Raw genomic sequence first — 347394 nt, 5'->3', positions numbered from 1 at the left:
TTTGACATTGTGCACGCTGTTGAGTTCTCAAGGATCGGACGCACCTGATCCCACCTCACGGTGTTCCTCAGGGCAACTTCACAAACCTATCACACGAGTCTTCGTTAGAAAACGAAGTCTGAGTGACTGTTACATCCGCAACTTCAAACGAACATTGACGCTCAGTTTGTTGATGGGATTTGGTCCCGCTTGAGGCCGGTAAGCACTTCGACTTTCCGAACCTGTGGGGTGACGAGAGATGACATTACGCGCAGATGACGAGTGGGGCAACTGCACGTTACGCCCGGGCGTGTCGCAGGGGTGAAGTCAGTCAGCCCAGCTTGTCACTGGCAATACTGGTCGGCCCACTGGGTGATGCCTGACGAGTCGGCTGCGGCTTCCAGTCGAGCCACATTGCTGGCGTGATCGACCGTGCGCGAGGCGGTCACAGAGTCGACGGCTGCCTGGCCCGCCACGACCAACTGCTGCGCGCCATGCTGGATGCCCTCCGGTGCGATCGCCGCGATGGAGGTCCAGCGCGCCGTGTATTGCTCCATCGCCGTGATCGTCAGCGGGATGGTGCTGCCCACCGCGGGCCATCCGAGGGTACTGCTGCTGAGTAGATCGTCGGGAGAAGCAAGCGCTCCGCAGAATTCAGCGCTGCTCGCAACAATCGCGTCGTGTGCCGCGCCCTCGTGGCGGAGCTCAAGAGCGACCACAGTTCCGGCCGCAAGCACGATGGTGAGCACGCACGCGACCCCGGTCGAGATTTTGGTAACCGTCGTGGCCCATCCCACCCGACGACGGTCGGCGATGTGCGCGGCAACGCTCAGGAGTAACCCTGCTGGCGGGACCACGACCGCCAGCGCGAGCGCACTCCAGTCGATGACGCTTGCCTTCGGCGCAGCTCCACCCCGTGCGCGCTGCTTCGATGCGCTCGCGTTCCCTGCGGCCGATCGCCTGCTGTGCGGCCTCCGGTTCCATGCACGCCGGCCTGGTCGGCCTCGCAACTGTTCGCGCGATTCGCGTCTCGTAGCTGGCGTCAGCTTTGGCTGGGCAGCCGGCTCTCCCGGCTTCCGCAGCGGTGCGACACCCGCGGCGGCGAGAATCTGACCGAAGGCAGCGGTACCGGGTGGATCCTTGACGTCGCTCACATAGCTCCTCTGAGGTGTATACGCAATGTTTACCGACGAATACTATCGAAAAGCTGAATGGGCTTCGCTATCACCGAGCTCGGGTCTATCCGCGGGACTTCGTCCTAGCCGATCCGCACGCCGGCGAGCGTCTTCTTGCCCCGGCGCAGCACGGCGAACTTTCCGTGCAGTACTGACTGTCCAATCAGCGCCGCGTCATCATCCACCTTCACGTTATTCAGGTACACGCCACCCTGGCCGATCGCACGCCGGGCCTCCCCCAGACTCGCGACCAAGCCTGCGTCGAGGAGCACCTGGGTAACCGGCGAACCCGCCGTCGCGATCGCGGTGGGAAGTGCGTCGATCGCGCTGGCCAGCGTGACCTCGTCGAGAGCCGCCAGATCACCCTGGCCAAACAGAGCTTCCGCCGCGGCGATCGCGGCGAGGGTCGCTGCCTCACCGTGGATGAGCGTCGTCACCTCAAAGGCGAGCGTGCGCTGCGCCAGACGGCGGAACGGCTCGGTCGCGACCGCCTCGCCCAGCTCGTCAATCTGGGCTCGGGTGAGGAAGGTGAATACCTTGAGCCGGTCGACGACATCCGCGTCATCCGTGTTCAGCCAGAACTGGTAGACGGCGTAGGGGCTCGTGAGTTTTTCATCGAGCCAGATCGCGTTGCCCTCGCTCTTTCCGAATTTGCGGCCATCCGAGTTGGTGATCAGCGGCGTGCCGATGGCGTGCACGGTCGAACCGAGCGAGCGCTTGACGAGGTCTACTCCGCTCGTCAGGTTGCCCCACTGATCGGAGCCACCGGTTTGCAGAACGCAGTTGTGGTCAACGAACAGCTGACGAAAGTCGAGGCCCTGCAATATCTGGTAGCTGAATTCGGTGTAACTGATGCCCTCATCGGAGTTCAGTCGGGTGCTGACGGCATCCTTCTTGATCATGGTGCCCACCCGGAAGTACTTGCCGATGTCCCGCAAAAACTCGATGGCACTCAATGGCGAGGTCCAGTCGAGGTTGTTCACGAGCCTGGCCGCGTTGTCGCCCTCGAAGCTGAGGAATTTGGCAACCTGGGCCTGCAGGTAGCCGACCCATTCGGCCACAACCTCAGGCGTGTTGAGAGTGCGTTCCGCGGTGGGGCGCGGGTCTCCGATGAGACCGGTGGAGCCCCCGACTAGGCCGAGCGGACGGTGGCCCGCGAGCTGGAGCCTGCGCATCAGCATCAGCTGCACGAAGTTGCCGAGGTGCAGGCTGGGAGCCGTCGGGTCAAAGCCGCAGTAGTACGTGATCGGCTCCCCCGCGAGCAGATCGCGCAGTTCGTCCTCGTTTGTGGAGACGTGGATCAGGCCGCGCCACTGAAGTTCATCCCACAGGGTGGGGAAGGAAGAGTCGTTGCTCTGGCGGGAGAAATGTTCGGAGGAGTGAACTGGCACGATCTACAGGGTAGCCGAGGCCGACCGCGCCACTGGAAACAAGCCAGCGACCTTGATTACTCGCTTGTCTAGTCAGTAGACTTGATGCGAGGCTAATCAGGCGCAGGGAGTTGATAGACGTGTTTGTGATAACTGCAGATCAAGTGGACAGCACACGCCGCGGCGATCTGGCGGGAGCGGCGGTCGCCGGACTCAACGCCCGTTACGAGAAGCACCTCGCGCTGCCCGTTGATCGCAACGCGGGTGACGAGATCCAGGCGCTGTTTGCCACCCCCGAACCGACCCTCGCGCTCATTCTCGAGCTAACCCGCGGCGGACAGTGGAGTGTGGGGTGCGGCATCGGAACCACCAGAACTCCCCTACCCCGCAACACCCGCGAAGCCAGCGGACCAGCGTTTGTTGCCGCTCGGGACGCTGTCGACCGCGCCAAGCGCGCGCCGTTCCGCTTTGCTCTTTCGGTCGCGGACGATCACCTCCTCGGTGCCGCCGACGTTGCTCCATTGCTCGAGCTGTTGCTGCTGCTGCGCGCGCGGAGAACCGCGGAGGGCTGGGAGCTGTTCGACCTCGTGGCGACGGGGATGTCCCAGGCGGATGCCGCGGCCCGGCTGGCTATATCGCCGCAAGCGGCCAGCCAGCGTGCCCGGACCGCCGGTATCCGGTCGGAGCTTGCCGCGATGGGTCCGCTTGTCCGTCTGCTGGGCGAGGCGAACGCCGCCGCCGCCACCGCCACCACCACCACCGCCACCACCGCGACGGTCCGGCCCGACGACGGACCGGCCCACGCGTAGCAGCGGCCGCATCCGATACCCAGTCGACACCGTCGGGGGTGTCCGCCAGACTTGCACCGATGCCTGATCTCAACTTGTTCTATCTGCTCGACAACTACCTGTGGGCCGGTGCCGCTCTTGCCATCGGCGTCTGCATCGTGCTCGCGATCGTTTCGGCGAGGATCAACCTGCCCCTCGTGGGCGCCCTCTCCGCGACCCCGGTTGCGCTGGGGCTCCTGGCCAGTGCGCTCGGTCTGCAACTGTGGCCGCCCCACCCCATGGTTGGTTCGATTCTCGCGGTGGAACTGTTTGTGCTCGGCGTTGTTGCGGGAGGCCCGCTGACGCTCTATGTGGTTGGCCGTGCCGAGTCCCACTCCGTGCGGGCTGGCCTCCACGGCGGGATCGTGCCGGCGGGCGACGGTGGCCCAGCACGAGGCGCGCGCGTCAGTTTCGGCGAGGGCGGCGAGGGCGACGGTGGTGAGCGCGATATCCGCCACGATCAGCCCGAAGACAATTACGCTGGCGGGCGCGAGGTGCTGCGCGGAGGGTCAACGATCGGGTATCTCGAACGCATCGCCGTGCTCGGCTGCCTTGCCGTGGGGCGGGTAGAGGGAATCGCCGTCATCGTTGCGATCAAAGGCCTCGGTCGGTTCAACGAACTTGACAGCCCGGAGGCGCGGGAGCGTTTCATCATCGGCACCCTGGTCAGTCTGATCTGGGCGTGCGCGACCGGGGCTCTTCTCCTGATCACGGTGCAGTCGAACGTGCCGTTCTGAGTGGGCATTGCGGCATCCGCTTAGAGCTCATTCGGCTGGAGGAAGGCCGGACCATCACGTTTTCCTGACCACGGAACGTCGATACGGTGACACCGACGACTCGTTCGGAATCCAGAAGCGCCACGGGTAGTCCAAACTTCCACCCGGCCCCGATACGCCCGTGCGTGGACCCGAGCCGTAGTGGGCGGGTTCAGGAGCGAGTTCGAGCTGCACCCGACCACTGCCAAGGTCAACTCCTGAGTCATCCAACGTGATCCCCAACGCGACCGTGAGCCGGGCCGGGCCGCGCGCAAGATCAGGGTCGATGCGGCTGGTAGTCCGCCGCGAACGGGCGAGCGCCACACCCCCGACAACCTCTCCGGCGCGCAGCAGAACTGCTTGCGCGCTCCCGACGGGCCCCGTTGTCACGTTTGCGCACGTGTGCATGCCGTAGGTGAAATAGCAGTAGAGATGCCCGGCGTCACCGTACATCGGGGCATTCCGGGGCGTTGGTCCGCGGAACGCGTGCGACCCCGGGTCCTCGGCTCCGAGGTAAGCCTCGACCTCCGTGAGGCGAACAGTCACGCCGCTGCAGGTGATCGTTGCGCCCAACAACATTGGCGCCACTGTAAGCGCCGACTGGCGCAGCAGGTCTCGGTCAAACGCGGGTCGCCGAGGAGGAACCATCTCGAGGCCGTCGCGAGCGAAGGGGTCGTGGTTCACGCTGGAAGCCTTGCGCCTAGAAGAAGCTCTGCCCGCTCACGATGAGAACAATGGCGACGAACACCAGGATGGCGACCGCGCCGGCGATCGTGAACCACATGGCGCGCGAACTCATCGGAGGACGCTTACGGGGATCGCGGTCACGATCGCGGCTCAGGGTCACAGTGTTCTCCGGGGATCGAGTTCGCGCACGCGCGCGGTGAGAAGTGCCAGCTGTTCGGCTACTCGCGCCGGAGCCGTGCCCCCCACGCCGCTGCGGCTCGCCAACGACGCCTCGACCGTGAGGGCGGCGCGCACCTCGCCGGTGAGATGCGGTGACACGGCGGCGTACTGCTCGTCGGACGGCTCGTGCAGCTCAAGGTCGTTTTCTTCGCAGAATCGCACGAGCGCGCCGCTGATTTCGTGTGCCTCGCGGAAGGGGACGTGACGACGAACGAGCCAGTCGGCGACATCTGTGGCGAGGGAGAAGCCCTGCGGGGCGAGTTCCGCCATCCGCTCGGTGTTGAATCTCAGCGTGGCGACCATCCCCGTGAAGGCGGGCAGAAGAACCTCTAGCGTCTCGACCGAGTCAAAGACGGGCTCCTTGTCCTCCTGCAGGTCACGGTTGTACGCCAGCGGCAGGCCCTTGAGAGTGGTGAGTAAGCCGGTCAGGTTGCCAACCAGTCGTCCCGCCTTGCCACGGGCAAGTTCGGCGATGTCCGGGTTCTTTTTCTGCGGCATGATCGACGACCCGGTGGAATATCCGTCATGCAGGCGCACGAAGTCAAACTCGCGGGTCGCCCACAGGATGATGTCCTCGGCGAAGCGAGAAATATCGATGCCGATTTGGGCGGTGATGTACGCGAACTCCGCGACAACATCACGGCTCGCGGTCGCGTCGATCGAGTTCTCGGTCGGCGCACCCAGTCCGAGCTCCGTCGCGATCGCGACCGGATCGAGCCCAAGGGCTCCCCCGGCAAGAGCGCCGGCACCATACGGGGACGCCGAGGCGCGGACGCGCCAGTCGCGCAGTCGCTCCAGATCCCGCACCAGCGGCCAGGCGTGCGCGAGGAGGTGATGCGCAAGCAGTACCGGCTGGGCGTGCTGCAGGTGGGTGCGGCCCGGCATGGGAGAGTTCTCGTGCTCGTTCGCCTGCGCACCGATCGCGTCGATGAGCTGAAGCAGGAGATGGCCGATCGCCGTTGCGTGCTCGAGCAGGTAGAGGCGCACCAGGGTCGCGATCTGGTCATTACGACTGCGCCCCGCCCGGAGTTTGCCGCCAAGCTCGGGCCCCGCGATGGCAATCAGACCTCGCTCAAGAGCGAAATGCACATCCTCGTCGCTCTCTAGCGGCGCGAACGAGCCGTCGAGGAACGCCTCGAGCAGCTCGTCCAACGCGTCGAGCATGCGTTGCAACTCGTCGGCGTCGAGGTATCCCGCTACCGAGAGGGCGCGCGCGTGCGCCTTCGACCCGGCAATGTCGTACGGGCCGAGCTGCCAGTCGAAATGGGTGGATTTCGACAGGCGGGTGAGCTCGGGCGACGGTCCATCGCTGAACCGGCCGCCCCAGAGGGCGCCCGCACTTTCGCTGGATGACTTCGACACTTCTGAAACTCCGGACCGCTACGCGCCGAGGTCGCGGCGCGCCGAGATCTTGCTCGGAAGAGACCAGATCTCGATGAAGCCCTTCGACAGCGACTGGTCGAAGGTGTCCCCGGTGTCGTAGGTGGCGAGGCTGAAGTCGTAGAGGCTCTGATCGCTCTTCTGCCCCGTGACGACGGCGCGTCCACCCTGCAGCTTGAGGCGAATGTCGCCGCTCACGTACTTCTGCGTGTCGTCGATGAATACATCGAGGCTGCGCTTGAGGCCCGAGAACCACAGACCGTCATAGACGAGGTTCGACCATTCGGCCTCAACCCCGCGCTTGTAACGGTTGACGTCACGTTCGAGCGTCAGCGACTCGAGTGCCTCGTGGGCGGCGATCAGGGCCGTAGCGGCGGGAGCTTCGTAAACCTCACGGCTCTTGATGCCGACCAGGCGGTCTTCGACCACGTCGATGCGGCCAACGCCGTGCTTGCCCGCGAGGATGTTCAGCTGCTCGACTGCCTCAAGCGGGGTGACCGCCTTGCCGTTGATCGCCGTCGGAATACCGGCGGTGAACGTGATGACGACCTCGTCGGCCGGCTTCAGTACGGACGGGTCCATCGTGTACTCGTAGAGGTCCTCGATCGGTGCGTTCCACGGGTCCTCAAGGAACCCGGTCTCCACCGCCCGGCCCCAGACGTTTTTGTCGATCGAGTACGGGCTTGCCGCGCTCTGGCGGATGGGCAGGTTGTTCTGCTCCGCGTAGATGATGGCCTTGTCGCGGGTCAGGGCGAGGTCGCGAACCGGCGCGATGCTGGTGAGATCGGGTGCCAGAGCCGCGACGGCGGCCTCAAAGCGAACCTGGTCGTTGCCCTTGCCCGTGCAGCCGTGCGCTACGGAATCGGCGCCAAGTTCCTTCGCGATGCGGGCGAGGTGTCGGGCGATAACCGGGCGGCTCAGCGCCGAGACGAGAGGGTACGTCTTCTGGTACATCGCGTTGGCCTTGAGCGCGGGCATGAGGTAGTCCTCGGCGAATTCGTTCTTCGCGTCGACGACGACCGCTTCCACGGCGCCACAGTCGAGGGCGCGCTGGCGGATGTCCTCCATGTCTTCGCCACCCTGGCCGACGTCAACGGCAAGCGCCACGACCTCTTTGCCCGTGGCGTCTTTCAGCCATCCGATACCAACTGAGGTGTCCAGGCCGCCCGAATAGGCGAGGACTACGCGTTCCGACATTTACGTGTTTCTCCAACCAGATTTGATCTGTCAATCTTAGCGGCGCGTTTTGCGCCCCCAAGCCGCTCCCCCGTGCTGCTCCCCTGTGCCGCTCCCCCGTGCCGCTCCCCCCAGGGCATCACTCCCGTTCCCGCACCCGGTCCCCTGTCGAAAGCTCCGGCAGAGCGTTGCCGGGCCGTCGGGCGGTGATTCTCTCTGCCATGCTGCGGGACGCTTCGCTGAGGAATCGCTCCAGCGGCCCCCTTCCCAAAAACAGTGACCACAGGGTGCACAGCAGCAGGATGCTGAGGGTCAGGCTCAGGTACAGAGCGGCATTGTTGCTGCCCTGCACCCAGTAGCCGTCGCCAATGACGGCCAGCGCGATGATTTGCGCCGAGTATGCGCTCAGCGCCATCGACCCGGTCGCCACCAGCGGAAACAGAATGACACGCACAGCGGCGAGCACCCCGGGCCGTAGAACGATCAGGCAGAGCGCCACCAGGGCAACCGCGAACCCGGTGGCCCCCGCCAATTCGAACGGCGAGCCGGTATGCGGCAGTGCGGTCAGCAGGGGCGTGAGGTCGAAGAGTTCGCTCACTTCGGGATAAACGCCGGGCGAGGGGGCGGATGTCCCGGTGCCCAGCGACGTCCGCTCCAACCACAGCGCCGCTACCGACCCCGCCGTGTAGCCGAGTACCGCGAGCACCACCCCTGCCGCAAGCAATCGCAGCTGCACCCGCCGCACCCGCAGGTCGAGCCGCCCGATACCCACACCGACCAGAACAAACACAAACCATACAATCGCGGGGTACGCCCCCGTGATGAGCAAGGTCAGCGGCGGCAATTCGGCCAGTCCCGCGGCCGACAGCAGACGGGTGAGCACGAGCTGCGCGATCGGCGCTACCAGAGCGAGCACCCCGGCGAGCGCGAAGAGAGAGCGCGATCGCCAGCGCAGTACGGGCAGCGCCATCACAAAGATCACGGCGTAGTACTCAAGGATGATGTACACGTTTGTGCCGAGGGCGGAAAGTAATCCTCCGAGCACGAAGATCAGCGCCGCGCGCACCAGAATGCGTGCCCGGGCGCGGGTGAGCGCGACGCCCTCCGCGGGAGCCACTCCTCCGGAGATGATCGCGATCGACACCCCGGCGAGCAACGCGAAAGTCGCCGCGGAGCGGCCATCCACCACCCCACCCCAGCTGATGGGGGTAGTCCAGTCGAACTCCCCGAGGATGAGAACGTGCGCGGCGAACATGCCGATGACCGCCAGGCCCCGCGCCAGATCCAGTCCGAGGATACGGTCCGGACCGGCGACGGGGCGCAACGGGCTCGTCATAGCGGTAGCTACTGCTTTCCGAGGAGCCAGACCATGAGAGCTTTCTGGGCGTGGAGGCGGTTCTCGGCCTCGTCCCAGATGACGCTCTGCGGACCGTCGATAACGTCAGCGGTGACCTCATACCCACGGTCGGCGGGCAGGCAGTGCAGGAACAGGGCGTCGGGCTTGGCAAGCGCCATCAGGGCGGAGTCCACGCGGTAGCCGCCGAAAGTGGCGACTCGCTCCGCCTTCTCGGCCTCCTTACCCATTGACACCCAGGTGTCTGTGACGACGATGTCGGCTCCTGCGACGGATGCCGCCGCGTCGGTGAACAGCTGTACGGACCCGCCATAGGTAGCGGCGATCTTCTCGGCGTCAGCAACGACGGCAGCGCTCGGCGCATAGTCTGCCGGCGACGCGACCCGCACATGCATTCCCGCGATAGCGCAGGCGAGCAGGTAGGACTGGCCCATGTTGCTCGCGCCGTCACCGAGGAAAGTGACCGTCTGGCCCGCGAGGGCGCCACGGTGCTCGCGGATGGTGAGCAGGTCGGCCAGCAACTGACACGGGTGGAACTCATCGCTGAGCGCGTTGATCACCGGAACCGTGGTGCCCGCGGCCATCTCGACGAGCCCTGCCTGCCCGTAGGTGCGCCACACAATCGCGGCAACCTGGCGCTCAAGCACGCGTGCGGTGTCCGACGCGGTCTCCTTGCCGCCGAGCTGGCTGTTCGCCGTGGAGATGATGAGGGGCACTCCGCCAAGGTCTGCGACGCCGACGGCAAAACTCACCCGCGTGCGGGTCGAGGACTTGTCGAAGATCACGGCGACGGTCTGAGGACCCGCGAGCGGGCGGGTACCAAATCGGTCGGCCTTGAGACCCACCGCGAGGTCGAGGATCTCGTTCTGCTCGGCCTGGGTCAGGTCGTCGTCGCGCAGAAAGTGTCTGGTCATGCTGCGGCCTCCAAGGCTCGGGTGAACTTCTCTGTGAATTCCGCTATCTCGGCGTCACCGATGATGAGGGGCGGGGCGATGCGGATGCTGCTCTCGTTCGCAGCGTTGACGATGAGCCCCAGTGAGAACGCCTCACGGGAAATCCGGGCGGCGACCGGTTCGCTGAGGCCAACTCCAATGAGCAGGCCCTCCCCGCGGATCTCGGCGACGAGCGGTGAGCCGATCGCCGTGATCGCCGCACGAATCTGCTGGCCGCGGAGGACCGCGTTGCCGATGAGTCCGGCGCTCTCAATTTCGCCGAGGACCGCATTCGCCACCGCGGTTGCCAGCGGGTTGCCCCCGAAGGTGCTGCCGTGCTGGCCGGTTTCAAACAGGTCGGATGCCGCGCCGAAGGTCACCAGCGCCCCGATGGGCATACCGCCCGCGATGCCCTTCGCCAGGGCGACCGCGTCGGGAGTGATGCCGGTGCCCTGGAAAGAGAACCAGTTGCCGGTGCGCCCAACCCCCGTCTGGATCTCGTCGAGAATGAGCAGCACGCCGTGCTTCTCGGTGAGTGCGCGTGCGGCGCGGAGGTAACCGTCGGGCAACCCGACCACCCCGGCTTCGCCCTTGATCGGTTCGACGATGAGTGCCGCGACGGAGTCGTCGATGACCGCTTCGAGGGCGGCGATGGTGGAGTCGATGTGCTCGATCCCGGGGATGAGAGGCTCAAACGGCTCGCGGAGCGCGGGCTTGCCCGTGAGGGACAGCGCGCCCATCGTGCGACCGTGGAATGAGTTGTTGAGCGCGAGAATCCGGGGGCGGCCGTGGTTGAGGCGTGCCAGCTTCAGTGCCGCCTCGATCGCCTCTGCACCAGAGTTTCCGAAGTACACGCGACCGCGGTCTCCCGCGCCGGTGATCTCGCGCAGACGCTCGGCCAGCTCAATCTGGGGCCGCGTGGCGAAGTAGTTGGAGACGTGGACAAGCGCGCTCGCCTGGCGAGTGACGGCCGCGACGAGCACCGGGTGGTTGTGTCCGAGAGAGTTGACGGCGATGCCGGCGAGGAAGTCGAGGTACTTGTTTCCGTCGGCGTCCCAGACGTACGCACCGTCGCCACGCTCGAGCAGGGCCAGCGGCGCTGGCGCCGAGCCCATCATGGCTGCGCGATAACGGTCAGCCCACCCCGTGGAAGCGGTTTCGGTGTCGGTCATGCGGGTACTACCTCCGTGCCAATTCCCTGCGAGGTGAAGATTTCCAGCAGGATCGAATGTGGGATGCGACCGTCGATGATGGCGGCCTTCGCGACGCCGCCCTGGACAGCGTCCAGGCAGGCCGTCATTTTAGGAATCATTCCTGACTCGAGGCTGGGCAGAAGCGTCTCGAGCTCGGCCGTGCCGATGTTGGATATCAGCGAGTCACGGTTGGGCCAGTCTCGGTACAGGCCCGCGACGTCCGTGAGCACGACGAGTTTCGCGGCACCGAGTGCCACGGCAAGCGACGCGGCCGCGGCATCCGCGTTCACGTTCAGCGACTGACCCGGCGTGTCGAGGTCGGGCGCGATCGTGGAGACCACGGGTATCAGCCCGGCGTTCAGGTACTCGAGAACTACCGAAGGATCAACCTCGACGACGTCACCGACCAGACCAAGATCGACGGTTTCGCCATCGACCACGGCTCCGCGTCGCCTGCCGCCGAAGAGTCCGCCCGTTTCACCGGACAGCCCGACCGCGAGCGGGCCGTGCTCCTCGAGCAAGCCGACGAGTTCGCCGTTGACCTGCACGGTGAGCACGTCGCGCACGGCGTCGATCGCTTCGGGTGTAGTGACGCGGTAGCCTCCGCGGAATTCGCTCGTGATTCCCCGGCGGGCGAGTTCCGCGGAAATCTGCGGGCCGCCCCCGTGCACCACGACCGGACGGATGCCCGCGTACCGGAGGTAGACGATGTCTTCCGCGAACGAGCGTTTGAGCGCGTCATCCACCATCGCGTTGCCGCCGAATTTGATGACAATCGTCTGACCGGAAAAACGCTTCAGCCAGGACAGGGATTCGATCAGCGTCGCGGCCTTGACCGCCGCTTCCTGCAAGCTGTTGTCCGGCGCATCCGTGTTGTCCGGCGCGTCCAGATAGTCCGGCGCATCCGGGCCTGTCAGGTTTTCACTCACGAGCTGTACGCGCTGTTCTCGTGCACGTAATCGTGGGTCAAGTCGTTGGTGAAGATGGTGGCGGTGCTGTCGCCCGACTTGAGATCGATCAGCACGTGCACCGCGCGCGGGGTCAGGTCGACGAGGTCGCGCGACTGGCCCGGCTCGCCCGAGACACAGACCCGGACTCCGTTGATCGACACATCAATCGCGTACGGATCGAACTCGGCCTGGGTGGTGCCGACCGCGGCGAGCACGCGACCCCAGTTGGGGTCGTTGCCGAACACGGCCGCCTTGAACAGGTTGTTTCGGGCGACGGAACGGCCTACTTCTACCGCGTCGTCCTCGCTGGCAGCGTTGATCGTTTCGATCGCGATGTCGTGGCTCGAACCCTCGGCGTCAGCCTGGAGCTGAAGCGCGAGGTCATGGCAGATCGCAGTGACCGCCGCGGTGAACTCCGCGGGATCCGGGACCACCCCGGAGGCTCCACTGGCCAGGAGGGTCACCTGATCGTTGGTCGACATGCACCCGTCGGAGTCCAGACGGTCGAACGTCACCCGGGTCGCGGCGCGCAGGGCGGTGTCGAGGGCGGATGATGGGAGGTCGGCGTCAGTGGTGATGACCACCAGCATCGTCGCGAGACCTGGAGCGAGCATGCCGGCGCCTTTCGCCATGCCGCCGATGCTCCAGCCCGTGCCCTCGACAACGGCGCGTTTGGGCTTACTGTCCGTCGTCATGATCGCGAGCGACGCGTCGACCCCGCCGTCGGCGCTGAGTTCGGTCGCTTTCACACCGGCGAGGATGATGTCGAGCGGAAGCTGCTCGCCGATCAGGCCGGTTGAACACACCAGCACGTCGCCGGGCGACACTCCCAGCTTCTCCCCCACAGCCTCTGCGGTTGCGTGGGTGACCTGGAAGCCCTGCGTGCCGGTGTAGCAGTTGGCTCCGCCCGAGTTGAGCACGATGGCCGACACCCGGCCGTCCGCGATGACCTGCTGTGACCAAATGATGGGGTTCGCCTTGGCGCGGTTGCTGGTGAACACCACGGCCGCCGCATCGCGGGGGCCCACGTTCTGTACGAGCGCGAGGTCCTTGCCCCCGCTCTTTTTGAGACCGGCCTCAACGCCTGCTGCGACAAATCCTGCTGCGTGGGTGACGCTCACGGGGCGACTCCATTCGTGGTGAGTCCGAGCTGCTCGGGCAGCCCGAGGGCGATGTTGGCGGATTGGATCGCGGCGCCCGCGGTTCCCTTAACCAGGTTGTCGAGTGCGGTAACGGTGACCACCCGGCGGGCGACCTCGTCGACAGCGAGACCGATGAGCGCGGTGTTGGCGCCGAGGGTGTCGGCCGTGCGGGGAAACTGACCGGCGGGCAACAGGTGAACAAAGGGTTCGTCGGCGTAGGCGATCTCAAAGGCGGATCGCACGTCTGTGGGCGACACTCCCGGAGCCAGCCGCGCGGTGGACGTCGCGAGAATGCCCCTCGACATCGGCACGAGCATGGGGGTGAACGAAATAGTCACGCCCACCCCGCCGGCCGCGGCAAGGTTCTGCCTGATCTCCGGCGTGTGCCGGTGCGATCCCCCCACGGCGTAGGCGGAAGCGGAACCGAGCATCTCGCTGGCGAGCAGGTCGGTGCGGAGGCTCTTGCCCGCGCCGGACGGGCCGACGGCGAGGACCGCCACGATGTCCTCCGGTTCGATTACTCCCGCGCGGATCCCGGGGGCGAGTCCCAGCGAGATGGCGGTCACGTTGCAACCGGGCACCGCGATGCGCCGGGCACCGACCAGGGCGGCACGCTGGCGTCCGCCGCCGGCGAGCACCAGCTCCGGCAATCCATAGGGCCAGGCGCCGAAGTAGTCGCCGCCGTAGAAATCGGCCCAGTCGGCTTCGCTGACCAGCCGGTGGTCCGCGCCGCAGTCGATGACGAGGGTGTCATCGCCCAGCTTGCTGGTGATCTCACCAGATTTCCCATGGGGCAGCGCAAGAAAAACGATGTCGTGACCCGCGAGATTCTCAGGGGTGGTGTCGACCAGGGTGAGGTGCGACAACGAGCGAAGGTGTGGTTGCACGGCCAGCAGAGGCTGGCCCGCGTTGGAATGGGCGGTGACCGTGGTCACCGTGAACTCGGGATGAGCCGCGAGGAGTCGAAGGACTTCTCCACCGGCGTACCCACTTGCGCCTGCGACAGCGACGGAAAGAGACATGGCTCTACCTTATTGATCGTGATGGACGAGGATCGGTGCGGCGACGTCGCGCGGGTGCTGGCGGTAGCCAGTTGCGGAGGCGTCGCCTACGATCGGCGTGCACGGACGACAAGGCGGCGAAGCCGGCCCGAACGCAATCCGTGGGAATCCATTTCTGAATCGTATCGCATTTCGCTATCGCATTTTCGCTATCGCAGTGCGTTCGCGTACCGCAGTCACCCGGCGGAGGGGCCCATTCCCCGCCGGGTGGCCGCTACTCGCGCAGGGTTGCAGCGAAGCGGTCGGCTGCGAGAGTCACCGCGGCGAGCTTCGCCTCCGAGGCCTCCGCCGCGGTCAGGGTGCGGTCCGGTGCTCGGAATCGCAGCGCGAAGGTCAGCGACTTGAACCCCTCATCGATGCCGGCGCCCCGGTAGTCGTCGACCAGGCGCACCTGTTCGAGCAGTGCGCCAGCGCCCTCGCGAATGGTCTCGAGCAGGGTGCCTGCGGCGAGCCCAGCCGGCACGACAAGCGACAGGTCCTGGGTGGCCGCGGGCATGCTCGCGATCGGTGTGGCCGTCACGTCGTGTGCGCCCAGCTCGATGAGCGCATCCAGGTCGAGTTCGACCAGCCCCACCACGCGGGGCAGGTTGAGGTCGTCGGCGATTGCGGGCAGCAACTCGCCGGCGAAGCCGACCGAGCGGTCGCCCACCCACAGTTCCGCGGTGCGTCCGGGATGGAACGCCTGGTGCTCACCCGTGGCGGCCCGCAGCTGAACCGCGAGGCTGTGCGCGATTTGGTGGGCGGCCGCGAGGGCGTCAGCGATTCCGCTGGCGATTGCTGGCTGCCCGGGAGCCTTCGCGACCGAATCGCCGAGGTACAGGGCGGCGATGTGGCGCGGTTGCGGCGGGATTCCCGCGTTCAGTTCCGCGAGGGCATCCACCGAAGGACGCGCAGCGCCAAACGGAAGCGGACCACTGCCGTAGCGCACACCGGCGGACGGGAGGAAGACCTGCCCGATCTCGAACAGCGCGAGGTCGGTCAGGCCGCGGGACAGGTTGCGCCGGGCGATGTCGAGCAGGCCGGGCAGAAGGGTGGTGCGCATCCAGGCGGCTTCTGAGTCCATAGGGTTTGCCAGACGAATCGCTGGCACCCCGCCTGCGACGGCCGAACCGAACCGGTCGTTGGCCCGCTGCGACAGGAAGGGGTAGGCCAGAACCTCGGTCGATCCTGCGGAGGCGAGAGCGGATGCCACGGAGCGACGCAATTTCTGTGCCCGAGTCAGTCCGCGCCCAGGCGGGGCAACGGGCAGCACCGATGGGATGCGGTCGTAGCCAACGATCCGAGCCACTTCTTCCGCGAGGGTGGCTTGGTCGGTCAGGTCGGGCCGCCAGGTGGGCGGGGTGACGGTGATGACGCCAGTGTCCGACGCGGCGCTGCGCGGGTCCGACGCGGCAATGTCGTGGTCCGACGCCTCGACCGTTGCGCCGATCATCACCAGCGAGCCGCGGACCTCCTCGGCGGTGTAGTCGACCCCGACGAGCTTCGCCGAGTAGTCCAGGGGCAGCTCGATGGCTACGGGTGCGACCGCGGCATCGAAGACCGACCCCAACTCGTCGACGGTGCCGCCAGCGAGCTCGACCAGCAGCTCCACCACTCGCTGGGCCGCAGCCACAGCCACCCGAGGATCAACCCCGCGCTCGAACCGCTTGGACGCCTCGCTCGGCAGCTTGTGTCGACGCGCCGTGCGGGCAATGGACGTCGGGTCAAAGTTTGCCGCCTCGATCAGCACCGAGGTGGTCGAGGTCGAGATCTCCGTGGCCGCGCCGCCCATAACGCCGGCGAGGCCGATCGGACCGGATCCGTCGGTGATGAGCAGGTCTTCTGCATGCAGGGTTCGGCTCTGGTCGTCGAGGGTGACGAGCTTCTCCCCCGGCTGGGCACGTCGCACAACGAGCCCCCCGGAGAGCGTGTCGAGGTCGTAACCGTGGATCGGCTGGCCCAGTTCCCACATCACGTAGTTGGTGATGTCGACAACGAGCGAGATGGAACGGATGCCGGCCAGCCCAAGCCGCGAGATCATCCACGGTGGCGTCGGCAGGCTCGCGTCCACTCCGCGAACAACGCGGGTGACGAACACCGAGCAGCCCGCGCGGTTGCGGACGGGTGCCTGGTCGTCCACGAGGACGGGGAAGGTGGCGGGTGTGGGGCCCGCGACATCCACCGCCGGCGCACGCTCCAGAAGAGCGAGGGCCGGGTCGGTGAAGGTCGCCCCGGTCGAGTGGGAATACTCGCGGGCGACGCCGCGCATCGAGAAGGCGTAGCCGCGGTCGGGAGTGACGTTGATCTCAACCGCGAAGTCGTCAAGACCGAGCAGCGCGATGGCGTCGACTCCAGGCGCCGGGTCGAGCCCGAGCGTCGCCAGGCGCAGGATGCCGTCGTGCTCCTCCCCCATTCCGAGCTCGCGTGCGGAGGCGATCATGCCGTCGGACAGGTGACCGTAGGTCTTGCGCGCGGAAATAGGGAACGGGCCGGGCAGCATGGCGCCGGGCAACGACACCACAACCTTGTCGCCGACGGCGAAGTTGTGAGCTCCGCAGACAATGCCGCGGGGCTCGGCCTCCCCGACATCCACCTGACACCAATTGATGGTCTTGCCGTTACTCTGCGCCTCGGGCGTGAACTCGAGGACTGTTCCCACCACCACCGGCCCGGTGACGCCGAAGGTGTGAATGTCCTCCTCTTCGAACCCGACCCTGACGAGGTCGGCGAGGATGTCCTCCGCGGTGGCATCGGAGGGAACGGCGACGTAGTCGCGCAGCCAGCTAACGGGAACGCGCATCAGACGGCCATCCCGAACTGCTGGCTGAACCGGATATCGCCCTCGACCATGTCGCGCATGTCATTCATTTCGTTTCGGAATTGCAGCGTGCGTTCGATCCCCATTCCGAACGCGAAGCCCTGGTACTCATCGGGATCGATGCCCGCAGCACGCAACACATTGCCGTTGACCATGCCGCACCCGCCCCACTCGACCCAGCGCGCTCCGCCCTTGGCGTTCGGCTGCCAGACGTCCATCTCGGCGCTCGGTTCGGTGAAGGGAAAGAAGTTGGGGCGAAGCCGGATCTGGGCGCCGTCGCCGAAAAGCGACCGCGCAAGCTGCTCAAGCGTGCCCCGCAGGTGGGCCATCGTGAGGCCCTTGTCGATGGCGATGCCCTCGAGCTGGTGGAAAACCGGCGTGTGCGTGGCGTCCAGCTCATCGGTTCGGTAGACGCGACCGGGCGCGACCACATAGACCGGAAGGTCGCGGGTGAGCAGCGACCTGATCTGCACCGGCGAGGTGTGCGTGCGCAGAACCAGGTGGGACTCGACCGGGTCGAGGAAAAATGTGTCCTGCATCGCGCGGGCGGGGTGGTCCTCGTCGAAGTTCAGCGAGTCGAAGTTGAACCACTCGTTTTCGAGCTCTGGTCCTTCCGCGACCTCCCAGCCCATTCCGACGAAGATGTCACTCATGTGCTCCATGAGAAGGGAGAGCGGATGCCTCGCGCCCGCGCTCCACCGGGTGGCGACGGCCGTGACGTCCACCGCTTCGCTGCCGAGCTTGGCAGCTTCCTCGGCGACCAGCACCTCACCCTCGCGGGCGGCGAGGGCCTGGTTCACCCGGCCGCGTGCCTGCCCCACCAATTTGCCGAGCGCCGCCTTCTGGTCGTTCGGAACCGACCGCAGGGTCGCGTTCAGCCGCGCAAGAAGGGAGGTCTCTCCCGTATGGGCGCTCCGTGCCAACTTCAGGTCGGCGGCGGTCGACGCTGCCGCGAAGGCTGCGACCGCAGCATCCACCGCAAACGCGACGGACTCGTCAGTGATCACGACCGGCTCGGCGGCATGCGAGGCCGCGGCTTTGGCCGACTGCGCTTCAGGAGACGTCGGGACGCCGGACGCGGCTTTTGCTGGCTCTGCGTTTGTTGGCTCTGCTTTTGCTGGCTCGGTGTTTGCTGGCTCTGGTTTTGTTGGCTCTGACACAGGAACCGAGTTTAGCGTCGGACGCTACGAGCATCCGACACCCGATCCGCCACGGATCAACTCGAATCCGGCATGACGGCATTCATTGCCGCGGTATCGACACCGACCTTCTCGTCCTTGCCCGCGGTGGGACCCGTGCGTCTGGTCTTCCGACCGGAGGCGGTTCGGCGGGCAACAATCCGAGCGACCCACGACAGCAGGAGATTCACCGTCAGGTAGACGATCAGAACGATGAAGAAGAACGTGAAGAAGTAGCGGTTGCCGTAGGTCGTCGGCAGCTGGCGAAGACCGATATTCAGCAGTTCTGGGTACGCGATGATGTACGCGAGCGAGGTGTCCTTGAGGAGCACAACGAGTTGCGCGATGATAATCGGCAACATCTGGCGGAAGGCCTGCGGAAACTCGACGATGAGCCGCGTCTGCACGGGGGTCAGCCCGATGGCGAGGCCCGACTCGCGCTGTCCCTTCGGCAGGGACTGGATTCCGGATCGTAGCGCCTCGCCAATGACAGCGCCGTTGTAAATCGCCAGTCCTGCAACGCCGGCCCAGTATGCCCCCGGCCCGATGATGAGCAGGATGAACAGCATCAGCAGCAGCACCGGCATGCCCCGGAAGAAGTCGAGCAGCACGGCGGCGGGAATGCGGATCCACTTCGAACGCGCGGTGCGGGCGAACGAGAAGATGACGCCGATCAGCAGCGCGAACACCGCGGCCACGGCGGCCATCTTCAGGGTTCCGAGAAGCAACCCACGCACCAGGATGGCGTTCCACATGCGACCGTCGGTGATGACGTCCCACCGGGTGGGGTCGAACATGCCGGGAGTCTCTGTGCCATTCGCGGTGACCCGGGGGGCCTCCAGCGCGAGGTATAGGTAGAACAGTCCGCCCACAATCACAACAGAGGTCACGATGGAGGCGATGCGCGACGTTCGACGGGCGCGGGGACCCGGAACGTCGAAAAGTACGTTGTTGCTCATCGGAACACCGCTACCTTTCGTTCGAGGTGGGCGGCGACCAGGCCGAGCGGGACCGTGATCAGGAGGTAGAAGAACGCGACTCCCAGCAGGATGGCGATTGTCGCATCTCCCCGGAGGTTGATGATCTGGCGGGATGTGGCGATGAGCTCAACCACAAAGAAGGCGCTGGCTACCGACGTGTTCTTGGTGAGTGCGATGATCACGTTCAGCAGCGGTGGAATGACCATCCGGATACCCTGCGGCATGATGATCAGGCGCAGTGTCTGCCCGAACGTCAGCCCGATCGCTCGGGCGGCTTCGGCCTGGCCGAGCGCGACGCCGTTGATGCCGGAGCGGATCGCTTCCGCGATAAACGGGGACGTGTAGGCGGTGAGACCGATCACGGCGAAGGTGAAGTATTCGGGGGCGGCGCCGAGATACGGGAGCATAAACGCACAGAAAAACAGTACGAGCGTCAGCGGGATATTACGAAGGATCTCCGTATACACCGTCGCGAAACCGCGGAGCGCTGCAACCGGCGAGATACGCATCGCTGCGATGACGGTGCCCAGCACAAGCGCTCCGATTCCGGAGAGGAATAGCAGCTGCAGGGTTTTCCAGAATCCGCCGAGGAATATCGGCAGGTTCTCGATGATCGCGTCCATGGTGCCTTCGTGGGTAAGGGTGCGAAGGCCCGCGCGACATTCCTGTCACGCGGGCCAGCTCACGGGTTGGTGCTAGTAGCGATCGACTGCCGGGGGCTCCGGAGTGTCCAGGACAGCACCAGCGGTGCTTCCCCAGGCCTCGTCCCAGCTGCCATCCTCGTATGCCTCTTCGAGAACATCGTTGATGAAGGTACGGAAGTCGGTGTCGTCCTTCGCGAGGCCGATTCCGTAGGGCTCTTCCGTGAACGGGTTGCCGACAACCGCAAACTCGGGCGCGTTCTGGTCGGCGAGGCCGGCGAGGATCACGTTGTCCGTGGTCACAGCAACGACGGCACCGGTGCGCAACGGCTCGAGGCAGTCTGCGTATCCACCGGTTGCGATGATTTCCGTTGTGTACGCCGCGATGTTCTTCTCGGAAGTGGAACCGCTCACCGTGCAGACGGCCTTTCCGGCGAGGTCATCCGGTCCTTCAATGCCCTCGGGGTTGCCCTCGAGGACGAGGAGGTCCTGGCCGGCTTCGTAGTAGGGGCCAGCGAAGGAAATGACTTCCTTGCGCGCATCGTTGATCGTGTACGTGGCCACAACAATGTCGACCTCACCGGATTGGATGAAGGGCTCGCGGTTGGCCGACACGGTCTCGGTCCAGTTGATTCCGTCTTCGGCGATCCCCAGCTTGGCGGCGATGAGCTTGCCGATCTCAACGTCAAAGCCCTGGGGGTTACCGTCAGCGTCAACCAGGCCGAACAGGGGCTGGTCGAACTTCGTACCGATGGTGATCTCGCCGGCTTCCTGCAACGTTGCCATGGTGCTGCCCTCGGCAAACTCGGTCTGCTCGACCTCGGGGGCTGCGGAGTCATCCTCGCCGCCTGCGCAGCCAGCCAACGTCAGTGCGGCCACGATGGCCAGGGCCGAAATGCTCAGAGTTTTTTTGGCTCTCATCATTCTCCTCATGCTGTGATTGCTGTGTTTCTGACCCACCGGTCAGTGGGTAAGTATTTTGGAGAGAAAGTCCTTAGCGCGCGCCGACTTCGGGTTCGTGAAGAAGGTCTCGGGGTCTGCGTCTTCGACGATGCGTCCGTCAGCCATAAACAGCACGCGGTCGGCGGCCTTGCGGGCGAACCCCATCTCGTGCGTGACGACGACCATCGTCATGCCCTCTTTGGCAAGACCCACCATGACGTCGAGAACTTCGTTGATCATCTCGGGGTCCAGCGCCGATGTCGGCTCGTCGAAGAGCATGATTTTGGGATCCATGGCCAGCGCCCGCGCGATCGCGACGCGCTGCTGCTGTCCACCGGATAGCTGGGAAGGCATCTTGCTCACCTGGTTAGCCACCCCAACTCGATCCAGCAACTCCATCGCGCGTTCTTCCGCGGCTTTTTTGCTCCGCTTCCGGACGTTGGTTTGCCCCAGTGTCACGTTCTGCAGCACCGTCTTATGGGCGAACAGGTTGAACGACTGGAAGACCATGCCCACGTCAGCGCGGAGCTTAGCCAGTGCCGCACCCTCCTCAGGAAGATCGCGGCCCTCGATAGCAATGGAACCGGAGTCGATTGTCTCGAGCCGATTGATTGCACGACACAGGGTCGATTTACCCGACCCGCTGGGGCCAATCACGACGACGACATCGCCCTTGTTGACGGTCAGTGAAATGTCCTTCAACACGTGCAAATCGCCGTAATGTTTGTTGACTTCGGTCATAACGACGAGTGGTTCCATGAACCTACCCAACCACAGCTCGGAGGCATTGAACAACGTGCCCCGCCGTTCGTTACCTCCATGAAACAACCCATTCGCCCCCGTTTTTCGCGGGAAATAGGCCTATTCGCGCTGTGCGAACGCGCTCTCGTAGAGGCAAACGGATGCGGCGGTGGCGAGGTTCATCGACTCTGCGTGGCCGTAGATCGGCACCGTGATAGCGCCGTCCGCAAGCGCATAGTGCTCCTCGCTCAGTCCTCGTGCTTCATTACCGAACAGCCACGCTGTGGGGCCAGCCAAAGTGCCGTTCCGGCGCGCTGCCAGCAGGTCGTCACCCTTGATGTCGGCGGCGAGGATGCGTAGGCCGGCGGCGCGCACGCGCTCGACGACTGTCTCCAACTCGATACCAACAGCGACAGGAAGATGGAAAAGCGAACCGGTGGTGGACCGCACGACCTTGGGGTTGTAGAGGTCGACGCTGCGACCGGTGAAAATGACGGCGTCAGCACCCGCCGCGTCCGCCGCGCGGATGATGGTGCCCGCGTTACCGGGATCGCGCACCTCTTCGAGGATCGCGATCAGTTTGGGTTCGCCGGACAGGATGTCCTTGAGTGAGGTGGGAAACTGGCGGCACACGGCCACGAGGCCCTGCGGCGTGACCGTGTCGGCCATGCTTTCCAGAACTTGCTCGCTGACAAACTCGATGTCGATCCCGACGTTGTCGGCGGCGGTGGAGATATCGCCGTAACGCTCGAGGGCCGTGGGCGTCGCGAACAGCTCGATGACGAGCTCTGGGCGGAAAGTAAGGGCTTCGGCGACGGCTTGCGGGCCTTCGAGAAGGAAGAGGCCGGTCTCGAGGCGGGCATCGCGTTTGGCGAGTTTGGCAACGGCGCGGACCCGTGGCGAGCGTGGATTGTCGATCATGCGCCCCAGCTTAGGTGCAGCAAACAACGAACGCCCCAGCACCGCGCGGGTGCTGGGGCGTTCGAGACAGAATCTTTGTGGCTTACGCCGCAGTGACCTTCGGAGCCGAGGTGTCGGCAGGAAGAGCCGCCTTCGCGGATGCAACGATCGCCGTGAACGTGGCGGGGTCGGTGATCGCAATGTCGGCGAGGATACGACGGTCAACCTCGATGCCGGCCAGGTTCAAGCCCTGGATGAGGCGGTTGTAGGTCAGGCCGTTTGCACGCGATGCAGCGTTGATGCGCTGGATCCAGAGGCGACGGAACTCGCCCTTCTTCGCTCGGCGGTCGCGGAACGAGTAAACGAAGGAGTGAGTGACCTGCTCCTTGGCCTTGCGGTACAGGCGCGAACGCTGACCGCGGTAGCCCTTCGCCCGCTCGAGGATTACGCGACGCTTCTTGTGGGCGTTAACCGCCCTTTTTACTCTTGCCATGATCTATTTACCTAAACCCTTATTTTCCGTACTTGCCGAGAAGCTTCTTGACGCCCTTGGCGTCTGCAGGAGCCAGAGTCTGGTCCATGTTGAGACGACGGGTTACCTCGGAGGACTTCTTCTCCAGGTTGTGTCGCATACCGGCCGACTGCTTCATGATCTTGCCCGAGCCGGTCACCTTGAACCGCTTCTTGGCGCCCGAGTGGGTCTTCTGCTTAGGCATCTGTTTCCTCTTTCGTTGGTGCTACCTCGGCCGGTGTTTCCGCCGATGAATCCTGGGGTTCAACAGCCGCTGTTTTAGCGGGCTTGTTTGCAACGCGTCGCGCTTCGGCTTCCGCCTTCGCCTCCGCCTTGTTTTTCAGCGGGCCGATGACCATAACCATGTTGCGACCGTCAATGGTCGGGTTTGACTCGACTACGCCAAACTCCGAAACGTCTTCCGCAAAACGCTGCAGAAGTCGCACACCCTGATCGGGGCGGGACTGCTCGCGACCGCGGAACAGGATCATTGCTTTGACCTTGTCGCCAGCCTGAAGAAAGCCCTCGGCGCGCTTGCGCTTCGTCTCGTAGTCGTGCTTGTCGATTTTGAGGCGGAAACGGACCTCTTTCAAGACCGTGTTTGCCTGGTTGCGCCGGGCTTCTTTCGCCTTCTGCGCCGTTTCGTACTTGAACTTGCCGAAGTCCATGATCTTCGCGACGGGCGGCTTGGAGTTGGGAGCAACCTCAACCAAATCCAGGTCGGCCTCTTGAGCCAAACGAAGTGCGTCTTCGATGCGGACAACACCGACCTGCTCGCCCATGGGGCCGACAAGACGGACCTCCGGAACGCGGATTCGGTCATTGGTACGGGGATCGCTGATGCGTTTCTCCTCTACTTACGGTTTGAGCCACACTGCCCTGCGGTGCGGGGCGGCGACGTAAGAGGGAATCCGGATGCGCTAAGCACCACACACCCTAGCTACCTGCGAGCGTCTTTCGACACGCGCCGGCGGGGTGCGACTACCCGGTAACCTTGAGAAGCGGTGAACGGGTGGGAGAATCTCCACTTTCGTACCGGGAGGAGAACCTCCCGGAGCCTCGACAACACTAGCAGAGGAATTAGATATGAGCGAGCCCGACCAGATCCGCGACATCGCGGAGGTTCCTGCCATCGAGGTAATCAACACCGTGGCGATCCACCTCCTCAGTGCGGCGGCTGTCAAACTCGGCCTCGCCGAAGATCCAGACGCGCAGCTGGACCTCGATGAGGCTCGCAAGCTGATCAACGCCCTCGCCGGTCTGGTGACCGCGAGCGCTCCCGAGCTGGGCGACCACCATGCGCTCGCGCTTCGCGACGGGTTGCGGACAGTGCAGCTCGCATTCCGCGAAGCATCCTCGTTCCCGGACGCACCGGGCAAGGGTCCCGGAGAGAAGTGGACTGGCCCGGTTAACTAGCTCGTTTCAGGCTCAGTTCGCTGTTGGTTCAGTTCAATGTTGATTCAGCTCGATGTTGATTTAGCTCAGTGCTAGCTCAGGTTGTCTCAGCCTCAGCGAATGAACGACTCGAGTATGACCCGTGTCGCGTCAACCGGAGCTTTTGCGTCCGGCCACACGTGTCCGCCGCCATCAATGGTGTACACGGCCACTGACGCACCCGGCGCGCAATCGTCGAAGGTCTCGATCGACGTCAGGTTCCAGCCGGTCTCTGTCGCGTCGAAGGAGCAGTCGTTGCGCGCGAGCCAGTACTCCATCGCGTCCCAGACGGACGCGTTGTCGACGGGGTTCAGGCCCGCCTCGGCTGCCTCATCCGTCCTGCCGCCCAGATAGGGAACGGTCGTGTCTCCGGTGCCGTGGATTATCACGACGGGGATGGGATTGGTCGAACGGCAATCGGTGACGTTGAACGCTCCGCCAACCACCGCGATGCCGGCCACACGGTCACCCAGGTCGCACGCTGCCCGGTAGCTCAACATCCCGCCGTTAGAGAAACCGACGACGTAGATGCGGGCGGGATCGCCTCCGTATTGCTCGACCTGGTCGAAGATGCGGCTGAGCAACGCGACATCATCCTGAGGTGTCCTCCCCGGAGAGTTGCAGCACTCGCCGGCGTTCCAGGCCTGACGTTTGTCGGCAATCGGCGACCCGTCGGGGTAGACCGCAATATATCCATCCCTGCTGGCGTTATCGCTGAGTCCCGTGTAGTCCTCGAAGTTCTGGGCTGTTCCTCCGAGGCCGTGGAGAGCAACGATCACGGGCAGCAACGTGCCCGGCTCTCGTTCGGGAGCCCGGAATGTCACTGATCGGGCCTGTCCGTTCACCGAGAGGCTGACACTTTGACTGGCCGCCGGCACCAGAGCTGTATCGAGGACCGCGCTGGAGGCGGTACATCCCGCGAGTACGACAAGGACGAAGGACGCAAAAAAAATCGCAAGAGCTTTCATACCGGATCTCCTCGGGTGGGGTCAGGATGTAGCCGCCAATTGCACGCGCATGGAATCCACACGTAGTGCGATTATCTCATTCTCACCCCAGCGCTTGCCTAGGCGTTCAAGCAATTCCGCCAGGGCCTTGCGGTCCAACCCATCCATCAGGCTAAGGTGCACCAGCAACTCAGCACCGGCCAGGCGCGCGTCCGGATCGTTCGAGGAAAGCTGAACCGCGACCACCGAGTCTTCCGGCTCGGCCGACCGAAGGAACTCATCGAGCACCTCTTCATCGAGGTAGCACGGACGCCAGGGACGCCCCTGGGCGATCGCCCACAAAGCGGGGCGTCGCAGCACAAATTCCGTCGACGAAGTCGGATCGAGCACAACAAGCTCGGTCCCCTCACTGGCGGCCGCAAGCGCGACCCGCACCGCGTCCGCAGGAACAGGGCGCGCGCGCGGGTTCCAGGCGGCCATCGCGGCTACCGAGGTGAACACGGGCATCACCGTTCGGCCGTCTGGACCAGCGACGGTCACGATCGACAACTCCTGGGTTTTATCAACAATCTGCCCGCTGTCGTTCTGACCCGCCTCGCCGAGCACCGCCACCAGCGGAATCAGCAGTCGCGATTCACGCAGGGCGGCGACTACTTCGGCTTCGCCCAGCTCGCGGCTGCGGAATCGACGCAATGCCTCCACAAGACGCTCGGGAGCGGAACCGTCATCGTCCGAGCCGGGATTGTGTTCGAAGGCGCGCCCCTCCCACGGGACACCGGCAGAGTCTGTGCCTGCCATCAGGCGTTGGCAACGTCCAGTGCCTCTGCGAGGGTGAACGCGCCAGCATAGAGCGCCTTACCCACGATCGCGCCCTCAAGGCCCTGAGGAACAAGGGTGCGGAGTTCGGCGATGTCGTCGAGGCTGGACACGCCACCCGAGGCAATCACAGGGCGGTCGGTGCGTTCCATAACCTGGCGCAGCAGGTCGATATTCGGCCCGTTGAGCGTGCCGTCTTTGGTGACGTCGGTCACCACATACCGGCAGCACCCGGCTTCTTCAAGGCGGTCCAGAACGATCCACAGGTTGCCGCCCTCCTTGGTCCAGCCCCGAGCAGCCAAAGTCGTTCCACGCACGTCCATGCCGACGGCGATGGCCTCGCCGTACTCGGAGATGACGTGCGCGGCCCACTCGGGATTCTCCAGCGCGGCCGTACCCAGGTTGATGCGCTTTGCACCCGTTGCCAGCGCGGCAGCGAGGCTCGCGTCATCGCGGATTCCACCGGATAGCTCGATGTTGACGTTCCTGGGGGTGTTACGGATCACCTTGCGGATGACGGAGTGGTTGTCACCACGACCGAAGGCGGCGTCGAGGTCGACGAGGTGGATCCACTCCGCGCCCTGGTCGACCCACTCTCCCGCGGCATCGACGGGGTCACCGTAGTTGGTCTCTGTGCCGGCTTCACCCTGGGTTAGGCGCACGGCCTTGCCTCCGGCGACGTCGACGGCAGGCAGTAGGGTCAGGCCGGGGGTTCTGTTGAACTCGCTCATTCACGTTCTTTCTCGGGGCGCGCAGGCGGGTGCGGCAAACAAACATCCGATAGTAGCCCACATTTGGCGGCCCGAATCAAGGGATCAGGCTTAGAGGGTGCCGATCCAGTTGCGCAGCAGCTGGATACCAGCCGCTCCAGATTTTTCGGGGTGGAACTGGGTTGCCGACAGGTACCCGTTTTCCACTGCCGCGAGGAACCGCGAACCGTGTTCTGCCCAGGTAAGGCGCGGCACGGGAAACGGAGGGAGGACGTCGAGCGTCCACTGCTGCGCGGCAAAAGAGTGCACGAAATAGAAGCGCTCATCGCGGAGACCTTCGAATAGTCGCGAGTCCTCAGGCGCATCGACGGTATTCCAACCCATGTGCGGAAGAATCGGGGCTTCGAGTTGGCTGACAACTCCGGGCCACTCCCCCAATCCCGGCGTGCTGTTCCCACGCTCGACACCGCCCTCAAACATCACCTGCATCCCTACGCAGATACCGAGAACCGGCCGACCACCGGCGAGGCGCCGGTCGATCAACTCAGCCCCGCGCGCAGCGTTCAACGAATTCATCACGGCCGAGAAGGCACCGACACCGGGAACGAGCAAACCGTCTGCCGCAGCAACCCGATCGCGGTCGGCCGTCAGCTCTACCCGAGCGCCCGCCGCCTCGAGTGCTTTCGCTGCGGAGTGAACGTTGCCCGAACCGTAGTCGAGTACAACAACGGAGGGTGCGGCCATACCTACAACGCTCCTTTGGTCGACGGCACACCGGATACGCGCTCGTCACGCGCTACGGCCTGACGGAAGGCGCGCGCAAAAGCCTTGAACTCAGCCTCTGCGATGTGGTGCGGGTCTCTGCCAGCCAGGACTGTGACGTGCACCGTCAGCCCGGCGTGGAAGGCAATCGCCTCGAAGACGTGACGCACCATCGACCCCGTGAAGTGGCCACCGATGAGGTGCAATTCGAAACCTGCCGGTTCACCGGTGTGCACGAGGTACGGACGACCGGAGACATCGACGACCGCTTGCGCGAGCGCATCATCGAGGGGTACCAGAGCGTCGCCAAACCGGGAGATCCCGGTCTTGTCGCCGAGCGCCTGCGCTATTGCCTTGCCGAGTACGATGCCGGTGTCTTCCACCGTGTGGTGAACGTCGATTTCGGTGTCACCGGTCGAAACCACCGTCAGATCTACCAACGCGTGCTTGGCGAAGGCCGTCAGCATGTGATCGAAGAACGGTACGGAGGTACTGATGGACGATTGCCCACTCCCGTCGAGGTCGATCGTCAGATCGATGCTCGACTCGCTGGTGTCACGCTTGATGTGCGCGGTGCGTGTCGTCGTCATCGTGCAATCCTACCGAGCGCGTCGAGGAACGCCGTGGTCTCCGCTTCTGTGCCAGCGGTGACACGCAGGTGACCCTCGATACTCAGGTCACGGATGATGATGTCATCCTCCAGCAAGCGCTCAAACAGAGCGTGCGGGTCGGAAACCCCGCCGAACAGCACGAAGTTTGACGCACTGTCGTGCACCGTGTAGCCCAGCTTGGGCAGCTCCACGAGGAGCCGGTCTCGCTGGGTTCTGATGTCGTCGACCATCGCGAGCATCTCCGGCGTGTGTGCGAGCGCTGCAACCGCAGCCGCCTGAGTCAAAGCGGAGAGGTGGTACGGCAGACGTACGAGTCGCATCGCATCCGTGACCGACGGGTGCGACGCCATGTATCCAACCCGCGCGCCCGCGAAGGCGAATGCCTTGCTCATGGTGCGCGAGACGATCAGCCGCTCCCTGCCCGCCAGGAGACTCAGCGCCGTGGGGAGACCGTCTTGGGCGAACTCCGCGTAGGCCTCGTCGACAACCACCATGCCGTCGGTCGCGTCATAGGCGGCGGCGATTGTCTCAAGCGACAATGGCGTGCCGGTGGGATTGTTGGGTGAGCAGAAGAAGATGACGTCCGGGCTCGTTTCCGTGACCCACCGCACGGCGGTCTCTGGCGAGATTCGATACTCGTCATCACGGGTTCCCTCGACCCACCGCGTACCAGTGCCCGACGCGATGATCGAGTGCATCGAATAGGTGGGGGGAAATCCGAGGACAGTCCGGCCCGGTCCACCAAAGGCCTGGAGAATCTGTTGGAGAACCTCGTTGGACCCGTTGGCGGCCCAGACGTTGTCACGCGTCAAGCCGTGACCCAGGTAATTCGCGAGGCTGTCTCGGAGGATTACGAATTCGCGATCGGGATAGCGGTTTACCTGGAGTATCGCCGCGGCCAGGGCCTCCACGATGCTCTGCGCGACAGCCTCAGGGATCGGATGGGTGTTCTCGTTGACGTTCAGAGCGATACGAACGGATTTCTGCGGGGCACCATATGGCGTCAGTCCACGGAGATCATCACGAATGGGTAGGTCAGCGAGAGAGGTCACTGACCAATCTTAAGGTGCCTCTAGTGGTTGCTGTATTCCCGCGGGACATCGAGCTGCTGCCCGGGTCGCACCTCCGCGGACACGAGGGTGTTGAGCGATACAAGGTCGGCGATGACCTCGCGGGGATCGGCTTCTGGCGCAATGTCCTCGGCCAGGTCCCAGAGGGAATCGCCGGCCATCACCGTGACCGACTGCAGTGGCTCTGACGGAGCGGAACCGGTGGCAATCGCTCCGCCGCCGTTGAGCGCCATCAGAACGATCAGAACCACGACGGGGAGCGCCACCACCGCCGTCAGTACAGCGCGGCCGCGCGCGGTAATGCGCAAACGCGGAGCGGTCGGGCGGGCTGCGAACTCCTGGCTGCCTGTCTTGACTGTGATGCTCATGTCGTCTCCTCGAGAACTGGGTGCTGCGTACTTGGTGATGGGTACTGCGGTAGTGATGGGTACTGCGGTAGTGATGGGTACTGCGGTGGTGCTGTGATCGGCCCTACGCTGCGATTCGTACTGTCTGTGTAATCCGCATCCGGCGCTCGGCCGGGAGCGCCGGATGCGAAGCTTTATACCGAACGTATCTTCGATTGTGCCAGATTTCAACAAGAATTCGAAGATTCTGACGAATTTCTTTGCGACACACTCGAACGGGTGTTTCTATTCGCGTGTGAAGTGGATACAGTTTCGATTGTCTGGAATTGACTCAACCAGACACCACCGACATTTCTGGAGAACCATGGATGACACAGTTTCGGCCCGGGGCGAACGCCCGGCGACGCGACGCCGCAAGAGCCTCAGCGATAAGCAGCGGGCGATCCTCGAAGCCATCCAGCGGTCGGTGACCACACGCGGATACCCACCGAGCATGCGCGAGATCGGCGATGCGGTCGGACTTTCGTCGCTCTCCAGCGTCACGCACCAGCTGGGTCAGCTCGAGTTGAGCGGCTACCTCCGCCGTGACCCGAATCGGCCTCGTGCGATCGAGATATTGATCGACCTCCAGCCGTCCGAAGTCACCGCTGACACAACACCCTCAATCGGCGACGCTGCAATGGTGCCGCTCGTCGGCCGCATTGCCGCCGGTGTGCCCATAACCGCAGAGCAGCAAATCGACGAGATCTTCCCGTTGCCGCGCCAGCTCGTCGGCAAGGGCGAGCTGTTCATGTTGAAGGTCGTTGGTGAGTCAATGATCGACGCTGCGATCTGCGATGGGGATTGGGTGGTGGTTCGCCAGCAGCAGACGGCTGAGAACGGTGACATCGTTGCCGCGATGCTCGACGACGAAGCCACGGTGAAAGTCTTCCGCCAGCGCGACGGCCACACTTGGCTGCTGCCGCGCAACACCAACTTCGAGCCGATTGTTGGCGATCACGCGGTTGTGCTCGGCAAGGTTGTCGCGGTTCTCCGTTCGATCTAACGAAAGCCTCGTCGTCTGACGCGCGTCTGTCCCAGACGCGACGGGCACCAGACGCGAGTAAAACATCGACAAAAGAACCGCGCACGGCAGCTGCCGTGCGCGGTTCTTTTTGGTCGAGCGCGTGAGTCAGGCGCTCGCGTGCACCCTGGCCGCGTCGGCAAAGCCGGTGAGCGCCTCGACGTTCTGCGGATGAACCAGCGCGACGACGCGCGTTCCCTCTTCGAGGTACTCGGTCGCCAACACCCGCCCACCCACGTGGAGTCGTGAGATCACTTCGCCGCGGTCATACGGAACGAGGAGGGTCATCTCGACCTGCGGTGCCGGGACCTCCGCAGCAATGCGCGCGAGAAGCTCCTCGATGCCCTCACCGGTGCGAGCGGACACGAAAATGCCTGTGGGCTCAAGTCCACGCAACAGGAGCCGCGTGTTGTCATCTACCAGGTCGCTTTTGTTGAACACCACTATCTCGGGGATATCGCGAGCCCCGACCTCACCGATCACGTCGCGTACGGTGGCCAACTGGCTGCCTGGATCCGGATGCGAACCGTCGACAACATGGACGACCACGTCGGATTCGCCGATCTCCTCGAGCGTCGACCGGAACGCCTCGACCAGCTGGTGAGGCAGGTTGCGTACGAACCCGACAGTGTCGGTGAAGGTGAACGGAATTCCTTGCTCGGTGACGGACTTGCGCACCGTGGCATCCAGCGTGGCAAAAAGCGCATTTTCCACCAAGACCCCGGCGGATGTGACGCGGTTGAGCAGCGACGACTTGCCGGCGTTTGTGTATCCCGCGATGGCGACGCTGGGAACGTCAAAGCGGTTGCGGTTTGCCCGCTTCGCCTCCCGCGCCGGCGCGTATCCCTTGATCTGCTTGCGCAGCTTGGACATCCGAGTGTGAATGCGGCGGCGATCCAGTTCGATCTTGGTCTCACCCGGTCCACGGCTACCCATGCCCGCTCCGGCTCCGCCGACCTGGCCACCGGCCTGTCGGGACATCGATTCACCCCAACCGCGCAGACGGGGCAGCAGGTACTCAAGCTGAGCCAACTCCACCTGCGCCTTACCCTCACGGCTCTTTGCGTGCTGGCTGAAGATGTCGAGGATGACGGCGGTACGGTCGATCACCTTGACGCCGACGACGTCTTCCAACGCACGGCGCTGGCTGGGGGCCAGCTCGGAGTCCGCAATGACGGTATCCGCGCCGAGCGCGGCGACGATGCCCTTGAGTTCCTGTGCCTTACCCCGACCAAGGTAAGTGCTCGGGTCGGGGTTGGGGCGTCGCTGCAGCAGCCCGTCAAGCACCTGCGCACCCGCGGTCTCCGCCAGGGCGGCAAGCTCCCGGAGAGAGTTCTCCGCCTCGGTGACGTTGCCCGCGTAGATACCGATCAGCACCACGTTCTCGAGGCGGAGCTGGCGGTACTCAACCTCCGTGACATCCTGCAACTCGGTGGACAGGCCCTGCACACGCCGCAACGCTGCGCGGTCCTCACGATCGAATTGGTCGCCGTCGCGGTCGCCCTCGTAGTGGGAGTCAGCCTGAAGAGCGTCGGCTCGCCCAGAACCGAACACGGTATAGCCGGAGGAGCGCGCATCATCGCGTGCGAGAACGCGGCCGACGGCGTCGTCGGGCTGGTTCGTTTTGTGGTCGTTCTGTGTGTCGTTGGTCATTTGGTTAAACCCTAGCTTCTAGTTTCGGTAAGTTCTCTAGATGGTCAATGAGCACTACTTCTCCTCCACCCCAGAGAGTGAGGCCAAGCTCCGGCAGTTTCATGCCCGCCTCAATGGCACGGAGTACGAGCTCACCACCGCCGGTGGAATCTTCAGCCCCGAGCGGATCGATCTGGGCACTCAGGTGCTGCTCGGCAGTGTTCCCGCACCCCCATCAGAGGGAGACCTTTTGGATCTCGGGTGCGGATGGGGACCAATAGCGCTGACCCTCGCGCTGCAATCCCCGCTGGCGACCGTGTGGGCCGTGGACGTCAACGAACGCGCGCTGGACCTCGTGCGACGGAATGCTGAAACGCTCGGCCTTACTAATGTGAACGCCGTGCGGCCCGAAAATGTTCCTGACGACATCTCTTTCGGAACGATCTGGTCAAACCCGCCCATCAGGGTAGGCAAAGTAGTGCTGCACGGAATGCTCGAAAAGTGGATGGCGAGGCTTGAGCCGGACGCTGACGCCTGGCTGGTTGTGCAGCGCAACCTCGGCTCCGATTCGCTCCACCGCTGGATGGAGGAAACATTCGGGGACGAGTTCTCCTTCACCCGTGAAAACATCAGCAAGGGCTTCCGAGTCCTGCGTGCTCACCGGGGTTAGCGGCAACCGGCGCTCCGTCTCCCGGCGGGTCAGACCGACAGGTCGCCCTCGAACACCAGCTCGGCGGGACCGCTGAGTGATACATGCTCGCCGTCCTCGGTCGGGAACATGCGCACCCCCACAGTGCCACCGGGAACCTGAACGCTCCACTGGTTCGGGGCGCCAGCGCCGGCCCAGTGCCGCACCGCGAGGGCAGCCGCGGCCGCCCCGGTACCGCAGGACAGGGTCTCCCCACTCCCCCGTTCGTGCACCCGCATACGGATGTAGCCGACGCCATTTTTGACCATCGGGTCGGCGGGAACCACGAACTCAACGTTCGCGCCGTCGGCAGGTTCCGGATCAAGGTGCGGGATGTAGCTCAGGTCGGCGGTGTCGAGCTCCTCGTCGCTCGCGAGGGCGACAACAACGTGCGGGTTGCCGACGTCAATTCCGAGCCCCGGGCGGCCCACCTTGAGGTTGCGTGCCCGAACGAGCGGCTCTCCTCCGGCCAGACGCCACCGGCCGAGGTCCACCTGGAATCCGGTCAGGTTGCGCTGCAGGTCGCGCACGCCGCCGCGCGTGCCGATCGCCATCGTGTCGCCGTCGGCCAGCTCGGCTAGTCCGTTTTCGAAGAGGTAACGGGCAAACACCCGGATTCCGTTGCCGCACATTTCTGCAACGCTGCCATCGGCGTTGTGATAGTCCATGAACCACTCCGCGGAGTCATCCTCGGCGAGGGCCGCAGCGCCGTCGGCGATGTGACGCGACCGCACCGCACGGATCACCCCGTCGCCACCCACCCCAAAGTGGCGGTCCGCGATGGCCGCAATCTGGTCCGGAGTGAGGTTGATGACACCGTCCGGGTCAGAAAACAGCACAAAATCGTTGCCCGTGCCGTGGCCTTTGGTGAAACGCAGTGTTGTACTCACAACCCGATTCTATCGAGCGATACCTGAAGGCGAAGCGGGTCGTCAGAGTCCACCCAGGTCGTTGCTGGGTACCGACGGAACCAGCCAACCTGCCTGCGGGCGTACCGCCGGGTCAATGCTGCAGTCTGCTCGATAGCCTCGGCACCCGGCATCCGCCCGTCAATCTGGGCAATTGCCTGCGCGTACCCGATCGCCCGACTGGCGGTGACTCCCATGGTGGCGGCGCCGATGCGTTCCACTTCGTCGAGGAGGCCGTCCTCCCACATCTGGCGAACACGAGCGTCCAGCCGGTCGACGAGGATCGGACGCGGCGCGGACACCCCGATGACCGTAGTCGGCTGGCTGAACGACGATTCGTCCGGCAGCCCCGAGCCGAACGGCTCACCGGTGATCTCGATGACCTCGAGCGCGCGCACCAGTCTTCGCCCGTTGCTCGGTCCGATCGCGTTCGCGGCGTCTGCGTCGAGCAGTTTGAGCCGCTGGTGCAGCGCTCCGGGTCCGCGCTCCACCAGCTCCTGTTCCAGGCGCTCGCGAATCACGGGGTCTGTGCCGGGAAACCGGAAGTCGTAGAGCACGCTCGACACGTACAGGCCGGACCCGCCCACCAGAATCGGCACCGCGCCACGAGACTGGACATCAGCGATCGCCGCGCGAGCTTTGGTTTGGTAGTCGGCGACGCTCGCCTCGTCCGCGACAGACAGGACATCAAACATATGATGCGGGATGCCGCGGCGCATGCTCACCGGCAATTTCGCCGTGCCGATGTCCATTCCGCGGTACAGCTGCATTGCATCCGCGTTCACAATCTCGGCGGCACGACCGCGCTCCGCGAGAGATGACGCGATGTCCAGTGACAGTGCGGACTTACCGGTGCCCGTCGCACCAACGATCGCGACAAGCACGGCGTTAGCGCAGGCCGTCGTTCAGGTCGTAGATCGGAGACGTACCGATGCGCAGCGTCGGGAGCCCGAGCGACACCCGCCCCGGCTCTGCTGGCGCTCCTGACGCCGGCGCAGGCACGCCGCAACTAGCGGCCTCCGCCCTGTCCCAGGCGTCACCGGCACGGGTGCGGCGGATGCGCAGGGCCGAGCCGTCCGTTGAGTCTGCGATGAGGTGGAACGGCGCAGCCTGGCTGATGGCCACGGTGACGACGTCACCCGGGCGCGGAATCATGCTGCCGGCCGGCACGTCGAAGTGCACCAGCCGAGAATCTTCCGCACGCCCAGACAGGCGGTTGGTGGCCGCATGCTTTTTCCCCTCGTCTGCCGAGACGAGCACGGCGACGTCGTGACCGATGAGTTTCTTGTTCTCTTCCCAGGAGATTTCGTCCTGAAGAGCCATCAGGCGTTCGAAGCGCTCCTGTACAACGGCCTTCGGCACCTGGTCAGGCATGGTTGCGGCCGGGGTTCCCTCCCGGATCGAGTACTGGAACGTGAAGGCTGTGGCGAATCGCGCAGCGCGGACTACGCGCATGGTCTCCAGGAAATCCTCCTCCGTTTCCCCGGGGAAACCGACGATGATGTCGGTGCTGATCGCCGCGTGAGGGATCTTGGCCCGCACGCGGTCCAGAATGCCGAGGAACTTCTCCGAGCGGTAACTCCGGCGCATCGCCTTGAGGATGCGGTCAGAGCCGGACTGCAGAGGCATGTGGAGCTGCGGAGCGACGGACGGCGTATCCGCCATTGCATCGATAACGTCGTCGGTAAACGCGGCGGGGTGCGGACTCGTGAAGCGGATACGCTCAAGACCCTCGATTGTGCCTGCGGCGCGGAGGAGCTTGCCGAAAGCGAGACGATCGCCGAACTCGACGCCGTAGGAGTTGACGTTCTGTCCGAGCAGCGTCACCTCGATGGCGCCGTCGTCCACCAGCGCCTGGATCTCAGCCAGCACGTCGCCGGGACGACGGTCCTTCTCCTTGCCGCGCAGCGCCGGCACGATGCAGAAGGTGCACGTGTTGTTGCAGCCGACCGAAATGGATACCCAACCGCTGTAGGTCGATTCCCGCCGGGTGGGCAGCGTCGACGGGAACACCTCGAGTGACTCAAGAATTTCGAGCTGCGCCTCGCCGTTGTGGCGGGCCCGCTCGAGCAGCGTCGGCAACGCGCCCATGTTGTGGGTGCCGAAAACAACGTCCACCCACGGCGCTTTGGCGAGGATCGTCGACTTGTCTTTCTGCGCGAGGCAGCCGCCGACGGCGATCTGCATTCCCTCGTGCGTTTTCTTCACCGACGCAAGCATGCCGAGGTTGCCGTACAGCTTGTTGTCGGCGTTCTCCCGCACGGCGCAGGTGTTGATGACCACAACGTCGGCTTGGCCTCCATCGGCACGCACGTAGCCCGCAGCCTCAAGCGAACCGCTGAGGCGCTCCGAGTCGTGGACGTTCATCTGGCAGCCGTAGGTGCGCACTTCGTACGTACGTTGCGCGGTGGTGACGGGGGCCGGAGCGAGAAGAGTCATGGTTCACCAAGTGTAGATCGCGGCGCAGTTCGCCAGCACCGAACCACGGTGCCCGACGGCGCACAAACGCTGTCTGGGTCACTCAGTCCGAGTCAGCGCACACGCCGCCCAAGTCAACGGAAGCGCGGCCCGCGTCCTGGCTCCAGCGCACCCGCAACTGCCGCGGAGATGGCCGACCCCGAATATCCCTTGCGCATCAAAAACGCGCTCAGGCGGCGGTGGGCGGTTGCACTGTCGAGCGAGCGCAGCTGGGGTGCGCGCTTGAGAGCGATCTCGAGAGCCCGCGCAGTCTCGTCGTCCGAGTCGAGTGCTTCCAGCGCCTCGTCGATCGCCGATTGCTCGACGTGACGACGACGCAACTCGGCCGTGATACCACTGCGTCCGAGGCCCTTCCTGTCTTGGAGCGTGCGCACCAGGGTTTCGGCAAGTTCGAAATCATTGAGCAGGCCAACGCCCTCAAGGCGTGCGACCTCATTTGCAACGGTCTCCGCGTCGAGATCCTGAGACCGGAGGCGCTCCGCCATCTCCCAGGAGGACATCCCCTTGCGCGTGAGCGCGCTCATGCTCACTCGCTCGGCGCGCGCGGCCATCTCGGCAGCACTGAGCGGGGCATCGTCGGCCTCTATGGGGTCTTCGGCGTACGACTTCTGTCCGTAGGGGCGGCGCTCACGACCCGCGGGCCTGTGCTCCGCGCTGTCCGCCGCAGCCTCCACCAGAGCCCGCATCTTCTTCATCGCGGGCGATTCGCGCGGCGACACCGCCGCTTCTGCGGCCCCAGTGACATCTGCGGCCCCGGTGGCACGTGAAGCTGCGGAGGCATCTGAAACTACGGTCGGGACAAACGTGGGGCCTCGCCGCACGGGCGCAGCAGATGGCTCGACGTACCAGCCGTCGTCATCGCGGGTGTCGGCACCTGGAGTAGCGCCACGTGGGGCATCTGCCCGCGGAGTATCGGCACCTGAGGTATCGGCACCTGAGGTATCGGCACCTGAGGTATCGGCACCTGAGGCATCGGCACCTGAGGCGCCTGGACCCGGAGCACGGCGGCTCTTCGCAGGGCTGGCGGGGGAAGCTGCCTGCTCCGGTGGTCGGTTGGCACCGGGTAGATAGCTCACCCGGGCCAAGGGACCACCGGAGTCAGTCATCGTTAGCTCGCCACCTTTCGGGTGGAGATTTTCTTCACAACGGGAGCAACAACGGCAGGCTCAGGCAGCGGTTCGCCAGCGGCGATCGCGTCGGCCGTTGCCTTCGCCGCGAGAGCGAGAGCTGCCTTGGCCTCGGCGCCCACTCCCAGCTTCAACATGATGCGGTGTTCGATGTCGAGCGCAATAGCCGGGTTGTCGAGAAGGAACTTGCGCGAGTTCTCCTTACCCTGGCCGAGCTGGTCGCCCTCGTAGGTGTACCAGGCCCCGGACTTGCGAACAATCTCGTGCTCGACACCAAAGTCGATCAAGCTGCCCTCGCGCGAAATTCCGATGCCGTAGAGGATGTCGAACTCGGCCTGCTTGAACGGCGGCGCCATCTTGTTCTTGACGACCTTTACCCGGGTGCGGTTACCCACGGCCTCAGTGCCGTCCTTGAGCGTTTCGATACGGCGGATGTCCAGGCGAACCGAAGCGTAGAACTTCAGCGCCTTGCCGCCCGCGGTGGTCTCCGGGCTTCCGAAGAAGACACCGATCTTCTCGCGGAGCTGGTTGATGAAAATCATCGTGGTGTTGGTCTGGCTCAGACCACCGGTGAGCTTACGCAGGGCCTGCGACATCAGGCGGGCCTGAAGACCGACGTGGGTGTCACCCATCTCGCCCTCGATCTCGGCGCGGGGAACCAGGGCGGCGACGGAGTCGATCACAATCAGGTCGATCGATCCGCTGCGCACGAGCATGTCCGCAATCTCCAGGGCTTGTTCACCGGTGTCCGGCTGAGACACAAGCAGGGAGTCGATGTCGACCCCAAGCTTCTTGGCGTACTCGGGGTCGAGGGCGTGCTCGGCGTCGATGAACGCAGCGATGCCTCCCGCGCGCTGGGCATTGGCAATGGCATGCAGGGTGAGCGTGGTTTTACCCGACGACTCCGGCCCGTAGATCTCTACGATTCGGCCGCGGGGAAGCCCGCCTATGCCGAGGGCGACGTCCAAGGCGATCGACCCGGTGGGAATTACTTCGACCGGTGCACGGTCGTCGCTCCCGAGGCGCATAACGGAGCCCTTACCAAACTGGCGATCGATCTGGGCAAGTGCTGTCTCAAGCGATTTCTCGCGATCTGCAACTGATGGCATTGCTGGCTCCTTCGTAGAGTGTTCTGCGCCCCATAGGCTGTCGCTCCGCTGTGGCCGATGAAACAAGGCACACAGCCTCCCGACAAAGGCTGTTGTAGCGGCTTTCGCTGACAGATGCGACAGTACGCGGAGCCCCCGACAGAGGCCGGGTGGCGTACGCGTCTGGTGCATAACTCGACGAAAAGAACCGCTATGAAGGAGTGTACGCCGATACGAAGGTGTGTTCGATAGTTAGCGTCGGAGTGTTGCTATTTTTTCGGCTCGCGTTGTCCGACTCCGTACCACCGCTCGGCGGGAACACCGGAAGACTTACAGATCGCAAGCCAGATCGCCCGGACGGGAACGCCGGCCTTGATCGCCTGTTCGGGGGTCATGCCCCCGATTTCTTCGAGGACTGAATCTCTCGCCAGCACCCGCCCGTAGGCTTCACCGAACTCATCCGCCATGGCCAGCCAAAATTCACTCAATCGCACGGGTTAACGCTACCCCGCTACCCACGCTGGTCGTTCGCGACCGAGACGAAAGGTGACATGAGTCGCCGACAGACGAGAAATGCCCCCGACGAATCGGGGGCATTTCGTCTGGACGGGTACACACACCCGATGAGGTTATGGGGATAAGGCTAAGGGGCGGAGACGCTGAGTTACCGAACCAGCAGGTCCGCGTCGAAGCCGGACACGAGGTCGTCCGGCACGGTGTCGGGGATGCGGTTGAGGCCTTCGATGACGGCGATACGGTCGCCGACCTCTCGCATGATCACGGAAATGGGCGTCTCCAGCGCGTCGGCAACCGACGCGAGGATCTCGGAACTCGCTTCCTTCTGGCCGCGCTCCACCTCGCTCAGGTAGCCCAACGCGACACTCGCCTTGCTCGCAACCTGACGAAGGGTGCGGCCTTTTTGCAGACGGAAGTCACGGAGAACGTCACCGATTTCTTGACGTACTAGAACCATTGGACCCTCCTTGTTGACCGATTGCCCTGTCAGGTCGTGCTGTGAGTGGATAAGACTACTATCCCCCACGTGCGAAAACTCTAACCAGTTCAATCTGTGTGGCGCTTGTTAATTCTGTATCTGTAACGAGATCGAAACGAGCCTTATTCCCATCAGGGGAGGCACATCTTCTCTCGTCGGCTATTGCCCGTCTGCGCGCAACATCCTTCGTAGTAGTTCCAATGATTCGCTCACCACCGCCGATCGGATGGCCCCGCGGTCACCTTGTAAGGAAAGTCTCAGGGTCTGCACATTCTCTCCGAGCGCCACGGCGACGTAGGCCGTGCCCGCTGGGTGGCCGTCCTGCGGCCCGGGCCCAGCGACGCCGGTCGTCGCGACACCGACGCCAGCACGCACGCCGTCAATGGCGAGAGCCTCCCGCACGCCCAGCGCCATCTGGGCTGCCACATCAGGATGGACCGGCCCGTGGTGCTCGAGCAACGCGGCATCCACCTGAAGAATCGACCGCTTCAATGCGGTGTTGTACGCCACAACGCCGCCGGAGAAGACCGTGGAGGCGCCAGGCACGGCGACGATAGCTGCCGCGAGCAGGCCGCCGGTGAGTGACTCCGCCACCGCAAGAGTGAGGTGCCGGCTCTGGAGCTCAGCGACGAGCTCCACCGCGGCATCCATCACACGGTCTTGCGGTTCACGCGACGCGCCTGGACGAGGTAATCGATGCCGCTGTACACCGTGAGGAAGAGGGCAACGCCCATAACCACCGCGTTGACCACGAGCATCCAGTCACCGAGGATGGTCGCCAGCGGCACCAGGTACAGCGCGATGGCCACCGACTGCACAACCGTCTTGAGCTTGCCGCCCTTGGACGCGGGGATAACGCTCTTCGAGAGCACGGCGAAGCGGAACAGGGTGATGCCGAGCTCGCGCACCATGATGACGATGGTCACCCACCACCACAGCTCCCCGAGGATTGACAGGGTCACCAACGCGCCCCCGATGAGCACCTTGTCCGCGATCGGATCGAGAATGATGCCGACATTCGTGACCAGGTTGCGCCCTCGGGCCAGCTGACCGTCGAGACTGTCGGTGGCGATTGCCACGATGAACAGGATCGCGGCGGCCCAACGCAGCGGGCCCATTTCGCCGTCATCAGCGAGCAACATCCAGATGAAGAGCGGCGCGAGAAGGATGCGAATGACCGTGATGATGTTGGCGATGTTCGCAACGCTCGCGGGAGTGGTGCCGCGGCTCAGAACACGGCCGCGGAAAGAGTTCGACGGAGCAGTCGGTGCCTGCCCGTTGGTGGGTGTCGCCACAGTGTCTACTCCCTGCCGGTGAGGCCCCAGGCGTCCTCGTCCTGGTCGCCTTCCACCTCATCGTATCCGCTCATCATGTTCTCAACCGCGTCGTGAGACGGCTCGCGATGTGCGCTTGGCGATGCGGCGGACCCGGACGGTGCGGCGGCGGCCGCAGGTGCGTCGGCGCCCCGCAGCCGGGCCAGCACGCCGGGAAGCTGTTCCACGGTCACCATTACATCCCGGGCCTTTGAGCCCTCGCTTGGCCCAACGATCTCCCGGGACTCGAGCAGGTCCATCAGTCGACCGGCCTTCGCGAACCCCACCCGCAACTTGCGCTGCAGCATCGAGGTCGAACCGAACTGGGTGCTCACGATGAGCTCGGCCGCAGCCAGCAGCAGCTCGAGGTCGTCTCCGATGTCGGCATCGATCTGCTTGTGCACCACCTCGGCGGCGACATCCCGACGGTACTCGGGGCGCGCCTGATCGGTGACGTGCTTGACGACGGTCGTGATTTCGGCCTCGGTCACCCAGGCGCCCTGCACCCGGATCGCCTTACCCGCACCCATGGGCAGGAACAGGCCGTCGCCCTGGCCGATGAGCTTTTCGGCTCCCGGCTGGTCGAGGATGACCCGGGAGTCGGTCATGCTGCTCACCGCGAAGGCGAGGCGGGAGGGCACGTTCGCCTTGATCAACCCGGTGACGACGTCGACCGACGGCCGCTGGGTCGCGAGGACGAGGTGGATCCCTGATGCACGGGCCAGCTGCGTGATGCGCACGATCGAGTCTTCGACGTCGCGCGGGGCAACCATCATCAGGTCGGCGAGCTCGTCAACCACCACGAGGAGGTAGGGATATGGCTTGAGGACGCGCTCGCTGCCGACCGGCAGCACGATCTCGTTGGCGACGACGGCACGGTTGAAGTCGTCGATGTGTCGGAACCCGAAGCCCGCCAGGTCGTCGTAACGCATGTCCATCTCTTTAACGACCCACTGCAGCGCCTCAGCAGCCTTCTTCGGGTTCGTGATGATCGGGGTGATGAGATGGGGAACTCCCTCGTAGATGGAGAGCTCCACCCGCTTCGGGTCGATCAGTACCATCCTCACCTCGGCAGGCTTCGCGCGCATCAGCAGCGAGGTGATCATCGAGTTGACGAAGCTCGACTTTCCGGATCCGGTGGAGCCCGCGACCAAGAGGTGCGGCATCTTCGCGAGGTTCGCGACGACGAATCCTCCTTCGACGTCTTTGCCGAGACCGATCGTCATGGGATGGATGCTTTTGGTGGATGCCCCGGAGCGGAGCACATCGCCGAGGGACACAATTTCGCGGTCCTTGTTCGGGATCTCCACGCCGATCGCGCTCTTGCCGGGGATCGGGGAGAGGATGTTGACCTCGTTGCTCGCCACTGCGTAGCTGATATTGCGGGCGAGCGCTGTGACGCGCTCCACCTTGACCCCGGGCCCGAGTTCGACCTCGTAGCGGGTCACCGACGGTCCACGGCTGAGCCCCGTGACCCTCGCGTCGACCTGGAACTGGGTAAGCACCTCGGTGATGGCCGCAACCACTTCGTCGTTCGCGGCGCTGCGCGCCTTGGGCGGCGTTCCGAGGGTCAGGACGCTGACCGGAGGGAGCCGGTAGTTCGCCGCGGGGCGGGCGCTCGAGGCGGGGGACGATCCGACGGATCGGTGTGCGTCGACACCGTCGGCAGGCTCCTCACGGGCATCGTTGTAGCCGTGTCCGCGCGCTCCCCCGCCGGCCCCGGCAGCCTGCGCTGCCTCGAACTCGCCAGCGTTGCCCTTTTCGCTCGCCTTGTCGAGGAAGCCGGGCAGCAAGCCCACAGGGTCTTCCTGCAGCCCCCGCGCGGATGCGCCCGCGGCGGACGACACCACGATGTCATCATCGGCGTCATCGGTGCGCACGAGTTCTTCGAGCAACTCGATGCCGAAGTCACCGGAGTCGGCCGCGTTGCTGTGGTGCGGTTGGCCGACGACGTCGGTGGGGTGATCCACGCCGACGACAGGAGTATCGAACGCGGGATCGTCCTCACGACGACCCTTGTTTCGGCGCCACCACGGGAGGCTGGCGGGGTCGGGATCGTCGAGACCGAGGTCGCTGGTGGGAGCGAATTTCAGGGTGCCCGTGTCGTTCTTCGACTCGGCGGCGTCGTTGCCAGACTTGTGGGCGCTCGAATTACGGTCGGGGAGTTGAGCACCAAACAGGTAGGCGTATAGCTCGTGCAGCCGCGCGCCGATGTGATTCGGCGGCGTCTTGGTGATGATAAAGATCGAGAGGATCAGCAGCACGATATTGACGGTCGCGGCGAGCCAGGCGGTGCCGATCGCGATCAGCGGCGCAGCGAGTACCCACCCGACCAACCCGCCCGAACGCGCGAGCAGCTCCATTCCGGTGTCCGGCTGCGGCTGCCCTCCGAAGATGTGACAGATGCCGGAGATCGTGCTGATCATCAGGCCGACGCCAATACCGATGCGGGTGTTGTCGTGAACGCTCGCGGGATGCCGGAAGAGCCACCCGGCGAACAGCACCATGATCACCGGCAGGGCAAAGGCCACTCGGCCGAACAACCCTCCGAAGGTGTACGCGTCGAGGGCGAGGGCAACCGGGTCGAGCGGATTGAACCACTCGACTACAACGCCGATCACGGCAAGCAGCACCAGGAAAAACGGCACCCCATCGCGCCGCTCCTCCTTGGCCAGGTTTTCTTGTCCGAAGACACGGAACCCGGCGCCGGTGACGTGGGCGAGCGACATCCACCCCTTGGAAAGGAGCCCGGGTTCGTCCGAGGGCGTTTTAGCCTGCGGGGCCTTCGAGGAAGGCAGTTTGGACGCGGGAAGTTTTTTGGTCGGAGCGGTCCGCGAGCGGGGCGCGCTCGTGCGGGCGCGCGAAGTCGACTTGGTGCTCTCAGCCATGGCTTCTACGCTACCGCGACCCAGTGTCGGGCGGTGTCTCCGCCGTCGCGTGTCAGCTGCAGCCTCAGAACCGGATCGCGTCGATCACACGCACCCGAACCGCCACGAGAGCCGGGAGAAGCCCCGCCAGTGCGCCCACGGCGGTTGCGGCCAGCAGACCAAGGACGGCTGCGTCGAGCGGGAAGGCGGGAGTGTCGGTGATCCCACCCTGGCCTATCCATCCCTGCACTGTGGGGTTCTGCACAATCGCCACCGCGGCTGCGACGCCGAAAACGCCGGCCACGAGAGTCGCGACCACGCTCTCCATCATGACGGCGAAGAACACCCGACCGGCCGTCGCCCCGAAACTTCGGCGAATGCCGATCTCGCGAACGCGCTGCCGCACGGTGACCAGGGAAATATTGACCAGACCGAGCGCCCCGAGCAATAGAACCAGCGCTGCGACTCCCCCGACGAGCAGACGGATCGGCCCGAAGAAGTCCTGCTCACCGTAGGCGCCGTAGTCCTGGCGGTTGACGTCCACCTGCACTCCCTCACCGAGAGCACTCGCGATGTCGCGCTGAAGGAGCGGAACCAGCTCGGCGGAGGCATCTTCTGGCACCCACAGCTCGTAGTTCGGGGACACCTGCGAGAGCGCCTCAGGTGAGGCGACCGCCGTGTAGGCGTCGGCAAGGATGTACATCGATTCGTAGCCCTCCTCGTAGGCCCGATGGGTCACGCCCACGATGACCCCGACGACGTCCGTGTCGGCGTTCAGCTGCAGGGTGGGATGGGTCGACAGGTCGGGTGAGCCCAACCGCTGATAGACCGTGCTGTTGATCACCAGCGCGGGAGCGAGCCGGCGGGTGTCGAGGTCGGTGAACCAGCTGCCCTCGGTGACGTCGACCCGGTGCATGGTGCCGTAGTCGATGTCTACAAGGGTGGTGTCCACCACGCTGGTGCCGTCTGCGTACTGCACGGACTGCTGCGCGTAGGCGTTTCGGGAGGTGTAGTCGATGGAGTAGCGGGTCGCTGCTGCATCGAATGCCGCGCTGACGTCCACCATGTCGAGCACAGCACCGTCGGAGGAGTACGCGCTGGCATAGAGAGTTGCCGCGCGTCCACCGTTCTTTTCGTTCTGCTCACGCATGGCTTGTTCTGCGATGGCGCCGAGGCCAACGACTGAGCTGATCGCGCAGACCGCGACCGCCACACCGATCAGACTGAGCAGCACGCGGGTGCGATGGATGCGCAACTCCTGCGCCGCCTCCACGACCGAACCGACGAGGGACGACCACACGCTCATCGGGCAAGCTCCTTCGGAGCGCTCGACGGCAGTAGTGCGGCCGGAGGCGAAACGACTGACGCAATGCCGGGTGCAGCGCCGAGCGCAGCCCCGCCGAGCTCTGCGAGCGCGGACAGCACCCCGCGGTCGAGGCGGTAGTGACGACGCGCGAGTGCGGCGACGTTGATGTCGTGCGTGATGGTGATCAGCGCTGCTCCCGACTGCTCGGCGACGTCGTCGAGCAGTGCCATGACGGTCGCCCCCGTTTCGATGTCGAGGGCTCCGGTGGGCTCGTCGGCGAGGATGAGCCGCGGTCCACGCACCAGGGCCCGAGCGATGGCGACGCGCTGCTGCTCACCACCGGAGAGTGTCTCCGGCATGGATCGGGCTCGATGTCCGAGGCCGACCCGGTCGAGCATCTCGAGTGCCAGCTTTTCCCGTCGCCAGAACTGTTTTCCGGAGGCGTACAGCAGCGGAGTGACAACATTCTCGAGTGCCGTGCGCCCGGCGAGAAGGTTGAATTGCTGGAAGATGAAGCCGACGTGACGGCCCCGTGTGCGATCCCGGGAGCGCGAGGACAGCGAGTCGGTGGAAACACCGTCAAAGTAGATCGACCCCGACGTCGGCTTGTCGAGCAGGCCGAGCAGGTTGAGCAGGGTGGTCTTGCCCGAGCCAGAGCGACCCACGATACTCACGTGGTCGCCGACGGAGACTTCCAGATCGACGCCGCGCAGGATGTCGAGTGCCGCCCCATCAGGAAGCTCGACCGTGCGCGTGACGCCGTCGAGGCGAAGGATCGAGGTGGTCACCGCCCTCACTACCCTTCACACGAAAAAGCGCCGCCACCCAGGTCAACACAACCTGGCGGCACTTCGGTCTCGGCCGCGGGCGCGCCCGGTACGAATTGGAGCACCATGTCACCCTCGGCAAGCCCGGAGACCACGTGGACGTTCTCGCCGTCGTTGATGCCGAGGACCACCGGCCGCACCTCGGTGGAGCCATCCGGAAGCGTCATGTAGACATTGCCGGACTGGGCGATGCCTTCCACCGAGGTGACCGGCACCATGAGAATATTTTCTGCGCTGCCACCGGGGATGCTCATTTCGGCCTGTAGGCCGTTGAACACCTTCACCTCGGCGGGAACCGCACACCGGACCGTGGTGCCCGTGGCGGGGGCGCTTGCGGAGTCGGCGGAGCTGTCCGCAGGGGCTGCGCCCGAGAGCGCGGTACTGATCGTGAGCGATCCACAGACGAACGGAGCGGGCCCACCGATGACGGTGACCGTGGCCTCCGTCGGTTGATTTAGCAGCCGGTACAACTGATCCGGTGCGAGGGAGGCGCTCACGTTGAAACTGGGCGGTGCGACCTGGCCGGATTCGTCACCGACCGCCACCGTCTGTCCCTTGATCACGGTCAGGCTGGAAATGACTCCGGCCGCCGGGGCGCGCACCACCGCGGTCTTGTAGGTCACCGGCGCGAGCGTGCCGTCTTCGCGCACCACCTGCTCGTTCGGCTGGCGGATCACAAACACTTTGTCGTCGACTGCGACGGTGGTGCCCACCGGGGCGATGATCTCGGTGACCTCCCCGGCCAGGGTGGCTTTGATGGGACGGGCCTCATCCGCCGTGACCGTGCCCTGCACCTTCACATCGTTGAGGATGGTGCCGATGCTCGCCGCGACCTGAGGTTCGACGACGGCTCCGGTGGGCACCTGCGCCTCGGAGTCCAGGGTCGGATCGGCAAAAAACGCGATCTTCACCAGCGCGGCCGCGATCGCCACAAAGATCAGAATTCGAACTATGGGAAAAACCCATTTTCGTGTAACGCCCACAGTTTCCCCCAGATCACCAGCAATACCTGAGGGAAGCTTAGAGGTGAACCGCGTCCTGCGGCATCCTCCGAGAGGATGAGGTTTACGCCTCGATGACCACGGGGATGATCATCGGTCGACGGCGGTGCTGCGTGTTCACCCAGCGCCCCACGGTGCGGCGGATCACCTGCGCGAACCCGTGGGTGTCGCGCGTGCCGTTCGCCGCGGCATCCTGCAGGGCCTTGATGATTTGCGGGCGAATGGTGTTGAACACCTCCTGGTCTTCCGCGTATCCCCGCGCCTGGATCTCCGGGCCCACGATGACCTGTCCGGTCTGGGCATCGATCGCGACGAAGATCGAGATGAACCCCTCTTCAGACAGGATGCGCCGGTCTTTCAGGTCCGCATCGGTGATCGCTCCGACACTTGAGCCGTCGACATAGACGAATCCGAGGTCCAACTGACCCACCACCGCGGCGTACCCGTCGTGCAGGTCGATGACGGTGCCATCCTCGACGACGAAGGTGTTCTCTTCCGGCACACCGGTCTGGATGGCCAGGTTCGCGTTCGCAACGAGGTGACGCTGCTCGCCATGGACGGGCAGCACGTTTTTGGGTTTGAGGATGTTGTACACGTAGAGCAGCTCGCCTCCGGACGCGTGGCCAGAGACGTGCACCTTGGCGTTGCCCTTGTGCACGACGTTCGCCCCCAGCTTCATCAGCCCGTTGATCACGCGGTAGACGGCGTTCTCATTGCCCGGGATGAGCGACGACGCGAGTATCACGGTGTCGCCCTTGCCCACCTCGATCTGGTGCTCACGGTTCGCCATCCGTGCGAGCACGGCCATGGGCTCGCCCTGGCTGCCCGTGCTCATGTACACCAGTCGTTCGTCCGGAAGGTCGACGGCTTTCTTGGCGTCGATCAGCACCCCCGTGGGCACCTTGAGGTACCCGAGATCGGCCGCGATGCCCATGTTGCGCACCATCGAGCGGCCCATGAGTACTACCTTGCGATTGTTCTCCGCCGCGGCATCCAACACCTGCTGCACACGATGGACGTGACTGGAGAAACTCGCGACAATCACCCGGCGCGGGGCCTTGGCGATCACGGCGGCCAGAACGGGCCCAATGTCTCGCTCGTTGGCCGTAAACCCGGGCACGTCGGCGTTGGTCGAGTCCGGCAGGAACAGGTCGACGCCGACCTCGCCGAGGCGCGCAAAGGCGCGCAGGTCGGTGATGCGATCATCCAGCGGCAACTGGTCCATCTTGAAATCGCCGGTGTGCAAAACAACGCCCGCGTCCGTCTTGATCGCAACCGCGAGCGCGTCCGGGATCGAGTGGTTCACCGCGATGAACTCGAGATCGAACGGACCGAGCTTCTCGCTCTGGCCCTCCGCGACCGTGAGGGTATACGGCTTGATGCGGTGCTCTTTCAGCTTGGCTTCGATGAAGGCGAGCGTGAGCGTGGAACCGATGAGGGGGATGTCGTCACGCAGGCGTAACAGGTAGGGCACAGCACCGATGTGATCCTCATGACCGTGGGTGAGCACCACTCCGACGATGTCTGCGAGCCGATCCCGGATCGGCGAGAAATCGGGCAGGATCAGGTCAACTCCCGGCTGATGTTCCTCCGGAAACAGCACCCCGCAGTCGACAATGAGGATCTTGCCGTCGATCTCGTACGAGGTCATGTTGCGACCGATTTCGCCGAGCCCACCAATGGGGATTACGCGCAACGTTCCGCGCTTGAGGGGGGACGGTGCGAATACTTTAACGGGCATCTGGCTCCTAGCGGGTTGTCCCGGCAACCTTGGGCAGTGCACCACCAGCGGCGGCGTTGCGATCCGGGCGGAAGTTGGCAAAGCTGACGCCGGCGATGTCCTTGACCAGGTCGATCTCGTCTTCGATCTGCGCGGCTTCCCACTCTTCTGGGCCGACCAGCGGCAGGCGCACCCGTGGGCTTTTGATGCGACCGAGCCCGTGCAGGATGTACTTGACTGCCACGGTTCCGGGAACGTGGGTCATCGTCGCGCGCACCAGGGGCTCGAGGGCCCGGTGGGCCGCCGTCGCGGTGTGGAGGTCGCCGGCGTTCACGGCGTCGATCATGTGGCGGTACGGCGTTGCGGCGATGTTCGCCGTCACCCCGATGAGGCCGGTGACACCGATTGCGAGGCTGGGCAGCACGTTCGCGTCATCGCCGCTGAAGTAGATCAGGTCGGTCTGGTTCAGGACCCGGCTGACCTCGCTGAGATCGCCCTTCGCGTCCTTGACCGCCAGGATGTTGGGGTGCTTGGACGCACGCAGGATCGTCTCGTACTTGATCGGGATGCCGGTGCGGCCCGGGATGTCGTAGAGAATCACCGGCAGGTCGGTGGCGTCGGCGATCATGCGGAAGTGGGTGAGCACGCCGGCCTGGGTCGGCTTGTTGTAGTACGGCGTGACGATCATGTTGCCGTCCGCGCCGGCGGCCTCGCTCTTTTTCGCCAGTTCGATCGCGTGGGCGGTCTCGTTCGAGCCACCGCCGGTGATGATCTTGGCGCGGTTGCCCGCGACGGCCTTGCCGACTTCAACCAACCGGATTTTCTCCGGGTCGGTGAGCGTGCTGGTCTCGCCCGTCGTGCCGGTGACCACGATGCCATCGGCACCGGCCGTGATGACGTCGTCGATGTGCTTCTCCACATCGGACCAGCTCACCTCGCCGTCCGCCGTAAACGGCGTCACAAGAGCAACGAGAACCTGGCCGAAGGGATTTTGGGGCGTAGACACGTTTTACAGATTACCGCTTAGGGCGCGACGCGGCCGTTTTTGCCGAATGCCTCGTAGGTGTACGGCATCAACTCGGCAAAGTGCGCTTCCATCTTCTCCGCGACCATTTCGATCTCGCGCTGCGGGAAGGACGGAAAGTGGCTGCCCTCGCGCTTGGTGCGCAGGCTCAGGAAGTTCATCAGCGCCCTCGCGTTCATCGTCACGTACATCGACGAGAAGATGTTCAGGGGCAGCACGATACGTGCGACCTCACGGGCGACACCGGCGTCCAGCATCCGCTGATATGAGGAGTATGCCTCTGTGGAGGTACGGCGAACCTCCCCAGAGACCAACTCGAACTGCTCGGGGGTGCCGGGCAGGAAGTCGTAGGCGCCTGCCTTGCCCACCTGCAGGAGATTGCGCTCGGGTGCCGGAACATAAAATGTCGGGTTCAGCTCGCGATAGCGCCCGCTTTCTTCGTTGTAGGACGCGATGCGGTGACGCATGAACTCACGAAACACGAAAATCGGTGCCTGCACGTAGAAGGTCATCGAGTTGTGCTCGAACGGCGAGCCGTGGCGGTCGCGCATCAGATAGTTGATCAGCCCCTTGCCCCGTTCGGCATCCACGTTGGCGTCCTGTGCGCCCTCGAGGGTCTTCTCACCCTGGGTGGAAACACGGGCGGCAAACAGAACATCGGAATCCGACGCATTTGCGCGCACAAGCTCAACGGTTACATCTGAACGAAACTGGATCTCTTCTGGCACGGTCTTCACGATAGTGGAGTCCACTGACCTCTGCCGTTGTCCACGCCGGATGGGGACAGGGGGATGTCGGGTTCCGAGCGTCGCGCCCCGCTCTCAGGCTCGCCGGAATAGGCTGGTGACTTCCTAAGGAGGATTTCATGGCATTGACCAGCGAAGCAACAACACTGTGGTTCGGCGATCTCACCAGCGGATCAGGGACCACCTCGCTCGACTCGTCCGACGCGGCAGAATTCCCGGTCTCGTGGCAGGCTCGCGCCGAGGGTGAAGTGGGCAAGACCAACCCGGAAGAGCTACTTGGGGCAGCGCACTCGGCCTGCTACTCGATGGCGTTTGCCATGGCGCTGGCAGGCTTCGGCACTCCCCCGGAAAGCCTCCAGGTCACCTCGGCCGTGACCTTCGTCCCCGGTGAGGGGATCAAGGGCAGCCACCTGCTGGTCAGCGCGAAGGTGCCCGGAATCAGCGAGGAGGACTTCGAGAAGCTGGCTGAGGAGGCCAAGGCGAACTGCCCCGTCTCGCAGGCTCTCGCCGGCATTCCGATCACCCTGGAAGCCAGTCTCGCGTAGTGACTGAATCAACGCGCCCGGCCGAGCCCCTGCCGCTCACGGTGCACCCTCCGCTGCGGGTACTGGTTTCGGGCGCGTCCGGTTTCATCGGGACCGAGCTCGTTCGGCAGCTGGAGAACGACGGCCACACCGTCCTGAAACTGGTTCGCGCCTCGCCCCGGTCCGACGCGGAGTTCAACTGGGCCCCGTCCTCGCACATGGTGGATCCGTCCCTGATGGAGTCCGTCGACGCGGTCATCAACCTCTCCGGCGCCCCCACCGGGCGTCTGCCGTGGACAAAGAAGTATCGGGAAGAGATTCTCGCGTCCCGGGTGGACGCCACCAAGACGCTGACCGAGGCGATGGCGCAGGCGTCCACGCCGCCCAGGATTTTTCTGAACGGCTCTGCGGTCGGTTACTACGGCGATCGCCCGGGTGTGCGCCTGACCGAGGAATCGTCCAAGGGCGATGGCTTCCTCGCCGACGTGGTGGAGGCGTGGGAGGAGGCGGCTCACGTCGCTCCCGAGTCCACCCGGGTGGTCACCTTCCGCACCGGGCTGGTGGTGGGGCGCGGCGGTGCCTTCACTCCCCTGCTCCCCCTCACCCGGTTCGGGTTGGGAGCCCGCATGGGCGGCGGCGGACAGCACTGGCCCTGGATCAGCCTGTACGACGAGGCGGCCGCCATCCGTCACCTGCTCACCAGCTCACTCAGCGGTGCAGTGAACCTCGTCGGACCCACGCCCGTCACGGCCGACCGGATCACGCGGTACCTCGCTCACGCGATGCACCGGCCGCACGTGCTGGCCGTGCCGGAGAAAGTCATCACCACCGCCCTCGGCTCCGCCGGACTGGACCTGCTGCTGGCAAGCCAGAAGGCCCTGCCCGAGCGTCTGCTCGCAGATGGTTTCCGGTTCCGTCACACGACGGTGGAATCCGCAATCGACGAGATGCTCGCCAAACGCTGATCGCGGTCAGGCCGAGCGGGGAGACAACGGTTTGCCCCGCCTCAGCCTGATCGCCTGACGCGTCGCCCAGCGTGCCCGTTTGCGGTCGCCACTGGCGTCGTAGGCGAGGCCGAGGCGGGTCCAGGCCTTCCAGTCCGCTGGCGCGGCCTCGACTTCCGCCTGGAACGCCGGAAACTGCTTGTCGGCTTCCTTCGGATCGATTCGCCCGCTGGGCAGCCGGGGAAGGTCGTCGACCGGTAGCTCACCGAGCGCGGCCAGGGCCCTGACCATGCTCTCCCCCCGCAAAACAAACGCGATTTCAGCGTAGAGCGCCCAGAATCCCACGACCGGAAGCACCGCGAGGGCAAACCCCATCGCGCGGGCCGCCGGAACATCGGTCGTGATGAGCACGAACGCGTAGCGCATCACCAGCACCAGGTACAGCAGCAGCAGTGCCGCCATCGTGATGGCGGCGACACGGTTTTTCATTCCGCGTGGCTCCCCAGGTCGAGCAGCTTGTCGAGGCCCACAACAACACCGCGAGCATCCCGCGCCGCGCGCAGCGCCAGCAGGATCCCCGACTCATAGGCGCTCGGTGCGAGGGTGTCGTGGCTGATCGTGAGCACCTCACCGGTGCCGCCGAAGATGACATCCTGCTTGGCGACCACGCCCTGCATGCGCAGGCTGTGGATTGGCACACTCGACACCTGCTGACCGCGCGCTCGCTGGTCGGCGTGGGGTGCGATCACCGGGCCGAGCTCGGCGCGCGCCACACCGATGAGTTCCGCGGTGCGCACTGCCGTCCCGGAGGGGGAATCCGACTTTCCGAGGTGGTGCGCTTCGATGATCTCGATCGAGTCAAAGAACCGGGCCGCCAACGCGGCGAATGAGGTTGCCAGAACGGAGCCCATGGAGAAATTGGGAATGATGAGAACCCCGGCGTCGGGATTGTCGCGGATGGAACGCTCAAGCGTGGTGATCCGTTGGTTGGACCATCCCGAGGTGCCGACCACAACGTTGATCCCCTGCGACAGCGCGTACTCCACCACGCCCGGACTCACCGCAGGCAGAGTGACATCGAGCGCGACATCCGCCCCCAGCATTTGCGACAGCTCGCCCTTGGAGCCAATCTGTGCCACGAGTTCGAGGTCATCGGCCGCATCGATGATCTGTGAAGCGAGCCTGCCCATTGTGCCGGTAGCGCCGACCACCGCGACCTTTGTTGTCATCCGCTCAATCTACCAAGGCTTGCCGGCCCGCGTCGGCGCCGCCGTAGGCTGGAACCATGGTGAGTTTTCGTGAGGTCTCGGTTCTGGACGATTCGGCGCAGGCGCTCCTGGCCGAGTACTTCTCCGCTCGCACGCTGTCGTTCCCGGGCGATCAGGGCACCTATAAGACGACGTTGCCCGACGCGCGCGAGTTTGTGCCGCCCCGCGGTGTTTTCCTCGTGGTCGAGGGAGAGGATCTCGCGGGAGACGCATCGGACGTCGGCTGCGGCGGGATCCGCAAGCTCGACGACCCGGCCAATGCCGCAGGCGCACGGGTGCGTTACGAAGTGAAGCACCTGTGGCTGCAACCGCACACCCGCGGCCTGGGGCTCGGGCGGGCCCTGCTCGCGGAACTCGAACGCAGCGCCCGCGCATTAGGAGCGACCGAGCTCGTCCTCGACACCAATGCGAGCCTGGAAGCCGCCGGCGGCCTGTACCGCTCGAGCGGATTCACCGAGATCGAGCCATACAACAGCAACCCCAACGCGACCACCTGGCTCGGCAAGCTGCTCGGCTGAACACCAGGTTCGTGTTGATGGTGCGGTGCCTAGTAGGGCTGGTTGACCGGGAGGCCCGTGCGCAGCTCAGCGGGGAGATGGCCGAGGTCGTTGTGCGTGATCAGCACCGACGGCTTTGATGAGCGCACCCGGATGATGGTCAGCCCACAGTTCGCCTGGTTCACACCCATCCACCGCCAGGCAGCCGCGCCAAAGGTTTCACGCACAAACCACGCAATTACAAAGTTGTGCGTTATCAGGAGGTCGTGACGGTCTTCCCGCGAGGGCACAAACCACTCGTTCGCGGCATCCGTCATCTGCGCCTCGCCCGCCTCGATCTGCTCGGGCGTGACCGATCCGAAGAAGGGCACGAACGCGTGAGGCATATCCGGGGTCGGCCCGCTCGGGATGCAGTCGATCAGGAGCGTGCTCGGGTGAGACTCGAGCGCCGGCATCCGCTCCGTCATGATCCTGGCGGTCTCCGACGCCCGGGTGAGCGGCGAGTGCCACGCTCCCGTGAACGGGATCCCACCCAGGCGCTCGGCAATGGCCCGTGCCTGCCGCTTTCCACGCTCAGAGAGCGGGCCATCGGGAAGGCCGTACTCGGCGTCCTGCTGCTCGCCGTGGCGCACGAGGTAGAGGAAGTGGCTCATGGACGTACCTGCAATTCTTGACTTGTCTAACGAGCGAGGGTGGGCGACTCTGCCAACCCCGTAAAAGCGTCTTCGTCGATCGTGCCCACCGCGGCGATGGACAGCGGGCGACTGAACAGCTCCTCCGCCAGTTCGCGCACGTCTTCCGGGGTGACGCGGGCGATGCGCCGAAGCGACTCATCCAGGTCGGCAAATTCACCGAGGGTGATCTCGCTTCTGCCGAGCCGGGACATGCGGGTGTCTGAGTCTTCCAGGGCGAGGGCGGATGTCCCGCTCAGCTGGCCAGCGGCCCGCTGCATCTCTTCGCTGGTCACACCATCCGTTCCGATGCGCCGGAACTCCCGGTGCATCAGATCGGCGACCTGACCCGCCTTGCTCGGCGAGCATCCCGCGTAGATGCCGAAGAGGCCAGCGTCGGAATAACTCGGACTGAAGGAGTACACGGAGTAGGCGAGACCACGTTTCTCCCGAATCTCCTGGAACAATCGGCTCGACATTCCGCCGCCGAGGATCGAGTTGAGAACCGTGAGCGTCGCGCGTCGCGGGTCGGTCGCGGCGAGGCCGGCAACACCGAGCAGGACGTTGGCCTGCTCGATGGGACGCTGCACCACCGACAGCGCGCTCCCGCGCTGCACCAGCCCTCCCGTCGCCGCGCGGCGGGCTACCGGCTCCGCCGCGACGTCGAGGTCCCAGTCGGCGCGCACCAGCGCAGCCTGGACCCAGCCGACGAGGGCTTCGTGGTCCACCGCGCCCGCAACCGTGATGACGAGATCCTGGGCTCGATAGTTGGCCCGGTAGTGGTTCCAGACTGCTTGCCTGGTGACCGCCCCGATTGTTTCGGCGTTGCCACCGATGGGCCGACCGAGCGGGTGGTCACCGAGCACCGCTTCGAAGAAACGCTCCCCCGTGACATCCGCTGGATCATCATCGGCCATGGCGAGTTCTTCGAGGATCACGCCGCGCTCGGTCTCGAACTCATCGGGGTCCAATGTCGACGAGGCCAGCATGTCCGCGATGACGTCGACCGCCATCGCGAGGTCCCTGTCCTGCACCTTCGCGTAGTAGCAGGTGTATTCCTTGGCCGTCATGGCATTGTGCTCGCCGCCGACGGAGTCGAAACTGACCGCGATATCGAGGGCGCTCCGGCTGGCCGTGCCCTTGAACAGGAGGTGCTCGAGGAAGTGTGTGGAACCGTAGGTGTCGGGCAGCTCGTCCCGGGATCCCACGGCGACCCAGAAGCCGACGGTCGAGCTGCGTGCGCCGGGAACGTTCTCGCTCAGGACTCGCACTCCGCTGGGCAGAACCGTGCGCCTCACCAGCGCATTACCCGAGGCCGTGAAGCTGAGTTCCGGGAGGTCGAGGGGCAGGGACACGGCGCCGTTGATCACGGTTGGAGCCTACGTCATCACGCTGACCCTCTGCCACGACGCGGCCGGACCGGCGTAAATACGACCGCCCCCGAACTGGGGCTAAAAAGGAGGACAGACAGACCGGTCTGTCTGTCCTCCTTTGTGTTATCGTCAATAATCCGCCCGAGCTCGGCGGTGCCCGCACCTGACCCGGGCCACATCACGGCGACAAGCCAATAGCCGCACTTCGCGAGGAGTCCTAACGTGACTGCGATCACCACAACCCTGGAAATGCCGCGACCGGCGGCGGCTAAGGTGCGCATTCTGGAGACGGCGACGGAGCTGTTCTACCGGGTCGGCATTCACGCCGTGGGGGTAGACAGGCTGATTGGCGAATCCGCCGTGACCAAGGCCACGTTCTACAAGCACTTCGGGTCGAAAGACCGCCTGATCCTTGACTACATCACCGCGCAGCACGTCCGCACCCGCGAGCACCTCGACGAGCTCGTCCACACCACGCGCGACGCGGAGCAGACCCTCAACGCGCTCGTGTCGGCGATCCTCGCGGACATCGCCTCCCCGACATTTCGGGGTTGCCCGTTCATCAACGCGGCATCGGAATTTCCTGACGAACTCGACCCGGTGCGGGGCGTCATCTCCCGCCACCGCGACTGGTACACCGGGTTTCTCGCCGGGCTGCTGCAGAACCTCGGCCATCCGATGCCGGGCGATGCGGCCGATGAGCTGATGCTCGCCCGCGACGGCGCAATGTCCGGAGCCTACGCGGGTGATCCGATCGCGGCTTCTGCCGCGTTCGCGCGCGTCGCTGAACGGGTCGTCCTCGACGCCACCGCAGCGAAGGTGGAGCACACGGCCTAAGCGCAGTTCGGCTCAGCGCGGCGCAGTTCAGCGCGGCGCAGTTCAGCGCAGCGCAGTTCGGCTCAGTTCAGTTCAGCGCGCACTGACGCGGTCGAGCTCGGTCACCTGCTGCCGGCTGAGCCGCACCGTCGCAGAGGCGACGAGTTCTGCAACCTGCTCCGGTCGACTGGCCGACGCCACCGGCGCCACAACGCGCGGTTTGGTAAGCAACCAGGCCAGCGCGATGGTCGCCACGCTCGTGCCGTGCGCTGCCGCTACCGTATCGAGAGCCGCAAGTACGCGCAGGCCCCGCCGCGACAGGTATCTGCTTGCCTCGTGACCTCGACTGCTGAGGGCTAGGTCTGCGCGCGTGCGGTACTTTCCGGTGAGGAATCCGCTCGCGAGGGCGAACCGCGGCATGAACCCGAGGCCCTGGCGATCCACAACGTGAGCGAGGTCCCCCTCGTACTCGGTGCGATGCAGCAGGTGATACTGGTTTTGCAGCGCCACCATCGGGGCCACGCCGATCAGGGCTGAGGCGATCCGTGCTTCGATCAGCCGGTTGCCCGTGTGGTCCGATCCCCCGAAATACCGCACCTTGCCCACACGGATGAGCTCGTCCACGGCGAGTAGGGTCTCGTCGAAGGCGACATCAGCGTCGTCAATGTGTAAATACAGAAGATCGATGTGGGATGTCTGCAGCCGTTCGAGAGACGCGTTGACCGCACGCGTGATGGTGCGCGCCCGCAGTCCGAGGTTGTCGGCGTTTTTGCCGATCTTGGTCGCAACAACCATCTCCGCGCGATTTCTCCGGTCGCGCATCCAGTTGCCGATCATGATTTCACTGCGCCCGGCCGCGTAGGAGTCGGCCGTGTCTATGAAGTTGCCGCCTGCAGCCGCGTAGGCGTCGAGGATCGATTCCGTAGTCTCTGACCCCGCGGTCCAGCCGAAAACGTTACCGCTCATGGCCAGCGGGAACACGCGCAGGTCCGACACGCCGATGCGCCGCATTCGCGGTTCAGCTGGCCCGCTGGACGCCGACTCCACGAGCAGCTGCGTCATTCGTTCCTCCCGACTCCGACACGTTGCCACTCTTCGAAAACAGCCCCGTGCTGACCACGACAACCCGTGTTGACCACGACAATAAGGCCGGGGGCATCACTTTCGTCCACCGACGCGCGAATCGTTATGAACTGGTCAGATTCACCCCGCTGACGGGCCGAGGCGTGGCAGAAACGCGGATGACGTCGCGGACACCGACCTCACCGTCGACCACCCATGAATCGGAGCATCGCTGGCTCAACCGGTGGGGCGACCAGCTGAGCACATGCACAGCAGCGAGCCACGCCACGGCATCTGCACGCAGCAACATTCTCATCCTCGCGACGTTTGCCATACTGCTGATCGACGAGGTGCTTTCTGACGAAGGCGCGCTCGTTGTCTTCGAAAAAGCCGCGAAACCTTCGTGCTCCACGCTCACTCAACGCCCACACGCACACGGGGTGTCGGAACGAACGGCGCGTGCATGACGTGCTCCAACAGAACGGTGGTGACTGCCCTGCAGCAACACAGCACGCAGTCGTAGACGCGCCGCGCCCGGGACCACCGCAGCCGTGTCCCAGACGCGCGGCGCGTCGCAATACCTGGTCACCACTCTTGGCGGCCTCGCGATGCTCGTGGGTCTGGTCTGGTCTGGTCTGGTCTGGTCTGGTCAACAAATCGTGACACTTCACGCCCAAGAGCCGCGACCGGGCTGACGGGTCTGAATTCGTCGCAACTCGTTGAGACGTTACGACGAATCGTGGCACCTCAGCGTTGGCATTCGACGAATTGGGGCACCTCATCTGTGGCGTATCGACCGATCCTGACACCTCAGATAACCGAGCAGACGAAACGCGACACCTCAGGTTTACGAGCAGACGAAACGCGACACCTCAGCCCGGAGGTAAAAACAGATCAGGGCACGTGAGTGAGCCTCACGTACGTCTGGTGATGGCGGCCGTCATGTTGCTTTTCTTCGCACTGGGTGGCGCGCACCGGGTAGTGCGCACTAAGTGGCGCGCACTAGGTAGTGCGCACCGGTCACTGCGCGCCGGTTAGCGAGTACCGGTCAGCGCGCGCCGAGAAGCGCGCGCGGGGCGCAAAAAAGCCCGTTCCACAAGTGGAACGGGCTTTCCCGTCTTACCGGGGCGCTGGCGAGCGGCCCCCGGCAGATCTAGCTGGGCTCACACCCAAACTTGTCAGCGGGCTTAAGCCTCGGTCGAAACCGGAGCCTCAGCTGCTGCCTCGTCGGTGTCTCCACCGGCGTTCTCCTCCAGGACTGGAGCAAGAGACAGCTTTCCGCGGTCGTCGATCTTGGTGATCTCGACCTGAATCTTCTGGCCAACACCGAGAACGTCTTCGACGTTTTCGACGCGCTTGCCACCGGCAAGCTTACGCACCTCGGAGATGTGCAGCAGACCGTCCTTGCCCGGGGTGAGCGAGACGAACGCACCGAAGGTGGCGATCTTGACGACCGTTCCCAGGAAGCGCTCGCCCACCTCGGGGTTGAGCGGGTTGGCGATCGCGTTGACCGCGGCACGCGCAGCCTCGGCCGAAGGACCATCAACGGCGCCGATGTACACGGTTCCGTCGTCCTCGATCGAGATGTCGGCTCCGGTGTCATCCTGGATCTGGTTGATCGTCTTGCCCTTCGGGCCGATCAGCTCACCGATCTTGTCAATCGGAATCTGCACCGAGATCACGCGGGGCGCGGTCGGGGCCATCTCGTCTGGGACGTCGATTGCAGCGTTCAGCACGGCGAGGATCGTGGTGCGAGCCTCCTTCGCCTGCTTGAGCGCGCCATCCAGAACGGAGGACGGGAGCCCGGCAAGCTTGGTGTCGAGCTGGATTGCGGTGATGAATTCGCTCGTACCGGCAACCTTGAAGTCCATGTCGCCGAGCGCGTCTTCTGCACCCAGGATGTCGGTCAGCGCCGCGTAGCGGGTCTGGCCGTCTACCTCGTCGGAAACGAGGCCCATGGCGATACCGGCAACGGGTGCACGCAGCGGCACACCGGCGTTCAGCAGCGACAGGGTCGAAGCACAGACGGAGCCCATCGACGTCGAACCGTTGGAGCTGAGAGCCTCAGACACCTGGCGGATCGCGTAGGGGAACTCCTCGCGGGGCGGCAGAACCGGAACCAGAGCGCGCTCGGCAAGGAAGCCGTGCCCGATCTCGCGACGCTTCGGGCTACCCACGCGACCGGTCTCGCCGGTGGAGTAGGGCGGGAAGTTGTAGTGGTGCAGGTAGCGCTTCTTGGTGACCGGGGCGAGCGAGTCGATCTGCTGCTCCATCTTGAGCATGTTCAGCGTGGTGACACCCAAAATCTGGGTCTCGCCGCGCTGGAAGATCGCGGAGCCGTGAACGCGCGGGATGACCTGCACCTCGGCGTCGAGCGCACGGATGTCGCTGAGGCCACGGCCGTCGATACGCACACCCTCGCTGAGGATGCGACCGCGAACGATCGTCTTCGTGAGTGACTTGTAGGCGGCAGAAACCTGGCCGAGTGCGGACGCGTCGAGCGTTCCGTTCTCCACCTGTGCTGCGACGTGAGTCTTCGCACGGTCCTTGAGCGCGTCATCCGCGTCCTGGCGCTCGGTCTTGTCAGCGATCTGGTAGATCGCCTTGAGCTCGTCGTAGGCGAATCCGGCGACAACGTCGTAGGTGGCCTGCTCGTACGGCGGGAACACCGGGTAGTTGGCGATTTCCTTGGCGGACTGCGCGGCCAGCTCAAGCTGGGCCTTGATGAGCTGCTTGAGGAAGGGCTTGGAGGCCTCGAGGCCCTGGGCGACAACGGTCTCGTCGGGCTTCGTGGCGCCGGCCTTGATGAGGTCCCAGGCGCCTTCGGTGGCTTCTGCTTCGACCATCATGATCGCGACGTCTTCGTTGCCCTGGGCATCGGTGACGAGGCGGCCGGCGACGGTGAGGTCGAAGACGGCCTCTTCGAGCTGGCTGTACTTCGGGAATGCAACCCACTGGTCGCCGATGAGGGCGAGACGGATGCCGGCGACCGGTCCGTAGAACGGCAGGCCAGAAATCTGGGTTGAAGCGGATGCCGCGTTGATGGCCAGCGCGTCGTAGAACTCGTCCGGGGCGATGCTCAGAACCGTGATGACGATCTGTACCTCGTTGCGCAGGCCCTCAACGAAGGTCGGGCGCAACGGGCGGTCGATGAGACGGCAGACCAGGATTGCCTCGGTGGAGGGGCGACCCTCGCGACGGAAGAACGATCCGGGGATCTTGCCGGCGGCGTACGAACGCTCTTCGACGTCGACCGTCAGGGGGAAGAAGTCGAAGCCTTCACGAGGGTGCTTGCCCGCAGACGTTGCGGACAGGATCATGGTGTCTTCGTCGAGATATGCAGCAACGGCACCCTGTGCCTGCTGCGCGAGGCGGCCGGTCTCGAACCGTACCGTACGCGTGCCGAATTTTCCGTTATCGATAACGGCTTCGGCGAACTTGATTTCTGGACCCTCCATAGGGGGGTTTCTCCTTTGTTTTACGTCGCAACCCCGAATGGGTCGCGACTCGTCAAGGAGCAGGAGCGGGTTCGATGACACCCTCGTTCCGGAACTCGTCCGAAGGGTGTACGCGCGTGAGACCCAAGAGTGGGGCGCATGTCTGGTCAACAGTAGAAAACCACTGAACACCTCGTTCAGGAATCCACCACCGATGACCAGCGTCTGGCCGGCCTGCTCCAATTGCGCTGATAATCTGCAGCGCTCAGTATTCAATTATTGGTGTGCCGTTCGGCAACCCCCGCAATCCTAACAGGGTGGCCCGGGAGGGCCTAGTAATCGGCCTTCTGGCGCGTTGCGGACCGGCTGAGCCATAACACTCCCCCGAGCAGAAACGACACACCAGCCAGCGTGATGCCCCAAATGATTCCGGGCACGGCCCGCGGGTCAAGGCCGGTACTGTCGCGTACCTCACCGTCTTGGTAGACCGTGACGGGAACAGACTCGCCCGGCTCGTAAACCTTGTGCTGCTCCGGCTCGAAGGCGATGCGCTCCGACACCCCGTAGTTGTTGTCCGCATTCTCGTCCTCGGCAAACCGCCCCTCGCAGGAGACGAACGGAAATCGGTTCGAGGTGTCGATCTCGAGGTTGACGGTGCAGTTTGCGATCGTCACGGCACCGTCGCTGTGCGGGGTCGCGTTGCGCTGAGCTGAGGCACCGATCGCGGCCCCAAACCCGATGACGGTGCCGATGAGCGACACCGCGAGCAGAACGCCTACCGTGCCGACCCTGGCGCGCCGTGCGAGCGGAGGTTCGGCATCCCACCCGTTGGGTTGTACTGGCAGCCCGGTGAGGGTTGCGGAGCCGAAGTCAGCTGCCGACGCGCGGTCAGTGCCGGGCGCGGGAGCTTCGGGCGCATTCGGATCAGCTCTGCCACGAGCGAACCAGCGGGCCACGTAGGCCCACAGGATGAAAACGCCGACAAAGGCGAAGGAGCCGCCCGCGATATAGAGCGCCTCGTAGACCATCGGAGTCTCGCCCTGTCGAACCAGCGTGTCGTTCTCGTACAGAGTGAGGTCGACGGTGTCGCCGGGCTCGAGGATTTTGCCCTCGGCGCTGAACAGGTGCGGTATACGCGTGATTGGGTCAGATCCGTCAGCGGGGACGAACTCTCCGCTGCACGCATAGCTTGCCTCGTCCTCGCCGTCGCTCAGGCGTGTGCAGTCGGCGACAGTGAACTCGCCGTCCTGGGTGTCCATCGGACCGTAGTAGAACAGCGATAGCAGAAGGGGCACCAGGAGGGTGAGAAACCCGGCGAGGGGGATGCTGAGCAAAACGTAGTCAACGGACCCGAGCCGTCGCCCGCGAGAGATGGCGCGGCGGTGGTGAGGTTCAGTCATCGTGCATCGAGCTTAGGGGGTGCGAGTCAGTGACTGACAACTGCACCCGTCCCGGCGAGGCGACGGGTGCAGTTGATGTGCTACTGCGCGCCGTACCCGCCGACCGGGCTGAACCCAGCGGGAAGGGCGAACGGGTCAATGACGCGGCTCGACCGCTCCGAGTCCCGCACCAGAGCCGCGAGTTCTCCGGCGGCACGGGACATCCGGTCGGGAAGCGCTCCTGTTCCGCCATCCGCTCCGGTCCCCCAATCGCTCGACGCGGCGTACACCGATGTCGGGACGACGACGGAGTGAAGGTAGGTGAACAGGGGGCGCATTGCGTAGTCCAGAGCGAGCGAGTGCCGCTCAGTGCCGCCCGTGGCCCCGATTAGAACCGGAAGGTCGGTAAGGGCACTGGGGTCCACCACGTCGAAAAACGATTTGAACAGTCCGCTGTAGCTGGCGGTGAAGATTGGCGTCACGGCGATGAGGCCGTCCGCCGCGGTAAGGGATTCAACCGCTGCAGACAATTTTGGACTCGGGAACCCCGTGATGAGGTTGTTGATGATGTCGTGCCCCAGATCCCTCAATTCGACGACCTCGACGGAGGTCTCCACACCGAAGCCGCTCAGCCGTTCAACCGTTGCTGTCGTCAGACGGTCGGCAAGGAGTCGGGTCGACGACGGCTGGCTAAGGCCGGCTGAGACCACGACAAGACTGCGCGCACTCACTGGTTCGCGGCAGCGGAGTCGACGGAAACATTAGCGGAGATTCCACCGAGCGCGAACGGCTTCTCAGCTTCGGCCACCCGGGTCTTCGCAACGAGCGACGCGTGGGTAGGGCCGTCGGGCACGTTCGCCGGACGGTTCTTCGCGAATTCCTTGCGCAGCACCGGCACCACTTCCTCGCCCAAAATGTCGAGCTGTTCCAGAACGGTCTTGAGCGGGAGGCCGGCGTGGTCCATCAGGAACAACTGGCGCTGGTAGTCGCCGAACGACTCACGCATTCCTGCGTAGCGGTCGATGACCTGCTGCGGGCTACCGACGGTCAGCGGGGTCTGCTCGGTGAAGTCTTCCATCGACGGCCCGTGTCCGTAGACGGGTGCGTTGTCGAAATACGGCCGGAACTGGGTGACGGCGTCCTGCGAGTTCTTAGCCATAAAGGCCTGGCCGCCGAGCCCGACGATCGCCTGCTCCGCGGTGCCGTGGCCATAGTGCTCGAACCGCTGGCGGTAGTAGCCGATGAGCTTCATGTAGTGCTCTTTCGGCCAGAAGATGTTGTTGGCGAAGAACCCGTCTCCGTAGTACGCGGCCTGCTCGGCGATCTCGGGAGAGCGGATGCTGCCGTGCCAGACAAAGGGTGCGACGCCGTCGAGCGGGCGGGGCGTGGACTGGAAGCCCTGCAGCGGGGTACGGAACTTGCCCTGCCAGTTGACGAACTCCTCGCGCCAGAGGCGGTGCAGGAGCGCGTAGTTCTCGATGGCCAGAGGAATGCCCTCGCGGATGTCCTTGCCGAACCACGGGTAGACCGGGCCGGTGTTGCCGCGCCCCATCATGAGGTCGACGCGGCCATCGGCAACGTGCTGCAGCATCGCGTAGTCCTCGGCGATTTTCACCGGGTCGTTTGTTGTGATGAGCGTTGTGGCCGTGGAGAGGATGATCCGCTCGGTCTTGGCTGCCAGGTATCCGAGCATCGTGGTGGGCGACGAAGGAACAAAAGGCGGGTTGTGATGTTCGCCGAGCGCGAAGACGTCGAGACCGACTTCCTCTGCCTTTTGACCAATGGTCAGGATGGCCTTGATGCGGTCGAATTCACTCGGCGTCGAGTTCGTGGTGGGATCCGGCGTGACGTCGCCCACCGTGAATATTCCGAACTGCATGGTGTCCTCATTTCTATGCGTCTGCATGAACATCAGGGCTAACGACGCTTCCGGTCGATCTATTCCCGCAGGACCTCCGGGCGATCGGAGTCAGGTCGCAGGAGTGCTCGTCAGGCCCTGTCGCGGCTCGACAGCAGCATCCGCAACCCCACATATACGATCGCGGCGACCACGAGGACCACCACAACCTTCACCAGGAAGAACACCGCGCTGAGAACGAAGTTCACGAGGAACCACGCGATCAGGATCGCAGCGACAACTATCAAGACCGTGACAATGGAGGATGTTGCGGGCGCACTCATACGCTCATTGTCGCATCGAGACAGCGCGGTGTTCTGCGGCGACTAGGAGTAGTCCGCTCCGGGAATCCCGGCGGGGCGGTACTCGAAGCTGTCGCTATCGGGGTCCAGCTCCCATACCTGGTCGTCGACACCATCCGTGCCTCCCTCCGTGGAGGCGCGGACGATGCTCTTTTGCGGCAGCCCACTGATCAGGGGCAACTCGATCGTCTCGGTGGAGTCGGCGCCGACCAGCTTCGCCGAGTAGGTCTCTGTTGGGGCAGATTCGTTTGAATTGTTCTCACTCATCTTTCGACCCTACGTCGTGATCTGACTTAATGTGCAAGCCCTTGAGTGGGGGCGGTGGCTCGCGTTGGCTGACGGTACCCATTTTTTGAACAAAGGAGTTCCCATGTCATCCGTCGCCCGCGTCACCACAATCACCGCACGTTCGGAAACGAGTTTCGACGACGCGGTCAGAGTCGGTATCGATCGCGCACACCAGACCATCCGTGGCATTGAGGGCGCGTGGGTGAAGGACCAGACCGTGATGGTCGACGGTGGAACCATCACGTCGTGGCAGGTCGTGCTCGAAGTGACATTCGTGCTCGAGTAGGGGCTCGAGTGGGGGCTCAGTAGCGTTAGCGCGTCGCTCCCATCAGGAGGTTCACCCGCAGCCCATTCTTCGTACTGACGACGGTTGCGGGAATGCGGGTGGACCTGCCTGCCTTCTCCAGGCGCACCAGAGCTTCCAGCACAACGGGCTCGAGTCCGCGCGGCACAAATCCGACGACGGGCGTCATCCGGCTGTCCACGAAAAAGCGCACGGGCATCGGGGCGTCGGTGCGCTCCTCCTCCGGCGTGCGACCGGCGACAAACGCCTGCACGGTGTCGTTGCTGACCAAGCCCGCGAGCACCTCACTGTGCGGTTGACTGCCAGCGAGCTGGATCACGGCACCCTTCTTCAGGGGAATCAGGTCGTAGCCGTAGTCCTTCAGCTGCCCGCTTCCCGAATCGGTCTTGGGGTAGTCGCTTGACGCCGGCTGCCTGGCGAAAATATTTCTCACTGCGTGATCCTTCGGTACGGTTGATGACCAGACTAATGAAGGAGCACCATGACCACTCCCCCCACCGGCGGTTCAACCCTGCTCCCCGGCCTGCCCACGGGAATGCTCAGAATCCACCGTGGCGAGATGATCGCGGTGGCGATCATCGGGCTCATCCTGGGACTCATCGCCGTCTTCTTCCCCGGAGCGACCGCCGTTACTATCGCGATCGTCTTCGGCAGCTACCTGATTGCGTCCGGAATCTTTCGTATTACCGCCGCGTTCGTCGCGGATCACGTGAGCAACGGCATGCGCTGGTTCACCGCGATCATGGGACTCCTGATCATCGTGGCCGGAGTGCTGTGCCTCTCGAACCCGTTCGGCACCCTGATCGTGCTCGCGTACGTGATCGGAATCGGCTGGATTGCGGAGGGCGTGATCGACATCATGTCTGGCGTTCGCCGCACCGGCCCGCGCCGGGTACTCGGTGTCATCAGCGGAATCGTCGCCATCATCGCCGGCGTGATCACCTTCGTGCTGCCCGCGTTTGGCATCGCAACGTTCGTTCTGGTCGGCGGAATCCTGCTGATTGCCGTCAGTGTCACGACCCTGCTCACCCTGCCTCGTGCGACGAAGGTCAGTCGCTGACCCACGGCCCTCTGCGACTCACGGCCCTCTGTGCGCGAAGCCCCGGCTCGCGACGCCGGGTTAACGAAACAAGCCGCCATCCCGAGGGACGGCGGCTTGTTCGCACTAGTGAAACTAGTTTGAAACTAGCTGCGAACTAGCGACGCAGTCCGAGACGCCCGATGAGGGTACGGTAACGGCTGATGTCGACGTTCTGCAGGTAGCCAAGAAGACGGCGACGCTGTCCAACCAGCAGAAGCAGGCCACGACGCGAGTGGTGGTCGTGCTTGTGCTCTTTGAGGTGCTCGGTGAGATCCTTGATGCGCTGAGTCATCATCGCAATCTGGACCTCAGGAGATCCGGTGTCACCTGGGTGGGTAGCGTATTCGTCGATGATCGCCTTCTTGACGGTAGCTTCGAGTGCCATAGATGGGATCCCCTTTCTTCTCATTGCGCGGCGCCCGGTCCGAGTGGACGAGCTCTCTTTATCCGCGGCCGTTGGACGGCAACCTTGAAATCCTAGCAGAAACTAAAAAGGGGTGGCACCGCATCCGCCTTGACGTCGTGTCACACACCCGTGCACGACCGGATACGGCGCCACCCGTGAATGCCCCACCAGCCGCAACAGCCCGGCGAGCATCCCTCCACTCCCGCGCGACCGCTCGCTAGAGACAATGCGGCGCCGAAGTGTGGCTTGTGTGAAGTTATTCTCCGAAGTTACCGGCACCAGAACGTGGCACACAGGGCCTTTAGGCCCCAAAGACACAGCCCCTCACCCCGGACGAGGGGAATGAGGGGCTGTGCGGGGACGGGCCGTGCGAACAGAGCCGTGCAGGCTGTGCAGGGTGAGGCTGGGCGGGGGCGGTGAAGCGGATGCCCCGTGCCGGCGGTTACGCCGCCGGGCCCTCAGTCAGCGTGACCGTGGTCTGCTGCGCGGCGCCCGAAGCGTCGGTGTAGCTGACGATGACGGAGTCGCCCGCGTCGTGGCCGGCGATCAGGTCGCTCAGAGCGTCCGCGGTGGAGACGGCGGTTCCATCGACAGCGGTGATGACATCCCCCGCGGCGAGCCCGGCGGTCTCGGCCGGCGTGCCGGTGATGACGCCACCAACGGCCACCCCGGCTGACTGCTGCGTTGTCGCCAACTGCACTCCGAGGAACGCGGGCAGGCCGATCTGGACGGTGGCGGTTTCTTCACCGGACTCGATCTGGCTCACGATGTCCAGAGCGGTCTCGATGGGAATGGCGTACCCGGTGATGTTTGTCGAGCCGGATGATGCGGCGGTCACAATGCCGACAACCTCACCATCCGCGTCGACCAGGGGTCCACCCGAATCTCCGGAGACAACGTCGGCGTCGATCTCGATCAGGCCACTCAACGATTCTTCTGCGCCGGTGTACTCGTTACCCACGGTGATCGACTCGTTCAGCGCGGTGATGGTACCCGCAGCGGCAACAAGGTCACCGGTGCCCTCGGCATTGCCGACGGAGGTCGCGTCATCGCCGATGCTGAGCTCTGAATCATCCGTCGATACAACGTCGAGTCCCGAGGCGTCGTCGAGTTGCAGCAGGGCGATGTCGTTGGTGGAGTCGGTGCCCACCACGGTCGCGGTGTAGGTCTCGCCGGTGGACTCGACCGTCACCGCGATGGAGGTCGCTCCCTCAATGACGTGGTTGTTGGTCAGGATCTGGCCGTTGGATGTCAGGATGACGCCGGTACCGGCTGCTCGCGTTGCCTCGTCGTAGTACAGGGTGGACACGATGGTGACAACACCCTCGGTCTGCTCCGCAGTCGCGGCGGTGGCATCGGTCGAGGAGTCGGTTCCGGTTGTTCCCTGGCCGAGGGACGGATTGCGTCCGCTGCCGCCGAACGGCATGGTCGGGAGGTACTCGCCGGTGTCCGGTGTGGTGTCGGGGGTCGTGGTGTTGGGCGTCGTGGTGTCTGGCGTCGTGGTGTCTGGCGACGTGGTGTCCGGGGTTGTGATTGCGCTCGACGTCGAGGCGTTGGAGGCAGTGATCGCTGTCCCGAGGGCATAGCCACCACCACCGAGCCCGATCGCAATGGCGGCTGCGCCACCGACCAGAAGCCCTACGGAGTGTCTGCGGAACGCAGAGGGCTTTGCGTTCGTTGGCGCCGCCGGGGGCACGCCAGCGCCAGCCTGAGGGGCAGCGTAGGGGCTGGAGTTATAGAAGACCTTTTGCGTGGTCATCGCGTCTGGGGCGGGAGGCGCTGGCGTGACGCCAACAACCGGGGCCGGCTGCGGCGTGGATGCGGCGCCGACGACGTCGGTCTGTGCGGCGGCAGGTGTCTCAGCGCCAGTGAGCGACGCGCGAACGACAGCGGCGTGGGCCGCGGCCGCCTCAGCTGCGGCTGTCTGGGCGGAAGCCGCATTCACTGCTGCGGCGCGTGCCGCGTCGGCCTGCGCAAGGGCCGCCCGGGCGGACACGGCTCGAGCCATCGCGGCCTCTGCGGCCCGAACCGCATTGGCGGCCTCGGCGTCGGCGACTGCCGCGATCCTCGCGGCATCAGACGCTGCAGCGGAGGAGTCTGCCGGAGTAGCGTCGGGTTCGGTTGGGGTGTTGTTCTGGTCCATGGGATTCTCCTGCGGGTGTCGGGCTTGCTACTCCTTCAAGAACACACCCGCTTCCTATGAACGGACTAAGGACGACCCGGGAGTTGCCTCGACCCCAGTTATGCGCTTCGGCGACTCCCGTTATGCGCTTCTGCGACCCCCGTTCGGCCAGGTCTAACTGTCGAACCCGACGCGGATGTGCGTGGCAGCACGTCACATAACGTCACCGAGTGTCCAGACAACTCGACCAAGACCGACCGTGGTGGCACGATGACACAGAAGCGGCCACGCGAAGCCTCGCGCCTGTCACGGCACCGCTGAAATTCTGTCGAACGACGCCTGAGCACTGACGCCTGATTACCGACGCCAGAACACCATGACGAAACGAGGCCCCAATGAAAGACAGCAGTGACCGGATCCAGACCACTCATGCTGGCAGCCTTCCCCGCACTCCGGAACTGATCGCAGCCAATGAGGCGCGCACCTTCGCAGAAGACGGTTTCACCCTGTTGCGAACGCCCGAGTTCGAAAGACTGCTCGCCGACGCGGTCAACGATCTGGTGGCGCGCCAGGCCGCGATCGGAATCAGCGTGCCCGGTGATGGCGAGTACGGCAAGGCGATGTCCAGTGCCGTCGACTACGGCGCGTGGTGGTCATACTCGTTCCAGCGCGTCGCCGGACTCTCGCTCACGGGCGAAGACATCTTCTCGTCGCCCGTTGTGCGCAGCGAACCTGGCCACGTGCGCCTGACGAGTTTTCCCGACCGCCGGGACTGGGTGAAATTCCACGACGCGTACACCGACCCGACGAGCGGCATCTCCACCGGCAAAGTCGCCACGGCATTTCCGTCCACGACCGGTCCGCTCCGTTACGTCGGCCAGGAGGCCATCGCCAGCGACATCGCCAACCTGAAGACCGCTTTGGCGGCCGCTGGACGCACCGAAGGCTTCATCACCGCCCTGTCCCCCGGCAGTGGATCGCGGATCTCCAACAAGTACTACGCAACCGAGGAAGAGCACATCTGGGCGTGGGCGGATGTCTTGCGCGAGGAGTACCGGGCGATCATCGACGCCGGCCTGGTGTTGCAAATCGACGACCCCTCGATCGCGGAGAACTGGGACCAGATCTCCCCCGAACCCTCCGTCGACGACTACCGGGCCTTTACCCGCATTCGGGTGGAGGCGCTGAACTACGCGTTGCGGGACCTGCCAGAAGACCAGATCCGCTTCCACCTGTGTTGGGGCAGCTGGCACGGACCGCACACCACCGACATCGAACTCAAGAACATCGTCGATCTGATGCTGGAAATCAACGCCGGCGCCTATTCCTTTGAGGCGGCAAACGCACGCCACGAGCACGAGTGGCGGGTCTGGGAAGACACCGCGCTGCCCGAGGGCAAGCTCATCCTGCCCGGCATTGTGGGGCATGCGACGAACGTGGTCGAGCATCCGGAACTGGTCGCCGAGCGCATTGAGCGATTCGCCTCGGTTGTCGGGCGCGAAAACGTCATCGCCTCGACCGACTGTGGTCTCGGGGGCCGCATCCACCCCCAGATCGCCGTAGCAAAACTTGACTCGCTCGCGAGGGGCGCGGAAATCGCGAGCGCACGGCTCTGGCGCTAACCCTCAGCCGCGGAGGCGGTGGACCTACCGGAAACCCGCAGCATGCGGTCATACTATGGGCGTGTGACCCGACCTGAGCCCTCCTCGCAGCGCCCGCACGAGCCCGCTTACTCCGCAGCGATCTTCGCCGGACTCGGGCTGTTCCGCTTCTGGCGGCTACGGCGTCGAGTGACCGGCCTTGGCAACATTCCAGCGACCGGGGGCGCCGTTCTCGCAATGACCCACTTCGGATACCTCGAGTTCGCCCTGGTGGAGTGGGTCACCTGGCGGCACAATCGGCGGCGAATTCGCTTTATGGCCAAGCAGAGCGTGTTCAAGAAGCCGGTAGTCGGCGCAATGCTTCGTGGCATGAAACACATCCCCGTGGACATGAAAGCGGGTGCGGACGCGTACGCCGCGGCCGTCGCGGCGCTCAAGCGCGGTGAATTGATCGGGGTTTTTCCCGAAGCGGGCGTGAGCTCATCGTTTGTAGTGCGTGATCTCAAGTCGGGCGCGGCACGCCTCGCCGCCGAAGCGGGCGTGCCGATCATCCCCGTCGCGGTGTGGGGCGGGCAGCGACTCCTGACGAAGAACCACAAAGTCGGCTTCCGCGAGCGGTTCGGGGTGCGGGTGAATTTTCTGGTGGGGAAACCGATCGTTGTCTCCCCCGGCGATGACATTGCGGCCGCGACATCCGCCCTGCGTACGACCCTGCAGGAACAGGTCGACGAACTCCAGACAAGCTACCCCACGGACGGTACGGGCCAGTGGTGGCAGCCACGCCACCTCGGCGGGACCGCCCCCACCGAGGCGGAGGCAGCGCTGGCCGATGCCGAGCGGGACAAGCGCCGGGCGGCGTCACAGGGACGACGCTCGTGACTACCTTCGTAAGGCTGAACCCGCCGACATGACCGACTCCGTTGTTCTCGACGTTCTCCTCGGGCTGCTGCTGATTGGCTACCTCGTCTACGGATTTCGCCACGGCCTGCTCCACAGCGTGGGTTCGATTCTCGGCGTCGCCGCCGGTGCCATCGGGGCGGTGCTGCTGATCCCCCTGCTCGGATCATGGATCCCCGAGCCGGGATGGCGAATCGCGGCGACGCTCGCGGTGCTGCTGGTGCTGCTCGTGGGCGGGCAGGTGCTCGGGGCCAGCGTGGCGGCGATGATTCGACGGCGGATGAAGAACTCCGGGCTTCGCGCGATCGACCGGGTTCTCGGAGCCGTCGTGAGCGTGCTCGCAACCGCGCTCGTGTTGTCCATGGTGTCGGTGAGTATCGCGGCGCTGGGCGTTCCCCTCTTGTCGACCTCGATCGGTTCGTCCGTTGTTCTGCAGCGCATCGACGCCCTTACCCCGGCGCCGGTGAAGACACAGCTGGCCCAATTGCGGGCGACCGTGACCAACGATGGGCTGCCGCGAATCGTGGAAGCACTCGGCGGCCCGGTGGCGGCCCCCGACCTGCCTACCGCAGCCCCGGCATCCGCTGCGCTCGACCGGGCGGCGCAGTCGGTCGTTCGGATCACGGGCAACGCATACGCCTGCGGTCAGAGCCAGTCCGGAAGCGGATTCGTCGTGGCGGAGGATCGGGTCGTCACCAACGCGCACGTTGTTGCGGGCGTGTCCGAGCCCGTCGTGGAAGTACCGGGCAAGGGTGCTCAGGCGGCCACCATCGTCTACTTCGACCCGACGGACGATCTCGCTGTTCTCGCGGTGGACGGCTTGACCGCCGCGCCGCTGCGACTCACCACTACGCTGGCCGTCGGAAGCGCCGGGGTCACCGATGGCTACCCGTTTGGCGGACCGTTTGTGTCTCTTCCCGCCCAGGTCATTTCGGTGGCGACCACTGACGTCAACAACATTTACAACACCGACCAGAGCCCGCGAAGCATCTACACCCTCGCAGCGGACGTGCAGCAGGGCGATTCCGGCGGGCCGCTGCTGAGCGAGGCGGGAGAGGTGGCTGGAGTGGTGTTCGCAAAGTCGGCGACGACGTCCAACGTGGGCTACGCGGTAACGATGGAAGAGTTGCTGCCCGTAGCCCAGAGCGCTGAGGGTCTCGTAGCAACGGTGTCGTCCGGCGACTGCATCGACGGATAGCCGGGTGAGGTCCGAGCTGTCAGGAGTTGCGGGTTGCCGGAGTTGCCGGAGTTACGCGTTGCCGGAGTTGCCGGACCCGGGCGGCCGGCTCAGGGCCTAGTGTCGATAGCACGGACGGAGCGTCCGATGAAAACCGGGGAGCATCGTGAACCGCGACGACACCAAGTCCGAAGACACCAACTTCGACGAGATGAGCGACGAAGACAAGCGTCACGACCAGCTGACCACAGCGCCCAAGTCGGAAGAATCGGACGCCGCGCCGCGCGTCGATATCACGGAGCGCGCTGACGGACCTACCCGTATCGACGTGCGCGACGACGCCGTCGTGCGCCCGGGCAAAACCACCGGGAGAGACGAAAAGGCCTGACAGCTCTCCGCCCCGTTCGCGGCGCTACTCGCTGTCCTGGTCCATCCACCACTCGGTGAACTCGGTGGCGCGCCCGTCCGGGGCGAAACGAACCACCCAGAGGTTGCTGTAGGTCGTGCCACGATCGACGTAATCCGTGACCCCTTCGGCGATTCCCAGCTCTGCCGTGGACACCACCGATTTCCACTCGAACTCAGCCTCGCCCGGTTCATCGCGTGCTTCCAGCCAGCCCGACACGATCTCGCCGTGGCCGCGCCACGGCTCACCGTACGGCTCGGTACGGTACTCGGCGTCTTCGGTGAACAATGCGCGAATATCGTCAGGATCATTCGATTCCCAGGCACGCCGATAGCCGTCGATCCAAGTGCTGAGTGTGTCCGTCATCCCTCTGTTCTACCGTGCCAACCGCGATCGCACACCCCGTGGACACGGTGTCGCGGGGCGTCCATGCGGCCTCGCGCGGTGTGTGCGCGACGCCGTGCGTCGGTGGCCCGTGTGAGGATCGAAGTATGAGTTGCATGATTATTCCGCCGTACCTCTTGCAGAGACTCGCGGGGCTTGAAGCGCCCGAATTGGCGCGAGTTGCTGCTGCCGCTCGCGCTTCGCTAGCCCGCGACCAGCCGTTCCGGGGAGTCCGCTCTCCGGAGGCAGCGCCCCACGGCGAGCGGCGGCAGCTGAACGCCGTCACTCCACCGGAGTTCGCCGACCCCCAGCGCACAATCTTCGACACCCGGGGAACAGAGGTGCTTCCCGGCGAGGTTGTGCGTCGCGAGGGCGATCCCGCAGGAGCGGATCCCGCGGTGAACGAGGCGTACGACGGGCTCGGCCACACCCATGCGTTCCTCCGCGACGTACTGCAACGCGCTTCCATCGACGGGAACAACCTTCCGCTTGACGCGTCCGTCCACTTCGGCGACGCGTATGACAACGCTTTCTGGGACGGCGAACGCATGGTGTTCGGTGACGGCGACGGCGTGGTATTCACCCGGATGACGGCGTCGCTGAGCGTCATCGGTCACGAGCTCGCCCACGGTGTGACCCAGTACACGGCGAACCTCCGGTACGAGGGTCAGTCTGGTGCTCTCAACGAGTCATTCTCTGACGTGATCGGCGCGCTCGTCGAGCAACACACCCTCGGTCACGACGTCGAGGAGGCCACCTGGCTGATCGGACTGGGATTGTTCACCGATGCGGTCGAGGGGGACGCTCTTCGCTCGATGCGCGCACCGGGCACCGCGTATGACGATGACGTGCTTGGGCGCGACCCACAACCGGCTCATATGCGTGACTACGTTGACACCCGCGAAGACAACGGTGGCGTGCATCTGAACTCCGGGATCCCCAATCACGCGTTCTATCTGGTAGCCAACGAGCTCGGGGGCTTCGCCTGGGAGCGCGCTGGTCGCATCTGGTACGACGCACTGACCGAAGAGACCCTGCCCGAGACGACCAACTTCACGGCGTTCGCTGAAGCGACCACGCGAGCCGCGGCCGCGCGATTCGGGGAGGCATCCGTGGAGCGTGACGCGGTCATCGCTGGCTGGCGGGGTGTTGGAATCACCGCCGACGGTTAAACTGGCGCGATGAAGGTGTACGTGACCCGCAGCGGTGGCATCGCCGGGCTCAGACGAACCTGGGCTGTGGCGACCGACGAGCAGCCGGACCGGGAATGGTGGGAAGAGCTGCTTGGCCGCCTTCCCTGGGACGAGCGGTCCTCGTGCCCCCCGCAGCCAGATCGCTACGTCTACGAGATCCGCTACTCCCGTCGGCGGGTCACTATCCCCGAGCAGCTGGTCACCGGACCGTGGCTTGAGCTGGTGGAACGAGTGAAGCAGGTTGAAACGACGCGCTAACTGGTGCGCACCCGGCGCTGCTGCTGGGTTCTCCGGATCGCTCTGGCCTTGCTGGCGGTCAGCACCAATCCCGCGACCACGCCGATGAAGGCGCCAGCCGAGTTGGCAAGCAGGTCGCGAGGATCGGAGACCCGGCCCGGCAGAAAGAGTTGCGCGAATTCGATGCTCACGGTCAGGCCAACGCCGAACAGCACCGAGAGCCACCAGAGTCGGCGGCCAAACAACAACAGAAAGAAAAGTCCGATCGGCAGGAACATCGCAACGTTCGCCCCGAACTCCAGGCGCGAATAGTTGATCCAGTCGGTCGCCTCGTAGCGCTGGAGCACCCGAAGCAGGCGCCAGATCAGCCCGTCGGAATCGCCCTCGAACGGCTGCGGACCCAGCGTGATCCAGCCGACCAACCCGAGATACGCCAGCGTCACGAAGCTGAGGAAGGGGTGGCGAAGGAACATTGCTCCATCCTGCACCAGCGCACCCGTGTTTTTGCCGGGTAACGAGTTTGACTCGGCTGTGTGGGCCGCCGGCCCGCGCGATCTCGATGAAGAAATTAAACAGACTGTATCGAAAGATTTCTCTTGCTTTTTTACATCGTCAGTACGAAGCTGTTGTCACAACAAAACTCACCGCCCGGTCGACTCGCAGGCATTGCCGCAGCACCGGGCGATGAGTTTTTAAACGGTCAGATGATCGGTTCGGTGCCGACGAGGTGCAACCGCTGGGTCGGGCGGGTCATGGCCACGTAGAGCGCACCGACACCACGTGCCGAGCCGACCACGATCTCGTTCGGTTCCACGATGACGACCGAGTCGAATTCCAGACCCTTTGTTTCCTGGGGCGTGAGAACAGCAATGGGCCGGCTCAGACCGACCGCCGACTCTCCCACGGACTCGTGGTGTTGGCGTTCGAGCGCGAGGTACACCGTGTGACGAAGCCTCGCCGGAACGATCACCGCCAGCGTGCCGCGGGAGTCGATCTCCCGATCTTCGTCCACCACATCGACCACGGCCGACACGAGTTCGTCAGCCTCGACCTCGAGCCAGTCGACCGGCCACTCGCTCTCCCGGACCGCGGTGGACTGGGTGATCGGCAGGTTGTGGGCAAGAGCCATTCTTTCGGCGGCGGCGGTGATCTGCGCCGGGGTACGGTAGTTCACCGTCAGCTCCTCCAACCGGAAATCATCCGTCAGGGCCTTGAGGGCTTGCGCCCAGTTGGGTGCAGCGGCTGCGGAGCTGGCCTGCGCGACATCCCCGACAATCGTGAACGAACGCAACGGACCACGACGGCGCAGCACCCGCCACTGCATGGGCGAGAGTTCCTGGGCTTCGTCGACGACGATGTGGCCGTAGGTCCAGCTTCGGTCCGCGGCGGCGCGATCGGCGGTGGAGCCGCGAACTGCGGTCTCACCGAATCCCGCCGCGAGGTCATCCGCGTTCACGAGGCCTTCGACGCCCATGTTTCGGATGGCTGCTTCGGCATTTTCGACGTCGCGCTTGCGCTGCTGCTTGCGCTCCCGTTTTTCTGCGTCATTCTTCGCGTCGAACTCACCGAGGAGCTCCGCAGCCTCGTCGAGCAGGGGTACATCGGAGATGCTGAACGGGACGTCACGGTCGCGGCGCAGCAGCGCGCGCCGCTCTGGTGTCCAGCGCGGGGTGAGGCTCGCGAGCCAATTCGGTCGCGCGAAAAGGTCCTGGATGAACTTCTCCGGGGTCAGCGGGAGCCAGGCCGTGTTCAGGGCGACCCGCACGTCGTGCGAGGAGCGCAGGTCTTCCCGCAACCAGGAAAGGTCGGCCTCGTCGATCGTGCTGCCGTGACTACGCAGCTGCTCTGCCAGCTTTTTCGTGAGGGCATTCAGCACGGTCTTCTGAAACTGTTGGCGGGCGACATTGTGCGGCTTGCGACTCTGTTGCGCGGTTGCCATCGCGCTGGCGACGAGCTGCGGCTGCAACACGAGCTTCTCGCCGTTGACGTCGAGCGTTTGCGGCCCGGCCGGGACCTGCTGACGCGAACGCACGCCGCGCGAGATGAGGCTCGCCATCTCGTCGGAGCCCTTGAGTGCGGCGACGTCGGGGGAATCCTCCACCGTGGTGTCGAGCCCGGGGTAGAGCTGGCCGACGCTCGCCAGTACAACGCCGGTTTCGCCGAGAGACGGCAGTACGGCCTCGATGTACTGCAGAAACGACGGGGACGGACCGACAATGAGCACACCGGTGGAGCGCAAGCGTTCGCGGTGGGAGTAGAGCAAAAACGCGGCGCGATGCAGCGCGACGGCAGTTTTTCCGGTACCGGGGCCACCCTGCACGACCAGCACGCCCGCGAGGTCGGACCGGATGATGCGGTCCTGTTCCGCCTGGATAGTCGCGACGATGTCGCTCATGCGTCCGGTGCGTGTCTCCCGGAGCGCGGCTAAGAGGGCGCCCTCACCCTGCAACTCCGAGACATCCCCCTGTAAAAGGTCCTGGTCGAAAATCTCGTCCTCGATACGCGTGATCTGCCGGCCCTTGCTGGTGAGGTGTCGGCGCGCTCTGGCACCCAGCGGTGTTGCCGCCGTCGCCTGGTAGAACGCGCTCGCCTGTGGCACCCGCCAGTCAAGGAGGATGGGTTGCTGGTCGGTGTCACGCAGCCCAATCCGGCCGATGTAGCGATTCACTCCCCCGGTGAGTTCCAGCCGGCCGAACGCGAGACGCTCGTCGACCTCGTTCAGTTGAGCGATTCGATCGGTGTAGATGCGCGCAAAGGAATCGCGCTCTGATCGGTTCTGATGGGTGCCCCCGGCGTTGGACCGGCGCACCGCATCGAGTTGCTCCTGCGTCTCGACCCGGAGCGCGTCGAGCCGCGCGTACAGGGTTGAAACGTATTCGCGCTCACGCGCAAGTTCGGGTGATACCACTTTGACGACCCCTCAAATTCCAGCCATCCAGTTTATCCACAGCGGCGCGCGCATGCTGGACGATCGCTCACAGTGTGCGGACTCTCACTCACCGCGCAACGCCCGACGCGACGCCACAACCACTTCAAGCTGTGCGGCTTCCTCTTCCTGGGCACGCACTACCCGGTGGCCCGAAACCATGGATTGCCGAGAGAAAGCAAGGCGGGTGGCGGCGCGGATGTATCGCTTCATCGCCCGGTCAACGCCGTGCTGTCGCGCCCAGCGCATTGCCGTGCGGCGGCCCTGACCGGTCGCAAGAGCGCCGACCTCGTCGGGGTTGAACCAGCCGGCGAGCGCGTAGGCGGTGAGGTGTCTCTGGGTGACCCGGGACTCCTGACGGCGAAGGTAGATGACGATCGCAATGGCGAGGAGAAAGAGCGGCAACTGGATGACCAGGTAATAGCCGTAGAAGTCGCGGACGATGAACAGCGAACCGTTCCAGAGCGCGTGCAGGGCCACCGCGGGAATCAGCCCGATCAGGAAGAATCCCGCCCCGCCACCGCCTCCGGTGCGGCTGGCAGCCAGTCCGAGGAAGATGCCGATGCAGGCGGTGAACATGACGTGGGCGAACGGCGACATGAGCCCGCGGATGAGGAAGATCTGGAACACCCCAGCAACACTGCCGCCGGACTCGATGATTGCCTGGCCGAAGTACAGGATGTTCTCCGAGAAGGCGAACCCCGCCGCGACGGTCGCCGCATAAACAAGCCCATCCACCGGGCCATCGAAGTGTTTGCGCGCGAACAAGAAGAGCATCAGAACACCAAGGCCCTTGCCCACTTCCTCCACGATCGGCGCCTGGATCACCGCGCCGAAGAACTCGTAACCCGGCCCGGGTCCGCCGAGGCTGTTCACCACATTGTCGACCTGAGCACCGACCAGCAGGGCGATGAGGACGGCAACTCCCGCTCCCCACAGGAAGCAGAACGCGAGAGCACCCCGAGGCTCGGGGTCCCAGCGATCGATCCACCGGATGCCCAGCAGCACGATGGCCAACGGAACGATGGCAAGCACGCCGGCAAAAATAAACGCACTCACGCCAAGGCCTGCAATAAAGTAGACAATCACGAGAAGCACGATTATCGCGAGCACGGCGATCGCGAGCACACCAAGGATGACGAGCCCATACCGGCGCTTCGGGCTCCCCGCCAGCGCGGGTTGGGGAACGACGCCCGCTCGCACCTCGGAGGGTGCCCTCGGCGCGGCAGTTGGTTCGGTGGTTGGTTCGGGCATCGAGTTACTCGGTGTCATGGCACCGAGACTATCTTCACCCGGCATCCCGACCCTGAACCGACTGCCGGTCAGGCCGCCAGCTCGCCCGTTCCGGGAAGCAACACGACGGGACCGGTGACTCGACCGGACTCGACATCGGCGTGCACGCGCGCGGCGTCGGACAGCGGGTGGCGGCTCACTCCCACGGAGTCGAACGCGCCCTCGCGCATCACCCGGAAGACGTCGGACGCCGCGAGCTGGGCGAGGCCATGCCCGTACTTCCATCGCTCGGCCGCCCGGTAGTCCTGCGCGCCAATGACAACGTCGATCGCGGCTGAGTCACCTTCGGCAACCACCGTCGCCCCGAGATGGCGGGCCCAGGCCTCGACCAATCGGTGTGCGCCTGACGGATCGGGCAACACGGCGATGCGGTTGCCGCGGCCGACGCTGTGCAGCTGCTTGAGGATGGTTCGGGCCACCAGGCCCTGGGCCAGGAACGCCGCGGCGTCGTCGAAACCGACGTCCTTCGGGATACCGATGAGGTCCCGTTCGCTCACGACGCGTTGGAACCCCGCACGAGACTCGGGCTCGCGCATGGCTACCCGGTCGCCCGGCGCGAATCCGACGACTTCGGGACCGACCGCGTCCACCGTCGCGACGACGTGGACGCCGAGCGAGCTCAAACCGAGCGCGCCCATCCTCAGGCGCACCTGACCAATCGTCGGGCGTGGCTGGCGCGCGCTGGCACGTCCCGTGGCACGTGGCGCGCGAGCCGACGGGGCTGTTCTGACCTGTTCCATAGCACTGATCTGATTCATCACAGGAGAAAACCGCAGGTGGTGGTTTGGTATTCCCCCAATCATCGGGAGCTGGCTGGGAGAATGCCTAGAACACTTTGCCCGGGTTCAGGATGCCCCGGGGATCGAAAACTGCCTTAACTTGGCGCTGCAATTCGAGCTGATCTGCACCGAGCTCGTCTTCCAACCAACGTTTCTTCAGGATCCCCACACCGTGCTCACCGGTCAGAGTGCCGCCAAGACGGAGGCAGGCGAGGAAGAGTTCGTCGGCCGCTGCCCAGACGACATCGGGTACCTCCGCGCCCTGGAATACGAAGTTCGGGTGCAGGTTTCCGTCGCCAGCATGGGCGACGGTCGGAATGATCAGCCCGAAACGTTCTTCGATCTCCGCAATTGCAGCGAACATGGCGGGCAGCTGGCTTCGCGGAACGGCGACGTCCTCAATCAGCACCGTGCCCTGCGTGGTCATGGCGGGGTGGAAGGAGCGTCGGATGGCAAACAGGCGATCACCGTCGGCCGGATCGGTCGACAACTCCGCGTCACCACCGAGCGACCGGATGATCGACAGTGCAGCGCTGGCCTCGATATCGGCCGCCGGTCCATCGGTCTGCACCAGCAGGTACGACCCGCGGCCTGCCAGATCGAGGCCGAGGTACTGGCCGATCACGGCGAGCGCGGATGCGTCGACCAGCTCCATCGCCGCCGGGCGCAGTCGGGATGCGGTGATCACGGCGGAGGCTCGAGCCGCCTGCTCCATGGTCGAAAAATAGGCGCCGATTGTGGCTACCGGCCCCACGGGAAGTGCCCGCAGCCGGAGCGTCGCTTCGACGATCACGCCGAGCGTGCCCTCGGAGCCAATCATGAGTGCCGTGAGGTCGAGCCCGGTGACCCCCTTCACCGTGCGGTGACCGAGGGTCAGGAGTCGGCCATCAGCCAGGACAACCTTGAGGCCGAGGACGGACTCGCGGGTGACGCCGTATTTGGCACACAACAGCCCGCCAGCATTGGTGGCGATGTTGCCGCCCACGGTGGAGATCGCCTTGCTCGCGGGATCGGGGGCGAACCACAGGCCGCGCGTGGCCAACTCGGCATTGAGGGTGTCGTTGATAATGCCAGGCTCGACGACGGCGAGTTCATCGTCGAGGTTGATCTCGAGGATTCGGTTCATCTCGAGGGTAGACAGCACGATTTCGCCCGCGGAGCCGATGGCTCCCCCGGCGAGTCCGGTGCCAGCGCCCCGGGGGACCACGGGAATTCCGTGCTCGAACGCGAAGCGCATCGTCGCCTGCACGTCCTCGATGCTGCGTGCTGTGACAACGGCCAGCGGCGCAGAGTGGGACACCTGGCCGGAACGGTCGGCGCGCACTGCCTCGAGGGCCTCCGGCGCGGTTGACACCGATTGGCCGAGATCAGAGCGGAGTAGGGACACCAGGGAGTCAACGTCGATCACACCCCCGAGCCTAACGGCGCAGGCGATGTCCCAAACCCGCTAGCGTGACCCCCTCTCCCGTGGCACGCTGGGCAGATGACGACCACTGACCTCGACTTCGCCGAGCAATATCGTGCCCTGTCGTCGCGGGATTCACGGTTCGATGGCCAGTTCATCGCCGGTGTGCATTCCACCGGTATTTATTGCCGCCCCAGCTGCCCGGCGATGACTCCCCGCGAGCACAACGTGCGGTTCTATCGCACGGCCGCGGCCGCCCACGAGGCGGGTCTGCGCGCCTGCAAACGCTGCGCCCCCGACGCTGTGCCGGGTTCACCGGACTGGAACATCCACGACGACCTCGCCTCCCGTGCGATGCGCCTGATCACCGATGGGGTGGTCGAGCGGGAGGGGGTTGGTGGTCTCGCGTCACGTCTGGGCTACACCCCGCGTCACCTTGCCCGCGTTCTGGTGTCCGAACTCGGCGCCGGCCCTCTCGCGCTCGCCCGGGCGCATCGGGCCGGGGCGGCCAGGACCCTCCTCGTCGGAACCGATCTACCCATCGCGCAGGTCGCGTTCGCCGCGGGCTTCTCCAGCATCCGCCAGTTCAACGACACCATCGCCGAGGTGTTCCGGGTTACTCCGACGCAGCTGCGCGCCCGGTCGGTCTCGCGGTCGGCGGTGCCCGCTTCCGCCCCGACAGAGGGCTCCACCACCCTGACCCTGCGGTTGCCCGCGCGGCCGCCGTTCGATGGTGCCGGCCTGATGAGATTCTTCGCCGACCACGCCATCCCCGGCCTCGAGTACGCAGACGACACGGTGTTCGAGCGGCGCGTGCGCATGCCACACGGCCCTGCGCGCATCAGCGTGCGGCTTTCGGAAGAGCCCGGCGTGGTTTGTTCTGCAACGCTCGCCGACATCAGCGACCTGAGCCCCCTGGTCGCGCGGGTGCGAAGGATGTTCGACCTCGACGCGGATTCCGTCGCGATCGATACCGCCCTCGCCACCGATCCCCACCTCGCCCCGCTTGTCACCGCTGTTCCAGGCATCCGACTTCCCGGCTCGCTCGACGCTGAGGAGGCGCTGTTTCGCACGCTCATTGGGCAACAGATCTCGGTCGCCGCTGCCCGCACCACCCTGGGAGCTCTGACCGCGCAGCTCGGATCCGAAGGGCAGTTTCCGACGGCCGCGCAAATCGTCGAGGGCGGTTCGTCGGTGTTACGGGGTCCGGCCTCCCGGGTCGCGACCGTGCTCGCGGTCGCCGAAGAGCTGGCGTCGGGAACGCTGGTACTTGATGTCTCCACCCCGGTTGGAGAATTCAGTGAGCGCCTGCTTCGCATCCCGGGGATAGGCCCCTGGACGGCGGGGTACCTTGCGATGCGGGTGCTGGGCAATCCCGACGTCTTGCTCGGAACGGACCTCGTATTGGCTCGGAGCGCCGCGGCCAGGGGCCTTCCCGCAACGGCGCCGACCCTCCTACGGTACGGCGAGCGTTGGGCGCCCTGGCGGAGCTACGCCGCGATGCACCTGTGGCGGGCGCGCGACTGGGTTCCCGCGACATCCGCCATCGATCTCAGCTAGCGGCGCTTCGCTTCTTCGCCGCGGTCTTCTTCGCGGGTGACTTCTTCGGTGCCGCCTTCTTGTCTGCGCGGCTGCGCTCGACGCTGCGTTTGAGCGCTTCCATCAGATCGACCACCTCAGCGTCGCCGCCGCTTTCGCGCTCAGGCTGCTCGCCGAAGGTGTCTTCCGTGCTCAGCGCATCTCCCTTCTCGAGCTTTGCATCGATGAGCTGCTTGAGCTGCTCCTGGTAATCATCGGTGAAGTCCTCCGGCGAGAAGTCGGATTCGAACGACGAGACCAGCGCCGCACTCATTTCCAGCTCCTGCGCTGAGATACGCACCCTCTCGTCGAGCGCGGGAAAGCTCGCTTCACGTACCTCGTCGTCCCACAGCAGGGTCTGCAGCAGGAGAACGTCGCCGCGCACCCGCAGCGCGGCGAGGCGGGTCTTCTGGCGCAGCGCGAAGTGCACGATGGCGGTGCGGTCGGTCGCTTCCAGGGTGCGTCGCAGCAACACGTAGGCCTTCGACGACTTCGAGTCGGGCTCGAGAAAGTAGCTCCGGTCGAACATGATCGGATCGATCTGCTCGCTCGGCACGAACTCGACGACATCGATCTCGCGGCTGCGTTCCTCGGGCAACGAGCTGAAGTCCTCGTCGGTGAGGACAACGGTGCGTTCGCCGTCGTCGTACGCTTTGTCGATGTTTTCGTAGTCGACGATTTTGCCGCAGATCTCGCAACGTCGCTGGTACCGGATCCGGCCACCGTCTGCGTTGTGTACCTGGTGGAGGCTCACATCGTGGTCTTCCGTCGCGGAATAGACCTTCACCGGCACGTTCACGAGTCCGAAGGTGATCGCGCCCTTCCAAATAGATCGCATACAGATCATCCTCCCCGATGACTTTGCTTCACGTAAGACCCGCGCGCTGGTTCGGGTGGGGCGGGTCGAGCAGAATAGAGCGATGGGCTCCTCGCAACTGGTGAGCGTCGGCGGCCACCGACTCAAACTCACGAACCTCGACAAGGTGCTCTATCCCGAATCCGGAACCACCAAGGGCGATGTGATTGGGTACTACTCGCGGGTGGCCGCGACGATGATCCCGCACATCCACGACCGCCCCGTGACGCGCAAGCGGTGGGTGCACGGCGTCGGAACGACGGACGAGCCGGGAAAGGCCTTCTTCCAGAAGGATCTCGACGGCTCCACGCCGGACTGGGTTTCGCGCCGCGCCATCCAGCACCGCGAGCACGTAAACGAGTACCCGATCATCAACGAGGTGGGAACGCTCACCTGGCTCGCCCAGATGGCAGCGCTCGAGGTGCACGTACCCCAGTGGCGGTTCGACGCCGATGCGATGCCGCGCAATCCCGACCGGCTGGTGCTCGATCTCGACCCCGGCCCGGGCGTCGGACTCGCCGAGTGCGCGGAGGTGGCGCGGTTGGTGCGCGCCATCGTGCGCGACATGGGCCTCGAACCGTTCCCGCTCACCAGCGGGAGCAAAGGGATTCACCTGTACGCCGCCCTCGACGGCAGCCAGAGCAGCGACCAGGCTTCGGCTCTCGCTCACGAGCTCGCCCGCGCACTGGAGGCGGATCATCCCGATCTCATTGTCAGCGACATGAAGAAGACCCGCCGCGAGGGCAAGGTGCTGGTGGACTGGAGCCAGAACAACGGCAGCAAGACGACCATTGCACCCTATTCGCTGCGGGGGCGCGCTCAGCCGTTCGTGGCCGCCCCTCGCACCTGGCGGGAGCTCGCCTCTCCCTCCCTCGCGCAACTCGACTACACGGAGGTGCTTCGTCGTCTCGAGCGACGAGGCGACCCTCTTGCCGAATTACTGACCGACGAGGACCGCCCTGTTCTGGGGACGAATGAGGGGGATCAAGCGGATGCCGCGAGCGCGGGTCACGACCGACTCGAGGTATACCGCAGCAAACGAGACGCACGGAAGACTCCAGAACCGGTGCCTGCAGCCCCGGGTGCGGGCACCGGCCACCGCCCCGCAGCCTCAGCGTCCGCCTCCGCCACAGCCACAGCCACAGCCGAGGGCCGCAGCTTTGTGATCCAGGAGCACCACGCGCGCCGGCTGCACTGGGATTTCCGGCTGGAGCACGAGGGAGTCCTCGTGAGTTGGGCACTGCCGAAGGGGGTACCCACCGACCCGCGTCGCAATCATCTCGCGGTGCAGACGGAGGATCATCCACTCGAATATGGCTCTTTCGAAGGCTCGATTCCCGCGGGCGAGTATGGCGCGGGCGAGGTGACCATCTGGGACAGCGGAACCTACGATCTCGAGAAGTGGCGCGACGGCAAGGAAGTCATCGTGACCATTCACGGGTCGCAGCACGGTAGCGCCCGGTACGCGCTCATTCACACGCACTCCTCGGCGAGCGAGGGCGATAACACCTGGCTGATTCACCTGATGAAAGGCGACGGCTCTTCGGCGTCAGCGGACCCGGTCCCGGTCCCGGCGGAAGAACCACGGCCTGGCGCGGTGCGGGACGATGCCGACGCGGTCGAGGGCGAGCCGCGCCCCGGCAAGGCACCGCGTCCGATGCTCGCCACCCTCGGTGAAGCCGAACGGTTCGCCCGGGAGCAGGATCACGAGGTCGACTGGGCGTTCGAGATGAAGTGGGACGGGATTCGAGCAATCGCGGTGGTTGAGGGTGACTCCGTGCGACTTACCAGCCGCAACGGCATCGATCTCACCGCCACCTATCCGGAACTGGCCGACATCGCCTCGGCGGTCCGGGGAAATATCACCCTCGATGGCGAGATTGTCGCCTTCACCGCCGGCGGGCGGGTGGACTTCTCCCGCCTGCAATCGCGGATGCAACTGAGCGGGTCGCAGGACATCGCACGCGCTTCCCGCGATAACCCGGTGCAGTACATCGCCTTCGATATCCTCGCAACCGACCAGCGTCCGGAAGCCGGCGGATCGACGGTGGGGTTGTCCTATGCCGAGCGCCGCGAGATCCTGCACTCGACAGTGACGCCACACAAGCGGATCGTGGTGCCGCCCGCGTTCGAACGCGACCTCGAGACCGCGCTCCAGGCAAGCCGCGACCTCCAGCTCGAGGGAGTGATGGCGAAGAAACTGACCAGCCGCTACTCTCCCGGTCGACGGTCGCCCTCCTGGATCAAGATCAAGCACCACCAAACCCAGGAAGTGATCATCGGCGGCTGGCGACCGGGCAAGGGACGCCGGGCCGCCCAGATCGGCTCGCTGCTGATGGGGATCCCAACAGCCGAGGGGCTTCACTACGTCGGCCGGGTGGGGACAGGGTTCGACGAGCGCACCCTCGACGCCATTACCGCTCGGCTTGCACGCCTTGAGCGCATTACCTCGCCATTCGCCGACGTTCCGGCTTCCGATGCGCGGGACGCCCGCTGGGTCACCCCGACCCTCGTGGCGGAGGTTGAGTTCGCGGAGTGGACCGCGGGCGACCGCATCCGGCAGCCAACCTGGCGGGGCTGGCGCCCAGACAAGACCGCCGAGCAGGTGCTCCGCGAGTGAGCGCAGCGTAGGGTTGACGCATGAAGTCAAAGTTGCTGCTACTGGTCGGATTGTCCATCGGGTATGTGCTTGGCGCTCGCGCCGGACGCGAACGTTACGAACAGATCCGCGCACGGGCACAGCACTTCTGGACGAGCCCGCGGGTGCGCAAGGCACGCACCGACGTCGAGAGCTATGCCCGTGAGCAGGCTCCCGTGGTGCGGGCCAAGGTCGAGTCGGTCGCGAAGGATGTCGCCACCACCGTGGCCGGAACAGCGAAGGATGTCGCGGAGAAAACCGCCGTCGTCGCGATGGAGGTCGCGGACAAGACCGCCTCTACCGCGAAGGACGTCGCAGACAAGACCGTGACGACCGCGAAGGACGTCGCAGACAAGACCGTGACCACTGCCAAGGACGTCGCAGACAAGACCGTGACCACTGCCAAGGACGTCGCAGACAAGACCGTGACCACTGCTAAGGACGTCGCGGGCAAGGTCACCGGCACCGCCGATGAGGTGAAGGACCGTGTCTCGACGACCGCATCAGACCTGAAGGAGCGGGGCGAGGATGCCCGCGACCGGGCCGTGCTGAAGGCCAGCGAGGCTCGCGACAATGCTCTCGCGGACCTCGATGACGACTTCGAAGACGACGAAAACGCCACCCCCGCCGAAGCCGGCAACGAGGGAACGGCGACGCCTAGGCCGTAGTCGTCGTCGGTCCAGCTGCCGCCCGCGGCTGTCGGCTGTCGGCTCGCCGCTCCCGGCCGCCGGCTGCTGGCTCCCGCTATGCGAGGGGCGAGAGGGTACCGTCCGGCTCGATGATCGTGATGGCACCCGTCGTTGCGCGCATGCCGCTCAGGCGCTCCGGCGAGAGGACGCGTTGCACCTGCTCGCGGGACATGATCCCCTCCGCCAACACCAGTTCGGTGATCGAGGCGTTGGTGGTGAGAGCGGTGTGGGCGAGCCGGGCCGAGGCCGCGTAGCCGATGTAGGGAGTCAGCGCGGTCACGACTCCCACGCTCGAGTCGACCTGCGCGGCGAGGTGCTTAGTGTTCGCAGTGATTCCCACGATGCAGTTGACCCGCAGGGTGCGGCAGGCGTTTGTCATCCAGGCCAGCGACTGAAGAATGCTGTGTGCGATGACCGGTTCGAACGCATTCAGCTGCAGCTGCCCCGCTTCGGCCGCCGCGGTGACCGTGGCGTCGGCGCCGATGACCGAGAACGCCACCTGATTCACCACCTCGGGGATGACGGGATTCACCTTGCCGGGCATGATGCTCGATCCCGCCTGGCGCGGGGGAAGGTTGATCTCTCCGAGCCCCGCCTGGGGTCCACTGGAGGTCAGGCGCAAATCGTTGCAGATCTTGGACAGCTTGACCGCTGCCCGCTTCAACGTGCCGCTCAGCGTCATAAACACACCAGCGTCCGAGGTCGCCTCGATGAGGTCGGGCGCGGTTTTCATGGGGATGCCGGTCAGCTCAGACAGGTGATGCCGCACGGCTTCCGCGTAGCGCGGGTCTGCGGTGATTCCGGTACCGATGGCGGTCGCCCCCAGGTTGATTTCGCTCAACCACTCCACGACCTCGCTCAGTCGGTCGAAATCTTCGCCAAGGGTGGTCGCGTACCCGGAGAATTCCTGGCCGAGGGTCATCGGCACGGCGTCTTGCAGCTGGGTGCGCCCGACCTTGAGGATGTCCCGGAACTCCCGACCCTTGTCCGCGAACGCCGCCGCGAGCAGGCGATGCTCGTCAAGCAGGCGCAGTAGCGAGAACGTCATCGCCAACTTGATTGACGTCGGATACACGTCGTTCGTGCTCTGGCTTCGGTTCACGTCGTCGATCGGATGCAGGTGCGTGTAGTCGCCGCGAGCGAGACCCATCAGCTCCAGCCCGCGATTGGCGATCACCTCGTTGGCGTTCATGTTGGTTGAGGTTCCCGCTCCGCCCTGAATCACGCCGACCACAAATTGGTCGTGCCAGCGTCCTGCGACGATTTCCTCGCAGACCTCGTCAATGAGATCTGCCTTCTTCGGGTCGAGCACACCGATCTGCCGGTTGGCGCGCGCTCCCGCCTGCTTGACCCGCGCGAGAGCGTTGATCAGGTGCGGGTAGTTGTAGATGGCACGGCGAGTGATCGGAAAATTATCCAGCGCTCGGGCGGTGTGCACACCCCAATAGGCGTCGGCCGGGATGGCCCGGGAACCGAGCGAGTCGGTCTCCATCCGGGTAGGACGGTCGGGGCGTGCGATGTCGTCGCTTCCGATCGCGGGACCGCTCGGCACTACGAAGTTCTCGTCTCCCTCGATCGATTGTTCGTCGAACGCGCCAACGCGAACCCCGGGGGCATCCCCTGCATTAGTGCTCATCGTGCGTCTCCCTTGATCACCCGATCAATCGTAGGCGCTTGTCGACCGCCTCATCTGATTCCGGCAAGGCGCCCTTAGCGCAGAGCCTGCAACGTTTCTAGTCTTTCGCTGATTGCTGGCCGAGCGTATCGTTCCCTTCATGAGCGATCCAACGAACCGACCCCACGACGACGCCGACACCGTTCCCATCGATCCCGACCTCAACGACGACACCGAGACGACGACAACGACCAGCCATTCTGAGCACAAGAAGACCAGCACGAACCGCGTCGAGAATGACGATGACGCCGGAACGTACACCGATGTCGACCGCCCCGACGACGAACCAACGGCCGGCGCCGGCACCGCGTAGCCAATCCTGCACACCTTGCCGCACGAGCCTGCCGCAGGAGCCTGCCGCGCGAGCGCGATCCGTCGGACTTGCGACCTCCGCGCGCCCAGTCACCTCAGGTAATCATCCGCGGCGATCCACCGGACCCCGTGGCGGTGCGAGAGCAGCATCGCGCGCAACGGAAGCCGCACGGCCCCGCACGCACTGGCGAAGCACCGGACCCATTCGGTGTCCCCTTCGCTGAGGTGGGCGGGGCCGTACCTTTCCCAGACCACCACCAGCCCTGCCGCTCCGAGCTCCTCCATCAGCCGCACGACATTGTCAACCACACGCGCGGTGCCGTCTTCTGTCGGGCGGGAGGGCAGCCCATCGATGGGAAGCAGCAAAGGAAGCTGCACCTGCTGCTCGTCGAGGAACAGCAGCCACAGCTGGCGGAGATTTGCACGCCCGATCAGGTCGCGCACTCGCTGTTCGATGAGGAAGTCGGTGCGAAGCGGAACCAGGCTGTCGTAGGAGGGGGTCGTCGTCATTCCCCTAGGTTTGCGAACCTTGCGCTCCGCTCCTGTGTTGCGAGGTGATCTGGGGACAGCGTTCCGCAAACGACAGACGTGAAGGACCGGATCGGAACAATTCGACTCCCGGCCGCGAGCGCGCGTAGGCTGGATTTATGGCTTCGAACTTCCCCGTCCCCCGTGCCAGGGCGAGTCTCGAGGTGCTTCGCGCCGAGGCCAGAGACGAGCTGGAGACGGTGATCTTCGAGCGATGTCTCGACGGCGGGGACCCGTGGGATTTCATGGAGGAATTGCCTTCGGTCGATGAGCTGGTGGTGTACCTCCTGCGGGCCGACGCGATCAACGCCAACGGCGGCCAGCTCCCCTCTCCCACCCGCGAATACCGAGTACTCCGACAGATCGCCCTGGATCATCCCCCGCTCACCCGCACGGTCTGGTCATTGATCGGGCGCTTGCGCGGAGGCCTCGCTGCCGCTGCACCCCTGAGTCACGCCATCTCGCACGGACCGGGACCCCGCACGCGAGAATAAATACATGTCACGCACCGTGCTCGCCGTACTGAACCGGCCATCGAACTCCGCCGCGCCGCGGGACCCTGCGGCACCTCTGTTCAGCTTCGCCGACCCGCTCCGACCGCAGCTGAATGTGCAGGATCTGGGCGTGACCCGTGGCGATGGCATCTTCGAATCAATCAGTGTTGTGCGCGGCATCCCGCACGCCCTCGAAGCGCATCTGGCGCGGTTCACCCACTCGGCGGAGGTTCTCGAACTTCCGGCGCCCGACCTCGCCACCTGGCGGCAGGCCATCAGGGCGGTCGTCGAGAGACTCGACCCGGTCGCGGAAGGTTTCGTGCGCGCGGTCCTCACCCGCGGTGTGGAGGGTGATGCCCGGCCCACCGGCTGGGTCTTCGCGTCCGTGTCGACTGACCACTCAGTGGCAAGAACCCGCGGCGTGCGCGTTGTGCTTCTTGACCGGGGACTCAGGCATGACGTCGGGCGCACCTCGCCGTGGCTGCTGTCCGGCGCAAAAACACTGTCCTATGCGGTCAATCGCGCTGCCCTGCGCGAGGCCGCGCGTCGCAACGCGGACGATGTCCTTTTCGTCAGCTCCGACGGCTTCGTGCTGGAGGGCCCGACATCGAGCCTGATTTACCTGCGCGACGGGCAGTTGCGCACACCGGCCACTGAGTCAGGAATCCTGGAAGGCACGACCCAGGGCGACGCGTTCCAATGGGCCCGCCAGCGTGGGCTCGGAACGGGATTTGAGTTGCTCACGCCAATCGAACTGGGCCACACTGACGCCGCCTGGTTGGTGTCCAGCGGCCGGCTCGCCGTGCCGATCCGCGTGCTCGACGGACGGCCGCACCCCGTTCGTGCCGACATGACCGCCGACCTCAACGGCTACCTGCTCACGCGCGAGGCGTCCGTTGGCTAGGTGATTCGCTTGAGGAGCCCCTTTGACAGGATGGTGCGCAGCGAGAGGGTCTTGTATCCCTCTTCATCGAAGAACACCGTCATCCGGTCCGGCTCGTTGCGCATGACAATGCCGTCGCCCCAGAGCGGATGCCGCACCCGCGAGTCCACCGGGAACGTGACCAGCTCTCCCGCGGGCGCCGAGGCGGACCCGGACACCGACTCCGACTCCGACTCCGACTCCGACTCCGACTCCGAGCAGACATCGCAGTTGCCGCAGGGCCGCGCGAGCGATTCGCCGAAGTACCCGAGCGGGTATTGCCTCCGGCACCCGGGTGTCTCAGCGAACCCTCGCATCATCTCGATCCGCGAACTGTCGATCCGCGTCGCCTGCTCGCTCGCCTCGACGGCCCGATTTACCGCCTCGTCCACCTGACCTGCAAAAATCAGGCGCACTCCTGACGCGTCAGATTCGACGAGTCCACATTCCTCGAGCAAGCCCACCATGGCACCGAGGCGACGACTCGACACAGCGACCGCGTCGGCGAGTTCGTCACGGGACACTCGGCCCGCCTGAACGAGGGCGCGAACGACATCCGCAAGGCTCTCGCGACTCGGGTTTCGCCCCGCAAAGAACCGGCGCAGCGCCAGATCCTCCGGCCGGTAGAACAACACGGCGAGCGCCGGTTCTCCGTCGCGGCCGGCGCGTCCGATCTCCTGGTAGTAGTCGTCGACCGAATCCGTGACCGCAGCGTGCACCACAAACCTCACGTCGTGCTTGTTGATCCCCATTCCGAAGGCGCTCGTCGCGACCACGACGTCCAGCTCGCCCGCCAAAAATGCGCGATGCACTGCGGTGCGACGAGCGGCGCCGAGCGCGCTTGAGTAGGGCTCCGCGCGGAGGCCCCTGCGGGTGAGCTCCGCCGAGTATCGCTCCGTGTCCGCCCGGGTGGGAACGTAGAGCAGCCCCGGCATGGGCAAGGCGACCACCCGCTCCACCACGGCATCACGCTTGCGGCGGTCGCTTTCTACCCGCTCCACCTCCAGGCGAAGGTTCGGCCGATCGAACCCGCGGATGACCAGACAGGTGTCGCGCAGGCGCAGGCCCTCGATGATTTCCTCCCGAACCGGAGCCGACCCCGTCGCGGTCAGGGCGATGGTGGAAGCCCCGTCAAGAGCGTCGATCAGTTCTCCCAGCCTGAGGTAGTCCGGACGAAAGTCGTGACCCCAGGACGAGACGCAGTGCGCCTCGTCGACCACAACCAGGCGAGGGCGAAGCGCGCTGAGTCGCCGCACAACCTCGGGGTTCGCGAGTTGCTCGGGAGCGAGAAACACAAATTCGGCCGTTCCAACCTCCAGCGCAGCCCACGCCTCGCCGACGGAGCGAGCACTCATCGTGGAGTTGATCGCGACGGCGGTAATCGCTCCGGGTGCCTTGCGAATCTGTGCGACCTGGTCGGCCTGCAGCGAGATCAAGGGCGAGATCACCACGGTCGGACCGTCGATCAGCATTCCAGCGATCTGGTAGATCGCAGACTTGCCGTACCCCGTGGGCAGGACGGCCAGCACATCCCTGCCCCGCAGAGCTGCTTCGATCGCAGCGAGCTGGCCCGGCCGAAGTCGATCCCAGCCGAACTGCTCGGCCGCGACACCCTGGATACGGTCACCTGTTGTCTGCACCGGCCCAGCCAATCCACGCCCACACGATGGTGCAAGGCCTTGCCTCACAGCGCAGTACTCAATAGGCCGCACGCCTCGGAGGCATCTGTAGCCTGAGGAGGTGATGTCCTCGCCCCTGCTGCACCGACGCGCCGCCCGCGGTGTTCGGCGAACAAGCGCAGATTTCGGGGCATTGTGGCGTGGCACGGACACCACCGGACAGCCACTCATCGTGATCTGCTCCTCCCGCCCCGCAGCCATGTCCTGGCTCGCGAGCTCGCTTGCCGCCGGCCTGCCTGCTCTCGTCGCCGTAGTCAGGCTGACGGACTCTGGGGCAGAGGCGGATGCCACATCCGCCACCGAATCCGTGGGGGCTTTCGATCGCGCCGTCACCGAGGCAGCGCGCGCAGCGACGGCTCTCGGGGCAGACCCCGCGAGGTTGGGAATCGTGGGCGAAGGGGCTGCGGCTTCCGTCGCGCTGACACTCGCCGCTGCCCGCGCGAAACCTGATGCTGACGACTCCGATGAATCGGATGACTCCGACGGCCGGGGGGACAACGATCCGAACGACGAATTCGGACGGCACCCCGTGATGCGGCTCGCGTTGATTTCGCCCGGCTCCAGTTCATGGGGTAGCGCCGCGGGTAGTGCCGCGGTGATCCCGCCGTTTTTCCCGCCAACGTTGATCCAGTTCGCCCGCGGTGGTTCCGCCGCTCAGACGAGTACCGCGCTCGAGCAACGGCTCAGTGCCGCCGGCGTCGCGGTACGCGGCACTGATTATCAGGCGCCACGTGACGGGTGGGCGACCCGCTCCCGCGCCGTAAAGCAGTCCACCAGGGGCGCCAACGACCTGGTCGCCTTCTTCGCTCGCGGCTTCGGAGCTGCGTCTACGTTCCACGTGATCCCCGGCTGGGACCTGCATTGAGCCACTACTACATCGAGCCACTCCTGCACCGAACCACTTGGAGACTCGACCAGCCAGGCGCGACCAGCGCCGCGCGACCAGCCCCGCGCGCTCGGCCCCGTGCGCTCGGCCCCGTGCGACGAGGTCTTCATCGGGCAGAATGAGAGGTACACCCCGCCATCCCCGTCGGGATCGCCCCCGCACGCCTCGATGCCGGAAAGACGCCCTTCGTGTTCTTTAACCTGTTCTCCCGCAAGAAGAAGATCGCGGATGTAAAGGCAGCCCCGATCGCTGCCCCCGCCATCCCCCCAGTTATCGCCCCCGTGGTGCCTGCCGTCGAGCAGGCGTCGCCGGACGAGCCGCAGCCCGACGAGCAGGGGTCGCCGGACGAGCAGCAGCCCGTCGAGCAGCCGTCACGCGTCGAGCAGCAACCCGTCGACGCGCCAGCCGCGGACGTTGCCGCGGTCGTCCGCGCCGCCAGAGCCACCTCGCCGCGAACCGGTACCGCCAAGGTGGCGCCGCCCAAAGCCAGCCCAACCACGCGCCCCGGCAGCAAACCCGCCGCGAAGCCCCAGGCCAGCGGGGCCGGCCGAAGCACACCCTCCGCGAACGTCCCGACGAAGCCCTCACGGCAGGCGCTGCTGGACGCGGTCCGGGCGGTGCCCGCCGAGCCCGCCCAGCCCGACGCCGAACACGTCTCCGTCGCCGGTACAACTGCGGCGGGCCCGACTCCAGAACAGCCCACCCCGGCCCCGCCGACACCGGCGCGAGTCACTGCCGCCATGACAGTGCCCCAGCTCCGATTGCGGGCCAGGGAACTCGGCCTGATCGGTTACTCGCGCCTTGCCAAAGCGGATCTGTTGCGGGCGATTGTGGAACGCCTGGCGGCCAACGAATCACCGGCGGACCCGGATGACGAGTTAGGGCACTGACACTGCACTGACCGTGGGGTGAACGAGCTCGTCTGCGCCAGGGTCGCATCACCGAGACAATCTCTGGTCTCTGTCAGGTGGGTTGCGTAGGGTGGCTGCGTGAGCACAGAAGCCTCGATCCCCGAAAATTTGCCGCAGTGGGTTGCCGCCCAGCGCTGGTACGCCGACAAAGGCTCGATTCCCCGGTTCGAAAGAATTGGGGGCTGGCGTATTGATCGCCCCGCCGTCGTCATCACCACGCACTACCTCCTCGACCATGGGGCAGGCAGGGCGACGCTTTATCAAGTTCCGCTAACCGAGCGTGCAGAGCAGCTCGAGGGGGTTCTCCCCGTGGCAACCATCGGTGACGCCGGAACCGCATCAGAGCGCTTCATTTACGACGCACCTGCCGACCCCGCGTACGCCGAGGCGCTGCTTGAGGTGATGCTGTCGAACTCGGAGCTCGCAGACAGCTCCCCCGAGGCATCCGCTGGCACAATCAACACCGTCTCCGGACATCGTCAGCCGGGCGCAGCGCCTGTAGAGGTCACGGGCTCCCATGTACTGCGTGGCGAGCAATCGAACACGTCGATCATCGTTGACGTCGTTTCGGGGCCACCGGTGATCATCAAGGTCTTCCGGGCGCTTCATCACGGTGAGAATCCGGACGTCACTCTGCAGTCGGCTATTGCCGCCGCAGGATCTGCGCTGGTTCCACGGTCGATCGGTGCCATTGAGGGATCGTGGAGCGACTCGGGTCGCCCGAACGGCCGCGCGACCGGGCACCTCGCCTTTGCTCAGGAATTTTTGCCCGGTGTTGAGGATGCCTGGCGCGTTGCGCTGCAGTCTGCTGAGGCGGACGAAGACTTCACCGCCAAGGCGCACAAGCTGGGTGTCGCGACCGCGGAGGTGCACTCCGTGCTCGCGGCCGCGCTCCCCACGCGCGTTGCCACAAGCGCCGACATCGACGCGACCCTCGCGAGCATGCGGTTGCGCCATGCCGCCGCTGAGGCCGAGGTTCCCTCGCTCGCTGAATATCACGTCGCTATAGAGCACATCTACGAGGCCGCCCGGTTGGCATCATGGCCCGCCCTGCAGCGCATCCACGGCGACTACCACCTCGGTCAGGTTCTGTGGGTGCATGGCCGCGGGTGGGTACTGCTCGACTTCGAGGGCGAACCGATGCGCCCGATGGCGGAACGGTCCGAACTGGATTTGACGCTTCGGGATGTCGCGGGGATGCTCAGATCCTTCGATTACGTAGCCGGCTCCGTCGCCCAGAACGCCCTGGTCGCGGCCTCAGCTCTAGCCGCGTCCGCACCGGCGGCGTCAGCGTCGGCGTCAGCGTCAGCGTCAGCGACGTCGCCGACCGACGGGCCGGTGTCGCCCGCAGCCGCCGCAAGCTCCGCCGTGCGCTGGGCGGAGGCGGCCCGGCTCGCATTTATGGACGGGTACACCGAACGGTCGGGCTTCGACCTGCGGGCGCACCGGCTGCTGCTCGACGCATTTGAGATCGACAAGGCGCTGTACGAAGCCGTGTACGAAGCTCGCAACCGGCCGGCCTGGATCGATATCCCCGTCTCAGCGATCGGCCGACTGGCCGCGCACGATCCTGCCAGCGGTGTGCACAACGCGGAGTACATCTAACAGAAGATCCCGGCGGATACACAAAAGAAAACCAACATGCTAGGGGTTACGCCCCCCGTTTGGGGGGCTTCTACTTGATGCATGACTGGGATCGCCGAACATCACCCCACCGCAATCACGTCCAGGCAGCGAACGTCACTGCGGAATCACCTCGCAGGGGACAGGGAGCAAACCCGACTCCTCGTTGAGCGCCTCGCCGAGGAAATGGGTGCGTTCCTCACTTCTCGTCGCGACTCCCCCACCGACGACGAGCATGATCCTGAGGGCCCCACGTTGGCGTTCGAGCGATCCCAGTCCCAAGCCATGCTCGACCAGTCACGGCAACACCTGGCCGAGATAGATGCAGCTCTGTCCCGCATCGCTACCGGCACCTACGGCCGGTGCGCCAGTTGCGGCGGGGATATCGCGCTGGGCCGGTTGCAGGCGCGACCCCACGCGGGCCTGTGTATCACCTGCGCGGGGCGCGTGCGCTGAGTCTGCGTGCCTCTGGTGGCTTTGAGGTAAGTCAGCGGTCTTTCGGACGTGCCTAGGACGCTGCTCGGGCGCGCGTCAGAGATATGAGTAAGAAATACCTGTCGGTCTGCGTTTAGCCGCGTGGCGGTCACTCCCCGTTTACCCAGCGGTGGTGCACTTGATTGTGTAACATTGCTGGTCGCGATTGCCGCGCCTTGACTCGAGAACCGAATGGACACCTCGTGCACATACGAACGGCTGAGTACCCGCGAGCGGATCACTTCCTCTTGCACCTCAGCGACACCCACCTGCTCGCAGGTGGAAAGCAGCTGTACAACACGGTCGACTCGGAGGCACACCTCAGACGGCTCTTCGAGGATGTCGAGAAGTCGGGAGGCCGGCCCGAGGCAATCATCTTCACCGGTGACCTGGCCGACCACGGCGAGGCAGACGCGTACGAGCGTTTGCGGGCCATCGTTGAGCCCGCCGCCCGCCGGCTCGGAGCACAGGTCATCTGGGTGATGGGCAACCACGACAAGCGCGAGGCGTTCAGGGAAGTGCTCTTCGGTGAGCCACCCACGGCCAAACCGGTTGATCGCGTTTACGACGTGAACGGGCTCCGCGTTATCACCCTCGATTCGTCCGTGGTCGGGGCGCACTGGGGTGAAGTGACCGGAGACCAGCTCGACTGGCTCGCTGAAGAGCTGTCGACACCGGCGCCGCACGGCACCATTCTCGCCATGCACCACCCCCCGGTGCCCAGCGTTCTCGACCTGGCCGTGCTCGTCGAGCTGCGGGACCAGTCCGCCCTGGCCGAGGTGCTCGAGGGAACCGACGTTCGCAGCATCATCGCGGGACACCTCCACTACTCCTCCACCGCAACCTTCGCGGGGATTCCCGTGTCTGTGGCCTCCGCCACCTGCTACACGCAGGACCTCACGGTTCCCGTCGGTGGAACGCGCGGCCGCGATGGTGCGCGCGCCTACAACCTCGTGCACGTGTTCAACAACACGGTGCTGCACTCGGTTGTACCGCTCGGCGAATTCGCTCCGCTCGACTACATCGATGCCGAGGAGACGGAACGTCGCCTCGCGGTCGCTGGGGTTCGCATCGGCGAGGCGGTCAGTGAACCGGTAGCGCAGGAGCCTCCGATGACTCTTCCCATCCGAGTTCTGGCGTAGTCTCCCGGTCGAGCGGCGCTTCCCACGGCGCTCGGATCGCGAAGTAGCGCTCGAGGAAAGACACCACCGCGGTGGTTCGCTTCTCCACGGAGATCTCGGGCGCGCTTCCGTCGTTCAGGCAGAAGAAGTCGTACGAGCGCTCTTTGAGGAGCGAATCCATCTCCTTGAGTGCGATCTTGAGCGTCGTCTCGACGTACTTGACACGCGCGTGCTGCTGCACGACCGCACGCCCGGTCATCAACGCGTAGTAGTGGTACAGCGAGTTGGTAACGGAAATGTCGGTGCTGGATCGGAACGTGCTCGCCGCGGTACGCGTGAACTCCTCCTCGAACTCCTGCTCCATCTCGAGCAGCACGCTCTTACGCAGTGGCGTCGCGGCGTGCTCCAGGTGACGCGTGGTCACCCGACCGAACCGGTCGTGCAGCAGACGCCGGTTGACCCGAGCCGAATTCTCAAATCCGCTGCGGGTCGGGTTGTTCTCGCCCAGTCCGATGCGGGTCGTCGCTTCAATGAACTTGGTGACCCCGCCGGGCGAGAAGAACATGTCCGGGCTGACCGGGCGGCCGAAGAACATGTCATCGTTCGAGTAGATGAAGTGCTCGCTGATTCCGGGGATGTGCTGCAGCTGGCTTTCCACCGCCTGGGAGTTGTGGGTGGGCAGCACGGAGGGGTCTTTGAAGAACTCTTCGCTGCGCATGATGGTGACACCCGGGTGGTCGGCAAGCCATGCCGGGGCCGGTGAGTCCGTCACGATGAAAATGCGTCGGACCCAGGGCGCGAACATGTACACGCTGCGAAGCGCGTACTTGAGTTCGTCGATCTGGCGGAACCGGGCTTCGGAATCGTCGCCATCCCCGACAACGTACGACTTCATCCGCAGTGCGCGAGCGCGCTGGAAGTCCAGATCGGTACCGTCGACCCAGGAGAACACCATGTCGATGTCGAAGTCGATATCGGTCGCGTGGATGTCGAACATGCCCTGCAGGGTTGGCCACTCCCGGTCATACCGCTCGACAGTGGTGTCTACCGCTTCGGTGCGAAGGAGTGTGCGACGCATAAGAGCGTTCTCGACGGGTGCGACGATCTCGTCGACTCCGAAATCCCAGAATTCGACGCGTACGCCGTTGTTGGCGCCGTAGTGCAGGCGACCGACGGGTTCGATACGGGGACGGAACAGCCTCAGCACCCGAGCTTTCGCCGGAGCGAGCCGACCGTCCGCGATGAACAGCGCCGGTCCCTTCACTGCCTTCGCGTAGAAGGGTTCGGCGACAAAAGCCTCCGCGAGCGCCTTCGTGATGGCACCGCGGCGCTTGCGGTCGAGCGCGAGCACCGGACGCTCGTGCTCGCCACGCACGAGGAGATAGCTGATACCCGCGGCATCGAGAGCATCGCGAATGGCCAGCAGGTCTTCGATCATCGACTGCTGCGGCGTGAGGTTTCCGTTGAGCAGCGTGAACTGCCCCTTGCGGATAACAACGTCGTCCCGGCCGAGCGAACGCGGCCAGCTGGCTGACTCTACGAGGGTCAACGGCGCGGTCACGCGAGAGCCTCGCTCAGCATGCTGACGAGCGCTTCGAGTTGCACACTGGACTCGGTGCCGATTTCTTCATCTGACCCGTCGAGGGCGCGTGCGGCCAGTCCGGCCTTGCTGTCGATGAGTTCCGCGATCCGCGCATCGATGGTCTGGGCGGCGATGATCCGCCAGGCCGTTACGGGCAACTCCTGACCGATCCGGTGTACGCGGTCGATGGCCTGGGTCTGCTCCGCACTCGTCCAGCTCAACTCGGCCAGCACCACGTTGGACGCCGCCTGGAGGTTGAGGCCGACACCTGCCGCGGTCAGCGACGCGACCACGACGGCAACGTCGGGGTCGGTGGCGAAGGCGTCGATTGCGGCCTGACGGCTCTTCGGGGACTGCTCGCCACGAATCGACACCGACTTGATGCCGACCTTCGCGAAATGGGCCTCCGCTGCGTCCATCACGTCGATGTGCTTGGCGAAGAACACGACCTTGCCCACGTTCCGTGCCAGCTGGGTGGTGTACTCGGCGGCGAGGGTGGCCTTCGCCTGCCCGATGCGCCGAACCATCGTGAAGACGTTCTCTGCCGTCTTCGATGACTTTGTGTCTTCGAGTTCCTCGCGGGCCACCAGCCGGATGAGGCGGTCCCGGTCGACGTCGCCGTCGAACTCGTCGGCGCCCACCTTGCGCAGGCTGAGCCGTCTCCGGTAACGCTCGAGGAGGCGGGCGGTCAACGCAGCCTCAGCCTCACGGATCGAGCGCCCGAGGTCGTCGTCGAGTTCGACCGGGATGTCTGCGACCCGGCGCGCGGGGATGTCGGCCGCGACATCCACCTTTTTACGGCGCACGATACCCATGTCGACGACAGCCTGGCGGGCTTCGGAAAAGAAGCCGAAGTCTGCCGGGGTAAGCCCGGTGTCTTCGAGCTTGTCCATCAGCGTGGGCAGCGGCTTTTTGTCGTCGATCCAGCCGAGAAACTGCCAGATGGCGCGGAAGTCGTCGATCTGGTTGATCAACGGCGTACCGGTGAGCGCCATCATGAGGGCCTTTGGCGCCGTCGCGCGGATGCTGCGGCTGAGGGCCAGAACGTGCTTGGAGCGCTGCGAAGACAGATTCTTGATGAAATGCGCCTCGTCCACAACCATGCCTTTGAAGCCGAAGCGGCTCAGCCAGCCGACGTGGCGGTCGAGCACCTCGTAGTTCACGATGACCACGTCGCTGAAGGCGTCGACGTCGTTGCCGTCGCCGTGCACAACGGTCGCGGTGCGCTGCGGGGTCCAGAGTTCCACCTCGCGCGCCCAGTTCGTCTTGACGACGTTGGGCACAACCACCAGAAGGGGGTACGAGTTGGACACGGACGCCGCCAACAGTGCCTGGGCGGTTTTGCCGAGGCCGGGCTCGTCGGCGAGCAGGAAGGTGCGGTGCCCCTGCTTCACTTCTTCGACAAAACGGGCCTGATGGCGCATAAGTTCGAGCCTGCCCGGGGTGCGCAGCGTCGTGGCTTCTGGCAGATCCATGCTGGCCGTCCCGCCGCCCGCGCCATATTCGAAGGCACGGAACAGGGGCTCGATAAGTTCCCAGTTGCCCAAGCGGTTCACCCGTGCGGGCTGGGCCTGGTAGCTGCTGAAATCGGGGGCGAGGAACGGATTGGACATCTGCACCTGGCGCACGGACTGCGGCACGACCTGGCGTTCTGCGGCGGTGTCAACCGGCTTCGGCTCGGTGGTGATGATGAGTTCGTCGGGACTGAGCTCGACACCGGCGGCGAGCAGCAGGTCACGGCGCAGAGTCTTGGCCGCGGCGGTGACGGGAGCGTCATCGCCGAGCAGGGCAATCAGGCTCGTGTCGCGGGCGGCAGTCTTGGCGAGAATCCCGGCGAGGCCGTCGAGGCGCTTCTGCTCGTTGGACCGTTCGGCTTCGGTCAGCTCGGGATCGGTCTTCACACGGGCGCGTTCCTCGCGCAGCAGCAGGGCGGCGACCTGGAAGCGAGCGCGGTTGGACGGCTTGAGCGGGCCCTTCTGCACTGCTGCCTCAACCTCGCGTGCGGCGCGCGCCAGCACCGGGATGACTCCGGCGTCGTCGGCTCCGCGCGGACGTCGGCGCTGCGTCGCCTGACGGGTGCCGGCGGATCGCTGGCGTGTCTGTCGCTGGCCTGATTGCGCCATGTTCCTCCTTGTGCTGGTGAGGCACGGGTAGGCGAGATCGTGGTTCCGTTTGTTCGGAACACAATCCCGGCAAATCGAGTTCTGCTGGCTGCCCAGCGGAACGGTGCCGATCGGGCGATACAACCGATCGGATGATCCGGCGTTCACTGATCCCAGACCCAGGCGCGATGCGACTGGTGGTTTCGTGAGGTGCTGCTTGGTATTGTACGCCTATCCGCTCCGGGTCGCCGGTCAGACCGTCAGGGCTTGACTCACCGTGGCTTGCGGGCGTCCGGGTTCGGGACGCGGATCAGCACCCCGGCGGCGATGAACACGATCGCGGCGATGTACTGAAGCGCTCCCCATAGCTGGTCCGATGGCAGGGTGATCGGCCAGACGGGATTCCACAGCAGGGCGATGGGTGCCAGGCCAAAGAGCCACCATGGCTGCCCCGCCTGCCACGCATACACAGCGACGACCAGCGCGAGAATGCTGGTCGCGAAAAGAATCCAGGTGAATCCCCCGGTACCCAACAGTGCAATGCCCGCCAGAAGCACGATCGCTCCGAGAATGCCCGGAGCCAGTGCGGTGCGCCGGTAGGCGGGAGTGGGGTAGGAAGACATCCCCTTAGATTACTTCCCGGCGGGCAACCGCCCGCTCATTGACCCCGGATGATGGTGATGGGAGCCGTCATCGGCGGAGCGTCGCGAAGGCGTCCGAGCGCGGGCCGCAGTTCGCCGAGCCACGCTTCATAACCGGCCTCACTGAGGTGCAACCGGTCGTTGGTGAACTCGGGGCTGAGTTCACCGTCGTCCATCCCCAGGCTCGGCCACAGGTCGAGGTACTGGGCATGCAGCGTCGTTGCAAATTGCCGCACGTGGCGATTAGCGTTTTTGATGTCGGCGCCGTACTCGCGCCCACGCGGCATGATCGACTGAACGAGGGTGCGCGCACCCGGAACGTCCCGGCGCAGCATCGCCAGGAAGTACTCGATGCTTCTGACCACGTATTCGACCGAACGGTTCGCGCCGAAGTCGTTCGAGCCCATCAGCAGCACCACGATGTCGGGCTGGAGCTCGATGATGGCGGGCAGGCGTTCAACGAGCTGGTCCGTCGTGTCGCCCGGAGCTGCCTCGACGTGCACCTCGGCCTCCGGGAACCACTCCTGCCACCGGCCGCCATGCGTCGCGCTATCGCCGACGAAAACAATCTTCTCGGCCGCCGGGGTTTCTGGATTTTCACTCATAGGAATACCTCACTCAGTCCATACTGCTGCAGGCGGGTTGATTCGACCACCCCTCGACACCTTCGCTACCCTCTCACCCACTGAACATGAGATCAGTTCAGCTTAGTGGGCAGGTGTCGGCGCCGACTTCGGTTTCGCGGCGGCCTGGGTTGCGGTCGCCGCGGTCTGGGTAATGCGGTTGGCCATTCCCGAGAATATCGCCCCATGGAACGGCAGGATAGCCGCCCAGTACAGCCTCCCCGCCAGCCCCGTCGGGAAGAAGACGGCACGCTGGCGGTAGGTTGACCCGCCCGCCGGATCTGCCTCGGTGGTCATCTCGAGCCACGCCCCGCCGGGCACCTTCATCTCGGCCCGAAGCCGCAGAAATCGTCCGCGATCGATCTGTTCGACTCGCCAGAAGTCGAGCGCGTCGCCGGCGCTCAACTTGCTGGCGTCACGACGTCCGCGGCGCAGCCCCACCCCGCCGACAAGTTTGTCCATCCATCCTCGGGCGGCCCAGGCGACCGGGAATGAATACCAACCGTTGTCTCCCCCGATGCCCTCCACCACACGCCACAACTGGGCGACGTCTGCGTCAGAGTGCTGCTCACGCAGGTCCGTGTAGACAGTGTGGCCCGACCACTCGGGGTCGCTCGGCAGCAAATCGCTCGGAGCCCCGGCGATGGCCGAGTTCTGCCAGCTCGTCTCGACCTCACCCGTGCGCATCTTGCCCAGGGCAAGCCGCACCGAGGTGCGGTAGCCGGTGAGCCCACCCTCCGGCTCCGGGATGTAGTTATCGATGTCGTTTTCGTGGATGATGCAGTCGTACTGGAGCGAGGCGATGATGGGTATCGCCAGAGCGCGCGGGATCGGTGTCACCAGGTTCACCCACTGCGATGCAAGCCAGGGGGTGAGCACGGGCAGCGACGCGATCGGCCGCTGGCGGAGCCCGGCCTCCACCGCGTAACCATTCATCATTTGCCCGTACCGGAGAACGTCAGGGCCCCCGATGTCGAACGTGCGGTTGAGTTCCGGGGGTAGCTCCGCCGCGTGAACGAGGTAGTAGAGCACGTCGCGCACGGCGATGGGCTGGATGAAGTTGCGTACCCACTTGGGCGCCGGCATGTACGGAAGCACTTCGGTCAGGTGCCTGATCATCTCGAAGGATGCCGAGCCCGACCCAATCACGGTGCCCGCCTGCAGCGCCGCGGTCGGTACCCCCGAGCTCATCAGGATGTCTCCGACGAGGGCGCGGCTACGCAGGTGCGGGCTGAGCTCGCCCTCGCTCGGGTGCAGCCCGCCGAGGTAAACGATCCTGCTGACCCCGGCCGTGTGTGCCGCGCGCGCGGCGTTACGGGCGGCTGTCTCCTCGACCCGCTCGAAGTCTCCCCCGCTGGCCATGGCGTGGGCGAGGTAATAGAGCACCTCGATACCGGCGAGTGCGTCCGTGACATCCCCCGCCTCGGTGAGATCGCCCTTGACCACCTCGACCTGCCCGGCCCACGGCACATCCGTGAGGCGGTCGGGATTGCGCACCATCACGCGCACGGTGTGGCCGCGCTCGATGAGGCGCGGCACCAGCCTTCCGCCGATGTAGCCGGTTGCGCCCGTTACCAGAATTCTCATAGACGCAGCCTAGGAAAGCCTTCTGGGAGTTTCCACAGCAGGCACGGATCTCCGCGCGGCACGCCCCGGGGGCCTAGCCTGTGAGTGTGAATCCCACTGTTGCACTCGCACTCGACTTCGGCGGAACCAAAACGGAGGCCGCGCTCGTGGATGAGTCCGGGCGGGTGGTGGCTGGTACAAGGTTCCGACAGTCGACCGGCGGAGCCGCCAATTCGGCGCAGCTCAGCGCCGCGGTCACCTCGGTGGTGCAACGCGCGGTGGCGGCGATGCCGGCGGGCGCCACGCTTCTCGGAGTCGGCATCGGCAGCGCCGGACCGGTGCACGCCGTTGGTGACCTCGTCTCACCCCTGAACCTTCCCGTCTGGCGGCGCTTCGCCCTACGTGACCTGGTGGCCGATCAGGTCGCCAAGAGGTTTCCCGACGTCCCGGTGGTGCTGCGCATGGACGGGCTGTGCATCACCCTCGCGGAGCACTGGGTCGGCGCGGCACGCGGGTACAACAACGTGATGGGCATGATCGTGTCCACGGGAATCGGGGGCGGTCTGATCCTCGACGGCCGAACGGTCTCGGGCCCGACCGGCAATGCTGGGCACATCGGCCATGTTGAAGTGGCCGGCTTCGACGACCCGTGCGCGTGCGGCGGTCGCGGGTGCGTGGAGGCAATCGCCTCCGGGCCCAAAACCGTTGCCTGGGCGCGCAGTCAGGGCTGGCACGGAGCAACCGGCGAGGACCTGGCCGCAAGCTTTGCACAGGGCGATGTGATCGCGTCCGCGGCGTTTCGCCGTTCGGGCCGGGCGATTGGCCAGGCGATCGCCTCGGCCACTTCTCTCGTCGACCTTGACGTTGTGGTTATCGGCGGCGGTTTCTCGAACGCGACACCGGTGCTGTTCGACCACGTGCGCGAGGCGGTGGCTACCCGGGGCGAGTTCGACTTCGTCACCAAAGTGCAGGTGTTGCCGTCCGGGCTGTCCGGCGATGGCCCACTCATCGGTGCCGCAGCATTGGTGCATCGCGCGGAGATGGTAACTCCGAACTGACTTCGCGCCAGGGCCCGCCGCACTAACGGGCAGGCGCCCTTCTTCTGAGAACGTCGGCAAGGTCGTCCTCGACGAAGCGGGGGCGGGCGAGCATCGCGCCCGAAATGGCGGCGACCAGGGCAGTGGCGAGCAGGAAAATCAGCGGCACTGTCCAGGCACCGGTCTGATCGTGCAGCACCCCCACGACAAGCGGGCCGAATGCTCCAATGGTGTAGCCGATGGTCTGAACGACGCCACTCAGCGCGGTCGAGGTGTGCTGGCTGCGGGTGCGCAGGTTGATCAGAACCAGGCACACGGGGAAGACCAGCGGGCCGAGACCCGCCAGAATGACCCACAACAGCGGGGCGAGTGTGGGCGCAAACAGCAGGCCGAGATACCCGGCGACGAAGCAGACAACGCCGAGGTGCACCAGCAGACCGACGTTCCGCATCCGCACTGCCAAAATGGGCACGATGAGCGCTGCGGGCAGGCCCATGATCGCGTACACCGCCAGCATGCTTCCTGCGGCGACCGCATCGAGCCCGGCGATATCGGTGAGCATCGACGGCAGCCAGGCGAACAGTGCGTAGGCGTTGAGGGATGACACGGCGAAGGTCAGCCCGATCGCCCAGGCCACCCGGGACCTCAGCATTCTTCGGAACAGCGCAGGCTCCGGGCCATCCGCCCCAGCGCCCCTCAGGTCGCCCGGAATTTCCGCTGCATGGGGCGCTCGCCGCTGCCGCCTGTCGCGAGCCAGCAGCAGCAGCCACGGCACGAGCGACGCCAGTGCCAGCACCGCCCACACACCGAAGGAGGCGCGCCACCCGGCAGAGTCTGCGACCGGGGCGGCGATCAGGGCTGGCACCGAAGCCGAGAAGGACATCACCGTCGCGTAGGCGGTGGTGAGTAGTCCCACCCTGTCGGGGAAGTATTTCTTCACGACCGGCGGAAGGAGGATGTTGCCGAATCCCATGCCGGCCAGAACGACGATGCTCCCGATCAGGAGTGCGACAAACGAGTTCGAGAATCCGCGCAGCACGTGTCCGGCGACCATCGCACCGGCAACAAGCACCATGGACCATTCCAGGCCAAGCGATCGCGCGAGCAGTGGGGCGAGGATGCCGGAGAGCGCGAAGGCGACGGGCGGCAACGCTCCGAGCACGCCGAGGGCCACGGAGGACAGCGGAATGTCGGCGGCGATCTGGTCCGTGATCGGGGACAGAGACGCGACCGCCGTGCGCAGATTGAGTGCGACGAGAAGGATGCCGGCCAGCGCGAGGGTGCGGCCCGCCCAGAGGCGGGCGGGGGTCGGCTTTTGCACCGACTTAGTCTAAGAGGCGCTCGCGTACGCGTCTCGCGCCGCCGGTACAGCCCTTCGGCACCGGTACACCTCTCAGGCACCGGTGCACTTCGCCGGCCCTCGGTGCACCTCTCGGGCCCCCGGTGCCTAGAGTGGTCGTATGAGCGACGCCGCTAAGTATCTCCCGCTGAGTCATCGTGATCGTGAGGACGAGTCCACGGTCACCAACGACTGGTCGCCGCACCTTCGCACGTGCCTTGAGGCCCTCGCCGTTCTCGTCGAGTCACTGCCCCCGGAGCAACTGGAGAGCCCCTCCTGGCGTGAGCAGTACCGCGTGATCGACGTGCTGTCCCACCTGCTCTGGCGGCTGGGAACATCACGCGCCGAGCGTGCGCGGCAGCTCGTGGCGGTGGCGCTTCGCAGCCGGTCGGCCCTCGCTGGCGGGCGGGTCGGCGGCGGGCCCGGCGCCGGCGGGCCGCTGGCCGGCGCGACGCTGACTCATTGCCGGGCACTGGCGGGCTCTGCAAACCGGTCCCCCGCTGCCCTCGCCGATCAGCTGCGTGCTGCCGCGGTCGCCAACGCCGGTGCCCGACCCGGGGCCGAACCGGGTGCTCGTACCGGTGCCGGGAAAACCCGTCGGAGCGTCGCAGATCTGTCGGTCGCCGTCGTCGACAGCTTGGACGTCGCTCGCACCGCTGGAAAGGCACTGACGCTCGACCCGGTCGCGACGGGCGCAGTGGCGCTGGCCCGCAGCCTGAGCGCTCCCGTGCCCATCCGCGCGGTGCTGCGCGATTGCCTGCTGCACGCCACGGACGCGGGGTGGAGCGTTGGCCGGGGGTCGACGCGCAACTCCAGCGCCGGCAGCATCATTCTCTTCCTCTGGGGCCGCGGGGACATTCCCCCGGCAGGGCTCACGTGACCTAAGGGGCGCGCCTGACCTAAAGGGCGCGCGTGACCTAAAGGGCGCGCGTGACGCCCAGGATGGCTCTGACCCGGTCAGAATCTTTTCCCATCTGGACGATGAGATCTTCCACGGTGGTGTACTTCACCATGCCGCGCACATATTCGACGAACGCCACCTCGATGGTGCGCCCGTACAGATCCAGATCCTGGTCGAGCAGGTGCGCCTCGACCCGCTTCTCCGGTACGCCGTCGAAGGTCGGGTTATTGCCCACGGAGACGGCCGCGGCAAAGCGGTCCTCGCCGACCGTGGCCCACGCCGCATAAACGCCGTCAGCGGGAACCAGGCCCTCCAGGTCGGGTGCCAGGTTGGCGGTCGGGTAACCGAGTTCCCTGCCGCGCTTCTCGCCGTGCACGACCACCGACCGCACGCAGGGCGCGTAGCCGAGCAATTCGCCCGCTTCACTGACCCGGCCGGCGGCGAGCAGTTCTCGGACCCAGGTGGATGACGCCCGCCGGCCCTCAGCGGCCCGGACATCTTCGACGAGACGAACCTCGAAGCCGAGTTGTGCGCCGAGACTTCGCAGCAGCGCGACGTCTCCGGCGCCGCCTGCGCCAAACCGGAAATCGCTGCCCACCAGCACCAGTCGGGCGTGCAGCGCGTTTACGAGAATGCTCCGCACAAACTGGCCGGGGTCGAGCTCGCTCAGCGCCTGGTCAAACGTGAGCACCAGGGTAGCGTCCAGCCCCAGGCTGTCGAGCAGCTCGAGCTTCTGTGCATTGCTGACCAGCGGCGGCGGGCACCGGTCGGGGCGCAGCAGGGCGAGCGGGTTGCGGTCGAAAGTCACCACGGTGGACCGGAGGCTTGCCGCTGCGGCGAGTTCGCGAAGCTCGGCAATCACCCTGCGGTGGCCGGCGTGCACACCGTCGAACTTGCCGATGGTGACGGCGCTGGGTCCAAAATCGGAGGGCACCGCGTCGAGGGATTCGAAAACCTTCATGCGGGTGCCACCACCTGATCGGTGGTGACGGCGGGCCTGCGGCCGTAGAGCCAGATCATTCCGAGCACGGGAAGCACCAGCGGGATGAAGAGGTAGCCGCTGCCGTAGAACGACCACACGCTGTCCGACGGGAAGAGTTCCTGGTCAAAGATGCTGAGCGTGCCGACGACGAGCACGCCGAGCAGTTCGAAGCTGATGGTTGCCCAGGCAATGCGGTACCAGACGAGGCCCGGCCGCACGAGTGCGACGGTGGCAACGATGTAGACAACACCGGACAGCGCGGACAGGGCGTACGCCACGGGCGCAGCATCGAAGTCCTCGATGATCTGCACAACAGAGCGTGCCGTGGCCGCGAGGGCGAGGATGGCGTAAACAGCGATGAGAACACGGCCGACGCCGAGGGACCGTGGTGGGAGTGAAGTGGACATCAAGACCAAGATTAGGCCACTTGGTAGAGCCAGATCTGCTGCATGCGGTAGACCATGACCGCGATGGACAACGCGGCGACGCCGAGGATGACCGTGCTCCAGCGGCTGCGCTCGACCAGCGCCCACACCATTGCCGCCGGCGGAATGAGCAGCGCGGAGATGAGATACGTGTAGAACTCGAGCACACTGCCGGTCGCCACATTGCCGAAGGCCGGCGCGAGGATCGCGACAACCAGCTGCACAACCAGAAGCAGCTCGACCAGGGCGAGCGACCCGAGCGTCAGGTCAGCAGGTGTCTTTCCCGCGAAACCCAGCACGAGGCACAACATCCCGGCGCTGACAGCGACGGCAACCTGGATCCAGGTGAAGACTTCGATCATTGCGGCAGCACCTCACTGGTCGGGAAGTTCACGATGGGTTTCGCGACACCCCCGATGACGTTCACGAGCCCCGCCAGTCGACCCTCTGGCGAAATTGCAGCGATAGGGCCGCCATCCGTGGGGAAGCCGGGTAGCCGTTTGCCCTGGGATAGCCCGAGCACCTGCACGGCGTCGAGCTGAAGCAGCGGGAAGAGCGTTGCGGCCACCCGCTCTGGCGGAACGAGGTCGCCGACGGGGTCGAGATGTTCCATGGTGGATGCCGCGGCGACCGTGAACGGTCCGACCCGGGTTCTGCGCAGCGCAATGAGGTGCCCACCGAGGCCGAGTGCCGCGCCGAGGTCCCGGGCGAGCGCGCGGATGTAGGTGCCGCTGGAGCACTCCACCCGAACGTCGACGTCGAGCGAGGAGGTGGAGCGGCGGATGTCGAGGATCTCAAACGTGGACACCGTGACATCCCGCGATTTCAAAACAACGGTCTCACCGGCGCGAGCCAACTCGTAGGCATGCCTGCCGTCGACGCGGATCGCGGAGACCGAACTGGGCACCTGGGAGATCGGGCCGGTGAGGGGCACAATTGCCTCGCGCACCGCGGCCTCGGTGACGGCGGCGACGCTGGCGGGGTCGGCGATGCCGGTGCTTGCGCCCTGGGCGTCATCGGTGTCGGTGGTCTCGCCGAGACGAATGGTGGCGAAATACTCCTTGTCGAGGCCGACGAGGAACGTGAGGAGGCGGGTCGAACTGTTCAGCCCAAGCGTGAGCAGACCCGTCGCCATCGGATCGAGGGTGCCGGCGTGACCGACCTTGCGGGTGTTCGCGAGCTTGCGCACCCGGGAGACAACATCGTGGCTGGTGAGCCCTTCCGGTTTGTCCACAAACAACAATCCGCTGCGCGAAAGAGAAACCGGGGAGCCATTTGTCACGCATGGCAGGCTATCAGTCCCTAGTCTTTGGTTATGCGGGTGGGGGTGATCGGGGCGGGTGCCGTGGGCGGCGCGCTCGCCGCACTTCTGGATCGGGCGGGACACAGCGTCGATGTGACCGCGCGGGGCCCACAGCTTGCGGCGATACGCACCGGCGGGATACGTCTGGGCGGAGCCTGGGGAGAGCACACCGCCAGGGTCACCGCCGACGAGCGGCTCGAGCGCGCGCCCGAGATCGCGATCCTCGCCACCAAGGCGCAGGACGCGGCGGACGCCATCGAAGCGAACCGGGCGATGCTGGAGCACATCCCGTTGCTCGTTGTGCAGAACGGACTGGACGGTGTGACGACCGCGTCTGCGCTCCTGCCGAACAACGATGTCGTCGGGGGGCTCGCCATGTTCGCGTCCTCGTACCTGTCGCCCGGTGAGATCACCATCACTGCGGCCGCGCCGCTGTACCTCGGGGGCGGGTCCGCTGAACACGAGGTGCCTGCCCTGTTTCTGGCCGAACTGCTGCGCGGCGTGCTGCCCGTCACCGTGCTCCCCAACTTCGTCGGAGCGCAGTGGACCAAACTCGTGGTCAACCAAATCAACTCGCTGCCGGCGATCACGGGTTTGAGCGCCCAGCAGGTAGCCGCGGATGCATCGCTGCTGCGGATCCTCACCGAGAGTATGCGGGAGACGGTGATGGTCGGAGTTCGGCGGAGCGTCCGGTTCGAGGAGTTGCAGGGTCTCAGTGACCTGCGGCTGCGGCTGTTCGCGCGGGTGCCGGTGGCGCTGGCGCGGGCGCTTCCTGCGCGGATCGTGTCCCGGATGGGCGCGACGCCGAACCCGGGCTCGACGCTGCAGAGTATTCGCCGCGGCCAGGCCACCGAAATTGACTACCTCGCGGGCGCCGTGGTGCGCGCCGGGGTCCTCGTTGCGGTGCCCACTCCCGTTTGCGCGGCCATGGTGCACCTGGTGCACGAGGTGGAGCGCACCGGGGTCTTCTTCTCACCGGATGAGGTGGTGCGGCGCGTGCGCGCGGCGGTCGGTCGCTAGGCGCACACGGCGAGTCGGGCGTGCGCTGGACGCGCACAGCCGGGCGGGCGCTCGCTAGCCGGGCGGGCACTCGCTCGCCGGGCGGGCACTCGCTCGACGCGCGCTCGCTGGACGCACGCTCAGCAGCTATCGGCGAAGGAGCGCCGGGGGTGCTCAGGGTCGCTGTTGTCGACGATGGCGGTCGCCTTGGTGCGGGGTGCCACCTCGTGCGCGTAGAGCGCCTCTGCCGCGGTACGCTCCCCCGCGGCATCCAGCCACACAGAGTAATTCCAGAAGCCGGCAAGCTCCGCACGGTTCAGAAAAGGACCATCGACAATCAGGATCGCGTCGTCTGGTGCAGTTTGGCCCTCGTTCTCCACCGGGGTATCTCGCGCGACGTCGAAGGAGGCGGTCACAAACGAGGCGCTACCGCCCCTGCGGAACGGCTCGATCAGCGCCCGGGTCAACGTTGGGTAGTCAAACGCGTCGCGGTAGGCGCCCTCGGCGGAGTCTGCACCTCGGGCCTCGCGCTCAGCACGCGGCCGGGAGAAGTCGATGAGTGATGCGCGGAAGGCGGCGTGCGATTTTGCCCGGATCGCGTCGGCGAGGTCGTCGGCGAAGGTGGTTGCATCGGCCTGCCCGGGCGCGTCGACAGCGACGATGACGTGCCCGCGCCCGTAGTTGTGGAGGATCTCCTCAGCGAGTGCGGAGAGGGTGTCTGTGCGTAGTGGTGCCCATCTGGCCATAAATCTAAGCCTAATCTGAACGTATGAGCATCGCGCCCGCCGTCACCGATTGGTACCGAGACAACGCCCGCGTGCTGCCCTGGCGTGAGGAGGGATTTCCGGCGTGGGGAACCCTCGTCAGCGAGGTGATGCTGCAGCAGACGCCGGTCGTGCGCGTGATTCCGCGACTGGCGCAGTGGCTCGAGCGGTGGCCTACCCCGTCTGCGCTGGCCGCATCCTCCGCGGGGGATGCCGTGCGTGCCTGGGATCGCCTGGGGTACCCGCGCCGCGCCCTCAACCTGCACGCCGCCGCAGTTGCCATCACCGAGCGACACGGCGGTGTTGTTCCCGAGGACGTGCCCACCCTGCTCGCACTGCCGGGCGTGGGCGAATACACGGCACGGGCGGTTGCGGCGTTCGCGTACGGCCACCGGCATCCCGTGGTCGACATCAATGTGCGCCGTGTACTCGCCCGCGCCGTCGCCGGCCAGGGTGAGCCCGGACCAGCCTCGAACCGCCGGGACCTCGCCGCGATGGACGCGCAGCTGCCCGAAGACGAGCCGCTGGCACGCGAGGCCAACGCCGCCATCATGGAACTCGGCGCGGTGATCTGCACCGCCCGCGCCCCACGCTGCGGAGAATGCCCCATCGCCGCCCAGTGCGGGTGGCGGGCGGCGGGTTACCCCGAGTTCGAAGGTGTGCGCGCTCCGGTGCAGAAGAAGTTCGCCGGCTCAGACCGCCAGGTGCGGGGCATGATCCTCGCGGAGCTTCGCGCGAGCGATATTCCGGTGACGGCGATCGAGGTGCGGATGGTGTGGGCGGATGTCGCTCAGCGCGAGCGAGCGCTCAGCGGACTAGTGGCGGACGGACTGGTGCGCGTGACGACCAGCGGGGACTACGAGCTGCCGCACTGACGCTGGGGCTGTCGGACGGTGTGGCGGTTGGTCGACCCAGACAAGTGCCCACAGCCGCGCTGCTACGGACGCGGACCGGAGGTGAAGACGGCCTCGTCGTTGTCGTCGTCGTCCTCGTCGTCATCGAAGTCGTCGTCCTCGTCGAACTCACGCGGCTTGACGTAGGGATCTTCGTCGCCTGCGTAGTTCTTCGCCTCAGCGAGTCCTGCCACCTCGAGGTCGCGGTTGCGAGCCTCGGCCAGGAGCGAGTCGATGAGGGCCGCGTTCTCCGGGATGCCGTCCGGGATGAACTCGAGTGACGGCGTCAGCCGGGCGGTGATGTTCTTGCCGACCTCGCTGCGGAGCATACCGGTGGCGGACTTAAGTGCGGCCGCGGTGTCGCTGCGCTCTTCGTCAGTGCCGTACACGGTGTAGAACACCGAGGCGTGCTGGAGGTCGCCGGTGACCCGAACGTCCGTGATGGTCACGAAGCCGAGGCGCGGATCCTTGATGCCGCGCTCGAGGCGCTTGGCAATGATGACCTTGATGCGGTCCGCCATTTTGGCGGCGCGAGCCGGATCAGCCATGGTGCTCTCCTTGTGGTGCGTCTGTCTTGCTGAGTCTGGATGCTGATAAGGGGTTCCCCCTCTCCGGGCGGAGAGGGAGAACCCCTTGGGCCTTACGGGTTAGACCCGGGGCTTTTCCTTCATTTCGATCGTTTCGATCTCGTCGCCGATCTGGATGTCGTTGAACTTGCCAAGACCGATACCGGCCTCGAAGTCCGTACGAACCTCGGTGACGTCGTCCTTGAAGCGACGCAGCGACTCGATGGCCAGGTTGTCCCCGACCACAACGCCGTCGCGGATGACCCGCGCCTTGGCGTTTCGCGTGATCGTTCCGGAGCGAACGATGACACCGGCGATGTTTCCGACCTTGGAGGAGCGGAAGATCTCGCGGATCTCGGCAACACCCGACTGCACCTCTTCGAACTCGGGCTTGAGCATTCCCTTGAGGGAGTTCTCAATGTCCTCGAGCGCGGCGTAGATGACCGAGTAGAAGCGCACGTCGACACCTTCACGGGCGGCGCGCTCGCGCGCCTTCGTGTCGGGGCGGACGTTGAATCCGATGATGATCGCGTTGTCGACGGTAGCGAGGTTGACGTCGCTCTCGGTGACAGCACCAACACCGCGGTGGATGATGCGAAGGGCGACTGAATCGTCGACCTCGATCTTGAGCAACGATTCCTCGAGCGCTTCAACAGCACCGGAAACGTCACCCTTGATGATGAGGTTGAGCGATTCGACCTTGCCCTCTTCGAGTGCACGGGTGAAGTCCTCGAGCGTGATGCGCTTGCGGGCACGGGCCAGCTGGGCGTTACGCTCAACGGCTTCGCGCTTTTCAGCGATCTGACGTGCGGTGCGGTCATCCTCAATTACAAGGAAGGTGTCACCGGCGCGAGGCACCGTGGACAGACCCTGCACCTGCACCGGACGAGCCGGTGCAGCCTCGGGAACAGCAACGCCGTCCTCGTCGAACATGGCGCGAACCTTGCCATATGCGGTACCCGCGACGATCGAGTCGCCGACACGAAGCGTTCCCGACTGGATGAGCACGGTCGCAACGGCACCGCGGCCCTTGTCCAGTCGCGCTTCGATCGCGACGCCTCTGGCGTCTTTGTTCGGGTTGGCACGGAGGTCGAGTCCCGCGTCCGCCGTGAGGAGGACTGCATCGAGCAGCGCGGGGATGCCGGTGTTGGTCAACGCCGAAACGTCAACGAACATCGTGTCTCCGCCGTACTCTTCCGCGACGAGGCCGAACTCGGTGAGCTGCTGGCGCACCTTGGCCGGGTTTGCGCCCGGCTTGTCCACCTTGTTGACTGCGACGACAATCGGGATACCGGCGGCCTGGGCGTGGTTCAGTGCCTCAACCGTCTGCGGCATGATTCCGTCGTCTGCAGCGACAACGAGGATCGCAAGGTCGGTCACCTGGGCACCACGGGCGCGCATGGCGGTAAACGCCTCGTGGCCCGGGGTGTCGATGAAGGTGATCGCGCGCTCGTGGCCCTCGTGCTCGGTCCAGACCTGGTACGCACCGATGTGCTGCGTGATGCCGCCGGCTTCGCCCGCCACGACGTTGGCCTGGCGGATCGCGTCGAGCAGCTTGGTCTTACCGTGGTCGACGTGACCCATGACGGTCACAACCGGCGGACGGATCTCGAGGTCGGAGTCTTCTTCGTCCTCAAGCTCCTGGTCGAGGTCCATGCCGAAGCCACTGAGCAGCTCGCGGTCCTCATCCTCCGGGCTGACCATCTGGATGTTGAAGCCGAGCTCCTCACCGAGGATCCCGAAGGTTGCCTCGTCGAGAGACTCCGTCGCGGTCGCCATCTGGCCGAGGTGGAACAGCACGGTAACGAGGTTGCCGGGGCTGGTGTCGATCTTGTCGGCGAAGTCGGTGATGGAAGCACCGCGGCGCAGACGCACCACGGTCTTGCCGTCGCCACGGGGCACACTAACGCCACCAAGCGACGGGGCTTCCCTCAGTTCGAATTCTGCCCTCTTCGTACGCTTCGACTTGCGCGCCTTGCTCTTGCCGCCACCGCGACCGAAGGCACCAGCGGTGCCACCGCCCGGGCCGCGACCACGGCCACCAGCGCCACCACCGGCAGGACGCGGTGCGCCGAAGCCAGGAGTTGCACCGGGAGCTGCGCCACCGGGGCGCTGGAAGCCACCACCGGCCGGACGGCCGGGGCCGCCTGGACGCTGCTGGTACGGAGCGCCGCCGGGGCCGGCCGGACGCTGGCCGAAGCCACCGGGACGGGCACCCTGGCCGGGTCCGCCCGGACGAGGCGCGCCGGGACGGGGAGCGGACGGACGCGGTGCGCCGGGGCGAGGAATCGCGCCGGGCGTGCCCGCTGCGCCTCCCGCTCCGGGACGCTGCATGCCCTGGTTGCTCGCGAACGGGTTGTTACCCGGACGAGGAGCGCCGGGACGCTGCATGCCCTGGTTGCTCGCGAACGGGTTGTTACCCGGACGAGGAGCACCCGGGCGGGGAATGCTGGAGGGACGGGGAGCGTCGGCGGTGCCGGCAGACTCCTTCGTTGCTTCCGGAGCTGCGGCGGCGGGCTTCGCGGCGGCGGCCTCGGCCACTGCCTGACGCTCGGCGACGGTCAACGGCGGCGGAGTCGGGGCTACTGCCTCGACGACGGGCTCGCTGGCGGGCTCTGCCTGTACGGGTGCCTTGGCGGGCGCGGGTACGGGTCCCGGAACGGCACGGGGTGCCGGGCGCGGCGATGCGGGCTTGGCGGGAGCAGCTGCGGCGGGTGCCGACGGCTTGATCCCCTCGGCCTCGAGCGCGGCCTTGAGTCGACGGGCGACCGGGGGCTCAATGCTTGATGAGGGTCCCTTGACGTATTCGCCCATTTGCTTGAGCTTGTCGAGGGCAACCTTGGTGTCGACACCGAGTTCGGCGGCGATTTCGTGCACACGTGGTTTGGCAGCCACTTTTCTCCTGTTCCGGGTCTGCACCCGGACAGGGGCAGACCGCTAAGTACGGACGGGTCTCATTTCGAGCCGCTCATTAGTTGTCCATAGGTCAATCAGCCTGTTCTTTGGGGAGCCTCGGACGAGGCTCCGACTGTTGCGAGGATCTGCTCGGTGGCCAGCGGCGAGGAAACGCGCAACGCACGACCAAAAGCCTTGCGTGCAACTGATTTCTCGATGCACTCGGCGAGGGGGTGTACCCACGCACCACGGCCAGGAAGTGTTGCGGACGGATCCGGTGTCACTGCGCCATTCAGAGCGACTACCCTCAGCAAAGTGGATTTGTCAGCGCGTGATCGGCAGCCCAAGCAGGTTCTTACGGGTTCCATAGTACCCCCTCAAATCCGTCACGGGTTCAGCCCCACACAATTGAAGAAGGCCGATCGTGCGGGACCGTCGACCGGGCGAGGTCAGGATTCAAGAATCGAATCTGGCTGGATGTCGATGCGGGCACCGGTCAGCTTGGCGGCGAGCCGCGCGTTCTGACCTTCTTTTCCGATGGCCAGCGACAGCTGATAGTCCGGCACCAGTGCGCGCACCGCTTTCAGCGACTCGTCGATCACGAAAGCGCTGGTGACCTTAGCCGGCGAGAGGGCGTTGGCCACAAAGGTGGACAGGTCTTCCGAGTAGTCGACGATGTCGATCTTCTCGTTGTTGAGCTCCGCGGTGACCGCGCGCACGCGCTGGCCAAGCTCGCCGATGCAGGCACCCTTGGCATTGACACCCGGCTGCGTCGCACGCACCGCAATCTTGGTGCGGTGCCCTGCCTCGCGGGCGAGAGAGGTGATCTCCACGACGCCGCTGGCGATCTCGGGGACTTCGAGGGCGAACAGCTTGCGGACGAGGGAGGGGTGGGTGCGGCTGACCGTGATCTGGGGACCCTTCAGTCCCTTGCTCACGCTGGTGACATAAACGCGAATGCGGGTGCCGTGTTTGTAGTCCTCGGTGGGAACCTGCTCCTCGGGCGGAAGAATCGCCTCGATTGTTCCGAGGTCTACGTGGATCATGCGAGGATTTGGGCCCTGTTGGATGACTCCGGCGATGATGTCACCCTCGCGGCCCTTGAACTCGCCGAGCACCTGGTCGTCCGCGATGTCCCGCAGGCGCTGGTTGATGACCTGCTTCGCGGCGAAAGCGGCGATGCGGCCGAAGTCGTTCGGAGTGTCAACGGCTTCTCCGATCAGGTTGCCGTCCTCGTCCATTTCTTCGACGTACACGGCAACGTGGCCGGTTTTGCGGTCGAGCTCGACCCGTGACTTCGCCGGCTCGGGGTCACCGGGCTTCTGCTCGGTTTCACTCGCGTTCTTCAGGTAGGCGGTGTGAATGGCCTGTTCGATGATCTGCACGAGTTCCTCGAAGGGAATTTCTCGCTCGCGCTCTAAGAGACGCAGCACGCTCAGGTCGATGTCCACTGAGGGCCTCCACTATTTTTGGTTTTTGTGACTCCGCAGCGGGGTTCCGGCGAATGTCTACCCTCTAAGGTACCGGAATTGGGAGCGGCGTGAACCGCGCCCGGTCACCACGGCCTGTCGGTGAACCCGCCCGTGCCCCCTTCGGCGCGACCACGCGCGTCATCCTCGGCCTTGTCCTCCGCTGCGTCTTCGCCCTGCTGTTCAAGTTCGTCGAGCTGCTGTTCGGGGCTCGCTTGCTCGGTGCCGTTGTTGAGGCCGTCCAGGTAGTCCGCCGCGTCGAGCTTCTCCTGGAGACGCGCCTCGGCATCATTGAGCTCCTGGCCGGGGTCACGGCCGTTGACCGGCTCGTCCGGAGGCGTGCAGTCATGCGCCGCCAGCACATCGAGCGCTGTCTGGTAGAGCAGTTCGGCACCCGCGAAGAGGCCCGCACTGGCGTACCCGTCGGCGAGGCGCTCCCAGCCCAGCGACAGGTTCACCACGACCTCGCACTCGTGGTCTGCGGGGACGAGGGTCAGGGCTTTTTCGAAGTCATCAATCGCCGGAACGTAGTCCTCTCCCGCGGCCAGCGCGCTCCCGCGGTCGAAGTAGGGAATCCACGGCTCCAGCAGATTCGGTTCGAGGAGGGACCCGAACGTCTCCGCGCTGGACGTGTAGCCGCCGCGCATGTAGTCAGTCATCGCGCTCGCTGCTATCACTGGCCGACTGATCAGCCACCCGGCGATGATCGTCATGGCCAACACAACGGGGAGGCCGAACAGCAGCAGACGACGCCGCAGGCGGAGTCTGGCGCGGTTGCCCTCGACCGAGGGAGCTGACGCAATACGCGGGGACTTCGCCATGATCACTCCACTCCTCGTGTCTCACGGAGCGCGCGTGCGAGCCCGATCCACTCGCGTACGAGCAACGCGAGCAGCGGAATCACGAGGATCCAGTACAACTCGGTGGGAGCGGTGCCCGTCTCGGTGGTGACGTCGGGCGTTTCGAACTCGATCCCCCGGACCAGGGAATCGACGCCCTGGCCCGAATCCCGATGCTCATAGGATACGCCGAGCTGGTCCGCGATGCTCTGGAGCCGGGTCTCGTCGATGCGGGAGATGGCGTCCGTCGGCGGAGTGGTTGTGAAGTCCTGGATGTAGGTGCTCTCCGAGTACATGTCCGCGTAGCCGTCGTACGACAGCATCCGGCCGCCCTCCTCGGTGCCGTAGCCGAGAACCGCTCCCCCATCGATGGACGGCTCAAGGGCTGCAAACGACCCCGGTTCGGTAGCGACGGTCTGCTCCCCGTCGCCGAAGTAGTAGACCACGCGCGGGCGGTCGGGGTGTGCCTCCTCCGCGTCTGCGAGAACTCGCGTGAGCAGTTCTGTCGACGCGTCGATGCTCGACCCAGCGGAATAATTCGTCACTTCCTGGGTGAGAACGGTGACCGCGGAGCGGAGCGCGGACAGGTCGCTGGTAAGTGGCATCCGCTGCACCGCGCTCGAGTCGAAGGTGATGAGGGCAAATTCCGCGCCCGCGAGGGTCTGCGCAAGCGCGGAGATATCCGCTCGGACCCCGGAGAGTCGTGGGCTGCCCTCGTCGCCGAAATCTTCGGCCGCCATACTGCTTGTGGTGTCGACGACGAAGTAGACCTCGAGTCCGCCCTCCGCCGCTGGCCCGGGCTCGGTACCACCGACACCCGGGCGTAATGCCACCGCGGCGAGGAGCAGGAGCATCAACAGACGCAGGCTCCACTCGCGGGCGAGGCGGGTGCCGCGGTGGCGAATGACCTGCCACACCACGAGCGCGAGGGCGACGCCCAGCACGGGAATCAGGATCGGAAGCGGAAGCATGGGGGTGATGTTCATCGCCGGAGCCTCCACTGCAGCACGAGGGTTGCGAGCACACCGAGCAGGAGCAGCACAAACGGGAGGCGCGGCTGATCGCCCAAAATCAGCTCGGGCGCACCGGGCAGAGCCGCGGCCTGCTCGGCCGTGATGCGCTCCACGATGCCGGGAACCGCGTCGGGATCGTCGAGGGCGTAGTACGTTCCGCCGGTGCCCTCAGTGACGGTGCGAAATTCCTCGGCGAGGTCGGCGAGGTAGTCCCGCGCGAGCGTGTCTCCCGGGTTGATCCCGTACACCCGGATGTCCTTCTCGATCGCGAGCTGCCCCGCCTCGGGAAGGGTGTAAATCGAATCGCCGGCGACGAGGTTGTCGGTCGCGAGGATGATGGAGCGGGACCGCTCAGCTTCGGGAGTGTCGAAGCGCAGGGTGCAGGAGGCAAGACCGTCGCCGATCAGCGAGGAGCCGTCGCCGAGAAGAGTTCCGCTTTCAATGGTTTCGTCCGGCGTCTCAAACGTCTCCCGGATGCGTTCCAACTGTCGCGTGATGTAGGCGTAGTCGCTACTGAGCGGAAAGTAGGTCACCGCCGATGCGTTGAACAGCACCAGCGACAGCCGTTCGCCGGAAAACTGGCTGGACAGCTCGGCGAAGACATCCACGATCTGCGCGTCGTAGTCGACCATCGACCCGGAGACGTCGAGGCACAGCACGATGTCCCGGGTCGCCAGCTCAGGCTGCGCCAGCGCCGGGGCTGCCGGACGCGCCGCGAGCGCCACACCCGCCAGAACCGCGATGAGCACCGCGGCGATCGACCCGACCAGCAGGGCCCGGTAGCGACGAAGCGCCCGCCGATAGCTGGGGAGCGCGGTCAACCGGTCGGCGTGCGCGATGGGTACGGAGGGTGCGTCGTCGCGGGCCCGGCGCTTGCGGAGCAGAATGACGATCGCGAGGGTGACTGCGCCGACGAGCGCTGCGGCACCCGGCATCCACCAGTTAATCAGGGTCGTGATGTTCGTGAACTCGCCGGTCATGGCAGTTGCCCCCAGTCCTGCACAACGCGACGCGCGGCCGCCGCGGAGGTGGCGACCGCAGCGCTGTCGTCCGTGCCGAACTCGGCCGGGTAAAAGCGCTCGACGGCGCCGGTGAGTCCGGGCAGGTTGAGGCGGCGCAGCTCCCCCAGGGTCATCGCGGACGCCGGATAGCCGCTCGACTCGTGCACGTACCCGCGGACGAGCGCGCTGAGCCGCTGGTGCGCTGCCCGGCTGGTCAGCTCTGCGCGCTCGTAGGCGCGCACAACCTCGTCGATCATCCCGAGGTAATGTGCGCGCACGGCCGGGGCGAGGGCCGCCCGTGCGGCAGCCTCAGACACAACGGGGCGCGCGCGGGTCAGCAGCGGCACCGCGATGAACCAGGCGACGACCAGGGCGAGCAGCACGAACGCGAGCACGGCCCAGAGCGGGTTGTACTGCACCGGCGGAAAGAAGTCAGCGTTTGGCATGTCGGTGCAATTCCAACAGGCGCAGCAGGGAGGGCACAACGTCGACGGTCGAGCCGAGCCGCGCGCTGCTGATGCGCAGGCGAGCAAACAGCGCCTCGTTGCGATCGCGTCGTTCGGCCACCGACCGGTCGAAATCCGCGCGGAGCGCCGGGTCGGCGCGCAGGTACATCGGCAGCGCCACCGAGGTCGCCACGTCGTGCATGCGCTGGCCAGCCCATTGCTCCGCGAGCAGGTCGGCGTCACCCACGCTCAGCCAGAGGATCTCGTGCTGGACGGACAGGCGGCGCAGCAGACGCGCCTCTGTCTCTCCGAGGGCGCGATCATCGGCGACCACGAGAACGATCATCCTGCGCGTGAACGACTTCGCGACAAATTGCAGGAGGCGAGTGAGATCACTGCGCGGCGCCTGCAGGGTCGTTGCGGAGTCGATCTGCCGCAGGAGACGTTCGAGGGCTGCCTCGGTGGATGCCGGGGGCTCGAATTTTGTGTGCTCGGCGTCACCCGACACCAGCACAAGACGGTCACCGTGTTTCAGCGCGAGGTAGCCGATGATTCCGGTCGCGAGGACGGAGAGCTCGCTCTTGGTCTCGCCGCTTTCCGCCAACGCGGCCATGTTGCGCCCGGTGTCGACAAGCAGCAGCACGGTCTGCTTGCGGGTGGCGATGTAGCGGCGAACCAGGGGCGCACCGTGGCGGGCCGTCGCCTTCCAGTCGATGTCCCGCGGCTCGTCTCCGGCAACGTACGGGCGCAGGTCGTCGAACTCGATGGTGCGCCCGTGGAAAATGGAACGGTATTCGCCGTCGAGCAGCCCCCGCACCCTGCGGTGCGCGTGGATTGCCAGTTTCGTCTTGACCCGGCGCAGAAGACTGGTCATGCCCTACGGCGCGGGGATCGCGGCGAATACCGCGTCGATGAGCGTCTCTGGACGGATGTCTTCTGCGATCGCTTCGAACCCGAGGATGATGCGATGGCGCAGGATCACGTGGCGCAGGGTTTTGACGTCGTCGGGGATCACGTGGTCGCGGCCCTCGATGAGCGCAAGCGCCCGCGCGGCACGCGCGAACGCGATGCTCGCCCGCGGACTCGCGCCGTACTCGATGGCAGAGGCCAGTTCGGGCGTGAGGTATTTATTTGCGTGACGGGTCACGTAAACCGCGGACACGATGTAGTTCTTGATCGAGGGGTCGAGGTAGACCTCGCCGACCAGCTTCTGCAGGAACAGCACGTCATCGAGGGTGGCGGCGGCGGGCGGATCTTCGTCGTACACGCCGGAATCGACCCGGTCGATGATCGTCAACTCCTCCTGGAACGAGGGATAGTCGAGGATCTCCTTCAGCAGGAATCGATCGAGTTGAGCCTCGGGCAGGTGGTAGGTGCCCTCCTGCTCGATCGGGTTCTGGGTCGCGAGGACGAGAAAGGGCTTGGGCAGCGGGTACATCTGGCCACCGATGGTGGTCTGGTGCTCCTGCATCGCCTCGAGCATGGCGCTCTGCGTCTTCGCACTCGAGCGGTTGATTTCGTCAAGGAGCACGAAGTTCGCGTGCACCGGCCCCAGCTGGGTCTCGAAGCTCGAGTTCGTGTAGTCGAAGATCTGGGTGCCGATAATGTCGCTCGGCAGCAGGTCGGGGGTGCACTGGATGCGCCGGAAACTGGCCTGCACGGCGTCGGACAATGCCTGGGCGGCGGTTGTCTTCGCCAGCCCGGGAACGCTCTCGAGGAGCACGTGTCCCCCGGTGATCAATGCGATGAGCAGGCTTCGCCGCAGCCCCTCCTGCCCGACGACCTTGGCCGCGTACGAACCGCTGACCGCCGCGAGGATGTCGCGGGCGCGGTCACGGTCGGCGGTGGACATGGCGATGGTGCGGGTGTCGGTCACAGGCGTGCCACTTCGAGCGCAACATCCGCGACGGCGACGGGGGTGCGAACGCCGGTGCGGCGATCCCACAGTTCGACCATTCCCTCGCCGGCGCTGCGCCCGACGATCACGATGATGGGAACACCGAGCAGTTCAGCGTCGCCGAACTTCACCCCGGGCGAAACCTTGCGGCGGTCGTCGAAGAGAACGTCGAATCCGGTGGCTTCGAGCGACTCGATGAGCGATCCCGCCACGTCGTAGATGACTTCCTCGCGGCCGGCCGCGACGACGTGCACGTCGTAGGGTGCGACGTTGCGGGGCCAGATCAGGCCCTTCTCGTCGTTGTTGCTCTCGGCGATGACCGCGAGAATGCGGGTGACGCCGATGCCGTAGGAGCCCATCGTGACGGTGACGAGCTTTCCGTTCTCGTCGAGCACCTTGAGGCCGAGCGCTTCGGCATACTTACGGCCCAGCTGGAAGACGTGGCCGATCTCCATGCCCCGGGCTGTTTCGAGGGGACCGGAGCCGTCGGGCGCCGGGTCGCCCGCGCGCACGTCGGACGCCTCGATGAATCCGTCGGCGAAGAAGTCCCGGCCGGCGACGAGGCCGAAAACATGCTTCTGGTCGATGTTCGCGCCGGTGACCCACTGCGTGCCATCGACGACGCGGGGATCGAGCAGGTAGCGGATCGAGGTCGCGGACTCTTCGCCGAGCATGGGCCCGGTTGCGGACCAGGGTCCGATGTAGCCCTTGACCAGGCTCGCGTTCTTCGCGAAGTCTGCTTCGTTCGCGGCTTCAACGGTGGCGGGAGCGACGGCGACCTCGACGCGCTTGAGATCGACGTCACGGTCTCCCGGAAGACCGATGACCAGCAGCTCGCGGGTTCCGTCGAGGTGCTTGAGCGCGACGACAACGTTCTTCAGGGTGTCTGCGGCCGTCCAGGGACGATCGCTGCGCGGCTGCTGCGCGTTGGCGAGATCGACGAGGGTCTGGATGGTGGGGGTGTCTGGCGAGTCGAACACCGTCGGCTCGGGAAGCGCTGCGAAGTCGATCGCGTCGGGAACCGTCGTGGTGTAGGCCTCGACGTTTGCCGCGTAGCCACCGGCGGACCGAACGAAGGTGTCCTCGCCAACCGGGGTGGGGTGCAGAAACTCTTCACTTCGCGATCCGCCCATCGCCCCGGCATCCGCCTTGACGATGACGTACTCGAGCCCGAGGCGGGTGAAGATGCGCTCATAGGCGTCGCGCTGCGCCTGGTAGCTGGTGTCGAGCCCGTTGTCGGTGTAGTCGAAGGAGTACGCGTCCTTCATCGTGAACTCGCGGCCACGCAGCAGCCCTGCGCGGGGGCGGGCCTCGTCGCGGTACTTGTCCTGGATCTGGTAGATCGACAGCGGAAGGTCTTTGTACGAGCTGTACAGGTCTTTCACGAGGAGGGTGAAGACCTCCTCGTGGGTGGGCGCGAGCAGGTAGTCCGCACCCTTGCGGTCCTGCAGGCGGAACAGACCATCGCCGTACTCTTCCCACCGGCCGGTTACCTCGTAGGGCTCGCGCGGCAGCAGGGCGGGAAAGTGCACTTCCTGCGCTCCCGCGTTTTCCATCTCCTCGCGGATGATGGCTTCGATCTTGCGGCGGACCTTCAGCCCGAGCGGCAGCCAGGCGAACACGCCTGGAGCCTGGCGCCGAATGTAGCCAGCTCGCACGAGGAGACGATGACTCGTGACCTCGGCGTCTGCGGGGTCTTCACGGAGCGTACGGACAAAGAGGTGAGAGAGGCGTGTTGGCACGCGCTCAATGCTACCGGCGGTGTCTGGGTGGCTGCGCCGCGGTGGATAACTTCACCACGGCGCCGCCTCCACTCAGGGGGTGAGGACGACGGGCGAACCGAGCTCGCCCGCGGGCATTTCGGCCGCGAGGCGCTTGGCCTCTTCGATCAGGGTCGCGACGATGAGCGCCTCCGGGACGGTTTTGATGACCTCGCCCCGGACGAAGATCTGGCCCTTTCCGTTGCCGCTCGCAACGCCGAGGTCGGCGTCGCGCGCTTCACCGGGTCCGTTCACGACACAACCCATGACGGCCACGCGGAGCGGCACGGTCATTCCCTCGAGTCCGTCGGTGACGTCATTCGCCAGCTTGTAGACGTCTACCTGGGCGCGGCCGCAGCTGGGGCAGGACACGATTTCGAGCTTGCGCTCACGCAGGTTGAGCGACTGCAGGATCTGCAGGCCGACCTTGATCTCCTCGGCGGGAGGCGCCGAGAGAGAAACGCGGATGGTGTCGCCGATGCCCTCGGACAGCAGGATCCCGAAGGCGGTCGCGCTCTTGATGGTGCCCTGGAAGCTCGGGCCCGCTTCGGTCACGCCCAGGTGCAGGGGCCAGTCGCCTCGCTCGGCGAGCAGACGGTAGGCCTTCACCATGATCACCGGGTCGTTGTGCTTGACCGAGATCTTGAAGTCGTGGAAGTCGTGCTCTTCGAACAGGCTCGCCTCCCAGACGGCGCTCTCGACGAGAGCCTCGGCGGTCGCCTTGCCGTACTTCTGCATGATCGACGGCTCGAGCGAACCCGCGTTGACCCCGATGCGGAGGGAGACTCCCGCTGCCTTGGCAGCGGCAGCGATGGCGCCGACCTGGTCGTCGAACTTGCGAATGTTGCCCGGGTTGACCCGGACGGCGGCGCATCCGGCGTCGATCGCGGCGAACACGTAGTTCGGCTGGAAGTGGATATCCGCGATGACGGGGATCTGGCTCTTCTTCGCGATGATCGGCAGCGCTTCCGCGTCATCCCGGCTGGGGACCGCCACGCGCACGATGTCGCAGCCCGACGCGGTCAGCTCGGCGATCTGCTGGAGGGTCGCGTTGATGTTGGTTGTGGGGGTGGTGCACATCGACTGCACACTGACGCGGGCGTCACCTCCGACAAGAACCTTTCCGACCTTGATCTGGCGGGACTTGCGGCGGGGGGCGAGGATTTCGGGAACTTTGGGCATTCCCAGATTGATGGCAGGCACAGAGGAATTCTATGTCGCGCCTCCCGACCGCGCTGGGCACACGGCCGAACTTCAGGCTCGGTTAGAGAATGCTGATGGGCTTCACGATGTCTGCGTACACCAGCAGCAACGTCATGGATCCCAGTAGAACGGCGACCACGAGGGTGAGCGGGATGATTTTTGCCGCATCCACCGGGCCCGGGTCGCGACGCCCGAACAGTTTCGCGAAGAAGCGACGGATGCCCTCCCAGAGCGCGCCGACCACGTGACCGCCGTCGAGCGGCATAAGCGGCACGAGGTTGAAGACAAACAGGGCGATGTTGAGCGAAGCGAGCAGGCTGATCAAAAACGATGCCCGGTCGAGGATCGGGATGGTGTCGATGCTCGTGATTTCGCCGGCGATGCGGCCGACACCAACAACACTGATGGGCCCGTTCGGGTCGCGCTCCTCCGGGCCGAACGCGGCGTTGACGATGTCGATGAGCCGCTCGGGCAGGTGGAGAATCATCGTCACCACGCTCGAGATGTTGTCGCCCACCGCGGGCAGCACCGCGGTGATGGGCTGCTGCACGGTCTCGGTGGCGGCACCGATGCCCAGGAACCCGACCTCTTCTGTGACGGCGTTGCCGTCGCTGTCCTCGACCAGTTCGCTGTTGTCGTCGTAGACGTACCGCTCGGTGAGCAACGGGGTCGCGTCGAGCCTGACCTCGGAGCCCTCGCGCTCAACGACAACCGCAAGCGGCTCCCCCGCGGACTCGCGGATGATGCCGGTCGCCTGGTCCCACGAGGTGATCGCGGTGCCGTTCATGCTGATGATTCGGTCGCCGGGCTGGAGTCCTGCTTCCGCCCCCGGTGCGGTCGGGTCATCCGCTGCACACTCTGTCTCGGTGCTCGACTGGGAGATTACGCACTCCGAGACGGATCCGATCGTGGTGCTCACCTGCGCCGTACCGAAACCGCAGAGGACAACGGCGTAGAGCACGATGCCGATCAGCAGGTTCATGGTGGGTCCACCGAGCATGATGATCACCCGCTTGAAGACGGGAAGCTGATAGAAGGTGCGGTGTTCCTCGTCGACCATGACGGTCTCCGCCGACGCGGTGCGTGCGTCCTGCACGAGGGTCTGGAAGAAGCCGGTGCTCGCGGTGCGGGCCCCGCCGCCGGTCTTGGCCGGCGGGTACATTCCCGACATCGATATGTAGCCGCCGAGTGGGATCGCCTTGAAGCCGTACTCGGTCTCGCCGTATTTGCGAGAGAAGATCGTGGGGCCGAAGCCGACCATGTACTGCCCCACCCGCACACCAAAAAGCTTCGCGGGCAGCAGGTGGCCGACCTCGTGCAGTCCAACGGACACAACGAGGCCAACAAAGATGATCAGAATGCCCAAAACATAGAGCAGCACAGTTTCCACGCGCTAACAATAGCCGCGCAGTTCTATGGCGAAGCTGGACGCGCGATCCGGGGTTGCTGCGCGGGCAGCGTGAGCGGTGAATTCGAGCTACGGGTGGCGGCGACCCTGCCCGGCCAAGAGGGCGCGGTAGCCGGAGCGATAGTCCGGATAGGTGAATTCGAAGCCGGTGGCCCTCAACAGGGCGTTGCTGCAGAGTTTGTCGCCGCCGCGTTCGGTGGTGGACTCGACCAGCTGCGGTTTGGCCGCTCCCAGCTCGTTCGCGAGGAACTCCAGCACCTCCGCGCTTCGCACCGGCTGGTTGTCGACGCCGAGGTACAGCGGCGCGGTGGGCTGCCCCATGGTCATCAGGTGGACGATGGCCGCCGCTGCGTCATCCCGATGAATGCGGTTTGTGTGTGCCGATCGGGCGCTGACCGTCGCCCGTCCCGCGCGAACCTGGGTGATCAGCCGCTCGCGCCCCGGCCCGTAGATTCCGGTGAGGCGCAGCACAACGGCGGAGGGTTGTCGCGCGTGCAGCAGCTGCTCCGCCTCGAGCAGGATCGCCGCCGTCTCCGTGACCGGGACGGCCGCGGTGTTCTCGTCGACCCAGCTGCCGTCCGACACGCTGAACACCGCGGTCGAGGACACCAGCAGCATCCGGCGGGGAGTCACACCGGCTTCGTCGAGGGCATCGAGCACATTTCGCAGCCCGTCGACATACACCGCGCGGTAGGCCTCCGGCGTCGGGCTGCCCGCGGCGAGCGCGACGATCACCGTGTCGGTGTCTGTGGGGATGCTGGGCCGCTCGACGGTCAGGTCGACGCTCTGCCCCTCGATGCCGGCGGGGAGCAGGCGGGCAGACCGCCGGAGACCGACTACCCGCGAGCCGAGCGCCGCGAAGCGCAGGCCCACCTCGGTTCCGATGTCGCCGCAGCCGGCGATCAGCACGGTCATCGGGAGATCGCCGCAATCCGATGGTCGGCTTCTGCTCGCGCCACGACTTCGGCGTCGAGGACCGCCTCGAGGGTCATCTCGCCGGCGTCGGCACCGTGGCCGTCGACGACGTGGCGCACGACGTCGAGGATGTCGAGATAACCGATCCGCCCGGCGTGGAAGGCGAGCACGGCCTGCTCGTTTGCGGCGTTGAAAACCGCCGGGAAGGTCGAACCCGCGCGACCGACGGCCTTGGCGAGTTCGACGGCGGGAAACGCCTCAGAGTCGAGAGATTCGAAGGTCCAGGTGCTCGCCTGTGTCCAGTCCAGCGGGGCGCCCACTCCGGGCACCCGGTTCGGCCAGTCGAGCCCGAGGGAGATCGGCAGTCGCATGTCTGGCGGGGAGGCCTGCGCGATGGTGGAACCGTCGACGAATTCGACCATGGAGTGCACCATCGACTGCGGGTGGACGGTGACCTCGATGTTGTCGTAGGGCACGTCGAAGAGCAGGTGGGCCTCGATGACCTCGAGGCCCTTGTTGACCAGGGTCGCGGAGTTGGTGGTGATGACAAGACCCATATCCCAGGTCGGATGCGCGAGCGCCTCGCGCGGTGTGACGTCGACCAGCGAGTCGCGCCTGCGTCCCCGAAACGGCCCACCGGAGGCGGTCAGCACCAGGCGGCGAACTTCGGCGGCGGTACCCGAGCGCAGCGCCTGCGCGATGGCCGAATGTTCCGAGTCGACGGGCACCAGCTGGCCGGGACGGAGCCTCGCCTTCACGAGCTCACCGCCCACGATCAGGCTCTCCTTGTTGGCCAGAGCCAGCGTCGCTTCGGTCTCCAGCACGGCGAGGGTCGGGCCGAGACCTACAGAACCGGTGATTCCGTTGAGCACGACGTCAGCGTGCACGTCGCGAACCAGCTGGCACGCGGCATCCGCCCCGATAGAAACGTGCTCGACACCAAACTGTTCTGCCTGCCGCTCGACCAGCTCGCGGTTGCTGCCCGCACCGAGGCCGACCACTTCGAACAGCTGGGGGTTGGCCGCGATCACCTCCAGGGCCTGAACGCCGATGGAGCCGGTTGAGCCGAGAATGATTACTTTGCGCACGACCCCATGCTAGGCCGATGGGCCGGGCGAGCACGCTGATTTGCCGCGGCGTCGTAGTCTGGAAGGTATGACGTTCACGGTCCCGCAAGCACGCAAACTCCTCACCGAACTCCCCGGCCCCAAGTCGGTCGAACTCCAGGCCAGACGCGAGCGCAGCGTCTCCCGCGGCGCCGGGACTCTCGCCAACATCTACATGGACCACGGATCAGGCGCGATCCTGGTGGACGTCGATGGAAACCAGCTCATTGACCTCGGCTGCGGCATCGGCGTCACCACGATCGGGCACGCACATCCCGAGGTGGCGGCCGCGGCATCCGCCCAGGCATCAAAGCTCACCCACACCCTCTTCACGGTCACCCCCTACGAGAACTACGTCAAGGTCGCCGAGAAGCTGGCCGAGATCACCCCCGGGGACTTCGAGAAGCACTCGATCCTGGTGAACACCGGAGCCGAGGCGGTAGAGAACGCGGTGAAGATCGCCCGCAAGTTCACCGGCCGCCGCGCGATCGTCGCTCTCGACCACGCTTTCCACGGCCGCACCAACCTGACCATGGCGATGACCTATCGCCCCTGGCCGGAGCGGGCTGGAATGGGCCCGTTCCCCGGTGAGATCTACAGCGTGCCGATCAGCTACCCCTTCCGCGACGGGCTGTCCGGCGAGGAAGCGGCCGAGAAAACCATCGACTACATCACCACGCACATCGGGGCAAGCGAGGTGGCGGCGTTCTTCGTCGAACCGATCCAGGGCGACGGCGGCATCATCATCCCCGCGCCCGGCTACTTCAAACGCCTCAGCGAGTTCTGCACCGAGAACGGCATCGTGTTCGTAGCCGACGAGATCCAGGCCGGAATCGCCCGCACCGGCGTCTGGTACTCGATCGAGCACCACGGGGTTGTGCCTGACCTCATCACGACTGCGAAGGGCATCGCGGGCGGCTTCCCGCTGGCGGCCGTCACCGGTCGCGCCGAAATCATGGACTCCGTGCAGCCCGGCGGCATCGGGGGAACCTTCGGCGGCAACCCCGTCTCAACCGCCGCGGCGCTGGCCGTGTTCGACATCATCGAGAAGGAGAACCTGCTCGAAGCGGCCCAGAACGTGGAGCGGATGCTGCGCTCACGCATCGGCGACTGGGCAGACAAGTACGACTTCGTCGGAGAGGTGCGAGGCAAGGGCGCGATGTTCGGCGTCGAGCTCGTCAAGCCCGGCACCAAGATCCCCAACCCCGAGGCCCTGGCGAGCGTGCTGAAGTACGTGACAACCCACGGTGTCATCGCGCTCGACGCGGGGAGCTGGGACTCCGTGCTGCGCATCATGCCGAGCGTTGTCATCAGCGAAGAACTGATCGACGATGCGGCGACCGTCATCGAAGAGGCGTTCGCGCTGCTCTGATTGATACAACACGGTCCTGACCGGGACAGCACCGTCCTGACCGGGACAGCACAAGCCCCGCCGACTTTCGCGAAGTCGGCGGGGCTTGTGTGTGGGGCGAGGGTATCGCCCGGGGTGTTACTCCTTAGCCGAGGCCGAGGATGTCGATCACGAACACCAACGTCTCGCCCGCGAGCTCTGAGGTGTTGGTCTCGCTCGGCTCGCCGTATGCGAGGGCGGGCGGGATCACCACGAGAATCTGCGATCCGACCTGCTGGCCCTCAATCGCCTGGGCGAACCCGTCGATGAGGCCCGAGGTGTTGAACGCTGCAGTCGAGCCGGTTCCCCAGCTCTGGTCGAAGATCTCCTTGGTGGACCACGCGGTGCCCTGGTAGTTGACCACCACGTCGGCGTCGGCCGGAACCTCTTCGCCGTCACCCTGCTTGAGTACAGCAACCTGCAACTCGGTGGGGGCCGCGGTGTCCGGCAGGGTCACCGTGGGCGTTCCGGTTTCATCGTCCGCAACGGAGACGGTGATGTCGGGGAAGTCGGCGGGAATGTCCTGGTCTTCACCGTCAGCCTTCGGCAGTGCCGGCTCGACATCCGCCGGCTCCTCTGCCGTGACGACGTCGGCGACGATGACGAGGGCGTCCTCCGCGGTCATGCCGTAGGTCTCCAGCGCGGTCTCGTTGAGGCCGTCGGCGGGCGCGGCCACACCGACGACCCGGGAACCCACCGTCGAGCACAGCAGGGTTGAGGTGAGCCCGGCGATGAGGGATCCGTCGAGCGGGAAGCCGACCGCGCTCTCACCGTCGTACGGGGTGGCGTCGATCTCTTCGCCCGTGGTGCCATTGAACATGGTGTAGTCAATGGTCACGTCGTAGTCTTCGGCGGCAACTTCTCCATCGCCCTCGATAACGACCGTACGCTCCGTGGTTTCGGCCGTCACCGGGGTAGCGATGGTCACCTCAGGCTTCTCACCAAACGCCCCGGTCACTTCGACGGCGTCGGAGACGGACCCAGACGCGGTGGGTGAACAGTCGGCGGCGGCTTCTTCGTCATTCGATGACGAGCATGCCGCCAAGGGGATTACGAGACCAGCGGCCAGGACGAGTGCTGCAGTTCTGCGCACAATGCGCCTTCCTGTAGGAGACAAAAACAGACACCAGTTTGGACCATACAGCTGGACACCAACTGCCAGAACCCCCCGGCGCGAGGTCACGATCCGATATGAATCGGTTCGAATGGCCTCAGCCTGCCAGAACCACGGTCGGTTCGTGGCCGACGGGGAAGTTGACCGACGCCGCTATGAAGCACTTTGTGCTCGCCTCGGCGTGCAGGCTGAGAGCAAGCTCCGTGTCGCCGCCGGCGATGGTTACCCGCGGACGCAGGGTCGCGGACACAAAATGCCCTCCCCCGTCCGAGGTCTGCTCCATCGTGCCCTCCGCATTGTCGGTGTAGCCCACCACAACGATCCCGTGGGATGCGGCCACGTGCAGGTAGCTGAGCAGGTGGCACTGGCTCAGGGCGGCCAAAAGCATCTCCTCGGGATTCCAGCGGTCGGTGTCTCCCCGGAACGCCCGATCGCTTGAGCCCTCGATGCTGTGTTTGCCTTCGGCCCGGATTACGTGGTCGCGCCCGTACGACCTGTAGTCGCTCGTTCCGCTGCCCCGGTCGCCCGTCCACTCGAGGGAAACGGCGTAAAAATGCTCAAGGTGCATTGCAAATCCTTTACTAAACTTGAGTCCATCATGACTGACACGATCGCGACACAGAGCAGCCCCGCAATCCCCCAGGAACGCCGGATCGTTACCGCGATCCCCGGGCCCCAGTCGCAGGCGCTGCACCAGCGTCGTGCGGCGGTTGTTCCCGTGGGCGTCTCCTCCGTGCTACCCGTATACGTGGCGCGGGCCCATGGCGCCATCGTCGTCGACATCGACGGCAACCAGTTTATTGACCTCGGCGCGGGCATCGGCGTGACCACCGTCGGACACACGGACGACGCGGTGGTTGCCGCCGCCTCGGCTCAGCTCGCCGACTTCACCCACACCCTCTTCACCGTCACCCCGTACGAGGGCTACGTGCGGGTGGCGGAACTCCTCGCCGAGCACACCCCGGGAGACCACGCCAAGAAGACGGTGCTGGTGAACTCCGGTGCGGAGGCGGTCGAGAACGCGGTGAAGATCGCCAGAAAGTACACGGGTCGCAGCGGTGTCGCGGTACTGGAGCACGCCTACCATGGCCGCACAAACCTCACGATGGCGATGAACTTCAAGGCCGCGCCCTACTCGACCGGGTTCGGTCCGTTCGCCGGCGATATTTACCGGGCGCCCAATTCCTACCCATTCCACGACGGACTGAGCGGGGCGGATGCCGCGGCGCGAACGATCGCTTACCTCGAGAAAACCGTGGGGGCAGCAGACCTCGCCTGCCTGGTGGTCGAGCCCATCCAGGGCGAGGGCGGATTCCAGGTGCCTGCTGAGGGATACCTTCCCGCGCTGCAGCAATGGTGCACCGACAACGGCATCGTGTTCGTCGCCGACGAGATCCAGAGTGGGATGGGACGTACGGGTGCCTACTTCGCGAGCGAGCACTTTTCGCTCGTCCCCGACCTCGTGCTCAGCGCCAAGGGAATCGCGGGCGGCCTGCCGCTGGCCGGGGTAACCGGTCGCGCGGAGATCATGGACGCGGCGCAGCCCGGTGGGCTCGGCGGTACATTCGGCGGCAATCCGGTCGCCACCGCAGCATCCATCGCCGTGTTCGGGCAGATCGAGTCCCTCGGCCTGCTCGCCGAAGCCACCCGCATCGAAAAGACGCTGAAGACTGGCCTCACCGCCCTTCAGGTCAAGTACCCGATCATCGGGGAGGTTCGCGGGATCGGTGCGATGGTTGCGATTGAGCTGGTCGAGCCCGGTACCCTTCTTCCGAACGCTGCGGCCGTGACATCCATCGCCACCTTCGCTGCGCAGCACGGCGTCATCGTTCTGACGGCGGGAACCTACGGAAACGTGCTGCGCTTCCTGCCGAGCCTCGCGATCACCGACGAGCTGCTGCACGACGCGCTCTCGGTCATCGACGACGCGTTCGCGGCGCTGTGACGACCACGCAGACGGGCGCTGTGACGACCACGCAGACTCCGGTGGGCGGCGAGCGCGCAGCCGCGCTGGGTTCGGGGACCGAGCTTGGTTCGGGGACCGAGCTGGGTTCGTGGAGCGAGCTCGCGGTTCTTGAGCGCAGCGGCATGATCGAGTCCCGCCACTTCGGTTCTGCCGTTGTGATCGGGCCGGCGGGCGCAATCCTTCGCCAGCTCGGAGACCCCACGGCGCTGATCTATCCGCGGTCCACGATGAAGCCGCTGCAGGCGATTGCCGCGTTGCGCGCCGGGGCTCCCCTCGCGGGCGTCCGCCTCGCACTGGGCACCGCCAGCCACTCCGGGTCCGCAGAACACGTCGCCGTTGTACGCGACATCCTGGCTGCAGCTGGGGTCGACGAGGATGCTCTCGCCTGCCCCGCCGACCTGCCCTCTGATGGCGCATCGCGCGCGGCGGTACTTGCCGCCGGCGGCGCCGCGGCACCGGTGTACATGAACTGCTCGGGCAAACATGCCGCGTTTTTGCTGGCATGCACGGTGAACGAATGGCCAACCGACGGTTACCTCGAGCCGGGGCATCCGCTCCAGGCGTTGATCCGGTCGACTGTCGAGGAGTTCACCGGCGAGCCGATCGTGCACTCGGGCGTCGACGGCTGCGGTGCACCCGTGCACGCGATGTCGCTCACGGCCCTCGCCCGGGCGATCGGACGGGTCGCACGGGGAGAAGACCCGCACACGGCGGCCCTGGCGGGTGCCTTTCTCGCGCACGCCTGGGCCATCGACGGGCCCGGCCGCGCCAATACCGTCACGATAGACACGCTCGGCATCATCGCGAAACTCGGCGCCGAGGGTGTCATGGTTATGGGCTGCGGCGACGGCACGACCGTAGCCGTCAAGATCCTCGATGGAAGCCTGCGCGCGGCGACCCTGGTCGCCCTCGAGCTGCTGGTCTCTGTCGGGGCGGTCGAACGGAGTGACGCCGACGCCGTGCTGGACCAGACGCTCGAGCGTGTGCTCGGCGGCGGCGACAGTGTGGGGAGCATTCGCGTCGCGTTCTGACCGGAACGTTCTGACGGGAGATCTGCCGCAGCCAGGGGCACCTATCCCCCACAGGGGTTCGGGTCCGTGGCTTCTGCGCAGAATGGTCGCAGCCCGGAATACTGAGACCGGGGCCGACGAGCATTCTCGGTATGTCACAACCAGACCCGAACGGGGCCCGCCTCACTGCGGTTCCCCGTGTCGTTGTTCCCGACCGCACCTACTGGGGGTTGCGCTCCCCCGACACCACGATGGAACTGCGCCAGCGCGCGCGTCATTTCAGCATCATGCTGCCGCGCCAGTCGTTCTACACCCACACAACAGCGGCCCGGCTGCACGGGATCCCGGTTCCCGCGCGCGTCGACGGAGCGATCCGGTATCACGTCACCCGTGCTGCGCCGGACCGGGTTGCCAGCTCGCTGGGGGTCTGTGGGCACGGATTGAAGATGGGCGCGGATGACGTCGTCGAACACGACCGGGTGCGGCTCACCAGCGTCGAACGCACCTGGTGCGACCTCGGGGGTCTGCTGGCACTGCCTGACCTGGTCGCCGCCGGCGACTACCTCATCCACTGGCAGGATCCGCTCACCTCGCAGCGTCGTCTCGCCCAGGCCGTGGAGCAACTTCCCAACCGTCGCAACGTGCGCATTCTTCGCGCCGCCGTCGCCTCCCTCAGCGATCGCAGCGACTCCCCGCCCGAGTCGATGCTGCGCGTGATCCTCGCCGCCGGACGGTTTCCGCCCGCCGTGGTCACCCGCGTGGTGTCCGACGGATACGGCGAGTACATCGCCCACACCGACTTTCTGATTGAAGAGCTTGGCGTTCTTCTGCACTACCGCTCGGCCGACGTGCGCGGCACCATCGACGACCCCTGGGGATGGTCGTCGCGCGACGATAACCCGACCGATGGTAATCCGCTGGTCATCGAACTGGACTCGGACGACCTTCGGGATCCGGCGGGCCTGATCGACCGCATCTGGACCTGCCTCCGCACCCAGGGCACGCCCCGGTACTAGCCGTTGGCGAATTCCTCCGCCCTGCCAGGCGTCGAGGCGACTTCCCCGCCCGCCCAGCGGACACTTGTCGAAGCGACCAGCCGCTCACGACGAGGTTGCGGATGATCTGGAAGGCGCGAGGCGGCCTGCGCCTCGCGCCTCCAGCGTCGTTCGGGGGTTACTCCCAGTCGGACGACATGCCCTCCGGGAGTCGGGAGCCGAACCCGCCGGTGGGGAGGATCTCCTTGATGCGGGCGAGATCAGCGCTGGTGAGGGTGAGGTCAGCGGCGCCTACGTTCTCCGCGACCCGGCTGGCGCTGCGGGTGCCAGGGATCGGGACGATGTGCTCGCCCTGCGCGAGGAGCCAGGCCAGAGCGAGCTGGGCCACCGTGGCGTCCTTCGAAGCGGCGAGTTCGGTGAGCTGGCGGGTGGCTTCGACATTCTTCTCATAGTTGCCGGGCTGCCAGCGGGCGTCGCCGCGACGCATGTCGGTCTCGTCGTACTCGGCGGCTGGCTTTGCGGCGCCGGTGAGGAATCCGCGTCCGAGGGGCGAGTAGGGCACGAAGCCTATGCCGAGTTCTGTGAGGGTGGGGAACAGGACCTCGACCTCGCGCTCGAACAGGGAGTACTCGGTCTGCAGCACTGACACGGGCTGGATGGCGTGGGCGCGGCGCAGCGTCTCGGGGCCGACCTCGCTGAGTCCGAAGTACTTGACCTTGCCAGCATCGATGAATTCCTTCACGACTCCGGCGACGTCCTCAACGGGCACGTTTGGGTCCTGGCGGTGCTGGTAAAGGACGTCGATCTGGTCCACTCCAAGACGCTGCAGGCTTCCCTCGACCACCTCGCGGATGCGCTCGGGGCGTGAGTCGTAGCTGAAGTCGGGGGCTTTGAAACCGAACTTCGTAGCGATGACGATGTCATCGCGGAAGCTCTTCACGGCCCGGCCGACGATTTTCTCGTTCTCGCCCCAGCCGTACATCTCAGCCGTGTCGAAGTGGGTCACGCCCAGGTCGTAGGCCTTCTGGATTGCGGCGATCCCCTCCTGCTCGTCTCCCGGCCCATACGCCAATGAAATTCCCATCGAGCCGTAGCCGATAGCCGAGGTGGTGAGGCCGTGCTGGCCAAGAGTGCGTGTCTGCATGAGTTGCCTTTCTATGTGAGTTCTGGTGCCACCGGCGCGACATCGTCGTATCCGAAAGCACTCTGACAGTCTATGCGTTTTTGACAGTCGGTGTCATGTGGGGCGCTGTATGCTGAATCTGTGAATGAAGGTACAACGGCGGGCCGCGGGCTGAGACAGCGGACACGAGACGCTATTCGTCAGCAGATCGCTGACGTTGCTCTCGTGATGTTCGATGAGCGGGGCTTCGATGAGACCACCGTCGACCACATTGCGGCAGCTGTCGACATCTCGCCTCGGAGCTTCTTCCGGTACTTTCCGTCGAAGGAAGACGTCGTTCTCGGTGACCCAATGATTTACGGTGAGCCGGTCCGACAGCGTCTCGCTCAGGCGTTGGGAACGATGCCGGTGTGGGAAGCCTTGCGTGAGGGCTTTGAGGCGGTCATGGAGAACGTCGAATCAAACCCGGAGTGGGCGCTGCGTGCGACGCGAGTGATGATCAGCACCCCTTCACTGCGCACCCGGAACACGGAGAAGCATCTGACGTGGATGGCTGTCCTCGAACCTCTTGTCGCTGATGCTCTCACTGGTCCTGAGGTGGAGCGGCACTATCGGGCGCGAGCCGTCACGCTGGCGGCATTGACCTGCCTCGACGTCTCCTCAGCCGAGTGGGTATATCGAGGAGGAGAAGTGACATCCCGGGTACTCCTCGACGAAGCATTCCAGATGCTCAGACCCGCGATCTTGGCTGATTAGGCACTACACGACGACCATCGCCGGAAGGCGCTGAGGACGGCGTCGGGATCGCGCGGCCTCGTGCCGCGTGGGCGTCGAGTCGCGCGCGGTGCACTGAGCCGTCCCGGCGAACCAGCCAGAGTGGCCGTTGGCCGCGGGCGTGGGGTGGTGGGATGTCGCGGAGCCCGGTCAGCGCGCGGAACTCCCCGATACTGCACCCGTCGAAGAGAAGCTCGGTGGTCTCGCGGAGGGTTCCGAGTGCGCCCCACCGCGACATCCACGCGTCGGCATCTGCGATCAGGATGCCGGGATCGCCTTCGCGGAAGGCAAACAGGTCGGGCGAATCGGCTGTCCTGCCGACGTCCACGAGAGGCCGGTTGGGCGCGCTCGCCCGAAGCAGGGTGGCGAACTCACGCGGACGAGTGGAGACCACCGCGAGCGGAACCCCCGGCGTGGGCACGGCGACAACAGCGCTCGCTGCGCGGAGGTGCGGAACGGCGTCGGCCAGCGCCACCTGAATTCTGTTTCCCCGCCAGATTCCCGCGCCCGGTGGAAAATCCGCCTGCCAGTCCTCGCTGTGTCCGCCCGCAAGCAGGTGTTCCTGCCTGCTGGGGAGGCGCAAGAGGACCGCGCTCCCGCAGAGTGCGCCGAGCCCGTGCAGGGATCCCGGCAGGCGTTGGGCGGTGAGTACCGTCGTGACGCCTCGGCCGGGGCCCTCCCGGAGCAACCTCGTCAGCATCTCGACCAATGCCGCGGTGTACTCGTCGGGGCAGCCGAGCACGATCGCGTCGATGTCGTCGAGCAGCAACACCCGCCGTGGGCGCTCGCCCGTTTCAGGCTCATCGTCCAGGGCGTCGTGGATGGCGTCCCATACCGCGGGAAGGGACGGAAACACCCGGGTGACCCGAACGCGGGTCGGCGCCGTTGCGAGGGCGTCGAGCAGCGCGGTCTTGCCCGCGCCTCCCGCTCCCACCACGAGCAGGTTGCCATGACGGTCAGGGTCGAACCTGGCGACATCCTGCCGCTGCTCTTCAGGAAAATCGACCAGTGCGAACGGCACGGTCATCTCGAGGGCGCGAGCGCCAAGGTCGGCGATGCTCACCGCGGTCGGAAGGGGCGCGCACCAGGGTGCCTGCGCGCGCGGGTGGCTAGCCCAGCGCTTCGTGACTGCCGCGATATCGGACGCGACGGTGAGCGCGACCTGCACGGGCTGAACCGCCCCGCCGTGGCTGCGCACCAGCGCACGACCGCGCGGGGTTGCCGGCAGTAGTGCGGCTGCGTCGCTGCCGATGACATTGATGCTGTCTGGCGCGTTGTTGACGCGAAGGCACAGCCGCAATCCCGCGTTCGCCAGAATGCTCTCCCGTACCACCCCGCCCGGCCTTTGGGTGCACAGCACCAGGTGCACGCCGAGCGAGCGGCCCCGAGCCGCGAGGTCAACGAATACGCCGTGCAAGCCCGGATGATCGTCGAGCATCGCCGCGTATTCGTCGACCACAATCACCAGTCGTGCCAGAGGCGAGTTTTCACCGAACTCGTCGATCGATCTGGCCCCCGCGGCAGCCAGCACCCGCTCGCGTCTGCGCACCTCGGCGCGAAGGCTGCTGAGGGCGCGGAGAGCCTGGTGGGTGTCGAGATCGGTAATCATGCCGACGCTGTGCGGCAGCTGCCGCAGGGGTTCGAAGGCGGCCCCGCCCTTGAAATCGACGAACAGAAACGACACCGCGGCCGGCGCACGCGTCGCCGCCATCGAGACCACCCAACTGATAAGGAGTTCGCTCTTTCCGCTGCCCGTCGTGCCGCCGACAATCGCGTGGGGCCCGTCGTGGAGCAGATCGACAACGACCGGGCCGCCGGGTCCCACCCCGAGCGCGCACTCCAGCGCTGGGTGGGCTGTCGCGGCGTGATCAAGAAGTGCGTGCAGGCCCACCCTGTCGGGCAGGTTCGCCAACGGGGACGCGATTCCCTCCTCCCGGGCAGACACCGTCTGCGCCCTGGCCCACAGCTCGGCCTCCCGTTCGGAAACATAGTCAGACAGGAGCGAACCACAGGCTGTCGGATCGGGATGCTTCGTCACCACGCTGCCCGCAGCTCCCACCGAGACCACAACGCGAGCATCGCGCGGGAGCTGCATCGCGGTGTGTGCGATCGCAACGACGAGAGGGGGCGAAGTGCCGGCCGCGTCGTGAAACACGACGTACTCCGCGCCCGGACGCGGGGACGTTCCTGACAGCAGCGGCGCTCCTGACAGCTGCGACGCTCCCGACAGCTGCCAAGCTCCTGACGGCGGGATTGCGTCAGATATTAGGCGACCGTCACCCACGGTTTGGTCGTGCGGCAGCTGTGCCAGCCACCCCCACGGGCCATCGATCCGCGCGCCTGACGGCGAGAGAGCGGCGGCAAGTTGGATCACGATCGCTCGAGCGGCGGCGACCGCGAGGGGCGTCGGACCGTAGAAACCGATCCCCAGCCGGGCGTCGATGACGACCGGCGCGGAGTCGACAAAGGCGGCCAGTGAGCGGAGGCGTTCGCGATGGGCCAGCACCTCATCATCCGCATCGATCATTGTCTCGTCCTCCACCACCACGGAGCTCGCGACGGGTCCCTCACCAAGGCGCACCCGGATGGGACTCGAGAAGGAGCCGCGCCACCGCTCCGGGTCGGGCAGCGCGGAGGCGAGGAGCACGCGAGCGCCGGGGGCCGTGGTGGCCAGTGCGGAGCGCTCACGGAGGTGCGCCTCGGCGATCGCCCGTCGTGTGCGCTCACAGTCCCGCTCAAATCTGGCCCGCTGGAGCCGACGGGTGCGGCGCGCGCCGACCTGAGCGTCGCCGACACTCGCGACGGCGATGAGGGGGCCGAGCGCCGCAAAGATGAGGGCGTAAATCGAATCGGTGATCGCCCACAGGGCTACCGATCCGATGACAGGCGCGATGGTCGCGAGCCACGGAAACGTGTGAGGCGGGCTGTTTTCCGGCGGACGGGGCAACGCCACGCGCTCCGCGACCCGTGGCGCACCGCGCGAAAACGAACTCATGGCGCCAGAGAACCAGACGCCGGCTGTGACGCCGGGGCGATCGGCGCAACCGGTGCACAGTTATTGGGGCGGTTCCCCTGTCAGGGACCCGTCAGCTGCTGTCACCGCGTTAGCTGCTGCCAGGACGCGTCAGCTGACAACGACGAATTGCTCACCGAGGTCGATCCTGGTGCCTCGCACGATTCGGTACCGTTTTCCGGGGTCGCAGCGACGGGGTGCCAGCTCGGGTTCGCGGATCACGGTGCCGTTGGCGGAGAACCGGTCGGCAACCCAGAACGCTCCGTGTTCCTGGCCGAACTCCAGGTGGGATTTCGACACGGACTTGCCCGGGTCAGTCAGGACGACGAGCTGGTCGAACGATTCGCCGGGTTGCGCGACGGGATTGCGTCCGAGCAGTCCTGTGCCGAACACCGTCACACTCTCGCCGGTGCTGAACTGCAGCACAAAGCGTTCGCCCAGCCCGGAACGCGAGACGATCCGAGTGCGTTCGTTGTCTTCACGCTCGTCGCCCTCGTTGCGCGCGGTGTCCGGTTTCGGCGGCGCGACGGGAACCCCCTCCGGGCGAGGTTCGGGGTTTGCGTGGGGCAGGGCGATCGGCGCTGCGGAGAACATCGGGGGCGGGGTGGGAGCGGATGTCGGGCTCGGCGACGATTCGGGGACCATCGCCGGTTCCGCGGACTGAGTAGAAATCGGCGTCGGTGCCGGTGTCGCTGTCGGCTTCGGTGTCGCTGTCGCTGCGGAGGCGTGGGGCGGTTCCGGTGTCGTCGCGGCGCGCTGAGCGTTCGTTTTCACTGGCGACGGATCGGGCATCAGGTCGAACTCGGCCGAGAGCCAGTTGCGGTCGAGAGCAATCGTGTCGCCGGGCGCTGCGACCGGAGCCGGTTTCGGGTTCGAGGTCAACGTCGGCGTCGGCGTCGGCGTCAGAGCCGTCGAGAGCGCCCGAGAGTTGGTGGCGCGGCCGCATTCGCCACAGAACATGGCGCCGACCGGCAACTCCGCTTTACAACCCAGGCAGCTCACAATCGCTCCCCTCCGCGCTTTGTCCGATTTCTGCCACTATAACCTCCGAGCGAGGCCAGCGAGACACTGGCCTTGATCCGCTCCCAGCGCGACACCTCGGAGTCGAGGCTCGCGTTCAGGTCATTGACCGCGCGCCAGACCCGGTCTGCCTCGACGCGGTCGGGTTCACTCGGGGCAAACACCGCCCGGTCCGTGACGGCGGCGAGCACGGCGGCGCTGGCTCCGCCGACGACACCGGCGACTTCGCTGCGGGTCGCCGAGGACGGCGGCCGGTAGCCATGATCGAGCGCCGCGTCCTCAAACTCGCGCCACGCCCCCGTGATCCGATCAAGGTTCTTTGGAGCACGCCGACGAAGCCGGCGGCGGCGCACCTTGGCCAGAACGATCGCCAGGAACGGCGCGAGGACCACGACGATCGCGGCCGCAATCGATCCGACCCACTGCAGCACAGCGAACAGCACGTTTGTGGACGGCTCAGGCTCGTCCGCCTCGTCCTCCTGCACGCGCGGAGCGTCCTGCACCTCAGACGGAGCGGGCTCTGCGGCCGGGGGATCAATCACGGTCTCGGGACGCGCAATCGTCGTCGCATCCTGGGGCACCTCGGGTGGGATGTCTCGAGCCTCAGGATTCGGGTCGATGGCCACCCAGCCGAACTCCGCACTGTTGACCTCGATCCACGCGGAAACGTCTGCACCAGTCACCGCGGTCACCTGCCCCGGGGCGGTCTGACCGGTTGGTGCGAATCCGAACACGACGCGTGCGGGGAACCCGAGCTCCCGTGCCATCAGCGCCGCCGTCACCGCGTACTGTTCCGCATCGCCGATCATGCGCTGCTCGGTGAGCAGCTCCGAGATGCGGTCGGCCGCGTGGCCAGACCGGCTCGCCGGTTCATCCCCCACGCCGTGGCTGACATACCCGTCAGAGCGCAGACCATCGAGCATCGCAGCCAGCTTTTCGCCGGACGTTTCTGCATCTGCTGTGTACCTTTGCACGGCGACCGTGACTTCCTCCGGTATCACCGACACCGGAGGCACCGCCGCACCACCGGGTGTGAGCTCGGCCACGGCATCCGCGGCGGGCTGGTCCGGGTCGACCGCGGTGAGCGTGTAGCTGTCGCCTGCGGACAACCCACCCACCACCGCAGCGGTTCCTGAGGTGTTGTTGTAGAAGAACGAGGACTGGAGTTCAGCGACATCCGCCCCCTCAAATTGAACTGACTGCAGGCTGCCGACCGTGGGCACCCAGGGGCCAGACAGCTCCCCGACCTCGACACCGAGGGTCACGCTGTCCCCCGACACGCTGCTCTGGTCGAACTCGTATGGCACCCGGGTGAACGTGCCCGACGCACTGCCGGTCTGTTCATCACCGACCGAGTAGATGACACCGTTGTAGGTGTCGAGCGCGGCGATCCTGATGCGGGCGCCGTCGGGAAGCCCGGTGACCGTGAAGAGCACGGCCGTATTGGTCGGCTCCGTCCAATACCTGCGGAAGACCGACAGGGGGCTGACATAGTCCGCCGGGCGGAAGGGCTGAACCACGGCGTTTCGCAGCACCTCGCGGTCGCCGGTGGGGGCGAGAACGAACGCTGCCGCCGTCGCCGCTCCTCCCGCGAGGGCGAGGATCACGACCGCGCTGAGCGCCGTCCGCACCGCGGCCACGGCACCGCCCGCCACCACACCGCCCGCCGAGGTACGTCCGCGCGGGGAACGCGTATCGTCCGAGAGGGAATGGTGCACACTAGCTTGCTCGTCGTCCCCGGTCGTGGCGAGCGCAAGCGACCTGCGCACCAGCGCGCGCCGCACGAACGACCGCTGCAGTGCGGCCCACACGACGAGAGCGGCCGCGAGTAGAAGCGTGACGAGCACCGGATACCGCGGGCTCAGCGGCCCGAACATCAGCGCCGCGATGTACAGCACCGCCGGCGCGAAGACCGCCACCGCGAACCTGCGGGTGCGCAGCGCGATACTGAGCGACACGACCGTGAGCAGAAGGATGAGCGTGAAAAAGGGCACAAGCAGCGCCTCGAACGTGCCCACCGGAAGCGAAATCGTGAGCAGTTGTTTCCAACCAAGCGCCACGCCCATCACCAGATCGCCAAGCCCCTGCACGGTGGGCAGTACGCCGGACTGCGCCTGCGACGGCACGGCAAGGGGCACCCCCACCGCGAGAAAAGCGGCCAAGGTAACGAGACCCACGACCGGTGCCTTCCAGCGCAAGGCCGCACCACAGAGCGCGATCGCGGAGCCGACCAGCAGGGCGCCGGCCACCACGACAACAAGCCAGGGGGTGTGATAAATCGGCCACAGGGCAACGGCAGCGAGGGCGGTGGCGAGCCACAGCATCCCGGTGTTGAGAACGATAAAGGCCAGGGAGGGACGATCGGATGTCACGCCGCCGCCGATCGCGCAAGGAAAGCCTTCAGGTCTTCGAGGTAACCAATCGTGAACACGGTGAGACCGGCCAACGCGCGCACCCCGGGAACGCTCTCGGGGTCGCAGACGATGGCGACGGTCTCCACCCCGGGCGGAAATTTCGCCGAGGCGGCTCGCAGCTGGCTCGAGTTGACCGGGGATCCACAGACCAGGAACGCCACGGAGACGCCGACGACCTGGTCGGAGGCCACCCGGGCGACGTCGACGATCGCGAGAGCGGCCGCGGCGCGATCCACCGCGGCGAGCGCGTCAAGCAGCCGGGCGCGCGACAGGGTCGGCAACGGCGTGACCGCGAAGACCTTGCGGGTGGCGAACTCCGGCGTCGCCGCGCTGACGGCGACCGTCACGTCGCGGGTGTCCCTGATGGCGCGCGCGCCAAGTGAGGCGGCGACGCTCACCGCCATCTCGAATTCGTCGTCGGTGGCGTAGTCCCCATTGGCGAGGCTGAGCGCGACGAGCAGGTGGCTGCGCCGCGTCTCTTCGAACTGGCGCACCATGTGCACACCGGTCTTCGCCGTCGACTTCCAGTGGATGGAGCGCCGCTCGTCGCCGGGCTGGTACTCGCGAAGCGCGTGGAACGACATGTCGCTGGTGGAGAGATCCCGCGTCGGATTGCCCTCGAGGTCGCGCACCAGGCCCGAGCTCATGCTCGGAATCGCGACCGTGCGGGGGTGCACAAAGAGCGATGCCGTCTGCGTCCAGGATTGCTCCCGCCGCACGAGGCCCACCGGGTCGGCGCGGATCGACCTCGCGGGACCGATGGGAACCACGCCACGGCGAACGGTCGGCACGGCGAACTCGCGCCGGTACTGCCCGTTGTGAGCAAGCGGCGGCAGGGCAATCTCGATGAGACCGTGCCCCATCGGCACCTCGAGGTTGGCTCCGCGCAGCTGAACCCTGCGCGGGTTACGCACGACAACGTGGCCGCTGGCATCGTCGCCGACGGCTACCCGAACCGAAACCAGCGAAAGGTCCACGTCGAGCGGTGCGCTGCTGATCAGGTACAGGGCGGCGAGGCACAGCAGTACCAGCCCAGCCCAGGCGGCGACGACCAGCTCGATCCAGCCGAATCCGTACCCCGTGAGGAAGCCGACCGGAACCAGCAGGAGCAGGGCCCACCCGACGGGGGTGACGACCGCCGCGAGGTGCTGGCCCGCGGTCCCCATCGCGGCCCGGGCGATCCGGAAGATGCGCACCGACCCCACGATCGCGTCCGCGAGCAGACCGGTGCGCGCGCCCACGATGCGGGTTCGCGCGTTGGTCAGCCCCTCGGTCGCGAACGCCGAGTCTCCGAGCGACCGGGTCAGGGCGCGGGTGCGCGTACGGGTGTTCACCCGGGTTGCCGGTCGCTCGGCGGCGGGGTCTCCAACAGGATCTGGGCGATAACACTCGCGGCCGTGACGCCGTCGAACTCGGCCTCGGCGTCGAGAAGCAGGCGGTGCGCCAGCACCGGTTCTGCCAACACCTTGATGTCGTCCGGCGTGACGTAGTGGCGTCCGTTGGCGGCGGCGAGGGTCTTGGCCGTGCGGATCAGCGCCAGCGCCCCCCGCACGCTGACCCCGAGACGCACCTCGACCGCTGATCGGGTGGCATCGACCAGGCGCGACACGTAGTCGTTCACGGACGGATCGACGTGCACCGACCGCGCCAGCTGCATCATCGTGAGAAGCACCTCGGTCGGCACAATGGACGGCACTGCGCGCTGGTGCGCGCTGACATCCGAGTTCTCCAGGATGCGCAGCGTCGCCGCATGGTCGGGGTAGCCGATCGACGTCTTGATGAGAAAGCGGTCGAGCTGCGCCTCGGGGAGGCGATAGGTGCCCGCCTGTTCGATGGGGTTCTGCGTCGCGATGACCATAAACGGCGACCCCACGCTGTGCGACACCCCGTCGACGCTGACCCTGCCCTCTTCCATCACTTCCAGCAGCGCGGACTGCGTCTTCGGGCTCGCGCGGTTGATCTCGTCCGCAAGAACGATGGTCGCAAAGACCGGCCCCCGATGGAACTCGAACGAACCCGAGCGCTGGTCGTAAATGCTGACACCGGTAATGTCGCCGGGCAGCAGGTCGGGGGTGAATTGCAGCCTGCTGGTGGTGCCCTTCACGGTTTGCGCGATGGCACGGGCGAGCGACGTCTTTCCGGTGCCGGGAAAGTCCTCCAGAAGCAGGTGGCCGCCGGTGAGCAGCGAGGTGAAGCCGAGGCGGATCACAAACGTCTTGCCGAGCAGTACCTGTTCCACGTTGGCGACAAGACGCCCAAAGGTTTCAGAGAACCAGCTGGCCTGCTCCGGGGTCATCGTCATGGTGTTCTCCTTGTTGTGTAATCATTCCAGCCGTAGGCGCGCGTGTATTCGGCGCCGCCGACGGTGATCGTGATGGTGAGACCGGGGAAGGTGCCATTGTTGTCGGCGACGACCGTGCACTGGCCACCCGCCCCGTCAACGATCGGAACCGGCGCTCCCCCACACGAGTAGCTGACGGAGTCGTACCGTCCGCGGGGTGACGACGCCCAGCTGTAGCTGCCGGTCGCGGGCAGTCCGGGATCGATCTCGGGTTCGTTTACGGTCGCGGAGAGCGAACCGAGCGTTGTGTTGTTCACCGGCACGCCGAGCGGCAGCGGGGCAGACCAGTCGGCGCTGCAGACCGGTACTGAGTATTCCGGATAGTTTGCGCAGGCCTTCACCTGCACGGTCAGATCCTGACCGTAGTGGCTGCCGTTGCTGGAGACGAAGAAGCCACCCGGGGTGATCGGGCCGCTCTCGCCCCCCTCGACGGTGCCTCCGCCGAGCCGGTAGATCAACGAACTGGCATCGGTCGAGCCCCGGGTGATGACGAAATCGTCGAGGCGGATGTCCCAGGTGCTCGAGCCGCTGCTCAGGGGCTCAGACACGGAGATCGACTCCACCGATCCCGGCCGCTGCCGCGGGGTCAGCTCGACCACCGGGCTGGTCGTGCATCCCATGCCGTTGAACGCGTAGACGGCAAATTTGTACGTCGTGTTCGCGGAAAGGTCACCGAACGAGGTCGACGTGCCGGTGCCCAGGGAGCGGAAGGTGTCGCTGAGCTGTGGCACCGAGACGGAGCCGGGCAGATCTCCGCGTACCGAGCACTGCGGCGCTTCTCCGGTGAACACCGCGGCGTAGTAGTCGCTCACCGGTCGACCATTTGCGGTGACGAGACTGCCCCAGTTCAGCACGATGGTATCGGGGTCGTCGATTTCTGCGGAGGCGACGGGAGGCGCCGTAAACACGGGTGCCCCGGCGGGGATGCCCGAGCCCGCTGCGCTGTTCCACGTGGCGAGGGTCGTCGATGCGCTGTTGCGGGCGCTCACCGAGAACGCGACCGGGGTGCCGTTGCCCAGCCCCGCGTTGGTGATGTCGCGGGTGTAGACCGTGCCCACCGCATCCCGTTCTGGCACCGAGTACTCCTGGGTTCCGGCGCCCGCGACGGTCAGGACGTAACTCGTGATGGCGGATCCGCCCGAACTTTCGGGTTTGGCCCAGCTGATTCGCAGTCCGTGGTCAAGCGGCGTCGCTCTCACGCCCGTCGGTGCACCCGGCACAACGTCCGACCAGGTTGCCGCCGAGGTCACCGCGGGGTCCGAGGCCCCGATCGCGTTTCTCGCGACAACCGAGATGATGACCGAGCTGTCCGGTCCGTTTCCCGGTGTGGTGACAGTGCAGCGGGAGCCCGTGCAGTCCGCTCCGCCCACGGTTGCCCCTGAGACGGCGTCCTGCAGAGCGACGCGGTACCCGGTGATGGGCGAGTTGTTGAATTGCCCGCCCGTCCAGGTGACCGTAAGCCTCCGGTCGGCGAACGCGGTGACGCTGACATCGCTGACGGCGTCGGGGCGGTCCTGCACGGAGATCCGGACCGTGCCCCACACGGCACGGGTTGGGTCTCCGGTCGCATCCATCACCTGGTACTGGAGCGTGGTATCGGTCGGCGCCGCGGTCGCTGCCACCGACACCGTCAGGGTCGCGTTGTCTACGCTCGGCGTGACGCGCACTCCCGCGGGCAGTGTCGCGTTGTCCGCACCGCGGATCGCGATCACGCGCAGCGGGGTGCCGGGAAACGGATTAGTCGCGTTGTCGTTGCCGAGCACGTCCACCACCGTGTTCTGCCCGCGCCGTACGGGCGCAATGTCGGTCGCCGGGCGTGCCAGGGGCCGGGTGGAAGGCACGATCTCCACCTCGATCCTGCCTGCCTTACCCTCGGTCAGCGCGTCGCGCACTCCCACGAGCAGCGTGCCCATGCTTCCCGTGCCCGCGGCGACGCCCGGAGCAATCGTCAGACTCTGCCCGGTGAGGGTGGCCCGCATGTTCTCGGGAACGCTGAGCAGCGTGTACTGCAGTTCGCCGATGTCGTTGGGGTAGGGGTAGGTAGTGAGCCGGGTCAGGTCGATTTTCTTTGACTCGGCGGGTTCGAGCTGGAGTACGGCGCCCGCGAACACCGCCGGTTGGTTCTCGCGCGGCAGGACGGTGATGGCGAGAACCAACGTCGCGGTCCTGCCCGCCGGGTCGGTCGCGCTCTCCCCGTCGGTGACTTCGAACGAGATCGACGCCTCACCGAAGAACTGGTCGGCGGAGGTGAACACGAGCGTGTCGCGATCAACAACGAGGCTCGCACCGTTGTTGTGGGTCGCCCGCACCGAGCTGGTGTCGGTGAGTTGCACCGACCGGCCTTCCGCGGCGAGAACGTAGTCGTCCAATTGGATCGTCAGCGCCTGCTCACTGACCACGGTCAGGCGGGGCGCGTTCGCGTTCAGCTGCGGGAGGGCGTCGTCGAGCCCGGGAACCCGGATGAACCCGAAACTGACGATGCTGGCGTCCTCCGGGTGGGTCACCGCGAACGGGATGATCTGGCTGCTCCGCGTCACGCTCACGCGGATCGTCCTGGCCGTGGTGACGCGCGCCGAACCGTCGTATCCGGGGTAGACCGACAGCGTCAACGAGCTCGGGTCGCCGTCGGCGAAAAAGACGCCAGCGAGAACGTCGACGGTCACCTCGTCGCGGTCGACGATGTCGCTGAGGGTGAGCACCGCGTCCGTCACGATGGGATAGCTCAGCGGCGCGTCGGGCGACACGGTCACCCGGATGAAGTTGGAGCTCGTTCCCCCGAGCTCATTCTCGATCGTGTACACCACGCCGTAGACCCCCGCGGTCTCGCCGGGGGTGATCACCACGATGTCCCCGTCGACCCTCGCCGTGGTGGCCGAATCGTTGGGAACGGCGGATGCCACGCTCAAAGTGGTTCCGTCTGGGTCGGAGTCGTTCGCCAGCACCCGAACCGAGACGGTAGTCCCCGGCCGGGTGGCCACCTCGTCGAGCGTCGCCACCGGGTTTCTGGCGCCGTCGAGTCTGGCGCTGATGCCGACCCGCACGGTGCCGGTCGCCCGGGCGCCGAGGGCATCGACAACCGCGTAGTCAAACGAGTCCGTTCCGGTCGAATAGTCGCCGGCGCGGTACGTGATCGAGTCCGCACCGACGGCGATGACCGAGCCGCGCTCCGGGCTGGTTTCCTGGCCGAGCAGCTGCACGGTGTCGCCGTCGGGGTCGATTCCCGTCAGCGGCACCGGGATCGTCACCGTTCCTCCCGCCAATACCCGGGCGGTCAGCGGAGCCGGAACCGGCGCGGCATTCGTGTTTGTGTCGGCCTCTCGCACGGAAATGTCCACCTGTGCTCGAGCGCGCTGACCGTCTGGTCCGGCAATCTCGTAAACCGCCACGAAGTTTCCCGGCGTGGCGGGAGCCAGGTAGCGCAGCACTGTTCCGGAGGCAAAAAGCAGACCGGAGTCCTCGGGCAACCCTTCCGCCAGGGCGGGGAGCAGGGTCAGCGCGGCACCGTCCGGGTGCTCGTCATTGTCCAGAACGGCAATGTCGGTGGTCGCACCCGCACGGACCGTGATGCTGTCGTCTCGAGCGATCGGAGGTTGCAGCGACGGCGGAGCGGCGATCTCGATGACAGTAATTGTGCCCTCGGCGGAGGCGAGGCCGTTGCTGATGCTGTAGTTGAAGGTGACCGCGCCCGCCAACGGGGTGTCGAGCCGCACCCGCACGTAGCGCTGTTCGATGATTTCGGCCGACACGCCAGACGCGGGCGGGAGATTGCTGAGCCCGGTGACAACGAGCACGGCGCCGCCGGGGTCGATGTCGGTGCCCGCCACATCCACCTGTTCGGATTGGAGGCTCTGCACGAACACCGTTTTGGGGACGGTGACCGGGCGCGAGCTCACGACCGGAGCCGAGACATCCACCCGCACGACTCCGGTGGCGGAGAGATCGCCGTCGGTGACGACGTACTCCAGGTAGTGGGTGCCCACCGAGGTGCTCGAGAACTGGAACGTTCCCGCCTCATACGCGGGCAGGATCGTGACATCGGGTTTTGCGGGCACGCTGACCAGCCGTGCCTCGGCGCTGCCGCCGTGCACGTGGGCGAGTGGGGTGACCGTCACCGCGGTTCCCGCGGTCGCGCGCACGATGAACGCCTCGGCAACCAACGGCACGGCGCCGGGTTGCTCGATACGCACGTCGACGCTTCCGTTGCCCACCGCGGTGCCGTCCGACACCGCCAGCAGCACCGACGCGGCGCCGGAACTGGGCGCCTCATCTGAGAAGATCAGCGTGCCAGACGGTTTGAACGTGACGCTGTCGGGTGCCGCCGTCGTCGCGGACGCGAGGTAGAACGCGTCACCGTCCGGGTCCACCCAGTCGCCGAGGACCTCGGTGGTTGCGCGCCCGCCGGCCGGGGCGACGAGCGAGGTCGAGCGCACCTGCTCAGGCGGGGAGTTCTCCGACGCGGCGCGCACGGTGAGTGTCACCGTGGCGGTTGCCGACCCGCCGCGTCCATCGGTGATCGTGTACTGGAACGATGCGGTGCCCCGGCTGGTATCCGCCATGGTCACCTGCAGCAGCTGGTTGTTATTGATGGCATCGACGAAGCCCACCGACTCGTCCAACGCCTCGAACTCGCTGACCACCACAACGTCGCCGTTGGCGTCGTAATCATTGAGCAGTACCGGAAGCGTGCTGGTGCGACCCGGACGCACCCCGAACTCGTCGTCCGTCGCGACCGGCGGTTGCTGCTGCTCGTCCACCTGGGTGAGGCTGTCGTCGTCCACCACCTCCGGCTCTGCCGAGTCGTCCGGCGGGATCAGGTCCGCCCAGTTGTTGATGAGCTCGCCGGCACCCTGCACCAGCCACGCTCCCCCATCGCGCGTGTCGTTGAGCAACGCCCGGGTGCCGTTGACCTGGAACACCGGAGTGGCCGAGGCCGGCATCGACTGCAACGTCATTAAGCCAGCGCTGTCGACGCCGTCAGCATCCGGGGCCTCGGCCGAGGCATCCGTCGCGTCGTCGCCCGAACACTCGCGCCAGGCGGTGCCCGCGCTCCAGCCGGCCAGAATGCATCCGGCAACAACCACCGGCGGCGCGGGGGTGCCGGCCTGTCCGTCCACGAGAACGCTCTGGTCGCCCGAGTCGAGCTCAACCGCGACAGCTCCGCCTGAGTCCGCAAGGATCACGCGGGTTCCGTCAGCGCTGGCGACCTGGAGCTCGACCGACGCCGCCGCGTTACCGGGCATAGCCAACGTCACCTCCCGGTCGGACAGGTAGAGCTGCCCGGTCGAGGAGTCGAGCACCGCCCAGCGGTCGTCTACGGAGGTGATGGTCGGGATTGCGTCCGCGGGCAACACCAGGTCATCGGTCGATTGCACCTCGTCGGATGCCGCGGGCGTCATGCGGTACACCTGCTGCGTGCTCGGCGAGTAGGAGAACAGGCTGCCCGCGTCGTCGATGCTCGAGACCAGCCCGGCGCCGAGGCTCAGGGTCGGCTGGGCCTCCGCGTCAAAATCGCTGAGGCTCGCAAGCGGCACAAACCAGACTTCGCCGGTGCCGCCGGAGAGGATCACCACCGTCTCCCCGGTGAGGAATACCTCGGGTGCGTCAGGCGGCAGCGGAACATCGTCGATGACGGTGGATGTCGCGGAGTCCACGACCTCGAGCGTGCTACTCGTGCGGTCGACGACGAGCACGGTGGTACCACTTTGCAGGATGCTCACAGTGCCGCCCAGGTCGGACATCACCGAGTTCAGTTCGAGCACCTCGGTATTGGCACGGCCGATGGCGCCCTCCGCCGCGTTGGACACCCAGACCGCGGCATCCTGCAGGTCCACCTTTCGCGCGGAGTATCCGCCGGACACGACGGCGATGACAGCGATCAGGGCGGCGATAACAGACCCGCTGGTTACCGTGAGAATGAGGGATCGACGGGCCGCAAACCAGTGCCTGATCATTGCGCCGGGTCACCGTGGGACATCAACACACTTTTCGCCGCTCGGCTCACCCTGCTTGCCCGCACGGTTCACCGTCACCGTCAGGCAGACCCGCGAACCCGGGCTGGCCTCGAGAACGAAGGTAGTCGATTTCTGGACGCTCGAATCGCCTTCGCGGGTGGCCAGGGAGTAGGCATCATCACTCTTCACCCCGGGGTCGGCCCACGAAAATTCCACCGTGCCCGCCGTCACCGTGGCGGCGATGTCCGAAACGGTGGGAATGGAGCCCGCGGTTGCCGCCCGCACGAGTACCACCGACGCGGTGATCCCGAGCGCAAGCACCACCGCGGTCGAGGCGATCAGGGCCCAGCCGAGGGCGTGCAGACGGCGCGTGGGGGTGGCGAGAGAACTCGCGGTTCGCACAGCGGCCGCTTCGCTTCCCTGCCACCCGGCGGGCACCACCGTCGCTCCCGATTTCTGCGCGTGGCGCCTGCGGCGTCCCGTGCGCGCGGCGTCAGACACTCCGGTCGCCGGCCGCACCTGGGTGCGGTCGGTCTCGTCGGAGACCCGGCCGAGAGCCCAGTCGTCCATCACCAGTTCTGCCGGGGTCTGCGCGACGCCCAGCTCGGTCTCGATGGTCTGGAATCCGTGCACCAGGTCGAGGACGGAAGCTGGACGGTTCTCCGGTTTGCGTGTCATCGCCTCAGCAAGGAGCCGTTCGAGCGTTGCGGGCACATCGTCTCGGCCGATCGGCTGAACTTTGGCGCGGGAGATCCGCGCGATGAGATCGGTGGAGGTGTTCGCCCCTCCCGGGATCTCGAACGGTGACCGACCCGCCAGCAGGGAGTAGACGGTCGCGGCGAACGACCACACTTCGCTGCGCACGGTTCCGGCTGTCTCGTCGGCGAGCACCTCGGGCGCTGACCACGGAATGGACATGCCCACACCGGACTGGCGGTCGAGCTCTCCGAGGGTCGAGGCGATCCCGAAGTCCGACAGGACGGGATGGCCGTAGGCGGTCATGAGGATGTTGCTGGGCTTCAGGTCGCGGTGCAGCACCCCGGCGCGGTGTGCGGTTTCGACCGCACTGCCGATTCGCACGGCGATGCGCAGCGCCTCGGTGACCGCGAGCGGTTCAGAACGGTAGCGCGCGCCCAATGCCGAGGAGCAGAGTTCCATCACCAGGTAGGGGCGCCCGTCGGCGGCGACGCTTGCCTGGAACACCGTGAGGATAGACGGGTGCGCGCTGAGCTGCGCCATCAGGTTGGCTTCGGACTGAAACATCCGCCTGGCCTGGTCGTTGACGAACTCCGACAACAGCACCTTCACCGCGACCTGACGTCGAGGCATGTTCTGTTCGTAGAGAAAGACGTCCGCAAACCCGCCGGACCCGAGAACGTGGAGGTAGGAGAAGCCGGACAGCGTCGGGGGCGCTGACGGCAAACGACGAGCCAACGATCCCCCTCTACGCGGTCGACACCGCAATCATGCGGTCGACAGTCCCCTCATTCTAGGCAGAGGTGGACTCATCTTCGTTCAGGCGCTCGCGAGAGGGGTGTCACCGATATCGTGCTGCGGGTTGTGCGGCGCCGCGAGCACGTCCACCACGACACAGGTGACGTTGTCTCGGCCACCGGCGGCGAGAGCGTGGTCGACCAGGGCGTGCGCGGTTTCGCTCGCCGGTTCACCCGCCGCCATGTGCTCGCGGATCTCGCTGTCGCTGAGTTCCTTGTTCAGGCCGTCTGAGCAGATCAGCAGCCGAAAGCCCGCCGCCAGGGGCAGCATCCACAGGTCTGCCGCGGGAGCGGCGCCGAACCCGACCGCCTTCGTGATGATGTTGCTGTTGGGGTGGTGCTCTGCCTGCTCGCGCGTCAGCATGCCGGCATCCACCATCTCCTGAACGACGGAGTGATCGACGGTGATCTGGTGCAGCCGGTTGCCCTCGAAGGCGTACACGCGGCTGTCACCCACGTTGAAGACGGCGAAGTAGGGGTTGTCCTGGTAGAGGGTGAGGACGGCGCCCGTCGCGGTGGTGCCCACGCCCAGGTCGCTGCCGACGCTGACCACGTCGATGTCGGCGCTGGCCTGCTCGAGCGCCTGGTCGACCACCTCGGTGGCGACGAACGGGGAGATGCTGGCCTCGGCGAGGCGGGTGACCACGGCTGCGGAGGCCAGGTCGCCTGCTGCGTGGCCGCCCATCCCGTCGGCGACGGCGAAAATCGGGGATGACACGACGTAGCTGTCTTCGTTGGCGAGGCGCTTGCGCCCGACGTCGGTGACCCCGGCCCAGGCAAGGCGGAGGCTGGAGTCCGGGTGCCCGGGCAGGTCGACGACGAACTCTGTGGTGTTGCTACCGATTTCGGTCACGGGTGCCTTCCTGCACGTCTTCCACTGCTCACATCACGCGCGTTGCATCGGAAGGATCTCGACGAGGTTACCGTCCCCGATATCGACGAGGGTGCCAGCCATGACCACAACGGACTCTCCGCGGCAGAGTTTGCGCGGTGCGCGGCCCGGAATATTTATCACAGAACCGTTGGTGGAACGCAAGTCGGTGATCACCACGCTCGCGCCGCGTTGGCGAATTTCGATGTGGGTTCCGGACACTTCGCGGAGCGCCGACTGCACCTGGATCAGCCGGGGAACGCCTCCCTGCATGACACGCGGGGCGCTTGGCTTTCTGCCGATGTAGGCAACCTTGTCGAGCGAGACGATGGTTCCGTTTATGCGCAGACGGTAGTGCAGGGCGGGCCCGGGTGTTGCTGTGGGGGGCGTGGGGATGCCGGGGGGCCCGTGTTGGCGGCCCTCTGCACTCTCGGGGCCACGCAGCGCCGACTCGGGTGCAGAACTTGCGAGCGGCAGCCCGACAATAATCGTGTCGTCGAGGTCTGGCTCGTGCACGACGCCACCGGGCAGGCCAGGGCTCCCGCCCGTGATGATCGTGTCGTCGCTGGTGTCGTGGTGCACGATCCCATTCTGCTGCGCTACTGGCCGATAAAGCTCATCACATGCTTAATCCGTGTGTAATCGTCGAAGCCGTAGCCCGAAAGGTCTTTGCCGTAACCGGAATGCTTGAACCCACCGTGCGGCATCTCGGCAACCAGCGGGATGTGGGTGTTGATCCACACACATCCGAAGTCGAGGTGTTTCGCGCACCGCATCGCCCGGCCGTGGTCGCTCGTCCAGACGCTGGAGGCAAGCCCGTACTGCACACCGTTGGCCCACGCGAGCGCCTGCTTTTCATCGGTGAATGACTGGACCGTGATGACCGGACCAAAGATCTCGTTCTGGATCGCATCATCCGTCTGCCTCAGCCCGCTGACGACCGTCGCTTCATAGAAGTACCCCACCTCGCCCTGGCGCCGCCCGCCCAGCTCCACGTGGGCGTGGCTCGGCAACGCCTGGACCACGGCGGACACCCGCTCGAGCTGGTTCGCGTTGTTGACGGGGCCGAAGAACGCGGCAGGGTCTTCCGGTGACCCGGCCCGCGAATTCTCCCGCGCATACGCGACGAGGGCCGCGACGAAGTCATCGTGGATTCCGGACTGCACGAGAACCCGGGTAGCTGCCGTGCAGTCCTGGCCCGCGTTGAAGTAACCCGCACTGGCAATACCGGCCACAGCGAGCTCGATGTCGGCGTCGTCGAACACGATCACCGGCGCCTTGCCGCCGAGTTCGAGGTGCACGCGCTTGAGGTCATTCGCGGCTGCCCTGGCAACCTCCATGCCCGCGCGCACCGAACCGGTGATCGACACCATCTGTGGAGTCGGATGCTCGATCATCGCGGCGCCAGTGGTTCTGTCACCGGTAATCACGTTGAACACGCCTGCGGGCAGAAACTCTGACGCAATCTCGGCGAACAGCAGGCTCGAGGATGGCGTGGTGTCGCTCGGCTTCAGCACCGTCGTGTTTCCCGCGGCGATCGCGGGCGCAACCTTCCACACGGCCATGTTGAGCGGGTAGTTCCACGGCGTCACCTGGCCGATGACCCCGATGGGCTCGCGACGGATGAACGACGTGTGATCTTTCATGTATTCCCCGGCGGCTTTTCCCTCCAGGTTGCGCGCGGCGCCGGCGAAGAATCGAAGCTGGTCGACGGACACCAGGATTTCGTCCTCGACGAGAGAAGACCTCGGCTTGCCGGTGTCTTTCGACTCGAGATCCGCAAAGTCCTCTGCCCGCTGCTCCATGACATCCGCGATCCGGAACAAAGCCAGTTGCCGTTCGGCGGGGGTGGTCTCGCCCCATTCCTCGAATGCCGCGGCGGCGGCGGAGAAGGCCGCGTCGACGTCCTGACCGGATGACACGGGCGAACTGGCGTACACCTGCTCGGTGGACGGATCGATCACGTCAAAACTCGACTCCGCATGGGCGTCGACGTACTCACCATTGATGAAGTTTCGAATCTCGATAGCGCTCATGACGCCAACCCTACCGATCCGAACGGAACACACACCAGCATAAAGACGACGAATTTCGACACCACAACCGCGCTTTTGATTCGGATTCACTTGGTATGAGGCGTTTACACTGACAGAATCGGAGCCATGACCACAACCACCCGGACTTCAGCTGCCAAGCCGTATCCGCTCGACGCCGTGTCGAAGGCGATCATCGAGCAGTTGCAGAGCGACGGAAGACGCTCGTACGCCGAGATCGGAAAAGCGGTCGGTCTCAGCGAAGCGGCGGTACGCCAGCGGGTGCAGAAGCTCACCGATTCCGGGGTGATGCAGGTGGTCGCTGTCACCGACCCGATGCAACTCGGCTTCTTCCGGCAGGCGATGATCGGCGTGCGCGTCACGGGAGACACCACGGCGGTCGCCGAAGCGCTCGGTGACCTCGCCGCGGTCGACTACGTCGTGCTCACCGCGGGCAGCTTCGACATCCTCGCCGAGGTGGTGTGCGAGAACGACGACGACCTCATCGAGTTGCTGAACAAGCGGATTCGCGCGATTCCGGGTGTGCTGTCGACCGAGACATTCGTCTACTTGAAACTTCACAAGCAGCTCTACAACTGGGGAACACGATGACAACCACAGACCAGGCGACTCCGTACCCTGCGGCGGATGCTGCGCTGCAACAGAAGGCCAAGGACCACCTCTGGATGCACTTCACCCGCCAGTCGGTGATGGAGGAGGGCGGCGGCGTGCCGATCATCGTCAAGGGACAGGGCCACCACATCTGGGACACCCACGGCAAGAAGTACTTCGACGGCCTGAGTGGACTGTTTGTGGTCAACGCGGGTCACGGTCGCAAGCGCCTCGCCGAGGCGGCGGCCAAGCAGGCTGAGGAACTCGCGTTCTTCCCGCTCTGGTCCTACGCGCACCCGGCGGCGATCGAGCTGGCCGACCGGTTGGCGTCCTACGCGCCGGGTGACCTCAACCGCGTGTTCTTCTCCACCGGGGGCGGAGAAGCCGTCGAGACGGCGTTCAAGCTCGCGAAGTACTACTGGAAGCTCAAGGGAAAGCCGGGCAAGCACAAGGTCATTTCGCGCGCGGTCGCCTACCACGGCACCACGCAGGGTGCACTGGCCATCACCGGCATTCCGGCGATCAAGGCGATGTTTGAGCCCGTCACACCCGGAGGGTTCCGGGTACCGAACACCAACTTCTACCGGGCCGCAGACGTCGGCGCGCCCGCGGACGATCTCGTTGCCTTCGGCCAGTGGTCTGCCAACCGCATCGAAGAGATGATCCTGTTCGAGGGCGCAGACACCGTCGCGGCGGTGTTCCTCGAGCCCGTGCAGAACAGCGGCGGGTGCTTTCCGCCACCGCCCGGCTACTTCGCGCGGGTCCGGGAGATCTGTGACCAGTACGACGTGCTGCTCGTGGCGGACGAGGTGATTACCGGATTCGGACGCATCGGCAACATGTTCGCCTCGACAACCTACGGGTTCGAGCCGGACATGATCACCTGCGCGAAGGGAATGACGAGCGGCTACTCCCCCATCGGCGCAACCATCGTCAGCGAAAAGCTCTACGAACCGTTCAAGCACGGCGACACGGCGTTCTATCACGGGTACACCTTCGGCGGGCATCCGGTGTCGTCCGCCGTCGCCCTGGCCAACCTCGACATATTTGAGGAGGAGAAACTCAACGAGAACGTGCGCGCCAACTCACCGCTGTTCCGTTCCACGCTCGAGAAACTCACCGACCTGCCCATCGTCGGTGACGTGCGCGGCGACGGCTACTTCTTCGGAATCGAACTGGTCAAGGACAAGGCCACGCGCGAGACCTTCAACGAAGAAGAATCTGAACGCCTCCTCCGCGGCTTCCTCTCGAAGGCGCTCTTCGAAGCCGGGCTGTACTGTCGGGCCGACGACCGTGGAGATCCCGTCATCCAGCTCGCCCCTCCCCTGACCGTGGGTCCTCCCGAGTTCGACGAAATTGAATCCATCCTGAGGTCTGTGCTGACGGAGGCGTGGACCAAGCTGTGAGGCGGCGTCCCGGCATCCCGATGTAAACCGGCATCCCGATGTAAACGGACGTCCTGATGTAAACGGTGGATGAAGTTTTATGACATGTCACCTAAATGTGGAATAACTTCCAGCTTGATGCGCTTGCATAGTCTTATGACCGCTATTACTGATACCCATCCTGCCTACGTCGCCGGAACCTGGAAGCTCGACCCCACCCACTCCGACGTCAGCTTCTCCGTGCGTCACCTTGCCATCAGCAAGGTTCGCGGATCGTTCGAGTCCTTCGATGTGACCGTTGTCACGGCCGAAGACCCGACCCAGAGCACGATCGAGGCGTCCATCGAGATCGCCTCCGTGAACACGGGCCAGAAGGACCGCGACAACCACCTCAAGACCGGAGACTTCTTCCTCGCCGAGGAGTTCCCGACCATGAACTTCGTCTCGACAAAGATCTCCGCAGACGGCGATGACCTCGTCATCGAGGGTGACCTCACGCTTCGTGGCGTGACCAAGCCCGTCGTCCTCAAGGGCGAGTTCGGTGGCATCGTCGTCGACGGCTACGGCCAGACCAAGGCTGCCGCTTCGGTGTCGACGAAGATCAACCGCCTCGACTTCGGGGTCAACTGGAACGCCGCCCTCGAGGCTGGCGGATTCACCCTCGGCAACGATGTTTCGATCGACGTTGAGGTTCAGGTCGTTCTCCAGGCGTAATCTGCCAAGATCTGTTTTTCTCCGGCCAGCAGCGGCCCCGCGGGTTTCCCGTGGGTACCGCTGCTGGCCTTCGTTTTGCCCGGGGAGCTGCGCACGCACCCGCAGTGGCGCAGGCCCCCGTCATCCGCCCCTCGTCCACCGGAGGCAAAACGCATGGGCTATCCCCATGTCCGAAAGACGCCAGAGCTGGCCAGGTAGGACGGATACAGTTCAGACATGATCACTCGATCCACCTCCGTCCTTCCCGCCCCATGGATCCGACGTGTTGAGTCACCCATCGGCCGCATCGAACTCGGCAGTGACGGCACGAATATCGTTTCGCTCGCCATCGAGCGCGCGGGCACATTGCCGCACGACGGGGTTCCTGAGGCGTCGAATGCGGTGTTGGATGCCGCGGGCAGCCAGCTTGAGGAATACTTCGCTGGCACCCGCCACAGTTTCGATCTGCCCGTGTCCCTGAGCGGTACCGTCTTCCAGAAGCAAATCTGGGCGGCGCTGGCGGATCTCGCCTGGGGTGAAGTGACCTCCTATGGTGAGCTTGGCTTCCGCACGGGCCGGCCCACCGCCGGGCGTGCCGTGGGCGGCGCCGTCGGGGCAAATCCGGTTCCGCTTATCGTGCCGTGCCACCGGGTGCTCGCGAGCAACGGCCGAATCACGGGCTACAGCGGGGGCAACGGAATCCCGACAAAGGTGTGGCTGCTCGACCACGAGGGAATCGGCCACGTCGCGTGACTGTGGCGGCGGGTGACGGCACCGGGTTGCCCCGGTGCGGTTGGGCCGGGAGCGACCCGGAGTACCAGCGCTATCACGATGAAGAGTGGGGCTTCCCGCTGCACGGTGACGCCGCGCTTTTCGAGAAGATCAGCCTCGAGGGCTTCCAATCGGGCCTGTCCTGGATCACAATCCTCAAGCGGCGGCCCGCCTTCCGCGAGGCGTTCCACGGGTTCGACATCGAGCGGGTCGCCCGACTGACCGACGATGAAGTCGAAGAGCTGATGAACAATACCGGCATCATTCGCAATCGCGCGAAGATCCTCGCGACCCGCGCCAACGCCCGAATAACACGTGACCTGATCGCGAACGCCCCCGGGGCGCTCGACGATATCGTGTGGGGCGCACGCCCGCTGCTGCCGCGCCCGCGGCCGCAGACCGCGGCGGAGATACCCGCGACAACCGCGGAGTCAACGGCGCTCAGCACGACCCTCCGGGCCCTCGGGTACCGCTTCGTCGGCCCCACCACGATGTATGCGCTCATGCAATCCGCCGGAGTGGTCGATGACCACGTCGTCGGCTGCTGGCGCGCGCAACCGGCCTCACGCGCCGTCAGAGCGTGAGGTTGATCTCGCCTACTGCCCCACGCGCCAGCTCGAGCCCGTGAGAGCTGGCCCAGTCGAGAAGATCGTCGACGGTATCTACGTTCGGCGCCGACAAAGCCAGGGCTCGGACAAATTCGCCCTTGCCCTTTTTGTTGAAGTGATTGAGGGCCCGCACGGTGCCATCCTTTCCGCGCGACAGAACCCGCAGGTAGGCCGACGTCGACCCAGCAGGAAGCGGTCCAAGGGCGGCATAGGATTCTGAGCGCAGATCGAGGAGCAGCCCGGGGTGCGCCTCGAGCTCCCGCGTCACCGCCGTCCGCCACAGGGTCTTGAGCGGACCGGCTGCGAGCGTCGAGTTGTGGGACAGGCGGTACGCGGGAATCGGATCGCCCGCGCCGACCAGCCCAAACAGCGCGGAGGCGATGACTACATGCTTCGCCAGGTACGCCCGCGCGGATGCGTCGAGTGACGGCGCATCCAGCCCGTCATACAGCACACCGGTGTACCGGTCCATCGCGGGCAGCAGTGCCGTGTTCGCCAAGGTACGGTTACGTTCGATCTCGAAGGCGAGCTTCGGGCCGATGCGGAGATGGGCGGCCGCCTGCACCGGGTCCTGGGCCATCGTGATGACGGCGTCTACAGCAGCGCGTCGAGGCGCATCGAGCCCAGGGAAGGACAGCTCCCGCAGGTCGAGCCGGGATCCCTCGGCGCCGCCGTCCCGCTTCGTCTCCGACGGCGGCAAAAGGATCAGCACCTGAACCCGCTCATCGCGCGCAACTCGTGGCTGACGGATTGGTAGCTACCGGACTCGTCGCTGGCGGGCTCGTACCTGTCGTACCCGTACCTGTCGGGGCAGTTCACGTCGTGTCTCCAGAAACCATGCTGGCCCGCTCCGCACGGTCCGAGAACAAACTCGGTCCGGGGAACGGGCCAGCGATAGAACAATGCTAAAAGCTGGTGCCTCTAGTCGGTGGGTTAGACAACCGTCGCGACGCGGGACACCACGGTGATGCGGTTGTTTTCGACAGACAGGAAGCCATCGTCTGCCGTGATCCGGACGACCGATCCGTCGTTGCCATTTACGCGCACTTCACCCGGAGCCAGGATGGCCAGGATCGGCTCGTGCCCGGCAAGGATTCCGATTTCGCCCTCGGTGGTACGGGCGACAACCTGCTTGGCCGCTCCCGCCCACACCTCGCGGTCTGCCGAAACGATGCTGACGTGCAGCTCAGCCATGGTTAGCGGTTTTCCTTCTGGATACGTGCCCACTGCTCTTCGACGTCGTTGATTCCACCGACGTTGAAGAACGCCTGCTCGGCAACGTGGTCGAAGTCTCCGCGGACGATCGCGTCGAACGACTCGATGGTGTCTTTGAGCGGAACCGTCGAGCCCTCGACACCGGTGAACTTCTTCGCCATGTAGGTGTTCTGCGACAGGAACTGCTGGATACGGCGTGCACGGGAGACGGCAATCTTGTCTTCCTCGCTGAGCTCATCGACACCGAGGATGGCGATGATTTCCTGCAGTTCCTTGTTCTTCTGGAGGATCTGCTTGACGCTCGTCGCAACGCGGTAGTGGTCGGCACCCAGGTAGCGGGGGTCGAGGATACGGCTGGTGGAGGTCAGCGGGTCAACGGCCGGGTACAGGCCCTTCGATGCGATCTCACGGCTGAGCTCCGTAGTTGCGTCGAGGTGCGCGAAGGTCGTTGCCGGGGCGGGGTCGGTGTAGTCGTCCGCGGGGACGTAGATCGCCTGCAGCGAGGTGATCGAGTGACCACGCGTCGAGGTGATGCGCTCCTGGAGCACACCCATCTCGTCGGCGAGGTTGGGCTGGTAGCCCACCGCGGAAGGCATACGGCCGAGGAGAGTGGAAACCTCGGAACCAGCCTGCGTGAAGCGGAAGATGTTGTCGATGAAGAGCAACACGTCCTGCTTCTTGACGTCGCGGAAGTACTCCGCCATCGTCAGCGCGGACAGCGCGACGCGCAGACGCGTTCCCGGCGGCTCGTCCATCTGGCCGAAGACTAGGGCGGTCTTGTCGAAGACACCCGCCTCTTCCATCTCGGCGATGAGGTCGTTGCCCTCACGGGTGCGCTCGCCAACACCGGCGAACACGGAAACTCCACCGTGGTCCTGCGCAACGCGCTGGATCATCTCCTGGATCAGAACGGTCTTGCCAACACCGGCACCACCGAAGAGACCAATCTTTCCACCCAGGACATACGGGGTGAGAAGGTCGATGACCTTGATACCGGTCTCGAAGAGCTCGGTCTTGGACTCGAGCTGGTCGAACGCCGGGGGCTTGCGGTGGATGGACCAACGCTCGGTGAACTCGTACTTCTCGCCGGGCTCGCCGTTGAGAACCTCACCGATGACGTTGAAGACCTTGCCCTTGGTGACATCGCCGACCGGGACCGTGATGGGCGAGCCCGTGTCACGAACTTCCTGGCCACGAACCAGACCATCGGTCGGCTTCAGGGCGATGGCGCGCACGAGGTCGTCACCGAGGTGCTGGGCAACCTCGAGCGTGATCTCGTTGCTCTCGTCGCCGATGGTGATCGTCGTCTTGAGCGCGTTGTACATCTCGGGGATCGAGTCATGGGGGAACTCGATGTCGACGACGGGGCCGGTGACCCGGGCGATGCGACCGACTCCGGCGACGGTGCTCGCACCGGCGTTGTTCGTCGCAGCCGCCTCTGCGGCGGCGGGGGCTGTGGTAGTCATGGCTTCCCTATCTCTGTATTACTTCTTTGCCGAGCTGAGGGCGTCTGCGCCGCCCACGATCTCGGAAATCTGCTGGGTAATTTCGGACTGTCGAGCGTTGTTGGAGAGTCTCGTGTAGTCCTTGATGAGCTTGTCCGCGTTATCGCTTGCCGACTTCATCGCCTTCTGCGTGGCGGCATGCTTGCTCGCAGCCGACTGGAGCATGGCGGTGAAAATACGGCTCTCGATGTACACGGGGAGAAGCGCGTCAAGCACCGTCGCCGCGTTCGGCTCGAAGTCGTACAGCGGGAGCAGCTCATGTTCGGCCGGCTCTTCGACACCCTCGATGATCTCCAGCGGAAGAAGCCGGATCACGAGGGGCTGCTGCGTCAACATGCTGACAAAGCGGTTGTAGACGATGTGGATCTCGTCGACGCCGCCGTCAACCTGGTCGGCCTGAAACTTCTCAACCAGCGCGTTGCCGATTTCCTGGGCGGTAGCGACGGTTGGGTTGTCGGTTTCGCCGGTCCAGGAGCGCTCGAATTCGCGACCGCGGAAGCTGAAGTAGCCCACCGCCTTGCGCCCGACGAGGTAGTAGACGACCTCTTTGCCCTGGTTACGCAGGAGCGTGCTGAGTTCCTCGGCCTCGCGAAGCACGTTCGTGTTGAACGCGCCCGCGAGTCCGCGGTCGGAGGAGAAGATGACGACCGCTGCGCGTTCGACCTTCTCCGGCTCCGTGGTGAGGATGTGGTCGACGTTAGAGAATGTCGCCACACCGGACACGGCGCGGGTGACCGCGCTCGAGTACGGCACGGAGGCTGCGAGTCGCTGCTTCGCCTTCTGAATTCGCGAAGCAGCGATCAACTCCATGGCCCGGGTGATCTTCTTGGTCGTCTGGGCAGAGCGAATCTTCTGCCGGTAGACCCGAAGTTGCGATCCCATGTGTTCTATCTTCCTTGTTGTCGGTGAACGAGCGAGTCGATGTCAGAGACGCGTTAGCGCTTCTGGCGGACGATCTGTTCCCGGGCGATTTCGCTCGGGTCGATCTCGTCGAACTGCTCGACGCCAACGGAGGCGAGCGGCTTGCCCTCACCCGTCTGGAACTCAAGCTTGAACGCGGCAACGGCTTCTTCGAGACCGGCTACGGTCTCGTCGCTCAGCACGTTGGTCTCGCGCAGGGTCGTGAGAATCTCGGTGTTACGTCCGACGTGATCGAGCAGCTCGCGCTCGAAGCGCAGGATGTCCTCGACCGGAACCTCGTCGAGCTTGCCGGTGGTGCCGGCCCAGATCGAGACAACCTGGTCCTCGACCGGGTAGGGCGAGTACTGCGGCTGGCGGAGCAACTCGGTCAGGCGGGCGCCACGGCCGAGCTGGCGACGGCTTGTCTCATCGAGGTCGGACGCGAACATCGCGAAGGCCTCGAGCGAACGGTACTGAGCCAGTTCGAGCTTCAGCGTTCCCGAGACCTTCTTGATCGACTTGAACTGGGCGTCGCCACCCACGCGGGACACCGAGATGCCCACGTCAACAGCGGGACGTTGGTTGGCGTTGAAGAGGTCCGACTGCAGGAAGATCTGGCCGTCGGTGATCGAGATCACGTTCGTCGGGATGTACGCAGAGACGTCGTTCGCCTTGGTCTCAACGATCGGAAGACCGGTCATCGAGCCGCCGCCGAGCTCGTCGGACAGCTTGGCGCAACGCTCGAGCAGACGAGAGTGCAGGTAGAACACGTCACCGGGGTATGCCTCGCGTCCCGGCGGACGGCGCAGCAACAGCGACACAGCGCGGTAGGCCTCGGCCTGCTTCGACAGGTCGTCGAAAACGATGAGGACGTGCTTGCCCTGGTACATCCAGTGCTGGCCGATGGCCGAACCGGTGTACGGGGAGAGGTACTTGAAGCCGGCAGGGTCGGATGCAGGAGAGGCCACGATGGTGGTGTACTCCATGGCTCCGGCGTCTTCGAGCGCGCTCTTGATACCCGCGATCGTCGACCCCTTCTGTCCGATGGCGACGTAGATGCAGCGAACCTGCTTCTTGGGGTCGCCGGACTCCCAGTTGGCCTTCTGGTTGATGATGGTGTCGAGCGCGATGGCCGACTTACCGGTCTGGCGGTCACCAATGATGAGCTGGCGCTGGCCGCGGCCGATCGGGATCATGGCGTCGATTGCCTTGATTCCGGTCTGCATGGGCTCGTGCACGCTCTTGCGCTGCATCACGCCGGGAGCCTGAAGCTCCAGCGCGCGACGCTCGGTGGTGACGATCTCGCCAAGTCCGTCCATGGGAGCACCCAGCGGGTTAACCACACGGCCAAGGAAAGCGTCGCCGACGGGCACGGAGAGTACCTCGCCGGTGCGAGTCACTTCCTGGCCCTCTTCGATACCGGTGAACTCACCGAGTACAACAACACCGATCTGGCTCTCTTCGAGGTTCTGGGCGAGGCCCAGGGTTCCATCGGAGAACGTGACCAGCTCGTTCGCCATCACGCCGGGGAGACCCTCAACGTGGGCGATTCCATCGGCGGAGTCGGTAACGTGACCGACCTCGGTGGTGGCTGACTTGCCGGGCTCGTAGCCCTTGACGAAGTCCTTCAGCGCATCGCGGATTTCATCCGGGCTGATGGTGAGTTCTGCCATTGTGTTCCTTACTCCTGTAAGTATCGAAGCGCGCTAGCGAGCGAGCTGAAGTCTGAGGTCGTTGAGCTTGGTGGCGATGGAACCGTCGATGACATTGTCACCGATCTGCACCCGAAGTCCACCGATAAGCGAAGGGTCGATGATCTGGTTGATACGAAGGCCGCGGCCGTACTGGCCTGCGAGCCCCTGCGCCAACCGTTCCACCTGGGCCGGGGCCAGACGGGTTGCCGACGTCACAGTCGCGACGGCGAGACCAGCCTGGGATGCAACGGTGGATGTCGCGGAGCGAAGGAGTTCGCTGATACGACGACCCCGGGGCTGCGAAACGAGGTGCCGCACAATCAGCACGGTCTGAGCAGACGCCTTGCCACCCAGAAGCGACTGGACGAGATCGACCTTCGACTCGGTTGACCCGAGCTTGCTGCCGACCGCGAGCTCCAGAGCCGAGTCGGAGTTGACCGCTCGCTCGAACTCGAACAGCTCTGCCTCGATGGACACACCCTCACCGGCGGAAGAAGCCAAGGCACGAATGCCCAGCTCTTCCAAGCCGGCGAGAAGGTCGTCTTCGCTGGACCAACGACCCGCAACGGCAGACACGAGCACGTCTTGTGCTGCTGCTGTGTAGGAGCCAAAGAGGGCTCGCACAACTCCGCGCTTGGCATCGCCATCTGCGGACTTGTCGGCGAGAGCAGCACGCAGCTGCGACGAGGTGCCCACGATCTGGGCGGCACGGAGCAACTGCTCTCCGGTCGCCAGGTCATCGGTGCCCCGCACGGTTTCGAGCGTTGCGACCGCCGAAGCCAGTGCCTCTCTCGTAGCTGAACCCATTTGTTTCTAAGCCTTTGCCTGGTCGTTGCTGTTTTCGGATGATTCCAGCTCGGCGAGGAAGCGGTCCACGATCGCCGACGCCTGCGCGTCGTCACTCATGCTCGCGCCAATGACCCCGGATGCGAGGTCAATCGCCAACGAACCAACTTCGGCACGCAATGAGACGAGCGCCGCCTGGCGCTCCGCCTCAATGAGGACCTGGGCGTTGGCGAGAATGCGAGCGGACTCGACAGACGCCTGCTCCTTGAGCTCCGCAAGAATCTGCGCGCCTTCGGTGCGGGCTGTTTCACGGATGCGAGCAGCTTCCGCGCGACCCTCAGCAAGCTGGAGGTTGTACGCGGCGAGTGCCTCGGCGGCTTCGGCCTGGGCCGACTCCGCCTTCGCGATTCCGCCCTCGATTACGGCTGCACGGTCATCAAGAATCCGACGGAAGGTCGGAACCACGAAGAACCAAAAAACCGCGAGGATGATCGCGAACGGAATGATCGACCAGATGATGTCATAGTCGGCAGGAATAAACGGGTTTGAGCCCGTCTCCTCCGCTGCCATTGAGATCTGAGTCATCTAGACGCGCCTTACTGGAAGATGAAGAAGGTTGCGACGCCGATGAAGCCGAGGAGCTCGGTGAACGCGATACCGATGAACATGGTGGTCTGCAAGCGACCAGCCATCTCGGGCTGGCGCGCCATTGCCTCGACGGTCTTGCCTGCGACGATACCGATACCGATACCAGGGCCGATCGCGGCAAGGCCGTAACCAACGGTCGCGATGTTGCCGGAGATCTCGGCGAGAGTGGTGGTATCCACTGTGATGTTTCCTTTCGTTGGGCGGGCCCGCCGGTCGGCGGTCCCGTCGTTCTCAGTGTTCTTCTGCTACGGCTTGCTGGATGTAGACAGCGGTGAGGAGGGTGAAGACGTACGCCTGCAGAGCCGCAACAAGCAGCTCGACGAGCGTGAAAATGAACCCGGCGAGCAGGGTTCCCACCCCGAAGAGGCTGAGCCAGCCATCGGCAGTGAAGAAGAAGAAGTGCGTTGCCGCGAAGCACAGCACGAGCAGAAGGTGCCCGACCATCATGTTCAGCAGAAGTCGCAAAGCAAGCGACAACGGCCGGACGATGAAGATGTTGAGGAACTCAACCGGCGTCAGGATCAGATAGATCGGCACCGGCACGCCGCTCGGCAAGAGCGAGTTCTTGAAGAACTTGCGCGCGCCGAGTTCCTTGATTCCCGCGTGAATGAACACCACGTAGGCGAACAGACCCAGCGTCAGGGGAACACCGATAATCGCGGTGCCCGCCATGTTGAAGAACGGGATCAGACCCGTCAGGTTCATGGCGATGATGCCGAAGAACAGCGAGGCGAGGATCGGCAGGTAGCGCCGTCCGAACTTTTCCCCGAGGATCTGGTCGGCGATCTGCACCTTGACGAACTCCATCGCCATTTCGGCGATCGACTGGCCGCGGGTGGGAACCCGACGGGCCTTGCGGAGACCCAGCCAGAACAGCAGAAGCATCACTGCAACCGCTATAAGGCGGACCAGAATGATGCGGTTGATCTCGAAGGGAGTGCCTTCGAAGAAGAGGGCGGGAAGTCCGAGGAACTCACCCATACCCGGGGCATGGAAAGAACCGTCATCCTCGTGCTCTACGGCGAATGGGAGGAGCTGGCTCACAGCGTTATATAACAGCGCTATCTCCTGTTTCAGGGCACATGCCGAAGCGTACGCGGATTGTCTTTGGGGCCTATTCGTGGCCAGACAAGCACCGGCGCACGAAGAATCACTTGAACACTATCAAGAGATAGCTAGTCACCACTAATCGGAAGCGCCTTGCGGCGCGGCGGACGAGAGGCGCCGTCAGGCCTGGTCATCCGGCGTGGTCTGACCCGGCAGAGATGCCTCGCTCACGTACGGCATCCGCGACTTCGTGACCACCAGAGCGTCGATCGCGACGGTGCCGATGATGGCCACCACGAGCGAGATGAACAACGCCACGTCGTTGATAAAGCTCTGGTCGCGCAGTAGCACGAGGGCGACGATAAACAACACCATTTTGAGTAGCCACGACCCCATCACGATGCCGAAGAAGGCGACAATCTCGAACTTGATCGCGACGATCATGCTGATCGCCGTCACGGCCGAGAACAGGATCGCCACGGCGGTGCCGAGCAGGACGCTGGCGAGCCCGTCCGTTCCGTCGACCAGGTAGCCGATGGTTCCGCCGACCACGATCAGCAGAACCGCGAGCAGACCCGTGTATTTCAGCACCTTGGTGAGAATTTGGCTGGCGTTCACGATGGCTCCTTTGATGGCGTCTCTTGTGTGGGGTCCGATCCGGCGAGGCCGAGCATCGGGGCGCTGTCATGGCGCTTCAGTATTTTCTCGGCCGCCGCGACGTCGAGCGACGTGCCGTCGGTGGACTCGGCAGCGGCATCCAACGGGTCCAGCTGGGCAATTGACGGCTCGGCACCACCGTCCGAGACCGCGATGGACTGCGCGCTGGCTTCAAGCCGCTTGCGGCGGCTGAGCGGAGCAAGGGTGACGATGCTGGCGACGGCGAACCCGATAACGAGAAAACTCAGCCCGGCGTACCAGGGGACGAACATAAAGGTGAGGCAGCCCACCGAGGCAACGGCCGTCCACGAGTAGAAGATCAGCACGGCGTGCAGGTGGCTGTGACCCATATCGAGAAGTCGGTGGTGCAAGTGCAACCGGTCAGCGCTGAAGGGCGATTTGCCGGCACGCAGTCGGCGCAGCACCGCGAGGCAGAAGTCCACGAGCGGGACCACCAGGATCGCGAACGGCAGCACTATCGGGATAAACGCGGGCACCAGGTCACCACGACCGAACTCGCGGCCGGACACGGCGGCCGGATCGATCTGGCCGGTGACGGAGATCGCGGAAACTGCCATCAGCAGTCCTACTAGCAGCGCCCCGGCATCCCCCATAAAAAGCTTCGCCGGATGGAAATTGAGCGGAAGGAACCCGAGGCAGGCACCGATGAGAACCGCGGTGACCAGGGACGCGAGGTTGAAGTATTCGGCCGCTCCCCCGGATTGCAGGATGTAGGTGTAGACGAAGAAGACACCGTTGGCGATCACGGCAACGCCGGCGACAAGACCGTCGAGACCGTCGATGAAGTTGACCGCGTTCATCACGAGCACGACAGCGAGCACGGTGATGATCAGCGATTGCAGCGGGGAGACCAGAAGAATTCCGCCGATGGGCAGGCTGGCGATCTGTACACCGCCCCAGGCGAGGATGCCGGCCGCGATGATCTGCCCGGCGAGTTTCGTCAACCAGTCGAGGTCCCAGATGTCGTCAACGACACCGATGACAACAATCACAAAGGCCGCGCCGAGGACGCCCCAGATCTTTCGTTCGTCGGAGAAGACGAGGCTCAGTTCGGCGACCTGGGAGGAGAGCGCGATTGCCGCGACCACTCCGAGGAACATCGCGAGTCCCCCGAGGCGCGGTGTGGGGCGCGTGTGCACATCGCGTTCGCGGATCTTTGGGTACAGCCGGTACTTGTGGCTGAGCCGGAGGATCAGGAAGGCGAACGCGAACGTGACCGCGGCGGACACGGCCGCCGCCAGAAGGTAATACCTCATCCGATTCGGTCCGCTCCGACAATGTCGCGAAGCGCTTCGTCCGAGATGACGCCGTGGCGAACCACACGCAGTCGGCCCTCGGGGAGGTGCAGCGAGGTCGCATCGACGATGGTCGAACCGCGTTCGAGCGCACCCGGGTAGTCGCTCCCGACCGGACCCGCTTCGAGATACACCGAGACGCTGTCACCGAGGGCATCCAACGCCTGCGCGGCGGTGGTCGCGGCGGGTTGGCCGGTTCGGTTCGCGCTCGACACCGCCAGCGGGCCGGTCTCGGACAGGATCTCGAGCGTGATGGGATGCGACGGCATTCGCAGGGCCACGGTGCCGTGCGTGTCGCCGAGATCCCAGGTCAGCGAGGTGCGGGCGGGAAGAATGATGGTGAGGCCGCCGGGCCAGAACGCGTCGACGAGTGCGCGCACCTCGTCCGGCACGGTTTCCGCCAGAGCGTCGAGAGTCGGAATCCCCGGCACGAGCACTGGCGGTGGCGCCTGCCGTCCACGGCCTTTCGCGTCAAGAAGTCGCTGCACCGCTGCCGGTTGGAACGCGTCGACGGCGACCCCGTAGACGGTGTCGGTGGGGATCACAACGACCTCGCCGCGGCCGAGTGCGACCCGAGCGAGGCGCATACCGGTCAGAAGCTCGGTGTCTACCGAGCAGTCGAAGAGAGGAGCCATGTCGTATCCATCGTAGCTGCCAGCACCTTGGTGACAGTCGCGATAGCGTTGTGCCGCGGCCAGCGTGTCTTGCCGCCGCGTCGCTATGGCTCGCCGCCGCGTCGCTATGACTCGCCGCCCAACCCGAGGACACCGTGACTCTGCTCTTCATCTTCGACATGGACCATGTGCTCTACGGCTACGAGTGGGACCGTCGCATAGCCGGGCTCAGCGCGGCGACCGGGCTTCCTCCTGCCGAAGTGCGGGCGCGGTGGTGGGATGCCGGGCGCGAGGTGCAAGCGGAGGCGGGAGCTTTCCGCACGGGAGACGAATACATCGCGGCGTTCAGCGACGCGATGGACACCACGATCACCAAAGACGAGTGGGTGCGGATTCGCGGCGAGGCGATGACGCCGTGGCCGGATTCCATTGCGGCCGCGGCCCGCGCGCGCCGGTACGGCCAGGTCACCCTCCTCACGAACAACGGCGCGCTCGTCGGAGAAAGCCTCGGCGTACTGGCCCCCGCGCTCGCGCCCGTGTTCGGCGAACACCTGCTGACCTCGAGCGCGTATGGGGCACGCAAGCCCGACCCTCAGGTCTTCTCCAACGTTCTCGCCCGCTACGGCATCGCCGCCGAGGACGCATTCTTTGCTGACGACCTCGCGATCAACGTGGCGGGCGCAGCGAGTATCGGTATCTCGGCCCACCAGTTTCTGACCGCCGAAGGGATGTGCGCGGCCATCGACGAATTCGCGATGTCCCGAGGCACCGCGCTCGTGGGCAGCACCACGGCGTTATAGAGTCGGTACCACTTCCGCGGAGTCACGATGTGTCGCTGCGAATGTGAGGTGTCACGATGTGTCGCTGCCCGAATTCTGAAGTGTCCCAATTAGTCGGGTCGCCGCGGCCGAGGTGTCCCGATCGGTCGCCTGCCGGTCGCGAAGAGTCTCGGTTAGTCGCTGCTCGTCAACTTCAAGCGACCACACGCGTCACTTCGGCTTGAGCGCGCGGATCGGAGAGGATTCCAGGCGGCAGCGTCGTCGGGTGCGCGGAGGTGGCCGCTTGCGGGTCGATTTGACGCGGTCAGCGCGGTTGCGGTGGCGCGGTTGCGGTCAGCGCGGTTGCGATGGCACGGTTGCGCTCAGTTGCGGTTGCGGTGGCGCGGTTGACGCAGCGGAGTCAGCGCAGCGCGGTGGTGGCGCGGTCGCGTCCGAGGAGGTCGCGATGGGTGGCCACCGCGTTCCAGCCGTCGGCGCGCAGCAGTGCCGCAATCGCCGCACCCTGCATCTCGCCGTGCTCCATGACGAGGGTTCCGCCCGCGTGAAGCAGCCGGAGCCCGGTTGCCGATACCGCGTGCACCACGTCGAGCCCATCCTCGCCGCCGTAGAGCGCGTGCTCCGGATCGAACAGGCGCACCTCCGGGTCGCGAGGGATCGCGTCGCGCGGAATGTACGGCGGGTTGGAGATGACGACGTCGACCGTGCCGTTGAGTTCGGGCAGCGCGTCGGCCAGATCAATGAAGATCATGGTTGCGTTGTGCGCCCCGGTCTCCGCCAGGTTGCGCCGCGCCCAGATGTACGCCTCCGGGGAGTTCTCGACTCCCCAAACCTTCGAATGCGGCACTTCAGTCGCCATTGCCAGCGCGATAGCGCCACTGCCGGTACCGAGGTCGACGCCCACCGGCTGTGGCCCGGGCACGCTCCGCAGCGCGTCGATCGCGAACTGCGCTACCTGTTCGGTCTCGGGCCGCGGCACGAAAGCGCCGGGTCCGATTGATAGCTCCATCGACCGGAACGGGGCCTTGCCGGTGATGTGCTGCAGCGGCTCACGTGCGGCACGGCGCTCCACGTAGGCCGTGAAGCGGGCGTTGTCCGATGCTGGCACCGTGGCATCCATCATCGACTTCGCCTGCACCTGGCCCCGGCTGAGCCCGAGAATATGGCCGATGAGCAACTCCGCATCTACCCGCGCAGACGGCACGCCGGCACGCTCGAGCAGAGCGGTTGCCTCAGCCACCGCGAGGGCGAGTGGCTGAGGCTCAGCGTGACGGGTTGGTTCCAGCGTCAGACTCACGCTTCCGAACCGATATCGGCCAGCTGGGTCTCTTCATCGGCAAGGATGCACGACTGGATGACGGGCTCGAGGGCGCCGTTCATCACCGCGTCCAGGTTGTAGGCCTTGTATCCGGTGCGGTGGTCGGCGATGCGGTTTTCCGGGAAGTTGTAGGTGCGGATTCGCTCGGACCGGTCCATGGTGCGGATCTGGCTCTTGCGGAAGACGGATGCCTCGGCGTCTGCCTCTTCCTGATAACGCGCAAGAATGCGCGCCCGCAGAACGCGCATACCGGCCTCTTTGTTCTGCAGCTGCGACTTCTCATTCTGCATCGCCACAACGATTCCGGTCGGAAGGTGGGTGATGCGCACGGCGGAGTCGGTGGTGTTGACGGACTGGCCACCGGGACCGCTCGAGCGGTAGACGTCGATCTTCAGGTCGTTCTGGCTGATCTCGACCTCCTCCGGCTCATCGACCTCGGGAAAAACGAGTACGCCGGCGGCGGAGGTGTGAATGCGCCCCTGCGACTCCGTGGCGGGCACCCGCTGCACTCGGTGCACCCCACCCTCGTACTTGAGGTGCGCCCAGGCACCCTCCGCGGGGTCGGTCGAGGTTCCCTTGATGGCAACCTGAACATCTTTGTACCCGCCCAGATCGCTCTGGGTGAAGGTGATGATCTCGGTCTTCCAACGCTTGGACTCGGCGTAGTGGAGGTACATGCGAAGCAGGTCGGCGGCGAACAGCGCCGATTCGGCACCGCCCTCCCCCATCTTGATCTCCATGATGACATCGCGACCATCGTTGGGGTCCCGCGGAATGAGCAGGCGCCGCAGCGTCTCCTCTTTCTTGGCGAGATCCTCCTCGAGCACCGGAACTTCGGCGGCGAAGGACTCGTCCTCCGACGCCATTTCCTGTGCGGCGGCGACGTCGTCCGTCACCTGGCGCCACTCGTGGTACGCGGCGACGATGCGGGACAACTCGGCATAACGCCGGTTGACCTTCTTCGACCTGGCCGGGTTCGCGTGGAGTTCCGGGTCAGCGAGCTGGTCCTGGAGTTCCTCGTGCTCGGCCAGCAGCGTGGCTACTGACTCGAACATCTAGTCCTCTTTGTGGTTGTAGCCGCTGGGAGCGGGAAGTGACTTCTGGATCTGCATGAGGAACTCCACGTTAGAAGAGGTCTCCTTGAGCTTGCCGAGAACGATCTCGAGCGCCTGCTGCTGGTCGAGGCCGGCGAGGGCACGACGCAGTTTCCAGGTGACCTTGACCTCGTCGACGCCCATGAGCATCTCTTCCCGGCGAGTACCGGAGGCGTTGACATCGACCGCGGGGAAGATGCGCTTGTCTGCCATCTGGCGGGACAGGCGCAGTTCCATGTTGCCGGTGCCCTTGAACTCCTCGAAGATGACCTCGTCCATCTTGGACCCGGTCTCCACCAGAGCCGTGGCGAGGATGGTGAGCGAGCCACCCTCCTCGATGTTGCGCGCGGCTCCGAAGAAACGCTTCGGCGGGTACAGCGCGGACGAATCCACACCACCGGAAAGCACACGACCCGAAGCCGGAGCCGTCAGGTTGTAGGCGCGGCCGAGGCGGGTGATCGAGTCGAGGAGCACAACGACGTCGTGTCCGAGCTCAACGAGGCGCTTGGCGCGTTCGATGGCGAGCTCGGCCACGGTGGTGTGGTCCTCTGCGGGACGGTCAAAGGTCGAGGCGATGACCTCACCCTTCACCGTGCGCTGCATGTCGGTGACTTCCTCGGGGCGCTCGTCCACCAGGACGACCATGAGGTGCACCTCGGGGTTGTTCTTGGCGATCGCGTTCGCGATGGCCTGGAGAACGAGCGTCTTTCCTGCCTTCGGCGGGGAGACGATGAGGCCGCGCTGGCCCTTACCGATCGGCGACACGAGGTCGATGATGCGGGTCGAGAGCTTCGCGGACTCGGTCTCGAGGCGCAGGCGCTCCTGCGGGTAGAGCGGCGTCAGCTTGCCGAACTCGACTCGGTTGGCGGCTTCTTCAACGGGCAGGCCGTTGATCGAGTCGATGCGCACGATCGCGTTGTACTTCTGGCGGCCCTGGCTGTTGTCGCCCTCGCGCGGCTGGCGGATGGCGCCGACAACGGCGTCACCCTTGCGGAGGTTGTACTTCTTGACCTGACCGAGAGACACGTACACGTCGTTCGCCCCGGGAAGGTACCCGCTGGTGCGCACGAATGCGTAGTTGTCGAGCACGTCGAGGATTCCGGCGACGGGGATGAGAATATCGTCTTCGGTGATTTCGGGTTCGAAGTCGTCGCCGACCGGCCCGCGTCCGCGCTTGCGGTCGCGGTAGCGGTTGCGTCCGCCGCGGTCTTCTGTCTCAAGCTGCTGCTGCTGGCGCTCGCTGCGTCCGTCGTTGTTGATGCGACCACCATCACGGTTGTCGCGGCCGCCATCGCGCGGGTCAGCGTTGCGCTGGTTGTCACGCGGGTCAGCGTTGCGCTGGTTGTCGCGGGGCTCAGCGTTGCGCTGGTTGTCACGCGGGTCACCATTGCGCTGGTTGTCACGCGGGTCACCATTGCGCTGGTTGTCGCGGGGCTCGGCGTTGCGAGCGTTGTCGCGCTGCTCGGAACGCGCGTTGTCGCGACCATTTGCCGGGCGCACACCGTCGAGAAGGTCGTCGGTCGAGCGAGGCTCGGCGTTACGGGGCTCGGCGTTACGGGGCTCTGCGTTACGGGGCTCGGCATTACGGGGCTCTGCGTTACGGGGCTCTGCGTTACGGGCCTCGGCGTTGCGTGCCTCTGCAGCGGCCTGGCGGTCTCCGCGGTTGCGGTTGCGACCACGCGAGTTGCGAGTCGGGGCCTGCCCGGCCTGGTCGGTCTGCTCAGCCTGGTCGTCGCTCTGTTCGGTGGCCTGCCCAGCGGACGCGCCATCGTCGGTCGGGACCGTGTCGAGGCCGGATTCTGCCTGTGCGACGTGAGACCCGGCCGAGACCGGCGACTCAACGGTGATGTCCGCGACGTCGGCGGCCGGTGCCTTGGCGGCACGCGATGCGCGAGAGCGGGTCTGGCGGGGGCGGGTCGCAACAGCGGGCTCGTCGGCAGCAACGGCCTCGGCCGGAGCACCGTCGCTCGAAGCAACGTCACTCGAAGCGGCCTCGCTCGAAGCGACCTTGCTCGAAACATCTTCTGTCTGCGCAGCGTCGGCGGGGGCGGCTGCCGGGGCGGAGTCCGTCTCCGGGGCGGATGCGGCGGGGGCGGATGCTGCGGCGGCAGCCTTAGCCAGCGCGTCCGCAGTATTTGCTCGGCGGGGTGCACGCTTACGGGTGGGAGCAGCAACCGGGGCGGCAGGCTCGGCCGGCACCTCGGCAACAGGCACTTCGGCGACGGGCACCTCAGCGACAGGCACCTCTACTGAGGCGGCGTCGACATCCCCAGCCGGCACGACAATGGTCTCGGCGATGGGCGTCTCAGCGACGGGCGCCTCGAAGGCGGGCAGCTCAGCTGCGGGCACGTCTGCTGCAGGCGCAGCTGCCGCAGGCGCTTCTGCTGCAGGCGCCTCGACGGCGACGTCGGCCGACGGTGCAGCTGCGGGGTCGTCTGTCGGAACAGTCTGCTCCGCGGCCGGGGCCTGGTCGGCCGATCCGGCATCGATGGTGGTGTTCTGGATCTCGTTGATCGCGTCCACGAGTGCTCCTTTGCGAAGTTTGGAGGCGCCGGCAAGGCCCAGCTCGCTGGCCAGAGCCTGAAGCTCGGGAAGGCGAAGGGCGCTCAGGGGGCGTGAGTCCGTGCTCACTGCACGGACATTGACATCAGTCACGAAAAAGGATTCCTTTCGACTCTGAGCACTGAACATCTCAGAGGTGAGCGGATCGCTCGTTCGCAGTCCTGCGTGGGTGCTAGGAACACTGTGCAGGAACAGATCTGCGGGTTAGCGATTGCTAGTTAGAGTGCAACCGGGAAATTCCTGTCTATGCCAGGGTTTCTACCGGGTGCGCAACAACAGTAGCACCTTTGAAGTCGACAGCGAGCATTAGGGGTACCCACGGTGTGGTGGCGTTGCTTGCGACGAGATCGGCCGCGACCAGGCGCTGCGCAGGATCGCTGCAGAGCACGAGGAGAGAGGGGCCGGCACCCGACACAACGGCGGCGAGATCGTTCGCGCGCAGCAGCTGGATGAGGGCGTCGGTTTCGGGCATCGCACTGGCACGGTAGCTCTGGTGGAGCTTGTCCTCTGTCGCCGCGAGCAGTAGCTCCGGGCTCTGGATCAGTGCCGCGATGAGCAAAGCCGACCGGGAGACGTTGAAGATCGCGTCTTCGTGCGGCACGGAGGTCGGCTGCAGGCTGCGCGCAAGTGCGGTCGACATTGTCGACTCCGGCACAAATACGAGCGGAGAAACACCGCGGTGCACAATCAGCTTCTTGTGCTGCGGACCGTTTGGGGTCATCCACGCGATCGTCAATCCCCCGAAGAGGGCAGGCGCGACGTTGTCTGGGTGGCCTTCCATCTGGGTCGCCAACGCGAGCAGCGCCTGCGAGTCGATCTCGACGATTCCCTCAAGCAGCCCCTTCGCCGCCATGATTCCCGAGACGATGGCGGCGCCGGATGACCCCATCCCCCGTCCATGGGGAATCGAGTTGCGCGCAACCAGGTGAAGACCGGGCATCTCGATGTCATAGGCCGCGAAGGTATGCGCGATCGCAGTGACCACGAGGTTGCTGGCATCGGTCGGCACGACGCCGGCGCCCACGCCGATGACGTCGACGAAGGCACCGGGTTCTTCGCGCACGGTGACGGTCAGCTCGTCGTAGAGCGAGAGGGCAAGGCCCAGCGTGTCAAAGCCCGGGCCAAGGTTCGCGGTGGTGGCGGGAACCTTGACAACTACCGAGTTGCCGACGAAGGTCATGCCTTGCTCAGCCCGAGCACGCCAGCGATCTCAGCGGTGTCCACCGGAACGACGGTCGGGGTGATGTCCGAACCGTCCGCGGTGCGCAGCGCCCACTGCGGGTCCTTGAGTCCGTGGCCCGTGACCGTCAGCACAACGATGGAGTCCTTGGGGATCTGGCCGGCGGCGGAGCGCTCGAGCAGGCCCGCGACGCTGATCGCGGAGGCCGGCTCGACAAAGATTCCCACCTCGGCGGAGAGGATGCGGTGTGCTTCGAGGATCTTCTCGTCGCTGATCGCGCCGAAGTATCCGTCGGTAGCTTCGCGGGCGGCGAGGGCGAGTTCCCAGGAGGCGGGATTGCCGATGCGGATGGCGCTGGCGATGGTCTCGGGGTTTTTCACAACTTTGCCGAGGACGAGAGGAGCACTTCCGGCGGCCTGGAAACCGAACATGCGCGGCATCTTGGTGGTGCGACCGGCGGCGAGGTCCTCGCTGTAGCCGCGGGAGTATGCCGTGTAGTTGCCGGCGTTGCCGACGGGAACGATGTGGATGTCGGGGGCATCCCCGAGCACCTCGACGACCTCGAACGCGGCCGTCTTCTGGCCCTCGATGCGGTCGGGGTTTACCGAGTTCACGAGGTGAACCGGGTAGTTGTTCGCGAGGTCCCTGGCGATGTCGAGGCAGTCGTCGAAGTTTCCCTGAACCTGGAGCAGTTCGGCGTTGTGGGCGATCGCCTGGCTGAGCTTGCCCATGGCGATCTTGCCCTCCGGCACCAGCACGGCGGCGGTGATGCCCGCGTGGGCGGCGTACGCGGCCGCCGAGGCGGAGGTGTTGCCAGTGGAGGCGCAAATGACCGCCTTGGCCCCGTGCTCGACGGCCTTGGAGATAGCCATCGTCATTCCGCGGTCCTTAAACGACCCGGTCGGGTTCATCCCCTCGAACTTCACGTATACCCGGGCCCCGGTTCGTGCGGACAGCGCAGGCGCGGGGATGAGCGGCGTGCCGCCCTCCCCGAGGGTGATGATGGGCGTTGCGTCGGAAATATTCAGACGGTCGGCGTATTCGCGGAGTACTCCGCGCCATTGATTGGCCACTTACAGTCCCTCGACTCTCAGTACAGACACAATGGCGCGCACGACATCGCTGGATTTCAGTGCCGCGACGGTTGCGGCGAGATCGGCTTCGGAAGCCTCGTGAGTGCCAATGACAAGGGTAGCGGTGCCCTGAGGACTCTCCGAACCGATCTCCGCACTCGTTGCTGTCCCGATGCCCGCACCGACGACACCCGCGACGGGCTCCCCCACCGACTGTGCCACTGCCTCGACCGAGACTTCGTGGTCGCTGAAGATACTGGCGATCTCCGCGAGCACGCCGGGCTGATCCACCACCGCGAGCGTGATCTGGTAGCGGGTGGTGACACTGCTGATCGACAGCACCGGCAGGTCGGCGTGAGTGGATTCCGCGACACCCGGTCCCCCGATGACGTGGCGGCGCGCGGCGGAGACCACGTCGCCGAGAACGGCGGAGGCGGTCTCCCGCCCTCCGGCTCCCGCCCCGTAGAACATCAGGTTGCCCGCAGCCTCGGCCGTGAGGAACACCGCGTTGTTCGCGCCATGCACGGCCGCCAGCGGATGCGCCAGCGGAACGAGAGCGGGATGCACGCGCGCGCTGACTCCCGCGACCCCGGTGATCGGGTCGACCAGGCGCTCGCAGACGGCCAGCAGCTTGATGACGTAGCCACCCTTGCGGGCGGACTCGACCTGCGCGCGGGTGATTTTGGTGATGCCCTCGCAGTACACATCGGCGAGCGGAACCGTGGTGTGGAAGGCGAGGCTGGCAAGAATGGCGGCCTTCTGGGCGGCGTCGTGTCCTTCGACGTCGGCGGTCGGATCTGCCTCCGCGTAGCCGAGAGCGGTCGCGGTGGCCAGCGCGTCTTCGAGGCTCTCGCCCGTGGTGTCCATCCGGTCGAGGATGAAGTTGGTCGTGCCGTTGACGATCCCGAGGATGCGTTCGACCCGGTCGCCGGCGAGGCTGTCCCGAAGCGGACGGATGATGGGAATTGCACCACCCACGGCAGCCTCGTAGTACAGCTGCGCACCGACCTGCTCAGCGGCGTCGAACAGTTCAGGCCCGTGCGTGGCGAGCAGTGCCTTGTTCGCGGTGATCACATCGGCGCCGGAGTTGATCGCCTGCAGGATGTAGGTGCGGGCAGGCTCGATGCCGCCCATCAGTTCGATGACGATGTCGGCGCTGAGGATGAGCGACTCTGCATCGGTGGTGAGGAGGTGCTGGGGAATTTCCGGGGTGCGTGCGGCCGTGACATCCCGCACCGCCACCCCAATCAATTCGAGACCGGCACCGGAACGCTGCGCGAGTTCGTCGCCGTGCTGCTGCAGCTGCGCAGCAACCTGGGCGCCGACGCTTCCGCCGCCGAGCAGGGCGATTCGGAGATTGCGGTATTCGATCATGACGCGTCCAATCCTGCGTCGCGACGCAGTAGGTCTTCTTCGGTTTCTCCGCGTACCAGGACGCGGGACTGCCCGTCGAGGACCGCAACAACGGGTGGGCGGGCGAGGTAGTTGTAGTTGCTGGCCATCGACCAGCAATAGGCGCCGGTGGCGGGCACGGCGAGCAGGTCTCCCGGGGTGACGTCGCCGGGGAGGTACTCGGCGAGCACAACGATGTCGCCACTTTCGCAGTGTTTGCCCGCGACCCGCACGAGTGCGGGCTCGGCTTCGGACACCCGGTTGGCGAGGCGCGCGCTGTAGTCGGCGCCATATAGGGAGGGGCGGATGTTGTCGCTCATGCCTCCGTCGACGCTGACGTACTTGCGCACGGCCGCTGCCTCAACGAGCACATCTTTGATGGTGCCCACCTCGTACAGCGTGTATCCCCCTGGGCCGATCACGGAGCGGCCGGGCTCAATCGCCAGCACGGGAACGGGCACTCCGAGTCGGCCGGCGGCGGTCGCGACGATGTCGGCGAAGCGGGCCGCGAGTTCGTCGATGGGGAAGGTTTTGTCGACGCTGGTGTACGCGATGCCGAATCCGCCGCCGAGGTTGAGTTCGGCAACCGGGCCACCGGCGAGCAGCTCAGCGTGCACCTCGAACAGGCGGCGTGCGGCCTCGGTGAAGCCGTCCGTATCGAAGATCTGCGAGCCGATGTGGGAGTGCAGGCCGAGGAAGACGAGTTCGGGGTGCGAGCGGATCGCGGCGACCACGGCGGGCACGTCGGTGAGGGGGATGCCGAATTTCTGGTCTTCCCGCGCCGTGGCGAGGTACTCGTGGGTGGAGGCGTGCACCCCGCTGTTTACCCGCAGCCGCACCGCCTGGCGGCGACCGTGACGGGCAGCGGCCTCCGCCACGCGTTCGATCTCGATCTCGCTGTCGAGCACGATTGCACCAACGCCGACGGAGACGGCGCGATCAATCTCGCGCACACTCTTGTTGTTGCCGTGCAGGCCGAGGCGGGAGGCGTCGACACCCGCGGCCAGGGCGACGGCGAGCTCTCCCCCGCTGGCGACGTCGATGTTGAGCCCGGCCTGGTCCATCCAGCGCGCAACTTCGACGGACAGAAACGCCTTGCCCGCGTAGTAGATCTTGGCGCTGCTGCCGACGCGGGCGAGCTCGCGGTCGAATGACTCGCGGATCCGCTGGGCCCGGCCCCTGACATCCGCCTCATCGACGACATAGAGCGGAGTGCCGTACTGCGCGGCCAGCTGGGACGCGGCGACGCCGGCCACGACGAGCTCGCCCGTCTCCGAGCGGGTCGCGTTCTGCGACCAGAGCGTCGGGTGCAGCGCATTGGCGTCCGCCGGCGCACGAAGCCAGTCGGGGGCAAGGGGATTCTCATTCACGGGCAAACCTCACGGGGAATATTGGTCGTGTGAGGCGAGCGAACCCGGCTTGGTCCCTGAAGCCGTGTTAATAGTAGCGGGAACGCGGAGCGGTCCGTTTTCGCCCGGTTGCTGCGCCCGGCGCTCCAGCAGCTGCGCTCGGCGCTCTAGCAGCTGCCCTTGGCCGCAAACGCCTCTTCGGTGAGTACTGTGCCTTCGCCGTCGAGGGTGAGCACCACCGCGTCGGTGGTCACCTCCACGCCGGCGAGCACGAGCGACTCGGGCAGCTGGGCGGCGACGCAGAACGACCGCGGCTCCAGGAGCGGTCCCGCGACCGGCCCGAAGATGCTGTCGGCCACTTCATCGACGGTGAGTTCGGCGCCATTGACCATAACGCTCTCGGGAGTGAAGACGAGGTCGCCGCCCGAAGCGCTCGGGACGAGCCCCAGGGTGACGGGGAGCGTGAACGCAAGAACGTCGACGTCGGTGGTGATGCTGACCATCCCGTCGTCGAGGCCGACGTCATCCACCGCCCCTGCGCTGTACGTCGAGACCAGGGCGCCGAGGTTCTCTTCCGTGATGGCGAAGTCGATCGTCAGGTCGTTGATCGTGGCGCCCTCGGCCAGCGGCACGTCGTGCGCAACGACGTTCGCGCTGCCGGTGAGTTCGCCGATGGTGAACTCCTCGATGTCGAGCTCGACGTCATTGATCGAGCCCGACAGCACCTGCAGCAGCATCGACGCCGGGCCGAAGTCCACATCGACACCGTCGTCGCTTGGCAGCTCCAGCGCGGTCACCACCTCGGCCTTCACCTGGTCGGAGGCATAGCCGCGCACCCAGCGCTCGGCGAGCAGATACCCGATGACCAGCAGCAGCGCCAGCACGACCAGCACGATGACGACGGTCCGACCCCACTTGCGTTTGCGTTTCGGCGCGGGCTCGGTGAAGTCAATGGTTTGCTGACCCCGCGGGTCGCGCGGGTCGCGCGAGTCCGGCCGGTCCCCGGAATTCTGCGGTCTCAGCGGGGCAAACTCTTCGGTCGGCTGTTCGTCTGCGGGGTACGGCCGGGTCGGATACTCGTCAGGCTCAGCCACGAATTACATCCTCTCGGGCGCGCTCACACCAAGGAGTCCGAGTGCGTTGCGCAGAACGATACCGGTTGCGTCGTTCAACCACAGCCTGGTGCGGTGGGTGTCGGTGACGGTTTCCTCGCCCAACGGGGTCACCCGGCAGTTGTCGTACCAGCGGTGGTAGGCCCCAGCGAGCTCCTCGCTGTAGCGGGCGATGCGGTGCGGTTCGCGCAGCTCGGCCGACTGCAGCACCACGCGCGGGAACTCCGCGAGGATTCCGAGCAGCATGCTCTCGGTCTCATGCGTGAGCAGGCTCGCGTCGAACACCTCGCGGGTGACACCCGAGGCCGCGGCGTTGCGGGCGACCTGGTGGGTGCGCGCATGCGCGTACTGCACATAGAACACGGGGTTGTCGTTGGTGCGCTTCTGCAGCAGCTCGGGGTCAAGCGTGAGCGGCGAGTCCGCGGGGTACCGCCCGAGCGAGTAGCGCAGCGCGTCGGTGCCCAGCCACGCCTGCAGGTCGTTGAGTTCGATGATGTTTCCGGCCCGCTTCGACAGCCGTGCGCCGTTGATGCTGACGAGCTGGCCGATCAGCACCTCGATATCGCGCTCCGGATCATCCCCCGCAGATCCGGCCAACGCCTTCAGGCGGTGAACGTACCCGTGGTGGTCCGCGCCGAGCAGGTAGATCTTGTGGGTGTAGCCGCGGTCGCTCTTCGAGAGGTAGTACGCGGCGTCCGCGGCGAAGTACGTGAAAATGCCATTGCCTCGGCGGATGACACGGTCCTTGTCATCGCCGAAATCAGTCGTCTTCACCCACACTGCGTCGTCCGCGTCAAAGACGTGACCCTGAACCCGGAGACGGTCGATCGCGCTGTCGATCGCGCTCTGGCCGGTGGCCTGATCGATCGCGTGCAGCTCTCGCTCACTGAACCAGACATCGAAGTGCACGTTGAAGCGCTCGAGCGAGGCCTGGATCTCGCCCAGCTGGAGGCGGTATCCGGTCTCCCGTGCCACGGCGAGCGCTTCGTCGTCCGCGAGGATCAGCAGGTTCGGCTCGAGCTGCACCACCCGGCTGGCGAGGTCGGCGATGTACTGGCCCGGGTAGCCGTTTTCCGGCGTCTCGAGCCCGCGGGCGGCGGCGAGGATGGACGCACCGAAGTTGTCCATCTGGTTGCCGGCGTCGTTGATGTAGAACTCGGTGGCGATGGTCGCTCCGGAGGCGCGCAACACCCGTGCGAGGGAGTCGCCGAGGGCGGCCCAGCGGGTGTGACCGATGTGCAGCGGACCGGTCGGGTTCGCCGAAACAAACTCGAGGTTGATGCTCTGGCCGGCGAGCCCTTCGTTGCGTCCGTACACCTCGCCCTGGTCGAGGATTGTGCGCGCGATCTCCCCCGCCGCTGCCGCGTCGAGGGTGATGTTGATGAAGCCGGGACCGGCGATGCTGACGGATGCTACGCCCGCAACGCTCTCCAGCTCGGCAGTCACCTCAGCGGCAATATCCCGCGGGCTCGACCCGAGCGGCTTGGCCAGCTTCATCGCGATGTTCGAGGCCCAGTCGCCGTGGTCGCGGTTGCGCGGGCGCTCGAGCGCCACGTCGTCGATCGTGAGTGTTTGGGTGGCCCCGCGGCGCTCCAGCATGGCCGAAACGATGGCGAGCAGGGAAGCGGAGAGTTCGGCGGGATTCACGGGGATCGATTCTACCCGAGGCGTGTGCGCGGGCTGACCGAGGCGCCCGGTCTTACCCAGCCGCCCAGTCCCCCACGCTGACCCGATGTCTGGAGCGGGGGCCTACCCCAGTTGCACGAGCGACACGTGGTCGTCGAGCGGCAGCTCGTCAGCGGTGACGGTCACCCGCATCGCGAGAACGGCGAGGTCGGTCCAGTTGCTGGTCAGCCAGGCGGTGTCTGCGGCATCGCGGCCGGTGGAGATGCGCAACAGGGACTGACGGGGAGCCAGGCGCGTGGCATCCACCACCCACCATTGCCCGTCGACCCACGCCTCGACGACAGCGTGGAAGTCCATCGGGGAGAGCCCCGGCGCGTAAACGGCGACCATGCGGGCGGGAACGTCCATCGCCCGCAGCATCGCGATCGTCACGTGGGCAAAGTCGCGGCAGACGCCCTGGCGGTTGAGCAGGGTGCGGGTGGCGCCGTCGGTCGGCAGGCTCGAGCCCGACACGTAGGACAGGCGCGTCCAGACCCACTCCGTCACGGCGCGCAACAGGTTGTGGCCCGAGAGCCCGGCGAACTCGCTGCGCGCGGTCGGATAGAGGCTGTCGGACTGGCAGTAGCGGCTCGGACGAAGGTAGGTGATCAGATCGAGTTCATTGGGTTCGACGGGCGCCGCGCGGCCCTCGATCTCCGCGGTGTAGTCCACGGCCATGCGGCCCTTGGTGCTGACAAACTGCTGCAGCCGGCCGCCGTGCAGGTCAGGCAGCTCGGCGAACTCGAGCTCGGTTCCGTCGAGCGCGAAGCTGAATCGCTCGGACGTGACGTCCGCTCCCCTGGCCGCGCTCAGACTGAAAACCATGTTGGTCAGTCCACGGATGTCGAGGTCAATGTGGGCGGAAACCGTGCGCTGCATGCCTCGATGATGCCATGCGGCGCGCACCTCGTTACCCGCCCACGTCGTGACCCGCTCGTTCGCCCCCAGTCGAGGCCACCGGTCAGGGCCAGAGCAGCTCTTTCGTCCAGCGGTCACCGTCGCGGCGATACCGCAGCCGCACCTGGTCGCGCGCGCGCTCGGCCTGCCAAAACTCGACGGAATCGGGAACCACACGGTAGGCGGTCCAGTCGTTCGGCACGTAGTCGGGTTCGCGCTCGAAGCGGGCGCGCGCGACATCCACCGCTGCCTCAAAATCCGTCAGCGGTTCACTCTGCGGCCCGGCGATGGCTCCCGCTCGGGATCGCGGGCTGCGGGCAAGGAAGTCCGCTTCGCTCACCTCCCGCGGGCCGGGTTCGACAGCGCCCACAATGCGAATTTGACGACCCTGCTCACGCCAGTAGAGAAGGAGTGCCGCCCGCGGGTTCTGCGCTATGTCATCTCCTTTGGGGCCGCTCGACAAGGAGGCAAACCAGACGGCTTCGAGGTCGACGTCTTTGAGAAGGAGGGTGCGATTGGAGGGCTCTCCTCGCATGGTGGATGTCGCCAGCGCCATAGCGTGCGGCTGCACTACATCGGCGTCGATAGCGGCAGTCACCCACTCGATGAGGAGGGACATGGGCTCGTCCGGCGCGGCGTCCGTGTTGAAGACGGGCAACTCGCCGCCGAATGCTTTCAGGGAGCCGAGGCGGGATCGGAGCGAAATAGGTGTGCTCATGCCTGCTAATCTAGCTAGGTACTGGGCCCCCATAGCTCAGGGGATAGAGCACTGCCCTCCGGAGGCAGGGGCGGCAGTTCGAATCTGCCTGGGGGCACCCTTGTTGCGTACCATCCCAGTTCGGACTCTTGCCACCTAATTCGGACGAATCGGCGGAATCGGAACGCTTTCCTCTTCATCCGCGATCTTGCAGTCCGCCCAGACCGTTGGTGTCTGTGCGATGCCTGCTGGGGACCTGACAAAAAGCCGACCGACGCTCCCAGGGGAGCGCCGGTCAGCGATCGCGCAGATACGAGGGTGAGTCGGATCAGCGTTGTCCGAGTGGAACCGCGATATCGGTGACGTGTGCGCCGACGACACCGAGTGAGGTGGCCGTGCCGTTGAGCAGGGCGACCTCGTAAAGCGACCCGTTGATGACGGCGACGCCTGTCGAGGCAACGGATCTGCCATCGCGAACGGTGGAGTAGATGTCGAAGCCGGTATCGCCCGCGGCGTCGACGCCGAGCTTCCCGGTTGCTGTCAGCGAACCCGCGTTGGCCGGGGACTGAATGGCGATCTGGTCGAGGGTAGTGTCCAGATCAAAGAGGGTAGTTGCGGTGTTCGGGTCGAGATCGTTGTTGGTATATGCCGCCCCGTTGATGCCAGTGGCTGTTTCCGGCGCCGCGTAGCTCAACGCGCCGTCAGCCACCGTTGCGGCGCCCGCGGTGGCAAACGGCTGGCGGAGGTTCTGGCCGGTGTCGCTGACTACGCGGAGTGCATTGGCGGCGGGGTTGAAGTCGACGCCGAAGGTGGTGCCGCTCAGCGCCACGGTGAGCCGGGTGACCTGGGTGGCCACGCCGGTGTCGGCGTTGATGAGGTAGACGCCGGCGCTTGCCGCGTTGTTGCCAACGCCGTGAAGGTTGCCGTCCTGAACCCGGTAGTCGATGCCGATCAGCCGGGTGTCGCCGCCGGTCAGGCCGCTTATCGCGACGCCGCCCTTCACCTTGCCGGGCTTCCTGGAATCGAACTGAACGAGCTTGGTGCCACCGTCGGCCAGACCGACGACGCTCAGCTTGCCTGCCTGCCAGCGGTCGCCGCCGTTCCAACCGTTCCAACCGTTGTTGGCGGCGTTGTTGGCGGCGTTGTTGGATCCAGTGGTTGCCGCGGCGGGAGCAACACTGCTCGCACTGGCCATCGCGGGTGCCACGACCATCACACTGGCCACGGCAACGGCTGCAACACTTACTTTCAGAGTCCTTCTCATTGTGTACTCCTTGGAGCTGTCGGTCGCCGGGGGTCGGACGACTCTATAGGGGTATACGGCGCGGCCGCCGCCGACGTTCACTGAATCTGCGAGATTTTTGTCGAGTGGGGGGCAGCGCTGAATCCGAGGAACCGGAGCAGACCAGCGCGTAGGTAGCGAGGTGGTCAGGCTCACCCGTCGCCCGAGTAAACCGTCAACTGTTGTTCATCTGCCCGTCACGAGCGCTTCAGCGCCGCCATTGTGGCATCGGTAGCTTGCATCTCGGCCCGTGCGCCCGAGCGCGCCCCGACACAGACGAGAGTTGCGGATGAGAACCACCAACCGAAGAACACTGAGAACCCTGACCGTGATCACTAGCGCTTTCGCGCTCGTGCTCGGCGTCTCCGCCCCCGTTTCCGTTCCTGCCGCAATGGCGGTCACCGAACCCGAGGGCGTTGGCACCCCGCAGCGCTTCCTAGTAGAGAACGTGCACGCCGCCGGTAAGGTGCTCGAGATCGGCAACGAGCGTGCCCAGCTCACCGGCCCGGCCGGAGACGCGCCCGCTGCGGCGGCAATCTTCGCCCGCGCGACGGCTCCGGCCGACATCACCGCACAGGTCATCACGGCCTACCCGGTGACCGGCAAGTCGGCGACGTACGTGTTCGCCAACCAAGACGGCGAGGTACTCGTGCGCAATGCGAACGACAGCCTGAACTTCCGCTATCTCTCGGTATCGACGATCGACATCACCGCGGCCGCGCTCGACCCGTACGCGCAGTGGGCTGCGGTGGATGCCGGAGCCGGGTCGGTATACCTGCAGAACGTGCAGCCCGACCCCAGCGGTCGCATCGCAGCGCTCGACATGTACGACTGGAAGACCGACGACGGATCGCAGATCCAGACCTACGACGCCGGCACGGCCGCTGTGCAGAAGTGGATGCTGCGTTCGCTCACCCCCGAGGTGGCTAAGTACTCCGGCCGCACCGAGTCCGGCACGGTCCCAACCCCGCCCACCGAGCGCACCGCCCGGTACAGCTGGGGCGCGACAGTCGCCCTTGCCTCGATCACCTGGAACATGCCCGACCCGACGGTATGGGCGACCGACGGCACCGTCACGATCGAGGGAACCGGCCTCGGACTCTTCGGCGAAAAAGTTGCGCTCAGCGCGGATTACCTGGTCGGATCACTCGGTGCCGCCGTCGACTCCGCGATCAGCGGACACGTCGGCATCACGGTGAAGCAACTGCGCATGCTTGAGCCGACCCACGTGCAGCGCACGATCTCCGGATCGTCCACCACGATCTCGTCCCCGGTCAGCTGGGACTGGGCCGGCATCACCGACGCGGCGACCGCCCAGGCCGGCACCTTCACCGTGCCCGCGGCGGCGAGCAGCGGTTTCACGGCCAGCCTCGTCGTCACGATTGTGGCGACCGACGAGGTGAACATCGCCCGTGGCTCGGGCATTCACTTCGGCGCACTGTTCGGCGAGGGCTCGACCCTCAACGACGGCAACCGCGACCGCGCCGGGTTCTCTGACTGGCGAAGCGGCGGGGCTATCAACCGGGTGAATCCGAACAAGGTCATGTACTTCTTTGACCAACCGCAGCAGATCACTGGTGTGGCCGTCTTTGACCGCGGCACCGACGCGAAGCTCAACGTGGGTACGGCGACCGTGCAGTACCGCAACCTCACCGGCGGCTGGGTTGACCTGCCCGTCAAAGACCTCGCCTGGCCCTACGTAAATTCCACGCCGCAGCTGGAACTGACGGTCGAGAGCGAGCCCGTGCTTGCCACCGGCGCGCGCGTCGTAATCACCGCCAAGTCGACCGCCACCTGGATGTCGCTCTCCGAGTTCGAGGTCTACGGGCCGCAACTCGCCCCGACGGCCACCCGCTGACCGCGGCCCCCACCGTCGCATGCCCACACTTCGCAGCACCCTCCCCCAAGGAAACTCAATGAAATCGCACACCCCCCGACGCACCCTGCGTCGAGCGTTGGCCGCGTCAGTCTGCGCCGCGGTCGCGGTCGGTCTCGCGACGGCCGGCATGAGCGTCGCCTCTGCCGAGCCGGTGGAACCCACGCCCGCGCCGGAACAGGGCTCGAGCTTCACCCTGCCGGTCATTCCCGACACGCAGTTCTACTCGCGCTATAGCGCATCGCAGTTCTACCCGAAGTACGGCACCAACCCGTTCGAGGTGCAGACCAAGTGGATCGTCGAGCACCAGGACGAACTGAACATGCCGTTTGCCGTGCACGTCGGCGACGTCGTCGACCAGCAGGGCGTCGCGGGCGAGTGGGAAGCGGCCGACAAGGCCATGGACATGCTCACCGCCGGTGGCGTTCCCTACTCGGTGATCCCCGGCAACCATGATGTCTCCGACATGAATGCCCGCTCATCGACCGGAATCTCGGCCAACTACCGTGCGAAGTTCGGTGCCTCCGCGATGGCGGCGCAGGCGACCGCGACCGGCAGTACCCTGCTCGGCACGTTCCAGGACGGGCTTTCCTCCGCCTATCTTTTCGAGGCTGAGGGCCATACCTGGATGTCGCTGGCTATCGCGTGGAATGCGTCAGACGACACGTTCGCCTGGGCCCAGGGCATCCTGAACGAGCACAAGAACGTGCCCGTCGTACTTTCGTCTCACGCGATCATCAACATCGCAGAAGACCAGGCCTCGCCGGCGTCGTGGTGGTGGGGCGACGTCCTCTGGGACCAGCTCATCCGCAAGAACGACCAGATCATGCTCACGGTCAACGGCCACTTCCACGGTTCGACGCAGCGCACGCTGACGAACGACTTCGGTAACCCCGTGCACCAGATCCTGACGGACTACCAGATGTCCGCCGACGGTGGGAACGGCATCATGACGCTGTTCGAATTCGACCTCACCAACCAGAAGATCGATGTCGAATCGGTGTCTCCGTGGGTGACCGTCAAAGACGCCGACTCGCTCGCCTCCTCGGACACGCCGGTACTCACTGGACCGAACCAGTCGTTCAGTTTCGCCTTCGACTTCGACGGCCGCTTCGGCTGGACCACAGATACGACGCAGGAAGACAACGGAGACCTGTCGGAGAAGGCCAAGGAGATCGTTTCCAAGGGCTGGGTTGGTAACGGGGCCGGAGACGTGCGCGTCGCCGCCGGGGCATCGAACGACTACGTGAAGGTCGACGGAACCGTGGCGCACTGGCGCTTTGGGGCGGTCGAGGAGGGTGTTGTCGACGAGACGACGGTGATCCCCGACGTTGCGGGCGACAGCCCGATGTACCGCAACGCCATCGACACGACCGACCAGCCCGACGAGCTCGAAGACGTCAACGTGACCCATGAGAACGTGGCACATTACTCCGCCGACGTGGGCGCGGTCTGCTTCACCGACGCGACCCGCAATGCCACGGGGCTCGACCGCATGTCGTACATCACGACCGAATACGGCGCCCCCGCGACGTTCGCCGACCTGAACGCAGCCGACGGCTACACCGTCGAGACGTTCCTGCAGCTCGACGCGAACTGGACCGAGACCGCCAACCGCTGGAGCGCCGCGCTGACCCGTGGCGGGTCGCGCGAGTGGGCCGGCATCAACGACACGTCTGACTCAGGCGCCGGCGTCTCCTGGCTCGGAATCTCCAACCTCCGCGAGTACCAGTACTCGGCGGCGACCTCGGACACCGGCGAGAGCTACACCCTCTGGTCGGGCGAGATCATGCAGAGCGCCTGGCACCACGTGGCCATCGTCAACAACCCGGTCGCGGACACGGCGATCATGTACGTCGACGGTGTCGCGGTTCTGCGTAACGCGTCGAGCGTCGGCGGAATGATGGCCTCGGACTTCATGCCGTGGATCATCGGCGCGTCGACCTGGAACTCCGAGGTCGAGCACGGCTGGAACGGCTGTGTCGGCGAGACTCGCATTGTCGACCACGCTCTCGCCTCGAGCGAGTTTCTTTACAACCGCGTCGACATCGACGCGGCCGGTGCCAACTTCGCCGTGACCAGCGACCTCGGCAGCGTGCTCGCTCCCGACGCGGAGGTCGCGTCGTTCAGCGGCAAGGGATTCGCGGGCGCCTCAGTCCGCGTCGAGCAGGACGGCGTGCTTCTGGGCAAGACGGATGTCTCGGCCGCAGGCATCTGGACGGTCGAGCTGACCACCCCGCTGGCCGGCTCGGGGGCGTACGACCTCTCGTTCGTCCAGTCCATCGGCAGCCGTGACGGACGCGCGCTCGAAGCGGTCGTCGTGATCGGCGAGAGCACCGCCTGGACGCCGACCGAGGACGACCTGACGCCGGCGCTCGAGGGCACGATCGACGTCACGCCGAACCCGTTTGTTGCGGGCGATGAGCTGACGATCTCGGTCCCGGCCGGGCACGAGGGAGAGACCGGCTACGTCTTCGCCTTCTCCGCGCCGACGGCGCTTGGAACGGCGACGATCGCGGCGGATTCCACCATGCGAGTGACCACACCGACGAGCCTCGCTGCGGGCGAGTACCGTATCGCGGTCTACTCGGCCACGGGCGCCGTGCTGGGCTGGCAGCGGGTGACCGCCGAGGCGGCCGCGGCCGACGGAACCCCGGGCACCCCCGCCGACCCCGCAACCCCCGGCTCGGGCCCGGCGCTCGACGGCGAGGGCACGCCGATCAGCTCGTCGGCCGCCGCCGGGACGCCGGCTGCGTTGGCGGTCACGGGCGTCTCGGTCATCGGGTCGCTGATCGTCGCGCTGGGCGCCCTGGTTGTCGGCGGCGTGCTGCGCGCACGCCAGGCACGTCGGGCCAGTCGCGCGAGCTGACGCACCACGCGCGAAAGCGGGGACGTGCCGGGTTGCTCAGCAACCCGGCACGTCCCCGCTTTGTCATGCAGGCGAGGAAACCGTGATGCTGCGAAGTATCTAAAGGGTCATATCGGCTATGGTCGCCTCGGCGTCGGCCATCGTCATGAACATCACCCGAGCGCTTTCAGGCACCGGGGTGAAACCGAACTTGAAATAGAACCTCTCTGCGCTTTCGCTTATCGCGTGCACAACGAGTGCCCTCGCACCGACGATGCGCGAAGCTTCCACGCCCTTGCGAATCGCCTCCTGAAGCAACGAAACTCCAAGGCCCAAGCCGGCGAAACGCTTGTCCACTGCCAACCGACCAATAAGGATCACCGGGATCGGGTCGGGCATATTGCGGCGGAGGTTCGACGTCGCGTCATCGCGAGCGAGAGAACTCGCGGACAGGCAGTAATAGCCCGCGACTAGTCCCGAGTCAGAATCCACGCTCACGAATGTGCGCGAAGCGCCGGTCTTCTCGTTCTTGAGCGCCCGCGAGCGCACCCACTCGTCCAACGCATTCTCGCCGCACGTGAACGTTGCAAAGCTGTCACCCGCGCTAATGGGCCGCGGGCGAGAGAGCGAAGTCAATCGCTGAAGACCGAAGGACGGCGTAGAAGGTCGGCTAGTCCGGATAAGGGCTTAGCGGGTTCATCCAGGATCTGATTGAACGCGTCCCAAGCCTGCTTGGACACTTTCAGTTCTCGTTCTTGGCGGATAACCTCTCCCGACTCTTCCACGAGCAGGGAGACGGAAAAGTCGGTCACTGAGCGCCCTGAAATGGCGGCGGCTTGCTCGATGTCGCGCTTCTGATCGGATGTGAGTCGCAATTCGAGACGTTCGCTTTTGATCGGAGTGGCCATAGACCCAGTGTACGGCAAGCTTCCGTACGAAACTACGGACGAGTTGTGCCATCTGCCCGCCGGCGCCAGAGGATCGACTGCGTCACCAGCCGCCGCGGATCGGCGTGTGGCCCTTCCGCGAGTCGTCGGGCATCGCCATTTCCGCCCGCAAGCCCAGGAGTCGAATCGGACGGCCCTCTTCGATCTCCGCTGCGAGGTCCAGAGCCCGAGCGAGGACTTCGCTCCCGTCGGACGTGGCGGGCATCTTCCTCGCGCGGGTCGTAGTGACGAATGGCGAGTAACGAATTTTCAGAGTCAGCCCAACAACGGGTCGCCCCTCGGCCAGGACATCCGCCAGCACCTGCGCGGTCAGGTTCCTCACCGCCGCCTCCACCTCGGCGGGGTCGGTCAGGTCGCGCTGGAAGGTAGTCTCGCGGCTGTGCCCTCGGGCAACCCACGGGGTGTCGTCCACGACGCTGGTGCCGTCCCCGCGTCCGAGCTCCACATACCACGGACCCATTTTGGGGCCGAACTCTGGGACCAGGCCAACTGGGTCGGACGCGGCGAGCTCAGCAACCGTGTTGATGCCAAGTTTTGCCAATCGGCCCGACACTTTGGATCCCACGCCCCAGAGATCCCTGGTGGGGCAACTGCCCATCACGTCAAGCCAATTATCCGCAGTGAGACGAAAAACGCCGGCCGGCTTGGCGAAACCGGTGGCGACCTTCGCGCGCACCAAGGTATCGCCAATGCCCACGCTGCAGTGCAGCCCGGTTCGTTCCAAGACGGCGTCGTGCACCTGCCGGGCGTAGGCTTCGGGATTCTCTGTCTCAACGCCGACAAATGCTTCGTCCCAACCCAGCACCTGCACGGTGGCGCCAGGCCGCTCGCGGAGGGTAGCCATTACCGTTTCCGACGCGGCGAGGTATGCGTCCTGATCGACGGGCAGAATCACAGCGTCGGGCACCTTCCGGGCCGCAATACGGAGAGGCATTCCGGAACCCACCCCAAACGCCCTGGCTTCATACGATGCGGTCGACACCACCGCGCGTTCCGTGGGGTCGCCCCGACCACCGATGATGATCGGCCTCCCCGCCAGCTCCGGCCGCCGGAGCACTTCGACCGCCGCGATGAACTGGTCGAGATCAACGTGCAGCACCCACCGGATTCCGCTCACGCCACCAGTGTGCCGCAACACAACGCTGAACGCATCGGGTCTCGGTGTGGCTTGGTTGACCCCGGGTATCATTTTTCCGAGTCAAACTTCAGGGGTTTTGCAAATTATTCTCAGCGGCTAATTTCGACCTCGACAGGCCCGGTGGCTCCGACAGGATGTGACCTTCTCGCCACTTCCGGGCCAACCGGTGATCTGCATCACCCATGGGCTGCGCGGATTTTGCGGCTCGGACCAAGGTCCGCCGTGAGCGCAGTCTGAAGCTACCCACCGGGGCGAAGAGCAGCCCTGAATCAGCAACGCCTCTCATCGGAGAAGGTGCCGAAAACTGTGAAATTCCATCATGCGTGCGTCGTTGACGAGGCCGACGCCCGTTCACCTTCGTGGTGATCTTCGACTGAGCTAAGGAGCATCATGACGCAAATCCACGACCAGCACACCGGAACGAACTACAGGGTGCGACCTGCCGTGTGGATCGGTCTGGCGATCTACGTCGGCTACGTCGCCGTGTTCACCATCGTCGAACGGCTCTCGGGCGTCGACTACGACGACATCGGCGACACCGCCGGCACCCTCTTCCGCGGCGCCGACATCGCACTGATCATCGGCACGGTCCTGCTGGTGATAACGACGAGCCTGCTCGGCTGGTGGCGGCCAGCACTCTATGAACGCCGCCGCAGCGGTGTCCGCTGGCCGATCATCGCCCCGATCCTTATGACGGTCGCGCTGGTGTTCAACCTCGCAGGCACCGACTGGTCCGCTTACGACGGAGCATTCTTCGCGGCATCGCTGGTGCTGTTATTGGTCGGGTTCACCGAGGAGATGACCACCCGCGGGCTCTTACTCACCGCTCTTCGAAGCAGGCTCGGTGAGGGGTGGGTCTGGTTTATAACCTCCGCATTGTTCGGCCTCCTGCACCTGGTGAATGCGTTCCTCGGCCAACCGATCGGTCCCACGGTGCAACAGATCGTGTTTGCGTTTCTAGCTGGGACGGTGTTCTACATCCTCCGCCGCGTGACCGGGACACTGATTTGGGCTATGGTCCTGCACGCCCTCTGGGATTTTTCCACCTTCGCCTCCGGACACGGCCAAGCGAACGCGCTCAGCGGTCTCAGCGTCCTCGTCCAGATACCCGCTTTCATCGTCGCTTTGATCGCCGTCGCATTCGTCATTCGCGGCGCCAACGAACGCACCGTCATCGACCCGACGGTGCCCGGCGCCCAAAACTGAACCTCTCTCGCGATTGCATGGGACCGCCTGTAGTGACGCGCGCGGGAGTCCGACGGTAACCCAGTGACGTAAACGACCCCACTTCTCGCAAGGTCCTACGCATGACTAAGCCAACCGCAACCGCGATCGCACCCACGCCACCTTCAACACGTCCAACTTGGTCGCAGTCGTTGGCACCGTCGCCTACACGATCTGTGCGGTCGTGCTCCTCATCTTCACTCGTGGTGATGCACAGGGCCGAGCCCACGCCGACGAGACGCCACGCGAGCTCGCCACACGCTCCGTATAACGGGGCTCCGCTTCCACCCCCTGCGATAAAAACCGACCGGTCGGTCTGTTTTCCGGTACAGTGTTTTCATGGACCGCAGAGCACTCATCCTCGACGCGGCGCGACAACTCACACTCGAGCGCGGAGTTGTCCCGTCGCTGAACGAGACCGCGAGCACGGCCGGGGTGTCGAAGGGCGGCCTGGTGCATCACTTCCCCTCACGGGCGGCGCTCGTGCAGGGATTGGCCCTGGTCGCTCTTGAGGAGATCGACGCCGCAATGGTCACGGCGTCGGCGGAGGGCCGAGCGGCGGAGACCTGGTTGCGAATCTCAGTGCCGACCGGTGAAGATGTGGCGTTGTTCCGGGCACTGGCGATCGCGCATAGCGCGGTTGAGACGCCCGGCGACGACGTGGCTGCCGCATCGCGGGAAGCGATCGCGCGGTGGGAGTCGATGATCCAGGACGAGACGGGAGACGCGACCCGCGCTCGAGTGATCCGTCTTGTCGGTGACGGACTCGCCGCGAACGTCATCGCCGGCATCGAACTGGCCCCCACGGAGGCCGAGCTCGATGCCCTCCTTGATGTACTCGTGCGCCGTCCGGGACGGGACGGGCCGTGAGCGGGCCGCTTCTGCTCGCTATCGCCGGGCTCGCAGCGCTGGACGCGTTCAACCCGGCCACGATCGTCGCAGTGACACTGATTCTCCTCGCCGCCCCGGGGCGCCCTGGTCTGACGGCGTTGGTGACTGTGCTCGGTGCAGCGCTCACGGTGTTCGGCGCCGGCGCCGCCCTGTTTCTCGGCGCGGGCGCAGCTACCGGGGCTGTCGATGGCATCGTGCAAGGCATCCGTTACGTCGCCTTCGCGGCCGCCGGCCTTGTGCTGATCCTGTCCGGCGTCCGCCGGTTCCGCACCCGACCCCGCGCCCCGATCGCGCTGCCCACCTGGTTCACCCCGTGGACGGCGCTCCCGTTCGGCGCACTGCTCACGGGCGCAGACTTACCCAACGCTTTCCCGTACTTCATCGCGATTGAACGCCTTCTCGACGCCCAGGTCACCCCCGGGGAAGGACTTCTCATCCTCGCCGGGTACGCCGTGATCTACTGCTTTCCCTGCCTCGTGCTCCTCGCCGTCGGCGTCCTCGCCCGCCGGCGGACGCACGCGCTGCTCTCCCGCATCACCAGGCGCCTCGGCACCGGCGACGTCGCAGCATCGCCGGTGGCAGCGGTCGCACTGATCCTGCTCGGCGCCCTTGTCGCCTCACTGCCCTTCTGGGCGCTGCGCTGACCGTCGCGCTAAAGGAGCTTTGAATACAACGCATTCACAGGGCGATCCGGCCGGGCAAGATGATCTCTAACGATCGGGAAGGAAGCCGATGCAGAGAACATCTGCCCGGAAGGCGGGGATTGCAGGAATCATCCTGGCGGTCGTCGGAGCGGCGCTCTTTGCGGCCGCAACAGTGGCGTCCGCGATTCAGTACAACCTCGACGAGGACGTCGAGGGCAGTTTCACAGGGCCGGCCCCCGTCTGGGTCGCTGTTTGGGGAACTGGATCAGTGGCGATTGCCTTCGTCGGACTTGCACTCGTCGCATTCGCTCTCACCCTCGCGCTCGTTGAGCGCCGCCGCCCGCGCACGTAAGTGCCTGTCACTGGGCGCGACGTGACCGTGCGGCACCCCTGGATCACCTGATATGAACGATGTTGCCTGTGTGGCAGCGCCAGTACCGTCGATGACATGATGAGTCGGGTTTCTACAGTGCTTTTAGCCGCCGGTGTTCTCCTGATCACCGCGGGATGCTCGCAGGACGAACCAACTGCAGTCGAGACGCCTGCAGTTTGCTCTTCGGTCAGCTCGCTCGAGGCGTCCGTCGCTGACGTGACGGCCGTCGACCTCGAGCAGGGCGTACTGGCGGAGCTGCAGGACAACCTCACGCAGGTGCAGACCGACCTGCGCCAAGTCAAGGAAGACGCCAAGGACGAGTACGCCACCGAGGTCGCTGCCGTCGAGGATGCAGCCGACTCGGTCAGTTCCAGCGTCGACGCGGCCACTACTTCGCCGTCGGCGGTAGCCATCACTGACGTCCGCACAGCCGTCCGGGCCCTCGGTACGTCGCTGACTACGCTGGCGGATGCTGTCAGGAGCACCTGCTGAGCGCCGCCGAAAACGGCTGAATCACGGCAACCGTTCGTAGCGTGTGAGACGCGTCAGGCTCTGTCGTGAAGAGTGATCTGGTAGCCGTCGGGGTCGGCGAACGCGAAAGTGCGGCCGAACGGGCCGTCGATCGGCGCGGTGACGATTGTGTGGCCGTCTGCGACGAGGGCGTCGTGAATGGCTTGGACATCGGTCGCGTGAAGCCAGATCGCCGCCCCGATACCGGGCTGCACGACGGAACCCAGATCGGTGCCGGGAACGATGTCGCGGAGAGCGAATGCAATCGGCGTCGTCTCGAAGACGACGGCATGGGGAGGGCCAGCCTTGGAGCGGACCAGTCCGAGGTAGCGCTCGTAGAACGCCTGCGAGACGGCGAGGTCACGAGATTGCAGGGAGATGAAGTCGGGGCCTGTTGCGGGCATGGAAGTCTTCCTAACTTTTACGTGTCAGCTTTCTGACACAGGTCACCCTATGTCAGACTACTGACATGAGTCAACACGACATCGGTATCGACCTGGACACGTCGCTCGGCTACCTGCTGAAGGAGGCGTCCAGTGCGCTCCGCGCAGCCATGGAAGAGGTGCTGCGGCCACTGGGGATGACCGTGACGCACTACTCCTGTCTCGAACTACTCGCTCAACGTCCGGGGATGTCCAACTCCGAACTCGCGCGGGGAGCGTTCGTGACCCGACAGTCGATGAACGTGTTGCTTCAGACCCTGGAGCGAGACGGCTACGTCGTTCGGCCAGAGCAAGCGCCGGTCGGGAAAGTTCTTCCAACGCGACTGACGCCACGCGGGCGACGGAGCCTGGCGAAGGCGACCATCGCGGTCCGATCGGTCGAGGTCAGGATGCTTGGCGGCATGACTGAGGCCGAGCGGTCGGATGCATTCAGGGCCCTGCGGAGCATGATCCAGTCGTTGCGCGATGACGGGTGATGCGCCTCGACGGATTCGGGACGGATCATCCGCCATGCAACCGCACAATGTCGGCGAACGTCGCACGGCTGGTATACCTTCCCTAATAGGTATCCGTTCAATGGAGGTATCCCAAAAGGATCGGGCGCGATGCAGGATGAGCAACTACGACTAGTCAGGTGCATTCAGGAACCGATTCGGGCGCCCGGGACCATCCAGCCCCACGGAGCGCTGCTCGCGGTTGATGCGGGCACCATGGAGATCACGGTCGCCTCGGACAACTGCGAAGCGATCCTCGGGATCCACCACGAGTTCCTGCTCGGCAACTCCTTGCGCGCGGTCACGGGCGACGAGTGGATAGCCGCCAACTTCGCAGCGGTGGCGCGAACCTCGACCGCCGCGAATCCGCTGTTGCTGACCATCGGCGACCGGCAATTCGAGGTGATCGTGCACCGCGGTGGTCCTCTGGTGATCGTCGAGTTCGAACCGGTACCGGGCGACGCCACGAGCCAGTCGGCCCAGTCTGCGGTGGCGGTCTACGGTGCGGTGCACCGGCTCGCGCAGGCGCGGAGCCACGCCGCGCTGTGGACGGCCGCGGCGCGCGAGCTCCAGGAACTGACTCTCTTCGAGCGTGTCACGATCTATTCGTTTCACCCGGACGGGCACGGCGAGATCGTCGCAGAAGAACTTGCGGAGGGTATGGAGCCCTACCTCGGCTTGCACTTCCCGGCATCCGACATTCCCGAGCAAGCGCGCCAGCTGTATCTGACCAAGCTTTCGCGGCAGATAGCCGACAGCTCCGGTCCTACCTCGGCCCTGCTCTCCCTCCCCGCTCCCGCGGGCAGGGCGACACCGCAGTCCCTCGATCTGAGCTCGGCGGAGCTTCGGAGTGTCTCGCCGCACCATCTCGAATTCATGCGCAACATGGGCCAGGCCTCGACGGTGTCCCTTTCCCTGGTGCGCGATGGCCAGCTCATCGGGATGGTGACCCTCGCACACCGGACGCCGCATCGCGTGCCCTACCTCCTGCGTCAGGGCCTTGAAGTGCTCGCGAACCAGATTGCGCTGCAGTTGAATTCGATGGACGAAATCGACCGGTTGAAGGCCCAGGTGCGCGTCCGCAATATCCGGGCGAATCTCGTCGGCCAGTCGGGTGTTCGCGACTCGACAGACGCCGCAGACTTCGCCGCTGCACTCTTCTCCGGCGAACTCACCGTGTTGAACCTCATCCCGGCCAACGGCGCAGTTCTGAGCCTCGCCGGTTCCATAACCACGGTGGGAGTTGTGCCGCCCGAGGACGGGATCGCCCACCTGGCGGGCTGGGGGCTGCAGCGTGACGACGCCCAGAGCTACGTCACCGAGTCGCTGCCCGGCCAGTATCCGGAGCTTGCCACGCAACTTCCCGGCGTGACGGGCCTGCTGTTCGTTCCTCTTCCCGGCAGCGGCGACTTCATCGCCTGGTTCCGGCCGGAGATCACCGAAACCGTGAAATGGCTTGGCGCACAGACCCGCGACAACCGCGTCACTCCCCTGTCGCCACGGACCTCGTTCTCCTCCTGGACGCAGAGCGTGTCGGGCAAAAGCGCGCCGTGGGACGGGCTGGAGCATGAGGCAGAAGAACTCAGTCGCGATCTTGCGGGAGCCCTCGTGCGTCATGCGGAGGCGAAACTCGCCGCGCTCGCAATGAGCGACGCCCTCACCGGACTTCCGAACCGTCGGCTGCTGATGGATCGGCTCGCGCAAGCGCTCCAGTCGCCGACCCGGTCGGGCGCCACTTCGCTGCTGTTCATCGACCTCGATTCGTTCAAGCTCATCAACGACACGTACGGGCACGACGCTGGCGACCAGGTGCTCCTCGAGACCGCGCGAAGGATTCTCGACAGCACGCGTGCCGGCGACACCGTCGCGCGGCTGGGCGGTGACGAGTTTGTCATCCTGTGCGAAAACACGAGCACCGATGACGCCGGGTCGCTTGCGCGGCGAGTTATCGAATCACTGCGCCAACCGATCGCGCTGGACGGCCTGTTGCTGACCGTCTCGGCGTCCGTCGGAATTGCCGATGCGGATGTCGCGTCGACGGCTGACCAGCTGCTCCGAGGGGCCGACGGGGCGATGTACCGTGCCAAGCAGCTGGGACGGGATCAGGCTTCGCGCTAGTCGCCAGATTCCGCCACCCGCGGTTCGCTACTGACTCAGCGTCTTTTTACTGACTCAGCGTCTTTTATTGACTCAGCGTCTTTCGCGCGAAAAACTCGGCGCCGCGTCCTGTCCAGAGCAGCGAGCAGATGAAGATGGCGATCGCGATCACAACGAGGCCGCCAATGAGCTGTCCGGTGAACGCGAGCCAGAGTCCATTGACCACGTGCAGCACGCTCACCAGCGCGACCACGAACCGTGCGAAGTCACTCCCCCGGTAGAGTCCGCGACTGACGAGAAGGTATGCGATTCCCAGGGCGATAAGGATGGCAGCGGACCACCCCACGTAGGCGCTGCCGGCTGAGCCCTCTTCGACCAAGTCGGGCAGGACGATGAGCCAGATCACCCCCGCCACGAGCTCGAGGATCCCGAATACGGCGCACAGCGACGCGACGAATGTGACGCCGCCTGGCCGGGAAGTTTCGATTGTCATCACGGGGTTTCCTGTCTGATCAGGGCCGAATGATTGCACTGTAGACCCGGTGATTTGTCTCAGCAATGGGGTGATCCGCCTGTTTAGCTCCGGAGTTCGGGACTACGATCGTGCCTTGTGTTCGCGCTCGAAGAAGTCGTCACCGCACTGCGATCCGCCGGCTGCGTCTTCGCAGAGGAGGAAGCGCAGCTACTCGTCGCCGCGGCGCCCTCCGCCGCCGAGCTCGCGCGCATGGTCGAGCGTCGGGTCGCCGGGTATCCGCTCGAACAGATTCTGGGGTGGGTCGAGTTTTACGGGCTACGGCTCTCGGTTGAGCCAGGAGTTTTTGTTCCCCGCCGCCGGAGCGAGCTGATCGTGCGCGAAGCCGCCGCGATCACCTCGCCGGGCTCGGTGGTCCTCGACCTGTGCTGTGGCTGCGGCGCGCTCGGACGGGCCGTCGCCTCCGCCGTCGACAACGTGGAGCTGTATGCCGCGGACATCCAGCCCGCGGCAACTCAATGCGCCCGGCGCAACCTTGCTTCGGTCTCGGGGCAGGTCTTCGAAGGCGACCTGTTCGCAGCGCTGCCACGGTCACTCCGCGGGGCGGTCGACGTCATGCTGTGCAACGCGCCCTACGTTCCGTCCGGAGTGATCGGTACCCTGCCGCCTGAGGCGCGACTGCACGAACCGCTCGGCACGCTCGACGGCGGGGACGACGGGCTCGACGTGCTCCGCCGGGTTGCCGCCGACGCCCCCAACTGGCTGCGGGCGGGCGGGACGCTACTCGTCGAGGCGAGCGCCGCTCAGGCTCCGGTTGTCGCCCGGTTCTTCAGGCGCTCAGGTCTGGTGCCCCGAATCGCGCACGCGGACGACCTGGACGCGACCGCCGTGATCGGCACGACTCGCCCGCGGCACGGGGCCTGACGCGTTCGGTCAGGCATCGCGCAGCTCGGCGATCGGGAGCAGGTCGACGGTCGCGAGCACCGATCGCCCGCCGGGGTTGGCCCGCGGCGCCATATCTACGAGGGCGATCTGCGTGAGGTGCAGCGCGGCATCCTGCTGCACCCGCCGGCCCCGCTTCATCGTGACATGGGCCCGGAAGCGCGTGCCGGTGAACGCTGGCTCATCCGGCACCGCGGCCACGGTGCGCACCGCATCGACGAGGGTGCGCTGCAACCGGGCTAGCGGCGCGGACTCGACGATGACCGTCACCGGAATGTTCTCCCGGCGTCCGAACAGGGCGTCCTCCCCGGCAAAAACGGTAAAAGATTGCTGGCGGGATGCCGCGCCCGCGATGATTCCGCCCACGTCCGACGGTTCGGCGTCGGAGAGAAACGGCGCCACCACGGTGATGTGCAATGGCCAGTCGTCGACGGCGAAACTGTCCCCGGTGTTCAAGGGTTCGAGCGGCATGACAACAACAAGGCGAGGCATGCGCCGAGTGTAATCGGACCTAAAATGGTATGTGCTCGCTGGGGTACCGAAGGTTGGGGGTGAGCTTGTGAGAGGCAGGATTCGCCGCCACAACGTGGGCAAGCTTCCGCCGTCCGGACCGATCCGCTTTCTCTCGGTCGAACGAACCGTGGAGGAAGGCCTCCTCATCGCCCTGACCGCGGTGCGGATGGCCGTGAAAAACCAGATCATCCTGGGCGTGCTTCGCAACCTCGACCCCTACGACGCGGAGAACTACGCCGAGGTTGCGCGGGGTCAAATCGCCCTGCTCGTGGCGGAGAACGAGGGGCACGCGAGTCGCTTCCGCACCGCGATGCGTGCGCCGGTTGCACCTCCGGCCCTTTCGGAACCCGACTTTGGTCCAGCAGAGGCCCAACGGCTGGAGACCCTGGAGCAGGTGCACACGCACCTGGCCGTCGCGCTGCGTGCGGTGGGTGAGGACGATGCCCGGATCGTGGAGTTGGTGGAGTCTGCCCGCCAGAACGCGTGGGACGAGATCGGCGACGCCTGGATTACCCGGTTAACCGCCCAGCTGCCCGAGCCCCTCGATGCCGGCTACGCCCGCCAGCGCGCGGGACGCCTGCAGGAGTTCGTCTACATTGACCTCGCGGGTCTGGTTCTCGATCACGAGCGCCGGCGCCGCTGAACTCTGAGCCACTGGTCAGCCTGAGCGCACGTCCCTCGCCGGGCCCGCTGGGTTAAGATCTCGTAGTGCCTGCGCTCCCGACATCCCTCACCATCGCCCTCGTCTGTCTCCACACGTCACCGGGGGCAGAGCCGGGCTCGGGCGACGCCGGCGGGATGAACGTGGTGGTGCGTCACCAGGCCGAAGCCCTCGCCGCCGCTGGGCACACCGTGCAGATCCTGACCCGCCGATCGGCCCCCGAGCTGCCGGAGAGCATGCAGCTCGCCCCGGGGGTGACGCTGCGGTTTTTGCGCGCCGGCCCCGCCGAGCCGGTAGCGAAGGGCACTCACGAGGACTTCATCGAGGAGTTCCGGGATGCCATCGGCCGACTCGATCGCTTCGACATCATGCACTCGCACCACTGGTTCTCGGGAATGGCGGCACTGCCGCTGGCCCGCGCCACCGGCATCCCCCACGTGCAGAGTTTCCACAGCATCGCCGCAGACGATTCCTCCCCCTTGTCGGAGGGGGAACGGGCGGAGTCCGCCGGTCGGATGGCCGGAGAAGCGTGGCTCGCCCGCGAATCGGATGCCGTCATCGCGATCAGCCGGGCGGAGGCTGCGACCGTCATCGAGCGCCTCGGTGCTGCGCCCGATCGTGTGTTCATCGTTCCTCCGGGGGTCGACGGTCAGCTCTTCCACCCCACATCGCCCCGCACCGTCGGGCGCGGGTACGCGGTTGTGGCGGCCCGGCTGCAGCCGTTGAAGGGTCTCGACCTCGCTATCGACGCGATCGCTGCGGTGCCAGCCGGGATCCGCCCAGACCTGGTGATCGCGGGCGATGCCTCGAGCGACTTCGCCGGGTACACAGACGAGTTGATGGCGCGCGCGGCGGCCCACGGCATTCAGGACTCGGTGCGCTTCGTTGGCCCGCAGTCCCGGGAGAAACTCGCTGCGCTGCTTCGCGATGCACGGCTGGTTCTCGTGCCGTCGCACTCCGAGACCTTCGGGCTTGTCGCACTGGAGGGCGCCGCCAGCGGTGTTCCGGTGATCGCCGCGGCGGCCGGCGGACTGCGTGAAGCCATCGACAACCAGAACACCGGCATCGTGCTCGACTCGCGCGACCCAGCGGTCTGGGCGGAGGCGATCTCGGCGGTGCTGACCAGCGACGAGCTCAGCCGGCGCCTCTCTCACGCGGCGCGGCAGCGAGCGGAGCTGTTCAACTGGCCACGATCGGCACAGGGACTGATAGCCGTGTACAACTCGCTTGCGCGGCCCGCCTTCCAGCTCACGTAACGATCCAGCTCACGTAACGATGTCCCGGCGTTCGATGAACGCAGCAGCGAGGAGAAATCCGGCGAGCGCGACCCCGACCATGACAACCGCGGGCAGCGGATCGAAGGACTCCAGCGGCATCGCCGAGGTGTGCCGAAAGGGACTGATGTCCTGCACCCACTCCGGGAGTTGCAGTAGGTCGCCGAATTGTCCGAGCACAACCGCCAGCAGCAGAGCACCCCAGCCGAGGGCGACGGTGAAACGCGGAACCAGCGCAAAGGCGAGGGCTGCCGCCGCGGCAAGGGTGAGCGCCGCCGGAATCTGCGCAAGCATCGCCGAGAGTGACGACGGAACCCGCTCCCACCCCTCCCCCATCAGCACAAACGCAAACCCAGCCGCGAGACCCGCTGCGACCACAATCACCCCGATCGTCGCGGCGGCGACGACGACGTGCTGCACCAACCACCGCGCGCGGGAGAGCGGAGCGGCCAGCTGCAGCTCCGCCCGACCGGTCAGTTCCTCCGCCCGCAGACGCAGCACCGCCTGGATGCCGGCCGCGGCGACGAGGATCCCGCAGATTCCGAGGATCGCCGTGGCGAACACATCCACCATGTCTGTCTGCGAGCCCGGCATGACCTGGTTGAGGATGGCCAGCAGCGCGGGATTATCCGAGAGAGCGGATGCCACGGTGGGAGCGAGCACCCCGACGAGAGCCGCAAGCACCGCCGTGCCCACGGCCCAGCCGATCAGAGCGGGGAGCTGGTAGACCCAGGCGGCGCCCAGTGACGTACTCCGCACCGCGGAAGCCCGCGCCGCGCCCGAGCGCTCCTGCAGCACCGACGAACCGATGTCCCGCTGCCCCGCGAGGACAAGTGCCCCGCCGATCAGGATGCCCGCTGTGGCGAGGTGCAGGAGCAGCGGAAGCGCCGTGACCTCGCCGAAGGGGCTGACCCGCTGGGCCCACCCGATCGGCGACAGCCAGGAGAGCCACGCTGGCTCGACGGAGGTGAGGGTGGCCGACGGCGTGCCGAGAGCGTCGCCGATACCCCGCAGCAGGTAGGCGCCACCGACGAGGGATGCCGCAACGCCGTTTGCCCCGCGCGACGACGGCATCGCAAGGGCGGCCAGTGCTGCGACGCCCGTGAAGACGATGCCCACGCCGGCGGTGGCGAGGCCGGTGAACAGCGACCCCGCGGCATCCAACCCCACCACCATCAGCACAATCGCGATCGTCACAGCGAGCAGCAGATTTGCCAGCACGACGAGCGACACCGCGGCCACCAGCGGCGCCTGGCGCGGCAACGGGAGGGCGGCGATCAACTCGGCGCGTCCGGAGTCCTCTTCTGCGCGGGTATTGCGCACCACCATAAACGTCGACATCAGCCCGGCCAGGACTGAGATGAAGGTGAAGCCCTGAAAAAAGAACAGGGCACCGACGGATGTCCCGTCCGGCGTTCCCCGCAGAAAAAGGAAAGCGGGGTTCGACACCGCAACCGCGATCAGGGCACTGCGCTCGGCCTCACCCGAGAACTCCGCGAGCACGGCTGCCGCGGAGACGCCGGCGAGCGCGGTGATACCGCCGATCCACATCGCGAGCTGCCAGCGATCATGTCGCAGCAGCACCCGCCAGAGCTGCACCACCGGGCTCATCGCTGCGCCTCGGCGCTCATCGTTCCGCCTCGGCGCCGCTGTAGTGGCGAAGAAACAGCGCCTCCAGGGATGGGGGCGCCACGGTCAATCCGAGCACCGGCCGCTCGGCGAGGCGCGCAAGCAGCGCGGTCAGATGTTCGGTGTCGACGTCGAACTGCACTCCATTGCCCTCCGCGACCGCGTTGTGCACGCCGGGCAGGGCCGCCACGTCGTGCACCGTGACGCCCCCAACCACGGTGAACGTCGTGCGGGTGAGGTGGCGCATCTCGGCGAGGCTGCCCGTCTCGACCGTTACCCCCGCGCGGATGATGGTGACGCGGTCACAGGTCTTCTCCACCTCGCTGAGGATGTGGCTCGAGAGCAGCACGGTGGAGCCCTCGGCACGAACGCGCTCCACGTGGGCACGGAACACCGACTCCATCACCGGGTCGAGTCCGGCCGTTGGCTCGTCGAAGATATACAGCTCGCTCGGGCGCGCCAGTGCGGCGACGAGCGCCACCTTCTGCCGGTTGCCGCGCGAGTACGCCCGGCATTTTTTGCGCGGGTCAAGCTCAAAGTCATCGAGCAGCCGCGTTCGAAGTGCGGGGTCAGCTCCGCCACGCATACGGGTGAGCAGGTCGATCACTTCACCGCCGGTCAGGGTGGGCCACAGGCTGACATCCCCGGGAACATAGGCCAGTCGACGGTGGGCGTCCACCGCCTGCGCCCACGGGTCGCGCGCCAGAACGCGCGCCGATCCGGAGTCCGCGTGAATGAGACCCAGCAGGATGCGGATCGTGGTCGACTTGCCCGCCCCGTTCGGTCCGAGGAAGCCGTGCACCTCGCCCACCTCGACGGAAAGATTGAGATCGCGCAGCGCGGGATGTGTCCCAAAGCTTTTCTGAAGCGACCGAACTTCGATCGCGTGTGAACCGACGGCAGAAATTGCACTCACGGCTGGTCCTTTCGGGACGGTGGATAGCCAGGCACGCGCCGACGTTACTCCGTGCGGCAGCGGCTCACCAGCCGGTGCGCAACAGCCAGACCGGGACTAATGGCACTGATTTGGATCCCCGTAGCGAGGGACGCTGAACATGGCGAAGGGAGGCACCGTGAAAACCGTGGTGCTGTATGAATCGATGTTTGGCGCGACCCGGAAGATTGCAGAAGCAATTGCCGAGGGAGCCAGGACCCACTCCGAGGTGACCGTGGTTCCGTTGGCCGATCAGGCCTCCGCGAGCGTTGCCGGTGCAGATCTCATCATTGTCGGTGCGCCGACCCACGCTCTCACGATGCCGACGGCGGCATCCCGCAAACAGGCGGTGGAGTGGACGGAGGATCCGAAGAAGGACCTCGAGCTGGACAATGGTGCCCCCGAGACCGGGGTGAAGGAATGGTTGGAGAACGTGCCGGCGTCGCAGAATCGGTACGCGACGTTTGACACGAGAACCGGCCTGATGAGCCACTTCCCGGGGTCCGCCGCCGCACAGATCGACAAAGCGCTCCACAAGCGACGAATGACCCGGATCGCTCGACCCGAAAGCTTCGTCGTGGAGAACTCCGGAGCATTACGCGTTGGCGAAGAGGCACGGGCGACCCAGTGGGGCGCGGCCGTTGCCGGAGCGTCGAGCGCGGCGGGCGCCGTTCCCGCCTAGGCGTCCCACGGGCCGAGGAGCCAGACGCCACAGGCAACCGCCGCGAGGTTCACGACGACCGTTACCCAGAAGTCCACGAGAAACCGGGTCTTGCGTGTCTTGTGGCGCAGCACCCGTTGGGCGGTGAGTCCCCCGGGCCAGCCGCAGGCCAGGTCGAGCAGGTGCAGGGTCGCTTCGGGCACCCGCCTGCGACGCTGTCGAGCCGCCGACTTGTCGTGCGCGTACACGGCGAAGGTGACCACGCTCATTCCGAGGTACAGCCCGGCCAGGGTGAGTGCAAGCATCATGCGCGGGCGCCGGTCAGCCCGCAACTACCAAACATCCGTTACTCCGCGGGCCGGTCGACGATGCCGATGAAACGGCTGCCAATGCCGTCGAACTCGCCCCGGACCATTCCCTCCGCGACCGCAGGAAGCTCGTCCGCGCCGTGCTCCTCGCAGCTGAGGTAGGTGAACTCCGGCCACCACTTCTTTGGGCGCGCCGCCTCGGTGACACCGCAGATCTCGCAGGTCAGCTGCACCCAGACCGGCCGTTTGCCGGTGCGGTTCGCCCGCGATTGCTCCAGCCAGGCGGGTGGGTTCTCCAGAAAGAGCGCGAATTCGGCTTCCGTCTGGCGGGTCGGGATGTCGTGGCGATGCGCCATCTCGAGGGGAATGTCCAGTCGCAGCGCCGCTTCTCGTCTCGTAATCATCAGACCCAACGATAAACGATCCGCATTATTTGCGGGCTCACTCACCCCGCTGGCGCTTCTGGCGCAATACTGGACGTTCTGAACAACTTGAGAAGTCTTCGTATGGAAGAAGTGATCGGTGTACACACACAACGCGTCAGGCCAGATGCCCACCGGGTACCCCGTTGTCGAGGTCGAGCAGCCCAGCACAGGCCCGTCGGAGTGGGCCGACGGCGACGACGATTCCATCCTCACCCGCGTGCGACGCTTGAAACTCAATGGGTGGGAGATCGCGCTCTGGGTGATTGCGGTGGTGCTGATCGCCGGGTCGATACAGCTCTCCGCGTTCGCAACGCAGTCGCTCTACTCGGGAAGCTCGAGCAGCAGCTGCGATGGCAACGGCATCTGCACGACGCCGGACTTCTTCATCTACATGCAGACGGCGACCAGCCTGAGCCCGGCCGGCTTCGCCGGGGGAATCATCAGTGCCATCGTCGCCATTGCCCTCCGCGCCTTCGATAGTGCTGCCCGGCGCCGTGCCGGTTCGGGGGCTAATCCGCAGGCCGCCGCTGGCACGCCCCCGACGCCCCTCTCAGCACCCGGCACGGTGGTCCCTGCCGGCTCAGTGGTCCCCGCCGGCTCGGTGATCGCCGCGGGATCCGTGGTCCCCGCCGGGTCCGTGATCGCGACAAGCGCGGCTGTCCCCACCGCGTACGTTTCGGCCGCGCCGAGTAGTCGTGCAACCACCCACCCGCAATCCGACCACTCGCTCTTTATGCGCCCGCGCGGCCGTGAAGAACACGGAGCCTAGAGCAGAGCTGTATCCGGATTCCGTCGGCTATCTGGGGTCTGTCGCCTATCCAGGTTCCGTCGACAGGGACAGGCCGTTAGCACTGTTCGCTGAGGCAGTGAGCTGGTCGAGCCACTCCCGGTTGATCTCGTGGCGTTCGCTCGATGAGTACTGGATGAACAGGGGCACCCCGGTGTGCAGCCAGATACTGCTGCGGCCGTTACCCGATTCCGTGGCATCCACCCAGGTAAAAAAGAAGCCCTCGTGGCGCCGGAGCTTCGCATTGAGCACGATCTGGAGGTGCGTCAGCACACGATCGTCAAATTCGATGATGCGACCGGCGTCCCCGTACGTTAACGTGCCCAGTGGTCCGTTCCTTTCGCTCGTGTTCGCGCAGCGGTGCGCTAACTCCTGCTTCCGTGGTCCGACTCGTAGAACCCATTCACATCGACGTAGTCGGTGGTGTCCGCGTCGTCACTGGCCTGCGGACGGGGGCTGCTGTGGAAGGCCGTACGGCGAGCAAGATCCGACACGGTCGCCTCGTCTTCGATCTCGGTGGCCTCTGCGTCGCCTTCCCGCTCGAGCGGAACCACAACGAGCTGGCTGGCCGGGCCGATGAGCAGCTGCGCCCTACCGATCTCTCCGGAGGGAAGCGAGATCGGTATGTCTATCGTGTCCGATGCTTCGCGCGACGACAGTTTTTCGGCGTACGCCACGATGGCCTCTGCCAACCGGTCTCCGGTGACAACTGACCCACTTGAGTAAAAGATCCGCTTCATTCTTCCAGTGTTGCGCCCCAGATTTTCCCGTCAACCCCTCACCGCTCCCGAGCCCGCTTGCTGCGGATACCCACTGTCAGTCCGCATGCGCCTCGAGAAAGGCATAGAGCTCCTGGTCGTCGACGCCGGGGAAAGTGCCGGACGGCAGCGGCGACAAGATGTGGGCGTGCAGCTTGGCGCTGGACCACGCCTTTCCCGACCAGCGAGTCGCGAGGTCGCCGGAGGGTCGACGGCAGCACGTTTCGTCGGGGCACCGCGACAACTCGCGATTGATGGTCTCACGACCGCGGAACCACTTCGCCTGTGCGAACGGTACCCCGATCGTGATGGAGAACTCGTCGTCTCCCGATGATCCGGTCTGCGTCGATTCGAAGAACGTACCCTCCGGGGTGTCGGTGTACTGGTAGTACTCCGTGGTGCGATTAGTGCGGGTGAGGGCCACCCGTGCACTCCAGCGCCGGCATACCAGCTGTCCCTCGGTCGAGCCCGTGACATCCACCGGCAATCGGAGTCCATCGTTTTCGTAGGCCTTTGATACGCCGCCGGCGCCGCCGACCCGAAGGAAATGAATCTCCATGTCAAGGTGGGACGTCGCGAGGTTGGTCAACCGCAGTGCCGCTGCCTCGTGCGTGACCCCGAACGCATCACGGAAGTCCTCCACCGCGATATTGCGGCTCGCCTTCGCCTCACGCAGGAAGTTCACCGACTGGGTCAGCGGCATCAGGCACGCGGCCGCGAAGTAATTGATCTCGAGGCGTTGCTGGAGAAAGTCAGCGTACGTTGCCGGCTCGTCATGTTCGAGCACGCGGTGGGCCATCGCCTGCAGCGCCATCGAGCGCAGGCCGTGGCCCCCCGGGATCGACGCCGGAGGCAGGTAGATGCGTCCGTTCGCGAGGTCGGTCACGCTCCTGGCGGAGTGGGGCAGGTCGTCGACGTGCACGAGGTCGAAGCCCAGCTGCTCGGCCATCCGGCTCACGGACCGGTGGGTGAGCGCGCCTACAGAGTGACCCACCCCGCGCACGAGATCTTCGGCAACCCGCTCAATATCGGGCAGGTAATTGCCGACCACGCGCATCCGCTGTCGGAGAAGCGTATTGCCCCGCCGCGCCTCCTCCGGGGTGGCGATCGCCTCGCTCGCCCTCCGCGCCAGTTCGCGGTGCAAACCAACCAGTGCCCGCAACGCATCGTCGGTGAGACTCCGCGCCGGGCGAAGCACGGGCAGGCCGAGTGATGCGTATATCGAGCTGCGCTGCATCGAGGTGAGCTCGATCTCGAGTCGAGCCCGCTCATTCGGCGCCGAAGCTTCGAGCAGGTCTGCCAGCCGCACGCCCAGAGTGTCGGCAATGGCGGTAAGCAGACTCAGCCGCGGCTCGCGGCGGCCGTTCTCCATCAGGGATAACTGGCTGCCCGCGATGCCCACGGCGGATCCCAGCTGGTCGAGCGTGAGGCCGCGACCGACGCGAAAGTGTCTGATGCGCTGGCCGAGCGTGGCGAGATCCTGCATGGTTTGACAATAGCGAAAGAATCGCTGTTCTTAACATGGCCTTGCCGCTATTTTCTCGCAGAATTGCTTCCAGAATAGATGAAACAGAGATTTTGCGACAGTCAAGTGTCACCGGAGCGAGGAGACATCACGATGGCCAGCACCGCACTGCCCACTCCCGAGCAGCCAAGAACCAGCGCGCCCGTGACGGAAACGTCCCGCGAGGCCGCACCGCCTTCCGTACGCGCTTGGGTCGACGAGATCGCGGCGCTGACCACTCCCGACCGCATCGTGTGGTGCACGGGCAGCGAGGACGAACGTCAGCGACTCCTCGATGAAATGGTGCTGGCCGGCACCCTCATCGCCCTCGATCCTGCACTGCGGCCCGGCAGCTACCTAGCGCGCAGCGACCCCGACGACGTCGCCAGGGTCGAGGACCGCACCTTCATCTGCTCGCGAACCGCCGATGAGGCCGGTCCCACCAACAACTGGGTCGACCCCGAGCAGATGCGCAGCCGCCTCCGCGACGTGTTCGCGGGTTCGATGCGCGGACGGACCATGTACGTCGTGCCCTTTTCCATGGGCCCGATCGGCTCGCCACTGGCGAAGTTCGGGGTTCAAATCACGGACTCCCCGTACGTGGTGGTGAGCATGGGCGTGATGACGCGGATGGGCACCACCGCGCTCGAGCGCATTACCGAGGCGGCCGGGTGGGTTCCCGCCGTGCACTCGGTCGGCGCCCCGTTGGTTGAGGGAGCGGTGGATGTTCCGTGGCCGTGCAATGCCACAAAATACATTTCCCACTTTCCTGAAACCCGGGAAATCTGGTCGTTTGGCTCCGCCTACGGTGGCAATGCCCTGCTGGCTAAGAAAGCGTTCGCGCTGCGTATCGCATCGGTCATCGCCCGGGACGAGGGTTGGCTGGCGGAGCATATGCTCATCCTCAAGGTCACTAACCCCCGCGGGCGTGTCTTTCACGCGGTGGCAGCGTTCCCCTCGGCCTGCGGCAAAACCAATCTGGCCATGCTGCGGCCCACTATCCCCGGGTGGACCGTTGAGACCATCGGCGACGATATCGCCTGGCTTGCCGAAGACGCGGACGGGCGCCTTCGCGCGATCAATCCCGAGGCCGGGTTCTTTGGTGTTGCCCCGGACACGAGCCGTTCGACAAACGAGACTGCCATCGAAACGCTGTGGGGAAACACAATCTTCACCAATGTCGCCCTCGACGACAACAACGATGTCTGGTGGGAGGGGATGACAGACACTGTGCCCGATCATCTCCTCGACTGGCGCGGCGCGGACTGGACACCGTCTTCCTCGACGCCAGCAGCGCATCCGAACTCACGTTTTACCGTGGCAGCAGCCCAGTGCCCGTCCATCGCGGACGACTGGGATGACCCACGCGGCGTCGTCATCGACGCGATAATCTTCGGCGGTCGCCGCGCGACCAACGTGCCGCTCGTGGTGGAGGCACGGGATTGGGAGCACGGTGTCTACCTGGGCGCCACGATTTCATCCGAGCGGACGGCGGCCGCCGAAGGCACCCTGGGCGAGCTTCGGCGCGACCCCTTTGCTATGGTGCCGTTCTGTGGGTACAACATGGCCGACTACTGGGCGCACTGGCTTGCGGTTGGCGAGTCCCTCCAGGCGAGGGGGACGGCGCCGCGCATCTTTCAGGTGAACTGGTTCCGCAAGGGAGAGAACGGTCGGTTCCTCTGGCCCGGTTTTGGGGAGAACTCCCGAGTACTCGCATGGATTCTCGACCGAGTGGACGGGACTGCCTCCGCGGTGGACTCACCGCTTGGACTAATGCCGGCTCCGGGCGCATTGAATCTCGACGGCCTGTCCCTGACGGAGGGGGCGCGCGAGTCGTTGTTCGAGGTAGACAGAGCCTCCTGGATCGCCGAAGTGGATTCCACCGAGCTTTTCCTTGAGGGCTTCGGCTCCCGAGTGCCAGCGCAACTCACCGATCAGCTGGGTGAACTGCGGTCGCGGCTGCTGGGGTAGTCTCGCCCCAACGTTTTGCGCCCGTCCGTCGTCTATAGGGGTAGAGACAAAAGGAGGGTCATCTGTGTCCAGCACCGCAGCAGCTTCCGCGCCCCGATGGGAGCAGGTGGTCGAACGCCTGGTTGCCGAGCGCGGTGACGCTCTCATCCGTTACGCCTACTTTGTCTCGGGAAACCAGGAGGACGCGTCGGACCTGGTGCAAGATGCGCTCGTCAAGACCTTTGGGCGGCTTCGGAACGGTTTCACCGTGGCGAGCGCGGAGGCGTACGTTCGGAGGTCGATCCTGAACGCGTACGTAGATCAGGGCAGGCGGACCACCCGCTGGCGCCGGATTGCCCACCTCCAGGTGACCCCGGAGGCCGAGGACTCGGCTAGCGAGTCCACCGACTCGCGCATCGACCTGCACGAGGAGCTTCAGAAACTCACGCCCCGCGAGCGGGCGTGCCTCGTGCTGCGGTACTACGACGACCTCAAAATCGACGACATCGCGGAGACCCTTCAGCTCAGCCCCGGCACGGTGAAGCGCTACCTCAGCGACGGGCTGTCGAAGATGGCCACCCGGTTGTCCACGGGCCTCTCCCCCGAGCACCCCACCCTCACGCGAGGAGCAGAAAATGTCTACTGATCCGAACCTCCCTGACCGGGATTTCCCGAACGCGAGCCTTCCCGATCTGTTCCGCGAGGCGGACTCGCGAGCGACCAGCGTCCTGGACGCCCAGCACATCATCCGCCTCAGCAAGCGCCGCCGGCTGCCAGGAAGAATTGCGGTGGGTTCGGTGGTTTCCCTCGCGGTGATCGGCGTCGGCGTGGCGGGCGTGAACGGTCTCAACGCCCTCTCCCCGGGCACGACGGCGATCTCCGGCTCGGCCGAATCGTTCGAGTCCGCTGACGCTCCGGCTGCTGACTCTCCGACGTCCGACTCCGACTCCGGCTCCGGCGCTGCCGGGTCCCCCGACACTGACGCCTCCGCAGGCTCTGAGGTACCCTCCGCCGGCGGCTTCGGCGAGCAGACGATCCTGGGTGCCCCGGCCAACAAGCTGAACCTGTGCGGAGGCACGGTCGCCGAGGTGGCGCCGAGCGAGAGTGGGCTCGAGCTGAGCGTCGAGTTTCCCGACGCCAGCGTGGGCAGCGCGAGCGTCTCCGGAACCGCCACCCTCACCAACACTGGCGACGACCCGGTGTCCGGCTACGCGTCGCCCACCCCCGCAATCACCCTGTCCCAGGATGGCGTGGTGATCTGGCACAGCAATGGCCCCACCATCATGTCGATCGCCGACATCAACCTCGCCCCGGGAGAGTCGATGGTGTTTGCCGCAAGCTTCACACCCTCGGTGTGTGCTGTGGAGGATGACCTCGGCGAGAGCTTCCGTGAGACTCTGCCCGTGGCATCCGCTGGGCAATATCAGGTATCGGCTGCCCTCGACGTATCGGGCGACCTCGGAACCGAGTTGGTGACCGGTCCGGCGTCGACCGTCACGCTGCGGTAAGCAACCATCACGCTGCGGTCCGCAAGGGTGCGGTCAGCGGCTGTGGATCCGAGGTGCGTAGGGGTTTCGGTGCGGGATTCCCCGCAATTGTGCAGTTGCCCCTCTGGTGAAAGCTCAGCATGCTGTGGGAGGCTGAGGCTATGTCAAAGCAGTCGATACTCGGTCGTATTACTCAGCTCGCGAAAGCGAACATCAACGCTCTCCTCGATCAGGCTGAGGATCCGCAACTGATGCTCGACCAGATGGTTCGGGACTACACCAACAGCATCGCTGAGGCGGAAAGCGCGGTCGCCCAGACGATCGGCAACCTGCGCCTCACCGAGCAGGACTACCGCGAAGATGTCGACGCCGCGAACGACTGGGGGCGCAAGGCGCTGGCCGCGAGCGGCAAGGCAGACGAGCTGCGCGCAGCGGGCAATGCGGTCGACGCCGACAAGTTCGACAACCTTGCCAAGATCGCCCTCGTCCGCCAGCTGTCGAGCGAGAACGAGGCGAAGGCCGCCCAGCCGACGATCGCCTCGCAGACCCAGGTGGTTGAGCAATTGAAGAAGGGCCTCGACGCGATGCGCGGCAAGCTCAGCGAGCTGACCGCCAAGCGGGACGAACTCACCGCCCGTTCCAAGACCGCCGCGGCGCAGCAGCAGGTGCACGACGCGCTCAAGAGCATTGACCTGCTCGACCCGACCAGCGAGATCAGCCGTTTCGAGGACAAGATCCGGCGCGAAGAAGCCAAGGTGCTCGGCCAGCAGGAGCTTCAGGCATCCAGCCTCGACGCGCAATTCGAAGGGCTCGAAGACCTGGGCCGTGAGGGCGAGGTCGAAGCACGTCTCGCCGCTCTCAAGGCCGGCGGCACCACGGCCATCACTTCCGGAAGCTAGGCGAGCCGGCAGCACTCAGCTGCCTCCCAGTGTGAGCGGGGCCGGGAACAAAAATGTTCCTCACCCCGTTCACTCCCCCATGACACACATCGGATTTATCGGTTCAGGACACATCGGCAGCCAGCTCGCACGCCTCGCGGTCGCGGGCGGCCACACCGTCACCATGAGCAACTCCCGCGGGCCCGAGACCCTCACCGAACTCGTCGCGGAACTCGGCGCAAACGCCACCGCCGGCACCGTACGCGATGCCGCCGCCAACGGTGAGATCGTTGTGGTGACCGTCCCCCTCGCGGGCATCCCCAGTGTTCCCGCCGACCTGCTCGCCGGCAAGGTCGTCATCGACACCAACAACTACTACTTCGAGCGTGATGGTCATATCGAATCCCTCGACTCCGCCTCGACCACGGTTTCGCAGCTGCTTCAGGATCACCTGCCACAGTCGAGCGTGGTTAAAGCATTTAACAACATCACCTTCGGCGACCTGACCGCCGACGCCACACCGGCGGGAACACCCAACCGGCGAGCGCTGCCGATCGCCGGCGAGTCCGCTGAGGCGAAGGCCACCGTCGCCAGCCTGATCAATGGGTTCGGTTTCGACGTGCTCGACGCCGGCTCGCTCGCAGACAGCTGGCGCTTCGAGCGGGACATGCCCTCCTACGGCGTGCGCACGAACCTCGACGAGCTGGTGGAGGCCCTGGCTGCGGCTGAGCGCACGGCACGACCTGCCGCGTAGTCATGGCGCAGTGTGCCCGCAGAAGGAGCGCTGCGTGGCACACTGAGTAGCGTGACTGTCACCTTTATGGTCGTCCCCCAATGGCAGGGTTCCGGCTCGTCCCGCGCGATGCGCCTGGTGGAGGGTGCGCGGTCGATCCAGACCGACCTCCCCACCTCCCGCACCCGCGCGATCGAGATTCCCCTCGAGGCAGGCGACGACCAAGGCTCCGGCGTGGCGCGCCTCAGCTCGCTGCAGATCGTGCGGGACAACCAACTGCACGAGTTGCGGCAGATCTCCTCCGTCGACCCGGACGCGTGGGCGCTCACCATCGGCGGAGACTGCGCGGTCGAACTCGCCGCCGTTACGCACGTGCTCTCGGTCGAGGCGGATGTCGCTGTGCTTTGGTTTGACGCCCATGGCGACCTCCACACACCCGAGACATCCCCGTCCGGCGCCTTCCACGGAATGGTGGTGCGCACCCTGCTGGGCGAGGGAAACCCGACCCTGCTGCCGGAAACAGCGCTGCCGCCAGACCGTCTGGTCATGGTGGGAACCCGCGCGCTCGACGATGCCGAGGCCGCGTTTGTCGACAGCGCGGGGATCACCGTGCTGCCGCCCGACGCGAGCCCGCAATCGCTGCTCGACGCGGTCGCGGCGTCGGGCGCGACATCCGTCTACATCCACATCGACCTCGACGTGCTCGACCCCGCCGAGATCTCCGGCGTCGGTTTTCCCGAACCGTTTGGCATCACCGCCGTCGCACTCGTCGAGCTGATCACCGCGGCCAAGCAGCGCTTCCGGCTGGTAGGTGCGGGAATAACGGAGTTTGCTCCCGCAGACGCCGGGCAGATCCTCGACGACCAGCCCACCATCCTCCGCCTGATCGGTGCGCTGACGCGCGACGCCTCCTAGGCTGAGGCCCATGACAAAAGCACGGGTCACTGTCGACCGCGACGGCCACGTTCTGCTCATCGGGCTCGACCGGGTCGACAAACGCAACGCCGCCGATCTGCAACTGCTCGAGGAGCTCGCCCTCGCCTACGGCCTCCTCGACCGCGACCCCGAACTGCGCTGCGGCTTCGTCTACGCGCACGGGGACCATTTCACCGGCGGCCTCGACCTCGCCGACGTTGCCCCGCGCATCACCGACTCCGGGCTCGACATCGTCCCAGAGGGCGGCATCAATCCGTGGCAGGTGTCGGGCACCCAGCTGACGAAGCCCGTGGTGATCGCCGTGCAGGGCACCTGCCTGACCCTCGGCATCGAGCTCATCCTGGCGAGCGACATCGCCGTGGCCGCCGCAAACACGTCGTTCGGGCAGGTCGAGGTGTCCCGCGGCATCCTCCCCTTCGGCGGGGCGACCCTGCGTTTTCCCCGCGCGGTCGGCTGGGGCAACGCCATGCGGTGGATCCTCACCGGTGAGCGGTTCGACGCGGCGGAGGCGCTGCGGATCGGGCTCGTTCAGGAGGTTGTCGCCGCGGGCCAGCAGTACGAACGCGGACTTGCGCTTGCCCACCGGGTCGCCGAGCAGGCTCCGCTCGCTGTTCAGGCCGCGCTTGCCAACGCCCGGCTTGCCGTGCGTGAGGGGGATGCCGCGGCGGAGGCCACGCTGCAACCCGAACTCGTGCGGCTCGCCCGCAGCCGCGACGCCGCGATCGGCATGGAGGCGTTCGCGCGCCGCACTGGCGCCCACTTCGTCGGTCGCTAGGCCGTTCCGCTTAGGCTGGGAACTCGAGTAATTGCCGCGACCACCAGGAACGAGCACCCACGCGATGACGAACCCCACCGACGAGCAGTACGACGTCATTGTGATCGGCGCCGGGGCGGTGGGTGAGAACGTCGCCGACCGCACCACCCAGGGCGGCCTCAAAACCCTGATCGTCGAGAGCGAACTGGTCGGCGGCGAGTGCTCCTACTGGGCCTGCATGCCCTCCAAGGCGCTCCTGCGCAGCGGCATCGCGCTGCGTGCAGCCCAGAACGTCGCCGGCTCCGCCGAAGCGGTGACCGGCCGCCTCGATGTCGCCGCGACCCTCGCCCGCCGCGACAGCTTCACCCACGACTGGGACGACAGCAGTCAGGTCGACTGGCTCGATGGCGCCGGCATCGACCTGGTGCGCGGTCACGCGGTCATCACCGGTGAGCGGGAGGTGACCGTGGGTGATCGCGTGTTCACCGCGCGGTACGCCGTCGTGGTCAGCACCGGTTCGGCAGCGACCCTGCCCCCGATCCCCGGGCTCGCCGACGTGAACCCGTGGACCAGCCACGACGCCACCAGCGCAAAGACCATTCCCGCCAGCCTCGCCATCCTCGGCGGCGGCGTTGTCGCGGCCGAGATCGCTACGGCGTATGCATCCTTCGGTTGTGCGGTGACGATGATCGTTCGCGGTGAGGTACTCGACACCCAGGAGCCCTTCGCCGGCGAGCTCGTCACCGAGGCTCTCACTAAGCTCGGGGCGGTCGTCAAGACCCACGTGGGCCTCGAATCCGCCGCCCGCGCCTCGGGGTCGGTCGTGCTCACCCTCAGCGATGGCAGCACCGTGACCGCGGATGAGATCCTCGTCGCGACCGGGCGACAGGCACGCACCGCCGACCTCGGTCTCGACAACATCGGCCTCACCCCGGGTGACTGGCTCGAGACCGACGACACCCTTCGGGTCACCGGATTCGACTGGCTGTACGCGGCCGGCGACGTCAACCACCGCGCCCTGCTGACCCACCAGGGAAAGTACCAGGCGCGCGCCGTCGGAGATGTGATCGCCGCCCGCGCGAAGGGCGCACCGGTCGACGACCAGCCGTGGGGCACCCACGTCGCAACGGCAGACCACCGCGCGGTGCCACAGGTCACCTTCACCGACCCGGAGGTGGCATCGGTGGGCCTCACCGCCGCCGCAGCCGCGAAGGCCGGCTACACCATCCGCGTTGTGGACTACGACCTCGGGTCGATCGCGGGCGCAAGCCTGCAGGCAGACGGCTACTCCGGCAAGGCCCGCATGGTGGTCGATGAAGAGCGCTCCGTGGTGCTCGGCGTCACGTTCGTCGGCCAGGACGTCAGCGAGATGCTGCAGGCCGCGACGGTGGCCGTGGTCGGCGAGGTTCCCCTCGCCCGCCTGTGGCACGCGGTGCCCGCCTACCCGACGATGAACGAGATCTGGCTGCGTCTGCTCGAGACCTACGGCCGCCCGTAGCCCGCGAGCCCGTCAGCGTGGCCCGTCAGCGTGGCCCGTCGTCGGGGCACGTCAGCGGGGCATCTCAGCGGGGCACCAGCAGGGACTCGTAGACCCCGGTGAGCGAAGCCGCCGCCGTCGCCCAGGTGAAGCCTTCCGCGTGGGTGCGGGCGGTGGCGCCGAGCGCGAGCAGCCCTTCGGCGTTGCCCAGCAGGTCGGAGATCGTGCGCGCCCAGGTCTCGGGGTCTCGGGTGTCGACGAGCACTCCGGAGCGGCCCTCGGAGACGGACTCGGTGAGCCCGGTACTGCGATAGCCGACCACCGGGGTTCCGCTGGCGGCCGATTCGAGCGCGACCAGTCCGAAGGTCTCGGTGTGCGAGGGGATGAGGGTGAGGGATGCCGCGGCGAACAGGTCTGCGAGATCCTCACGGTCGAGCGACCCCACCAGACGCACCCCCTCGCCCACCCCGAGCGTGCGCGCGAGCGTGAGCAGCGAGTCGCCGTAGCCCTCCGCGCCGCTCGTCGGCTCTCCGGCGAACACGAGCACGGGCGCCCACCCCCGCAGGTTGTGGTGGGCGTGGATGGCACCGAGCACCCGCACCGCCAGCTCCTGCGCCTTGAGCGGCTGGATCCGTCCGGCCACCACGAGGATCGGGCGGTCGGGTTCGAGCCCGAACCGGCGGCGCAGCTCCGCCGAGTTTCGCGCGCGCCTCGGCGTGAACAACGCGGTGTCGACTCCCGGAGGGATGACCCACAGCTTGTCGGCGGGGGCCCGTACGTCGTCGATGAGCGAGTCGACCTCGGCCGATGACCCGGCGATCACCGCGTCTGCTTCGGTCGCCAGGAATGCCTCGGAGTACACCCGACGGTCGGGCTCAGCGACATCCCCCTCGGCCAGCGCCGCATTTTTCATCGCGGCGAGTGTGTGAAAGCTCTGCACGAATGGCAGCCCCAACTCGAGCGCAACCGGCAGCGTGGCAAGGCCGCTGAGCCAGTAGTGGGCGTGCAGGAGGTTGTAGCGCGGAGCACTCCGTCCGACCAGGGTGGCCACCGCTTCGCCGAAGTCGTCGGTCAACGCGGCCAGCTCGCCCTTTGCGACCTCGCTGAACGGGCCGGCGGCGAGGGTGCGCAGCGTCACACCGGGGCCGAGCTCCACCACCTCGGGGCGGCGCTCCGCCCGGGTCAGCAGGTCGACGGCGATCCCCCGCTGCGCCAGGGCCTGGGCGAGTCCGAGCAGCACGACGTTCATGCCCCCGGAATCTCCCCGGCCGGGTCGGGCGTCTGGCGAGGTGTGCATCGAAATCATCGCCACCGTCTGAAGTGCGGTCATGCGCCCACTGTATTCTGCGCTGATGGCAACCTCTCGACGACCAGCGCGGATGCAGCGTTACGCCGGGTCCCTGGAACGAGCGACCCGCGCGATTCCGGCGGCTCGCTGGGTGCTGATGAACCCGGTCGTCGCGATCCCCGGGTACTGGTTTGCCACCGCTGTGGGCTACACGTGGGGTGCGATGCTGGGCAGGGCCCTGCCCAGAAAGGCGGGAGGGGTGTTCGTCGCGCGCGGCCTCCCGGCCTGGGCGTATGGGCGGGGAGGAACCACGATCGGTGCCGTCTATCTGACCGGCACGACCGTTTCTGAGGCGGTCCTCCGCCACGAAGCGGTGCACCGGGCGCAATGGCGTCGTTATGGTGTGGCATTCATCCCCCTCTATGTTGCGGCGGGGCCCATCGCCCAGCAGAACCGCTTCGAACGTGAGGCAGGCCTGCGCGACGGCGGCTACCGAGAGGACGAGAACCATTAGCACCATAGTGATCACCGGAGCGAGCTCCGGCATTGGGCGGGTCGCAGCGATGCAACTGGCGGAGCGAGGCTGGGATGTTGCCGTCGTGGGGCGGAACCCGGGGCGTACGCGGGATGTCGCGGCGGCGGTGTCCGGCACGGCCTTTGTCGCGGACTACAACTCCCTTGCGGAGGTGCGGGCCCTGGCGACGGCCCTGCTGGAGCGCTACCCTCGCATCGATGTGCTCGCCAATAACGCCGGTGGTTTGGTCGGGCGGCGGGGCCGATCGGTCGATGGCCACGAGCAGACGCTCCAGCACAATCACCTCGCGCCCTTCCTGCTGACGAACCTGCTGCTCCCCCGGCTGGTTGCCAGCGACGCTCGCGTGGTCAACACCGCGAGTCTGGCCAACCGCGGCGGCACCATCCGGTTGGACAATCTGGACGGCACCGGGCGTGCGTACCTGGGCGGATTCCCGGCGTACTGCAACGCCAAGCTCGCCACCGTGTTGTTCACTCGCGAGCTCGCGAAACGATCGCCCGTGACGGCGTACTCGTTTCATCCCGGCTTCGTCTCCACCTCGTTCGGGCACAACTCCGCTTTTGTCCGCTGGGGCCTGTCGCTGCTCGCCTCCCGCCAGATCTCGGCGGAACAGGGCGCCCAACCGCTCGTGCAGCTGGCATCGGTCGACTCGCTCGGGGCGGCAAGCGGCACCTACTTCGACGGTTTGTACCCCAACGGGGCGACCGCGCGAAGAGCGCAGGACGACAATCTGGCCGCACAACTGTGGGACACCACGGCACGGCTGGTCGGCCTGACGGACGGCTAGTTTTCTGACTTGCCCAGGCGCCAGTACCCCATGAAGGCGACGTCCGAGCGGTGCAGGCCGCTGTCGCGCACGAGGAAGCGGCGAAGCTCCTTGATGCAGCCGGCCTCGCCCGCGATCCAGGCGTAGAGGTCGTGGGTGCCATTGGCGTCGGGCACTTCCCAGAGCAGGTCGGTGTCGACATTGATCTCGGCGAGTTCGTCATCGGCAAGGTCGTCGTCGGCAAGGTCGTCGTCGGCAAGGTCGTCAGCGGCTAGTTCGTCGGCGGCACGTTCGTCAGCGGCAAGGTCGTCAGCGGCGGCAACGCCGGCGGTCGGGGCCGGCACCGAAACGGGGGCACTGACCGCACTCGCTGCTGCGCGTCCGGTGGGCATCATCTCGGACACCCAGGCGCGCACGGCACGGTCGAGTACCGCCCCACGCTCAAGCCCCGGGCGAGCGTCGCGGGCCAGCCAGCATACGGTGACGCCACCGGGGCTCGCGACGGGAAGAATATCGGCGGTCGTGGGTACCTCGATAAAAACCTGACCGCGTGCCTTTTTCGGGAGTGACTCGAGGATGCTGCAGATCGCGGGCGCAGCGGTTTCGTCGCCCGCGAGGAGCACTCGGCTCGCGGTGCCGGGGGCGAACTCTGCTCCGGCCACCCGGCGGGAGTCTTCGGGATGCCGCGTACGCGCGTCCGGGCCGATCACGAATATCTCGTCGCCGACCGCGGCGCCGAGCACCCACCGCGTGGCCGGACCGGTGCGACCGTGCACGACGAAGTCCACATCAATCTCGCCGAGCTCCGGGCGGACCGTGCGCGCGGTGTAGGTGCGCAGCACCGGGCGGGCCGTCTCGGGAATGTCCCGCCAGGCCGCGTACCAGTCGTTTGTCTCGCGCGGGAACAGGTCGAGGCCACCTTCAGCGTTCGGAAGCACCAGCTTGATCCGCTGGTCGAGGCCGAGAACGAGGAAGTGAGCGAGTTCATCGGAGCGGAAGGTCACGCGAAGGAACGAAGCACCCAGTTGACGCACGTTGGCGACAACCACCGCGAACGCCGAGTATGCCACGGGCGCGTACTCAACGGCGGGAGCCGGAGCCGACGTGGTGACTGTGTTCTTCGCGGTAGACATTCACCCAAGTATGGCATGCCTTACCTAAGTACGCGAGAGCGGAGACCGGGATGGGGAATATGCTCAGCACGGCGCACTCGCGCACAGCAGCTTCGCCTCGCAGCTCCGCGCACCCAGAAGGGACCCGATGTCGCACCGACATCTCGCCGTCAGTACCAGCCTCGTTCTCCTCCTTGCGCTGAGCGGCTGCGCGTCCGCGGCTCCAGGCGACGCACCAGCAGAGGCAACCACCTCGGCCGCGCCGACGGAAGCCCCCGCGACGGCCACGCCGTCCAGCGTTCCGTCGGCGGCACCCAGCATTGATCCCGCCGACTACACCTGCGAGACGATTCTCCCGGCGGCGACGCTCGCGGTGTTTGCCGAGCAGGAGGCCGACGGCTTTGTGCTCCAGGCCGACTTTGTCGAGCGGTCCCGCAACTTTGGCAGCGACCTGGTGTACTTCGTCGACTTCGGCGGGATCCTCTGCCAGTGGGGCTACCCGAGCGGCGCGGAACCGGTGAATTACGGATTCTCCGCGCTGACCGCCGACCAGAAAGCCGAGCGCATGGCGCGACTGACCGAGGGCGGATTCGTGGCGGAAGAGACCGACCGTGGAACCCGTCTGGTGAACGCCGACCCGGCATCCTTCCCCGACACCTACCTGTTCACCGACGGCTACTGGTTCTACGGATCAGACTCCGACGTCCTCGAGATCCTCGTGACGAACGTCCCGGTCTCGTAGCCCAGCGTTCGGTCGCTACCACTGGGGCGGGTGTCGACGGTGCCAGGCCAGTCGGCGTTCCAGCTGGGCGCCCACGGCCAACAGAACGTGCTCGCCCCCGGGACGACCGATCAGTTGCACACCCATTGGCAGCCCCTCTGCCGTCTGCGCAACCGGGAGGGTGATCGCGGGCAGACCCGACACGTTCACGAACGAGGTAAACGGGGTGTAGCGCACCTGCTGGGCGAAGTTCTCCTCCGGGTCATCCGCGCTGTACCAGCCCACCGGCCGCGGTGTCATCGCCAGTGCCGGTGTCAGGACCGCATCAAAACTTCGAAACTGGCGGATGACACTGCGCTCGTACAGGGTGAGGGCGAGCAACGCCTCGCCCAGTTCACGCCCACTGAGCGCCCGCCCCCGCTCCACGAGCCAGCGCGTCAGCGGCTCCAACTGCTCGAGCTCGCGTCCTTCTGCGGGGATGCTCGCGGCGCTGGCCTGCCAGACGGTGCGAAAGGCGGGACCGTAGCTCGGGTCGGCTTCCAGCGCGAACTCCTCCAGGCCGTGCCCGATGGCGGCAAGCTCCCGCGTGGCCACCTCGAGCGCGTCGCGTGCCTCCGCCGAGATCTTGATCGCGTAGGCGTCGTCCCAGGGTGAGGTCGTCATCACGCCGATCTGGAATCGACCTTCCCCGCGCGTGGCGGCGTTCATCAGCGCGCCCCCGTCCCAGCGCGGCGAACGCACCGCGAACGGGTAGTCGGAGCCGTCGACCATGGCGTCCAGCAGCATCGCGGCATCCGCCACCGTCCGCGCGAGCGGGCCGACCGTGACCAGACCCGCGAGTTTGTCGATCCCGCTTCCCGACGGAACGAGGCCACGGCTCGGTTTCAGACCGACAAGTCCTGCTGCCGCCGCCGGAATCCTGATGGAGCCGCCGCCGTCCGAACCCGGGGCGAACGGGAGAAGCCCTGCCGCCACGGCGACTGCCGCTCCCCCGCTGCTTCCTCCGGCACCGCGGGTGACGTCCCACGGGGTGCGGGCGGGCGGGGAGACGAGAGACTCCGTGTAGCTCGACAGCCCGAACTCCGGGGCGTTCGTCTTACCCAGGCTGATTCCGCCGGCCGCATCCAGCACGTCGACGATCTCGTCCGAGTCCTCCGGCACGAAGTCCTCGAACAGGCGTGAGCCGAATGTGGTGCGCACACCCGCACGCCGGCTCAGGTCCTTGTCACCGAACGGCAGGCCCCAGAGCGGTGAGATCCGCGACGGGTGTGCCTCGAGGTGACGGGCTCGACGACGGGCAGGCTCGGCTGTCACCGTCGTGAAGGCGCCCAGCTGCGGGTTCAACCTGTCGATGCGGGCGAGGTAGTGCTCGGTGAGCTCGCCGGGGGTGATCTCGCCCCGCTGCAGCCAGTCCCATTGTTCCTGCGCGGTGAGGTGATGAAGCTCGAACACTATTTGAGGGACTTCTGCATGAGCACGGTGCCGAGCCAGCGGTCGAACTTGAAGCCCACCCGACCCATGTGGCCGATGTCCTTGAACCCGAAGTTCTTGTGCATCTGGATCGACGCGTCCGCACCTTTGTCCGCGATGACCGCGATGATCTCCTTGATGCCCGCCGCCTTCGACCGCGTGATCAGCTCCTGCATCAACGCTTTACCGAGTCCCTTTCCGGTGGATGCCGGCCCGAGGTAGATCGAGTTCTCGACGGTGAACCGGTACGCGGCCTTCTCCTTCCACGGATACACGTAGGCGTAGCCGAGGATGAGGCCACGGGGACTGACCGCGACGATGTAGGGCATGCCCAGCTTCTGCGCCTTCGCGAACTTGCGGCGCAACTCGGTCAGGGTGATTGCTTTTTCGTCGAAGGTAACGGTGGAGTTGCGCACGTAGTGGTTGTAGATCTCGCGGATATGCGGGAGGTCCTGCGGCTCCGCCGCCCGGATGGTGTACTCGAAGACGGGGGCGGGCTCAGCCGCCGGCCGCAGGTGCGCGGGCAGGCTCCGCCGCGGCTGGTATTCCTCTTCGAGCATGGGGTCTGGAGCCTTTCGCCAGCGTGGTCACTTCGCGCTTCAGTGTATCGACCAGTCCACCGGCGCTGCCCCTTGGTCACGCAGCATCGCGTTGGCCCGGCTGAACGGTGCAGACCCGAAGAACCCGCGACGGGCCGACAGCGGGCTCGGGTGTGCGGAGGTGATCGTGGGCGTGTCGCCCAGCAGAGGTCGGAGCGAAGCGGCATCCCGCCCCCACAAAATCGCGACCAGCGGACGGGGCCGCGCAACGAGTGCGCCGATCGCTGCCTCGGTGACCGCCTCCCAGCCCTTACCGCGGTGAGACCCGGCCACTCCGGCTCGTACCGTCAGCACCCGGTTGAGCAGCAGAACGCCCTGCTCGGCCCAGGAAGTGAGATCGCCGTGCACCGGCACGTCGACCCCCATGTCGTCCGCGAGCTCCCGATAAATATTCGCCAGGCTCCTCGGCACCGGACGCACCGACCGGTCGACGGCAAACGACAGCCCGATGGGGTGCCCGGGCGTGGGGTAGGGATCCTGCCCGACGATGAGCACCCGGACGGCGTCGAGCGGTTGTTGGAACACCCGCAACACGTGGGGGGCGGCGGGAAGGTATTGGTGGCCGGCGTCGACTTCCGTGCGGAGGAACTCCCCCACCGTGGCGAGGCTGCCCGACACCGGCGCAAGCGCGCGAGCCCAGCTCGGATCGATCCCGCTGTCAGACAACAGCCCGGTCTGCGGTGCCATCGCTCAGCTGCCGAGGGTCGAAACGAGCACGCCCTCGGTGGAGTTGGTCACCCGCCACACGCTACCCAGCCCCTCGACCCGGAGCGTTCCATCGCCGACTATCAGCACCGTTTCCTCATCGATGGCCACCCCGCCATCCACCAGTTCCGCCTCGGTTGACGCGATCAGACGCGCGAGAGTGCCCCACTGCGCGGCGTGCACATCGATCGCCAGATCGACCAGGCCGAGACCGGCGACGACGGTGACTTCGTCCAGTTCCTCACCGGTCTCTTCCGCGCAGACCGGCACCTCGCCGATCAGCCATCCTCCGATGATCGCGGCGTCTGCGGCAATGGCGGCTCCGGCGGAGTATCCGAGGTACGGAAGGCCATCGGAAACCAGCAGCCGGATCTCGTCGACAAGACCGGTGACGGCTTCGAGGTACGCAGGGGTAAGACCACCACCGATGAGCAGCCCATCGATATCGGACAGCAGGTCCGAGGTCGCCTCCGAGCCATCGGAAATGACGGTGATGACCGGCGAGCAGGACGCAATGCTCAACAACATCGAACGGTAGCGATCGCTTTGCTCGCGGCCACTCGCTTCGTCGTCTGCGAGCAGAAGAACGCCGATACGCGGGATGACGCGTGCCGCGCCTGCCGCGCGGGAGCCAGCTTCCACGACGAAATGACGAAACAGGTCTTCCGACCATCCCCCGCCGACCAAGTGAATGCTCATCTACTCCCTCTCCGACGTGCGTGCGGTTCTAGTCCTCAACGGTAACCGGGGGAAGAGACGACCAGGGGAACGCGATCCATCGCGATGTGCGACGCCAGGTGAAGTCCGGCTCCTTCACCGTTCCCGGCTTGGTGTACAGGCACACGCTGCGCACGTCAGCGCCGGCAGCGCCCAGCAGGTCGACGACCATCGCCAGCGTGCGCCCGGAGTCGGACACGTCGTCGACCAGCAGCACGCGTTTTCCCGCGAGCGACGGCTCGTCGAGCATGGGGGGAAGCATGATGGGCGCGGGAAGACGCTCGTTCACGCCCGAGTAGAACTCGACGTTGAGGGCACCACAGCTCTTGATATCGAGTGCGTAGGCAATCGCACCGGCGAGCAGCAGTCCTCCGCGGGCGATCGCGATGACCACCTCCGGGTCGAAATCGCTGTGCGCCACATCGCGGGCGAGGTGGCGGGCGGCCTCACCGAACTCCAACCATCCGAGCACCTCTTTCTCGATAGCGGTGTCGTCGGTCGTCTCGTCGATTGTGCTTCCCATGGTCCAACGGTACCGGCCATTGTGGCCGCGCCGATCCACACGGTCGGCCAGTGACGCTAGAGCTTTACCGCCAGCGCGCCGCGCGCCACCTTGTGCGCTGCGGCCTGCGCCACGGGCTTCACAATGACGAGATCAACGTTCACGTGTGCCGGCAGCTCAATGCTGTGCACAATCGTCTCGGCGACGTCGTCGGCGAGCAGCGGGTTGGCCACTCCCTCGTAGACCGCATCGGCCCGGTCCTGGTCGCCGCCGAAGCGCACCAGCGAGAACTCTTCCGTTTTGACCATGCCCGGCGCGACCTCGATCACCCGGATCGGTTCACCCGCAAGTTCCAGGCGCAGCACGGAGACCAGCGCGTGGGCGGCGAACTTCGCGGCGTTGTATCCGCCACCACCCTCGTAAGCGACGTGGCCGGCGGTCGAGGTCACGGTCACGATGGCGGCACCATCGTCGTTGGCGTCGTCGGCGGCCGAGGCACGCAGCAGGGGCAGTAGCGCACTGGTGACCCGCTTCACAGCGAGCACATTGATCTCAAACATCCATCGCCAGTCCTCGTCCGAACCGGCCTCGACGGAAGCCAGGCCCACGGCACCACCGGCATTGTTCACCAACGCGTGCACGCCGCCAGAAGCCGCAAGATAGTCGCGGAGGGCATCAACGTCCGCCTGGCTGGTCAGATCGGCGGCAAAGACTTCCGCGCCCGTCTCCGCGGCGAGCTGTTCGAGGCGATCAGCGCGACGCGCCACCCCCACAACGTCCCACCCGCGGGAACGGAACAGGGCAACGGTCGCCGCTCCGATTCCCGAGCTCGCACCGGTCACAACCACACGTTTATTCCCCATGGGACAACCGTAGTGTCCCTCCGACTAGGCTTTTGCCAATGGCATCCACCGCTCCCCTGGCCCCCGCATCCGCGACCGCGCCGGCCGCCCCGGAGAAGAAACGTGTGCCCTTCTGGGACAACGCCCGTTTCGCCTGCATCACCCTCGTCGTCATCGGGCATGGCATCCAGCGCCTCACCGCCGACTCCAATAACGCGTACGTTCTCTACCTGTTCATCTACGCCTTCCACATGCCGGCGTTTGCGATCGTCAGTGGCTACTTCTCGAAGGCCGACCCGCCCGGCCGCCACCAGATGCGCAAGGTAATCACCGACATCCTGTTGCCCTACGCGATCATGGAGATCATCTGGACCGGCGTGCAGTATTTGGTCGAGGGAAAGACCGGATTCAACCCGTCTCAGCCGTCCTGGACGCTGTGGTTCCTCCTGGCGCTCGGGATATTCCGCCTCATCCTGCCCTACCTCGTCCTGCTGCGTTTTCCGCTGCTCTGGGCGGTGATCTTTTCCATTGCCGTCGGGTACTTCAGCAACGTTGACAGCACCTTTTCGCTGTCCCGCACCATCGGCATCCTCCCCTTCTTTGTGCTCGGATGGAAAGCACGGCAGTGGGGCATCGTCGACCGCTGGCGCGTCGTCGAAAAGCAGACCTGGCCCATCCGCGGCGCCGCGATCGGCGTTCTCGCGGCGTGGCTGGCCACCGTGTGGGTCTTTGTCGAACAACTGCGCACGTTCGAGCTGCACCGCTGGTTTTTCTACGACGACTCCTACACGGGCCTCGGCGGCACCGCGTGGTGGGCCGGCGCGGTGAGGCTCGGCCTCATCCTCCTCACGACGGTGCTGAGCGCCGCCTTCTTCGTCCTGATTCCGCGGTCGGCAACCTGGATGACCGCCTTCGGCCAATCAACGATGTACGTCTACCTGCTGCACAGTTTTGTGCTCTATCCGTTACGGGAAACCGGAGTGCTGAAGGGCGAACACTCCTCGCTCATGTGGCTTCTGAGCATGGTGCTCGCCAGCGTCGCGATCTCGATCGCCCTCTCCAGCCCCCTGGTGCGGAGGATCTTCCATCCGCTGGTCGAACCGAAAGCCGACTGGTTGTTCGCCCGCCGGGGTGTCGACGATCCGGCCCCACGACAGTCACGTCGCGACCCGACCGGCTCGCGACGGGACTGATCCGGGCAGCACACCGGCACGTCCGGGCCCGCGGGCGGTGATGCCTCTTTGGGAGGTCGTTACGTTCTGTGTCTGGTGCCGTTGCCGAAATGTGTCGCGCTTCCTAGGCTCGGTGGCGAGCGGACATCCGATCCGCTCCACAAACGCGCAGGGAGAACCCACGATGAGCGACTGGAAGTTCGAAACCAAGCAGGTCCACGCTGGCGCAGCACCAGACCCCGTCACGAAGGCCCGTGCAACGCCGATCTACAAAACCACCTCGTACGTGTTCGACAGTGCCGACCACGCGAAGAACCTCTTCGCTCTCGCGGAGTTCGGCAACATCTACACCCGCATCCAGAATCCGACCCAGGCCGTGGTCGAAGAGCGCGTCGCCGCCCTCGAGGGAGGCACCGCAGCCCTCCTCGTTGCATCCGGGCAGGCCGCAGAAACCATCGCGGTCCTGAATCTCGCCAAAGCCGGCGACCACATCGTCTCGTCGTCCTCCATCTACGGCGGCACCTACAACCTGTTCAAGTACACGCTCGCCAAACTGGGCATCGAGACGACCTTCGTCGAGGACCAGGACGATGCCGCCGCCTGGGCCGCGGCGGTGCGCCCCAACACCAAGCTGTTCTACGCCGAGACCGTCGGCAACCCGAAGATCAACATTCTCGACATTCGACTCGTAGCCGACGTTGCCCACGACAACGGCATCCCCCTCATCGTCGACAACACCATCGCGACCCCGTACCTGATCCGTCCGTTTGAATTCGGCGCGGACATCGTGGTGCACTCCGCCACCAAATACCTCGGCGGGCACGGCACGGTCATCGGTGGCGTCATTGTGGACGGCGGCACCTTCGCGTGGTCGAAAAACGTCGAAAAGTTTCCCGAGCTGACCGAGCCCGACCCGAGCTATCACGGGGTGAGCTACACCGGCGCGGTGGGTGACGGCATCGCCTTCATCATCAAGGCCCGGGTGCAATTGCTGCGCGACCTCGGTTCGGCCATCTCACCGGACAGCGCGTTCTCGCTGATTCAGGGCATCGAGACGCTGAGCCTGCGCATCGAACGCCATGTCGCGAATGCCCAGGCCGTGGCGGAGTGGCTGGAGGGCCACGAAGATATTGCGTCCGTCAACTACTCCGGCCTGCCGTCCAGTCCCTGGTATGCCGCGGCGAACAGGTACGCGCCGAACGGAGTTGGCGGCGTGCTGTCCTTCGAGCTCAAGGGTGGGGTCGATGCGGGCCGCGCGCTCGTCAACAACGTGACGCTGTTCAGCCACGTCGCCAACATCGGCGACGTGCGCAGCCTCATCATCCATCCCGCATCCACCACGCACTCGCAGCTCACCCCGGAGCAGCAGCTCACCTCGGGTGTCACGCCGGGGCTCGTTCGCCTGTCGATCGGCATCGAGAACATCGACGACATCATCGCCGATCTGAGTACGGGATTCGCTGCGGCGCGTGCGGCGAGCGCCGCGTCGGCCCGAGCCTGACGGCGGGTATGGACTGGCAGACTTCCGAAGACACGGTTCCCTCGGCGTTCATCACCGAGGCGAACGCTCGCGCGCTCATCGGCAAACCACCGGCTACGGGTGCATGGCGCGTGGGCGATCCGCCGGGCAATCGCCGTTTCGTCTCGGTCGGCGACCTCCCGCTCGAACGGGGCGGATCGCTTCCCGGGGTACGAATCTCGTACGAGAGCTTCGGTGAGCTGAACGCCGATCGGTCGAACGCGATCCTCGTCCTGCACGCTCTAACCGGCGACAGCCACCTGAGCGGTCCTCCCGGCCCGGGGCATCCCACTGCTGGGTGGTGGGGCGGCGTTGTCGGACCCGGCCTGGCGATCGACACCAACCGCTGGTTCGTTGTTGCCCCGAACATGATCGGAGGCTGCCAGGGCAGCACCGGCCCCTCCAGCCTCTCTCCGACCGGAACCGAATGGGGTGCGCGGTTTCCGTACATCACGATTCGCGACCAGGTCAGCGCCCAGGCGGCGTTCTCCGACCGGATCGGCATCACACGCTGGGCCGCGGTCATCGGCGGGTCGATGGGCGGGATGCACACGCTCGAGTGGGCCGTCGAGTTCCCGGATCGCGTGGAGCGCATCGCTGTGCTCGCAGCCCCCGAGATCAGCGACGCCGACCAGATCGCCCTCAACTCTGTGCAAATCGACATCCTGCGAATGGACCCGGCCTTCGCTGACGGCGACTACTACGATGCGCCCGAGGGCGAAGGCCCTCACCGCGGCCTCGCTCTGGCCAGGCGAATGGCGTTGCTCAGCTATCGCTCCCCCGGCGAGCTCAACGAACGCTTTCACCGAACCTGGCAAAGCGGTGTCACCCCGCTGGGCGGCGGAGGTCGCTACGCCGTCGAGAGCTACCTGGACTTTCACGGCAACAAGTTCACTCGACGATTCGACGCGAACAGCTACATCACCCTCGCCGAGGCGATGAGCTCGCACGACATCGGTCGGGACCGGGGCGGGGTAGCCGCTGCCCTTGCTCGAGTGACGGCGCGTGCGCTTGTTCTCGCGATCGACAGCGACAGGCTCTTCCCGGAGGAGCACCAGCACATCATCGCGGCGTCCCTGCCGAGCACTATCGATGGCGGTGCGGCGACGGTAATTGGCTCCGCGTTTGGGCACGACGGGTTCCTCATTGAGGAAGAACTTGTGGGATCACATATTAGGCGTCTTCTCGACACCTGACAAGTAGACAAGCGAGGCTCTGTCACCTTTGGTATGCTGATCGGAGGGGGAAACCATGGCTCCACCGAATGCCCAAGAAGTAACTGCCGCCTTGATACGGGTGGCGATCGTTGACGACCACCAGCTCGTCCTCGACGGACTCACAGCGCGCCTTAACGCACCCGACACCGGCATCACCGTCGTCGCGAGCGAGACGACCTGGGGTGGCCTCATCACAAACCCCGAATTTCCCCCCGAGGTGGTCGTACTTGACCTCAGGCTCGAGGACGGCATTCCCGTCGGAACCAAGATCCGCGCACTCACGGCGATCGGCTCGGTCACCGTGGTGATCAGCAGGCACTCCGACACGGCGTCAATCACGACAGCCCTTCACGCGGGAGCGCTCGGGTTCGTGGCGAAGACAGAATCCGTCGACGAGCTCGTCAGCGCGATCCGCTCCGCAGCCGTGCACCAGCAGCACCTCTCCGCGCCGATGCAGGCTGCCCTGGCCGAGTACAACGCCACACCCGATCCCGGTCTTGGCCGACAGGAACTTCGCGCCCTCGTGCTCTACGCGGGAGGACGCTCCATCAAGGAAGTCGCCTACGACATGGAGACAACCGAGGAGACCGTGAAGTCCTATATCAAGCGCGGCAGGCGCAAGTACCGTGAGGTCGGCGTCGACGTGGGCACGCGCATCCTGCTGCGACGCCACGGCATCCGGGAGGGCTGGCTCAGCCCGGAGTAGCTCGCGCTGGCGCTCTTCGCGCGGACAGCGGCGGCCGCCGAGATCAAAGCGATACTGCGGCGGGCGGTTTAATCTGCCAGCATTCACCTGACATGGATCTCATCTTCAAGGAACGCGATCGACTGCTGCGCCGCACCGCTCGCCTGATCGGCCTCATCGGCACCGCGGTGTCTGTGGTGAGCCTCAGCCTCGCGCCCGTCGTTCCGCCCGGGGTCCTGCTCGAGTTTGCACCGTTCCTCGCGAGCCTCGTGATCGCCCTCGTCATGGTGGGTCGCAGCGAAGCGCGCCGTTGGATCGCGCTCGGGCTGGTCGCCGGCAGCGCGACGCTCGTGATCGCCAGCATCGCCGCCAATGGCCCGCTCGCGGGCTCCCTTGGTGACCTGCGTCAGGCCGTTGTGCCGTTGGCCGCGGTCGCTCTTGCGAGCTTCGCCCTCGCCGTGCCCGCAACGATCGCCTGGCTTGTGGTGATGACCGCCGTCGCCGGTGCCAGCCTCGCCCTCGTGCAGAGCAGCGGCCCGCCCCAGGGATTCGCCAACACCATCTCACTCTCCGTCCTTCTGGGCTGGGCCCTGATCGTGGTGATCCGGTCGTGGCTCCGCGCCAGTATGCCGCGGGCAGCACGACGGATCCACAGCATCGGCAAGGCCCATCGGGTCGAACGTCTCGCCAGCGAAACCGAGGCGCAGCGGCGCCAGTCGGCGCGGCTGCTGCACGACACCGTCCTGGCGACCCTGACGCTGCTGGCGCACTCGGGGGTCGGCGTCGCTCCCGCCGCGCTGCAGCAGCAGGCCGCGGACGACGCGCGCCTGCTTCGCCAGCTCCGGCTGGGAGCCACCCCCACCCCCCAGTCTTCCGGCGTCTACAACCTCGAGCAGGTCGAAGAGTTCGTGCTGGGCACAACCCTGGAGTCGGTGAAGCAGCGGTTCGGTCGAATGGGGTTGGAGGTGACCTGGCACGGCACGGGCCAGGTCCTGCTCCCAAGCGATGTACTCGACGCGTTCCTGCTTGCCCTGGCTGAGTGTCTGGAGAACGTCCGTCGGCATTCCGGGGTGCGGCGGGCCGACGTCACCATCACCGATGACGCGACGACGGTGCGCGCGCTCGTCACCGACGCCGGCGTCGGCTTCGAGCTGGTGCACGTGGACGAGGACAAGCTGGGTTTCAAGGAGTCAGTTGTCGCACGCCTGCGCGAGGTCGGCGGCAACGCGCGGCTGTTCTCCAGCGCGGGTGCCGGCACGACGGTCGTGCTGGAGGTGCCCAAGTGAGCCCGCGCCACCGTGATCGGCAGCCCTGGACCGCAGGTCACCGCACGCCGGACGCCGTCCTCCAGGCGAACGAACGCGGATCCAGCCTTGGGGCCGCACACCTCGGCACGGGCACCGCAGTGCTCGCCTCCGTACAGGTGTTGTACGGCCTGATCCTGTTTGCGACGCACTGGAGCACCTACCCCACAACAGCGCCGATCCTGGCCGCCTGGCTGATCTACCTCGCGGGCTTCGGCGCGGCGGTGATTACCCTGGCCACGGTCGGCGGGCGCCTCCCGGGATGGAGCTACGCCATCTACCTCGCGTTGCTCGCTGCGGTCGTCGCGCTGGACTTCGTCGCCATCTGGCCGATGCACAATATCGGGGCCTACGCGTCAGTCTCAGTGTCCGCGGGGTTCGGCCTGCTGCTGCTGCTGACCTTGATCAACGCGCGCGTGCTGCTGGTCGCCACGGGCGCGCTGGCCGTGGCGTTCGTGGTGGCCATCCTGGCGAATACCCCGTTGAACGGGGACACCGTGCCGATCCAGCTCGGCACGCTCACGATTGCCGTTCTGCCCGCCGTGGTGGGCGTGTTCACCCTCCGCGGGTTTCGACGAATGGTCCAGGTCGAGCTCGACCGTGTCCTGGTGCAGAGCACGGTGTCCGCACCTCGATTTGCGGTCGGGATGCTGGCATCCGAAGAACTGGCACGACTCGACCTCGCCGCGGAGGAACTGCTCGATGATGTGGCGGTCGGCCGGGTCATCCTGCCCCTGACGCCGGACACGGCCTCGCTGGCCGCAACCCTCGCGACCGAGCTGCGGCTCCATCTCATCGAGGGCCGCAGGGAGACCTGGCTGTACCACGCGGTAACCGAATCCGAAACGCTCGGAAAGGCCGTGACCCTGATCGATCGGGGCAGCCTCGCGGGCCTGCTCGACGACACCCAACGCGACGGCCTGTTGTCTGCGGTCTGGCTCCTGGTGACCGACGGAGTGAAGACGAACAGCTTTCGCACCCTGCAAATCGCGATTGGTCCGGTGGCGACTACTTCTGAGCCTCGCTCAGGAAATAGACTGATAGTGCCGATTGTCGTGACCACCATTGGAGTCCCGCGCAATCGCGTAGATCCAACAACGTGGGAATCCATCAGAAAGATCGGTCGCTACCGCGACTCCGTTCAAAACTCGAGCCTCCGACTCGATATTGTGTGTGTGGTTGAAAACCCGGTCGACCGATGAACGCCCCCTGCACGGCACTTCGAGTACGCCCGCACTTCGACCCGAACGAGGATCCAACGTGAACGCAGCACAGTCCCCCATCCGACTGGCGATAGTCGACGATCATCGGATGCTGCTCGGCGCGCTGACCGAATGGATTCGCAACGCCGCGACCGACATCGACATGATCGCCGCACTGCCCACCTGGCCGGAGCTGCTCACGCACCCCGGGTTCCCGGTGGACGTCGTCCTGCTCGATCTGGACCTGAAAGACAACATCCCCGTCTCGCTGAAGATCTCGACGCTCAAGACAACGGGAGTCAAGGTGGTACTGATGAGCACCTACTCCGAGCCGAACGTCGTGCGTGAGGCGCTGGCCGCAGGCGCGCTCGGCTACATCGTCAAGAGCGAAGACGCCAGCATGATCGCGGAGGCCATCCGGGCCGCGGCGATGGGAGAGTCGTTCATCTCGGCCGAGCTCGACCTCGCCCTGAACGCGAGTGACGTGGGGGGAGCGCCGAAACTCAGCGCGCAGGAGCGTCGCGTGATGGCTCTCTACGGCGGCGGCGAGCCGGTCAAAGCTGTCGCGTTCCAGCTGGGAATCTCCGAGGAGACGGCCAAGAGCTACCTCAAGCGCATTCGCGAGAAGTACCGCGTCGCGGGCATCGATGTCGGCACCAAGGTGGCGCTACGAAAGCGTGCCATCCAGGACGGCATCCTTCTGCAGACCGAGATCAGCACGGCGATGTGATTGCGTCCGTCCCCGCGCGGCGACAATCACGCTAAGCACCACCAGTATCACCGCGGGCACGCAGAGCGCCAGACCCACCCAGGTGGGCGAGAGGTACCCGTACCCGGCGGCGATGACGACGCCGCCGAGGTACGCTCCGAGGCTGTTGCCGAGGTTCAGTGAGGCGTGGTTCACGGCTGCCGCCAGGGTCTGGCTGTCCTCCGCGACCTCCATCAGCCGCGTCTGGATCACGGGCGACAATCCAGAAGACGCCGCGCCCACGAGGAATACGAACACAAACAGGCCCACTACTGTGTGCGCGGTGAGCGCGAGCCCGAGCAGCGCAAACATCAGGAACCCGAAGAAGATGAACAGGCCGGGGATGACCCTCCAGTCGGAGACGCGGCCCCCCACGAAGTTGCCGATCGTCATCCCGAGGCCGGCGAATACCAGCACCACCGGAACAAGCGACGCGTCGAGGCCCGTCACCTCAGTCAGCACCGGCGCAACGTAGGTGTAGACCGCGAAGAACCCGCCGAACCCCACGGCCCCGATTGCCAGGGTCAACCAGACCTGGATGCGGGAGAACGCTTTCAGCTCGCGACGCATGGTGGCGCCCGGGTCGCCCGCCTGCATCGGCACAACCAGCCACACCGCCACAAACGTCAGCGCGAACAACAGGGCCACAACGAGGTAGGCCACTCGCCAGCCGGAGTTCTGGCCAAGAAATGTGATCGCGGGAACGCCGATCACATTGGCGATGGTCAGCCCTGAGAGCACGATTGCGATTCCGCGCCCGCGTTTGCCCGGCCCCATCAACTCGGCCGCCACGAGAGCGGCGATTCCGAAATAGGCGCCGTGCGGCAGGCCGGCCACAAAACGAGCGAGCAATACCAGGGTGAACGACGGGAGCAAAGCGGATGCGACCGTGCCGAGGGTGAACGCGACCAGCAGCACCAGCAGCAACTTCTTGCGCGGGAAGCGCGCGGACAGCGCGGCAATGGTGGGCGCTCCCACGACCACGCCGAGGGCGTAGGCCGAGATGAGCATCCCGGCCTGGGCGGTGGCGTCCTCCGGGCTGCTTTCGTAGACGGCCGGCAACAGGTCAGCGGCGAGCTCGGGCAGCAGCCCCATGGCGACGAACTCGGTTGTACCGATCGCGAATCCGCCGAGCGCCAGCGCGAGCAGGGCCAGGTTGATCCCGCGGGGCGTCAGGGCGCGTCCCGTCCGGGGCGGGCCAGTGAGGTGGGGCCGGGCGGGGGCAGGCGAAGCGGATGTCACGGTCGACGAGCCATTCTCGAGGGAGACGGGTGCGTCTCAGAAGGAGGGCATGCTCCCCATCGAGTTCTGCCTGAACTACTACTGTAGGTCGATTACTGCTGCAGGTCGGCCTCGGCGAGCGCGTTCTCGAGTCGTTCGACTTTGCCGGTGATTTCGCCGGTGTGGCCGGGTCGGATGTCTGCCTTGAGAACGAGCGAGACGCGGGAACCAAACGCCCCCACCGCCTCCGTCGCGCGCTTGACTACGTCAAAGACTTCGTCCCAGTCCCCCTCGATGGTCGTGAACATCGAGTCGGTCGAGTTGGGCAGTCCAGACGCGCGAACGATCGCGACGGCCGCAGCGACTGCGTTGTGGACGGAATCCCCGGAGTCCGGGCCCCCGCTCGGGGCGACGGAAAAGGCAACAAGCATGATTACTCCTCTGAGGTTTCTCGACGCGCGGGCAGAACGCCCGCATCCAGCTTGCCACCGCGCACCAGCCGCACGAGCACAGTGATCGCCCAGCCGAGCAGGACGAAGTACAGAAGGTTCCGCAGGGTGAGCACCCCGAGCAGCGAAGGGTCCAGTCCCACGATGTTTCCGTAGTACACCGGGTAGATGAGCTGCGTCAGCAGCGCGATGACAAGCGCCAGAACCGCGGGGGTGCGAAATGAGAGGCCGCTCGCCCGCTCGCTGGCGAGCCCGAGCACGATGGGAACCGCGAGCCACAGCACGAACTGCGGCGAGCCCACCTTGTTGAAAGCGATGAGCGCAACCACGAGCGCGAGCGAGAGCGGAGCGAGCAGCACGGGCAGCGCGGCACCGGGTTCTGCCCGCCGCACGACGAGGTAGCCGAGAACGCAGACCCCGGCGGCCACCAGCACCAGCAGGGGCGTCATCACGGCGGCCGCGACCTCGACCCCGGCACCCGTCATCTGGTAGGTGAGGATGTCGAGGTCGTAGTAGACCCCGACCCCGGGCACTCCGGCGGCGGCCTGCCACATCCAGAACGTGGTGATCGGCGCCTCGATTTGCAGACCCCTTCCGGTCTGCTGGGTGATAAAACTGAGCACATTTGCCCCGCTGCCGAGCAGCAGCGCCACACCGAGCACGACGGCGCTGGTGAGAACCGCGGCGTAGAGCACGCCGGCCCGCCGTCGCGAAGCGACCAGTACGGCCGCGAGCAACACCGCAGGCCAGACCTTGATCCAGGTGGCGACGGTGAGCAGAACGGAGGCGACGACCGGACGACGGGCCGCCAGCAGAAGGCCGACGAGCGCGAACGGAACGGTGAACGCGTCGATCCGCCCCGTCGCGATCGGGCCGAGCAGCACGAGAAAGACGAGCCACCACCACGCCGCGATGGGCGCAAACCGGCGGGTACCGTCGAGGGTCCGGCTGCCGGTAAGAAACGCGAAAGCCCCGGCGTTGACCACCGCGACCAAAATCATCCAGGTGCTGGCATAGGCCGGCAGGCCGAAGGAGGCGGCGGCGAGGATCGGCACGAGGGCCCCGAGCGGATACACGAACTCGGTGTCGATCCCTACCCACGAGTTCGCCACGAGGGCCTGTTCCGCCCAGAATTTGTAGACCCCCGTGACATCCCCCAGCCCGTAAAAATACGGGTAGAAGTTCAGGTATCCGAGCCACAGGTGCACGAGAACAAACGCCGCCCAGAGCACACCCTGGGCGGTGGCCACCCGTGTTGTACGAGACCTCAGTACTGCCAGCGTGGGGGTGGCCTGTGTCATTGCCCCAGCGTACCGGTGGGGCGGGGCCCTCCCGCGCCCTCCCGCGCCCGCTCAGTGCGCGAGCAGGTCGGAGATGGTTGCCGGTATCGCCGCGGCGAGGTCGAGGATGGTGAGCGGTCCTCCGCCCGAGGCTCGTTCGGCAGCCAACCCGTGCAGTACACACGCCGACGCCGCCAGCCGCCCGAGCACCGCCGGGTCGGCCAGGATGTCTTCATAGTGCGTCGCGACCAGCGCCCCCAGAATTCCGCCGAGCGCGTCGCCCGCGCCCGCAGTTGCCAGCCAGGAGGGGGCGGTGGATGATGCCAGCCTCAGCCCTCCCGGACCGGCGACGTAACTGGTGTGCCCCTTGAGGAGCACGGTGACCCCGAGGGTATCGGCGGCGTGCGCGGCCGCGGCTCCGGGATCGGCGGCGATCTCCTCCACCGAGGAGTCGAGCACCCGGGCGAGCTCGCGGTAGTGCGGGGTGAGCACGGTGGGGCCGTGGCTGCGCGTGTACAGGTCGAACGCTCCCCCGTCGAGCACGGTGGGCAGCTCTTGCCGCAGCGCCTCCGCCATGCGGTCGCCCGTGGCGGCGGATCGGCTGGCGTGGTCCATCCCGGAGCCGATCAGCCAGGCCTGCACCCGGCCGGCGCCGGCGACCGCTTCCGGACGCCGTGCGAGCACCGCGCGACCAACGCTTTTCGGCCCGACGTAGCGCACCATCCCCACCCCGGTGCGCAGGGCCGCCTCGACCCCCAGCACCGCGGCGCCCGGGTACTGGGCACTACCCGTGATCACCCCGAGCACGCCGCGCGAGTACTTGTCGTCGCCGGGTTCCGGCACCCGCACGTGAGCGGCAGCGTCGGCCGGCTCCCAGATCGTGTAGTCGCTCATGCCCTCACGATAGTTGCTGCCGCGCGCGTTGCTGCCACGCAGGTTGCTGCCTAGTGGCGCCGGGTAGCGTCCTGCACTTCACCGACGAGTTCCTCGATGATGTCCTCCAGGAACATCACGCCGTTGGTCGCGCCGGTCTCGTCGAATACCCTCGCAACGTGCACTCCCGAGCGGCGCATCGTCGCGAGCGCATCCTCCAGGTCGGTCGTCCGGAAGATGGAGATGAGCTGGCGGATGCGTTTCGGCGGCACGGGCTCGGTGAATTCACCGTCCTCGAGGTCGATGACGTCCTTGAGGTGCACGTACCCGGAGGGCTCGTCTGAGCCGTTGAGCAGCACGTAACGGGAGAATCCGTGCTGGGCCACTGCGCGCTCCACGTCGGCCGGTGTCGCGTCCTCGGGGAGGCTGACCAGGTTCTCCATGGCAACGGCGACGTCCTTGGCCTTCTTCGTGGTGAATTCGAAGGCCGCGGTGAGCGCTCCCGTGGTGTCGGTGAGGATCCCCTCCCGCGTGGACTGCGCGACGATGTTGGCGACCTCGTCGACCGTGAAACTGCTGTTCGCTTCGCTCTTTGGCTCGATCCGCAGCAGGTGCAGCGCGCCGTTCGCCGTCGCGTTCAGCGCCACGATCACCGGCCGGAAGATCGTGGCGACAAACACCAGCGGAGGGGCGAGCAGAAGGGCCGCGCGCTCCGGCAGCGAGAACGAGATGTTCTTCGGAACCATCTCGCCGAAGATGACGTGCAAAAACGTGACCAGCAGCAGTGCGATCACAAAGGACGCGATGCTCACCATCTGTTCGGGCAGGCCGAGCAGGTGGAGCGGCTGCTCAATCAGATGGTGGATGGCGGGTTCCGACACGTTCAGGATCAACAGAGAACACACGGTGATGCCCAGCTGGCAGGCCGCGAGCATCAGCGTCGCGTTCTCCATGGCCCACAGCGCGGTCCTCGCCGGCCGCGATCCGGCTTCCGCCCGCGGTTCGATCTGGGAACGCCGCGCCGAGATGATGGCGAACTCCGCGCCAACGAAGAACGCGTTGATCGCCAGCAGGATGACCAGCCACACTATGCCGAGCCAGTCGTTCATCGGGTGCCTTCTTCTGTGCCGCTCGACGATGTGCCGCTCAACGATGTGCCGCGCGACGACGAGCCGCTGCGCGCGAGTTTTCTGTCGGCGGCGAGGCGCTTTGCGGCCTCTTTCCGCGCCGCCGGGGTCACGGCGGTACTGCCGGCGACCACGACGGTACTTTCGTTGGTCACGGGCACCTCTTCTGCCGTGGGGGTGTACCGCACGCGGTCGATCCGCCGGCCCTCGAGCCGCTCGATCCTGAAGATGCCTCCGCCGTCGGTGACGACATCACCGACAACCGGCAGTCGGCCGAGCTCGCTCATCAGCCAGCCCGCGACGGTCTCGTAGGGGCCGTCCTCGGGGACGCTGACTCCCGTGCGTTCCAGCAACTCGTCCGGGCGGAGGATCCCGGGAAAAGTGAACCAGTCCCGGCTGCGCACGACGTCGGCTTTGGTCCGATCGTGCTCGTCAGATACCTCGCCGACGAGCTCCTCGACCAGGTCCTCCAGCGTCGCGACGCCAGCGGTTCCACCGTATTCGTCGACGACGATGGCGAGCTGGAAGCTTCGCCCGCGCAGCTCGGCCAGCAGCACGTCAAGCTTCATCGTCTCGGGCACCCTCAGCGGTTCTGACAGCAGGGCAGACACGGGTACGTCAGCGCGTTTTTCCCGCGGGACGGCGATCGCCTGCTTCACGTGCACAAGACCAACCACCTCGTCGATGCTGTCGTCCAGCACCGGAAACCGCGAAAAACCGGTACTGCGGGCCAGCGCGATGACATCACTCGCGTGATCGGTGCGGTCGACGGCCTTCACCCGGGGGCGCGGCGTCATAACGTCTTGCGCGGTGTGGTCGGAGAATCTGAGCGTTCGGGCGAGCAGGGTCGCGGTATCGGCCTCGAGGCTCCCCTCTTTGGCGGACCGTCGCACCAGGGACGTGAGCTCTTCCGCGGTGCGGGCGGAGCTCAGCTCCTCCTTCGGCTCAATGCCCATGAGGTGCAGGATGCCGTTTGCCGTGTTGTTGAGCAGGGAGACCACCGGGCGGAACACCATGGTGAACGCGACCTGGAACGGCAGCACCACCTTTCCCGTCGCGAGCGGAAGCGCCAGCGCCAGGTTCTTCGGCACGAGCTCGCCAATGATCATCGACACCAGGGTCGCGAGGACGATGGCGATCACGCTGGAGATCACCGGCACGGCGACCGTGGGCACCCCAAGCGAGGTGAGCGGAGGGGCCAGAATCGTGCTCAGCGCCGGCTCTATCGTGTACCCGGTGAGCAGGGTTGTCAGCGTGATGCCGAGCTGCGCGCTCGACAGGTGGGTCGAGGTGATCTTGAGGGCCGCGATGGTGATGCGGAGGTTGCTTTCGCCGCGGGCCTGCCGCGCCTCGAGGTCGCTGCGATCGAGGTTCAGCAGCGCGAACTCCGACGCAACGAAGAGGCCGGTACCGATGGTGAGGAGAACACCGATACCGAGCATCAGTAGCTCATACATCGGAGGTCCTGCCGAGCGGCCCGGTGCTGCGGCGCCGGGAGCGCGCGGGTGTCGGGAAACGAGAGGAAAGGAGTGCGGGCTGGCCCGAGGTACTAGGAGGAGGGTCGTCCATTATCTGATCAACTATATCGGCCCAGCTCACCAGGACACGGGTAGGGCCTTACCTTCTTCGTACCCCGCTGCGCTTTGCACCCCGACGAGCGCCCGTTCGCGGAACTCGGCGACGCTGGCCGCACCCGCATAGGTGAACGAACTGCGCAGTCCCGTGGTGATCATGTCGAGCAGGTCTTCGATCGACGGGCGGAGCGGATCGAGGTAGATCTTCGAGCTGGAGATCCCCTCGGCGAAGAGGGTTTTGCGTGCGAGCTCGTAGGCGTCGAGGCGGTCGAAGCGCTGCTGCACCGCCTTGGTTGACGCCATACCCCAGCTCTCCTTGTACACCCGCCCCGATTCATCCCGACTGAGCGAGCCGGGCGCCTCAACCGTGCCGGCGAACCAGGAGCCGACCATGACGGATGCTGCGCCCGCAGCCAACGCGAGAGCCACGTCCCGCGGATAACGAACCCCACCGTCCGCCCACACGTGTGCGCCGAGTTCGCGCGCGACTTCGGCCGTCTCGAGCACAGCAGAAAACTGGGGGCGACCCACCGCGGTCATCATGCGGGTGGTGCACATGGCTCCCGGTCCGACCCCGACCTTGATGATCGACGCACCCGCCCCGACCAGATCGCGCACCGCCTTGCCCGTCACCACGTTGCCGGCGACCAGCGGGATTCCGAGGTTCAGCGCCGCAACGGCGGCGATTGCTCGCAGCATGCCGTCCTGGTGTCCGTGGGCGGTGTCCAGCACCAGCACGTCGACTCCCGCAGCCACGAGAGCCGTCGCCTTGCTGGCGACATCGCCGTTGATCCCGAGCGCGGCGGCGACACGGAGCCGGCCAGAGGCGTCGACGGCGGGCGAGTACAGGGTGGAGCGCAGTGCGCTGCGCTGGCTGAGCGTGCCCACCACCGCGCCGTGGGAGAGAACGGTTGCGAAATTGAGGCCGGCGGTGACCATCAGGTCGAACGCCGCACGCGGTCCGGTCACGTCATCGGCATCGATCGACGCCACGGGTCCATGCACGAGGTCGCCGAGCTTCGCGTCTGGCAGCGCGGTGGCGAGGCGGGCCGCGGGGAGGCAGTCGAAAAAGGTGCCGTCATCGTGCTGCAGCACGATCCCGTGGCCGTCAACGGGCGGGATCTTCGTGAGGGCCTCGGCGACGGTCGCGTCTGGGGAGAAAACCCGTGGCGTATCGAACCGTACCGATTGGTCCTTCACCCAGCGGATCGCGGCGTCGAGATCCTGCAGGGGCATGTCCTGCGGCAGCACGCCGAGACCGCCGCGCCGCGCGAGCGTTGCGGCCAGTCGCGGGCCAGTCACCGAGTTCATGTTGGCCGATACCAGCGGGATCTGCGCGCCGGTGCCGTCGCCCGGCGCAAGGGACACGTCCATCCGGCTGGCGACGGCCGAGCGGGAGGGGACCAGGAACACATCAGAGTATGTGAGGTCGTGTGTCGGTGTTGTTTCGTAAAACTCCATAAATTTAACGCTAACGCTCAGCCGGGCGGCGCCGGGCCACCGCTCGACCGATTAGGCTTAACGACAGATGTAACCAGAGTGGGTTGCAAGCGACATCACGCGCAATCGAGTGAAACGAAAGTGGGCGGTCGGCTGTGTCTAGCCAGGTAACCGGAGTCACCTCTGAAGACGGTACGACAGGGGAATTCGGGGCGAACGAGTGGCTCGTAGACGAGATGTACGAGCGCTACACCGTCGACAAGAATTCGGTTGACCGGTCCTGGTGGCCCATCCTGGAGAGCTACCAGCCGACGGTAAAGGCCGAAGAAGCCGAGCCTCCGCCGGTCAAGGACCCAACCCCCACGACGTCGATCCCCATCCAGGGCCAGCTGGGCGGCGAAGCCCAGATTCCCGCCGAACTCACCTCCGACGCCGCAGAAGCCGGCGCCGTGGCATCCGACTCCCCTCCTTCTTCCCCCTCGCAGCCCATTGCCCGCACCACGTCCGTGCAGGCCAAGCCGCAGCCCATTCCGGCGCAAGCGCCGACGGCGCCCGCGAGCAAAGCCACCGCCGCAGCGCCGACCGATGAACCGAACGGCGACGAATCGGTCGTGACCCCGCTGCGCGGCATGTCCAAGAGCCTCGCCGCCAACATGGACGCCAGCCTGAGCGTGCCGACCGCAACCAGCGTGCGCACGATTCCCGCGAAGCTGATGATCGACAACCGCATCGTCATCAACAACCACCTGAAGCGCTCCCGCGGTGGCAAGGTGTCGTTCACCCACATCATCGCGTGGGCGATCGTGGAGACGCTCAAGGAGTTTCCCAGCCAGAACGTGTTCTACGACGAGATCGACGGCAAGCCGTCTGTGGTGGCCCCCGCGCACATCAACCTCGGCATCGCCATCGACCTGCCGAAGCCCGACGGTACCCGCGCCCTGCTGGTTCCCGGCATCAAGCGCACAGACACCATGGACTTCGCCGAGTTCCTCGTGGGCTACGAAGACGTGGTCAAGCGCGCCCGCGCCAACAAGCTCACCGGCGCGGACTTCGCCGGCAACACCATCTCGCTGACCAACCCCGGCGGAATCGGAACCGAGCATTCCGTGCCGCGACTCATGCGTGGCGCTGGCTGCATCGTCGGGGCTGGCGCGCTCGAGTACCCCGCCGCTTTCCAGGGCGCGTCTGCGAAGTCGCTCGCCGAGTTCGGCATTGGCAAAACGATCACGCTCACCAGCACCTACGACCACCGCGTCATCCAGGGAGCGGGCTCCGGCGAGTTTCTCAAAAAGATCCACGAGCTGCTGATCGGCGAACGCGGCTTCTACGAGGGCATCTTCGCGGCCCTCCGCATTCCCTACGAGCCGATCCACTGGGCCTCCGACATCAGCGTCGACCTCGCAGACGCGGTGGGCAAGACCGCCCGGGTGCAGGAGCTGATCAACTCCTTCCGGGTTCGCGGGCATTTGATGGCGGATGTCGATCCGCTCGAGTACCGCCAGCGCTCCCACCCCGACCTCGAGATAGAAAGCCACGGGCTCACCTTCTGGGACCTCGACCGCGAGTTCGTGACCGGTGGACTCGGCGGCCGAAAGTCTGCGCTGCTGCGCGACATCCTCGGCACACTCCGCGACTCGTACTGCCGCACGATCGGCATCGAGTACATGCACATCCAGGACCCGGTGCAGCGCCGCTGGATCCAGGGCCACGTCGAGAAGCCGTACGCGAAGCCCGGGCACAACGACCAGATGCGAATCCTCGGCAAGCTGAACGAGGCCGAGGCCTTCGAAACGTTCCTGCAGACGAAGTACGTCGGGCAGAAGCGGTTCAGCCTCGAAGGCGGCGAGTGCACCATCGCCCTGCTGGACGCGCTGTTGAAAGACGCGGCGGAGGACGGGCTCGACGAGGTCGCCATCGGTATGGCGCACCGCGGTCGCCTCAACGTTTTGACCAACATCGCTGGCAAGACCTACGGACAGATCTTCCGCGAGTTCGAGGGCACCCAGGATCCCCGCACCGTGCAGGGTTCGGGTGACGTCAAGTACCATCTCGGCACCGAGGGAACCTTCACGAACAGCGACGGGCGCCAGCTGCCCGTGTACATTGCTGCGAACCCCTCACACCTCGAAGCGGTCGACGGCGTGCTCGAGGGAATCGTGCGGGCCAAGCAGGACCGCAAGCCCATCGGCACCTTCGGGGTTCTTCCGGTGATGGTGCACGGCGACGCCGCGATGGCCGGCCAGGGCATCGTCGTGGAGATCCTCCAGATGTCGCAGCTGCGCGGCTACCGCACGGGCGGAACCATCCATCTGGTTGTCAACAACCAGGTGGGTTTCACCACTCCCCCCGGAGAAGGCCGCACGTCCATCTACTCCACGGATGTCGCCAAGACGATCCAGGCGCCCATCTTCCACGTCAACGGCGACGATCCCGAAGCCGTGCTGCGCGTGGCGGATCTGGCGTTCGCGTACCGCCAAGAGTTCCACCGCGATGTCGTCATCGACCTCATCTGCTACCGCCGTCGCGGCCACAACGAGGGCGACGACCCCTCGATGACCCAGCCGCTGATGTACAACCTCATCGAGGCAAAGCGCAGCGTGCGCACCCTGTACACCGAGGCTCTCGTGGGCAGGGGCGACATCACTCCCGAGGAGTACGAGGCAGCGCACCAGGACTTCCAGGATCGTCTCGAGCGCGCTTTCGCCGAGACACATGCCGCGCAGACCGGGTCGATCCCGATCATCACGGCCGACGATGGCGCGGTAGCGGATCTGGAACGACCGGACTCGCAGCAGGATGACGCGGTGGGCGAACCGGAGTCGACTGGAGTGTCGGCATCCGTCATTCAGCTCATCGGGGACGCCCACGACAACCCGCCCGCCGGGTTCTCGGTACACCCGAAGCTGCAGGCGCTCCTCAAGAAGCGCGTTGAGATGAGCCGCAGCGGCGGAATCGACTGGGCGTACGGCGAACTGCTGGCGCTCGGCTCCCTCCTCCTCGAGGGAACCCCGGTGCGCATGGCCGGCCAGGACACCCGGCGCGGCACATTCGTGCAGCGCCACGCGGTGCTGCACGACCGCGAGAACGGCCAGGAATGGCTGCCGCTTGGCAACCTGCGCGACCAGCAGGCGCGATTCTGGATCTACGATTCGCTGCTCAGCGAGTACGCGGCGATGGGCTTCGAATACGGGTACTCGGTCGAACGCGCCGATGCCCTCGTGCTGTGGGAGGCACAGTTCGGCGACTTCGCCAACGGCGCCCAGACCATCGTCGACGAGTTCATCTCCTCGGCCGAGCAGAAATGGGGCCAGCGTTCCGGCGTTGTGCTGCTGCTCCCGCACGGCTACGAAGGCCAGGGACCGGACCACTCGTCGGCGAGGATCGAACGCTACCTGCAGATGTGCGCCGAGAACAACATGACCGTCGCTCGTCCGTCCACACCCGCGTCGTACTTCCACCTGCTGCGCCGCCAGGCCTACGCCCGGCCACGCCGCCCCCTGATCGTGTTCACACCGAAGGCGATGCTTCGCCTGCGCGGAGCAACCAGCCAGGTGGAGGAACTCACCCACGGCCGGTTCGAGCCGGTGATCGACGATGTGCGGGTCAGCGACAAAGCCGCCGTCAAGCGTGTGGTGCTCACCTCGGGCAAGATTTATTACGATCTGCTGGCTGAGCTGGGCAAACGCGACAACCAGGACTCCATCGCCATCGTGCGCATCGAGCAGTTTTACCCGATGCCGATCACCGAGCTGAATTCCGTTCTCGAGCAGTACCCGAACGCGGACCTCATCTGGGCACAGGACGAACCCGAAAACCAGGGTGCCTGGCCGTTCTTCAGCCTCGCGCTGTCGAAAAGGGTGACCACCCGTGAGGTGAAGGTGTCGTCGCGCGGAGCGTCAGCGTCCCCGGCCACCGGCTCGAACAAGCGCAGCGCGCAGGAGCAGACGGCGCTGATCAACCGGGCGCTCACGATCTAGCGCTTCGCGGCAGCGCTTCAGGCAGCCGTGTCGGGATCCCAGGCGGGTTCCGACACGGCGCCGCTAGCTGCTGATCTGGCTGAGCCGCCCGAGGACGGCGGAACGCAGCTCTTCCGGGGCCTTTTCCTGGCACGCCTTGCGTACTTTTTCGGTGATCGTCAACCCGATGAGGTGCTCGTCGGAGCAGTCCTGGCAGGTCGCGAGGTGCTCGGAGATGTCCTGAAAGTCTCCGTCGCTCAACTCGCGGTGCAGGTACTCTTCGAGTTCTGCCTTGGCTTTATCGCAACCGCAATCGGTCATTTCGTGCTCCTTGTAACTTTCTGCCGGGTCGCAGCAGGCTTGGCGACGATGCCACGCTCGCGTGCGTAGTCGGCGAGGAGGTCCCGCAACATGCGCCGGCCGCGGTGCAGGCGGCTCATGACGGTGCCAACGGGTGTCTTCATGATGTCGGCAATCTCCTGGTAGGAGAAGCCCTCGACGTCCGCGAAGTACACGGCCATCCGGAAATCTTCTGGAATCGACTGGAGCGCTGCCTTCACGTCGCTGTCGGGGAGGTGATCAATTGCCTCCACCTCGGCGGAACGCGTCGACGTGCTCTGCGTCACAGATTCCGCATTGCCCAGCTGCCAGTCTTCAAGATCGTCGATCGTGCCCTGGTAGGGGTTTCGCTGGTTCTTGCGGTAGTTATTGATGAAGGTGTTTGTCTGGATGCGATACAGCCACGCCTTGAGATTCGTTCCCTGCTGAAACTGCCCAAAGGCCTGGAACGCCTTGATAAACGTTTCCTGCACAAGGTCCGCTGCGTCAGAAGGGTTGCGTGTCAGCCGCATGGCAGCCGCGTACAGCTGATCCATGTAGGGGATCGCCTGCTCTTCGAAGAGCGCTCTCGGGTCAGCCGGCTCGATTGTCTCAGTCATTAGCGCCAATTCTAGATCGCTCAGACTCGAGCGGTCCGGCGCTATCGCCTGCGTAGTCAATATGCCTTCCTTCACTTGGGCTTCCGGGCCGCCTAGAGCGACGCCGTCATTGGTGCTAACCGAGCAAGCTCCCCCGGTATTCCACGTATTTCCCGCAAACGGCCGCGCATCGCGGGTCAAGTTATTGCACTGCGGTTATTCTGGTTCTCGATGGCGATATCGAAGATTGCACAGCCCGAGTTCAGCCCCTACGGCGACGACGCCCCGGTTCCCGACCCCACCGAGGGGTCGTGGCCTGCTCCGGTAGCGACCGGTCCCCTCGCGGCGTCGCTGCAACTGCCCGGCTCTAAGAGCCTGACCAACCGCGAGCTCGTACTGGCGGCGCTGGCGAACGGGCCGTCGCTGCTTCGCTCTCCCCTGCACTCCCGCGACAGCGCCCTGATGATCCAGGCGCTGATTCAGCTTGGTGTCGGCATCGAGGAGGTACCCGGGGCGGGAGAGTTCGGCCCAGACCTGCTGGTCACGCCCGGCGAGCTCAGTGGCGGTGTCTCGATCGACTGCGGTCTCGCGGGCACCGTGATGCGTTTCTTGCCTCCCCTGGCGGCCCTCGCCCTCGGACCTGTCGCCTTCGATGGCGACGAGGGCGCACGGCGCCGTCCGATGCGAACCGTCATCGATGCACTCCGCGCACTCGGCGTTGACGTCAACGATGACGGCCGTGGTGCCCTGCCGTTCAGCCTGTACGGCACGGGTTCGATCGAGGGCGGCGAGCTGGACATCGATGCCTCCGCCTCCAGCCAGTTCGTCTCCGGGCTGTTGCTCGTTGCACCCCGCTTCACCCGCGGGCTCACCCTCCGGCACACCGGCAGCTCCCTACCGAGCCTCCCCCACATTGAGATGACCATCGCCGCCCTCGCGGCTCGCGGGGTCATTGTCGAGAATCCGGAACCGGGCGTCTGGATCGTTCCGTCACGGGAGATCGAAGCACTCGACGTCACCCTCGAGCCCGACCTGTCGAACGCGGCCCCGTTCCTCGCAGCAGCACTCGTCGCCGGCGGCACCGTCTCGATCGAGGGGTGGCCGGCGGCGACCACCCAGGTCGGGGCTCACCTGGAACACCTGCTTCCCCTGTTCGGCGCGAGCGTGAGCCGCCACGGCACGACTCTCACCGTCGACGGTGGAATCGGCGTCCGCGGCGGGGCGTCCTTCCCCGGAATCGACCTCGACCTGAGCATGGGAGGCGAGCTCGCTCCCCCTCTCGTGGCCCTGGCCGCGTTCGCGTCGAGCCCCAGCAGGATCACCGGGATCGGGCATCTCCGCGGGCATGAAACCGATCGCCTCGCCGCCCTTGCCGCGGAAATCAACGCCCTCGGGGGTTCGGTCTCCGAACTCGACGACGGTCTCACGATCGACCCTCGTCCCCTCCACGGTGGTGCGTGGAAAAGTTACGAGGATCACCGGATGGCCACCGCGGGCGCCCTCATCGGGCTGGCGGTCGCCGGCGTCACCGTCGACGACATCAGCACCACGGCCAAGACTCTTCCGCAGTTCCCCGAGCTCTGGTCCGGTCCGTTGCTGGGCAACGCCCCAGCCGGCTCCGCATCGCTCGGGCTGTTGTAGCAATGAGCTGGATGACAGACGGCCCGGAAGAGGCGTACGAAGAGTACGACGAATCGTCCATCCGCATTCGCCCCAACCCCAAGGCAAACAAGCCGAGAACCAAGCAGCGCCCCGAGCACAACAACTCCGTCACCGGCCGGGTTATCTCCGTCGACCGGGGACGTTACGGCGTCATCGTCGCCGAAGGCAGCCCAGAAGAACACCGCGCGATCGCGACCCGCGCCAGGGAGCTCGGGCGCAAGTCCATCGTGACCGGTGACTTCGTCGATCTCGTCGGCGACACCTCCGGCGTCGACGGGAGTCTCTCGCGAGTGGTCAGGGTGCAACCGCGCAGCAGTTTGCTTCGTCGGAGCGCGGATGACACAGACGCGGTCGAGCGCATCATCGTGGCCAACGCTGACCAGATGCTCATCGTTGTCGCGGCAGCGAACCCCGAGCCCCGGCCCCGTCTGGTCGACCGCTATCTGGTGGCCGCCTTCGACGCGGGGATCACCCCGATCCTGGTTCTCACCAAGACCGACCTGGCTGATCCAACCGAGTTCCTGGCCAATTTCGCGGGTCTCCAGCTTCGCGTCATCCGCAGTTCCACCGACGAATTCCCGATCGCCGAGCTAGAAGAAATGCTCGCCGGCCACACCACGGTCGCGGTGGGGCATTCGGGTGTGGGCAAGTCCACACTTGTCAACGCACTCGTGCCCGACGCGAATCGCGCAATCGGGAGGGTGAACGATGTGACCGGGCGCGGCCGGCACACGTCGTCGTCGACCATCTCGTACCGGATCGGCACCGGGTGGATCGTCGACACCCCGGGCGTGCGTTCCTTCGGCCTCGGCCACGTCAACCCAGACAACATCCTCAAGTCGTTTGGTGACCTCGCCGAACTGGCCGAGAAATGTCCGCGGGGATGCACCCATCTGCCCGACTCCCCAGACTGTTACCTGGTCGACCGGGCCGCAAAGGGAAAGCTGGGCGAGATCGGTGCGCTGCGTCTGGACTCGCTTCAGCGCCTTCTCTCTACCCTCGGGTGAATCGCCACCCTGGAGTAAATCGCCACCCTGGGGTGAATTGCGTTCGACCCCGGGGTGAATTGCTCCCAACCCTGGGATGACTCGGTGGGCGCGCCCGGCCCGCGCGCTACGCTGACGGGGTGGATGCTTTCTTTCTCTCAGATGACCTGAGCCTCGCCTTGGCGCTCGCCGGCGACGCCGACCTGATCTCACTGGACCGCTACAACGCCATCGACCTCGTGGTGACAACGAAGCCCGACCGCACGCCGGTCACCGACGCGGACCAGGCCGTGGAGCGGTCGATTCGCGCGGGTATCGCCGCCGCGCGCCCCACGGACTCGATTCTTGGGGAAGAGTACGGAACCGAGGGCGATTCCTCCCGGCAGTGGATCATCGACCCGATCGATGGAACGGCCAACTTCCTGCGGGGTGTTCCCATCTGGGGCACGCTGATTTCGCTCGCCATCGACGGCGTTCCCGTGCTGGGTGTTGTGTCCTCCCCCGCCCTCGGCAAGCGCTGGTGGGCCGCCCGTGGCCATGGCGCCTGGTTGCGGGAGAACGACCAGCCGCCCCGTCAGATCCATGTCACGAAAATCAGCGACCTCGCCGACGCCTCCCTCAGCTACAACAGCCTGCCCGGTTGGGACGAGGCTGGCCGACTCGACCAGATCATCGCGCTCACCCGCCAGGTCTGGCGTTCACGGGCGATCGGCGAAATGTGGTCGTACATGTTGCTGGCCGAAGGGGCGCTGGACATCGTCGGAGAGTTCGACCTCCAGCCATACGACATGGCCGCAGTCATCCCCATCATTGAAGAGGCCGGAGGCACATTCACCTCGGTCGACGGACTCGATGGACCGTGGCACGGCAGCGCATTGGCGACGAACGGAGCCCTCCATACCGAGGTGCTCGCGATCGTCGCCGCCGCTCAATAGCGCAGTTCGAGACGCGCGCAGTTCGAGAAGTCGCTCTAGTTCGAGTGCGCGAGTGCCTTCTCTTTGAGATTGTTGTACTCGCCTGAAGTGATGGTGCCTTGGTCGAGCAGTGACTTCGCTTTCGCGATCTCGTCGCTCGCGCTGGAGCCACCGCTGGAGCCCGCGACAGTGCGGATGTAGTCATCCGTGGCGTGCTGGGCGGCCTCTGCCTGCCGCATGTTGCGTTCGGCCATGCCGCGACCGCGCGCGATGAGGTAGACGAGCGCCGTAATGAACGGGAAGAAGACGAGAAATAGTATCCACGCCGCCTTACCGAAACCACTCAGCTCGCGGTCACGGAACACATCCGCGATGATGCCGAAGAGAGCCATTAGGTAGGCGGTGAATACAAAGATCCAGAAGAACCACCCGATAATGTCCCAAAAGTTGTCCCAGAAATTCACGGTAGTCCCTCTCGTTGTGTGCCGGTTCCCCAAGCCTGAGGTGACGGCTGACTGTCCTTCATGATTGCGGTCTGTCCCGTCCGCACTCCACACCCGATTTGGGTGAGATGCGAGGTGGGATGCCGGGCTGCCCTGTTTCGGCTGAGGGCAACCGGTTGATGCGCGTCGACAGCTCGTTTGCCCGAACAGCCCGCGGTGTTCACGATGCGTCTGTAGACAGGCGAAGGTCCCAGATCGGGGCCGTGCCCACACCCCCGGAAGGCCTCCTCCGTCGTGTCTCCACAGCATCCCGAACCACATCGTGCACGCAGTACAGCCGGGGGTGGCCGCCTGAAACGCGGCGGCCTCACCGTGCTCGCCGCCGCCGCAGCACTGCTCACCCCCTTAGCTTCGGTCGCACCCGCCCAGGCGCTCGCCCCCACACCGATCACGTCGAGCCGGGTAGCAGCCGCTGCCCCCGCACCCGACGATGAGAAGATCGCCGGGTTCACCCTCGCCGTGCTCCCGGACACCCAGTTTTACTCCCGGTACGCCACCACCGAAGAGGGCAAGCAGTTCCAGACCCGCTACGGCACCGAACCGTACACGGCGCAGACCACGTGGCTCGCGCAGAACAAGGACGAACTCGGCATTCCGTTTGTCACCCACCTCGGCGACGTCGTCGACCAGGTGAGCCAACCCAACCAGTGGATCGTCGCGGACGCAGCCATGAAGAAGCTCGAGGTCGGTGGGCTGCCGTACTCGATCCTCGCCGGAAACCACGATGTGTTGAACGGTTGTGAGGGCACCGGCTGTACCGACACCGACCGCAACCTCGGCAACGAGCCCTACCTCAAGACCTTCACCCGGGCGCGGGCTGCTGCGCAGTCCACGTTCGGCGGGCGCGACTCGACCGGGTTCAACGAATACCACATCGTCAAGGAGGGCGGGCAGGAGTACCTGGTGCTTGCGCTCTCCTGGCAGACCTCCGACGCCGGAATGGCGTGGGCGAACAGTGTGCTCGACGCGCACCCGACGATGCCGACCGTGCTCACCTCGCACCAGATCCTCAACATCGCCGGTGATGGAGTAACAGCGATCGACACTCCGTTTGGCCAGAAGCTGTGGGACCGCGTCATCCGGGGCCACAATCAAATCTTTATGACGCTGAACGGTCACCACCACGGCAACGCAAACCGGGTAAAGACCAACGACGCGGGCAGTCCGGTGCTCCAGGTGGTCAACGATTACCAGATGGCGTACCAGGGCGGAAACGGTTACCTCGGGCTCTACGAGTTCGACTTCACCAACAAGCGGATCGTTGCCAACCAGGTGTCGCCGTGGGTTGTCGCCAAACCGAAGAATCTCATCAGTGAGTTCGATCAGGCCGTACTCACGGGCGCGAACGAGCAGTACACGGTGCCGTTCGACCTCACCGCGCGCTTCTCGGCGATTGCCCCCGGTTTCGACCCCGGTCCCGCCGACCACACCTCGTACTCGGCGAAGGCGATCGAGATCCTGCACAAGGACTTCGTCGAACCGACGCGGCCCGTGCGCGAGCCCGCTGCGAACGCGAACGACTACTTCCACGCTGAGAACACCGTGGCGCACTGGCAGTTCCCCGGCGCCGACGGCCAGGTGGTGCCGGTCGGTTCGACCGTCGCTGACCTCACGGGAGCGAACCCGCTGAAGCGCGCACCCCTCATCAACGGAGCGGCTGAGGGAGACGTAAAAATCTCCTCGAGCCACCACTACCTCTCTCCGACCCCCACGAGCATGTGTTTCACGAACACCAACCGCAACACCGGGCGCCACAGCTACCTCGAGACGGCCCTCACCGCCCCACTGAACGACCAACAGTTCGCCGCCGGATACACCATCGAGACGTTCGTAAAGATCGACCCGAGCTGGACCTCGAATGACCACCGGTGGATGACGGCCCTGTCGAGCGGCGGATCCCGCGGTAACGCCGCGGGCGCTGACCCCGAGCTCACCCCGTTCTTTATGGCCGTTTCCAACCTCCGCGAGGTTCAGTCCAGCGCGTGGCCGATCAACTCGACCGCGAAGACCAACTGGTCGGGTGAGGTCATGGCAGACACGTGGGTGCACGTCGCTGCGGTCAACGACCCAAACACGCAGGTCACGACCCTGTACGTCGAGGGCGCGCCCGTTCTGCGGAACATCTCGGCGGCTGTCGGTGTTCGCGCCGTCGTCGACGCCGCGTGGAAACTCGGCGCCGGGTCGGAGTGGGGTGCACCAGACGCGGGATGGTTCGGATGCATCGGCGAAACCCGCGTCGTCGCGCAGCCGCTCGCACCCTCACAATGGCTGACGTCACGCACAGAGACCGCCAGCGCACAGGCCGGCCTCGCCAGCTTCGCCGACACCTTCGAGCGCACCAACGGCGCCCTCGGTTCTTCCTGGACCGCCGCTCGGGGCATCTGGTCGGTTTCCAACGGCACCGCACGCAATCCCGACGCCGCTCCCGGCAACAACCTCGCCGTCGCGAAGACCCGGGAGCTCGGCGACTCGTGGTCCGTCACCAGCACGATGGCGGTGGCGCAGTACGCGAACAACCGTCACTGGATCGGCGTTGCAGGAAACGTTCACGGCGAGGGCAACAGCCTGAGCTACTACACCCTGCGCGTCGCACCCCACGATCAGAACGACCAGGCCGCGCGATGGGCGCTGCTCAAGGTCACCGGGAGCACGACGTTGTCCGTTCTCCAGGGAACGCTGAACTTCGGCGCGACCACCTACGCGGCTGACCGCACCAAACCGGTGACGCTGTCGCTGTCTCGGACGGGCTCCGTGCTGCGGGCGTCTATCAAGGACTCGACGGGGGCGACCGTGATGAAGGCGTCCCAGACGGTGCCGGATGACGCGGCGTTCACGGGCGGGCTTACCGGCCTGTACTCGAACACCGGCGACATCTCGGCGCTCGACTTCGCGATGACCACATCGCGCGAGGCAACCACCCCCGGGGCCGCGACCGCGACCCTTGCCGCAGACGGCCGTGATGCGGTGGTCAGCTGGAAGGCGCCTACCGACGACGGCGGTCTTGCCGTCACCGGATACACCGCACGACTGATGCGCGCGGGCCAGATCGTTGCCGAGCAGACCCTGCCCGGAGACGCGCGCAGTGCCCGGTTCGCCACGCTTCCCGCGGCGACCTACACGGCCATCGTGGTCGCCAGCAACGCATCCGGAATGTCCACGGCTCCGGCCGAGCAGTCCGGCGAGACGAAGGTCGTTGCTGTCGCTCCCGCGGCTCCTGCGGCGCCCGAAACCGCGGGCGGGCCGGGAGCGATGCCGGTGATGTGGAAGCCGGTGAGTGACGACGGCGGAAGCCCCGTCACCAGCTACATCGTCACTCTCCTGCAAAACAGCCAGATCATCGAGAGTCGCGAGGTGAGCGCGCCGGCCCTGGTCACTACGTTCTCCGACCTGCTCCCGGGCTTCTACACGGCGACTGTCGCCGCGCGAACCGCTGCGGGCACCTCGATGCCCTCCGTGGTGTCCAACGAATCGGCGGTCGAGTTTCGCGCTGGCGAGTTCGGCATCGTCGCCATAACGATGGATGGCGCGAATGGAACCCTCGCGCTCGGTGTTCCCTCATCAATGACGGCGCAGATTGGCAATCCAACACTGATCGACAACCAGTCCGTCTCCACCGGCACACTCGGGGGCATCACCGTGTCGGACACCCGTTTCCTCTCGCGGGACGGCTGGACGCTCAACGCCAAAGTCAGCCCGTTCGTCAACGGGGCCGACCCGACGATCATCATTGATGCACGTCAACTCGGCATCGCACCGCGCGTGGTTTCCAGCACCGCGGAACAGGTCGCGGCATCCCCCGCCCAGACCGCGGGTGAGTCGCTCTATCCGGCGATGCTTGCGGGCGCTCCGGCGGGAACCAAACCGGGTGAGAGCGTCATTGATGCGGCGCTGACGTTCGTGTCTCCGACGGACAAGCTGGCGGGTACGTACAAGTCGATGATGTCGCTCACGCTGGTCTCGCGCTAGCGGCCGTGTCAGGCCGCAGCTCGCCTCCGCGCCAGCACACGGCCGACTAAGAAAGGGCCCGGAATCGCATTGATTCCGGGCCCTTTTCAACAGCGTGCGATGGTGACTCATGGTGGAGATGCGGGGAATTGAACCCCGGTCCACTGCTGTAATTCCACGCCTTCTACGGGTGTATCTTGTGCAGACGTTCTACTCGGCTCTGACCTTTGCCACAAGCACCTAGGTCAACGAGCCCAGCCCGAGTTCAAGTCCCGCGTAGCCCTCAGGCGTAACTACGCAGCAATCTCTCTAAATTGCGCCGGCACCCGGGTAGAGAGCATCCCCGGACCGACGGACTTCATTTAGTGCTTTTGCTTATGCAGCAAGAGCGAAGTCAGCGCGGTTAGATTTCGCACTTATTGTTTTCAGAGATCGTTTACGAGATAACCCTGAATCCTCGACCCGCTTCTCGCAGTTTTGCAGGCAATGTCGAAACCGATCATCCCCATGGTTACTTGCGCGCCCGAGGGCGATGCAAGCTGGTCACTATCGCACGCTGTTGAGTTATCAAACTGCACCGTGGTGCAGCCCTCTATTGTAGTTCAGACCGGGGCGCTTTCGCAGTCCCCTGCACACACACCGACACCCGGGAGCTCGCATGACCGAAACGATCATCACCGTGCAGGGAAACTTTTCTGCGCTGTACCCGGCCGAACGGGTGAAGGTGTCGCTGTCCGTGCATCACGAGGCACCCGAACGCGGGCCGGCTTTTTCTGCCGCCGTCGCGTCGGCGCAGGTGGTGCGGGAAAGCATTGAACGGGTGCAGGATGCCTCGGCCGAGGCCATCGCCCGATGGTCAAGCGACAGCGTGCAGGTCTGGACCGAGCGGGTGTGGTCAAATGACGGCCAGCCCGGCGCGCAGGTGTTCCACGCGCGCGTGACCGCAACCGTCACCTTCGGGGACTTCGCCGCCCTCGCTCCGTGGATCGAAGAAGTTGCTGCCGTTGACGGGGTCGCGGTCGACGCACTGGAGTGGGCACTCACCCCGGCCCGGCTCACCGGAGCAACAACGGAGGTGCGCTCGCGCGCCGTCCAGGACGCCGTCACCAAGGCCACCGTCTACGCCCAGGCGCTTGGCCTTGCCACGGTACGCGCAATCGCCGTGGCCGACCCCGGCATGCTCGGAGAGCAGGGCCAGGGCGGCGCCAATCCCGTCGCAAAGTTCAGTCGGGTGGCATCGGTAAGTCAGAGTGAACCGGCGCTGTCGCTTACCCCGGAGCAGATCGAGGTCAGCGCCGAGGTCGACGCCCGCTTCACCGCGGTTTAGTCGCCGAGGTTACGCTGGGCCGACATTGCGCGGTCTGACTCGCGCTTGTCCTGGCGTTCACGCAGCGTCTGGCGCTTGTCGTATTCCTTCTTACCCTTCGCCACCGCGATCTCGACCTTGGCTCGACCGTCGAGGAAGTAGATTTTCAGCGGTACGAGGGTGTAGCCGCCCTCTTTCACCTTCTGGTGAATCTTGAGGATCTGCTGCTTGTGCAGGAGTAGCTTGCGCTTGCGCCGAACGGGGTGGTTGTTCCACGTGCCGGAGTTGTACTCGGGAATGTGCACCGCGTCGAGCCAGGCTTCGCCGTACTCAATGAACGCGTACCCGTCGACGAGCGAGGCTCGTCCGGCCCGCAACGACTTCACCTCGGTGCCCGTGAGCACCAGGCCGGCCTCGTAGGTGTCCTCGATCGAATAGTCATGGCGAGCTTTGCGATTGCTCGCGACGATCTTCTCACCGCGTTCCCTGGCCACGTTTATCTCCAAAATCCGAGCCCGACGCGTGTCGGGCAGCCCACCAGTCTAGTACGGGTGAGCCTGCCCGCTACACCTTGAGGTAGCGACTGATGGCCGCGCCCGCGGATACCGCGGCGAGCAGCGCCCCCAGCACGACCAGCACGGGCACAACGATGATCGCCTCGTCCATCCCCACCAGTGTGGTGGTCGCCCCCAGCGTCGTCCGTAGGTAGCCCGTGATGAAGAAGTGCACAATCGCGACGATGGACGCTCCGGCAAGCACCGATCCGATGAGCGCCGCAAACACTCCCTCGAGGATGAACGGCGTCTGGATAAACCGGTTCGACGCGCCCACCAAGCGCATGATTCCGAGTTCTCGCCGTCGGCTGAAGGCGCTGAGGCGGATGGTGGTGGCGATGAGCAACACCGCCGCGACAAGCATCAGAGCCGCCAACCCAATAGCCGTGTAACTGGCGGAGTTCAACACCGAGAAGATCTGGTCGAGGTAGCCTCGCTGGTCCTGCACGTCCTGCACACCCGCGAAGTTCTGCAGGTTGTCAATCAGGATTTCCGCCTGGTCCGGGTCGACCATGTTCACCCGGAAGCTCTCGTTCAGCATGTCCGCCGTGGTGAACGCCGCCAGCGGGCTGTCGGAGAACTGCTCCTGGAAGTTCGCGAACGCCTGTTCGTGCGTCTCGAACTCGTAGCGCTGGATGTAGGGCGCGAGGCTCGGCGACTCCAGCTGTGCTTCTACCGCGTCGATCTGCTCCGCACTAGCCTCTGCCGAGTCGCAGTTGCCGCCGGTGTCGACATCCGTACACATGTAAACGGCAACCTGGGCCCGGTCGTACCAGTAGCCCTTCATCTCGCTGATCTGCATCTGCAACAGCATCGCCGTGCCGACGAAGGTGAGCGAGATGAAGGTCACGAGGATGACGGAGATCACCATCGAGACATTGCGACGCAGGCCCTGAGCGGCTTCGCTCAGGACAAGACGCAGCCTCACGACGTGGCTCCGGGGAGGCGGAACTGGCCGGTGTTGCCGAACGGAGGAAGGATCGGAAGCGGAATGGACTGGGTCTGGTAGCCACCCTCCCGCTCGTCACGCACAACCTGCCCGCTGATGAGCTCGATCACGCGCCGTTGCATCTGGTCGACAATTCCGACGTCGTGGGTTGCCATGATCACGGTGGTTCCCCCGAGGTTGATGCGTTCCAGAAGACCCATAATCCCAGCGGATGTCGCGGGGTCCAGGTTTCCGGTCGGTTCATCCGCGAGCATAATCGCGGGCTTGTTGACGATCGCTCGGGCAATGGCGACGCGCTGCTGCTCGCCACCGGAGAGCTCGTGCGGGAACCGGCCGGACTTACCCGACAGCCCCACCATCTTCAGCGTGTCCGGCACGGCCTCCTGGATGAACCCGCGGCTCTTGCCAATGACCTGGAGGGTGAAGGCGACGTTGTCGAACACCGTCTTCTGGGGCAGCAGCCGGAAGTCCTGGAACACCACGCCGAGGTTGCGGCGGAAGTACGGAACCTTGCGGCTGGGAAGCGTGTTGAGCTGGTGGCCAAGGACATGAATCTGTCCCTTGGAGGGCTTTTCCTCCTTCAGCACCAGACGGAGAAAACTCGACTTTCCGGACCCGGAGGCGCCGACGAGGAAGACGAACTCCCCCTTGAGAATCTCGAGGCTCACGGAATTGAGCGCCGGGCGTGAATTGCCGGCATACGACTTGGTTACTGCATCGAAGCGAATCATGACAGTTAGAGCCTAGGCATGCAAGGCCCCATTGTCCGAATCGACGCGGCATTCTCATCTGTTGCATAGCAACTCGGTGCGATCTGGTGCATTAGTCGATCGCGCGCTCGGTCGACGACGCGGTTAGTCGATCGCGCGCTTGCGCCAGCGGATGCCGGCGTTGATGAAGCCATCGAGGTCGCCATCGAACACGTTCGACGGGTTGTTCACCTCGTAGTCCGTGCGCAGGTCCTTCACCATCTGGTAGGGCGCGAGAACATAGGACCGCATCTGGTCGCCCCAGCTCGCGGTGATGACACCGGCGAACTCCTTCTTCTGCGCCGCCTCCTGCTCCCGCTGCACGACGAGCAGGCGGGACTGCAGCACCCGCATCGCCGCGGCGCGGTTCTGGATCTGGCTCTTCTCGTTCTGGCAACTGACCACAATGCCGGTGGGGAGGTGGGTGATGCGCACCGCGGAGTCTGTGGTGTTCACTGACTGGCCACCCGGGCCGCTGGAGCGGAAGACATCCACCCGTATATCGTTCTCCGGCACCTCGATGACGTCGGTCTGCTCGATCAGCGGCACCACCTCGACGGCGGCGAAGCTGGTCTGGCGCTTTCCGGCGGAGTTAAAGGGACTCATCCGCACGAGGCGGTGGGTTCCGGCCTCCACACTCAGGGTGCCGAAGGCGTAGGGGGCATCTACCTCGATGGTGGCCGACTTGATGCCGGCCTCTTCTGCGTAGCTCGTGTCGAGCACGGTGGCGGAGTAGTTGTGCTGCTCGGCCCAGCGCAGGTACATGCGCATGAGCATCTCGGAGAAGTCGGACGCGTCTACTCCCCCGGCTCCCGCACGGATGGTGATGACCGCGGAGTGGGCGTCGAACTCGCCGTTGAGCAGGGTCTGCACCTCGAGGTCGCCGAGCACCTTCTGGATGCTGAGCAACTCGGCCTGCGCCTCGGTCGCGGAATCCTGGTCGTCGCCCTCGTTGGCCATCTCGACGAGAACCTCGAGGTCGTCCAGCCGCGCACCGATGCTCGTGAGCTTGGCGAGTTCGGCCTGGCGGTGGCTCAGCTCGCTGGTGACCTTCTGGGCCTTTTCGGTGTCGTCCCACAGGTTCGGTTCACCGGCCTGCGCGCTCAGATCGGCGATGTCGGCCTGCAGCCGCTCCATGTCGACGACCGCGCGGATGTCTCCGAACGTGGATCGCAGGGTCGCAATTTGGTCGGAAATATCAAGGTCGATCATAACGACCCAGCCTACCGCTGCCCCATGGGCGGGTAGCATCGAGCGCAGATGAGTACCCCCGAGCCGCCGTTCCGCTGGCGTTCGATCGCCCTTCCCGCGTTTCTCCCCACGCTGCTCTTCTCCATCGGTGAGGGGGCGATCATCCCGATCATCCCCCTCGTGGCAGACAGCCTCGGTGCGACGATTGCGATCGCGGGCGTCATCGCCGGGGCTCTCACGATCGGCGAACTCTTCGGCAACATCCCGAGCGGCTGGCTGGTGGCCCGCATCGGGGAGCGCGCGGCCATGATCGGGGCGTCAATGCTGTCGATCGTGGGACTGGTCCTCTGCATCGTCGCGCCACACCCGGCACTGCTCGCCGTTGGCGTGGTGCTGATCGGTCTCGCGACGGCGATCTTCGCGCTGGCACGGCATGCGTTTATGACGAGCTTTGTGCCCGTGGCGTACCGGGCGCGGGCACTGTCGACGCTGGGCGGCACCTTTCGCGCGGGTGCCTTCGTTGGCCCGTTCATTGCGGCAGCCCTCATCCACCTCACGGGCACGGCCGCCTCGGCCTTCTTCATCCACATCATCGCGTGCCTGGCCGCCGCGCTCGTGCTGGTTCTGCTGCGGGACCCGACCGAGAGCTTCGGCGCGGCCCGCCGGCTGCGCGCAGGCGACGGAGGGATCGGGCAGCCCGAGACAGCGGGAGCGGCAGCGCGAGTGCGTCCGATCGGGTTGCTGCGCACCGTCGCGGAGAACCGCGAGGTGCTGCTGCGGTTGGGCTCCGGCGCCGCGCTCATTGCGGCGCTGCGGGCGAGTCGTGCGGTGATCCTCCCACTCTGGGCGCTGAGCATCGGCATTCCCGACGCCTCCACCGCCCTCATCATCGGAATCGCCGGAGGCATCGACTTCGCGCTGTTCTACGTGAGCGGCCAGGTAATGGACCGGTTCGGCCGCCTCGCCAGCGCCCTACCCTCGATGGTCGGCCTCGGAGTCGGGCACTTCGTGCTTGCCGTCACCCACGACCTCACCACGGCGGCGACGTGGTTCGTCATCGCGGCGATGGTGCTGTCGGTGGCGAACGGGCTCGGCAGCGGGATCCTGATGACGCTCGGCTCCGACCTCGCCGACCGCTCCAACCCCGCGCCCTTCCTCGGCGCGTGGCGGTTCACGAGCGGCGTGGGCGGAGCGGCAGCCCCGCTCGTGATCGCCGGTGTCACCTTTGTCGGGTCGATCGCCCTCGCCGCCGGGATGATGGGCGTGCTCGGACTGGTCGGTGCGGGAGTGCTCGCCCGCTACATCCCCCGCTTCGCGGCGCGGCCGCGACTCTAGCAGGCGTCGCGCCTCGAGCGGGCGGCCGCGACTCTAGCGGGCGTCGCGCCCGGTCAGAGCCAGCAGGCGCAGCTGCAGCGGGGCGTCTTCGTCGATGGACAGGGGGCTGGCGAACAGGCCACTGGCGGCGAGGGTGTCGCGCTGCGGTTCGAAGATGGTCCACGTGGCTTCGATCAGCTGGTCGTCCAGCTTCTCACTGGCGCCGACTGCGCGCGCGAGGTCCCAGCTGTGGATGGTTACGTCGGACACCTGCTCCCGGAGGTACTCGTCCACGGTGACGGTGTCATAGGACAGCTGAACTGACGCATCGCGCGACGCTCCCGCCCAGGCATCCGTCGCGGCGCTTGAGTATTTTGCCCACTCCGCGGCGAGGTCGTCGCCGAGCGGGTCGATCAGTGTCTGGGCCTCGTCGATGGTCTTGCCCTCGAGAAGATGCGGAACCCACTGCTGTTCGGCGGTGACGTGACGAACCAGGTCGGCGACGTTCCAGTCGGTGTTGGGCGTCGGCGCGCTCCAGTCGGTGACCGCGGCGACCCTGGTCGTGAATTCGCGGTGTGCTTTGTGCTGCAGGCTGATCCAGTCGAAGGGCATAGGACAAACATAGACACAGACGCCGCTGAGTGTGGCCGAATGCGCCGAGGGAGAACACGGGCGAAAAGGTGCCCGCACTCACCTCCGACGTGCGTACCTCACACGTGTGTACCTCGGACCTGTCACCTCAGACGTTATAGGGGTCGTACACCGCCGGGGCGCTGATCCTGGTCGGCTGACACCACAGCACAATGAGAACGATCGCACCGACGATGGGCACGAGACCCCAGAAGAGCATGGGCCAGCCGTAGCCAGCGTCCCGCAGGCGGCGCACCGCAACCGCGAGCGACGGAAGGAAGACCACCAGCGCCCACAGGGTCGCCAGGACCTCGACGGAGCTTTCGGGGTTTATTGCCACATCGATGACGCTCAGCACGAGCGACACGATCGTCGAGAAGAGCGTCCACCACCAATACTCGGAACGAGTCGCGAACCCGCCGAACTGGGCGTAGTTCGAGAAAACGGAAGCGATGGCCTGGCCAAAGTTCATGAGCGAGTTCCTGACGTGAGAGCGCAGACGCAGCGGCCGGCGGCCCTGAGCCGAGCGTATCGGCGACGGCAGTCTCGACCGGCAGTTCCGACTCCCCCAGTAAGTGGGGCGTGGGGTGCGTGTCGGCTACCGCAGCATGACTGCTCGGGCCGTCGAGGTGACCTCCAGCCGGATGCCCGAGGGAACCAGCAGGCTGACCACGGGCGGACGCCAGGAGGCAGACAACTCAACCGACGCGGTAGCGCCCTCCCCGGTGCCTGCATAGACAAGCTCCACCGCATCGAGGGTGCCGGGCGTGTTCGCGGCCAGGTATCGCTCAACTTCCGTTTCTATTGCGGCCGACTGCAGCGAACGCCTCGGCGCCGCCCGCCAGCCGTTTTCGTTCGGGGCACGGGGATGATGCGGCGGCGACCAGCAGCAGCAGCACGAGAGGAGCGCACCGAAAAGACGGTGACGGGGAGCATCGAGCCGGTGCGCAATCCGGCGTTCTCCGTGGTGCGTGGTGCTGTGGAGATAATTCGGAAAATCGGGGCGCAGTTCGGGTTGAGTCCGTCAGCCCGTGCCGGGTGGCGGTTATCCGACCTGAGCCGATCGCGTTGGACGAGTTCATCTGAGACGAACACTCCCAGTTTCGTAACCGGATCTACTTACTGACGACTTCCAGGAGCTGAACTCGCGACGCCTCAATCGAGAACACCTTTTCGGCATGGGCGCCAAATCCTTCGTAGAAGTGAAAGTAGCCGTCGCTGATTTCGTAGCTATTCGCTTCGATGGTGCGGCGGAACGCGTCGCTTGTCGATACGCCTTTGTTGAGCTGATAGGTCTTCGTTGCCATGGCGAACTCCATCTGTTGTTTCCTCACCTTAGCGGGCCCCGTTTGTCGACGACCGCTCCAATCCGACGGTGCGCTAATCGACAGTGAACTTCGCAGGCCTTGAGGATCACTAAGCTCTGCTTGTGAATGAACTCGGGCCGATGATATGGCGTATCTTTCTCGCCATCTTGGCGTTCGGCGTCATAGCCCAGCAAGCGCTGGTGACTTGGGGATCGCTCGACCCTAGCCCTAGCTTTCAGGGGTGGGCTCTCTTCATTGGGGGCCTCCTGGTTCTGATCGAGAGCATTGCCGCGCTCTTCACTTCCGCGAATGCAGCCGCCGAACAAGTGCGTCTCAAGAGCGCGGAGAAGGTCGTTCTCGCATCCCTCAAGACGATCTCCGACTCAACAGGAATCGATCTTCTCTGCCTCGGCGGCAGCGTATTTCTCGCAAAGAAAACGGGCCTTAGACAGCGCGAGTTCTTGCACCGCGAATTGCGCTATCGGCTGTCGGACGTGCCTCAACCGAGTGATGTGGAATGGGTTAAGGGTAAAGGCGTCGTGGGTAGCGCTTGGAAGGACAAGCACACTGTGCACAAGGACCTGTCTGCCATCGCGGACAGGTACGGCGCGTCCGAACTCAACGAAGCGAGCTTTCTGAGACTGCGTGCAGATACGCGTGGGGGCTTTACTCGCGAGGAGTTCCACTCCATCATCGGGAAGTACGCCGAGGTTCTCGCGGTGCTCATTTGGAATTCCGCGCAAACTTCAGTTATCGGCGTGTACGCGATCGACGTCCCGATGACCGCAGTACACGAAAAATCCGGAACGTTGCTCAACGAACACCCCATCCATGAGATAGCGTCGAGTTGTGCATCGCTTCTGGGGGATGTTCTCCAGAAAAAGTGATAGAAATATGAAAATAGAGCATGGGAGTTCAGATGGCTTCTACTAACGAACCACTAAGACTGAACGAGCAGCAGGCCCGCGATCAATTCTTTTCGACGCTTCGATCTTTGCATCCAAGCGAAGATCTCACTCGATCGATAGACCGCGTACAGTCGCGGGGCAAAAAGGTTGAGACGACTAGATCCCTCGGACCAGTCGGGTCCGAAGCAGTTGGTCGAGACACTCCCAAGTAGTTTCCCATAAATACGAGATACGAGCCGACGCGGCCAAGAGTCGCGTCGGCTTTTTCGCGGTCGCATCGCTTCGACTGCATGACCCACCCAGCTCCCGCCCGAGCGTTATTCGTCCATATACTCTGACCCGCCGGAGACGTCTCCCATATCGCCTTCAGCGTCGAACGCGTCCGGTAGGTCGGCCTCCAAAATCAACTCCACGTCATTCAAGGAGAGATGACAGTTCGGACACGTAAACCCATTGGTGCTGACTTCAAGACTTACGCTTGGGCCGCCCCAGGCCTCTCCCCAGGGAGAGACGTCGTCATACTCGACAGACGAGCTAGTTACCTCATCACCAAAAATAACCCCTTCCTCGCCGCACGCGGGGCATGCCGCCTCAGTCTGATGGCTTGCGAAAGGCAGCTGGTAGAGAAGCCAGTCCGCAGCAAACTGCGCGCTTTGAACGCCGCTCTTCTGAATGGCAAGCCGCCTCTTCGCGCTTTGAACCAGCGATTCGAGCCGCCGCTTTCTGTACTCCGCAACGGTCTGAAGGTGAGCGTCAACCTCTGGCACGCGAGCGCGGCCAACGAATTCCTCAACCTCGCGATCAATATGCTCGACGAGAATAACCGCTTGCGCCCAAAACCTCGGCCACCACGCATGTGGCGGGATCGAATCGAATCCAACATTGGCTCCGTGAAGGTATTCATTCCGGCCACTGGCAATGTTCGCGGCTTCTTGGGCATTGAACGGCTTAAATAGGCGCGCACTTCTCGCCCAGACAGCCCTAGCCTGGATGGAAACGAATCTGTCCGCGTTAGGAATCAGACCACTCGCGATTAACACGTTTTCACCATTATCCGAGTGCTGCGCGATGAGAAAAGGTGAGACCTTGGCTAGGGCTGCCTTCGCCAGAAGCTCCAGCGCGCAGGCCGCCCAGAAGGCACTTTCCTCGAATTCCCGATCTTCGTCCAAAGCTCGATTTATGAACATCCGAGCCTTGAGCCAGAGCCCGTCAGGATCGAACGGCTCGCCGATCACGACGTGAGCGCCATGTTGTACGTCAGACGCGAAATTGCGCGAGTTGAAGGGTCCTCGACCACGGCATTCCGAGCGTGAAGCGACTGCCGATTATCGATGAATAGAAGTGTGTTTGGCTCGTTCCATTCATGTACGTGCGCACGCTGACGCTCATCAGCGAAAAATTTCACTGTCAGCTTCGCTTGGGGATCGCCTGGGCTCATGCAGACGGGGTCGAAGCGGAGTCGTCCGACGTCTCGGGCCGAGGCGAGGTAACTGCCTCGACTACCCCTGACGGTGAAGACTCCCTGGTCAACATGACCCGGTATCCAAGGTGCCCGACGACCCTTCCAACACCAGACCACGGTTGGCGTGGCGGAGACCGAGTCTGAGTGCAATATGACCAGGTCTGGGGGTTCCGGGAGATGCGCACCGTCGGTGTGCAACGGCTGGGCTTCAAGTCCGTACACGGCGCTTAGCGAACGCGGCGGTGCTTCAGTAGTAGTGTGCGGAACGAGCACACGATGATGCTTGCCGCCGCTGAGTATTGCCGAACGGAGCCCGCTGAGCGACGCCGCGCGTGAGACCTCCTCTATGGTTCCGCTGGTGGTCGCCCAGCCGGATTGCGAAACTTCCCGTAAAATTACCTCAAGCGTTTTGTGCATATCTCCCCCACCTAGCCGTCTCAGCTTTGCTAATGATTGCATGGACAGAAAAAGATGTTTTTACTCGTGGCTGACAGGGATCGCCATCTTGATCTTGACTTCTGACCGACAGTTCAATCGGGGCTATCACTTCCAGTCGCACTCGGCCAAACTGATATTGATTTCTCCTCAGGTCTCTCGACAGCACGAAAGTAACAGCCGTGGAGCCAATATTTCTACGTTGAGAATCATCGTGGCCTCTTTATCAGCCAAACCTGCAGCTCGCGCTGAGGATGCGGTAGTCGATGCCGGTGAGGAAGCGACAAAGCTAACAATGGAGTGGTTACGTAACCGTCTCCCGGGAGACACCTCCTCGGTTCTTGAACAGCTTGAAGAAGTCCCAGACAGCCCATCGCGCGGAAAGCGATTGCAAGTGTGATCGACGCGCATAATCTTATGAGCGACGACGTGAGTCACTGATCCGTCGTGTGAGCACGCATGTGAATAACTCCATGATGCCGCTCCGTTCCGGTGAGTCTGGGCTGCCATTCGCTTAGAGCGAAAATGACTTCACATTCTGACTCTGCAATCCCCAACCCGAGCTGGCACGCGTCACACCGGTAGGTCACGGAGTGACCCGGACCCTCTGTCACCTAAGAGAGCTGAATTCCCGGCTCCATGGCGTCAAAGAATCCATCACCCGCGTAATTACGATAGTCAATGTAGAAGACGCCTTTCTCGTGCGGGGCGACGTCAGGTTCAAAAATGACGGGCACCCCCGCGCCGAGCAAGACTCCTGTCAACCCGAAGTAGTACCACTCCGGGGCGGTAGCCGTAGCGGCTGCATCTTTGAAGGCCTGCAGCTGATCAAGCGTCACAATGATGGCCTTGTTCGCGTACCAGATCAGAAATGGCACCTCTGCTGCCGTTTTGTACTCAACGGAATTTTTCTCTGTAACTGACTCGATGTCCATTGGTCTCCGTACGTAATTGATGGACCCTCAACCTATCGGGTGATTCCGACATCCCGCGCGCCAGTTCTGTGCGGGCGTTCGCCAATTCTTCGCGGATGGCGTTCCTTAGCTACTGCTCTGAATCAAGCGCGAGACGCTTTCCATGCAAGTGTGCGTCGCGGAGATGTCATCGCGAACTCAAAACTAAAAATGGTGGGCCTCTCAAAAAGAAATCCGTCGAGAAGCCCACCGAATTGGATACTAGTTATCCCATATGGACAACAAATTTTCCATCTGGCTAACTAATCTGGAAAGATAGCGAATGCCAGTCTTTATGCAAGTCATTGGCTATCGCACCATCAATATTGCAAGTACTGCTAGTAATGCGAAGCCGGGTGTAACGAGCACCCGGCTTATCGCATTTTCTACAACAGGCGGCGGCCTTTTCATCTTGGTCATTTTGTCCTCCCTCCTGTGCTAATCGAACTTCTCAACGTTGTCCCTGTGCCTAGTTTCGGGGACACCTCCACTGTACGACGCCTGTCTGACGCCGGGGGCGATTCACGCCGCTGTAGGAGTTGCGTAGCAATAAGGAGGAGTTAGTTAGCTAAGTGCCATTTGCTAATCGTGGGATGCCGCTGTTGAGTGCAATGAGCAGGTCGAGCGCCTCGGCCTCGCGCACCTCGCCCACCACCAGCCGGTCGGGACGCATGCGCAGTGTCTCCTTGATGAGACGGCGCAGCGACACCTCACCAGTGCCCTCGAGACTATCGCCGCGGCACTGCATCGCAACCGCATCCCGCGACGGGACCCCGAGCTCGAAAGTTTCTACAATGGCAGGCTCGGTACGCAGTTCCGACTCCCCCAGTAAGTGGGACGTGGGGTGCGAGTCGGCTACCGCAGCATGACTGCTCGGGCCGTCGAAGTGACCTCCAGCCGGATGCCCGAGGGAACCAGCAGGCTGACCACGGGCGGACGCCAGAAGGCGGACAACTCAACCGACGCGGTAGCGCCATCCCCGGTGCCTGCGTAGACAAGCTCCACCGCATCGAGGGTGCCGGGCGTGTTCGCGGCCAGGTATCGCTCAACTTCCGTTTCTATTGCGGTCGACCGCAGCACGATCTCCGGCCCGTCTGCGGTGAGCGCCACATCGTCGAGCTCGAACGCCTCGGCGCCGACGAGCGCGGCGCCGTCCGCCAGGGTGAACAGCCGTTTGCGTTCGAGATAGAGGGATGATGCGGCGACGACCAGCAGTACCAGCACGAGCGAGAGAGCACCGAAGAAGATGGTGAGGGGCAGCATCGAGCCCCGTTCGTCACCGAAAGAGGGCAGGGTGCGGTAGGTGGTGCCCGGGCGTGCCTGATCCAAGGCGGATGCCACGGCGCCCGTCACCTCTCGACCCAGAATCGCGATACCTGCTGTGTAGCACCTGCCTGGAGAGACACGGACGGCGGCGCGGCGCCCCCGAAGCCCGCGGGCGCCAGCGGCAACGGAACCGCCACGTCGACCACCACGGTGACAAACCCGCGTCGGGTAAGGCACGCCGAGGGTGTGGGCGCGCAACTCACCGACACCGTCGCGGTCGCCCGGTCGACGCCGAAGTCGGCGAGCGCGAAGTCCACTGCCCGTTCGGCCAGGCGCTCGGCTTCCGCCTCCGATTCCGCCCGGACGTACACGCGTGCCGCCTGCCGTGCCGCGCCCTCTGCAGCGAACGCGCCCGCCTGCATCGCCGAGACGCTCAGGATCAGGTAGACGAGCGGGAGTAACAGGATCAGGCCCGCGGTGATGAACTCGAGCGAGGCCGAGCCACGTTCGTCGCTCCGCAGGCGGCCATCTCTCACCCGCCCGAGGAGCGGACGGCGGTCAGTCGACCAACTCGAGGGGTGCATGTCCCGCCACCTCCAGCGCATCGCTGAATCCCAGTAGTCCCAGAACGGGTAGGGGAGCCGTGACGGTGACGGTGACCGCCGGGTACCCGAGGTAGTCGTCGTTCGCAGCCGCGACCTCCCGCGCGTATGAGGGACCGATTGCGGCGGTGATGAGATCGCGCGTGCGCTGCTCCCCCGCTTCGAGGTCACCTCCGGCTAGGTCGCCGCCCGCCAGGGAGGCGTAGCGCGCACCTTCGGCGGCGGCATCGATGACGGTGTTGCGCACGTGCAGGGCCAGGCCCAGCTGGATGACGGATAGCGTCAGCACGGTGAGCAGGCCGGCCACCATGCTGAACTCCGCAACCGCGGAACCGGCGTCCTCGCGCCAGAGCCGCCGGATGTCCACCCTAGAAGCTACTGACGCGCTCAATGGCTTGCTCGAACACACCGCTGAGCGCCGGCCCGGCGAGCCCCCAGATGACGACGACGAGTCCCGCCGTCATCAGAGTGATCAGCACCCAGCCGGGTACGTCCCCGCGATCGGTGGGCGCGGCGCGGCCACTCAGATCGGCATGGTCCGCTGCGACGATGCGAAGTGAGATCTTCTGAGCTGGTTCATTCATGGGTGAGCCTTTCGGGCTGGTGGTCGATCGAGGTGAGGTGGATGTCGGCGTCACAAGCCCACCTGCAAAACGAAAATGGCGGGGAAGACGGCAAACAGAATGGTCAGCGGCAGAATCAGAAACACGAGTGGCACCAGCATCGCCACTTCCTTCTTGCCCGCCGATTCGAGGAGGTTCCTGCGGGACTCGACGCGGGAGTCCTGCGCCTGCGCACGCAGCACGTCCGAGAGCGGGGTGCCGCGTTCGAGGGCGCCCACCAGCTGCTCGGTGGCTCGCGTGAGCGCCGGGATCTCGAGCGTCCGGGCCAGAGCCGTGAGCGTTTCGGCCAGCGGCAAGCCCGAGGCGACCGCGGTCGTCACCGTCGCAAGCTCGGATGCCAACTCCCCGCGGGAGATCCGCGATACCCGCCGCAGAGCATCCAGAATTCCCTCTCCCGCAGACAGGCTCAGCGTGAGAAACTCCAGCACGGTGGGCAGTTCCGCTGCCATTCGTTGTCCTCGAGCGGATGCCTGCCGCTGCAGCACGGCGTCGCGCCCGAGAAACCCGCCGGCAGCAGCCAGCAGCACCAGCGCCACATGAGCCGCGGCCGGGATCGGGCGCGCCCACTGGACGGCGGCCGCGGCGAGCACCCCGAGGCATCCCGCAATCGCCGCCCACACCAATTGCCGCGCACGGAATGCTTCTACGGTGAGCGGCAGTGCGGCCTGGCGTAATCGTCGCTCCGTGACATCCACTCCCCCAACAACGAGGTCGAGCAGCCGTCGCGTGCGGCCCAGCATTGGGCCGAGGAGCATTCCGAAGACCGGAAGCGGATTGACGGGACGGCGGTCGAGGATGTCGCGGGCATCGCTCGACAGGTCGACCACGTACGGCGCCACACGCAACGCCAGCGTGGGGCGGCTGAGCCGGGGAACCATGCTCACCAGAAACCAGAGGCCGACGCCCAGCGCGAGTCCGCAGAGCACAGCGAAGAAGGTGAGGGAGCTCATTCGAACCACCGCTTTTCCTCGGGGAGGCGTCCGATGGCGCGCATGAGCCAGTAGGCGGCCGCCGATAACCCGGCCCCGCCGCAGATCAGGAGGGAACCCCCCACCGAGTTGTAGGCGGAGGCGGCTTCGGGGCGCGAGGCGAGGAGTACCAGAATGATCCACGGGGCGGCGACACCGAGGCGGGCGGCATTGACCGTCCACGACTGCCGGGCCTCCACTTCGGCGCGGATCGCGGCGTCTTGACGGAGGTACACCGCGAGGTTGCGCAACACGGTTGGGAGCTCGTGCCCGCCGACCTCCCGGGACATGCGGAGCGTCTCGATGATCCGGTCGGCGACGGGGTCGACCAGTCGGGCCTTGAGCCGGTCGAGGGCGGCGGAGAAATTGCCGGTTGTGCGGTAGCTCAGTTCGAAATCGGCGAAGGCTGCGCGGGTGACGGGCGGGCCCGAGTGGGCGAGGGTGACCACGCTGTCGGGCAGGGCGAGGCCCGATCGCACCGCAGACAGCAGGTGGTCGACCACATCCGGCCAGACGACCCGGGTCGCGCGTCGAAAGGTGCGCGCCCGCGTGATGATCACCACCGTCGGCGCGACCAACCCCGCGGTCCCAGCCGCGAGCGCGAGAGCCACAACCGGCACGGCGGCGCTCGTTACCGCGGCGGTTGCGGCCCCAAGGATGACGGACACCGCCGCGACCACCGCCACCGGCACGCGCCGGAGGCCTGCCTGCACGAGCACCTCCTCCGCGCGGGACGACCACCGGGGCCGGCGGCAGGGAGAGCGCGATGTGGCGCCGTGCGGCCAGAGGAGCGGCGCGGCGACGAGCAGCACTCCCGCGCCAAGGAGGAGTCCGAGGGTGAGTGCCATCACCGCGCTCCCGCCAGGACCGAGGCCGGATCGAACCCGTGGGTGTGAAACTTGGACAGCTTGGTCGGGTATCCCCCGGTGGGCTGGAGCACTCCGCCGCGCGTCGCGAAGATCGAACTGGTCTCGATCGTGGCGCCGTTCACCTGACCGCTCGGCGCGATGATCTCCACGACCCGGCGCTTGCCGCTGCGCCCCAGCTCGCAGTGCACCACGAGATCGACGCAGCCGGCGACAGTCGGCAGCACGAACGACGAATCGATGTTTTTGCCCGCGAGCAGCGGCAGCGTGCAGAGCTTCGAGAGCGCCTCCCGCGGCCCGTTGGCGTGGATGGAGCACATCCCGGGGATGCCGCTATTGAGTGCAATGAGCAGGTCGAGCGCCTCGGCCTCGCGCACCTCGCCCACCACCAGCCGGTCGGGACGCATCCGCAACGCCTCCTTGATGAGTCGGCGCAGCGACACCTCACCGGTGCCCTCGAGGCTCTCGCCGCGGCACTGCATCGCCACCGCATCCCGCGACGGGACGCTGAGCTCGAACGTTTCTTCCACCGTGACCACCCGGTCGGTCGCGCGCGCGACGGACAGCAGCGCCCCGAGCATGGTGGTCTTGCCGCTCTGGGTCGCCCCGGACACCAGAATGTTCTGCCCGCTCAGCACGCACATGCGGAGAAACTCGGCCGCACGGTGCGGCACGGAGTCCAGTTCGACGAGGTGTTGGAGCGTGCGGATGCGACGGCTGAACTTGCGGATGTTGACAGCGAAGTGCGCGCGGGTGATGTCGGGAATGACGACGTGCAGGCGGGAACCGTCCGGCAGGGAGGCGTCAACGAAGGGCGAGCTCAGATCAACCCGGCGACCGGAGGACTGCAGCATCCGCTCGACTAAATCGCGAACCTGGCCCTCGGTCAGTGTGAGATCCAGCAACTCAGCGACGCCGTGGCGGGCGACAAACACCCGGCTGGGCTCATTGATCCAGATCTCCTCGATCTCAGGGTCGTCGAGGTAGGGCTGCAACACCCCGAAGCCGGTGAGCGTCGCCAGCACCTCGTTGGTGGCGCTGGCCTCGTCGGCCAGGAGCGGAAGCGAGCCGCCGAGAGCCCGCTCGCTGTAGAGCTTCACTTCGTCGCGCACGTAGCGGTCGGCGAGGTGGCGATTCAGCGACAGGTCGACGCCGTCACGCTGCACGCGCTCCCGTACGCGGTCGGTGATGATCGAGATCGCGCGGCTCATGGAGACAGTGTCACCGAAATGGGCGCGCCGGAAAAAAGTTATCCACAGCCGTCGTCACAGCCGCCACCAACCGACATCAGCGGCTGCCGCCCTCACCGTAGGACGGCAGCCGCTGCTCGCCCGGCTACACTTGAGTCGCTCGCGGGAGTGGTGAAATTGGTATACACGCAGGTTTTAGGTACCTGTGCCGAAAGGCGTGAGGGTTCAAGTCCCTTCTTCCGCACCAGGCGTGTTCTGGCAACTGGTCAATCACAGCTGATCGCCGCGTAGGGCGCCCGGTAGGTGCTGTAGGAGCCGGAACCCTTGATCCAGGTGTAGCCCGCAACCGTCGCGGTTCCTGCGTCAATCGACGTGGCGCCCGTGGCAAATAGGTTGTACGCCGCAGAACCCGGCGTGATTCCGGTGAACTTCTTGTCACCGAATCCGGTGGTCAGCCTGATGTCCGCCTTGGCGGTCGCCGTGTTCAGCGCATACACCGCGACCGAGACCGCGCCGTTGATGCATTGAGACTTCGCGTTGACAGCCAGCGGCACCGTCGACAGCGGTGCCGTGGGGCCGGTGGCAACCGTTGTGGGTGTTCCCAGAACCACGGGAGCGATCGTCACCCTGTCGATGTTCGGTGTGTACGCGGTTGTGTTGCCGAACACCAGCGGATCGGTGGCGGTGGTGAGTGTCACGGGGATGGTGCGTTCCCAGAAGCTATTCCACGAGTAGGTGTACCGGAAGTAGGCGCTTCCCGCGCTGCCCGCAACACCCCCTTCGCTCACGGCGCCTTCACTCACATCGATGCGGCGATCGACAACCTGGGGGTTGTAGTCGTGTGCCCCGCTGAGCTCCGCGTTCGAGTATGCGACGGTCACGTTGTATGCACCCGCTGTGTTGATGCCCGCTGCGCGCTCGATTTCGAGGGTGTTGGCTGCGCCGTTTCCTACGTAGCCGACGTAGCGCCCACCAGAAACGTTGGTTCCGGTGCTGCTCCCGATGCTGGCGACGGCGGCGGCCCCGCGCAGTGTCGCGTTCTCCGCCTCGACCGTGACCGCGGCAGTGTCAGCGGACGCAATCCGGGTCGTCGTGACCTGCTTGATCAGCGCACCCTTTTTCGACCGCAGCTCTATCTCATTGATGCCCTGGGTGAGGTGGAGCCGTGCGGTGGACCTCCAGCCATTGCCGCCAGAGGCCTCAAGGGTGGTGACGTCGCGACCATTCACACTGACGGTGATGGTGGACGCCTTGCTGGTGCGGTAATCGACGGCGACATCGTAATACCCGCTCTGCCACGCGTCCGCGTAGACGTCGATTCTCTGATCGGAGCCACGCACACTGCCGTACCCGCGAGCGCCCTCCGTGTCGAAGTCGACCGCGGCCCCGCCGTAGTATCGGAGAGTTGAGGCCGGGTAGGTTGTGGGTTCGCCGTCGGTGATGTCGGTAAGCACAAACTTGTCGAGGGTGATGTCCGAGTTGGGCAGAACCTGCGTGCCATTTTCGCTTGCGCGCAGCGACAGTAGATGCTCGCCGGCTGTCAGGTTCACCGACACCTCAGAGCTGCCGCGGTACTGCCATTTTTGGGTTGCGGTCAACGCAAGATCGGCGGTGTACTGCACGGTCTGGTTGTGGGCTCCGTCGACAAACAACGCATGCCGTCCCGGAACGCCGGGGGTCGCCCCGATGACTTGGAACCGGTAGGTACCGTCCCGCGGAACGGTCACCGTCCAGTCGGCCTTCGAGCTTGCCCGGTTGAACGAGCCAACGTCGCGGCCATGCGACGCGAGGAATTTCCAGCCTCCGCCACTCAACGGATCCTGCGTGTCGGCGGTCGCCGACGTAAGCGCGGTGTCTTCGGCCTCGATACTCGCCGACCAGACCGGATCGGCCACAACGGCGCGATCCAGTTGTGGGGTGATGATGACCTGGTAGGCCGCGTACCTGTCGTAGCTTGGCACGGAGATGTTGAGGGTTCCGTTGGACAGTGCGACGTCGTCGAGGGCGAGCACCACCCGGGGTGTGCCCTGGAGTCCTTCAGCACCCGACAGGGTCGCCTCGCGAACCTCGACATCAACCATGTCACCGAATACTGCGGTGTCGATTCCGGACAGATCCAGCCCAACGCTCGATTCGTCTGTGCCGCCGTAGAGCACGGTCGCACGTTTGTTGATGGTGTCTACCGCGGCTATGCCCTGCAGGGTGTCGGCGACGTTGAGCTGCGGCGGGGTGACCGCGACGGTTTCGCTGCCTTCCAAATCCCCGTACCACTTAAACATCCACCAGCCTCCGTTGGCTGAGTTTGTGCGCGCGCTGTTGTCGGAGAGGTTGCCGGCGTAATTCCAGTAGGCCGTCTGCGCGTCTACCTTCTCATCCTCAAACATGGCCAACCACTGAATCAGCTGACCGGGTGTTCCCATGTCGCGGAGCATGCCGAATTCCGTGATGTTCACCGCAATCGGGTCGATCCCCCTCGCCGTTTCGAGGCCGCGGTAGTCGTCGAGGTGCGAGCGGAACGTCGCGAGGTTGTCGATGCCAAGTTCGTGCCAGATCATGATGTCCGGCAGCGTCCCGGTGGACTGGGCGAAGGTGAGGATGTCGCCTGTGCGGGCCGAGCGGTACGCGGCATCCCCCGGTCCTCCAATTCGCGCATGCCCAAGGCCATGCCGCTCGTAGACCTCTTGGATGGTGGTGTACACCGCCTCCCAGTCGGCGAGGAAAGTGTTTTTCATCGTCGCCCAGTTGGCATACCAGTTGCCGGCATCCGGTTCGTTAAAAGGAATGTGCACGTAGTCGGCCGGGCTGCTCGATGATGTCGCGACCGCCTCAGTGACAAACTCGACCACCTCAAGGTAGTCCCACGTTCCATTCGGCTGCGACGTGTAGGTGCCATCAGCCTGGTTGTAGGTGCGGGTGTCGCCCGGACGAACACCGCCGTTGTATGCCCAGTCGGGATAGTAGTCCTGCGTGTAGATGTACATGTCTTCGCCGTGTTTGTCGAAGAACCCATCTTCGACCTTCAGGGAATCGCCGCTGGGATGCTGTGTGCCGTACGGCGCCTTCTGCGACGTATTTGTGATGTGTGCTCCGTTAATCACCGCCTGGGTGGGAGCACCCTCGTCTCCGAACCCGTACAGGGTGCCGGTGGCCCCACCCCGGAAGTCGCCGGTGGGCGCAGAGAAATCGACCTGCAGCACGTCGCCCTGCGGTTCTGCTGCCGTTGCTGCGAGAGGCACGAATAGTCCTCCGGCTGCCAGGGCGGCGGTTGCCACCCAGGCGATTGTTTTCGGGGCGTTCTTCATCGAATGCTCTCCTTACGATCTGCGCGACAGACCGGGCGGCCTCATCGCGTACCCAACACGGCCATCAGCGATGGTGCGTCGCTGAGGACGATAGCGATATCAGGGTTCTTTCACAAGGAAATCCTGAAATCGTTATCAGTAAAGCAAAAGAGAGACGATGGAATTCTGATAGCGATTTCAGTTTCCTCTTGCGGAATTGTGAAATCGGTATCAGAATGGGCCCGTCACCGCAGACGCGGAGGCTTTGCACCCAGCTCCGTAAGGAAAAGTTTGTGACACAACAGTTGGTATGGGGCAGCGACGCGATGCGACTGACGTTCGAGTGGGACGCGGGTTCATCGCCCCGGCTTGCGGCGGCGGCGACCACAACGACCCGGCTGAGCTCCACCCACTCCGTACCGTTTTTTGAGATCATCACGGCCGGCGCCGGGCATCGCCCCGCGTCATCGCGGCTGTCACACACCCGGATTGGCCTCGACCTGCGCTACGTCTCCCACACCGAATGGACCGACGGCGAGGCATTATTTCTCGACATCGTCACCCGGGCGGAGGCAATCGGGCTCGAAGCGGTTGCCCACCTGCGGTCCATCGCCGGCATCAGCGCCGTGCAGAGCACAGTCACGGTGCGCAACGTCTCCGCCCACAACCAGGTGCTCAGGTCGGTCGCATCCTGGAGCGCCGACATCGCAGGACCGGCGTCGATCGCCGGATGGAGCCTCGTGCGCGGCACAAACGACTGGCTCGGCGAAGGCCGATTCACCACAACACCGCTGCGGGACGGTGTGCTCCCCGAACTCCGCACCGACCTGACCGGACACGATCCGCGTGGATCCGTCACCGGGACCTCCCACGGTAGCTGGTCCACGGGCACCGACCTTCCCGTCGCCGCGCTCACATCGGAGGCGGCCGCGTGGGCCTGGCAGATTGAGCACAACGGCGCGTGGCGGTGGGAGGTCGGCGAGGAAATCGACGGGGGCTCCTTCACCTTGTCCGGTCCGACCGACGACGATCACGCCTGGGCGAAGGTGCTCCACCCCGGCGAATACTTCACAACCGTGCCCGTCGGCGTGGCGCTCGGTAAAGACTTCGACTCTGCTGTGGGCGCGCTGACACTTCATCGGCGTGCGAACCGCCGCGTTCATCCCGACAACACGGCGATGCCCGTGGTGTTCAACGACTACATGAACACCCTCAATGGCGATCCCACCACCGAGAAGTTGCTGCCCCTCGTCGACGCGGCCGCACGGGTGGGCGCCGAGGTGTTCTGCATCGATGCCGGGTGGTACGACAACAGCGCGATCGCCGGAGCATGGTGGAGTAGCGTCGGCGAGTGGCAGCCGTCCACGGTTCGCTTTCCCGGCGGGCTCGGCGAGGTCATCGATCGCATCCGCGACCGCGGTATGGTTGCGGGGCTCTGGCTGGAGCCCGAAGTGATCGGTGTGAACAGCCCGATCGCAGCCCGCCTCCCCGAGGAGGCGTTCCTGCAACGGTTCGGCCAGCGGATAGAGGAGCACGAGCGCTTCCACCTCGACTTTCGGCACCCCGCAGTCACCGACTACCTTGACTTCGTTGTTGACGGCTTAATCACCGACTTCGGCGTCGGATTCTTTAAGTTCGACTACAACATCAACGCCGGCACGGGCACCGACGTGGCCGCCGATACCCCGGGAGACGGGCTGCTGCAGCACAACCGGGCTCACCTGGCGTGGCTCGATCGCCTTCTCGACCGCCACCCCAACCTCGTTATCGAGAACTGCTCGTCCGGGGCGATGCGGATGGACTTTGCGATGCTGTCGCGACTGCAGATGCAGTCAACGTCTGACCAGCAGGACTTCCTCCGGTATCCGCCCATCGCGGCCGCGGCTCCGCTGTCGATGCTTCCGGAGCAGGCCGCAAACTGGGCCTACCCGCAGCCAGGCATGAATGACGAGGAGATCGCGTTCTGCCTTGTCTCCGGGTTGCTTGGGCGGTTCTATCTTTCCGGCTACCTGAACATGATGACCGATGCGCAGCGTGCACTGGTAGAGGAAGCCGTCACCGTCGCGAAGCAGATACGGGGCGATTTGGTGCAGAGCCGTGCGGTATGGCCACTCGGGCTCCCCCAGTGGACTGACCCGCAGGTCGCGCTCGGACTGCACTGCGGAAGGGCGACGTATGTTTCGGTTTGGAACAAAACGGGAGCCGCCGACATCCACCTGCAGCTGTCTGAATTCACCGGCATCGAACTCGACGTGCGCACGATCTTTCCCGCCGACCTTCCCGAGTGGCCATCTCAGTGGGACAGGTCAACCGGGATCCTCACCGTCCAGCCGACCGGCACATCGCCAGCCGCCCGCACGTTCCGGCTCGTCCCCACTGCATCTGGCGAAACGGAAATTTCCCCGCACCACCGTCTGGTTCACTAGGCCCGACGCACCCACACAGAAAGAGTGAGACGTTCAATGAAGAAAAATCTCCTGAGCGCCGCGGTTATTGCCGCGACCAGCGCACTGCTGCTCGCCGGCTGCAGCGACCCCGGCGCCGGCGGAACATCGGCTGATCCGGCGTCGTGGCCCGACCAAGACACCGATCTGTCGGGCACCAGCCTGACGATCTGGGCAGCCCAGAACTCTAACACTGTGCCCGACAGCGTCATCGCCGGTTTTGAGGATCTGACCGGTGCAGAAGTGACCGTCGAGACCATCCCCGATCCCTATGAACAGGGCATCCAAACCAAGGTCGCGACCGGGGATATGCCCGACCTGGCGTTCTGGCAGCCGACGGCGTCGCAGCTCACGGCGCTCAACGCCGGCACAAACCTGCAAAGCCTCGACGACGCGCCCTGGCTCGAGAACGTTGACCCCGCACTGCGGGACATCACCGGACTGCTCGACGACACCCGCTATGCGGCCCTGGTTTCCACTCCGGCAGTGCAGGGCGTCTACTACAACAAGGATGTTTTTACGGCGAACGGGGTTACTGAGCTGCCCACCGATTGGGAATCCTTCATCGAGCTGGGCCGACAGCTCGACTCGGCCGGGGTCACGCCGTTTTACGAGATGGGCGCCGACCGCTGGGGCACGCAGTGGTGGGTGCAGGTGCAACTCGCAGATGCCGCGGCCGACGGGCTGTGGGACCGGGTCAACGCTGGGGACGAAAAATTCACCGACCCCACCATCCAGGGTGCTATCGATACCTACGCGAGCCTGATCGATGAGGGCCTTTTCAACGACGATATCAAGACCGCAACGTTCGAAGACCAGGGCGCGGCGCTTCTGGCTGGCGACGCGGCGATGGTGGTGCAGGTCAACTCATTTTTTGGCCAGCTGCAGTCGTTGTCCGACACCGAAACCCTGAACGACACGATTGGATTTTTTCCCATCGCACCGTCGGGCAACATCGGATCCTTCATCCCTGACCAGAGCAACGCCCTCGTTGCCTTCGCCACGGGAGATGCCGAGAAAGAGGCGGCCTCGCGTCAGCTGTTGAGCTACTGGCTGGGAGACGGCTACGCCGACTTCGTTGAGACGCAGGACACCATCTCGCTTCAGCCTTCCGTGCCCACGCCCGACACGGTGCCCACCGCGCTCGTCTCGGTCAGTGAGTCGATCGGCACGTCGGTGGGTTCGATGCAGGCCCTGGCGATCGCCAACCCGGACCTGTACATCTTCCTCGCCGACATGATCCAGGGCACAAAAACTCCTGCCGAGGTCGCGCAGGCCACGCAAGACCAGTTTGCGCAACTCGCTAAGGCTCAGGGAGCCGACGGCTTCTAACCCCTCGGGTGGGCGCCAGAGCAATCTGACGCCCACCCTACGAGCACGAAAGGTCGCCGACGCAGTGTCAACCAACCGGGCCCTCGCTTCGCCCAAAATCCTTCGCGGTGCGCTGTCGCCGCGGGGCAGCTCCCGTTCCTCCGCGCGTTCTGACCATCCGGCCCTGTTCCTAATCCCGGCGCTGGTTGTGCTTGTGGTGTTCTTTTTTGTCCCCACCATTTTCAACTTCGTCTACGCCTTCACCGATTGGTCGAGTTTCAAGTCGGACATCGGGTTTGTCGGCTTCGAGAACTTCGCGGACCTGTTCCAGAGCGGCACACTGCTCAACGCGCTGAAGGTCACACTGGTCTACGCGGTGCTCGTGGCCGTGTTCCAGAACGTATTCGGCCTGCTGCTCGCGCTCCTGCTCGAGCGGGACACCCGCATCAATCGGTTTGCCCGCGTGATGTTTTTTATCCCGGTGGTGATGTCCGCTCTCGCCGTTGGCTACATTTTTCAGGCGCTGCTCAAGCCAGACGGAGCACTCAACGGCATTCTCAGCACGCTCACCGGCACTACGGTATCCACCGCATGGTTGGGCGACACCACCTGGACCATCGTTGTGGTGGCACTGGTGCACTCGTGGAAGTGGATGGGGCTGTCCATGCTCATCTACCTCGCCGGGCTCAAAACAATTAGCGACGACGTGCTCGAGGCTGCGCGCCTCGACGGGGCGTCGTGGCTCACCACGTTCCGGTCAATCCGTTTCCCTCTGATCGCGCCCGCTCTGACCTTCAACGTTGCGACCGCCCTGCTCGGCTCGATGAACGGTTTTGACATCGTGCAGGCGACGACCGAGGGTGGGCCAGGAGGCACCACCGAGCTGCTCAACATCTTCATTTTCCGCACCTTTGGGCAGGGCCTGTTCGCCCAGGCAACGACGATGAGCCTCGTGCTGTTTGTGATGGTCGCCGTTCTTGCCTTCCCCGTCATCCGCATCCTGCGCAAGAGAGAAGACGTCTTATGAGTGCCGCCACAACGCCGCGGTCGAACTTTCGTCCCCGCCGGTTTATTCAGCCCATCGGCGCGCTCGCCAGTGTTGCGATCCTCCTCGGTGTGCCCTTCTGGCTGGTAATCTCGACCGCGGGCAAGAATCAGGCAGAGGCCCTCGACCCCAGCCTGTCGGCTCCCAGTCAGTGGCAGCTGTGGGAGAACTTCGCCAACGTCTTCACCGACGGTCGGATGCTTCCGGCGTTTTTTGGGAGCCTGCTGGTGATGGTGCCCGCGGTGTTTGGCGTTCTGGTGCTCGGCTCGCTGGCATCATGGATCCTTGCACGTCGCTCCGGCCGTGGTTTCGCGATCCTGTATGCCCTCGCCATCAGCGGCATTGTCCTTCCGCCTGCAGTTGTCACGGTAGTTCTACTGCTGCGCCAGCTCGGACTCGCGGGCACCGCAGTGGGGATGATCGGTGTGTACATGGGGATGTACCTCTCAACGGTGATCTTTTTTGTCACCGGCTTTGTGCGCACCATTCCCTCAGAGTTGGAGGAGGCGGCTCGTGTCGATGGCGCGCGCCCGTTCACCGTCTTCTGGCGCATCATCCTGCCTCTGCTGACCCCCGTGCTTGCAACGGCGACGATCCTCATTTGCCTTTACATCTGGAACGACGTATTCTACGCCCTGTTCGTGCTCGGCGGGCGCCTCGACACCCTGCCGCTCAACCTCTACCAGGTTGCAAGCGCCGGGCTGTACCTGCAGAACTGGCACCTAATTTTCTCGTACATCATTTTGATGAGCCTCCCCCTGCTTCTGGTCTTCGTCTTCGCGCAACGCAAGATCATCTCCGGAATCACCAGCGGCGCCGTCAAATAGCCGGTGCCGCGTGACCACCACTGATGCTGTATCGAAGGACCCTGATTCCACGCCAGAATGGCTTACGTCGCACATTCGCGATGGACGTGGACGGAAACGAGGCGCGAAGATCAACGACCGCCAGCAACGCCCACCCGTCATAGCCGACGTCGCCCGCCTTGCGGGCGTGTCGGTGCCGACGGTGTCGCGCGTGCTCACCGGGGCAGCGCGAGTGACACCAGACAAACGTGAACGCGTCCTGGCTGCCATCGCAGAGTTGAACTACCGCCCCAGCCCCACCGCTCGACTGCTTGTCACCCGGCGCTCCCGGATCATCGCGGTGATCGCCGGGCAGACCTCCCAATACGGTTACGCCGAAACGATCCGCGGAATCGAGGAAGCGGCCCGCGCAGACGGCTACACCGTCACCATCACCGTGGTCGAATCTGCCGACGAGGAGTCCGTGGACCGTGCGGTCTCCCACCTTCTCGACCAGCGCGCCGACGGGATCGCGGTTCTGAAGTTCGATCCTCCCGGTGTCGCGGCTCTCAACAAGCTGCCCGCGAATGTTCCGGTCGTTGCCATCTCGGGTGTCCGTGGTAAATCGGTACCCCAGGCCGTGCTCGATGAAACACACGCCGCAGAGTCGCTCACCAATTACCTTCTCGACCTCGGCCACAAGACAGTGCACCACGTGCGTGTTCCGCCTTCCCGCCGGGAGGACGGACGCACAACGGGGTGGCGTCGCGCGCTCAAAACCTCCGGCATCGTCGACGTCCCTGCTCCGTTCGAGGCCACGTGGCACCCCGAATCGGGTCGTCTCATCGGGCGTGAGATTGCGCAAGACCCTTCGGTGACGGCCGTGTTCTGCGGCAACGACGAGATCGCAATGGGTGTGATCAAGGGTCTTACCGAAAGTGGACGCCGGGTTCCGGAAGACGTCAGTGTGGTCGGCTTCGATGACCACCCGCTCGCCCGGCTCTGGACGCCCGCGATCACCACGGTCGACCAGAACTTCGTCGAGCTGGGCAAACGCGCGTTCGGCCTGCTGCGCACGGCGATGGCCGGCGAGTCAGGACCTAAATTTTCGTCCGCGTTGCCCGAACTGGTTATTCGCGAGAGTGCGGCACCCCCCGGAGAATCCGTCGCCTCCAGCGAGTAACCTGACAGGTAGCGCAATTCGGACGATCGCCCTAGCGACCGCCCGTGGCAACCTACAACTGGAGTGTCCTCCGTGGTCCCGACCGCACTGATTCCCTGGCTCGATCCCGAGACCCTGATATCCGGATTCGGTGCGTTCGCGCTTCTCGGAGTCTGCTTCGTCGTGTTCGCCGAAACCGGCCTGCTCATCGGATTTCTGCTGCCCGGCGACACCCTGTTGATCATCACCGGGCTACTCACCTTCACCGGGGTCATCGCCCTCGACATCTGGTGGGTCGCGCTCGCCATTGGCTTCGCCGCCTTCCTAGGCGGCGAGGTCGGCTACCTCATCGGCCACAAGGCTGGACCGAGAATCTTCGAGCGCCGGGAGACCGGGTTGTTCTCGGTGGAGAACGTGCAGCGCACCAATGGCTTCTTCGAACGCTTCGGCGGTGCCGCGGTCATCCTCGCCCGCTTCGTTCCCATCGTGCGCACCTTCGCACCGGTCGCCGCGGGCGTCGGCCACATGAACTACAAGAAGTACTCGCTGTACAACCTCATCGGGGCCCTTGTCTGGGGCGCGGGACTGACCACGGTGGGATACCTGCTGGGATACATCCCGCCGCTGGCGAATTTCGTCACCAACTACATCGACCTGATCCTGCTCGGCGCCATCGTGCTCACGCTGCTGCCGACGGGGTACCACTACATCCAGTCGTCGCGAAAGGCGAAGCGCAACCGCGCCAACCCCGTGCCGGCGGAAGACCTCGCGCTGTCGCCCAAGGACTTCGACCAGGACCTGACCGACTAAACGCCGTTCAGCGTCGAACTACTCGATCGGGCGGCCGAACCGGTCCTTGATCGACTGCAGGGCCTCACCGGCGGGGCGACGAACCTCGATCTCGGAGTCCTTCAGGAGCTTCTTGATGGATGCCGCGTGCTCGAAGTCACCGATCTTGCCGAGCGCCCGGGCGGCCGCAGCACGAACCCGCGGAACCTCATCCTCGAGCATCGGCAGCAGCATGTCGGCGTAGGGCAACTCGCGGGTGAAGACCACACGTGCGCACATCTCGCGCACCCGCCAGGCCTGGTTGGTCAGGCCGGCCTTGATGGCGATGCCGGCGGAGTCGTGCCAGACGTAGAGGAGCGCACGCGCGCCCCAGAGTTCGGGCCAGTAGAGCGCGGGCGCTCCGTCGAGGATGCCCTGCGCGTGGGTTCCACCGACGGACAGCAGGAAGTCCTCCCCCGCGTTCGCGCCACCGAGCAGTGCCGCGGCGCGATCGACCGTCTCGCGCTCCCCGTAGGTCTGTACGGCGGCGGCCATACGGTCGGAAGGAGAGGCTTCAACGGGCACGGGGGTTTTATCTGCAGGCATCCGACCAATCTACGCCGTGCCCGGCCGCCTGACGAGCAGACGGTGTCGCTGGGATCAGGCGCGGGGCTCCCAACGAAACATCCGCCGGGCAAAATACAGCGCGATTGCTACCCACACCAGGCTGGGCACCACGAGTTGCAGCAGGTTCGCGGTGCCGCCCACCCAGGAGGTCGAGATCAGCTCGGCAATGCCGCCGCCGGGCAGCAGCCGCTTCACCCAGGGCAACTCCTCCGTGCCGGTGTACATCGTCCAGTAGGCGGCGCCCAGGGTGAGGAAGAAGAGCGGCAGGGTGGTCACCTGGGCGTGCTCGGGCGAGTTGGTGACCCCGGCCGTGGCGAGCGCGAAGCCCACGAACATCGCCTCGGCCAGCAACACCGCGAGCACCAACAGCAACCCGTTTTCGGGAGCGGAGGTGGTGAACGACAGCACGCTGAGCACCAGAGCGATCTGGATGACGCTGACGAGAATGATCGGCACGACGAGGCCGGTGAGGATGGAGGTGTCGGAGACCGTCCCGCTCCGCAGCCGCTTGAGCATCAGCGTCTGCCTGCGCGCGGCGAGCGTGGTGGTTGCCGTGACGTACACGCCCATCGCGATCATGATCATGACCTGCAGGGTCGCGATGACGGAAGCAGCGCCGGCGCTCTCCCCGCCGGGCTTGGCGATCAGCAGGAACGCGCCGAAGGCGAGCGGGATCAGGATGGCGCAGGCGGCGACGAGCCGATTGCGCAGCAACATTTTCAGTTCTGCGGTGGCGATGGACAGCATGAGGGTCTCCCGGGGTGATTCGTGCAAGTAAGTGAGTGGGGGTGTGTCGGGTCGTATCGGGGCGGGCGGGGCGGGGCGTGTCGGGTCGGGCGGGGCGTGTCAGGGCGCGGCACGGCGCGGTCAGCCCGCGGCGGCGAGCCCGCGGAACACGTCCTCGAGGCTCGACGAGGTGGCACTGAGCCGCTCGAGGGTGTGCCCGTGCTCGTCGGCCCAGCGCAACAGCACGAACAGGTCGCCCTGCAGGTCGCGCGTCTCGATGACCGACAGCTGGTTGGTGACGTGGGTGACCGGCAGCGGCAGCGAAACGCCCGAGGGAGCGATGCAGGAGATGCGGGATGCCTCGCCCGCCACCAATTGCTGCAGGGTACCTTCCCGGGTGAGCGTCCCCCGGTGCATCAGGCCAATGCGGTCGGCATACTTTTGCGCCTCCTCGAGGTAGTGCGTGGTGAGGATGATGGTTGCCCCGTTTGCGCGCAGGTCGGCGACCACGTCCCAGAGCCGATCGCGGGCCGCGGGGTCGAGCCCCGTGGTCGGCTCGTCGAGGAAGAGCAGCTCTGGAGATCCCCAGATGGCGCTGCAGAAGTCCACCCGCCGCTTCTCGCCGCCGGAGAGCTGGGCCATCCTGGTGTCTTTCTTGGTGCCCAGATCAAGCAGCTCGACCAGCCGCAGAGCGTCATCCTGCCGACCGGACAGGCTGCCCGCGAGACGCACGCTCTCCAGCACCGTGAGGTCTGCGGCAAACCCGGACTCCTGCAGCATGATCCCGATGCGCGGACGCACGGCGGGGCGGTCGGTTGGCGAGTCGCCAAACACGGTGACCGTGCCGGAGCTGGCGCTGCGGTGCCCCTCGACCGTTTCGAGGGTGGTGGTTTTTCCCGCGCCGTTGGTGCCGAGCAGGGCGTACAGCTCTCCCCGCTGGACGCTGAAGGTCAGATTTTTGACCGCGTCGAAGGGGGTGCGTCCGCCGTAGGTGCAGGTCAGGTCGTTGACGGCGACAACCGTGTCTGTGCCCGTGCTCCGGTCGGCCGCGGTGTGGACATTCTCTGGGTGTGGGCCTGTTGTGGTCATGCGTCCACTCTGGCTGGGCGCGCAGGCACCCAGTAGTGCCAGCGCACGCCGATTCGATGTGACAGATGTCACAGCGGGGCGTGACATCAGACGGTGCCCCATCGTGACGGTTACTGGCAGGGTTGTCTCTGTGATCTCCACCGGTTCGTCCTCGCCCACCGCGGCATCACCCTCCGCCGCATCGCCCACCGCGGCATCGCCCACGGTTCCACCGCCCGCCTTGCCACCCGCGGCCAACGGGGCGAACGCGGCGCGTGCGATGTCCCGCATGCGTCGGTACACCACGGTGTCGATGGCCTTTGTCGCGGTGGGTTACGCGCTCATCGCGCTCAGCCAGGTCACGCATGAGTGGCTGATCGTCGGAGTTATCGCGGCGACCATCCCGGTGACCGCCCTGGTCTGCTTCTGGGAGCGCCGCGCCCCGATCTGGCTTGCCATCCTCGCGACGGCTCTCAGCTCCGTCGTGTGGTGGGCGACGGTGGCACTGCAGGAGCTCGGCGTCACCTCGCTTTTGCTCGGCATGGCCGTCGGGGTGCTCCTGACCCAAACCGCCAAGGTCAATCCGTTTCTTCTCCTCGCGGGCCTGGGCTTTGTTGTCGCGCCGGTGGGGATCGCGGCGCTGGTGCGGCCGGAGCAGGACTGGACGGCGTATCTGCTCACCGCATCCGTCGCCTACGCGGTGGCGGTGGGTCTCTTCCTGCTCAACCGCTACACCTGGAACCGGTACCTCGAGATCGACGCCGCCCGACGCACGGGCGCCGAACTCGCCGTCGCGCAGGAACGCTATCGTTTTGCCGCCGACCTGCACGACATCCAGGGCCACACCCTGCACGTGCTCCGGCTGAAGACCCAGCTCGCCGACAAGCTCATCGACCGCGATCCCGCCGCCGCCCACGCCCATCTGGCGGAAGCGCAGGCGCTCATCTCCGAAACCCTCGCCAACACGCGCAGTCTCGCCTTCGGCGAGCGCCACCTGGTGGTCGCGACCGAACTGGCCAACGCGCAGGAGCTGTTCGCCGCGGCAGGCATCCGGTGCACGGTCGAGGGTTCGATGCCCGCCACCCCGAACGACGAGCTGTTTGCCCTCGTGGTGCGGGAGGCGACGACCAACATTCTCCGGCATGCCCAGGCGCAGGAGGTCACCGTGCGTCTCGGCGAGGGATCGTTGGTCATCACCAACGACGGCAGCCCCGAACCGCCTCGTCCCCGCAGCGGGCTCGCGCGCCTGGCCGAGCGATTTATCGCCGCGGGTGGCACCCTGCAGAGCGGCAGCGCGTCCGGCGTGTTCACGACCGCGGCGACGATTTCATGACCGAAAACTCGTTCACGACCGAAATCACGATCCTCCTGGCTGACGACGAGAATCTGCTGCGCGGAGCCCTTGCGGCGCTCCTCGACCTCGAGGACAACATCCGGGTCGTCGCCCAGGCAGACAACGGCGTCGATGCGGTGCGCCTGGCGCTAGCGGTGCGGCCGGACGTGGTGCTCCTCGACCTCGAGATGCCCGGGCTAGACGGCATCGACGCGGCGAGCGCGATCCTGGCCGAGCGCCCCAACCAGGCCATCATCCTGCTCACCCGGCACGGACGAGCCGGGGTGCTGCGCCGGGCCCTCAAGGCGGGGGTGCGCGGGTTCCTCGGCAAGACCGTCGATCCGGAACGCCTCGCGCAGGTCATCGCGGACGTGCACGCCGGACGACGCTACATCGACTCCGAAATTTCGACCGCGGCGATGATGGATGACTGCCCGCTCAGTGATCGGGAACTCGATGTGCTGCGCCTCACAGCCGAGGGCTTCGCGGTGCGCGAGATGGGCGCGCGGCTGCACCTGGCCTCCGGCACCGTGCGCAACTACCTGTCGTCGGCCATGCAGAAGACCGGCACCGCCTCGCGGCACGAGGCGGCCCGGTCGGCGGGCCAGCGCGGGTGGCTCTGACTACTCGGCTTGCCCGACGCTGACCCAGATCGACGCAAGCGCCTGCTCGCCGAGGTCCCGCTCCCCCTCGTTCTGCTCGCCCTCGTTCTGCTCGCCGAGATCGCCGCGGCCGACCCGCACCACAAAGGACCCGCCGAAGGGCTTGCGTCCGAGCACGGTCAGCTCGCTGTCGAGGGTGATCGCCTCCGCCGCGAGGTGGCGCAGCAGAGTGGGGTCGCTGTCACTGATGCGCACCACCCGCGCGGTGACACCCTCCGTGGCATCCCGCAACAACACCGCCCTGGGCTGCACGATCGTGCCCTCGCGCGACGGGATCGGGTCGCCATGCGGGTCTCGCACCGGGTGGCCGAGTTGGTCGTCGATCGCGTCGAGGAGGCGGTCGCTCAACGAATGCTCGAGAACCTCGGCCTCGTCGTGCACCTCGTCCCAGCCGTATCCGTACTGGCGCACCAGCCAGGTCTCGATCAGCCGGTGGCGGCGCAACATCCGCAGTGCCAACGTGGTTCCCGGAACGGTGAGCGTGACGGCGCCATACGGAACGTGCGTGACCAGGCCCTGCGCACCCAGCTTTTTGACCATTTCTGTGACGGATGATGCGGCGAGGCCGAGACGTGCCGCGAGAGCCGAAGTAGTGATCGGCACGTTTTGCCACTCGGTGTGGTTGTAGATGACCTTGACGTAGTCCTCCACGGCAGTCTGCGACTTCACGGTGGGCCTCCTCGGAAACGGGTTACGGACTCGCGATGGTCAGCACGATGAGAGCGATGTTCAGGCCGACCACCAGCACGACGACGACCGCGAGGGCGATGCGCACCATCGGACCGTTCACCGATTCTCCCATCACCGTCGCGTCGTTCGTGAGGCGCATCAACGGGATCAGCGCGAACGGGATGCCGAAGCTCAACAGAACCTGGCTGAACACGAGCGCCGCGGTGGGGTCAACGCCCGCGCCGAGGATGAACAGCGCGGGAATCAGGGTGACCACGCGGCGCACAAAGATGGGAATCCGTTTGTGCAGCAGGCCCTCCATGATCGTCGCGCCGGCGTAGCTTCCGACGGCTGTCGACGCGAGCCCGGAGGCAAGCAGCCCGATTGCAAAAATCAGCGCGATGCCCGATCCCAGCGCTGCGGCAATCGCGGCGTGGGCGCCTTCGATGGTGTCGGTTCCGGCCACGCCGCGCAGGTTCACGGCCGCGAGCAGCAGCATTCCCATGTTCACGACGCCGGCGATGCCCAGAGCGACGATGACGTCCCATTTGGTCGCCCGCAGCAACCGGGCGGTGTCGGCGGGGCCGTCGGCCCGGCCATGTCGGTCCCGGGCGAGCGCCGAGTGCACGTAGATGGCGTGCGGCATCACGGTGGCACCGAGCATGCCGGCGGCCAGCATGACCGAATCGGTGCCATCGAACCGCGGCACCAGGCCCTCGGCGAACGCTTCGCCGTCCGGCGGATTCACGACGAGGCCCGCGAGGAAGCCGACGGCGATGATCGCCAGCAGACCGATAATCACCGACTCGAACGGACGTTGACCGTAGCGGTTCTGCAGCCCGAGCAGTCCCATCGAGATCGCCCCCACGATGACGCCGCCGAGAAGTAGCGGCAGGTCGAACAGCAGCGCGAGCGCGATCGCACCACCGATCACCTCGGCGAGGTCGGTCGCCACCGCGACGAGCTCGGCCTGCACCCAGTAGGCACGTCGCGTCGCGGGCCGTAGGCGTTCGCCCAACAGCTCCGGCATCGTGCGTCCGGAGACCAGACCCAGCTTCGCCGATTGGTACTGCACGAGCGCCGCCATCAGGTTCGCGGCAACGAGGACCCACACGAGCAGGTACCCGTATCGCGCACCGCCGGTCAGGTTGGCCGCAACATTTCCCGGGTCCACGTACGCGATCGCGGCCACGAACGCGGGACCGAGAAGCAGGATCGCCCGGGGACTTCGGATAGCAGTGGTTCGAGATTTCGGCATACCGAAATAGTAGGCCATACGGAGGCGAGCGGAGTACGCGACGGTGACGCGTGTGGCGCGCGACCGCGCTTTACGCCACGCTGGGCAGATGAGTAACAGTGAACGATCGAAATTGTCCATCGTCGGTGCCGGCGCGGTGGGCACCTCCCTCGCCTACGCTGCACTCATCCGCGAATCTGCCCGCGAGATTGCGCTCTATGACATTCAGAAGGCGAAGGTGGATGCCGAGGTGCTCGACCTCGCGCACGGAACCCAGTTCACCGGCTCCTCCCGGATCATCGGCGGCGACGACCTCGACGTCGTGACCGGCTCAGACGTCGTGATCATCACCGCGGGCGCAAAGCAGCATCCCGGCCAGTCGCGGCTCGACCTCGCCGCGGTCAACGTGGGCATCCTGCGCGGCCTGATGCCGGGGCTGGTGGAACGGGCCCCGGACGCCGTTTACATTCTGGTGACGAACCCCTGCGACATCCTCGCTGTCGCCGCCCAGAAATTCAGCGGGCTACCGAGCGCCCGGGTATTTGCCTCGGGCACCGTGCTCGACTCGTCCCGCCTGCGCTGGTTGCTCGCCGAGCGCACCGGTGTGTCCACCTCGAGCGTGCACGCGATGATCGTGGGCGAGCACGGCGACTCGGAGTTCGCGCTCTGGTCGCAAGCGCGCATCGGTCCCGTTCCGATCCAGAGCTGGCGCCCGGTCGACCGCGCTCCCGTGTCGGCCGACGAGCTGGACAGCATCGCCGAGGACGTGAAGACCGCCGCCTATCGGGTGATCGAGGGAAAGGGTGCGACCAACTACGCGATCGGCCTCTCGGGCGCCCGGATCGCGGAGGCGGTGCTCCGCGACGAGGGAGCGATCCTGCCGGTGAGCTCCGTGCTCGACGGCTACCACGGCATCAGCGGTGTCGCCCTGGCCGTGCCGAGCATCGTCGACGCGTCCGGGGTGTCCGCCCTGATCGACGTGCCGTTCTCAGAGCAGGAGGAGCGGCAGCTGCAGGATTCGGCACGCACCCTGCACGAGGAGCTGGCCAAGCTCGGCCTGGGCTGAGCGCTCCCGGTCGCCTCAGCCCAGCCCCAGCCCAGCCCAGCCTCAGCACGCTAGAGCAGCGCCTCGCGCACAAACGGCAATAGCTGCGTGAACGCGAGGGTGCGATGGCTGACCGCATTCTTCTCGGCGGCGGAAAGTTCGGCAGCACTGACATCCACCCCATCGGGGAGAAAAATCGGGTCGTAGCCGAACCCGCCGACTCCCGCGCGTTCCGGCAGCACCGCGCCGGGCCAGGTGGCGACCTCGACGTGCTCCAGATCGCCTGAGACGAACGCGGCGGCGCAGGTGAAGTGCGCGGAGCGGTCGACTCCTTCCCCGAGGGAGGCAAGATTGGCGAGCAGGAGGTCAAGGTTCTCGGCGTCGTCGCGGTTTCCGGCGTAGCGTGCCGAGTGGATGCCGGGCGCACCGCCGAGCGCGTCGACCGAGATGCCGGAATCATCCGCGATCGCCGGCAGGCCCGTGAACGCGGCGGCAGCACGCGCCTTGATGAGGGCGTTCGCCGCGAAGGTATCCCCGTCTTCGACGGGTTCGGGTCCGTCGTAGCCGATCAGCTCAATGCCCCCGAGTCGGTCGCCGAGAATCGTGCGAAGCTCGTTGACCTTGTGCGCGTTGTGCGTTGCCAGGACGAGTTTCACGATCCCAGCGCGACCTTCTGGATCTCGGTCAGGGTGACGCCGCCGCCGAGCGCCAGGTCGAGCAGCTTGTCGAGTTCGGCACGGTCGAACGGAGCACCCTCAGCGGTGCCCTGCACCTCGACGAAGGCGCCGCGGCCGGTGACCACCACGTTCATGTCGGTTTCGGCGCGCACGTCTTCGACATAGGCGAGGTCGAGCATGGGCACACCGTCGATGATGCCGACCGACACGGCCGCGACACTGTCGGTCAGCGGCTGCGCCTTCTGGCCGATGAATTTCTGGTCGCGGGCCCACTCGATGGCGTCGGCGAGCGCCACGTAAGCGCCGGTGATCGCGGCGGTGCGGGTTCCGCCGTCGGCCTGGAGCACGTCACAGTCGATGACAATGGTGTTCTCGCCGAGCGCCTTCGTGTCGATGACCGCGCGCAGGCTGCGGCCGATCAGCCGGGAGATCTCGTGGGTGCGGCCCCCGATCTTGCCCTTGACGCTCTCGCGGTCCATGCGCGAGTTCGTCGAGCGCGGCAGCATCGAGTATTCGGCCGTGACCCACCCCTTGCCCTGGCCCTTGAGCCAGCGCGGCACCCCGTTGGTGAACGTCGCGGTGCACAGCACCTTGGTGTTGCCGAACGAAATCAACGCCGAGCCCTCCGCCTGGGTGCTCCAGCCTCGCTCGATCGTGATTTCGCGAAGCTCGTTCTCGGCGCGGCCGTCGGTGCGGGTCATGCGATCTCTTCTCGTTGCTCGTGCTGGGGTGGATTCTGGGCAATTCTCGGCAGGGGGATGGTGCCGGTGGCGACGAGATCGACGGTCGTGACCTCGGGCCCGAGGAAGCGGCTAGCGAGACGCAAAAACTCGGTCTGGCTGCCGCCGGTCGCCTCGAAGGTGTAGGTCGGGGCGCCGGGGGCGGTGCGCTCCAGCTCGTGCTTGACGAGCATGCGGTACACGTCGTACGCGGTTTCCTCCGCGCTCGAGACCAGCGTCACGTCTTCGCCCATCACGTACTGGATCGCGCCCGCCAGCAGCGGGTAGTGGGTGCAGCCGAGCACCACCGTGTCGACGTTCGCCTCCTTGAGTGGGCGCAGGTATTCCTCGGCCACCGCGAACAGCTCAGGACCGCTGGTGATCCCGGCCTCTACGAACTCGACGAAGCGGGGGCAGGCCTGGGTGAAGATTTTCAGGTCGGATGCCGCGATGAAGGCGTCTTCGTAGGCGTGCGAGCGCACGGTCCCGGCAGTACCGACGACGCCGATGCGTTTGTTGCGGGTCTGGCGCACGGCCGCGCGCACGGCGGGGTGGATCACTTCGACAACCGGGATGCCGCGTCCCTCGGTGTAGCGCTCCCGGGCATCACGAAGCATGGCAGACGACGCGGTGTTGCAGGCGATCACAAGCAGCTTCACTCCATGGTCAACCAGATCGTCGAGCACGGCGAGCGCGTATTCCCGCACCTTCGCGATGGGCTTCGGGCCGTACGGGGAGTGCGCGGTGTCACCAACGTAGAGCAGGGACTCCCGCGGCAGCTGGTCGATGATCGCGCGGGCCACGGTCAGCCCGCCGACTCCGCTGTCGAAGACTCCGATCGGTGCGTTCGTCACGGGAATCGAGTTTATCCCCGTCTGACGGGGCGCTCGCGCCGTCACGCGGGTCACCGGCTCACTCTAGGCTGGGACGATGACGAGCGCGCTTCTGACGGACCGTTACGAACTCACCATGATCGACGCGGCGATCGGCAGTGGGCACCACGACCTGCAGTGCCTGTTCGAAGTGTTCGCGCGGCGCCTTCCCGACGGCCGTCGGTACGGCATCGTGGCGGGCACCGGTCGGCTGCTCGATCTCATCGCGCAGTTCCGGTTTGAGGACGCCGAACTCAGCTGGCTTCGCGAGAATCGCGTGGTCAGTGACCCCACCCTCGACTGGCTCGCCAACTACCGTTTCTCTGGCAGCATCTCCGGTTACAGCGAGGGCGAGGTGTACTTTCCGAACTCCCCCATTCTCACCGTCGAGGGCGGCTTCGCGGAGTCGGTCATCCTCGAAACGCTGATCCTCTCCGTGCTCAACTACGACAGCGCGGTCGCCAGTGCCGCCAGCCGAATGGTGTCTGCGGCCGACGGAAGGCCGCTCGCAGAGATGGGGTCACGGCGCGCCAACGAATCGGCCGCCGTTGCGGCAGCCCGCGCCGCCTTCATCGGCGGCTTCAACGCCACCAGCAACCTGGAGGCGGGCAGAAGCTGGGGCATTCCGACAATGGGTACCGCAGCGCACGCGTTCACGCTGCTGCACTCTTCCGAAGAGGAAGCGTTCCGGGCGCAGGTGGCCGCAATGGGCACGGGAACGACGCTGCTCGTCGACACCTACGACGTCGAGGCCGCGGTCGACCTCGCGGTGAAGGTTGCCGGCACGGGCCTCGGTGCGGTGCGCATCGACAGCGGCGACCTGCCCGTTCTGGTGCGGGAGGTGCGGGACCAGCTGGACCGGCTCGGGGCGACGAAGACCAAGATCACGGTGACCAACGATCTGAACGAGTACACGATCGCGGCGCTGCGCGCGGCACCGGTCGATTCTTACGGAGTGGGCACGTCGGTGGTCACCGGCTCCGGCTTTCCCGCCGCGAACATGGTCTACAAGCTGGTCGCCCGCCGCGACAGCGCCGACCAGTGGGTGGCGGTGGCCAAAAAGTCCACGGCGAAGGCGACCGTCGGTGGCGAGAAGACACCGGCGCGTTCGCTCGAGCGCGGCGTCGCCACGGCGGAGACCATCTACCTGGGTGATCCATCCGGCGCAGCCGAAGAGGGCCGTCAGCTCCGGGTGTCGCTCATGGTCGGAGGCGTCGCCGACGAGCGCTTCCTCGGCGCCGCGGGCACGGCGCTCGCACGCGCCACCCGCGAGCGAGCGATCTCCGAGATGCCCGTCGACGCGTTGCGGCTGAGCAACGGCGAGCCGGCCATCCCGACCGTCTACCGTTCGTAACGGACTACCGCTCGTGGCGGACTTGGGTCCGCAGCGGACTGTCGTTCGTAGTGGTCGTGGTCGAAACTACGGCTTGAGCTTCGCGTAAACCTCTTTGCAGGTGGGGCACACGGGAAACTTCTCCGGGTCGCGCCCGGGTACCCACAGCTTGCCGCAGAGGGCGCGCACGGGCTTGCCGGACAGTGCCGACTCCATGATTTTGTTCTTCGGGGCGTAGTGCGAGAATCGCTCGTGGTCGCCCTCTTCAACCTGCTCGCTATTGAGCAGCTCCTCGAGTTCGCGGTCAAGCGTGGACGTTCCGCCGCCGGTGTGATCGGTATCGCTCATGGATCTAGTTTCGCACGCTGAAGGCGAACAGGTCGGTGGAGCGGCGCTCGAATATCCAGCCGCCCAAAAACACCCCCACGAGCAGAACGAAAAGTCCGCCGCCGATGCCCGTGCTCAGCGCCAGGGAGGGCCAGTCGCCACCCTCGAAAAGCCCCCGTCCCGCGAAGTACAACGCCGGCCCGCACAACGCGAGAATGGCCGCAAAGGACAGGGTCTGGGAAACCGGTGAGGACGAGCCCGATGTCTGGGGGCTGGTGAACGCGCTCGAGCCGGGGGCGGCAACGGGGTAGGGGAACCGGGCGGAAACGATGCTCGACACCCCCACTCCCGTGAACAGGATGCCGAATCCAACCCCGAACAGGGACGGGAGCACGGACCGGTCGCCGTACACGTGTGCGCTCGCCAGAGCGCCCACCGCGATGAACGGAATCCCCACCACCAGGGTCGGGATCGCACGACCGAACCGGTCGGCCGCGCCCCGAATACCCGAGGTGATGTGCAGCCAGATCGCGGTGTTGTCGTAGGCAACGTCGTTGTGGAGGGTCCAGCCCAGAAGCAGCGCGGCTACGGGCACCGGGATCAGGGCGAGGATGCCCGCGGGCACTCCGGCGAACAGGAGCGGCAACACCAAAACGACGGGCACGATCGGGATGATGGCCAGGGACACCGCATACCGCGGATCCCGGCCCCAATAGCTCAGTGTGCGCGCAGCGACCGCCCATGCGGGAGTTCCCGGAAAACGGCCAAACCAGCCCAGACCGTGTCTCGGCCTGCCGGCGACCGTGCCGGGTGCGGTGACGAGCATCCGAGCGACCAGCGCGTGCCAGGCCGCGCCGAGCAGCGCGACCGAGACGAGTGCGATGAGCAGTTTGGCGACCGCTTCACCGGTGCTTCCTGCCGCCGCCGCGGCGGGGGCGGCCCAGGCGGCGCCGAGCGGAGTCCATCCGAGCACCGAAGACGCCTCCGTGAGGAGGTCCGCGAGATCGCGGGTCGAGCGCAGTCGCACCACGGCGACGACGACGGGCGAGACGGCGACGAGGACCACCAGCACGGCGAGAGTGCTGAACTCCCGGGATCGTCTGCGGGCGACGACGAACGACACGAGGGCGCTCACGACACGCGCGCCGAGCACTCCCCCGACGGTGATGAGCAGCGCGCCGGCAACCGCAAAGAAGGTCGTGGAGGCGGAACCGGTCGACTCGCGGTTCCAGGTGGCGACCTGGGCGAACGCGACAATGGCGAGCGCGAGCGCGGGCACGCTGACGAGCGCGGCGAGAGCGAGCCCCGGCGACAGTCGTTTCGCATCAACGCCCATCAGGGAGAAGGAACGCGGATCGAGCGCCTCCGGCCGGCCGTAGACCACCGGCGTCAGCACAAAGCCGGCGCACACGGCCGAACCGAGGACGGTGAGGATGGGCGCAGCGACATCCACCCCCACCGCGTTTAAATTGCCCATGTAGATGGCCAGCGCCACGGCCACCGCGAGACCAATCACGACGGCGGCCGCTCGCCGGGCGAGTTGCGCGGGGGTACGACGGAGTGCATTGCTCGCGAAGGAGAGCCTCAGTCGGAGAAGTTGTGCAACCATTCCAGGCCCTCCGCCTTATTGGCGCCGCCGGCGAGCTGCACGAAGCGTTCTTCGAGCGTGCGTCCCTGTCGAACCTGCTCGACGGTTCCCGTGTCGAGCACCGCGCCGTTCACCACAACGGCCACGTCGTCACAAATGCGCTCGATGAGGTCCATGCTGTGGCTCGACAACACCACCGTTCCCCCCGCGCCCACGTAGCGGCGAAGAATGTCGATAATGTTCGCGGAAGAGACGGGATCGACCGATTCGAAGGGCTCGTCGAGCACCAGCAGGCGCGGGGAGTGGATCATCGCCGCCGCGAGAGCGATCTTTTTCGTCATTCCCGCCGAGTAATCGCTCACCAGACGATCAAGGGCATCGTCGAGGGCGAACGCGCGGGCGAGGTCCGCGGTGCGCGCGACAACGGCGGCACGGCTCAGGCCACGCAGGGTTCCCGAGTAAAAGAGCAGCTGCGCCCCGGTGAGGCGATCGAACAGGCGCAGACGATCGGGCAGCACACCCATGTTGCGTTTGGCGACCGCGGGTTTCGCCCAGACGTCGGCGCCGTGCACAATCACCCGGCCGTCATCGGGCTTGAGCAGGCCGGTAACCATCGACAGGGTCGTGGTTTTGCCCGCGCCGTTGGGACCAACGATGCCGAAGATGGTTCCGGCGTGTACAGAGAGGTCAATTCCGGCGACGGCGGTTGTCGCGCCAAAACGCTTCACCAAGCCTTCGATTTTCAGCACCACGGGAGGGCGCTCCGGGCTTTCCCCCACGAGTGGATCCGAAGAAAGAGAAGGCGAGGTCGGGATGATCCGTGCCGTCGGTATTGGGTTGAAGGTATCGGAGTCCACGCAATAACCGTATCAATGTCCAAAATTCTGTCAGCCCGATAGGATCACGAATGGGCTACAAGGTAACGGGAGGGGTGTGCGTTTCCGGAGGGCATGGCTAAGCTGTGCAAAGCACAACGGAGTGTCCAGACGTAGAGGCCTACGGTGAATATCAGGTGAATTCCCCCGAATTGACCGCCGAGGCGAAGAGCAGGAGACGAATCGTGAGCACGCAGATAGTAATTCTGGCAGCCGGAATGGGCAGCCGCCTTGGCCGCACCCTTCCGAAGCCCCTGACCGAGCTGAGCGACGGTCGCAGCATCATGCAGCAGCAGTTCGACAACATCCACCATGCCTTCGGACCCCAGGCGAACGTCACCATCGTGGTTGGCTACAAGTCCGAACACATCATCGAAGCCTTCCCGAGCGCACAGTTCGTGTTCAACGAGGAATACGACCAGACGAACACCTCGAAGTCCCTCATGCGGGCGCTGCAGGCGTCAGCGCCCGGCGGAGTGCTGTGGATGAACGGTGACGTTGTGTTCGACCCGGCCGCGCTCGTTCGCGCTGCCAAGGTCGTCGCCCGGGACCAGTCCTTTGTGTCGATCAACACCGAGAAGGTGTCCGACGAAGAGGTCAAGTACACGACCGACGCCGAGGGCTACATCAAGGAACTGTCGAAGACGGTCAAGGGTGGGCTCGGCGAGGCAGTCGGCATCAACTACATCGCGCGCAAAGACAAAGCGGTGCTGCTGCGTCAGCTCAGGCGGGTCGCCGATCAGGACTACTTCGAGCGTGGCATAGAGTTGGCAATTGAGCAGGACAAACTGCGCATTGAGCCGGTGGATATCTCCGACCTCTATGCCGTCGAGATTGACTTCGCCGAAGACCTCGAGAGGGCCAACCTCTTCGTCTGATCTTCGATCCCGTGAGGCGTCTCGCGCGCCACGAGGTTGACCCACCCCAGAGTGAGGAACCCGTGACCGCCGCAGTACCAGCGCGACACGAGTGGTCGACATTTGGCCGCTACCGCCACTCCCTGTGGCTTCTGACGTCCCGAGACCTCAAGGTTCGCTACTCGACGTCGGCTCTCGGCTACTTCTGGTCGATCCTCGACCCGCTGGTGATGGCAACCATTTACTGGTTCGTTTTCACGCAGGTGTTCAACAGGGGTGTCGGTCACGAACCGTACATGGTGTTCCTGCTGACCGGGTTGCTGCCGTGGATGTGGTTCACCGGCGCCGTGTCCGACACCACTCGCGCGTTCCTCAAAGAATCGAAGCTGATTCGCTCCACCAAGATCCCCCGCACCATCTGGGTATTGCGTCTCGTGCTCTCCAAGGGCATCGAGTTCGTGGCCAGCATCCCGGTGGTCGCAGCCTTCGCCATCATCGCCGGCGCCACGCTGCACTGGGAGGTCATCTACTCGCTCCTGGCGATCGTGATGCAAACCGTTCTGATCACGGGCATCGGCTTCATCGTCGCCCCGCTTGTCGTATTTTTCCGCGACCTGGAACGCGCCGTGAAACTCACGCTGAGGTTTATGTTCTACGCCTCCCCCATCATCTACAGCCTCCAGGACCTGCCGGGCGACCTGCATGTGTGGGGCGCGTTCAACCCGCTCAGCGGCATCTTCTCGCTCTACCGGGCGAGCTTCTTCCCCCAGGATCTCGACTGGTTCGCCGTGGGTGTGTCAGCGGCGATCAGTCTCGTCTTACTGCTGGTGGGCGTCCTGGTCTTTAGGCACAACGAGCGCGCCGTGCTGAAGGGCATCTGATCGTGGCCAGCAACACCCCCGTCCCCGTCCCCGCCGCGGCGGCTGCACCCGCGGATCCCGTGATCCGCGTCTCGGATGCCGGAATTCGGTTTCGTCGCAACCGCCGGCAGCGTCGCTCCTTCAAAGACCTCTTTTCGACACGGGTTCGCCGGACGCGCCCTGGCGAGTTCTGGGCGCTGCGCAACGTGAACTTCACGGTCGCTCCCGGCGAAGCGATTGGCGTGGTCGGCCGCAACGGCCAGGGCAAGTCCACCCTGCTCAAACTGGTCGCCGAGGTGATGATCGCCGACGAGGGCACCGTGTCCGTGAACGCGGGCGTCGCACCCCTGATCGAGATCACCGGCGGTTTTGTCGATGACCTGACGGTGCGCGACAACGTCTACCTGACTGCGGGACTGCACGGCATGAAGCGGGCCGAGATCGACGCGCGGTTTCAGGAGATCATCGACTTCGCCGAAATTGGTGACTTCCTCGACACACCGTACAAACACCTCTCGAGCGGGATGCGGGTGCGCATCGCGTTCGCGGTCATTTCCCGGCTGGAAGAGCCCATCCTGCTCGTCGACGAGGTACTCGCCGTGGGAGACAAGGGTTTTCGGGAGAAGTGTTACCGCCGGATCGAAGAGTTGCTCGAGGGCGGCCGAACCCTGTTCTTCGTCTCCCACAATGAGCGCGACCTGCGCCGCTTCTGCACCCGCGGCCTCTACCTCGATAAGGGCGCGTTGGTGCTGGATGCCCCGATCGACGAAGTGATTGACCGCTACAACGCGGACTACAACACTCCGTAGCGCACGTCGCCATCCCGTTCCCAGCGAGGCGGGCTAGCATTTCTGATCATGTCCCTTGACACACCAGCAAACCCGCATTTCGTGCGCGGTATCGACCGGCTCCTCAGCGTCCAGCGTCCCGTCGTACTCGCCCACATTCGCTCCATCCGCGCGCACAAGCCGGATGCGACCCCGGCGGAACTTATCCGCATCCTCGAACATCGCTACCTGACGACCGTCACCGCGAGCGGAGCCGCCGTCGGTGCAAGCGCCGTGCTGCCCGCGGTCGGAGTAGCCGCGTCCCTCGCGTTGTCCGGGGTGGAGACCGTGGCCTTCCTCGAGGCCAGCGCGCTGTTCGCCCAGTCGGTCACCGAGGTGCACGGAATCGCCGTCGACGATCCCGACCGTGCCCGCGCGCTCGTCATGACGATGATGCTCGGCTCCGGAGGGTCGGAGCTGGTCCGCCAGCTCGCGGGGGAAGTCACCGGCGTGGGGCCGACGCGCACCGGATTCTGGGGTGACCTCGTCACCAAAAGCCTCCCGTCGACCGCCATGGGGCACATCGCCGACCAGATCAAGCGATCGTTTATGAAGAAGTTTGTTGCCACCCAGGGCACCAACATCGTGGGCCGCGCGATCCCCTTCGGGATCGGAGCGGTCATCGGTGGCACCGGAAACAACGTGCTCGGCCGCAAGGTGATCTCGAGCGCCCGCAAGGCGTTCGCCGCGCCTCCTGCGGACTTCCCGCTGATTCTCGCACCGCGAGAGCGCCCCCTGCGCCCGCTCAAGGCGCGGGACTCGGCCGCGGACGGCAAGGGCGAGCGTTCCGGCCCGATGTCCAAGCTGCCGCCGCTACCGAAGTTTCCGCGGCTGCCCGCACTGCCAAAGCGAATCGGCTGGGTCGAGGACGGCGTCGATGAGGTCGACACCGCCTACACCGCGGACAAAGTCGACACCACCGGCAACGTCGACCCCGTCGACCCTCGCCCGACCGCGTAGCGAACTGGCCGCTCGGCTAGACCGCTCGGCTAGTCCGCTCGGCTAGTCCGCTGAGTTAGTCCGGTGGGTTACTCCGCTTTGCCGTTCCTGCCGGCGTGGACATCCCACTCATCCATAAGGTCCTGCACCGCAGCGTGGAGGCGCGCGGTGGCAGCGCCCGGCGACGTGTCGCCGAAGTAGCGCTCCACCCACCAGCTGAGCTTCTGCTTGGCCGCGTCGCTGTACAGCACCCGGTCAACCAGCTCGACGATGTCCGCGCTCTCCGCGGCTTCGAGCCACTCCGCGTCTTCGAGGTAGCCCCCGCGGTCGATTTCGGCACCCGCAGCTACGGGGCGAGTGACCAGGAGCGGCTTTCCTGTTGCGAGGCGGTCGTAGATCATGGCGGAAATGTCGGTGATCGCGACATCCGTCATCGCCAATTGCCACCCGAGCGCGCTCGAGGTGTCGTACACGTGCTGGGCTGACGGGTCGGCGGCATTGGCGCGCGCGATCGCCGCGATGATCGACCGGTTGGCTCGGGCGTATCCGTGGTCGACGACACCACTACGCGGGTGCGGACGGTAGATCACGCGGTGCCTGCCCGTGGCCAGCAGCCCGTCAACGAGTCGTACCCCGTGGCTCGCAACGGATCCGTAGGCGGCCGCGGGGCGGTCGCCCTCCCAGGTCGGTGCGTACAGCACGGTGGTGCGGTCATCGCTGGGGTAGGGCGGGGTGCCGGTGAGGTGATCCGCCTGCGGCCGGCCGATCATGCGGGTGCGTGCGTCGAGATCGAAGTTCCACAGCGTGCGCTCGAGGCGGTCCCGCGCTGCTTCCCCCGCGATCAGGCTGTAGTCGTAGGCCTTGAACTGGTTGGTCGTCATGTACATCTTGTCGCTCTCACCGTGGTTGATGAAAACGTGCCACATTTCGCCGTACCGGAACATCTGGAAGTTGCGCGCGTTCTGGTTGATGTAGAACACGATGCGCAGGTCTTGCTCGTCCACAAAGTTCTCGAGCGACGCGACGCTGCGCAGGTAGACGACGGGAACCGGGGCCTCGTCCCAGAGGGCAAGAGCCGCCGTGGGCGAGCGGGAGATGATCGTCACCGGCCAGGTCTTCGCAAGCTCCGCCATGGGGGCGTACCACTGCCTGACCTGGTAGAGATTGACCTCGTCGTCGGCGAAGTAGATGGCGATCTGGACGCTTTTCGGAGCCGGGAGAGGGTGCGTGCGCAGCGCAGCATTCACCCGACGACGGCTTTTCCTTATCCGCAGAAGGTTAACAACTACCCTTCGTGCGGTTACCAACTCTTTGTGAATACGCAAACTTTCCTCCAGTCCCATTAGAACAGGGACTGCGCAGCAATCCGTGCCACTCTCGCGTCCGTTACCCACCCGATACCGCCCGCGGAGACGTCATTCGGCCGGGTGAGGCGCGGTGCGAGGCGCCGGGCGCACGGCCACGGCTGCTAATGTCGCTCAGGTGAGTCGCTTTACCTTCGCGAAGGGCAACACCAAGAAGGTGCTCGCGCTCCCGGTTTATGGCCTTGGCGCGCTCGCCAGCCTTCTTGTTCCCCGCCGCGCCGGATCCTGGGTATTCGGCTGCGGCAGCGGCGTCGGCGAAGGCGCGCTTGCCCTGTTCCTCCACGCCCGCGAGGCGGACCCCACCCTGTCGATGGTGTGGCTTGCACGCGATGAGCGGGATGCCACGGAGGCGAGTTCCCTCGACATCCCCAGTGTTCCCGTCACCAGCTGGCGCGGTTTCTGGCTGACCCTCCGTGCCGAGGTTCTCGTGGTGACGCACGGCTTCGGCGATGTCAACCGGTTCGGCACCCGCGGCGGGTTCATCGTGCAGCTCTGGCACGGGATCCCGCTGAAACTGATCCACCTCGACTCCCCCGCGACGCTACGAATCCCGATCTTCTCCTCCTCCCGCGTCCTGCGTGCGGCACTGCGGCGCCTGTACCGCGGCGCCGCGCGGGGCATCAGCCTGTTTCCGGTCGCCTCTCCGGTCGCCGCGGAACGCATCCGTTCCGCCTTCGCGCTGGGCGCCGACCGGGTGGTTGTCACCGGCGACCCCCGCGACGACGTGCTCTCACACGCAACCGCAGCAGAACGCGCGCAACGCGCTCGGGCGCTGCTCGCCGAGCGGTTGGCCACACCCCTGCCCGCCGGGCGGGTGCTGCTCTTCGCTCCGACCTGGCGCGATGGCGCCGCCGACCCGGGAATACCCACCGACGCGCAGTGGGCCGCGCTCGGGGCCTACCTCGAGCGCACCGAAAGCGTCCTGGTGATCCGGCCACACCCGCTGAGCGTCGGGGAGTACGGCGCCGGGCCCACCAGCTCCCCGCGCATCCGGATGCTCGCCTCCGCGGCGCAGCCCGACGTCACCCCGGTGCTCCCCGCGGTCGACCTCCTCATCACCGACTACTCATCGATCGCCTACGACTTCGCCCTCACCGGCGGGGAGATGATCTACCTGGCCGCCGATGTGGCCGCCTACACCGCCAGCCGTGGCCTGTACGAGCCCTACGAACGGTTCAGCGGCGGACGTGAGGTGAACTCCTGGGATGCGGTGCTCGCCCTGCTCGAGCGCCGCGATGCCGATCCCGAGCTGCGCCGAGCGTTGCGCGAGCACACGGAAGCCATCGCGCGCTCCCACCACGCTTTCCGCGACGGCCGCAACACCGCCAGGGTGTTCGACGCCATCGTTACCTCTTTGAAGGGCCGTGCATGACCTCGGGACTCCCCCACCTCGCGCTCGCGCTCGACACCGTGCGGGTGCACAATGCCGAGTCCGGCGGCGAACCGCAGCTCCTGGTGGGAGGCTCCATCGCGGCGCACGTGCCCGCGGCGGTCCTGCCCGCGTCGGCTGTGCCCGCGTCGGTCGTGCCCGGGTCGGTTGTGCCCGCGTCCGTTGAACTCGTCGGCTCCCGCCTGGTCCTGCACGCCGACGTCGAGATCGACGGCGATCGGTGGAGCGCCTACATCCCCCTGCTCACCTCCCGCTGGGGCGGTCCGCGCGTTGCTCCGCCGTCGGGCGAGTACCGGCTGAGGATTATGGGAACGGATGCCGCGGTGCTGACGTCCGCGACATCCACCACACCGCCCCAAGAACCCACCCTCGTGGCCGGGGTCTGCCTCATCGAGTTCTCCTCCGCCGCGTCGAATCCCGTTGGAGCTACTGACGCGACTTCTGGCGGCCCTTCTGACGCGCTCACGGTGACGTTCTCGGCCCCGCTGACCGCGTCAGAGCGGGGTCCCGCGCAGCAGGCCCGCCTCGAGGCGCAGTACCACGCAAGCAAGCCGACGCCGTTGAACGCGGTGTTCTTCGAGAGCTTCTACGGGCAGAACGCCTCGTGCAACCCGCGGGCGCTCGACCGTGAGATCGCCCGCACCCACCCCTCCGTGACGCGTTACTGGAGTGTGGTGGACGCGTCCGTCGAGGTACCGGCCGGTGGCATCGCGCTGATCGAGGGCAGCGAAGAGTGGTGGCGTGTGCGCGCCGGTGCCCGCCTGCTGGTGGTAAACGACTGGCTGCGCAAGCGGTTCCGCCGCCGGGCTCACCAGACCGTGCTGCAGACCTGGCACGGAACTCCTCTGAAACGCATCGCTCTTACCCGCAGGGGTCTTCGCCCGCGCGCGGCGCTGGCGACCCTGCGCGAGCGTGCCCGCTGGGACATCCTCCTCTCTCAAAACACCTACAGCACCCACTTCTTTCGCACCGCGTACGCCTTCGCCCACCCCTGGGAGGAGGGTTACCCGCGCAACGACGTTCTCGCGGGCGACGCGGGCGCAGAACGGGGGCTTGAGCTGCGCGACCGTCTCGGTGTTCCGCGCGACGCCACCGTGGTGCTCTACGCACCCACCTGGCGTGACGACCACCCCGAGGAAGTTGACCAGCTTGACGTCGCCGCGTTCGCCCGCGAGCTCGGCCCGGGGTATTTCACGTTGATCCGCGGCCATTCCCGAACGCTCCGCGCCGCCCAGGACGTGCACGCCGCGAACGTTCTCGACGTGACGAGCTACCCGGACGTGGCCGACCTGTTTCTCGTCGCCGACGCCCTCGTCACCGATTACTCGTCGGCAATGTTCGACTTCACCGTGACGGGCAAACCCATTTACTTCTTCACGCCGGACCTCGACCGCTATCGCGACGAGGTGCGCGGTTTCTACTTCGACCTGCTCGCCGTGTCGCCTGGACCCGTGTCGGAGTCTGCGGAAGACCTGGTTGCCAACCTGCGCTCCCCCGATGCTGCCCGGGAGCGGTTCGCGCATCGGTACGCGGCATGGGTGGCACGTTTCAACTCGCTCGACGACGGCCACGCGTCAGAGCGGGTCGTGCGGCGCCTGGAGGCACACGGGGCGATCGGCTGAGATCTATCGGCTGGAATTCATCAGCTGAGACTTATCGGATGAGACTTATCCGCTGACATTCAGCCGGCGCTGCGTGAGGTGTCCAGTGTGTCGCGCCCGCCCCGGAGGATGCCGCGGAGAAATCCTGCTCCCCAGCTGAGGTGCATGGTGGGCAAGACAATGAGAAAAATCAGCCGGTCGCGCACGGTCTCGCCCGGTTCGCGAACAAAGCTGACCCAGACGACGAGCAGCAGGTAGGCCACCGGGGCGAGGTAGACCAGCGACGCGATCACGCCCAGCAGGCCGCTGAGCACACCGGTGAGCTGCAGCGCCAGCACAATGACGGCGACCGGAACGGCGAGTACCAGCAGTGGGGGCGCGAAGAAGCGCCACGGGTTTTTGGTGCGATACCGCCGCACCAGTTCGGCCCGCCACACCCCGGTGGTGAAGAACTGCCTGGCGAGTTTTCGCCAGTTCTCGCGCGGCCAGTAGGTGACCGTGAGCTCGGGGTCGAACCAGACCCGATGACCGGCGGCACGGATGCGCAGGTTCAGCTCCCAGTCTTCGCCGCGGCGCAGCGATTCGTCGTACAGCCCGACATCCAGCAGCACCTCGCGTCTGAACACCCCGAGGTAGGCAGACTCGGCCGGCCCCTCCGCTCGCCCACTGTGATAGGCACCACCGCCGAGCCCGAACTTGCTGTTGTACGCGCGCGCGACGGCCGACTGGAACGGGGTACGCCCCTGACCATTCATCAGGCCGCCAACATTGGCGGCGCCGGTGCGCTGAAGGGTCTGCACCGCGCGAAGGGTGTAACCCGCGGAGAGCTCCGAATGGGCGTCGACGCGCACAATGATCGGGTGCTCGCTCGCTCGTACGGCAAGGTTCATGCCGACCGGGATATGTGTCTCGGGGTTGTACACGAAGGTGACCCGAGGGTCGTCGCGCAACAGCTGCTCAACCAGCTCGGTCGTACCGTCGGTCGACGGGCCGAGGGCGAGGATCAGCTGCTGTGCGCCGGGATACTCCTGGCGGAGAATCGCGGAGACCGCGCCTGCGACGTAGTCGACCTCGTTGAGCACCGGCATGACGTAGGAGACGCCGGGATACGAGTCGTCCTGGGGGGCCATGAATTCCAATACGTCGAGCTGGCGGGAAGATGAGCCTACCAGCCGCCCACCCAGAGCGGAGGCGCGGCACCCGGCACGATGTGCCCGCTGCCGCGCCTCCCTAAGCGACCCTGACTACTGCAGCTCGCCCACGGTAACCGTCGCGGTGCGGGCCTCGCCGCCGCGCACGTAGCCGATCTCGGCGCTCTCGCCCGCGGCAAGGACACGCACCTGGGCAGTGAGGTCGGTGCGGTCGGTGATCGGAACGCCGTTGAATTTCGTGACGATGTCTCCGGACGTGAGACCGGCGGCCTCGGCGGCTCCGCCGCTGGTTACTTCCTGAATGCTGGCGCCGACGGTGGTCGTGTCGGGGTTGGATGCCAGGGTGACGTCAGCGACGTTCGCTCCCAGCAGGCCGTGGGAGGCAGACCCGTCCTCGATCAGTTCCTCGGACACGCGCTTGGCGAGGTTGGACGGCACGGCGAATCCCACACCGATGCTACCGGCCGCGGAGCTTCCGCCGGCGCTCGCGATGGCGACGTTGATGCCGATGACCTTGCCGTCGGCATCGAGCAGCGCACCACCGGAGTTGCCGGGGTTGATTGCCGCGTCCGTCTGGATAACGGGGAGGGAGATGGTGGAGGTCGCGGTGGTGGGGCGGTCCTCGGTACCGGGAACGTCGAAGTTCCAGAAGTCGAACGGGCTCTCCGTGTCCGGCTCGCTCCCGTTGTCACCGGTGTCTGCCGAGCTGTCCGGCACGGCCGACGACGCGACGGTAATGCTGCGGTTGAGGGCGCTCACGATGCCGTTGGTGACGGTTCCGGCGAGCCCAAGGGGGGCGCCGATGGCGATGGCGGTGTCACCGACATTGAGCTTCGAGGAGTCCGCGAACTCGAGGGGCTGCAGGTCGGTCACATCGTCGATCTTGATGACGGCGAGGTCGACGACCGGGTCTGTGCCAACGAGTGTCGCCGTGAGCAGGCGTCCGTCGGCGGTTTCGACCTCGATCGACGCGGATGCCGCGGCGCCGTCGAGAGTGACCACGTGCGTGTTGGTAAGTACGTAGCCGTCCTCGCTGAGAACAACACCCGACCCGGTGCCCGCGGTGTCGCCCGAGGAGGCGCTGATCGTTACGACAGAGGGCGACGCAGTTGCGGCCACAGCGGTGATCGTGGTGGCGTCGTCGGCGTCGTTGACGGTAATGCTCGCCGGAGAGGCAGATCCGCCGGTGGCGCTGGACGAGTTCGCGTTCACGGCCCACATGCTGACGCCGGCGCCGGAGAGGCCACCGACGAGCGCACCGACCGCGAGGGCGGCGATGATGCCGACACTCGCGGAGCGCTTGGGCGACTCCGGGGTCGTTGCGGCTGCGGGGTAGGGAGCGGTCTCAGGAGCGACGGGCGGCGGCGGGGTGGGCGAGGTGTAGTACACCGGAGCGGGCACCGGTGTGGGGGTGGGCTCGTGGGGCGCGTCGGTCATGGGAATTGCTCCTTTCAGCGGTGTCAGCATTCACCGCTTACCTGAGCATATTATTTGACTGCGCTGGGAGCCCGCTGCCGATGCCGGTGGGCGCCGGCCGTTCGTTGTAATACGGCGGCACCCGCGCGCGTCGATTGCCGGGGAACGGGTAAATTGGCGGGATGACAGTTAGCGGCTCCTGGGAGCGGGCAGCGCGCGGCGCGATGTTGCTCGGCCCCGACGGCGACCTCAAGACCACCATCTTCGCGGAGATGTCCGCCCTCGCGGTGTCCACGGGCGCGATCAATCTCGGGCAGGGGTTTCCCGACGAAGATGGCCCGGAGGCGGTTCTCGAGGCGGCCCGCCAGGCAATCACGGACGGCATCAACCAGTACCCGCCCGGCCGCGGCCTGCCGGTTCTGCGGAACGCGATCGCCGAGCACCAGCGCCGTTTCTACGGGGTCGAGCTCGACCCCGACCGCGAGATCCTCGTCACCGTCGGGGCGACCGAGGCCCTCGCCGCCACCATCCTGGCCCTGACCGAGGACGGCGACGAGATCGTCACCTTTGAGCCGTTCTACGACTCGTACGCCGCGATGATCGGGCTCTCCCGCGCGAAGCACGTCACGGTGGCCCTGCGTTCGCCGGATTTCCAGCCCGACCTCGATGAATTGCGGGCCGCGGTGAATGACCGCACACGGATCATCCTCATCAACAACCCCCACAATCCCACCGGCGCGGTCCTGTCCCGCGAGGCGCTCGCCTGCCTCGTCGAGCTCGCCCAGAAACACGACGCGATCATCGTGTCGGACGAGGTCTACGAGCACCTCACCTTCGGTGTCGCGCACGTGCCGATCTGCACCCTGCCCGGCGCTCGCGAGCGAACCATCACCATCTCCAGTGGCGGCAAGACCTTCAACACCACCGGCTGGAAGATCGGGTGGCTGAGCGCGCCCGCCGAGCTGGTCGAGGCGGTCGTGGCCGTGAAGCAGTACCTCACCTACGTGGGCGGCGCTCCGTTCCAGCCGGCCATCGCGGTCGGGCTGGGTCTGCCGGACAGCTATTTCACCACGGCCGCAGCAACCCTCGCGGCGAAGCGTGACATGCTGTGCGCCGGCTTGGTGACCGCGGGATTCTCCGTCTTCCCTCCCCAGGGTGGCTATTTTGTGGTGGCGGATGTCGCGCCGCTGGGGTTCGCGGATGCTGCCGAGTTCTGCCGCCAACTCCCCGCCCTCGCGGGAGTGGTCGCGATCCCGGTCACCGCGTTTGTGCGCGAGACGAACCGCGCCGAGTACCGCTCGCTGGTGCGTTTCGCGTACTGCAAACAGGTGAACGTGCTCACCACCGCGTCGGCTCGGCTGGCCGCGCTCTCCACACGGGCCTAGCAGTACACCAAGCTCGCCCGGCTAGCGAACCGAGCCGGGCGCCTTCGCCTGTGCTTGCGCCTAGCGAACGGACGCTTAGCGAACCGCGCTGGTCTGCGCCACGAGCGGAATCGTGACGCTGAAGCACGTGCCCACGCCCTCTTCGCTCTCCACGCCCAGGTCGCCGTGGTGCGCGGTGACGATCGCCTTGGTGATGGTCAGCCCCAGTCCCACACCGGGCACGGCGTTGCGGGTGGCCGTCGTCGCCCGGAAGAACCGGGAGGAGAGCTGGTCGAGCTCCGACGCGGCAATGCCGATGCCGGTGTCTCGCACCCGGATCACGGCATGCTCGTTTTCGGCGGAGAGCGACACCGTGACCGTCCCGCCGCGCGGGGTGAACTTGACGGCGTTGGAGATCAGGTTGTCGCAGGCCTGGCCGAGGCGGATCGCGTCGCCGTGCACAACGGGTGTTGTGTCGGGCAGTTCCTGGATGATTGTGATGCCCGCCGAGGCGGCAATGGGGCGAGCTGACTCGACGGCCGCGCTGACGATCCGGTCGAGCTCGGTGTCGTGCGCGTCGAGCGGAAACTTGCCGGATTCCACCTGGGCGGTGAACAGCAGATCTCCAACCAGGCGCAGCAGCCGGTGGGCGTTGCGCTCGGCAACCCCGAGGTACTGCTTCTGTTCCACCGACAGCGGGTTGTCCTCATCGTCGCGGAGCAGCTCGAGGTAGCCGAGGATCGAGCTCAGCGGCGTGCGCAGTTCGTGGGAGATGAGCCCAACGAACTCGTCCTTCAGCCGGGCGACCTCACGCGACTGGGTGACGTCGGTGGCGACGAAGAGGTACCCGGAGGTTTCCCCGTCGTCGTCCACGCGCTTGGTGACCGAGAGCAGCACGGGAATCGTCGTGCCGTCGTCGAGCACATAGGTCCACTCGCGGCTTTCGGCCTGACCGAGTCGTGCGGACTCGACGAGAGCGGAGAATCCGGGATTGAGGACGGTCTCCCCCGGCGGGTAGTTGAGTTCGCGTGACCGGTCGTTGAGTTCGGCGGGAACGTGGAAGTCGAAAACATAACGCTTGTTTTCGACCTCGGACCCGTCGAGTTTGAGCAGCTGCACCGCACCGGGGTTCCAGGCATCGATCAGGCCGGTGACGTCGGTGCCGATGACGGATTGCTCGGTGACCGCGGCCCACACATTGCGGAACAGGCGGTCGCCCGACCGGATCTGCGCCTCGCTCTCCTGCAGCTGGTTGGCGAACTCGACCGTGCGCTGGAGGATCACTTCTTTGTCGTCAGCGAGGCGGCGGATCGCCTCAAGCTGCACCTGGCTCTGGCGGGACAGCTCATTCACGATGGCTGCGGCCAGACCAAAGATCAGGGGTGTGAAAATACCCCGGACGATGCCGCTGATCTCGACCTCGGGTACGAGACCAAAAAAATATGGTGCATACAGGGCGATGGATGTCCCGGCGATGGCGATCAGGATGTGCTTGCGCCCGCGCTCCGCAGCGATCCAGACCACCGGAAGAATCAGGATGGCGCTGAACAGCGAGAGCGCGGCTCCGGTGCCAGCCCTGAACGCTCCGACCGCGAGCATGTCTATGACGGGCACCAGGAGCACGAGGTGTTCGTACTTCGGCATTCGCGTAAACAGGGCCGCGAGAACGGTGGCGACCACCATCAGCGCAATACCCAGAACGGCGGTGAAGTCGTCGGTGACCTCGATGCCGGGCACCACCAGAATCAGCAGGAGAGCGCAGGCGAAGGCAACGGCCGTCGGAAGCTGCTTGAGTGCGGGGGTTGGATGGTCCACCGAGATGAAACCCATCATCGTGGACCACAACTTAGGCGTCAACGCCCGACTCCTGCTTCAGCCACGCCACCAGCGCGCGGGGACTGAACGGCTTGGGCAGGTAGTCGCTGGCCCCCGCCTCGCGACCCGCCGCACGCGCCGCCTCGTCCACCGCCGCGGACAGGAGCAGAATCCGCAACGACACCAGCGTCGCGTCGGCTCGCGCGAGCCGGCACACGTCCAGCCCGGTCAGTCCGGGCATTGCGACGTCGAGGATCGCGAGATCGGGATGAAACTCCTGGATCGCGCCCCAGGCGCGGTCGCCATCTTCGACGGAGGCAACAACGTCGTAGCCAGCCCGGGCGGCCGAGATGGCCACCAGCGCGCGGATGTCTGCATCGTCATCGGCCACAACAACACGGCGCGCGGTCTCTGTCGTCATTCAGGCACACATTCTTCTAGCACCTGCAAGATCTGAGCGCGGGTGAAGGGCTTCGGCAGGATCGCCTCCGCCGGAGGAAAATCTATCCGGTCGAGTACTGAGGTGACCACTATGGCGCATTCGGGGCGATCGGCGCGTAGCCGACGCACGAGTTCCCACCCGTTCATTCCCGGAAGCAGCAGATCGATGATGGCGAGATCCGGCGTCTGCAGGAGGTACGCGGCGATGGCGTCCTCCGCGTTCTGCACCGCAATCACGGTGCACGACGCCCGTTCCAGGTACGTGCGAACCAACTCCCGTTGGTCGTCGCTGTCCTCGACAACGAGCACCCGCGCCCGTGGAGTTACCGTCGTCTCCGGAAGTCGTTCGGCAGCCGCGTTCACCACCGTGGCCGAACGCGTTGAGCCCGCCCCGCGGGATTCACACACTTACTGACATTCATCACTGCCCCCTGTACCCCATTATCCACCTTCGAGGCTGAGCCACCTAGACGGTTTGCCCCGGCGACGCCACTCACCCGGCGCTTCGCGCGATGACGTCGAATCTCCGCAGCGCGAGCGCGGGGTTCAGGGTTCGCACCGCGGCAACTCGCTCGGGAGAAACGACGGCGCAAGCGACATCCGCCAGCTCCCCCACGGTCGCGATCTCGACACCCATCGGGTCGACAATCATGCTGTTGCCCACCCCAATCGGGGGTGTGTGGTCGGCCGCAGCGACGTAGATGGTGTTCTCCAGGGCCCGGGCGGTGACCAGCGTGCGCCAGTGATGTTCCTTGAGCGGACCGCGCACCCACTCCGAGGGGACAAGCACGAGTGTGGCGCCGGCGTCCACCAGGCGGCGCGTGATTTCTGGAAAGCGCAGGTCGTAGCAGGTCTGCAGCCCGACGGTGAGTCCGTGGAACTCGAAGGTTTCCGGGGCTTCGATCGCGCCGGGACGCACCCACTGAGACTCCTCTGCGCCGAACGCGTCGTAGAGGTGCAGCTTGCGGTAGGTCGCGACGAGCTCCCCGCCGGAGCTCAGGGCGACGAGCGTGTTCGAAAATCGGGAGGATTCATCAATTTTCTCGACGAGGCCGGCGACGATGTGTACCCCGAATTGGACGGCCAGTGAGGAAAGAGCCGTGGTGAACGTGCCGTCGAGGGGCTGCGCACCGTCGACGAGTTCCTGGCCGAGGTCGGGAACAAAGAAGGACGAGTACTCGGGGAACACCACGAGCTTCGCCCCCCGAGACGCGGCGGTCGCGGTCAGCTCGGCGATGGTCGACAGGTTGGTGTCGATATCGGCCACCGGCGCGAACTGGGCGACCGCGATCGTCGTCTCGAGGGGTGAGGTGCTCATGCGGCAAGCCTAGAGGTGTGCTTGTCAGCTCGTGTGGAGGCGAACCTGAGCGAGAACGGCAGCAAAGAGAGGATGGGTGTCATCCAGTCCCGTCACCGTGCCCACGAATTGCTCGGGTGTGGACGACGCGAGCAGTTCCTTCATCTCGACGCTCTGCGGGTCGTCGGCGACATCGAATCCGAGAGTCACTCCCATCGTGCGTACGAGGGCCTCGGGCACGATGCCACGCTCGGCAAGCTGCGCGGCCGGCCCAACGAAACGCTCGTTGCGGCCGAGCTTGCGCAGCGGCTGGCGCCCGACCCGCTCGACGGTGTCGCTGAGGTTCGGGTTGGCGAATCGCACCATGTTTTTGTCGATGTACGCCTGCTGTACCTCCGGGTCGAAGCCATGCTTGGCGACCAGCAGCTCCTTCGTCTCCGCGAGCACCGCTCGAACCTCGGCGATGACGGCAGGAAGCGCGAACGCCTCGGACATCGTCTCGACGCCCGCACGGAACCCGTGGTACGCGGCAGCCGCGTGGCCCGTGTTCACGGTGAAGAGTTTGCGTTCGATGTAGGGCGCGAGGTCGTCGACGAAGTGCGCTTCCGTGATCGTCGGCGGGGTTGCCCCGAACGGCGCACTCTCGATGGCCCACTCGAAGAAGGACTCGACCGTGACGTTCAGACCGCTGCCCTCGGCCTGGCCGGGAACGATGCGGTCAACGGCCGTGTTCGCGAAGATGGCGCCGTCCGCGGCGGACGCCTCGGGCAGGGCCTTGAGGATCTCGGCCTTCAGCAGGTCGGTGGCGTTGATCGCGTTTTCGCAGGCCATTACCGTCAGGGGCGCGAGGGCGGGGTCGCGCCGCAGGATGGCCGCCGCGATGACCGGGGCGACGAATCGCAGCACGTTCGGTCCGACGGCGGTGGTCACGACATCGGCGGTGGCAATCTCCGCAATGACCTCGTCTTCGTGGGTGGCGCTGTTGATGGCCCTGTAGTTGTTGACCGTCCACTCGGTTGCGCCTTCGCCGACCTCGGTGACGAGGTAGCTGTCGCTGGCGGCGAGCGCGTCGATGATCTCCGCGTTGACGTCGGCGAAGACAACTTCATAGCCCGCATTGTGGAGCAGGAGACCGACGAAGCCGCGGCCGATGTTGCCCGCTCCGAAGTGCACTGCCTTCAGGTTTGAGGTGCTGGTGCCGGTGGCGCTCATTCGTTGATGTCGCCCAACTGCTCGAGAACGGCCTCGGGCGTCTCCGCCTTCAGCAGTGCCGCGACATCGTCGTCTTCGCTGAACACGATCGCGATCTTGGAAAGGACCTCCATGTGGCCGCCGTCCTTACCCGCAATGCCCACAACGAAGCGAACCTCGTTGCCGTTCCAGTCGATGGGCTGGTCGTAACGCACAAAGGACAGGGCCGAGCTGAGGATGGTGTCCTTGCCCTCGTTGGTGCCGTGGGGAATCGCCAGGTAGTTGCCCATGTACGTGGACACGGTGGCTTCGCGGTCATGCATAAATGCGATGTAGTCGGGGGTCACCGCTCCGGAGGCGACGAGGAGGCGACCTGCCTCTTCGATGGCTTCAGCGGGCGTGGTCGCCGTTCCGTGCAGATTGATCTGGGCGAGCTCAAGTACCTGGCTCATACGATTCCTCTATTCTTCCTGGCTTTTCTGGTGAATCTATGGTGAAACGGGGAACCGGCCCCGGTGCGCTGCACCGGGGCCGGTAGGGGTGTTACTTGCCGTTCTGCTGCGCGACGAGGGCAACGACCTCGTCGTACTTCGGGCTGTTCATGAAGTTGTCAACCGAAACGTGGTTCGAGTTCGGAGACTTCTGGCGAGCACGGTCGGTGAGCTCACGCTGCGTGATCACGAGGTCGGCATCGCCGGTCAGGTTGGCGATCGACTGGTTCACGACGGTGACCCCTTCGATTCCGGCCTTCTTGATCTTGTTGCGCATGACCGTGGCACCCATGGCGCTCGAGCCCATACCTGCGTCGCAGGCGAAGACGATCGAGCGGATCGGGGCCTCGGTCAGCGTGGTGCCGGCGGCCGTGGCAGGAGCGGCAGCGCTCTGGCCGAGGAGGCTTCCTACGGAGCTTTCCTTGCCCTTGTTCGCTTCGTTCTGCGCAACGGCTGCAGCGAGCTTGTCCTCACCGGCGGCCTCGGCCGCGAGGTCAGCCTTACGGCTCGAGCGAAGGATGATCGATCCGATGAGGAACGAAACGGCCGCGGCACCGATGACCGAGACGATCACTCCGATGTAGCTGTCGCTCGCGGTCTGCGCAAGCACCGCGATGATGCTTCCCGGCGAGGCAGGTGCTCGCAGGCCGGCCTGGAACGCGACGTTGATCGCGACACCGGTCATACCACCACCGATTGCAGCAAGCAGCATCATCGGCTTCATGAGTACGTACGGGAAGTAGATCTCGTGAATACCACCGAAGAACTGGATGATGATCGCTCCAGGAGCGCTGGCCTTGGCGAGCCCGACACCGAAGAAGGAGAACGCAAGCAGGATTCCGAGACCCGGGCCGGGGTTTGCCTCGAGAAGGAACAGGATGGACTTGCCGGTTTCCTCCGACTGCTGAACACCCAGCGGCGTCAGGACACCGTGGTTGATCGCGTTGTTGAGGAAGAGGATCTTGCCCGGCTCGATCAGGATGCTGGCCAGAGGCAACAGGTTGTAGTTCACGAGCCAGTCGACGCCACTCTCGAGGGCGTTGCTGAGACCGGTGACGACGGGAGCGATTCCGAAGAAGGCCGCGATGGCGAGAGCAAAGGCGAGGATTCCGGCGGAGAAGTTGTCCACCAGCATCTCGAAGCCCGCCCTGATCTTGCCGGCCCACAGCTTGTCGACCTGCTTCATGAGGTACGCAGCCCCGGGGCCCACGATCATGGCGCCAAGGAACATCGGGACAGGGCTGCCCACGATGACACCCATCGTCGCGATGGTTCCCACTACTCCACCGCGGACGCCGTAGATCATGCGACCACCGGTGTTGGCGATCAGGAGGGGAAGCAGGTAGGTGATCATCGGGCCGACCAGGCCAACGTTGGCGACGCCATCGGCGTTTTCGCCGAATCCGCCGAGAGCGCCAACCGGGGTGAAGCCGGTTTCGATAAAGAACGCCGTGATGATGCCCCACGCGATGAACGCCGCGATATTGGGCAGGATCATGCCGCTAAGGAAGGTACCAAAGCGCTGGACACCGACCTTGAGGCCGCCAGGCTTGGGTGACGTCGTCGTCATGTTGTTACTCCGATTCAGTGAGTGTGGTGTTGGTGAGGGAGGATGCTGCGGCGGCGACCGCAACGCGGGCCTCCACAGCGCTATTTGCCGAAAGGGCAATTTCGGCGAATTCTTTGGCCTGGTCCAGGGTGAACCGGGAAAGTTCTGCGCGCACGTCGGCGAGGGCGGCGGGAGACATGGAAAGGGATGTCGCGCCGAGGCCGACCAGCACGACCGCCAGCGCGGGATCGGCGGCGGCTTCGCCACAGATTCCCACGGGCTTGCCCAGCAGCGCACCGGCGCGGCCGACCTCGCCGACCAGGCGGAGCACGGCGGGATGCCAGGGATCCTGGAACGACGCTACGGAGCCGAGGAGGCGGTCGGCGGCCAGGGTGTACTGGGTGAGGTCGTTGGTGCCGATGCTGGCGAAGTCGGTGTCGGCGAGGATACGGTCCGCAAGCAATGCGGCGGCCGGAACTTCGACCATCACGCCGGCGGTCGTCAGGCCCAGTTCGCGCGCGAGGGTCGTGAAGTAGCGGGTTTCCTCGACGGTGGACACCATGGGGGCCATTACCCAGAGCTCGGCTTCGGTTGCGGCATCCGCGGCGGCGAGAGCGCTGAGCTGGTCGCGCAGGATGGATTCGTTGGCGCGCAGTGCCCTCAGGCCACGGAGGCCGAGGGCCGGGTTTTCTTCCGGCTCATCGTTGAGGAAGCTCAGCGGCTTGTCGGCACCCGCGTCGAGTGCACGAACAACGACCTTTTTGCCCGCGAACGAGGTGAGCAGCTGCGTGTACTTCTCCTGCTGCTCGGCCACGCTGGGCGCGCGGTCAGAGTCGAGGAAGAGGAACTCGGTGCGGAACAGGCCAACGCCTTCGGCGCCCTTGGCGAGCGCGTCGGCGGCCCCGGCGACGGAACCGAGGTTGGCCAGCAGGGGAACGAGGGTGCCGTCGGCGAGGGCGCCCGGCCCGACGGGGGTCACCGCTGCCGCCGCGCGTGCTGCCATGGTGCTGCGCGCCGCACTGATTTCGTCGTCGGTCGGCGACGCGGTGACGAGTCCCGTCGTCGCATCCACCACAACGGTCACACCGTCGGCGAGCTGCAGCGCGTCGGGTGCCCCGACCACGGCGACGATCGCCTTTTCTCGCGCGAGAATCGCGGTGTGGGAGGTGGGTCCGCCATCGCTGGTGACCAGCGCGAGCACCTTGTCCAGGTCGAGCAGGGCGGTGTCCGCCGGAGCCAGATCACGCGCGACAAGCACGAAGGGGTAGTCGGGGTTGGGAACCCCGGGGGCGGACACACCCTGGAGGTTCGCGACAACGCGCTGGGAAACGTCGTTGAGGTCGGTCGCCCGCTCCCCCATGTACCCGCCCATGCTCGTCAGCAGGTCACGGAACGCGGCAAATGCCTCGAACACGGCCCGTTCTGCGGTTTTGCCCGCCACGATGCGCGTGTCGACGTCGTCGCGCAGCGTGGGATCTTCTGCCATAAACGCCTGCGCTTCGAGCACATCCTTCGCCGCGCCACCGGCGCGCTGTCCTCGGATACGGATGTCGGCGGCCGTAGCCGCAAGGGCTCCGGCAGCGCGCACCTTTTCTTCGTCCGCGGTAACTCCGCTTGAGGCATCCGACGGCTCAGGAAGCGGGTCGGGCATACGAAGGACTGGGCCGAGGGCAAGCCCCCGCCCGATTCCTACACCTTGCAGATTCATGATGCCTCCTGGAGTGGTTGCGTCTCGGTTAAGTGGTGAAAAGTGGTTACGCGTCGTGGTCGGTCGTGAGGAAGGTAGCGAGTTCGTCGAGAACCGCGTCTGCGCCATCGCCTTCGGCGCGAAGGGTGACCTCGTCACCGTGCTCGATTCCCAGCGAGATAACGCCCAGGATGCTTGCCGCATTGAGGGTCTTGTCGCCCTTGGTCAGCTCGACGGCCAGTCCGGAGCCGGCGACGGCCTGGACAAACAGCGATGCGGGACGGGCGTGCAGTCCGTGGGCGGATGCGATCGAGACGGTACGTTCAGCCATGGGGGCTTCCTTCAATTGTGGTGTGGTTAGGTGACAACTCGGGCTGGAGCAGCCCGATGGCGAGATCGAGAACGGCCTCAGGGCCACCGACGGCAAGCGCGGTTGCCGGCAGCAGCGCCGCCGGAACGCCGACGGCCCGCGCCTTCGCGGCAAAGGCGTCGAAGTCAGCGGCGAGGTGGGCGCCAACGAGGAGCACGTCTACGCTCGCGAGACGATCAGCGAGATCATCCCCACTGCCCGCTTCAACCACGAGGGGCAAACCCTTCGAGATCGCAGCGGAGCGCACCCGGCTGGCAACGAAGGTGCTGGACGCGCCGGCGCCGCAGACAATCAGAATTGTGTTCATGGATCGCCTCCTTGCGTTCCCTGCGGTACAGCGAATCGTCGTGCTCGTGCGTGGGTCGTGGTTCTTAGTTATCTTCCACCCGATGCATAGCGATTTCCACCAGTTCTGCTTCCGCACCAGCGGAAAGAGTTGTGCGGAACGCACCCGGCGTGGCCGAACATGGTTAGGTTGCACTAGATGAGCGATAAGTATGAGCGCCTGCTGGACTATTTGTCGCAGACCGACGGCCGGGTCACGGCGGCGGAGCTCGCCGAAAAACTGGGCGTATCCACGCGCAGTGTCCGCAGCTACGTTACTGCGGCGAAGGCCGCAGCCCATCCCCTCCCCATTATTTCGTCCTCCACCAACGGGTACCGGCTCAACCGCGAGGCCTACGCGACATTCTCCAGCGGCACCAGGGTGCGCGACAGCAACACCCCGCGCGATCGGGTGCACCACCTCGTGCGACGCCTCACCGAGGCCCCGGAGGGCCTCGACATCCACTCACTCGCAGACAGTCTCTATGTCAGCGAGTCCACCATCGAAGCAGACCTGCGCAAGGTGAAAGCCCTGGGTGAAGACGCTGGGCTTGGCATGAGACGACACGGCAGCGTCGTTTCCCTTGTTGGCGGTGAAGAAAACCATCGTCGTCTGCTCAGCAAGATCTTCCGCTCCGAGAGCACGCAGGGCTTTCTCGAGCTCGAGACGATGCAGAAGGAGTTCGCGTCCGCCGACCTCGGCGCTTTCAAGACCGATCTCATCTCGATGCTGGATTCCCAGGGCTACTACGTGAATGAGTACGGCGTCAGCAGCGTTCTGTTGCACGTCGCCATCGCGGTCGACCGGGTCGGCCGGGACCAGCCGCTGACGTCGCTCGCGGTCGAGGCGCGGCCCGCCCTCGCCCACACCCCGGTCTCCGCGTCACTGTCCACCCTCGTGCGCAAGCACTTCGACGTCGCCCTCGGTAAAAACGACCTGGAATACCTGTCCAAACTGATGACCACCCGGGTGATCACTCCGGGACAGGACCAGCCCGTGGAAACCGTCGTGCAGAACTACGTCGGCGCGAGCGACCTCGAAACCGTGCGGCGCGTCGTTGCCCTGGTAAGCGAGGAATACCTGGTCGACCTGAACGACGAAGCGTTTATGGTTCGCTTGGCGCTGCATGTCGGCAATCTCGTCGCCCGCGCGCAAGATAATTCGTACTCCAGGAACCCGCTCGTACGGTCAATCAAGACCGCGTACCCGATGATCTACGACGTGGCGGTCTTCATCGCGAGCCAGATCCAGCGCGAGAAGTCGATCGCGATCAACGACGACGAGATCTCGTACATCGCATTGCACCTGGGCTCGCATCTCGAGCGCCAGTCCCGGCGAGAGGAACGAATCACCGCCGCGATCGTCTGCCCCAACTACTACGACATGCACCAGATCCTGCGCGAGCGGATCGAGCGTGCGCTGGGTGACGAGCTCTCGGTAGAGATCGTGGTGACCCGCACCGACGTCGACTGGAACGACTTCTCCACCGACCTCGTCCTCACCACGATCGCCGCGAAGGGCGTCGGTGACAACGTTGTCGTTATCCAGCCGTTCCTCACGGACGGGGACATCGACTCCATCCGCCGGGCGGTGAGCCGACTCCGGCGCCATCGCCGTCGCCTCCGCATCAAGGACGACCTTCTTCTCTATTTCGACGAGCAGCTGTTTTTGCGCAACGTCGAAGCCGAGACAGAAGAAGAGATGATTCGCACTCTCGGAGCAATGATGGTCTCGCGCGGCATCATCGACGAGTCGTATGTGACGGGTGCGATTGAGCGGGAGCGGATGTCGTCGACGGCGTTCACCGACACCATCGCCGTTCCCCACGCCATGGTGATGAGCGCGGCGCGAACCTCCATCGCCATCGCCGTCAACGAGGCGCCGATGGGCTGGGGCGACAACCGGGTGAATGTCATCGCCCTGGTCGCCTTCAGCGCCAGCGGGCGTCGATCATTTCAGACGGTGTTCGATCAATTCGTCGAGGTGTTTGCCGAGCGAACCGAGGTCGCCGAGCTGATCAAACGGTCCGTCGATTTTGGCTCGTTCATCGAAGAACTGGTGCACGTCATCGACCGGTGAGGCGGAGTCATCCGTCGTCCTCCCGCACGCTCTTACTTCACCACAAACAAAAAAGCTCCTGATCAGGAATTCGCCTGATCAGGAGCTTTTGTACTGTTGCGGGGACAGGATTTGAACCTGCGACCTCTGGGTTATGAGCCCAGCGAGCTACCGAACTGCTCCACCCCGCGGCGTAGTTCAAGAGTAACACAGGCCACAGGGACCCCAAGACCACTTGCACACGGTCGCGTGACGTGGCCCGGCCGACGCAACCGCGCTCCACCTAACCGTGCTCAACCTAACCGTGCTCGACGCGTCGCTCTCTACGTCGCTGGCAGAAACACCATGGGCGGCACAGCTTGCGCTGTGCCGCCCATGGTGAGGTGCTGTGGTGCTTACTCGCTGGCCGCCAGCGCGGCCTCAATTGCATTTTGGAGCGCCTCGTCGGCCTGGGCGGCTGCCACGAGGTCGTTCGCAGCGTACGCGGCTGCCCGATCGGTGAGCGCCTGCTGGGCGTCGGCGAGAGCCTGGTCCAGAGCACTGAGGTCGGTCGGGGTCTCGGCGGGAGTCTCGGGCGTCGCAGTCTCCTCCGGCGTCGGAGTCTCCTCGACCGGGGGTGCGTCAGGATCGATTTCCTCGGCCGGGGTCTCGGCCTCGGGGGTCACCCCGTCGCCGGCATCCGCTCCGGAGTCTCCGCCGAAGAGTGAGTCCAGGGCTTCGTCGAGCGTGTCCTCGAACGCGATCTCATCACCGAAGGCGACCAACACCTTGCGCAGCAGCGGGTAGCTGGTGTTGCTGGTCGACTGCACGTACACCGGCTGAACGTACAGCAGGCCGCCACCCACCGGAAGCGTCAGCAAGTTACCCCGCAACACCTCGGTCTCGCCGCGCTGGAGCAGGGCGAGCTGGTTGGCTACCTCGGTGTCGGTATCGAAGCTGTTCTGCACCTGCCCGGGTCCGGGGATGGTGTCACCGGACGGAAGGGTGAGCAGGGTCAGATCGCCGTAATTGTCTCCTGCATCGGAGTTCATCGCGAGATAGCCAGTGAGGACGTTTCGGCTGGTTTCCGCCGTCGAGCGCGGGATGAACGTCGAATACAGCGTGAACGCGGGTGCGTCCTGCCCGGGAACCTGCATCGTCAGGTAGTACGGCGGCTGCAGGGTCGGGCTAGTCGTTCCGGAGGTTGGATCGGGCGGCGTCACCCACTGGTCGTCGCTGGAGTAGAACGACCCCGGATCGGTCACGTGGTACGAACCGAGGATGGTGCGCTGCACCTTGAACAGGTCCGCGGGGTAGCGAACGTGGTCGAGCAGTTGCTCGCTCATCTCTGACTGCGGCAGAACCGTCGACGGGAAGATCTTCTGCCAGGTCTCCAGCACCGGGTCTTCGTCGTCCCACGCGTACAGCTTGACGCTGCCGTCGTAGGCGTCGACCGTGGCCTTCACCGAGTTGCGGATGTAGTTGATGTCATCCACGGCGAAGGTCGGGGTGGGCTGGTTCGTGTCCGCGATCATCTCGCTGAGCTGCTCTACCCGCGAGTAGGGGTACTCGGAACTCGTCGTGTAGCCGTCGACGATCCACACGATGCGACCGTCCACGATGGCCGGGTAGGAATCATTGTCAAGCGTCAGGTACGGCGCGACCTTTTCGACGCGTTCGCTCGGCTGGCGGTCGTACATGATCTGCGACTCGTCGTTTACCGCGTCGGAGAGCACGATCTGCTCGGACTGGAATTTGATCGCGTAGACGAGACGGGTGAACACGTTGTCGAGCGCCACACCGCCGTCGCCCTCGAAGGTGGTGGTGGTATTGACGTCACTCTCGCCACCACCGGCCGGGTAGTCCAGCTCCACGTCGTCGCTGCCCGCGGGCGCTCCAACGATGGAGTATTCCGGAGAACCCTCACCGAAGTAGATGCGCTGTTCGTATTCGCCGAGGGCGCCGGTGCTGGGGATGCCCGCTTCGAGGAAGAGCGGCTGTCCGTCACTGGAGCGTTGGTTGCCGTATGCGGCGACGACGCCGTAACCGTGGGTGTACACCACGGTGTCGTTGTACCAGGTTCGGGAGTCTCCCAGGCCGTCCTGGTTGAGCTCACGCACCGAGATGACGGTGTCTTGGGTCTGTCCGTCGATCGTGTAGCGGTCGACGTCGAGGTTGTCGGGGAATGTGTAGTACTGCTTGAACTGTTCCAGCTGCTTGAACGACTGGGTTACCAGGGACGGATCGATGATGCGGATGTTGGCGGTGGTGGTGGCATCTTCGCGCAATGCCCCGGGGGCGGTGTCGGTCGTCGCGGCATAAGGAATTTCTTCGACATCTGCCACTCCGTATGCCGCGCGGGTAGCTTCAATGCTGCGTTCGATGTACTCGGCCTCGTAGGTGCGAGCGCTCGGCTCGACCTGGAAACGCTGCACGATCGCGGGGAACACAGAGCCGATGATCAGGCCGCTCACCAGCAGCAGCGCGGTTCCGATGATGGGCAGACGCCAGCGTCCGATGATCGCGGTGACGACAAAGAGCAGCGCGACGATCATGGCAATGATGGCCAGGATCCCCTTGCCGGGGATGGTCGCGTTCACCTCGGTGTAGCCGGCGCCCGTTGCGAGGAACCCCGCGCTGGAGTCGGACAGCGTCGTGTACTGGTCGAGCCAGAGGCTGACGGCCTGCAGGGCGATGTAGATTGCGGCGGTGCTGGCGAGCTGGATGCGGGCGGTGCGCGAGATGCGCACTTCGCGGCCGTTGAACCGCAGCGCCCCGTACAGGTAGCTCGTGGCGATGGCGGCGAGGGCCGAGAGCAGTACCACCGCGGAGGCGAAGGAGACCACAGCGCGCCAGAACGGAAGATCGTAGAAGAAGAAGGAGATGTCGAAACCGAACTGGGCGTCGGTCTCACCGAACGGCGTGCGGTTCAGCCACTGCAGAACAACGGGCCAGCGCGACGATGCCGACACACCCGCGAAGATACCGAGGACGGCGGGAATGCCGTAGGTGGCGAGGCGGCGCAGCGGCTCGATGACCTGCTGGTAGCGGTCGAGCTGGGAGTTGAGCTTCGCGTACACGGGTCGCCAGCGGAACGCGACCTCGATGCTTGCCCAGACGGGCACGGCCATAGCGAGGAAGCCGATCAGGAACATCACCGCGCCAGCAGTCCACTGCGTGGTCAGGACATTGAGGTAGCCCAGCTGGTCGAACCAGAGGACGTCGGTGTAGAGGCTCGAAAACACGAAGAACAGCACCACGATGACAGCGAGAACCGCCGCCGTGATCGTGAGCGTCGTTCTGGTTCGGCTAGCTGGGCGGTTGGCGGTGGAACTCAAGACTGCTCCTGGCACTAAACATAGGGGGCTGTGTTAGGCCATCTTAAGGGTCGTTCCTGCAAATATCTCGTGGCTATCGGCTGGTGCCCGGCGCGAAGGATGCGTCGTTACCGCTCTGTTACCGCAGGATCATTGCGCCGCGCAGGTCGGCAGCGCCGAAAGTCCTTCGCCCGTGTCGATTGCCGACAGCGCCGCGAGGGACTCGTCCAGCGTGCCCACCGCGAATACCGTCAGCCCGTCGGGGACGTGCCCGACGACCTCGTCGCAGTTGTCCTCGGGGGCGAGGAACCACTCGGCTCCAGCGTCCACGGCGCCGTAGAGTTTCTGCCGGATGCCTCCGATCGGGCCAACGTCGCCGTCGACCGTGATCGTTCCGGTTCCCGCGACGTTCTCCCCGCCGTTGAGCGCGCCGGGCGTGAGCTTGTCGATGATTCCGAGGGCAAACATCATGCCCGCGCTCGGGCCGCCCACCTTCTCCAGCTGGATCTTTACGTCGATCGGGAAGGCGTAGTCGTTGCCCACGCTGATGCCGAGGATCGGTACCGGAGCGTCGCCGCTGCTGAGGGTCGGCACGATTTCTACCGTGGCTTCGGTGCCATCGCGAACGATGGTGATCGACGCGGCATCCTCGACCCCGTTCGCCGCAATCGCGGCCTGCAATTCGCTCACATCACTGAAGGTCTGGCCGTTGAGGCTCTCGATGGTGTCGCCCGCCTCCAGCATGCCCTCCGCCGGCGCACCCTCCTGGGTTCCGGCCACGGTGAGTGTGGTTGGCAGCTCGTAGCCGAGGTTCGTCAACGCAGCGGCGATCGCCTGCTTCTGGGAGTTCACCATGTCGATGTTCGACTGGGTGGTGGTGTCTTCGACCGTGACGCCCTCGGGGTAAATCTCGTTGAGGGGAACGACGGCGTTGCTCGGGTCGAGCCAGGAGGCGGCGATTTCGAACCAGCCGGGGCGTTGCTCGCGATTGCCGGCCACACTCACGGTGAGCATGTCGAGGGTGCCCTCGGTCTCGTAGGTCTCCGCGTCCGGGATGTCGATCAGCGGCACCTCTTCGCCCTCGACGGACACCGAACCGAGGGTGTCGAAGACCGGACCGGGTTTCTCAATGACGTACGGCGCGGGGATGAACGCGACGGCAGTAATGCCCACGAGGGCGAGGCCCAGGATGGACCATCCCGTGCGGTTACGGCGAACGTCGCGCGGCGGGAGATCGGGTGTTGTGTCGGCGAAAAGTGACACCGGGGTCCTTAGAACGAACGGGCTGGAAAGTTGTTCGCCACGGGCGCACACCAGAAGCACTCAGCCTAGGCCAAAACACAGGCCGGACGACCGTGCAGCGGCTAGCGTAGTTCGTATGGCTGAAGATTCGCGTCAAGAACCGAACGACGAGTTCCGTGACATGTTGCGCGAGTTTCTCGAGGGCAATAGTGACATCGACCCGGCGAAGCTCGCCAGCGCCGCGGGCCTTCCGAACGACCCCGAGGCCGTCGCCCAGCTGATTGCGCAATTGCAGAACGCCCTCAGTTCCAGCGGAGATGGCGTGAACTGGGGCCTTGCCCTCGAGCAGGCCAAGGGCGTGGCGGCACGCACGACCGTGGTGTCGCTACCCGCCGAGCGCTCGAAGCTGGAGCAGGCCCTTCACGTCGCCGCGCTCTGGCTCGACGAAGCCACGTCACTGTCGGAGCTTTCGAGCGAGCCGCGTCTGATGAGCCGCACGGAGTGGGTCACCGCCTCAATGGGTGTCTGGAGCCAGTTGGCTGAGCCGGTGGCGACATCCATCTCCAATTCCCTCGCCGAGGTGCTGCAGCAGCAGGCGCCCGAGGAGATGAGCGAGATGATGGACGGCGCGAGTGAGCTCATGCGCAACGTCGGCGGCACCCTGTTCGCGATGCAGCTCGGCCACGTGGTCGGGCAGCTGTCGACCGAGGTGGTTTCGGCCGGCGACGTCGGCATCCCCCTGCTGGACACCGAGCAGGCCGCGATCGTTCCACAGAACATCGCCGACTTCAGCGCCGGTCTCGACATTCCCGTCGACCAGGTGCAGCTCTACCTCTCCGTGCGCGAACTCGCCCACGCCCGACTGTTCCGGCACGCGCGGTGGCTGCGGCTGCAGCTGCTGTCGTCTATCACTGAGTTCGCCCGTGGCATCCGCATCGACACAGAACGCCTTGAGGCGCTGGCCGAGGGCTTCGATCCCGCGAACCCGGAAGAACTGCGCGATGCGATGACCAGTGGAGCGCTCATCCCGCCGAAGTCGCCCGAGCAGCTCGAGGCACTGGCGCGCCTGGAGACGATGCTCGCCCTCATCGAGGGGTGGGTGGATGTGGTTACGGCCCAGGCCAGCTTCCGCCTGCCCCGGATGGACGCGATCGCCGAGACCGTGAAACGACGCCGTGCGTCCGGCGGCCCGGCGGAGTCGGCGTTCGCCACGCTGGTCGGCCTGGAACTGCGTCCTCGACGGTTGCGGGAAGCCGCACAGATGTGGCAGAAGGTGACCGACGCCGTCGGTGTCGACAAGCGTGACGCCCTCTGGTCGCAGCCCGACCTCATCCCGACGAGCGCCGACATCGACAACCCGGCCGCGCTTATCGCCCGGATCACCGGGGTCGCGGTGCTCGACGACATCGACCAGGCAATCGAAGACCTGCTCAACGACGACACCAGCGAGCGTCCGACGGAGTAACGAGCGTTGGTCTGCCTGTGGAGAACTCCCGGGCGGCCGTGGCGGATGCGCGACCATTGCCGGATGGTCCTGAAACTGGATTCCCGGTTCCCGCTCGTCTGGCGCTCCCCCAGCGATATGCAGTTTGGCGTCGATCCGCCGCAATTGATCCTGCGCGACGTCTCGCCGGCTCAGGAGATGATGATCTCCGCGCTGGTACCGGGCATCAGCCGCTCCGGCCTGAGTATGGTCGCCACCTCGAGCGGCGCTGCCCAGGCCGACATCACGACACTCCTGCAGTTGCTGCGGCCGGTCCTCGTTCCGGACCAGAATTCGGGCGCCGGTTTTCTGCCGCCGCATCCGACCGGGTCGTCAGGGTCGTCCGGCACGTCAGGGTCGTCCGGCACGTCAGGGTCGTCCGGCACCGGGCCTGCGGGCATCGCGATCGTCGGGTGCGGTGCAACCGTGGAGCGCATCGCGCGGGTGCTCTCGCAGAGCGGGCGGGCAATCGTTGTGGCGCGCGCCGCCACCGCGAGCCCCGGCGTGAGCTCGGCTGATGGTGACGTCCGAGCCGGGGGCGACACGATCGCGCTCGGCATCGCCGTAGGCCACTACGTGCTGGACCCCGACGTGCACGGCTATTGGTTGCGCCGCGACATCCCCCATCTGCCCGTGATTTTCGGCGACAGCTCGGTGACTATCGGACCCCTGATCGAACCGGGCGCAGGTCCCTGCCTCTACTGCCTCGAGCGCCACCGCTCGGACGCAGACCCGGTGTGGCCGACCCTCGCGACACAGCTCTGGGGCCGCCGAAGCGGGGCGGAGACACCGCTGCTGTCCCGCGAGGTGGCGGCCCGCGTGGCAAGGATGGTGACCAACCGGCTCGATGATGCCCGGCCAGGGCCCGCGATCTCGGTGCGGCTCGATGCCGACCGCGGGACGGCGACCTACCGGGAGGAGCAGCCGCACCCCGACTGCGGCTGCCGTGGCCTCGTTAGCGCAGCTCGCCCAGGAATCGACTTGCCTGCCGCACCTGACCTCGGTGTGCTCCCTCGGCGGACCAGGATAGCGAGAGTTTCCGGCGGGCGCGGGTGACCCCGACGTAGAACAGGCGTCGCTCTTCGTCGATGGCCTCGAGCCCCTTCGCGTAGGTGATCGGCAAGAGGCCCTCGGAGACTCCGGCGATGTAGACGCTGTCCCACTCGAGTCCCTTCGCGCTGTGCAGCGTGGCGAGGGTGACCGCTGCCATCGTCGGCTCGTGCTGGCCGGCCTGGCGTTCGAGCAGGTCGCTGACGAAATCCTTGAGCGTTATGCCCGCGGGAGCTTCCTCCGCGAGTCCCATCAGCGCGTTCAGCGACTCCCAGCGGTCGCGCACGGACCCGCGGGATTCCGGGGCCTCCTGGGTCCAGCCGAGCGACCGCAGCACGTCGCTCACGGTCTTGAAGATCGGTTCGCCCGTGATCGAGATGGAAGCGCCCTTGATCATCATGATCGCCTCCTTCACCTCCTTCAGGTCGAAGAAGCGGGTGGAACCGCGCACCAGGTACGGCACACCGGCATCCCCGAGGGCCGCCTCCAGCGCCGCGGACTGCACGTTGATCCGGTACAGGATGGCGATGTTCTCGGCTCGCGTGCCGTCGGCGATGTCCGCGGCGATCGACTGAGCGATCGCTCTGGCCTCCTGCGAATCGTTTTTGTGGCTGGATGTCGCGGGGAGGGGTCCCCGCGCTGCCTCGGGTGCCGCGTGAAGACTGAGGGCACCCGGGCGTCCCCGCATCAACCGGTTGGCCGACTCGATGATGGCGGGCGTGGACCGATAGTTCTGTTCGAGGCGAACGACCACGGCGTCCTGGTGGGTGCCCGCGAAGCCCAGCAGGTACTCCGGCGTTGCGCCCGCGAAGGAGTAAATGGTTTGGCTCGCGTCACCGACCACGCAGACGTCGTCGCGGTCGCCGAGCCACAGCCCGAGAAGCTCGTGCTGGAGCGGGGAAACGTCCTGGTACTCATCCACCACAAAGAAGCGGTACTGCTCACGCACCTGCTGGGCCACCCGGGGTTCGGACTCGATCATGCCCGCGGTGGCGAGCAGCACGTCTTCAAAGTCGAGCTGGCGGCGCTCGTCCTTCACCGCTTCGTACGCCCGCTGCAGATCCACCGCCTTGTCGACCGTCAGTGTCGGGGGAAGCGCGCGGGAGTGGGCGGCGAGCCCGTACTGCTCGATGCTCAGGCGGGACACCTTCCGCCACTCAATCTCCGCGGCGGTGTCGCGCAGGGTCGCGGTGTCCAGTTTGAGTTTCAGGGTCTCGGCCGCGTGCGCGAGCAGTCTGCCCTTGCTGTCCAGCAGCCGGGGCATGGTGCCGCCGATGACCTGCGGCCAGAAGAAGTTCAGCTGGGACAGGGCCGAGGCGTGGAAGGTGCGTGCCGCGACCCCCTGCGCTCCGAGCGCGCGCAGTCTGGTGCGCAGTTCAGCCGCCGCGCGACTGGTGAAGGTCAGGGCCATCACTCGTCCGGGTGAGTAGACGCCGGTGGCAACCCCGTAGGCGACGCGGTGGGTGATGGCGCGGGTCTTTCCCGTGCCCGCGCCGGCGAGAAGGCACACCGGACCGAGCAACGACTCCGCCGCGATGCGTTGTTGGTCGTCGAGACCGGCGAGCAGGTCTTCTGGTGAGGTCACTTCTGGCCGTCGGCGATGGGTTCGCCGTACCACTCGTCGATGATGGCGCGCGCGATCGAGGTGGGTCCCGGCAGCAGGATCTCTCCAAGGGAGTTGTGTAGTTCCTCGCGACTGAACCAGCGCAGGTCAAGAATCTCGTCACCATCGGGAACAGCGGTGTTGGTGTGTTCGGGATCGAGGCGCGCGGTGAAGCCGAGCATCAGCGACGCCGGGAACGGCCACGGCTGGCTGCCCAGGTACACCGGATCGGTAACCCGCAAGCCCGATTCCTCGAATACCTCCCGTACGACGGCGGCTTCAAGAGACTCCCCCGGTTCGACGAAACCGGCGAGGAGCGAGTAGCGATTGCTCTCCCAGAGGGCGTTTGATCCCAGCAGCAGGCGATCCTCGGCGTCGAGCACTCCCACGATGATCGCGGCATCCGTTCGGGGAAAAACATCGGTCTGCGACACCGGGTCTCGACGCACCCATCCCCCGCTGGTCACGGTGGTGGGTTCTCCCGTGCGCGGGGAGAACGCGTGGGAAGCATGCCAGTTGAGCACACCGAGTGCTTCGGTGAGCAGCCCGGTGTCGCGATCGGACAGTATGTTGCCCACCGTGCGCAGGCTCGCCCAGTCCGACTCGGCCAGGTGCCCGGCATCCGTCAGCAGCGCTGCAACGATCGGGGTACCGACCGGTTCCGGACTCCTCAGAGACGTGGACCGGCCCAGGTAGACCAGCAGTTCCGTCGCGGGGACCGCGCCCACCGGCAGCAGCGCGAGCGAGGTGTCTGAGGCGAGCAGCGCGGTGCCCTGGAAGATCGGCAGCACCCGCGTGGCCGGATCGGCCCAGAGTTCCTCGAACAAATTCTCACGACTGCGCGCGAGATAGTCACGATCAACCTCGTAGCGGGAAAGCGGCAGTCGCGCCAGAAAAGAATTGGACATTGATGACCCGTCGGAAGTGCGTGGCGTGCTGCGGTTGCGGCAGGAGTCGACCTACCCTGTTGGTATGGCCCGATCCCATCTCACTCTAGCCGCGCTCGCCACGTCGGCAGTGCCCGGCCTCGACCTCGTCAAGGCAGCTTCCTTTGGCACGGGGGCAAACAACGACTACGACTCTGCTGTGCTTACTGACCGCGCCGGCGCACACTTCATTGTGCGGGCGCCGCGCAGCGTGCGCGCCGAGACGGAACAGGCCGCTGACCTGGCCGCGCTGCGCGCCCTGAGCGCAGGAGTGCGCACCCGGCTGCCGTTCGCCGTGTCCACCTTCGTGGGCGACACCCGCGCCACAGTCGGCAAGGACGCCGCGGGCAAAACGCGCTACACCCGTGCCATGGTGTACGAATTTTTGTATGGGGCGAAGGTGCCGCTGCTCGACCTCGACACCACCCAGGCCGCCTCAATCGGTCGCGCGATCGCGGCAATCCACTCCCTGCCCACCAGCTTTGTCTCCGACGCCTCGCTGCCCGTGCTCACGGCTATCGAAGCCCTCCGCGCGTGCATCACGGTGCTCGACCGCGCGGCGAACACCGGATTGGTGCCGGGCGAACTCCTGGCCCGGTGGGAGGGGGCGACAGAGGAATCGAAGCTCTGGCAGTTCCAGCCTGCCGTGGTCAACGGTGGGCTGACCGCCAGCTCGTTCCTGTTCTCCGAGGGAGCGGTCAGCGGAGTGCTCGGCTGGCACGAACTCCACGTCGGCGACCCCGCCCGCGACCTGTTCTGGCTGCTCGGCACACGCGGCGAGCACGTGGCCGAGGCGGGTTTCGACGCCTACAACGACCTGCGCGGCAGCGCCGACCGCCAGGTGCGCCAGCGGTCAATGCTGTACGCAGAGCTGGAGATCGCCAAGTGGCTGCTCCACGGCACCGATACGCGCAACACCGAGATAGTGGATGACGCCGTAGCCATGCTCAACCGTCTCCTCGACAACGTGCGCAACAACGTGATGAACCCGATCGGCCCGCTGGTGTCACCCACCATGGAGGTCACCGAGGTCGAGGAGATGCTCAACCGCAGCGGGCGCGCGATTTAGACCAAAGCAATCTCTGCCCGCACGATTTACACCAGCGACGCCCGCCACAGCTCGACCAGCTCGTCCTCGTCGAAGATTCGCTTCGGACGAATCACGGCGTCATCGGAGACGTAGTAGAACACCGCGTCAATGAGGTGCGGATCGATGTTCTTCCAGCGCGCATAGGCGAGCCGGTAGAGCGCGAGCTGCAGTTGCTTGTCTTCGAGGTCCCGGGCATCGCGCGGAGCCTTTCCGGTCTTCCAGTCGACAACCTCGTAGCGTTCCCCATCGAAGTACACCGCATCGATCTTGCAGATAATGATCTGGCCGTCGAGGACCAGGTGAATCTCACGCTCCACCTCCACCGGTGCCCGCAGCGCCCAGGGGGACCGTTCGAAAATTCCCTGGAGCCTGACGAGTTCGGCCTGTTCGAGTGGCACCTGCTGGGCATCGAATCCGTCGTCGAGCTCCGTTGCAAAGCTGTCGAGTTCCTCGGCCGTTCCGCCTGTGCCATAACGCTCCTCCACCCAGCTGTGAAACAGCGTGCCGAGCCGGGTGGCTCGGTAGGGGCGCTCCGGCATCGGCCTGCGCAGCGCCGCCGCGACGGACTGGGGATCGGTGACAAAGTCCTTGAACCGGGACGCGGGCACGCGCGTTGGCATCGGAACGAAGGCATTCGCTGTCATCCGGCGAGCGCGCTCGCCGAGGAGCAACTCGAGTTCCGGCCCCCACCGCCCGGTTTCTGAAGGATCCGCGTCGCGCACTGCCTGCGCTGCCGCCTCAACCTTCGCGCGGCGGCTGCCGAGTGGATCGAGCGGCCAGACCAGGGTGGTGACTTCGTCGCCAAGCGGATTCGTTTCGTGCTCGCTGGCGAGCGGAAGCGCGCCGACCGTCGTCGCCGCGGCAAGCACTCCCGTTGCCTCCAACTCGCCGAGGAAGGGGCTGGGCTCGCGCGCGGTGGCTTGCGTCGACCAGAACGACCCGGTCAACGCCAACCAGTGCCGTGCCCGGGTCACGGCGACGTACGCGAGGCGGCGCTCCTCGAGGATGTGCCGGTGCCTGACCTTCTCGGCAAACTCCACCTTGGCGTCGAGGACCTCCTTGCGGGTCTCTGCCCGTTCCCAGAGGAACTCAGGCAACTCCGCGGAGTCTCCGCGGAACGGCCAGGGCAGCGCACCGAATCCTAGCCAGCCTCCGAACCCCTCAACCGGCTTGCTCGGTATCTCGTCCTCAACCATCCTCGGTACCACAACCGCGTCCCATTCCAGCCCCTTGGACCCGTGAATGGTGAGGAGCTGAACCGTGCCTGGCTCAGGCTCCTCCGGCCGCGGTGTCAGCCCGTCGCGCCACTCGGCTTCCTTGAGCCAGGCGAGAAATCCGCCCAGCGTGGAGGAGTCATCCACCGCGAGATATCCCCCCAGCGCATCAAAGAACGCTTCACGGTTCGCTCCGCCGAGTGCGCGCAAGTCGTTGGCGACAACTTCGATGTCCAGCTGCAGTTCTTGTTCGACGAGGGTAACGAAATCGAGCAGGTCAAGCCCGCCGCGAGAACGCAGCTTGGCGAAAGTTCTACCCGCCTCGCGCAGTCGCTCGAGTCCAACCTCGCTGAAACCGTCGAGTTGCGAGTGCCCCGGCTTCGCGGTGGCGAGAAAGTCGACGGCGTCGACGATCGAGCCACCCTCCCCCGAGGCGACCGACGCGCGCAGAGCATCTTTGACCTCGTCGTCGTAACTCTTCTGGGCGTAGTCCCGGTCGCGCAGCCAGGACGCCAGCCGGGACAACGCGCGCAGGTCGCGAACTCCGATCCGCCAGCGCGACCCGGCAAGCAGCCGCACGAGTTCACTGCCGGCGGTGGGATCGTGAACAACCCGCAGCGCGCTCACGAGATCGGCGATCTCCGGCTCGCTCATGAGGCCACCGACTCCCAGCACGTGGAAGGGCACGTCGTTGTCGCGCAGTGCGTCCATAAAGTAGGGCTGATTCTTTCGAGCCCGGAACAGCATCGCCGCTGTGGGCGGCTTGCCGGTTTTCGGGTCGGTGCGCGCCAGGTGCGCTTTCAGCCAGCGAGCTGCAGCCTGAGCCTCTTCGAGAACGGTCTCCTCGACGATCAACTCCACCGGAACCGCACTGGCGCCCGGACCGGGCTGCAGTTTGTCCACACGGACCCGCGTGTGCGCAACGAGCGGCTCAACGAGGGCGTTCGCAACGGCGAGGATCTTGCGTCCATTTCGCCAGCTGGTCGTGAGATTGAAGTTCGCGACTTCGCCCCCACCGAATTGATGGGCGAACTGCTCGAGATTTGCGGCACTGGCCCCGCGCCACCCGTAGATGGATTGGTTCGGGTCGCCCACGGCCATCACGGCGTGGTCGGCGAACAGCTCGGACAACAGCCAGGTCTGAACCACCGAGGTGTCCTGGTACTCATCCAGAAGCACGACTCGATATCGCTCTCGGAAGTCAGCGCTCACGCGCGGCACTCGGCGCACGATCTCGAGGGCGAGGGCCACCTGGTCGGCGTACTCCACAAACCCCCGGCGAGCTTTCGCCTCGGAGAACGCGGTCGCCAGATCGAGCAACACGTCAAGCGACCCGACCGTGCGCACCAGCTCCGCCACTGCAGGGTAATCCCCCTTGCCGCCCGCAGGCAGGTCTGCGATAGACGCGAACCTGGCCGCCATGGCACGCACGCGCTCGGGATCCACGATGTTCTCGCTGAGTGCGTGGCTGAGCTCGAGGACGGCCTTGGTGATGGGATCAACGTTGCGCCCGAGTTGCGCGAGGCGCGGATCACCGCTGGCAACCACGATCGACCGGGCGAGCTGCCAGGCGGATGCCTCACCCAGAACGTCGCCGTCGCTCTCTCTGCCGAGGAGCATCGCGTGGTCACGGTAGATGGTGTTGGCGAAGGAGTTGTACGTTGCGACGACCGGAGCCTCGAACTCGTCGTAGTCGCCGGGCAGTAAACCCTGATGGGCGAGTTGGCCGATGCGTTCGCGAATGCGGGCGGCGAGCTCTCCCGCGGCCTTGCGGGTAAAGGTCAGCCCGAGAATCTCCCCCGCGCGCAGATGCCCGTTGGCGAGCAGCCAGAGCACCCTGTTCGCCATGGTCTCGGTCTTGCCACTTCCTGCTCCGGCGACGACAAGCGCCGGCGACAGCGGTGCCTCGATCACGTCGCGTTGCTGGTCGGTGGGGCGCGGCAGGCCAAGCGCATCCGCAATGTCGTAGGCACTGATGCCGATGCCGATGCTGGAAACAGTTGCGCTGTCAATCACTGGAAACCGCCCTTACCCGGTGAATGGCGAGATTCGAGGTGCCGCCGGAGCCCCAGCTGCGCAGTTCGATCGCCCCCTCATACTCTGCCGCCGCCATACCGACTGCAGCCTGGCGGATCCGCGTGCGGAACCCCTCGAGTGCCTCCTCGTCGAGCGGGGGCTGCACCGACTCTCGATACAGCTTCGAGCGCACCCCCTTCTTCACGTACAACAGCTTCGCGCCTCCCGCATGGTGTTCGCCGAGCTCGTCCAGGAATTCGTCGAGTACGCCCTGTGCGTAGGCGAGCTGGTACGCGCCGAGTTGCGGATGGGCCGCTATCTTCGCGGGCTGGGTGATCGGGGTACCCGTCTTGAGGTCGACGATGTGGACCGAGCCGTCTGCCGCGCGTTCGATGCGATCGATGGACCCGTTGACCTGAGCGCGCCCGATATCGAGCGAGAACCGTTTTTCTGCGCCGACCAACGTTTTTCCTTCACGCTGGAAGTCGGCGAGGTATTCGCCGATGGCTGCCACCAGAACGCGCGCGGTGCGTTTCTGCGTCTCCGCCATCCACTCGGACTCGAACGGCAACTCTTTCCAGCGGGACTCCACCGAGTCCCACAGCCGGTCGATGCTCGGATCGGTCGCTGTCTCCATGGCCCAGTGCAGGATCGTCCCGAGCCCCATGGACGTGGATGATTCTGAACCCGCGATCGTCTCGATGAACCAGTCCAGCGGCGAATCCTCAAAACGCTCAAGGCGAGAGGGTGACACGGGCACTTTTTCCTCCTCGCCGAACATCGGTTCGGTGGTGGACGGTTCGAGAAGCCCGTGCCACTGCGCTGGGTCGGCCCCGGGAACGTGCTCCGCCGCGAGTCTGGCCAGGGCGGATGCCGCGGCGGCACGATCGCTGGCGGCCCGGGTCACCGACCTGCCTGGCTGCACCAGATCGCGACGCAACCGGCCGGTGAGACCCCGGAGAGACAGCGGAGGGAGCGACGACGTATCGATGACGGGCGTGTCCTTGGGCGCGAGGGTGAGGAAAACGCTCGGGGCGTCGTCTTCGTTCGCGACCGTCGCCAAAACAACCTGGCTGCGGGCGCGTGAAACGGCGAGCGCAAACATCCTCAGTTCATCGCCGAGCACCAGCTTGCGTTCGTCGAGGGTGGCGCTGTCGATGCCGGTGATCGCCCGAACCAGCTCCTGGGGGCCGAGAAGGGAGCCGCGCAGGCGCAGATTCGGCCAGGCACCGTCCTGCAGATTCGCCACGACGACGATGGCGAATTCGAGCCCCACCGTTCCCGGAGGGGTGGTGACCAGCACAGCGTCGTCGTTGGGCTGCGGCGAGAGGGTGTCTTCTGGAACCTCGGCATCGAGCACCGCGCTCAGAAAAACACCCGCCGGAGTACCGGGCTGGCGTTCGACAAAGCGTTTCGCTGCGGTGAACAGGGCCACAACGCCGTCCAGGTTGGAGTTCGCCTCGGCGGCGGTGATACCCGCGCTGAGTGCTTGCTCGAACCAGGTCGACGCGAGTCCGCTGCGCTCCCAGGCGAGCCAGAGGAGCTCCTCGATGGTGCCGTCGGTCTCGGCGAGCGTACGGATCTCCGCGAGGGTGGTTGCGAGGCGGTCTGCACTGCGGCCAACCCGATGGTCGATTGTCGCGAATCGGCCGGGGGCGGACAAAGCCTCGACGAGGAGTTCATCGCTTGACCGCAGGTTGCCTCCGGCGATCTCCTCGGCGCGCAGGGCGAGTCTGAGGCGACGAAGCATGAGTCGGTCGAGGCCGCCGAACGGGCCGAGCAAAAGCTCAGCCGCCAGGGCAGGAGTCAGGGCGGTACGACCGGCACCGACATCGACAAGGGTGAGCAGCGCCCGAGCCGCCCGGTCTTCTCGCAGAGCGGTCGCGCCGACGGTGGTGCGAGCCGGGACCTCCGCGAGGGAGAGCGAACGCCGAATGCCGGCGATTTGCGCCCCGCTGCGCACAACAACCACCATCTGGCTCCACGGCACGTCGTTCACCAGGTGCTGCTCGCGCAGATGGCGGGCGACCGCGCTCCACTGGCGCGCTGGGGTGCTTGCGCTCAGCGTAAGGATGGGCGGCATCACGACGGGCGGGATCTCGTCGTCGTCTTCTGTTCGCCCCGCTACGGCCGCCCGCTGGGACCCTGCGGCCGCCGTACCTATCCGCGAGGTCACTGAGGCGGTCAAGTTGCGAAGCAGCGGGCCCTGCCGGTGCGCTCGCTGCAACACGAGGGTCTGCACGGGCGAGCGCAGGATCGCGCCAAGCCGCCCGAGCGCGTCGGGCTCTCCCCCGCGGAACGCGTTGGCGGCGACGTCGGGATCGCCGAAGGCGACGATGGTGATGCCCCGCCCGGCGAGCGCGCGCAGAATTGCGAGGGTCGACTCGGTTGCCTCCTGCAGGTCATCGATGACCACGAGTCGGAGCCGCTGGATGCGTTCTCCCGGATCCGCTGAGGCGATCGCTGTTGCCGCGTATTGGGCCAACTCGGCGGAGTCGAGCTGGTTATCGCGAAAATTGCCGATCACATCGTGGTACTCGCCGATGAAATCTGCGGCGGCGGTCCACTCGGCACGGTCGAACTCCCGGCCGAGTGCGCGCAAGCGCGCCGGCGATACGTTGAATTCGGTGGCGCGCATCATGAGTTCACGCAACTCTGACCGGAAGCCGCGCAGTCGCCGCACATCGGGCGTGAGCATCGCGGGCCACACGGGCCCGGTGCCCTCCTCCGCGTGGCCGTGCAGCAGCTGCGCGATGTCGGCATCTTGCTCGCCGCCGGTCACCAACCGAGGGGGCGCGACTCCTGCCGACCGAGCCGCAGCACCGACGACCTCGTGCGCGAGCGAGTTCACCGTGCGCGCGAGCGGACCGTTCGTCGCAACGCCTACCCGCAAGGCAAGTGCGTCGCGCAGACGGGTTGCCGAGGCGCGGGTCGGGGTGAGGGCGACGATCTCGTCTGGCGCATACCCGCGATTCAGCACGCGGTCGGCAACAAGTTCGACAAGGGTGAACGTCTTGCCGGTGCCCGGCGCACCCAGTACCGCGGCTGAACTGCCCTCGGGGAGGGCAAGAACGGCCAGCTGGCTCACGTCCGGCGAGGGGCCGGTCGCGGCCGAAGAGACTTCTCTCCTACGCTCAAACCCGGTGATGTTCACGCCCTCACGGTAGTGGAGCCCTCCGACACTTTCCGTCCATTTTCTGCCGGAGGCGAACGCAGCAAAGCGACCGGCCGGAACTGCCGTAATCTTTAGCCGTGGACATTCGTATCGGTATCGCCAACAGCCCCCGTGAAATCAACTTCGAGACCGCGCAGTCTCCTGCCGAGTTCGAGAAGGTAGTCGCTGACGCGCTGGAGTCAGACAGCAAGTTCGTGAAGTTCTCCGACGACAAGGGCAAGATCTACCTCGTGCCGGTCGCTTCCCTTTCATACGTTGAAGTCGGCTCCGAGGCATCCCGCCGCGTAGGATTCGTCGCCTAACCGATGGAACTGCTTTTTTCGACCGTCATTGCGTTGGGCATCGGTTTCATCATCAGTGCACTCGCACCCGCCCGGGACACTCTCGGCACCCTGCTGGTGCCCGCAGCGTCCGGAGCGGTGTCGATGGTTGTCTGGGTCGCACTCGTGTGGGCAGGGTTACGCTTCGACGGCACCTGGATCTGGGTGATCAGTCTTCTCGCGGGCGGCCTCGCCGCTCTCGCGATCGCTCTCGTCCTGCCGAAGCGTCGCCGCGCGGCTGACGAAGAACTACATCAACGCCTGGCAGCGCGCGCCTGACCCATCCAGGCGGTCTGCGGCAGCACACTCGTGCCGCAGCGCACCGGTGCGGCCGCGCGCTAGTGCCGCAGCGCGCTAGCGCCGCAGCGCGCTAGGCGGTAAGGCCGAGCGTGTCCATCCGTCGCGTGTGCGCGGCGATGAGCTCGGTGAATACCGGCTCGATGCGCGCTTCGTCGCTGTCGTGGTTGTCCGACGTCACGAGCGACGAGCGCGCGACCAGCATCGTGTCGCCGACCAGCCTGCGGCCCCAGAGCGCCAACCGGGATGCGAGACGAGGGTTGGCGGTAATAGCGGCGAGGAGTTCGTCGGCGATGACCTTCTCGCCGGAGGGCTTGTGCATGATGGCGGTTACGCGTGCCGCGGTATCGGAGGGCAGACCTTCGGCAAGCCGCAGGAAGAAGTCGTCGAGGAAGCCCGAGGTGACAAAGCAGCTGGTGAGTGCCTCGAACCAGTCCGACCCCTGGGTACGCGCCTGAAACCGGTCGATTGCGGCCCGGTTGGGATCCATCACCGTCGAGGCCACGAGACCGTGTCGCTGGATCTCCGCGGTGAGAGCGTGGTGTTTGGCGAGGGAGAGCGCTGCTGCCGCGCTCACCGCTTCCTTCGACTCCATGGTCGGGGCGGTGGCGACTGCACGACTGAGATTCTCGAAGATCGTGAGCTGGAGATACGCGGCGGTGCCGAGGTAGGTCGACAGGTCGGGAGTCAATTCGGCCAGATGCACCTTGGTCGTTCCGGAGTCCTGTCCGCGTTGGCGAAGCCGGGGAACCTCGACGCGCGCGCCTTTGCGCCAAAACCAGTTAACCACGAGGGTTAGTTTAGGCGGCTTGGCGAGCGCTCCGTGCAGCACGGCCATCTTTGGCGGGTTTAGCCGCCCCTTTCGCGCATCCCCGGCCAGCGGCACACGCAGGATCTGGTGCGTAGCGGCGGCCTGCCCTCAGCTCATTTCGGCCTGCACCCGCTAAACTGCCCACCATGCCCCCCATCACAGGCGGGGGCCCTGCGTCCTAGGAGAAAACGGGCGTATCTCACACAGCGCACTGATACCAGTGCCCTCCCAAGGCGAACAGGCTTCAGACTTTGAATTTCTCAGAACTCAATGTCGACCAGGACATGGTTGACGCACTTGCAACAAAGGGAATCCTCGAGCCCTTCCCGATCCAGGAGCAGACCATCCCGATGGGTCTGAACGGCCAGGACATCATCGGCCAGGCAAAGACGGGAACCGGCAAGACGCTCGGCTTCGGTCTTCCCCTCCTGCAGGAACTCGGGCTGAACCCAGAACCCGGTGTGCAGGCCCTGGTTGTTGTGCCCACCCGCGAGCTGTGCGTGCAGGTCGCCGAAGACCTCACCCTCGCCGCATCGAACCGCGCAACGAAGGTCGTCGCGATCTACGGTGGCAAGGCCTACGAGGGCCAGGTCGCCGATCTGAAAGACGGCGCGCAGGTTGTGGTCGGTACTCCCGGCCGCCTGCTCGACCTCGCAAGCCAGCGCATGCTGTCGCTCAAAAACGTCAAGGTAATGGTTCTTGACGAGGCCGACAAGATGCTCGACCTTGGCTTCCTGGCCGATATCGAGAAGCTGTTCTCGCAGACACCTCCCACCCGCCACACCATGCTGTTCTCCGCCACGATGCCGGGCCCGATCGTTGCCCTGGCCCGTCGTTTTATGAACAAGCCGATCCACATTCGCGCGACCGACCCCAACGAGGGCCTGACCCAGGCGAACATCAAGCACGTCGTCTACCGGGCACACAACCTCGACAAGGATGAGGTCATTTCCCGCATCCTCCAGGCCGAGGGCCGCGGAAAGACGGTGGTATTCACCCGCACCAAGCGTGCGGCCGCGAAGCTCGTCGAAGAGCTCAACGACCGTGGCTTCAACGCGGCAGCGGTGCACGGCGACCTGAACCAGGAACAGCGCGAGCGCGCCATGGCCGCGTTCAAGGCCGGCAAGAAAGACATTTTGATTGCTACGGATGTCGCGGCCCGCGGTATCGATGTGAACGACGTCACCCACGTCATCAACCACACTATTCCGGAGGATCACGACACCTACCTCCACCGCGCCGGACGTACGGGTCGTGCCGGCAAGACGGGCATCGCGGTCACGTTCGTGGACTGGGACGACATGCACAAGTGGTCGCTCATCAACAAGGCGCTCGACATGGGCCAGCCAGAACCCGTCGAGACCTACTCCTCCTCCCCGCACCTCTACACCGACCTCGACATCCCGGCCGGCTCGAAGGGCCGCCTGAAGGCGACGTCGATCCTGCCGAAAACTGTCGAGGCCGCCGGTCGTCCTCCGCGGGAGCGCCGCGACGGAGACTCCACGACGCGACCACCGCGCGAGCGTCGTGAGGGCGACCGCACCCGCACCCGCAGCCGTGGGGCCAGCGGCAGTTCACCCGCGTCCACCGGGCCTGGCAACGCAGCATCCACCAACGGTCCCGCCGACGATGCGGCCACCGCCGGCAAGGTCGAGGGAAGCGGAACGCACGACGGCGGCGCGCCCGCCCGTCGCCGCAGCCGTCGCCGTCGCCCCTCCTCGGGCGGCAGCGCCACGCCTCCCCCCGCCGCTTAGGCGGAGTCCGCAGCGCCGCCCACCCGTGATGGGTGCGGCGGCGCTTAGGCGCTGTAGCGGGCGTACCCCGTCGCCGTCGCGAAGATTCTCTCCAGCACATCCTCGGACGTCGTGTTCTCGGCCAGCCGGTTGGGTTTGCCGGCGCCGTGGTAGTCACTCGACCCCGTGATCGCGAGGTTGTACTTGGCCGCCAGCTCGTGCAGGCGCACCTTTCCATCGTCGGTGTTGTCCCGATGGTCGATCTCAAGCCCGAATAGGCCCGCGTCGGCGAGCGCCGCAATCGCGCTCTCCTCGATGACCCGGTATCGCCCAAACGTGGCCGGATGCGCCAGAACGGGAACCCCTCCGGCGCCCACGATCATTCGCACGCCTTCGAGCGGCGACGGGGCGTAGTACTTCTCGTAATAGCCGCCCTGCCAGTGCAGGATGCTCTCGAACGCGGCGCTGCGGTTTGCGACGTGGCCGCGTTTGACGAGTGCATCCGCGATGTGCGGGCGTCCGATGGTGCCGCCCGCCACCGATTCCGCGAGCACGTCTTCCCAGCTCAGCGTGTAATCGGCGGCGATGCGCTCCACGATGCGCTCGGCCCGGTGCAGCCTCCCGTCGCGGATCCGCGCGGTCACCGAAACGATCTCCGCATCGGTGGGGTCAAAGAGGTAGGCGAGCATGTGCACACTCGCCGGCCCGTAGTTTGTGCTCAGTTCCATGCCCGGCACGACGTCGACGGATGTCCCGGCGGCAGCTGCGAGCGCTTCGACCCAGCCCGCCGTCGAGTCGTGGTCGGTCAGGGCGATGGTGCTGACTCCGGCGGCCACCGCTGCCCGAACGAGTTGGGTGGGGGTCTCGGTACCGTCAGAGACACTGCTGTGGGTGTGAAGATCGATCCGAGGTGTGACTGACATCCTGCAATCGTATTGGTCTAGGATCACTGAGCAATGATCGCTCGCCTGCTCTCCGCCGCTGTGACTGTCGTGCTCGCCGCCGCCCTGTTCGTCCTGGCCTGGCCGCAGTTGTTCGGTTTGGAGTGGAGCACACCCGTCGCCCAGGCGGTGTCGTTCCGCGCCATCGCGGTGGCGGGTTCCGCGGTGATGTTGATCGCCCTGCTCGCCCTCGCGATATTCTCCGTCGGCGCACGCCGGTTCACCGGGTCAATCGCCATCGTGTTCGTCATCTTCGGCGCGATCAGTCTCGCGGTCCTCGCATCGCGTGGCTCCGGCTCGGAAGACTTCGCGACCAAGCGGGACTCGGCGGTGACCGTCGTGGCCTGGAACACCCTCCGCGACGCCCCCGGTGCAGACGCGATCGCCGCCATTGCGCTGGAGGAGGACGCCGACATCCTCACCCTCTCCGAAACCAGCGGTGAGATGGGCAACGCCGTAGCCGCGATCATGGCAGCGGCGGGGCGCCCGATGACCGTGTTCGCCGCCACGGTCAACGAGGCGGAGGTAGACGCTTCGACGGTGTTGCTGGTGAGCAGCGACCTTGGCGCGTACTCGCTCCGTACCGATCTCGGCAACACCTCGGTGGCGGCGAGCCTCGTCGCGACTCCCGATGACGGGTCTGGACCGACCATCGTCGGCGTGCACACGATGGCTCCGATTCCGTCGGGCGTCGACAACTGGACCTCCGACCTCACCTGGCTTGCAGACCTCTGCTCCGGAAACACGATCATGGCGGGTGACTTCAACGCGACGGTCGACCACATGTCGCGATTGGCGAGCGCCGACGGGGCGTCGTTGGGAGAGTGTGCGGATGCCGCGATGGCGACCGACAACGCCGCCGTAGGCACCTGGCCCACGCAAATACCTGCACTCCTGGGCACCCCGATCGACCACGTATTGGCTACGGACGACTGGCGGGTGACGGGCATGCGAGTCATCCGCTCGTCTGAAAATCTTGGGAGCGACCACCGCGCGATCGTCGCGCAGCTCGCCCCGCGCTGACCCGGGCGTACCTTCCGCGCCGAACTCGGCCCAACTGCCCCGACCGCACCTTCCCCGCGGAGGAGGGACAATGGAGCATGGCAGATTCGGCCGAGAAGGCTCCCCGCGCGACCACAAACCGTTCGACCACCCCGGTGTCCGACACGTTCCAGAACTATATTTCCTCCGGATGGGCGGACCACCCGGAGGTCTCGCCGGTACCCCGCGAGCAATCGATCTTCGCGTCGGCGCGGAGGGCAGAGTTGTCCGACCGGTTTACCGGGCTGCGGCTCATCGTGCCCGCGGGCGCCGCGAAGGTGCGCTCCAACGACACCGACTATCCGTATCGCGCGCACTCCGCGTTCGCGCATCTCACCGGTTGGGGCAGCGACGCCGTGCCCGGCAGCGTGCTCGTGTTCGAGCCAGTCGACAACGGCCACCGCGCAACCCTGTACTTCCGCGAGGCCGCCGGACGCGACTCGAGCGAGTTCTACGCCAACCCGGAGATCGGCGAATTCTGGACTGGCCCGCGACCCTCCCTCGCCCACGTTGCCCACGACCTGATGCTCGACACGAAGAGCCTCGAGGACTTCGCGGCCCTGCTTGACCGCGTCGACGCAAGCACCCTGGTGCTGCGCGAGAGCGACCGCGAGATCACCGACCAGGTGGACGGCCGCCGCCTGAGCGTCGCCGACACCGGCACGCTCGCGTCGGAGGAGGGCGGCGCCAGTGACGACGAGCTCGCCCGCGTGCTGTCCGAGATGCGCCTGGTGAAAGATGGATTCGAGGTCGCGCAGATGCGGCTTGCGGTGAACGCGACGAAGCAGGGCTTCGACGACGTGGTCAGCGACCTTCCATCGATCGTCGCGCACCAGCGGGGCGAGCGGCTGGTGGAGGGCACCTTCAACCGCCGGGCACGCGCGGAGGGCAACGCTGTCGGGTACGACACCATTGCCGCCAGCGGTCCCCACGCCTGCATTCTGCACTGGACGCGCAACGACGGGCCCGTCACCCCCGGCGACCTGGTGCTGATCGACGCGGGCATCGAGCTGGAAAGCTACTACACGGCCGACATCACCCGAACCCTGCCGGTCAGCGGAACCTTCACCGAGGTGCAGCGTCGCGTGTACGAGGGTGTGCGCGAGGCAGCCGATGCTGCGTTCGCGATCGTGAAGCCGGGCATCCGGTTCCGCGAGATCCACGCGGAGGCGATGCGCGTGATCGCCGAGAAAACCGCGGAGTGGGGTCTGCTGCCGGTGACGGCGGAGGAGGCGCTGCGCGCGGAGAACCAGCATCACCGCCGGTACATGGTGCACGGCACCAGCCACCACCTCGGCCTCGACGTGCACGACTGCGCGCAGGCTCGGCGCGACCTCTACCTCGACGGCGTGCTCGAACCCGGGATGGTGTTCACCATCGAACCCGGACTCTACTTCCAGCCGGACGACCTGACCGTTCCGGAGGAGTACCGCGGCATCGGGGTGCGGATCGAGGACGACATTCTGGTCACCGAGTCCGGCGCAGAGAACCTGTCCATCGGCATCCCCCGCACGGCGGACGACGTCGAAGCCTGGCTTGCGCGGTAAGCGCTCTAGTGGCGCTCGGGCTCCGGACGCGCAAGCGCTTCCTGCGCCTTGACGACGAGCTCGGGCGCAATCACGATCTGGTAGTTCGACGCGAGCACCTGGTGTGTCGAGGTGAAGTCGCGGCGGCGGCGGTTGATCGTGTAGGCCGTGATTCTGAAGAGAATGCCGAACGCGGCGCCGATCATGGTCGCCGCGCCGACGAAGCCGAGGTTGGGCGTTTCGGAGAAGATGAACAGCACGAGCCCGAAGAACAGGCCGAGCCACGCGCCACTGGCCACCCCGGCCAAAGCGGCGCGCCCGTAGGTGAGTTTTCCGGTGACGCGCTCGACCGTTTTCAGGTCGTTTCCCACAATGGAGAGTTGCTTCACGTCGAAGTCTGACTTCGCCAACCGGTCAACAATTCCCTGTGCTTCCGGGTACGTATCGTAGGTGCCGAGCACGTCGCCGCGCGGGATTGTGGGGAAGCCGGGGCTGCGGCGCGAGAACGGGCTCTGGTTGGTCACCTATTCATTGTCCCACGCGCGACTACGCTGGTACCCGTGAGCGCAACGAGAGTATTCGTCGCCCGGTTGGCCGGGTGCTCCGTTTTCGACCCCGCGGGCGACCGCGTGGGCAAGGTCAGAGACGTGGTTGTGGTCTACCGCAGTACGCAGCCCCCCAGCGTTGTTGGGCTCGTCGTCGAAGTACCGGGCAAGCGCCGGGTATTCCTGGGCATCGGACGCGTCACCAGCATCGGTTCCGGGCAGATCATCACGACCGGCATCATCAACATGCGCCGCTTCCAGCAGCGTGGCGGCGAGGTGCGCGTGATCGCC

At 65.6% G+C, this 347394-nt stretch carries 326 protein-coding genes, 3 tRNA genes, 1 other RNA gene and 1 pseudogene (1 of these 331 cut by a window edge); 114 read left to right on the top strand and 217 right to left on the bottom strand.

Going from position 1 to position 347394, the window contains the following annotated elements; translation table 11 throughout:
* Positions 1-323 precede the first annotated feature (323 nt).
* Both B0I08_RS17530 and tyrS read right to left on the bottom strand, forming a co-directional pair.
* Entirely contained in the window at positions 324-1133 is an 810-nt protein-coding gene (locus B0I08_RS17530; protein WP_146134325.1) for a hypothetical protein, read from the bottom strand.
* 104 nt (positions 1134-1237) lie between these two features.
* Entirely contained in the window at positions 1238-2545 is a 1308-nt protein-coding gene (gene tyrS / locus B0I08_RS05975; protein WP_181243253.1) for a tyrosine--tRNA ligase, read from the bottom strand.
* 143 nt (positions 2546-2688) lie between these two features.
* On the opposite strand from tyrS, the gene B0I08_RS05970 reads away from it, so the two are divergent.
* Both B0I08_RS05970 and B0I08_RS17525 read left to right on the top strand, forming a co-directional pair.
* A complete protein-coding gene (locus B0I08_RS05970; RefSeq protein ID WP_181243251.1) occupies positions 2689-3333 on the top strand; it encodes a DNA-binding protein in 645 nt (214 codons plus the stop codon).
* 59 nt (positions 3334-3392) lie between these two features.
* Complete coding sequence (locus B0I08_RS17525) at positions 3393-4088, top strand: hypothetical protein (protein ID WP_146134324.1); 696 nt, start codon at positions 3393-3395, stop codon at positions 4086-4088.
* Between the two features lie 54 nt (positions 4089-4142).
* On the opposite strand, the gene B0I08_RS05960 is transcribed toward B0I08_RS17525, so the two are convergent.
* From B0I08_RS05960 to infC, 19 genes are all read right to left on the bottom strand, one after another.
* Entirely contained in the window at positions 4143-4754 is a 612-nt protein-coding gene (locus tag B0I08_RS05960) for a DNA-3-methyladenine glycosylase (RefSeq protein ID WP_106210874.1), read from the bottom strand.
* Between the two features lie 195 nt (positions 4755-4949).
* The gene (argH, locus tag B0I08_RS05955; RefSeq protein WP_106210764.1) at positions 4950-6374 is read right to left on the bottom strand and encodes an argininosuccinate lyase; all 1425 of its coding nucleotides are present in this window, start codon (positions 6372-6374) and stop codon (positions 4950-4952) included.
* Positions 6375-6392: 18 nt separating this feature from the next.
* Complete coding sequence (locus B0I08_RS05950; RefSeq protein WP_106210762.1) at positions 6393-7589, bottom strand: argininosuccinate synthase; 1197 nt, start codon at positions 7587-7589, stop codon at positions 6393-6395.
* A 118-nt stretch (positions 7590-7707) separates the two neighbouring features.
* Entirely contained in the window at positions 7708-8904 is a 1197-nt protein-coding gene (locus tag B0I08_RS05945) for a heparan-alpha-glucosaminide N-acetyltransferase domain-containing protein (protein WP_106210760.1), read from the bottom strand.
* An 8-nt stretch (positions 8905-8912) separates the two neighbouring features.
* Positions 8913-9836: an ornithine carbamoyltransferase gene (gene argF / locus B0I08_RS05940; RefSeq protein WP_106210758.1), complete on the bottom strand. Its 924-nt coding sequence runs from the start codon at positions 9834-9836 to the stop codon at positions 8913-8915.
* Positions 9833-11026, bottom strand: coding sequence for an acetylornithine transaminase (locus B0I08_RS05935; protein ID WP_106210756.1), 1194 nt, complete (start codon positions 11024-11026; stop codon positions 9833-9835). The genes argF and B0I08_RS05935 overlap by 4 nt, the downstream gene beginning before the upstream one ends.
* Positions 11023-11937, bottom strand: coding sequence for an acetylglutamate kinase (gene argB / locus B0I08_RS05930; RefSeq protein WP_106210872.1), 915 nt, complete (start codon positions 11935-11937; stop codon positions 11023-11025). The genes B0I08_RS05935 and argB overlap by 4 nt, the downstream gene beginning before the upstream one ends.
* A 35-nt stretch (positions 11938-11972) precedes the next feature.
* The gene (gene argJ, locus B0I08_RS05925) at positions 11973-13118 is read right to left on the bottom strand and encodes a bifunctional glutamate N-acetyltransferase/amino-acid acetyltransferase ArgJ (RefSeq protein ID WP_106210754.1); all 1146 of its coding nucleotides are present in this window, start codon (positions 13116-13118) and stop codon (positions 11973-11975) included.
* Positions 13115-14161, bottom strand: a complete 1047-nt coding sequence (gene argC / locus B0I08_RS05920) for an N-acetyl-gamma-glutamyl-phosphate reductase (RefSeq protein ID WP_106210752.1) — start codon at positions 14159-14161, stop codon at positions 13115-13117. Before argC ends, argJ begins: the two co-directional genes overlap by 4 nt.
* Positions 14162-14414: 253 nt before the next feature.
* Positions 14415-16979 (bottom strand): phenylalanine--tRNA ligase subunit beta, encoded by a 2565-nt coding sequence (pheT, locus tag B0I08_RS05915; RefSeq protein WP_106210751.1) that lies wholly within the window; start codon positions 16977-16979, stop codon positions 14415-14417.
* Positions 16979-18004, bottom strand: a complete 1026-nt coding sequence (gene pheS / locus B0I08_RS05910; RefSeq protein WP_106210749.1) for a phenylalanine--tRNA ligase subunit alpha — start codon at positions 18002-18004, stop codon at positions 16979-16981. Before pheS ends, pheT begins: the two co-directional genes overlap by 1 nt.
* A gap of 209 nt (positions 18005-18213) precedes the next feature.
* Positions 18214-19134, bottom strand: a complete 921-nt coding sequence (locus B0I08_RS05905) for an amino acid ABC transporter permease (protein WP_106210747.1) — start codon at positions 19132-19134, stop codon at positions 18214-18216.
* Positions 19131-19778, bottom strand: a complete 648-nt coding sequence (locus B0I08_RS05900) for an amino acid ABC transporter permease (protein WP_106210745.1) — start codon at positions 19776-19778, stop codon at positions 19131-19133. The genes B0I08_RS05905 and B0I08_RS05900 overlap by 4 nt, the downstream gene beginning before the upstream one ends.
* A 72-nt stretch (positions 19779-19850) precedes the next feature.
* On the bottom strand, positions 19851-20717 hold the full coding sequence (locus B0I08_RS05895) for a glutamate ABC transporter substrate-binding protein (RefSeq protein WP_106210870.1): 867 nt from the start codon (positions 20715-20717) through the stop codon (positions 19851-19853).
* Between the two features lie 42 nt (positions 20718-20759).
* Positions 20760-21497: an amino acid ABC transporter ATP-binding protein gene (locus tag B0I08_RS05890; RefSeq protein WP_106210743.1), complete on the bottom strand. Its 738-nt coding sequence runs from the start codon at positions 21495-21497 to the stop codon at positions 20760-20762.
* 102 nt (positions 21498-21599) lie between these two features.
* Positions 21600-22400 (bottom strand): TrmH family RNA methyltransferase, encoded by an 801-nt coding sequence (locus B0I08_RS05885; RefSeq protein ID WP_106210741.1) that lies wholly within the window; start codon positions 22398-22400, stop codon positions 21600-21602.
* Between the two features lie 82 nt (positions 22401-22482).
* Positions 22483-22872 carry a 50S ribosomal protein L20 gene (gene rplT, locus B0I08_RS05880; RefSeq protein WP_106210739.1) on the bottom strand — a complete coding sequence of 130 codons (390 nt, stop codon included), beginning with the start codon at positions 22870-22872 and terminating at the stop codon, positions 22483-22485.
* Positions 22873-22891: 19 nt separating this feature from the next.
* Positions 22892-23095, bottom strand: coding sequence for a 50S ribosomal protein L35 (gene rpmI / locus B0I08_RS05875; RefSeq protein ID WP_106210737.1), 204 nt, complete (start codon positions 23093-23095; stop codon positions 22892-22894).
* The gene (gene infC, locus B0I08_RS05870) at positions 23088-23672 is read right to left on the bottom strand and encodes a translation initiation factor IF-3 (protein ID WP_245884610.1); all 585 of its coding nucleotides are present in this window, start codon (positions 23670-23672) and stop codon (positions 23088-23090) included. The genes rpmI and infC overlap by 8 nt, the downstream gene beginning before the upstream one ends.
* 304 nt (positions 23673-23976) lie before the next feature.
* Here infC and B0I08_RS05865 point away from each other — a divergent pair, with 304 nt between their 5' ends.
* Positions 23977-24306, top strand: a complete 330-nt coding sequence (locus B0I08_RS05865) for a DUF1844 domain-containing protein (protein ID WP_106210733.1) — start codon at positions 23977-23979, stop codon at positions 24304-24306.
* A gap of 92 nt (positions 24307-24398) precedes the next feature.
* Here the strand turns inward: B0I08_RS05865 and B0I08_RS05860 are convergent, their stop codons facing one another.
* From B0I08_RS05860 to B0I08_RS05830, 7 genes are all read right to left on the bottom strand, one after another.
* Entirely contained in the window at positions 24399-25292 is an 894-nt protein-coding gene (locus tag B0I08_RS05860; RefSeq protein ID WP_106210732.1) for a CE1 family esterase, read from the bottom strand.
* Positions 25293-25313: 21 nt separating this feature from the next.
* Entirely contained in the window at positions 25314-26069 is a 756-nt protein-coding gene (locus B0I08_RS05855) for an SseB family protein (protein ID WP_106210730.1), read from the bottom strand.
* Positions 26069-26818 carry a bifunctional 1-(5-phosphoribosyl)-5-((5-phosphoribosylamino)methylideneamino)imidazole-4-carboxamide isomerase/phosphoribosylanthranilate isomerase PriA gene (gene priA, locus B0I08_RS05850; protein ID WP_106210729.1) on the bottom strand — a complete coding sequence of 250 codons (750 nt, stop codon included), beginning with the start codon at positions 26816-26818 and terminating at the stop codon, positions 26069-26071. The genes B0I08_RS05855 and priA overlap by 1 nt, the downstream gene beginning before the upstream one ends.
* 90 nt (positions 26819-26908) lie before the next feature.
* The gene (gene hisH / locus B0I08_RS05845; protein ID WP_106210727.1) at positions 26909-27541 is read right to left on the bottom strand and encodes an imidazole glycerol phosphate synthase subunit HisH; all 633 of its coding nucleotides are present in this window, start codon (positions 27539-27541) and stop codon (positions 26909-26911) included.
* A gap of 2 nt (positions 27542-27543) precedes the next feature.
* On the bottom strand, positions 27544-28149 hold the full coding sequence (hisB, locus tag B0I08_RS05840) for an imidazoleglycerol-phosphate dehydratase HisB (protein WP_106210725.1): 606 nt from the start codon (positions 28147-28149) through the stop codon (positions 27544-27546).
* On the bottom strand, positions 28146-29222 hold the full coding sequence (locus tag B0I08_RS05835) for a histidinol-phosphate transaminase (RefSeq protein WP_106210723.1): 1077 nt from the start codon (positions 29220-29222) through the stop codon (positions 28146-28148). Before B0I08_RS05835 ends, hisB begins: the two co-directional genes overlap by 4 nt.
* A gap of 20 nt (positions 29223-29242) precedes the next feature.
* Positions 29243-29608 (bottom strand): LysM peptidoglycan-binding domain-containing protein, encoded by a 366-nt coding sequence (locus tag B0I08_RS05830; RefSeq protein ID WP_106210721.1) that lies wholly within the window; start codon positions 29606-29608, stop codon positions 29243-29245.
* A gap of 343 nt (positions 29609-29951) precedes the next feature.
* On the opposite strand from B0I08_RS05830, the gene lexA reads away from it, so the two are divergent.
* The gene (gene lexA / locus B0I08_RS05825; RefSeq protein WP_106210719.1) at positions 29952-30632 is read left to right on the top strand and encodes a transcriptional repressor LexA; all 681 of its coding nucleotides are present in this window, start codon (positions 29952-29954) and stop codon (positions 30630-30632) included.
* 126 nt (positions 30633-30758) lie between these two features.
* Here lexA and hflX read toward each other — a convergent pair whose 3' ends face one another.
* Positions 30759-32303 (bottom strand): GTPase HflX, encoded by a 1545-nt coding sequence (gene hflX, locus B0I08_RS05820; protein ID WP_106210717.1) that lies wholly within the window; start codon positions 32301-32303, stop codon positions 30759-30761.
* 40 nt (positions 32304-32343) lie between these two features.
* Between hflX and B0I08_RS05815 the strand changes: the two genes are divergently transcribed.
* Complete coding sequence (locus tag B0I08_RS05815) at positions 32344-32952, top strand: class I SAM-dependent methyltransferase (protein ID WP_106210715.1); 609 nt, start codon at positions 32344-32346, stop codon at positions 32950-32952.
* A 29-nt stretch (positions 32953-32981) separates the two neighbouring features.
* On the opposite strand, the gene dapF is transcribed toward B0I08_RS05815, so the two are convergent.
* From dapF to thyX, 16 genes are all read right to left on the bottom strand, one after another.
* Entirely contained in the window at positions 32982-33860 is an 879-nt protein-coding gene (gene dapF / locus B0I08_RS05810) for a diaminopimelate epimerase (protein WP_106210714.1), read from the bottom strand.
* Positions 33857-34762 (bottom strand): tRNA (adenosine(37)-N6)-dimethylallyltransferase MiaA, encoded by a 906-nt coding sequence (gene miaA, locus B0I08_RS05805; protein ID WP_106210712.1) that lies wholly within the window; start codon positions 34760-34762, stop codon positions 33857-33859. Before miaA ends, dapF begins: the two co-directional genes overlap by 4 nt.
* A 4-nt stretch (positions 34763-34766) precedes the next feature.
* Positions 34767-36317 (bottom strand): tRNA (N6-isopentenyl adenosine(37)-C2)-methylthiotransferase MiaB, encoded by a 1551-nt coding sequence (gene miaB / locus B0I08_RS05800; RefSeq protein ID WP_106210710.1) that lies wholly within the window; start codon positions 36315-36317, stop codon positions 34767-34769.
* Between the two features lie 113 nt (positions 36318-36430).
* On the bottom strand, positions 36431-37075 hold the full coding sequence (locus tag B0I08_RS05795; protein ID WP_245884607.1) for a regulatory protein RecX: 645 nt from the start codon (positions 37073-37075) through the stop codon (positions 36431-36433).
* 389 nt (positions 37076-37464) lie between these two features.
* Positions 37465-38592 (bottom strand): recombinase RecA, encoded by a 1128-nt coding sequence (recA, locus tag B0I08_RS05790; RefSeq protein WP_106210708.1) that lies wholly within the window; start codon positions 38590-38592, stop codon positions 37465-37467.
* Between the two features lie 248 nt (positions 38593-38840).
* Complete coding sequence (locus B0I08_RS05785) at positions 38841-39065, bottom strand: DUF3046 domain-containing protein (protein WP_106210706.1); 225 nt, start codon at positions 39063-39065, stop codon at positions 38841-38843.
* 170 nt (positions 39066-39235) lie between these two features.
* A complete protein-coding gene (locus B0I08_RS05780) occupies positions 39236-39544 on the bottom strand; it encodes a helix-turn-helix domain-containing protein (protein WP_106210704.1) in 309 nt (102 codons plus the stop codon).
* A 180-nt stretch (positions 39545-39724) separates the two neighbouring features.
* Positions 39725-40204 carry a CinA family protein gene (locus B0I08_RS05775; protein ID WP_342748156.1) on the bottom strand — a complete coding sequence of 160 codons (480 nt, stop codon included), beginning with the start codon at positions 40202-40204 and terminating at the stop codon, positions 39725-39727.
* 11 nt (positions 40205-40215) lie between these two features.
* On the bottom strand, positions 40216-40860 hold the full coding sequence (pgsA, locus tag B0I08_RS05770; RefSeq protein WP_106210702.1) for a CDP-diacylglycerol--glycerol-3-phosphate 3-phosphatidyltransferase: 645 nt from the start codon (positions 40858-40860) through the stop codon (positions 40216-40218).
* A 5-nt stretch (positions 40861-40865) separates the two neighbouring features.
* A complete protein-coding gene (locus B0I08_RS05765; protein ID WP_106210700.1) occupies positions 40866-43766 on the bottom strand; it encodes an FtsK/SpoIIIE family DNA translocase in 2901 nt (966 codons plus the stop codon).
* 64 nt (positions 43767-43830) lie between these two features.
* A complete protein-coding gene (locus tag B0I08_RS05760; protein ID WP_106210698.1) occupies positions 43831-45051 on the bottom strand; it encodes an ABC transporter permease in 1221 nt (406 codons plus the stop codon).
* Positions 45048-45839, bottom strand: coding sequence for an ABC transporter ATP-binding protein (locus B0I08_RS05755; protein ID WP_245884604.1), 792 nt, complete (start codon positions 45837-45839; stop codon positions 45048-45050). The genes B0I08_RS05760 and B0I08_RS05755 overlap by 4 nt, the downstream gene beginning before the upstream one ends.
* Before the next feature lie 8 nt (positions 45840-45847).
* Positions 45848-46810 carry an efflux RND transporter periplasmic adaptor subunit gene (locus B0I08_RS05750; RefSeq protein WP_181243249.1) on the bottom strand — a complete coding sequence of 321 codons (963 nt, stop codon included), beginning with the start codon at positions 46808-46810 and terminating at the stop codon, positions 45848-45850.
* A 133-nt stretch (positions 46811-46943) separates the two neighbouring features.
* Positions 46944-48620: a ribonuclease J gene (locus tag B0I08_RS05745; protein WP_106210696.1), complete on the bottom strand. Its 1677-nt coding sequence runs from the start codon at positions 48618-48620 to the stop codon at positions 46944-46946.
* A gap of 7 nt (positions 48621-48627) precedes the next feature.
* Positions 48628-49605 (bottom strand): 4-hydroxy-tetrahydrodipicolinate synthase, encoded by a 978-nt coding sequence (gene dapA / locus B0I08_RS05740; RefSeq protein WP_106210694.1) that lies wholly within the window; start codon positions 49603-49605, stop codon positions 48628-48630.
* Positions 49606-49622: 17 nt separating this feature from the next.
* Positions 49623-50360, bottom strand: coding sequence for an FAD-dependent thymidylate synthase (gene thyX, locus B0I08_RS05735; protein ID WP_106210863.1), 738 nt, complete (start codon positions 50358-50360; stop codon positions 49623-49625).
* A gap of 128 nt (positions 50361-50488) precedes the next feature.
* Here thyX and B0I08_RS05730 point away from each other — a divergent pair, with 128 nt between their 5' ends.
* On the top strand, positions 50489-50914 hold the full coding sequence (locus tag B0I08_RS05730) for an OsmC family peroxiredoxin (protein WP_106210693.1): 426 nt from the start codon (positions 50489-50491) through the stop codon (positions 50912-50914).
* On the top strand, positions 50914-51858 hold the full coding sequence (locus B0I08_RS05725; RefSeq protein ID WP_106210691.1) for a TIGR01777 family oxidoreductase: 945 nt from the start codon (positions 50914-50916) through the stop codon (positions 51856-51858). Before B0I08_RS05730 ends, B0I08_RS05725 begins: the two co-directional genes overlap by 1 nt.
* 6 nt (positions 51859-51864) lie before the next feature.
* Here B0I08_RS05725 and B0I08_RS05720 read toward each other — a convergent pair whose 3' ends face one another.
* Together B0I08_RS05720 and dapB are read right to left on the bottom strand one after the other, a co-directional pair.
* A complete protein-coding gene (locus B0I08_RS05720; RefSeq protein WP_106210689.1) occupies positions 51865-52326 on the bottom strand; it encodes a hypothetical protein in 462 nt (153 codons plus the stop codon).
* A complete protein-coding gene (gene dapB, locus B0I08_RS05715) occupies positions 52323-53066 on the bottom strand; it encodes a 4-hydroxy-tetrahydrodipicolinate reductase (RefSeq protein WP_106210686.1) in 744 nt (247 codons plus the stop codon). The genes B0I08_RS05720 and dapB overlap by 4 nt, the downstream gene beginning before the upstream one ends.
* Positions 53067-53122: 56 nt before the next feature.
* Here dapB and B0I08_RS05710 point away from each other — a divergent pair, with 56 nt between their 5' ends.
* Positions 53123-53623, top strand: a complete 501-nt coding sequence (locus B0I08_RS05710) for a GNAT family N-acetyltransferase (RefSeq protein ID WP_106210684.1) — start codon at positions 53123-53125, stop codon at positions 53621-53623.
* Between the two features lie 29 nt (positions 53624-53652).
* On the opposite strand, the gene B0I08_RS05705 is transcribed toward B0I08_RS05710, so the two are convergent.
* Together B0I08_RS05705 and B0I08_RS05700 are read right to left on the bottom strand one after the other, a co-directional pair.
* Positions 53653-54255, bottom strand: a complete 603-nt coding sequence (locus B0I08_RS05705) for a histidine phosphatase family protein (RefSeq protein ID WP_106210682.1) — start codon at positions 54253-54255, stop codon at positions 53653-53655.
* 26 nt (positions 54256-54281) lie between these two features.
* Positions 54282-55640 (bottom strand): M16 family metallopeptidase, encoded by a 1359-nt coding sequence (locus tag B0I08_RS05700; protein ID WP_106210861.1) that lies wholly within the window; start codon positions 55638-55640, stop codon positions 54282-54284.
* A 228-nt stretch (positions 55641-55868) separates the two neighbouring features.
* On the opposite strand from B0I08_RS05700, the gene B0I08_RS05695 reads away from it, so the two are divergent.
* The gene (locus B0I08_RS05695; protein ID WP_245884602.1) at positions 55869-56483 is read left to right on the top strand and encodes a TetR/AcrR family transcriptional regulator; all 615 of its coding nucleotides are present in this window, start codon (positions 55869-55871) and stop codon (positions 56481-56483) included.
* Positions 56484-56555: 72 nt separating this feature from the next.
* Here the strand turns inward: B0I08_RS05695 and B0I08_RS05690 are convergent, their stop codons facing one another.
* Positions 56556-57524: an aldo/keto reductase gene (locus B0I08_RS05690; protein WP_219905616.1), complete on the bottom strand. Its 969-nt coding sequence runs from the start codon at positions 57522-57524 to the stop codon at positions 56556-56558.
* Between the two features lie 47 nt (positions 57525-57571).
* Between B0I08_RS05690 and B0I08_RS05685 the strand changes: the two genes are divergently transcribed.
* On the top strand, positions 57572-57991 hold the full coding sequence (locus B0I08_RS05685; protein ID WP_106210680.1) for a hypothetical protein: 420 nt from the start codon (positions 57572-57574) through the stop codon (positions 57989-57991).
* A gap of 720 nt (positions 57992-58711) precedes the next feature.
* Here B0I08_RS05685 and B0I08_RS05680 read toward each other — a convergent pair.
* The 6 genes from B0I08_RS05680 to B0I08_RS05655 form a co-directional block, all read right to left on the bottom strand.
* Entirely contained in the window at positions 58712-60982 is a 2271-nt protein-coding gene (locus B0I08_RS05680) for a polyribonucleotide nucleotidyltransferase (protein WP_106210678.1), read from the bottom strand.
* Positions 60983-61293: 311 nt separating this feature from the next.
* On the bottom strand, positions 61294-62361 hold the full coding sequence (locus B0I08_RS05675) for a hypothetical protein (RefSeq protein ID WP_146134323.1): 1068 nt from the start codon (positions 62359-62361) through the stop codon (positions 61294-61296).
* A gap of 80 nt (positions 62362-62441) precedes the next feature.
* On the bottom strand, positions 62442-63050 hold the full coding sequence (locus tag B0I08_RS05670) for an FMN reductase (protein ID WP_245884600.1): 609 nt from the start codon (positions 63048-63050) through the stop codon (positions 62442-62444).
* 17 nt (positions 63051-63067) lie between these two features.
* Positions 63068-64219 (bottom strand): LLM class flavin-dependent oxidoreductase, encoded by a 1152-nt coding sequence (locus B0I08_RS05665; protein WP_106210672.1) that lies wholly within the window; start codon positions 64217-64219, stop codon positions 63068-63070.
* A gap of 110 nt (positions 64220-64329) precedes the next feature.
* Entirely contained in the window at positions 64330-64521 is a 192-nt protein-coding gene (locus B0I08_RS05660; protein WP_106210670.1) for a hypothetical protein, read from the bottom strand.
* Positions 64522-64563: 42 nt separating this feature from the next.
* Positions 64564-64806, bottom strand: coding sequence for a hypothetical protein (locus B0I08_RS05655; RefSeq protein WP_106210668.1), 243 nt, complete (start codon positions 64804-64806; stop codon positions 64564-64566).
* Positions 64807-64909: 103 nt separating this feature from the next.
* Here B0I08_RS05655 and B0I08_RS05650 point away from each other — a divergent pair, with 103 nt between their 5' ends.
* A complete protein-coding gene (locus B0I08_RS05650; RefSeq protein ID WP_106210666.1) occupies positions 64910-65113 on the top strand; it encodes a dodecin family protein in 204 nt (67 codons plus the stop codon).
* Positions 65114-65138: 25 nt separating this feature from the next.
* On the opposite strand, the gene B0I08_RS05645 is transcribed toward B0I08_RS05650, so the two are convergent.
* On the bottom strand, positions 65139-65564 hold the full coding sequence (locus B0I08_RS05645) for a hypothetical protein (RefSeq protein WP_106210664.1): 426 nt from the start codon (positions 65562-65564) through the stop codon (positions 65139-65141).
* A gap of 48 nt (positions 65565-65612) precedes the next feature.
* Between B0I08_RS05645 and B0I08_RS05640 the strand changes: the two genes are divergently transcribed.
* Entirely contained in the window at positions 65613-66191 is a 579-nt protein-coding gene (locus tag B0I08_RS05640) for an HdeD family acid-resistance protein (protein WP_106210662.1), read from the top strand.
* 136 nt (positions 66192-66327) lie between these two features.
* Here B0I08_RS05640 and rpsO read toward each other — a convergent pair whose 3' ends face one another.
* Entirely contained in the window at positions 66328-66597 is a 270-nt protein-coding gene (gene rpsO, locus B0I08_RS05635; RefSeq protein ID WP_106210660.1) for a 30S ribosomal protein S15, read from the bottom strand.
* A 463-nt stretch (positions 66598-67060) separates the two neighbouring features.
* Positions 67061-68761: a S1C family serine protease gene (locus tag B0I08_RS05630; RefSeq protein ID WP_245884596.1), complete on the bottom strand. Its 1701-nt coding sequence runs from the start codon at positions 68759-68761 to the stop codon at positions 67061-67063.
* A 374-nt stretch (positions 68762-69135) separates the two neighbouring features.
* On the opposite strand from B0I08_RS05630, the gene B0I08_RS05625 reads away from it, so the two are divergent.
* The 4 genes from B0I08_RS05625 to B0I08_RS05610 all read left to right on the top strand — a co-directional run bounded on the left by B0I08_RS05625 (position 69136) and on the right by B0I08_RS05610 (position 72803).
* Positions 69136-70362: a cobalamin-independent methionine synthase II family protein gene (locus B0I08_RS05625; RefSeq protein ID WP_106210658.1), complete on the top strand. Its 1227-nt coding sequence runs from the start codon at positions 69136-69138 to the stop codon at positions 70360-70362.
* A gap of 63 nt (positions 70363-70425) precedes the next feature.
* Positions 70426-71220: a lysophospholipid acyltransferase family protein gene (locus B0I08_RS05620; RefSeq protein ID WP_245884592.1), complete on the top strand. Its 795-nt coding sequence runs from the start codon at positions 70426-70428 to the stop codon at positions 71218-71220.
* Positions 71221-71248: 28 nt separating this feature from the next.
* Positions 71249-72436: a MarP family serine protease gene (locus B0I08_RS05615; RefSeq protein WP_106210654.1), complete on the top strand. Its 1188-nt coding sequence runs from the start codon at positions 71249-71251 to the stop codon at positions 72434-72436.
* 145 nt (positions 72437-72581) lie between these two features.
* Positions 72582-72803, top strand: coding sequence for a hypothetical protein (locus B0I08_RS05610; RefSeq protein ID WP_106210652.1), 222 nt, complete (start codon positions 72582-72584; stop codon positions 72801-72803).
* 24 nt (positions 72804-72827) lie between these two features.
* Here the strand turns inward: B0I08_RS05610 and B0I08_RS05605 are convergent, their stop codons facing one another.
* Positions 72828-73187: a nuclear transport factor 2 family protein gene (locus B0I08_RS05605; RefSeq protein ID WP_106210650.1), complete on the bottom strand. Its 360-nt coding sequence runs from the start codon at positions 73185-73187 to the stop codon at positions 72828-72830.
* A 125-nt stretch (positions 73188-73312) separates the two neighbouring features.
* On the opposite strand from B0I08_RS05605, the gene B0I08_RS05600 reads away from it, so the two are divergent.
* Positions 73313-74377 carry a M4 family metallopeptidase gene (locus B0I08_RS05600; protein WP_106210648.1) on the top strand — a complete coding sequence of 355 codons (1065 nt, stop codon included), beginning with the start codon at positions 73313-73315 and terminating at the stop codon, positions 74375-74377.
* 9 nt (positions 74378-74386) lie between these two features.
* Positions 74387-74656, top strand: coding sequence for a protealysin inhibitor emfourin (locus tag B0I08_RS05595; RefSeq protein ID WP_106210646.1), 270 nt, complete (start codon positions 74387-74389; stop codon positions 74654-74656).
* Here B0I08_RS05595 and B0I08_RS05590 read toward each other — a convergent pair.
* The 5 genes from B0I08_RS05590 to B0I08_RS05570 all read right to left on the bottom strand — a co-directional run bounded on the left by B0I08_RS05590 (position 74653) and on the right by B0I08_RS05570 (position 81038).
* Entirely contained in the window at positions 74653-75108 is a 456-nt protein-coding gene (locus B0I08_RS05590; protein ID WP_106210644.1) for a VanZ family protein, read from the bottom strand. The genes B0I08_RS05595 and B0I08_RS05590 overlap by 4 nt on opposite strands.
* Before the next feature lie 227 nt (positions 75109-75335).
* Positions 75336-77543, bottom strand: a complete 2208-nt coding sequence (locus B0I08_RS05585; protein WP_106210642.1) for a UvrD-helicase domain-containing protein — start codon at positions 77541-77543, stop codon at positions 75336-75338.
* Positions 77544-77627: 84 nt separating this feature from the next.
* The gene (locus B0I08_RS05580) at positions 77628-78833 is read right to left on the bottom strand and encodes a PrsW family intramembrane metalloprotease (RefSeq protein ID WP_106210640.1); all 1206 of its coding nucleotides are present in this window, start codon (positions 78831-78833) and stop codon (positions 77628-77630) included.
* A 50-nt stretch (positions 78834-78883) separates the two neighbouring features.
* The gene (locus B0I08_RS05575; protein ID WP_146134322.1) at positions 78884-79504 is read right to left on the bottom strand and encodes an MDR/zinc-dependent alcohol dehydrogenase-like family protein; all 621 of its coding nucleotides are present in this window, start codon (positions 79502-79504) and stop codon (positions 78884-78886) included.
* Positions 79505-79679: 175 nt separating this feature from the next.
* On the bottom strand, positions 79680-81038 hold the full coding sequence (locus tag B0I08_RS05570) for an FAD-binding oxidoreductase (protein WP_425432989.1): 1359 nt from the start codon (positions 81036-81038) through the stop codon (positions 79680-79682).
* A gap of 78 nt (positions 81039-81116) precedes the next feature.
* Here B0I08_RS05570 and B0I08_RS05565 point away from each other — a divergent pair, with 78 nt between their 5' ends.
* Positions 81117-82598: an AlkA N-terminal domain-containing protein gene (locus B0I08_RS05565; protein ID WP_106210634.1), complete on the top strand. Its 1482-nt coding sequence runs from the start codon at positions 81117-81119 to the stop codon at positions 82596-82598.
* On the opposite strand, the gene ku is transcribed toward B0I08_RS05565, so the two are convergent.
* Complete coding sequence (gene ku, locus B0I08_RS05560; RefSeq protein WP_106210632.1) at positions 82591-83454, bottom strand: non-homologous end joining protein Ku; 864 nt, start codon at positions 83452-83454, stop codon at positions 82591-82593. The genes B0I08_RS05565 and ku overlap by 8 nt on opposite strands.
* A gap of 82 nt (positions 83455-83536) precedes the next feature.
* Here ku and B0I08_RS05555 point away from each other — a divergent pair, with 82 nt between their 5' ends.
* Positions 83537-86092, top strand: coding sequence for an ATP-dependent DNA ligase (locus B0I08_RS05555; RefSeq protein WP_106210630.1), 2556 nt, complete (start codon positions 83537-83539; stop codon positions 86090-86092).
* A gap of 20 nt (positions 86093-86112) precedes the next feature.
* Entirely contained in the window at positions 86113-86778 is a 666-nt protein-coding gene (locus tag B0I08_RS05550; RefSeq protein ID WP_106210628.1) for a protoporphyrinogen oxidase, read from the top strand.
* A 76-nt stretch (positions 86779-86854) separates the two neighbouring features.
* On the opposite strand, the gene B0I08_RS05545 is transcribed toward B0I08_RS05550, so the two are convergent.
* The gene (locus tag B0I08_RS05545) at positions 86855-88291 is read right to left on the bottom strand and encodes an aspartate ammonia-lyase (RefSeq protein WP_245884617.1); all 1437 of its coding nucleotides are present in this window, start codon (positions 88289-88291) and stop codon (positions 86855-86857) included.
* Between the two features lie 283 nt (positions 88292-88574).
* On the opposite strand from B0I08_RS05545, the gene B0I08_RS05540 reads away from it, so the two are divergent.
* Positions 88575-88787: a hypothetical protein gene (locus B0I08_RS05540; protein ID WP_106210624.1), complete on the top strand. Its 213-nt coding sequence runs from the start codon at positions 88575-88577 to the stop codon at positions 88785-88787.
* Positions 88788-88876: 89 nt separating this feature from the next.
* Here B0I08_RS05540 and B0I08_RS05535 read toward each other — a convergent pair whose 3' ends face one another.
* Positions 88877-89296, bottom strand: a complete 420-nt coding sequence (locus B0I08_RS05535) for a P-loop NTPase family protein (RefSeq protein ID WP_106210622.1) — start codon at positions 89294-89296, stop codon at positions 88877-88879.
* A 137-nt stretch (positions 89297-89433) separates the two neighbouring features.
* Here B0I08_RS05535 and B0I08_RS05530 point away from each other — a divergent pair, with 137 nt between their 5' ends.
* On the top strand, positions 89434-89808 hold the full coding sequence (locus B0I08_RS05530) for a tryptophan synthase subunit alpha (RefSeq protein WP_245884589.1): 375 nt from the start codon (positions 89434-89436) through the stop codon (positions 89806-89808).
* A gap of 4 nt (positions 89809-89812) precedes the next feature.
* The gene (locus B0I08_RS05525; protein ID WP_106210620.1) at positions 89813-90712 is read left to right on the top strand and encodes an aminotransferase class IV; all 900 of its coding nucleotides are present in this window, start codon (positions 89813-89815) and stop codon (positions 90710-90712) included.
* Here the strand turns inward: B0I08_RS05525 and B0I08_RS05520 are convergent.
* Positions 90709-92370 (bottom strand): RecQ family ATP-dependent DNA helicase, encoded by a 1662-nt coding sequence (locus B0I08_RS05520; protein ID WP_245884586.1) that lies wholly within the window; start codon positions 92368-92370, stop codon positions 90709-90711. The two genes, B0I08_RS05525 and B0I08_RS05520, sit on opposite strands and share 4 nt — an antisense overlap.
* Before the next feature lie 100 nt (positions 92371-92470).
* On the opposite strand from B0I08_RS05520, the gene B0I08_RS05515 reads away from it, so the two are divergent.
* From B0I08_RS05515 to B0I08_RS05495, 5 genes are all read left to right on the top strand, one after another.
* Positions 92471-93274, top strand: coding sequence for a hypothetical protein (locus B0I08_RS05515; RefSeq protein WP_181243263.1), 804 nt, complete (start codon positions 92471-92473; stop codon positions 93272-93274).
* 209 nt (positions 93275-93483) lie between these two features.
* Entirely contained in the window at positions 93484-94185 is a 702-nt protein-coding gene (locus B0I08_RS05510) for a Rho termination factor N-terminal domain-containing protein (protein ID WP_106210616.1), read from the top strand.
* 99 nt (positions 94186-94284) lie between these two features.
* Entirely contained in the window at positions 94285-95811 is a 1527-nt protein-coding gene (locus B0I08_RS05505; protein WP_106210614.1) for a maltokinase N-terminal cap-like domain-containing protein, read from the top strand.
* An 81-nt stretch (positions 95812-95892) separates the two neighbouring features.
* On the top strand, positions 95893-96285 hold the full coding sequence (locus B0I08_RS05500) for a TraR/DksA family transcriptional regulator (protein ID WP_245884584.1): 393 nt from the start codon (positions 95893-95895) through the stop codon (positions 96283-96285).
* Positions 96286-96506: 221 nt separating this feature from the next.
* Entirely contained in the window at positions 96507-97445 is a 939-nt protein-coding gene (locus tag B0I08_RS05495; protein ID WP_106210612.1) for a phosphodiesterase, read from the top strand.
* Here the strand turns inward: B0I08_RS05495 and B0I08_RS05490 are convergent.
* The 5 genes from B0I08_RS05490 to B0I08_RS05470 form a co-directional block, all read right to left on the bottom strand.
* Positions 97387-98985 carry a stealth family protein gene (locus B0I08_RS05490; protein ID WP_245884581.1) on the bottom strand — a complete coding sequence of 533 codons (1599 nt, stop codon included), beginning with the start codon at positions 98983-98985 and terminating at the stop codon, positions 97387-97389. The two genes, B0I08_RS05495 and B0I08_RS05490, sit on opposite strands and share 59 nt — an antisense overlap.
* Positions 98982-101129, bottom strand: coding sequence for a DEAD/DEAH box helicase (locus B0I08_RS05485; protein ID WP_106210610.1), 2148 nt, complete (start codon positions 101127-101129; stop codon positions 98982-98984). Before B0I08_RS05485 ends, B0I08_RS05490 begins: the two co-directional genes overlap by 4 nt.
* A 251-nt stretch (positions 101130-101380) precedes the next feature.
* A complete protein-coding gene (locus B0I08_RS05480; RefSeq protein ID WP_106210608.1) occupies positions 101381-101731 on the bottom strand; it encodes a DUF6804 family protein in 351 nt (116 codons plus the stop codon).
* Between the two features lie 35 nt (positions 101732-101766).
* Positions 101767-102354: a GDSL-type esterase/lipase family protein gene (locus B0I08_RS05475; protein WP_106210606.1), complete on the bottom strand. Its 588-nt coding sequence runs from the start codon at positions 102352-102354 to the stop codon at positions 101767-101769.
* Positions 102355-102456: 102 nt separating this feature from the next.
* Positions 102457-103959, bottom strand: a complete 1503-nt coding sequence (locus tag B0I08_RS05470; RefSeq protein WP_106210604.1) for an SDR family oxidoreductase — start codon at positions 103957-103959, stop codon at positions 102457-102459.
* A gap of 86 nt (positions 103960-104045) precedes the next feature.
* On the opposite strand from B0I08_RS05470, the gene B0I08_RS05465 reads away from it, so the two are divergent.
* Positions 104046-104996, top strand: coding sequence for an ROK family protein (locus B0I08_RS05465; RefSeq protein ID WP_106210847.1), 951 nt, complete (start codon positions 104046-104048; stop codon positions 104994-104996).
* Between the two features lie 22 nt (positions 104997-105018).
* Here B0I08_RS05465 and B0I08_RS05460 read toward each other — a convergent pair whose 3' ends face one another.
* The gene (locus tag B0I08_RS05460; protein WP_106210602.1) at positions 105019-106296 is read right to left on the bottom strand and encodes an MFS transporter; all 1278 of its coding nucleotides are present in this window, start codon (positions 106294-106296) and stop codon (positions 105019-105021) included.
* Positions 106297-106435: 139 nt separating this feature from the next.
* Here B0I08_RS05460 and B0I08_RS05455 point away from each other — a divergent pair, with 139 nt between their 5' ends.
* Positions 106436-107194: a hypothetical protein gene (locus B0I08_RS05455; protein WP_106210600.1), complete on the top strand. Its 759-nt coding sequence runs from the start codon at positions 106436-106438 to the stop codon at positions 107192-107194.
* 37 nt (positions 107195-107231) lie between these two features.
* On the opposite strand, the gene B0I08_RS05450 is transcribed toward B0I08_RS05455, so the two are convergent.
* From B0I08_RS05450 to truB, 4 genes are read right to left on the bottom strand one after another with little or no spacing between them, the layout of a single operon-like run.
* Complete coding sequence (locus B0I08_RS05450) at positions 107232-108176, bottom strand: bifunctional riboflavin kinase/FAD synthetase (RefSeq protein ID WP_106210598.1); 945 nt, start codon at positions 108174-108176, stop codon at positions 107232-107234.
* The gene (locus tag B0I08_RS05445; RefSeq protein ID WP_106210596.1) at positions 108173-108604 is read right to left on the bottom strand and encodes a hypothetical protein; all 432 of its coding nucleotides are present in this window, start codon (positions 108602-108604) and stop codon (positions 108173-108175) included. The genes B0I08_RS05450 and B0I08_RS05445 overlap by 4 nt, the downstream gene beginning before the upstream one ends.
* Positions 108605-108615: 11 nt before the next feature.
* Positions 108616-108984 (bottom strand): hypothetical protein, encoded by a 369-nt coding sequence (locus B0I08_RS05440; RefSeq protein WP_106210594.1) that lies wholly within the window; start codon positions 108982-108984, stop codon positions 108616-108618.
* On the bottom strand, positions 108981-109904 hold the full coding sequence (truB, locus tag B0I08_RS05435; RefSeq protein WP_106210592.1) for a tRNA pseudouridine(55) synthase TruB: 924 nt from the start codon (positions 109902-109904) through the stop codon (positions 108981-108983). Before truB ends, B0I08_RS05440 begins: the two co-directional genes overlap by 4 nt.
* A 33-nt stretch (positions 109905-109937) precedes the next feature.
* Between truB and B0I08_RS05430 the strand changes: the two genes are divergently transcribed.
* The gene (locus tag B0I08_RS05430) at positions 109938-110945 is read left to right on the top strand and encodes a ketopantoate reductase family protein (protein WP_106210589.1); all 1008 of its coding nucleotides are present in this window, start codon (positions 109938-109940) and stop codon (positions 110943-110945) included.
* Positions 110946-111064: 119 nt separating this feature from the next.
* Here B0I08_RS05430 and B0I08_RS05425 read toward each other — a convergent pair whose 3' ends face one another.
* The gene (locus tag B0I08_RS05425) at positions 111065-111670 is read right to left on the bottom strand and encodes a nucleoside/nucleotide kinase family protein (RefSeq protein WP_106210587.1); all 606 of its coding nucleotides are present in this window, start codon (positions 111668-111670) and stop codon (positions 111065-111067) included.
* A gap of 23 nt (positions 111671-111693) precedes the next feature.
* Here B0I08_RS05425 and B0I08_RS05420 point away from each other — a divergent pair, with 23 nt between their 5' ends.
* Positions 111694-112563, top strand: coding sequence for an HhH-GPD family protein (locus tag B0I08_RS05420; RefSeq protein ID WP_106210585.1), 870 nt, complete (start codon positions 111694-111696; stop codon positions 112561-112563).
* A gap of 62 nt (positions 112564-112625) precedes the next feature.
* Here B0I08_RS05420 and rbfA read toward each other — a convergent pair whose 3' ends face one another.
* From rbfA to B0I08_RS05345, 15 genes are all read right to left on the bottom strand, one after another.
* Positions 112626-113129, bottom strand: a complete 504-nt coding sequence (rbfA, locus tag B0I08_RS05415) for a 30S ribosome-binding factor RbfA (RefSeq protein ID WP_106210583.1) — start codon at positions 113127-113129, stop codon at positions 112626-112628.
* Positions 113130-113228: 99 nt separating this feature from the next.
* Entirely contained in the window at positions 113229-116042 is a 2814-nt protein-coding gene (gene infB / locus B0I08_RS05410) for a translation initiation factor IF-2 (RefSeq protein WP_106210581.1), read from the bottom strand.
* Between the two features lie 95 nt (positions 116043-116137).
* Positions 116138-116410: a YlxR family protein gene (locus tag B0I08_RS05405; RefSeq protein ID WP_106210579.1), complete on the bottom strand. Its 273-nt coding sequence runs from the start codon at positions 116408-116410 to the stop codon at positions 116138-116140.
* A gap of 81 nt (positions 116411-116491) precedes the next feature.
* Positions 116492-117493, bottom strand: coding sequence for a transcription termination factor NusA (gene nusA / locus B0I08_RS05400; protein WP_106210577.1), 1002 nt, complete (start codon positions 117491-117493; stop codon positions 116492-116494).
* Positions 117494-117597: 104 nt separating this feature from the next.
* Positions 117598-118332 (bottom strand): hypothetical protein, encoded by a 735-nt coding sequence (locus B0I08_RS05395; RefSeq protein ID WP_106210575.1) that lies wholly within the window; start codon positions 118330-118332, stop codon positions 117598-117600.
* Positions 118333-118334: 2 nt separating this feature from the next.
* A complete protein-coding gene (locus tag B0I08_RS05390) occupies positions 118335-119336 on the bottom strand; it encodes a vWA domain-containing protein (protein WP_106210573.1) in 1002 nt (333 codons plus the stop codon).
* Positions 119333-120343 (bottom strand): vWA domain-containing protein, encoded by a 1011-nt coding sequence (locus B0I08_RS05385; protein WP_106210571.1) that lies wholly within the window; start codon positions 120341-120343, stop codon positions 119333-119335. The genes B0I08_RS05390 and B0I08_RS05385 overlap by 4 nt, the downstream gene beginning before the upstream one ends.
* Complete coding sequence (locus B0I08_RS05380) at positions 120340-120810, bottom strand: hypothetical protein (protein ID WP_106210569.1); 471 nt, start codon at positions 120808-120810, stop codon at positions 120340-120342. The genes B0I08_RS05385 and B0I08_RS05380 overlap by 4 nt, the downstream gene beginning before the upstream one ends.
* Entirely contained in the window at positions 120797-121684 is an 888-nt protein-coding gene (locus tag B0I08_RS05375) for a DUF58 domain-containing protein (protein WP_106210567.1), read from the bottom strand. Before B0I08_RS05375 ends, B0I08_RS05380 begins: the two co-directional genes overlap by 14 nt.
* 3 nt (positions 121685-121687) lie before the next feature.
* Positions 121688-122662, bottom strand: a complete 975-nt coding sequence (locus B0I08_RS05370) for an AAA family ATPase (RefSeq protein ID WP_106210845.1) — start codon at positions 122660-122662, stop codon at positions 121688-121690.
* A 20-nt stretch (positions 122663-122682) separates the two neighbouring features.
* Positions 122683-124449, bottom strand: a complete 1767-nt coding sequence (locus B0I08_RS05365) for a proline--tRNA ligase (RefSeq protein WP_106210565.1) — start codon at positions 124447-124449, stop codon at positions 122683-122685.
* A gap of 72 nt (positions 124450-124521) precedes the next feature.
* Positions 124522-125670, bottom strand: a complete 1149-nt coding sequence (ispG, locus tag B0I08_RS05360; protein WP_181243247.1) for a flavodoxin-dependent (E)-4-hydroxy-3-methylbut-2-enyl-diphosphate synthase — start codon at positions 125668-125670, stop codon at positions 124522-124524.
* A 61-nt stretch (positions 125671-125731) separates the two neighbouring features.
* On the bottom strand, positions 125732-127060 hold the full coding sequence (locus B0I08_RS05355; protein WP_219905615.1) for a M50 family metallopeptidase: 1329 nt from the start codon (positions 127058-127060) through the stop codon (positions 125732-125734).
* 87 nt (positions 127061-127147) lie between these two features.
* Positions 127148-127993: an NAD-dependent epimerase/dehydratase family protein gene (locus B0I08_RS05350; protein ID WP_106210563.1), complete on the bottom strand. Its 846-nt coding sequence runs from the start codon at positions 127991-127993 to the stop codon at positions 127148-127150.
* The gene (locus B0I08_RS05345) at positions 127990-129081 is read right to left on the bottom strand and encodes a 1-deoxy-D-xylulose-5-phosphate reductoisomerase (protein WP_106210561.1); all 1092 of its coding nucleotides are present in this window, start codon (positions 129079-129081) and stop codon (positions 127990-127992) included. Before B0I08_RS05345 ends, B0I08_RS05350 begins: the two co-directional genes overlap by 4 nt.
* Positions 129082-129139: 58 nt before the next feature.
* Here B0I08_RS05345 and B0I08_RS05340 point away from each other — a divergent pair, with 58 nt between their 5' ends.
* Positions 129140-130471 carry an aminotransferase class III-fold pyridoxal phosphate-dependent enzyme gene (locus B0I08_RS05340; protein ID WP_106210839.1) on the top strand — a complete coding sequence of 444 codons (1332 nt, stop codon included), beginning with the start codon at positions 129140-129142 and terminating at the stop codon, positions 130469-130471.
* A gap of 124 nt (positions 130472-130595) precedes the next feature.
* Here the strand turns inward: B0I08_RS05340 and B0I08_RS05335 are convergent, their stop codons facing one another.
* Together B0I08_RS05335 and B0I08_RS05330 are read right to left on the bottom strand one after the other, a co-directional pair.
* Positions 130596-131582, bottom strand: coding sequence for an FKBP-type peptidyl-prolyl cis-trans isomerase (locus B0I08_RS05335; RefSeq protein ID WP_106210559.1), 987 nt, complete (start codon positions 131580-131582; stop codon positions 130596-130598).
* Between the two features lie 118 nt (positions 131583-131700).
* Positions 131701-132171 carry an OsmC family protein gene (locus B0I08_RS05330; protein WP_106210557.1) on the bottom strand — a complete coding sequence of 157 codons (471 nt, stop codon included), beginning with the start codon at positions 132169-132171 and terminating at the stop codon, positions 131701-131703.
* 30 nt (positions 132172-132201) lie between these two features.
* Here B0I08_RS05330 and gabT point away from each other — a divergent pair, with 30 nt between their 5' ends.
* The 3 genes from gabT (at position 132202) to B0I08_RS05315 (ending at position 135595) form a co-directional block, all read left to right on the top strand.
* Positions 132202-133548: a 4-aminobutyrate--2-oxoglutarate transaminase gene (gene gabT / locus B0I08_RS05325; protein WP_106210555.1), complete on the top strand. Its 1347-nt coding sequence runs from the start codon at positions 132202-132204 to the stop codon at positions 133546-133548.
* 101 nt (positions 133549-133649) lie between these two features.
* Complete coding sequence (locus B0I08_RS05320; protein ID WP_425432988.1) at positions 133650-134600, top strand: asparaginase; 951 nt, start codon at positions 133650-133652, stop codon at positions 134598-134600.
* Positions 134601-134731: 131 nt separating this feature from the next.
* Positions 134732-135595: a hypothetical protein gene (locus B0I08_RS05315; protein WP_106210553.1), complete on the top strand. Its 864-nt coding sequence runs from the start codon at positions 134732-134734 to the stop codon at positions 135593-135595.
* A gap of 157 nt (positions 135596-135752) precedes the next feature.
* Here B0I08_RS05315 and B0I08_RS05310 read toward each other — a convergent pair whose 3' ends face one another.
* Positions 135753-136718: an aldo/keto reductase gene (locus B0I08_RS05310; protein ID WP_106210551.1), complete on the bottom strand. Its 966-nt coding sequence runs from the start codon at positions 136716-136718 to the stop codon at positions 135753-135755.
* 120 nt (positions 136719-136838) lie between these two features.
* On the opposite strand from B0I08_RS05310, the gene B0I08_RS05305 reads away from it, so the two are divergent.
* Entirely contained in the window at positions 136839-137453 is a 615-nt protein-coding gene (locus B0I08_RS05305) for a TetR family transcriptional regulator (protein WP_106210549.1), read from the top strand.
* Here B0I08_RS05305 and B0I08_RS05300 read toward each other — a convergent pair.
* The 10 genes from B0I08_RS05300 to B0I08_RS05255 form a co-directional block, all read right to left on the bottom strand.
* Complete coding sequence (locus tag B0I08_RS05300; protein WP_106210547.1) at positions 137428-140466, bottom strand: FtsK/SpoIIIE domain-containing protein; 3039 nt, start codon at positions 140464-140466, stop codon at positions 137428-137430. The genes B0I08_RS05305 and B0I08_RS05300 overlap by 26 nt on opposite strands.
* Before the next feature lie 129 nt (positions 140467-140595).
* The gene (locus B0I08_RS05295; RefSeq protein WP_106210545.1) at positions 140596-141444 is read right to left on the bottom strand and encodes an FHA domain-containing protein; all 849 of its coding nucleotides are present in this window, start codon (positions 141442-141444) and stop codon (positions 140596-140598) included.
* 38 nt (positions 141445-141482) lie between these two features.
* Positions 141483-143876, bottom strand: coding sequence for a transglutaminaseTgpA domain-containing protein (locus tag B0I08_RS05290; RefSeq protein WP_245884578.1), 2394 nt, complete (start codon positions 143874-143876; stop codon positions 141483-141485).
* Positions 143873-145252: a DUF58 domain-containing protein gene (locus tag B0I08_RS05285; protein ID WP_181243243.1), complete on the bottom strand. Its 1380-nt coding sequence runs from the start codon at positions 145250-145252 to the stop codon at positions 143873-143875. The genes B0I08_RS05290 and B0I08_RS05285 overlap by 4 nt, the downstream gene beginning before the upstream one ends.
* On the bottom strand, positions 145249-146220 hold the full coding sequence (locus B0I08_RS05280) for an AAA family ATPase (RefSeq protein WP_106210543.1): 972 nt from the start codon (positions 146218-146220) through the stop codon (positions 145249-145251). Before B0I08_RS05280 ends, B0I08_RS05285 begins: the two co-directional genes overlap by 4 nt.
* Positions 146217-152210, bottom strand: a complete 5994-nt coding sequence (locus tag B0I08_RS05275; RefSeq protein ID WP_106210541.1) for an Ig-like domain-containing protein — start codon at positions 152208-152210, stop codon at positions 146217-146219. The genes B0I08_RS05280 and B0I08_RS05275 overlap by 4 nt, the downstream gene beginning before the upstream one ends.
* 9 nt (positions 152211-152219) lie before the next feature.
* Positions 152220-153632 carry a serine/threonine-protein kinase gene (locus B0I08_RS05270; RefSeq protein WP_245884574.1) on the bottom strand — a complete coding sequence of 471 codons (1413 nt, stop codon included), beginning with the start codon at positions 153630-153632 and terminating at the stop codon, positions 152220-152222.
* 93 nt (positions 153633-153725) lie between these two features.
* Positions 153726-154556 (bottom strand): PP2C family protein-serine/threonine phosphatase, encoded by an 831-nt coding sequence (locus B0I08_RS05265; RefSeq protein ID WP_106210537.1) that lies wholly within the window; start codon positions 154554-154556, stop codon positions 153726-153728.
* A 33-nt stretch (positions 154557-154589) separates the two neighbouring features.
* The gene (locus B0I08_RS17875; protein ID WP_219905614.1) at positions 154590-155156 is read right to left on the bottom strand and encodes an FHA domain-containing protein; all 567 of its coding nucleotides are present in this window, start codon (positions 155154-155156) and stop codon (positions 154590-154592) included.
* A 17-nt stretch (positions 155157-155173) separates the two neighbouring features.
* Positions 155174-156610, bottom strand: a complete 1437-nt coding sequence (locus B0I08_RS05255) for a gamma-aminobutyraldehyde dehydrogenase (protein ID WP_106210535.1) — start codon at positions 156608-156610, stop codon at positions 155174-155176.
* Between the two features lie 126 nt (positions 156611-156736).
* Between B0I08_RS05255 and B0I08_RS05250 the strand changes: the two genes are divergently transcribed.
* From B0I08_RS05250 to B0I08_RS05230, 5 genes are all read left to right on the top strand, one after another.
* Entirely contained in the window at positions 156737-157219 is a 483-nt protein-coding gene (locus B0I08_RS05250; RefSeq protein WP_106210533.1) for an Lrp/AsnC family transcriptional regulator, read from the top strand.
* Positions 157216-158625, top strand: a complete 1410-nt coding sequence (locus tag B0I08_RS05245; RefSeq protein WP_106210531.1) for an aspartate aminotransferase family protein — start codon at positions 157216-157218, stop codon at positions 158623-158625. The genes B0I08_RS05250 and B0I08_RS05245 overlap by 4 nt, the downstream gene beginning before the upstream one ends.
* A 135-nt stretch (positions 158626-158760) precedes the next feature.
* A complete protein-coding gene (locus B0I08_RS05240; protein ID WP_181243241.1) occupies positions 158761-159318 on the top strand; it encodes a YceI family protein in 558 nt (185 codons plus the stop codon).
* A gap of 216 nt (positions 159319-159534) precedes the next feature.
* Positions 159535-160050: a methylated-DNA--[protein]-cysteine S-methyltransferase gene (locus B0I08_RS05235; protein WP_106210529.1), complete on the top strand. Its 516-nt coding sequence runs from the start codon at positions 159535-159537 to the stop codon at positions 160048-160050.
* Complete coding sequence (locus B0I08_RS05230; protein ID WP_245884572.1) at positions 160047-160652, top strand: DNA-3-methyladenine glycosylase I; 606 nt, start codon at positions 160047-160049, stop codon at positions 160650-160652. The genes B0I08_RS05235 and B0I08_RS05230 overlap by 4 nt, the downstream gene beginning before the upstream one ends.
* Here B0I08_RS05230 and B0I08_RS05225 read toward each other — a convergent pair.
* The 12 genes from B0I08_RS05225 to B0I08_RS05170 all read right to left on the bottom strand — a co-directional run bounded on the left by B0I08_RS05225 (position 160642) and on the right by B0I08_RS05170 (position 171079).
* Positions 160642-161388 carry a YaaA family protein gene (locus B0I08_RS05225; protein WP_106210525.1) on the bottom strand — a complete coding sequence of 249 codons (747 nt, stop codon included), beginning with the start codon at positions 161386-161388 and terminating at the stop codon, positions 160642-160644. The two genes, B0I08_RS05230 and B0I08_RS05225, sit on opposite strands and share 11 nt — an antisense overlap.
* 221 nt (positions 161389-161609) lie before the next feature.
* Positions 161610-161870, bottom strand: coding sequence for a F0F1 ATP synthase subunit epsilon (locus B0I08_RS05220; RefSeq protein WP_106210523.1), 261 nt, complete (start codon positions 161868-161870; stop codon positions 161610-161612).
* A 2-nt stretch (positions 161871-161872) separates the two neighbouring features.
* Complete coding sequence (gene atpD / locus B0I08_RS05215) at positions 161873-163357, bottom strand: F0F1 ATP synthase subunit beta (protein ID WP_181243239.1); 1485 nt, start codon at positions 163355-163357, stop codon at positions 161873-161875.
* A gap of 18 nt (positions 163358-163375) precedes the next feature.
* Positions 163376-164278, bottom strand: coding sequence for a F0F1 ATP synthase subunit gamma (locus B0I08_RS05210; RefSeq protein ID WP_106210521.1), 903 nt, complete (start codon positions 164276-164278; stop codon positions 163376-163378).
* A gap of 53 nt (positions 164279-164331) precedes the next feature.
* Positions 164332-165969, bottom strand: coding sequence for a F0F1 ATP synthase subunit alpha (gene atpA, locus B0I08_RS05205; protein WP_106210519.1), 1638 nt, complete (start codon positions 165967-165969; stop codon positions 164332-164334).
* 33 nt (positions 165970-166002) lie between these two features.
* A complete protein-coding gene (locus tag B0I08_RS05200; RefSeq protein WP_106210517.1) occupies positions 166003-166797 on the bottom strand; it encodes a F0F1 ATP synthase subunit delta in 795 nt (264 codons plus the stop codon).
* A gap of 6 nt (positions 166798-166803) precedes the next feature.
* Positions 166804-167361, bottom strand: coding sequence for a F0F1 ATP synthase subunit B (locus B0I08_RS05195; RefSeq protein ID WP_106210515.1), 558 nt, complete (start codon positions 167359-167361; stop codon positions 166804-166806).
* 11 nt (positions 167362-167372) lie between these two features.
* Entirely contained in the window at positions 167373-167603 is a 231-nt protein-coding gene (gene atpE, locus B0I08_RS05190; RefSeq protein ID WP_106210513.1) for an ATP synthase F0 subunit C, read from the bottom strand.
* Positions 167604-167655: 52 nt separating this feature from the next.
* Positions 167656-168468, bottom strand: a complete 813-nt coding sequence (gene atpB, locus B0I08_RS05185) for a F0F1 ATP synthase subunit A (protein WP_483866721.1) — start codon at positions 168466-168468, stop codon at positions 167656-167658.
* A 183-nt stretch (positions 168469-168651) separates the two neighbouring features.
* Positions 168652-169089, bottom strand: a complete 438-nt coding sequence (locus B0I08_RS05180; RefSeq protein WP_106210509.1) for a Cg1360 family ATP-synthase-associated protein — start codon at positions 169087-169089, stop codon at positions 168652-168654.
* Complete coding sequence (locus tag B0I08_RS05175) at positions 169086-170405, bottom strand: MraY family glycosyltransferase (RefSeq protein ID WP_106210507.1); 1320 nt, start codon at positions 170403-170405, stop codon at positions 169086-169088. Before B0I08_RS05175 ends, B0I08_RS05180 begins: the two co-directional genes overlap by 4 nt.
* Positions 170402-171079: an L-threonylcarbamoyladenylate synthase gene (locus B0I08_RS05170; RefSeq protein WP_106210505.1), complete on the bottom strand. Its 678-nt coding sequence runs from the start codon at positions 171077-171079 to the stop codon at positions 170402-170404. The genes B0I08_RS05175 and B0I08_RS05170 overlap by 4 nt, the downstream gene beginning before the upstream one ends.
* A gap of 134 nt (positions 171080-171213) precedes the next feature.
* On the opposite strand from B0I08_RS05170, the gene B0I08_RS05165 reads away from it, so the two are divergent.
* Positions 171214-171858, top strand: coding sequence for an HAD family hydrolase (locus B0I08_RS05165; protein ID WP_106210503.1), 645 nt, complete (start codon positions 171214-171216; stop codon positions 171856-171858).
* A 379-nt stretch (positions 171859-172237) separates the two neighbouring features.
* On the opposite strand, the gene prmC is transcribed toward B0I08_RS05165, so the two are convergent.
* The 11 genes from prmC to B0I08_RS05110 all read right to left on the bottom strand — a co-directional run bounded on the left by prmC (position 172238) and on the right by B0I08_RS05110 (position 186194).
* The gene (gene prmC, locus B0I08_RS05160) at positions 172238-173125 is read right to left on the bottom strand and encodes a peptide chain release factor N(5)-glutamine methyltransferase (RefSeq protein WP_425432987.1); all 888 of its coding nucleotides are present in this window, start codon (positions 173123-173125) and stop codon (positions 172238-172240) included.
* Between the two features lie 2 nt (positions 173126-173127).
* The gene (gene prfA / locus B0I08_RS05155; RefSeq protein WP_106210501.1) at positions 173128-174207 is read right to left on the bottom strand and encodes a peptide chain release factor 1; all 1080 of its coding nucleotides are present in this window, start codon (positions 174205-174207) and stop codon (positions 173128-173130) included.
* Positions 174208-176901, bottom strand: coding sequence for a transcription termination factor Rho (gene rho / locus B0I08_RS05150; RefSeq protein WP_245884569.1), 2694 nt, complete (start codon positions 176899-176901; stop codon positions 174208-174210).
* Positions 176902-177052: 151 nt separating this feature from the next.
* Entirely contained in the window at positions 177053-177988 is a 936-nt protein-coding gene (gene thrB, locus B0I08_RS05145; protein ID WP_106210497.1) for a homoserine kinase, read from the bottom strand.
* Positions 177985-179061, bottom strand: a complete 1077-nt coding sequence (thrC, locus tag B0I08_RS05140) for a threonine synthase (protein ID WP_106210495.1) — start codon at positions 179059-179061, stop codon at positions 177985-177987. The genes thrB and thrC overlap by 4 nt, the downstream gene beginning before the upstream one ends.
* Positions 179062-180435, bottom strand: coding sequence for a homoserine dehydrogenase (locus tag B0I08_RS05135; RefSeq protein ID WP_106210494.1), 1374 nt, complete (start codon positions 180433-180435; stop codon positions 179062-179064).
* Positions 180432-181823 carry a diaminopimelate decarboxylase gene (lysA, locus tag B0I08_RS05130; RefSeq protein WP_106210492.1) on the bottom strand — a complete coding sequence of 464 codons (1392 nt, stop codon included), beginning with the start codon at positions 181821-181823 and terminating at the stop codon, positions 180432-180434. Before lysA ends, B0I08_RS05135 begins: the two co-directional genes overlap by 4 nt.
* Positions 181824-181969: 146 nt before the next feature.
* Positions 181970-182896, bottom strand: a complete 927-nt coding sequence (locus B0I08_RS05125; protein ID WP_106210490.1) for an LmeA family phospholipid-binding protein — start codon at positions 182894-182896, stop codon at positions 181970-181972.
* 3 nt (positions 182897-182899) lie between these two features.
* On the bottom strand, positions 182900-184561 hold the full coding sequence (gene argS, locus B0I08_RS05120; protein ID WP_106210488.1) for an arginine--tRNA ligase: 1662 nt from the start codon (positions 184559-184561) through the stop codon (positions 182900-182902).
* A gap of 102 nt (positions 184562-184663) precedes the next feature.
* On the bottom strand, positions 184664-185458 hold the full coding sequence (locus tag B0I08_RS05115; RefSeq protein ID WP_106210486.1) for a transglutaminase-like domain-containing protein: 795 nt from the start codon (positions 185456-185458) through the stop codon (positions 184664-184666).
* 82 nt (positions 185459-185540) lie between these two features.
* Positions 185541-186194, bottom strand: a complete 654-nt coding sequence (locus B0I08_RS05110; RefSeq protein WP_181243236.1) for a pyridoxine/pyridoxamine 5'-phosphate oxidase — start codon at positions 186192-186194, stop codon at positions 185541-185543.
* Between the two features lie 25 nt (positions 186195-186219).
* On the opposite strand from B0I08_RS05110, the gene B0I08_RS05105 reads away from it, so the two are divergent.
* Positions 186220-186291: transfer RNA gene (locus B0I08_RS05105), tRNA-Arg, on the top strand.
* Positions 186292-186501: 210 nt separating this feature from the next.
* Here the strand turns inward: B0I08_RS05105 and B0I08_RS05100 are convergent.
* A complete protein-coding gene (locus B0I08_RS05100) occupies positions 186502-187437 on the bottom strand; it encodes a DUF4394 domain-containing protein (protein ID WP_106210482.1) in 936 nt (311 codons plus the stop codon).
* Between the two features lie 346 nt (positions 187438-187783).
* Between B0I08_RS05100 and B0I08_RS05095 the strand changes: the two genes are divergently transcribed.
* Positions 187784-189313 (top strand): Ig-like domain-containing protein, encoded by a 1530-nt coding sequence (locus tag B0I08_RS05095; RefSeq protein WP_106210480.1) that lies wholly within the window; start codon positions 187784-187786, stop codon positions 189311-189313.
* Between the two features lie 58 nt (positions 189314-189371).
* A complete protein-coding gene (locus B0I08_RS05090; protein WP_181243234.1) occupies positions 189372-192200 on the top strand; it encodes a metallophosphoesterase in 2829 nt (942 codons plus the stop codon).
* Positions 192201-192299: 99 nt separating this feature from the next.
* On the opposite strand, the gene B0I08_RS05085 is transcribed toward B0I08_RS05090, so the two are convergent.
* The 3 genes from B0I08_RS05085 to B0I08_RS05075 all read right to left on the bottom strand — a co-directional run bounded on the left by B0I08_RS05085 (position 192300) and on the right by B0I08_RS05075 (position 194243).
* Entirely contained in the window at positions 192300-192728 is a 429-nt protein-coding gene (locus B0I08_RS05085) for a GNAT family N-acetyltransferase (RefSeq protein ID WP_342748162.1), read from the bottom strand.
* An 83-nt stretch (positions 192729-192811) separates the two neighbouring features.
* Positions 192812-193087 (bottom strand): type II toxin-antitoxin system TacA family antitoxin, encoded by a 276-nt coding sequence (locus B0I08_RS05080; RefSeq protein ID WP_106210474.1) that lies wholly within the window; start codon positions 193085-193087, stop codon positions 192812-192814.
* A gap of 82 nt (positions 193088-193169) precedes the next feature.
* Positions 193170-194243, bottom strand: a complete 1074-nt coding sequence (locus B0I08_RS05075) for a DNA polymerase IV (protein ID WP_483866720.1) — start codon at positions 194241-194243, stop codon at positions 193170-193172.
* A 411-nt stretch (positions 194244-194654) separates the two neighbouring features.
* Between B0I08_RS05075 and B0I08_RS05070 the strand changes: the two genes are divergently transcribed.
* The 5 genes from B0I08_RS05070 (at position 194655) to B0I08_RS05050 (ending at position 197888) form a co-directional block, all read left to right on the top strand.
* Positions 194655-195470 carry a CPBP family intramembrane glutamic endopeptidase gene (locus B0I08_RS05070; protein ID WP_106210472.1) on the top strand — a complete coding sequence of 272 codons (816 nt, stop codon included), beginning with the start codon at positions 194655-194657 and terminating at the stop codon, positions 195468-195470.
* A 357-nt stretch (positions 195471-195827) separates the two neighbouring features.
* Complete coding sequence (locus tag B0I08_RS05065) at positions 195828-196358, top strand: TetR/AcrR family transcriptional regulator (RefSeq protein WP_106210470.1); 531 nt, start codon at positions 195828-195830, stop codon at positions 196356-196358.
* Entirely contained in the window at positions 196355-197023 is a 669-nt protein-coding gene (locus B0I08_RS05060) for a GAP family protein (protein WP_106210468.1), read from the top strand. The genes B0I08_RS05065 and B0I08_RS05060 overlap by 4 nt, the downstream gene beginning before the upstream one ends.
* 88 nt (positions 197024-197111) lie before the next feature.
* Entirely contained in the window at positions 197112-197375 is a 264-nt protein-coding gene (locus B0I08_RS05055; protein WP_106210466.1) for a hypothetical protein, read from the top strand.
* A 96-nt stretch (positions 197376-197471) separates the two neighbouring features.
* Positions 197472-197888: a hypothetical protein gene (locus B0I08_RS05050; RefSeq protein WP_146134320.1), complete on the top strand. Its 417-nt coding sequence runs from the start codon at positions 197472-197474 to the stop codon at positions 197886-197888.
* Positions 197889-197941: 53 nt separating this feature from the next.
* Here the strand turns inward: B0I08_RS05050 and B0I08_RS05045 are convergent, their stop codons facing one another.
* Complete coding sequence (locus tag B0I08_RS05045) at positions 197942-198310, bottom strand: VOC family protein (protein WP_106210462.1); 369 nt, start codon at positions 198308-198310, stop codon at positions 197942-197944.
* Between the two features lie 65 nt (positions 198311-198375).
* Between B0I08_RS05045 and B0I08_RS05040 the strand changes: the two genes are divergently transcribed.
* Both B0I08_RS05040 and B0I08_RS05035 read left to right on the top strand, forming a co-directional pair.
* The gene (locus B0I08_RS05040) at positions 198376-198825 is read left to right on the top strand and encodes a MarR family winged helix-turn-helix transcriptional regulator (protein ID WP_106210460.1); all 450 of its coding nucleotides are present in this window, start codon (positions 198376-198378) and stop codon (positions 198823-198825) included.
* A gap of 129 nt (positions 198826-198954) precedes the next feature.
* Positions 198955-200961, top strand: coding sequence for a bifunctional diguanylate cyclase/phosphodiesterase (locus B0I08_RS05035; RefSeq protein ID WP_106210458.1), 2007 nt, complete (start codon positions 198955-198957; stop codon positions 200959-200961).
* A 64-nt stretch (positions 200962-201025) separates the two neighbouring features.
* On the opposite strand, the gene B0I08_RS05030 is transcribed toward B0I08_RS05035, so the two are convergent.
* Positions 201026-201433, bottom strand: coding sequence for a hypothetical protein (locus B0I08_RS05030; protein ID WP_106210457.1), 408 nt, complete (start codon positions 201431-201433; stop codon positions 201026-201028).
* A 117-nt stretch (positions 201434-201550) separates the two neighbouring features.
* On the opposite strand from B0I08_RS05030, the gene B0I08_RS05025 reads away from it, so the two are divergent.
* A complete protein-coding gene (locus tag B0I08_RS05025; protein ID WP_106210455.1) occupies positions 201551-202336 on the top strand; it encodes a putative protein N(5)-glutamine methyltransferase in 786 nt (261 codons plus the stop codon).
* A gap of 9 nt (positions 202337-202345) precedes the next feature.
* On the opposite strand, the gene B0I08_RS05020 is transcribed toward B0I08_RS05025, so the two are convergent.
* Positions 202346-202846, bottom strand: a complete 501-nt coding sequence (locus tag B0I08_RS05020; protein WP_181243230.1) for a 2'-5' RNA ligase family protein — start codon at positions 202844-202846, stop codon at positions 202346-202348.
* A 94-nt stretch (positions 202847-202940) separates the two neighbouring features.
* Between B0I08_RS05020 and B0I08_RS05015 the strand changes: the two genes are divergently transcribed.
* Both B0I08_RS05015 and B0I08_RS05010 read left to right on the top strand, forming a co-directional pair.
* Complete coding sequence (locus B0I08_RS05015) at positions 202941-203510, top strand: hypothetical protein (protein WP_181243228.1); 570 nt, start codon at positions 202941-202943, stop codon at positions 203508-203510.
* A 65-nt stretch (positions 203511-203575) separates the two neighbouring features.
* Entirely contained in the window at positions 203576-204784 is a 1209-nt protein-coding gene (locus tag B0I08_RS05010) for a glycosyltransferase (protein WP_245884563.1), read from the top strand.
* 9 nt (positions 204785-204793) lie between these two features.
* Here B0I08_RS05010 and B0I08_RS05005 read toward each other — a convergent pair whose 3' ends face one another.
* Both B0I08_RS05005 and B0I08_RS05000 read right to left on the bottom strand, forming a co-directional pair.
* Entirely contained in the window at positions 204794-206413 is a 1620-nt protein-coding gene (locus B0I08_RS05005) for an ABC transporter permease (protein ID WP_106210447.1), read from the bottom strand.
* A 16-nt stretch (positions 206414-206429) separates the two neighbouring features.
* Positions 206430-207338, bottom strand: a complete 909-nt coding sequence (locus B0I08_RS05000) for an ABC transporter ATP-binding protein (protein WP_106210821.1) — start codon at positions 207336-207338, stop codon at positions 206430-206432.
* Positions 207339-207486: 148 nt separating this feature from the next.
* Here B0I08_RS05000 and B0I08_RS04995 point away from each other — a divergent pair, with 148 nt between their 5' ends.
* Positions 207487-208047: a flavodoxin domain-containing protein gene (locus B0I08_RS04995; RefSeq protein WP_106210445.1), complete on the top strand. Its 561-nt coding sequence runs from the start codon at positions 207487-207489 to the stop codon at positions 208045-208047.
* Here the strand turns inward: B0I08_RS04995 and B0I08_RS04990 are convergent.
* Both B0I08_RS04990 and B0I08_RS04985 read right to left on the bottom strand, forming a co-directional pair.
* Complete coding sequence (locus tag B0I08_RS04990; protein WP_106210443.1) at positions 208044-208334, bottom strand: DUF1294 domain-containing protein; 291 nt, start codon at positions 208332-208334, stop codon at positions 208044-208046. The two genes, B0I08_RS04995 and B0I08_RS04990, sit on opposite strands and share 4 nt — an antisense overlap.
* A gap of 38 nt (positions 208335-208372) precedes the next feature.
* Positions 208373-208738 (bottom strand): hypothetical protein, encoded by a 366-nt coding sequence (locus B0I08_RS04985; protein ID WP_106210441.1) that lies wholly within the window; start codon positions 208736-208738, stop codon positions 208373-208375.
* Positions 208739-208856: 118 nt separating this feature from the next.
* On the opposite strand from B0I08_RS04985, the gene B0I08_RS04980 reads away from it, so the two are divergent.
* Entirely contained in the window at positions 208857-209528 is a 672-nt protein-coding gene (locus tag B0I08_RS04980; RefSeq protein WP_146134318.1) for a hypothetical protein, read from the top strand.
* Between the two features lie 45 nt (positions 209529-209573).
* On the opposite strand, the gene B0I08_RS04975 is transcribed toward B0I08_RS04980, so the two are convergent.
* The 3 genes from B0I08_RS04975 to B0I08_RS04965 all read right to left on the bottom strand — a co-directional run bounded on the left by B0I08_RS04975 (position 209574) and on the right by B0I08_RS04965 (position 211790).
* Complete coding sequence (locus B0I08_RS04975) at positions 209574-209873, bottom strand: DUF7882 family protein (protein ID WP_106210437.1); 300 nt, start codon at positions 209871-209873, stop codon at positions 209574-209576.
* Between the two features lie 38 nt (positions 209874-209911).
* The gene (locus B0I08_RS04970; RefSeq protein ID WP_106210435.1) at positions 209912-210286 is read right to left on the bottom strand and encodes a hypothetical protein; all 375 of its coding nucleotides are present in this window, start codon (positions 210284-210286) and stop codon (positions 209912-209914) included.
* 76 nt (positions 210287-210362) lie between these two features.
* Positions 210363-211790, bottom strand: a complete 1428-nt coding sequence (locus B0I08_RS04965) for an XRE family transcriptional regulator (RefSeq protein WP_106210433.1) — start codon at positions 211788-211790, stop codon at positions 210363-210365.
* A 132-nt stretch (positions 211791-211922) separates the two neighbouring features.
* Between B0I08_RS04965 and B0I08_RS04960 the strand changes: the two genes are divergently transcribed.
* The 8 genes from B0I08_RS04960 (at position 211923) to B0I08_RS04925 (ending at position 220044) form a co-directional block, all read left to right on the top strand.
* Complete coding sequence (locus tag B0I08_RS04960) at positions 211923-213779, top strand: phosphoenolpyruvate carboxykinase (GTP) (protein WP_106210431.1); 1857 nt, start codon at positions 211923-211925, stop codon at positions 213777-213779.
* Between the two features lie 64 nt (positions 213780-213843).
* Positions 213844-214404 carry an RNA polymerase sigma factor gene (locus B0I08_RS04955; protein WP_106210429.1) on the top strand — a complete coding sequence of 187 codons (561 nt, stop codon included), beginning with the start codon at positions 213844-213846 and terminating at the stop codon, positions 214402-214404.
* Complete coding sequence (locus B0I08_RS04950) at positions 214394-215266, top strand: hypothetical protein (protein ID WP_106210427.1); 873 nt, start codon at positions 214394-214396, stop codon at positions 215264-215266. The genes B0I08_RS04955 and B0I08_RS04950 overlap by 11 nt, the downstream gene beginning before the upstream one ends.
* Before the next feature lie 140 nt (positions 215267-215406).
* Positions 215407-216144, top strand: a complete 738-nt coding sequence (locus B0I08_RS04945; RefSeq protein ID WP_106210819.1) for a PspA/IM30 family protein — start codon at positions 215407-215409, stop codon at positions 216142-216144.
* A 79-nt stretch (positions 216145-216223) separates the two neighbouring features.
* A complete protein-coding gene (locus B0I08_RS04940) occupies positions 216224-216877 on the top strand; it encodes an NADPH-dependent F420 reductase (RefSeq protein WP_106210425.1) in 654 nt (217 codons plus the stop codon).
* Positions 216878-216928: 51 nt separating this feature from the next.
* Positions 216929-217771 carry an arginase family protein gene (locus tag B0I08_RS04935; protein ID WP_181243227.1) on the top strand — a complete coding sequence of 281 codons (843 nt, stop codon included), beginning with the start codon at positions 216929-216931 and terminating at the stop codon, positions 217769-217771.
* 10 nt (positions 217772-217781) lie between these two features.
* Positions 217782-218567 carry a crotonase/enoyl-CoA hydratase family protein gene (locus tag B0I08_RS04930; RefSeq protein WP_106210421.1) on the top strand — a complete coding sequence of 262 codons (786 nt, stop codon included), beginning with the start codon at positions 217782-217784 and terminating at the stop codon, positions 218565-218567.
* Between the two features lie 64 nt (positions 218568-218631).
* Entirely contained in the window at positions 218632-220044 is a 1413-nt protein-coding gene (locus tag B0I08_RS04925) for a dihydrolipoyl dehydrogenase family protein (RefSeq protein ID WP_106210419.1), read from the top strand.
* Between the two features lie 64 nt (positions 220045-220108).
* Here B0I08_RS04925 and B0I08_RS04920 read toward each other — a convergent pair whose 3' ends face one another.
* Positions 220109-221353, bottom strand: coding sequence for a glycosyltransferase (locus tag B0I08_RS04920; protein ID WP_106210417.1), 1245 nt, complete (start codon positions 221351-221353; stop codon positions 220109-220111).
* A 22-nt stretch (positions 221354-221375) separates the two neighbouring features.
* On the opposite strand from B0I08_RS04920, the gene B0I08_RS04915 reads away from it, so the two are divergent.
* Together B0I08_RS04915 and B0I08_RS04910 are read left to right on the top strand one after the other, a co-directional pair.
* On the top strand, positions 221376-221825 hold the full coding sequence (locus tag B0I08_RS04915) for a hypothetical protein (protein ID WP_245884555.1): 450 nt from the start codon (positions 221376-221378) through the stop codon (positions 221823-221825).
* A gap of 7 nt (positions 221826-221832) precedes the next feature.
* Positions 221833-222633, top strand: a complete 801-nt coding sequence (locus tag B0I08_RS04910; RefSeq protein ID WP_245884553.1) for an SDR family NAD(P)-dependent oxidoreductase — start codon at positions 221833-221835, stop codon at positions 222631-222633.
* On the opposite strand, the gene B0I08_RS04905 is transcribed toward B0I08_RS04910, so the two are convergent.
* Entirely contained in the window at positions 222630-223745 is a 1116-nt protein-coding gene (locus B0I08_RS04905; RefSeq protein WP_106210411.1) for a siderophore-interacting protein, read from the bottom strand. The genes B0I08_RS04910 and B0I08_RS04905 overlap by 4 nt on opposite strands.
* 127 nt (positions 223746-223872) lie before the next feature.
* Here B0I08_RS04905 and B0I08_RS04900 point away from each other — a divergent pair, with 127 nt between their 5' ends.
* The gene (locus tag B0I08_RS04900; protein WP_106210409.1) at positions 223873-224466 is read left to right on the top strand and encodes a hypothetical protein; all 594 of its coding nucleotides are present in this window, start codon (positions 223873-223875) and stop codon (positions 224464-224466) included.
* A 15-nt stretch (positions 224467-224481) separates the two neighbouring features.
* On the opposite strand, the gene B0I08_RS04895 is transcribed toward B0I08_RS04900, so the two are convergent.
* The 6 genes from B0I08_RS04895 to B0I08_RS04870 are packed head-to-tail and all read right to left on the bottom strand — an operon-like array spanning position 224482 to position 229301.
* Positions 224482-225897 carry an amidase gene (locus B0I08_RS04895; protein ID WP_106210407.1) on the bottom strand — a complete coding sequence of 472 codons (1416 nt, stop codon included), beginning with the start codon at positions 225895-225897 and terminating at the stop codon, positions 224482-224484.
* Positions 225897-226475, bottom strand: a complete 579-nt coding sequence (locus tag B0I08_RS04890; protein WP_106210405.1) for a GNAT family N-acetyltransferase — start codon at positions 226473-226475, stop codon at positions 225897-225899. The genes B0I08_RS04895 and B0I08_RS04890 overlap by 1 nt, the downstream gene beginning before the upstream one ends.
* 39 nt (positions 226476-226514) lie before the next feature.
* Positions 226515-227201, bottom strand: a complete 687-nt coding sequence (locus tag B0I08_RS04885; RefSeq protein ID WP_106210403.1) for a uracil-DNA glycosylase — start codon at positions 227199-227201, stop codon at positions 226515-226517.
* Positions 227202-227204: 3 nt separating this feature from the next.
* Positions 227205-227918, bottom strand: a complete 714-nt coding sequence (locus tag B0I08_RS04880) for a Type 1 glutamine amidotransferase-like domain-containing protein (protein WP_106210401.1) — start codon at positions 227916-227918, stop codon at positions 227205-227207.
* A gap of 28 nt (positions 227919-227946) precedes the next feature.
* Positions 227947-228459 (bottom strand): phosphoribosyltransferase, encoded by a 513-nt coding sequence (locus tag B0I08_RS04875; protein WP_106210399.1) that lies wholly within the window; start codon positions 228457-228459, stop codon positions 227947-227949.
* A 56-nt stretch (positions 228460-228515) separates the two neighbouring features.
* Positions 228516-229301 (bottom strand): SDR family NAD(P)-dependent oxidoreductase, encoded by a 786-nt coding sequence (locus B0I08_RS04870; protein WP_181243224.1) that lies wholly within the window; start codon positions 229299-229301, stop codon positions 228516-228518.
* Positions 229302-229339: 38 nt separating this feature from the next.
* Between B0I08_RS04870 and B0I08_RS04865 the strand changes: the two genes are divergently transcribed.
* The 7 genes from B0I08_RS04865 (at position 229340) to B0I08_RS04835 (ending at position 237109) form a co-directional block, all read left to right on the top strand.
* Positions 229340-230473 (top strand): acyltransferase family protein, encoded by a 1134-nt coding sequence (locus tag B0I08_RS04865; RefSeq protein ID WP_106210395.1) that lies wholly within the window; start codon positions 229340-229342, stop codon positions 230471-230473.
* 40 nt (positions 230474-230513) lie between these two features.
* Positions 230514-231953, top strand: a complete 1440-nt coding sequence (locus B0I08_RS04860) for a bifunctional o-acetylhomoserine/o-acetylserine sulfhydrylase (RefSeq protein ID WP_106210817.1) — start codon at positions 230514-230516, stop codon at positions 231951-231953.
* An 8-nt stretch (positions 231954-231961) separates the two neighbouring features.
* Positions 231962-233167, top strand: a complete 1206-nt coding sequence (gene metX, locus B0I08_RS04855; RefSeq protein ID WP_106210393.1) for a homoserine O-acetyltransferase MetX — start codon at positions 231962-231964, stop codon at positions 233165-233167.
* A gap of 55 nt (positions 233168-233222) precedes the next feature.
* Entirely contained in the window at positions 233223-233894 is a 672-nt protein-coding gene (locus B0I08_RS04850; protein ID WP_106210391.1) for a response regulator transcription factor, read from the top strand.
* A 92-nt stretch (positions 233895-233986) separates the two neighbouring features.
* The gene (locus B0I08_RS04845; protein WP_106210389.1) at positions 233987-235159 is read left to right on the top strand and encodes a sensor histidine kinase; all 1173 of its coding nucleotides are present in this window, start codon (positions 233987-233989) and stop codon (positions 235157-235159) included.
* The gene (locus B0I08_RS04840; RefSeq protein ID WP_106210387.1) at positions 235156-236379 is read left to right on the top strand and encodes a hypothetical protein; all 1224 of its coding nucleotides are present in this window, start codon (positions 235156-235158) and stop codon (positions 236377-236379) included. The genes B0I08_RS04845 and B0I08_RS04840 overlap by 4 nt, the downstream gene beginning before the upstream one ends.
* A 58-nt stretch (positions 236380-236437) precedes the next feature.
* Positions 236438-237109, top strand: a complete 672-nt coding sequence (locus tag B0I08_RS04835; RefSeq protein ID WP_106210385.1) for a response regulator transcription factor — start codon at positions 236438-236440, stop codon at positions 237107-237109.
* Here the strand turns inward: B0I08_RS04835 and B0I08_RS04830 are convergent.
* From B0I08_RS04830 to guaB1, 7 genes are all read right to left on the bottom strand, one after another.
* On the bottom strand, positions 237047-238303 hold the full coding sequence (locus B0I08_RS04830) for an MFS transporter (protein ID WP_245884613.1): 1257 nt from the start codon (positions 238301-238303) through the stop codon (positions 237047-237049). The two genes, B0I08_RS04835 and B0I08_RS04830, sit on opposite strands and share 63 nt — an antisense overlap.
* A 158-nt stretch (positions 238304-238461) precedes the next feature.
* On the bottom strand, positions 238462-238779 hold the full coding sequence (locus tag B0I08_RS04825) for a thiamine-binding protein (RefSeq protein ID WP_106210381.1): 318 nt from the start codon (positions 238777-238779) through the stop codon (positions 238462-238464).
* A gap of 2 nt (positions 238780-238781) precedes the next feature.
* Complete coding sequence (locus B0I08_RS04820) at positions 238782-240098, bottom strand: glycosyltransferase 87 family protein (protein WP_106210379.1); 1317 nt, start codon at positions 240096-240098, stop codon at positions 238782-238784.
* Between the two features lie 51 nt (positions 240099-240149).
* Positions 240150-240971, bottom strand: coding sequence for an ADP-dependent NAD(P)H-hydrate dehydratase (locus B0I08_RS04815; protein ID WP_106210377.1), 822 nt, complete (start codon positions 240969-240971; stop codon positions 240150-240152).
* A gap of 50 nt (positions 240972-241021) precedes the next feature.
* Positions 241022-242059 carry a hemolysin family protein gene (locus B0I08_RS04810; RefSeq protein ID WP_106210375.1) on the bottom strand — a complete coding sequence of 346 codons (1038 nt, stop codon included), beginning with the start codon at positions 242057-242059 and terminating at the stop codon, positions 241022-241024.
* Positions 242056-243534 (bottom strand): hemolysin family protein, encoded by a 1479-nt coding sequence (locus B0I08_RS04805; protein WP_106210373.1) that lies wholly within the window; start codon positions 243532-243534, stop codon positions 242056-242058. The genes B0I08_RS04810 and B0I08_RS04805 overlap by 4 nt, the downstream gene beginning before the upstream one ends.
* A 138-nt stretch (positions 243535-243672) precedes the next feature.
* Positions 243673-245112 (bottom strand): GMP reductase, encoded by a 1440-nt coding sequence (gene guaB1 / locus B0I08_RS04800; RefSeq protein WP_106210371.1) that lies wholly within the window; start codon positions 245110-245112, stop codon positions 243673-243675.
* A gap of 134 nt (positions 245113-245246) precedes the next feature.
* Between guaB1 and B0I08_RS04795 the strand changes: the two genes are divergently transcribed.
* Complete coding sequence (locus B0I08_RS04795) at positions 245247-249068, top strand: multifunctional oxoglutarate decarboxylase/oxoglutarate dehydrogenase thiamine pyrophosphate-binding subunit/dihydrolipoyllysine-residue succinyltransferase subunit (RefSeq protein WP_106210369.1); 3822 nt, start codon at positions 245247-245249, stop codon at positions 249066-249068.
* A gap of 63 nt (positions 249069-249131) precedes the next feature.
* Here the strand turns inward: B0I08_RS04795 and B0I08_RS04790 are convergent, their stop codons facing one another.
* Positions 249132-249368 (bottom strand): zf-HC2 domain-containing protein, encoded by a 237-nt coding sequence (locus B0I08_RS04790; protein WP_106210367.1) that lies wholly within the window; start codon positions 249366-249368, stop codon positions 249132-249134.
* The gene (locus tag B0I08_RS04785; RefSeq protein ID WP_106210365.1) at positions 249365-249985 is read right to left on the bottom strand and encodes a sigma-70 family RNA polymerase sigma factor; all 621 of its coding nucleotides are present in this window, start codon (positions 249983-249985) and stop codon (positions 249365-249367) included. The genes B0I08_RS04790 and B0I08_RS04785 overlap by 4 nt, the downstream gene beginning before the upstream one ends.
* 210 nt (positions 249986-250195) lie before the next feature.
* Here B0I08_RS04785 and aroA point away from each other — a divergent pair, with 210 nt between their 5' ends.
* The 3 genes from aroA to B0I08_RS04770 all read left to right on the top strand — a co-directional run bounded on the left by aroA (position 250196) and on the right by B0I08_RS04770 (position 253547).
* Entirely contained in the window at positions 250196-251605 is a 1410-nt protein-coding gene (gene aroA, locus B0I08_RS04780) for a 3-phosphoshikimate 1-carboxyvinyltransferase (protein ID WP_106210363.1), read from the top strand.
* A gap of 2 nt (positions 251606-251607) precedes the next feature.
* Positions 251608-252633 carry a ribosome small subunit-dependent GTPase A gene (rsgA, locus tag B0I08_RS04775; RefSeq protein ID WP_106210361.1) on the top strand — a complete coding sequence of 342 codons (1026 nt, stop codon included), beginning with the start codon at positions 251608-251610 and terminating at the stop codon, positions 252631-252633.
* Between the two features lie 119 nt (positions 252634-252752).
* Positions 252753-253547, top strand: a complete 795-nt coding sequence (locus tag B0I08_RS04770) for an inositol monophosphatase family protein (RefSeq protein WP_106210359.1) — start codon at positions 252753-252755, stop codon at positions 253545-253547.
* 35 nt (positions 253548-253582) lie between these two features.
* Here the strand turns inward: B0I08_RS04770 and B0I08_RS04765 are convergent, their stop codons facing one another.
* Positions 253583-253990, bottom strand: a complete 408-nt coding sequence (locus tag B0I08_RS04765; protein WP_245884547.1) for an SHOCT domain-containing protein — start codon at positions 253988-253990, stop codon at positions 253583-253585.
* A gap of 273 nt (positions 253991-254263) precedes the next feature.
* Between B0I08_RS04765 and B0I08_RS17520 the strand changes: the two genes are divergently transcribed.
* Positions 254264-257995 (top strand): fibronectin type III domain-containing protein, encoded by a 3732-nt coding sequence (locus B0I08_RS17520; protein ID WP_219905613.1) that lies wholly within the window; start codon positions 254264-254266, stop codon positions 257993-257995.
* A 110-nt stretch (positions 257996-258105) separates the two neighbouring features.
* Here B0I08_RS17520 and ssrA read toward each other — a convergent pair.
* Positions 258106-258481, bottom strand: a transfer-messenger RNA (tmRNA) gene (gene ssrA / locus B0I08_RS04755).
* 151 nt (positions 258482-258632) lie between these two features.
* Between ssrA and B0I08_RS04750 the strand changes: the two genes are divergently transcribed.
* Positions 258633-259301 (top strand): SIMPL domain-containing protein, encoded by a 669-nt coding sequence (locus B0I08_RS04750; protein ID WP_106210357.1) that lies wholly within the window; start codon positions 258633-258635, stop codon positions 259299-259301.
* On the opposite strand, the gene smpB is transcribed toward B0I08_RS04750, so the two are convergent.
* The 4 genes from smpB to prfB all read right to left on the bottom strand — a co-directional run bounded on the left by smpB (position 259298) and on the right by prfB (position 262744).
* Positions 259298-259774 (bottom strand): SsrA-binding protein SmpB, encoded by a 477-nt coding sequence (gene smpB, locus B0I08_RS04745; RefSeq protein WP_106210355.1) that lies wholly within the window; start codon positions 259772-259774, stop codon positions 259298-259300. The two genes, B0I08_RS04750 and smpB, sit on opposite strands and share 4 nt — an antisense overlap.
* A gap of 70 nt (positions 259775-259844) precedes the next feature.
* The gene (gene ftsX / locus B0I08_RS04740) at positions 259845-260762 is read right to left on the bottom strand and encodes a permease-like cell division protein FtsX (RefSeq protein ID WP_106210353.1); all 918 of its coding nucleotides are present in this window, start codon (positions 260760-260762) and stop codon (positions 259845-259847) included.
* Positions 260759-261514 (bottom strand): cell division ATP-binding protein FtsE, encoded by a 756-nt coding sequence (gene ftsE / locus B0I08_RS04735; protein WP_106210351.1) that lies wholly within the window; start codon positions 261512-261514, stop codon positions 260759-260761. Before ftsE ends, ftsX begins: the two co-directional genes overlap by 4 nt.
* A gap of 123 nt (positions 261515-261637) precedes the next feature.
* Positions 261638-262744, bottom strand: a complete 1107-nt coding sequence (gene prfB / locus B0I08_RS04730; RefSeq protein ID WP_106210349.1) for a peptide chain release factor 2 — start codon at positions 262742-262744, stop codon at positions 261638-261640.
* A 48-nt stretch (positions 262745-262792) separates the two neighbouring features.
* Between prfB and B0I08_RS04725 the strand changes: the two genes are divergently transcribed.
* Positions 262793-264058, top strand: a complete 1266-nt coding sequence (locus tag B0I08_RS04725) for an MFS transporter (protein WP_106210347.1) — start codon at positions 262793-262795, stop codon at positions 264056-264058.
* A gap of 33 nt (positions 264059-264091) precedes the next feature.
* On the opposite strand, the gene B0I08_RS04720 is transcribed toward B0I08_RS04725, so the two are convergent.
* From B0I08_RS04720 to B0I08_RS17710, 3 genes are all read right to left on the bottom strand, one after another.
* Positions 264092-264649 carry a TIGR03086 family metal-binding protein gene (locus B0I08_RS04720; protein WP_106210345.1) on the bottom strand — a complete coding sequence of 186 codons (558 nt, stop codon included), beginning with the start codon at positions 264647-264649 and terminating at the stop codon, positions 264092-264094.
* Positions 264650-264776: 127 nt separating this feature from the next.
* Complete coding sequence (locus tag B0I08_RS04715) at positions 264777-265139, bottom strand: DUF805 domain-containing protein (RefSeq protein WP_106210343.1); 363 nt, start codon at positions 265137-265139, stop codon at positions 264777-264779.
* A 126-nt stretch (positions 265140-265265) separates the two neighbouring features.
* Positions 265266-265415, bottom strand: coding sequence for a hypothetical protein (locus tag B0I08_RS17710; RefSeq protein WP_181243222.1), 150 nt, complete (start codon positions 265413-265415; stop codon positions 265266-265268).
* A 120-nt stretch (positions 265416-265535) separates the two neighbouring features.
* Between B0I08_RS17710 and B0I08_RS18285 the strand changes: the two genes are divergently transcribed.
* The gene (locus B0I08_RS18285; protein WP_425432985.1) at positions 265536-265793 is read left to right on the top strand and encodes a P27 family phage terminase small subunit; all 258 of its coding nucleotides are present in this window, start codon (positions 265536-265538) and stop codon (positions 265791-265793) included.
* Here the strand turns inward: B0I08_RS18285 and B0I08_RS04710 are convergent.
* On the bottom strand, positions 265783-265974 hold the full coding sequence (locus B0I08_RS04710) for a hypothetical protein (RefSeq protein WP_146134317.1): 192 nt from the start codon (positions 265972-265974) through the stop codon (positions 265783-265785). The two genes, B0I08_RS18285 and B0I08_RS04710, sit on opposite strands and share 11 nt — an antisense overlap.
* A gap of 122 nt (positions 265975-266096) precedes the next feature.
* On the opposite strand from B0I08_RS04710, the gene B0I08_RS04705 reads away from it, so the two are divergent.
* A complete protein-coding gene (locus B0I08_RS04705) occupies positions 266097-266861 on the top strand; it encodes a hypothetical protein (RefSeq protein ID WP_146134316.1) in 765 nt (254 codons plus the stop codon).
* A gap of 338 nt (positions 266862-267199) precedes the next feature.
* Here the strand turns inward: B0I08_RS04705 and B0I08_RS04700 are convergent, their stop codons facing one another.
* From B0I08_RS04700 to B0I08_RS04655, 10 genes and pseudogenes are all read right to left on the bottom strand, one after another.
* Complete coding sequence (locus B0I08_RS04700) at positions 267200-268117, bottom strand: hypothetical protein (RefSeq protein WP_106210337.1); 918 nt, start codon at positions 268115-268117, stop codon at positions 267200-267202.
* Between the two features lie 1276 nt (positions 268118-269393).
* On the bottom strand, positions 269394-269714 hold the full coding sequence (locus B0I08_RS04695) for a hypothetical protein (RefSeq protein ID WP_106210335.1): 321 nt from the start codon (positions 269712-269714) through the stop codon (positions 269394-269396).
* Between the two features lie 595 nt (positions 269715-270309).
* Positions 270310-270528, bottom strand: a pseudogene (locus tag B0I08_RS04690) (ATPase, T2SS/T4P/T4SS family); the annotation flags it as partial.
* Positions 270529-270587: 59 nt separating this feature from the next.
* Entirely contained in the window at positions 270588-271073 is a 486-nt protein-coding gene (locus B0I08_RS04685) for a pilus assembly protein TadG-related protein (protein ID WP_245884544.1), read from the bottom strand.
* A gap of 8 nt (positions 271074-271081) precedes the next feature.
* Positions 271082-271582 carry a hypothetical protein gene (locus B0I08_RS04680; RefSeq protein ID WP_245884541.1) on the bottom strand — a complete coding sequence of 167 codons (501 nt, stop codon included), beginning with the start codon at positions 271580-271582 and terminating at the stop codon, positions 271082-271084.
* A complete protein-coding gene (locus B0I08_RS04675; RefSeq protein ID WP_342748154.1) occupies positions 271557-271967 on the bottom strand; it encodes a TadE/TadG family type IV pilus assembly protein in 411 nt (136 codons plus the stop codon). The genes B0I08_RS04680 and B0I08_RS04675 overlap by 26 nt, the downstream gene beginning before the upstream one ends.
* Position 271968: 1 nt before the next feature.
* The gene (locus B0I08_RS04670) at positions 271969-272184 is read right to left on the bottom strand and encodes a hypothetical protein (protein ID WP_245884538.1); all 216 of its coding nucleotides are present in this window, start codon (positions 272182-272184) and stop codon (positions 271969-271971) included.
* A 50-nt stretch (positions 272185-272234) separates the two neighbouring features.
* Complete coding sequence (locus B0I08_RS04665; RefSeq protein WP_106210331.1) at positions 272235-273173, bottom strand: type II secretion system F family protein; 939 nt, start codon at positions 273171-273173, stop codon at positions 272235-272237.
* Complete coding sequence (locus tag B0I08_RS04660) at positions 273170-274039, bottom strand: type II secretion system F family protein (protein WP_106210329.1); 870 nt, start codon at positions 274037-274039, stop codon at positions 273170-273172. Before B0I08_RS04660 ends, B0I08_RS04665 begins: the two co-directional genes overlap by 4 nt.
* Positions 274039-275268 carry a TadA family conjugal transfer-associated ATPase gene (locus B0I08_RS04655; protein ID WP_106210327.1) on the bottom strand — a complete coding sequence of 410 codons (1230 nt, stop codon included), beginning with the start codon at positions 275266-275268 and terminating at the stop codon, positions 274039-274041. Before B0I08_RS04655 ends, B0I08_RS04660 begins: the two co-directional genes overlap by 1 nt.
* Before the next feature lie 141 nt (positions 275269-275409).
* Between B0I08_RS04655 and B0I08_RS04650 the strand changes: the two genes are divergently transcribed.
* Positions 275410-275494, top strand: a tRNA-Leu gene (locus tag B0I08_RS04650).
* Between the two features lie 19 nt (positions 275495-275513).
* Here B0I08_RS04650 and B0I08_RS04645 read toward each other — a convergent pair.
* Complete coding sequence (locus B0I08_RS04645; RefSeq protein ID WP_181243220.1) at positions 275514-278549, bottom strand: carbohydrate-binding protein; 3036 nt, start codon at positions 278547-278549, stop codon at positions 275514-275516.
* Positions 278550-278821: 272 nt separating this feature from the next.
* Between B0I08_RS04645 and B0I08_RS04640 the strand changes: the two genes are divergently transcribed.
* The 6 genes from B0I08_RS04640 to B0I08_RS04615 all read left to right on the top strand — a co-directional run bounded on the left by B0I08_RS04640 (position 278822) and on the right by B0I08_RS04615 (position 286085).
* Entirely contained in the window at positions 278822-280954 is a 2133-nt protein-coding gene (locus B0I08_RS04640) for a glycoside hydrolase family 36 protein (protein ID WP_245884537.1), read from the top strand.
* 36 nt (positions 280955-280990) lie between these two features.
* Complete coding sequence (locus B0I08_RS04635; protein WP_106210323.1) at positions 280991-282304, top strand: ABC transporter substrate-binding protein; 1314 nt, start codon at positions 280991-280993, stop codon at positions 282302-282304.
* A 64-nt stretch (positions 282305-282368) separates the two neighbouring features.
* Positions 282369-283310 (top strand): carbohydrate ABC transporter permease, encoded by a 942-nt coding sequence (locus tag B0I08_RS04630; RefSeq protein ID WP_245884534.1) that lies wholly within the window; start codon positions 282369-282371, stop codon positions 283308-283310.
* On the top strand, positions 283307-284155 hold the full coding sequence (locus B0I08_RS04625; RefSeq protein ID WP_106210321.1) for a carbohydrate ABC transporter permease: 849 nt from the start codon (positions 283307-283309) through the stop codon (positions 284153-284155). Before B0I08_RS04630 ends, B0I08_RS04625 begins: the two co-directional genes overlap by 4 nt.
* 10 nt (positions 284156-284165) lie before the next feature.
* On the top strand, positions 284166-285296 hold the full coding sequence (locus B0I08_RS04620; protein WP_245884532.1) for a LacI family DNA-binding transcriptional regulator: 1131 nt from the start codon (positions 284166-284168) through the stop codon (positions 285294-285296).
* Positions 285297-285368: 72 nt separating this feature from the next.
* Positions 285369-286085 (top strand): DedA family protein, encoded by a 717-nt coding sequence (locus B0I08_RS04615; protein ID WP_106210319.1) that lies wholly within the window; start codon positions 285369-285371, stop codon positions 286083-286085.
* Positions 286086-286103: 18 nt separating this feature from the next.
* Here B0I08_RS04615 and B0I08_RS04610 read toward each other — a convergent pair whose 3' ends face one another.
* The 3 genes from B0I08_RS04610 to B0I08_RS04600 form a co-directional block, all read right to left on the bottom strand.
* Positions 286104-286649, bottom strand: a complete 546-nt coding sequence (locus B0I08_RS04610; protein ID WP_245884530.1) for a HEAT repeat domain-containing protein — start codon at positions 286647-286649, stop codon at positions 286104-286106.
* Positions 286650-286703: 54 nt separating this feature from the next.
* Entirely contained in the window at positions 286704-287417 is a 714-nt protein-coding gene (locus tag B0I08_RS04605; RefSeq protein ID WP_106210315.1) for an ABC transporter permease, read from the bottom strand.
* 120 nt (positions 287418-287537) lie between these two features.
* Positions 287538-288485, bottom strand: coding sequence for an ABC transporter ATP-binding protein (locus B0I08_RS04600; protein ID WP_106210804.1), 948 nt, complete (start codon positions 288483-288485; stop codon positions 287538-287540).
* 130 nt (positions 288486-288615) lie between these two features.
* Between B0I08_RS04600 and B0I08_RS04595 the strand changes: the two genes are divergently transcribed.
* Entirely contained in the window at positions 288616-289797 is a 1182-nt protein-coding gene (locus B0I08_RS04595; RefSeq protein WP_146134315.1) for a sensor histidine kinase, read from the top strand.
* Positions 289794-290420 (top strand): response regulator transcription factor, encoded by a 627-nt coding sequence (locus tag B0I08_RS04590; RefSeq protein ID WP_106210311.1) that lies wholly within the window; start codon positions 289794-289796, stop codon positions 290418-290420. The genes B0I08_RS04595 and B0I08_RS04590 overlap by 4 nt, the downstream gene beginning before the upstream one ends.
* Here B0I08_RS04590 and B0I08_RS04585 read toward each other — a convergent pair whose 3' ends face one another.
* Positions 290421-291128, bottom strand: a complete 708-nt coding sequence (locus B0I08_RS04585; RefSeq protein WP_106210309.1) for a metal-dependent transcriptional regulator — start codon at positions 291126-291128, stop codon at positions 290421-290423. It abuts the gene before it with no gap.
* Positions 291129-291150: 22 nt separating this feature from the next.
* A complete protein-coding gene (locus tag B0I08_RS04580) occupies positions 291151-292386 on the bottom strand; it encodes an Nramp family divalent metal transporter (protein WP_181243219.1) in 1236 nt (411 codons plus the stop codon).
* Positions 292387-292474: 88 nt separating this feature from the next.
* Here B0I08_RS04580 and B0I08_RS04575 point away from each other — a divergent pair, with 88 nt between their 5' ends.
* Positions 292475-293431: an L-lactate dehydrogenase gene (locus B0I08_RS04575; RefSeq protein ID WP_106210305.1), complete on the top strand. Its 957-nt coding sequence runs from the start codon at positions 292475-292477 to the stop codon at positions 293429-293431.
* Between the two features lie 50 nt (positions 293432-293481).
* On the opposite strand, the gene rdgB is transcribed toward B0I08_RS04575, so the two are convergent.
* The 3 genes from rdgB to murI are packed head-to-tail and all read right to left on the bottom strand — an operon-like array spanning position 293482 to position 295660.
* The gene (gene rdgB, locus B0I08_RS04570) at positions 293482-294069 is read right to left on the bottom strand and encodes an RdgB/HAM1 family non-canonical purine NTP pyrophosphatase (RefSeq protein WP_106210302.1); all 588 of its coding nucleotides are present in this window, start codon (positions 294067-294069) and stop codon (positions 293482-293484) included.
* On the bottom strand, positions 294063-294788 hold the full coding sequence (gene rph / locus B0I08_RS04565) for a ribonuclease PH (protein WP_106210300.1): 726 nt from the start codon (positions 294786-294788) through the stop codon (positions 294063-294065). Before rph ends, rdgB begins: the two co-directional genes overlap by 7 nt.
* Positions 294785-295660 carry a glutamate racemase gene (gene murI, locus B0I08_RS04560; RefSeq protein WP_106210298.1) on the bottom strand — a complete coding sequence of 292 codons (876 nt, stop codon included), beginning with the start codon at positions 295658-295660 and terminating at the stop codon, positions 294785-294787. The genes rph and murI overlap by 4 nt, the downstream gene beginning before the upstream one ends.
* Before the next feature lie 76 nt (positions 295661-295736).
* Between murI and B0I08_RS04555 the strand changes: the two genes are divergently transcribed.
* On the top strand, positions 295737-297032 hold the full coding sequence (locus B0I08_RS04555) for a nicotinate phosphoribosyltransferase (protein ID WP_106210296.1): 1296 nt from the start codon (positions 295737-295739) through the stop codon (positions 297030-297032).
* A gap of 66 nt (positions 297033-297098) precedes the next feature.
* Here the strand turns inward: B0I08_RS04555 and B0I08_RS04550 are convergent, their stop codons facing one another.
* Genes B0I08_RS04550 through B0I08_RS04540 form a run of 3 tightly spaced genes read right to left on the bottom strand, consistent with a single transcriptional unit; the run spans position 297099 to position 299783 of the window.
* Positions 297099-297359, bottom strand: coding sequence for a DUF3039 domain-containing protein (locus B0I08_RS04550; protein WP_106210294.1), 261 nt, complete (start codon positions 297357-297359; stop codon positions 297099-297101).
* A gap of 4 nt (positions 297360-297363) precedes the next feature.
* Positions 297364-298947: an ABC transporter permease gene (locus B0I08_RS04545; protein WP_106210292.1), complete on the bottom strand. Its 1584-nt coding sequence runs from the start codon at positions 298945-298947 to the stop codon at positions 297364-297366.
* A complete protein-coding gene (locus B0I08_RS04540) occupies positions 298923-299783 on the bottom strand; it encodes an ABC transporter ATP-binding protein (protein ID WP_245884528.1) in 861 nt (286 codons plus the stop codon). Before B0I08_RS04540 ends, B0I08_RS04545 begins: the two co-directional genes overlap by 25 nt.
* A 203-nt stretch (positions 299784-299986) precedes the next feature.
* On the opposite strand from B0I08_RS04540, the gene B0I08_RS04535 reads away from it, so the two are divergent.
* The 4 genes from B0I08_RS04535 (at position 299987) to B0I08_RS04520 (ending at position 303305) form a co-directional block, all read left to right on the top strand.
* Positions 299987-300679 (top strand): phosphocholine cytidylyltransferase family protein, encoded by a 693-nt coding sequence (locus B0I08_RS04535; protein ID WP_106210290.1) that lies wholly within the window; start codon positions 299987-299989, stop codon positions 300677-300679.
* A 62-nt stretch (positions 300680-300741) separates the two neighbouring features.
* Positions 300742-301539: an ABC transporter permease gene (locus tag B0I08_RS04530; RefSeq protein WP_106210288.1), complete on the top strand. Its 798-nt coding sequence runs from the start codon at positions 300742-300744 to the stop codon at positions 301537-301539.
* Between the two features lie 59 nt (positions 301540-301598).
* Entirely contained in the window at positions 301599-302327 is a 729-nt protein-coding gene (locus tag B0I08_RS04525) for an ABC transporter ATP-binding protein (protein ID WP_425432986.1), read from the top strand.
* Between the two features lie 48 nt (positions 302328-302375).
* Complete coding sequence (locus B0I08_RS04520) at positions 302376-303305, top strand: hypothetical protein (protein ID WP_245884526.1); 930 nt, start codon at positions 302376-302378, stop codon at positions 303303-303305.
* Between the two features lie 68 nt (positions 303306-303373).
* Here B0I08_RS04520 and B0I08_RS04515 read toward each other — a convergent pair whose 3' ends face one another.
* Complete coding sequence (locus tag B0I08_RS04515; RefSeq protein ID WP_146134314.1) at positions 303374-304627, bottom strand: CDP-glycerol glycerophosphotransferase family protein; 1254 nt, start codon at positions 304625-304627, stop codon at positions 303374-303376.
* Between the two features lie 139 nt (positions 304628-304766).
* Here B0I08_RS04515 and B0I08_RS04510 point away from each other — a divergent pair, with 139 nt between their 5' ends.
* Both B0I08_RS04510 and B0I08_RS04505 read left to right on the top strand, forming a co-directional pair.
* Positions 304767-306020 carry a CDP-glycerol glycerophosphotransferase family protein gene (locus B0I08_RS04510; protein ID WP_181243217.1) on the top strand — a complete coding sequence of 418 codons (1254 nt, stop codon included), beginning with the start codon at positions 304767-304769 and terminating at the stop codon, positions 306018-306020.
* The gene (locus B0I08_RS04505; protein ID WP_106210282.1) at positions 306017-307660 is read left to right on the top strand and encodes a CDP-glycerol glycerophosphotransferase family protein; all 1644 of its coding nucleotides are present in this window, start codon (positions 306017-306019) and stop codon (positions 307658-307660) included. Before B0I08_RS04510 ends, B0I08_RS04505 begins: the two co-directional genes overlap by 4 nt.
* A 59-nt stretch (positions 307661-307719) precedes the next feature.
* Here the strand turns inward: B0I08_RS04505 and B0I08_RS04500 are convergent, their stop codons facing one another.
* Positions 307720-308769: a glycosyltransferase family 2 protein gene (locus B0I08_RS04500; RefSeq protein ID WP_106210280.1), complete on the bottom strand. Its 1050-nt coding sequence runs from the start codon at positions 308767-308769 to the stop codon at positions 307720-307722.
* 114 nt (positions 308770-308883) lie between these two features.
* The gene (locus B0I08_RS04495) at positions 308884-310227 is read right to left on the bottom strand and encodes a S1C family serine protease (protein WP_245884521.1); all 1344 of its coding nucleotides are present in this window, start codon (positions 310225-310227) and stop codon (positions 308884-308886) included.
* A gap of 161 nt (positions 310228-310388) precedes the next feature.
* On the opposite strand from B0I08_RS04495, the gene B0I08_RS04490 reads away from it, so the two are divergent.
* Positions 310389-311591 (top strand): pyridoxal phosphate-dependent aminotransferase, encoded by a 1203-nt coding sequence (locus B0I08_RS04490; protein ID WP_106210276.1) that lies wholly within the window; start codon positions 310389-310391, stop codon positions 311589-311591.
* Positions 311592-311666: 75 nt separating this feature from the next.
* Here B0I08_RS04490 and B0I08_RS04485 read toward each other — a convergent pair whose 3' ends face one another.
* From B0I08_RS04485 to B0I08_RS04440, 10 genes are all read right to left on the bottom strand, one after another.
* Positions 311667-313427 carry a sensor histidine kinase gene (locus B0I08_RS04485; RefSeq protein WP_245884519.1) on the bottom strand — a complete coding sequence of 587 codons (1761 nt, stop codon included), beginning with the start codon at positions 313425-313427 and terminating at the stop codon, positions 311667-311669.
* Positions 313417-313806 carry a response regulator gene (locus B0I08_RS04480; protein ID WP_106210272.1) on the bottom strand — a complete coding sequence of 130 codons (390 nt, stop codon included), beginning with the start codon at positions 313804-313806 and terminating at the stop codon, positions 313417-313419. The genes B0I08_RS04485 and B0I08_RS04480 overlap by 11 nt, the downstream gene beginning before the upstream one ends.
* Positions 313803-314234: a response regulator gene (locus B0I08_RS04475; protein WP_245884517.1), complete on the bottom strand. Its 432-nt coding sequence runs from the start codon at positions 314232-314234 to the stop codon at positions 313803-313805. Before B0I08_RS04475 ends, B0I08_RS04480 begins: the two co-directional genes overlap by 4 nt.
* 85 nt (positions 314235-314319) lie before the next feature.
* On the bottom strand, positions 314320-315144 hold the full coding sequence (locus tag B0I08_RS04470) for a carbon-nitrogen hydrolase family protein (RefSeq protein WP_106210270.1): 825 nt from the start codon (positions 315142-315144) through the stop codon (positions 314320-314322).
* Between the two features lie 24 nt (positions 315145-315168).
* Positions 315169-316305 (bottom strand): mannitol-1-phosphate 5-dehydrogenase, encoded by a 1137-nt coding sequence (locus B0I08_RS04465; RefSeq protein WP_106210796.1) that lies wholly within the window; start codon positions 316303-316305, stop codon positions 315169-315171.
* A gap of 26 nt (positions 316306-316331) precedes the next feature.
* The gene (locus B0I08_RS04460; RefSeq protein ID WP_106210268.1) at positions 316332-316766 is read right to left on the bottom strand and encodes a PTS mannitol transporter subunit IIA; all 435 of its coding nucleotides are present in this window, start codon (positions 316764-316766) and stop codon (positions 316332-316334) included.
* A gap of 91 nt (positions 316767-316857) precedes the next feature.
* The gene (locus B0I08_RS04455) at positions 316858-318375 is read right to left on the bottom strand and encodes a PTS mannitol transporter subunit IIBC (RefSeq protein ID WP_106210266.1); all 1518 of its coding nucleotides are present in this window, start codon (positions 318373-318375) and stop codon (positions 316858-316860) included.
* Positions 318376-318379: 4 nt separating this feature from the next.
* On the bottom strand, positions 318380-320062 hold the full coding sequence (gene ptsP / locus B0I08_RS04450; RefSeq protein WP_106210264.1) for a phosphoenolpyruvate--protein phosphotransferase: 1683 nt from the start codon (positions 320060-320062) through the stop codon (positions 318380-318382).
* 46 nt (positions 320063-320108) lie between these two features.
* Positions 320109-320372, bottom strand: coding sequence for an HPr family phosphocarrier protein (locus B0I08_RS04445; protein WP_106210262.1), 264 nt, complete (start codon positions 320370-320372; stop codon positions 320109-320111).
* On the bottom strand, positions 320365-320718 hold the full coding sequence (locus B0I08_RS04440) for a PTS sugar transporter subunit IIB (protein ID WP_106210260.1): 354 nt from the start codon (positions 320716-320718) through the stop codon (positions 320365-320367). The genes B0I08_RS04445 and B0I08_RS04440 overlap by 8 nt, the downstream gene beginning before the upstream one ends.
* Positions 320719-320895: 177 nt before the next feature.
* Here B0I08_RS04440 and B0I08_RS04435 point away from each other — a divergent pair, with 177 nt between their 5' ends.
* A complete protein-coding gene (locus B0I08_RS04435) occupies positions 320896-322815 on the top strand; it encodes a BglG family transcription antiterminator (protein ID WP_106210258.1) in 1920 nt (639 codons plus the stop codon).
* Positions 322816-322911: 96 nt separating this feature from the next.
* On the opposite strand, the gene B0I08_RS04430 is transcribed toward B0I08_RS04435, so the two are convergent.
* The 3 genes from B0I08_RS04430 to B0I08_RS04420 form a co-directional block, all read right to left on the bottom strand.
* Positions 322912-322985, bottom strand: a tRNA-Met gene (locus tag B0I08_RS04430).
* A gap of 204 nt (positions 322986-323189) precedes the next feature.
* Positions 323190-326111: a UPF0182 family membrane protein gene (locus tag B0I08_RS04425; RefSeq protein WP_106210256.1), complete on the bottom strand. Its 2922-nt coding sequence runs from the start codon at positions 326109-326111 to the stop codon at positions 323190-323192.
* A gap of 129 nt (positions 326112-326240) precedes the next feature.
* Positions 326241-327353 carry a YlbL family protein gene (locus tag B0I08_RS04420; protein ID WP_106210254.1) on the bottom strand — a complete coding sequence of 371 codons (1113 nt, stop codon included), beginning with the start codon at positions 327351-327353 and terminating at the stop codon, positions 326241-326243.
* Positions 327354-327468: 115 nt separating this feature from the next.
* Here B0I08_RS04420 and B0I08_RS04415 point away from each other — a divergent pair, with 115 nt between their 5' ends.
* Together B0I08_RS04415 and B0I08_RS04410 are read left to right on the top strand one after the other, a co-directional pair.
* Complete coding sequence (locus tag B0I08_RS04415) at positions 327469-328797, top strand: zinc-dependent metalloprotease (protein ID WP_106210252.1); 1329 nt, start codon at positions 327469-327471, stop codon at positions 328795-328797.
* Positions 328798-328860: 63 nt separating this feature from the next.
* A complete protein-coding gene (locus B0I08_RS04410) occupies positions 328861-329871 on the top strand; it encodes a TOMM precursor leader peptide-binding protein (RefSeq protein ID WP_106210250.1) in 1011 nt (336 codons plus the stop codon).
* Here the strand turns inward: B0I08_RS04410 and B0I08_RS04405 are convergent.
* Entirely contained in the window at positions 329771-331450 is a 1680-nt protein-coding gene (locus B0I08_RS04405; protein ID WP_106210248.1) for an ATP-dependent helicase, read from the bottom strand. The two genes, B0I08_RS04410 and B0I08_RS04405, sit on opposite strands and share 101 nt — an antisense overlap.
* On the bottom strand, positions 331447-332376 hold the full coding sequence (gene nudC / locus B0I08_RS04400) for an NAD(+) diphosphatase (protein ID WP_106210246.1): 930 nt from the start codon (positions 332374-332376) through the stop codon (positions 331447-331449). The genes B0I08_RS04405 and nudC overlap by 4 nt, the downstream gene beginning before the upstream one ends.
* Before the next feature lie 64 nt (positions 332377-332440).
* Between nudC and B0I08_RS04395 the strand changes: the two genes are divergently transcribed.
* The gene (locus B0I08_RS04395) at positions 332441-333463 is read left to right on the top strand and encodes a phosphotransferase (RefSeq protein WP_106210795.1); all 1023 of its coding nucleotides are present in this window, start codon (positions 332441-332443) and stop codon (positions 333461-333463) included.
* Between the two features lie 26 nt (positions 333464-333489).
* Here B0I08_RS04395 and B0I08_RS04390 read toward each other — a convergent pair whose 3' ends face one another.
* Together B0I08_RS04390 and B0I08_RS04385 are read right to left on the bottom strand one after the other, a co-directional pair.
* Complete coding sequence (locus B0I08_RS04390; protein ID WP_106210244.1) at positions 333490-336714, bottom strand: ATP-dependent helicase; 3225 nt, start codon at positions 336712-336714, stop codon at positions 333490-333492.
* A complete protein-coding gene (locus tag B0I08_RS04385; RefSeq protein WP_106210242.1) occupies positions 336707-339868 on the bottom strand; it encodes an ATP-dependent helicase in 3162 nt (1053 codons plus the stop codon). The genes B0I08_RS04390 and B0I08_RS04385 overlap by 8 nt, the downstream gene beginning before the upstream one ends.
* Before the next feature lie 98 nt (positions 339869-339966).
* Between B0I08_RS04385 and B0I08_RS04380 the strand changes: the two genes are divergently transcribed.
* The gene (locus tag B0I08_RS04380) at positions 339967-340191 is read left to right on the top strand and encodes a DUF3107 domain-containing protein (protein WP_106210240.1); all 225 of its coding nucleotides are present in this window, start codon (positions 339967-339969) and stop codon (positions 340189-340191) included.
* Positions 340192-340194: 3 nt separating this feature from the next.
* Positions 340195-340488, top strand: a complete 294-nt coding sequence (locus B0I08_RS04375) for a hypothetical protein (protein WP_106210238.1) — start codon at positions 340195-340197, stop codon at positions 340486-340488.
* A 91-nt stretch (positions 340489-340579) separates the two neighbouring features.
* Here the strand turns inward: B0I08_RS04375 and B0I08_RS04370 are convergent, their stop codons facing one another.
* Entirely contained in the window at positions 340580-341296 is a 717-nt protein-coding gene (locus B0I08_RS04370; protein ID WP_106210793.1) for a ferritin-like fold-containing protein, read from the bottom strand.
* 272 nt (positions 341297-341568) lie between these two features.
* On the opposite strand from B0I08_RS04370, the gene B0I08_RS04365 reads away from it, so the two are divergent.
* A complete protein-coding gene (locus B0I08_RS04365; protein WP_106210236.1) occupies positions 341569-343071 on the top strand; it encodes a DEAD/DEAH box helicase in 1503 nt (500 codons plus the stop codon).
* A gap of 44 nt (positions 343072-343115) precedes the next feature.
* Here the strand turns inward: B0I08_RS04365 and B0I08_RS04360 are convergent, their stop codons facing one another.
* The gene (locus B0I08_RS04360; protein WP_106210234.1) at positions 343116-343973 is read right to left on the bottom strand and encodes a PHP domain-containing protein; all 858 of its coding nucleotides are present in this window, start codon (positions 343971-343973) and stop codon (positions 343116-343118) included.
* Positions 343974-344006: 33 nt separating this feature from the next.
* Here B0I08_RS04360 and B0I08_RS04355 point away from each other — a divergent pair, with 33 nt between their 5' ends.
* On the top strand, positions 344007-345014 hold the full coding sequence (locus B0I08_RS04355) for an endonuclease/exonuclease/phosphatase family protein (protein WP_106210232.1): 1008 nt from the start codon (positions 344007-344009) through the stop codon (positions 345012-345014).
* A 77-nt stretch (positions 345015-345091) separates the two neighbouring features.
* A complete protein-coding gene (locus B0I08_RS04350) occupies positions 345092-346579 on the top strand; it encodes an aminopeptidase P family protein (protein WP_106210230.1) in 1488 nt (495 codons plus the stop codon).
* Positions 346580-346584: 5 nt separating this feature from the next.
* Here B0I08_RS04350 and B0I08_RS04345 read toward each other — a convergent pair whose 3' ends face one another.
* Positions 346585-347082 carry a general stress protein gene (locus B0I08_RS04345; RefSeq protein ID WP_106210228.1) on the bottom strand — a complete coding sequence of 166 codons (498 nt, stop codon included), beginning with the start codon at positions 347080-347082 and terminating at the stop codon, positions 346585-346587.
* Positions 347083-347118: 36 nt separating this feature from the next.
* On the opposite strand from B0I08_RS04345, the gene B0I08_RS04340 reads away from it, so the two are divergent.
* Positions 347119-347394: the start of a magnesium transporter MgtE N-terminal domain-containing protein gene (locus B0I08_RS04340; protein ID WP_106210226.1), read on the top strand. The gene runs 1059 nt beyond the window's last position; only the first 276 of its 1335 coding nucleotides appear in the window; its start codon is at positions 347119-347121; its stop codon lies off the right edge, out of view.

Origin of the sequence: Glaciihabitans tibetensis, from assembly GCF_003003265.1 — a bacterium.
In the GTDB taxonomy this organism is placed as follows: domain Bacteria; phylum Actinomycetota; class Actinomycetes; order Actinomycetales; family Microbacteriaceae; genus Glaciihabitans; species Glaciihabitans tibetensis.
The sequence above is the reverse complement of the archived record's forward strand: the minus strand, read 5'-3'. Positions and strand labels throughout refer to the sequence as shown.

Excerpts from the sequence above, each read along its gene's own strand:
- B0I08_RS05690 (WP_219905616.1), bottom strand. The coding sequence starts at position 57,524 with ATGACGCAGCTGCTCGTGGAGTCGGCGTCCAGCGGGCCAGCTGAACCG.
- B0I08_RS04845 (WP_106210389.1), top strand. The coding sequence starts at position 233,987 with ATGGATCTCATCTTCAAGGAACGCGATCGACTGCTGCGCCGCACCGCT.
- B0I08_RS05890 (WP_106210743.1), bottom strand. The coding sequence starts at position 21,497 with ATGGAACCACTCGTCGTTATGACCGAAGTCAACAAACATTACGGCGAT.
- B0I08_RS05255 (WP_106210535.1), bottom strand. The coding sequence starts at position 156,610 with ATGAGCGCTATCGAGATTCGAAACTTCATCAATGGTGAGTACGTCGAC.
- B0I08_RS04680 (WP_245884541.1), bottom strand. The coding sequence starts at position 271,582 with ATGCACCCCTCGAGTTGGTCGACTGACCGCCGTCCGCTCCTCGGGCGG.
- B0I08_RS05815 (WP_106210715.1), top strand. The coding sequence starts at position 32,344 with ATGGTCAATGAGCACTACTTCTCCTCCACCCCAGAGAGTGAGGCCAAG.
- B0I08_RS05350 (WP_106210563.1), bottom strand. The coding sequence starts at position 127,993 with ATGACCGTGCTGATCGCCGGCTGCGGCGACATCGGAACCGAGGTGGGC.
- B0I08_RS05395 (WP_106210575.1), bottom strand. The coding sequence starts at position 118,332 with ATGGCGAAGTCCCCGCGTATTGCGTCAGCTCCCTCGGTCGAGGGCAAC.
- B0I08_RS05385 (WP_106210571.1), bottom strand. The coding sequence starts at position 120,343 with ATGACCGGCGAGTTCACGAACATCACGACCCTGATTAACTGGTGGATG.
- ftsE (WP_106210351.1), bottom strand. The coding sequence starts at position 261,514 with ATGATTCGCTTCGATGCAGTAACCAAGTCGTATGCCGGCAATTCACGC.
- B0I08_RS05605 (WP_106210650.1), bottom strand. The coding sequence starts at position 73,187 with ATGACGGACACACTCAGCACTTGGATCGACGGCTATCGGCGTGCCTGG.
- metX (WP_106210393.1), top strand. The coding sequence starts at position 231,962 with ATGGACTGGCAGACTTCCGAAGACACGGTTCCCTCGGCGTTCATCACC.
- B0I08_RS05530 (WP_245884589.1), top strand. The coding sequence starts at position 89,434 with ATGGCTTCGAACTTCCCCGTCCCCCGTGCCAGGGCGAGTCTCGAGGTG.
- B0I08_RS04500 (WP_106210280.1), bottom strand. The coding sequence starts at position 308,769 with ATGGCCCCCCAGGACGACTCGTATCCCGGCGTCTCCTACGTCATGCCG.
- B0I08_RS05780 (WP_106210704.1), bottom strand. The coding sequence starts at position 39,544 with ATGGTTCTAGTACGTCAAGAAATCGGTGACGTTCTCCGTGACTTCCGT.
- atpA (WP_106210519.1), bottom strand. The coding sequence starts at position 165,969 with ATGGCAGAACTCACCATCAGCCCGGATGAAATCCGCGATGCGCTGAAG.
- infC (WP_245884610.1), bottom strand. The coding sequence starts at position 23,672 with ATGGGCGAGCAGGTCGGTGTTGTCCGCATCGAAGACGCACTTCGTTTG.
- B0I08_RS05705 (WP_106210682.1), bottom strand. The coding sequence starts at position 54,255 with ATGAGCCACTTCCTCTACCTCGTGCGCCACGGCGAGCAGCAGGACGCC.
- B0I08_RS05675 (WP_146134323.1), bottom strand. The coding sequence starts at position 62,361 with ATGACTGAACCTCACCACCGCCGCGCCATCTCTCGCGGGCGACGGCTC.
- hisB (WP_106210725.1), bottom strand. The coding sequence starts at position 28,149 with ATGACGACGACACGCACCGCGCACATCAAGCGTGACACCAGCGAGTCG.
- B0I08_RS04505 (WP_106210282.1), top strand. The coding sequence starts at position 306,017 with ATGACCTCGGGACTCCCCCACCTCGCGCTCGCGCTCGACACCGTGCGG.
- B0I08_RS05450 (WP_106210598.1), bottom strand. The coding sequence starts at position 108,176 with ATGAAGGTTTTCGAATCCCTCGACGCGGTGCCCTCCGATTTTGGACCC.
- B0I08_RS04410 (WP_106210250.1), top strand. The coding sequence starts at position 328,861 with ATGGTCCTGAAACTGGATTCCCGGTTCCCGCTCGTCTGGCGCTCCCCC.
- B0I08_RS04900 (WP_106210409.1), top strand. The coding sequence starts at position 223,873 with ATGTCGCACCGACATCTCGCCGTCAGTACCAGCCTCGTTCTCCTCCTT.
- B0I08_RS05665 (WP_106210672.1), bottom strand. The coding sequence starts at position 64,219 with ATGCAGTTCGGAATATTCACGGTGGGCGACGTCACGCCGGATCCCACC.
- B0I08_RS04985 (WP_106210441.1), bottom strand. The coding sequence starts at position 208,738 with ATGATTACGAGACGAGAAGCGGCGCTGCGACTGGACATTCCCCTCGAG.
- B0I08_RS05425 (WP_106210587.1), bottom strand. The coding sequence starts at position 111,670 with ATGGCCAGATGGGCACCACTACGCACAGACACCCTCTCCGCACTCGCT.
- B0I08_RS04395 (WP_106210795.1), top strand. The coding sequence starts at position 332,441 with ATGGCCCGATCCCATCTCACTCTAGCCGCGCTCGCCACGTCGGCAGTG.
- argF (WP_106210758.1), bottom strand. The coding sequence starts at position 9,836 with ATGACCAGACACTTTCTGCGCGACGACGACCTGACCCAGGCCGAGCAG.
- B0I08_RS05680 (WP_106210678.1), bottom strand. The coding sequence starts at position 60,982 with ATGGAGGGTCCAGAAATCAAGTTCGCCGAAGCCGTTATCGATAACGGA.
- dapB (WP_106210686.1), bottom strand. The coding sequence starts at position 53,066 with ATGACAACAAAGGTCGCGGTGGTCGGCGCTACCGGCACAATGGGCAGG.
- atpD (WP_181243239.1), bottom strand. The coding sequence starts at position 163,357 with ATGACTACCACAGCCCCCGCCGCCGCAGAGGCGGCTGCGACGAACAAC.
- B0I08_RS05720 (WP_106210689.1), bottom strand. The coding sequence starts at position 52,326 with ATGAAAAACCGTGTCGCCGCCATCACGATGGCGGCACTGCTGCTGCTG.
- B0I08_RS05380 (WP_106210569.1), bottom strand. The coding sequence starts at position 120,810 with ATGCCAAACGCTGACTTCTTTCCGCCGGTGCAGTACAACCCGCTCTGG.
- B0I08_RS05500 (WP_245884584.1), top strand. The coding sequence starts at position 95,893 with ATGACTGGGATCGCCGAACATCACCCCACCGCAATCACGTCCAGGCAG.
- B0I08_RS05275 (WP_106210541.1), bottom strand. The coding sequence starts at position 152,210 with ATGATCAGGCACTGGTTTGCGGCCCGTCGATCCCTCATTCTCACGGTA.
- B0I08_RS05960 (WP_106210874.1), bottom strand. The coding sequence starts at position 4,754 with ATGGTTCCTCCTCGGCGACCCGCGTTTGACCGAGACCTGCTGCGCCAG.
- B0I08_RS05745 (WP_106210696.1), bottom strand. The coding sequence starts at position 48,620 with ATGCCCGTTAAAGTATTCGCACCGTCCCCCCTCAAGCGCGGAACGTTG.
- B0I08_RS05710 (WP_106210684.1), top strand. The coding sequence starts at position 53,123 with ATGGTGAGTTTTCGTGAGGTCTCGGTTCTGGACGATTCGGCGCAGGCG.
- B0I08_RS04810 (WP_106210375.1), bottom strand. The coding sequence starts at position 242,059 with ATGAACGACTGGCTCGGCATAGTGTGGCTGGTCATCCTGCTGGCGATC.
- B0I08_RS04820 (WP_106210379.1), bottom strand. The coding sequence starts at position 240,098 with ATGACACAGGCCACCCCCACGCTGGCAGTACTGAGGTCTCGTACAACA.
- B0I08_RS04375 (WP_106210238.1), top strand. The coding sequence starts at position 340,195 with ATGGAACTGCTTTTTTCGACCGTCATTGCGTTGGGCATCGGTTTCATC.
- rsgA (WP_106210361.1), top strand. The coding sequence starts at position 251,608 with ATGAGCTGGATGACAGACGGCCCGGAAGAGGCGTACGAAGAGTACGAC.
- B0I08_RS05540 (WP_106210624.1), top strand. The coding sequence starts at position 88,575 with ATGAGCGATCCAACGAACCGACCCCACGACGACGCCGACACCGTTCCC.
- B0I08_RS05310 (WP_106210551.1), bottom strand. The coding sequence starts at position 136,718 with ATGCAGACACGCACTCTTGGCCAGCACGGCCTCACCACCTCGGCTATC.
- B0I08_RS04445 (WP_106210262.1), bottom strand. The coding sequence starts at position 320,372 with ATGGCTGAACGTACCGTCTCGATCGCATCCGCCCACGGACTGCACGCC.
- B0I08_RS04925 (WP_106210419.1), top strand. The coding sequence starts at position 218,632 with ATGACGAACCCCACCGACGAGCAGTACGACGTCATTGTGATCGGCGCC.
- B0I08_RS04915 (WP_245884555.1), top strand. The coding sequence starts at position 221,376 with ATGGCAACCTCTCGACGACCAGCGCGGATGCAGCGTTACGCCGGGTCC.
- B0I08_RS04655 (WP_106210327.1), bottom strand. The coding sequence starts at position 275,268 with ATGAGCCGCGCGATCTCGATCATCACCGACCGCGTACGGGAGCGCGTG.
- B0I08_RS04870 (WP_181243224.1), bottom strand. The coding sequence starts at position 229,301 with ATGGGGAATAAACGTGTGGTTGTGACCGGTGCGAGCTCGGGAATCGGA.
- B0I08_RS05545 (WP_245884617.1), bottom strand. The coding sequence starts at position 88,291 with ATGGAGACCGACTCGCTCGGTTCCCGGGCCATCCCGGCCGACGCCTAT.
- B0I08_RS05905 (WP_106210747.1), bottom strand. The coding sequence starts at position 19,134 with ATGAGCAACAACGTACTTTTCGACGTTCCGGGTCCCCGCGCCCGTCGA.
- B0I08_RS05070 (WP_106210472.1), top strand. The coding sequence starts at position 194,655 with ATGACGCAAATCCACGACCAGCACACCGGAACGAACTACAGGGTGCGA.
- B0I08_RS05650 (WP_106210666.1), top strand. The coding sequence starts at position 64,910 with ATGTCATCCGTCGCCCGCGTCACCACAATCACCGCACGTTCGGAAACG.
- B0I08_RS04670 (WP_245884538.1), bottom strand. The coding sequence starts at position 272,184 with ATGAATGAACCAGCTCAGAAGATCTCACTTCGCATCGTCGCAGCGGAC.
- B0I08_RS05330 (WP_106210557.1), bottom strand. The coding sequence starts at position 132,171 with ATGCACCTTGAGCATTTTTACGCCGTTTCCCTCGAGTGGACGGGCGAC.
- B0I08_RS04890 (WP_106210405.1), bottom strand. The coding sequence starts at position 226,475 with ATGCTCGAAGAGGAATACCAGCCGCGGCGGAGCCTGCCCGCGCACCTG.
- B0I08_RS05590 (WP_106210644.1), bottom strand. The coding sequence starts at position 75,108 with ATGTTCCTTCGCCACCCCTTCCTCAGCTTCGTGACGCTGGCGTATCTC.
- B0I08_RS04495 (WP_245884521.1), bottom strand. The coding sequence starts at position 310,227 with ATGACCGACGCGCCCCACGAGCCCACCCCCACACCGGTGCCCGCTCCG.
- B0I08_RS05295 (WP_106210545.1), bottom strand. The coding sequence starts at position 141,444 with ATGTTCTGTGGCGAATGCGGCCGCGCCACCAACTCTCGGGCGCTCTCG.
- B0I08_RS04965 (WP_106210433.1), bottom strand. The coding sequence starts at position 211,790 with ATGCAGGATCTCGCCACGCTCGGCCAGCGCATCAGACACTTTCGCGTC.
- B0I08_RS05630 (WP_245884596.1), bottom strand. The coding sequence starts at position 68,761 with ATGGACCAGAACAACACCCCAACCGAACCCGACGCTACTCCGGCAGAC.
- B0I08_RS05855 (WP_106210730.1), bottom strand. The coding sequence starts at position 26,069 with ATGGCAGGCACAGACTCTGCCGGTGTCCCGTGGGAGGGGCGCGCCTTC.
- B0I08_RS04905 (WP_106210411.1), bottom strand. The coding sequence starts at position 223,745 with ATGTCTACCGCGAAGAACACAGTCACCACGTCGGCTCCGGCTCCCGCC.
- B0I08_RS05210 (WP_106210521.1), bottom strand. The coding sequence starts at position 164,278 with ATGGGATCGCAACTTCGGGTCTACCGGCAGAAGATTCGCTCTGCCCAG.
- B0I08_RS04415 (WP_106210252.1), top strand. The coding sequence starts at position 327,469 with ATGGCTGAAGATTCGCGTCAAGAACCGAACGACGAGTTCCGTGACATG.
- B0I08_RS05860 (WP_106210732.1), bottom strand. The coding sequence starts at position 25,292 with ATGAAAGCTCTTGCGATTTTTTTTGCGTCCTTCGTCCTTGTCGTACTC.
- B0I08_RS04575 (WP_106210305.1), top strand. The coding sequence starts at position 292,475 with ATGAGTAACAGTGAACGATCGAAATTGTCCATCGTCGGTGCCGGCGCG.
- B0I08_RS04850 (WP_106210391.1), top strand. The coding sequence starts at position 233,223 with ATGGCTCCACCGAATGCCCAAGAAGTAACTGCCGCCTTGATACGGGTG.
- nudC (WP_106210246.1), bottom strand. The coding sequence starts at position 332,376 with ATGTCCAATTCTTTTCTGGCGCGACTGCCGCTTTCCCGCTACGAGGTT.
- B0I08_RS05600 (WP_106210648.1), top strand. The coding sequence starts at position 73,313 with ATGAGTTGCATGATTATTCCGCCGTACCTCTTGCAGAGACTCGCGGGG.
- pheT (WP_106210751.1), bottom strand. The coding sequence starts at position 16,979 with ATGCGCGTTCCCGTTAGCTGGCTGCGCGACTACGTCGCCGTTCCCTCC.
- B0I08_RS05405 (WP_106210579.1), bottom strand. The coding sequence starts at position 116,410 with ATGGAACCCGTAAGAACCTGCTTGGGCTGCCGATCACGCGCTGACAAA.
- miaB (WP_106210710.1), bottom strand. The coding sequence starts at position 36,317 with ATGACTCTTCTCGCTCCGGCCCCCGTCACCACCGCGCAACGTACGTAC.
- B0I08_RS05235 (WP_106210529.1), top strand. The coding sequence starts at position 159,535 with ATGATCACTCGATCCACCTCCGTCCTTCCCGCCCCATGGATCCGACGT.
- B0I08_RS04555 (WP_106210296.1), top strand. The coding sequence starts at position 295,737 with ATGACGAGCGCGCTTCTGACGGACCGTTACGAACTCACCATGATCGAC.
- B0I08_RS05200 (WP_106210517.1), bottom strand. The coding sequence starts at position 166,797 with ATGGGTTCAGCTACGAGAGAGGCACTGGCTTCGGCGGTCGCAACGCTC.
- B0I08_RS05550 (WP_106210628.1), top strand. The coding sequence starts at position 86,113 with ATGAAGTCAAAGTTGCTGCTACTGGTCGGATTGTCCATCGGGTATGTG.
- B0I08_RS05475 (WP_106210606.1), bottom strand. The coding sequence starts at position 102,354 with ATGAGTGAAAATCCAGAAACCCCGGCGGCCGAGAAGATTGTTTTCGTC.
- B0I08_RS05090 (WP_181243234.1), top strand. The coding sequence starts at position 189,372 with ATGAAATCGCACACCCCCCGACGCACCCTGCGTCGAGCGTTGGCCGCG.
- B0I08_RS04480 (WP_106210272.1), bottom strand. The coding sequence starts at position 313,806 with ATGACGACAGAGACCGCGCGCCGTGTTGTTGTGGCCGATGACGATGCA.
- B0I08_RS05245 (WP_106210531.1), top strand. The coding sequence starts at position 157,216 with ATGACAACCACAGACCAGGCGACTCCGTACCCTGCGGCGGATGCTGCG.
- B0I08_RS05005 (WP_106210447.1), bottom strand. The coding sequence starts at position 206,413 with ATGAGCCCGGTGGTGCAGCTCTGGCGGGTGCTGCTGCGACATGATCGC.
- B0I08_RS04750 (WP_106210357.1), top strand. The coding sequence starts at position 258,633 with ATGACCGAAACGATCATCACCGTGCAGGGAAACTTTTCTGCGCTGTAC.
- B0I08_RS04435 (WP_106210258.1), top strand. The coding sequence starts at position 320,896 with ATGAGCGATAAGTATGAGCGCCTGCTGGACTATTTGTCGCAGACCGAC.
- B0I08_RS05035 (WP_106210458.1), top strand. The coding sequence starts at position 198,955 with ATGCAGGATGAGCAACTACGACTAGTCAGGTGCATTCAGGAACCGATT.
- B0I08_RS05525 (WP_106210620.1), top strand. The coding sequence starts at position 89,813 with ATGTCACGCACCGTGCTCGCCGTACTGAACCGGCCATCGAACTCCGCC.
- B0I08_RS04645 (WP_181243220.1), bottom strand. The coding sequence starts at position 278,549 with ATGAAGAACGCCCCGAAAACAATCGCCTGGGTGGCAACCGCCGCCCTG.
- B0I08_RS05455 (WP_106210600.1), top strand. The coding sequence starts at position 106,436 with ATGAGCGACGCCGCTAAGTATCTCCCGCTGAGTCATCGTGATCGTGAG.
- B0I08_RS05390 (WP_106210573.1), bottom strand. The coding sequence starts at position 119,336 with ATGAACATCACCCCCATGCTTCCGCTTCCGATCCTGATTCCCGTGCTG.
- prfB (WP_106210349.1), bottom strand. The coding sequence starts at position 262,744 with ATGATCGACCTTGATATTTCCGACCAAATTGCGACCCTGCGATCCACG.
- B0I08_RS04455 (WP_106210266.1), bottom strand. The coding sequence starts at position 318,375 with ATGACGACGACGTCACCCAAGCCTGGCGGCCTCAAGGTCGGTGTCCAG.
- B0I08_RS05950 (WP_106210762.1), bottom strand. The coding sequence starts at position 7,589 with ATGTCGGAACGCGTAGTCCTCGCCTATTCGGGCGGCCTGGACACCTCA.
- B0I08_RS04725 (WP_106210347.1), top strand. The coding sequence starts at position 262,793 with ATGAGTACCCCCGAGCCGCCGTTCCGCTGGCGTTCGATCGCCCTTCCC.
- B0I08_RS04815 (WP_106210377.1), bottom strand. The coding sequence starts at position 240,971 with ATGAGCGACTACACGATCTGGGAGCCGGCCGACGCTGCCGCTCACGTG.
- lexA (WP_106210719.1), top strand. The coding sequence starts at position 29,952 with ATGGATGACACAGTTTCGGCCCGGGGCGAACGCCCGGCGACGCGACGC.
- B0I08_RS04660 (WP_106210329.1), bottom strand. The coding sequence starts at position 274,039 with ATGGCACTCACCCTCGGACTCCTCCTTGGCGCGGGAGTGCTGCTCGTC.
- B0I08_RS05935 (WP_106210756.1), bottom strand. The coding sequence starts at position 11,026 with ATGACCGACACCGAAACCGCTTCCACGGGGTGGGCTGACCGTTATCGC.
- B0I08_RS04715 (WP_106210343.1), bottom strand. The coding sequence starts at position 265,139 with ATGAACTTTGGCCAGGCCATCGCTTCCGTTTTCTCGAACTACGCCCAG.
- B0I08_RS04635 (WP_106210323.1), top strand. The coding sequence starts at position 280,991 with ATGAAGAAAAATCTCCTGAGCGCCGCGGTTATTGCCGCGACCAGCGCA.
- B0I08_RS04355 (WP_106210232.1), top strand. The coding sequence starts at position 344,007 with ATGATCGCTCGCCTGCTCTCCGCCGCTGTGACTGTCGTGCTCGCCGCC.
- B0I08_RS05170 (WP_106210505.1), bottom strand. The coding sequence starts at position 171,079 with ATGGCTCCTCTCTTCGACTGCTCGGTAGACACCGAGCTTCTGACCGGT.
- B0I08_RS05445 (WP_106210596.1), bottom strand. The coding sequence starts at position 108,604 with ATGTCCACTTCACTCCCACCACGGTCCCTCGGCGTCGGCCGTGTTCTC.
- B0I08_RS17525 (WP_146134324.1), top strand. The coding sequence starts at position 3,393 with ATGCCTGATCTCAACTTGTTCTATCTGCTCGACAACTACCTGTGGGCC.
- B0I08_RS04960 (WP_106210431.1), top strand. The coding sequence starts at position 211,923 with ATGGCCAGCACCGCACTGCCCACTCCCGAGCAGCCAAGAACCAGCGCG.
- B0I08_RS04460 (WP_106210268.1), bottom strand. The coding sequence starts at position 316,766 with ATGAGCCAGGTACTTGAGCTCGCCCAGATCAATCTGCACGGAACGGCG.
- B0I08_RS04990 (WP_106210443.1), bottom strand. The coding sequence starts at position 208,334 with ATGATGCTTGCACTCACCCTGGCCGGGCTGTACCTCGGAATGAGCGTG.
- B0I08_RS05430 (WP_106210589.1), top strand. The coding sequence starts at position 109,938 with ATGCGGGTGGGGGTGATCGGGGCGGGTGCCGTGGGCGGCGCGCTCGCC.
- B0I08_RS05080 (WP_106210474.1), bottom strand. The coding sequence starts at position 193,087 with ATGGCCACTCCGATCAAAAGCGAACGTCTCGAATTGCGACTCACATCC.
- B0I08_RS05535 (WP_106210622.1), bottom strand. The coding sequence starts at position 89,296 with ATGACGACGACCCCCTCCTACGACAGCCTGGTTCCGCTTCGCACCGAC.
- thrB (WP_106210497.1), bottom strand. The coding sequence starts at position 177,988 with ATGACCTTCGTCGGCAACTCGGTAGTTGTCAAGGTTCCCGCCACCACC.
- B0I08_RS05375 (WP_106210567.1), bottom strand. The coding sequence starts at position 121,684 with ATGACCAGTCTTCTGCGCCGGGTCAAGACGAAACTGGCAATCCACGCG.
- B0I08_RS04945 (WP_106210819.1), top strand. The coding sequence starts at position 215,407 with ATGTCAAAGCAGTCGATACTCGGTCGTATTACTCAGCTCGCGAAAGCG.
- B0I08_RS05315 (WP_106210553.1), top strand. The coding sequence starts at position 134,732 with ATGTCACAACCAGACCCGAACGGGGCCCGCCTCACTGCGGTTCCCCGT.
- B0I08_RS04875 (WP_106210399.1), bottom strand. The coding sequence starts at position 228,459 with ATGGGAAGCACAATCGACGAGACGACCGACGACACCGCTATCGAGAAA.
- B0I08_RS05370 (WP_106210845.1), bottom strand. The coding sequence starts at position 122,662 with ATGTCCACCGCCGACCGTGACCGCGCCCGCGACATCCTCGCGGCGGTC.
- B0I08_RS05565 (WP_106210634.1), top strand. The coding sequence starts at position 81,117 with ATGACGACCACTGACCTCGACTTCGCCGAGCAATATCGTGCCCTGTCG.
- ku (WP_106210632.1), bottom strand. The coding sequence starts at position 83,454 with ATGCGATCTATTTGGAAGGGCGCGATCACCTTCGGACTCGTGAACGTG.
- B0I08_RS05420 (WP_106210585.1), top strand. The coding sequence starts at position 111,694 with ATGAGCATCGCGCCCGCCGTCACCGATTGGTACCGAGACAACGCCCGC.
- B0I08_RS04940 (WP_106210425.1), top strand. The coding sequence starts at position 216,224 with ATGACACACATCGGATTTATCGGTTCAGGACACATCGGCAGCCAGCTC.
- B0I08_RS05760 (WP_106210698.1), bottom strand. The coding sequence starts at position 45,051 with ATGAGCGTGTGGTCGTCCCTCGTCGGTTCGGTCGTGGAGGCGGCGCAG.
- B0I08_RS04805 (WP_106210373.1), bottom strand. The coding sequence starts at position 243,534 with ATGTATGAGCTACTGATGCTCGGTATCGGTGTTCTCCTCACCATCGGT.
- B0I08_RS05555 (WP_106210630.1), top strand. The coding sequence starts at position 83,537 with ATGGGCTCCTCGCAACTGGTGAGCGTCGGCGGCCACCGACTCAAACTC.
- B0I08_RS04610 (WP_245884530.1), bottom strand. The coding sequence starts at position 286,649 with ATGCCTGCAGATAAAACCCCCGTGCCCGTTGAAGCCTCTCCTTCCGAC.
- B0I08_RS05065 (WP_106210470.1), top strand. The coding sequence starts at position 195,828 with ATGGACCGCAGAGCACTCATCCTCGACGCGGCGCGACAACTCACACTC.
- B0I08_RS04720 (WP_106210345.1), bottom strand. The coding sequence starts at position 264,649 with ATGCCCTTCGACTGGATCAGCCTGCAGCACAAAGCACACCGCGAATTC.
- B0I08_RS05040 (WP_106210460.1), top strand. The coding sequence starts at position 198,376 with ATGAGTCAACACGACATCGGTATCGACCTGGACACGTCGCTCGGCTAC.
- B0I08_RS04950 (WP_106210427.1), top strand. The coding sequence starts at position 214,394 with ATGTCTACTGATCCGAACCTCCCTGACCGGGATTTCCCGAACGCGAGC.
- recA (WP_106210708.1), bottom strand. The coding sequence starts at position 38,592 with ATGCCATCAGTTGCAGATCGCGAGAAATCGCTTGAGACAGCACTTGCC.
- B0I08_RS04920 (WP_106210417.1), bottom strand. The coding sequence starts at position 221,353 with ATGACCGCACTTCAGACGGTGGCGATGATTTCGATGCACACCTCGCCA.
- B0I08_RS05730 (WP_106210693.1), top strand. The coding sequence starts at position 50,489 with ATGGCATTGACCAGCGAAGCAACAACACTGTGGTTCGGCGATCTCACC.
- B0I08_RS04995 (WP_106210445.1), top strand. The coding sequence starts at position 207,487 with ATGGCGAAGGGAGGCACCGTGAAAACCGTGGTGCTGTATGAATCGATG.
- B0I08_RS04860 (WP_106210817.1), top strand. The coding sequence starts at position 230,514 with ATGCCTCTTTGGGAGGTCGTTACGTTCTGTGTCTGGTGCCGTTGCCGA.
- B0I08_RS04710 (WP_146134317.1), bottom strand. The coding sequence starts at position 265,974 with ATGGCAACGAAGACCTATCAGCTCAACAAAGGCGTATCGACAAGCGAC.
- B0I08_RS05110 (WP_181243236.1), bottom strand. The coding sequence starts at position 186,194 with ATGAGCACACCTATTTCGCTCCGATCCCGCCTCGGCTCCCTGAAAGCA.
- B0I08_RS05765 (WP_106210700.1), bottom strand. The coding sequence starts at position 43,766 with ATGGCTGAGAGCACCAAGTCGACTTCGCGCGCCCGCACGAGCGCGCCC.
- B0I08_RS05485 (WP_106210610.1), bottom strand. The coding sequence starts at position 101,129 with ATGGCGCAATCAGGCCAGCGACAGACACGCCAGCGATCCGCCGGCACC.
- B0I08_RS04515 (WP_146134314.1), bottom strand. The coding sequence starts at position 304,627 with ATGGGACTGGAGGAAAGTTTGCGTATTCACAAAGAGTTGGTAACCGCA.
- B0I08_RS05195 (WP_106210515.1), bottom strand. The coding sequence starts at position 167,361 with ATGACTCAGATCTCAATGGCAGCGGAGGAGACGGGCTCAAACCCGTTT.
- B0I08_RS04790 (WP_106210367.1), bottom strand. The coding sequence starts at position 249,368 with ATGACCGATTGCGGTTGCGATAAAGCCAAGGCAGAACTCGAAGAGTAC.
- B0I08_RS04605 (WP_106210315.1), bottom strand. The coding sequence starts at position 287,417 with ATGCTGTCCATCGCCACCGCAGAACTGAAAATGTTGCTGCGCAATCGG.
- B0I08_RS04580 (WP_181243219.1), bottom strand. The coding sequence starts at position 292,386 with ATGCCGAAATCTCGAACCACTGCTATCCGAAGTCCCCGGGCGATCCTG.
- B0I08_RS05655 (WP_106210668.1), bottom strand. The coding sequence starts at position 64,806 with ATGAGTGAGAACAATTCAAACGAATCTGCCCCAACAGAGACCTACTCG.
- B0I08_RS04360 (WP_106210234.1), bottom strand. The coding sequence starts at position 343,973 with ATGTCAGTCACACCTCGGATCGATCTTCACACCCACAGCAGTGTCTCT.
- B0I08_RS04785 (WP_106210365.1), bottom strand. The coding sequence starts at position 249,985 with ATGACTGAGACAATCGAGCCGGCTGACCCGAGAGCGCTCTTCGAAGAG.
- B0I08_RS05440 (WP_106210594.1), bottom strand. The coding sequence starts at position 108,984 with ATGATCGAAGTCTTCACCTGGATCCAGGTTGCCGTCGCTGTCAGCGCC.
- B0I08_RS05470 (WP_106210604.1), bottom strand. The coding sequence starts at position 103,959 with ATGAGAATTCTGGTAACGGGCGCAACCGGCTACATCGGCGGAAGGCTG.
- B0I08_RS04490 (WP_106210276.1), top strand. The coding sequence starts at position 310,389 with ATGACAGTTAGCGGCTCCTGGGAGCGGGCAGCGCGCGGCGCGATGTTG.
- B0I08_RS05240 (WP_181243241.1), top strand. The coding sequence starts at position 158,761 with ATGACCGCTATTACTGATACCCATCCTGCCTACGTCGCCGGAACCTGG.
- B0I08_RS04825 (WP_106210381.1), bottom strand. The coding sequence starts at position 238,779 with ATGCTTGTTGCCTTTTCCGTCGCCCCGAGCGGGGGCCCGGACTCCGGG.
- ptsP (WP_106210264.1), bottom strand. The coding sequence starts at position 320,062 with ATGAATCTGCAAGGTGTAGGAATCGGGCGGGGGCTTGCCCTCGGCCCA.
- B0I08_RS05300 (WP_106210547.1), bottom strand. The coding sequence starts at position 140,466 with ATGAGTTCGTTTTCGCGCGGTGCGCCACGGGTCGCGGAGCGCGTGGCG.
- B0I08_RS04880 (WP_106210401.1), bottom strand. The coding sequence starts at position 227,918 with ATGAGCATTCACTTGGTCGGCGGGGGATGGTCGGAAGACCTGTTTCGT.
- B0I08_RS05580 (WP_106210640.1), bottom strand. The coding sequence starts at position 78,833 with ATGACACCGAGTAACTCGATGCCCGAACCAACCACCGAACCAACTGCC.
- rpsO (WP_106210660.1), bottom strand. The coding sequence starts at position 66,597 with ATGGCACTCGAAGCTACCGTCAAGAAGGCGATCATCGACGAATACGCT.
- B0I08_RS05115 (WP_106210486.1), bottom strand. The coding sequence starts at position 185,458 with ATGCAGCGCACGGTTTCCGCCCACATTGACCTCGACATCCGTGGACTG.
- B0I08_RS04590 (WP_106210311.1), top strand. The coding sequence starts at position 289,794 with ATGACCGAAAACTCGTTCACGACCGAAATCACGATCCTCCTGGCTGAC.
- B0I08_RS05895 (WP_106210870.1), bottom strand. The coding sequence starts at position 20,717 with ATGAGAGCCAAAAAAACTCTGAGCATTTCGGCCCTGGCCATCGTGGCC.
- B0I08_RS04350 (WP_106210230.1), top strand. The coding sequence starts at position 345,092 with ATGGCAGATTCGGCCGAGAAGGCTCCCCGCGCGACCACAAACCGTTCG.
- B0I08_RS04865 (WP_106210395.1), top strand. The coding sequence starts at position 229,340 with ATGGCATCCACCGCTCCCCTGGCCCCCGCATCCGCGACCGCGCCGGCC.
- B0I08_RS04470 (WP_106210270.1), bottom strand. The coding sequence starts at position 315,144 with ATGAGCACCTCACCCCTCGAGACGACGATCGCGGTCGCCCAGTTCGCG.
- B0I08_RS05900 (WP_106210745.1), bottom strand. The coding sequence starts at position 19,778 with ATGGACGCGATCATCGAGAACCTGCCGATATTCCTCGGCGGATTCTGG.
- B0I08_RS04550 (WP_106210294.1), bottom strand. The coding sequence starts at position 297,359 with ATGAGCGATACCGATCACACCGGCGGCGGAACGTCCACGCTTGACCGC.
- B0I08_RS05280 (WP_106210543.1), bottom strand. The coding sequence starts at position 146,220 with ATGACGATGACCCCGGAGCAGGCCAGCTGGTTCTCTGAAACCTTTGGG.
- rplT (WP_106210739.1), bottom strand. The coding sequence starts at position 22,872 with ATGGCAAGAGTAAAAAGGGCGGTTAACGCCCACAAGAAGCGTCGCGTA.
- B0I08_RS04440 (WP_106210260.1), bottom strand. The coding sequence starts at position 320,718 with ATGAACACAATTCTGATTGTCTGCGGCGCCGGCGCGTCCAGCACCTTC.
- B0I08_RS05045 (WP_106210462.1), bottom strand. The coding sequence starts at position 198,310 with ATGCCCGCAACAGGCCCCGACTTCATCTCCCTGCAATCTCGTGACCTC.
- B0I08_RS05660 (WP_106210670.1), bottom strand. The coding sequence starts at position 64,521 with ATGAGTGCGCCCGCAACATCCTCCATTGTCACGGTCTTGATAGTTGTC.
- aroA (WP_106210363.1), top strand. The coding sequence starts at position 250,196 with ATGGCGATATCGAAGATTGCACAGCCCGAGTTCAGCCCCTACGGCGAC.
- rbfA (WP_106210583.1), bottom strand. The coding sequence starts at position 113,129 with ATGGCTGATCCGGCTCGCGCCGCCAAAATGGCGGACCGCATCAAGGTC.
- B0I08_RS05135 (WP_106210494.1), bottom strand. The coding sequence starts at position 180,435 with ATGATCGAATACCGCAATCTCCGAATCGCCCTGCTCGGCGGCGGAAGC.
- B0I08_RS05050 (WP_146134320.1), top strand. The coding sequence starts at position 197,472 with ATGATGAGTCGGGTTTCTACAGTGCTTTTAGCCGCCGGTGTTCTCCTG.
- B0I08_RS05480 (WP_106210608.1), bottom strand. The coding sequence starts at position 101,731 with ATGTCTTCCTACCCCACTCCCGCCTACCGGCGCACCGCACTGGCTCCG.
- hisH (WP_106210727.1), bottom strand. The coding sequence starts at position 27,541 with ATGGCCGCACCCTCCGTTGTTGTACTCGACTACGGTTCGGGCAACGTT.
- argC (WP_106210752.1), bottom strand. The coding sequence starts at position 14,161 with ATGTCTCTTTCCGTCGCTGTCGCAGGCGCAAGTGGGTACGCCGGTGGA.
- hflX (WP_106210717.1), bottom strand. The coding sequence starts at position 32,303 with ATGACCAACGACACACAGAACGACCACAAAACGAACCAGCCCGACGAC.
- rpmI (WP_106210737.1), bottom strand. The coding sequence starts at position 23,095 with ATGCCTAAGCAGAAGACCCACTCGGGCGCCAAGAAGCGGTTCAAGGTG.
- B0I08_RS04665 (WP_106210331.1), bottom strand. The coding sequence starts at position 273,173 with ATGAGCTCCCTCACCTTCTTCGCTGTGCTCTGCGGACTCGCGCTGGGC.
- B0I08_RS05030 (WP_106210457.1), bottom strand. The coding sequence starts at position 201,433 with ATGACAATCGAAACTTCCCGGCCAGGCGGCGTCACATTCGTCGCGTCG.
- B0I08_RS05865 (WP_106210733.1), top strand. The coding sequence starts at position 23,977 with ATGAGCGAGCCCGACCAGATCCGCGACATCGCGGAGGTTCCTGCCATC.
- B0I08_RS05595 (WP_106210646.1), top strand. The coding sequence starts at position 74,387 with ATGAAGGTGTACGTGACCCGCAGCGGTGGCATCGCCGGGCTCAGACGA.
- B0I08_RS05220 (WP_106210523.1), bottom strand. The coding sequence starts at position 161,870 with ATGGCTGAGCTGCACGTCAGCATCGTTTCGGCAGACCGCGAGGTGTGG.
- B0I08_RS05020 (WP_181243230.1), bottom strand. The coding sequence starts at position 202,846 with ATGCCTCGCCTTGTTGTTGTCATGCCGCTCGAACCCTTGAACACCGGG.
- B0I08_RS04520 (WP_245884526.1), top strand. The coding sequence starts at position 302,376 with ATGTCCCTTGACACACCAGCAAACCCGCATTTCGTGCGCGGTATCGAC.
- B0I08_RS04695 (WP_106210335.1), bottom strand. The coding sequence starts at position 269,714 with ATGGACATCGAGTCAGTTACAGAGAAAAATTCCGTTGAGTACAAAACG.
- B0I08_RS05100 (WP_106210482.1), bottom strand. The coding sequence starts at position 187,437 with ATGAGAAGGACTCTGAAAGTAAGTGTTGCAGCCGTTGCCGTGGCCAGT.
- B0I08_RS18285 (WP_425432985.1), top strand. The coding sequence starts at position 265,536 with ATGATGCGGCGGCGACCAGCAGCAGCAGCACGAGAGGAGCGCACCGAA.
- B0I08_RS05250 (WP_106210533.1), top strand. The coding sequence starts at position 156,737 with ATGACCACAACCACCCGGACTTCAGCTGCCAAGCCGTATCCGCTCGAC.
- rph (WP_106210300.1), bottom strand. The coding sequence starts at position 294,788 with ATGACCCGCACCGACGGCCGCGCCGAGAACGAGCTTCGCGAAATCACG.
- B0I08_RS05615 (WP_106210654.1), top strand. The coding sequence starts at position 71,249 with ATGACCGACTCCGTTGTTCTCGACGTTCTCCTCGGGCTGCTGCTGATT.
- gabT (WP_106210555.1), top strand. The coding sequence starts at position 132,202 with ATGACTGACACGATCGCGACACAGAGCAGCCCCGCAATCCCCCAGGAA.
- prfA (WP_106210501.1), bottom strand. The coding sequence starts at position 174,207 with ATGTTCGAGTCAGTAGCCACGCTGCTGGCCGAGCACGAGGAACTCCAG.
- B0I08_RS05175 (WP_106210507.1), bottom strand. The coding sequence starts at position 170,405 with ATGAGGTATTACCTTCTGGCGGCGGCCGTGTCCGCCGCGGTCACGTTC.
- B0I08_RS05830 (WP_106210721.1), bottom strand. The coding sequence starts at position 29,608 with ATGAGCATCACAGTCAAGACAGGCAGCCAGGAGTTCGCAGCCCGCCCG.
- B0I08_RS05055 (WP_106210466.1), top strand. The coding sequence starts at position 197,112 with ATGCAGAGAACATCTGCCCGGAAGGCGGGGATTGCAGGAATCATCCTG.
- B0I08_RS04600 (WP_106210804.1), bottom strand. The coding sequence starts at position 288,485 with ATGACCACAACAGGCCCACACCCAGAGAATGTCCACACCGCGGCCGAC.
- priA (WP_106210729.1), bottom strand. The coding sequence starts at position 26,818 with ATGAGCGAGTTCAACAGAACCCCCGGCCTGACCCTACTGCCTGCCGTC.
- B0I08_RS05945 (WP_106210760.1), bottom strand. The coding sequence starts at position 8,904 with ATGACGAGCCCGTTGCGCCCCGTCGCCGGTCCGGACCGTATCCTCGGA.
- B0I08_RS04545 (WP_106210292.1), bottom strand. The coding sequence starts at position 298,947 with ATGGTTGCACAACTTCTCCGACTGAGGCTCTCCTTCGCGAGCAATGCA.
- B0I08_RS05640 (WP_106210662.1), top strand. The coding sequence starts at position 65,613 with ATGACCACTCCCCCCACCGGCGGTTCAACCCTGCTCCCCGGCCTGCCC.
- B0I08_RS04625 (WP_106210321.1), top strand. The coding sequence starts at position 283,307 with ATGAGTGCCGCCACAACGCCGCGGTCGAACTTTCGTCCCCGCCGGTTT.
- guaB1 (WP_106210371.1), bottom strand. The coding sequence starts at position 245,112 with ATGGAGTTTTACGAAACAACACCGACACACGACCTCACATACTCTGAT.
- B0I08_RS04885 (WP_106210403.1), bottom strand. The coding sequence starts at position 227,201 with ATGGCACCGCAGACCGGGCTGTTGTCTGACAGCGGGATCGATCCGAGC.
- B0I08_RS04970 (WP_106210435.1), bottom strand. The coding sequence starts at position 210,286 with ATGAAGCGGATCTTTTACTCAAGTGGGTCAGTTGTCACCGGAGACCGG.
- B0I08_RS05885 (WP_106210741.1), bottom strand. The coding sequence starts at position 22,400 with ATGATCGACAATCCACGCTCGCCACGGGTCCGCGCCGTTGCCAAACTC.
- B0I08_RS04930 (WP_106210421.1), top strand. The coding sequence starts at position 217,782 with ATGACAAAAGCACGGGTCACTGTCGACCGCGACGGCCACGTTCTGCTC.
- B0I08_RS05625 (WP_106210658.1), top strand. The coding sequence starts at position 69,136 with ATGAAAGACAGCAGTGACCGGATCCAGACCACTCATGCTGGCAGCCTT.